This is a genomic window from Streptomyces sp. NBC_01497, assembly GCF_036250695.1.
Classification (GTDB): Bacteria; Actinomycetota; Actinomycetes; order Streptomycetales; family Streptomycetaceae; genus Streptomyces.
On sequence record NZ_CP109427.1, the window covers coordinates 4,893,543 to 5,354,915 of the forward strand.

The window sequence follows — 461,373 nt, forward strand, 5'->3', positions numbered from 1 at the left end:
GGCGAGCGCCTCGGGCCCGGACCCGTGTGCTGCGGCCGACGACCCGGCCGGCGCGGCGGCGAGGGCGATCCCGGCGGCGAGGGCCGCGGCGGACAGCAGTGCGGCCCTGCAGGGGAGCCGGAGTGGAGAAGAGGGGGACGGCGGAGCCACAGGAGCGGTCCTTCACGTAGGGGGCCGGTCGGTGCCCGGGGGGCGCCGGACGATCACGTGCATGTTCCACCGGAGCGCGAGCCGAATCCCCCGTACTGCCGGGACCTCGACCGGAACGGGTGACGCGCCCGGACCGCAGTGCCGCGTTGGGAATGAAAACCATTGCCTTCCGGTTGTGGGGCGTGAAGGCGTCGAGCGGAAGGCGGTGGGTGCCGATGAAGGTCAGGAACTCCGTGAAGTCCCTGAAGGCCAAGCCCGGGGCGCAGGTCGTGCGCCGCAGAGGGCGGGTCTTCGTGATCAACAAGAAGGAGCCGAGGTTCAAGGCCCGCCAGGGCTGACCTCGCTTCAGGCGTGAGGGGCGTCCCGACGGGACGCCCCTCACCCATGTGCGGTACGCGGGAGCGGCACCCGCCGGTCGTCGCGGTCGGACAGCCGCTACGTGGGAGCGGCGCCCGCCGGTTGTCGCAGTCGGACAGCCGCGGCGCGGGAGCGGCACCTGCCGGTTGTCGCAGTCGGACAGCCGCGGCGCGGGAGCGGCACCTGCCGGTCGTCGCGGTCGGACAGCCGCGGCGCGGGAGCGGCACCTGCCGGTTGTCGCGGTCGGACAGCCGCGGCGGGGGCGCGGCACCCGCCGGTCGTTGCGGTCGGACAGCCGCGCCGAGGGGGCGGACCGGCGCAGGAGTGAGGTGCCGGTTCAGGCCGCGGGGTCGGCGTACGACCGCGCGGAGCGCTCGCCGTTCAGCACGATGCTGTTGCGTCCCGGGGGAGAAGGCAGCGCGGCGGCCCGGTCCAGCAGGGGCCCGAGGACGCCGCAGCCATGCGTGCCGGGAGCGGCGAAGGTGACGTCCTCGATGGCGGTCGTGCTGTCCGGGGATGCCGGCTGGAAGACCAGGTGTACGGGGTCGGCGTCGTCGCCCGCGCGGCACCCGGACGGCAGCCCGGGGCCGGAGAGGGTGAACGTCAGATCCAGTTCGCCGACACGCGTGGCGTCGCTGAGGAAGTCGAAGTGACCCGCGTACCGGGCGGTGAGGGTGAACGGGCTCCTCCCCACCCGTATCGGCGTGGCGGACAGGCCGCCCCACACCTGCTCGTGGTGGCCGTCGACCGTGCCCTCGGCGTGGGTGACGGTCATGGGTGCCGCGATCGGCACGTCGATCCGGCCGAGGGTGAGGTGCCCGGTGGCGGACATGACCTCGCAGCGCCAGGCGGCGGGGTCGGCCCCGGCGGGCAGGGCGGAGCGCGGCGGGCACGCCGCGAACGACGCGGCGGGGGATGCGGACGGGGATGCGGCGGGACGGTCCTGACCGACGGGGCCGCCGGCGAGGAGGGCGAGGGAGGCGTAGGCGAGTGCGGTGGTCACGAACATGGCGACTCCAGGAGAGGACGGCGGGACCGGCCCCGGAAGGGTCCGGCCGTTCGACGGACGGGCCGACCCGGGGGCGCCGGGAGGCTGGGGGCGCCGGGAGGCCGGGGCCCGAGCTTCGAGCTTCGAGCCTCGCAGATGTTTCTCTGCAGAGAAAGGTCTGCAGAGAAAATTCTGTGATCTGACGCAAGGCCTCTAGGCTGAACCGCATGACGCACCCCCCGCAGCAGCCCGACCCGGCCCCGGCCGACCCGGCCGCGCCGCGCGCGACGGCCCCCAGGCCTTCATCGACCGGAGCGGCGGCCCCCGGGTCCTCATCCGCTCGGGGAGCGGCCCCGGACTCCTCATCGGCCAGGGCAGTGGCCCCACCGTCCTCATCGGCGGGCGGGACGGACCCGGGGCCTTCACAGGTGGAAGCGGCGACGGACGGGCCGGAGCTGCGGCGATCGCCCCGTCCCTCGCCGGTCCCCGCGACGGAGACCAGTACGGTCACCATGAAGGCGCTCGCCCACCCGCTGCGTCTGCGCGTCCTGCGTCACCTCTCGACCAACGGCCCGGCCACCTCGACCACCCTCGCGGCGGCGCTCGGGGAGAACACCGGGACGCTCAGCTACCACCTGCGCCGCCTTGAGGGCGGCGGACTCATCGAGGACGCACCGGACCACCCATCGGGCCGGGAGCGCTGGTGGCGGGCGGTGCGCGGGCTGGACATCAGGCGAGCCCCCGGCGCCGGGGCGAGCACGGAGGAGCGAACGGCGGCGGCCGAACTCGACGTGCTGCGCGCCGCCGACGACCGCGCCCTCCTCGACCGCTTCCACGCCGAGGAGGCCACGGGGGAGGGATGGCTGCGCGGCTCGCGGAGCATGAGTCACCTGACCAGGGACGAGCTGAACGCCTTCCACGACGCGTACCTGGAGCTTCTGGGCCGCTTCTCCCGCGGCCCGGAGGACGCGACGCCGGACACCTGCCCCGTACTGCTCCGCTGGTTCGCCCTGCCGTCGGACGCGCCGGACGGTACGGACCGTACGGAGGCCCCGACGGGTGGCGCGGTTCCCACGACGGGCGTACCGAACGTCCCAGGTGCCTCGGAAGGGACGACGGGTGTGCAGGAGGCGGGTGTACGGGACGCTGGCGTACCGGACGCGGACGGGCGCGGCGCGGGCGTACCGGACACGGACCTACCGGACACGGACCTACCGGACGCGACGGCGCACTGAGGCGCGGCGAGAGGGCGGGACGCCCGGGAGTAGAGCCGGAGAGCAGAAGGCGTTGGGGAGCGCAGGGGGAGGGGACCAGAGGCGGCGGGGAGAACGGAGGGGGAGGGGACCAGAGCCGCGGGGGGACGGAGGGGGAGGGGACCAGAGCCGCGGGGGACGGAGGGGGAGGAGGCTCGGCCCACCCGGCTCCGGCGCGGCCCACGGAGCAAAAGGAGGAAGCTCAGCCCGCCCGGCGCCGCCGCCGAGGGTCCTGTGCGGCGCAGTGCACGCAGGTGGTGGCCGCCGGGCGCACCTCCAGCCGCTCCGCGGGGATGGCCTCGCCGCACTCCTCGCAGCGGCCGAAGTCCCCACGGTCCAGCCGCTCCAGGGCCCGGTCCACCTCGGTGAGATGCTCACGCTCCCGCGCCAGCAGCGCTGCGACATGCGCGCGCTCGAACGCGGTGCTGGCCCCCTCCGGATCGTGCTCGTCGTCCACCGCCACCAAGGTGTTGGCCTCGACGATCCCCTCGAATTCGCGCTCCAACGCCGTGATCTGCTCGCGCACGGTCACCCGCTCTTCGCCCAGCCGCGCGCGAACGGAGCCCTCCTCACCCGAGGGCAGACCGGCATTGCGGGACGAATCACTCACATTTGTGCAACGCCACTTCCCCACCGCTCATTCCCCATCCCCTTCCCTCCCTTTCCCTCCCTGGCGTTGGTGGTAGAGCGTCGGTAGCCTGCGGCCCGTTCCCCGCACGGCTCACCTGGGGCGTGGTCCGCGGCCCCTGTCAGGCCGCTCCTGGATGCCCGAGAGGACGATCATGGCTGACACCAACACGATGACCGTGGAGGCAGTCGCCCTCCAGCACTTCCTCGACGCCCAACGGTCCAGTGTTCTCGCGATCATTGACGGGCTCACAGACGAGCAGTTGCGGACTTCGGTCCTGCCGTCGGGGTGGACGCCTCTCGGGCTGATCCAGCATCTGGGTGATGCTGAGCGCCACTGGTTCCAGTCGGTGGCGTGCGGAAGCGCGGTGGACCTGCCGTGGGCCGAGGACGACGACGGCGAGCGGGCGTTCATCTCCAGGCATCCGACCGCGGACGTCCTCGCCTTCTACCGGGACCAGTGCGACCGGGGCAATGCCGTGCTGGCCGCCACACCGCTCGACGCCACGCCCGTCGGGCGGCACGGCGGTGACCTCGACGGCGAGGTCACCGATCTGCGCCGGATCGTTCTCCACATGATCGAGGAGACGGCCCGGCACCTGGGCCACCTCGATGCCGCGCGCGAACTCCTCGACGGCAGAACCGGCCTCGGACCACGCTAGGGCGTGTCACGCTTCCTCACGAGCGGTCCCGGCGAAGCGGAGCGCGGCGGGGGCTCGATCAAGGCCAGGAAGAAACCGGCGACACGGTGGACGTCCGCTGTCACGATCTTCGCCGCACGGTGAACACCCTCGCCGCCTCGGTGCGAGCCCGCGTGAGCGGATGGCCAGGACGGGGCACAGCACGTCCTGGCGACGCTGATCCATCAGCGCGTGGTCAGCGGTCGTGACCGTGAGACCGCGCTGATCGATCCGGTCCGATGGAAGGTGGCGACACGGCGCCCGCTCTCCCGCCGCTACGACGCGTCGTGCGAGTCCTCGTCGGTGATCAGGTGCGAAGTGCCGTCCCCGAGCCCGGGCCAGAACCCGAGCCCCCGCCCGGTCCGTCGACCACGTCGCCGACCTGTGTCGGCGGGCGTCCTGGGTGCCGGGCGGACGAGACGGATCGGGCGCTCGCCGGCTTCAGGGCAATGACCCGGGCCGGGGCCGGCCGCCCGGGACGCTCGGCCACGGGAGCGCTCTCCGTCGGGCTCCCGACTCGGGGAGGTGTGTTAAACAGGGAGTAATCAAAGGGGCATTTTGCAACAGCTCAAGCTCGGAATCATGTCGCAGAGCCGCAAAGAGAACGAGCATCGCCTGCCGATCCACCCAGCGCACTTCGAACGCATCGACGTGGATCTCCAGGCCGGCATCTATGTGCAGACCGGTTACGGAGAGCGCTTCGGCGTCCCGGACAGTCAGCTCGCACCCTTGGTCGCAGGTTTCCGCTCACGTCAGGAGCTGATCGCGGAGTGTGATGTCATCCTGCTCGCCAAACCGATGCACGAGGACCTGGCGGAGCTGCGGGACGGGCAGGTGCTGTGGGGGTGGCCGCACTGCGTGCAGGACGAGAAGGTCACGCAGGCCGCCATCGACCGCAGGCTCACCGTGATCGCCTTCGAGGCGATGCACCACTGGACCCGGGGGGATTCGTTCAACCTGCACGTCTTCCACAAGAACAACGAGCTGGCCGGCTACTCGTCCGTGCTGCACGCCATGCAGCTGATAGGGGCGACCGGTGACTACGGGAGCCGGCGGCGTGCGGTGGTGATCGGCTTCGGCGCCACCGCGCGAGGGGCGGTGACCGCACTCAAGGCACTGGGCGTTCACGACGTGGACGTGCTGACCGCGCGCGGTATCGCCGCCGTCAGCTCACCGATCCACGCAGCCCGGATCGTGCACTTCGACCACGACGAGGCCGACGACACCCTCGACCCGCGGCGCAGCGTCGCGATCACCGAGGACGGACCGGAGCCGCTGGCCGCGTTCCTCGCCGGGCACGACATCATCGTCAACTGCGTGTTGCAGGACACCGCGGCGCCGCTGATGTTCCTCATAAACGAGGACATTCCGAAGCTCGCACCCGGCACCCTCGTCATCGACGTCTCCTGCGACGAAGGCATGGGATTCGCCTGGGCCCGGCCGACCACCTTCAACGACCCGATGTTCACCGTCGGCGACAATGTTCGCTACTACGGCGTGGACCACAGCCCCTCCTACCTGTGGGACGCGGCCACCTGGGAGAACAGCGAGGCGCTGATCCCGTTTCTGCGGCCGGTACTCGAAGGACCGGACGGCTGGGACGGTGACCGCACGATCCGACGAGCGATCGAGATCCGCGGCGGTACGGTCCAGAACCCGGCGGTCCTGGCCTTTCAGCACCGCGCCGAGGAGTATCCGCACCAGTTGATCTGAGTCGGCGTCACCCGGTCGACCCGCGCCTCCGGATGCGGCGGTCGGCCGGGTTCCCACCGCACCGACCACTACGCCGAGGCCGCAACCATCTGCCTTCTACGAGGACGACCCCAGGAGCCGACGGCGCGGGGTCGTCCCGAGGACCGCGCCGCGCATCGCGCCGCCGCCCTTCACCGACTCCGACAGTGCGAGATGTTCGCGGCCTCGGGCATCTCCTGGTACGAGGGCGGAGAGCTCTTTCGCGACGAGCAACGTCCGGCCGGTGGCGCCCCGTAACGTCCACCGATCCCGTCGCCGGCCGGGCGCGTGAAGGAAGGCTGCCGTCGACCGGGGCCGTCAAAAGGCCCCGGACCATGTTCGGTCCGAGGCCTTTTGGCTGGTGCCCTCGGCAGGATTCGAACCTGCGACACCCGCTTTAGGAGAGCGGTGCTCTATCCCCTGAGCTACGAAGGCGCAGCTACAGGGTAGCGGATCTGGTGCCACGGAGACGCTCGGGTTCTCGGGTGCGGCTCCGGCCCGGCGAGCGCGGTAGTGGGTGCTCCGGTGGACGCGGGGTGTTGTCGGGCGGCGCTGGGGAGCATCGCGGGGGTGTCCGGCCAGGGGCAGGTGCTGGATCCCGGTCCAGTGGCGCAGTGGTGGGAGCGAGCGGGACGCGGTCCTTCGCCGATCTTGTCTTGGCGGGAGGACCCGTCCATGTGGTGAACGGAGTGGGGTCGGGCGCCGAGTACGTCGCCGTGCGGGACGGGCGGGTGTTCGCGGTGGGGCGGGGGACGAACGGGCCCGCTGCCCGGTCGCCGCTCCGGCCTCGCTCAGTTCGTGGTTCCCACCCCTGTCAGGCTCGCGCGCAGCGCGGCGATCCGTTGCGTGGCGGCGTCGAACGAGTCGCCCGACAGCGTCCCGTCGGCCAATGCGTCGATCAGTCCGTCGGTCGCGGCCTGCCCCTGGCCGATGTCGCGTGCCGAGCACAACAGCAGGTCCATGCCCGCGCCCGCGGCGAGCACCGCCCGGTTCGCGGTGGTGTACGAACTGCTCAGCGCCTTCGCTTCCAGTGCGTCCGTCACCGTGACCCCGGTGAACCCCAGCCGTCCGCGCAGTTCCTGCTGGATGATCGTCGAGGAGAGGCCCGCCGGGTGCGTCGCGTCCAGCGCCGGGTAGACGGCCCACGACAGCATGACCAGTTTCACGTGCGCGTCGAGCGCCGCGCGGTACGGCGCCTCGTCCACATCGCGCAATTCGGAGAGCGACTGATCGAGCGTGACGGGGCCGAGGTCGGTGTTCGCGCTCGCCGAGGCCGCGCCGAGACCCGGGAAGTGCTTCGCCGTCGCCGCGACGCCCGTGCGCTGTTGCGCGGTGACGAAGGCGCCGCCGAGCGCGCCGACGTCGGCCGGGTCCGTACCGTACGACCGCTGATGGCTGTCCGAGAAGTCGCCGGGCTCGCGGTACACGTCAAGGACCGGGGCCAGGTTGAGGTTCATCCCCACGCCCGCGAGGTTCTGCCCGGCTCCGGTGCCCGCGTCGCGGGCCGCCGACCGCGGATCGGATGCCTCGCCGACCTGCTTCTCCGACAGCTCCGGGGCCCCGGGCAGGCGGCGCACCTGGCCGCCTTCCTGGTCGGTCATCAGGAGGAGCGGAGCCTTCACCGGGCTGCTCTCGTTGGCCTCGACCAACTGGGCAACGACGGCGGCGATCTGGCTCGTGCCGGTGATGTTCTCGCCGAAGAAGATCACCCCCGCTGCCTCACCGCTCCGGATCGCGGTCAGCAGGCTGTCCGGCGGGGTCAGCCCGGGGTACGAGTAGATGATCCGCTGTCCCGCGCGCTGACGTGGGGTGAGCTGCGCGATCGGGTCGGGCAGTGGGAGGCGTCCGTCGCCGGGCAGGCCACGGCGCCGGGCGGAGGCGGCCCGTGCCGGAACGGCGCCGATCGCCATCGAGGCGACGACGGCGCCCGCGGCGGCGAGTACGGTACGGCGGCTGGCGGGGTTGTCGCTGTGCGGAGTGTCCATGGTGGGGTCCTCTTCGCCGGTGGGGGCTGAGCGAGCTAAGGAGCATGGCGCCAGGCCAGGGTGAAGGATTCCTTCAAGCGGCCACAAGAGTCGTGAAAGTTGTTTTCTGCGGAGGGATCGTCGGTCACGGTCTGTCGTGTGCCATATACGAATGGTGACATGCGCCACTGACAATGGGCGCGTCTGCGGGTTCCGCGCGGTCACACCCGGGCCCGTGACCCAGGACGAGCCCTCATCACGCACCGGCCGCGCGGCTGGTCAGCGGCTCGGCCCCGCAGCTGCTCGGCCATTCGGCCCGGCCGGCCGTTCGGCCCGGCCGGTGCGTCGCCGGCCGAGCGGATCGGCCGGCGCGTCCGCTGCGAGTGGATCGGCCGGCGCGTCCGGCGCGAGTGGATCGGCGGGTATATCGGGCGGTCGGCGGATCAGCCGGCATCCGGTCGGCCGCGTCGCAACTCGTGCGCGAGTGCCGCGTAGACGTACTCGCTGCCCCAGCGCTCGCCGTCCAGATCGTTGTCGACGAGATGCGCCTCCCGGCGCATGCCGAGTCTTTCGCAGAGCCGGGACGACGCGGTGTTCTCCACGTCGAGCCGGGCGAAGAGGCGGTGCGTTCCCAGCGTGTCGAACGCCAGGGCCGCGAGCGCACGTGCCGCCTCCGTCGCGTACCCCTGATTGCCGTAGTCGGGATGGAAGGCCCACCCGATCTCGGTCTGCCGCGCGTGCGCGCTCGCGCATTTCAGCACGGTCTCGCCGATCACTCGGGGCTCGCCGGCTCGTGTCACGGCCAGCAGCAGCCGGTCGTCGTCGGTCCGCCAGTCCGGCGGGGCCGATGAGCCGGCGATGACCGCCGCACACTCCTCGCGGGTGCGCGGCGGACGGTAGAGATAGCGGGCGACTCCGGAAAGGCCCTGGTAGGCGTGCATGTCCTCGACGTCGTCCAGCGTGAACGGCCGCAGCACGAGCCGTTCGGTGACCAGGGGCAGGGCATCGGTGAGAACCACTCGTCGGACCCTAGCCCCTGCCGGGTCCCCTGCGCTCCCGGTTTTCCCCAGGCGTTGGGGATGCGATCGAGGAGTCGAGCAGGTAGTTACGACCACTTGATAAGTCTATTGTTACTAAATATGGAAGAAGGGATCGCGGCGCCGAACGGCGAGGATGCCGCACAGGCGGGAGCCGCTCTGCGGCTCGCCGTCGCACGCATCGCCCGGCGCCTCAGGCAGACCCACGCCGTCGGTGACGTGACGCCGTCGGGAGGGTCCGTGCTGGCCAGGCTGAGCAGGGACGGCGCGGACTCGCCGGGATCACTCGCCGAGCTGGAGCGCGTACGCCCGCAGGCGATGGCCGCCACGCTCGCCTCGCTGGAGGAGCGTGGCCTCGTCCGGCGGACCCAGGACGCGGCCGACGGCAGACGGTCGGTCATGACCGTCACGGACGAAGGACGGAAGGTGCTGATGGACCGGCGATCCGAGTCGGTGCAGCGCATGACCGACGTACTCGACCAGGAGTTCACGCCCGAGGAGCGGAGCATGCTCGTCGCCGTGCTTCCTCTGCTCGACCGGCTGGCGGAGCGACTGTGAGCGGCGGCAGTGGTGCCCGCGGCGCGGGTGGCTCGGGTTCGGGTGGTTCGGGGTCGGGTGGGGCCGACGCGTCCGGTGGTTCCAGTGGGGCCAACGCTTCCGCTGGTTCTGGCGGTTCTGGCGGTTCTGGCGGTTCCGGTGCTTCCGGTGGTTCCGGTAACTCCGGTGGTTCCGGCGGTCCGGGGAAGGGTGCCCCGCGCCTCACGCGCGCCGAGCGCATGGGCAGGACCCCGGTCCCCTCCAACTACAAGTGGATCGCCCTCTCCAACACCACACTGGGCGTGCTGATCGCCACGATGGACGCCTCCATCGTGATCATCTCCCTGCCCGCCATCTTCCGGGGCATCGGCCTCGATCCGCTGGCTCCCGGCAACATCGGCTACCTGCTGTGGATGATCCTGGGCTATCTCCTGGTCTCGGCCGTCCTCGTGGTGGTCCTTGGCCGCCTCGGGGACATGTTCGGCCGCGTCAAGATCTACAACCTCGGGTTCATGATCTTCGCCTTCGCGTCGATCGCGCTCTCGCTCGACCCTCTGAAGGGCGGCGGGGGAGCGCTGTGGCTGATCCTGTGGAGAATCGTCCAGGCCTTCGGCGGCTCGATGCTGACCGCCAACTCGGCCGCGATCCTCACCGACGCGTTCCCCTCGCGGCAGCGCGGCATGGCACTCGGCATCAACCAGATCACCGCGCTGGCCGGGCAGTTCCTGGGCCTCCTCGCGGGTGGTCTGCTGGCGGTCATCGATTGGCGCGCCGTGTTCTGGGTCAGCGTGCCGATCAGCGTGACCGGCACGATCTGGTCGTACCTGAGCCTGCGCGAGACTTCTTCGGGCAGGCGCGGCCGCATCGACTGGTGGGGCAATCTCACGTTCGCCGGCGGTGCCGGAATCCTCCTGGCCGGCATCACGTACGGGATCCAGCCGTACGGCGGTGACGCCACCGGTTGGGGAAACCCGATGGTGCTCGGCGGTCTGTTCGGCGGCGTCTTCCTGCTCGCGCTGTTCTGCTTCATCGAGACGCGGGTGAAGGAGCCGATGTTCCAGCTCGCGCTCTTCAAGGTGCGCGCGTTCGCGGCGGGAAACCTCGCCGCGCTGCTGACCGCGATCGCGCGCGGTGGCCTGCAGTTCATGCTGATCATCTGGCTGCAGGGGATCTGGCTTCCCCTGCACGGCTACGACTTCGAGGACACGCCTCTCTGGGCCGGCATCTTCATGCTGCCGCTCACCTGCGGATTCCTCGTCGCCGGACCGGTATCGGGCTACCTGTCCGACCGGTTCGGAGCGCGGCTGTTCTCCACGACCGGCCTGGTCCTCGTGGCGGCGTCGTTCCTCGGCCTGCTCATGCTGCCGGTGGACTTCACCTACTACGCCTTCGCGTTGCTGCTGCTGCTCAACGGCCTGGGACAGGGCATGTTCTCGTCCCCCAACACGTCGTCGATCATGGGCAGCGTGCCGGCCGAGTACCGGGGTGTCGCCTCCGGGATGCGATCCACGTTCCAGAACTCCGGCACGGCCCTGTCCATCGGCGTGTTCTTCTCGCTGATGGTCTCGGGCCTCGCGGCGAAGCTGCCGACGACGCTCAGTGCGGGGCTCCAGGGCCAGGGGGTACCGGCGGGCACGGCCCATCAGGTGGCCTCGCTGCCGCCGGTCAGCACGCTGTTCGCGACCTTCCTCGGCAACAACCCCATCCAGCACCTGCTCGCGCCGAGCGGCGCGCTGGACCGGGTGACCGCCGCTCAGCGGCACACCCTCACCGGGCACAGCTTCTTCCCGCGACTGGTCTCGGGCCCCTTCCACCACGGGCTCGCGATCGTCTTCAGCGTGGCCGCGGGCATGGCACTCGTCTCCGCGGTCGCTTCGGTGCTGCGCGGCCGCCACCAGCGCGACGACGAGCAGTCCCCCTCCAAGTAGAAAGAGAAAGGAAAGCCGGCATGCCGAAAAGCGCCCTCCTCGTGATGGACGTACAGCAGGACATCGTGCGGCGGTTCGCCGATGACGGCGAGTACCTGCCGCGCCTGCGCAAGGCCGTGGAAGCGGCGCGTGCGGCGAAGATCCCCGTGATCTACGTCGTCGTCGGGTTCCGCGCGGGGCACCCCGAGATCAGCCCGCGCAACAAGTCCTTCGGTCAGATCGCGGCCAACGCGGCCGCGGGCGGCACGCGCGGGTTCACCGAGGGAGATCCCGGCGCCCGGATCCACCCGGACCTCGCGCCCGGGGACGGCGAGGTCGTCGTCGTCAAGAAGCGGATCAGCGCGTTCGCGGGCAGCGACCTCGACATGGTGCTGCGGGCCCAGGGAATCGACTCCCTCGTCCTGAGCGGCATCTCCACCAGCGGCGTCGTGCTCTCCACACTCCGGCAGGCCGCCGACTACGACTTCGGCCTGACCGTGCTGGAGGACGGGTGCCTGGACAACGATCCCGAGGTGCACCAGGTGCTGACCGGCAAGATCTTCCCCCGCCAGGCGGACGTCGTGTCTGTGGACGACTGGGTTACTTCGCTGGCCGGGAACAGGTAACGGGCCTCTTCGGAAGGCCGCGGCCCGGGGCGTCCGTCGTCGCCGGGCCCGTTCTTGTCCGCCTGGTCTCTACGGCGTGCATGGCGGCTCCTGCGTCTACGGCGGCTCCGGCCGGCGCGGCGCGTGTGCGCGCTTTCCGTGCGCGCGGCTGCGGCGGTCTTCCACTTACGGGCGACCGTTGGGCCCGTACGCGGGGGCGAATCGGCTCCGCTGCGGGCGGGCCGCAGCCGGTCCTCAGGAGCGCGTCACGCGCACGGTGTACTTCCCGCCTGCCGCCTTTGACTCCACCGACACCGTGAGGTGGTCGTCCTTGTCGGTGAAGCTCTGGCCCGGCTCGTACGTCGCGTCGGAGAGTTCGGCCTGCACGTTCGGCAGCCTCGTACAGCCGCCGCTGTTCTTCGTGCTGTCGGAGATCGCGACCGGCCCCTGCCCGGTGTCGACCGACGCGTCCACGCGGTAGATCAGCACACCCGGCCGGCACACCGCGTCGTCGTTGCCCGCGTGGGTCCGTACCTCGACTGCGTACCCGGACTGCCCCGACACCGGGATGAAGATCATCTTTCGGCCGCCCCGAGTCTCCAGCGGTTCCAGTTCCCGTTCGAGGGTCCCCTTCGAGGAGGCGCAGCTGACCTGGTCGTCGTCGAGCCAGCCGAGCTTCCACTTGTGCCAGCCCAGCAGGTCGTTGTCGGCCCCCCAGTCCTCGGACATGATGTCCCAGTGGCCGACGGATCCGCCGCCCGCGGTGGTGTAGAGATCGGGCAGTCCGAAGATGTGCCCGTTCTCGTGGGGCAGCACCCTGAAACCCGTCTTCTTGTAGGACCCCGAGCCGTCGTCCTGGCGGCTGTAGACAAAGGACGTGTTGGACAGCGGGACCCCGTCCGCGTGCGGGGCGTCCTTGTTGCCGGAGAACGTCACGGACAGCACGGTGTCCAGCGCCGAGGGCCCCGCGTTCGGCGTCACCAGGATGTTCACGAGGCCGTACTTACTGAAGTCCACGGTCGGGTCGGCCGTCTTGACGATGTCGTCGACGAGGTGGTGGTACCCGGGCTCGTACGGGGAACCCCGGTTGATCCCGTACGCGCTGAACGCCTTCGGCATGCGCAGCCAGTGCGTGATGGGCGTCTCGGGTAGGTAGTCGAGACGGCCGTACGAGCTGGTGCGAAACCATGCGGCGGTCTGCGGGAAGAACTCGTGGTACCGCTCCATCGCGGTGTGCGTGCCCGGTGCGTCCGGGAAGTCGATCATCAGGTTCAGCGCCCGCACCTGCCCGGTCGAGTGGGCGTAGCCCGTGTTGGTGGGCAGGCCTTCGGACATCTGTACCGCGCTGCCCGCCTTCGAGCTGATCCGGCAGGGGCCGAGCATCGCGTCGCGCTGCGCGGAGCCGGGGCCGGCCGATGCCCGCGTACCGAAGGGGGACCCGCTCGCGGTGGTCAGGGCGGCGAGCGCGAGCGCCGTCAGGCCGGCGAGGACCCCGGCACGGTGGCGGTGGGTGAGGCGATGGGCGCCGCGGCGCCCGCGGGATCCGAAGCGGTGCCCGGCGGAAGTCGCCCCGGTGTGGGGTCCGGCGCGGAGCCCACTGCCGAAATCCGGTCCGGCGCGGAGGCCACCGCCGGAACCCGGACGGGAACGACCGCCGGGCGGGGGAGTGCCGGAAGCGGAGTCCGCGTGTCCCCCGAAGGCCTCGCGCGACCCGGGTGGCCCGTCATGCTCGGGTGGATCGCCGGCGTCGTGGGGCCCGTCCGTTTCGGCCGGCTCCTGTGACGCGTGCGTGCTGGGCGCTCGATGCGAGGAGAGTTCAGGTGATCCGTGCTGCTCACGGGGGGTGTGGTGCCCGTTGGATATGCGCGGCCTTCGTATCCGGCGCCTGTGCTGCATGCGGTCGCCCTTCGGGTCCGCGGCAGCCGGCCGTCCTGACTGCTCTCTGTTCGATCACCCTCCGTCCCTCGGCGTGTCGCCGCTCGCTGGGTGCGCCGATCGTGGGTTTCTTGCCGATGTGACCCAGATCACAAATGCACAGGGAAATAACTGGGGAGGCCTTCCCCGTTTGCACGTGTGTCCGCATCAAGTGGGGAGGCGATCCCCATTTACCAGCGGAATACAGAGAGTGAACGGCGAGTGAGCACGTCCACGATCGCGCCCCCGGCCCCCGGGCCGGGACTGACGAAGAAGGCAGACATGAAGACCGCTACCCGACCTGGCACAGAGGCCGAGGCGCACCGCGTTACGCGGCCGCGCGCCGACGCCCTGCGCAACAGGGAGCGGATCGTGTCGGCTGCCCGTGAGATATTCGTGGAGTTCGGGCCTGATGCCCCGCTCGACGAGATCGCCCGCCGGGCGGGCATCGGCAATGCCACGCTCTACCGGCACTTCCCCGACCGGTCCGCGCTCCTCGTCGAGGTGGTGCGGAGCGTCATGTCCCATGCGGCCGAGGCGGCCGAGCGGGCGGATGCGGAGGAGGACGATCCGTTCGCCGCGCTGTGCCGTTTCGTGCACGAGGCGGCAGACGAGCGGATCGGCGCCCTGTGCACCCTGCTCTCCGGCGACTTCGAACCGCACCGTGCGGATGTGGACGTGGAGCGGCTGCGTCTGACGGGGACGGTCGAGGCCATGATGGACCGCGCCCGGCAGGCCGGAAGGCTGCGTGCGGACGTGGGACACGGCGATCTGATGGTGGCGCTCGCACAGCTCTCCCGCCCGCTGCCCGGTTCCGGCTGCCTGAACACCGACCGGTTCACCCACCGGCACCTGCAGCTGTTCCTGGACGGCATGGAAGCTCCTGCCCGGTCCGCTCTGCCCGGCAGGCCCGCGACTCTGGAGGATCTGCGCCGCGCCAACCCCTGACGCGCCCTGACCCAGAAACTCAGCGAACGCACGAAGCGAACCGAACAGGCCTCGCGCCGAGGCACTCCCAGCTACTTCCTGTCCGACGTACGACCTCTGTACCGATCCGCCCGTACGGCCCCGGCGGCTCGGCACCCGGCACGGTCCTCCTCCGCGCCGGTCGGCCGGGCGCCCAGGCGGCTGTGCGCGCGTGTGAGCGCGACAGGCATCGAAGGCCCTGCACTCCGAACACCACGTCACCCGCAGACCGGTGACGACACCACATACCTCGTAAGCGCGGCAGCGTCGCCAGGACTTACGTGCGCTCCGTCCTTCCGCATCCTTAGGTGGATACCTCCATGTCGAAAACCCTTGAAACCGGGCCTTCGCGCTCTGTTTCCGATGCCGCGAGCGCGGCGTCCAACCGATGGAAAGCGCTCGTCTTCATCGCACTCGCCCAACTGATGGTCGTGCTCGACGCGACCATCGTGAACATCGCCCTGCCGCACGCGCAGGTGGACCTGCACATATCCGACGCGAACAAGCAGTGGGTCATCACGGCCTACGCGCTGGCCTTCGGTGGCCTGCTCCTGTTCGGCGGGCGCATCGGTGACCTGTGGGGACGCAAGCGCGCCTTCGTCATCGGTCTGTTCGGCTTCGCCGCGGCATCCGCGATCGGTGGCGCAGCGGTCAACGAGGCGATGCTGCTCAGCTCGCGTGCCGCACAGGGCGTCTTCGGCGCGCTGCTCGCGCCGGCGGCCCTGTCGCTGCTGGCGACGACCTTCACGGACCCGAAGGAGCGCGCCAAGGCGTTCGGCATCTTCGGTGCCATCGCGGGCGGCGGCGGCGCCGTCGGCCTGCTGCTCGGCGGCTTCCTCACCGAGTACCTGGACTGGCGCTGGACGTTCTTCGTGAACATCCCGTTCGCGATCATCGCCGCGCTCGGCGCGTTCTTCGTGATCAAGGAGCCCGCGGGCGGCCGCAACCGCAACCCGCTGGACATCCCCGGCGTCATCCTGGCCACACTGGGCCTGGTCTCGCTGGTGTACGGCTTCACCCGCGCCGAGTCCAGCGGCTGGTCCAACCCGGTCACCATCGGTCTGTTCGTCGCGACGGTCGTCCTGCTGGCCGCCTTCGCGCTCGTCGAGTCGAAGGTCAAGGCCCCGCTCCTGCCGCTGCGTGTGATCACCGACCGCAACCGTGCCGGCGTCTACTCCTCGCTGGGCCTCGCCATCATCGGCATGTTCGGGCTGTTCCTCTTCCTGACCTACTACCTGCAGGTCGTCCAGGGGTACTCGGCGGTCAAGACCGGCTTCGCGTTCCTGCCCATGGTCGTTTCCATGATCACCGGCTCCACGCAGATCGGTGCCCGGCTCATGAACAGGGTGCCCGCGCGGGTGCTGATGGGCCCCGGCTTCGTCGCCGCGGCGGTCGGCATGCTGCTGCTCACGCGCCTGGAAGTCGGCTCCTCGTACGCGGGCGTCGTCCTGCCCGGCATGATCCTGCTCGGCCTCGGCATGGGTACGGCGTTCATGCCGGCCATGTCCCTCGCGACCTACGGCATCGAGCCGCGTGACGCGGGCGTCGCCTCGGCGATGGTGAACACGTCGCAGCAGGTCGGTGGCGCCATCGGTACGGCGCTGCTGAACACGATCGCGGCCTCGGCCACGGGTACGTTCCTCGCCTCGCACCACGCCGCTGCCGCGGCCGGTGCGGCGGGCCAGAAGCTGGTCCAGGCGCAGGGCCTCGTGCACGGGTACACGTCCGCCATCTGGGTCGCTGTCGCCATCCTCGCCGTGGCCGCGTTCATCGCGCTCACCGCGATCAACGCGGGACGTCCGAACATGACCACGGTCACTTCCACCGGCTCCGGCAAGGACGCCGACGGCCTGACCGAGGACGAGGTGCAGCTGCCGGTCGCCATGCACTGACCCGCTGACCCGCAAGGGGATTCGGGAGAACAGGGGACCCGGCGGCCGCGCCGAAGGGCGGGGGGCGCGCCGGGTCCGCACCCGAGGGTGGCAACGGACGGACACCCGCCGCTGAGAATCCGCCCCGGCACCGCGACATCGCGGTGCCGGGGCGGAAGCATGTCAGAAGGGGGATCCGCTGCGGCGGAGGGTGGGACCGGGGCCCGGCACACCCGCCCGCCGCCCCCGCGCTGCCCATCCGCAGGGGAGACGGCCGGTGGCAGCCGGCGGGCGGCAGGCGGCCAGGGAAAGCAGGCTCTCCGACCCGGATGCCGGATCGGATGCCAGGTGCCAGGTGGCGGATGCCAGATGCCCGGCACGAGTGTGCGGGCGGGCGTCCGGTTCAGCGGCGCCAGGGGAGGTCCGCGCCGGTACCCTCCGGCTCCAGACCCGTGGCCATCACCCGCATGATCTCGCCGAGCTGCGTGACCTGCTCCGGGCTGAGCCGGTCGAAGATGGCCTGCCGTACGGCGGATACGTGGTCGGGCGCCGACGCACGCAGCTTCTCCCGTCCGCTCTCCGTCAGACGGGCGATCTGGCCCCGCTTGTCCGAGGGGCACTCCTCACGGCCGACCCATCCGCTCGCCTCCAGCCGGGCCACCGCGTGCGAGAGGCGGGACCTGGTGATCTTCACGCCCTTCGCCAGCTCGGTCATCCGCAGCGCCATGTCCGGCGCCTGCGAGAGGTGGACGAGCAGCGCGTAGTAGATGTGGGGCATCCCGGCGTCCCGCTGCAGCCGGCGGTCCAGATGGTCCTCCAGCAGCAGCGTGCCGTGCAGGTACGACTGCCAGACCCGCTGCTCCTCGTCGCTGAGCCAGCGTGGCCCTTCGTCACCCTGCGGGGCGGATGGGGTCGTCATGAACAAGAGCCTACCCATTCTTGAATCTTGAACCAGATGGCGCTAATCTGACGCATTACTTGAGGATTCAAAGACTTGAGCCCGGGTGGCACCTCCTGAGACGGTCCCGACGTCGTGCAACCACGACAGTGCGTCCCGATCGCCACTTCGGCCCCCCGGCTCGAACGTCGGGCCGCCCCCGGCTCCATCCGGACCGTCGGCCTCCATCGGATCCCGGCGAATCCGCCGTATCCCCCGAGAGGGAGCACATCCATGACGACAGCCGCCGAGCGCATGCCCGCTCTCTACCTCTCGCATGGCGCGCCGCCACTCGCAGACGACCCCGTATGGCCTCGTGAGCTGGCCGCCTGGTCCGCCGACCTGCCCCGGCCGACGGCGATCCTGATGGTCTCCGCGCACTGGGAGGAAGCCCCGCTCGCACTCAGCGCGACGACCACGGTCCCGCTGGTCTACGACTTCTGGGGATTCCCCGAGCGCTACTACCAGGTGCGCTACGGAGCTCCGGGCGCACCCGCCCTCGCCGACTCCGTCCGCAAACTCCTGCGCGGCGCGGGGATGCCCGTACAGGACGTGCCGGACCGGGGCCTGGACCACGGTGCGTACGTACCGCTGAAGGAGATGTTCCCGGACGCCGACATCCCCGTGCTCCAGATCTCCCTGCCCACCCTCGACCCGCGGAAGTTGCTGGAGGTGGGCCGCAGGCTCGCGCCGCTGCGCGACGAGGGCGTGCTCATCGTCGGGAGCGGCTTCTTCACGCACAACCTCGCGGCGCTGCGGCAGGAAGGTCTGCCCTCCTGGTCCGTCGAGTTCGACGACTGGGGCAACCGGGCGCTCCTCGATCAGGACATCGACGCTCTGCTCGACTTCGAACACAAGGCGCCCGCGGGCAGGCTGGCCCACCCGAGGACGGAGCACTTCGCGCCGCTGTTCGTGACGCTGGGCGCGGCCGAGGACGATCTGGGCAGTGGCCGCAGCGTGATCGACGGCTTCTGGATGGGCCTGGCGAAGCGCTCGGTCCAGTACGGCTGAGCGGACGGCGCGGACGTCGCGGACGGAGCGCATGGAGCGGACGGAGCGGACGCCCGCGGCCCGGGCCCGGGCCGGGGGTCGGCGTCACCCCCGCCCACCCCTGACGGGGCGGCTCCGGCACGCCTGACCGGGCTACGCGGTCTCCGCCGTCGCGTCCCCTCGTCGCTCGCCGAGGGGCTTCTCGTACCAGGCGACGTCCCAGTACGTCCCGAACTTCCGGCCGACTTCCTCGTACGTGCCGACGTGCCGGAACCCGAACCGCTCGTGCAGGCGCACCGACGCCTCGTTGGGCTGGGTGACGCCAGCGTACGCGCGGTTCAGGTCCTCGCCCGCGAGCGCCTCGAAGAGGGCTTCGTACAGGAGCGTCCCGATACCGCGTCCCTTCGCCTCGGGCGAGCAGTAGACGCTCACTTCCACGGACGTGGAGTAGGCGGCCTTCGGGCGGAAGGGACTGCTCGTCGCGTATCCGAGAATTCGGGCAGACAGGGCATCCTGAGCAACCAGCAGCCGGTGCGGTCCGTCTTCAGGATGGGAGCGCAGCCATTCGATGCGTCCTTCGGGAGTGAAAGTGACCGTGTCGAACGTTATGGGTGTGTCGAGGACGTAGTGGTTGTAGATGTCCACGAGTGCCTGAATGTCGGCCTCGATGCCGGGCCTGACCTGCACCTCTGGTGATGCGTTGAGCATGGTTCCCCCTCTCGGGGACCCCAGCGTAGCCCGACAGGGTACTGCATGATCACGAAAATGGTGGACGGCATGGGAATTCTGTCCGGATTCCACGCGTTCTTACCGTCGGAAGCAGGGCACCCGAACGGGTGTCGCGACCCACTCAGTCCAGCAAGGGAGCTCGCATGGCAACCCGTGCCGTCGCCCGTCGCACTGCCTCGCGCGGAACGACCCAGGCGAACAGTGTTCGCGCTACTGGCGGGGAGATCGCCGACCGCGACCTGGTCGGCATGTACCTCGACGAGATCGCGCGGACGCCGCTGCTCGACGCCGCAAAGGAAGTCGAGCTGTCGCAGACCATCGAAGCAGGAGTTTACGCAGGTCAGATCCTCGACGGCGAGATCACGAGCGACGCGGGCGGTGCGTCCCGTGAGGAGCTTGAGACGCTGGTGACCGACGGCGAGCGCGCAAAGGACGTCTTCATCCGCTCCAACCTCCGCCTCGTGGTCGCGGTGGCGCGGCGTTACCCGCGCAGCGGCCTCCCCCTGCTCGACCTGATCCAGGAGGGCAACGCGGGACTGGTGCGAGCGGTCGAGAAGTTCGACTACGCGAAGGGCTTCAAGTTCTCCACGTACGCGACGTGGTGGATCAGGCAGGCGATCACCCGGTCGATAGCCGACCAGTCACGGACGATCCGGCTGCCCGTGCACCTGGTGGAGGAGCTCGGCAGGATCCGCCGCGTCCAGCGCGAGTTCAACCGTGAGAACGGCAGGGACCCCGAACCCGCGGAGGTCGCCGTCGAGCTGGCGTCGACGCCGGAGCGGGTCAACGACGTCCTGGACTGGGCCCGCGACCCGGTGAGCCTGAACATGTCGGTCGACGACGAGGGCGACACGCAGTTCGGTGATCTCCTGGAGGACACCTCGGCGGTCTCCCCGGAGCAGTCCGTGCTGACGCTGCTGCGCAGCGAGGAGCTGGAGGACCTGATCGGCAGGCTCGACCAGCGCACGGCGTCCATCATCAAGATGCGGTACGGCATCGAGGACGGCCGCGAGCGTACCCTGACAGAGGTGGGCAAGGAGCACGGCCTCACGCGAGAGCGGATCCGCCAGATCGAGAAGCACGCGCTGCTCGAACTGAAGAAAATGGCGAGGGACACGGGCTTCGACGCGGCGGCGTGACGCAAGGGCCCAATACCCGTAGGGTCACCTACGAAGCGGCGGGCCCACTCGCCGCCCCCAAGAACGAGCCCCGGTGCCAACCCCCCCAGGCGCCGGGGCTCTCCCATGCCTGGATGCCGCCGCCCGCGGCAGCGCCCGGCCCGGGCACCCGTTTCAGGCGTCCCGCGGGCCGAGCTCCGGGGCTCGGGCCCGGATGCGAGCCGGAGCCGGGTGGCACGGACGCTTTGTGCCTCCCACGATCCGTCGGTGCGCGGAGCTCAGCCCGTCGTGGTCCGGGACGCACGGCTGAGCCTGCCGCCGAGTTCCGCCACGCACGCCACGAGTTCCTGCGGAGCACGCACGGTGAACTCGTGGCCGAGCATGGCGAAGCGCACAGCCAGCCACTCCAGGGAGTCGTTCCACTCCAGCCGCAGCCGACACGTGTCCGGCCCCGTCGGCTCGGGCTCCGCGAGATACGCGGGCAGCCGGGAGGCCAACATGTCGGCGGACACCGCGAAACTCACGTCCACCTCGACGCGGGGGCGGTGCCTGGCCATCGAATCGGCGAGGAACTCGGCCGCGTCCCCAGCGGGCAGTTCCCGGGGCGTGAACCGGGCGCCCGTCGCGAGGACCTCATCCACCCGGTCGAGGCGGAACGTCCGCCAGTCCTCCCGTCCCAGGTCGTAGGCGACCAGGTACCAGCGCCGGCCCGTGGAGACGAGACGGTACGGCTCCACGTGGCGTCTCGATCGCGCGCCGTCGCCCGAGCGGTAGCCGAAACGCAGCCGCTCGGCGGCGGTCACGGCCGAGGCCATGGTCGTCAGGGTTTTCGGACCCACCATGGCGCCGTCGCCCCGGGCGAGCGGGATGGTGGCGTGCTGGAGGGAGGAGACACGGTGTCGCAGGCGTGAGGGCAGCACCTGCTCCAGCTTGGCCAGAGCCCGTACGGAGGCCTCCTCGACGCCCTCGACGGCGTGGCCCGCCCCGGCACGCAGACCGATGGCGATGGCCACCGCCTCGTCGTCGTCCAGGACGAGCGGCGGCATGGCCGTGCCCGCGACGAGCCGGTACCCGCCGATCGCCCCCTTCGTCGCCTCGACCGGATAGCCCAGATCGCGCAGCCGCTCGATGTCGCGCCGGATGGTGCGCGGGCTGACCCCGAGTCGTCCGGCCAGTTCACTGCCCGGCCACTCGCGCGGGGTCTGGAGGAGGGAGAGCAGCGAGAGGAGTCGTGCCGGTGTGTCCGCCATGAGACTCATCGTGCCCGTCGATGAGGACAGGTTCTGTCCTAGTGACGGCCTAGCGTCGTCCGCATGACCATCCCGGACACAACGGTGCCCCAGCTCCCGGCCGAACCGCCCGCATCTCCACCTGTCGCTCCCTCCACCGCCCGCACGCCAGATGCTCAGGCCCCCGCGGACCGCCGTCGCTGGCTCGCCCTGGCGATCGTGATGACGGCCGCCTTCATGGATCTCGTCGACGCCACGATCGTCAACGTGGCCATCCCCAGCATCGAACGGGACACCGGTGCGTCCTTCGGCGCCGTCCAGTGGATCACCGCGGGCTACGCCCTGGCCTTCGCGGCCGCGCTGATCACGGGCGGACGGCTGGGCGACATCTTCGGCCGCAAGCGCCTCTTCCTGATCGGCATCAGCGGCTTCACGGCCGCGTCCGCGCTCTGCGGTCTCGCCGTGAACCCGGAGATGCTGGTCGGCTCGCGCCTGCTGCAAGGCGCCATGGCCGCGATGATGGTCCCCCAGGTACTGGCGATCATCCACGCGACCTTCCCCGCTCACGAACGCGGCAAGGTCTTCGGCATGTTCGGGGCGATCGTCGGTCTCGGCGCGGTGTCCGGGCCGCTGCTCGGCGCGCTCCTGACCCAGTGGAACCTGGGCGGCCTCGAATGGCGCCCCATCTTCCTGATCAACCTCCCCGTCGGGCTCGCCGGCCTGCTGCTGGGACGCCGCTTCATCGGTGAGTCGAAAGCGCCGCGGGCGCTGCGCCTGGACCTGGTCGGCGTCGTCCTCGTCACTCTCGGTCTGCTGATGCTGGTCTACCCCCTCACACGCGGCCGGGAGCTGGGCTGGCCGCTCTGGGGCCATCTCTGCATGGCGGGCAGTCTGGTGGTCTTCGCCGTCTTCGTCGCCTACGAGCGTCACAAGTCCCGCAGGGACGGGTCTCCCCTCGTCGAGCTGTCCCTGTTCCGGATCAAGAGCTTCGCCGGCGGCATCGCCGTTCAGCTCACCTTCGGTCTGGTGATGGGCATCTTCTTCCTCGTGTGGACCCTGTACATGCAGATGGGTCTCGGCTGGAGCCCCCTGCGGTCCGGACTGACGGGCGTGCCCTTCTCCGTCGGTGTCTCGTGCGCGGCGGCGGTCTCGGTACAGACGCTCGTACCCCGGTTCGGCGCCAAAGTCCTTCAGGCGGGAGCCCTCACGATGATCGCGGGCCTGGGGGTCTACGTCTGGGAAGCCGGCCGCTACGGCCTGGCCATCCACTCGTGGCAGATGGCGTTGCCGCTCGCCGTCGCCGGTCTGGGCATGGGCCTGATCGTGGCGCCCCTGACGGACGCGGTCCTCGCTGACGTGCCCCGCGAGCACGCCGGCTCGGCCTCGGGACTCATCAACACCACGATGCAGATGGGCAACGCGCTGGGGCTCGGACTTGTCGCGGTCGTCTTCTACGGACCCGTCGACGGGCGTGTCCACACTCCGGCGGACGTGGGTCCCGCGTATGTTGCGGGCTTCCAGCACGCCATGTGGTGGGTGATGGCCGTCCTGGGGCTGACGTTCCTGATGATGTACGTGCTGCCGCGCAGGTCGAAGCACCACGACCGCCGGTCGTGATCAGGTGCCGATGGCGGTGGCGCTGCGGTGGCGCTGCCGCTCTCCGGCATGACATGGCACGGCACGGTACGGCTCCGGTTATGGGTTCGTCCGGCCCGCGCGGTACCGGCCGGCTCTGCTTCCGGAAGCTCAGCGCACCCGTGCCCTGAGCTCCAGCGCGGCCCGGGCCGCGGCCTCGTCGACGTACACCTCGCACATGTGCCGGCCATCGGGCGTCGCGGTGTGTTCGATCTCCCACAGGCTGGTCTCGGTGCCGTCGATCAGCAAGAATGCGTGCTCGTACAGCATGAACCCGGCGTTCCCCTCATCCAGATGGCACCAGTGTCCGAAGACCTGGGCGATGTGGTGGGCGAAGGCCGTGCGCAGGAGACGCCCGGTCTCCTCGCCGGGGCGGTCCGCGTTCTCCGCGCGCCGCAGCACCCGGCGTGCGTGATCGACGGAGTTGTCGTTCACGTAGAGCCGGGGCAACGAGGACGGCGATGCCGCCAGCACCTCTTCGGGTGACATCCGGGCCTCGAACTCCGGCCCCGACATCTCCGCCATGCTGAGCCGGGCTTCCTGGCCTAACAGTTCGGTGGCGGCCTGCCGGGCGTCCGTCTCGGCCACGAACAACTCGTGCAGCGGTGTGCCGTCGCGGCCGGTGGTGTGCACCACCTCCCACAGGGTCAGCGCACTGCTGTCGGAGAGCAGGAACGTGTGCCGGTACGTCTCGCGGTGCTGTCCCTTGCTGTGATGCGCGGAGGACAGTGAACTGGCGTGCGCCAGCGCGGAGTCGAGCCGCCCGATCAGATCCTCGGGCAGCACGAAGGAGTTGAGCGAGCGTTCCAGAAGGCGCTGGATGTGCGTCTCGGTCGTCTCGTACGGACCGTTCAAGAGGGATCTCCCCGACATCGCCAGGTGTCACTTTGTGAACGCATACCGTAGCCCCTTGGGGTGAGATCACGTCCAGAGTTTTGGGAAATGTGGCGCGATTCGAAGAATTTCATCCCCGCTTCGTCAAAGAACCCCCAACGCGCTGTCAGGTCCGTACAGCTCTCGGTACGAGGGGAACACTCCGCCCGGCCCGGTGACGCTCTCCGCCATGAGGACCGCCCGGACGATCGCGCCGGTGACCACGTCGGCTGCCGCCGCCAGTACCGGATTGAGCGCCAACGGCCCGTCCCCCAGGGGAAAACCGCCGGTCGCGAGAGCGAAGACCGTGTCCCCGTCATTCATCATGTGTACGGGCCGTACCGCACGCGCGATGCCGTCGTGCGCGGTACCCGCCATCTTCTGCGCCTGCGAGCGGCTCAGGTCCGCGTCCGTGGCGACCACCACCAGGGTGGTGTTCAGGGGAGGCGGCCCGGCCGTTTCGCGTAGGGCGGCCAGCCTCGCCCGCGCCGCCTCGTGGACCTCCGGTGCGGGGTAGGCCGTACGTCCCTCGTAGTAGCGCCCGTACAGCACACCCGTGAGGGGATCGACCGCCGACCCCGCCGCGTTGGCGACGACGAGCGCGGCGACCGTGATCCCCGAGTCGGCCAGCACCGTGCCGGCCGTACCGACTCCTCCCTTGAGCGGGCCGACCAGCGAGCCGGTACCCGCGCCGACGCCGCCCTCGGCGAGTGGCGCACCGTCGCGGGACGCGGCCGCCGCCTCGACCGCCGCCCGTCCCGTGGCCGCGTCCGGCCTGACCTTCCAGTCCCCGCCGCGTCCCAGGTCGAAGATGGCCGCCGCGGGCACCACCGGCACGACATGCCGCCGGTCGGGGACCCGCACGCCCCTGCCCTGCTCCTCCAGCCACGCCATGACGCCGGAGACCGAGTCGAGACCGTAGGCGCTGCCGCCCGTCAGGACGACCGCCTCCACCCGCTCGACCAGGTTGCGGGGATCCAGGGCGTCCGTCTCGCGTGTCGCCGGGCCCCCGCCCCGTACGTCCACTGCGGCCGTCACTCCGCCCTCCGGCGCGAGTACCACCGTCGTGCCCGTCAGCGCGTGCTCGCCCGCCACCTGCGCGTGTCCGACCCGCAGGCCCGCCACATCGGTCAACGCGCCGCGGCCTACCCCGTCAGTCACTGGAAACTCCCTCCGTCGCACCGGCCACACCGGACAAACTCGCGCCACCGCCGCCATGAGGCGGCCCGGTCTCCGGGATCCTGGCGGCCAGCGTCACACCGACCACCACGGTCGCCGCCGCCACCAGCCCCGCCGCCGGCACCGCCCAGTCGCCGGCGAAGACGCAGCAGACAACGGCCACCGAGGCCACCGGCAGTACGAGTTGCTGCACCAGGCCGCCCTTGAAACGCCGCGCGTGCAACAGCCACACGGCGATCAGGAAGACCGCCGTCGGCACCACGACCGCGGCCCCCGCCGCTCGCGCCGAGACATGCGCCTCACCCACCGCGTGTTCGACCGCGACCTCCAGGCCCGCCCCGATCGCTGCCGCCGACCCGAAGATGACGAAGTGGCCGTAGCCCCAGGGGATGGCCTCCCGGTCGGTCCACAGCCGCTCGTGCGCGGGCACCGAGAAATAGATCCACCAGGCGGCGAAGACGATGAGGACACCACCGCCGGCGATCGGCAGCAGCCGCCCGAGTGCTTCGTGTTCGTCCAGTGCGGACTGCACGGCGACGGTGGCCGCCGACATCGTCTCGCCGAGCACGATCAGGGTGAACAGTCCGTACCGCTCCTCGATGTGGTGCGGGTGCCACGATGTCTGCTGACGGCGCTCCGCCACGATCGGCACCAGCATCTCGGCCACCCCCACGACCAGGAAGAGCCACCGGCGGAAATCCTCCGGCGCGAACAGCAGCCCCACCCATGCCACTTGGCACAACGTGACGCCCGTCGCGTACAGCAGAGCCGTCCGCCGCGCCGCGCTCCCCGCTTCCTCGGAGGCTGCCGCCCGCAGCCACTGCCCGGTCAGCGCCAGCCGCATCACGAGGTAGCCGATGACGGCGACGGTCCAGTCGTTGTCCGTGAAGGCCCGCGGGATGCCCGCCGCGTAGATCAGCACACCGGTGATCTGCACGAGCGTCGCCACGCGGTAGGGCACGTCGTCGACGTCGTAGGCCGAGGCGAACCAGGTGAAATTCATCCAGGCCCACCAGATGCCCCAGAAGACGAACAGGTAGCCGAGGACACCGCTGCCCGGATGGCCCTCCGCGAGCGTGTGCACGAGTCGCGCTCCGGCCTGGGCCACCGCGACCACGAAACACAGATCGAAGAGGAGCTCCAAGGGCGTCGAGGCGCGATGCTCCTCGTCCCGTCCGCGTGCGGTCATCCGCCGCACGACGCGCGATGTCCTGTTTCCTGGATCCGGCGAGGTCATGGACCAAGCACATCAGACTCCGGCGCCGGCCCGAAGCGGCGCGCGTGTCCTGCCCAGCCCGGCCGTCGCCGGTGGCGCCGTACGCTGGAGGCATGAGCACAGCCCCCGACCCCGAGTCCGAGCCCGGCGGCACCGGGCGGGCCGGAACGCCGGCGTCGCCCGCGTCGGCGTCCCCGTCGTCAGCCTTGCCCGCACGCCCCGGTCTGGTCTTCGACGACCCCCTGGACCAGCGGTCCGCGGACGACTCCGACGACGGTTGGGGCGAGCGTCCGGCTGTGAACTCGGGTACGGCCGCCGACCTCGCCCGCTTCCTCGACGAGAAGCCGCCCCACCACATCTGAAGGGGCCGGCCGAGGATCGTCGTCAGCGGCTCCGCGGGACAGACGATCCGTTCTTGCTGGGGGCACGCTGGGAGACCAGAGCGTCCCGGATCTCCTTCAGCACGTCCAGCTCGCTCGCTTCGAGGACGACCTCGTCCACCGAGACCTGCTCCTTGGCCGCCATCAGCCTGGCCCGCCTGGCGAGGAATTTGGACATCGGCAGCACCATCAGGAAGTACACGACGGCCGCCGTGATCACGAAGTTCAACGTGGAACTGAGGACCGCCCCCCACAGGATCTCGATCCCGTGCGTCTCGCCCGCCTTGTCCGTCATACAGGGCGCCTGGAGGCAGGCGTGGTACTTGTCCAGATCCTGGGTGCCGAAGGCGCCCACCACCGGATTTATGATGCCCTTGACGACCCCGTTCACGATGTTGGTGAACGCCGCGCCAATGACCACCGCGACCGCGAGGTCGACGACGTTTCCGCGCATCAGGAAGGCTCGGAAGCCCGCCAGCACGCTCTCTTTCTCCTTGCTCACCAGAGAGCCTCTCTTCGCCCGTGTCGTTGGAGTCGCAACCTGCCTCGCAAATTACGTCAGTACACGGTCTCGCTGTCCAATCCGCGGGAGCCCTGGGTTGACCCTGCAACGCCAGCGTCACCGCCGTTTCCAGGCGGCTCAGCACAGCGTCACCGTCAGTTGTGACACGGCCGCGGCTGAGGCCAGATCCGCGGCCACGGCCCGGGTCACGGAGAGTACGAGCAGTGCTCCGCCCTCGATCGAGGCGTCCGTGTCCGTGTCCGGGATCTCGACGACGCGGGCCCCGGTGGCGACGATCCTGGCCTTCTGCTCCCGACGCGCGCCGTCCACCGCGCTCGCCGGGGGGACAGGTGTCGCGATGACGTCGATACGGTCGCCGGGCTGCAGCAGCCCCACCGTCGCCGCGTCGGCCACACGCACCGGCGCGGCGACGGTCCGCCCCGCGGCCCGATCGGTCGGGGGCGCGCCTGTGGCCCTGCGGGGACTCTCTGTGGCGCTCGGACGAGGGCTCGCCTCCGGGCCCGTGGGAAGCGGGTCGGCGGACCCCGTGGCCCCTCCGGCTCCCGTCGCCGCGAACGCGGCGGCGGTCACCGCCAGGCCGGCGGCCATGACACGGCGCCGGCGCAGTACCGCCCGGCGCAACCGGTCCCGCTGCCCGCGCACCCGCACCGGATCGAAAGCGGGCACACCCCGAGGCTCGGGCACGGACGTTCCTGGAGCGGGCCTGTGGCGCATGCACACGGAGGGAAGGGACGGAGTGGACAGGTCCGCGGGAGCCGGACGCGGATCGGACGGGAATGCTCGGGACATGGCGAACCACCGCCTGGTGTGAAGGTGCTCGACCGCTCGGGTGCGGTCGACGCACACTCACCATGCCCGGCTCCGCACGATCCTGCCGGGGCCTGTGGACAACCCCGTCGACCCGACCCGGCCTGTGGACAACTCGCTCACTCACCAGGGTGATTGTGGGGTCGAGCGAGGCGGCGGCGGTTGGCCGGCCGACGCTCAGGGCAGCCTGATCCCAGGATCGATTCCGTCCAGGGCATGTGCGCAGAGACAGTCCCGGGTCTCGCTCGGCTGCAGTCCGCCCACTGCGTCGAACAGCACTGTGCGCAGCCGGTCCACATTCTCGGCGAAGACCTTCAGCACCTCCTCGTGGGAGACGCCCTCGCCCGTCTCGGCTCCCGCGTCCAGGTCGGTCACGAGCGTCATGGAGGTGTAGCAAAGACCCAGCTCACGAGCGAGTACGGCCTCGGGGTGCCCGGTCATCCCGACCACTGACCAGCCCATCGCCGCGTGCCACCGGGACTCCGCCCGGGTGGAGAAGCGCGGCCCCTCGATCACCACCAGCGTGCCGTCCTCGACGGGCTCCCAGTCCTGTCCGCGTGCCGCCGCGATCGCTGCCTTCCGCCCCTCGGGGCAGTAGGGGTCGGCAGGCGAGATGTGGACGACGTTGGACGTGCTGCCGTCCGGCAGTGGCACCCCGTCGTAGAAGGTCCCGGGGCGGGATTTCGTGCGGTCCACCAGCTGGTCGGGAACCAGCAGGGTGCCGGGGCCGTACTCGGGACGCAGACCGCCCACGGCACAGGGACCCAGCACCTGCCGGACGCCCACGGAACGCAGGGCCCACATGTTCGCGCGGTAGTTGATGCGGTGCGGCGGGAGATGGTGGCCGCGGCCGTGCCGGGGCAGGAAGGCCACTCGCCGGCCTGCCACCTCGCCGAGGAAGAGGGAGTCGCTCGGAGGCCCGTACGGCGTCTCCACCTGGACCTCGGTCACGTCCTCAAGGAAGGAGTAGAAGCCGGATCCACCGATCACGCCGATCTCTGCGTTCGCCATGGCCGTCACCCTAACCGTCGTCGCAGATCAGGAGGCAGGCAGACCGAAGACCCCAGCCGTGACAACGAGCTGGGGCCCTGGAAAGGAGACTGATCGTGGCCCGACAGGGCGGAGCCGGGGGTCTCAGGCCGCCGAGGAACCGCTCGACGTGCTCGACGAGCCGGAGCCCGAGGAGGACGAAGCGGAGGATGACGAAGACGAAGAAGACGCCGAGGACGTCGACGTCGAAGCGGTCGCCTTTGAGTCCTTGGAGTCCTTCGACTCGGAGGACGAGGTGGAGGACGACTTCGACGCGGGCGTGGAGCTCGACGACGAGCTGCGGCTGTCGTTGCGGTAGAAGCCGGAGCCCTTGAACACGATGCCGACCGCGGAGAACACCTTCTTGAGGCGTCCCTGGCAGTTGGGGCACACGGTCAAGGCGTCATCGGTGAACTTCTGCACCGCCTCAAGGCCCTCGCCACATTCGGTGCACTGGTACTGGTAGGTCGGCACTTGCTCCTCCTGGCACTCTCACTCGATGAGTGCTAACGACGCTCCATACTGACGTATTCCGAGCGTTCAGTCCACTGCCGTCGTCTCGCGGTGACCCATCGCACGTATCGCTCCCCGCCCCGGACCCCGGGGGAGGAGCCTCGATTGGAGGGGGAGCAGCACCGCCAAGGCCAGAGCCGTGCCGATGAGCGGCACCAGGAATCCGGCCCGCGCTCCATGCGTGTCGGCGAGTCGGCCCGCCACCGTGACGGCCGCTGCCTGGCCGAGCGCGACAGCACCTGTCAGCCAGGTGAACGCCTCCGTCCTGGCAGATGATTCCACCAGGGCCTCGATCAGGGTGTAGCCGCTGATCAGGGCAGGGGCGATGCACAGTCCTGCCAGCAGGCCGAGCACGGCGAACAGCGCGACCGAGTGGACGGCCCACAGCGTGGCCGAGACGAGTGTGAGGCCCGTGTAGCCGAGCACCAGCCTGCGGCGCGGCCCGGTCTTCCACGTGACAGCGCCGAAGACAAGGCCGGACAGCATGTTGCCGGCCGCGAAGACACCGTAGAGCGGGCCGTTCACCCCGGGGCTGCCGATCTCCTGGGCGAACGCGGTGAGGGAGACCTGCATGCCACCGAAGACGGCGCCGATGCCGAGGAAGGAGACAGCCAGGACACGTACGCCTGGGATGGACAGCGCCGAGGCGCTCCGAGCTCCTTCGTGACCGCCGGCCGGGGTGCTGACGGTCAGGGGCTGGGTGGCGCGGCGTGCCGCGAAGATGAGGCCGCCGACCAGGGTGAGGGCGGCCTCCGCGGCGAGTCCCGCCGCGGGGTGGACGCCGGTGCACAGGGCGGTGGCCAGCACGGGACCGATGACGAAGGTGAACTCGTCGGTCACGGACTCGAAGGCTGCGGCGGTCGGCAGCAGCGCGGACGCCCCGGGCGAGCCGGTCAGGACGGTCGCCCACCGTGACCGGACCATCGGGCCGACCTGAGGTACGGAGGCGCCGGTCGGTACGGCGGCGACGAACAGCGCCCACAGGGGCGCGTGCGCCAGGGCCAGGGCGATGAGCACGGTGACGGACGCGGCGTGCAGCAGCACGCCCGGCACCAGCACCGTGGCCTGGCCGAAGCGGTCCGCGAGCTTGCCGCTCTGCGGGGCGCACAGCGCCATGGCCACCCCGGTCACGGCGGCGACGACGCCGGCGGTGCCGTAGGAGCCGGTCGTGTGCTGGACGAGGAGGACGATGCCGATCGTGAGCATCGCGAAGGGCTGACGCGCGGCGAAACCCGGCACCAGGAAGGTCCAGGCGCCCGGTGTCCGCAGGAGCTGCCCGTATCCGGGGCGGGTGGTGGCCGGCTGGCCGGCGGTTTCGGTGTCGACCGTGTGGGACACGGTCCTTGCCTTTCTGCCGCCTGGTGACACGGCCCGCGGGCGGGGCGGCCGAGGGCTGTCCGCTGTGCGCGGCGTGCACGGCCGCACCAGCCCTGCGTCAGACGGAGTCGAGAACAACTGTCGTGAAGGATCAGACGATCCGGAGGGATCGGTCCCTGGCCGTCGTGGCATGTGATGCCGAAGCGGGACCAAGGCTCAACGATCGTACAGGCCTACGGGGTGGAGGCCCTGCGAAAGGATGGAGGAGCGGACGATCCTCCTTGATTCGCGCGTGGACGGCCGGCCGACGTACGGAATCGCCGCGATCCGTCGGTCCGCGTGCCGCGGGCAGCGCTCGACCGGGGACCGGGCCTGGCGGTGGCCGCGAAGCGGTCCATGGGCCGACGGGAACGCCATCGAGGGGACGGTGCGCAGGCCCGTGCGGTCACGGCACCCGGAGGGGACGGTGCGCAGGCGTGCGCTCACGGCACCCCGACGGCGCGGTCCGCGCCCCTTGCGGCCTCGTTGTCCCGAGGGGACGGTGCGCAGGCCCGTGCGCTCACGGCACCCCGACGGCGCGGTCCGCGCCCATTGCGGCCTCGTTGTCCCAAGGGGACAGCCGGGGGCCTGCTTGCACCGCGTCCCGTATGCACCGCGTCCCGTCCGCACGCGTCCGTCGGCACCGCCTCCCGACGGGACGGGCCGCGGGCCGCTCGGCGCTCGGCTCCCTACGTGAGCGCCCCGGGGCAGTGCGGACCCGGCACCCCAGGGCAGGTGCCCCGCCACCCACCCCGGGGCGGGTGGCGGGGCGGGTGGCGGGTCGTCACCGCTGTCCGCTTCCGCCGAGCCAGCTCGCCAGCTTGCCGCCCTGGCCCACGGCGCGCAGGCGTTCCTCTGTCGCGTCACGCACCGGGTCCGTGGCCACGACGAGGAGTTCGTCGCCGCGTTGCAGGAGCGTGGACGGCTGTGGCACGAAGCTCTGGTCGTTGCGTACGACCAGCGTCACGGCCGCGCCCTGCGGCAGCCGCAGCTCACCGACTTCGACGCCGTGCATCTTCGAGCGCGGGGGGATGGCCACGGACAGCAGGTGTCCGCGCAGCCGCTCCAGTGGGGCGGATTCGATGCCGAGGTCGGCGGTGTCGGAGGAACCGCTCAGTCGCAGGGCCTTCGCCAGCCACGGCAGGGTGGGGCCCTGGACCAGGGTGTACACGACGACGAGCACGAAGACGATGTTGAAGATCCGGCTGCTGCCCTCGATCTGGGACACCACCGGGATGGTCGCCAGGATGATGGGCACGGCGCCGCGCAGGCCGGCCCACGACATCAGGAGCTGCTCGGCCCAGGGGATCCGGAAGGGCGTGAGGCTCGCGAGCACGGAGAGAGGTCTCGCCACCACGGTGAGGACCAGGCCGACCATGACGGCCGGCCAGAAGTCCTTGCCGAGCTCGTGCGGCGTGACGAGCAGCCCCAGCAGCACGAACATGCCGATCTGGGCGATCCAGCCGAGCCCTTCGGCGAAGCCGCGGTTGGCCGGGGAGTGGGGCAGCCGGGCGTTGCCGAGGATCATCGAGGCGAGGTAGACGGCGAGGAAGCCGCTTCCGTGCGCGGTGGCGCCGAGGGCGTAGGCGGAGACCGCGATGGCCATGACGGCGATCGGGTAGAGACCGGACGCGGGCAGCGCGACGCGCCGCAGTCCGTAGGCGCCGACGTATCCCACGGCGAGGCCCACGCAGGCGCCGATGAGGAGTTCCAGCAGGATCTCGCCGACCAGGACGTACCAGGTGGCGACGTGTCCCGTCGAGGACAGCGCCACCACGATGATCACCACGGGGGCGTCGTTGAAGCCGGACTCCGCCTCCAGGGCGCTGGTGACCCGGGTGGGAAGCGGGACCCGCCGCAGCACGGAGAAGACGGCCGCCGCGTCCGTGGAGGAGACCACCGCGCCGATGATCACGGCTTGGCGCCAGTCGAGCCCGACGAGGTAGTGGGCGGCCGTGGCGGTCACGCCGATGCTGACGCCGACCCCGACGGTCGACAGGGCGATGCCGGCGGGCAGGGAGGACTTGACGTCTTTCCATTTCGTGCCGAGACCGCCCTCGGCCAGGATCACGACGAGGGCCCCGTAGCCGATGACCTGGGTGAGTTCGGCGTTGTCGAAGCGGACGTGGAAGAGGCCGTCCTGCCCCATCGCGACGCCGATGCCCAGGTAGATCAGCAGGCTGGGGAGCCCGCTGCGGGATGAGATGCGTACGGCCGCGACGGCGACGAGCAGGACCAGGGAGCTGATGAGCAACAGGATGTTGAGCTGGTGGACAGTCAGGGGCCGATCCTTCCCTCGCACGCGTGCCGGATCGTTCCTCCGGCAGGCCGGTACTTTGTTACCTTACCTAATCTTTAACGTTTTCTTGACGCGTTCGAGTGTGTGTGCGATCACTGAATTGGCCGAAGCGGACTCCGCGTCCGAGTGATCTGACTACTGCGCCTATGGTGGCTGCAGCGTTTTCAGGACCACCCTGCCCCGCGAAGGACAGCGATGCCCGCCAACACGGCTCCCCCTCCCGTCAAGAAGAAGGGGCGACGCGCCCGGCTGGTCGTGATCGTCCTGGTCCTGGCTTTGGTCGCGGGGATCGGGTATGGGGCGTACTGGGGCGTCGGCACCGTGCGTGCCTCCCTTCCGCAGACCACCGGCTCCCTCCAGCTCAAGGGCCTCAGCGGCCCGGTGGATGTCGAGCGCGACAGTTACGGCATCCCGCAGATCTACGCGAACAGCGACGCGGACCTCTTCCGTGCCCAGGGATACGTGCAGGCGCAGGACCGCTTCTACGAGATGGACGTCCGCCGTCACATGACGTCCGGCCGGCTCTCCGAGATGTTCGGCAAGAGCCAGGTCAGCACGGACGCCTTCCTGCGCACGCTCGACTGGCACGGCGTCGCGCAGCAGGAGTACGACCACGAGCTCTCGCCGGAGACGAAGAAGAACCTCCAGGCGTACTCGGCCGGCGTCAACGCCTATCTCAAGGGCCGCTCGGCGAAGGACATCTCCGTCGAGTACGCGGCGCTGAACCTCACGGGCACGTACACGCCCGCCCAGTGGACCCCGGTGGACTCGGTGGCCTGGCTCAAGGCCATGGCCTGGGACCTGCGCGGCAACATGCAGGACGAGATAGACCGCTCCCTGATGACGAGCAGGCTCAGCCAGAAGCAGATCGACCAGCTGTACCCGCCGTATCCGACGAGCAAGAACAAGCCGATCGTGCAGGGCGGCGCGGTCGTCGACGGCACGTTCGATCCCAAGGCGACCTCGGACGAGGGGGGCAGCGGCACCGACCCCGGTGCGGGCTCCGGTAGTGGGGAGGGCCTTCCCACGACGTCCGGTGGCACCACCGGCCTCGGTGCCGGCTCCGGCGACGGAACCGGCTCAGGCTCCGGCAGCGGCACGGGGGGCACGGACACGGGCGGTACGAGCAGCGGACTGGCCGCGAACGGTTCGAGCGTCTCGGCCGACGACGCCTCCTACGTCGACGACGCGAGTTCCGCCTCGGGCGCGACCGAGTCGCTGGACTCCCAACTCGGCTCGCTGTCGAAGTCCATCGACGACATCCCGCAGCTGTTCGGCCCGAGTGGCAGCGGCAGCGGCGTGGGCTCCAACTCGTGGGTCGTCTCCGGCAACCTCACCACGACGGGCAAGCCACTGCTGGCGAACGACCCGCACCTGTCGCCGAGCCTGCCGTCGATCTGGTACCAGATGGGCCTGCACTGCCGCACCGTCTCGCCCGACTGCCAGTACGACGTCTCCGGCTACACCTTCTCCGGTATGCCGGGCGTGGTCATCGGCCACAACGCCGACATCGCCTGGGGCATGACCAACCTCGGTGCCGACGTGACCGACCTCTACCTGGAGAAGGTGGACGGCGACACCTATCAGTACGGCAACGCGCGGAAGAAGTTCACCACCCGCAAGGAGACGATCAAGATCGCGGGCGGGGGCAGTAAGACCATCGTCGTACGCTCCACGATCCACGGCCCGGTGGTCTCCGACCGGGACGACGAACTGGTGAAGGTGGGCCAGCAGGCCCCCGTGCCCAATCTGGCGCCCGACCGGGGTACCGGTTACGCGGTCTCCCTGGAGTGGACGGCGCTGACGCCCGGCAAGACCATGGACGCGGTGTTCGCGCTCGACAAGGCGCAGAACTTCACGCAGTTCCGGGCTGCCGCACGCAACTTCGAGGTGCCCTCGCAGAACCTCGTCTACGCGGACACGCAGGGGAACATCGGCTACCAGGCACCCGGCAAGATCCCGCGGCGCAACACGGGTGACGGCTCCATGCCCGCGCCTGGCTGGGACCCGGCGTACCACTGGAAGACGCCGATACCGTTCGACGAGATGCCGTACGAGTACAACCCGAAGCGCGGCTACATCGTGACGGCGAACCAGGCCGTCGTGGACACGAAGAAGTACCCCTACCTGCTGACGACCGACTGGGACTACGGCTCCCGCAGCCAGCGCATCAGCGATCTGATCGAGTCGAAGACGCGCAACGGCGGCAAGATCTCGACGGACGACATGCAGGACATGCAGATGGACAACACCAGCGAGATCGCGAAGCTGCTGGTGCCCTACTTGCTGAAGAACGACCTCGCGAAGAACGGCGTCCCCGACCCGGAGATCCGTGAGGCCCAGAAGCTGCTGGAGAACTGGGACTACACCCAGGAACCGGACTCGGCGGCGGCCGCCTACTTCAACGCGGTCTGGCGCAACATCCTGGAGCTGGCCTTCGGCGACAAGCTGCCCAAGGAGGTCCGGGTCAAGGGCCAGTGCCTGGACGTCCGGCCGGCGGACAGCACCGGCCCGCCGGACACGGACCAGCTCGTGCGCGAGTGCGGTGAGCGCTCGGCGGACACGGCGCAGCCGGACGGCGGCGACCGCTGGTTCGAGGTCGTCGACAACATCCTCAAGGACGACCACAACAGCTGGTGGACCTCGGTGGGCAACCGCAGGGACGCGGCGACGACGACGCGCGACCAGTTGTTCGCCCGTGCCATGAAGGACGCGCGCTGGGAGCTGACGGCGAAGCTCGGCAAGGACATGTCGACCTGGAGCTGGGGCCGTCTGCACCAGCTGACGCTGACGAACAGCACGCTGGGCACCAGTGGTCCTGGTTTCCTGAAGTCGCTGCTCAACCGTGGCCCGTTCAACCTGGGCGGTGGCGGGTCGTCGGTCGACGCGACGAGCTGGAACGCGGCGGGCGGCTACGCCGTGACGACCGTGCCGTCCATGCGGATGGTGGTCAACGTCGGGGACTGGGACAAGTCGCGGTGGATCAACCTGACCGGTGAGTCGGGACACGCGTACAGCGCGCACTACACCGACCAGACGAAGAAGTGGGAGGACGGCGATCTGCTTCCCTGGGCCTTCGGAATCGACGCCGTCAACAAGGCGACCAAGGACAAGCTCACGCTGAAGCCGTAGCCCCCCGTCACGACCGTCACCATGCCGTCCCGCCGCGCTGAGGCGGCGGGACGCGTCCCTTCCTCAGCCGGCCGCTCCGTCGAAGCGGTGCACGCCCCCGGGCGTCACCGCGGCATCGACGGGGCGGTCGTGCCGTTCCACGGGGACTCGCGTGATCACCTCGCCGTCGTACAGCAGCACCGCCAGGACCGGGCTCGCGCCGGCCGCCGCGAGCCGGGCGAGCACCCGGTCGTACGAGCCGCCGCCGCGCCCCAGGCGCATCCCGCGCCGGTCCACGGCGAGTCCGGGCACCAGGACCACCCGGGCGTCCAGCACCGCTCCGGTGCCGAGTCGGTCGCCCGCCGGCTCCAGCAGCCCCCGCGCCGCCCGCGCCAGCCGGTGCTCCCCTTCGTAGGCTGCCCAGTCGAGATCGTTGTCGTGCATCAGCACGGGCAGGAGTACGCGCACGCCCCGGGCGCGAAGAGCGTCGAGGAGCGCGCGCGTGCCGGGTTCACGCCCTACCGAGACGTAGGCGGCCACCGTGTCGGCTCCGGACATCTCCGGCATCTCCAGGGCGCGCACCGCCAGGGCGGACGCGGCGGTCACCCGGTCGTCGGCGGACAGCAGGGCCCGTGCGGCGAGGAGTTCGCTCCGCAGGGCGGTCTTCGCCGGATCAGGCCCGCGCTCCGCACGGCCGCGACGACCGTCCCCCGCACCCTCGCGCCGCGCGCCGCTGTCCCCCGCACTCTCGCGCCGCGCGCCGCTGTCGCCCGCACCGCCGCCGTCGGACCCGAGGCCCCGGCTGTCGCCCGCACCGCCGCCGCCGTCTCCCGCACCGCCACCGCCACCGCTGCCGCCGTCGCCCGCACCGCGTCGCCCGCCCGCCCCGGGGCGCCGGCTCGCGCCGGTGCTCCGGCGGTCCGCGCCGGGACCCGCGTCGTTGCTTGGGCCGGCGGTCCCCGTACCGTCGGTATCCCCGTCGCCGTAGCGGTTTCCGCTGCCGCTGCCCGGGTTGTCCTGGGCGTCCCCGTTTTCGTCCCCGTATCTCATGGGTCGTTATAAACCTCTCGTATCGCACCATATGAGGATCAAGTTCATCTAACGGTCATCTTCCGCCCATGTGGGGTGGATAGGGTGCGCGGCATGATCTACTCGCCTCCCCCCAGGATCACCAAGGCTGTCATCCCCGCGGCTGGTCTCGGCACCCGCTTCCTGCCCGCGACGAAGGCGACGCCCAAGGAGATGCTCCCCGTCGTCGACAAGCCGGCGATCCAGTACGTGGTCGAGGAAGCCGTCGCAGCCGGACTGTCCGACGTCTTGATGATCACCGGGCGCAACAAGCGTCCGCTGGAGGACCACTTCGACCGCAACTACGAGCTCGAAGAGGTGCTCTCGCGCAAGGGTGACCTCAGCCGCCTCGCGAAGGTGCAGGAGCCGAGCGCGCTCGCGACCATGCACTACGTGCGCCAGGGGGACCCCCGGGGCCTGGGTCACGCCGTGCTGTGCGCGGAGCCGCACGTGGGTGACCAGCCCTTCGCCGTCCTCCTCGGCGACGACCTGATCGACCCGCGCGATCCCCTGCTCGCGCGCATGGTCGAGATCCAGGAGAGAGAGGGCGGCAGCGTGATCGCCCTGATGGAGGTCGACCCTGCGCAGATCCACCTCTACGGCTGCGCGGCGGTCGAGCCCACGGGGTACGCCGACGTCGTCAAGGTGCACGACCTGGTGGAGAAGCCCGAACCGGCCGAGGCGCCCAGCAACTACGCGATCATCGGCCGCTACGTCCTCGACCCGGCGGTCTTCGGCATACTGCGTCAGACCGAGCCCGGCCGTGGTGGTGAGATCCAGCTGACGGACGCTCTCCAGCAGCTCTCCGCCGACGAGGAGACCGGCGGACCCGTGCACGGCGTCGTCTTCAAAGGACGCCGTTATGACACGGGGGACCGCGGGGACTTTCTGCGTGCCATTGTCAGACTCGCATGCGAACGTGAAGACCTGGGCCCGGACTTCCGGGCCTGGCTCCGCAGGTATGTCATCGAGGAGATGCAGGCATCTTGAGCAGTACGGCAGAGTCGGCACCGGCAGGCCAGGGCGAACCGCTGTGGACAGTCGAGGAGCACATCGCGGACATCCTCGCCGCGATCCGCCCTCTTGAGCCCATCGACCTGCCCCTGCCCGACGCGCAGGGCTGCGTCCTCGTGGAGGACGTCGTCGTGCGGGTGTCCCTGCCGCCGTTCGACAACAGCTCGATGGACGGTTACGCGGTCCGTACGGCCGATCTCAGCGGCGCGAGCGACGAGTTCCCGGCCGTGCTCACGGTGGTCGGCGATGTCGCGGCCGGCAGCGGAACCCTCCCGGAGGTGGGGCCCGGAGAAGCCGCGCGGATCATGACGGGGGCACCGCTGCCTCCCGGCGCCGAGGCCGTGGTCCCGGTGGAGTGGACCGACGGGGGCGCGGGCGGCGGGGCCGTCGCCTCGATGCTGCCGGTCGGCACGGGAGCGGACGGGGCGAGTGGCGAGGTCCGCGTCTACCGCACGGCCGAGCCCCGCGCGCATGTGCGCGCCGCCGGCAGCGACGTGGCGGCGGGCGATCTCGCCTTGGAGGCCGGCACGGTCCTCGGGCCGCCGCAGATCGCGCTCCTGGCGGCGATCGGCCGGGGCAGTGTGCGGGTACGGCCGCGCCCGCGCGTCGTCGTCCTGTCCACCGGCAGCGAACTCGTGCAGCCCGGCGAGGAACTGGCGCAGGGTCAGATCTACGACTCCAACAGCTTCGCCCTCGCCGCCGCCGCGCGCGACGCGGGCGCGATCGCGTATCGGGTCGGCGCCGTGGACGACGATCCGGACACCCTCCGCACCACCATCGAGGACCAGTTGGTCCGTGCGGACCTGCTGGTGACCACGGGCGGTGTCAGCGTCGGCGCGTACGACGTCGTCAAGGCGGCCCTGTCCTCCGTGGGGGACGAGGACGAACCGGGCAGCGGCATCGACTTCCGCAAACTGGCCATGCAGCCGGGCAAGCCCCAGGGGTTCGGTTCGATCGGCAGCGCGCACACCCCGCTGCTGGCCCTCCCGGGCAATCCCGTCTCGTCGTACGTCTCCTTCGAGTTGTTCGTACGCCCGGCGATCCGGGCGATGATGGGGGTGGCGGACGTCCACCGCCCGGTGGTCCGGGCGAAGCTGGCCACGGGCAGGCCGCTGACGTCGCCGGTGGGCCGCCGCCAGTTCTTGCGGGGCAGGTACGACGCGGCCGCGGGCGAGGCGACCCCGGTCGGCGGCGCGGGCTCGCACCTGGTGGCCGCACTGGCCCACGCGGACTGCCTGCTGGTCGTACCGGAGGACACGACGGCCGTGGAGCCCGGCACGGAACTTGAGGTCGTCCTGCTGGGCTGAGGTACCGCCGTGGTGGGGTCCTGACCTGGTGGATCCCGGGCCCGGGCCTACGGCCGGACGCCGTCCGCCGCGCGCGGGCGCGTCGCGGTGAGCGCGGCGTGCGAGGGGGCCGCGGGCCGCCGGGGGACGGGCGTTTCGGCTACCGGGTGTCCGCGGGTGCCCGCCGGGATCCATCCTGACCGGCCGAAGGCCACGCGGTGGCGGTACCGTTGGCTGCCCACACAGGCCGAAACAGGCCGACACAGGCCAAAGGGCCGAGGCCGCGCAGGCCGGAGTCCGGCAGGCCGCCAGGACGGGCCAGGACCGGGAGCGTCACACCGTATGACCGCGATTCCGCCGGGGGACAGCCCCGGACGCCCCGGGCCCGGGGGTCCGTCACCCCGGGTGCCGGATGCCCAGCAGGGCACTGCGGGCCGCAGCGGCCTGACCCACGTCGACGAGACGGGCGCGGCCCGCATGGTCGACGTCTCGGCGAAGGACGTCACCGCACGCGTCGCCCGTGCCACCGGCCGGGTGCTCGTCTCGCCGGACGTCGTCGCGCTGCTGCGGGGCGGTGGTGTCCCGAAGGGTGACGCTCTCGCCGTCGCGCGGATCGCCGGCATCATGGGCGCCAAGCGCACACCGGACCTCGTCCCCCTGTGCCACCCGCTCGCGGTCTCCGGCGTCACGGTCGACCTGACGGTCGCAGACGACGCGGTGGAGATCGCGGCGACGGTGAAGACCACGGACCGCACCGGCGTCGAGATGGAGGCGCTGACGGCGGTGTCCGTCGCGGCGCTCACGGTGGTCGACATGGTCAAGGCGGTCGACAAGGGCGCGGTGATCACCGACGTGCGCGTCGAGGAGAAGAGCGGCGGCAGGTCGGGCACCTGGACGCGCCCGGACCGTACGAGGGGAGGTGCCGCATGACGGCGGCACACCCGTTCGCGGGCACCGGAGAGGCGAGCCCCCGCGCGCTGGTGGTCACCGCGTCCAACCGGGCCGCGGCGGGCGTCTACGAGGACACCGGCGGTCCCCTCATCGTCACCGCACTGACCGGCCTCGGCTTCGCCGTGGACGGCCCGCGGGTCGTGCCCGACGGCGACCCGGTCGAGAGCGAGCTGCGGGTGGCGGTCGCGGACGGTTACGACGTCGTCGTCACCACCGGCGGTACGGGCATCTCGCCGACCGACCGTACGCCCGAGGTCACCCGGAAGGTCCTGGACTACGAGGTGCCGGGCATCGCGGAGGCGATCCGGGCACGCGGCGCGGCCAAGGTGCCCACGGCGGCGCTCTCGCGGGGTCTCGCGGGCGTGGCGGGCCGGACGCTCGTCGTCAACCTGCCGGGCTCGACGGGCGGGGTCCGCGACGGCCTCGCCGTGCTCGACGGACTGCTGGCACACGCCGTGGACCAGATCCGCGGCGCCGACCATCCCCGTACCGGCGGATGAACCCCGCCTGGCCCGTGATCCTGGCGGACGGGGATATCGCCCTCCGCCCGATAAGAGCGCGTGACCAGCGCGCCTGGAGGGACGTCAACCGGCGCAACAGGGACTGGCTCAGGCCCTGGGAAGCAACGGTTCCGCCGCCGTCGCCCGGCGCACCGCTCGGGCATCGGCCGACGTATCGTCAAATGGTCCGCCACCTCAAGAGGGAGGCGTCCGCGGGCCGGATGCTGCCGTTCGTCGTCGAGTACCAGGGCCGCCTCGTCGGCCAGTTGACGGTGGCCGGCATCACCTGGGGGTCCATGTGCTCGGGGCACGTCGGCTACTGGGTCGACAGTGAGGTCGCCGGCCGCGGGGTGATGCCGACGGCCGTGGCGCTCGCGACCGACCACTGTTTCCAGGCGCTCGGTCTGCACCGGCTGGAGGTCTGCATCCGTCCGGAGAACGGGCCGAGCCGCCGGGTCGTGGAGAAACTGGGCTTCCGCGAGGAGGGCATGCGGCCGCGCTATCTCCACATCGACGGGGCGTGGCGCGACCATCTCGTCTTCGCGCTGACCGCCGAGGAGGCACCGGAGGGGCTGCTGCGCCGGTGGCACCAGGCGCGGCGCCGCCGGACGTCCCTCGAATGAGCGGCCGGGATTCGGCGGTGTACTCGGAAGAGAAGTGTTCGAAATTCGTTCGAATTTTTGACGGGCGAGAATAATGAAATAAGTGTTCGATATTGATCGGGACTCGCTGCCGTCCGACCATAGAGCGATCCGAACAATCACAAAAAAGTTCAGTGATATCAGCCAGATCGTGCGACACACCGGTCCAATTGGCCGATCCGCTCCGGCGAATCCCTCTACGGTGTGAAGCGTGAGCAGCAGCGGCCTCATTTACGCAGTCATCGTCGGGGCCTGGGCCGCCTACCTGGTGCCGATGTGGCTCCGCAGGCAGGACGAGCTCAACGAGGCGCGTCCGACGGAACGCTTCACCACCGCCATCCGGCTGCTGTCGGGGCGGGCGGCGATGGAGCGTCGATACGCCAAGGACCTGCGGGAACGCGCCGTGGATCAGGCGTCCGAGGGGAACGAGGGCTTCGGCGCGCCCGGGTCCGACGCGGAACCGGACAGCGGGGCGGAGCCCATGAGCTCCGTCGACGTCCGGGCCTTCGCCGCGCCCCCGGCTCTGACGGAGGCGCGGATCGAGGTGCGCGGCGTCGTCGAGGCGGCTGAGCGTCCGGCCGAGCGCAGGCGCGTCCCGGCTGAGCGTCCGGCCGAGCGCGAGCCGGTCCGTGAGCCGGTCCGTGAGCCGGTTCGCGCGCAGGACCGCATGCAGAACCGTGAGCCGGTGCGCGCGCCGGTCGCGCGCCGCCGCCCGCCGGCGGGCGACCGCGCCACCCGCGCGCGCCGCTCGAAGGTCCTGGCGCGCCGCCGCCGCACGACGGTGCTCCTCTTCCTCGTCTTCACCGCCGGCGCGCTCGTCCCCGCGATCGGCGGGCTCGACCTGCTCTGGGCGCCCGCGGCGCCGGCCGTCCTGCTCAGCGCCTACATCGCCCACCTGCGCTCCAACGAACGGCGCCGGTTCACCTTCACCATGGACCGCCGCAGGGCCGAGGCCGCGGCCCAGCGGCTGCGCGAGACCCGTTCGCACCGCCAGGCGCCGGCCGGGCACGGCCAGGGCGCCGACGCGGAGGGCCTCCCGGCGCCGCAGCCCGCGCCGCGCGTCTCGCCGCAGGAAGCGGGGCGCCGGGCCCTGGTGGAGCAGACCGACCACGCCGAGTGGCTCGACCAGGAACGCGAGCGCCGGCCGGGCCGAGGCGACAGCTGGGAGCCCGTACCGGTACCGCTGCCCACCTATGTGACCGCTCCCGTGGCCCCCCGTGCGCCCAGCGGCGTGGAGGTTGGCGACCCGGAGACGTGGAGCGCGGCACGCTCCTCCACCGCGGCCGACCCGGCCCCGCCGCCCGCTCAGCCCGCCCCCGAGCCGGCCCCGCGCCGCGCCCGCGAGCGCGGCAGGACCCCGCTGTTCGATCAGTACGACGACGAGGACCGCCCCCGCGCCGCCAACGAGTGACGGAGCCCGGCGATCCCCGGTGACCAGCGGACAACGGATTTCCGAGCACCCGGATCAAAGTGCTAGAGTTCCACTCGTCGCAAGGGCCTGTGGCGCAGTCCGGTAGCGCACCTCGTTCGCATCGAGGGGGTCAGGGGTTCGAATCCCCTCAGGTCCACAGACAGACGACCAAGCCCCTGTCGGAGAGATCCGACAGGGGCTTTTCGGTGTCGTCATCCAGGGCGGCGGGCTGTTCGTCTCGAAGAGGGGACGTCCCGTCCGCGCGGCGCGATCTCGTCATCGCCCGCCCCGGCACCATCGTGCACGGTCCCCGGACGCCTGAGCCCCTGCCGGACGGATCCGGCAGGGGCTCATTGACGGGCCGGCGAAAAGCGGTCCGCGGCTGTGCGGGGTGTGGTGTGGTGCGGCTGTCGACGCCGTACCGCGGCCGTCGGCCGGGCCCGTTCGAGCCGGGGCGGGCGCGAGCGGCGGCTACCTGGGCAGTACCTTGTCGAACACCTCGTTGAGCGCCTCGGTCGAACTCGGGTGCGTGTAGATCGAGTTGCGGAGCTCGGTGGCGGTGATGCCGTGCCGGACGGCCAGGGCGACCGTGTTGATGATCTCCTGGGCGTCGATGCTGAGCAACGCCGCGCCGAGGATGAGGTCGGTCCGCGCGTCGACGACGAACTTCATCAGGCCGCGGGTCTCCTCGACGGTGTGGGCGCGGGGCATCGCGACGATGTCGGCGACGTTCTCCCTGGCGACCGTGAAGTCGAGGCCCTTCGACCGGGCCTGCGTCTCGGTCAGGCCGACCGTGGCGAGCGGCGGCGTGATGAACAGGGTGTGCGGTACGGCCACGCGGTCCGTGGTGGTCCGGGTGCCCTCACCCAGCAACTGGTCCAGAACGATACGGGCGTCGTCGAGCGAGATGTAGGTGAACTGGGGGCCGCCGTTGACATCGCCGAGTGCGAAGATGTGCGGCCGGCTGGTGCGCAGGTGCTCGTCCACCACGATGGACCCGTTCGCGGCGGTCTTGACCCCGGCGGCGTCGAGGCGGAGCTGCGACGTGACCGCACGGCGGCCGGTTGCCGGAAGCAGCGCGCTCGCCTCGACCGTGTGGGTCCGGCCGTCCTTCTCGTAGACGACGCTCGACACCGCGCCGGTGTCGCGTACCTCGGAGACGACGGCGCCGGTGATGACGCGGATGCCGTCGCCGGTGAGGATCTGCGTCACCGCGCCCGCCACGTCCTCGTCCTCGCGGGGGAGGAGCCGGTCGGCCGCCTCCAGCACGGTGACGTCGGTGCCGAAGTGACGGTAGATCGAGGCGAACTCAAGCCCGAGGTAGCCTCCGCCGATGACGACGAGCCGCTCCGGCAGGTTGCTCGTCTGCGTCAACTCGGTGCTGCTGACCAGGTGCGGGCTGGCCGCCAGGCCCGCAATGGCCGGAACGACCGGCTCGGAGCCGGTGTTGATCAGGATCGTGGGTGCGGTGACGGTGATGCGGTCCGTGCCCTCGCCGACAGCCACCGTGTGCGGGTCGAGGAAATGAGCGGCGCCGGTGATGACCGTCGCGGTGTCCTTGCCGTCGAGGGAGGAGAAGTTGCCGGCGCGGAAGGCGCTGGTCAGCTCGCGCACGCCCGCGACCGAGTGCTGGAAGAAGCCCTGCGCGTCGTCCTCGGGACGTCGCGCGTTGGAGTAGTGGACGAGCATCTTGGTGGGGACGCATCCCACGTTGGGGCACGTGCCGCCGTACATGTTCTCGGACTGCTCGACGAGGATGACGCGACGGCCGGCGTCCGTGAGTGCGTGCGCGGCGGTCTTGCCGCCTTTTCCGAAGCCGACGACGAGGACGTCGGCGCTGAGCATGGTGGTCGTCGTTTCCATGCCTTGAGTCTCTGCACCTATAGTTGATTCGAACAGGTCTCTCTGATTCATTTTTCAGCCCGAGAGTCTCATATGGACGCTGTCAGTCATCTTCTCCGGTTGGCCCGCCCGCAGGCTCGCCTCGACAAGCGCTGCCTGTTGGGCGGGGCGACCCGGATGGACGTCGCCGCTCATGCGGAGCGGAAGGCTCCGTTCCATGTCCTGCTGGAAGGCGCCTGCACCCTTGAGATCGGGTCGAAGCTGCTGGAGGTCCGGGCCGGCGACGTCGTGCTGATCCCCGGTGGGGCACCGCACCGCGTCACGACGCCCGGCTGCGAACCCCTGAGCCCGACGGCCGAGACGGCCGGTGAGGCGTTCGTGACGACACGCAGCGCACAGAGCCGGGCTCCCGTCATCGACCTGTTCTGCGGCCACTACACCTTCGGAGCCGGAGCGGGTGCGCTGCTGTTCCGCAGCCTTCCCGACCCGCTGCACGTCTCGTTCGGATCGTCGGACGAGGGAGAGGAGGTCCTGCGGATGCTGAGCGCTCTGATGCGCGGCGAGGCACGAAGGGAAGGCGACGGCACCGCGGCGATCCTCTCCGCCCTGTGCACGGTCCTTCTCGCCATGGTCCTCAGGACGTCGCGGGGCGTGAACGCGAACGCGACGCTCTGGACGGCGGCGGGTGACGGGCGGATCGCGGGTGTCGTCGAACGGGTGCTCGCCGACCCCGGGGCCGACTGGTCGATCGAGCGCCTGAGCCGGGCCGCGGCCATGTCGCGGGCCACCTTCCTCCGGCACTTCGTCCGGAGCACCGGGATGACCGCCGGCACCTTCCTCGGGCAGGTGCGCCTGATGACCGCGGCGGAACTGCTCGCCACCACGGACGCCACTGTGGCTTCGGTGGCCGGGCAGGTCGGCTACCACTCAGAGTCGGCGTTCAGCAGGTCGTTCCGCTCGGCGGTCGGCACGACCCCGGCGCGTTTTCGGCGCGCCTCGGTGCGGCCCGCCTGACGGCGCCGAGGTCGCTTGCCGAGGTCGCGGGCCGAGGAGGAGCCGCGCCGTACCGGTGCGTCGCGGCCGGGCGGTCGCGCGGTCAGACCGCGAACACCTGTGAGTCGTCAGCGAACGCCTTGAACTCCAGGGCGTTGCCGGCCGGGTCCAGCAGGAACATCGTCCACTGCTCGCCCTTCTCGCCCGCGAACCGCAGGTAGGGCTCGATGACGAACTCCGTGCCCGCGGCCCGCAGGCGCTCCGCCAGCTCCTGGAACTCCTCGACAGCCAGCAGCAGTCCGAAGTGCGGTACGGGGACCTCGTGGCCGTCCACCGCGTTGTGCGCGCGCTCGGCGGGGCGCGGCGCGAGGTGTGTCACGAACTGGTGGCCGTGCAGGTTCCAGTCGACCCACCGCTCCGCGCTGCGGCCCTCGGGCAGGCCGAGCACGCCGCCGTAGAAGCGGCGCGCGGCCGCGAGATCGTCGACGGGCACGGCCAGATGGAAGCGCGGCAGCGGGGTCTCGTGCGTGGTCATGGGTGCGTCGCCTCTCTGCGTACGGCTGGGGCCCTACGGGGACGACGCTACGCGCCGGCCCCCGCGACCTGCACCAGGGCGTGCGTCCCGGTGACGCGCCACGGCTCGCCTGTGGCGTCGAGTGCCGCGGCCGTGGCCGCCTCAAGCCCCGTGATCACGTCGGACTTGAGGGTGCGCAGCGCGGCCACGGGAGCGGGGAAGAAGGCGGTGCGCTCCGCGAAGGACGTCGTCGGGTCGTAGAGCCTGTCGCCGACCAGACGGCGGTAGTTGAGATCGCCCTTCACGATCGTGACGGCCGCGGAGGCCAGTTCGCCGCGCAGGTCGTCGGGCATCCGGTCGTACGCGAGCGGCGCGCAGAAGAAGGGGTGGGCGTCGAGGGAGAGGCGGCCGTCAGTCAGCGCCGTCCACAGGCGGCGGCCCGCCTCACCCGCTCGTCCCGGTGCCGCCGCGAGGCGGCGCAGCGCGGCGCTCACGTCGGCGGTGGTCGCGTCGGAGACGTAGTACGGATGCGGCTTGACGTGCAGGACGGCGCGCCCGGCGCGGCCGGTGCGCAGCAGGTGGTCGAGGAGCAGCAGGTCGGGGACCAGTTCGCGGCCCGCGTTGTCGGCGATGAGATGTACCGGGGCGTCGCGGCCGGGCGGCAGCAGCCGCCACAGCTGCTCCCGGTCGTCGGCGACGAGCTGCCCCGGCGCGCCCGGCGTCGCCTCCTGCGACGTGATCCGGAAGCCGAGGTCCGCCCGGTTGCCCCAGAGCGCGGCGCCGAGCAGCGCGTCCGCCTGTTCGCGTTCGGGGCGGGCGGCGAGCGCGTCCAGGGCGGCGAGCTCGTCGTCCACCGTGCCGCTGCCCAGTTCGGCGTCCTTGAACGGCGCGAACGGGTCGAGTCCCTGCCACGGGCCCGGTGTGAAGTGGCCGACCGCTCCCAGCAGCCTGCGGTAGAAGTAGCTCTCCGCCCAGAGGAACGGCAGATCGAACCACGCTCTGCCGATGTACGCCCCGGACCCCCACGCCGCCCAGCGCCCCGCGTCCCGGGCGTCCGGCGGCAGGGGTGCGACCGTCCCCCGCGTGATCTCGGTGAGCAGCGCGTCGAGGGCGCGCTGGGCGGCCGGCGGGTAGGGGGTGGCGTCGCGTACCTGCTGGATCAGCGCGGGATGCCGCTCGGCGAGCACGCCGTGGGCGAAGGTTCCGGGGACATCGGCTCGGATCTCGGGGGCGTCGGCGGTGTTCACGAGGGCATGATGCCCCGCCTGCGATCGTGGCGGAGCGACGACCGGACGCCGGCCGGCGGAACGTCGAATTCCGCCGGTCCCCTCCCTCTCGCTCCCGGCGGGGGTGGCGGCTGGAGCCGACTGGCATTGTTCGAATTCTTTCGAGAAACGCATTCAGAAGTCCTCGAATATTCAACCTCATTCACCTCGGTGGCTATGCGTCCACGTGTCGCAATAGGCTCCGCCGCGCATCGGATCGGCCCCTCGAACTGGCGTATCGACTCGGGAGAAGGGGCGCTTCCGTAAACGTCACCTCGTCCTTTCGGCTGGCTGTTCGGCGCCTCAGGTGACGCAGCGTAGATGTTCTACCGGGTGCTCTAATCTGTCAAAATCGCAGGTCGGAGGCATTAATCGGGGGTGGGGGCGCGTTCTGTCGGAAAAAGCGTCCTTGCCCACTCTCCGGGCGATATACCATCCCCCCAATGTCTGGCCCCCAACCTTGCCTGACGCGGGTGTAGTTGCTACTTCGCGAAATGCACCCTGCCGAGGGATTGACCTCCGGCTGAGGAATGGCCTCAGGACCGGCCGGGCCGGTACCGTCCGCGTCGGAGTACCGGTCGGGGACCAGACTTCGGACAACGCGAAGGTTATCCATGACCCGTGCCCGTACCCCCGTGCCTGCCACCTCCTCCCGCAGGACACGCCCCTGGCCGGTCGTCCTCGTCCTCGCGTTCCTCGCCCTCGCCGGCGGCGGTTTCGCCATGGAACGCGTCGTCGGCGTCGGAGCCGTGGCGGCGTACGGGGTCGCGGGCGCCGTACTGCTGGGCTGGCTGGAGTCGTTCCGCCGCGCGCAGCGGGACCTCACGCACGACCTGATCAAACTCCGGGGCGAGATCACCGAACGCGAAGCGGAGATCGCCCGCCGCGAGGCGCACTGGCACGGCTACGTCAACGGCCAGGCCGAACGCGTGCGCGAAGAGGCCGCGTTCACGCTCGACCGCCGGCTGCCCGCCGCGCTCGCCCGTGCCGAGGTGCCGCCCGCCCTGCACACGCGGGGCGGCGGCGAGGCGCGCGGCCACGGCAGCACCGGAGCCGCCGCCGGGGACGACGGCGTGGCCGTCTGGTTCGACCGGATGCTCGGGGAGATCTCCCGGTCCATCGACGAACGCGAGGAGTCGCAGCGACTCTCCCTGGTCGAGCTCGCGAACCGCATTCAGACCTCCGCCCACCGCATCCAGGCGAAGGCCACCGGTATCGCGGACCGCTACCCCGGGGACACCGACCTGCTCGACACCACCATGCAGGTGGACCACGCGGCCACACAGCAGGCCCGGCACGCGCAGAGCCTGAAGGTGCTCTGCGACGAGTGGCCGGGCCAGCAGTGGCAGGACCCGCTCGCGCTGGTCGACGTCGTGCGGGCCGCGTCGGGCCGCATCATGTCCTACCGGCGGGTGGAGGTCACCGGCGACCCGGACATCGGTATCGCCGCCATCGTCGTGGAACCGCTGATCCACCTCGTCGCGGAACTGCTGGCCAACGCCACCGAGTACTCGCCGCCGCGCACGGCGGTGCCGGTCGCCGTCCGCCCGGTGCAGCGCGGCGCGGTCATCGAGGTCGACGACGGCGGGCTCGGCCTGGACGACCACCGGCTCGACGAGGCGCGCGAGATCGTGTCCGGCCGCAAGCTGCTCGGCGTCGGCGACGTGGGCGAGATCCCGCAGACCGGGTTCGCGGTCATCGGCCGCTTCGCCAGACGGCACGGCTTCGGCGTCGACCTCGGGCCTTCCCCGTACGGCGGAATCCGCGCGGTCGTCCTCGTCCCGCTGGAGATGCTGGAGAAGCTGGCGCCGCCCGGCACGACTCCCCGGCGGTCCCCCCGGGACCAGGACGCGGAGCGCGTACCGGGCCAGGGGCCGAGCAGGGGCCGTCACGGGGGCGTGAGCGACGCCGACGCGTCGCCCGCGGACGAGCGTTTCATCCACAATCCGCTCGTCCCGCAGCCCCCGGCCAGGAAGCCGCGCACCCCGGAACCGCCGGTCCCGGAGACCCCGTTGCCGCGCCGTGCGGTGCCGGAACCGCCGACGCGGGAACCGGCCGCCGCGGAACCGCTGGTCCCCGAGCCGCGCCCGCGTCCGACCGACGCGGAACCGCCCGGCGGGATGCGGCGGCTTCCCCGGCGCAGGTCCGCCCGCGGCGAGGGGCGGCAGGTGCCGCCAGAACCCACCAGCATGACCCCGCCGGGCAGTCCGGAGGAGGCCGGTGAGTGGATGTCCGCCTTCCTGGACGGCTCCTCCCGGCAGCCGCAGGAACCCCCGCACCCACGGCCCGCGGGCGACGACGGGACACCCCCGCCCACCTCATGACCACGCGACCACCGGCCGGCCCTCTCCCGGGCCCCGCCGCCGGCCTCCTGACGACCGCCCGCGCCTGCCGCCTCCGGGGCGCCGCCCCCTGCCCCACCGCCATCCCGACCCTCCAGAAGGACGGACCCGACCATGAGTTACGTAACCGAGCCGGAGCAGCGGAGCTGGATGATCGCCGAGGTCGCCGCTGTTCCCGGCGTGCGCCAGGTCATCGTGTTCAGCGCCGACGGCCTCCTGCTGACCAGCTCGGAGGGGATGGACCGGGACTCGGCCGACCGGCTCGCGGCGAACTGCTCGGGACTGCTCTCCCTGGGGCGCAGCCTCGGACGGGAGTTCGGCTCCGACGGCGGCCTCGTCCATCAGCAGATGGTGGAGTTCAACGGGGGCTTCCTCTTCATGCGCAGTGCGCACGGCGCGCATCTGGCCGTCGTCACGGGGCCGGTGGTGGACCCGAAGCTCTGTGCCCGGCAGATGCAGGCACAGGTGATGAAGATCGGCGCGGCGAACCTCAGCAGCCCGCCCCGGCAGGGGACTGCGTGAGCGGCCCCGGGCGGCCGGACGACGAACCGGGGGAGCCGCAACCCGGGGCGGACCCGGAGGGCGGCTCCGCCCCGCTCCGCCCGTACGTCATCACCAGGGGCCGCTCACGCCCCAGCCGCAACACCGTCGGCGTGGAGACCCTGTTGGTGGCCACCACGCCGGCCACGCCCCTGCCGCTCTCCGCCGTCAGGGAGGAGCGGGCCCTCGTGCGGATGTGCGAGCGGCTGCTCTCCCTGGTGGAGGCGGCCGCACACCTCGAACTTCCCGTGAGCCTGGTGAAGGTCCTCGCGTCCGACCTGGTCGACAGCGGCCACCTCACCGCACGTTCCGGCGTGCCCCAGGCCGTACTGCCCGACTCGCAACTGCTTCAGGAGGTACTGGATGGTCTCCGCCGGCTCCGCTGACCGCTACCTGCCCGACACGGTCCAGCAGGCCGTCAAGATCCCCGTGGTCGGTGCGTTCGGGGTCGGCAAGACGACGCTGGTGGGCTCCGTCAGCGAGATCGAGCCGCTGCGTACGGAGGAGGTGATGACGCAGGCCAGCGTCGGGGTGGACGACCTGGCGGGGGCCAGCAGGAAGACCACGACCACGGTGGCGATGGACTTCGGCCGGATCACCCTCAGCTCGCGCATCGTCCTGTACCTGTTCGGCACGCCGGGCCAGCGGCGATTCTGGGACCTGTGGGAGGGGCTGCTCGAAGGCGCCCTGGGAGTTCTGGTGGTGATCGACACGCGCCGGCTGGAGGACAGTTTCGACGTCCTCGAACAACTGGAGTTGCGCCGCATGCCGTTCGCGGTCGCGGTCAACCAGTTCCCGGACAGCCAGGCCTACGACTCCCGCGAACTGCGCGACGCGCTCGACCTGCTGGAGGAGACCCCCATCGTGATGTGCGACGCGCGCGACCGCAGCTCGGCGGCGGAGGCCCTGATCACCCTCGTCGAACACGTGCTGGCCACCGACGCCCTACGGACCCCGGAGGCCGCTTCATGACGCCCCGCGAGAACGGCCCCTACGACATGACGCCGCGCGAGAACGGCTCGTACGACACGGCCCGCGAGAACGGCTCCTACGACACGCCGCGGGACAGCGGCTCCTACGAGGGCTCCTACGACGGGACGTCCCGCGCCGGCACCGGGGCGCGCGAACCGGAGCCGTACGGGGCGGAGTCGTACGAAGGGGGCCGTGACGAGGCGGGCCCGTACGGGGCAGGTCCGTACGACGCGGCTCCGTACGACGCGGGCCCGTACGACGCGGGCCCGTACGAAACGGGTACGTACGACGTGACTCCGTACGACACGGCTCCGTACGAGCAGGTGCCCCACGGGCAGACGGTCCACGAGCAGGCCTCCCGGACGCCGGGCCCGTACGGCGAGGACCCGGGCGACGGCCGTCCGGGCGACGGGGATGCCGGTGCGACGCACGGGACGGCGGGCCGCGAACCGGACGGCCACCGGGCGCCCGCCGACGACGAGGAACCAAGCGGCTGTCCCGTCCGCCACGACCACAGGAGCACTCCCGAGACCGCCCCGGTGGCCGGCGCCGGCGGGCCCGCGCCGATGGCGCTGACCGACATCGTGTCCTCGCCCGACCCGCACCTCGTCTACCGGGAACTGCGCCGGCAGTACGGGCCCGTGGCGCCCGTCGAGCTGGAACCGGGCCTGCCCGCCTGGCTGGTGCTCGGCTACCACGAACTCCTCGCGGTCACCCGGCAGGAACAGCTGTTCTCCCGGGACCCGCGCAACTGGCACGCCCTGCGGGACGGTCGGGTCGCGCCCGATTCGCCGCTCATGCCGATGATGCGGTACCACCCGGTCTGCTACCACGCGGACGGCGCGGAGCACCGGCGGCTGCGCGTCCCGTTCGACGAAGGGGTGGGGCGGCTGAACGAACGGGCGGCGCGACGGCTGATCGAGGAACGCTGCCACGGTCTGGTCGCGAAGTTCTCCGAGGCCGGCCACGCGGACCTGGTCAACGAGTACGCGGCGCAGGTGCCGATGATGGCGCTCGGCGGGCTGTTCGGTCTGGGCCAGGCCCAGAGCGAGGAGCTGGTGCGCACCGTCTTCGGCGTCGTCGGGTCGGGGCCGGACTCCGAGGACGCGTACCAGGTCCAGCACCGCATCATCGGCGAGATGGTGGCCCGTCCGCGCTCCGCCCCGGACGACGACCTGACCTGGAACTTCGCCCGTCACCCCAACCTGGTGACGGAGGAGGAGCGGTTCGCGGCGATGCACCTGATGCTGATCGCGGGGAACATGCCGGCGATCTCGTGGATCGCGCAGACGCTGCGGATGATGATCACGGACCCGCGCTTCGCCGCGCGGCTGCGTGGCGGCCGTCTCGGCGTGGATGACGCGCTCGACGAAGCGCTGTGGCGAGAGCCGCCGTTGAACGCCATGCCGGCCCGGTACGTGCTGCACGACATCGAGCTCGGCGGGCAGGTGCTGCGCCGGGGCGACTGCCTGATCATGGGCATCGGCGCGGCCAACGACGACCCGGAGATCCGCCCGGACGAGGGCGAGGACTGGGGGAACCGGGCACATCTCGCCTTCTCCGCGGGGCCGCACCGGTGCCCCGCGCAGCTGCCGGCCCGGCTGATCGCGCGCACGGCCGTGCGCACCGTGCTCAACCTGCTGCCCGACCTGGAACTCACCGTGCCCGTAACGGATCTCGCGCCGAGTCCTTCGCCCTGGACCCGCGTGCCCGCGCGGCTGCCGGTCTCGTTCACACCACGGCGCCTCGCCACGGGTCCCGGGAGCCACGCGAATGACCCGGTCGGGTGAAGCGGGCTCACGGCCACGGCCCAATCACAGCTAATGTGACGGAATATGACCACAAGCAACACCGCGTCGTACGCCCCGCTCATGGGCACGCTCTCGGTGATCCCCTGGACCAGCGACCCCGCGGAGGGCGAGCGCAACGCGCCTTTCCTGCTCGCCTATTCGCTCGGTGACGGACGGGAGGGCCCGGCCGCCGGGGAGGAGACCCTGCGGACCGTCCTCGGTGAGATCGGTCTGACGCCCGGCGTCGAGGTCGTGGACCTCGCGAGCAGGCCCTCCGTCGCCATCACCCTGCTGGTGGAGGCCGGGCGCGCGGTGCTGACGATGCCGTACCTGAACGCGCAGTGCCCGGTGCCCCCGGAGTGGGAGAAGGACGCGCGCACGGTCGGGCAGGTGTATTTCATCGTGGCGACGAAGCCGTGGACCGACGGCCTGCCCGGACGCGCGGTCACGGAGGAGCAGTTGCGCGCCTTCATCGGTGACGAGGACGTGCTCACGACCGCGATGCACTGCCTGCTGCCGGTCCGCAGCCTGACGGGCTGAGAACGGACCCGCCCGAGTTCGAGCCGCCGCGGGCACCGACGTGGCGGCCCGTTTCGCACCCGCCCCGGGCCACGCACACACGGGCCCGGCCCGCGCAGGCATCGCGTGGGCCGGGCCCGGTGCTCTGCCGGCGTCAGTGCGTCAGTGCGTTATTGCGTCACTGGGGCCGGTGGCGGTGGCCGGGGCCTGCCGTCGGGGGAGTGACGGGGGCGGTGTGCCCCGCGGCGCACCATTCCCTCACGAGGGCGTTGTAGATGGGCGTGGAGGTGCGCTGGTACGCGGGCTCGGCGGACGGCGGTTTCGCGGCGTCCGCCGGCCGGCCCTTGCGGGGGGCGCGGAGGGTTTCCATACGGGGGAAACGCACAGGACATCCACAGAGTCACTGTTTACGTGAAGGGCGGGGGGACGGGGGAAACGCTTCTTCGAGTGTTTGGCTCATCCGATGGTCGGACCGGCGCCGCCTCCCTCGTTCCGGTGAAACCGGGCGCTACCCGGCGGACAGTGGTCAACGCGGGCATAGCGTCGGCACCATGGCAACGGCTGTGGCCGGCACGGATTCCGCCGGCAAGGAACACGACACAAGAGCGGCACACGCGCGAGGGGGTGACCCGGAGGGCGGTGCGCGCCGCTACGGCGGCGGCCGGCCTCTCGGCGTCCTGCTGGTGGTGGCCGGACTCATGGGGCTGGTGGCCGCCTGGGTGATCACCCTGGACGAGTTCGCCCTGCTCAAGGACCCGGGCTTCAGGCCCGGTTGCAGCCTGAACCCGGTGGTGTCCTGCGGCAGTGTGATGAAGAGCGCGCAGGCGTCCGTCTTCGGGTTCCCCAACCCGATGCTCGGCCTCGCCACCTACCCGGTGGTGGTCGGGGTGGGCCTGGGCGTCCTCGCCGGCGCGCGGTACGGCCGCTGGTACTGGCTCGGCCTCAACGCGGGAACACTGTTCGGTGTCGGGTTCTGCTCCTGGCTCCAGGTCCAGTCCCTGTACGAGATCAACGCGTTGTGCCTGTGGTGCTGCCTGGCCTGGACAGGCACCACGCTGGCGTTCTGCTACGTCACGGTCCACAACATCGAGCACGGTGTGATTCCCGCGCCCGCCGGCCTGCGTGCCGCACTGAGCGAGTTCCACTGGGTCCCGCCACTGCTCTGGCTCGGCGGCATCGGCATGCTCGTCCTCACCCGCTGGTGGGACTTCTGGACGGGCTGATCGCCAACGACAACCCCCAAAAGGAACGGAGCGGACGTGTGGAGCCCCAACTCCACACGTCCGCTCCGTCGTGTTCCCGAGGGGGAGGTTCCCGAGGAGGGAGAGGATCCCGGTCGGTGGTGGCCTTGGCGGCCGGTGTTCAGCCGTTGGCCGACTGGTTGCCGACGGCCGGGTTCAGCGCGCCGATCATGTCGACGCGGTCGCCGGTGACGTTGACCGGGATGTGCACCGGCACCTGTACGACGGCGCCGGACAGGACGCCCGGCGAGCCGACGGCCGCGGCGCCCGTACCCGGGTCCGCGGCGGCGCCGCCCACCGCGGCACCCGCCGCGATGATGCCGGGCGCGACGCGTACGGGGTGTTGCCCGTGACGCAGCCGTTCCGACCACGTACGGAAACTCCACCGCCCGGCGTCATCGCGTTGATCCGCGACCGGTGTGCGACCGGTGTGCGGCGGCTGATCAGCCGCCCAGCGGAAGGCCTCCGAGGAGCTGACCGACACCCGCGACGCCGCCCGGCTTCTTCGCGGGCTGCTTCTTCGCCGACTGCTTGGACGCACCCTGCTTCTTCGGGGCGGCCTTCGCCTTGCCGAGGCTCTGGGCCGTGTCGCTGACCGCGCTCACCAGCGAGCCCTTGTTCTCGGTGTCCAGCGCGTTGGTGTTGATCGGCGAGCCGCTGCGCAGCCCGTTGGACGCCAGCGAGTCGATGCCGCCGTTGAGGCTGGAGGGGGTGAGACCGTCGGCGAAGGCCGGGGCCGCCGCACCGAGGGCGACCAGGGAACCTGCGACGATCGCGGCAACCTTCGTGGACTTCATTTTCGTCAACCTTCTTTCGCGTGGACTGCGATATCCCTAACGACTCCTCGCCGCCGCGGGAAACTCGGAACCGGCCGAATCGGGCCGGTGCCACTCGTACGCCTGGGACTGGGCCTTCACGCGTATCGAATGGGGCGTCCGGTCGTTGGCGCGCGAAAAACGGCCCGGGCGCGGCGTCTCGCGCCGCGGCCGGGCCGCTGCTGTACCGGTACGGGACCCCGGTCAGCGGGTGAGGTCGGACAGGTCGCTCAGCCCGGGGTGGGCGAACACCGGAAGGGTGGAGATCCCGGACGGCGTGGTGGGGGCGGGGAGGGTGGACGTCCCCGGGTCCTGCGTGCCGGGGGTGGTCGGCAGGACGGGCAGCGCGGGCAGGTCCGGCAGGTCCGGCAGCTCGGACTGCGGCAGATCACCGCTCGCGGCGTTCGCGACGACCACGTCGACGAGGTGGGCGAGCGCGTCACTGACGGCCTTCGAGGTCGTCGCCGTGTCGCCGGTCGCCGCGGACGCGGCGAGCGCGTCCACCGATGCGCCCAGCGCCGCGAGGGCGTCGTCGACGGCGTCCGCCGGCGCGGCGGCGCGGGTGCCGGTGGCGGGGGCCCCGGCGGGCTTCGCCGCCGTGATCGCCTTCTTGGCGGCCGTGACGAGACGGGCGGCGTCGGCGGCGGGGATCCTGCCGTGCTCGGCCGCGACCGCGGTGCGCAGCAGCCTGGTCACGGGGGCGAGCACGCCGTCGGCCCGGTCGAGCGCGTCGATCCGGTGGGTCAGGGTGGCGGCGTCCGGGGGCGGGACGCGCGGGAGGGTGTGCTCCGCCGGCGCGAGCGTACGGCCGGTGTCGTGCGAGGACGGGGCCGCGGCGACCGCGGGTCCCGCGGTGGCGAGGGCGAGAGCGGCACAGGCGAGTGCCGCGGTGCTCAGGGAGAGCTGGGGGCGCATGGCGCGGGGGTCCTTTCGGAGCACAGGGGGACGTCCCCTCACCGTGTGTTCCGCGGGTGGCGCCCGCAACGCGCCCCGGTCCGAACGGGTGGCCGACGTGTCCCTCACACGAACGGTCCCGCGGCCGCCTTCGCGCGGGGGAGCCGTACCGCGCCCCGCGATGCGCGGTGGTACGTGACGACGGAAGCCGCCCTGCCGGAGTGGCAGGGCGGCTTCCGCGGTGCTGCTTGGGGCGTGAGGCCTCAGGCGTTGACGCAGGTGTTGCCGAACGCGGGGTTCAGCAGACCGATGACGTTGATGGTGTTGCCGCAGACGTTGACCGGCACGTGGACCGGGACCTGGATGGCGTTGCCGGAGAGGACACCGGGGGAACCGATGGCCGCGGCACCCGCGCCTGCGTCGGCGAACGCGGCACCGGACGCGCCGGCGACAGCGGCGACCGCCGTGGTGGACAGAACAACAGCCTTCGCGATACGGGACATGGGGATGAGGCTCCTCGGTGTGACAACAAGCAAACGAAATGCCGGGCGTGAATGTCCGACGTACCGATCAACGCGGCCGGGCCCGATCGGTTGCTGCCCCGAATGAGTGAAGCCTGATCGCTCCTGCCTGCGCGCGTCCGTCGTGACCGGTTCGCGTCAGCGTGCCTCCGTCACATTCACCATCCGTTCTGTAAAGGTGCCTATCGGTTCGGCGGGAGTGATTTCTCACCATTTGTTCGACCATATGACGGAGGGTCCCGTGCGGACTTCAGTGATGCGGACGTCGGCCTTCCCGGGCGCGTGGCGCGGATTGCTCTGCGCCTGCGCGGCGGGTCTGCTGGCCGCGGCCGGCGCGCCCCAGGCGGCCCTGGCGCAGGGGGCGGTGGTACGGGACGCGGTGCGGCCCGCGCCCGTCGGCCCCGGCGCGCACCGTCCGGGGCCGGCTCCGGCGCTCGCCGCCGCTCCGGGGCCGGTGCGGCCCGTGGCGCGGGAAGCGGCGCGCATCCCCTTCCGCGCACGGTTCTCTGCCGTGCAGCACGGCGGGATCGTCCGCGCGGGCAACACGGCCGTGCGCTGCCGCACCACCTGCCCCGCCGTGCGCGGCGGCCGGGGAGCGGGCAACCAGGACGCCGACATGTCGTACGCGGACGTCGACAGCGACCCGAACACCTACAACTCCTCGCGCGCCGATCTCGCGATCCCGGACGGCGCCACCGTCAGCAGCGCCCGCCTGTACTGGGGCGGCAACCTGCGCGTCGGCGAGCAGAAGCCGGTGGCGGACGCGGGGCGGGTACTGGTCGCCGAGCCGGGGGGCGAGTACCGGGAGGTGCTCGCCGACACGGTCCTCGGGCATCGCAGGACCGCGGCGGCCGACGTCTATCAGGCGTCCGCCGATGTGACCGGCCTGGTCCGGGGCGCGGGTCCGGGGATGTACACGGTCGCGCAGGCCGATGTGGCCCGGGGCCGGTCGGCCGTCGGGGCGTTCGGGGGCTGGACCCTGGTCGTCGCGTACGAGAAGGCGGACGAGCCGCTGCGGCGCCTGGCGCTGTGGGACGGGTTCGAGGCGCTGGACTCCGGGCACCGGTCGGTCGCGGTCCAGGTGCCGATGTCCACGGTGCCGAAGCGCGCGGCGGGCCGGTTCGGGCTCGTCGCCTACGACGGCGACCGGGGCGTGACGGGGGACTCCGTGACGGTCGCGACGGACAAGGGGCGCGCTGTCCCGCTCTCCGACAAGGCCAACGGCCTCCACGACGTGATGAATTCCAGCATCACCGATCTCGGTGTCGACCGGATCAAGCGACAACCTTTTTATGCGAACAATCGTGGCTACGACTCAGATGTGTTCGATCTGACGCCCGCTTTGACCGCCGGGGGGCAGCGGCTTGGCGTTCGATTCGACGCCGGGCGTGACTCCCTGTGGGTCGGTGCGTTCTTCGTACAGACGGCAGTCCGGGACTGACCGGAAACCGGCGTCTCGGCCGGGTGGTCCCGAAAAGGCTTTCCCGTCCACGAGTGGAAAGAGTGGAAACGAAGTGCGCGCGACGTCCGGTACTTCCAGGGCCGACACCGGCTTCACCGCACTCCATCTGGTCCAGCCCCCCGACGGCGGCGTGCCGCGCGTCGTCACGGACCTCGTCGCCGCCCAGACCGCGGCCGGACTGCGCGTCGTCGTCGCGTGTCCGCCCGGCAGCACCCTCGCGCCCGCGGCGGCACGGGCGGGTGCCGAGGTGCGGTCCTGGCCGGCCACCCGGGAACCGGGCCGCTCACTGCCCGGTGAGATCCGGGCCGCCGCCCGGCTCCTCGACGCCGTACGCCCCGACGTCCTGCACGCGCACAGCGCCAAGGCCGGGCTGGCCGGGCGGCTCGCCGCGCGGGGCCGCGTCCCCACGGTCTTCCAGCCGCACGCCTGGTCCTTCGAGGCCGTCGACGGCGCCATGGCCGGCGCGGCGCGTGGCTGGGAACGGTGGGCCGCCCGGTGGAGCGACCGCATCGTGTGCGTCAGCGACGCGGAGCGCACCACCGGCGTACGAGCCGGAGTACGCGCCGAGTTCCGCGTCGTACGCAACGGCGTGGACACCGCGCACTTCACCCCCCACGCGCCGCCGGGCGCCGGGGAGCCGCCCCCGCTCGCCGGGCTCGGCCGGGACGGCCTCGATCTCGACGCGGGCGCCGACACCGAAGCGGCCCCCGTCGTCGTGTGCGTGGGCAGACTCTGCCGGCAGAAGGGCCAGGACATCCTGCTGCGTGCCTGGGACACCGTCACACGCGAGGTGCCCGGCGCCCGGCTCGTCCTCGTCGGCGACGGTCCCGACGCGGCGTCCCTGAGCGCGGCCGCACCGCCGTCCGCGCTGTTCACGGGAACCGTCGCGGACACCGCGCGCTGGTACCGGGCCGCCGACCTCGTGGTCCTGCCGTCCCGTTGGGAAGGCATGGCGCTCTCTCCGCTGGAGGCGATGGCGTGCGGGCGGCCCGTCGTCCTCACCGATGTCGACGGGGCCCGCGAGAGCCTGCCGCCGGGGCACGCCGGCGCGTGCCTCGTACCGCCCGAGGATCCCGCCGCGCTCGCCGCGGCCGTCGTCGCGTTGCTGCGCGACCCGTCGAGGCGCGCGGCACTCGGCCGCCAGGCCCACGACCACGTCCTGAGCACTTTCGACGTGCGGCTGACCGCCGAAGCCGTCGCGGGCGTCTACCGCGAGGTCACCGGCGCTCCGCACCATGAACGCAGGGAGCGGATCCCCCAGTGAGCACGGAAAGCACCAGTGTTCCCTCGCCGTCGGGGCCCGGGCGCGGCGCGGGACAGACCGCGAGCCGCGTCACGATCGCCTCGCCGCCCCGGGACCGCGAACGGGACCACGCGCCGCGCGGGCTCGGCGCCCCCGACCGGCTCGTACCGCCCTCGCGCCGCCGCGCCGCGCGGGCGTCCGCCCGGCGGGCGCTGCCCCTGTTCACCGCCGACCTCGCGGGCGTGGCCGCCGGCCTCGCGCTCGTGAGGGCCGGGAGCGACGCGCTGCCCGGCATCGCCTGGGCTGCCCTCGCCGTACTCCTCGTCGCGTGCGTGACCGCGCTGAACGCGTCGGCCCGGCTCTACGCCCCGCCGCTCAAGCCGTCCGTGCTGGACCGGCTGCCCGCGCTCGCCGCGCGCGTCGCACTCGCCTGGTGCGTGGCCGCCGCCGTGTGCGAGGCGCTGTTCTCCGTCGGCGGCGTGTGCGCGCCGGCCACCCTCGCCGGTGGCGCGTGCGCGCAGCTCGTCGTGGCCTGCGCGGGCCGCGCCGCCACCCACGCGCGGGTGCGCGCCGCCGGCCGGACGAAGGCGCGCTCCGCGCTCGTCGTCGGCACCGGTGTCCGGGCGCGGGCCGTCGCCGCCCTCCTCGTCCAGCACCCCGAGTACGGGCTGCGGCCCGTCGGCATCGCGGACCCGGAGCCCGCCGAGAGCCCGGCGGACCAGGCCGGCCAGGAGCAGGGGGCGCAACTGCCGGTGCTGACCACCGCCGAGGACGTCCACCGCGCGGTCATCCAGAACGGGGTCGAGGAGGCTGTCTTCGTCGACGCCGACACCCTCGCCGGCCACGACGGCTTCGCCGGCCCGGGCTCCGGCTTCGCCGAACTCGTCCAGCTGGTCCGCGCGTACGGCTGCGGGGTGCTGTGCGTCGGCGACGGCGGCCCGGCGGCGCTGAAGGACCGGCCCCGGATGACGGACCACCTGTGGGGCTTCGAGTTCCGCCGCGTCGACGAGCCCGAGGGGCCCTGGCGCGGCCGGCGCGCCAAGCGGCTCCTCGACATCACCGTGGCCGTGCCCGCGCTGCTCGCCGCCTCGCCGGTCCTGTTCGGCTGCGCCCTCGCCGTTCGGCTCTGCGACGGGCCCGACGTGCTGTTCCGGCAGGAGCGCGTGGGCCAGGACGGGCGCCTGTTCACGCTGCTGAAGTTCCGTACGCTGCGGCCCGCCGACGAGAAGGAGTCCGCGACCCGCTGGAACATCGCGGGCGACCACCGCATGAGCACCGTCGGCAACCTGCTCCGCCGCACCTCGCTGGACGAACTGCCGCAGCTGTGGAACGTGCTGCGCGGCGACATGAGCCTCGTCGGGCCCAGACCCGAACGACCGCACTTCGTCGCGAACTTCAGCAAGACCCTCCCCGGCTACGCGGCCCGGCACCGGATGCCCGTCGGCATCACCGGCCTCGCGCAGGTGCACGGGCTGCGCGGCGACACGTCCATCGAGGACCGCTCCCGCTTCGACAACCACTACATCGACCACTGGTCGCTCTGGCAGGACGTGTGCATCCTGCTGCGCACCGCCGCGTCCCTGGTCCGTCCGGCGGGCAGCTGATGAGCGCGCCCGCGCCCGCGTTGGCTCCCATGTCGGCCCTCAAGCACACCGCGCCCGCCCCGGCACCGGCCGCCCGGCCCCGGATGGCGGCCTGGCGGGGGTACGCGCATCTGCTCGCCGTGCTCGCCGTGCTCGCCCTGCTCGCGGCCCCGGCGGCGCCCGGCGGCGGGGCGTCGGAGGGGACCGGGTCGGTGGCCGACGCCGCCTCCGGTGTCCTCGTCCTGTTCTGCGCGGGACGGCTGCTGCGGCGGCGCGAGAGGACCCTGAGCCGTACCGCCGCCGTGGTGCTCGGTGTGCCGGTGATCGGTGTGTCCATCGCCGCGATCGCCTCCCAGGACCCCGGTTTCAGCCTCGCCGGGGTGCCCCGCTACCTCCAGATCTTCGTCCTCGTGCCCGCGTCCCTGGTGCTGCTGGTGCGCGACCGGCGCGACTTCGGCGTCGTCGCCGGGGGGCTCGTCGTGCTGGCGCTCGCGCAGGGCGCCCTCGGCGTCGTGCAGTACGCGACCGCCACCGGGGCCTCGTACGAGGGCAAGGACGTGCGCGCGGTCGGCACCTTCGGTGCGACGGACGTGATGGGCATGGCCACCGTCGTGGCGTACGGCATGATCATCGCCGTCGGCTACGCGCTGGACGACCGGTCCGCACCGCGCCGCAGAGGGCTCGCCCTCGCGTGCGCGGGGCTGCTCGCGGTGCCGCTCGTGCTGTCGTTCAGCCGGGGCGCGTGGATCGCGACGGCGGCGGCGCTCCTGCTGATGCTGCTGGTGTCCGGGGCGCGCCGGGCGGTCGTGGTCGCGCTGGTCGCGGGCGCGCTCGGCGTGGTGCTGATCGGCGGGGCGGGTGTCGGCTCCCAGATGGTCTCCCAGCGGCTCGCGTCCATCACCCAGGTCACCGACGACCCCGACCAGTCCGTGACGGACCGGTACACGATGTGGGCGGCGGCCGTCGCCATGTGGCGGCAGGACCCGGTGACGGGCGTCGGCCTCAAGGGATTTCCCGCGCACCGCGACGCGAACGCCTCGCTCGCGCTGTCGTCGGGCAGTGACACCGACGGCGCGGGCGCCGGGTTCCAGCGTCAGCCGCTGCTGTCGCCGCACAACATGTACCTGCTGATCCTCAGTGAGCAGGGCGTGGTCGGTGTGCTCGCGCTCGTCGGCAGCTGGCTGGCGCTCCTGGTGCGCGCCCTGGGCCGGCTCCCGGCCGCCCGCCGCGACCGACGGGACACGGGCATCGCGGTCATGGTGTGCGGGCTGCTGGTGTGGCAGCTCATCGACTTCGCGTACGCCGACATCGGCGGGCCCTCCACGGTGCTGACGGCGGTGATGCTGGGACTCGCCGCCACCTGGTCCGTCGGTACGGTCGCGACCCGGCGGGCCCCGGGCAGGGCGCCGCGCCGATGAAGGACGCGACCGGCCCCCGGCCCGCCCCGGCGCCCGACGCCGTGGCGGGCGCCGCCGCCCGGACCCCGGCGCCGCGGCCCGGGCCCGTACCGGAGGGGCGGGTGCCCGGCGGCACGCCGTCCGCGCGGCCGGGTCCCGTCGCGGGTCCCGTGGCCCGTCCCCCCGCGGACCCGGCCGGCGCGGCGCATACGACCGGGACGGCACCGGGGTCCGGGGCGCCGGGCACGGCCGGGCCCGGGGCCGGCGCGTCAGGTCAGGAGCCGTCCGGGGCAGTGGCGGCCGCGGCAGAGGCGCCCGCGCCGGTGGCGGCCGGGGCCCGGATGCCCGGATCAGGGACCCCCGGCCCCGGGGTGTCCGGTTCTGGGGTTGCCGGGGCCGTCGCGCGGCCCGTCGCCGGGGCCCCGGGCGCGCTCGGGTCCGGCGGGGCCGGCGCGTCAGGTGGCGACGACCCGGAAGGCGCGGGCGCCGCCCGGCGCTTCGGCAGGGCCGCGCTGGTCACCGCCGTGCTGACCGCCGTCGGCGCGCTGCTGGGCCTCGTACGGGACCAGGTCATCGCCCACCTCTTCGGCGCCGGCGCCGAGAGCGACGCCTTCCTCGTGTCGTGGACCGTGCCCGAGGTCTCCTCCACCCTGCTCATCGAGGACGCGATGGCGCTGATCCTGGTGCCCGCGTTCAGCCTCGCCGTCGCGCGTGGCTCCGTCCGCGCGCTGCTGCGGCGCACGCTCCTGCCGATGAGTCTCGTCCTCGGCTGCGTCTCGCTGCTGGTGATCGCGGCGGCGCCCTGGGTGGTGGACGCGCTCGCGCCGGGCCTGCCCGACCACGGGCTCGCCGTCGACTGCACCCGCGCCACCGCCACCTGCGTGTTCACCTTCGGCTTCGTGGGCTACTTCAGCGCCGCGCTGCGCGCGCACTCCAGCTTCCTCGCGCCCGCCGCGATCTACGTCGCCTACAACGCCGGCATCGTCGCCACGATGCTGCTGCTCCCCGCCCGCCTCGGGGTGCGGGGGGCGGCGATCGGGGTCGCCGCCGGCGGGCTGTGCATGGCGGCCGTGCAGGCACCGTCGTTGTGGCGGCGGGTGCGGGCCGGCGGCACGGGGACGCCCGGCGCGCTGGTGCCGGGGGTCGGGGTCGCGCTCGTCGCACCCGTTATCGTGTTCTCGCTGAGCCGACAGGCGCAGGTCCTCGTCGAGCGCTTCCTCGCCGCGCCCCTGCCCGCCGGAGCGATCTCCCACCTCAACTACGCCCAGAAAGTGGCGCAGTTGCCGATGTCGCTCTCGCTGATGCTGTGCACCGTCACGTTCCCCGTCGTCGCCCGCGCGATGGCGGCGGGCGACACCGCCGCCGCACGCCGCCGCGTCGAGCGGGACCTCGCGACCGCCGCGATCGTCGTGCTGCTGGGCACCGCGGTCGTCGTCGCCTGCGCCCCCCAGATCGTGCAGGTCCTCTTCCAGCGGGGCGCGTTCGACGCGGCCGACACCGCCGCCACCGCGTCGGTGATGCGGGTGTACGCGCTGGGGCTGCTCGGGCAGACCCTCGTCGGCGCGCTCGTGCGGTGCTACTTCTCCGCGGCCCGGCCGCTCTGGTTCCCCGCGCTCGCCATGATCGCGGGCCTGGCGCTGACCACGGTCTCCGGTGTCCTGCTGGTGCGGGTGTGGGGCGTCCTCGGCATCGCCGCCGCCAACGCGCTCGGCATCAGCCTCACCGCCGTACTCCTGCTCGCGGGGCTCGGCGGGCGCAGTGTGCCGGTCCGTGTCCCCTACGTCGCGGCCGGACTCGCCAAGCTGGCCGCGGCGGCGATCGCCGCGACCGTCGCGGGCCGGCTCTGCGTGTCCGTGTTCGCGGATCCGTATCCCGCCCTCGTCTTCGGCTCGTTCGCGATCGCGGTGGTCTTCCTCGCCGTCGCGGCGGCCCTGCGCGCACCCGAGGCCCGCACGGTCCTCGCCGCCCTGCGCCGTACCGCCCGCACTGTCCGCACCGTCACACGAAGGGTCGCCGATGTCCGCTGAGCACTCGTCCGCAGGTCCCCTGTGGGCAGCCATGTACCACTCGGTCGCCGATGCCACGCACGACCCGTACCGGGTCACCGTCTCGCCCGCCCGCCTCGACCGTCAGCTGCGGCTGCTGCGCCGGTGCGGCCTGAGGGGCGTGTCGATGGAGCGGCTGCTGCGCGCCCGCGCCGACGGCACGGCCGCCGGGCTCGTCGGCCTCACCTTCGACGACGGGTACGCCGACTTCACCACCCACGCGGTGCCCGCGCTGCTGCGGTACGGATGCACCGCCACCGTGTATGTGCTGCCGGGCCGCATGGGCGGCAGCAACGAGTGGGACCCGCTCGGCCCCCGCAAGCCGCTGCTCACCGAGGACGGGCTCCGCGCGGCGGCCGACGCGGGGATGGAGATCGGTTCGCACGGCCTGCTGCACACCGACCTCACCGACCGGGAGCTCGTCGACGGCGAGCTGCTCGCCGCCGAGACCGCGCGCAGCAGGGAGTTGCTGCGCGCCGTCACCGGCACCGACGTGACCGGTTTCTGCTACCCCTACGGAAGCGTCGACCAGCGCGCCGTCGACGCGGTGCGCGCGGCCGGGTACCACTACGCGGTCGGCATCGACCCGGGCCCGCTCACCGGCCTGTTCGCGCTGCCCCGCGTGCACGTGGGGCAGGACGACACCAGCACCCGTCTCCTGCTCAAGCTGGCGCTGCACCGCAGGCGACGCGAACCCGTCCCGTACGGGCCCTACCCCGAGGTCCACGAGTCCGAGCTGCCCGAACCCCACGTGCCCGTGCCGGGGGCGCACGCGCCGGAGCCCGCCCAGACGCGGGAGGGCTCCGCGCCGTGAGGGTCCTCCATGTCATCACCGGCCTCGGTATCGGCGGCGCCGAGCAGCAACTGCGGCTGCTGCTGCGCCACCTGCCCACCGACCACGACGTCGTCACGCTCACCAACCCGGGCGCCGTGGCCGAGGGGATCGTCGCCGACGGCGTGTCCGTACGCCACCTCGGCATGGCGGGCAACCGGGACCTGGGCGCGCTTCCCCGCCTCACCGGCCTGGTCAGGCGCGGCGGGTACGACCTGGTCCACACCCACCTCTACCGTGCCTGCGTGTACGGGCGGTTCGCGGCCCGCCTCGCCGGGGTCAGCGCCGTCGTCGCCACGGAACACTCCCTGGGCGCCCGCCAGATCGAGGGCCGCAGGCTGTCCACCGGCGCCCGCGCGCTCTACCTCGCGGGGGAGCGCCTCGGGTCCGCGACTGTCGCCGTGTCCGACACGGTCGCCCGCCGCCTGGAACGGTGGGGAGTGCGGCACGACCGTATCCACGTCGTGCCCAACGGCATCGAGGCGGCCCGCTTCGGCTACGACGCGGACGCCGGCCGCGCGACGCGGGACCGGCTCGGCCTGCCCCGGGACGCGTTCGTCGTCGGCGGCGTCGGCCGCCTCAGCAGGGGCAAGCGCTTCGACACCCTCGTACGGGCCGTCGCCGACCTGCCCGACGCCCGGCTGCTGCTCGTCGGCGAGGGACCGGAACGGGACGCGCTCCTGAGCATCGCGCGGCGGCGCGGCGCGGGCGGCAGGATCCTGCTCACGGGCGCCTGCCAGGACCCGCCCGCGGCGCCAGGGGAGCTGTCGCTGCCCGCGCTGCTGTCCGCGATGGACGTCTTCGTGTCGCCGTCGCCCGACGAGGCGTTCGGCCTGGCCGTCGTCGAGGCGCTCGCCGCCGGGCTGCCGGTGCTGCACGTCACCTGCCCCGCCCTGCACGACCTGCCGACGGAGGCCGCGCCCGGCGCGCACCAGATCTCCGGTTCCGTACCCGAACTGATCGAAGAACTCCGCACCCACCAGCAGCGGTTCACCCGGGGGCCGCAGGAGCGGCTGCCCGCGCCGCGCGCCGCGCACCACTACGACATCGCGCGCAGCGCCGAGCGGCTGATGGCCGTTTACACCATCGCCACACGAGGAGCAAGTGACCGATCATGACCGAGAAAACAGTGGCGACTTCTGAGCCGCGGACCTTCCTGGCGCGGCTGAGGCGAGTGCCCGGCTGGATCGTGGTCCCGGTCGCAGCCGTCGTCGGCGCCGGGGCGGGCACCGCCTACGGGGAGGTCAGCCCGCCGCAGTACAGCGCGACGAGCTACGTCATCGTGGTGCCCACCGACAAGTCCGATCCGGCGTCGGCGCTCGGCTACGCCACGGCGTACGGGCGGGTCGCCCAGCAGGTCGCGGTGCTCGGCGACGCGCAGGTGTGGGCGGGCGTGCCGGTGCGCCGGCTCAAGGAGCACGTGACGACGGCGACCTCGCCGGACGCGCCGATGATCTCCGTCACCGCGACCGACGCGAACGCGACCACGGCCGTCAACATGGCGGACGGGGTCGCGCGGGCCCTGGTCACCAACGGCACTCACCTGCAGACCAGTACCAACGTCAAGGTGCTCCAGTTCTCGCGGGCCGTGAAGCCCACCGCGCCGACGTCGCCGTCCACCCCGCTCGCCGGGCTCGTCGGCGGCTGCGCGGGCGGCCTGCTCGGTGCGCTCGGCCTGCTCGTGGTGCCGAGGCGGCGCCGGGCACCGGAGTCGTACGCACCGGTCCCGGGCCCCGCGACATCGCTCGCGAAGGGCCACACTCCGCAGCCGGAAACGGTGTGATGACCACGGGACCCGCCACCGCCGGATCCGGCGGCACCTCCCCGGCCGGGGCCACCCCCGCGGGCGCCCCGGCCCCCGGCGGCCGAGCCGGCGCCGGGCCGGGCACCGCGCCCGGAGCCGTGCCGGGGCCGCGGGGCTCGGCCGCGCTGTCCGCGCACGTGTACCGCGGGGCGGCCGAGTTCGCCGCCCTCGCCGACGAGTGGGACGCGCTGTTCGCGCGGTGCCGCACCGCCACCCCGTTCCAGAGCCACGCCTGGCTGCACTCCTGGTGGCTGTCGTACGGCACGCCCGGCCGGCTGCGGATCGCCGCCGTGCGCGGCGACGGCGGCCGGCTTCTCGCACTGGCGCCCCTCACGCTGACCTACCGCCCCTTCCCGGTCCTCGTGCCGCTCGGCGGCGCCATCACCGACTTCTGCGATGTGCTGCTGGACGACGCGTGGGCGGACCAGGCGGCAGTGACGCTCGGTGAGCTGCTGGGGGACCTGGCCCGCGGCGCCGTGATCGACCTGCGCGAGGTACGGCCCGGCGCGGCGGCCGAACGGATCTTCGCGCAGTGGCAGGGGCCGCGCCGGCAGCTCACCGACTCGCTCTGCCTGGAACTGCCGGGGGCGCCCGTCGCCGACCTCGTCGGCCGGCTTCCCTCGCTGACGGGCCAGCGGGTACGGGCCAAACTCCGCAAGGCCGACAAGCTCGGGATCGCCGCGCATCACGTGCCCGAGGACGAGGTGCCCGCGGCGATCGGCCGGCTGATCGAGCTGCACGGGCGGCAGTGGGCGGGCCGGGGCGTCAACCCCGAGCACCTCTCGGCCAGGTTCGGGGAGCACCTGATCCGGGCGGTGCGGGCCATGACGGCGCGCGGCCAGGCGCGCGTGACGGAGTTCCACCTCGACGGCGACCTCGTCGTGTCCGATCTGACGCTGATCTCGCCTCGGCTCTCCGGCGGCTACCTGTACGGTGCGGAGCCCGCGCTGCGGGACCGCAAGGTCGACGTGTCGGCGATCCTGCTGCGCAACAGCGCCGAGCACTTCGGTCCCGGCACGCCCGAGGACGCCGCGCTGAGCATGCTGCGGGGCACCGAGGCGTACAAGAGCCACTGGCGGCCGGAGCCGGTGCGCAACAAGCGGCTGCTGCTGGCCCGGCCCGCGCTGCGGCCCGCGCTGGTGGTGCTGGTGGCCAGGGCCGCCGCGCGGCGTGCGGCGGCCCGGGCGGTCAAGCGCTGGCGGGCGCGTGGCACCTCGCCTGCGACGGCCGTGGGCAGCAGCACGCCCGCGGGCACCGCGCCCGCGCGGGGCAGGGGCAGGGGCAGGGGCGGAGATGGGGCAGAGGGGGCGAGGGGCGGTGGGGACGCCGGCCGGGAGTGATCCGGCCCGCGCCCCCCGCCGGGGGCGCCACCGAGGTTCTCCCGCCCCGCCCGTCCCTGGTGCCACTTCTGCCGTCCGGTGCCTCAGTACCACTTCTGCCACCAGGTGAAGGGGACACAGACCTTCCCGCCGAGCCACGCCTCCACCCAGTCGCCGAGCGGCAGCTCCGTGCAGTTCGGCGCGTCCGGGTCGGCGGGCGGCTGTGCCGGCTTCGTCGGGTCGGTCGGCGGCGCGGGCGGCTGGGTGGGCTCCGTGGGCGGGTCCACCGGGTTCTCGCCGCGCCCGTACAGCGCGTCCCGGAACACCTTCGAGGACTCGGGGTTCGAGCCGCACTGCCAGACGCCGTGCGGGCAGTAGTCGGTGAGGGTGTTGTAGAGCGGCTTGTACGTGTCGATCCACCGCAGCATCGACCGCATGTAAAGGGGATTGTCGCCGTTGCGGAAGAGTCCCCACTCCGGGTACGAGATCTGCTTTCCGTGCGCGGCGGCGAATTCCACGTGCGCCTTGAGTCCGTACGGCTCGTTCACCTCTTCCTCGAACGTCTGGCCGGGCGGCTGGTCGTACGAATCCATGCCGAGGACATCGACCAGGTCGTCCCCCGGGTAGCACTGCGTCCAGGGGACGGCGTCCGTACCACGGTTCGGCGCGAAATCGAACCGGAACTTCTGTCCGGGCACCGAGCGCATCGTGGTGACGATCCGTTTCCAGTACGCCTTCCACGCGGCCGGATCGGGGCCGCACCGGCCGGTGTACGTGGTGCCGTTCATCTCCCAGCCGAGCACGATCACCGTGTCGGGCACACCGATGTCCACGAGCCGCTGCGCGAGCGTCCTGTAGTGCGCGTCGAAGGTTCCCGCCGCGCCCTGCCCCAGCTCGGAACGGACCTGCGCGTCGGGCACGTGCCCCTCGTTGTCGTCGAGCATCGGGACGTTCAGGACGAACAGCCGGCCCGCGCGGGCCTGCTTCCAGCGCGCCCAGTCGCCGAGGAAGTCCACCTGGCCCTCGATGTCCGACCACGTGCCGCCGGGCAGATAGGTATGCCCGACCCGCAGGTCCGTGCCGCCGAGCCATTGCTGGGTCCTGGCGATGTCCTGCACACCCCGGCTGCCGGAATCGGTGAACGTACCGAAGGCGGGATGTGCCGCCGGAGGCGGTTTCGCCGTGCCGGCCGTGCCCCCGTCCCGCGGTTCGTCCGCGAATCCCGGGGTCGGCGCTGCCACCGCGGCGGCGAGCAATCCCGCCATGAGGGTGCTCGTCCAGGTGACCGCGAGTCGACGACGTGATGGGGCCATGGCTACTCCTCGGCTGATGGACCGTTTCGGTGGCCGCGGCAGGACCGCGCGGTCACGCTGATCCAAAAGTATTTCTATTGCGCCGAACGGGAATCCGGGCCCGCCTCCCAGTAGACCGTTCGTGCATTTCATCCCTCTGATGGGTCATCGGAATGAAGGGGACACCCCGTGCCGACCTTTGACACGAGCACGCCCGCGGTACTCGTACGCCTCGACAGAAACCCTTTCCACCACGGCACTCTCGGCGCGGTCCGCTCGCTGGGACGCGCGGGCATCGAGGTGCACGCCGTCATCGAGTCCCCGCGCAGCCCCGTCGCACGCTCCCGCCACCTGCACGCCGCCCACCTGCGGCCGCCGGGGGAGATGGACCTGGCGGGCATGCGCCGGCTGCTGCTCACCGTCTCCGACGCCGTCGGCAGGCCCGCCGTGCTGATCCCGCTCGACGACGTGAGCGCGATCGCCGCAGGGCACCTGCGTGACGGCCTCGCGGGCCGCTACCTCCTGCCTGATCAGCCGTCAGGACTCGCCGAGCAGGTCGCGGACAAGGCCGAACTGGTCGCGGTGTGCGCGGCGCTCGGCGTGCCGCACCCGCGCACCGCCGTCCCCGACAGCCCGGACGAGGCGGCCGCCGCCGTCCGGTCGCTCGGGCTGCCGGCCATCGCGAAGTGGAGCAGGCCGTGGCTGCTGCCGGAGGGCGGCGGGCTGCGCTCCACCCGGCTCCTGCGCTCCGAGGCGCAGGCGCGCGACCTGTTCGCGCGAAGCGCCGAGGCGGGCAGCCGGCTGCTCGTACAGGAGTTCCTGCCGCCGGGCCGCGGCCTCGACTGGTTCTTCCACGGGTACGCGGGCCGTGACGCGTCCTGCCCCGTCGGTGCCACCGGGCGCAAGGAGCGCTCCTGGCCGGTGGACGCGGGGCTGACAGCCGTCGGCCGGTGGCTGCCCAACCAGGCCGTGGAGTCCGCGGCGCGCCGTGTCGTCGCCGCACTCGGCTACCGGGGGATCCTCGACCTGGACTTCCGGCTGGACCCCGGCAGCGGCGCGTACCACCTGCTCGACTTCAACCCGCGCCCCGGCGCCCAGTTCCGGCTGTTCACGGACCGGTCGGGGCTCGACGTCGTACGCGCGCTGCACCTGGACCTGACGGGGCGGCGGGTGCCGACCCACGAACCTGCGTACGGGAGGTCCTTCGTGGTGGAGAACTACGCGTTGCTGTCCCTGGCGGCGGCCCTCACCGAGCCAGGACGCGACCGCCCGCGGCCGGACGCCCCGGCACCGGCTGAGGGCGGGCGGGGGGCTGTTCCCCGGCGGCGCGCGGAGGCCGCGTGGTTCGCGGCCGACGACCCGCGGCCCGCCGCGGCGATGGCGGCGGCATGGACACTGCACGCGGCGCGCCGTGTCCTGCCGGGCGCGGGTGCCGCCGGGCGGGCCGGCCGCGCGGCGGCGCCGGCCACCCCGCCCCACCCGCGCCCCGGTGCCCGGCGGGCCGCCGGCGCGGCCCGGCCGACCGGCGCCGGCCGTACTCCGTCCCTTCCGTGACGAAGGGCCGCCGCGGCTATCCCGCGACGGCCGGACGAGAAGTCACCGCGGCCATGCCACCGCGACGGCCCCTTCGTGACGATCCCCGTGATCCCCCCTCGTGACGACGACACAGAGAGAGGCAACCCCCCATGTACGACCTGGTAGTTGTGGGTGCAGGGCCCTACGGGCTGTCCATCGCGGCGCACGCGGCCCGCGCCGGTCTCGACGTCAAGATCTTCGGCAAGCCGATGGCGTCGTGGCTCGACAACATGCCGCCCGGCATGTTCCTCAAGTCGGAGCCCTGGGCCTCGAACCTCTCCGACCCCCGGGCCGCGCACACGCTCGCCGCGTACGCGCAGGCGCAGGGCACCCCCTCCCGGCACGGCGTCCCGGTGCCGGTCCGCTTCTTCGCCGCGTACGGGCTGTGGTTCGCGCGGCACGCGGCGCCGCCGGTCGACACACGCGATGTGGTGTCGCTGCGGCCGGGGCCCGGCGGCTTCGTGCTGACGACGGACGACGGCGAGCCGGTCCTCGCCCGCACGGTCGCGCTCGCGGTCGGCGTCATGCCGTTCATCGACGTACCGGGGGCGCTGCGCGGCCTCCCGTGCGAACTGGCCTCGCACAGCAGCCACCACGCGGACCTGACGCGCTTCGAGGGCCGTGACGTCACCGTGGTGGGCGCCGGGCAGGCGGCGCTGGAGACCGCCACCCTCCTCGCCGAACAGGGCACCTCCGTACGGGTGGTGGCGCGCTCGGCCGCCCTGGACTGGAACAGGGTGCCGCCGCCCCTGGAGCGTTCCTTCGCCGAGCGGGCGCGCAGCCCGCACACGGGCCTCGGCTGCGGCTGGAAGAACTGGCTCTACGCGCGGACCCCGGGCGCCTTCCGCCGGCTGCCCGCCGCCACCCGGGCCCGGGTGTTCACGTCGGCCCTCGGCCCGGCGGGCGCGTGGTGGCTCCGGGAGCGCTTCGAGGGCGTGGTGCCGGTGCGGCTGGGGGAGCACATCACCTCCGCGACGCCGGCCGGGGGCCGGCTCCGGCTCGGGCTCACGGGCGCGGACGGTTCCACCACCGTGCTGGAGACGGACCACGTCGTCGCCGCGACCGGGTTCACGCCGGCGCTGGACCGGCTCGGCCTGCTCGCGCCCGAACTCGTGGAGGGGATGGCCACGGTCGACGGCAGCGGTGGGCCCGAGGCGAGCGGCTGCTTCGAGTCGTCGTACCCGGGGCTGTTCCTCGCGGGGCTGCTGAGCGCGCCGTCGTTCGGGCCGTCGATGCGCTTCGTGTACGGCGCGACGTACACGGCGGTTCGCCTCGTGCGCGGCGTCCGGCGGCGGCTCGGCTCGGCGGGCGGTTCGCCGGGCCTGGTCACGCAGCGCGCCGCGGTGGAGAAGCTGCCGGCCCGGGGCCGGACCGCGGGCGCCACGCCCTGACACGCGCGCGGGGGACCGCCCCCGCGCGCAGAGAGGCCGGGAGAGCCGGGCGGGCTCTCCCGGCCTCTCCGGGGGACGGGTACCGCGGGTACCGCGGGTGCCGCGTGGACCGGGACGGGTCAGCCGCGGGCGCGGGCCCGCGCTGTGGCGGTGCTGCGACGGTAGAGGATGGTGCCGCCGAGCAGGAGACCGCCGCTCATCGCGGCCGCCGCGAAGAGGTGGGCGTCGGCGCCGGTGTGCGCGAGCTGCGCGACCGGCGGTGCCTGCGGGGCGGGCGGGACGTACGAGGTGTGCCGCACCGGGACGTGGGGCGTCCTGTGGTGCGTCGCCGGGACGGGCGGCGCGTGGTGGTGCGGCTGCGGGGCCGGGGGCTCGGCACAGTGGTGATGGTGGTGGTGATGCGGCTGCGGCGGGGCCGGGACGGTCCCCGACTCGCAGTGGTTGCCGAACGCCGGGTTGAGCAGGCCGACGATGTCGATCGTGTTGCCGCAGGCGTTGACCGGGATGTCGATCGGGAGCTGCGCCAGGTTGCCGGACAGGACGCCCGGGGAGTTGTGGGCCACGCCCGACGCCTGGGCGCCGGTGCCCGCGGGGGCGTACTGGTCGCCCGCGGTGGAGCCGGCGGGACGGTGCTGGGGCGCCGGCGCCTGCGGTGCCGACCACGCGTGCTGCCCGTGCTGCGAGCCCTGGTCCTGCTGCCCGTCAGGGTGCTGGGCGGCCGGCCCCTGCGGCACGGGCGTGCCCATCGGCGCGGCCGGGGACGGGACCGCGTGGGCGGGCATCCGGTCCGGAAGCGGCATGGGCTTGTGCGCGGGGGCGGGCAGCGGCGCGCCGGCCGCGCGGCCGGCGTCGGGCACGCCGGCGCGGGCGCCGCCGTCCTGGTTGCCGTGGGCCTGCGCCATCGAGTCGTCACGCGCCTGCTCGTACTGCCGGTGCGTGTGCTGCGCGTTCACGTTGGCGCAGGTGTTGCCGAACGCCGGGTTGCCCAGCCCGACCACGTCCACGGTGTTGCCGCAGACGTTCACCGGGATCTCGACGGGCACCTGCACGTTGTTGCCGGACAGCACGCCGGGGGAGCCGGTGGCGGCGCCCTGCGCGTCCGACGCGAAGGCGTGCGCGCCACCGAGGGACAGCACACTCGTCGCCGCGGCGGCCGTGAGCAGCCCTTTGCTGATGAGGTCTCGCATCTGGTCTTTTCTCTCCTGCTGACGGGGTTCGGCACCGTTGCGGGTCGCCTGGCCGCCGTACAGGGCGGCCGGATGCGCGGGACCCGCGCGGGTCCGGGACCGGACGCGCGCGGGCAGCCGCGGGAGCGCTGACGTCAGTGGGCGTTGACGCAGGTGTTGCCGAACGTCGGGTTCAGCAGCGCGATGATGTTGATGCTGTTGCCGCAGACGTTCACGGGGATGTGGATCGGGACCTGGATCACGTTGCCGGACAGCACGCCCGGTGATCCCGCGGCGAGGGCGCCGGCACCGGCGTCGGCCATCGCGGGGGAGGCGGCGCCGACTGCCATGAGAAGCCCTGCGACGGCCGAGGCGGCCTTCATGCTCTTCATTTCGAGCCCTTTCCGCAGCGGAGAAAGTGCGTCGCACGAAGGTCGTGGTCCGCGGGCCCCGAATTCCGGGGACCGTACACCGCTGCGGGAACTCCAACGATCAGAAAGTGGTCAGGAAACTGTTCCGCATTACCACTTCTGCCCGTTCACTCGATTGCCGCGTCGTGCATATTCGTTTCTGCGGCCGTAGGACAGGCGTCGGTGAACGCACGGCCGGCCCGGGCTATGTGCCCGGGCCGGCCGTGTGGGGTGCGGGTGCGGATCAGCCGTTGGCCGTGCCGTTGCCCGAGAGCACCGGGATCTGGTCCGCGATGTGCGACAGCGGCTCGTCGCCCTTGGCCTGGGTGGAGTTGTCGGCGCACTGCTGGTTCTGCGGGTTGGACAGGACATTGACGTCCTGGACCGCGACGGGCACGAGGAGACCCACCAGCGAGCCCGCGTTGACCTTGGCCGGCAGGCCGATGCAGAGCTTGTTGAGCGAACCGCCCACGAGGGTGGACTGGGGTGAGAGGTTGCCCTTGGTCACGGCGTTCCCGAAGGCGTCCTTCGAGCCGTTGCCGCTCGCCGAGGTGGTGCCGTGGCTGTCGCCGACGGCCATCGCCTGGGGCGCCACCATGGCGGAGGCGCCGACAACGGAGGCGGCGACTGCGGCTCCGGCCATCATCTTCTTGATCACGGTTGGCTTTTTCCTTTTCTCAGGAATGCAAGTGGTGCGCCCTGTATCAACCGCGCGTTCTCTCTTTGGTTCCGCTCGTTCCGCTTCTTCACCCGATCGGCTTGTGGGACCGCGATGACTGACCACTGGGCCATTGGGGTGAACGCAAAGAACCAAACCCGTGTCCCGCAGTTGCTTAAGTGAGCCCCGGCAAGATGGGGCGATCCTTCAGAAGGGGACTCATCGTGATCAAGCAGGTTATGGCGGGAGCGGCTGTCGCCGCCTCCGTTGTGGGCGCCTCGGCCGCACTCGCTCCTCAGGCGATGGCCGTCGGCGACAGTCACGGCACCACGTCCCTGAGCGGCAACGGCGCCGAGCAGTACTACGGCAACTCCGCGACGTACGGCAACATGAGCCCGCAGATGGCGCTCATCCAGGGCTCGCTGAACAAGCCCTGCATCGGCCTGCCGGCCAAGGCCAACCTCGGCTCGCTCATCGGCCTCGTGCCGATCTCCGTCCAGGACATCAACGTCCTGTCGAGCCCGCAGAACCAGCAGTGCACCGAGAACTCCACCCAGGCCAAGGGCGACGAGGCGCTGTCGCACATCCTGGACCACATCCCGCTGCTCTCCGGCAACGGCGCGGGCAACCGCTGAGCGTCCGCTGACACGGCCGGGCCGCCGCGGCGGGCCCGCTCTCCGCGGTGGCCCGGCCGGCCTTGCCTAAGCGCGGTGACCACCGCGGTGGGCCATCCGGGGGACTGCTTCACACCAGCCCCCGACGGCCGATTTGCATGAACGGACTTCACAGGTGGAGTCCGACTTTCCCGAAAGGCATTCACATGAAGAAGCTGTGGGCAACCGCCGTCGTCGCTGTCTCGATCGCCGGCGGCGTGGCCGCCGCGGCCGCGCCGGCCATGGCCGTGGGCGACGACTCGGGCACGGTGTCGGCCAGCGGCAACGGTGCGCAGCAGGCCTTCGGCAACTCCGCGACCATGGGCGACATGAGCCCCCAGCTGAGCCTGGTCCAGGGCACGCTGAACAAGCCCTGCATCGGCCTGCCGGCCAAGGTCAACGCCGGTTCGCTCATCGGTGCGATCCCGATCGCTGTCCAGGACGTCAACGTCCTGTCCAACCCGCAGAACCAGCAGTGCACCGAGAACTCCACCCAGGCCAAGGGCGACGAGCCGCTGTCGCACATCCTGGACCAGATCCCGGTCCTGTCGGGCAACGGTGTGGGCAACCACTGACACTCCCGCGTACCGAGGGCCCGGCCCCGCGCACACCGCGCGGAGCCGGGCCCTCGGCGCGTGGTGTGTAGTGTGCACGGGTGCTCACCGTGACCACCGTGAATGTGAACGGGCTGCGCGCCGCCGCGAAGAAGGGCTTCGTCCCGTGGCTGGCGCGGACCTCCGCCGACGTGCTGTGCCTGCAGGAGGTACGGGCCGAGCCCGGCCAGTTGCCGGACGGCGTGCGGGCGCCGGCGGGCTGGCACGCCGTGCACGCCCCGGCACTCGCGAAGGGCAGGGCGGGCGTCTCGCTCTATGCGCGGCGGGAGCCGGACGCGGTGCGGATCGGCTTCGGCAGCGCCGAGTTCGACACGTCCGGCCGGTACGCGGAGATCGACCTGCCGGGTGTGACGGTCGCGAGCCTCTATCTGCCGTCCGGCGAGGTGGACACCCCGCGTCAGGACGAGAAGTACCGCTTCATGAAGGAGTTCCTGGCGTATCTGGGGGAGTTGCGCGAGCGGGCGGCCGGGGACGGCCGTGAGGTGCTGGTGTGCGGCGACTGGAACATCGCCCACCGGGAGGCCGACCTGAAGAACTGGCGCGGCAACCGCAAGAACTCCGGCTTCCTGCCCGAGGAGCGCGCCTGGCTCTCGCGCGTCTACGAGGAGACCGGCTACGTCGACGTGGTGCGGGCCCTGCACCCGGACCAGGATGGCCCCTACTCCTGGTGGTCGTACCGGGGCCGCGCGTTCGACAACGACGCGGGCTGGCGCATCGACCACCACGCGGCGACCGGTGCTCTCGCGGCCCGCGCGGTCAAGGCGGTCGTGGAGCGCGCCGCGAGCCACGAGGAACGCTGGTCGGACCACGCGCCGGTGACCGTCACGTACGGCCCCTAGCCGGACGCGGGGCCCTCGCGGGGGCCGCGGGCGTGCCCCTCGCGCGCGGCCGGGCTCAGGTCCCGGGCCCGTCGGCCGGCTCCCCCGGTCCGCGCGCCGCGGCGAGGTGGTGGTCGAGGGCGAGGGACAGTTCGGCCTCCACCACACTCCTGGCCAGCGGGCGCAGCTCGGCCGGGTCGGTGTCCGGGGTGTGGGCGCGCAGCAGGCCGGTGAACAGGGCGGCGAGGGCGTCCGCGTGGGAGCGGACCTCGCGGCCCGCCGCGAGCACCGCGGAGAGCGGGACCCCGGAGCGTACGAGGGTCGAGGAGACCTCCAGCAGGCGGCGGCTCATGTGGACGAGATGGTCGCCGTCGGTGGCGAGGTAGCCCAGTTCCAGCGCCTCGGCCAGGTTCTCGGAGGTCACCTCGGCCTCGAAGTAGTCGGCCATCTCCTCGGGGGAGAGGCTGACCGGTGTCTCCTCGGTCGGCGCGTTCATGCCGAGCACGTCGTGGATGCCGCGGCCGTTCTCCAGCGCGGTCGCGAGGTCGGCGATGCCGTTGAGGTTGTGGCCGCGCTCCAGCAGTCCCGCGATGGTCCGCAGCCGGGCCAGGTGGTGTTCGTCGTACCAGGCGATCCGGCCCTCGCGGCGGGGCGGCGGGAGCAGGCCGCGCTCGCGGTAGTAGCGCACGGTGCGTACGGGGACGCCGGCCGCGTCGGCCAGTTCCTCCATGCGGTACTCGCGGATCTCGTCGCTCGGGGGGTCTCGGTGATCGTCCGGCATCCCGCCAGCTTATGGCCGGTAGCGCGCGTACTGCCGGTAACTCCGTGGCGCACGCCCCCTACCCATCGGTACGCACGTGCCCTACGCTCCCATCGTGCCAGTGATTGCTGGCATGGTTGGGAGGCGAGTATGGGACAGCACAAGCATGTGCGCGTGGCGGTGATCGGGTCCGGGTTCGCCGGGATCGGCGCCGCCGTACGACTGCGCCGCGAAGGTGTCACCGACTTCGTGGTGCTGGAACGCGCCGACTCCGTGGGCGGGGCCTGGCGCGACAACGACTACCCGGGGTGCGCCTGCGACGTGCCGTCGCACCTCTATTCGTTCTCCTTCGCACCCAACCCCGACTGGCCTCGCGCCTTTTCCGGCCAGCCCTACATCAGGGCGTACCTTCAGGACGTCGTCGACACCTTCGGCCTGCGCCCGCACCTGCGCCTCGGCCACGAGGTCACCGAGGCGCGGTGGGACGCGGAAGAACTGCGCTGGATCGTCCGGACCGCGCCGGGCACCACGTTCACCGCGGACGTCGTCGTCTCCGCCGGCGGACCGCTCTCGGACCCGAGGACCCCGGACATCCCCGGGCTCTCGACCTTCCCCGGCCGCGTCTTCCACACCGCCCGCTGGGACCACGACTACGACCTGCGCGGCAAGCGCGTCGCCGTCATCGGAACGGGCGCCTCCGCCATCCAGGTCGTCCCGGCCATCCAGCCCGACGTCGCCCGGCTCACCCTCTTCCAGCGCACGCCCCCCTGGGTGATGCCGCGCCGCGACCGGGACATCACCGGCTTCGAACGCGCCCTGCACCGGGCCGTGCCCGCCACGGCCAGGCTGCGCCGCCGGAGCCTGTGGGGCATGAGGGAGCTCCAGGTCCAGGCGTTCACCAAGCACCCCGGCGAACTCGGCCTCGTCGAGGCGGTGGCCAGGCGCCACCTGGCGAAGGCGGTCGCGGACCCGGAACTGCGGGCCCGGCTGACCCCCTCGTACCGCATCGGCTGCAAGCGGATCCTGCTGTCCAACGCGTACTACCCGGCGCTGACCCGCCCCAACGTCGACGTCGTCCCGGCGGGGCTGGCCGAGGTGCGCGGCCGCGAACTCGTCGGCGCGGACGGCTCCACCGCCGAGGTCGACGCGATCGTCTTCGCGACCGGCTTCCGCGTCACCGACATGCCCATCGCGCGGCGCGTCGTCGGCGCGGGCGGGCGCACCCTCTCCGAGGCCTGGGGCGAGGCCGAGGGCGGCATGCGGTCGCTGCGCGGTGCCACCGTCGACGGTTTCCCCAACTGGATGTCGCTCATCGGGCCCAACACGGGCCTCGGCAACTCCTCGATGATCCTGATGATCGAGGCCCAGCTGAACTACCTCGCGGACTACCTGCGCAAGCTCGGCTCCCTGGACCGCGGGGGCCGGGGCCGCCGTGCCGCGCTCGACGCCCGGCCGGGCGCCGTCCACGCGTGGAACGAGGGGGTGCAGCGGCGGATGGCCCGCACGGTGTGGAACACCGGCGGCTGCACCAGCTGGTACATGGACGCCGCGGGCCGCAACACCACCATCTGGCCCGGCACGACCGCCGAGTTCCACCGGGAGACGCTGCGCGTCGACCCCGCCGAGTACGACATCGTCCGGCAGCCGGACACCCGCCTGGCAGCGACCGCCGCCGGCTCCGCCGCGAAGGAGGCCCTGCGGTGAACTCCCCGCACCCACCAGTCCCGACCCGCACTTTCGACGCCGTCTCGGCCGACGGATCCCGCGTCCACGTCGAGGTCCACGGCGCCGACGGCGCGCCCGCGGTCGTCCTCTCGCACGGCTGGACCTGCAACATCGCCTTCTGGTCCGAGCAGATAGCGGACCTCCGCGGTGACCACCGCGTCATCGCCTACGACCAGCGCGGCCACGGCGCCAGCCCGGCCGCCGCGCCCGACGGGTACTCCACCGAGGCGCTCGCCGACGACCTGGAGGCCGTGCTCGACGCGGCCCTCGAACCCGGCGAACAGGCCGTACTGGCCGGGCACTCCATGGGCGGCATGACCATGATGGCCGCCTCGGCCCGGCCCGCCTTCCGCGAGCACGCCGGCGCCGTACTGCTGTGCAGTACGGGCGCGTCGGGGCTGGTCCCCGAATCCCGGGTGGTACCGATGCGGGCCGGCCGGCTGCGCACCGGCATCACCCGCCGCATCCTCGGCGCACGCGCCCCGCTCGGGCCGGTCACACCGCTGTCCCTGCGCGCGCTGCGCTACGGCACGATGGGCCCGGCCACCCCTAAGGACCGGGTGCGGCGATGCGTCGAGATCGTGCACGCCTGCCCGCGCGGTGCCCGCGTCGCCTGGTCGGCGGTCCTCGACACGCTCGACCTGGAGCTGGGGGTACGGGAGTTGACCGTGCCCACGGCGGTAGTGGCCGGCGACGCCGACCGGCTCACCCCGCCCGTCCACGCCCGCCGGCTGGCCGCCTGGCTGCCGGACTGCGTGGGCCTGACCACCCTGCCCGGGATAGGGCACATGAGCCCCGTCGAGGCGCCCGAGGCCGTGACCGCGGCGATACGGGAACTCGCCGCCGCCCACCTCAAGAACACGGAGCCGGCCGCATGAGCGATGCGCGGAACACGAGGAAGCGGCCGGTCCTCGAAGGGAAGGTCGCGGTCGTCACCGGCGCGGCACGCGGTGTGGGCGAACTGCTCGCCCGCAAGCTCTCGGCGCGCGGCGCCACCGTCGCCCTGGTCGGTCTGGAGGAGGACCAGCTCAAAGCGGTCGGCGAACGGTTGCACGGCGAAAGCGGCCACTGGTACGCGGACGTCACCGACCACACGGCGCTGGGCCGGGTCGCGGGCGGGATACGGGAACGCTTCGGCCGGGTCGACATCGTCGTCGCCAACGCCGGCGTCGCGAACGGCGGTCCGTTCGCCGACTCCGACCCCGACATCTGGCGGCGGGTCATCGAGGTCAACCTGATCGGCGGCGCCAACACCGCGCGCGCCTTCCTGCCCGCGCTGCGCGAGAGCCGCGGCTACTTCCTGCAGATCGCCTCCCTTGCGGCGATGACCCCGGCGCCGATGATGACCGCGTACTGCGCGTCGAAGTCGGGCGTCGAGGCCTTCGCGCACGGGCTGCGCTGCGAGGTCGGGCACCGGGGCGTGGGGGTGGGCGTCGGCTACCTGTCGTGGACCGACACCGACATGGTGCGCGGCGCCGACCAGGACGACGTGATGCGCGAGCTCAGGCAGCGGCTGCCCTGGCCGTCCAATCGCACCTACCCGCTCGGGCCCGCCGTGGACCGGATCGTCGCGGGGATCGAGCACCGTTCGCCGCACGTGTACGGACAGTGGTGGCTGCGCGGGATGCAGGGCGTGCGCGCGTACCTCCCCGGGGTGGTGGCGACGGTCGGCAAGCGGGAGATGCGGCGCTTCGAACCCCGGCTGACCGGCATCGGCAAGGGACTTGTCGGGGCCGGCGGACAGGCCGACGAGGCGGGCCGCACACAGCGTCACTGATCGAAATGCGGAGCGTGTCCTGCCGTGCAACTCTGGTCGGGCCCCCGGTCGGGGGCTCCCCGCCTCCCCCGAGGAGTGACGAAACCATGGGCCTCAAGGAGCAGTTCCAGGACAAGGCCGACCGCATGAAGGACGAGGCGCGCAAGCGCGGGGGCGAAGAGGAAGTGGAGCCGACGGGCGGCCCGTCCGACGCCCGCGGCCCCGAGGGCCGTGAGCACGGCGAGGGGAGCGTCCGGCGGGGCGCGGCCCCACGGCCCTCGAAGGCCCCGCCACGCGCTCAGGCGGGGGAGGCCGGGGAGCGGATGCGGGACGAGAGCGACCGCGAGGCCGACCGCGCCGAGGGAGGCACCGAGGCGGGGCGGGAGCGCCCCGGCAGCCGCTTCCCGGCGTGAGGGTGGGCGCCACCGGGTGACCTGACGTGGAGGGCCGCAGCCGGACTGACCGGCTGCGGCCCTCCGGCGCGCGGGGGGCGTCAACGGCACCGCGCGCGGTGCCGTGGCGGGGGGACCCGGCACCGGTTCAGGCCTTCGACGGCGGCCGGCGGTCACGGCCACGATGACGACTCCTTACGACTCTTTACGGCCCCGATTACGGCTCCGGTCGCGGTTCCGGTTCCGGGACCCCGCGCGGCGGCAGTGGCGGGCGGCGCCGGTCCGGCACCGCCTGGTAGCCGGGCGGCTCCGCCGCGGGCCGGGCGGCCAGCAGGTCGAGCGCCACCCAGACCGCGTCGTCCAGTTGCGCGTGCCGGCCCTCCGCCCAGTCCAGCGGGGTGCGCAGCGCCTCGATGTCCGGCTCCACCCCGTGGTTCTCCACCGACCAGCCGTACGCGTCGAACCAGGCCGCGTTCATGGGGACCGTGATCACCGTGCCGTCGCCGAGCCGGTGCCGGCCCGTCATGCCGACCACACCGCCCCAGGTGCGCTGCCCGACCACCGGGCCGAGGCCCAGCAGCCGGAAGGCGGCGGTGATCATGTCGCCGTCGGACGAGGTCGCCTCGTCGGCGATCGCGACGACCGGGCCGCGCGGCGCGTTCGACGCGTACGAGACCGGTTCCGCGTCGCGGGTCAGGTCCCAGCCGATGATGCGGCGGCTCAGCTTCTCCACCACCAGTTCGCTGATGTTGCCGCCGGCGTTGCCGCGTACGTCCACGATCAGCGCGGGGCGGGACACCTCCAGCCGCAGGTCGCGGTTGAACTGCGCCCAGCCCGAGCCCTGCGTGTCGGGGATGTGCAGATAGCCGCAGCGGCCGTCGCTGAGCGCCCGGACCACTTCGCGGCGCTTGGTGACCCAGTCCTGGTAGCGCAACGGGCGCTCGTCGACGAGCGGGACGACGGCGACGCGGCGCGCGGGGGCGCCGGGCCGGGAGAGCGGGCGGGGGCCAGGCTCCGGGGCCTGTCCGCCACGATCGCGGCCACCGTCGCCGTCGCTGTCCCCTGACCCCGTCGCGGGCCCGCCGTCGCCGCCTGGGCCCCCGGCGCTGTCCACCGTGCGGAACGTCAGCTCCACCGTCGTCCCTCCGGCGGCCGACAGCAGCGGCGCCGGGCCCGCGACGGGGTCCACCGGGCGGCCGTCCACATGCGTGAGCACGGCGCCCTCGCGGACCCCCGTACCCGCGAGCGGTGAACGGGCCCTGGAGTCCGACGAGTCGCCGGGCAGGATCCGCTGCACCGTCCAGTCGCCGTCCCGGGGCACCAGGTTGGCGCCGAGCAGTCCCATCGGCCGCTGGTAGTGCGGTGGGCCCTCGTCACGCCGTGCGGCCGACACGTACGCGTGCGACGTGCCCAGCTCACCCAGCACCTCGCGCAGCAGGTCCGCGAACTCGTCGGGCGAGGCGACCCGTTCGACCAGCGGCCGGTACTGGTCGAGCACCGCGTCCCAGTCGATGCCGCTCATCCGCGGGTCCCAGAAGTACGCGCGGATGACGCGGCCCGCCTCCTCGAACGCTCCCCGCCACTCGGCCCGCGGGTCCGCCTCGTGCAGGATGCGGCGCAGGTCGAGGTGGACCGAGCCGTCCCCGTCCGCGTCCCCGGTGGCCGCCACGACGCGCAGGTCGCCGTCGTCCACGACGACCAGCCGGGAGCCGTCGCCGCTGGGCGCGAACCAGTCGAGGTGGTCGACCAGTTCGCTCCTGCGGGCCTTCGCGAGGTCGAAGTGTTCGAGCGTGGGGCGTCCCGACATGTCGTCGGGGTTCGCGAAGGTCTCACCGAGCGCGCCGGAGATCGGCCAGCGCAGCCAGACCAGGCCGCCACCGCTGACGGGGAAGAGGGACGAGTACTTGGACGCGGACACCGGGAACGGCGTGACCCGGCTCGCCAGCCCCTCCACCTCCACGGTGACCGCGCCGCCCTCGGCATCGTCGGCGCCGAGCGGATCGAGGCCCCCGGCCGCGGGCCGCCCCTCGGGGGAGAGCGCGAACGGGGAGGGCGTCGCCGACGACAGCGGCACCAGGTACGGGCGGCAGCCCAGCGGGAAGGAGAGGTCGCCCGTGTGGACGTCGTAGACCGGGTCGAAGCCGCGCCAGGAGAGGAACGCGAGATAGCGGCCGTCACTGGTGAAGACGGGGTTCTCGTCCTCGAAGCGGCCGTCGGTGATGTCCACGACGGTGGGGGCCTCGCCGGGCCCCGCCGCGCCGGGGCCGCCGATGCGGGCCATCCTGATCTGGCGCAGGGACCGGCCGACGCCGGGATGGGACCAGGTGATCCAGTTGCCGTCGGGGGAGAAGGCGACGTCGGTGACCGGCCCGTTGCGGGAACGGACGATCTCGGTCAGGCGGACAGGCGCCCGGGCCGGGTCGTCCGGGGCGTCGCCTGCCGTGCCGGTTTCGGCCGGATCAGTGCCGGTGCCCGGATCGGCGGACACCTCGGCGGTGCCGTCGCCGTCGTCGCCGGTGACGCTCTCGGTGCCTTCGTCAGCGCCTTCGTCAGCGCCTTCGCCGGCGCCGGGGTCGGTGACGTCGAGGAGGAGCAGGCGACCGTCGTGCGTGGCGATCGCGACCCGTTCGCCGTCCGGGTCGGGTTCCATCTCGTGCACCCGCCCGAGCCGCCCGGCCGCCAGCCTGCGCGGACTGCGGTCACCGCTCGCGCGCGGCAGGTACGCGATCTCGACGGCGTCGTCCCCCTCCGCGTCCGTGACGTACGCGACCTGGCCGCCGGAGCCGAGCATCGAGGGCAGCCGCACCCGGACCCCGGGGGTGTCGACGATGGTGCGGGCCGGCCCGTCGCGGTGGGTGAGCCAGTAGAGGCTGCCGCGTACGGACACGGCGCTCGCCCGGCCCGTCGTGTCGACGGAGATCGCGCCGAGGTGGGCCGCCGCGGGGATCTGGTACGGACGGCGGCCGGCGCGCGGGCCGCCGAGGCGCACGTCCAGCCTGCGGGGCACGGAGTGGGGGGTCAGCGCGTCCACCAGCCAGATCTCGCCCGCGCACTGGTAGACGACGCGGCGGCCGTCCGTGGACGCGTGCCGGGCGTAGAAGGCGTCGTGGTCGGTGTGGCGGAGCAGGCCGGTGCCGTCGGGGCGGCACGAGTAGAGGTTGCCGATGCCCTCGTGGTCGGAGAGGAAGGCGACCCGCTCGCCGACGATCATCGGGCAGGCGAGATGCCCGTCGAGATCCGCGAGCAGTCGCTCGCCGTGCAGCCACAGGCGGCCGGTGGCACCGCCGCGGTAGCGCTTCCAGGTGGCGGGTTCGTGCGGTGGCGTGCCGGTCAGCAGCAGGGTCCTGCGCTCGCCGCCGATGTCGCCGACGGCGAGGTCGGACACCGGCCCCCAGGGGAGCTTGCCGCCCGGGGACCCGTCGGTGGGAACGTCGTACGCCCAGGAGTAGTAGGAGAACGGCTGCCCGTGCGACGACACGGCCAGGATCTGCCCGCTGCCGCCGGGCTCCTTCGGATCGGGGGCACTCCAGCCGCAGACGCGGGTGTCCGTCGAGCCCCAGTAGGTCAGGCGCCGGGCCGGACCACCGTCGACGGGGGCGAGGTGGATCTCCGGGTCGAGGCTGCGCCAGTTCGTATAGGCGATGTGCCGGCCGTCGGGTGAGAACCGGGGGTGGCCCACTCTCGTCCGGTCGACGCTCGCGCGCCAGGCCCGGCCGGGCCGCTCACCGGCCGCTGCGACCGGGGCGACCCAGATGTCGTCCTCGGCTGCGAAGCAGACCAAGTCCTCGTGCAGGTGGGGGAAGCGGAGATACGCGACGTCGTCACTCACCTTCCCATGCTTTCCGCGGCGGGGTGCACGGGCAACTCATCCCGTGGATTTCGGGCGGGCGCACCGGGCGCACGGACCCCGCGCGGGGCCGGCGCGACGCCGGCGGGCGCGACCCGGGCGGCCGGGCTGTGGACACGTCCAGCACCTGCGCCGGGTCCCGCCCATCCGTGCGCTCAGACGATGAGGCTGCCGATGTGCTGCTCGACGTCGAGGTGGTCGGCCTCCTTGCCGGCCGGCACGACGGAGTACGTGCTCCGCAGGAAGCGGCGCAACGAGGCGTTGTCGAACTGCACCAGCGCGACGCCCTCCGGCGCCCGGAACTCGAACACGGTCTGCGCCCGCCCGCACGGCCATACGTGCACGTCACCGTCGCCCGCCGGTTCCCGAAGGCCCGTTTCGACCAGGTCGCGGGCGAACGTCCAGACGACGTCACTGTCGTCGAGCGAGACCTCGGCGGGGAAGACCATCCGCAGCGCGAGGGGGTCGGAGCCGTCGTAGCGCAGCATGACGGAGACGATTCGGGGGTGAGGGGCGTCGCTTATCAGGCGCGCTTTGGCGGACTGCTCGACCACAGGTGACATCGACGACTCCTCTGAACGGATGCCGGGACGTGATGCCCCGGACCGACAAAATCACCCCTTAATGGTACAAATATATGAAAATCTTGCACTGCGACCTCGTGAGGCCCCCTGAACGGGCCGGAACGAGGCTCCGGAACGAGGTCCGGAACGGGGCTTGGCGAAGGGCCTTTCTGCCGTGTCTTTCGTCCGCCCCCGGGACGGGTGGTCGACGCGGGTCGTCTTCGGTGAGCGTGCGTGCGTGACCGGCGCCCGGGCCGCGTGCCGCTCACTCGCCTCCCTCGAACATGCCGACGAGACTCCGGGGCGCGTCCTCGCCGAAGAGGAGCTCGTGGAGGTCGAGGCCATCGGCGGCAGCCGCGGCGCTGCGGGGGAACAGGTCCTGCTCGTAGCCGGCGAGCGCGGTCTCGACGCCGTCCGGGTGTGCGGCGATGGCCGTGCCGAGTTCGGCGCCGTCGTACATGGCCAGGTTGGCGCCCTCGCCGTCCGGTACCGCGAGGTGGGCGGCGTCGCCGAGCAGGGTCACAGGGAGGTCTCGACGTACGACCTGCCTGTGTGCCCGGGTGCCGCGTCGGAGAGCAGCGGCCGGACCCGTGACCAGGCGCCGCCCGCGCCGACCAGCAGGGTCGTGGCGAGGGTGGCGCCGTCGGCGAAGGCCACCTCGTGGCGGCCCTCGCCCAGGGATCGGACGCCGCTGACCTTGTGCCCCCACCGGACGGCGCCGGCCGGGAGTGGCGCCAGGGCGGGACGTGCCGCCCCACCGTTGACCCCCGGCACCCGTGGCCGGACGATGGCCCGATGGGCGTGGACGGACGGAGTACGGGGGACGACGCCGGGCGGTGCGACGAGGGCGGTCCGGTCGACGCGGGCAGGAGGCGCGGCGAAGGCGGCGGTCGCGGTGACGGCAACGGTCCCGGTCCGGTCGACGCGGGCAGGCGCGGCGAAGGCGGCGGTCGCGGTGACGGCAACGGTCTCGGCGAGGGCGGCCTTCGGATCGACTACGCCGGGCGGCGCGACGAAGGAGGGGCCGGGGCGGGGCGCAGGTGCGAGGGCCGGGACGGGCGGGGGCACGGGGCCTCCGTCACCGGGCGGGCCTTGCGCGTGCTGGAGGCGTTCACACCCGCCGCGCCGGTCCACACCCTCAGCGGCATCGCCCGCCACACCGGCCTCCCGCTCACCACAACGCACCGCCTGGTGGGAGAACTCGCCCAGTGGGGCGCCCTGGAGCGCGACGCCCACGGCGCGTACCGCATCGGCCTGCGGCTGTGGGAGATCGCCTCGCTCGCGCCGCGCGGCCTCGGACTGCGGGAACTGGCCCTCCCGCAGCTCTCCGACCTCGTCCATGTCACCGGGGAGAACGCTCAGCTGGCGGTACGGGAAGACCTCTCGGTGGTGTTCGTCGAACGCCTCGCGGGTCGTGGCGCCGTGCCCGTACTGACGCGTGTCGCGGGGCGGTTCGCGCTCATGCCGACCGGTGTGGGCCGTGTCCTGCTCGCGTACGCGCCGCCCGACGTCCAGGAGCGGGTGCTCGCGGGCCCGCCCGCGCGGTGCACGCCGGAGACCGTGTGCGAGCCCGCCGTGCTGCGGCAGTTGCTCGCCGAGGTGCGCCGTACCGGGGTGGCGATCTGCGAACGGCAGGTGACCCTCGACAGCGTGTCCGTCGCCGCTCCGGTGCACGGACCGGGCGGCGACGTCGTCGCGGCCGTCTCCGTCGTGGCGCGCGCCGGTGGCGTCCAGCCGCACACGCTCGTGCCGCTCGTGCAGATCGCGGCCCGGGGCATCTCCCGGTCGCTGGGCGCGGATCCGGTGCCCCGCCCGGCCGCCGGTGTCACAGGTCGAGCACCAGCCGACCGGAGCGGCACCGCGACACACAGATGAACATCACGTCGTTCGCGGCCCGTTCGCCGGCCGTGAGCAGCGAGTCCCGGTGGTCGGGTTCGCCCGCGAGCACGTCCGTCTCGCAGGTCCCGCAGGTGCCCTCGCGGCAGGAGGACAGTACCTGGATCCCGGCTTCCTCCACGGCCTGGAGGATGGATGAGTCCGGTCGGACCGTCACCGTCCTGCCCGAGGCGGCGAGTTCCACCTCGAACGTACCGGGCGCCGTGCCGGACGCCGGTCCGCCCGGTGCGGCCTCGGCGGCCCCGCCGGCTGTACCGGCGGCGGCCTCCGGCCTCGGCGCGAACCGCTCGGTGTGGAGCGCTCCGCGCGGCCACGCCGAGCACCGCTCCTCGGCCGCGGTGAGCAGGGACTCGGGACCGCAGCAGTACACGGCGGTGTCCGCGCGGGGGACGCCGAGCAGCCCGTCCAGGTCGAGGGGCCCCGCCTCGTCCCGGGGGTACAGCGCGACCCGCTCCGGGTGGCGGGCGGCCAGCCGTTCCGCGAACGCCATGGAGGCGCGGCTCCGGCCGCCGTACGCGAGCCGCCAGTCGGCGCCCCGCGCCGCCACCGCCGCGATCATGGACAGCAGCGGTGTGATGCCGATCCCGCCCGCCACGAAGAGGTAGCGGGACGCGTCCACGAGGGCGAAGTGGTTGCGCGGGCCCCGCACCCGCACCACGGAGCCCTCGGTCAGTTTGTCGTGCGCGTGCTGGGAGCCGCCCCGGCCGGCCGCCTCCCGCAGGACCGCAACCCGCAGCACCGACCGGTCATCCGGGTCGCCGCACAGCGAGTACTGACGCTCAAGGCCCGGCGCGAGCAGCAGGTCGAGGTGCGCGCCCGGCGCCCAGGCAGGCAGCTCGGCGCCGTCGGGGTGCGCGAGAGTGAACCGTACGACACCGTCGGCGACAGCCTCCCGGCGTGCGACGACGAGGGGGAACTCCGCTTCAGGCGCGCTCACGTGGCGTGTCCGGGGGTGGTGCCGGCCGGACGCGCCGGGGTCGCGGGGTGAGCGGGGCCGACCGGGTACGGGGGCCTCGTCGGAAGGTCCGGGACGGACGGGTCCGGAGTGGACGGGTCCGGAGTGGACGTGACCCGGGTGGACGGGTCCGGTGCGGACGGGTGCTCCGGGTGGGCCAGGAGCCAGTCCCAGAGGTCGACCGGGTCCTCGAAGTCCCGCGCCGCGCCGCAGAAGCAGACGCCGTGCAGCCGGTCGGTGCCGGGCACCCAGTGGACGCGGAAGACGCTCCCGCCGACGCGGGCGGTCATGTCGCAGCCCCCGCTCCCGCCCCCGAGCCCGCCGCGCGCAGCCGGTCCAGGATCCTGCGGGCCGCGAGACCGCCCGTGTCGATGTTGATGCTCAACTCCTGGTACCCGCCGCCCTCCGCCTCCACCGCCTTCTCCAGGACGTCGAGCGCGACGACGTCCTGCAGGACGACGGTCCGGTTGCTGTCGTGCAGGAAGTCCGTCACGCGCCGGTCGCCCGGCGCGAAGTCCCGTGCCACCGCCCAGAAGTCGTGGGTACTGTGCTCGGTCTCGGGCGTGATGGCGTACACGACCTCGACGTGGAAGGCGTCCGGGTCCGCGCCGTCGGCGGCCGGCGGCGGGGTGCCGGCCGGCGCGATCCGGCTGTGCAGCAGATAGAGGCAGGGCGCGTGGTACTCGATGTCCTGCCACCGCGTGATGCGCCCCTGGATGCCGGTGGACTCGGCGTAGAACGGCGGGCAGGCCGCGTCGTCCATGTGGCGGCCGACGCGCACGACGCCCCGCTCCTCGTCGACCTCGGTGGTGATCGGCGTCTCGGCGACCTCCGGCGTACCGATGTACCCGCCGTGCAGATAGGTCTCGTGGGACAGGTCGAGCAGGTTGTCGACGAGCAGTCCGTACCGCGCGGCGAGCGGCTCCATGCCGGAGACCGTCGTGTACGCGGGATCGGCGAGCCAGGGCGCGCGGGGGATCAGCGCCTCGTCGGCGGCGTCGCGCTCCCCGATCCACACCCAGACGAACGCGTCGCGTTCGGCGACCGGGTACGTGGTCAGCCGCGCGGTCCTCGGCACCCTGCGCTGCCCCGGTACGGCCACGCAGACACCGTCGGCGCCGTAGGTGAAGCCGTGGTAACCGCAGACGAGCTGATCGCCGGCCAGGTGACTCGGCTTCTGGGAGAGCGGGAAACGGCGGTGCACGCAGCGGTCCGACATCGCGGTGACCGCGCCGTCCTGCGTCCGCCACAGGAGGACCGGCTCGCCGCAGACCGTGCGGGAGAAGGGCTCGCGGCCCACCTCCCGACCGTATGCCGCGACGTACCACTGGTTTCGGATGAAGGAACTTTGCTGGTCGTGGACGAGGGAACCCATCGTTCCTGCCTCTCTCCGCTCCCCGCCACGACGATGTGGCGGGGGCCGCCTGGGCCGCCGGCGCCCAGTGGGGGACGGCCCGGGGCCGGGTCGAGCACAGCGTGCACGCGGACGGGTCCGCCGCACAGTGCGACTTCCGTTCAGCGGAAACAACCGGCGGCGGCGGTCCGGCGGACCGGGCGCCCGGTGGGGCCCTGCGGTCCGGGCGCGGTGGGGCCCTGCGGTCCGGCGGCAGGACCCCGGCACTTCTTTGGCAGTGCGTCGGCAGTGCACGGGAGGGCGGGGGCGGACCCTGGTCCTGACGCCTCCAGAAACGTTGCACCATAGAGAGGCGGCACCACTCCGGTGCCGTGCGGTATGCGGTACGCCGAGCGGATTGACGAGCGGGAGTGCGGGCGTGGACGTCCAGGGCACGGTGACGGCCGGTTTCGAGCCGGTCAGGGACGCCTTCGTACGGAATTTCGAGCGGCTCGGTGAACGCGGCGCGGCTGTCGCCGTGTACCGCGACGGCCGCAAGGTCGTGGATCTGTGGGCGGGCGCGCGCGACGCGACCGGCCGGGAGCCGTGGGCCCTGGACACCGCGCAGGTCGTACGGTCCGCGACGAAGGGCGTCGCGGCGGCCGTACCGCTCCTGCTGCACCAGCGCGGCCGGATCGACCTGGACGCACCGGTCGGCACGTACTGGCCGGAGTTCAAGGCCGCGGGCAAGGAACGGGTCCTCGTACGGCACCTGCTCTCGCACCGCGCGGGCGTGCCCGTGCTCGACGACCCGCTGACGCCGGCCCAGGCCCTCGACGGCGAGTCGGGGCCCCGGGCGCTGGCCGCGCAGCGGCCCGTCTGGGAGCCGGGCACGGACCACGGCTACCACGCGCACACCTACGGCTGGTTGCTCGGCGAACTCGTGCGGCGGGTCACCGGGCGGTCCATCGGCCGGGTCGTGGCGGAGGAGATCGCGCGTCCCCTCGGACTGGACTTCTGGATCGGCCTGCCGGAGGAAGAGGCCCGCAGGGTCGGCAGGATCACCGAGATCGCGGAGCCGCCCGCGGCGGGCGGCGAACTGCGGCTGCGGCCCAAGCGATCGGTGTCCCAGGCCTACGAGGACCCGGAGTCGCTGACGCGGCGGGCGTTCGGCGTGATCCGCCCGGCGGTGGACGAGAACGCCCGCGAGTTCCACACGGCGGAGATGCCCGCCTCGGGCGGCATCTCCACGGCACGGGCCCTGGCCCGCGTGTACGCGGCGATGATCGGCCCGGTCGACGGATACCGGCTGTTCGCCCCGGCGACGCTGACGCTCGCGCGGACCGAGGAGTCGGCGGGGCCCGACCGGGTGCTCGTCGTGGCGACACGGTTCGGGCTCGGCTACATGCTGCACGGCCCGGCGGCGCCGATGCTGGCGAAGGGATCGTTCGGGCATCCGGGGCGGGGCGGGTCCCTGGGGTTCGCGGACCCCGAGTCGGGGGTCGCGTTCGGGTACGTGACGAACGGGATGCGCAAGGGCGTCACGGCGGACCCCCGGGCGCAGGCGCTGGTGCGGGCGGTGCGGGCGGCGCTGTGAGGCCGCTGGGTCACGTGGGTCACGTGGGTCCGGTTGGTCGTGTGGGTCTCGTGGGTCGGGTGGGACACATGCGACCGGTGGTACCGGCGGGATCGATCGGTCTTGGTCTGCGGTGAGGTGAGGGGCCGGTAGGCCGGTGGGGCCAGCAGGGCCGGTGGAGCCGTTGGGGCCGGTGGGGCAAGCAGGACCGGTGGCCCCGGGAAGGCCGGTGAGCCTCTTGACGCCCCTGAGTCCTGGGGGCCGGTGCCTCGTGAGGGGCGGCGGCCGGTGCGGCCGGTGCGCTGCCTGAGGCTGCTCGGGACCGGGCGCCGGGGGCCGAGGGTCTGTCTGCCGAGGTCGGCGGGCGCTCTGGTGCGGGTGGTGCGCTGGTGATCTGATCGTGCGATGAAGCGATTCGACGGCTATGGCGTACTGATCACGGGAGCGGGACGCGGCATCGGGGCGGCGACCGCACAGCGGCTGGCGGAGGAGGGCGCGCGGGTCCTCATCACGGATATCGACGAGGAGCGCGCGGCCGCGACGGCAGGGCGTATCGAGGGCGCGGAGGCGTTCCGCTGCGACGTCGGAGACCGGGCAGAGGTGGAGGCGGCGGTCGCGTACGCCGTGCAGCGGTTCGGGCGGCTCGACGTCCTGGTCAACAACGCGTTCTCGTGCGGCGCGGACGAGCCGCTGTTCGAGGACGAACCGGACGAGAAATGGGCCCGTGACCTGGACCTCACGCTCACGAGCGCCTTCCGGTGCGCGCGGGCGGCACTGCCGCACCTGGTGGCCTCGGGGCGCGGCGCCATCGTCTCCATCGGCTCCGTCAACGGTGAGCGGGATTTCGGCAACCACGCGTACAGCGCGGCGAAGGCGGGCCTCGCGGGCCTGACGAGGACCCTGTCCGGGCACGCCGCGCCCCGGGGGGTGCGGGTCAACCTGGTCGAACCCGGCACGGTGCACACCGAGGGCTGGGCGGGCCGGGAGGACGTCCTCGAACGCGCCGCGAAGCTCTACCCGATGGGACGGGTGGGGCGCCCCGAGGACATCGCGGCTGCCGTGGCGTTCCTCGCGTCGCGGGACGCGGCGTGGATCACGGGGGTCGCGCTGCCGGTGGACGGCGGCATCCTGACGGCACAGATGGGCTTCCGCAGGGCCGTGGCGGGGCTGGACTGACCGGCGCTCCCCACGGGCGAAGAGGCCGGGTACCGCGTGGGGGCTCGGGCCTCGGGCCTCGGCGTTCGGGGCCCGGCGTTCGGACCCCGGGGTCCGTCGCCCCGACGAGGTGCGCCTCCGGGCGAGGCATGGGGCCGGTTGGTCGGTTGGTCGGTGGCCGGCCGGTCGGAAGTCGGCCGGCCGACCCGGAGCGGTCAGTGCGGTCGGACGGTCCGGTTGGAGGAGCGGGCGTGGCCCCGCGACGTGCTCCCTCGGCCATCATGGCGGTAAGTGTCGACACTTGATGACCGGAAGCGTCGGTCGGCGGCGGTGACTGCGCTCGCCGGCCGGCGCGCGGCCCGGGGCGTCCGGGGATTCCCCCGCCGCCTGAGGAGCCCTGGTAGAAGGGTCGTACCGATGCCGGATCGGGGCGGCATCCCGTCACTCATGCGGCATTTTGTCCGTGTTCGGAGCGACGGAACCAGCCATGGGTGACGCGCTTTTCGCGAGAGCCCGACGGCGCGCCCCGCGTGCACGGAGCGTCAACTTGCTGCTTACGAAGCAACTTGGACGGGTGTCCGCAACGCTATGGACATCGATGGAGGGCGCTGCTTCAATCTTAGTGTCGACACTTTGCGACGAGCCGTGACGGTGCGGCATCGGCGGGCCCGTGGTGCGGGCCGTTCCGCTGACCGCCCGCCAGGTTCCGCTCGTGGAGTGCCCGGCGGTGTGACCGGCTCTCCCTCGGAGGAGGTATCCGTGAACCATCCATCCCAGAAACTGGTCGTCGACGACGTGAGTCTCGGGCACTGGTCGTCGCGTACCGAAGCGTTCTCGCCGGCCTGCGACAGACTCTCGTTCGAGATCGCGGAGAACGAGTTCGTGGCCATCGTCGGCCCGAGCGGCTGCGGCAAGACCACGTTCCTCACCGCCCTCGCGGGCCTGGTTCCGGTGACGTCGGGACGCCTCGAACTCAACGGCACGCAGATCCAGGGGCCGTCGCCGGACCGCTCGCTCGTCTTCCAGCAGGCCTCGCTGTTCCCGTGGCGGACGGTCACGACGAACATCGAGTTCGGCCTGAAGGCGCAGCGGCGGCTCGACGCGAAGGGCAGGGCCAGGGTCGCCGAACTGGTGGACCTCGTGGGGCTCACGGGCAGGGAGCGCGCGTATCCGCGCGAGCTGTCCGGCGGTATGAGCCAGCGGGTCAACCTGGCGCGCGCGCTCGCCACCGACCCCGACCTCCTCCTGCTGGACGAGCCGTTCTCCGCGCTCGACGCGCAGACGAGGGAGGTCATGCAGGAGGAACTCACCCGCATCTGGCAGGCCGACGGCGCGGGCAAGGGCAAGACGGCCGTGTTCGTCACGCACGACGTGCCGGAGGCGGTGTTCCTCGCGGACCGCGTGGTCGTCTTCTCCAGCGGTCCCGCGCACCTGGTCGAGGTCGTCGACGTCGGCCTGCCGCGCCCGCGCGACGCGGCCATGAAGCGCTCTCCCGAGTTCCAGGAGATCAGCGACTACATCCTCCGGCTCGTCATGAGCCAGACCCAGCCGGGACGAAGGGCGAGCGACCATGGCAGCAACGCAACTGTCGTCGGATAGGGTCCGTCCCCCGGTCGGCATGGTGCGGTCCGGGCGCCGGCGCGCGTCGAGCCGCCATCTCAACCTGTTCCTGGGCGTGGTGGGCCTGGTCGTGGTGCTGGCGGCCTGGCAGTTCTGTGCCTCCACGGGCCTGGTCGACTCCAACTTCAGCAGCTCGCCCGCCGGGGCGTTCGTGGCGCTGGTCGACTCGATCTCGTCGGGGACGATCTGGGCGCCGCTCGGCTCGACGCTGTCGATCGTCGCACTGGGCATGGCGATCTCGGTCGTCGTCGGGATACCCCTGGGCCTGCTGATCGGGCGCAACAAGTACCTGTACGGGCTGACGGACCCGGTGATCAGCATCATGTACTCGGTCCCGTACGTGGTCTTCCTGCCGATGCTGATCTTCTGGTTCGGCATAGGGATGAACGCGCGCCTGGTCATCGTGGTGTGGAGCGCGATGTTCCCCCTGCTGATCAACGTGATCGCCGGCACGCGCAACCTGGACCCGGCGTACGGGCAGGTGTCGAGCGTCTACTGCGCGACCCGGACGTACACGCTGTGGGCGGTCGAGTTCCCCGCGACGCTGCCGTACATCCTGGCCGGTGTCCGGCAGGCGGTGGGCCGCGCGCTGATCGGGGCCATCGTCGCCGAGTTGTTCATGGGCTCCTCGGGCCTCGGCTACCAGGTGCAGTTGCAGACGTCGAACTTCGAGATGGACGACGCCATGGCGTCGATCGCCGTGATCGCCGTGGTGGCCATCGCCCTCACGCGCGGCGTCGGCTACCTGGAGCGCCGGTTCACGTTCTGGTCCGCGACGGACTGAGAGGGGGTCCCATGTCACCGTCCCTGCGCCGCTCGCGCATCGTCGGAAGGTTCTCCGTGCCGCTGATCGCGGTCCTCGCGCTGACCGCGTCGGGCTGCGCGGTCTCGGGCAGCGCGTCCGTCCAGCCGTCCAGCATGAAGATGACGATCGGTTACACCGCCATCGGCGCCGCCTACTCGGACCTGTACATCTGCGAGGACAAGGGGATCTTCAAGAAGAACGGGCTCGATGTGAAGATCACCCTGCTCAACAGCTCCTCGCAGTTGGTGGCCGCGCTCGTCAGCAACAGTGTGCAGATCGGTGTCGGCGCCACCACGGCGACGGCGGCCGGCGCGATGAACCTGAAGGGCGTCGACCTGCGGTACATCGCCCTGCCGATCAACCGCTACTACATGGAGATGTGGGGCAAGAAGTCCCTGGAACCGGGCGACGGCCTCAAGAGGCACAAGATCGGCCTGAGTTCACCGGGCTCGCTCGGCGACGCGGCCGTCGACGCGCTCATCAAGAAGAACGGCTGGTCCCCGAAGGACATCCAGAAGATCTACCTGAAGTCCAGTCCGGCCGAAGTGTCCGCGCTGGAGAACGGGGCGGTCGACGCGATCGTGACCCAGCCTCCGACGGGCACCAAGACCCGGGAGAAGGGCTTCAAGAAGATCATGGACTTCACGGACCTGCCGACGGCGGCCAACGCGTACACGGTGAAGACCGACTACCTCTCGGCGAACGGCAAGGCCGTCGCGGCCTTCACCAAGTCCGAGGCGGAATGCCTGGCTCTGCTGCACAACGACCGGGAGGCGGCGGTGCAGAGCATCATGAAGCACAGCGGCGTCGACAACAAAGCCCTGGCCGAGTACTCGTACGACTTCTTCGACCGGCTGTGGGCGAAGGACCCGAGGGTCGATCCCCGCCTCGTCCATGACTCGTTCGCCGTGACCGTCGCCAAGGGCGTAGGCACGATGCCGAAGAACACCGACGTGTTCGTCGACAACTCCTACGTCGACAAGCTGAACGCGTCCGGCTTCATCGACTCCCTGTACCGGTGACCCGGTGACCCGGTGACCCGGTGGCTCCCCGGCCCGGGGCCCGCGGTGGGGATCGCCCCGGTGGGCCGTCCGGAGCCCCGCGCTGGGCCCGGCGGGCCACCCGGGCAGCGGCTCGACCCGCCGCGCGGGCAGTGGCTTGACCTGTGATGTACCGGTGACGAGACGAAGGGTGGGTGGCATGGCGTCACTTGACGACATCGATGACCTGCGGAGCTGGCTGGCGCTCGCCGAGAAGCTCGGCGAGGTCAGAACGATCACCGGGGCACACTGGGACAAGGAGATCGGCGCGGCGTCCGAGGCGAACTACAAGCAGCCCTCCCCGCCGGCGCTCCTCTTCGACGACATCGTCGGTCACCGGACCGGGCAGCGGGTACTGACCGCTTCCATGAGCAACGCGCGCCGTCTCGGCATGACACTGAGGCTCGGCACGGACCTGGACGACCGGGCCCTGGTCGAGGCGTTGCGCAGCAAGCCGGGCGAGTGGGCGGCCAACGCCTCCCGCTACCCCGTCCACGAGGTGGCGACGGGCCCCGTCAAGGAGAACGTCGCGGCGGCCGGCGAGGTGAACCTGCTGGACTTTCCCGTCCCGCGGTGGCACGAGGGGGACGGCGGGCGCTACATCGGCACCGGATGCGCCGTGTTCACCACCGACCCGGAGACCGGCGTGCTCAACGCGGGCGCCTACCGCATGCAGGTGCAGAACGACGGCCGGGCCGCCAGTGTCAACATCGAGGCGGGCAAGCACGGTGCCGCCCATGTGCGGGAGTGGTTCGCCCGCGAGGGCAGGGCACCCGTCACGGCCTCGTTCGGCCACGACCCGCTGCTGCTCGTCGTCGCCGGCACGGAGGTCCCCACCGGGGTCTCCGAGCTGGAGTACGCGGGCGCCGTCCTCGGCAGGCCCGTGGACGTGATCAGGGGTGAGGTCACCGGGCTGCCGATCCCGGCCACGGCGGAGATCGCCGTGGAGGGCTGGCTGTACCCCGACCGGCGCGAGCAGGAAGGCCCGTTCGGTGAGTGGACGGGCTACTACAGCGGCGGCGCGGAGCCCGTACTGACCCTGGACATCGAGCGGATCTACCACCGCGACGACCCCGTTCTGCTGGGCGCTCCTCCGGGAAAGCCGCCGCACGACTACTCGTACATGCGCAGTGTCATGAAGTCCGCCATGATCCAGGACGCGCTGATCCAGGCGGGGCTGCCGGGCGTCGAGGGCGTGTGGGCACACGAGGCGGGCGGCGGACGGCAGTTGCTCGCCGTCGCGGTCGAGCAGCGGTACGCGGGCCATGCCCGGCAGGCCGGCTATCTGACGTCCCAGCTGCCGGCCGCCGCGTACATGAACAAGTTCGTGGTCGTCGTGGACGCGGACGTCAACCCGCGCAGCCTCAGCGACGTGGTGTGGGCGATGTGCACCCGCACGGACCCGGCGGAGGACATCGAGACGATGCGCCAGACCTGGGGCAGCCGGGTCGACCCGCTGCGGGAGCGGGGCGTGCCGCCCTTCAACACACGTGCCGTGATCGACGCGTGCCGGCCCTGGGCCCGGCTCGGCTCCTTCCCCGAGGTGGCCGAGGCCAGTGAGGCGCTGCTGGAGCGGGTCATGAAGCGCTGGCCGGATGTACTGGGCGGCTCGCGGTGAGTGCGGTGCCGATCCGTCCCGCCTACCCGACCATCGGGGACACCGCGAGGCGGGACGAGCTGACCCGGATGCTCAACCGGGGCATCTCGGGGGCCGGCATCGCCGACGAGATAGCCGTCGCCGTCGCGGCGGAGATCATCGAGGGCAGGCTCTCGCCCGGGGACGACCTCAACTCGGTCGAACTGGCACGGACGTTCAACAGCAGCAGGACGCCGGTCAGGGAAGCGCTGCTGGTGCTGGAGCGCGAGGGCTTCGTGCAGATCACGGCGCGCCGCCGGCCCCGGGTGGCGCGGCTGCTGCTCAGCGAGGTGCGGGAGCTGTACAACCTGCGCGCCGAGCTGTACGCGGTGGTCAGCCACTCCGTGTGCCGTCTCGGCACTGCGGAGGACCTGGAGCTGTTGCGCGGCCAACAGCTCGCCCTGGAGGCGGCCGCGGCGGCGGACGACGTGGACCGGTACTTCTGGGTCAACGTCCAGTACCGCAACACGGAGGCGGCCATCGCGCGGGACACCACCCTGCGCCGGATCCTGGACACGCTCGGGCTGCGGGCCCTCCAGCTGCGCCACCTCAGCCTGTCGCAGCCCGGCCGGCTCGGCCCCTCCGTTGAGGACCACGCGCGGCTGCTGCGCGCCTACGAGGACCGGGACGCCGACCTGGCGTCCGCGCTCACGCAGTCGCTGGTGCGCGGCGGTTTCGCCGCCATAGAACGTTCGGGCTGGACGGGCGAGGAGCAGTGATCGCGCCGCACCCGGGAGCGCGGCCGGGCGCGGGCCCACGCCGTCGCCGTACGCCGCCCGTGAAGCGGCCCGCGCACAGGATCCACAGGACCGCCGAGTCCGGCCACCGCGCGACCACCGAGGCCGCGCACCGGGCCCGGCACACCCCGCACCACGCAGGAGGAGACCGATGACCGCAGCCGGCACGGCAGTCGAGGGTGAGGCACTCACCCGCGACGGCGTCAGCCTGTCGTACACGCACACCCCCGGGCCCGACGGCGCCCCGCGCGTCGTCTTCGTGCACAGCCTGGCCCTCGACCGGTCCCTGTGGTCGGGCGTGACGCGGCAACTGGCCGGGCGCGCCGAGACGCTGGTGTACGACTGCCGGGGACACGGCCGCTCCGGGCGGCCCGAAGGCCCCTACAGCACCGCCCAGTTCGCGGACGACCTGGCCGACCTGCTGGACCACCTCGGCTGGCGGGACACCGTCGTCGCGGGCTGCTCGATGGGCGGCTGCGTGGCGCAGGAGTTCTCGGCACGCCACCGGGACCGTACGCGCGGGGCGCTGTTCGTCGACACCACGGCCTGGTACGGGCCCACGGCGGTCGCCGACTGGGCGGAGCGCGCCGCGAAGGCCCGGCGGGACGGACTCGCGGCACTCATCCCCTTCCAGCTCACCCGCTGGTTCGGGGACGCGTTCCGCGCGGCCCGCCCCGGCCTGATGGAGCAGCTGAGCGGGATCTTCACCGCCAACGACCTCCACGCGTACGAGGCGACGTGCGCGATGCTCGGCGCCGCGGACCTGCGGGACTCGGCGGACCGTGTCCCCCACCCGGTCGCGGTGCTCGTCGGCGAGGACGACACGGCGACACCGCCCGCGATGGCCCGCCAACTCGCGGCGCTCGTCGGGGACGGCCCGGCGACGGTCGTGCCCGGCACCCGGCACCTCACCCCGCTGGAGAACCCGGACGTGGTCGTCGCCGCACTCGGCCGGCTCACGGGGCGCGTACCCACCGGCCACGGAGGCGCCTCATGAGCGTCGTCGACGTCCACGCGCACCATGTCGGCGCGCACGCGGTGGAACGCATCCGGGAGGAGGGCGGCGCGCACGGCGTCCGGCTGGTCACCCGCGAGAGCGGTGCCGGCGGACCGGTCACCCGCGTCGAGGTCGGCGGCCGGCCGAGCGGGCTGCCGCTGATCCCGCCGCTGAGCGACGTACGGGCCCGTCTGTCCTGGATGGCGGCGGCCGGTGTCGACGTGCAGCTCGTCGCGCCCTGGATGGACCTCGCCGGGTACGAACTGCCGCCCGCGGACGGACTCTGGCTCGCGCGGGTGCAGAACGACTCGGCCGCCTCCCTGCGCGCCGCGCACCCCGACCGGTTCCGGGTCGCCGCCGCCGTGCCGCTCCAGGCGCCGGACCTCGCGGCCGCCGAACTGCGCCGCGCCGTTACCGAACTGGGCCACGAGGCCGTGCAGATCGGCGCGCGGGTGGGCGAACTCGGCCTGGACGACCCCTCGCTCGCCCCGTTCTGGCGCGCGGCGGAGGACCTGGACGTACCGGTGATCGTGCACCCGGCGGAGCTGGATGTCCCCGAACGCATGCGGAGGCTGTTCCTGCACATCCTGGTCGGCAACCCGGCGGAGACCACCTTCGCCGCGGCGGCCCTGCTGCTGGGCGGGGTGCTGGAGGACCACCCCCGGCTGCGCGTCCTCCTCGTGCACGGCGGCGGCTTCGTGCCGTACCAGATGGGCCGCCTGGACCGGGGCTTCACCGCGGCCCCGCCGGCCGCCCGCGCGAAGGGCACACTGAGCCCCCGGCAGCTGGCCGGCCGGCTGTACTTCGACACGGTCCTGCACGACGGCGACGCGCTTCGCCACCTCCTGGACTTCGCCGGGCCCGGCCGGGTGGTCCTCGGCAGCGACTACCCGTTCCCGATGCGCGTGGACCATCCGCTGGCGGCGCTGGACGCACTCAAGCAGGAGGACGGGGACCGCGCGCGGCTTCTCGGCGCGACGGACCTCTTCGGCGTCCGGACGGACGTCCCCGCCCACCGGAGGGGCCGGCCCGACCGTCCGACGGCCCTGCCCGGCTGACCGTCAGGCCCGCCCGGCGACGCGGCGGGGCGGGTGCGATGACCGTGGGGGCGGGCTTGACGACGACCGGCCTGACGACGACCGGCTTGACGACGACCGGCTTGACGACGACCGGCCTGACGACGACCGGCCTGACGACGACCGGGAGGAGCCGTTTCGGCGACACGAGAGCCAGGGGCGGGACGTGAGGGCAGGGGCGTGAGGCAGGGGTGCGGGGTACGCCGGAGCCCCGCGGGGCGGGGCGGGCGGCCGGGCGATCCCGTGCCGCTCAGTCGGAGAAGCCGTTCCAGCCCGATCCCTCCAGGGCAGCGAGGCCCCTGCGCACGATCGAGCGGGTGAGCGCGGCGGCGAGGTCCGCCTCCCGGTCCACGTACGCCTTCAGCAGGCGCCGGTGGTCGCCGACGGACGTCTCCACGCGGCCCGGCAGGGACAGGCTGAGATGGCGCAGCTGGAGTGTCCTGATGCCGACCGAGTCGAGGACACCGCGCACGGTCTCGTTGGCCGCGAGCCGCGCCTCCGTGTTGCGGAAGCCGACGACGAGCCAGAAGTACCGCTCCAGGTCACCGTCGGCCGCGGCGGACTCCAGGTCGGCCTGGGCCGTGCGCAGCGCGTCGAGCGGCCCGTCCGCGCAGTGCCGCACGATGCGCCTGCTGACCAGGCCGTACAGCTCGGCCCTGAGTTCGTAGATCTCCCTGACCTCGGCGATCCCCAGCCTGCGCACGCGCGGGCGCTTGCGGGCCGCGATCTCCACCAGTCCCTCGCGCTCCAGGACCGCCAGGGCCTCCCTGACCGGGGTGCGGCTGCTGTGGAAACGGCGGGCCAGATCAACGGAGTTGAGGTCGTCACCCGGCCGCAGTCCGCCCTCGATGATGGCGGCACCGAGCGATACGACGATCCGTGAGCCGACGCTGCCCAGGTCCTCCGCCCGGCCGAGGACGCGCAGGATCTCGCGCTCGCCCGCGCTCAGTCCCGGCCGGTCGAGCAGCGCCCGGGTCCGTACGACCTCCGCGCGCTCCGTACCGACCTGCCCGGTCCCGGCTGCGGCCTCGGCTGTGGCCCCGGTCTCAGCCGCTGCTCCCGGCCCGCTCTCAGCGGCTGTTCCCGGCCCGGCCTCGGCCGCCGCTCCCGCTCGGGCCCCTACCTCGTCTCCCGCCCCGACCCCGACCCCTACCTCGTCTCCCGCCCCGACCCCGACCCCGGCTCCCGCTCGGGCGCCGACCTCGGGCCTGGATCCCGCTCGGGCCGCGGGGCCGGTGCGCGCCGCTCCCGCCGCGGTCCGCCGGGCGGATGTCCCCGTGTCGCCCGCAGGGGACACCTCGTTCGCGCCGCCCGTCCCCTCGCCCGTCACGCTGCCACCACCGCTCGCCGTCCGCTCTCGTCGTGGCTCACCACACAACCACACTCGGCCACCGGCGGAGCTCTCGCGGGGGCCTTGACCGGTGGCGGTGGGGAGCTAGGCGGCGGGCCCGGCCGTGGGGTTGCGGCCGGCCTGGGCGAGGCCGGTGTTCACCAGCACCACCACGCCCAGCACGATCGCCCACACCGGATGACCCACGGGCCACAGCGCGACCGCGCCGGCGCCCAGGATCACGGCCTTCACCACCAGGACAGCGGCGAGCGGCAGCGTGAACCGGGCCCGTGGCGCCGCGAAGAGGCCCCACACCACCACGGCCGCCAGCGGCGTCACAACGGCGAGCAGCACCCCGCCCTCGTGCAGCCCCCACCAGCACAGCGCGGCGAAGGCGGCCAACTCCACGAGGAAGGCCGCCGATTCGTTCACGATGAACCACGCCGGCCGACCGCTCCAGTCCGGCACGCGCGGCCCCGCACTGCCGCTCCCACCCCCGGTACCGGCCTCGGCCCTGGTAGCGGAGGCGGGATCGCCACCGCCCCCGTCTGCCCGGCGGCCGTCCCCGTGCACGGGTCCGCCCGTTCCCCCAGCCGTATCACTCATGCGACGACCGTATCCAAGGACGCCGTGTGTCTCACAGCCAGTTCGGGGTGTCCGAGCCCCAGGGGGTGGCCAGGTGACGCCAGTCGGTGGGCGCGCCCTCGTAGTGCAGCGGCGGCAGCGCGTGGCGCACCCCGTGCTCCGGGGAGGGTGCCTCCGTGACGTACTGGTCGGATGCGTACGGGGGGCCGGGCAGCGGGTCGGGCGCGATGCCGTGCAGGAGCCACTGCGCGGTGCCGGCGAGGGACAGGCGTACACGCGCGCCGGTGCCCGTCGTGCCCCGGGTGGTCAGGCATCGCAGGACGGCGGCGGCGAGCAGGTAACCGGTGCCGTGGTCGAGCGCCTGCGCGGGCAGCACCCCCGGCGTTCCGTCGTCGGCGGCCTCCGTCGCCGCGATGCCGGTGCCGGCCTGGACGAGGCTGTCGAAGCCGCGGCGTGCGGTCCAGGGCCCCACGTCCGACCAGCCCCATGCGCACAGTTGCGCCACGACGAGGCCGGGACGGCGTGTGCGTACGTCCTGCGCGGACAGCCCGAGCCGGTCGAGCGCGCCGGGCCGGTAGCCGGTGACGAGGACGTCGGCGGTGTCGAGGAGATCGTCGAAGGTCGCGCGGTCGGCGGTGGCGGCGAGGTCGAGCAGGGTGGACCGCTTGCCCATGCCGGTGTCGGCGTGCGCGTCGGGGGTCTCCGGCAGACGCGGGGAGTCGACGCGCAAGACGTCGGCGCCGAGCAGGGCGAGGGTGCGCGTGGCGACGGGTCCGGCGATGACCCGGGTCAGGTCGAGGACGCGGACGCCCTGCGCGGGCAGCACGGCGGGCGGCAGCGGCCGGGCGCCGCCGCTGCCCGGGTCCGCGTTCCGGCCGCCCGTGCTCTGCCCGTACTCGATCTCCACGAGCGGCAGGGTCCGCGACACCGGTGCGGGGGCAACGCGTACGGCGAGCCCGCCGCCGGCGTAGACCGCTTCCTGGATCTCCTCGGCGGGCTGCCCGGCGAGGACGTTCGCGACGCGCGCCACGAGCTTGTCGTCGTCGCCGATGTCCTCCACGCCGAGTGCGCGCAGCAGCCGGGCGCGGTGGTGGGGGTAGTTCGCGTGGGTGCGGACCCAGCCGTCGGCGGCGGGCCAGAAGCGGGACAGGGGCGCGAAGGTGGACGGGTGCCGTCCGTCGATCCGCAGATGGCGCTCGCTGACGAACGCGGTGGCGACAGCGCCCTCCTTGACCACCACCGCGGGCGGCTGCGCGTCGCCGCGCCGGGCCGCGAGCAGTTCCGCGGCGGCGAGGGAGGCCGCGCCGACGGTGGCGCGGGCCAGTTCACGTACGGGCAGCCGGGACGGCAGCACACCGTCCGCGCCCTCGTAGGAGACCAGGTCCAGCAGCTCGGGGGGCCCGCCGAGGGCCTGCCAGGCGGTGGCGGTCGCGGCATCGGGCCCGCCCCCGCTCTCGGCCCTGGCCCCGGTGCCGGCACCGGTGGCGCGGGCGGCGGAATCGTTCGCGGAGTCGGTGGCGGCGTCGGGATCGGGCGTCACGTTCATGCGGTCATTGTCGGCGTCCGAGCCCGCGACGGGGTGGACGCGGCCTTTCAGGGGTGTCCGATCGCCATCGGACCTCAGGCACCGGTCCTGACATGTTCCATGGGGGACCCCGGGGGGCCGGTGGCGGCGCGGGCCACCGGCGGGCCGTCGGCCGTGCGGGCGCGGAATTTCGGTTGTGGGCCGGGGCGCCCGGCACTACGGTCGCCCGCGGACGGACGGGCGGATCGCGCCCTGTCCGGCACTCCGAGGAGGTGTACGGCTGATGCGTACGAGTGGCTCCCTGACGCGCGCCCGTCATGACACCGTCCGTTCCACCTCATCGGACTCACCGGAGCCGTCGTGCAGTTGCCGTCCTCGTCCTCTCCCTCCCCGGACCCGTCTTTGACCTCGCCCCCGGACCTGCCCCCGGACGGGTCGTCGGACCGTTCCCCCGGCCTGCCGCCGGACGTGTCCCCGGAGCCGACTCCGTGCCCGCCGTCCGCGGACCCGTCTGCGCGCCCGTCCGCGGACCCGTCCCCGGAGCCGGCCCCTGACCCGTCCCGCGCTGCAGGGCCGAGCGGCCCGTCGGCCGTGGCGTCGTCCGTCCCGCCCCTCCGCGTCACCCCGCTGATCGATCCGTCTCCCGGCCCCTCCTCCCGCAGGCTCGTCTGGCTCGCGGCGGACGGCGACGACCATCCCGTCGGGTCCGCCGCGCTGCGGCTGTCCCTGAGGCGTGGCCAGGACCACCTGGGCGAGGCCGATATCCGGGTACACCCCGCAGAGCGCGGGCGCGGTGTCGGCGGCCGGCTGCTGGACGCCGTCGTCCTCGCCGCGCGGGAGGAGCACCGGCGGACGCTCACCACGCAGGTGACCGCGGGTTCGCCCGGCGAGCGGTTCCTGACCGCGCGCGGCTTCCGGGCGGCACTCGTCCTGATCCACGCGCGGCTCGCGCTCGCGGACGTCGATCCCGCCGCGCTCGCCCGGTCCGTCGAACGGCCGCACCCGGGCTACCGGTTGATGTCCTGGGACGGTCTCGTGCCCGACGCTCTCGCCGGAACGTTCGCCCGCTCCCGCCGCGCCATGGACGACATGCCCATGGGGGACACCGACTACGGCCGGGGGGTGTGGGACGTCGAACGGGTGCGGGCCGCTGCGCGGACCGTCGAGCGGAACGGCGGGCTGCTGCACACCGTCGCGGCGGTCGACACCCGCGACGGGTCGATCGTCGCCTTCACCGAGCTCGTCGTACCCGGTGACGGGACCGGTGACGCCCAGCACTACGGCACCGGCGTCGTGCGCGAGCACCGTGGCCACAGCCTCGGACACTGGATCAAGTCCGCGTCGGTGCTGCACGCCCGCGAGCACCACCCCGCCCTCGGCGGACTGCTCACGGACACGGCCGACACCAACCCGTACATGCGCCGCGTCAACGACGCGCTGGGGTACGTACCGACGCACCGCTCGGTGATCTGCCGCCTGGACGTGTGACGCGGCGCCGGACCGGGAGCCGCGACGAGCGTTCACGGTCCGGTCCGCCCCGCCCGCGCGACCGGACCGGCTCGTCAGCTCGCGTGCAGCATCAGCCCGATGCCCGCCACCATCAGTCCGGCCGCGGCGAGCCGTGGCGTGCCGAAGCGCTCCTTGAAGAACACCGTGCCGATCCCCGCGCCCACGATGATCGACGACTCGCGCAGGGCGGCGACCGGCGCCAGGTCGGCGCGCGTCTGGGCCCACAGGACGAGACCGTAGGCGACCAGTGACAGGGCCGCGCCGAGCAGGCCGACCGCCGCCTTGGGCCGCAGCTCCGAAAGGAGCCGGCCGCGCCGCGCGTACACCGCGTACGCGGGGATCATCAGCCCCTCCAGGATCATCAGCCACGCCAGGTAGCCGAGCGGCGTGCCGGACTTCCGTACGCCCACGCCGTCCACGACCGTGTACGCGGCGATGGACAGGCCGGTCGCCAGGGCCGCGACGATCGCGTTCCCGCGCGGCGTGCGGCCCTGGCCGCGGATGCCCCACAGCGCGACGCCCAGCAGTCCGGCCGAGGACGCGACGACGCCGGCCGCCTGCCAGCCGTCCAGCGACTCGTGCAGGAACACCGCCGCTATCACCGTCACGACCAGGGGGGCCGTGCCCCGCGCGATCGGATACGTCTGGCCGAAGTCGCCGAGGCTGAACGACCGCATCAGCAGCAGCTGGTAGCCCACGTGCAGCAGCGCGGAGGTCAGGAGGTACGGCCACGCGCCCGCGTGCGGCGGCGCCGCGATCGGGAGCAGCAGGGCGCCGATGGCCGCGCCCCCGCCGCTGATCAGGGTGAACGCGACCAGTTTGTCGCTGAGGTTGTGCGCGATGGCGTTCCAGGTGGCGTGGGTGACCGCCGCGACGAGGACCGCGAGCGCGACCAGCGGGGTCACGAGGCAGGGCGGGGGCCGAGGCCCACCGGGGTCGTACCGCGGTGTGCGGGGGAGGATGGCGCGCGGTGGCTCATGCTGGCACGGTAGGTGCCGGGCTTCAGGAGCGTCGAGTGTGTTTCACCTGACGCCCGCGCTCCCGACGGCCCCGGGCCCCGCGCTCCGGACCCCCGCCCCGTGTTCCTGAGGGCCCCGGGTGCCGCCCGCGCTGAGCCCTGCGTACCACCGGCCACCGAACCGGCGATCGAACCGGCCACCGAACCGACCCCGAACCGACCGAGGACTGCCCCCGAACCGACCCCGAACCGACCGAGAACTGCCCCTGAACCGTTGCCGAACCGACCCGCGACCGACCCGGACCGTTCGCCGAACCGCCCCCGCCGGCGCCGCGCACCGGCACCCGGTGGCACCCGGAGGCCCGCGACGGCACCCGGCCCGGACCGTCGGCCGCCGGTCGCCGCCGTCCCGTCAGTCCGCCGCCAGCACCGAGGCCACCAAGGGGCCCGCCGCGTCGGCCCCGTGGCCGCCGGCGTCCACGACGGCGGTCGCCGCGCAGTCGTTCTGGAAGGCGGTGAACCAGCTGTTGGAGACCGCCTGCCCGTCGACCTCGGCCGAGCCCGTCTTCGCGCCCTTGTCGCCGCCGAGGCCCGCCATGGCGTGCGCCGCCGTGCCGCTCACCGCCGTCGTCCGCATCATGCCGACGATGGACTGCGCCACGGATGCCGGCAACCGGCGCTGCGCGGAGGCGATCTGGCGGTGGTCGAAGGACTGCGGCACGAGGACCGGCTGGTGGAAGGCCCCGGCCTTGACGGTGGCGGTGACGGACGCCATGTCGAGCGCGTTCATCTGGACGGTGCCCTGGCCGATGTACTCGGCCGCGGCCTCGCCGCCGGTCTCGGCGGGCACCTTGCCGTCGAAGGACACGACGCCGGTCTTCCAGTTGTTGTTGCCGATGTCGAACACCTCGCCGGCCTCCTTGTTCAGGCCCGCGTCGTCCTTGGTGTCGTCGATCATCTTGATGAACGCGGTGTTGCAGGACTGCGCGAACGCGTCGCGCATGGTGGAGCCCTGCTTGAGGGAGAAGTTGTCCTCGTTGTGGAACGTGCGCCCGTAGTAGGTGACCGTCGGCGGGCACTCCATCGGCCCGTCGGGCGTGACGAGGCCCTTCTCCATCAGCAGCGCCGATGTCACGATCTTCATGGTCGAACCGGGTGCCTGGGCGCCCTGGAGTGCCGCGTCGAAGTCGTCCCCGCGGTTGTTGGCGACGGCGAGGATGTCGCCGCTGCTCGGCCGGACGGCGACGACCGACGCGTTGGTGTACTTCTTCACCGCGCTCTCCGCGGCCGCCTGTACGCGTGCGTCGATCGTCGTGGGCACCTTGCCCACGTGCCCCTTGGACAGCGTCAGCAGCACCTTCGGGCTGGTGCCGGTGTCCGCGCTGGTGTCTGTGCCGGCGTCGCGTTCCTCGACGCGCAGGGTGATGTCGGGGCTGCCGCCGGCCTGGTCGCCGTACCGCTCCCGCAGGGCGTCCAGGATGGGGCCGAGGGAGGGGTAGTGCCGGGCGTCCAGCTCCTTGCCGTCGCGGTCGACGGCCTCGATGGGCGGGGCGGCGGCCGCGTCCGTGACCAGTGTCGTGGTGGCGGTCAGGTCCGGCTGCACGACGGTCGGCGACCAGTCGATCAGCGGGCGTCCCGTGGTCTGCCCCCGCACCACGGAGAGCTTCGAACTGTACGTCCAGGGCTTCGACTTGCCCCCGTAGGAGACCGTGGCCCGCACGGTGAAGGGCACGGTCGTGCCGGTCGGTGTGCCCGGCGTGATGACGGCCTTCGTGACGTGCGCGGAGCTGTGGAAGTCCTCGAAGTACGGGCCGGCCTCGGTGGGGGCATTGGTCAGCTGCGCGACATCCTCCGAGCCCTCGCCGGAGGCCCACGCGCTGAGGAACTGCTTCGCGGTTTCGCGGACTTCCGCCGCGCTGAGCGGCCCCGTCCGCACCGGTGCGGCGCTTTGTGACGCGGACTGCCCCACCAGCCCCTGGTCGGTGCCGTGTGTGCCGCTGGTCATGCCGTTGTACAGATTCAGTCCGCCCCACGCGGCACCCGCGGCGACGACGGCGAACGCGCCCCCGACCACGCCTATCTTGGCCCCACTGCGCATGGCGCAGCCTCACTCCCCCCGGGTCCCCCCGGATCTTGAACAAGTTCAAAACCCTGTGGACAGCACTCTACGGGGCCACGGGTACACGCGAGTCGGGTGTTGTCGGACTGCGACCACCATCACACCGAACGGCTCACCGCGACCGGCGCTCCGCCGAAGCCACTCCCGTACCATCGCGCACGCGCCGTGCCATTGATCGCGCCCGGCGTGCGCGACCACCCTTGCGAAAGGCGGAAGCAGACCATGAACGACGACGCCACCGGCTTCGACGGCATCCCCACGACGACCCTCGCCGACCTGTTGGGACGGGAGCAGGTCATGGACATCGGCATGCGGCCACTGTGGTCCGGCGGCCCGCGCCTCGCGGGACCCGCGTTCACCGTGCGGTGCCCGCCCGGCGACAACCTCATGCTGCACGCGGCCATCCACCGTGCCGCGCCCGGCTCCGTCATCGTCGTGGAGTCCGGTGACGTCGACCACGCGCTGGCCGGCGGCAACGTGTGTGCCGTCGCGCAGCGCAGGGGCGTGGCCGGGTTCGTCCTGGACGGTGTGATCCGCGACCTGGAGGAGGTCCGCGACGCGGCCTTCCCCGTCTACGCGCGGGGTGTCATCCCCATCCCCGGCACCAAGAAGGCCGTGACCGCGCTCGGCGCCGAAGTCCGCTGCGGCGGCGTGTTCGTGCGGGAGGGGGACATCGTGGTGGCGGACGAGGAGGGCGTCGTGGTCGTACCCGGCGGGCGGGCCGCCGAGGTGCTGCCCGAGGCCGGGCGCACGCTCGCGAAGGAGGCGGCGGAGACGCTCGACGACTGGGAGAAGGCCCACCGCGCGCGCATCGAGAGGATCCTCGCGGACAACGGCTTCGAGGGCTGAGGCGCCCCTACCACCCCGCCGGCCGGTCCGGGTCCAACTCCCAGGTGTGGCGGCCGGGGTGGCCGAGGAACTCGGCGCACGTCCGGGCTCCGTCGTGCCCGGTCACGACGGCGGGGCAGTCGGGGAGGACCTCCACGGCCGCCGGCCGCCCGTCAGGGGGCCAGCGCGTCCACACGGCCCCGCCGTGGGCGCTGCCCGACTCGCGGACGGGCGCGTAGTGGTCGCCCGTGGTGTGTGCTTCGCGGGTGCACGAGAGCAGGCGTTCCACGAGGTGGTCCTCGGGTTCGCCGTACGGGTCCGGGGCCAGGCGCAGGGCCGCCAGGACGAGACGCTCGGGTAACCGTGAGACGGCCCCGCACACGGGTGCGGGCCCGGACGGTAAGGGTGCGGGCATGACTCGACTCCCTTCGGAGGAAGAGGGGCCCTCCCCAGGGGTGTGAGCCAACATCCCTAGGAAGGCCGGGGGGATGTTTCCGGGCATGTGCCGGCGGCGGCGCGTGCCCGTTCCTGTCGGCGTCCGTGCGGGCCGTGGCGCTGGCCCGCGGACCGGCGCCTCACCGCCCGGCGCGTCCGGTCCGGCCGGCCCGGAGGCGGAGTGTGAAGCCGCTGTGGCCGGCCGCGGCGCCGAGCGCGGCGGCCTGCAGGACCGCGCCGACGGCGAGCCCGGCCCAGGGCAGCGGGCCGGGGAGCGCCACGAACAGCAGCGACGTCGGGGCCGTGACCAGGAAGGCCCACACCCCGGAGAGCGTGGCGTCCTGGTGGGTGACGAACAGCAGGTCGCAGGCGACCCAGCACCAGACGCCGGCCACGAGCGCCAGATAGGCGAGCGAGACCGGGTGCAGCAGGGCCCGGCGGAAGGACGTGGTGAAGGAACGCGGACGGGCGGCCATGTCGGGTCTCCTGGATTCCGAGGGGTGTGGCGGTTTCCACGATCCCGCCGCACGGCGTCCGCGGCCTGAGTATCCGTACGCATGTCCGCATCCGCGATCGGACGTGTTCTCCGGGCCCGGCCCCTCACCGGGCCGTGGGGCCGGACGCACCCCGGGTCCGGTGCCCCAGCGGCCGTCCCCGGCCCGTCCCTGGGCCGTCCCTGGGCCGTTCGAGCGGGACGGCGGGCGGCCTGCTGCTACCACCGGGCGCCGGACATGACGGCGGGGGCGCGGCCGTCGGCCGCGCCCCCGCCGTGCCTTCGACCAGCTAGATCCAGGTGTCCAGCCACATCCGGTGCTGCCACGACGCGTACGGGATGGGCGTGCCCGTGTACAGCGGCCAGAAGTAGATGAAGTTCCAGAAGATCAGCAGCACCAGCGCGCCCGCGCTGACCACCCCGATCGTGCGGCGGCGTTCGTCGGAGCCCGGCGGGCCGATGATGGCACCCAGCATCATCGCCACCGCGAGGCACAGGAACGGCGCGAACACGACCGCGTAGAAGTAGAAGATCGTACGGTCCTGGTAGAGGAACCAGGGCGCCCAGCCGGCGGCCACCCCGCAGGCGATCGCGCCCGCGCGCCAGTCGCGGCGGAACAGCCAGCGCCACAGCACGTAGAGAAGTGCGAAGCAGGCCATCCACCACAGCAGCGGAGTGCCGAGGGCCAGGACCTCGCTGGAGCACTTGCCGACGGTGTCGGAGGGGCAGCCGGACTGGCCGGCCGACGGCGACTCGTAGAAGAACGAGATGGGGCGGCCGAGGACGATCCAGCTCCACGGGTTCGACTGGTACGTGTGCCCGCTGTCGAGGTGGATGTTGAACTCGTAGACCTGGTACTCGTAGTGCCACAGGCTGCGCGTCCAGTCCGGCAGCCAGGTGTAGCTGCCGCCGAGGCCCTGGCCCTTCGTACTGGCCCAGTTGCGGTAGTAGCCGTTGCTGGTGAACAGCCACCCGCTCCACGACACCAGGTACGTCGCGAACGCCACCGGGACCGTCGAGACGAAGGTCGCCGCGACGTCCCGCCCCAGCACCGCGGGCCAGGGCCGGGCGGCGCCCGCCGTGCGCCGCGTACCGACGTCCCAGAGCACCGACATCACGGCGAACGCCGCCAGGATGTACAGGCCGTTCCACTTGGTGGCGAACGCCAGGCCGAGGATCACGCCCGCCGCGAGCCGCCAGGGCCGCCAGCCGAAGCGCAGGGTCTCGGCGATACGCGAGTCGGGCCGCAGTACGCCGTCCGCGTCGACCGGCAGCGCCGCGGCCATCCGCGCTCTCGTCCAGTCCCGGTCCAGCACGAGGCAGCCGAACCCGGCGAGGACGAAGAACATCAGCACGGTGTCGAGCAGCGCGGTGCGGCTCATCACGTAGTGCAGGCCGTCGGTCGTCAGCAGTGCGCCCGCGAGGCAGCCGAGGAAGGTGGAGCGGAAGATCCGCCGGCCGATCCGGCACAGGATCAGGATCGACAGCGTCCCGCAGACGGCCACCATGAACCGCCAGCCGAAGGGGTTGAACCCGAACAGCCACTCGCCGAAACCGATGACCCACTTGCCGACCGGCGGGTGCACGACGTAGCCGGGGTCGTGCGGCACCGGCACCGAGGACGGGTCGAGAAGGATCTTCTTGTCGACGTCCTTCGGCCAGTTGCCCTCGTACCCCTGGTGCCACAGGGCCCAGGCGTCCTTGGCGTAGTAGGTCTCGTCGAATATGACCGCCTTGGGGCTGCCGAGGTGCCAGAACCGCATCACCCCGGCGATCAGCGTGATGATCAGCGGGCCGCCCCACCCGGACCACCGGGTCAGCAGCCGGGCGGTGGCCTGCGGGACGCGCAGCACCTCCCACAGGTGCTCGGACAGCCGGGTGTACGGCGGTACGAGCCGGTCGCGCAGGCTGGTCGTCTGCCGGGGCACATGACCGAAACGGCGCAGCCGCCCGGGCCACGTGGGCGGCGTGTCTTCGGCGTCGGGCCCCTGGAGGGCTTCGGGCGCAGTACTGGTCACCGCGCCATCGTAGGGAACGTATCCGTGAGGCTGGGAGGATGGCTGCTGTGAATGCGAACCAGCCACCCGAGACCCAGCCCGTTGATATGTCCGTCACACCGTCCGGGCAGGCCGTGCCCGACGCCCGTGACGCCGGGATCGAGGGCGCGGGGAGCGACGACGACGGGTACGGGAGCACCGGGACCGGAAGCGACGCGTACGCCGGCGACGGGCACGGGCACGGGCACGAGAACGACGCGTACGGGAGCGAGGCGTACGAGGACGCGGGGCGGGCCCGTGACGCCCGCGACGGCGGGGCCGGCGTCCTCGTGCTCGCCGGGACGCCCATCGGGGACGTCGGCGACGCTCCGCCCCGGCTCTCCGCCGAGCTGGCGCGCGCGGATGTGATCGCCGCGGAGGACACCCGGCGGCTGCGCCGTCTCACCCAGGCCCTCGGCGTCCACCCGGGCGGCCGGGTCCTGTCGTACTTCGAGGGCAACGAGTCGGCCCGTACGCCGGAGCTCGCGGACGCGCTCGCCGGGGGAGCCCGGGTGCTGCTGGTCACAGACGCGGGGATGCCGTCCGTCTCGGACCCCGGCTACCGGCTGGTCGCGGCGGCCGTCGAACGCGGCATCCGGGTCACGGCCGTGCCGGGGCCGTCGGCCGTGCTGACGGCGCTCGCGCTGTCCGGGCTGCCGGTGGACCGGTTCTGCTTCGAGGGGTTCCCGCCGCGCAAGGCGGGCGAGCGGCTGGCCCGGCTGCGCGAGAACGCGGAGGAGCGGCGCACCCTCGTCTACTTCGAGGCGCCGCACCGGCTGGACGACACGCTCGCGGCGATGGCCGAGGCGTTCGGCACGGACCGCAGGGCGGCCGTCTGCCGCGAGCTGACGAAGACGTACGAGGAGGTCAAGCGGGGCCCGCTCGGTGAGCTGGCCGCGTGGGCGGCGCAGGGGGTGCGGGGCGAGATCACCATTGTCGTCGAGGGCGCGTCCGACACCGGTGGCGCCGAGCTGGACGACGAGGAACTGGTCGGCAGGGTCCGGGTCCGTGAGGACGCGGGCGAGCGCCGCAAGGAGGCCATCGCGGCGGTCGCCGCGGAGGCGGGACTGCCGAAGCGGCGGGTGTTCGACGCGGTGGTGGCGGCGAAGAACGCGGCGCGCGGCGGGGCGTGAGGGTGGCGCCCGGGGGCGCGACGGGGCGCCCTTGCGGCGCGGGACGGGCGTGAACGTGACCGGCGTCACCCGTAATCGGGCCGGTACGTAAAGAGTCTTTACATCAAGGTAAAACGCATACCGGGTCGAAGGGCGAACGGGCCTCGGAATTCCCAAAAGCTCGCCATTTAACGCTTGGCCGCGGTGCCTTTCATACCTCCGGGTAGTGAACTGGAGGAGTGGAAAGGAGACGGTATGAATGAGCGTGTGGGTACCGTCGCAGCCCATGAGGCGTATGCCTTTGCCTGCATGAGGTGCGGGCACGGCTGGGAGCAGTCGTTCGACATCGAACACCACGTCGACGACAAGAGGGGCGCTTTTGTTGTGTACAAGTGTGACGGGCGGACCGTCCCGTCGCCGCTGACCAGTCCGAGCTGCCCGACGTGCGAGGGGCATGTCGTGCGGATCATGCGGTCGGGTCAGGTGTCCGGCTACCGGGAGCTGACCCGGTCCTACGGTACGGGCGTCCTGGCGGGGCAGCCCGAGGGCGCGCAGCCGCTGCGTGAGGCGGCGCAGGCCGCGCGCACCGAGCAGGCGCCGCAGGGGGCGGCGGCCGGCGCGGGCGTCCTGCCCCCGTTCGACGCGGCAGCCGAGGCCCCCGACCACGTCGCCGAACCCTGGCATCCGCACCTGCCGCATCCGCATCTGCCGGAGTTCCTGCGGCACCTGCTCCATCACGAGGAGACAGGAGCGCCGCGCGGCCCGGGGGCCCGGTGAGGGCCTGGCACGCCGTGACACGCGAGCACCGGTGACCCGGTCGCGGTGGGGCGCGGGTCGCGGGCCGGTTCCCGGTCGGCCGTGAGCCGTGTGAGCTGTCAGCCGTGAGGCGTGAGCCCGGACACGGGGAAGGCGGAGGGGGCACGTGGCGGGCGGAGGGGAGCGGTGGCCGGGCCCGCCGGTGGACGGGCCGGTGCTCGTAGGATCGCGCCATGAGTTCGAACGAGACGCCGCCACCGCTGCCCGTCCCCCTCCGGGTGCCGGTGGCGGATTCGCACACCCACCTGGACATGCAGCACGGCACGGTCGAGGAGGGCCTGGCCAGGGCCGCTTCCGTCGGCGTGACCACCGTCGTGCAGGTGGGATGCGACCTCGAAGGCTCGCGCTGGGCGGCGCGTACGGCGGCCGAGTTCGACGCGGTGCACGCGGCTGTCGCCCTCCACCCCAACGAGGCGCCCCGCCTCGCGGCGGCCGGCGAACTGGACGACGCGCTGGCGGAGATCGCCGCGCTCGCCGCCCTTCCGCAGGTGAAGGGTGTCGGCGAGAGCGGCCTCGACTACTTCAGGACCGGTCCTGAGGGCCGCGAGGCGCAGGAGCGCTCGTTCCGTGCGCACATCGAGATCGCGAAGCGGCAGGGAAAGGCGCTGGTGATCCACGACCGGGACGCGCACGCGGACGTGCTGCGGATTCTTGAGGAGGAGGGGGCGCCCGAGCGGACGGTGTTCCACTGTTATTCCGGTGATGCGGAAATGGCGAAAGTATGTGCTGACGCCGGCTACTACATGTCCTTTGCGGGCACCGTCACATTCAAGAACGCTCAGCCGTTGCGGGATGCGCTCACAGTAGCGCCGGAAGAACTCATTCTTGTCGAAACGGATGCGCCTTTTCTCACGCCGGCGCCCTTCCGTGGCCGGCCGAATGCCCCGTACCTGATTCCGGTGACCCTGCGTGCGATGGCGGAGGTGCGGGGGACCGACGAAGACGCGTTCGCGGCGGCCCTGGCGGCGAACACGGCACGGGCCTTCGGATACGCCCTTTAGGCTTGACCGGTGAGTACCACTGAGCCCGCCGGGGCCGCACCGTCCGGCCCCGACTCCCTTCTCGGCCCCGGCGACGTGCGGGAGCTCGCGGCGCGCCTCGGCGTACGCCCGACCAAGCAGCGCGGCCAGAACTTCGTCATCGACGCCAACACCGTCCGCAGAATCGTCCGTACGGCCGGGGTCCGGTCCGACGATGTGGTCGTGGAGATCGGCCCCGGGCTCGGATCGCTGACGCTGGGGCTGCTGGAGAGTGCCGACCGGGTCGTCGCCGTCGAGATCGACGACGTGCTCGCGGGCGCGCTCCCGGACACGGTCGCGGCGCGGCTGCCCCAGCGGGCCGACCGGTTCGCGCTGGTGCACTCCGACGCGATGGACGTCACGGAACTGCCGGGCCCCCCGCCCACCGCGCTCGTCGCGAACCTCCCGTACAACGTGGCCGTCCCCGTCCTGCTGCACATGCTGGAGCACTTCCCGAGCATCGAGCGGACCCTCGTCATGGTGCAGGCGGAGGTCGCGGACCGGCTGGCCGCGGCGCCCGGTTCGCGGGTGTACGGCGTGCCGTCGGTCAAGGCGGCCTGGTACGCGGAGGTGAAGCGGGCGGGCTCCATCGGCCGGAACGTGTTCTGGCCCGCGCCGAACGTCGACTCGGGGCTCGTCTCACTCGTGCGCAGGGACGCGCCGCCGAAGACGACGGCGAGCCGCAAGGAGGTCTTCGCGGCGGTCGACGCGGCATTCGCCCAGCGCCGCAAGACCCTGCGCGCCGCACTCGCCGGCTGGGCGGGTTCCGCCCCGGCGGCGGAGGCCGCGCTCGTCGCGGCGGGGGTGTCGCCGCAGGCGCGGGGCGAGTCGCTGACGGTGGCGGAGTTCGCGCGGATCGCCGAGTGCAGGGGAGCGGGCGCGTGAACGGATCCGTGAACGGGCCGGGGCATACGAGGGGAGCCGGTGACGAGGGCGCCCGGGTGACCGGCGCGCCGGTCGGTGACGTAGGGGCGGGGGAAGTGGTGGAGGGACGGGAGCGGATGCGGGAACAGGTGCGGGTGCGGGTGCCCGCGAAGGTGAACGCGCAGCTCGCCGTCGGCGGCGCGCGCCCCGACGGTTTCCACGACCTGGCGAACGTGTTCCTCGCCGTCGGCCTGTACGACGAGGTGACCGTCGCGCCGGGCCCGGTGGGTGAGGGCCCCGTCATCACCTGCACGGGACCCGACGCCGCGCAGGTGCCCCTCGACGCGACGAACCTCGCCGCGCGCGCTGCCCTCGCCCTGGCCGCGCGGCACGGCCTCGCCGCCGACGTACGCATCCACATCGCGAAGGACATCCCCGTCGCGGGCGGCATGGCGGGCGGCAGCGCGGACGGCGCGGGCGCCCTGCTGGCGTGCGACACGCTGTGGGGACTCGGCACCCCCCGCGACGAACTCCTCGCGATCTGCGCGGACCTCGGCAGCGACGTCCCGTTCAGCCTGCTCGGCGGGGCGGCCCTGGGCACCGGACGGGGCGAGCGGCTGACCGCGCTGCCCGTCGGCGGCACGTTCCACTGGGTGTTCGCCGTCGCCGAGGAAGGGCTGTCGACGCCCCGGGTCTTCCAGGAGTTCGACCGGCTGAGCGCCGGTACGCGGATCCCGGCGCCCACCGCGGACCCGGCGCTGCTCGCCGCACTGCGCGACGGTGACGCGCCCGCGCTGGCGAAGACGCTCGCCAACGACCTCCAGCGGGCGGCGCTGACCCTGCGCCCGTCCCTGCGCCGGACGCTGGACACCGGAACGGAAGCGGGCGCGCTGGCCGCGCTCGTCTCCGGCTCCGGCCCGACGACAGCGTTCCTGACACGGGACGCGCCCGCCGCCCACCGGGTGGCCGAGGCGCTCCGCACGTCGGGCACCTGCCGCACGGCCCGAGTGGCCGCGAGCCCGGCCCTGGGCGCGGTCGTCCTGTCCGACGACACGGCGGGGCCCGGTCCGGCCGATGCCGGGGCCGAGCGGTCCGCTGTGATGGACGGGCCGCTCCCGGCCTAGGGCAGCCGCTCCGGGACGACGGCGCGTTCCGGGCCGATGGGACTCCCGGCCTGGGGCCGCTCCGGGCCGACGGGCCGTTCCCACCCGGGCCCGGGATGTCCCGCACGGCCCGCCGGGCGCGTCACGGCTGTGCCGTGGCCGGCCGTGGGGGCAGCGTCTCGTCCGCCGTCGCGACACTCTCACCGGGGTGGCCGCCGCGCAGGGCCAGGACCGTGAGCAGGCAGGACAGCAGCGCCGCCGACCCGCACACGGAGAAGCCGATGGCGTAGCCGTGGCCAAGTGCCTGGACCGCGAGGGCCGCGGCGTGGCCGGGCGGACTCGCGGGCGGCACCGAGTTGACGGCCAGCGGGCCGCCCTCCGCTGCCACCTGGCCCGCCGCCGTCTTCACGGACCCGGGCAGGGACGAACCGGCCAGCGCGGCGCTGAAGGCCGTGCCCGCCCGGCCGAGGGCGACCGCGCCGATCACCGCGGGACCCAGCGTGAAGCCGAAGTCGCGCAGCAGGCTCGTCGTGGCACTGGCCATCCCCGCGAGGTGCACGGGCACGGTGTTGACCGCCGTCGCGGTGATCGACGACACCGCGAACGAGAAGCCCACGCCCACCAGTCCGAGCGGCACGATCAGCGACGGCAGCGCCGTGTCCCCCACGGGCAGGGTCGCGGCCAGGTAGTCGCCCGCCGCCATCAGGGCGAAGCCGCCGGACAGCACCCAGCGCGGTGCGACCCGCGCCAGCAGACGGGCCGTGAGCGGCGTGAGGAAGATCGTGACGCCGTTGAGCATCAGGAACGCGATCGCGGTGCGCATCGGGCTCTGGTGCTGGATCGGGCCGAGCCGGATGCTCGTCGTGTAGCAGGTCCCGAGGAAGCTGAACATGCCGATGACGGCGACCACCGACGCCACCGCGAAACCCCGGTTCGCGAACAGGTCGAGCCGCAGCAGCGGGGACGCGGCCCGCCGCTCCACCACGACGAACAGCACCAGGCACACGGCCGCGATCACGAACGCGGCCACCACACCGAACGAGTCCCAGCCGTCCGTGGGCGCCTGGATCACGCCGTACAGCAGCGCGAACAGGCCGATGCCGATGGTGACCTGGCCACCTATGTCCAGCGAACGTCCCTCCGGAGCACTGGAGTTGTCCGCGAGCCACCCACTGGCCAGCGCGCTGAGCGCGGCCAGCACCGCCACGACGGCGAACGCCCACCGCCAGGACCCGTAGGTGCCGGTGATCCCGCCGAGCAGCGGCGCGAGGAACCCGCCGGTCGACAGTAGCGCGGCCCAGATCGCGATGACCTTCGCCCGCTGGTCGTGCGTGCGGGTCCCGGCGGCGAGCATCGCGAGCGACGTCGGGAACAGCGCCGCCGCGCCCAGGCCGGCCAGCGCCTGGCCGATCCACAGGACGTGGACGCCGCTCGCCGCCGCCGCGACCGCCTCGCCGAGTGCCATCAGCCCGGCACCCGCGACGAGCAGCCGCTTGCGCCCGAACAGGTCGCCGAGCACGCCGAAGGTGAGTTCCAGGACTGCCACCGGGAGCAGGAACGCGTCGGATATCCAGGTCAGCTGGGATCCGACGGGGTGCAGGTCCGACTGGAAGAGGCCGTTGAGGGTGGCGGGGGTGGCGATCCCGATCTGGGCGAGGCAGACGGCGAAGCATCCGGCCACCACAGTGCCGACGGCGAGGCCCGAGGGGGCGCGGGGGCCGGGGGCGCGCTGTTCGGGGATGCCGTTCACTGCTGGTTTCCGCATGGCTCTGGCGCCTTCCTCGAAGGAGAGGGACGGTGGAGCGAGGCTCCGCGCGCGTGTGCGTAGGGGGAACGGCTGTGCGCGGGATGGCCGCGCGGTCAGAAACGTAGGCGCGCGTCCGGGGCGGGGCAAGGGTGCGGACGCGATCACTCCGCCCGCCCTCCGATGTCCCGTCCGACGCCCCCGAGCTCCCCGCACCGATGCCGTAGCTGCCCCGTCCCGCGCCCCGCGCCCGCGGGGCACGGTGCCCGGTCCCGCGCCCCCGCGCTCGTGGGGCAGCGGTGTCCCGGACCCGGTTCGCGCCCGCCGGCGGACGCCCGCCGGTCCGGCGCGGCCCCGCGGCAGGCGGGCGGGCGTGGACGCGCCACGGGCACCCTCCGCGGGGCGACTACGCTGGGACGCTGATCCATCCCCTTGTCAGGAGTGAAATGGCCGTCAATCTGGTCAATGTCGAGTCGGTCACCAAGGTGTACGGAACCCGTGCGCTGCTCGACGGTGTCTCCCTCGGCGTCTCCGAGGGAGACCGGATCGGTGTCGTCGGCCGCAACGGCGACGGCAAGACCACCCTCATCCGGCTGCTGACCAAGCTGGAGGAGGCCGACACCGGCCGCGTCACCCACAGCGGCGGTCTCCGGCTCGGCGTGCTCACCCAGCACGATTCCCTCGACCCGTCCGCCACGGTCCGGCACGAGGTCATCGGCGACCTCGCCGACCACGAGTGGGCGGGCAACGCCAAGATCCGCGACGTCCTGACCGGCCTCTTCGGCGGCCTCGACCTGGCCGGCTTCCCGCAGGGCCTCGACACGGTGATCGCCCCCTTGTCCGGCGGCGAGCGCCGGCGTATCGCCCTCGCGAAGCTCCTCATCGGCGAGCCCGACCTGATCGTCCTCGACGAGCCGACGAACCACCTCGACGTCGAGGGCATCTCCTGGCTCGCGGGCCACCTGCGGGCGCGCCGTTCCGCACTCGTCTGCGTCACCCACGACCGGTGGTTCCTCGACCAGGTGTGCACGCGCATGTGGGACGTGCAGCGCGGTGACGTCTTCGAGTACGAGGGCGGTTACACCGACTACGTCTTCGCCCGCGCGGAGCGGGAGCGCATCGCCGCGACCGAGGAGGTCAAGCGGCAGAACCTGGTGCGCAAGGAACTGGCCTGGCTGCGCCGCGGCGCCCCCGCCCGGACGTCCAAGCCCCGCTTCCGGATCGAGGCGGCCAACGATCTGATCGCCGACGTCCCGCCGCCCCGCGACACCTCCGCGCTGATGCGCTTCGCCGCGACGCGCCTCGGCAGGACCGTGTTCGACCTGGAGGACGTGACGGTCCAGGCAGGCCCGAAGACCCTGCTCACACACCTGACGTGGCAGCTCGGCCCGGGCGACCGGATCGGCCTCGTCGGCGTCAACGGCGCGGGCAAGACCTCCCTGCTGCGTGCCCTCGCGGACTCGGCCAGCAGCGACGGCGACGTCCAGCCGGCCGCCGGTACGGTCAAGACGGGCCGGACCGTGCGGCTCGCGTACCTGTCCCAGGACGTGGCCGAACTGCCGCCGGCGCTGCGGGTCCTGGAGGCCGTGCAGCAGGTACGGGAGCGGGTCGACCTCGGCACCGGCCGGGAACTGACCGCGGGCCAGCTGTGCGAGCAGTTCGGCTTCTCCAAGGAGAAGCAGTGGACACCGGTCGGCGACCTGTCCGGTGGTGAGCGCCGCCGCCTGCAGATCCTGCGGCTGCTGATGGACGAGCCCAACGTCCTCTTCCTCGACGAGCCGACGAACGACCTCGACATCGAGACCCTGACGCAGCTGGAGGACCTCCTCGATGGCTGGCCCGGCACACTCGTCGTCATCTCGCACGACCGGTTCTTCGTGGAGCGGACCACGGACCAGGTGATGGCGCTGCTCGGCGACATGACGCTGCGGATGCTGCCGCGCGGGATCGACGAGTACCTGGAGCGCCGCCACGCCATGGAGGAGACGCGCGTCGCCGAGCGGACCCCCCTCGCCGGGCCCGACAGCGCGGCCAGGTCGGCGGCGGCGGTCTCCGCGAAGGACAGCCGCGCCGCGAAGAAGGAACTGCAGCGTGTGGAGCGGCAGCTGGACAAGGTCTCGACGCGTGAGACCACGCTGCATCAGCAGATCGCGGACAGCGCGACGGACTTCGGGAAGGTCGCGAAGCTCGACGCGGAGCTGCGTGAACTGATCGGCGAACGCGAGGTGTTGGAGACCCGCTGGCTGGAGCTGGCGGAGGACGCCCAGTAACACGCCGCCGGCAGGGGCTGTTGGTCCCCGCGGCGAGCGCCGCGCGGAGGCCCGCGTCGCCGCGCCCGTCCCCCGTCTGGACCGCGCTCGTCCCCGGCCGCCCGAATGGTGCTCGCCCCCGGTGCCACCTGCACCGAGGCAACGGCGGCCGGGGCCGTCGGAGCCGGCCGCTCGGGCTGCGGGTGTGCCGGCCTTCCCCGGCCAGCGGGTGCGCCGGCACTTCCCTCGGCCGCCGGTGTGCGGTCCGGGTCGGGGCCTGGCGCGGTTCCGTGCCGGGGCGCGGGGTCAGATGATCGTCGTGTAGATCTGCCAGCCCCCGCCGACCGGAGTGCGTCGGGTGAGGCGGTTGCTGGTGCTGGTGCCGGTGTAGAGCCACAGGTGACCGGTGGTGTCGCGGGCGATGACGTCGGAGCTGATGAAGTCGGCGTCGGTGTCACCGGGGCTGGTGATGAGGTCGTAGATCTGCCAGCCGCTGCCGATCCTCAGTCGCGGGGCGAAGGGCTGGCTGTCGGTGCCCTGGTAGGCGTCGTAGTTCCACAGGACGCCGGAGGCGTCACGGCCCATGACGCCGTTGCCGAAGCCCGTCAGCGGCTGGTAGATGTTCCAGCCGTGTCCGGCCGCGACGCGCGCCGCGAAGGGGTGTGTGGCGTTGCCGGTCGCGGTGTAGGACCACAGGTGACCTGAGGCGTCGCGGGCCACGAGCACTGTGTGGGAGTTGCGGTGGGTGCCACCGGCGGTGAGCGCCGTGTACTGGCCCCAGCCGCTGCCGACGCGCACCCGCTTGGCGAAGGGCTGTGCCGGGTCGCCGGTGCCCTTGTAGTACCAGAGCGTGCCGGAGCGGTCGCGGGCCACCAGGTCGCCTCGGCCGTCCGCGCTGGTCGGAAGGACCTTGGTGATCAGGTCGTAGACCTGCCAGCCGCCGCCGATCCTGACGCGGGGGGTGAAGGGTGCGCTCCGGTCGGCCGTGCCGCGGTACTGCCACAGCACCCCGGCCTTGTCGACCGCGTAGACGGCCGTCTCCTCCTGGGGCAGCGCCACCCGGTGGTAGTGCAGGGTCAGCGGGCCACTGGCCAGCGCGGCTCCGCCGTCGGCCGCGGTCAGCAGCACCTTCCCGGTGATGTCCTGGTCGTCCCAGAGGAAGTACGGGTCGGCCGTGACCTTGACGTCGTAGTGCACGGTCGGCGCGGCCTGGACCGTCGGCAGGTCGAGGTAGATCTCCATCACGTCCGGTGTCGAGGGCCCGGAGTTGTACCAGGAGCACGGGGTGAAGGCGGCCCCGTTCGCGGAGCACTGCGCCTGCCCGAAGCCGGCGGCCACCCGCCACGGGTCGTTACCGCCGGGCGGGAACTGGCCGCCGTCGAGGTCGAGTCGGGCACGCACGTCCCCGGTGGCGCCGGCCGGCAGTGTCGCGTCGAAGTGCAACTCGGCGGCGGACGCCGAGCCGTTGACGAGAGTCGGTACGGGACCGGTCTGCACGACGGTTCCCGTGGTTCCCGTGGTTCCGGTGGTTCCCGTGGCGTCGGCTGCGGCGGGGAGAGCGGCACCCAGTGTCAGGACGGCGGCGGCCACCGCGGCCGCCGCCGTTCTCGCGAGCCTGCCCCGGACACGGGCCGGCCCCTCACGATGTGGATTGCGGACGGTCATGCGTATCCCCCGGGATTGGTTGTCCAATGCGGCGGCGGGTCCTCGACGACCTCACGGGTCACTGCCGGACGCCGCTCGCCAGCCCGTAGGACAACTGGACGTCACCGAGGGTTGTGCCCGACTTTCCCGCCGGTTCGGCCGGGCGCCGGGGCGACGCCGAGGGTGTGCCAGGGGCGGAGCCGTGCCGCCGGGGCCGGCGATCCGGACCTGCGGCCGGCCCGGCGGCTCCGGGGAACGCGTCCCGCGCGCACCACACGGGACGGGGCCGCAGACGGCGGAGGTGTTCAGGCGGCCCCGAACGCCCACGTAAGGGAGTAACAGTGCCATTACGGCGGGGTTCTCCCTTGGGAACAGGGCAGGGTGGGCCCGGTCCCCCCGGCCGGGCGTGGTGGTAGAAAGAAGGCCCGCTCGCCTGCCGAGGAGCGGAACTCCCGCCCCTCACACCCCGTTCCGGACGCGCTCCGGGCCGGGGGGACCGACAGGGCGGGCCGTGAACATAGGGGGAAGTGCGCTGATGACTCAGCCGCCTGGTCAGCAACCGCCGCAGAACGAGCCGCACCGCGAGCCACCGCAGCCACCCGGAAGCGGGCCGCGGGACGCCGCAGCCGCTGCACCGCCCGGTCCGCGGCCCGCGCCGCCCTCCGGTTCCGGCCAGGGAACGCCCCCCGCGCCCCCGATGCCCCCGGGGCCGCCGTCCGCGCCCCCCGCGGCGCCGATGCCGCAGCCCGGGCCGGGGGCCCAACCGCCCCTCGCGGGGCCCGGATACGGGTACCCGCAGCAGCCGCAGGCGCAGCCGGGCCCGTACGGCGCACCGCCGAACCCGTACAACTCGCCCCAGCCGTCCGGCGGATACGGATCACCCCAGCCGTCCGGTGGATACGGGCAGCCCCAGGGACCCGGTGGATACGGCTCCCCCCAGCCGAACCCGTACGCCCAACAGCCCCCCGCCTCAGGCCCCTACGGCTCCTACGGCGCACCGCAGCAGCAGTACCCCGGGGCACCGGGCGTGCCCGGGCTGCCGCCCCAGCCGCCCTACGGCCCCGGCGTCGCGGGCCCCTCCGCCGGTGGACCCGGCGGCGGCCGGGGCTTCTTCACGAGCAAGCCCGGCATCATCCTCGCCGCGGCTGTCGCCGCGGTGGTCGTGGTCGGCGGCGTCAGCTGGCTCGCGTTCGGCTCCGGTGGCGGCGACAAGCCTGTCGCTCAGGCCAGTTCGTCCGCCACGACGGGCGGCCCCAGCGCGTCCGGCACCCCCTTCCAGGGGGACGGCAAGGGGCCTGGCGATCCCGATGTGAGCGCCGACCCCAACGCGGGTCGCAAGGCGGGCGACGCCAAGGTGCTGTGGACGCAGGCGCCCAGCGCGGACGTGCCGCGTGACAACAACACCGTCTACGGGCCCTGGTTCGTCGGCAACACCGTCGTGCGGGCCCTGTACAAGCAGGTCGCCGGCTACTCGGCCGCCACGGGCAAGCAGGTGTGGTCGCTCACGCTGCCCCAGTCGGTGTGCGCCGCACCCGTCGCCCCCACCGCCGACGGCAAGATCGTCGTCGCGTACGAGGACAAGGCCGGCGACGACGGCGACTGCAACCAGCTCAAGGAGATCGACCTCAGGACCGGCAAGGGCGGCTGGAGCAAGGGGATTACGAAGACGGACACGTTCGACATCCTGCTCAACCTGAACATGGCTATCGTCGGGGACACCGTGACGGTCTCCCGGGTCGGCGGCACCAACGCCTTCCGGGTCGGCGACGGCAAGCCGCTGTTCAGCAAGATTCCCGGCGAGTGCCAGCCCGTCGGCGTCACCAGCGGGTCGAAGATGATCGCCAACGAGTCGTGCCCCGACTCCGACATCGGCTCGACCGGCGCGCAGCAGCTTCAGGAGCTCGACCCGGTCACCGGCAAGGCCAAGTGGACGTACAAACTGAAGGCCGGTTACGCGGTCGACAAGGTGTACTCCGTCGACCCGCTGGTCGTCTCGTTCAAGAACGACGACAAGAAGACGTGGGCCATCGCCTCGTTCAACGCGAACGGCAGCGAGCGCGCCACGATGCACAGCACGGAGAAGTTCGCCGACGACTGCGGCGACGGTCTCGGCATCGAGGACGGCAGCCTCCAGGACTGCAAGGGCGTCGCCGTCGACGCGAAGACCCTCTACATCACGACGGCGCTCGACGAGAGCCACGAGCCGTACTCCAACGCCATCGTCGCGTTCGACCTCGCCACCGGGAAGCAGAAGTGGAAGGCGCCCGCGCCCTCCGGCCGCCTGGTGGACCCGGTGCAGCCGCAGGGCGGTGGGCTCCTGGTGTACGAGGAGGCCTCGCTCGACCAGGCCGGCGCCCTCGCGACCGTCGGATCCGGCGGTGGCGCGTTCACGATCGTGCAGAAGCACCCCGACGCGGCCGCCGACCCCGAGTCCGGCGGGTTCTTCCACCCCTCGTACCACTTCGCAGGCGGCCGGTTCTTCATCACCAGCTACTCGGTCACCCCGCCGTCCAAGGGCCAGAGCGACGACGCGTCCCTGTCCATGATGGTGCTGGGCAAGTGACCCGGCGTCCCCACGCCCTTCGGGGCCACCGCCCTTCGACCGACCGAGGACGTACGTCATGACGCAGCCGCCCCCACCGCCGAACCAGCCGCCGAACCAGCCCTCCGGGCAGCCTCCCGGTCAGCCGCCGCAGCCTTCGTACCAGCAGCCCCCCGGGCAGCCGCAGCCTCCCTACCAGCCGCCCGCCGGGGGCGGCTTCGGCGGGCCGCAGAACCCGCCCGCGTACGGGTTCCCGGGTGCCGCGCCGGCGCAGGGCGGGCCGGTCGCGGGCGCACCGGGCCCCGGCGGCCCGGCCTACGGCTACCCCGCCCAGGCCCCGCCCCCGGCCCAGCCCCCGGGCCCCGTACCGCAGCAGGGCTACGGGTATCCCACGCCGGCCGTCACCTACCAGGGGCCGTCCACCGGCGGGACCGGTACCGGCGGTTCCCGGCTGACCAGGACCGAGTTGCGGATGATCGTTTCCGCGGCCGTCGCCGTGGTCCTGATCCTCGGCGGCGGGATCTGGTACGCGAAGAGCGGCGACACCGCGGCCAGGGGCGGCGACGGCCCGGTCACACACCCCTCGCGGGCCGACGGCCCGACGGCCGCCCACGAGAAGGCCCCCGCCGACCCCGACGCGAAAGTGACCTTCCGGGTCCCGCAGCCGAGCGCCACCGACCTGCACAGCGTGGAGGCCTCCTGGCTCACCGGCAGCGTCTACGCGAAGGCCGGCATCCAGCAGATCGTCGGCTACGACCCGCAGACCGGCACCAAGCGCTGGACGCTCCCCCTGCCGGGAGACGTGTGCGAGGCCAGCCCGCACGTCAGCGCCGACGGCAGGACGGGGGTGGTCTTCGACGGCGCTCCGCGCACGAAGAACACCGCTCCCCAGGCATGCAGCCGGATCGGCGTGGTGGACCTGACGTCCGGCCGGCTGCTGTGGAACAAGTCCGTCACCAACCCGGGCGGCGACGAGGGCATCCGCTTCGACGACGTCACCCAGAGCGGTGACACCGTCGCCGCGGGCAGCAGCGGCGGCGGGGCGGGGTTCGACCTCGAAACCGGCGCGGTCCGCTGGAAGCCGCAGTCGTCCTCGGCCGACGACTGCCACGACGCCGGATACGCGGGCGGCGCGATCCTCGTAGCGTCGCGCCAGTGCGGCTACGGCGACGACGCGCAGATCACCGTCGAGAACATCAACCCGAAGACGGGCGCCACCCTGTCCTCGTACAAGATGCCGCCGGGCGTCGAGGACATCCACACCGTCTCGACCGATCCGCTGGTCGTCGCGGCCGATGTCGGCGACACCGGGTCCGACGGCGTCTCCGACTTCTTCTCGCTGGACGCGAAGACGGGGAAGCTCAAGGCGAAGATCTCCGCCGAAGGCGACACGTACGCGGCCGACTGCGCCGACGCGATGGAGAACTGCACCGATGTCCTCGCGGGCAACGGCAAGCTCTACCTGCCGACGAAGGAGCACGACTCCAACAGCGGGGAGGCACTCGACGAGACCAACGAGGTCGTCTCCTTCGACCTGGACACCGGCAAGGGGACCTCGCAGCGCGCCGACGCGGGCGACGGCTGGACCGCGCAACTGCTCCGCATGGACGGGCCGGACCTCATCGCGTACAAGACCGGGCCCTACAACAAGGGGGGCCAGATCGTCTCCATCGACCCCTCGACCTTCCGGCAGACGACCCTGCTGCGTAACCCGTCGGACCGGGCCACCCTCGACGACGAGACGAGCTTCGTCGCCAGCGGTTCCCAAGTGCGCTTCGGCGATGGGCGGTTGTTCTTGTCGCAGGAGTTCGTGGACAAGCCGCTCGACGCGGACGATGCCAAACATCCGCTGGTGATGGCCTTCTCGACACACTGAGGCCGAACGAAGGACCACCACTTCCCCGCCGTCGTGGCCGGAATGCCGCGGAATTCCACAATCCGGGGGGCTTCTGGCCGGTAGGGGGCGCGCATCCTCGAACAAGCGTGTAGCTTGCCGGGTCTAGGAACCGGGGGGCCCAGGCCGCTTCGGCTGGGATGGGGGATGTCGATGGGCGTACGGCTCATGGTGATCGACGATCATCGGCTGCTGGCGGAAGCACTGGCTTCGGCACTGAAACTGCGCGGGCACCGGGTGCTCGCCTCGGCGGCGCCCACGGCGGGCGCCGCCGAACTGGTGGTGAGCAGGGCGCCCGAGGTGTGCCTGATGGGGACGGCGGCTCCGGCGGAACCGGGCGCGTTCGACCCGATCGTGCGGATCAAGCGGGACCGTCCGCAGGTCGCGGTGGTCGTACTCGGCCCGGTCCCGAGCCCGCGCGGTATCGCCGCCGCGTTCGCGGCCGGGGCGTCGGGCTACGTGCGCCACGACGAGCGGATCGAGGGCGTCGAACGGGCGATGGTGAAGGCCCGCGCGGGGGAGACGGCGGTGGCGCCCGGGCTGCTGCAGGGCGCGTTCACGGAGCTGCTCCACCCGGCGGTGCAGCCGGACGACGAGGGCCAGCGGCTGCTCGCGATGCTGACGCCGCGTGAGATCGAGGTGCTGGTCAGGGTCGCGGAGGGCGAGGACACGCGGCAGATCGCGGCGGGCATGAACATCGCTCCGTCCACGGCGCGCACGCACGTCCAGCGGGTCCTGATGAAACTCAATGTGGGCTCGCGCCTGGAGGCGGCGGCCCTGGCCGCCCGCACCGGCCTGCTCGACCGGGCGGAACGCGAGGCCTGACCCCGCGCGCGACCCGTCCGGCTCCGGCGCGGACCGATGGCCGGCCGCGGCCGCCCACGGGACGGCCGCGGCCGTGGCACCGCGCGCCGACTGCGCGGACCTGCGCCGATCTGTGCCGACCGATGGGCCTGCGCCGACCTGCGCCGACCGGTGGGCCTGCGGAGTCCGCTGGGTCGGCGGAGACCGGTGGGCCTGCGCAGACCGCCGGGTGGCCTGGGGACACGGGCCCGCACGGCCGCCGGGCCGGCGCGCGTACCGCGCACCGGCCCGCCCGGCTTACGCCACCCGGTGCGCGCCCCGCGAGGGGGTCGCCTCGAAGACGCGCGGCGCCGCGTACGCCGCCTCGGCGAACGCGGCCTCGACGCCCTTCGTCACGCGCTCCACGTCGCCCGACTCGACCAGCACGATCGCCGAACCGCCGAAGCCGCCGCCCGTCATCCGCGCGCCCAGCGCGCCGGCCGCCACCGACGCCTCGACCGTCAGGTCCAGTTCGTCGCAGGAGACCCGCAGGTCGTCCCTGAGGGAGGCGTGTCCCTCCAGCAGGATCCGGCCCGTCGCGCGCGTCTCGCCCGCTTCCAGCAGTGTGATCACCCGCTCGACCCGGGCGTCGTCGCTCACCACGTGCCGTACGTAGCGCACCACGTTCTCCGCCACGCCCGCCGCCTGAAGGCGGGCGAGCGCGTCGGGCAGCTCCGCGAACGGCACGTCCCGCAGGGCGCGCACGCCAAGTGTGCGCGCCCCCGCCTCGCACCCGTCCCGGCGTTCCGCGTACGCGCCGTCGCCCAGAGCGTGCTTGACGCGCGTGTCGACGACCAGCAGCCGCAGTCCCTGCGCGGCCAGGTCGAAGGGGACCTGGCGCTGCGTCAGGTCGCGCGTGTCGAGGTACAGCGCGTGCCCCTCGGCGCAGCACGCCGACGCCATCTGGTCCATGACCCCGCAGGGCACGCCCACGAACTCGTTCTCCGCGCGCTGTGCCAGCAGCGCCGCGTCGGCCGGGGCGAGCCCCAGCCCGTACAGGTCGCTGAGCGCTGTCGCCGTCGCGACCTCAAGAGCCGCCGAGGACGACAGGCCGGCGCCCGTCGGCACGGTGGACGTCACATGGATGTCCGCGCCGCCGACCTCGTGGCCCGCCTCGCGCAGCGCCCAGACGACGCCCGCCGGGTAGGCGGCCCAGCCGCCGTCCCCCGAGCGGGGCGTCAGCGAGGCGATCTCCAGCTGGATCACGCCCTGCGGGGCGTCGGCCGAGTGCAGCCGCAGGACGCCGTCCGAACGCCGCGACACGGCCGCGACGGTCGTGTGCGGCAGCGCGAGGGGCATGACGAAGCCCTCGTTGAAGTCGGTGTACTCACCGATGAGGTTGACCCGGCCGGGTGCCGCCCAGACCCCTTCCGGCGCTGCCCCGTACAGCTCGGTGAATCCCTCGACGGTGGCTATGGGCGCCTCGCTGCCGGTCTCGCTCACGTGTTCCTCCGGGTGAAGTTCCAGGCGTCCTCGACGATGCCCGCGAGGTCCGCGCGGCTCGGTGTCCAGCCCAGCCGCTCGTGCGCCGTGCGGGCCGACGCGACCAGGACCGCCGGGTCGCCGTCGCGGCGTCCCGCGGTCACCTCGGGCACGGGGTGACCGGTGACCTTGCGCACGGTGTCGATGACCTCGCGGACGGAGAACCCGTTGCCGTTGCCGAGGTTGCAGATCAGGTGCTCGCCCGGGGTGGCGGCGCCGAGCGCGGCGAGATGGGCCTCGGCCAGGTCGGCGACGTGGATGTAGTCGCGCACGCAGGTGCCGTCCGGCGTCGGGTAGTCGTCCCCGTACACGGAGATCGACTCGCGCTTGCCGAGCGCGACCTGCAGCACCAGCGGGATGAGGTGCGACTCGGGGTCGTGCCGCTCGCCCGCCGCGCCGTACGCGCCGGCCACGTTGAAGTACCGCAGCGACACCGCCGCGAGGCCGTGTGCCGCGCACTCGCTCGCGATCATGTGGTCGACGGCGAGCTTCGTCGCACCGTACGGGTTGGTCGGCGCCGTCGGGTCGCTCTCCGTGATGGGCGTGGAGACGGGCTCCCCGTACGTCGCCGCCGTGGAGGAGAACACGAGCGTGCGCACCCCGGCGTCGCGCATGGCGGAGAGCAGCGCCATCGAGCCGCCGACGTTGTTGTCCCAGTACTTCTCCGGCTTGACGACGGACTCGCCGACCTGCGAGGAGGCCGCGAAGTGGAGCACCGCGTCGTAGGAGTCGTCGAGCCAGCGGGCCGCGTCGTGCACCCGGCCCTCGATGAACTCGGCGCCCTCGGGTACGCCCGCGACGAAGCCCGTGGACAGGTCGTCCAGCACGCTCACGCGGTGCCCGGCCTGCAGCAGATGTGTCGCGACCACGCTGCCGACATAGCCGGCGCCACCAGTGACCAGGTATTTCTTGCTACTCACTCGCTCGCTACCTCTCGCAGTCGCGCCGCCGCCGCCTCGGGCGGTACGTCGTTGATGAACACGCCCATGCCGGACTCGGAGCCGGCGAGGTACTTCAGCTTGCCCAACGTACGGCGAATGGTGAAAAGCTCCAGGTGCAACGCGAAGTCCTCGCGTCCCTGCGCCCGGAACGGCGCCTGGTGCCAGGCCGAGATGTAGGGGGTGCGCGGCTGGCCGGGACCGAAGATCCGGTCGAAGCGGCGCAGCAGCTCCAGGTATACGCGGGGGAACTCCGCACGGGCCCCGTCGTCCAGGCCCCGCAGGTCGGTGACGCGCCGCTTGGGGTAGAGGTGCACCTCGTAGGGCCAGTGCGCCGCGTAGGGCACGAACGCCGTCCAGTGCTCGCCTTCCAGCACGATCCGCTCGCCGTCGGCGCGTTCGCGGGCGACGACGTCCTCGAAGAGGTTGCGGCCGGTGGCGGTCCGGTGCGCGGCCGCGGAGCGCAGCATGAGCGCCGTGCGCGGGGTGACGAAGGGGTAGGCGTAGATCTGCCCATGGGGGTGGGCGAGCGTGACGCCGATCTCCGCACCGCGGTTCTCGAACGGGAAGACCTGTTCGACCTGGGGGAGTTCGGCGAGTTCCGCCGTGCGGTCGGTCCACACGTCGAGGACGAGCGCCGCCTGCTCGTCGTCGAGGTCCGCGAACGACGCGTCGTGGTCGGAGGCGAAGCAGACGACCTCGCAGCGGCCGGCGTCTCCGGACAGGGAGGGGAACCGGTTCTCGAAGACGACGACGTCGTAGTCGCTGTCCGGGATCTCGGTGTGCCGTCCGTCGCGGGACGGGTCGAGGGGGCACTCGTCGGCGGGCGGGTGGTAGGTGCGCTCCTGGCGGTGTGAGGCGACGGCGACGGCGTCCCCGAGGAGCGGGTCGTGACGCACCTCCGAGGAGGTGGCGACCCGGCCGAGCGGCCGCGCGTCGACGGCGTCGCGTACGACGTCGTCGCGGCGGTCGTAGTAGATCAGCTCACGGCCGTCGGCGAGCGTGGTCACCGTCTTCTTCATGGTCTCTCCTGTCGGCGCGCGCGCCGGCCTGATGCGCAACACATACAAACATAATCGCACACATAGAAAGCATGGAGGCGGCCTCTAGTCAAGGGATGACCCAAGAACCGCCGCGAAATCCGCTCACGATCCAACAAAGTACGTCACGGGCTGTCATGGACGAGGTCCCCGGGGCGAACAGCCGCCGCGTGAGGCGCGTCAGGCGCCGCCCGCCCGCCCGGCTCACCGGGGCGGAAAGGCCGGTGCGGGCGGCCTCGCGGGGGCGCGCGAACGGCTCCGGGAGCGCATCCTGCCGTAACAGCGCGCACGGCGGCTCGACGCGAAACGCGCGCGACCCTCCGCCCACCCGAGCGCCCCCCACCCCAGCGCGCACCCGCCCCGGAGCGGCCTCGGCGAGGCGCCCGACCGGTCCGCCCCCGCCTTCCCCACGCCCCGGACGGCACGCGACGTCCGGGACCTCCCGGCGAACGCCGAGGTCACCGATCCGTGGTGCCCGTCACCTCCCTGATACCCGTGGGGAAGGCGCTGCCGGGAGGCGCTGAGGGATAGGGTTGGTGCCTTCTGCGACACGCCTGGGAGGTGCCTGCCCGGTGACGAAAAGCTTTGTTCACCTGCACAATCACACCGAGTACTCGATGCTCGACGGGGCTCAGCGGCTCAAGCCGATGTTCGACGAAGTGGCGCGGCAGGAGATGCCCGCCATCGCCATGTCGGACCACGGCAACATGTTCGGGGCCTACGAGTTGTACCAGGTCTCCCAGGGCTTCCCGGACGTCAAGCCGATCATCGGCATCGAGGCGTATGTGGCACCGTCCTCGCGGCGGAACCGGAAGCAGGAGTTCTGGGGGCCCGGCGGGCAACGGGCGATGTCGGACGACGGTGAGGGGTCGAAGGACGTCTCCGGTGGCGGCCGGTTCACCCACATGACGATGTGGGCCGAGAACGTCGAGGGCCTGCGGAACCTCTTCTACCTCTCGACCGAGGCCAGCTATACGGGACAGTTCCCCGCCGGCAAGGCCCGCATGGACATGGAGCTCATCAGTGAGCACTCGGCGGGCATCATCGGCACGACCGGATGCCCCTCCGGCGCGATCCAGACCCGTCTGCGCCTCGGCCAGTACGACGAGGCGGTGAAGACCGCGTCCGCCTACCAGGACATCCTGGGCAAGGAGAACTACTTCCTTGAGCTGATGGACCACGGCCTCGACCTGGAGCGCAACGTCCGCGACGATCTTCTGCGCCTGGCGAAGGAGCTGAAGATCCCGCTCCTCGCCACCAACGACGCGCACTACGTCCTGGAGGAGCACGCGGACGCGCACGACAACCTGCTCTGCATCGGCGTCGGGAAGAACAAGGACCACCCGGGCCGCTTCAAGTTCAACGGCACCGGCTATTACCTCAAGACCGCGCGGGAGATGCGGGAGCTGTTCTCCGAGCTCCCCGAGGCCTGCGACAACACGCTCCTCATCGCCGAGCGCATCGGGTCGTACAAGGAAGTCTTCGACCACAACGACGAGATGCCGCAGTACCCGGACGTGCCGGAGGGCGAGAACCAGGAGTCGTGGCTGCGCAAGGAGGTCATGAAGGGTCTCGCCGTCCGCTACGGCGACCCCATCCCGCAAGAGGTGCTGGAGCGCTTCGAGACCGAGATGACGGTCATCGGGCCCATGGGCTTCTCGTCGTACTTCCTCGTCGTGGCGGACATCTGCCGCCATGCCCGGGAGAGCAAGATCCCCGTCGGTCCTGGCCGTGGTTCGGCCACCGGGTCGATCGTCGCCTACGCCACCCGCATCACCGAACTGTGCCCCCTGGAGCACGGTCTCCTGTTCGAGCGGTTCCTCAACCCGGAGCGCATCAACCCGCCCGACGTCGACCTCGACTTCGACGACCGGCAGCGCGACGCCATGGTCCGCTACGTCGTGGAGAAGTACGGCGACGAGTACACCGCCCTGGTCAACACCTTCGGCAAGCTCAAGGCCAAGAACGCGATCAAGGACACCAGCCGCCTCCTCGGCTACCCCTTCTCGCACGGTGAGCGGATCACCAAGGCGCTTCCGCCGGACGTGATGGGCAAGAGCATCCCCATCAACGGGATCTTCGACCCCTCGCACCCGCGCTACGGCGAGGCCGGCGAGATCCGGGCCCTGTACGAGGGCGAGCCCGACGTGCGGAAGGTCGTCGAGGGCGCCAAGGGCGTCGAGGGCCTGATCCGCAACACCGGCGTGCACGCCGCCGCGGTGATCCTGTCGAAGACGAAGCTCACCGACCGCATCCCGCTGCACATGCGGGCCAAGGACGGCGTCAAGATCACCGGTTTCGACTACCCCAGTTGCGAGAACATGGGGCTGGTCAAGATGGACTTCCTGGGGCTTCGCAACCTCGGCGTCATCGACCAGGCGATCCACAACATCCGCGAGAACCGCGGGATCAACATCTGCACCGTCCCCGACCCGGGGGACGACGCCACACCGATCCCGCTCGACGACGCGGTCACGTACCAGCTCCTGGCGCGCGGCGACACCTTCGGTGTGTTCCAGCTCGACGGCGCGGGCATGCGCACCCTGCTGAAGCTGATGGAACCGACCCGGTTCGAGGACATCGCGGCGGCCCTCGCCCTGTACCGGCCGGGTCCGATGGCGGCGAACGCGCACACGAACTACGCGCACCGCAAGACCGGCCGCCAGGAGATCCAGCCGATCCACCCCGAGCTGCGCGAGGCCCTGGAGCCGATCCTCGGCAACACGTTCCACCTGCTCATCTACCAAGAGCAGATCATGGCGATCGCACGGCAGCTCGCGGGGTACACCCTCGGCGGCGCCGACCTGCTGCGCCGGGCGATGGGCAAGAAGAAGCCCGAGGTGCTGGCCGCGGAGTGGGAGAAGTTCCACGACGGCATGCGGGACAACGGCTACTCCGAGGAGTCCATCAAGGCCCTGTGGGACGTCATGCTCCCCTTCTCGGGGTACGCGTTCAACAAGTCCCACACGGCCGGCTACGGCCTCGTCAGCTTCTGGACCGCCTACCTGAAGGCGAACTTCCCCGCGGAGTACATGGCGGCTCTGCTGACCTCGGTGGGTGACGACAAGGACAAGGCCGGCCTGTATCTCGCCGATGCCCGCAAGCTCGGTGTCCAGGTGCTGCAGCCCGACATCAACGAGTCCGTCGCGGACTTCACCGCCATCGGCGAGAACGTCCGCTTCGGCCTGCGCTCCGTCCGCAACGTCGGGGAAGGCGTGATCGAGTCGCTCGTCGCGACCCGCAAGTCCAAGGGCAAGTTCACCTCGTTCGCCGACTTCCTCGACAAGGCCGAGGTGCCCGCGCTGAACAAGCGCGCGGTCGAGTCCCTGATCAAGGCCGGCGCCTTCGACTCGCTCGGCAGCCCCCGCAAGGGCCTGTCCGCGATCCATGAGGACGCGATCGACTCGGTCATCCCCGTGAAGAAGGCCGCCGCCTTCGGGCAGGACGACCTGTTCGCCGGGCTCGGCGGTGACGACACGGCCGGGGCCCCCGCCTTCGGCCTCGACTTCGCCATCAACCCCAGTGAGTGGCCGCGCAAGCAGCTCCTCGCGACGGAACGGGAGATGCTCGGCCTCTACGTGTCGGCGCACCCGCTGGACGGCACCGACCACATCCTGTCGCGGCACCGGGACGTCACGATCCCCGAGCTCCTCGGCTCTGGCCGGTCCGAGGGCGTGGTGAAGCTGGCGGGGCTGATCACCAACGTCGAACGCAAGATGACCAAGCAGGGCAACGCCTGGGCGCTGGTGAACCTCGCCGACCGTGACGGGGAGATGGAGGTCCTGTTCTTCCCGGCCTCCTACCAGCTCGTCCAGCACGCACTGATCCCGGACTCGGTCGTCACGGTCTCGGGACGCCTCAACGACCGGGACGGCGCCATCAGCCTCTTCGGCCAGGAACTGGAAGTACTCGACGTGTCCTCGGCGGAGAGCGGCGGCAAACCGCCCGTGGTGCTGGCGTTCCAGTCCCACAAGATCAGTGAGCCGTCGATCGCGGAGCTCAAGCGCATCCTGACCGCGCACCGGGGCGACAGTCCCGTCCGGATGCGAGTCCAGGCTCCGCAGAAGACCGTCCTGTACGAACTCGGCTACACGGTCGACCCCACGTCGGTCGCCTCCGACATCAAGGGCGCTTTCGGGCCGGACGCCTGGATCGGCGTCGCGTGAGTAGGCGACGGGGCGCCTCCCCCGGGCAGGAACCCCGGCCGGGCCGCACGCAGCGGTGAGGCGGCGGCGCGCCCGGCCCTGACACGGGCCGGGCGCGCCGGGACCTCCGGGTCGGACCTCCGGGTCGGACCCCGGGGCGAACCCCGGCCCCGGATCGCCGGATCCGGGGAAGTACCAGGCGGGACGCGGGTGTACGGCCTGGACGAGGTGCTGCCGGTGGCGGCCGCCGTCCCCGGTCGACGCGGTCGGCCCCGGCCTTCGGGCCCCGCGGGTCGAGGCGACCGTCGTCCAGGACGCGGCCCCGGCGATGTCCGCCGGCGGATGTCCGGAGCGCGCCGCCGACAACCGTGCCGCCGCGCCACCGACCACCGTGCCGCCGCGCCACCGACCACCGCACCCTTGTGGCCTGTCCCGGCGCCCTCGCGGCCCGTCCTGGCGCGTGGCCCGCGGACCAGGCGGCCGAGCCACCGCGCCGGTCAGCCGGTCAGGCGCTTCACCAGCGTGTATTCCGTTACGCCCGGCGGGTAGTCCTCGATCGCCGCCACCACCTCGTACCCCTGCTTGACGTAGAAGCCCGGGGCCTGGAAGTCCCAGGTCTCCAACCGGCAGCGCGCACACCCCCGTTCGTCCCGCGCGAGACGTTCCGCTTCCGCCAGCAGACGGGTCCCGAGCCGGGCTCCGCGATGGCGGCCCTCGACCCACAACAGGTCCACGTGCAGCCAGCGCGCCCAGGTCCGGCCGCTCAGCCCGCCCGCGAGCAGGCCCGTGGTCTCCTCCACCAGCCAGATGTGCAGCGGGAGTTCGTCCTCGGAGGGCGTCCCGCGCAGCGCCCGGAGCGTGGGTGAGCGTTGGGTGTTGGTCTCGCGCAGGCGTTCCCCGAGCAGCACGTGCCGCTCCTTGTCGACCCCGGTCTCCATACGGAACATGCGCCCCACAGTAAGCACAGGAGTCGGCCAGTTCTGCGTTTTCCCTTCCGCTTAGGGCCCTCACCCGTAACCTGATCCTCAGCGCCGGTGGGGGCCGGTGCGCAGCAGGGGTGAAACCGGTCGGGCGCGACGCCCGGGGCGGGGTCGGCGGTCCCGGACGGCGACGGCCGGGCCGGGGACCGTCCGATCCGCGCGCCGGGCCTCGCGTCGTCGGCTTCGCTCCCCACCTTCTGGGGGTGTCCTTACATGGTCAGAATCCGGGTTCTGGTGGTAGACGACCACAGGATCTTTGCCGAATCGCTCGCCGCCGCCCTGGCGGCCGAGCCCGATGTGGACGTGGCGGCGGCGGGCAGCGGCCCGGCCGCGTTGCGTTGCCTGGAACGAGCGGCGGCCGAGGGCCGCCGCTTCGACGTGATGCTGGTGGACGCCGATCTCGGCACCACCGCCGCCGCGCCCGGCCGCACGGTCGCCGCCCTGGCGCAGTCAGGACCAGGCGCGCTCGCCGGAGTGCGGGCCCGCGCGTCGTCCGGCGCCCCGGGCGCGCACGGGATGCCGGGTGTGGCGGGTATGAGCGGTGTGCCGGGGGTGTCAGCCGGTGTCAGGACCGGTCAGGCGTCCGCCGGCCGTGGTCACGGCGGGCCGGTGCCCGCCTCCATGGCCCCCGCGGGTGCCCCGGCGTCGCCGTCGGTGGGAGCGGTCGGCGCGGGAGACCACGCCACGGCCACCGCGCGCACCGCGCAGGCCGCGCACGCCGCGTCGGCGATGGCCGTCGCGGGCACGGCCGCCACCCTGTCCGCGGCGCCCGCCGCGGAGCCGGGGGGCGAACTGGTCTTCGTGGACGGCCTGTCGCTCGTCGCGGGCGTCCGTACGAGCCAGCCGTCGGTGCGTACGGTCGTCCTCGCCGAGCGGGACGACCCCCGCCGCGCGGCACTCGCGCTGCAGGCGGGCGCGTCCGGCTGGGTCGCGAAGGACTGCTCGCTGCAGCGGCTGCTCGCCGTGATCAGGGGCGTCCTGCGGGACGAGACGCACCTGCCGCCCGCGCTGCTCACCGGGGTCCTCAGGGAGCTGACGGCCGCGCGCAAGCACCGTACGGAGAGCGAGCGGCTGGTCGAGTCGCTGACACCGCGCGAGCGCGAGGTGTTGCGGTGCATGGTCGCGGGGCTCGGCCGCAAGGCCGTCGCCGAGCGGCTGTTCCTGTCGCCGCACACCGTCCGCACGCACATGCAGAACGTGCTGGGCAAGCTCGGTGTGCACTCCACACTGGCCGCCGTGGCGCTGGCGCGCCGGGCCGGAGTGGGGCCCGCGGAGCTAGCCGGCGCCGGGGACGTTGTCGAACGGGGCGGTCAGCTGGCGTAGCAGCCCGGCCAGTTCGCCACGCTGCGCGCGGGACAGCTCGGACAGGAGTGCGCGCTCCTGGTCGAGCAGTCCCGCGAGCGCCTGGTCCGCGCGGTCCTGGCCCTCGGGGGTGAGCCGGACCAGTACGCCCCGCCGGTCGCTCGGGTCGGGCAGCCGCTCGACGAGGCCCTTCTTCGTGAGCCTGTCGATGCGGTTGGTCATGGTGCCCGAGGTGACGAGCGTCTGGGTGAGGAGCTGGCCGGGGGAGAGCTGGTAGGGGGCGCCCGCGCGGCGCAGGGACGTCAGGACGTCGAATTCCCACGGCTCCAGGCTGTGCTCGGTGAACGCGAGCCGCCGCGCGCGGTCGAGGTGCCGGGCCAGCCTGGACACGCGGCTGAGCACCTCAAGCGGTTCCACGTCGAGGTCGGGGCGCTCTCGGCGCCATGCCGCGACCAGTCGATCGACCTCGTCCTCCATGACGATCAGTGTAGTTGGTCCCTCGACATGAAGTCTCTTGACGTCAAGATAGTTGTGGGTGCAGTCTGGTGCCGCGCCAGGACCCGCTCCACCGTGTCCCGGCCGCAGCCCACTGCCCGCGCCCGGCCACCGGGCCCGCGCCGGCCGCCGGCCCCTGCCGAACGCCGGCCCCGGCCCGGCCCGGCCATGGAGCCGGCCCCGTACGAAAGGCACCCGCATGCCCGCACAGCACCCCCGGCCCGCCTGGGACCCCGACCAGTACCTGCGGCACGCCGACCACCGCGCACGCCCGTTCCTCGACCTCCTCGCCCGCGTCCAGGACCCGCCCGCACCGGCCGGTAACCTCCGCGTCGCCGACATCGGCTGCGGACCCGGCAACGTCACGGCGCTGCTCACCGAGCGCTGGCCCGCCGCCCACGTCACCGGCTTCGACACCTCGCAGGCCATGCTCGACCAGGCCCGCACCGCCTACGAGGGCCCCACGCCCGGCGGCGGCTCGATGGACTTCCAGGAGGCCGACGCGGCGACCTGGGTGCCGGACGAGATGTACGGCCTCATCGTCTCCAACGCGGCCCTCCAGTGGGTCCCCGACCACGTCAAGGCCTTCCCCGTCTGGCTGGACGGCCTCGCGCCCGGCGGCACCTTCGCCTTCCAGGTCCCCGGCAACTTCACCGCGCCGAGCCACCGGATCCTCGGGGAACTCGCGGCCTCTCCGCGCTGGCGCGACCGGCTCGACGGCCGGCTGCGCCTCTCGCCCGTCCTGGAACCCGCCGAGTACCTCACGACGCTCCTCGGCCTCGGCTGCGAGGCCGACGTCTGGGAGACCACCTACCTCCAGGTGCTCCACGGCGAGGACCCCGTCCTGGACTGGGTCAAGGGCACCGCGCTGCGGCCGGTCCTCACGGAGCTCGGCGACGACGAGGACGCCGTCGCCGCGTTCACCGCCGAGTACCGCGCGGCGCTGCGGGAGGCGTACCCGCCCACCCCGCACGGCACCGTCTTCCCCTTCCGCCGCCTCTTCGCCGTGGCCCGGCGCCCCGCCTGATGCTCATCGCCCTCGACCACGTGCAGCTCGCCGCGCCCCCGGGCGCCGAGGACGCGCTCCGCGCGTACTACGGGGGCGTGCTGGGGATGGAGGAGGAGGCGAAGCCCCCGGCCCTCGCGGACCGCGGCGGCTGCTGGTTCCGGTCCGGCGGCATCCGCCTCCATCTGGGTGTCGAGGAGGACTTCCGGCCCGCCCGCAAGGCCCATCCCGGCCTGCGGGTGGCGGACATCGACACCCTCGCCGCCCGCTTGGCCGCGCACGGCGCCGACATCACCTGGGACGACGCCCTCCCCGGCCACCGGCGCTTCCACACCCACGACCCGGTGGGCAACCGCCTGGAGATCCTGGAGCCGTACGCATCTGGCGGGTGAGGCGCGTCCGCGGCGCGTCCGCGGCGCGTCCGCGGCGCGTCCGGCGAGAGGTGGACCGGCGATGTCGAACGGCACGGTGACGTCGATGTCGAACGGCACGGCGACCTTCAACGATGGTGGTGGATGCCGGTGAGGCCGTACCCGCCGGCGGGTACGTCGAATTCGTGGACGCGGACGTGGACGCCATCGTCGCTGCGAGTGATCGAAACCTGCCTCACGGCGCCGGCGTCAGACCTTCCGGTGGCCTATCATCCGCGGCTTGGCCTCCAGGTTGCCCAGCCCGTGCCAGGCCAGGTTGACCAGGTGCGCGGCCACCTCGGCCTTCTTCGGGCGGCGGGCGTCCACCCACCACTGGCCGGTCAGCGCGACCATGCCCACCAGCGCCTGCGCGTACAGCGGGGCGAGTTTCGGGTCGAAGCCGCGGGCCTTGAACTCCAGGCCGAGGATGTCCTCGACCTGCGTCGCGATATCGCTGATCAGCGACGCGAACGTGCCCGTCGACTGGGCCACGGGCGAATCCCGCACCAGGATGCGGAAGCCGTCGGTGTACACCTCGATGTAGTCGAGGAGCGCGAACGCCGCCTGCTCCAGCAGCTCCCGCGGATGGCCCGCGGTCAGCGCGCCCGTCACCATGTCGAGCAGCTGGCGCATCTCACGGTCCACGACGACCGCGTACAGCCCTTCCTTGCCACCGAAGTGTTCGTACACCACCGGCTTGGACACCCCGGCCTTGGCCGCGATCTCCTCCACCGACGTGCTCTCGAACCCCTTCTCCGCGAAAAGGGTGCGGCCGATGTCGAGCAGCTGCTGACGACGCTCCGCCCCGGTCATCCGGACCCGGCGCGCGCGCCTGCCCTGGGCGGGCCGGCCGGCTTTGCCGCTCCCACTCGCGCTGTTCGAACTCGTGTCGGTCGCCACGAGCGCCATCATGCCCCATCGTCCTGAGCGCCGACCTGGCGTGGAAGCACCCCCGGCCTGCCGCAGGACCCGGCGCGCCGCGGGACCCGGGCCGCCGCCGGACCCGGCCCGACGCTCGCCCCGGGCCCGCGCCGGACCCGGGCCGACGGCGCGCCGTGCGGCGGCGCCCCCGGCCCGGGGCGGCGCTCAGAGAGCGTTCGTGGTCGCGGCCACCCGCTTCGCGCTGATCCGCTCCGCGCTCGGCCACCGCACGTCGTGCGCCCAGCCGATCCGCTCGAACCAGCGGATCAGCCGCGCGCTGGAGTCGATCTGCCCGCGCAGCACCCCGTGCCGCGCGCACGTCGGATCGGCGTGGTGCAGGTTGTGCCACGACTCGCCGCACGACAGGACCGCCAGCCACCACACGTTGCCACTGCGGTCCCGCGACATGAACGGGCGCTTGCCGACCGCGTGGCAGATCGAGTTGATCGACCACGTGACGTGGTGCAGCAGCGCCACCCGGACCAGCGACCCCCAGAAGAAGGCCGTGAAGGCGCCCGTCCACGACATCGTGGCCAGGCCGCCGACCAGCGGCGGCACCAGCAGCGACACCAGCGTCCACAGCGCGAACTGCTTCGAGACCATCCGAATGGCGGAGTCCTTGATCAGGTCGGGCGCGTACTTCTGCTGTGGTGTCTGCTCCTCGTCGAAGAGCCAGCCGATGTGCGCCCACCACAGACCCTTCATCAGGGCGGGCAGGCTCTCGCCGAACCGCCACGGGGAGTGGGGGTCCCCGTCGGCGTCGGAGAACCTGTGGTGCTTGCGGTGGTCGGCGACCCAGCGCACGACCGGGCCCTCCACCGCCATCGAGCCCATGACGGCGAGCGCGATGCGCAGTGGACGTTTCGCCTTGAAGGCGCCATGGGTGAAATAGCGGTGGAAGCCGATCGTGATGCCGTGGCATCCGATGAAGTACATGGCGACCATCAGGCCCACGTCGAGCCAGCTGATGCCGCCCCACCGCCAGGCCAGCGGAATCGCGCCGGCCAGCGCCACGAACGGCACGAAGATGAAAAGCAGCAGAGCGAACTGCTCGATGGAACGCTTCTTGTCACCGCCGAGCGTGGCGGAGCCGGGCGGGGCGCCGTCGGACGGCGCGGGGTTGCGGGAGGAGTCTTCGATCACGTCGGGGCTTGTGGTCATGGGGGATCCCCTGGGGTGAGAAATACGGCAGTTGCCCGGATACGGGTGCGTAACCTACGGCATCGTCAGTATGGCAGCGAGCAACGTCGCGACAAGAGGGCTGTGGATAACGTCGGGGGAAGGGCACCTATCCTTGTGCCGTCGGACAGCGCGGTCCGCACGACCGGCTGCCCCGCGACGACCGGCAGGCGGTCTGAAGCCTCCAGAAACCTCCAGACGTGCTCAAACACTGCAAGGAGCCGCACCTGTGAGCAGTGCCGACCAGACCCCGAGCCAGCCCGCCCAGACCAGCGCGAACGCCAGTACCACGTCGAGCGCCGAGCTGCGCTCCGACATCCGCCGCCTCGGCGACCTGCTGGGCGAGACACTCGTACGACAAGAAGGGCAGGATCTCCTCGACCTCGTCGAGCGTGTCCGCGCCCTCACCCGCGAGGACGGCGAGGCAGCAGCCGCGCTCCTCGGAGAGACCGACCTGAACACCGCGGCCAAGCTGGTCCGCGCGTTCTCCACGTACTTCCACCTCGCCAATGTCACCGAGCAGGTCCACCGCGGCCGCGAAATGCGCGATCGCCGCGCCGCCGAGGGCGGGCTCCTCGCCCGTACGGCGGACCGCCTGAAGGACGCCGATCCGGAGCACCTGCGCGAGACCGTGCGCAACCTCAACGTGCGCCCCGTCTTCACCGCGCACCCCACCGAGGCCGCCCGCCGCTCCGTCCTCAACAAGCTCCGCCGCATCGCGGAACTGCTGGAGACCCCGGTCAACCCGTCGGACCGGCGCCGCCACGACCTCCGCCTCGCCGAGTCCATCGACCTGATCTGGCAGACCGACGAACTCCGCGTCGTACGGCCCGAGCCCGCCGACGAGGCCCGCAACGCGATCTACTACCTGGACGAGCTGCACGCGGGCGCCGTCGGCGACGTCCTGGAAGACCTCACCGCCGAACTCGAACGCGTCGGCGTCGAAATGCCGCACGGCACCCGCCCCCTCACCTTCGGCACGTGGATCGGCGGCGACCGCGACGGCAACCCCAACGTCACCCCCGACGTCACCCGCGAAGTCCTGATCCTGCAGCACGAGCACGGCATCACCGACGCGCTGGAGATGGTCGACACGCTGCGCGGGCAGCTGTCCAACTCCATCCGCTACACCGGCGCGACCGAGGAACTCCTCGACTCCCTCGCCACCGACCTCCAGCGCCTCCCGGAGATCAGCCCCCGCTACAAGCGGCTCAACGCCGAGGAGCCCTACCGGCTCAAGGCCACCTGCATCCGGCAGAAGCTCGTCAACACCCGCGAGCGCCTCGCCAGGAACACCCCGCACGAGCCCGGCCGCGACTACCTCGGCACCGCCGAACTGCTCAGTGACCTCACGCTGATCCAGACGTCGCTGCGGGAGTACCGCGGCGGCCTCTTCGCGGACGGCCGCATGGACCGCACCATCCGCACCCTCGCCGCGTTCGGCCTCCAGCTCGCCACCATGGACGTACGCGAGCACGCAGACGCCCACCACCACGCCCTCGGCCAGCTGTTCGACCGGCTGGGCGAGGAGTCCTGGCGGTACGCCGACATGCCCCGCGAGAACCGGCAGAAGCTCCTCGCCAAGGAGCTCCGCTCCCGCCGGCCCCTCGCCCCGCGCCCCGCCCCGCTCGACGCGGCAGGCACCAAGACCCTCGGTGTCTTCCACACCATCCAGCAGGCCTTCGAGCGCTTCGGCCCCGAAGTCATCGAGTCCTACATCATCTCGATGTGCCAGGGCGCCGACGACGTCTTCGCCGCCGCCGTCCTCGCCCGCGAGGCGGGCCTGCTCGACCTGCACGGCGGCTGGGCCAAGATCGGCATCGTGCCGCTCCTGGAGACCACCGACGAACTGCGCGCCGCCGACGTCATCCTCGACGACATGCTCTCCGACCCCTCCTACCGCCGTCTCGTCTCGCTGCGCGGCGAGGTCCAGGAGGTCATGCTCGGCTACTCAGACTCGTCCAAGTTCGGCGGCATCACCACGTCCCAGTGGGAGATCCACCGGGCCCAGCGCCGACTGCGCGACGTCGCCCACCGGCACGGCGTGCGCCTGCGCCTCTTCCACGGCCGCGGCGGCACCGTCGGCCGCGGCGGCGGCCCCTCGCACGACGCGATCCTCTCGCAGCCCTGGGGCACGCTGGAGGGCGAGATCAAGGTGACCGAGCAGGGCGAGGTCATCTCCGACAAGTACCTCATCCCCTCCCTCGCCCGGGAGAACCTCGAACTGACCGTCGCCGCCACCCTGCAGGCGTCCGCGCTGCACACCGCGCCCCGCCAGTCCTCCGAGGCGCTCGCCCGCTGGGACGCGGCCATGGACACCGTCTCCGACGCCGCGCACTCCGCGTACCGGCACCTCGTCGAGGACCCCGACCTGCCCGCGTACTTCTTCGCCTCCACCCCCGTCGACCAGCTCGCCGACCTCCACCTCGGCTCCAGGCCCTCCCGCCGCCCCGACTCGGGCGCCGGACTCGACGGCCTGCGCGCCATCCCGTGGGTCTTCGGCTGGACCCAGTCCCGGCAGATCGTGCCCGGCTGGTACGGCGTCGGGGCCGGCCTCAAGGCGCTGCGCGAGGCCGGACTCGACTCCGTCCTGGACGAGATGTACGAGCAGTGGCACTTCTTCCGCAACTTCATCGCGAACGTCGAGATGACGCTCGCCAAGACCGACCTGCGGATCGCGCGCCACTACGTCGACACCCTCGTCCCGGACCACCTGAAGCACGTCTTCGGGGACATCGAGACCGAACACGCCCTCACCGTCCAGGAGATCCTCCGCATCACCGGCGGCGAGAAGCTCCTCGACTCCAACCAGGTCCTCCAGCAGACGTTCGGTATCCGCGACGCCTACCTGGACCCGATCTCCTACCTCCAGGTCGCCCTGCTGGCCCGCCAGCGCAAGGCCGCCGCGGCCGAGGAGGCCCCCGACCCGCTGCTCGCCAGGGCGCTGCTCCTGACGGTCAACGGCGTGGCCGCGGGCCTGCGCAACACCGGCTGAGCACCCGTCCGACCCGCACGACGGCGCCCGGCCGTACGGAACTCCCGTACGGCCGGGCGCCGCTTCGTTCCCCGCGACCCGTCCCCGCGACCCGTCCCCGCGTCCGGCTGGCTGCCGCCGCCGGCTCGGCGTGTTCTCCGAAGTCTCTCAATCCTCCGAAGGATCGTCGAGGAAGGCTCGTGTCCGGAGGAGACATTGACTCGTTGACTCGTCGCGGTCGGGGATCGCGACCGTCCGTCCCGAGAGAGGAGCCTGTGCGATGCGCGCCAGAGTGGGAGACCGCCTCGTGGTTCATGGTCGTACCGTGGGCAAGCCCGATCACATGGTGGAAGTCGTCGAGGTACTGGGATCCGACGGCGGACCTCCGTACCGCGTGCGGTCGGACGACGGACACGAGACCATCATGACGCCTGGTCCGGACACTGTTGTTGATCCGCAGGGCGGCACCGGCCAGGGCTGAGCCGCGCCGGTGCGGCCCGGGCGCGGAACGCGCCGCACCGTTCACCCGGCCCGTCCCCGGGCCACCGGGGCGGCCTGCGTGAGATCACGTGGCTCCGGCCGGATGTACGTGATCACGGCGGAGGCCGCCCCCGGCGGGTCCGCCGTCCGGGGCCCGACCCGCGACAGCGCCCGGTCGACGGGACGGACGGGACGGACGGGACGGGACGACCTCAGATCAGCAGGAACGTCGCGAACAGCTGGGCGGCCCCCAGGGCCGCGACGATCAGCCCGAACCGCCCCAGGCGCATCCCGCCCGCTATGACGAGCCCCGCGAGCAGCAGAGCGCCGCCCATCGGCTCCCACGCGTGCAGGCTGCCCGCCGTGTCGCTGCGGACGACGTCGTGCGTCCCCGGCTTCACCACCACCGGGAACCGCTCGCCCTTGTGGGCCGCCACCGAACTCTTGATGGTCATGTCCGACTCGGGACCGCCCGGGCCGTCCGGATCGAACGACCCCGCGCACGTCGCGTCCCCGCACGCCGTCACCGCGTACACGCCGTGCTGGCGCCCCTTCGCGAGCATCACGTGCTGGGCGTCGTCCCACGACGCGTAGCCCCCGCCGACGAGCAGCACCAACGCGACCAGGGCCATCACCACGGACCGGCCCCCGGACAGAGCGGACCTCGAACTCGGGGAGGACGTCGACACCATGGCCGGATCCTTGGCCATGGCATAGCCCCCCGTCAAACGCCGGGCGGCCACGGCCGGCTGCTCCGCGCGTTCACCACCACCAGCCACGCACGCAACCGCTCCGTCGGCGTCGCCACCCGCACCGCCCCCGGCTCCGCGTCCCACTCCCGGCCGCCACCCAGCGGCCGGATCTGCACGTACGGCCCGACCGCGCCCATCAGCTCACCCACCCGCCCCACCCCCTCGTCCACGACGACGGAACGCGGCGGCACCCCCGGCCCGCCGCTCACCCCCCGTCCGCCCGGACCAGCACTCGCGTCAGCCGGGCCACCGTCCCCGGATTCGCCCGCCCCAACTCCACCAGTGGACGCGCCGGCACCGATACGCACGACGCCAGATCCGGCCCCAACGAAGGAAACACGATCGCGTGCCGCGCCAGCGCCGCCCTCAGCCCATCGCTCAGAGCGACCATCGCGGCCAGCGCGTCATCAGCGAACGTCACGCCGAACACCTCGTCGGGCCCGCCCTGTTCATCCTGCCTGTCATCGTTCATGCTCACAGCGTGACGCCCCTGCCTTACGCCCAGTAGGACCCCCGTGCCAGCAAGGCCGACTGCGGGCAGTGAGGAACCCACCGATGACGAACCAGAACCAGCGCGACAGCGACCTCGACCCCTACAGCTCGCCCCGCGCCTTCTACGGCAGCGAACTCCGCCTCGCCCGCGAGAAGTCCGGCCTCTCCCAGGACCGCCGCGGCGAACGCGTTTTCTGCTCCAGCACCTACATCGGCCAGTTCGAGGCCGCGACCCGCCGCCCCCAGCCGGACGTCTCCAGGCTGCTGGACGGGGTCTTCGGGACGGGCGAACAGTTCCAGCGGCTGTGCAGGCTCGCCAACAAATCGAAGTTCGCGGAGTACTTCGCCCGCGCGGCAGAGCTGGAGCAGGAGGCGGCGACGATCAGCGAGTACGCGGCCATGCTGGTTCCCGGCCTGCTCCAGACCGCGGCATACGCTCATGCACTGGTGAGTGCTGCCCAGCCGTTCGAGGCCGAAGAACTGGTGCAGGGCATCGTTCAAGGTCGTCTCGAACGGCAAGCGCTGCTCACGGGGCCAACAGCGCCGGTGTTCTGGGTCTTCTTGCACGAGGCGGCACTTCGCGTACCCGTCGGGGGATACGCCGTCATGGCCGAGCAGCTCATGCACATCGTGAAGGTTGCTCGTAGCGGCAGGCGGATCGTGGTGCAGGTGTTGCCCTTCGAGGCCGGAGCGGCCGCATTCCTCGACGCGTCCACTGTGCTGATGACGTTCCAGGACTCCCCGCCGGTCACTTACACGGAGAGCGCGTACGCGGGACAGCTCATCGAGGATCCAGCAACGGTCGCCCGCTACTAAAGGGCCTACGATCTGATGAGAGCTGCCTCCTTGGCGGGGGAGCCCTCCCTCACATTGATCGCATCGGTGGCTAAGGACTTCGCGACACGATGATCTCTGATGCACACCTGACCATGTCCGGCTGGCGCAAGTCCTCCTACAGCAACGGAGACGGCGGCAACTGCCTCGAAGTCGCCGACGACATGACGGCGCGCGTCGGTCTCCGGGACAGCAAATCCCCTGATGGCCCGGAGCTCCATGTCCGTGAGGGGCAGTGGGCCGCCTTTGTCGCGGCAGTCAAGACCGGCACACTGCTTCGGCCCTGAACCCTGAATGCGAGGAACCGCAGGATGTTCAGCAGTGCGGTGATGTGGCGCAAGTCCTCGTACAGCAACGGGGAGGGCGGGGACTGCCTCGAAGTCGCGGACCACGTAGCCGCGTTCGTCCCGGTCCGGGACAGCAGGCGCACGGACGGCCCAGTGCTCCACTTTCGCGAGGTGGGCTGGGCCGCCTTCGTGTGCGCGGTCAAGGCCGGGACGCTGGAGGGACCCTGACCGGACGTTCCTGGCCCGGACTGACGGGTCGGCCCCCCGGGGCCGCTCACAGCGCCAACAACGCGCTTGTTGGCGCTCGGCGGTGTGGTGGGGCTACTTGCCCGTGCCGGTGTGGTAGCCGATCGGGTCGACGAAGACGTCGGGGGAGGTGCTGCTCGTGGCGGGGACGGTGATGGTCAGCTTGTTGAGATTGACGATCTCCGAGATCCGCTCGTCGGGCGGGGTGACGTCGAGCCGCGTGTAGGTCTTGCCGGAGCCGCTGGTGTCCGGGATCCAGTGCAGCAGGAAGCGGGTCTCCTCGCCGGGCGCGATGGTGACGCCGGCCCCCGTGGCGTCGGTGCGGGCGGCGTCGGGGCCGGTGTCGCCCAGGCCGTCGGGGCCCACGAGCTGGACACCCGGGAAGCCGCGCATGCCGCACGTGCTGGAACCGGTGTTCTTCATGTTGACGACGATCTCGTTCTCGGCCATCGCGGAGGAGGCGCTGAGGGCGAGGTGGTCGGCGTCGCAGCGGGAGGCCGACGCCGAGGACTGGGTCTGGACGCTCAGGTCGCTGCCCTTGCTGGAGCCACGGGAGGACGAGTCCGTGGAGGACGAGCCGGCCGAGGACGAGCCGGTCGAGGAGGAGCCGGTGGACCCGGTGGGACCGGCGGCGGAGGAACCGGCCGACGAGTCCTGGCGGCCGGTGCCGCCGCTCGCGGAGGTGGAGGTGCCCGGGGCGGCGGAAGTGCTCGATCCTTCGCTGCTGCCGCACGCGGTCAGGCAGAGGCCTGCGGTGGCGGCGACGAGGGTGAGGGCGGAGATCTTCTTGAGGCGCATCGGTACTCCTGGGGAAGCGGTGTTGCTCGCTTCGGCTCGGCGGGCGTTGTTGTTTCCCAGGACACCCACTGCCCGCTGGGACGTTGCGGCCGCGGGGGCACCAAGACGCTCCTGTGACGTGCGAGTCGAAGCGCCGTGACGGGAGGGCGGACGAATCAGGACGGTCCGGGCTCGCACGACGGCGTGCGGTCGCGCCTGCAAACGTGGGGCACGCCCGGCTGCGACGACCGGGACGTGTCCCGGGGGACGGCCGCCGGAACGGGCGACTGTCCGAGGGGCCTGACCGGCGGCGAACGGCGGGGGCGGTTCCGGGTGATGGTCCGGGTGGCCCGAGCCGGCCCGAGGTGGCCTTGCGCAGGCCGTCCGGGCGTTTCACCAGCCAACTCGGCCCCTCGCCCGGCTCGCAGCGCCCAGCCGCTGATAGGGCCGGGCCGCCGCAGGGGCTCGGTGCAACGAGGTGCGAACTGCCGTGCGAAGCGATTGATGTGACGCCCGGAAGGGCGCAACGCGGGGTTGGCACGCCGGCGCTCGGCCGTGCGCGTGGGACCCCGCGATCGCGCGAGTAAAGATCCCCGGGGCTCTTCCCGATCGGCCTGACGGCCCGGCATTCCGACCGCCTCGGCCGCCCCGGCCGCCCGTCGGAACCGCGTATCTGACCGGGCCGGGCCGGATCTGACCTGACCGGATCTGACCTGACCGCACCGCACCGCACCAGGCCGGGCCGGGCCGCCTACGAGTCGTACGTCTCCCGCGCCTGCTCCAGGCCCTCGATGACCAGAGCCTCCACCGCGTCCGCCGCGCGGTCCACGAAGTAGTCGAGCTCCTTGCGTTCCGTGGGCGAGAAGTCCTTCAGGACGAAGTCCGCGACCTGCATGCGTCCCGGCGGCCGGCCGATGCCGAACCGCACCCGGTGGTAGTCCGGGCCCATCGCCTTCGTCATCGACTTCAGCCCGTTGTGGCCGTTGTCGCCGCCGCCCAGCCTCATCCGCAGCGTCCCGTGGTCGAGGTCCAGCTCGTCGTGGACGGCGACGATGTGCGCCGTGTCCACCTTGTAGAAGTCCCGCAGCGCCGACACCGGGCCGCCCGAGAGGTTCATGAACGACGACGGCTTCGCCAGCACCACCCGTCGACTGCCCGGCCCCATCGGACCCAGCCGCCCCTCCAGCACGTGTGCCTGCGCCTTGCCCGCCCGTTTGAACGAACCGCCGATACGGGCCGCCAGCAGATCGGCCACCATGAACCCCACGTTGTGGCGGTTTGCCGCGTACTCCTTGCCCGGGTTGCCGAGGCCCACGATCAGCCAGGGCGCGGATCCATCCGTCGTCATCGTCAACAACCCTCGTAGCTCGTCGTAGGGACCGTAGGGACAGTGAACCAGCACCCGCCCGGGACATACGGACGGGGCGGGCGGACCCTGAGAGTCCGCCCGCCCCGTCCTTCACTCAGTGCGAGGCTCAGGCCTCGGCGGCGGCGTCGCCCGAGGCGGACTCCTCGGTCGGCTCCTCCGCCTGCGCGGACAGGACCTGGAGGACGACCGCGTCGCCGTCCGTCACGAGCGTCGTGCCCGACGGCAGCGTGATGTCCTTCGCCAGAACCGCGTCACCCGACGTCAGGCCCTGCACGGACACCGTGACCGACTCGGGGATGTGCGTCGCCTCGGTCTCGACCGACAGCGTGTTCAGCACGTACTCCAGCAGGTGCTGGCCCGGGGCGAGCTCGCCCTCGGTCAGGATGTTGATCTCGACGGTGACCTTCTCGCCGAGCTTCACGGCCAGCAGGTCGACGTGCTCGATGTCGCCCCGGAGCGGGTTGCGCTGCACGGCCTTCGGGATGACCAGCTCGTTGCGGCCGTCGATGTCCAGCTCCAGCAGGACGTTCGCGGTCTTGAGCGCCATCATCAGGGCGTGGCCCGGCAGGGTCACGTGGACCGGCTCGGCACCGTGGCCGTAGATCACGGCGGGCACCTTGTTGGTGCGGCGGATGCGGCGGGCAGCGCCCTTGCCGAACTCGGTGCGGGTCTCGGAAGTGATCTTCAGCTCGGCCATGACTTCGGCTCCTCGAAAGCGGTGACGGATGGATGTCGTCGGCGTCACCCGGCCACGAACGGGCCTGCTACAAGGAGCGCGCGTCGATAACGGACCGCCGTACGCACCTACGCGTACGGCCTCCCTCGCCGAGCAACTCTCAGAGTCTACCCGGCGGGGGAGGCCGCCCAGAAATCGATCAACCGGAACGGGCGCCCGACCGCAGAAGCGTTACGCCTCCACCGCCCGACACCCGCACGGACGCCGCCCGGAACCCCATGGGGGACTCGTGCGGAGGACATTCACGCCCCCACCCGGAACCCGGACGAAACCCGGGCCGCGCCCCACAAGGAATGACCGGACACCACCCGGTCACGCCCCGCGCGACCCGGCCGCCGGCTCACGCGCGACGCGTCACGCGTCCTCGTCGAAGAGGCTCGTCACCGAACCGTCCTCGAAGACCTCACGTACCGCACGGGCGATCGTCGGCGCGATCGACAGGACCGTGATCTTGTCGAGCGACAGCTCGCCGGCCGTCGGCAGTGTGTTCGTCAGGACGAACTCGCTGACCTTCGAGTTCTTCAGCCGGTCCGCCGCGGGACCCGACAGCACACCGTGCGTCGCCGTCACGATCACGTCCGCCGCGCCGTGCGCGAACAGGGCGTCCGCCGCCGCGCAGATCGTGCCCGCCGTGTCGATCATGTCGTCGACCAGGACACAGACCCGGCCCTCCACGTCACCGACGACCTCGTGCACCGTGACCTGGTTCGCGACGTCCTTGTCGCGCCGCTTGTGCACGATCGCCAGCGGCGCGCCCAGCCGGTCGCACCACCGGTCCGCGACCCGCACCCGGCCCGCGTCCGGAGAGACGATCGTCAGCTTCGTACGGTCCACCTTCGTGCCCACGTAGTCCGCCAGGATCGGCAGCGCGAACAGATGGTCCACCGGGCCGTCGAAGAAACCCTGGATCTGGTCGGTGTGCAGATCCACGGTCAGGATCCGGTCCGCACCTGACGTCTTGAGCAGATCCGCGATCAGCCGCGCCGAGATGGGCTCGCGCCCGCGGTGCTTCTTGTCCTGCCGCGCGTATCCGTAGAACGGCATGATCACCGTGATGGAACGGGCCGAGGCCCGCTTCAACGCGTCGATCATGATGAGCGTTTCCATGATCCACTTGTTGATCGGAGCCGTGTGGCTCTGAATAAGGAAGCAGTCCGCTCCACGCGCGGACTCCTCGTACCGCACATAGATCTCACCGTTCGCGAAGTCGAACGCCTTCGTCGGAACGATCCCGATCCCGAGCTGTTGCGCGACCTCTTCGGCCAGTTCGGGGTGGGCGCGGCCGGTAAAGAACATCAGCTTCTTCTCGCCGGTCGTCTTGATCCCGGTCACAGCACAGACTCCTCAGACGTCTCGGATGCCGCTGCACCCGCATGGACCAGAACCGGTACCTGCGAGCCAGCCGAATCGTGCAGATATACCGTACGCGAGAGCGAGCGGCCGGGTCCTGGCCAGGCCCTCGTCAGACGCTGTTCTCCGGCTGTCCGCCTGCCGCCTGGGCCGCCTCCGCGGCGGCCGAACCGGGACGCTTCCGAGCCACCCAACCCTCGATATTCCTTTGCTGGCCACGGGCCACGGCCAACGAACCGGCCGGTACGTCCTTCGTGATCACCGACCCGGCCGCCGTGTAGACACCGTCCCCGACCGTGACGGGCGCCACAAACATATTGTCGGACCCCGTTCGGCAATGCGACCCGATCGTCGTGTGGTACTTACTCACACCGTCGTAGTTCACGAACACACTCGCCGCGCCGATATTCGTGAAATCACCGATCGTCGCATCCCCCACATACGACAGATGCGGCACCTTCGACCCCTCGCCCACCGTCGCGTTCTTCATCTCCACATACGTGCCCGCCTTCGCACGCACACCCAGCCGCGTGCCCGGCCGCAGATACGCGAACGGACCCACCAGCGCCTCGTCCCCCACCACGGCGCCATCCGCGACCGTGTTGTCCACCCGCGCCCCCGCACCCACCGACGTGTCATGCAGCCGCGAGTTCGGACCCACCTCCGCGCCCTCACCCAGATGCGTCGACCCCGACAGCTGCGTGTTCGGATGCACCAGCGAGTCCGGCTCGAACGTCACCGTCACATCGAGCTGCACGGACGCCGGATCCACCACCGTCACGCCCGCCAGCATCGCCGCTTCCAGCAAACGCCGGTTCATCAGAGTCCGCGCCTCGGCCAGCTGCACCCGGTTGTTGATCCCCAGGATCTCCCGGAAGTCCCCCGCCACCGAAGCACCCACCCGGTGGCCCGACTCCCGCAGGATCCCCAGCACATCCGTCAGGTACTCCTCACCCTGACTGTTGTCCGTGCGGACCTTGCCCAGCGCGTCCGCCAGCAGCACCCCGTCGAACGCGAACACCCCCGAGTTGATCTCCCGGATCGCCCGCTGCGCGTCACTCGCGTCCTTGTGCTCCACGATCGCCGTCACCGCGCCGCTCGCGCCGTCCCGCACGATCCGGCCGTAGCCCGTCGAATCCGGGACCTCCGCCGTCAGCACCGTCACCGCGTTGCGGTCCTTCTCGTGCGACGCCACCAGCGCCGCCAGCGTCCCCGCCGACAGCAGCGGGGTGTCGCCGGTCAGCACCACCACCGTCCCGTCCGGCGTCGAGCCCAGCTCCGCAAGCGCGGTCCGCACCGCGTGCCCCGTACCGTTCTGCTCCGCCTGGAACGCCGTCCGCACACCCTCGAACGCATCTGTCACATGCGCCTCGACCCGCTCCCGCGCGTGCCCCACGACCACGACGAGCTCCTGCGGATCGAGCTCGCGGGAGGCGGCCACGACATGGCCCACGAGCGACCGCCCGCAGATCTCGTGCAGGACCTTCGGTGTCCTCGACTTCATACGCGTGCCTTCCCCCGCTGCGAGGACGACGACGGCGGCCGGGCGATTGGCGCTCACGGATTGGCCCTTCGGCTGATCAGGTGCTGGGACGTTCGCAGCTTAGCCGGAGGGGTCAGGCGGGAAAACGCGATCGGGCCCCGACCGCTGAGCGGTCAGGACCCGAACGAGAAGCTCCCCTGCCAGGACTCGAACCTGGAACAAGTTATCCAAAGTAACCCGTGTTGCCTATTACACCACAGGGGATGGCATAAGCCACCAAATCGGACACTCTCTCAGTCCGCCACGGTGACGCCCCTAACTATGCCGTACCACCAGCCCTCGATGCGACGGTAAAGGTCGGCGCTCTGCTGCACCACGACGACGAGGCAGCCTCGGTAGCTCCCGCCCACATTCTTCCGGACGGTCTTCGGATTGTGCTTCTTGAGCGTGGCCGGCTGAAACGCCGACGGATCCGTCCGCGCGAGCCCGGCCCAGTGCCGCTCCGCCCCCTCCACGTCCGCGGACTCGTGGATGGAGACCCGGAACCTCAGGTGTTCGCGCTCGACGCCCAACAGGTCGAGCCAGGCGAGGTAGAGGGTGATGACCTCGGGGTCGCTGTTGATGAAGACCGCGCGCTCCCGGCGGGCGTAGGTCTTGTCCTTCGAGCCCTCCGCCCAGTAGAGGGCCACGCCCACCATGAAGAGCTCCCGGTCGGTCAGCCGGCCGATCTCGGCCGTCGCGGCCGCCTTCGTCCGCTGCCGCTCCTCGTCCCGGACCGCCAGTTCGTGGTCCCAGCGTTTGCGTGCGGCCAGCGCCGCTTGTTCCTTGGCGTCGCGGCGCTCCGGTTTGGGGAGGTCGCGGACCCAGAGGGATATGGAGCTCTTCGAGCAGCCCAGCTCCAGCTGGATCCGGTCGTAGGTAAGGCCTTGGAGGCGTAGTTCGCGCGCCTTCTCCCGCAGGTCGTCCTTGGCGTTGGGGCGGCGGGTCCAGGCGGGGGCGGGTTCGCCGTCGAGCAGGCGGTTGAGGAGGTCGTTGTTGCTGATGTGGACGCGGTCGCGGATCTGGCGGCGGCTGAGTCCCGCCTGTCTGAGGGCGACGACCTGGGCCCGCAAACCCTCGAAGTCGCCGTATGTGCTGTTCAGTGGTGTCATGTCGCGATCTTCTGGCGGAATCTTCGGGTTCGGTGATGCCGCCGCAGTGGTTCACCAGTTCGTGTGAGAGGAGGCGCGTTCTATCGAACGTGTGACCTGCTCCATACCGGCCGGTCACCGGAAAATGGGGTGCGGCCACCTTTAGGCTGGGACGTATGACCACGACGGGGGAGCACCGGGACGCCGCGGGAGGGACCACCCGCGGCTACTGGTGGTGGGGGCGGCGGCGCAGTGTCGTTCTCGATGTCGGGCTGGCGCTGGTGTCGGCCCTGGAGTGCGGGTTCGAGGGGGTCAGGTTCGCGGGGACCTCTTCTCTGCCGGTCGCGCTGGGTGTGATCTTCGGATTGCTGGCGGGGTCGGTGGTGCTGGTGCGCCGGCGGTGGCCGTACGCGGTGGTGCTGGTGGCGGTGGCGGTGACGCCGGCGCAGATGGGGTTCGTGCTGGGTCTTGTGGGCCTGTACGCGCTGGCCTCGTCGGGGGCTCCGCGCCGGATCATCGCGGCGCTGACAGGGATGTCGTTCGCGGCGACGTTCATCGTGACGTACGTGTGGACGCGGCAGGACCTGAGCGATCCGGCGCTGCACACGCACGCCTGGTACATGCTCCTGCTGGCGGTGCTGGTGTCGGTGGGGCTGACGGCGCCGCCGGTGCTGCTGGGTATGTACGTGGGGGCGCGGCGGCGGTTGATGGAGAGCCTGCGGGAGCGTGCGGACAGCCTGGAGCAGGAGTTGTCGCTGCTGGCGGACCGTGCGGAGCAGCGGGCGGAGTGGGCGCGCACGGAGGAGCGGACGCGGATCGCGCGGGAGATGCACGACGTGGTGGCGCACCGGGTGAGTCTGATGGTGGTGCACGCGGCGGCGTTGCAGGCGGTGGCGTTGAAGGATCCGCCGAAGGCGGTGAAGAACGCCGCGCTGGTGGGGGACATGGGCCGGCAGGCGTTGACGGAACTGCGGGAGATGCTGGGGGTGCTGCGGACGGGGGAGGCCGCGGCGGCCCGTAAGGCAAAGGGCGCGGTGTCGCCTGTGGGCGGCGGTCCGGCGGGCGGGGGCGCGGCGGTGCCGTTGGCGGCGGTGGGGGTGGCGGCGGCCGCGGCGGCTGCCGCGGCGGCCGAGGACGGTCCGTGTCTGGAGGACATCGAGGGCCTGGTGGGGCAGTCGCGGGATGCGGGCATGGTGGTGGATCTGATGGTGCAGGGGGATGCGCGGCCGTATGCGCCGGAGGTGGAGCAGACGGCGTACCGGGTGGTGCAGGAGGCGTTGACGAACGTCCACAAGCACGCGGCGGGCGCGCGGGTGACCGTGCGGATCGCGTACCGGGGTCGTGAGGTCGCGATGCAGGTGGAGAACGGCCCTTCGGACGGTGCGGCGGCGGACGCGGGTCTGCCGTCGGGCGGCAACGGCCTGGTGGGGATGCGGGAGCGGGTGACGGCGCTGGGCGGGGTGTTCGTGTCGGGTGTGACGGACGCGGGCGGTTTCCGGGTGTCGGCGGTACTGCCGGACGCGGTGTCACGGAGCGCGGAGGCTGCGGTGCGGTCGGCTTAGACAGTGTCCTATGTGGGAGCGTCTCGTTGAGCTGAACATGGGGCGAGGTACGTGGAGTTGGATTGTTCCGGATGGTTTGTGGGAGATCGCGGAGCCATTGATCCCGCCGTCGAGGGTGCGGCCGCAGGGCGGCGGGACGCAGGACACGCCTGATGAGACGCTGTTCGCGGCGATCATCTACGTCCTGGTCAGTGGCTGTGCCTGGCGGGCCCTGCCACCCTGTTTCGGCATTTCGAAGTCCACCGCGCATCGCCGGTTCCTGATCTGGTCGAGAGCCGGGGTGTGGGGCCGGCTCCACGAGGCCGTGCTGGATCGGATCGACGAGTGCGGACTGCTCGACCTCACACGCACTGTCCTCGACTCCGCCCACGTACGGGCTAAAAAGGGGGCGAACTCACAGGTCCGAGCCCCGTGGACCGAGGCAAGCCGGGCTCCAAGATGCACGTCTTGTCGGACGCGAACGGGCTGCCCCTCGTCGTCGGCGTCTCCGCAGGCAACACCCCTGACAGCCAGGGCCTGAAGGCGATGGTCGCCGGTCTCCAAACGAGACACGACCCCGAAAACGGCTGGCACTACAAACCCCGCAAGCTCCACGCCGACAAGGCGTACGACCAGCGCGACCTGCGACGATGGCTCCGCGGCAAACGCATCGGCGTCCGCATCGCCCGCAAAGGAATCGAGTCCAGCGAACGATTAGGCCGACGACGATGGGTCATCGAGCGGACCATGTCCTGGCTGACCGGCTACCGCAGACTCAACCACCGCTACGAACGTCATCCCCGCAACTACTTGGCCTTCCTCGGCCTCGCCGCCGCCCTCTGCTGCTACAAACGACTCATTCGGCTCACCACATAGGACACTGTCTTAGCGGGGCGCTTTCGCCCTCGGTCGGGCGGGGGCCGTGATGGTGTTCCGGGCGCGGGGTCTTTTCCTGTCCGGGAGCCGTGGGTCTCACTCGTTTCTCGCGCGGGGGCCGTACGCGGTGTCCTCGGCTGCCGGGGAACGGGTGCCCTCGACTGTCCGGGGAGGGTGCTTCCGGCGTGTCCCGGAACCGGGCGCCGTACCCGTCCTGGAGCGGCGGCTCGTACGCCTCGCGGAGGGCGGCGGCCCGTGCGTGTGCGGGAGGCGGCGCGTCGTACGCGTCCCGGTGGCCGTCGCCCCCGGCCGCCGGCCGGGTCAGTCCGTGGCCGGGGTGAGGCGTGCGGGGTCGAGGCCGGTGAGCAGGGTGCCGAGTGCGGTGTCGAAGTCGGCTCCGAGGTACCAGTCGCCGGTGTGGTCGACGCTGTAGACGCGGCCGTCGCGGTCGATGGCGAGAACGGCCTGGCCGTCGCCCTCCTGGCCGAGCGGGCTGATCTCGGTGTCGAGGGAGCGGCCGAGGTCGGAGAGCGTACGGGCGAGGTGGATGCCCGCGAGCGGGTCGACGAGGAGGGACGCAGGGGCGATCTGCCGGCCGGGGCCGAGGGGCGCGATGCGGAGGTTGCCGAATTCGGCCCAGGCCTCGACGGCGGCGGGGAAGACGCGGTGCCGGTGGCCGGCGGGGGTGACGTAGGTGCTGACGGCGTCGGCCCATTCCTCGGCCTGCTTGATGTCCCAGCGTCCCGGCTGCCAGCCGGCCTCGCGCAGGGCGGCGTCGACGGGGACGGGGAAGCGGGTGGTGGAGAGGTCGGGCATGGGTTGGTCAGCCGTTCTGCTTCGGGTTCGCCGGTCGTCGTCCTGACGGCGGTGCCGTGTCTGCGCGGGGACACGGCGTGGGTGGTGCGTGGCTGCGGGCGCGCGCCGCTCGGGTCAGCCGGCCGTGGCGTGTTCCGAGGGGTCCAGCGGGCGTACGCCGAAGTGCGACAGGAGCGGGGCGCAGGACCGGCACGGCGGCGCGTAGGTGCCGTGCAGCGGGTCCCCGTCCTCGCGGATGCGGCGCGCGGTGAGTTTCGCGTGCTTGAGGGAGCGTCTGGCTTCCCCGGCGGTGAGGGGTTTCTTGCGGGCGCGTTTGGAGCGGCCCGCCTCGGTGCCGGTGAGGTGGCGCGAGAGCAGGATCGCTTCGGGGCAGCGTCCGGTGAACCGTTCCCGCTGTGCGGTGGCGAGCGTGTCGAGGAAGTCCTGGACGAGCGGGTGCAGCTGGGGCGGCTGGTCGGCCTTGCCCGCGGTGCAGGTGAGGGTCTCGCCGCGGACGGAGAGCGCGGCGGCGACCGCGGGCAGGATGCCGTCGCGGCGGTGGCCGGGCCGGGGCGGCAGGTGCGGTTCGGTGCTGCTCCAGCCCAGCCGGGGGTCGCCCTGCGCTCCGGCGCGGCTGCCGGGCCCGCCCGGAGCGCGCCCCGCCGTCGGGTGCCCGGGGTGCGGCGCGGCGCCGGCCGGCCCGGCTGCCCCGCTCTGCCGGGGGCCGTGCGGGCCGTGCTGTGCCCCTGGGCCCTGAGTGCCCGGCACTTCGTCGTGCGTGTCTGTCGTTGGTGCGGTGCGCAATGTTCCGTGTCCCCTCCGGTGCCCGCGTGCGTCGTGTGCGGGCTCACGTCCCCCGGTTCGCGGGAACAGCCTGCCAAATGCGGGCGGTGATCGGGTAGCGGGGGCGAAGATCGTGGCGTGCCGTGGGCATACGGTCACGTGGTTGTGACGGTTGGTGAGCGGCGCGGAGGTTTCGTACGGGCACGTCGGATCCGTGCCGTCGGCGGGGCGCCTGAGCGGGTCGGCCGTCCCGGTTCGGCCCCCGGCGCCACCGCATAGGCTGTGCGGAACAGCCAGCTTCAGCAGGGGGCAACCGCCATGACGACAGGTCGGCTCGGGCAGCAAGCCGCGCCACCGAACGCGGCGTACGCCGGGCAGGTCGTGCGATTCCCGGACCCGGTGCGGGCCGCTCGCCATCCGGTGGGTGTGCGCGTGGACGGGGACGGCTATCCGGACTTCACGCCCTACGCGCGCGCCGCGGCGGAGATAGCGGAGCCCCCGGCGGGTTTCGGTGTCGACGAACTGCGCCTGACGGACTACCTGTCGGCGAACGCGGCGCTGAGCGCGGCGGGGCACGAGTTGTGGGACACGATCCCCGCGGTGGCGACGCCGCACGGCTGGACGTGGCACCACGAGGTGCGCTCGCGCCGGCTGGTGCTCGTACCGGTGGAGGTGAAGGCGCTGCTGCGGCACCACGGGGGTCTCGCGACGGCGCCGGTGGACCACACGAAGCGGGGGACGCGGCCGTTGCAGGAGACGCGGCCCGCGCACTTCGGGCTGCCGAAGGCCGGTACCGCGGTGGCGGAACCGCTGGTGGCGGCGGCCGAGGAGGACCTCGGCTACCGGCTGCCCGCCGCGTACCGCTCGTTCCTGAAGGCGGCGGGCGGCTGTGCGCCGGTGGGTGCCGCGCTGGACGCGGAGTTGGGCCTGCTGGTGGACCAGCCGTTCTTCACGGTGCGGGACGAGGCGGCCGTCAACGACCTCGTCTATGTGAACAAGTGCCTGCGGGACCACCTGACGAAGGACTTCCTCGGGGTCGCGTTCGTGCAGGGCGGCCTGCTGGCGGTCAAGGTGCGCGGTGAGCAGCCGGGTTCGGTGTGGTTCTGCGCGTACGACGACGCCCGGGACCAGGACGGCTGGTCGGTCCGGGAGCGGGTGGAGCGGCTGCTGCTTCCGTGCGGCGACGATTTCGACGCGTTCCTGCTGCGGCTGGCGGGCAACCCGCCGGAGCTGGCGACGGTGGCGAACCTGATGGTGGACGGCGGCTTCGCGCGCGCCGTCCCGGTGGAGGGGTGAGCGGGCGATGGTGACGTTCGCGCAGGCGCAGGAGCGCGCGGAGGAATGGGTCAACGGTGAGGTGCCCGCCTACCAGCACCGGGCGGTGCGGGTACGGGAGTTCGGCCTCGGCTTCGTGGTGTGGTCGGAGGACCGCGAGGGCGGGCCGGTCGTCGAGGGCGGCCGGCAGCGCCTGGTGATCGCGCGGGACAGCGGCGACGTGACGCTGTGGCCGGGCATCGCGGTGGGTGAGGTGATCCGCCGCTTCGAGGAGGAGTACGGGGCGCAGGCGGCGGTGCGGCCCGCACCGGAGCCGCCGGCGCGGATCGACCTGAACCAGACGTCGTTCCTGCTGACGCCGCCGGAGTGGCTCCAGGACGCGGCGGACAAGCTGGGTATCCCGGACCGCCGGGGCGAGGCCCGGGCGGCGAGTGGGCCGTCCGCGGGGGAGCCGGCCGACGGGGTGGCGCGGCGCGGCTCGGGTGTCGCTCCGCCCGACGCACCGGCCTTCCCTCCGGTTCCGGAGCCGGACTTCGGTCCGGTTCCGTCCACAGGTCCTGGCGCGGGTCCGGTTCCGTCCACGGGGGCCGGCTCCGGTCCGGCCGCGGGTCCGGTTCCGGTCGGGGGCGGCGCGGCCACCACGGGTTCCGGGGCGTGGGCCGGTACCGACACCAACGCGGCGTCGGACAGCGATTCGGTGCCGTTGCCCGCGACCGTGTTCGCGCCGCCCCTGTCCGGGGCGGACGACGGGAGCGGTGCGCCGGCCGACGCGCCGACCGCGCTGCTGGACGGCGGCAGCCAGCTGCCGCCGACGGCGGTGGCGCCCAGCGTGCCGCCCGTGTCCGCCGGAGCGTCCGCCGCGCCGGTGAGCGGGCAGGGCCCGGGGAACGGGCCGAATCCCCCCGTCCCCGGACCGCCCGGACCGCCCGGACCGCAGGGCGCGCCGCCCGCACTGCCCGACGACCCGTCGGCGAGCGACATAGCGCACGCGCCCACCAGCAAGGCCACCCCGCCGCCGCGGCGCGGCGGTGTGCCCACCACCCCGCCGCCGCCCGGTGTGCCGGGCACGCCGGGCGGGTACGTGGCGACGCAGTTCGTCGCGTCGCTCGACGGTCCGCCGCAGCCGCCGGGACCGCCCGGACCGCCGGGACCGCCGAGTGCGCCGGGCGTTCCCGGCACGCCCGGCGCGCACCACGCGGCCACCGTGTTCGCCGACCCGCAGGCGCTCGGCGGGCCGCCACCGCCGCCCGCCCCGCCCGGTGTCCCGGGCGTGCAGGGGCAGATGGCGGGGCAGATGCCCGGCGTCCAGGGCGGCGCCGCAGGCTCCGTGCCGGGGCCCGTCCCGCAGGCGGGGCAGATCCCGCCGCCGGCCTACGGCTACCCACCGGCTCCGGCCGCTGTGCCGACCGTCGGGCCCGGCTACCAGGCCGTCCTGCGCTACCGCGCGCCGGACGGTTCCGAGGCGCAGCTGATCCGGCGTTCCGCGCCGGGCACCCCGCACCCGGAGTGGCAGATCCTGCACGAGCTGCGCGCTCTGAACGTGCCGCCGCAGCAGGTGCTCGAACTCCACACGGAGCTGGAGTCGTGCGAACTGCCCGGCGCCTACTGCGCGCGGATGATCCGCGAGATGTGGCCGCAGGTACGGATCACCAGCGTCGCCCCGTACGGGCAGGACCATGCGAGCCGTCAGCAGGGCATGCAGCATCTGCTGACGCACCAGGGCGAGTTGCACCAGGTCGCGGACGGTCCGGCGCGGCCCGCGCCGGTGCGCGCGCCGCTGCCCCAGGTGCCTGCCGCGCCGGCCGTCCCGCCGGAGGCGATCCAGCAGGAGATGCTGGGCGCCTTCGGGCCGCAGGGACTGTGCCGTTACGACCAGCAGGCGGTGTCGCGGCAGGGCGTGCCGGAGGTCGTCGCGCAGACGCTCGTCTGGGCGGGCCTGCCGGCCGACTTCGGCCCGTTCTTCTGGGCGCAGCCCGCGCAGCCGGTCATTCCGACGCTGGCGGAGGTGGCGGCGCAGCGGCAGGTGGCGGCGGCGTCCGACGCCTCGTCGTACCTGGTGGTGGGCACGGACTTCGGCCGGGCGCTGTGCGTCCAGTACGGCACGGCGCACATCATGGCCGTACCGGTGGAGGCGGGGCCCGGCGGCGCCCCGGGGGCTCCGCAGTTCGTGAACTCCAGCCTGCCGCAGTTCGCGCGGTGCATGGCGATGCTCGGCAGGATGTGGCGGCTGCGGTTCGGCCTGACGCCCGAGCAGGCGGGGCGCTGGACGGTCGACTTCCAGGCGCAGTTGGCGGCTCTCGACCCGGCGGCGCTGTCCTCGCCGGAGAGCTGGTGGTCGGTGCTGCTGGAACAGATGTGGGACGGGCTCCTCTAGGCCGTGTCCGCTGGGCGGCGCCGCACGCGGTGGCGTCGGGGAGGCGCACGCGTCGTCCGTCGCGGCACGCACGCCCCGGCGAGGGCCCCGCGCGCCCCGGCGAGGGCGGCGGACCGCCGGGCGGCGCGCACAGCGCCTCTCGGCGGGCGGGGCGCCGACGACGGGGGCGCCCTTCGCCGCGCCGGGGCTCGCTGCCGTCCTGCACCGCCTCGAACGGGCGGCCTGACAGGGCGGCCTGACAGGGCGGCCTGACCGGGCGCCCTGACCGGGCGTCGGCGCCGCCCGGAAGGCAACGGCGTGAGGATGCGATTGCCTTTTCATGATCGTTCGTTGAGCTGGGCATGGAGACTCCTGCGGCGGCTGCCGCGTGCCGGGACCGTGCGACCCCTCGGGTGAACGGCGCGGGGATCAGGCGCGGAACGGGTACGGTCGCGCTCGTGCTCGTCGCGCCCACCGGCCTCGTCGGAGCGGCCCGGGCCGCTCTGCCCCCGGCGAGGCCGGCCACCGCAGGGCCGTGGACGTCGACCGGCGGGCGGACGGTACGGCCACCCGGTTGCACATCGCGCTCGACCCGGAGGCCGACGGCTCCGCACCCACGTTGACCACCGCCCAGCGCCACGAACTCGCGGCGATCGGCGCCGAGAACGGGAGGGGCGCCGCCGCCGGCAAGGCGAAGGGGCCCGCGACACTGCGCTGCGACAAGAACCCGCACTGGAGCGACGCCAGAGGCCGGCTCGACAAGCGGTTCAACTGCCACCACTCCACCGTGAACTGGGGTTACCGGATCTCCGCCGGGCTGCGGTCGGTCATCACGGGCCGCGTGGCGGAACGGGGGACGTCGTGGTGGAAGAACGGCAGGCACATGCCCAAGAACGCACCGCACACGGTGGCGAGGAACTACCACTTCCACGGCACCTTCGAGCCGGTCGGGCACGGCAGCCACGTACAGTCGCAGGACTACATGACGTTCCGTGTCACCATCGGCGGACGGACCGGTACCGGCACCCTGACGTGGACCAGCAACGTCAAGACGAAGAAGTAGTCAGCCATGCGTCTCTCCCGTGACATCGCCCGGGCCTGGGCCGAGGCGATCCTCGCGCAGCTCGGCGCGCCGGCCGGGCACACCCTGACCGTGACCGGCCGGGGCTTCTCCGCCGGTGCCGGTGCCGTGGCTTCCACGGACGCGGACGCGGACGCGGGCCCGGACGCGGGCGCGGGCGCGCAGGACAGCGGGCCCGGGGCCGGGCCCGGGGGCGCCTTCGCTTCCTCGCTGCGCGTCACCCCGGACGACGGGCGCCCGTCGGGCGGCGATGTCGCCGGGGCCGCGCCGGGTGCCGCCGCCGACGGCGATGCCGAGGGCGATGCCGAGGGCGTGCTGGTCACGCTCGCCTTCGCCGACGGCTCCTCGGCCTCCGTCCACTTCGAGGAGCCCCTGCCCGAGGCCGAAGCCGTCACGCTGCTGGCCGACCAGCTCCAGGACGCGGTCCTGGAGGAGACGGGCGGCGCACCCCGTCCTGTGTGTCCCGGCCACGGTCATCCGGCCGTGGCGGAGGTCGTCGACCAGGTCGCCTGCTGGACCTGCCCCTCCGGTGGCCCGAGGTGGCCGGTCCTCACCGCTTCCTGAACCGGCCGGTCGGGCTCGCGGGCCCGGTCGCGGCGGCTGCGGCTCCGTCGCCCCTGGGCGGGTGAGGTCAGGCGCCGCCGCTCTCGTCGTCGGCGAGGACGGCGGACCGGCGGGGCGCGACGAAGACCATGACGAGCAGCGACGCGGCGGCGGCGCACGCGGCGAACAGGAACACGTGCCCGGTGGCCGCGTCCACGGCCCGCCGCAGGTAGTCGGCGCCGGCGGCGGTCAGGTGTCCGGGGTCGTCGAGGGCCTGCGAGACGGAGTTGAGGTCGGTGGGCAGGCCGGGTGCCGGCGCGTGCGCGAGCCGGGACGTGAGCACGCTGTTGGCGATCGCGCCGAGGAACGCGGCGCCGACGCTCTGCCCGATCTGCCGGCAGAAGAGGATCGACGCCGTCGCCGTGCCGCGTTCGGCCCAGCTGACGGACGACTGGACGCTGATGATCTGCGGCAGTTGGAACAGGCCGAGGCCGCTGCCGAGCAGCAGCAGGACGAGGACGGGCTGCCAGGGCGAGCCGGGGAACGGCAGGAACGGGAACATCAGCAGCGCGGCCAGTGCCATGGACATGCCGATCAGGCCGCTGCCTCGGAACCCGACGCGCGTGTAGACGCGGCTGGACAGGGCGCCCGCTATGGGCCACGCGAGGCTCATCGAGGACAGGACGAAGCCGGCCGCTATCGGGCCGAGTCCGAGCACCGACTGCGCGTACGTGGGCACGAACACCGTCGGCGTGACCATCAGCAGGCCGAGCGCGCCGAGCGCGAGGTTGACGGAGACGATCGAGCGCCGCCGCCAGACCCATCCCGGGATGATCGGTTCCGCCGCGCGCCGTTCGATCGCGATCGTCGCGCCCGCGAGGGCGAGGGAACCGCCGAAGAAGCCGAGACTCGGCGCGGACAGCCACGGCCAGGCGACGCCGCCCTGCACGAGCGCGGCGAGCAGCAGGCTTCCGGTGGCGAAGATGCCGACGGCGCCCGCCCAGTCGATACGGGCGAGGGCGCGGCCCGGGTGCGTGGTGCGCGCGACGGACGGCTCGTGCAGGTGCCGGACGATGAGGGCGAGGGCCAGGACGCCGATCGGCAGGTTGACGAGGAAGATCCAGCGCCAGTCCACGTAACCGGCGAACAGGCCGCCGACGGTGGGGCCCGCGACGGACGAGGTCGCCCAGACCGTCGACAGTTTGGCCTGGATCTTGGGCCGGTCCTTGAGCGAGTACACGTCGGCGGCGACCGTCTGCACGGTGCCCGTGAGCGCGCCGCCGCCGAGGCCCTGGATCACGCGGAACGCGATGAGGGACGGCATGTTCCAGGCGGTGGCGCACAGCAGGGAGCCGAGCAGGAACAGGGCGATGCCCGCGAGGAGGACAGGCTTGCGGCCGAAGGTGTCGGACAGCTTGCCGTAGACGGGGAGGGTGACGGTGACCGCGAGCAGGTAGCCGGAGAACAGCCAGGAGAAGAGCGGGAATCCGCCGAGGTCGCCGACGATCTGCGGAACGGCGGTGGAGACGATGGTGCTGTCGAGTGCGGCGAGCGCCGTCGACACCATCAGCGCGGCGACGAGCCAGCCACGGCCCTTGGGGGTGGGGACGGCTCCGCCCCGGTCACGGGCGGTCACGGCACGCGCCGCGCGAGCGGGGCCGCCGCCCGGGGCCGTCGCGGGGGTGGATCCCACGGCGGACCCGATGCCGGAGGCGCTGCCTGAACCGCCCCCGGCCGCCGGGCCGTTCCCGCGTGCGGATCCGGCCCCGGAAGCGTTTCCGTTCCTGTTCCCGGTCCTTGCCCCGGCCCCGGCCCCGGCTCCGCCTCCGGTCGCTGAACGGTTCGCGCGCCGTGCGGGTTCGTCGGTGTCGGTCTCGGTGTCGTCGTCGCGGGCTGGGTCGGTCTCCCCGTTCACCGGTGGTGTTCCCCTCGTAGGCCATGCCGCCGTGCGCGGCGCTGTGCCGTCGCTCGTACGACGGCGTGTGCCCCGCCGACCGTGCCGTGCCGCGGTCAGCGGCCGTCGCGGGCGTCCCGCTGCTGCCCGTACGCGGCTGCCGTGCCCGACTTCCGGCGCGGCGCCCGTCACCCGAGGGCGGTGTGGTGCCGCCCCTCAGCCTCTCACCCCCCGCTCACCTGCGGGAGAGCGCCTCCCTCCACCTCAGGGCTCAACCTGCGGGTGGACTCCCCCTAGGGGGCCCTCCTCACTGATACCCAGGGCCCGTTCGTCCCGCTGGAGGAGGTGGGGACGCGGGGGTGGTCCTTAGCTTGTTCTTAAGGGTCCGACCGTACGGGCCCGGTGCCCGCCGCTCCTGCGCGCGGCGGGCCGGGGGCGGGGGCCCCAGCGCCGGGGGTGGGGAAAACCCCAGCACAAGACTGCGCTGGGCACCAGCGCGCCGGGGCCCCCGTGAACGGAAGACTTGCGTCAGCCGAAGCACCACCGACATAGGAGACATACCGTGACCACTGCTGTCAGCACACCCAGGCACGGGGGTACTGGAGGGCGTACGGCAGTCGCGGCGCGAGCGCGACAGGTCGTCAAGGCGTACGGGGCGGGGGAGACCCGCGTCGTCGCGCTCGACCACGTCGATGTGGACATCGCGAAGGGGCAGTTCACCGCGATCATGGGGCCCTCGGGGTCCGGCAAGTCGACGCTGATGCACTGCCTCGCGGGCCTGGACACGGTGACGTCGGGGGAGATCTTCCTGGACGACACGGAGATCACCCGGCTCAAGGACAAGCACCTCACGCAGTTGCGCAGGGACCGGATCGGCTTCATCTTCCAGGCGTTCAACCTGCTGCCGACGCTGAACGCGATCGAGAACATCACGCTGCCGATGGACATCGCGGGTCGCCGGCCCGACCAGGATTGGCTGCGGCGGGTGGTGGAGACGGTGGGCCTCGGCGACCGCCTCAAGCACCGGCCGACGCAGTTGTCCGGCGGACAGCAGCAACGCGTCGCGGTGGCCCGGGCCCTGGCGGCCCGGCCCGAGATCATCTTCGGTGACGAGCCGACGGGCAACCTCGACTCGCGGGCGGGCGCAGAGGTCCTGGGCTTCCTGCGCACGTCCGTCGACGAGCTGGGCCAGACCATCGTGATGGTGACGCACGACCCGGTGGCCGCCTCCTACGCGGACCGGGTGGTGTATCTCGCGGACGGCAGGATCGTCGACGAGATGTACCGGCCGACGGCCGACTCGGTGCTCGACCGGATGAAGCACTTCGAGGCGCGGGGGCGTACGTCGTGACCATCTTCAAGACCTCCCTGCGCAACTTCCTCGCGCACAAGGGCCGGATGGCTCTGTCGGCGATCGCGGTCCTGCTGTCGGTGGCGTTCGTCTCGGGCACGCTCGTGTTCACCGACACGATGGACACCACCTTCGACAAGCTCTTCGCGGTGACGGCGTCGGACGTGACCGTCGCTCCGAAGACCCCCGGGGCCGGGTCGGGCGGGTCCACCGGGAAGCCGGACTCGCTGCCGGCCGCGACCATGGCGCGGATAGCGAAGGTGCCGGGCGTGCGCTCCGTCGAGGGCGGCGTGTCCAGCCAGTCCGTCACCGTCGTCGACGGGCGCGACAAGAACGTCGGCGCGACGAGCGGCGCCCCGACCATCGCGGGCAACTGGACCTCGGGCGACGCGAAGTCGATGGACGTGACCTCGGGCCACCGGCCCACGCGCGCCGGCGAGGTGATGGTCGACGCGGACACCGCGAAGAAGCACCACCTGCGCATCGGCGACACCCTGCGGACCATCACCGGCTCCGGTGACTTCACGGCGCGGATCTCCGGCGTCGCCACCTTCAAGGTGACCAACCCGGGCGCGACCGTCCTCTACTACGACACCGCCACGGCGCAGCGCGAACTCCTCGGCGCGACAGGCCGGTTCACCGCCTTCAACGTGAACGCCGCACAGGGCGTGCCCGACACGCAGGTCAAGCGGGACGTCGAGAAGGCGCTCGCCGGCACCGGCTCGTACACGATCCGGACGCAGAAGGAGTCCGCCGACGCGAACAAGAAGGACATCGGCTCCTTCCTCGACGTGATCAAGTACGCGATGCTCGGGTTCGCCGGGATCGCGTTCCTCGTCGGGATCTTCCTGATCGTCAACACCTTCTCGATGCTGGTCGCCCAGCGCACCCGGGAGATCGGGCTCATGCGGGCGCTGGGCTCCAGCCGCAAGCAGATCAACCGCTCGGTACTGACGGAGGCGGTGCTGCTCGGCGTCGTCGGGTCGGTGACGGGTGTCGCGGCGGGCGTCGGGCTCGCGGTGGCGCTGATGAAGGTGATGGGCGCGGCGGGCATGGACCTGTCCACGCAGGACCTGACCGTCACCTGGCGCACCCCGGTGGTGGGGCTCGCGCTCGGCATCGTGGTCACCGTCGTCGCCGCGTACATCCCGGCGCGGCGCGGCGGGAAGATCTCGCCGATGGCGGCGCTGCGGGACGCGGGCACCCCCGCCGACGGCCGCGCGGGGCGCATCCGCGGCGGCGTCGGTCTGCTGCTGACGCTCGGCGGCGGTCTCGCGCTGTATGCCGCGACGCAGCAGGGCAAGGCCGGCGAGGCGTCGCCGCTGCTCGGCCTCGGTGTCGTCGCGACGCTCATCGGGTTCGTCGTCATCGGGCCGCTGCTGGCGGGCGGAGTGGTGCGGGCGATCAGCGCGGTCGTGCTGCGGCTGTTCGGACCGGTGGGACGGTTGGCGGAGCGCAACGCCCTGCGCAACCCGCGCCGTACGGGAGCGACCGGCGCGGCGCTGATGATCGGCCTCGCGCTCGTGGCGTGCCTGTCGGTGGTGGGCTCCTCGATGGTCGCCTCCGCGACGGACGAGGTGGACCGCACGGTGGGCGCGGACTTCATCATCCAGTCGCAGACGGGCCAGCCGATCGTGCGGCAGGCGCAGGCCGCGCTCCAGCGGACGCCCGGCCTGGACCACGTCACCCGGTACAAGGACATGGACGCGACGCTCACCACGCCGGACGGGTCGGTGCAAAAGCACGCGCCGCTCGTCGCCGCGGACCCGTCGTACGCATCGGACCTGCGCCGCGACACCACCGAGGGCAGCCTGTCCGCCGCGTACGGCGCGAACGCCATGTCGGTGGGTGCGACGTACGCGAAGGCCCACCACGTGCGGGCCGGGGACACGATGACCGTCGCGTTCACGGGCGGCAGGACCGCGCATCTGAAGGTCGCCGCGGTCACCTCCGACAAGGGCGTCATCGACACGGGCGTGATGTACACGAACATCACGACGGCCGAGCGGTACCTGCCGGCCGACCGCATGCCGGAGAGCCAGATCATGTTCGCCGCGGCGAAGGACGGCCGGGAGAAGCAGGCGTACACGGCGCTCAAGGACGCGATGGCGCCGTACCCGCAGTACTCCGTGCAGGACCAGACCGACTACAAGAAGTCGCTCCAGGACCAGATCGGCCAACTGCTCGACCTGGTCTACGGGCTGCTGGCACTGGCGATCGTCGTCGCGGTGCTGGGCGTCGTGAACACGCTGGCCCTCTCGGTGGTGGAGCGGACCCGCGAGATCGGCCTCATGCGTGCCATCGGCCTCTCGCGGCGCCAGCTGCGCCGCATGATCCGGCTGGAGTCCGTGGTGATCGCCCTGTTCGGCGCACTGATCGGCCTCGGACTCGGGATGGGGTGGGGCACGGCGGCACAGAAACTGCTGGCACTCGAAGGGCTGGGCGTGCTGAGCATCCCGTGGCCCACGATCATCGGGGTCTTCGTGGCCTCGGCCTTCGTCGGCCTGCTGGCGGCCCTCTTCCCGGCGTTCCGGGCGGGACGGATGAACGTCCTGAACGCGATCGCCAGCGAATAGCCCCGCCCCGGGCCGCCCCGCGCGGGCGGCCCGGCACGGGAACCGGCGCCGCCCGACCAGCGGCGCCGGGACACGGGGGGACGTCCGGCCCCGGCACCCGCCCTTCACGGCGGCGGGCCGGGGCCGGACGCGCGGGGGCGCTTCGACGCGGGCGGCGAAGCACAGCGGATCCGTCTCCGCTCGTCCGGGCCGGGGCGCGTGGTCGTCGCGGGGCGTCCGCCGGCCGGCGTCGGCGGGGAGCGGGTGGTGCGACCGGGCCGATGGTCGCCGGCGGTGGGGCGCTCACTGCTCCGGATCGTCGGCGAAGGTCGGCGCCAGCCCCCTCGTCAGGCGCGCGGAGAACTCTGCCTCACGCCCCGCGAACTGCGGGTATTCGGCGGCGAAGTGATGCCATTCCACATAACGCAGAGCCTCGTGCAGATCCGTGCCGAGCAGGTCTTCCCGCCCGGGCGCGGCCTGTTCTCCGCCCAGCCGGAAGACCTCCTGCAGCAGGGAGTTCGGCAGGGCGTGGCGTTCCGCCAGCAGAGCGGCATCGTAGAGGTCCTTGCCCTGCGCGTGCACGTCGTTGACCAGCCACATCACCTTCCAGGCCAGGGACAGCGCGGGGGTGGCCCCGTACAGGTGCCCGCCGGAGGGCAGCTCGATCAGCAGCGGCGGATCGGGCAACGACTCGCCGAAGACGAAGTCCAGTTGTACCCAGCCTCCCGGCGTGTCCGGCGCCGACCAGGGCAGCATCATGCGCCGTCCCGGTACCCGCTCGTAGGTCCAGATGTCCTCGCACACGGCAAGGGACGCGTCGAGGCGTACCCCGTCCGTCCGCTCGGCGGCCTGAGCCTGGGCGGCCTCGGCGACACCCGCGAACAGTGCCGAGGTCCGCTCCTCATCGATGTGCCACGACTCGGGAACCACCACGAAGTCCAGATCACCGGGCTCTCGTGCCTGCTCGCCGAACCACAGGGCAAGCAGCTCGCTGCCGCGCAGGACCAGCGACTCGGCCCATGCGGAGGCAGCCACCCCGTCGCGCACGGCGCACAGCGCTCCCGACCGGGCGCTCTGCCACGCCCGGGTCGCCTCGGGGGAGGGGAAGAGTGGATCTGCGGACCGGAAGGCGTTGGGGAACTGCTTGAGCGCCGGATCGAACACGAGTTCCTGCACGGCTTCTGCGTCCAGTACGCGCAGCAGTGTCCGGGGCACCTCGTCGGGAAGGGAGCTCAGTGCGTTGCCCTGTACGTCGCGGGGGACGACGCCCTCCGCCGCGTCACGTTCCGTGTTCATGTGGACACCAACCATCCTTCGTCGAGTTCCGGACCGGTGTCCACCAGGACGTACTCCCGCTCCACGTCGAGCACCTCGTACCTCCCGAGGTCCGACAGCAGCGCGTGCAGGAGCCGCTCGGCGTGCGGGGCACCGACCCCGTGGCAGCGCTGTGTGACGAAGCGCTCTTCCCGGCCGTCGGGCCGCCGCCTCCGCGCGTTGCACGAGACATGCGCCCCGTGCCGTACGGCCAGGGCCACCAGAGCGTCCCGGTCATACGCCGGATCGAGCAGCAGCTTCACATGGTGCTCGAAGTGCCGCCCGGCGTCCGCGCGACCGGGTATGCGGGCGTCGCCCCGAGGCACCTCGGCAGCCCACGGCGCGCACTCGACCTTGATCCGTGCCACCGCGAATCCGTCGTGGGCGAGCGCGTCCGCTATCTGCCGCACGGCCGAGACCTCCTCCGGACAGGTGGGCCGGCTTCCGCGCAGCGTCAGCATCGGCTGCGAGGCCGTGCGCCCCCGGGCCAGTGCGATGTGGGTGAACTTCACTCCGGCCCGGGCCGCCGCCCAGCGCTCCAGCCTGCGCAACTCGTCCCCCTCGCACAGCACCGTGATGTGGCTCTCGTACACCGGGACAGGATGCACCATCCAGTGTCGAATGAATGTTTGTTTTTGCCGCCGGCGCACGCGGGACCACCGCCGCCCCGTGCCCGCACCCGGCGGACGGAGCCCCCGCCCCGCACCCCCACGACGCCCCCCGCACCACCCCCCGAGCGGCGCCCGCGCACGGACGGGAAGCGCCGTCGTACTCTGGAGCCCCCGGCCCGTGACACGTGTCGGGCCCTTCGCGTTGCCCCCGGACCCGGACGGAAGACCTTCATGAGCCTGCACGGTCTGCTCGATGCCGTTGTGCGCGATCCCGCGCTCGCCCAGGCGGTGAAGGCCGCGGCCGACGGGCGCCGCCCCCATGTCGACCTCGTGGGCCCGCCCGCCGCGCGGCCCTTCGCCGTGGCCGCGCTGGCCCGTGAGGCGAAGCGGACCGTGCTGGCCGTGACGGCGACCGGGCGGGAGGCCGAGGACCTGGCCGCCGCGCTCAGGTCGCTCGTCGACGAGGACACCGTCGTCGAGTTCCCGTCCTGGGAGACCCTGCCGCACGAGCGCCTCTCGCCCCGCTCCGACACCGTGGGCCGCCGGCTCGCCGTGCTGCGCCGGCTCGCGCACCCCGCCGCCGACGACCCGGCGACCGGTCCCGTCTCCATCGTCGTGGCGCCCGTACGGTCCGTACTCCAGCCGCAGGTCAAGGGGCTCGGGGACCTGGAACCCGTGGCGCTGCGCACCGGGCAGAGCATGGATCTGGGCGAGGTGACCGAGGCGCTGGCCGCCGCCGCGTACTCCCGGGTGGAGCTGGTCGAGAGGCGTGGCGAGTTCGCCGTGCGCGGCGGGATCCTGGATGTCTTCCCGCCGACCGAGGAGCACCCGCTGCGGGTGGAGTTCTGGGGCGACGACGTCGAGGAGATCCGTTACTTCAAGGTCGCCGACCAGCGGTCGCTGGAGGTGGCGGAACACGGTCTGTGGGCGCCGCCCTGCCGCGAGCTGCTGCTGACCGCGCAGGTCAGGGAGCGGGCCGCCGTCCTCGCCGAGGCCCACCCCGAGCTCGGTGAACTCCTCGGCAAGATCGCCGAGGGCATCGCCGTCGAGGGCATGGAGTCCCTGGCACCGGTTCTCGTGGACGACATGGAGCTGCTGCTCGACGTCCTTCCCGCCGGGGCCATGACCGTCGTCTGCGACCCCGAGCGGGTACGGACCCGGGCCGCGGACCTCGTCGCGACCAGCCAGGAGTTCCTGCAGGCGTCCTGGGCGGCCACGGCAGGCGGCGGGGAGGCCCCCATCGACGTGGACGCGGCCTCCCTGTGGTCGATCGCCGACGTGCGCGACCGCGCACGCGCGCTGGGCATGATGTGGTGGTCCGTGTCGCCCTTCGCCCTGGACATCCCGGGCGAGGAGGGTGAGGGCGACGACACGCTCGCCCTCGGGATGCACGCCCCGGAGACGTACCGCGGCGACACGGCCCGCGCGCTCGCCGACACCAAGGGCTGGCTCGCCGCGGGCTGGCGCACGGTCTACGTCACCGAGGGGCACGGCACCGCCTCCCGCACGGTGGAGGTGCTGGGAGGCGAGGGCATCGCCGCACGCCTCGACAGCCCCGACCGGGGCGGCCTCACCGAGATCACTCCGTCCGTCGTGCACGTGGCGTGCGGCTCGATCGACTACGGCTTCGTCGACCCGGACCTCAAACTGGCCGTCCTCACCGAGACCGACCTGTCCGGGCAGAAGGCCGCGGGCAAGGACGGCGTGCGGATGCCGACGCGCCGCCGCAAGACCATCGACCCGCTGACCCTGGAGGCCGGCGACTACATCGTGCACGAGCAGCACGGTGTCGGCCGGTACGTGGAGATGGTGCAGCGCACCGTGCAGGGCGCCACCCGCGAGTACCTGCTCGTCGAGTACGCGCCCGCCAAGCGCGGCCAGCCCGGCGACCGGCTGTACATCCCCACCGACCAGCTGGAGCAGGTCACCAAGTACGTCGGCGGCGAGGCGCCCACCCTGCACCGGCTCGGCGGCGCCGACTGGACGAAGACGAAGGCGCGCGCGAAGAAGGCCGTCAAGGAGATCGCCGCCGACCTGATCAAGCTGTACTCGGCGCGGATGGCGGCGCCGGGCCACGCGTTCGGCCAGGACACGCCCTGGCAGCGGGAGCTGGAGGACGCCTTCCCGTACGTGGAGACGCCCGACCAGCTCTCCACCATCGCCGAGGTCAAGGACGACATGGAGAAGACGGTCCCCATGGACCGGCTGGTCTGCGGCGACGTCGGCTACGGCAAGACGGAGATCGCGGTGCGCGCCGCGTTCAAGGCCGTCCAGGACGGCAAGCAGGTCGCCGTCCTCGTCCCGACGACCCTCCTCGTCCAGCAGCACTTCGCGACCTTCAGCGAGCGGTACGGGCAGTTCCCCGTGTCCGTGAAGGCCCTGTCGCGCTTCCAGTCCGACACGGAGGCCAAGGCCACGCTGCAAGGGCTGCGCGAGGGCGCCGTGGACATCGTCATCGGCACGCACCGGCTGTTCTCGTCCGAGACGAAGTTCAAGGACCTGGGCCTCGTCATCGTGGACGAGGAGCAGCGCTTCGGCGTCGAGCACAAGGAGCAGCTGAAGAAGCTGCGCGCCAACGTCGACGTGCTGACGATGTCCGCGACTCCCATCCCCCGCACGTTGGAGATGGCCGTCACCGGCATCCGCGAGATGTCCACCATCACCACCCCGCCCGAGGAGCGGCACCCGGTCCTGACCTTCGTCGGCCCGTACGAGCAGAAGCAGATCGGCGCCGCCATCCGGCGCGAACTGCTGCGTGAGGGCCAGGTCTTCTACATCCACAACCGGGTCGAGTCCATCGACCGGGCGGCGGCGAAGCTCCGTGAGATCGTGCCCGAGGCGCGGATCGCGACGGCGCACGGCCAGATGTCCGAACAGGCCCTGGAACAGGTCGTGGTGGACTTCTGGGAGAAGAAGTTCGACGTGCTGGTGTCCACCACGATCGTCGAGTCCGGCATCGACATCGCCAACGCCAACACCCTGATCGTCGAGCGCGGCGACAACTTCGGCCTCTCGCAACTGCACCAGCTGCGCGGGCGGGTGGGCCGCAGCAGGGAGCGCGGCTACGCCTACTTCCTGTACCCGCCGGAGAAGCCCCTCACGGAGACCGCGCACGAACGCCTCGCGACCATCGCCCAGCACACGGAGATGGGCGCGGGCATGTACGTCGCCATGAAGGACCTGGAGATCCGCGGCGCGGGCAACCTCCTCGGCGGGGAGCAGTCCGGGCACATCGCGGGCGTCGGTTTCGACCTGTACGTACGGATGGTCGGCGAGGCCGTCGCCGACTACCGGGCGGCTGTCGACGGCGGCGTCGAGGAGGTGGCGCCGCTGGAGGTCAAGATCGAGCTGCCGGTCGACGCGCACGTCCCGCACGAGTACGCGCCCGGCGAACGGCTGCGTCTGCAGGCCTACCGGGCGATCGCGTCCGCGTCCTCCGAGGACGACATCCGTGCGGTGCGCGAGGAACTGACCGACCGCTACGGCCCGTTGCCGGAGCCGGTGGAGAACCTGCTGCTGGTCGCGGGCCTGCGGATGCTGGCCCGCGCCTGCGGTGTCGGCGAGATCGTCCTCCAGGGCGCCAACATCCGTTTCGGTCCCGTGGAGTTGCGCGAGTCGCAGGAGCTGCGGCTGAAGCGGCTGCACCCGCGCACGGTCATCAAGGCGCCCGCCAAGCAGATCCTCGTGCCGCGCCCGACGGCCGGCAAGATCGGCGGGAAGCCCGTGGTCGGGCGTGAACTGCTGTCGTGGACGGGCGAGTTCCTGACGACGATCCTGGGTTCCTGAACCCCGCGCCCGCCCGGCTCGCCGCACCCACCGCGCCCCCGCGCGGGCGGGGGCGCCCGGGCGGGGGCAGGCACTCCCGGGGGTGCCGAGGGCGCCGCGGGCGGGTGTTCGGGTGCCGTGACGTGCGAGTGTTCGGGTGCGGTGACGGGCGGCCCAGCGGGTAACCGTCACCTGGGGCGGCCGGACGGATCGCCCGTACAGGGACGCGATCGGGTGGAGGGGCGGATGACGTCACGTCGAAGCGGGCGCGGCACGCGGGGCGCGGGGGTGGTGACGCTGGTGGCTGCGGCGCTGCTGTTCGCCGGGTGCAGGGCACAACTCCAGGGCGGCGGTGCGCCGTCGCCGGGCGGCGACCCCTCCACGGCCACCGGCGCCGCGGCGGCCGGCGGCGGGGAGCGGGGCGGTGACTTCGGGGTCAGCCCGCTCACCAACACCGACGGTACGAAGCGGGGCCTCGCCCCCCTCACCTCGGCCGGCGACCGCAAGGCCGGCCTCGCCGTCATCGACAAGGTCGCCACCAAGGGACGCGGCCCCAAGACCGGTTACGACCGCGACGAGTTCGGCTATGCCTGGATGGACTCGGCGAGCGGCGTGCCGGACGCGCACAACGGGTGCGATACCCGCGACGACGTCCTGAAGCGCGACGGTGACGACGTGAAGTACCGTTCCGGCTCCGACTGCGTCCTGTCCTCGATGACGCTGCACGACCCGTACACCGGCAAGACCATCGACTGGCGCAAGACCAAGGCGACGGTCGTGCAGATCGACCACGTCATGCCGTTGTCGTACGACTGGCAGATGGGCGCCGCGCACTGGACGAAGGCCAAGCGCGAGCAGATCGCCAACGACCCGCTCAATCTCATCCCGGTGGACGGCTCCATGAACGAGTCGAAGAGCGACTCCGGCCCCGCGTCCTGGCTGCCTCCGAACACATCGATCCGTTGCTCGTACGCGGTCCGTTTCGCGCAGGTCTCGCTCAAGTACGAGCTGCCCGTGACGACGGCCGACAAGAGCGCGATGGCCCGCCAGTGCGGGGGCTGAGCGCGGCGACGCCAGGCGCCGCGCACGGCCCGTCGGGCGCGGGACGCCTGAGCCTCAGGGTGTGCTGATGTCGAGCACCGCCGTGCCGCGCGCCGCTCGGCGGACCGTCACGTCGATCGTCGTGCCGTTCGTCAGGATGCGGCCGTGGCCGCCCGGGCCGGTCAGCGACATGGCGGTCCGCGACCCGTTGGCCGATTCGGTCAGCAGGACCGTGGAGCCGCTGACGGACGCGTGCAGGACGCGGTGCCCGACGCGGATCGCGGCCGGGGCGTCCACCAGGACCTGGCAACCGCCGTCCGCGCACGCCGCGTAGTTCCGTCCGTCGCGGGCGTCCGTCGCGGGCGGGGTACCCGGCTCCTTCGGCGCGGAGGTGGGGGGCACGGGCGGAGCCGAGGCGGGCGCGCCGCCGGTGGGAGGCGCCGTCGGGCCGGGGGGCTTCGGATCGTCGGAGGGACGGGACGCGGGGTGCGCCGTACAGCCTGTCAGGGCCGCCGCCGCGAGGAGGGCGCCCGCGGCGCTCACCGCAAGGACGCTCACGCGCGCGGGTCGTACGGGCATCGCGGGCCGTGCTGACGTCGCCATGGCCGGGACGCTAGCGGGGGCGGAGGGCTCCGAGCCCGCGCGTCGGCGGTTCTTCGCCCGGACGAGTGGGGTGAGCGCCCGGTGTTGCCGGGCGCCCCCGTGCCCCCACGACCCCGTGACCTTGGCACCCCGCCACCCCACCACCCCGCCACCCCGTCACCCAGGCGCCCCGCGCCCTTGGCACCCCGTCACCCAGGCACTCCCACCGCGTCTCCCCACCCCGTCGTCCCACCGCATGGCCCCGAACGCGGGACACCCCGCTGGGACCGCCCCCCCGAAGCGGTCCCACCGGGGTGCTGCCGGGCGGCCTGGCCGCCCGGCGGGTTCAGAACGTCAGGTCCCACTGCGTCTCGTTGTACGAGAGGCCGGGGGAGAACTGCACCGTGAGGTCCTTCGCGTCGCCCGGGGCGTCGAAGGCGAACACCGCGGTGGCCTTGTGGCCGGGCAGGACCTGGCCGCTGAATCCCTCGCCGACGCTGTTGTCGAAGATCTCGGTGGCCTCGCGGCCGTCCGCGCCGGCCCGGGCCGCGACCGTGGTGAGCGTCGCGTCGTACTTCTTCTTGCCCTTGTTGTCGATCGTGACCGTCACCTTGTACGCGTGGTTGCCCGCCTTGTGGCCGATGGCGTACGCGTCGGGGGTATAGGGCTGTGCCGCGCCGATCGTGACGTTCAGGTCGTCGTCGTAGACGGCGGTGTCGCCCGGGGCGAGCGGCTTGTCCTTGGAGCCGACGCCCGCCTTCCCGCTGTCGGTGTCGCCGCCCTTCGCCGTGCCCGCGCTCCCGCCGGTGCCCGGGTGGGGCTTCGCCGAGGCCGAACTGCCGGACGTGGCCTGGTCGATCTGGTCCACCGCGTCGCCCACCGCCTTGAAGGTGATGACCGCGCCGATCACCGCCACGATCATCGCGATCAGGCCGAGCAGGGCGCCGATCGTCGCGACGCGCTTGTTGGTGGCGTCGCCGCGCTTGGCCCTGCCCCGGCCGGCGAGCCCCAGGATCAGGCCGATCAGGCCGAGCAGTCCCGCCAGCCAGAAGAGGATGGGGACGATTCCGCTGAGGGCACCCACGATTCCGAGGATCAGGGCGGTGGTCCCGAGCCCGTTGCGGGCCTGCTGCGCCCGGTGGGGGCCCTGCGCCTGCGGGTCCGGCGGGAACGGGGTTCCCGGGCCGGGGACCTGGGTGCGGCCATGTCCGGCCGGCGCCCGCCGTGCCGCGTGGCCCTCCGGACCCCAGGGGTCCTGCCCGCCGAGCCCGTCGGGTCCGTACGGCTGCTGAGGATTCTGCGGGTCCTGCGTGTTGTGGGACATGGGTCCCCCCCTTTTCTCCGGGACTGACGAGGTCCCCTGTAGCGATGGGTCAATGACAACAGAAGCTGTGAACCGAGTCAACACGAAAAATGATGCGAGTTGAGCTTTCGACTGTGAATGGCCCCCGCTAGATCGGCGCCTGTATGCTCAGCGCCACACCGGACGCATCAGGAGGCAGCCCGTGCCGGAGAACGCGACAGAGGTGACGGCCGCCGGGATCGCCCGGCTCGCCGGGGTCGGACGCGCCGCCGTCAGCAATTGGCGCCGCCGGCACGCCGACTTCCCGCTGCCCGTGGGCGGCACCGAGACGAGCCCCTCGTTCGCCCTCTCCGACGTCGAGCAATGGCTGCGCGCCCAGGGCAAGCTCGCCGCGGTACCGCCCCGCGAACGCGTCTGGCAGGAACTGGCCGGCGACCCGGCGGGTGCCGCCGCCGCGCTCGTGCGGGTCGGCTGCGTGCTGGTGCTCGTACGGGAGAAGCCGCAGGACTGGCGGAAGCTCGCCGAGGGCGACGACGACGACCTCGCGCGCGGCCTGCCGGGCGCGCTGGACGCCGTCCTCGCCGGGCGCCTCGCAGCCGGGTCCGCCGCGCCCGGCCGGTCCGTCGTGCACACCCCGTCGGCCCGTCAACTACGGCCAAGCATCGCCCTGTTGAGGGGTGCCGCGGAACTCGCCGGTGAACTCGGCGCCACGGAGGCCTTCGAGTTCCTGCTCGGCCGCTACCTGGACGCCAACCCCCGGCAGTACACACTCACCCCCGCCGACACCGCGTCCCTGATGGCCGCGCTCGCCGGCGTCCGCACCGACGCGCCCGCAGGCGCCCCGGCCGCCGGTTCCGGCGATGCCCCGGACGACGGAGCCGCCGGCGGCGTCACCGTCCTCGACCCCGCGTCCGGCACGGGCTCGCTGCTGTGCGCCGTCACCCGCCCCGGCGCGCTCCTCGCCCAGGAGTCCGCGCCGGAACTCGCCGCGCTCACCGCGCTCCGGCTTGTCCTGCGCACCGATCCCGGCGCCACGCGCGTCGAGGTCGCCGCCGGGGACACCCTCAGGGACGACGCGTTCGGGCGTCTCGCCGCCGACGCCGTGCTGTGCCACCCGCCGTTCAACGAACGCAACTGGGGCCACGACGAACTCGCCTACGACCCGCGCTGGGAGTACGGCTTCCCGGCCCGCACCGAATCCGAACTCGCCTGGGTCCAGCACGCCCTCGCCCGGCTGCGCCCCGGCGGCACCGCCGTCCTGCTGATGCCGCCCGCCGCCGCCTCCCGCCGCTCCGGCCGCCGGGTACGGGCCGACCTGCTGCGCCGGGGGGCGCTGCGCGCGGTCGTCGCCCTGCCGGCCGGGGCCGCGCCGCCCTACGGCGTCCCCCTGCACCTGTGGGTGCTGCGCCGCCCCGACGCCACGGGGACCTCGCCCGAACTCCTCCTCGTCGACACCGCACGCGCGGCCGAGGACCCCGGCGGCCGGGACGAGCACACCTACCCCCGGGGCCTCAACGGCCCCCAGGGCGCCTCCGGTCACCCCGGGTACGGCGCGGGCCGGGGCGGCCGCGACGACCTCGGCCGGGCCGCGGTCCACGCCACCGCCCTGGACTCCTGGCGCGCCTTCGACCGCGACGGCACCCTCGCCGGGCGCCCCGGCGTCAGCCGCTCGATGCCCGTCATCGACCTGCTCGACGACGACGTCGACCTGGCCCCGGCCCGCCACCTGCCGCCCCCCGCCGCACCCGGCGGCGCCGCCGAACTCGGCGAACTGCGCGAGAGGGTGGCCGAGGCCCTGCGCCGGACGGTCGAGCTCACCCCGGCCCCCGCCGAGGGCCCGGACGGGCCGCCGGGCGCCCCGGCCCGCCGTACGTCCACCACCGTCGGCGAACTCGCCCGCACCGGCGCGCTGGAACTGCGCTCGGGCGGTGCGGGCACCGGTCCCGCGGGACCCGTCCGCGTCCTGACCGAAGGGGACGTCCTCAGCGGCGGCGCCCCCTCCGGTGCCCTGCCGGAGGGGCCCGGTGAGGAACCCGTCCTCGTGCGCGCGGGTGACGTGGTCGTCCCCGTCCTCGGCGGCGGTTCCGTCGCACGCGTCGTGGACGACGCCTGCGCGGGCGCCGCACTCGGCCGCAACCTCCAACTGCTGCGCCCCGACCCGGCCGCACTCGACCCCTGGTTCCTCGCCGGTTTCCTGCGCGGCACCGCCAACAACCGGCAGGCCAGCAGCTACGCGTCCACCGCGACCCGGCTCGACGTACGCCGTCTCCAACTGCCCCGCCTACCGCTGGTGGACCAGCGCCGGTACGGCGAACGCTTCCGTGCCCTGGCCGCGTTCGAGGACGAACTGCGCGGCGCTGCCCGGCTCGGGGACCAGCTCGTACGGGCGCTGTACGACGGCCTGACCGACGGTTCGCTGACGGTGTGACAGGGCGCGGGGCCCGGCCGCGCGGGACCTGTGGGGCACCCGGGACGCGGGGGAGTGTGACGGGGCCGACAGTGCGCTTCGCGCGGTCCCGTACAACCCCGGGGCGGTTGTCCGTGTCGGTGTATACGCTCAGCTCGTGTCCCACGCGTTCCCGCCCCCGTCCCCGTCGTCCGACGTCCGAGGAGCCCCGATGTACGGTGCCGTGCAGCCGCCCCCGGCCCGGACGCGCGCCGCTCGCGCGGGGGTTGTCGCGGTGCGCGTCCTGCTGACGGCGTGCGCGCCGCTCACGATCGGGCTGCTGGCGTGCGCCCCGCTGTTCAGGATCGCGGTGCTGCGCCGCCGGTGGTGGGACTGGACCCTCGCCTGGGCCGCGTTCCCGGTGGCGTGCGGGCTGTTCTCCGTGGTCGGCACCTTGCCGGAGGACGCGGTCGGGACGAACGTCTCGATGTGCTCGCTGCTGCTCATCGGGGTGGCCTCCGCCGTCTACTTCCTGGTGTTCGACCTGCGCCGCGACCAGCGTCCGAAGGTGGCAGGACCGGGGGCCTACGGACCGGTGCCGGGGTACGGCTACCCCCCGTACACGACGGCGCCCATGACCCCGGGGTCGCCCGTGCCCCACGGCGCCCCGTACGCGCCGCCGCCCGGGGCCCCGGCTTTCGGGCCGCCGTCCTTCCCGTCCGCACCGCGGCCGGCGCCCCCGACGGCGCCGCCGCCCCACGGCTTCGGGAGCCCCCTCGCCCCCGCCGGAGCGCGCGGGGCCGTCCCCGGACCCGCGCACACGCCCCGCATCGACCAGGTGCGCGCCGAACTCGACGAGCTCAGCGACCTGCTCCGCAAGGACAGCGGCAAGGACCGGGGTACGGACCGGGGACCGGATCAGGGCCTGGGCGAGGGCAAGGACCAGGGCCTCCGGTGAACGGCCGTGTCATCGCGGCCCGTTACGAACTGTCCACCCTCATCGGGCAGGGCGGCATGGGCCAGGTGTGGACGGCGTACGACCAGCGGCTCGACCGCCGGGTCGCCGTGAAACTGCTGCGCCCCGACCTGATGGCGGGCGCCTCCGCGGCCGAGGACCTGCGCCGCCGCTTCGTGCGCGAGTGCCGGGTCACCGCGCAGGTCGACCACCCGGGCCTGGTCACCGTGCACGACGCGGGCGGCGACGGGGACGACCTCTACCTCGTCATGCAGTACGTCGAGGGCTCCGACCTCGCCGACCACCTCGCCGAACACGAGCCGTACCCCTGGCGGTGGGCCGTCTCCGTCGCCGCGCAGCTGTGCGGTGTACTGGCCGCCGTGCACGCGGTGCCGATCGTCCACCGGGACCTCAAGCCGCGCAACGTGATGGTGAAGCCGGACGGCACGGTGACCGTCCTCGACCTCGGTGTCGCGTCCGTCGTCGACGCCGACACCACCCGGCTCACCCACACCGGATCGCCCATCGGCAGCCCCGCGTACATGGCGCCTGAACAGGCGATGGGGGGCGCGGTCGGGCCGGCCACCGACCTGTACGCGCTCGGCATCCTGCTGCACGAACTCCTGGGCGGCGAGACGCCGTTCGCCGGCACGACCGTCCTGGGCGTGCTGCACCGCCACCTGTACGAGGCGCCCAGGCCGCTGCGCAGCCTGCGGCCCGAGCTGCCGGAGAGCCTGGAGTCGCTGGTACTGCGGCTGCTCGCGAAGGACCCGCGGCACCGGCCGCCCGGCGCGCAGGCCGTCTACGAGCAGTTGGTGCCGCTGCTGCCGGCACCGGGCGGCCGGCCGGCCGGACCGCTCGACCCGGCGCGTCCTTTCCTGCGCCCGTACGCGCCCTGGCCGGACCGCGCGGCGGCGCCGCCCGCCCCGGCCGTACCGCCGCAGGCGCCCGGCCCCGGGGACGGCGGGCGGATCGACGTCGCGGCGGCCGTCGACGAGGTCAAGCGGCTGCTCGGCGAGGGCGGCATCACCCAGGCCGTGGACCTCCTCGGCTCGATCCTGCCCGCGGCGGCGGCCGAGCACGGCGAGGCGTCGCCCGTCGTGCGCATCCTGCGCAAGCAGTACGCGGCGACGCTGATGGACGACGGCCAGTACCGCAGGGCGCTGCCCGAGCTGCGGCGCCTCGCCGCCGACCGCACGGCGCAGGCGGGCCCCGCCGACCCGGTGGCGCTGCGTTTCCGGCAGGACGTGGCCCGCTGCCTGGAGGAGCTGGGCGAGTCCGCCGCCGCGCTCACCGAGTACCGCGCCCTCCTGCCGTACTACGAGGGTGGCGGCGAGGCGCCGGGCGAGGGACGGGACGCCGCCTTCGAGGTGCGCCACCGGGTGGGCCAGCTGCTGCTGGCCCTCGGCGACGGGCCGTCGGCGCGGGCGCAGCTGAGCGCGCTGCAGTACGACGTGATCCGCGCGTACGGCGCGTACCACCCGCTGGCGGTGGAGGCGGGGCGTTCACTGGACCGTCTCGGGCGGCTCGACCCGCGCTGACCCGCACCGGCCTCGCGGCGGCCGGGTGCGGGCTGCCGCCCCCTGCACCGGCCCCGCCGCCCGCCCACACCTGCCGCTCCGCGCCCCCGGCGTCAGTCCCGTACGCGCAGGAAGGCCGAGGTCGACACCGCGCCGAGGAGTTCGAAGCGGGTGCCGCGCTGGGCCAGGTGTGCGTCGGTGGCGGTCTTGACGTGCCGCCACCGGTCGTCGCCGTAGTCGTCGACCACGACGACCCCGCCGGGCGCGGCGATCTTCTCCGCCCATTCCAGGTCGGCGCGCACCCCTTCGGCGGAGTGGTCGCCGTCCACGACGATGACGCCGTACTCGCGGTCCGAGACCTGGGCGCGTACGTCCTCGTCGCCGGAGAAGCCCTGGACGATCCTGGCCTCCGTGCCGGGCGCCCCGCCGAAGGCGAGGTTGGCGCGGACGATGTCCATGCGCACGGGCGTGCCGGTCGGGTCGGCGCCCTCGGGCGTGCCGGGCTGGAGCTGGCTGCCGGCCAGCGGGTCGACGATCGTCATGCGGGCCTCGATGCCCGCGCGGTGCAGCATCCGCAGCAGGGACGCCGAGAACAGGCCGTAGAGGGTGCCTATTTCGAGGACGTCGCGGTGTTCCTGCGGGGCGAGCAGGGGTGTCGCGGCGAGCTTGCCGCAGATGTTCTGGGTGGAGCCGGCGAGGCGGCCGACAGCGAGCATCTCCAGCGCGATCACATTGCGGTAGGCGGTCACGACGTTGCGCCGGGCGGTGCCCTTGGGCACTCCCGTCACGCGTGCGACCTGGCTGACCAACGTGTCGAGCTGGGCGGGCGTCGGGGTGCGGGGACCGCTGCGGGCCGTTCCGTCGACGAGCAGCGCGAGACCGTCGCGCTCCCCGCGCAGGGCCGCCACCTCCTTCCTCAGGGCTTCTATCTCGGGGCGCAGTCCCTTCATGTGGCGAGCCACACGACGGTCGACCAGTTCGGCGGCGGGTCGCACGACGCGCCGCGTGAGGGGATTCTTCGTGAGAGCGAACACGAGCGGAACCTAACTCAGCTGTTCATCCCTGCGAACCAAGCGCGGATGGTGGGTGGATGAAGGCTTGGAGGCCCGCAGACGGCGGGAGAACGACGCGATGGCCACGAGCACGAGAACAGCGGCGGAACCAGCTGTTCCACCTGCGACGAGTCCCGGCGGCCGGAACGAGCAGTCGACCGAGTCGCCGCCGTGCAGCTCCACCGCCACGAGCCCCAGATAGGAGTCGGCGGGCCGGCCGTCGCAGCTCCAGCCCGCGATGCGCGGGGCGGAGAGGACCGCGTAACCGCTCGACCCCTCGGGCAGCCGTGCGTGCACGCCGCTGTCGCCGACCTGTACGGACACGGCGGCCGTCTTCTTCAGGCCGGTGACGGCGGCGGCGAGCCGGCCGCGGTCGAGGCAGCCCACACTCCAGGACTTCGGGCCCACCGGCCTGCCCGCCTTGGTGCGGAAGGTGATTCGTTCACCGGGCGCCCGTACGGTGCCCAGCGAGACGACCGCGGCGCGGAACTTCGGCAGCGCGCCGTGCAGCTCGACGGCGGGGCCGGAGCCGAGCCGCGCCGTGCCCCAGTAGTCGGGGGCCGACAGGTACGCCTCGCGGCCCACCGGGCAGACGTGGTCGGCGGGCACCGTGTAGACGTCGGTGCCGAGCAGCGCCTCCTGGTTGCGGAAGGGGGAGCCGCCGTAGCGGGGCCCCCCGGTCGCCGGGTCGTCGGCCGTCCCGGTCGCGAGAGCGGCGGGCAGCTTGCCCGGCCGCACGGTCACCAGCGGCGGGACGCTCTCGCGGACCGTCACCGGGGCGTGCCCCGGGTCGGTGCGCAGCCGCGCCCCGACGGAGAAGATCGCGTCCGTCACCGGGTTGTCGAGGCTCTGCACGACCCGTCCGCCCGAGGTCCAGCCGGCGCCGAGGGCCCGCATGGTCGTCGTGTACGTGTCGGACGTCATGCTGCTGTAGTAGCCCGCGCCCTCGCCGCCGATGAGCAGCGGATCGTCCGAACTGATCTGGGTGCGCCCCGGGTCGGTGCGGTACACGGGCCAGCCGTCGGCCTTCGCGACGGCGGCCGCACGCGCGCTCTGGTCGGCCCCCCAGGTCGGGTACGCCTCGAACTTCATGAGCTTCGCGTGGTCGCCGTAGGCCATGGCCGCGGTGGACTGCCCGAGCAGGCTCCCGAGCACCAGGAGCGCCCCGAGCGCCGGCAGCCACCGGCCGGGGGACCGGCCCCGGGAAGGCCCCGGGACGCCGGTGCCGTGCTCGTGGCCGTCGAGGAGTCCCGCGCGGGCCCACGGCCCGCCGCCGGCGCGTGCGAGCAGCAGCAGGCCCCCGGCGGTGCCGGCCACGGCGAGGACGAACAGCGCCAGCGCGGGCTTGTTCGTGAGGGAGCTGGAGGCGGCGCCCAGCCAGAGCGCGGCGAGCACCGCCGTCCCGTACAGCACGGGCCGGATGCCCGGCCCGCCGCGTGACAGCGCGGCCCAGGCCGCCACCACGACCACCCCGGCGAGCACGAACGTCTCCCGGTAGGGGCTGCCGTTGGGTATCGCGAAGGCGTGCCAGGCGAGGCTGGTGGGGCGCCACTGCAGGGACACCGCGACGGCGAGGACCAGGCCGACCCAGCCGGCGCGTTCGCGCGCGGGCACGGCCCGGTCGAAGGCGAGGCCGCCGACGAGCAGCAGGGCGCCCGCGCCGATGAAGACGGCGGGCGAGAGGAAGCTGTAGGTGCCCGGCAGCGCCCGGGCGAACACGTCGGTCCACGGCGACGGCGAGAAGACGGCCGTCGAGCCGGGGAACGCGTGCTTGGTGCCCAGGTACACCGGCAGCAGCACCGGTGCGGAGAGCGCCACGCCCAGCACCACTCGCCACGCGGCCCGTACGAGGGCCCGTACGCGCTCGCGGCCGGTTGTGTCCTGGTCGAGCAGCAGTCGCAGGATGAGGACGAGGGCAGCGCCGATGGTCGCCATGTACGCGGTGTAGAAGTTGGCGATCCACGCGAGGGCCACGATCAGCGGCCCGACGACGGGGCGCCGGGCGGTGCGCGCCCACTCGCCGACCAGGCACAGCAGCGGGAAGGCGATCAGGCCGTCGAGCCACATCGGGTTGTACGAGGCCTCGATGACGGACCAGCCGCAGAGCGCGTAGGTGGCGCCGAGCAACGCGGCGGCCCACCAGGGCGCTCCTGCCGCGGTGGTCCCCGGACCCGCCCACGTGGGCGCTGAAGGTCTCATTCCGGTTGCGACTTCGGGCTTCGTTCGGTGACGCAACGCCACCAAGTCACCCGTACGGGTGAAATCACGGGTCAGCCGGGGCAGGACGGCCGCCATGGCCGCGGCTGCCGCCACCATCTTCAGCACGGTGATCACGTACACCGCGAGATCGATGCGGTCACGCGGGAAAACGCCCACGAGCAGCGCGAACGGACTCGTGAGGTACGTGCCGAGGTCCGGCAGCGACGCGGCGCCGAAGCCGGACTGCCAGTTGAGCAGCAGCCCGCCGTGGGCCTTTCCGTGGAGCAGGTCCCACAGGTGCGCGTGGAAGGGTACGAACTGAGCACCGAGATCGTTGATCCCGCGGGCGTGCCTGCCGAACGGGTATTGGCGGGCCGCGGCGTCGCCGGCGCACACGGCGACCGCGGTGATCAGGGCGGCGAGAGCCGCCGGGCGACCGCGCACGAGGCCGCGTACGGATTCCAGGGTGGGCATAGTGATCGAATATGCCAGCCCCGCGGTGAGACACGGCAGTTGGCGGCGTTCGTTCATGAGTCAGCTGTGAGATATTCATGTTTACCTTCCGCCGTGGACATGCCCTTCGGGTGTTGTTTCCCTGTGCTGATCTCGATAGTTGTCCCGTGTTTCAACGAAGCGGAGATCATCGAACGCTTCCACGCCCATGTGACCAGGGAACTCGTCACGTTGACCCAGGACCTCGGCCACGAATTCGAACTCGTCTACGTGGACGACGGGAGCCGGGACGCGACGCTCGCCCTGCTGGAGGCCGGTGCGAAAGCGGATCCGCGCGCGCGGTACGTCTCCTTCAGCCGCAACTTCGGCAAGGAGGCCGCGATGCTCGCCGGCCTCCAGCACGCCGCCGGGGACGCCGTGGTCATCATGGACGCCGACCTGCAGCACCCGCCAGAGCTGGTCCGCCGCATGCTGGAACTGCACGCGCAGGGCTACGACCAAGTCATCGCGAAGCGCACCCGCAAGGGCGACCGGGTCACGAGGACCGTGATGGCCCGCGCCTACTACTGGACGATCAACCGCTTGGTCGACGTCGAACTCGTCGACGGAGTAGGGGACTTCAGGCTGCTTTCCCGCCGCACCGTGGACGCGGTACTGCGGCTCTCGGAGAACAACCGCTTCTCCAAGGGGATATTCGCCTGGGTCGGCTTCCGCACCGCGACCTTCGCGTACGAGAACGCCGTGCGCGAGCAGGGCCGCTCGAAATGGAGCTTCGGCAAACTCCTCAACTACGGCCTCGACGGGCTCATATCCTTCAACAACAAGCCCCTGCGCGCCGCGCTGTACCTCGGTTTCCTGCTGCTCTCGCTCGCGATGCTGTACGCCGCGTGGATCGTCGTGACGACCCTCGTCAACGGTGTCGGCACCCCCGGTTACGCGACGCTGCTCGTCGCCATCACCGCGCTCTCCGGCGTCCAGATGGTGATGATCGGAGTGGTGGGCGAGTACGTGGGCCGCATCTACTACGAGGTCAAGCGCAGGCCGCACTACCTCGTCGCGGCGACCGACGAGGACTTGCGCACCGACGGTGCCCGGGCCGGGCAGGCCAGGACCGACGGCACGGTGCCCGACCCCGCGGCCGGGACCGCCGGCGGCACGACGCCCGGCAGGGGAGAGCTGGTCCGCGGATGACCCTCCCGACGCCGGCTCCGGCGCTCCCGGAGCCGGCGGCGCCGGCCTCCCGCGCGAGGACCTGGTCGCAGCTGATCCGCTTCGCCCTCGTCGGAGCCGTCAACACCGGTACGTACTACGTCTTCTACCTGGCGCTCCTGAACGGCGCGGGCCTGCCCTACGTCGTCGCCCACGTCATCGCGTTCATCCTGAGCATGATCGGATCGTTCTTCCTCAACAGCTGGTTCACCTACCGGACCCGGCCGACCCTGCGGAAGTTCCTGCTGTTCCCGCTGACCAACCTGGCGAACTTCGTCATCACCACCGGCGGTGTCTACGTCCTCGTCGACCTGCTCGGCATGAACGACACATACGCGCCGCTCATCGCGGCCGCGGCGGCCATCCCGATCACCTTCGTCGTCTCCCGGACGATCATGACGCGGCCCGATGGACCGAGGACGGAGGGGCTCACGCACCCGGTTCGCGGCTGAATCGTTGGTCCAGGCAGTGGCCCACGCCACTGAGACTGCCTACCATCGATCACTGCAAGGCTTGTGCACCGAAGCACAATCTCTCGGGAGGCCCCCTTGAACCGCCTGAAGCGCCCCAACAGCCGTCACCGCGGCCTGTTTTCCCTCTCCGTAGCGCTGGTGGCGGGGGTACCGCTGCTTGCCGCGTGCTCAGGCGCGCCGCACCCGGGAGCGGCCGCCGTCGTCGGAGGGCAGCGCCTCACGGTGGCCGCCCTCCAGGGCGAGGTGGACGACGTACGCACGGCGCAGCAGGCGTCCCCCGGGTCCGCGCAGCTGATCAGCAACAGCCCGCAGCTCAGCCAGGCCAAGCTGAACGGCATGATCTTCGACCGCATCCTGGACCGCGCGGCCCGGGACGCCGGCGTGTCCGCCAGCCGCCACGAGGTGCAGACCGCGCGGCAGCAGGCGGCGGCACAGTCCGGCGGCGAGAAGCAGCTGCAGGCCTCGCTGCTCCAGCAGGGTGCGCTGACACCCGGTCAGATCGACGAGGCCGTCCGCAGGGACGTCCTCATGTCGAAGCTGGCGGCGGCCGTCGGCGGCGACACCACCACCCCCGCGGGGCAGCAGAAACTGCTCACCGTGCTCACGAAGACGTCGAAGGACCTGCACGTCGACGTCAACCCGCGCTACGGGACCTGGGACGACGCCAAGGTCGCGCTCGGCTCCACCAGGACCGACTGGATCAAGCAGGTCTCGGGCGACACGCAGGCCCAGGAGCCGTCGGACATGTGACGCGCACGCATGAGGGGTCGGTGGCCCGCTGCGGGTAAGTTCGGAAGGGTGACGGAGAAGACCACCACCCAGCCGGCCGCGGGCCGGATCGTCCTGCTCACGGTGAGCCACCGGGTCGCGCCGGGACTGCTGTCCTGGCAGGCGTGGGAGACGCTGCGCACCGCCGACCGCGTGCTGTGCGCCGACCCCCGCCATCCCCAGCTCCCGTACGTGCGGGACGCCGGCGTCACGGTCGAGCCCGCGGTGCCGACGGCGGAGGAACTCGTCGACGCCTGCCCGCCCGGCACGACGCTCGTGGTGATCCCGTCAGCGGCAGGCGACGACACCGACACGGCCCTGACCGACGGTCTCGCCCGCCTCGCCGGCTCCGGCCGTGTCCGGATGCCGGACCTGGAACTGCTGCCCGGCTCGTACGACCTGCCCGGCGCGCGCCTGCTCGACCTCGTGCAGGTCATGGACCGGATCAGGCGGGAGTGCCCCTGGACGTCGACGCAGACCCACAAGGGCCTCGCGAAGTACGGAATCGAGGAGGCGTACGAACTCGTCGAGGCCATCGAGGACGGTGACGCGGACGAACTGCGCGAGGAACTCGGGGACGTCCTGCTCCAGGTCGTCTTCCACGCGCGCATCGCCGAGGACGCGCAGGACCCCGACGACACGTTCTCCATCGACGACGTCGCCGCGACCCTCGTGGAGAAGCTGATCCACCGCCACCCGCACGTCTTCGGTGACGAGAGCGCACACACCCCCGACGACGTGCACGCCCTGTGGGAGCGCACGAAGGCCGTGGAGAAAGCGCACCGCACCTCCGTCACCGACGGCATCCCCCTGGGCCAGCCCGCCCTGGCCCTCGCGGCGAAACTGTCGAGCCGCGCCAGGTCGGCCCGCCTGAGCATCGAACTGCCCACCGAGGACAACCCGCTGGGCTACGCCCTGCTCGCCCTGGCCGCCGAGGCGGAGTCCCAGGGCGTCGACCCGGAGACCGCCCTGCGCGCGGCTGCCCGCACCTACCGCGACGCGATCAGGGCCACGGAGAAGGCGCGGCGTACCGACTAGTCCTCGTCCCCGGCGAGCGTGATCATCAAATCCCTGCTGGCGTCAAGCAGTTCGGCGAAGCCCGGGTGATCGGTGGCCTCCCCGTACTTGGGCGCGAACTCGTGGGCGGCCCACTCGCCGTCCGGGCCGGTCGCGGCGGGATCGAGCAGCCAGAGATCTTCGCCTTCGGCGATCACCAGGGCGCGCCCGAACAGCGCCGACAGCTCACCCGGTTCGCCGACCTCCTCGTCCACTTCCGTGTAGATCTCGATCAGGTGGGCGCCCCTGTCGGTGTTCCGCAGCCAGTCGATCCCGGCGCACGGCCCGATCTCGTCGATCCACCCGCCGACGCCCTGCCAGCCGTCGGTGACGCTCAGGAAGGTCCGCAGACTCGGCGGGAGGCGGGTACCCAGGCGTTGTTCGGTCGCCGTGAGGGTCTCCTCGTCCGCCGGCTCGGCGCCCAGCCAGTGGGTCTCGATCTGCTCAGCGGTCAGACGCGGGCGCACGTACTCGTTCGCGGTCCGCACGAACACCCCGCCGTACTCGACGAGGTAGCCCCTCCACTCCTCGGCGGTTCGTGGCACATCTGTGACCGGTATGGACGTCATGTCAGCGTTCCTCTTCTCCGGAAGGTTCCGCGCACCATTGTGGACCGGCCGCGGAACCGGTCGGCTCCCTGGGCAACGCACGCGGGGAACCGGCCAGTTGGCGCCGTCAGCGCGCCGGAGCGACCCGGATCTCCACGACCCTGCCCCGTCCGCGCAGGCGCAACGGGCCCGTACCGTCCTGCCGTACGCAGTCCAGGCGCCCCGGCGGAGCCGCACGTCCGTCGTCCCCGCCCAGGGCGATACCACCGTCGACGGGCAGCACGAGCAGGGTCTCGTCGCTCGCGCAGTCCAGATCGAGGACGCCGGCGACGCCGACGACCCGCACCCGCCCCGCCGTACGGCCCCGGCGCGTCATCAGGTTCAGGTCGCGCGCGGGGCCGCCCGGAAGGCGGCAGGCCGTTATGGCGTCCCCCGGGAACGCGAACGGCTCCAGGGGCGCGAGCCGGTGCTCCACGCCGTCCACGCTCAGCACCATGCCGTCGCCGTCGACCAGCGTGATCACCCGGTCCACCCCCGGGAAGGCGGAGAACGGCCCCTCGAAGGCCACGTCCGCGACACTCACCCGCCAGTCGAAACCATCCCCGTCGGCGGACGGGCAAGCGGCGACCTCCAGCGTGGTCCCGCCGCCGTTCTTCCACGGCACCCTGCGGTACTCGCCCTCCCGCAGCACTGCGGTCCCCATGCCGGTGATCCCTTCCCTCGCGTGCGCCGGACCAGCATACGAAGCACGTGGCGAGGCTTACGGTGGGGCCATGGCGTCAGAAGGCGGAGAGCACCTTGGTGAGAAGCTGCGGCGGCTGCGGCGCCTGGCCAAACTGACCCAGGAGGAACTCGCCGAACGCTCCGGTGTGTCCGTCGACGTCATCCGTCGGCTGGAGCAGCGCCGCAAGCACTCCGCGCGGCTGCCGACCCTGCACGCGCTGGCGGCGGGCCTCGGCGTCGAGCTGACGTCCCTGCTCGGCGACCCGCCCGGCGTGGCGTCCAACGGGGAGGCGGACGCCCCGCAGTTCGTCGCGGTGCGGCGCGCCATCATGCCGCCCCTGTTCGCGGCCCCGCCCGACGGGCCACTCGTACCGGACCTGCGCGAACGGATCGCCGAGGCCTGGACCCTGTACCACGACGCCGAGTTCGAGCGGCTGATGTCCGTCCTTCCCGAACTGATCGGTGCGGCGCGCCGCGCGGCGGACCCGGTCGCCCTGTGCAAGGCACTCCAGCTGGGCGGGCACCTCGCCGTCCGGATGGGCAAGACCGACCTCGCGCTCGCGAGCCTGGAGCGCGCCATGACGGCGGCGGAAGAGGCCGCGTCCTGCGACCCGCTGCTCGCGTTGATGATCGTCAACTCCGTCGCCTGGACCTACCAGCGGCAGGGGCGCCTGGACGACGCCCGGGACGTGGCCCTGCACGCGGCCGAGTCGATGGAGCGGGGCCTCCAGATCACCGCCGAGGCGGTCAAGGTACGGGGCGGCCTGCTGATGTCCGCCGCCACGAGCTACGCGCGCGGCGGCGACTACGAGCGGGCGGACGAGATGATGCGCGCCGCCGAAGCGGCCGCGCAACGGCTCAAGGACCTCCCGGCCGCCGAGGACAACCGGATGGTCTCCGTCTTCAGTACGTCGTCGGTGCGCATCGAACGCGTGCGGCTCGCCGTCCAGTTCGGCCGCCCCGAGGACGCCCTCGACCTCGCGCGCGGCATGCGCCTCGCCAAGGACACCCCGCCCTCCTGGCGCACCTGGCTGCTGCTGGACGTGGCCCGCGCGCACACGGACCTCGGTGATGCCGACGGCGCGGTGAAGACCCTGGAGTCACTGCGCCGTGTGGCACCGACCTGGATGCGCCACCACACGCTGGCGGTGGCGATCGTCGAAGACCTGTGGGAACTGCCCAATCGACCTGCGGGGCTGAGGGCGCTGGCGGAGTTCCTGGGGGTCGCCGCTTAGCGTGCGAAAAGCAGGACGCTCCGTCCCTGTGCGTGCGCGGACCGTAACGACAGCCTGGTTGTGACGGGTGGCGGGCCTCGTGTTCGGTCCCCGGACCCCACTCCACAACGGACGAGGTGAGCAGGGCATGAGCGGAAGTGATGCCAGGAAGTTCCTGGCCGGGTTGACGAGTCGGTTCGGCGCCGACGGGATCCTCGTGGTCCGCACGGCAGGAGCCGGGGAATCCGCCGACGGCGCGGAGCCCGCTCCGGGCGACGGTCTGAAATGGCCCCCGTGCCGTTGCGGGCAGGCAGTTTGCCCCGATCGCGGGCTGGACGACGAAGTGACGGCCCCGGAGGGCGCGGAGACCCGGAGCGAGACCGGCGCCGTGCGGCGAGCCGACGCGTTGCCGGACGCGGACCGGCTGCGCTCGCGGCTCGCGGAGCGAAACCGGTACAGCAGCCGTGGCGGGCTGTGAGTGGCCGCGCCGTACGCCGGAGGCCCCAGCAATCAGGTCCCGCCCGGTGACGGTGCGTCCCCTATATACGCGCACCTTTGCGGGCGCGTGCGGAAGGGGGCAAGGGCAGGCAACCGGGCGGCGCCGCTGGATGTGTGGCGTCCGCCGGGCGCGGATGCCCCTGGTCGGTGCCGTCGGATTCTCGACTCCAACGCCCCTTGGAGGATCACCGTTCCCCGGGTCCCTGGCTGCGAGCGGCAGCGCCCCCGGCTGCCCCCGCCCGCGCCCCCGGCGGCCCGCGCCGGGGCACTTCCGCGCGCTCCGGCGTGACGTGCCGCGGAGCCTTCGCGTGCTCCGGCGGTCCGGGGCGAGGCGTGTACGCGCCGGGGCGTGCAGGGCTTTCGCACCGGTGTGTATATAGGGGACGGGCGTGCGCCGCCGGAGGGCGTGCGCCGTACCGTTCAGGCATGTCCGATGCCGCTTCACCGTCCCCCGAACTCTTCTCCTGGGAGTTCGCCTCCGACCCGTACCCCGCGTACGCCTGGCTGCGCGAGCACGAGCCCGTGCGGTGGACGCGGTTGCCCAGCGGGGTGGAGGCGTGGCTCGTGACGCGGTACGCGGACGCCCGCGTGGCGCTCGCGGAGACCCGGCTGTCGAAGAACCCGGTGCACCATTCCGAGCCGGCGCACGCCCGGGGCAAGACCGGGATCCCGGGGGAGCGGGGCGCGGATCTGATGACGCATCTGCTGAACATCGACCCGCCGGACCACACCCGGCTGCGCCGGCTCGTCTCGAAGGCGTTCACCCCTCGCCGGGTGGCCGAGTTCGCGCCCCGCGTGCAGGAGCTGTCCGACCAGCTCATCGACCGGTTCGCGGCCACCGGGTCCGCCGACCTCATCCATGATTTCGCGTTCCCGCTGCCGATCTACGCGATCTGCGACCTCCTCGGCGTGCCCCCCGAGGACCAGGACGACTTCCGGGACTGGGCGGGCATGATGATCCGCCACGGGGGCGGGCCGCGCGGCGGCGTCGCACGGGCCGTAAAGAAGATCAGGGCGTACCTCGCGGACCTGATCCACCGCAAACGGCAGGCGCTCGGCGACGACCTCATCTCCGGCCTCATCCGCGCCAGCGACCACGAGGAGAGCCTGACGGAGAACGAAGTGGCCGCGATGTGCTTCGTGTTGCTTTTCGCCGGATTCGAGACGACAGTGAACTTGATCGGCAATGGGGTGTTCGCCCTGTTGCGCAACCCCGGGCAGCGGGCCGTGCTCCAGGACGCGCTGCGCGCGGGCGACGAGTCGCCGCTCGCCACGGGCATCGAGGAACTGCTGCGGTACGACGGCCCTGTTGAGCTCGCCACCTGGCGTTACGCCACCGAGCCGCTGACGATCGGCGGCCGGTCCATCGCCACCGGGGACCCGGTTCTCGTGGTGCTCGCCGCGGCGAACCGCGACCCCGAGCGGTTCGCCGCGCCCGACACCCTCGACCTCGGCCGGCGTGACAATCAACACCTCGGCTACGGCCACGGAATCCACTACTGTCTCGGCGCACCGCTCGCCCGCCTCGAAGGGCGCACGGCGCTCGTGTCGCTGCTGACGCGCTTGCCCGATCTGCGGCTTGCGGCCGATCCGGCCGAATTGCGGTGGCGTGGTGGTCTCATCATGCGGGGTCTGCGCACGCTTCCGGTCCGCTTCGCACCCCTGCGTGACTGAGGTCGTATCAACTCTGTGATATTCGCGTGATCTCCGCTGCACCGACTTGTGACAAGCGTTCGACTGACGCTACGTTTCCGAGCGACTCACCGGTCACAGGTGACGTGTACAGCCCCAGGGCCGTGAGTCGCTTCGCGCGTCGCGCATTCCATGCGTGACCACGTAAACGGAAGGTAATCGCATGTCCGGGAACGGTCGACACCGTCGCCCCCGCCAGGCGCCCGCCATCGTCGTGGCCGCAGGGGTGACCGGTTCCGCCATCGCCATTCCGCTGCTCGGCGCCGCGAGCGCGCACGCGGCGGACGCTTCCACTTGGGACAAGGTCGCCGCCTGCGAGAGCGGCGGACAGTGGAGCGCCAACCTCAGCAACGGCTACTTCGGCGGCCTCCAGATCACTCAGGACACCTGGGACCAGTTCGGCGGCAGCGACTACGCCGCCCGTCCCGACCTGGCCACCAAGTCCCAGCAGATCGCGGTGGCGGAGAAGATCCTCGCGGGGCAGGGCCCCCAGACCTGGGCGAGCTGTGCGGACTCGGCCGGTCTGCCGCAATCCAAGCCGGCGCCGAGCTCTGACGGGAGCGGCACCGACGGCGGGGGTCTGGGCGCTGTCCTGGGCGGCCTGCTCGGCGGCTCGCACGGTTCGGGCGGCTCCGCCGCGACGAACCCGTCCGGCACCCCGGCGACGACGGGCGGCACGGCCACCCCCGACCCGTCCGGAAGTTCCCAGACGTCCGGTGGCACGGCGACGGGGGACGACGGCACGAGCGGTACGCCGAACCCGTCCGCGAGCCCCTCGGGCTCCGCGTCGCCGGGTGTCTCCGGCTCGGGGCACGGCAAGGCGGGCGGCGGCACCTCCGCGAGGGGCGGCAAGCACCGCGCCGCGACGCCGGGCACCGCGCCCTCCACCGACGACGGGGGTTTCCCGCTCAGCGTGAGCCGCGACAACAGCGGCGGTCTCGCGTCCGGCTCGGAGACGAGCGGCGCGGGTTCCATCGGCAACTCCGACCTGCCGGGTGTCGTACCGGACTCGGGCGCGACGCCCGTCATCCACATCCCCTTCGCGCCGCACTACTCCGGCACGCACGCCGGGGGCGCCTCGCGTTCGCTGTTCCAGTTCCCGGACGAGGTCACCTGGACCTCTCCCGACGCGGCGCCGGCCGGCGCCGCCGCGCGTGCCACCGCGACTCCCTCGGCCACCGGCACGCCGTCCGGCACGCAGGGCGCTCAGGGTGCCCTGGGCGCCCCGGGTGGCGTCGGCGCGTCCGGCACGCCGTCGTCGGCGGCCGTGCCCGGCGGGACCGGCGCGCCCGGTACGACGACGGTCACGCCGGCGCCCTCGGGTTCGGCGGTGACCGGAGGCAAGCACCGTGGCGGCGCCGCGACCGAGGCGTCCCGCACCTCCACCCCGACGTCCGAAACGGACGGTGGGGGTCAGACCGGCCAAACCGGACGCCAGGTCGGATCGGGTGACACTTCGTCAGACGCGGGGACCCCGGCGGCGGATTCCGGGGCCCGCTACACCGTCCACGCCGGCGACAGTCTCTCCGGTATCGCGGTGGGCCAGCGGGTGGACGGCGGCTGGCAGGCCCTGTACGAGGCGAACAAGGCCGCGCTCGGGTCCGATCCGAACCACATCGTTCCTGGCCAGAGTCTCAGCCTCCCGGTGGGCTGACGCCTCAGGCGAAGCGGGGACGGCGCACGGGTGGCCACGAAGTGGCCCCCGTGCGCTGTCAGTTCGGCCCCCTATGTCCGATTCTGTGAAAATGAGACAAGCGTCTCTTCGGGTTGTTTGGTCGAAATGGGCCGTCAGATTCGCCTTTTTCAGGGCTCACCTGGGGAAATGCCGCCACCCGGGTGAACGCTATGAGTGTTATTACCGGGATGTCCTTCTTTGAAGATCTGACAGTCGTATGTTTACGGTCTTCACCGCTCGCACCGCGGGCCCTGTCGACCGAAACGCCGAATCCTGCCGTCGGTCGACCGGAACAGTCGTCGCGTCAAGCGCCGAAGGCAGGAGCGGGGGACCCAAGGTTCCGCCGCCGGACCGGGAAGGCTGTCCGTGAAGGACGGCCCAGCGGCCCGGCTTGGGGTTAAGCCGCGAGCGGTACGCACCGCCAGTGCGTACCGCGTGGACCACACACGTGGGCCGATCGCGACCGGGCAACTCACTGCGCCCGAACCCGACAGCTGACCTCGCAGGCGTCGGTGAGGAGATGCTTCATGCTGCGTTCGAGCAAGTCCCACAAGCACCGTCGCCCGTCCAAGGCCGTCCGCTACGCCGCGCTCGCAGGCGTCACCGGCGCCGTCGTCGCGGTCCCGCTGCTGTCCGCCACGTCGGCCTCCGCCGCGTCCGTCTCCGAGTGGGACCAGGTCGCGAGTTGCGAGTCCGGCGGCAACTGGGCGATCAACACCGGCAACGGCTTCTACGGCGGCCTCCAGTTCACCAGCTCCACCTGGTCGGCGTACGGCGGCACCGCCTACGCGGCCCAGGCCAACCAGGCCTCGAAGTCCCAGCAGATCGCCATCGGCGAGAAGGTCCTCGCGGGCCAGGGCAAGGGCGCCTGGCCGGTGTGCGGCAAGGGCCTCTCGGGCCCCGGCGGCTCCGGTGCGGCCCCGAGCACCTCCACCTCCACACAGTCGGCCCCGGCCAAGCAGCAGAGCCAGCCGCAGGCGAGCCCGGCGCGGCAGCGCCCGGCCCAGCCCGCGAGCCGTGGCAGCGCCCGCCCCACCGTGATCAAGAAGGGTGACGGTGAGTACAAGGTCAAGGGCGGCGACACCCTGTCCACGATCGCCTCGGCGCACCACGTCAAGGGCGGCTGGAAGAAGCTGTTCGACCTGAACAAGAAGATCGTCACGGACGCCGACGTGATCTACCCGGGCCAGCAGCTGCACCTGCACTGACCGGTACTCCCGCGCACCGTTCCCGCGCACCGCTCCCACCCGGCCGTTCGGCCGGACCTGCTCCGGCGGGCCCGGTCGGTCTCCCACCGGCCGGCTGGGGGAGACGGGGCGCCGGGCGCGGCGCCACCCGGACGAGAACCCTGACGCGACGGTCCCCGGCCGGTTGGAGCGGTCCGGCCCCCCGAGGGCCGGGCCGCTTCGTCGTCCACCGGGCGCCCGGACGGGGGCGAACTTCCCGGAACGTGCGGGGAGGTTCGCCCGCCCTCGGTCGCGTGCGCCGGGGGGTTCCCGCCCCCGGCGACGGTCCGCCGGGGAGGCGAACCGTCCCCGGTGACCGCGGCGGTCGTCGGCCGCCGGTTCGCCGGATTTGTCACCGCGCATCTGGCGGCCCGCGCGCCCATGTGATCGCCCGGCCACCCGTCCGGGCGTCCGGCCCCCGCACGTATGGGCGTGGGGACTGCCCGGGGCACTTCCCGGCGCCCGCGCCGGTTAGGCTCTTGGCGCAAGGACTACAGACGCAGACCCTGCGCTCCCCACGTCACTTCCCAGAAGGAGATGCTCGTGCCGTCGATCGACGTCGTCGTAGCCCGGGAAATCCTCGACTCCCGAGGTAACCCCACCGTCGAGGTCGAGGTCGGCCTCGACGACGGCAGCACCGGCCGTGCTGCCGTCCCCTCCGGCGCCTCCACCGGCGCCTTCGAGGCCCTTGAGCTGCGGGACGGTGACCAGAACCGCTACCAGGGCAAGGGCGTGGAGAAGGCCGTGCTCGCGGTGATCGAGCAGATCGGCCCCGAGCTGGTCGGGTACGACGCCACCGAACAGCGCCTCATCGACCAGGCGATGTTCGACCTGGACGCGACCCCCGACAAGTCCTCGCTCGGCGCGAACGCCATCCTCGGCGTCTCGCTCGCCGTGGCGCACGCCGCGTCCGAGGCGTCCGACCTGCCCCTGTTCCGTTACCTCGGCGGCCCGAACGCGCACCTGCTGCCGGTGCCGATGATGAACATCCTGAACGGCGGCGCCCACGCCGACTCGAATGTCGACATTCAGGAATTCATGATCGCGCCGATCGGCGCGGAGTCCTTCTCCGAGGCGCTGCGCTGGGGTGCCGAGGTCTACCACACGCTGAAGAAGGTCCTGAAGAGCAAGGGCCTTTCGACGGGGCTCGGCGACGAGGGCGGCTTCGCGCCGAACCTGGAGTCGAACCGCGCCGCGCTCGACCTCATCCTGGAGGCCGTGAACGAGGCCGGCTACGTGCCGGGCCGCGACATCGCCTTCGCCCTGGACGTCGCCGCCTCCGAGTTCTACAAGGACGGCAGTTACGAGTTCGAGGGCAAGACCCGGTCCGCCGAGGAGATGACGGCGTACTACGCGGAGCTCGTCGACGCGTACCCGCTGGTCTCCATCGAGGACCCGCTGCACGAGGAGGACTGGGCCGGCTGGAAGACCATCACGGACCAGCTCGGCGCGAAGGTGCAGATCGTCGGTGACGACCTGTTCGTCACCAACCCCGAGCGCCTGGCCCGCGGCATCGAGGAGGGCGCGGCCAACGCCCTGCTGGTGAAGGTGAACCAGATCGGTTCGCTGACCGAGACACTGGACGCCGTCGAGCTGGCCCAGCGCAACGGCTTCAAGTGCATGATGTCGCACCGCTCGGGCGAGACCGAGGACGTCACCATCGCCGACCTGGCCGTCGCGGTGAACTGCGGTCAGATCAAGACCGGCGCCCCGGCCCGCTCGGACCGTGTCGCCAAGTACAACCAGCTGCTGCGCATCGAGGAGATCCTCGACGACGCCGCCGTGTACGCCGGACGCAGCGCGTTCCCGCGTTTCCGCGGCACGGAGAGCTGAGACCCCCTCGTGTCACCGCGTCCCCGGCCATGGTCCCGTACCGTGTCCGGGGACGCGCACGTACGTACGGGACGTACGACAGGTGACAGGGAGTGTGGCCATGGCACGCACCGGAGACCGGGACGGAGCGCGTAACGGCGCCGGCGACCGCACCGGCGAGCGCCGTCCCCGCGACCCCGTCCCCGGCCGGACGCCCGTGAGGGAACCGGGTGTTCCGTCGCGCCGCGGCGGAGGCGGCCGTTCCACGGGTGGCCGTTCCGGCGGGGGCCGTTCCGAGGACCGCTTCTCCACCGCGACGCGGCTGCGGGTGCTCGGCGAGCAGACGGCGGCCCGCGTCTACCGCTCGCAGAACCGCAGACAGGCGCACCGCTCCCGGCTGACGGGACGCGCCGCGTTCCTCGCGCTGGTGCTGTGCACGCTGGTCGTCGCGCTCGCGTACCCGATGCGGCAGTACGTCTCGCAGCAGGGCGACATCGCCGACCAGCAGCGGACCGCGCGGGAGGCGAAGGCGCAGGTCGAGAAGTTGCGGGACGAGAAGGCCAGGCTCCAGGACGACGCCTACGTCGAACGGCTCGCGCGCGAGCGCCTGCACTTCGTGATGCCGGGGGAGAAGGGGTACACGATGAACGCCCCGAGCGCCGTCAAGCAGGAGCAGCAGGCGATCGGGCCCGCGAACCGCCCCTGGTACGCGAACATGATGGACGACGTCGACCACGCGGACACGGCGGCGGCGGTGCGTACCAGGACCGGTACGGGCACCGGCGCGGACGCGACGCGGGGCGGCGCGAAGAACTGAGGACCGCGGGGCGCGGCCCTTTACGCACGGTCCCCCAACGAGCAGCAAGGCAGTACAGACCAGCCATGGAAACCCCTCCTCCGCAGACTGAACGCACCGAGCCGCCCACGGCGGACGACATCGCGGCCTTCCGGGCCCAGCTCGGCCGGCCGCCGCGCGGGCTGCGCGCCATCGCGCACCGCTGCCCGTGCGGGCTGCCCGACGTGGTGGAGACCGCGCCGCGCCTGCCGGACGGGACGCCGTTCCCGACCACGTACTACCTGACCTGCCCGCGCGCCGCGTCCGCGATCGGCACGCTGGAGGCGAACGGCGTCATGAAGGAGATGACCGAACGCCTCGCGAGGGACCCGGAACTGGCCGCCGCGTACCGGGCCGCGCACGAGGACTACCTCGCGCGCCGCGACGCGATCGAGGTGCTGGCGAACTTCCCGAGCGCGGGCGGCATGCCGGACCGGGTGAAGTGCCTGCACGTGCTGGTGGCGCACTCCCTGGCGGCGGGTCCCGGCGTCAACCCGCTGGGCGACGAGGCGATCGCCCTGCTGCCGCAGTGGTGGCGGAAGGGCCCGTGCGTGGACGCCGCGTGCGTCCAGGCCCCGCGGGCCCCGCACGAACAGGAAACGACGACGGAGACGGGCGAATGACCAAGGTTGCGGCGATCGACTGCGGCACCAACTCGATCCGGCTGCTGGTGGCAGAGGCCGACCCGGCGACGGGTTCGCTGACCGACCTGGACCGGCGGATGGAGATCGTCCGGCTGGGCCAGGGCGTGGACCGCACGGGCCGGCTGGCGCCGGAGGCGCTGGAGCGGACGTTCGCCGCGTGCCGCGCCTACGCGGAGGTGATCGCGGCGCACGACGTCTCGCGTGTCCGCTTCGTCGCCACGTCCGCCTCGCGGGACGCCTCCAACCGCGACGACTTCGTCGGCGGCGTGCTCGACATCCTGGGCGTGCGGCCCGAGGTCATCACCGGCGACGAGGAGGCGGCGCTCTCCTTCACCGGCGCGACCCGCGAACTCGCCACCCACCAGGCGGCGCTGGTGGTCGACATCGGCGGCGGCTCCACCGAGTTCGTCCTCGGCGACGAGCGGGTACGGGCGGCGCGTTCGGTCGACATCGGCTGCGTACGCCTGACGGAACGTCATCTGCTGCACGACGGCGAGCTGACGGACCCGCCGACCGCCGCGCAGATCGCGGCGATCCGCGCGGACATCGAGCGGGCGATCGACGAGGCGGCTGCGACCGTTCCGATGCGGGACTCCACGACGCTGGTGGGACTCGCGGGCTCGGTGACGACGGTGGGCGCGATCGCGCAGGGGCTCACGGCGTACGACTCGGCGGCCATCCACCGCTCACGGGTCTCGTACGAGCAGGTCAAGGACATCACGGCGACGCTGCTCGCGGCGACCCACGCGGAGCGCGCCGCGAACCCGGTGATCCATCCCGGGCGGGTGGACGTGATCGGGGTGGGCGCCCTGATCCTTCAGACGATCATGGAACGCACGTCGGCGGCCGAGGTCGTCGTCAGCGAACACGACATCCTGGACGGCATCGCCTGGAGCGTGGCCGAAGCGGGTGCGTGACCCCGCGGGGGCGGTGGCGCGGAGGCCACGGGTCCGCGCAGTCCGCCCCCGCGTGAGTCCGGGGGCCGGCCCGTGTGCGGACGGGTTCACCCGGCCGACCGGATGAACCCGCCGGATGGCGCGTCGGGCGTCGCGGCGGTCGCCGGCCGTGGCGACGGGAACGACGGGGTTCACCGTCCTCGGTCCCGCGCACGGCCCGGTAGCCGCCGGCCCGGAGCCGATGGAGGTCCGTGGGACCCACGAGTCCTGGCCTCTGCGTCGTCAGGCCTTTCTCGCGGCCGTGGCTTCCCTCGCGGAGTTCCCCACGCCGGAGGAAGCAGCCGATGCCCTGGCGGCCCGGCAGGCGGAAGCGTCCCTGGACCGGCGCGGTCCGACGCCGGCGAGGGCCGAACTGGTCGCGGACCTGTGCGCCGAAGACGGTGGCGGTGCGGCGTGAGGCAGCCGTTCCTGTGCGCCGAAGACGGTGGCGGTGCGGTGTGAGGCAGCCGTTCCTGTGCGCTGCGGCGGCACAGTGGCAGCTTCCGGCCATCGGCCGGCGTTGCGGGTGATCAGCGTGGGCGCGCCCTCCTCCTCCGCGCGATGGATGCGCTCCGCCCCGGCGCGGGCAGGGCTTCCCCTTGCGGTCGCCGCGCGTTCGGCCGTGGCGGACATGTAAGCGGGAGGGCACCGGGTGTCCATGCGCCGACGGCCGGGGACCGACGTGCGTTTGCCGGCGGGCGAGTAAGCGCGATGCGGCGGGCACGCACCGCCCCGGTCCTGTGGCGTGCGCTGCCGCGAGCCGCTCTCCGTTCACATACATCTGTCGTGTTCATGGTCTTGACGGCTCGGTGTCCCCGGGGTTTGACTCCGGCCCAGGTCGTGAAAGCGCTTTCGCCCCACCGCCCTTCTCCCGTTCCGCCCGTTCCTGAGTCCTCCGGTTCCACCCGCGCCCCGCCCCCACTCAACGGAGAGTCAGATGCGTCCACGTCGTCCCCGGGCCCGCGCCCTCAGCCTCGCCGTCGCCCTCGTCGCCACCGCCGGTCTCGCCGTGACCGGCGTCTCCGCCTCGGCCGCCCCCGGCCACCAGGACCACCACGGCCCGTCCGCCCCGCGCCAGGTGGAGGCGTGGACCTCCGGTGCCAAGGGCCAGTCCGGAGCCACAACGGACCGGCTGACCGCGGCGCCGGTCTCCGCGGGGGCGCCGGCCGACGGCACCACCGTGCGGGTCGACCCGCAGGTGAAGTACCAGACCATGACCGGCTTCGGCGCCTCGGTCACCGACTCGTCCGCACAGGTCCTCTACGGCATCCCGAAGGACCAGCGGGACACGGTCATGAAGAACCTCTTCGACCCGGAGACCGGCGACGGCACCAGCTTCCTGCGCCAGCCCATCGGCGCCTCCGACTTCGTCAAGGGCGCCGACTACAGCCTCGACGACATGCCGGCGGGTCAGAAGGACTACGGCCTGAAGCACTTCTCCGTCGCCCACGACCAGAAGCAGATCCTGCCGCTGCTCCGGCAGGCCGAGAAGCTCAACCCCGGCCTGAAGATCGTGGGTACTCCCTGGTCCCCGCCGGGCTGGATGAAGACCGGCGACTCCATGATCGACGGCAAGCTGATCGACTCGCCCGCCATCTACCGGGCGTACGCGGACTACCTGGTCAAGTTCGTCAAGGCGTACGCGGCGAACGGCGTCACGGTCGACTACCTGACGGTGCAGAACGAACCGCAGGCGCTCAACCGGAACAACTACCCCGGCTCGGACATGTCGTTCGAGCAGGAGACCAAGGTCATCGACGCGCTCGGCCCCGCTCTCAAGAAGGCCGGCCTGGACACGAAGATCCTCGGCTACGACCACAACTGGTCCGAACACCCCAACGACATCAAGGCACATGAGGCCGTCGGCGAGGACCCCGAGGTCAACTACCCCTACGACCTGCTCGCGTCGAGCGCCGCGAAGTGGATCGACGGAACCGCGTACCACTGCTACGCGGGCGACGCGTCGGCGATGACGGCGCTGCGGGCGTCCTTCCCCGGCAAGGACATCTACGAGACGGAGTGCGAGGGCGGCACCATCACGACCGGCCTCGACTCGGTCAACAACTGGGCCAAGACGGTCACGTACTGGAACATCGCGCTCGACGAGAACCACAACCCGCACCAGGGCGGCTGCGGCACGTGCAACGGCACCGTCACCGTCAACTCCACGACCGGTGTCGTCACCTACAACGCGCAGTACTACGCGCTCGGTCACCTCTCCCGCTTCGTGAAGCCCGGTGCCGTGCACGTCGGCGCGAGCGCGGCGCGCAGCGACGCCACCGACAGCCCGGTGCAGACGTCGGCGTTCGTGAACCCCGACGGATCCACGGCCGTCGTCGCCCACAACACCAGCGGCACGGCGTCCGAGCCGGTGACCGTCGTCTCCGGCGGCCGCGGCTTCACCGCCACGCTCGCCGCGGGAGCCACCGCCACCTACAGCTGGCGCTGAGCGGCCGCCCGGCTGACCGCTGGACCGTCCTTCCTGCGGGACGGCTGACCGGCCGCCCGGCTGGGCGACTGCCCGCCCCGGCCGCGGTGTTCGTGCCCTGCGCACGGCGCCGCGGCCGGCGCGTCGGGCCCGGCCGGGAGCATGCCGCGCCGGCCCGTGAACGCGCTCTCCGCCACCTCGCGCGTACCGGTGAGGGTCCCGTCGGGACCGCTCGGGTTAGGCTCGCGGGACCACCGCGCGGCACGTCCCGAAACGCCGGGGCGGGGCCACTATCAAAACTTCGTGAAGTTCTTCACAAGGAAAATTGCACCGCCGGGTCCGGCATGACCCCCAACGGGGTGGAAAGGCTCTCCACGGAGCGGCGGCCGCCACGAACGAGCGGGCCGGACCAGGGCGCGGCGAGGCCGGCAGCACCCGCCTCCGCCCTCGCGCGAAGCGACGGACGGGCAGCTCAGCGCGGGTGTGACCGGGCTCCGTACCGTCCGGTAGGCATGGGGCCGGTCGTGCACCCTCGGTGAGCGGCCGGGCAGGGTAACACACCCTGTCCACCTTCTTGTGAAGGGGCTCACGAGGACCCCCCTCGGAGCGGGTGGATACTCGATGGCATGAGCACCACGGAGCGTCCCAGGATCCTCGTTGTAGGCGGTGGGTACGTTGGCTTGTACGCGGCTCGCCGCATTCTGAAGAAGATGCGGTACGGCGAAGCGACCGTCACGGTCGTGGACCCGCGCTCGTACATGACGTATCAGCCCTTTCTTCCCGAAGCCGCGGCCGGGAACATCTCGCCTCGGCACGTCGTCGTCCCGCTGCGACGCGTGCTGCCCAAGGCCGAGGTACTGACAGGCCGCGTCACCACCATCGACCAGGACCGCAAGGTCGCCACCGTCGCGCCGCTGGTCGGCGAGGCGTACGAGCTGCCCTTCGACTACCTGGTGATCGCGCTCGGCGCCGTCTCCCGCACCTTCCCGATCCCCGGCCTCGCCGAGCAGGGCATCGGTATGAAGGGTGTCGAGGAGGCCATCGGCCTGCGCAACCACGTGCTGGAGCAGCTCGACAAGGCCGACTCCACGACGGACGAGGAGATCCGCCGCAAGGCGCTCACCTTCGTCTTCGTCGGTGGCGGTTTCGCCGGCGCCGAGACCGTCGGCGAGGTGGAGGACATGGCGCGCGACGCGGCCAAGTACTACACCAACGTCAAGCGCGAGGACATGCGCTTCGTCCTCGTCGACGTCGCCGACAAGATCCTTCCCGAGGTCGGCCCGAAGCTGGGCACCTGGGGCAAGGAGCACCTTGAGGGCCGCGGTGTCGAGATCTACCTCAAGACCGGCATGGACTCCTGCGTCGACGGCCACGTGGTCCTGAACAACGGCCTTGAGGTCGACGCGAACACCATCGTGTGGACCGCGGGCGTCAAGCCCAACCCGGCGCTCGCGCGCTACGGCCTCCCGCTCGGCCCCCGTGGCCACGTCGACGCCGCCGCGACGCTCCAGGTGCAGGGCACCGACTACATCTGGGCCGCGGGCGACAACGCCCAGGTGCCGGACATGGTCGGCCGCAAGGCGGGCAACGAGAACGCCTGGTGCCCGCCGAACGCGCAGCACGCGCTGCGGCAGGCGAAGGTCCTCGGCGACAACGTCATCTCCGGTATGCGGGGCTTCCCGCAGCGGGAGTACAGCCACGCCAACAAGGGCGCGGTGGCGGGCCTCGGTCTGCACAAGGGCGTCGCGATGATCGTCTTCGGCAAGACGAAGATCAAGCTGCGCGGCCGTCTGGCCTGGTACATGCACCGTGGCTACCACGGCATGGCGATGCCGACGTTCAACCGCAAGATCCGGGTCATCGCCGACTGGACCCTGGGCATGTTCCTCAAGCGCGAGGTCGTGTCCCTGGGCGCCATGGAGACGCCGCGCGAGGAGTTCTACGAGGCCGCGAAGCCGGCCCCGAAGCCGGTGGCGGCGGCTCCCGCCGAACCCGAGAAGGCCAAGGCCAGCTGACCCCCGGCCCGGGTCGGGCCGCCCAGGCGGCACACCGGGCCCGAGGGTCGTCGAGGCCGGCTCAAGGACGCGCCGGAAACACCCCAGAACCGAGAAGGCCGCCCGCCATCCGTGGTGCGGGCGGCTTTCTCATGTCCATGTCCGTCCGCAGCCGGGTACGGTCTCGTCCGGGTGCGCTCGCCGGCTTCCCGCCACGGTGTTCACGGCAAGGTGCGTGGTAGGGGCAAGTATTTTGCCGTCCCGTTACGCTCCAACGGGATCGCAACGGGACCCCCGCGGTGTTTACGTGGTGTTGAACAAACCCAGACCTGAACACGGAGGTGTGCGCCATGGCCGACGCCGCGTCGCGGCTGTCCGCTCTGACCCAGGAGCTGATCGGGGCGCCGCCCCCGGTACGCATCCGGGCATGGGACGGCAGTACGGCAGGTCCCGCGGAGGGACCGACCGTGGTGATCCGTAGCCGGCGGGCCCTGCGCCGCATCATGTGGAAGCCGGGCGAGTTGGGCCTTGCCCGGGCCTACGTCTCCGGCGACCTCGATGTCGAGGGCGACCTGTACGAGGTGCTCGACCGGCTCGCGTCCTTCATCTGGGAGCGCACGGACGCGGAACCGCACAAGCTGTCCGCGCTCGACCCGAAGGTGCGCTCCGCGGCGAAGCAGTTCCTCCAGCTCGCCGGGCCCTTCCCGCCGCCCCCGCCGCCGGTGGAGGAGATCCGGGGCCGGGCCGGGACGATACACACCAAGCGCCGTGACAAGCAGGCCATCAGCCACCACTACGACGTCGGCAACGACTTCTACGGGATGGTGCTCGGCCCCTCGATGGTCTACTCGTGCGCCTACTGGGACGACGCGCCGGGCTTCACGCTGGAGGACGCCCAGCGCGACAAGCTCGACCTCGTGTGCCGCAAGCTCGACCTCAAGGAGGGCGACCGGCTCCTCGACGTCGGCTGCGGCTGGGGCAGCATGGCCCTGCACGCGGCCCGCGAGTACGGCGCCCACGTCACCGGCGTCACGCTCTCCCGCGAACAGGCCGCGTACGCGCGCAAGCGTGTCGCCGACGCGGGCCTGACCGACCGCGTCGAGATCCGCGTCCAGGACTACCGGGACGTCAAGGACGGGCCCTACGACGCGATCTCGTCGATCGGCATGGCCGAGCACGTCGGGTCCGTCCAGTTCCGTGAGTACGCGGACGTCCTGTACGCCCTGCTCAAGCCGGGCGGCCGGCTGCTGAACCACCAGATCGCGCGCAGACCGCTCGCCCACGACGAGGCGTACGAGATCGACGCGTTCATCGACCGCTACGTCTTCCCCGACGGGGAACTCGCGCCGGTCGGCCGGACGCTCGCCACGTTGGAGGAGGCCGGGTTCGAGGCCCGGGACGTGCACTCCATCCGGGAGCACTACGCGCTGACCCTGCGCCGCTGGGTGGCGAACCTGGAGGAGAACTGGCGGGACGCCGTACGGGCGACATCGCCCGGGCGGGCCCGGGTGTGGCGGCTCTACATGGCGGCGTCCGCGCTGTCCTTCGAGCGGAACAAGATCGGCGTGAACCAGATCCTCGCGGTCAGGACCCCCGAGAGCGGTGCGTCGGGGACCCCGCGCAGGGCGCTGGACTGGCGCTGAGGCACACCGCCCGCGGGCGGTGTGCGCGTGGCCCCGGAGGAGCACTCCTGCGGGGCCACGCGCTTGATCCGTACGCCGCTACTCGGTCTTGACGGCCGTCAGCATGTCCAGCCGGGCCGCGCTGCGCGCGGGCCAGACGGAGGCGAGGACGCCGACCACCGCGGACAGCGCCAGGAAGATCAGGATCCGCTCCCACGGGATGACCAGCGTGTAGCCGGGCACCGAGCCCTTGAGGGTGTCGCCGACGGCCCAGCCGAGGAACACGCCGAGCGCGATCCCGAGCACCGCGCCGAACAGCGAGATCACCACGGCCTCGACGCGGATCATCCGCTTGACGCCGCGCCGGTCCAGGCCGATCGCCCGGAGCATGCCGATCTCCTGCTGCCGCTCGAAGACGGACATGGCGAGCGTGTTGACCACTCCGAGCACCGCGATGAGCAGAGCCATGGCGAGCAGCCCGTACAGGATGCCCAGAGCGGTGTTGACGGAGCCGCCGTAGGCCGCGCGGACACCGTCGCGGTCCTGGATGTCGAAGGCGGGGTTGGCGCCGAGCGCGTGCACGAGCGCCCGCTCGTGGGCCGCGCTCGCGCCGCCCGCCGTCTTGACCCACACGCCCGATACGAGCGGATCGCTCTCGTGCCCCGCGATGACGTCGGTGGAGACGATGAGCGGGGAGAGGAAGGCGTTGGACCGGATCGTGGCCCCGACGCGCAGCGTGCCCTTCGTGTCGTCGTCGTAGGTGACGTGCAGCGTCTGGCCGACACGCCAGCCGTTGGCCTTCGCGGTCTCCTGGTCGACCGCGACCCCGCCCCGGGCGAGGGTGTCGAGGGACCCGTCCACGACGTGCATCGTGAGCACCTGCCCCACGGTGGCGGGGGTGACGGCGGACGTGGAGTGGTACGCGCCGCCGATCCGCAGGTTCGCCTCCTCGTCGGGGGACGAGGCGGTGACGCCGGGCGCGTGCGCCAGCGCCTTGGCTACCGAGGGGTTCAGGCCGCCGCCCGTGGCCGTCGACACCATGTAGTCGGCTCGCATGTTGTCGGTCGTCATCCGGTCGACGGAGCCGCCGAGCGTCACCCCGACGACCGTCAGCCCGGTGACCAGGGTCAGGCCGATCGCGAGGGCCGACGCGGTGGCGCCCGTACGGCGCGGATTGCGCACGGCGTTACGGCTCGCCAGTGTGCCCGGCGTACCGAACAGGCGGCGCAGCAGCGGCCGCACCAGCGCGACGGAGGGCCGCGACAGCAGGGGGATCAGCACGATGACGCCCAGCAGCAGGACGAACGCGCCGGCCGAGATCAGCAGCCGGCCGTTGTCGCCGCCCGTGCCCGCGCCGCCGGCGATACCGACCGCGCCGATCGCCGCGAGGGCGGCGCCCAGGCAGTTGCGTACGACGAGGGAGCGCGTACCGGCCGGCAGGTGGGCGCTGCCCATCGCCGCGACCGGCGGGATCTTCGCCGCGCGGCGCGAGGGCAGCCACGCCGCGATCAGGGTGACGAGGACGCCGACCCCGAACGCGGCGGCCACCGCGTCCGGCGCGACGACCAGCGGGCCCGCGGGAATCCGCGCCGCACCGAAGGAACCCATCACCGACCGCAGCCCGACGGCGAGCGCCAGGCCCACCGCGAAGCCGGCCACAGAGGCGACGAGACCGACGAGGGCGGCCTCGCCCATGACGGACCTGCGCACCTGCCGCCGGGACGCGCCGACGGCACGCATCAGGGCGAGTTCCCTGGTGCGCTGGGCGACGAGCATCGTGAACGTGTTGGAGATCAGGAAGATCCCGACGAACAAGGCGATGCCCGCGAAGGTCAGCAGCATCTCGTTGAGCGAGGCGAGCGCGTTGGCGGACGCCCGCGCGTCATCGGCGGCGAGGTCCTTGCCGGTCTCGGCGGTGGCGCCGTGCGGCAGCAGCGGCCGGACGGCGGCCAGCACGGCCGCGTCGGAGGTGCCGTGACGGGCCGCCAGGGTGGCGTCCGTCCAGATGGTGCCGGTGCCGGTGCCGGTGCCGGTGCCGGTGCCGGTCGCGGTGGCGGGTCCCTTGCCCGGCGCGCCGCGGCCCGGCGCCGCGTACAGGTGCTGCGCCTCCGCCGTGTCGAACAGGACGAGGCTCCCCCCGGCGTCCACGGCGCCGTCGTGCGTGGTGAAGACGCCCGCCAGCGTGTACGTGCGCACGGGCCCGTCGGTGGCGACGCGGACGGTGTCCCCGACGCGGTAGTGGCCGGTGGCGGCGGAGTGCGCGTCGAGGGCGATCTCGTGCGCGTCGCGCGGGCCGTGTCCCTGGCGCAGCACGTACGCGGGGTCGGAGCCGTGCGGGCCGGGCGCGAAGTTGCCGCCCCGGTTCGACCACGCGCTGCCGATGAGCTTGCCGTCGCGGTCCGCGACCCCGGCGAAGCCGCTGACGCGCCCGGTGGCGGTGGCCACGCCGGGCGCCTCGCGCAGCCGGTCGAGGTCGTGCGCGGTCAGCGGGTGCGCGGTCTCGGTCGAGACGGAGACGGCGACCCCCGCGTAGTCCTTCGCGCTCTCGTGGGCGAAGGCGCGGCCGAGGGTGTCGGTGAAGACGAGGGTGCCGGAGACGAACGCGACGCCGAGGAGGACGGCGAGGACGGTCATGAGGAGGCGCGCCTTGTGGGCGAGGACGTTGCGCAGGGAGGTTCGGAGCATGAAGGGTCCAGGAGAGGGGTGGTGGGGGTGGAGTCGCGGCCGAGAGCTGAGAGCTGAGAGCGAGGGGCGGTCGTGCGGACCGGGCCCGCATGGCTCCGGCGCGGGCCGGACGGGTCAGGCCGCGCGGCCCCGGCCGTCGAACGCCTTCATGCGGTCCAGTACGCCGTCCGCCGTGGGCTCGTACATCTCGTCCACGACCCGCCCGTCCGCCAGGAAGATCACCCGGTCCGCGAACGACGCAGCCACCGGGTCGTGGGTGACCATCACGACCGTCTGGCCGAGCCCGCGCACCGAGTCGCGCAGGAAGCCCAGCACCTCGGCGCCCGCGCGGGAGTCCAGGTTGCCGGTCGGTTCGTCGCCGAAGACGATGTCCGGACGGGAGGCCAGCGCACGGGCGACCGCGACGCGTTGCTGCTGTCCGCCGGAGAGCTGCGTCGGCCGGTGCTTGAGGCGGTCCCGCAGGCCCGTCATCGTGATGACCCGGTCCAGCCACTCCTGGTCGGGCCTGCGGCCCGCGATGTCCATCGGCAGCGTGATGTTCTCGATCGCGTTGAGCGTCGGCAGCAGGTTGAACGCCTGGAAGATGAAGCCGATCCGGTCCCTGCGCAACTGCGTCAGCTGCTTGTCCTTCAGCGTGCTCAGTTCGACGTCGCCGATGCGCACCGACCCCTCGCTGAACGAGTCGAGCCCCGCGACGCAGTGCATCAGCGTGGACTTGCCGGAGCCGGAGGGGCCCATGATCGCGGTGAACTCGCCCTGCCGGAAGTCGACCGTGACCCGGTCGAGGGCGACGACGCGCGTCTCGCCCTCCCCGTAGACCTTCGAGACTCCGACGGCCCGCGCCGCCGCGATGTCCTTCAGACCGATCGGTGGGGACATGGTCATGGTGGGGCTCCCGGAAGAGGTGAAGTGCTGGAGTGTCGGACACCATCGTCCCGGCGGGGAGCCCGGCGATCGTCCGTCTCCGTGTCCGTTCCTGAGGGCGACTCGGGAGTGACACCGGCTGTCCGTGTCCGACTCCGGGATGACGGCCGACCCCGAGGCGATCTTCCGCCCGGGCCCCCTTCTCCATACTCTGGGTGCATCACCTGCACCATTCCGTCACAGTGCCCGAGACCGGAAGGACCCCTGTGCCCCGGACCGCCACCCCCCTCCTCGACGGCTGGACCCTGACCACCGGCGAGGGCACGGAGATCGACGCCGCCCTGCCCGTCCCGGCCACCGTGCCGGGGTGCGTCCACACCGATCTGCTCGCCGCCGGGCTCATCCCCGAGCCGTACGAGGGCGACAACGAGACGCGGCTCGGCTGGATCGGCCGCAGGGACTGGACGTACTCGACGGTCTTCGACCACCCGGCCGACGGTGAGGACGGTGAGGCGAGCGGGGGCGGCGGGAATGACGGAGGTCCCGCGGACGGCGGGGCGGCGCGGGACGACGGCCCGCTGAGCGACGTCGGTGTCCGCAGGGACCTCGTGTTCCAGGGCCTCGACACCGTCGCCACCGTCGTCCTCAACGGCACCGAGCTCGGCCGCACCGCCAACCAGCACCGCTCCTACCGCTTCCCCGTGGACGGTCTCCTGCGCCCAGGACCCAACACCCTCACCGTCTGCTTCACCTCGCCGTACACGTACGCCGAGGAGCAGCGGGAGCGGATCGGGCCGCTGCCGGGCGCGTACGACGAGCCGTACCAGTACATCCGCAAGATGGCCTGCAACTTCGGCTGGGACTGGGGCCCGACGCTGGTGACCTCCGGGATCTGGCGGCCCGTCACGCTGGAGACCTGGCGCGCCGCCCGCATCGCGGACGTCCTGCTCACGCCGGACGTGGCGTCCGACGGGGTGCCGACGCTCCGCGCGAGCGTGGAGCTGGAACGCGCCCCGGGCGTCACCGGTCCGCTGGAGGTCGTGGTGGAGACCGCGGGCGCCCGCGCGACCGTCCTCGTACCGCGCGACGCAACGACGGGCGAGGTGGACCTGCCGGTGCCCGAGGCGGAGCTGTGGTGGCCGCGCGGGTACGGCGAACAGCCGCTGTACGACGTGACGGTGACGCTCCAAGACGACAGTGACGGCGGCGCTGTGGGGGACGTCCGAGGCGCTGAGGGGGACGGCGGCGGTGTGGCCGCCGCCGGGACCGGGGACGGCCGGGCCGCCGCCGACGTCTGGCGGGGGCGCACCGGTTTCCGGTCCGTCTCCCTGGACCCGGACGCCTTCCGGATATCCGTCAACGACGAGCCCGTCTTCGTCCGGGGCGTCAACTGGATCCCGGACGACTGCTTCCCGTCCCGCCTCACCCGCGAGCGGATCGCCGAGCGGCTCGACCAGGCCGTCGCGGCCGGGGTCAACCTCGTCCGGGTATGGGGCGGCGGCCTCTACGAGAGTGACGACTTCTACGAGCTCGCCGACGAGAGGGGGCTGCTGGTCTGGCAGGACTTCCTCTTCGCGTGCGCCGCCTATCCGGAGGAAGCGCCGCTGTACGACGAGGTCGAGGCCGAGGCGCGGCAGAACGTGACACGGCTCGCCCCGCACCCCTCACTCGTGCTGTGGTGCGGCAACAACGAGAACATCGAGGGCTACGCGGACTGGGGCTGGCGGCGCGAGCTGGCTCCAGGCCGCACCTGGGGCGGCGGTTACTACCACGAGCTGCTGCCGTCGGTCGTCGCCGAACTCGACCAGACCCGGCCGTACTGGCCCGGCACCCCCTACTCGGGCGCCCCCGAGGTGCCGCCGCAGGACCCCGAGCACGGCACGGTGCACCTCTGGGACGTGTGGAACCGCGTGGACTACCGCGCCTACGCGGACGGGGTGCCCCGGTTCGTCGCGGAGTTCGGCTTCCAGGGTCCGGCGACGTACACCACGCTGCGCGCGGCCATCGGGGACCAGGGGCTGCACCCGGACTCCCCGCTGCTGGCCGCGCACCAGAAGGCGCAGGACGGGCAGGAGAAGCTGCTGCGCGGCCTCGGCGACCACCTGCCGCAGCCGCCCGCCGGTGACTTCGACGCCTGGCACTGGCTGACGCAGCTCAACCAGGCGCGGGCCGTGGCGTTCGGCATCCGGCACCTGCGCTCGCACGCGCCGTACTGCATGGGCGCGATCGTCTGGCAGCTGAACGACTGCTGGCCGGTGGTGTCGTGGGCGGCCGTCGACAGCGGAGGCCGACGCAAGCCGCTGTGGTACGCCCTGCGTGCCGCCTACGCGGACCGGATCCTCGTCGTACGGGACGGCGCCGTGCACGCCGTCAACGACTCGCCGAAGGAGTGGGCGGGGAGGCTGACCCTGACGGCGCGCTCCTTCGACGGTGCGGTTCTGGCCAAAGAAGAACAGCGGGTGCGGATCGCCGCGCGCTCCGTCGCACACATCGATCTGCCCGCGGACCTGGCGCGGCCCGCCGACCCGCTCGGCGCGTTCCTCACCGCGGAACTCGCCGGGGCACGCACCGTCGAACCGTACGGCGAGGACACGACGGCCGCGCTGCCGCAGGCCCGGTTCGCGACGGACGTGAAGGAGACCGGCCCCGGCGCGTACGAGGTGCGGGTCACCGCCGAGACCTTCGTCCGTGATCTCGCGCTCTTCCCCGATCGGCTCCATCCGGGGGCCGAGGCTGACGACATGCTGGTCACTCTGGCCCCCGGGGAAAGCGCTGTCTTCCGTGTCACGGGCGCGGCACTGGCCGATCCCGCGGCTCTCGCCGCCGCCCCGGTGCTGCGCTGCGTCAACGAGGCGCCGCGCACGACCGGCGGAACCGCGTGACGTGCGGTGACCTCTGCGCAGAGTGACGGGACGGCGACTTTTCGTCATTCCGGCGGGAGGCGCGGGTCGGAGCGCCGTGCCTCCCGCGCGCCTCCGGCATGTGCCCAAGGCCTCTCCCCGGTGCTGACGCACCCTCAGACGCCAATAAAATAAGACAAGATCGGGTCAGCGGCCCGTTGTTGAACTGCCGCATCCCGATAGGCTCGTGAGCCAACGCGGAGCCGCGCGCCACGCCCGGATGGTGGAATGCAGACACGGCGAGCTTAAACCTCGCTGCCCTCAGTGGGCGTGCCGGTTCAAGTCCGGCTCCGGGCACCACACGGCCTATGTGCCCTGATGTACGAAAGCGACCGATCTCCATGGTCACGCTCTGTGTGGAGAGACGCACGGTGGGCGCACGGCGCCCCGGCTTCCCGCCATGGCGTGCGTCGCGGGGTGGAAGGACGCTGCGGCGTGGTGGTCGCCGTGGTGATGACCCGTCAGGTGACGTCGCGTCAAGGAAGCGGGCACGGGCCCGTCCCTGAGGGGAGCGGTTCGACGAGGACGAGACCGGTAGGCCCGCGCCGGTCGGGACGTCGCACCCGATGTGCGGCTACGGCCCGCGCGCAGCGGCCACGGAAGGCGCCCCGACTGTCGCCCCGCAGACCGACCGCCCGGCGGGGCCCTGCCGCGTCAGGAACCCCACTCGTGCGCGCGCTCGCCCCGCCACTCGATCCAATCCGGATCATCGAGCAGTCCCGTCGAGTCGGCATCCGGGAGGCCCGCGTGGTCCAGGAGAAGCGCCAGGTCCCGGTCGCTGTGTGCGAGACCGACGATCTCTCCGCGCACGGTCACGCCCCGGCCGCCCGTGGACACCCGGTGTACGACGATCGGTGCGTCTGTCATCCCTCCAGCGTGCGCCGGATCGCTCACTCCGGCACGCCGGGGCCTCCCGACCGGGAGCGGCCGGGCCGGGGCGCACGGACAGGGCGCAGGCGCGCGCGGTCGGCAGCCCTGCGCATCCGGCTCACCGGGCAGGCACGGCACCCGGGGCCGAGACGGCCGTCCGTGGCGGGGCCGTCCGGGGCGGTCCGGGTCGACGCAGGTGAGGCCGGCCGTGGCGATGCGGAAACGTCGCCGACCCGGGCCGGAACCCGGCGGCGGTACGCGACGGCCATCGGCTCGGGCGCCGTGGTGCGGTGCCGAGCCGGGCGATGCTGCCCGGGGTGCCGTGCGGTCATGGCAGGCAGGACATCTCTGGTGACTGCGAACGCCGCACGCGTCCCGGCGTCGAGCCTGCCGAGCCTGCAGAGCCGCTGGGTACTTCCCCGGGCATGACCCCGGAAGGCTTGACCGCGTACGGGATGAGCGCGTGGTGCACGAGCCCGTCGATGCCGCCCTTGGCGGTGCGAAGGGCGCCTTGGGCGGTACTCGCACCGGACCGGGGATCCGGTCGCGTCGAACCTGGTGGACCCGCACAGCAGCGCGTGACGCGGGCTGTCGCCCGGCGCCAGGCCGCCGGGCGGGCCGCCGGCCTACGCTCACCAGGGCTCCGGTAGGGCCAGGACGCGCGTCGGCCGACGGGTGACGCCATGGAGGAGAGCAGTGGAAAAGCAGTGGGACCGTCTGGTCGGCGTGTGGACCCTCACCGACGTCACCGACGTCGACGGCGAGGGGCGCGTGCGCTCCAGGCCCTACGGTGACGCCCCGCAGGGGCAGTTGATCTACACCCGGGACGCACACATGGCCGTCGTCATCGCCGGCCGGGGCCCGGCGTCCGCCGTGGCGTACGCGGGCCGGGTGAGCGCCGAGGGCGACCGCGAACGGCACGTGGTGCACGTCGGCCTGCCGCCGTTCGGCGAGGACCAGGAGCGCTGTGCCCGCCTGGACGAGCGGCCCGGTCAGTTGGTGCCGGCGACCGACCGCCCCGGACGGCCGCGCACCGAACTCGTCTGGCAGCGGCTGTCGGACGCGGCGGTCGCGGTGGCCGGCTGAGACGCCGGTCGGCAAAACATCTGCGAGCCAACTGCCTCTGTAGGTGGGTGAGATGATCCTCGGGCAACCGTCGCCCGTGCACCCACCAGGAGCCGCAGATGACATCGGACACCCCGAGAGCCTTCATCGACACCAGCAAGCCGCATCCGGCCCGGATGTACGACTTCCTGCTCGGCGGCAAGGACAACTACCCCGTCGACCGTGAGGTGGCGCGGCGCCTGCCCGTGAACGCGCCGATGGACGCGCGGCTGAACCGGGCGTTCATGCACCGGGCGATGGCCTGGCTGGCCGAGTCGGGTGTCGACCAGTTCCTGGACGTCGGCACCGGCATACCGACGGAGCCCAACCTGCACCAGGTCGTGCAGCGCGTGAACCCCGCCTGCCGCGTCGTGTACACCGACAACGACCCCATCGTCCTGCGGCACGCGGAGGCCCTGCTGGTCTCCGCCCCGGGCGGCGCGACCGACTACGTCCAGGCCGACGTCCGCGAGCCGGCGGCGATCCTGGACCGCGCGAGGAAACTGCTGGACTTCGAGCGGCCGGTCGCCCTGTCGCTCATCGCGCTGATGCACTTCATCCCGGACGAGCAGGACCCGTACGGGATCGCCCGCACGCTCGTGGACGCGCTGGCGCCCGGGAGTTACCTCGTGCTGACCCAGGGCACCGGCGACTTCCACCCGCAGCTCGCGGCGGCGGCCTCCACCACCTACCGCAGCGGCGGGATCCCTCTCGCGCTGCGCCCGCACGCGGCTGTGGCCCGCTTCTTCGACGGGCTCGACCTGGTCGCGCCCGGGCTCGTGCGCGCCACCGAGTGGTACCGGACGGGGGCCGCGCCCGAGGCGGGGGACAGCTCCTTCTACGTCGGGGTCGCACGCGTGCCCTCGGCGTGAGGAGTGAGGCGTTCGGCGTGAGGCGTTCGACGTTCGATGTGAGGCGCGGCGCGGGGGACGCCCGGCGTCAGTACACGTCCCGTACGTAGCGCCGGGCGGTGCAGCGGCGGACCCGCGACAGCCCGGCCAGGTGACGGCGACCGAGCCCCGAAAGTGGCGGCGCCGGATCGTCCGCGCCGGCCGGACCGAGCGCACCCGGCAAGGGCTCCGACGCCCGGGTCGGGGCCCGCCCCCGCGCCCCACCGCGTCCGTCACCGGGCCCCCTCTCCGCGCCGGCGCCGCCCGGGAAGAACCGGGCGCGTACCGACGATCAGGACGTCACGGTAGGAAGCGCCGGTTGCGGGCCCGTGAAGGAGAGGACCCCCGCCCCGCCACGACCCCCCCGCAGGTGGCTCCGGGCGCGGTGTGAGGACCGCCGGGGGAGGTGCGAACCCGCCGGGGGAGGTGCGAACCCGCCGGGGGAGGTGCGAACCCGCCGCCTGTGGGGCGGCGGGCGTCCGGCCGTCAGCCGCGCGTCGCCCGCAGGTGGTTCAGGAGCGCAGTGCCGTGCGGGGTGCCCAGGCCGGTGCAGGGGTCCCAGCCGGCGGCCGCCTCGTAGTCGCCGTTGCCGCCCGACGTGATGTCCGTCAGCGGCGCGGGCGCCGTCTGCGCCTCCAGCGCGTACAGCAGCGGCGGAAGCAGGCCGAGCGGGGCGTCGAGCGCCTCGCTCAGGCGGCAGACCAGGGCCGCCCACAGCGGGGCGGCCGCACTGGTTCCGCCGAGCGTGGTCGCCTTGCCGCCGACACGTATGCGGTAGCCGGTCGAGGGGTCGGCGACCGCCGCCACGTCCGGCACGCCGCGACGGTCGGCGGGGCCCTGGCCGTGGTCGTGGCCCTGCCCAGGGTGTTGCCGCTGGTGCGTCCGACGATGGTGCAGCCGCTGCCACAGGGGCAGCGGAAAGGTCGCGCTGCGTCCGCCGCCCGTGGCCCCGCCGCCCACCGCCAGCGCGTTCCAGACGGTCTCGACGGCATGGGGAACAGCCGCGGAACCCGCTCCGTTCCCGGCCCCGGCACCCATACGCAGGGAGGTGCCGCCCACCGACAGTACGTGCGGACTCGACCCCGGATAGTCCAGGTGCGGCCTGCCGTCCCGCTCGCCGTCGGTGCTGCCCGTGTCGCCCGCCGCCGCGCAGACCGTGATGCCCAGCGCCGCCGCGTCGGCGAGCGCCTCCTCCAGTGCGGCGAGGGACTGCGGTGTCCACCGGTCCTCCGGCGCACCCCAGCTGATGGAGAGCACCGTCGGTGTCGGGCTCGCGTGCACGGCCGCCGACACCGCCTCGACATAGCCGCGCATCGTGCCGGGGGCGAAGTAGACGACGAGCTCAGCGCCGGGTGCCAGCGCGCCGAGCACCTCGATGTCGAGCTGGACCTCGCCGTCCGCGTCCTCGTCCGTGCCGGGGCTGTTCACGGCGCCCGCCACGCTCACCGACCGTACGGCCGGGGGCCGCAGGCCGAGTTCGCGGAAGTACGTCCCGAGCTCGGCCTCGTCGTACCCGCCGCCGAACTCCACCAGCGCGGCGATCCGGCCACGGCCGTCCGTGCCCGCCGGGAAGCCGTACGCCTCGGCCAACTGCGGTGGGGTGTACGAGATTGCCGCCGCGTCACCGCGTGGCGTCCCCGGCCGGTGTGTGCCCTCTGTCAGTCTGCGCAGCAGGGGCCTGCCGTGCGGCCGGTCGCCCGTTCCGAGCACCGCGACGACCCGGTCCGCGAGCGTCGCCTGCCCGGACAGCTCCCCGGTGCGGGCGCGCTGCCCGGCCGTGCCCGCACCGCGGCCCGTTCCGGGCACCGCAGGCGGTTCGCCGCCGAGCAGCGCGCCGACCGGGCCCGCCGGGCCCGCCGGGCCCGCCGGGCCCGACACGGTCATCCGCCGCGAGCCCTCGTGAACGTCCGTCACCGTCAGCCCGGCGTCCTCGACGGTGCGCCGCACCTCCTCCACATCGGCCGGGTCCGCGCCGAACCTGGCCGCCAACTCCTCGCGTCCGACGGTCCCCGTCCCGTGCACGAGGTCGCGGGGGAGGGCCGCCCTGCGCCGCAGCACGACGGTGAAGCCGGCCTGATCGCCGGCGGCGGGCGCGACGGGCCCGGTGTCCTTCGGGAGGTCGTCGCGCGAGCCGCCGGGGAGCGGCACACTGGGGCAGGGCGAGGGGGCAGGCGAGGGGATCATCCGATCAGGCTAGGCGGGTACGCGGCCGGTGACGGCCGGTACCGGGCGGAGCGGTATTCCCCCTCGCACATACGCCGGTAAGACGATGTCATGATCGGGCAAGATCCCCCGCGCGGACGAGATCTTCCCTTTGCCTACGCATTACTGTTGACGCGAGACCGCGCGAGGCGGTCATGGAGGAGTGAGATGAGAAGCAGCAACCCGGTCTTCTCACGACGGGGCTTCACCCGCGACACCGGCGCGCGCGCCGGGTACGCGGGGTTCAACACGGCGCCCCGGACCGGGGGCACCGCCGTTGGCACCGACCCGTACGCGACGAACCCGTGCGCGGCCGACCCCTACGGGCAGCGGACCGCCGCCCGGTCCGGCGCCATGACGATCGACGACGTCGTCTCCCGCACGGCCCTCACGCTCGGCACGGTCGTCGTCACGGCCGTCCTGTCGTGGCTGCTGCTGCCGGTGGACGCGGCGAACGTCAACAAGTCCTACGGCATCGCTGCCGGGGCCGCGCTCGTCGCGCTGGTCCTCGGCCTGATCCAGTCCTTCAAGCGCCGGCCGACGCCGGCGCTGATCCTCGCGTACGCGGCGTTCGAGGGCGTCTTCCTCGGGGTGCTGAGCAGCGTCGTCAGCACGTACATCGCGTCGGGAGTCGTCGTCCAGGCCGTCCTCGGCACGATGGCGGTCTTCGCGGGCACGCTCATCGCGTACAAGATGCGCTGGATCCGCGTCACGAACCGCTTCTACCGGTTCGTGACGGCCGCGGCGATCGGCTTCCTGATCCTGATGGCCGTGAACCTGCTGTTCTCCGTCTTCACCCACGGCGACGGGCTGGGCTTCCGCAGCGGCGGTCTCGGCGTCGCCTTCGGCATCGTCGGCATCCTGCTCGGCGCTTGCTTCCTGGCGCTCGACTTCAAGCAGGTCGAGGACGGCGTCGCCTACGGCGCGCCCCGCGAGGAGGCGTGGCTCGCGGCCTTCGGGCTGACGATGACACTGGTGTGGATCTACCTTGAGGTCCTGCGGGTGCTGTCGATCCTGCAAAGCAACAACTGACGGCCGCGCGGCCCGCGCGCCCGGGTCCCGGACCGGGCCGGAGCGGGACGCGAGGGAGCATGAACGGAGGGGGCCCGCGGGCATGACACCCGCGGACCCCCTCCGTGCGTGCACGTGTGTCTTTGCCGGTCTTCGGCGGTCTCCGTGACGGTTTCTCCGGCGGCCACCCGCACGGCCGCCCGGTCCGGTCCGGTCCCGCTCCGGGCGGGGCCGGCCGAGGTCAGAGCAGACGGCGGGCCGCCCGCCTCAGATCGTGTTCGTGGACGATCGCCTTCGCGTGTCCGTAGGAGAGGTCGTGCTCGCCACGCAGCCAGCTGACCTTCTCCTCGAAGCGGACGAGGGCCGGACCTTCGTCGAGCGCACGCAGCCACTCCGAGACGCCTCGGCCGGTGCACTGCGGGATGTGGGAGAGCAGATTGCGATGGGTCTCTTCGGAGAAGACAAGGGACATCGGCGCCTCCGGACGCGTCGCGCGTACTGGTGCAGCGGCGGCCGCAGATGAAGCGGCCGTTAACGACACCGTGCCTGAGCGTTCGCCCGTTGGCAACAGTCCCGGCCTCTTTCCCACCGTTCGTGGCGGGCCGCGTAGGGTCGCACCGTGCTCGATACGACACCGCTGACCTCGCCCGTGGACCGGTTCACCGACCGGCTGCGCGCCGCCCCGCAGAGCAGGCTCAGACGCGGCCCGGCCGCCGCGGCACTCGCCCTGGCCAGGGAGCTCTCCGTCCGGGCCCAGCGCCTGGAGGATCCCGGCGCGGAACCCCGGATCATGTCCGATGCCGGGGTCTTCGTGGTCGCCGACCAGCTCGCGGTGGCCGCGGGCGACCTGGTCGAGGCACTGAGAACGGCCCCGTCCCAGCAGGAGCTGGACGAGGCCGTCAGGTCGGTCGCGCGGACGATTGCGGAGGCAAAGTTCTGACCGGTCACCGCGGCGGCCCGGACCGCCGGGCCGGCTCCGAAGGGCGTGTCCGCCCCGAGCGCCGGGTCCGCCCCGAGCGCCGGGTCCGCCGGCGCTAGAGCGACGCGATGACGCGGTCCGCGAGGATGTACACGTGCTCCTCGGTGGTGTCCGTGCCGTCCGTGCTGCTCGCGCCGCACGAGAAGGTCAGGCTGTACGCGCCGGAGACCCCGGAGCCGCCGAGCAGGAAGGGCGCACCGCCCTCGCGCAGCGAGCGCGCGAGCCGTTCCGCCGTTTCCCGGTGGCCGGGCGTCATGCAGAGCGTGGTGCCGTCGGCGAACAGGTACACGTCCAGCGTGCCCAGCGGTCCCGGCCGTACGTCGGACAGCGCCGTCCGCGTCTCGGCCAGGTGCTCCAGCCGACCGACCGTCCGCTCGTGATCGGTGACGATCGGCGTCCTGGTGGGCACGAAGTCCGGGTGCGAGGGGTGCCTGCGGCGGGCCGCCGCCAGCTCGGCGGAGTCCTCGGGGAACTCGTCCGCCGGAGCGGCCGGAGCCGCGTCGTCCGCGTCGCCCACGCCGGACGTGCCGGTGCGGGACTCACCCGGCGCGTCCTGGGGACCGACGGGCGGCAGGCCCGCGAGTTCGTCGAACGCGTCGGCGACCTGGTCGTGGACGGCGGGGTCGTAGACGGCCCTGTCGTACGAGAGCTGCTCGTGCGCGGCCTGGTCGAACGGGTCGCGCGACACGCCCTCGGCGGGGTGCGGGGCACCGTGGACACCGGAGGCGTCGGCGAAGCCGGGCAGGTCGTGGCCGAAGGTCTCGAAGGCGGAGAAGTCGGCCTGGCGCGGCATGAAGAAGGCCACGTCCCCGAGGGAGGGGTCGACGCCCGGCCCGATGAGGCCGCCGAGCACCGAGGGGCTGTCCGACGCGTCCCGGGCCTCCTGGGCCGCCCAGAAGGCGCGCGCCTCGGCCAGCTCGCGCTCGCGCTCCTCGGCCAGGGCCTCGGCGACCGCGGTGCGTATCGCGTCGGTGGTGTCCGCCGCCGTGGTGGCCGCCACGGACACGGAGACGGCGGAGCCGGCCCCCACCGCGGCGTTTCTGGCCTGCGGTACGGAGGCGCCCAATCCGCCGCCGTTGACCCCGGCGAGATCGCCGCGCAGGGCGGTGACCTCCTTGCGCAGCCCATGGGCCGCGCACAGTGCGGCCGCGCCCACGGCGGTCGCGGTGGCCGTGGTCAGCAGCAAGGCAAGAGACATGGCGCTCACTTACTACTCCCCAAACTCATCGGATTCCCCCGTCTTCCTATCTCAGCTTGTCGTGGGCGCGCGGCGGTCGTCAGTGCATTACGTCATGAAATGCGTGGGTCTTTGGGCCCTTGGACGCTGCCGTCGACGCCGCTGACCTGCGCAAAAGAATCTCCCCCCGGAATTGGTCACAATCCGGGGGGAGATTCCATTACGAGGGGGGCTCACGGGATGTGAGGGGCGCCCGCGACCGTGACCGGGGTGTCACGGCCCCCGCTCGGCCTCCCGCGGCCCCGCCGGGCGTCCGGTGGCTCAGCTCAGCCGCTCGCGTTGTCGGTCGCGCTGAGTTTCGCCGACGCTGCGGGCAGGTGCCGCCCTCGTTCCTCGGGCGACCCCTACCCTCCGCCAGGGCTCAGCTCAGCCGCTCGCGTTGTCGGTCGCGCTGAGTTTCGCCCGCGCTGCGGGCAGGTGCCGCCCTCGTTCCTCGGGCGACCCCTACCCTCCGCTACGGCTCAGCTCAGCCGCTCGCGTTGTCGGTCGCGCTGAGTTTCGCCCGCGCTGCGGGCAGGTGCCGCCCTCGTTCCTCGGGCGACCCCTACCCTCCGCTACGGCTCAGCTCAGCCGCTCGCGTTGTCGGTCGCGCTGAGTTTCGCCCGCGCTGCGGGCAGGTGCCGCCCTCGTTCCTCGGGCGACCCCTACCCTCCGCCAGGGCTCAGCTCAGCCGCTCGATGACCATGGCCATGCCCTGGCCGCCGCCCACGCACATCGTCTCCAGGCCGAACTGCTTGTCGTGGAACTGGAGGCTGTTGATCAGCGTGCCCGTGATGCGCGCGCCCGTCATGCCGAAGGGGTGGCCGACCGCGATGGCGCCGCCGTTCACGTTCAGCTTCTCCAGCGGGATGCCCAGGTCCTGGTAGGACGGGATGACCTGCGCCGCGAAGGCCTCGTTGATCTCCACCAGGTCGATGTCGCCCACGGACAGCCCGGCCCGCTTCAGCGCCTGCCGGGACGCCTCGACGGGACCGAGACCCATGATCTCCGGCGACAGGCCGGTCACGCCGGTGGAGACGATGCGGGCGAGCGGAGTGAGGCCCAGCTGGGCCGCCTTCGTGTCGGACATGATCACGAGCGCGGCCGCGCCGTCGTTCAGCGGGCAGCAGTTGCCCGCGGTGACCCGGCCGTCGGGGCGGAACACCGGCTTCAGACCCGCGACGCCGTCCACGGTGACACCGGCACGCGGGCCGTCGTCCTTGGCCACGACGGTGCCGTCCGGCAGCGTGACGGGCGTGATCTCGCGCTCCCAGAAGCCGTTCTTGAGGGCTTCCTCGGCGAGGTTCTGCGACCGGACGCCGAACTCGTCCATCTCCTGGCGCGTCACGCCCTTCAGCCGGGCGAGGTTCTCCGCGGTCTGGCCCATGGCGATGTACGGGTCGGGGAACAGCCCGTCCGCGCGCGGGTCGTGCCAGTCGGCGCCGGTGGACTGCGCGACCTCGACGGTACGGGCCTCGGCGCTCGCGAACAGGGGGTTGTGCGTGTCCGGCATGCCGTCGCTCGTGCCCTTCACCGACCGGGACACCATCTCGACACCGGCCGAGATGAAGACGTCACCCTCGCCGGCCTTGATCGCGTGCAGCGCCATCCGCGAGGTCTGCAGCGAGGACGAGCAGTACCGGGTGATCGTGCAGCCGGGAAGGTGGTCCATCCCCATCTGCACGGCCACGATGCGCGCCAGGTTGTGGCCCTGCTCGCCGCCGGGCAGGCCGCAGCCGAGCATCAGGTCGTCGATGTCGTGCGGGTCGAGCGCGGGGATCTTGTCGAGCGCGGTCTTGATGATCGTGGCGGTCAGGTCGTCGGGACGCAGTTCCTTGAGCGATCCCTTGAAGGCCCGCCCGATGGGGGAGCGGGCGGCTGAGACGATCACGGCTTCTGGCATCGGGCGCTCCTGGGGGCGGGACGGGTCGGCGGCTCTGCCGGGTTCCATCCTAAGCGGTTGCTCAGGCGGATGGGAGGGTAGTCCCCGCGGGCTCGGGCCCCGAAACCGCGGGGGCGGCTGCGGAGGCGTGAGATGGAGCACGTGGGGCCCGGCGGGACCGCGCCGCCCGGTGGCGGGCGGACCGCCGCCCTCCTGCCCCGCCGCACGGTCCCCGGAGCGCCTGTGCGGTCCCGCGACCGGGCGGGCGGTTACGGGTGGGGCATCCGCCGGCGCCCCTGTCCCCGGAGCGCTTGGGGCCCCGCCCCCGCCCCCGTGTCCGGTCCGCATCGGGGGTGCTCCCCCACCCGCGCCCCGGCGGCGGAGGGCGGGAAGCGGCGCGTGCGGGCCGGGAGGCCTGGCCGTCCTCGCGGCGCGTCGGGGTGACGGCGGTCGCGACCGGGTCGGCGGAGTGGCCCGGGTGATGCGGGGCGGCCCGTGAGGGCGTGGCGTGGCGTGTGCGAGGCAGGCCAGGGGGTGAGAGCCGGCGACGGCTCGTACGGGCGAGGCGGTGGCTTGCGCGGGCCGGCGGGTGGGGACCGGCGACTTGGCGGTGGCCGGTTCGGCGGTGCGGTGGATGGGGTGGCGGTGTGGTGGATGGGGCGGCGGAGCGAGCGGAGCAGCGGGGCGACGGGGCGGACGCCGCAGGGGGTGGCGTACGGTCCCCGTACGCCACCCCCTGCGGCCGTCGTGCTCCACGCCCCGGGCGGACCTCCCCACGTCACGACTCCTGGTGCGCCTCGCGCGGAGCCGGTTCCTGCTGCGTCACGACATGGCGCCTGCGGCGGTGCTTCAGCAGCGCCCAGGGAGCGCGCGCACCGGTGACCTCCGTGCCACCCCGCGACGCCGCCTCGGACGCGGCCTTGGCGACCGGCAGCATGTTCTCGTCGCGCAGCACGTCCAGCCGGTCCGTCTCCGGCCACAGGCCCAGCGTCGCGCAGACCGTCGGCAGGACGGCCATCGCCGCCGTCGCGTACCCGTCGACCGACGGGTGGTAGTGATCCGGGCCGAACATCTCGCCCGGGTGCGCCTCGAACTCGGGGCCCAGCAGGTCACCCAGCGACACCGTGCGCCCGCCCTGCTCGACCGTGACGATCGTCTGCGCCGCCGCCAGCTGCCGGCTCGTACGGCGCGCGAGCCAGCGCAGCGGCTGGTAGACGGGTTCGACCGTGCCCAGGTCCGGGCACGTCGCGACCACCACCTCCGCGCCCGCCGTGCGCAGCCGCCGCACCGACGCCGACAGGTACCGCACGGACTGGGTGGGCGCCATCCGGTGCGTCACGTCGTTCGCGCCGATCATGATCACGCAGACGTCCGGCAGCCTGGACGGGTCGGAGAGCATCAGCGTGACCTGGCGGTCCAGGTCGTTGGAGCGGGCGCCGGGCAGCGCCACGTTGATCAGGTCCACCGGCCGTTCCGCCACCGCCGCGAGCCCCGACGCCACCAGCGCCCCCGGCGTCTGGCCGACCCGCCGCACCCCCTGTCCCGCGGCCAGGGAGTCCCCCAGCATTCCCAGGCGAAGTGCGTCCGCCTGGCCGTATCCGAGCCCGTACCAGCCGTTCCCGTTGGCGGGTACCGGGGCGTCAGGACTGCCCACCCGTCTCTTGGCGAGCTGTACCTCCGCCAGTAGCACGCCCACCCCCGCCGCACCGATCAGACCGATGCCTCCGCCTCCGAAAGCCGCGCCTGTCGCGATTCGTCGCGCCACCCTCGCTCTCGACACTGTCCGAGCCACCTCCTCTGCACACACGCACGTACATCGCATATCTGCCCCCGGAGGGCCCCCGCACCAACGACATCAGCGGTCCAATCTCGGCCTGTGTGCCGGAAGGCGGCGCGGTGCTGCCTAGGCTGCCGTGACTGGGCCGCGCGCACGCCGTGCCTAGGCTGTCGGGACCATCACGGAGATCCCGATGGCAGCCCCGGACAAACCGGAGACATACGGTGCAATTCCACGAATCGATGATCAGTCTTGTCGGCAATACCCCGCTGGTGAGACTGCGCAGCGTGACCTCGGGCATTCAGGCGACTGTTCTGGCCAAGGTCGAGTACTTCAATCCCGGCGGCTCGGTGAAGGACCGCATCGCCCTCCGCATGATCGAGGCGGCCGAGCGCAGCGGCGAGCTGCGCCCCGGCGGCACGATCGTCGAGCCCACGAGCGGCAACACGGGTGTCGGCCTGGCCATCGTGGCGCAGCAGAAGGGCTACAAATGCCTCTTCGTCTGCCCCGACAAGGTCTCCACCGACAAGATCAACGTGCTGCGGGCCTACGGCGCCGAGGTCGTCGTCTGCCCGACCGCGGTCGACCCGGACCACCCCGACTCGTACTACAACGTGTCCGACCGCCTGGTACGGGAGACCCCCGACGCCTGGAAGCCGGACCAGTACAGCAACGTGAACAACCCCCTCTCGCACTACGAGACGACCGGGCCCGAGCTGTGGAAGCAGACCGACGGCCGCATCACGCACTTCGTGGCGGGCGTCGGCACCGGCGGCACCATCTCCGGGACCGGCCGCTACCTCAAGGAGATCAGCGCGGACCGTGCCGAGGGACCGGTGCGCATCATCGGCGCCGACCCCGAGGGCTCCGTGTACTCGGGCGGGTCGGGACGTCCGTACCTGGTCGAGGGCGTGGGTGAGGACTTCTGGCCGAGCGCCTACGACAGCACGGTGACGGACGACATCGTCGCCGTCTCCGACAAGGACTCCTTCCAGATGACGCGCCGCCTCGCCAAGGAGGAGGGCCTGCTGGTCGGCGGGTCCTGCGGGATGGCGGTCGTCGCGGCGCTGAAGGTCGCGGAGGGGCTCGGCCCCGACGACGTGGTGGTCGTGCTGCTGCCGGACAGCGGGCGCGGCTACCTCAGCAAGATCTTCAACGACGAGTGGATGAACGACTACGGCTTCCTGGAGCACGGCGGCGGTTCCGCCAGCGTCGGCGACGTCCTGCGGCACAAGGAGGGCGCGATCCCGACACTCGTCCACATGCACCCCGACGAGACGGTCGGCGAGGCCATCGAGGTGCTGCGGGAGTACGGCGTCTCGCAGATGCCGATCGTCAAGCCCGGCGCGGGCCACCCCGACGTGATGGCGGCGGAGGTCGTCGGCTCGGTCGTCGAGCGCGAACTGCTCGACGCCCTGTTCGCGAAGCGCGCCACCCTGACGGACGCGCTGGAACGCCACATGTCGGCGCCGCTGCCGCAGGTCGGCTCGGGCGAGCCGGTCGGGGACCTCATGGCGGTGCTGAGCGGCACCGGACGCGAGGGGGCCGACGCGGCGATCGTCCTGGTGGAGGGCAAGCCGACGGGCGTCGTGAGCCGGCAGGACCTGCTGTCGTTCCTGTCGGTGGACGGGCGGTAGGCGGAGCCCGCGTGCGCGGGTGTGTCTGCGCGTCCGGTGCGTCTGTGCGTGCGGGTGCGTCTGCGCGTGCGGGTATGCCTGCGTCTGCTGGGGCGGGTGGGCCCGGGTGCCCGTGCGCGTGCGGGTGGACGGGCACCCGGGCCGGGTGGCGGCGCGTGTCGCCGCTGGTGGGAGCGGTCCGGGTTCGGGTCGGCCGGCGTTCGGTCCGGACCGGGCCTTCGGACTGCCGCCGCGCCCCGGGCGGATTCGCGCAAGTGGTACGAGGCCGACACGTCCACGCAGCACGCGCTTAACACGCCACGGGCAAGGTGGGTGTCGCGCCGGGGAACGACGGAGCGGCTCCCGGACCTCCCTTCGGCGCCCGGGCACACGGGTCGGCCCTGACCCGAACCGTGCCCCCTGCGCGGGGACCGCCGTCGTCCCGCCCCCTGTGTCATCACGGGGGTGCGGCGGTCCCCGCGCTTCTCTCGTCCCCCGCGCCGGCAGGGCGCCCCCGCGTGTTCCCCGGGTACGCCACGGCCGAGGTCGTTCCCGACCGACGGCACTGTTCGCGCGGAGGGCTCGCGCCCACCCGTTCCCGTCTGCCGCTCGTGCCTCACCGGCCTTACGTGCCTCACCGCCGCGCCACGGTCACGGCTTGTCCGGGCGGTAGACCTCACCCGGCACGGGCTTGGCCGGCCACAGCAGCTGGGAGACGGTGACGACGGTGTAGCCCTTCTGGTCCAGCGCGGAGAGGATCCCCGGCAGCGCGGGCGCTGTGCCGGGGTAGATGTCGTGCAGCAGGATGATGCCGTCGCGCCGGGTCTGTTCGAGGACACGCTGCCGGATGACGGCCGAGTCCTTCGTCTTGTAGTCCTTGGCGGTGACGCTCCACAGCACCTGGGACAGGCCCAGCTCGCGGCAGACCTTCGTGACGTCCTCGTCGGTGCGGCCCTGCGGCGGGCGCATCAGGGTGGGCGCCTTGCCGGTGATCTTCTTGACCGCGTCCTGGTCGAGCTTGAGTTCCCTGCGCGCCTCGGCCGGCTTGATCTTGGTCAGGATCTGGTGCGTCCAGGTGTGGTTGCCGATCTCCATCCCGGCGGCGGCCTCCTGCCGCACCAGGTCCGGGTGCTTGAGGACGTGGTTCTTGCCGAGGGTCATGAACGTGGCGTGCGCGTGGTACTTCTCCAGCGACTTCAGGACCGCGGGCGTGTACGGGCTGGGGCCCGCGTCGAAGCTGAGCGCCACGCACTTCACCTTCCGGCAGTCCACCGCCCCCGGTCGGCCTGCCGCGATCGCGGCGGCGCTGCCGGGCGCCGCGCCGACCCCGGTCCTGGCCCTGCCGGTGACGGCGGGCGTGGCGGGGGCCGCGGGAACGCCCTTGGCGGCGTCCCGCGCGGCCTTGGGGCTGGTCACGGGGTAGGACGCGCCGCAGGCGCTGAGGACGGGGACGAGGCACGCGACGGCCGCGACGCCGGCGAGGAGCCGTGCGGGGGCCGAGGAGGCTATGTGCTGGGGCATGGCGTTACTTCCGTACTTCCGTGGTTCGGGGAGTGTGAGGGCTGCGCGGGCCGGTTCGGTCTCCGGCCGTGCGGGGCTCGCCCGCACGGGAGGACATGCGGACGTCGGCCTGACCGCCTGCGTGCCGCGACGGGCAGGGCCGTGACCCGTCCGAGGGCATGGGTGTGCCACGGACCTGGGCAGGGATGTGCAATAGACATGGGCATGACAGATGGCCGGATGAAGGGCCGAGCGGAATCCGGCCTCCTCCGGGCCGGCGCACCGCAGCCTTGTCCGCCACCTGGTCAAGGACTATACATGGTGGGTATACACATGGTGAATAGCTGCCCCGGGGAAACCCCCGGGGGGCGATCTGGCGGGGCGTCACAGCGCGGGGCGACGGGTTGGTGCGAGGTGCGAGGTGCGAGGTGCGAGGTGCGAGGTCGGGCCGGGCCCTGCCGGATCCTTCGGTGCGACTCGGTGCGACTCGGTGCGACTCGGTGCGACTCGGTGCGACTCGGTGCGGGCTCGGTCCGACCGGACACGCCTAGGCCCAGTGGCACAGCCAGAACTCAGGGGCGCGGCCGGGGCCCGTGGGCGCCGGGCTCGCACGGGGCGTGGGTGCCCGTGAGGTCGGGCGGGCGGGAGTGCCGCGCGGCGGCGGAGGCGGGCAGGGCGGCGGCGGTCGGGCCCGGGGCGGCCGGCCCCGGTCGGTCATGCCACGGGCTGTCGCGCATCCCACGGGCGGTCGGGCCCGGGGCAGCCGGCTCCGGTCAGTCCTCCCACGTCGAGCGGCGGTGGGCGCGGGCCCAGGGCCAGAAGCGGGTGGAGTGGACGGTGTTCACGCCCACGATCCCCAGCCACGCCACGAGCAGGCCCGCGAGGCCGCCGAGCGATCCCGCGATCGCCGAGAGCGGCACGGCCAGGACCAGCGAGACGATGCCGAAGCCGTACCGCTCGCCGAAGCCGTCCTCGGTACGCGGGCGGGAGGCGCCGCGCGCCACCACGAGCTGCTGCTCGGCGAGTTCGCGCCTGACGCGCTTGTCCGTCGCGCCGAGGCGCTGCTCGACCTTGTCCAGGAACGAGTCCACGAGCGCGGAGTCGTAGTCCTCGCCGAGCTCTCGGCGGGCCTGGAGGGTGGCGTTGAGCTCCTTCTTGAGCTCCGGGTCGTGGGTGTCCATACCCCATGACGGTAGGCGTCGGGGCCCCTCCGCACACGGGGGTTAGCCCCCCTCTTCGCCTTCGTGTCCACCCCTCCGGAGCCCCGTCAGGGGCGTGCGGAGTGTCCGTGCGGGTCGCCGCGGGACGACTCTGTATGAAGCTATGCATACGGGTGCGGTAGTGAATGGATCACTGATACCTTGCCCGCATGAGCGACACCCCCGCCGAGCGGTTGCAGCGCCTCTTCGAGGGGCACCGCCTGACCCCCGCGCAGCGTCGCATCGCGCACAGCATGGTGCGCCGGGCCGGTGAGGCGCCGTTCCTCTCCAGCGTCGAGCTGGCCGAACTGGCCGGGGTGAGCCAGCCCTCCGTCACGCGGTTCGCCGTCGCGCTCGGTTTCGACGGGTACCCCGCGCTGCGCAGGCATCTGCGCGAGGTCGCGCCCTCCGCACCGCCGGAGACGAGCCACCAGGACGCCGAGTGCAACGCGTACCAGCAGGCCGTGCTCGGCGAGATCGACAACCTGCGCGAACTCGCCGCGCTGCTGGCCGACCCCACTCCCGTGGAACGGGCCGGCCGGCTGCTCGCCGCGTCCCGGCCGCTCCCCGTGCTCGGCCTGCGCGCGGCCTCCTCGCAGGCGCGTGGATTCGCGTACTTCGCGGCCAAGGTGCACCCCGATGTGCGCCTGCTGGACGAGGGCGGCAGCATGCTCGTCGACCGGCTCGACGCCGCCCGCCGCAGCGGGGCCACCGCGCTCATGTGCTTCGCCCTGCCGCGCCACCCGCGCGAGGTGGTCGAGGCGTTGGCGCACGCGCGGGAGATCGGGCTGACCGTGGTGACCGTCGCCGACTCCTCGTTCGCGCCGGTCGCCCCGTACAGCGATGTCCTCATCCCGGCCGCCGTCGGCACCGGACTCGCCTTCGACACGGTGTGCGCACCCATGCTCCTCGGGCGCGTGCTGCTGGAAGCGATGTGCGACGAACTGCCGGACGCACCCACCCGGCTGGAGGAGTTCGACGCGGCCGCCCTCGCCCGCGGGCTCTTCGCCGAGTGACCACCGCGGTCTTTCTCAGGCCTCCTTCACCTTCTCTCATGGCTCCCTCACGTGCTCTCACTACGCTGCGGACACCAACGGCAGCCGCGGAGGAGGCACATCATGGCGCGCGGAGGGCAGCAGTCCCTGGCCCGGGTGGCGGTGATCGTGCGGGCGGGTTCCGTCCCACTGTTCTGGCTGGGTGCACTGTCCGCCGGAGTGGGCCTGCTGCTGCCCGGGTTCACCGGGCGGCACGTCGGCGCCTACGCGGGGGCCGCACTGTTTGTGGGGTGCGCGGCCGTCGTCGCCCTCGTACGGCGCGGCCGCTACCGGGCGTGGGCCGACCGTGCTTCGCGCGCGGGCAAGTTCGACCTCCTGCAGGACCGGGTGGTCACCCAGCGGAACTGGCGGCGGGCCCACCGGTGGTGGCTCGTCGCCGCGTTCGTGGTCGGCGTCGCCTGCTCGTTCGCGGTGCCTGCCGCGTTCGGCATGGCCGTCGCGGGCACCGGAGCCGGGCTGTGGCTGAAGGCAGTGTGGATCGGCCGCGGAGAGCGGAGGAACGACGCGATCCTGTGGGTCCGTACGGACTGGGCCGGAACCGGCCGCCCCGTCGGCAAGCAGGTCAAGGGGTACCGGACGACCGGCATCCTGGCGGGCGACGCCGCGCCCGGCGGAACACGGCGCCGCTGAGCCGCTGAGCCGCCGCGAGTACGGGCCCGGGCGCCGTACCCACGGCGAGGTCGGGACGGGCCGGGGCGCCGTACTCACAGCGAAGCGGGGACCGGGGGCCCTCGGCCCCGGACCGGTTACCCGTCAGAGATCCAGTTCGGACTCGACCTTGGCGAGCTGGTGGCGGGCCATCGCCAGGTTCGCCCTGCTCTTGTCCAGCGCGAGATAGAGGAACAGGCCGTTCTTCCCGCGTCCCTTGAGCAGACGGATCAGGTGGTACTGGTTGCCCAGCGTGATCAGGATGTCCTCGATCTCGTCCTTCATCCCGAGCATTTCCATCGTGCGGACCTTCGCTCTGACCACGTCCGTGTTGCCGGCGGCCGCGACGGTCAGGTCGAGGTCCTTGCCGCCGCCGACCGTGCCGAGCGCCATACCGCTGGTGTAGTCGACGAGCGCGGCGCCGATCGCGCCGTCGATGGAGGTGAGGGCATCCTTGAGGGAGGCTTCGGTGTTGGCCATGGGTGTCGTACTTCCTTTGCTTGTGGTGGCCGTCTTCTTCACTGTCCTGCGGCCACGGGTCGTTGAGGTCGTGGGGGGTTTCCCGGAGGCTGAAGTCATCGCTCAGGCGTTCTCCAATCGGTCGAGGGCGCCGTCCACCAACTCACCGATCCGCGCGCTCGACCTGCGGGCCTCCAGGTGCAACCGGCCCACGTTGGTCCGCGGTTCGGCCAGCAGCGTCAGCACCGCCGACGAGCCCGCCGCGTAGGTCGCGACGTAGCCGCGCTCACCTCGTACGAGGAGTTCGCGGAAGTCGCCCTGCCCCGTGGTCTCCGTCAGACGCTGCGCCACACCCAGTGCGGCGGCGGTCAGAGCGGCCACGCCCTCCGCCTGGTTGCCCGCGGTCTCCTGGGCGAGCACCAGTCCGTCGGCGCTCGCCGCGAGCGCTCCCGTCACCTGGGGGAGGCAGGCCCTGAGGCGTCTCAGCTCGCCGAGCACATCGGCCTCTGCCGTCATCAGCTGTCTCCTCTCGGCGCGTTGCCGCAACGTGCGCCTCATGACGGTGTGGTCGGGGCGTGTCCGGTGGGGGAGCAGGGGATCACAGGGTTGCCTCCAGGGCGTCGCGCAGCCTGCGCAGCAGGGCGATGTCGGGATCGCCGGAGAGCGTCGCGACCCAGGCGGGCACGGCCCCGGTCGACTCCGGCGGCGGGAGCGGGTCCTGCGGGGTGTCCACCAGCCCGGCCGCGGCGAGCCTGCGGATGTCCAGGAGGATGTGGAAGGCGGGGCGGCCGAGCGCCCAGGCGATGGCCGCGGGCGACTTGGTGCCGTCAGCCAGGGCGAGTACGTCACGCTGCCTGCGCGGCACGCTCTGGCCGGGCGCGGGCTCGCGGGCCGTCACCGGCGCGGTGTCGACACTCGCGTAGGGCCAGACGCTGTCGAGGAGTTCGCGGCGGCGGAGCGTCTCGCGCTCGACGGCCGCCGCGGACACGGGACGCACGGTGCCGAACCAGTGCGCGACCCCATAGCGGAACCGGGTCGGCCCACTGCCGGGGGCGAGTGCGAAGAACGCCGCGTCGAACAGCGCGCCCAGGTGGCATATCTCCATCTCACCGCCGCCGACCCGGCCGCTGTCGACCAGGAAGCGGGCGACCTCGCGGCGGGCGCCGGCCTTGTCGACGGCCTCCTGCCAGCCGGTGCGCGGCAGCCGGCCGCCCGCCATGAGCAGGACGTCGACGCCGGGCGCCGTGGGGCTCTCCGCGTGGACGATCCGGCCCTCGGAGAGGTAGAGGGTCCCGTGATCGCGCAGCAGCGCCCCTGTGGCGCGTTCCTCGGCGAGGCGCAGCAGCATGGGGGACACGGAGCGCGGGGACGGCGACGGGGCTCCCGCTCCCGGACGCGAGGGCAGGGAGTCCGCTGACGCGGGCGTGGGGCCGTGGGAGGGGGAGTTCCACGCCGCGGGGCCGGTGGAGGCGCTGTCCTCGGACAGGGACCGGACGGATGCGGAACTGCCGGACGCGGAAGCGGACTTCCCGGACCCGGACCCGGACCCGGACTTCCCGGACCCTGAGCTGCTGGGCCCCGAGCCGCTGGACCCGGAGCCGCTTGACCCCGAGCCGCTGGGCCCTGAGCCGCTGGACCCGGAGCCGCTTGACCCCGAGCCGCCGGACCCGGAGCCGCCGGACCGCGAGCCGCTTGACCCCGAGCCGCCGGACCCCGAGCCGCTCGACCCGGAGTCCTCGGACGCGGGGCCGGCCGGCGCTGCCGTCCGCGATGCGGAGTCCTGGGAGGCGGGACCGGCGGAAACCGGGTCCGGGACCGGGGGCCCGGCGGACAAGGAGCGTGCGGTCATCCGAGCACCAGCCGTTCCGCCAGCTGTCGCATGCGTATGCGGGCGAGCGCGAGATTGCCGGTGTCCCGGTCGAGCCAGAGGTGCAGGAAGACACTGCTGTCGAACGTCGTCTCCACGAAGCACAGCAGGTGGTACCCGGTGCGGGTGGAGACGATCACGTCCTCGACCGGGAGCCCTTTGTCCGCCCCCTCGCCCCCGCCCTCGGAGCGGGCGGCGGTGCCGGAGGAGCGGGCGCCGCCGGACGGGGCGCGATCGGAGGAGAGGTCCCGCGCGCCGTCCGGGGCGAACGTCGTGTACTCGGCCGCGGCGCGGGCCAGTTCCGCGGTCTCCGCGGCCGTCGCCTCCGCGTCGCCACCGGGCGACTCGCCCGCCGTGCCGAGGGCCAGCCCGCTCGTCCAGTCGACGACCGACGCGCCGCGTGCCCCCGGCAGGGCCATGGCCTCGTCCAGGCATGCGTCGATTCCGGGCACGCGAACTCCCTCCCCCAGTCGGGCGTGCAGGCGCACAGTCGTGCGGAAGCAGTAACCGCGACACTACGCATAGCGTTCGCGCGGGAGAGCGAGTCCGGCATATTCCGCCGAGAGAAATCAGTTATGAACCTGGCATATGCAAAAACATGCCCGATCGTGATCGAACACGATCGGGCATGTCTTATTTGTAGATGAGCTGGCTACCGGCAGACGCTCTCCTCGCGCACGGCGACGGAAGTCGCGATCACGCGCGACCGCGTGCGGGCGCACGCGCGCGAAGCTCGCCGGCCGAGGACCAGGGCGCCGGGGGTCGGGGCGCCGGGGGCCGGGGGCCGGGACGCCGGGGGCCGGGAGGCGTCCACGCCATGGGGCGGGCGCCCGGTGGCGCGGGTCCGCCTACGGCAGCAGTGCGTCCGTGTGCTCCGCGCCCGACTCGGCGACGATCTCCTCGACCGTCTGCGGGGTGCGGACCGTCGCGAAGCCGACCGGCCCGTCCGCCGTCTGTGCCTCAGGGGCCGTGAAGCCGTACACGCCCGGCCGCGGCAGGCTGTTGTACGCGTAGTGGTGCGCGAAGTAGTACGCCCCGGTGTCCAGCGCCGCGACCACGTCGCCCTGCTCGATCAGGGGCAGCGGGCGGTCGGTCGCGAGCAGGTCGCCCGCGAAGCAGGCCGGGCCCGCCACGTCCTGCGCGACCGGCTCGCCCGTACGCGGCTCGCCCTTCGCGTCGTACGCGGCGATCCGCAGCGGCCACGACTCGGGGGCGTACACCGTGCGGGTCGCCACCTGCACGCCCGCGTGCGTCACGGCGATCGGACGGGCGCCCGCCGACTTCGTGTACTCGACCTTCGCGAGGATCGTGCCGTGCTTGGCGAGCAGCGACCTGCCGAACTCCGTCACCAGCCCGTACCTGCCGTCGAACAGCCCCGGCACCGTCTCCTTCAGGACGCGCACGTAGTCCGCGTAACCGGGCGTGTGCTCCTCGGAGGCGAAGTTCACCGGGAGGCCGCCTCCGATGTCGAGCGTGTCGACCTGCTGCCGGCCGGCCGCGGTGTTGATCTCCTCGGCCAGCTCGTACAGCGCCTTGATGCCCTCGGCGATCAGCGCCAGCGGCACCCCCTGGGAGCCGGAGTGCGCGTGCAGGCGAGTCAGCCACGGCCGCTCCGTGTAGGCCCGGACGACCCACTCCCGGGCGCCCGGGTCCCGCAGTGCCACGCCGAACTTCGAGGTCGACGTCGCCGTGGACAGCGCGCCGATCGATCCGGTGCCGGTCTGCGGGTTGACCCGGACGCCGATCGGGGAGCGCGTGCCGAGCTCCGCGACGAGGGCGTCGAGGCGCGCCAGCTCCTGCCGGTTGTCGGCGTTGACCGCGATGCCGAGGGACAGGGCCTCCCGCAGCTCGCCGGTCGTCTTCGCGGGGGAGTCCAGCACGACCGATGCGGCGGGCATCCCGGCGGCGCGCGCCAGCGCCAGCTCTCCGGGGCTCGCCACCTCGGCGCCGACGCCCAGTTCCCGCAGCAGGCGCACGACGGGCACGAGCGGCGACGCCTTGACGGCGAAGGCGTGCAGCACCGGCGTGCCGGCGGGAAGGGCCTCTTCGAACGCGGTGCGCAGTGTGGCGACGGACTCCCGGATGCCCGCCACGTCGAGCAGGCCCACGACGGGCTGCTCGTCACTGATCAGGCCCTCGACGACGGCGGCGCGCACCGCGCGGTGCCGTCGGGCGGCCGCCGCCGCACCCCGGTCCTGTATGTCGGTCATGTCGGTCTCTGTCTTGCCCATGTGCATGTGCCCATCATGCTCGATGGCCCGGCCGGCCGAGCGGGCCCTGTTGACTAGGAATATTCAGAGCGTCAGGATGTGAATATCTGGTTCACCCAGCCGTTCACTCAGCAGTTCACCCGTATACGTCGGATCGCTCGTGGAGGAGTCCCCCGCCATGTCAGAGCCTCGCCTTGTCAGGGCCCCGCGCGGCCCCCAGCTCAGCGCCCTGGGATGGCAGCAGGAAGCCGCGCTGCGCATGCTCCAGAACAACCTCGACCCGGAGGTCGCGGAGCACCCCGAGAAGCTCGTCGTCTACGGCGGCACCGGCAAGGCCGCCCGTGACTGGCGCTCCTTCGACGCCATGGTCCGCACGCTGCGCACCCTGAAGCAGGACGAGACGATGCTCGTCCAGTCCGGCCGTCCCGTCGGCGTCATGCAGACCCACGAGTGGGCGCCGCGTGTCCTCATCGCCAACTCCAACCTCGTCGGCGACTGGGCGAACTGGGAGGAGTTCCGCCGCCTGGAGGCCCTCGGTCTGACCATGTACGGCCAGATGACCGCGGGCTCCTGGATCTACATCGGCACGCAGGGCATCCTCCAGGGCACCTACGAGACCTTCGCGGCCGTCGCCGCCAAGCGCTTCGGCGGCACACTCGCCGGGACGATCACCCTCACCGCCGGCCTCGGCGGCATGGGCGGCGCCCAGCCCCTCGCCGTCACCATGAACGACGGCGTGGCCATCTGCGTGGACGTCGACCCGCGCGCCATCCAGCGCCGCATCGAGCACCGCTACCTCGACGTACGCGCCGACAGCGTGGAGCACGCCTTCCAGCTCGCCGTGGAGGCCCGCGACGCACGCCGCCCCCTGTCCATCGGACTGCTCGGCAACGCCGCCGAGCTGCTGCCCCGGATGCTCGCCGAGGGCGCGCCCGTCGACATCGTCACCGACCAGACGTCCGCGCACGACCCCCTCGCGTACCTGCCCATCGGCGTCGACTTCGACGACATGGCCGACTACGCCGCCGAGAAGCCCGCCGACTTCACCACCCGGGCCCGCGAATCCATGGCCCGCCACGTCGAGGCCATGGTCGGCTTCCAGGACGCGGGCGCCGAGGTCTTCGACTACGGCAACTCGCTGCGCGGCGAGGCCAAACTGGCCGGCTACGAGCGCGCCTTCGACTACCCGGGCTTCGTCCCCGCCTACATCCGCCCGCTGTTCTGCGAGGGCAAGGGCCCCTTCCGCTGGGCCGCCCTGTCCGGCGAGGCCTCCGACATCCACAAGACGGACAAGGCGATCCTGGACCTCTTCCCGGAGAACGAGTCCCTGCACCGCTGGATCAACCTGGCCCAGGAGCGCGTCCACTTCCAGGGACTGCCCGCCCGCATCTGCTGGCTCGGTTACGGCGAACGCGACCGCGCCGGCGAGCGCTTCAACGACATGGTCGCCTCCGGCGAACTCGCCGCGCCGATCGTCATCGGCCGCGACCACCTCGACACCGGTTCGGTCGCCTCCCCCTACCGCGAGACGGAGGCCATGCGGGACGGTTCCGACGCCATCGCCGACTGGCCGCTGCTCAACGCCATGGTCAACGTCGCCTCCGGTGCCTCCTGGGTATCGATCCACCACGGCGGCGGCGTCGGCATGGGCCGCTCCCTGCACGCGGGCCAGGTCACGGTCGCCGACGGCACCCCGCTCGCTGGCGAGAAGATCCGCCGCGTCCTCACCAACGACCCCGGCATGGGCGTCATCCGCCACGTCGACGCCGGTTACGAGGAGGCCGAGGCCGTCGCCGAGGCCAAGGGCGTGCGGGTCCCGATGCGCGAGCAGGCGCAGGAGGAGACCAAGTGAGCGTCCCCGCCTTCCAGACGATGTGGGCGGACCTCGCCCGCATCGGCCGCGACGACGCCACCGGCGGCTACCGCCGCTACGCCTGGACGGGGGCCGACGCCGAGTGCCGCTCCTGGTTCCGCGACCAGGCCGCGGCCCGGGGGCTGCGCAACGAGACCGACCGCAACGGCAACCTGTGGGCATGGCTCGGCGACCCCGAGGCGGGCGACGCCGTCGTCACCGGATCCCACCTCGACTCCGTCCCCGACGGGGGCGCCTTCGACGGCCCCCTCGGTGTCGTGTCCGCCTTCGCGGCCCTCGACGAGCTCCGCGCCCGCGGCGCCCGGCCGACCAGGCCCATCGCCGTCACGGCCTTCGGCGACGAGGAGGGCGCCCGCTTCGGCGTCGCCTGCGTCGGCTCCCGGCTGTCCGCGGGGCAGCTCACCCGCGAACAGGCCCACGCCCTGCGCGCGACCGACGGCACCACGCTGCCGCAGGCGATGGAGGCCGCCGGCCAGGACCCCGACGCCATCGGCCCCGACCCCGAACGGCTCGGCCGCATCGGCGCCCTCGTCGAGTTGCACGTCGAACAGGGCCGCGCCCTCGACCTCACCGACAGCCCCGTCGGCCTCGCCTCCGCCGTGTGGCCGCACGGCCGCTGGCGGTTCGACTTCCAGGGCGAGGCGAACCACGCGGGCACCACCCGCCTCGAAGACCGCAGGGACCCGATGCTCCCCTACGCGGAGACCGTGCTCGCGGCTCGCCGTGAAGCGGAACTCGCCGGTGCCCTCGCCACCTTCGGCAAGGTCCTCGTCCAGCCGAACGGCGTCAACGCCATCCCCTCCCTCGTCAGTGCCTGGCTCGACTCCCGAGCGGCCGACCCGGCATCCCTCGACACCGTCGTGGCCGCCGTCGAAGCGGCGGCCCGCGAGGCCGCCGCCCGCTCGGGCGTCGAACTCGCCGTCATACGCGAGTCCTTCACCCCCATCGTCGAATTCGGGCACACCCTGCGCGACGAACTCGCCCGTATCCTCGGCCGCTCGTCCACCGCATCCCTCCCCGTGATCCCCTCGGGCGCGGGGCACGACGCGGGCATCCTGTCCGCGTCCGTACCGACGGCCATGCTGTTCGTGCGGAACCCCACCGGTGTCTCGCACTCCCCGGCCGAGACCGCGGCCGAGGACGACTGCGTGGCCGGGGTGCGCGCCCTCGCCGACGTACTGGAAGGACTCGCGTGCGCATGAGCACCACCGGCGCCGCCACCACCTACTGGCTGGAGCACGCCTGGCTCGACACCCACGTCGAGCCGGGCGTCACGGTCGAGACCGCGGGCGGCCGCATCACCGCCGTACGCACCGACACGCCCGCCCCGCCGCCCGGCGCCACCGCGCTGCGCGGCCTCACCGTCCCCGGCCTGGCCAACGCCCACAGCCATGCCTTCCACCGGGCACTGCGCTCCGAAGTGCAGGTCGGCAGCGGCACGTTCTGGACCTGGCGCGACGTCATGTACCGCACCGCGGGCCGCCTCACCCCCGACACGTACTACGCGCTGGCCCGCGCCACCTACGCGGAGATGGCCCTCGCCGGCATCACGGCGGTGGGCGAGTTCCACTACCTGCACCACGGACCCGGCGGCACCCCCTACGCCGACCCCAACGCCATGGGCGAGGCCCTCATCGCCGCCGCCGCGGAAGCGGGCGTGCGCATCACCCTGCTCGACACCCTGTACCTCTCCTCCGGTCTGTCGTCCACCGAACCCGGTGGCGCCCCCCTCACCCGTCACCAACTCCGCTTCTCCGACGGGAGCGCCGACGCCTGGGCGGAGCGCGTCGGCGCCCTCCGGACGCCGGACCCCGACCAGGCGCTCGTCGGCGCCGCCATCCATTCCGTACGCGCCGTGCCGGCCGACCAGATGGGCACCGTGGCCGCCTGGGCCGAGGCCCGGGCCGCGCCGCTGCACATCCATCTGTCCGAGCAGACGGCCGAGAACGACGCCTGCCTCGATGTCCACGGCCGGACCCCGACCCGGCTCCTCGCCGACCGGGGCGTCCTCGGCCCCCGCACCACCGCCGTGCACGCCACGCACCTCACCGACGAGGACATCGCGCTCATCGGCGCGGCCCACACCGGCACGTGCATGTGCCCCACCACGGAACGCGACCTGGCCGACGGCATCGGGCCCGCCGTCGCACTGGAACGCGCGGGCTCACCCCTCTCGCTCGGCAGCGACAGCCACGCCGTCATCGACCTGCTCGAAGAGGCACGCGCCATGGAGCTCGACGAGCGACTGCGCACCCGCAGGCGCGGCCACTGGACCGCGGCGGCGCTGCTGCGCGCCGCCTCCGCGAACGGCCACGCCGCTCTGGGCCGCCCCGACGCCGGCAGCATCGAACAGGGCATGCTGGCCGACCTGACGACCGTCGCCCTCGACTCCGTCAGAACCGCGGGGCCACGGGCCAGGCTCGGCGCGGAGACCGCGGTATTCGCCGCGTCAGCGGCCGACGTGCGGCATACCGTGGTGGCCGGACGCCATGTCGTACAGGACGGGGTGCACACCCTCGTACCCGACGTGCCCACCGCGCTCGCCGAGGCGATCGCCGTCCTGCGCTCCTGAGCACCGACGACTCCGGGCGCGGGCCCGGTTCCGTACCCGCCTCCGGGTCGCTTCCCCCACCGGGCGCGACGCCGCGGCTCCCCGGACCCCTCCGGGCCCTGCCGGGCACGCCGCGCCGGCGGGCCGCGGCCCCCAGGGCCCGACCGCCATCACCCGAGCGTCCCAGGAAGGAAGACAGCACCGCGATGACGACACTCGTCACCCACATCGCAAGCCTGGTCACCAACGATCCCTCCCTCGGATCGGGGCCGCCCCGCTCCCGCACATCCGGGAGCGGGGAAGGAGATCCCCTCGGTCTGATCCAGGACGCGGCCGTCGTCATCGACGGCGACCGCATCGCCTGGGTCGGTGAGTCAAGCAAAGCACCCGCCACTGACAACCGGGTCGACGCCGAGGGCCGGGCAGGTATCCCCGGGTTCGTGGACTCCCACTCCCACCTGGTCTTCGCCGGTGACCGCACCGCCGAGTTCAACGCCCGCATGTCCGGCCGCCCCTACTCGGCCGGGGGCATCCGCACCACGGTCGCCGCGACCCGCGCCGCCGACGACGCCGAACTCGCGGCGAACCTCGACCGCTACCTCGCCGAGGCCCTGCGCCAGGGCACCACGACCATGGAGACCAAGTCCGGCTACGGCCTGACGGCCGCCGACGAGTCCCGTGCGCTGCGTATCGCCGCGGCCAGGACCGACGACGTCACCTACCTCGGCGCGCACATCGTCGCTCCCGAGTACGCGGACGACCCCGCCGCCTACGTCGACCTCGTCACCGGCCCGATGCTCGACGCCTGCGCGCCGCACGCCCGCTGGGTCGACGTCTTCTGCGAGCGGGGCGCCTTCGACGCGGACCAGGCCCGCGCGGTCCTCGCCGCCGGAATGAAGAAGGGGCTGCTGCCCCGGGTCCACGCCAACCAGCTCTCGTACGGTCCCGGTGTCCAACTTGCCGTGGAACTCGGCGCCGCGTCCGCCGACCACTGCACCCACCTCACGGACGCCGACATCGACGCGCTCGCGCAGAGCGACACCGTCGCGACGCTGCTGCCGGGCGCCGAGTTCTCCACCCGCGCCAAGTGGCCCGACGCCCGCCGCCTCCTGGACGCCGGCGTCACGGTGGCGCTTGCCTCCGACTGCAACCCGGGCTCCTCGTTCACCTCGTCCGTCCCCTTCTGTATCGCACTGGCCGTGCGGGACATGGGGATGACGCCCGACGAAGCGGTTCTGGCCGCCACCGCCGGCGGCGCGGCCGCTCTCCGGCGCACCGATGTCGGCCGCCTCAGCGTCGGCGCCCGCGCGGACCTCGTACTTCTCGACGCCCCGAGCCATGTGCACCTGGCGTACCGGCCGGGTGTGCCGCTGGTGTCCGCCGTCTGGAAGTCCGGACGGCGGGAAGTGTGACCTGACGGCGTCTCAGGACGGGGGCGACCGCCTCAGCCGAACGTGATGACGCCGCGCCCGTGGGAGGTGTGGGCGTCCATGGCGTCCAGCACCGGGGGAACAGCGTCCAGGCCCACCACGTGGCATCGGGCAGGATGGTGTGCCGCGCGGAGGAGCCGGGAGCGTCCCGGAGGCCGTGCGGCGGACCCGGGGGCGGGGCCATGACGTGCAGCCGGAAGAGCACCATCGGCTGGGCGTTGGGCGCCAGGGGGTCATGGGCGTAGCCGCATCGAGCCTTAATGGGATCGAAGTCCTGTCAGTCGGCTTCCCGTCGTTCCTCTTCGGGCCTGTGCCGCACAACAGTTGACCCGTACACCCCTCGCGTCCCATCCGTCCCACTCGAAAGGCGGAGCCCTGTCCCCTGCGGATTTGGGCCGGTAACGTCCTGTTCCGCATGCGGGCGCCGCGGGGAAGGTGGGCCCGCGGGGGGAATGGGGCGACAGCCCCGCGACCGGGGGGTCGAGTTGAGCGTTGTACGCGGTGCTGTGCGTATACGGGTGGTCGCGCCGGGGGAGCTGGGCGAGGGCGACCTCGACGCGTGGCGTGCCTTACGGGCGAAGTCGGGGGCTCCCATGAATCCGTTCATGGAGCCCGAGTTCAGCCGCGCCGTGGGCCGGGTGCGGCCGGCGGCGCGGGTCGCGGTGATCACGGAAGGGCCGGAGGGCACCGAAGGAACGGGAGTTCCGGGCGTGGCCGCCGAGGCCGCCGGATTCTTTCCCTACGAGACCGGACCGCTGGGCCACGGCAGGGCGATCGGCCTCGGCGTGTCCGACAGCCAGGGTGCGGTTCTGCGGCCGGGCCTGTCGCTCACCGCCCGGGATCTGATGCGCGCGTGCTCACTGTCGGCCTGGGAGTTCGACAACCTCGAAGACGGTCAGACGCCCTTCGTGCCCCAGGCGGCGGAGGAGTTCGACTCGCCGATCGTGGACGTGGGGGAGGGCTTCGAGGCGTACGAGGCGGGGCTGCGCGAACGGTCGCCGAAGTTTTACCGGACGACCACGGCCAAGGAACGCAGGCTGGGGCGGCAGGTGGGCGAGGTCCGGTTCGTCTTCGACGAGCGCGATCCGGCCGCACTGGCACAGCTCATGGAGTGGAAGTCGGCGCAGTACCGGCGCACGGGCCGCCGCGACCGGTTCGCCAAGGACTGGATCCGCGACCTGGTGCACCTGCTGGCCGAGACGCGCAGCCCGGGCTGCTCCGGCGTGCTGAGCGTGCTGTACGTGGGTGACCGGCCGGTCGCCGCGCACTTCGGCCTGCGCTCGCGGTCCGTACTGTCGTGCTGGTTCCCCGCGTACGAGACGGAGTTCGCGAAGTACTCCCCCGGTCTCATCCTCCACCTGCGGATGGCGGAGGCGGCGGCGGCCGAGGGCATCGGGATGCTCGACCTCGGCCGGGGAGCCGCGGAGTACAAGGACTCGCTCAAGACGGGCGCGCTGAAGGTCTACGAGGGATCGGCGGTGCGCCCGGGGGCGCGTGCCGCCCTGTACCGGCTGAGCAGGGAGCCCTCCAGGCGGGCCCACAGCTTCGTCAGGACCAGGCCCCGGCTCGCCTCCTTCGCCCAGAGCACGCTGAACCAGGTGGGCAGGATCCGCGATCGCTGACGGACGTCCCGACGGCGCGCGAACCGAGGTGAGGGCCTTCGATGGGTCGAGAACAGCGCGTGACCAAGGGGCCGAAGCTCCGTACGGGTACGGCGGCAGGACCAGCACCCGGCGCATCGGCACCGCACGTGAGGAGCGCCGCCGGTGCGTGTCGCGCCTACGGCGCGATACGCACTCCCCACGCGATTCGCACGGACAGCACGGACAGCACGGACAGCACGGACAGCACGGAGAGAACGAACAGCACGAACGGAACAAACAGTACGAACGGCACGGGCGGAACGAACAGTGCGGAGAACCAGAACCCGCAGCCGGCACGCCCAGCACGTCCAGCACAGCCGGCACTTTCAGCGCCGTACCAAGGGGGGACCATGCCGTACCGGGATCTGCCGCCGCAGTTACCACCTCGTGCCGGGCGCGCCTCGCGCGAGCACGACGCGGTGAACACGGGTGCGGCGGCGGCGTCGCGGCCCTCCGCGATCGCCGTCGTCGACCTCGATCTGGCGGCCCCGGGCGGGCCTGTGCTCTCCTGCACGCCGGCGCCGGGGGGCCCCGAGCCACTTCCGGGCGGTGACGTGTACGCGCTGGTCCGCCTGCGGGGCAGACCGGTCGGCACGGTACGTGTGCGCGTCCCGGCGGACGGGGATCCGGCCGAGGCGCTCGTCGCCGCCCACCGCGCCGGCCACCGCGGCGAGGAGGCCGCGACGGCGGGTGCCGCCGCGCCGGGGACGGCGGGAATAGCGCCGCGAACGACCGTCGTCGTCGCCACGCGCGAGCGTGCGGGCCGTCTCGCGCGCGCCCTCACCTCGCTCCTCGCGCAGGACCATCCGGACTTCCGGGTCCTCGTGGTGGACAACGCACCGACCACCACCGCCACCCACGACCTCGTGACGGGGTCGTTCGCCGGACGCGTCGACTATGTGCGGGAACCCGTCCCGGGGCTCGCGACCGCACACAACCGGGGCCTCGCGAGTGTCCCGCAGGACACGGAGGTCGTCGCGTTCACCGACGACGACGTCGTGGCCGATCCGCACTGGCTCACGGCCCTGACCGTGCCGTTCACGACGGATCCGCGCCTCGGCTGTGCGACGGGCCTCATCCTGCCGGCGCGGCTGGGCACTCCCGCCCAGATCCTCCTGGAGAGCCACGGCGGCTTCGCCAAGGGGTTCACACCCCGGCTCTACGATCCGGCGCGACCGCCCGCCGACGAGCCGCTGTTCCCGTTCACGGCCGGCAGCTTCGGTTCCGGCGCCAACATGGCCTTCCGTACGGGCGCGCTGCGTTCGGTCGGCGGCTTCGACCCGGCCACCGGCACGGGCACACCCGCGCGGGGCGGTGACGACCTGTACGGGTTCGTCAGGGTCCTCGGCGCGGGACACCGGTTGCTGTACACGCCGGACGCGCTCGTGTGGCACCACCACCGGGAGACCTGGCAGGACCTCAGGAACCAGGCGTACGGGTACGGGGCCGGTCTGACGGCGTATCTCACCGCTGTCCTCGTGCGGCAGCCGGCGCTGCTGCCCTCGCTGCTCCGCAGGCTCCCGCGCGGACTGGCGCACGCCCGCGCGATCACGGCGCACCGGCCGGAGGCCGTCGCGAGCGTGACGACCGGCCCGGGGGAGCCCGACGGGCCCGGCGCACCGGCGGCGCCCGGTGCGCACGGGGCACAGGGACACCCGTGGCCCCGCTCACTGTCCCGGCTCGAACGCCGGGGCATGCTCTACGGGCCCCTCGGCTACCTCACGGCGCGCGTGGCGCGGCGCGGGGGGCGGCGGTCGTGACAGTCGTTCCGGTCCTCCTGTACCACGCCGTGATGGCCGACCCGCCCGACTGGATCGCCGAGTTCACCGTCGATCCGGGGATGTTCGCGGCCCAGCTGGACGCCGTGGTGGCGAGCGGCCGCACACCGCTCACCGTGGGCGCGTTCGCGGACGGGCTCGCGGGACGCGGGGAGCTTCCCGCCAGGCCCGTCGTGCTGACCTTCGACGACGGCTTCGCCGACCTGCCGGGGCCGACGGCGGAACTCCTGGCGAAGCGCTCACTCCCGGCCACCGCGTATCTCACGACGGGCGCGGTGACACCGGGCCGCGGCAGTCTGCTCCCGCCGGCGCCGATGATGTCCCTCGCGCAGGCGGCCGGGCTGGAGAAGTACGGGATCGAGGTCGGCGCCCACACCGTCACGCATCCCCAGCTCGACACCCTCTCCGCGAGCGAACTCCGCCGCGAACTGCGCGAGTCGAAGGATGCCCTTCAGGACGCCCTCGGACACGCGGTGGATCACCTCGCCTACCCGCACGGCTACAACAGCCGCGCGGTGCGGGCCGCCGCAGCGGCCGCCGGATACGCGTCCGCGGTCGCCGTTCGGCACGCGCTGAGTTCGATGGCCGACGAGCCGTTGCGGATAGCGCGGCTCATCCTGCGCCGGTCGCACACGGCGAGGGACGTTGCCGCGTGGATGGCAGGGGAGGGTGCCAGGGTGGCGCCGTTCCCCGACGCGCCCAGGACCGTCGGCTGGCGGCTCTACCGCCGGGCCCGCGCGCGGGTGCGCGGACCGGAGTTCGCGGGGTAGCGGGCGGGGACGAGGCACGGCGGCGGCCCGACGCGGCGCAGCCGGGGCGGGAACGCGGACAGGGCAGAGGGCCGGGCACCACCGACACACATCAGGGGGAGCAGGACCGTGGCACAGCATGAGATGTCCACGCCGGGCGCAGCGCGCGGCACGCTGACGCGGGAGGGAGCCAGACGCCTCCCGGTCGGTCCCGGCCGGCTGCTGACGTGGCTGCCGTTACCCGTCGGCGCGGCCCTGTGGGCCTGGTCGCTGCCGAAGATCCGCTTTCACGACCTGGGGGACTTCGGTCTGCTCGACCGCTTCCCCATCGCCTTCTACGCCTCGCTCGCTGTCCTCACCGTCGGCTTCATCGCCTCGCTGCGCCGGGCCGGCACGGCTCCGTGGTGGCCGCTGACGTACAGCCTGGGGATGCTGTTCGCACTGAAGGCACCCACAGCGCTGTTGTACGACACGGTCCGCTACGCGTGGGCGTCCAAACACGACGCGGTCATCGCCCGCCTGCTCACCGAAGGCACGGTCCATCCGCACCACACGCTGAACGGCGGCATGTCCGCCTACGACCAGTGGCCGGGCTTCTTCTCCCTCAACGCGGCCCTCATCCGCGCCTTCGGTGTGCACGGGGCGGCCGTCTACACGAACTGGGCCCCGGTCATCTACGGCGCCCTGATGCTGCCGATCCTCGTCCTGATCTACCGCACGTTCACCGACGACTGGCGGCTCGTGTGGACGGCGGTGTGGATCTTCCAGCTTGCCAACTGGGTGGGTCAGGACTACCTCTCGCCGCAGGGCTTCGCCTATGTGCTGTTCCTCGCCGTCTTCGCGGTGGTGCTGCGCAACTTCGTCCGGCCGGGCACGGCGGGCCGGCTGCGGGAGCGGGACGCGCTCGATCCCGCGGCGGCGCCCGTCCCGCCGTCGACCACCTGGCAGCAGCGGGCCGTCGGTGTCGTGCTGCTGGCGCCGCTGATCGCCGCGATCAACGCCGCCCACCAACTGACGCCCGTCATGCTGTGTGTGACGCTGCTCGCGTTCTGCCTGACCCGGCGCTACCGCAACATCGGACTGTTCGTCGTCGCCGTCGTCATCATGGGCGTCTGGGACCTGACGATGGGCAGAGCGCTGTTCGTCGACACGATGAAGACGCTGAGCGGGCAGCTCGGCGACCTGCTCAGCAACGCGAAGCCCGGCATCGGCGGCAACCCCACGGGCGAGGGCGCCGAACTGGTCGGCGTGGTCAACATCGTGATGGTGGTGTCCCTCGGAGTGCTCGCCGTGGCGGCCGTGCTGCTGCGCCGCCGCCTCGCCAGGTCGGCGCTCCCGCTGCTGCTCGCCGCCGTCGCGCCGGCGCCGCTGCTCGCCGTGAACAACTACGGCGGCGAAATGGTCTTCCGTGTCTACCTGTTCGGTCTGCCCGGCTCGGCGTTCTTCGCCGCCGCCGCGCTGGTGCCGTCCGTGGCGTACGCGGGCAGGGCCCGCAGGATCGCGCAGCGCGTCATGGTCGTGGCGCTGCCGGCGGGGGTGCTCGTCCTGCTCGCCGGATTCCTTCCGTCGTACTACGGCAAGGAGGACATGCAGTACGCGCCCCCGCAGGAGGTCGCCTTCGTGGAGCACGCCTACGACCGGGCGCCGGTCGGGTCGCTCGTCATGGCCGCCACGGGATCGTTCCCCGGCGCGTACTACCACTACAACCACTACGACCACTGGTTCTTCACCGAGCAGGACGCGGCGGCCAACAAGCAGTTGCTCAAGGACCCGGGCGACTACCTGGCGGAGGGCATACCCGCGGGTTGTCCTGCCTTCATCCTCCTGACTCCGACGCAGGGCGAAGCCGTGCAGGGCGAGGGCTATCTGCCGCCGGGCGGCTACAACAAACTGGTCGCGGCGCTGAAGGTCTCCCCGCACTTCAAGATCGTCGAGGACACCAGCCATGGGCTGCTGCTCCAGCACCTTCCGGTGCCGACGAAGGCCGAGTCCCTGCCGTCCGATGTCGAACCCTGACCGCCCGGGCCGCGGGACGGGCCCGTCCGCCGATGACCCCGGTCGTCCCGGCGCTCCGTCCTCCGCCGGCGCGGGCCGCCCGGGAGAACCGTCCGCGAGCCGCCCGGGCAGCCCGCCCGCCGGGAGCCCGGAGCGCTCCCGGCCGCCGGCCCGGCGAGCCCATGCCCGGCGCGCCCCGGCGCACAGCGGCCGGGGACGTCCCGCCGCTCTCCGGCCTGCCGCGCCCCCGGACACGGCCACCACCGTCAGCGCTCATGCCGCCCCACGCCACCAGGAGTCACGTCACGCCATGAACCGCACACAGGCACAGCTCAGAGCAGTCCTCGCACTGTCAGGATGGGTCGCTCTCGGCGCGACGCTGCTGCCCGCCGGGGCATTTCTGCGCTGGGCCCCCATCCTGCTGTTCGTCACCTTCGGCCCGGGGCTCGCTCTCCTGCACCCCCAGCCCGTCGCCTCCCGTCCGGCGGCCCGCCTGGAGACACTGGCGCTGGCGGCACCACTGAGCTGGTCGCTGGCGACGCTCGCGGCGACGGCACTGTTCCTGGTGCAGGGTTTCTCGGCGACGGTTTTCCTGATCTCGCTCGCCGCGTTCTGCACGGTGGCGGCACTGCTGCCCGGACTGCCGCTCCCGGCGGCGATACGCGCGGCCGGTGACGAGTCCGCGGAGGCGGCCGGCGCGGGGACCGGCGCGGGCGGAGAGCCCTGAGCATGAGGCACTCCTCGGCCAGGCCCCCGGCCAGGCCCTTCGGCCGGCCTCCGGCGCGTGGCTCCGGCGGCACGCGGCTGTTCCTCGCCCTCGCGACGGTGGGGGCGCTGCTCGCCGGGCTCGGCACCTGGTGGTTCGCCCGCTCCTCGGACCACGCCCGGCCGCCGGGCGACTGCGCGCCGACGAAACTGCTGGAGCCGCCGTGCGGGGCGTGGTGGGGAGCGTACGTGCCGTACGCGTCGAACGGCTCGCTCACCGACGCCGTGCTCAGCTTCGAGCAGAAGATCGGCCGCAGGCTCGACCTGGTGTACACGTACCACGACATGTCCAACACCCAGCGCGACGGCGTGCTGCTGACGCCCGACGAACGCCGGCTCGGCGAGGACCGGATGCTGATGCTCGCGTGGGAGTCGACGGTCTGGACGGAGCCGCACCACAGGAACTACACGCAGACACAACTGGGCTGGGCGCGGGTGGCCGCCGGGGACTTCGACCGGACGATCATCGATCCGCAGGCGGAGCGCATCAAGAAGTACGGGAAGACGATCTTCTTCTCCTTCGACCAGGAGGCGGACTTCCGTACGCCCGACGCGGGCACCCCGGCGGAGTTCATCGCCGCCTACCGTCATGTGCACGACCGCTTCGCGCAGTTGGGCGTCAACAACGTGATCTGGGTCTGGACCGTGTCGGGCTACCTCGGCCACACGTCGCAGATGAAGGCGCTGTACCCGGGAGACGCGTACGTCGACTGGATCGGCATGGACCAGTACAACTACTACCTCTGCCACAAGTCGCCGGACTGGCTGGACTTCCGGCAGAGCCAGCAACCCGCCTACGACTGGCTGCGGAAGAACATCTCGGCGACCAAGCCGATCATGATGTCGGAGTTCAGCACGGCCCCCGACCCGGCCGACCCGGACCGGCAGAAGGGCTGGTACGAGCAGATACCGAAGGCCGCCCCAGAACTTCCGGGCGTCAAGGCCATGGTGCAGTGGGACAGCCCGGTCCCCGGACCTGACTGCGACCTGCGGGCGGATCACGGTCCGGCCCTCCAGGGCTACCGCGAGGCCGGCGGGGCCCCCTACGTGAACCAGCCGCTGCCGGCGCAGGTGCGCTGAGGCGGGCCGGGACGGCCCGCAGCGATCCGGCGGCCGGGCCACGATCGGGCCCGGCCGCCGGAGTCCGGGCAGCGGGTGGCGCGGGGCGAGGCGTGGCGCGGGCTAGGCGGCCGGTGCGCCGTCCAGCTGCTCGATCGTCGCCAGGGACGGGCCCCGGCGGGCGCGGAGCGTGCGGGAGGCCTCCTCCGCGCCGCGCAGGGCGCGGACCGCGTTCTGCCACGTCAGCTTCGCCAGGTCCTCGCGGGACCAGTCGCGGGCGCGCAGTTCAGCCAGCAGGTTGGGGTAGCCGGCCACGTCGGACAGGTCGCTCGGGGTGAACGCCGTGCCGTCGAAGTCGCCGCCGATGCCCACGTGGTCCACGCCGGCGACCTCGCGCATGTGGTCCAGGTGGTCCGCCACCGTGGCCGCCGTGGCGACCGGGCGGGGGTGCGCCGCCTCGAACTCCTCGTGCAGGCGCATGGCGCCCGGCGTGGTGTCCAGGTGGTGCAGCCCGTGCGCGCGCAGGTTCTCGTCGGCGGCCTGTGTCCAGGCGACCGCCTCCGGCAGGACGAACTTGGGGACGAACGTCGCCATGGCGACTCCGCCGTTCGCGGGCAGCTGCGCCAGCACGTCGTCGGGGATGTTCCTCGGGTGGTCGCAGACGGCCCGCGACGACGAGTGGGAGAAGATGACCGGTGCCTCGGCCACGGCGAGCGCGTCGCGCATCGTGGTCGCCGCCACGTGCGAGAGGTCGACCAGCATGCCCAGCCGGTTCATCTCGCGCACGACCTCGCGGCCGAAGGCGGTGAGGCCGCCGGCGCGGGGGGTGTCCGTCGCCGAGTCCGCCCAGCGCAGGTTGTGGTTGTGGGTGAGGGTCATGTAGCGGACGCCGAGCTCGTACAGCGCGCGCAGCGTGCCCAGCGAGTCGGCGATGGACTGGCCGCCCTCGGCCCCCATCAGCGACGCGATCCGGCCCTCGGAGCGCGCCACCTCCATCTCGTCGGCTGTGCGGGCCGGTGCCAGGTCCTTCGGGTAGCGGGCCACGAGTTGGCGCACGAAGTCGATCTGCTCCAGCGTCGCCGCGACGGCGTTCTCGTCCGGGCCCAGGTCGGAGGGCACGTACACCGACCAGAACTGGCCGCCGACGCCGCCGCGCCGCAGCCGGGGGATGTCCGTGTGGAGTTCGCCGCTGCGGTCGCCCGCCACGTCCACCGCGTCGAGGTCGTAGCCGGCCTTCTGGCGCATCGCCCAGGGCAGGTCGTTGTGGCCGTCGACCACGGGGAACGCCGCCAGCAGTTCCCGCGCCTCGTCCAGGTATCCGTTCGCGTCCGTCACCGTGCCGCTCACTTCCCGCCTCACTTCCTGAAACCGAAGGACGCCTCGCCCTGGGCCTTCGCCCGGAGCCGCTTGCCCTTCTCCGTCGCCTGGTCGTTCAGCTCCTGCTGGAATTCCTTCATGTGCGTCAGCAGTGCCGGGTCGTGTGCGGCGAGGATCCGGGCGGCGAGCAGGCCCGCGTTGCGCGCCCCGCCGACCGAGACCGTCGCGACCGGGACACCGGCGGGCATCTGCACGATCGACAGGAGGGAGTCCATGCCGTCGAGGTACTTCAGCGGGACCGGCACGCCGATCACCGGGAGCGGTGTCACCGAGGCCAGCATGCCCGGCAGGTGGGCAGCGCCGCCCGCGCCCGCGATGATCGTCTTCAGGCCGCGGTCCACCGCGCCCTCGCCGTACGCGATCATCTCGCGCGGCATGCGGTGCGCCGAGACCACGTCGACCTCGTAGGGGACCCCGAACTCGTCCAGTGCCTTGGCGGCGGCCTCCATCACCGGCCAGTCGGAGTCGGAGCCCATCACGATGCCGACGAGCGGCGCGTTCTCGGAGGTCATTCGGTGATCGTTCCTCGCAGGTAGCCGGCGGCGTGACGGGCGCGCTCCAGCACGTCGTCCAGATCGTCGCCGTAGGTGTTGACGTGTCCGACCTTGCGGCCGGGCTTCACGTCCTTGCCGTACATGTGGATCTTCAGCTGCGGGTCCCGGGCCATGCAGTGCAGGTACGCCGCGTACATGTCGGGATAGTCGCCGCCGAGCACGTTGCCCATCACGGTCCACCGCGCGCGCGGGCGCGGGTCGCCCAGGGGCAGGTCCAGGACGGCCCGGACGTGGTTCGCGAACTGCGAGGTGATCGAGCCGTCCTGCGTCCAGTGGCCCGAGTTGTGCGGGCGCATCGCCAGTTCGTTCACGAGGATGCGGCCGTCGCGCGTTTCGAACAGCTCCACCGCGAGGTGGCCGACGACGTCCAGTTCCTTCGCGATCCGCAGCGCCAGCTCCTGCGCCTCGCCCGACAGTTCCTCCGACAGGCCGGGCGCGGGGGCGATCACGGTGTCACAGACGCCGTTGACCTGCTGCGATTCGACGACCGGGTAGGCCACGGCCTGACCGTGCGGCGAGCGTACGACGTTGGCGGCGAGCTCCCGCGCGAAGTCGACCTTCTCCTCCGCGAGCACCGGGACCCCGGCCCTGAAGGGCTCGGCCGCGTCGGCCTCGGACCGTACGACCCACACGCCCTTGCCGTCGTAGCCGCCGCGGACGGTCTTGAGGATCACCGGATATCCGTCACCCGCGCCCGGGATGCCGCCCGCGTCGGCGTCCGCGGCCACGCACTCGGCCGCGAAGGCCGTCACGTCGGCCGGGTCCGTCACGATGCGGTGGCGGGGGCAGGGCACACCGAGCGCCATGAGCCGCTCCCGCATGACGCCCTTGTCCTGGGCGTGCGCCAGGGCGTCGGGGCCGGGCCGCACGGTCACGCCGTCCGCCTCCAGCGCCCGCAGGTGCGCGAGCGGTACGTGCTCGTGGTCGAAGGTGATCACATCGCAGCCGCGTGCGAAGGACCGCAGGGTCTCCAGATCGCGGTAGTCGCCGACGACGACGTCGGCCACCACCTGCGCGGCGGAGTCCTGCGGTGTGTCACTGAGGAGCTTGAATTTCAGGCCGAGGGGGATGCCCGCCTCATGGGTCATACGGGCGAGCTGACCGCCACCGACCATGCCGACTACGGGGAACGTCACCCGACCAGGGTATCCGCAGCCCCTCCGCGGGCATGGAGCCGCTCGCCTTCCGAGCCCCGGAAAGCGCCGCCGGGCGGCTGTGCGCCGGTGCGGGAGACGGCGAGCCGGGACGCGAACCGCTGGTTAGCATGGTGCGCGACGACACCGAACGAACGGGGCTGAACCAGATGAGCGTACGGGGCGGGGACGCGGCATCGGGGGCGCGGCCGCGTCGGCTGCTCCAGGAGATCGTCAAGTTCGGCGCCGTGGGCGGGGCCGGCCTGCTGGTGAACCTGCTGGTGTTCAACCTGGTCAGGCATGCCACGAACCTGCAGGTGGTGCGGGCGTCGGTGCTCGCGACGATCGTGTCGATCGTCTTCAACTACATCGGCTTCCGTTACTTCGCGTACCGGGACAGTGACAAGTCGGGCCGTACCCGTGAGCTGATGCTGTTCCTCTTCTTCAGCGCGATCGGCCTGGTCATCGAGAACGGCATCCTCTACACGGCGACGTACGGCTTCGGCTGGCACACGCCGCTCGAAAGCAACGTCTTCAAGTTCCTCGGCATCGGCGTGGCCACGCTGTTCCGGTTCTGGTCGTACCGCTCGTGGGTGTTCAAGACGCTGCCGGGCGGTGGCGAATCGTTCCTGGAACGGGAGAAGGGCCGTAAGACGCAGCCCGACCGCGTCGGCTGACCGCGCCGCTCCGCGCCTGCCGGGCCGGGGTCGGCGCCGAGCGCCCAGGCGGCGCGACGGCCGCCGGTCGGCGCGGAGCCCGGCATTGCGTCCGGTACGGAACCTGCTCGTCGGATCCCGGGGTCACCGCGGTGTGGCACCCGGGTCTCGCGTTCCGTACGCTCCGGCACCTGCGGGTCCGGTCCCGGACCGCGTCCAGCATCCGTTCCTTCCTCCCGGACCGCGTCCGGTATCCGTCCTTCCGGTACCCGGACCGCGTCCGTCCTTCCCGTCCAGGTCCCGTCCCGTTCTCGGACGGTCACCGCACCGGGCGCTGCTGCTCCTCCGGTTCCTGGGTCTCGCGGCTCAGGAACAGTGCGAACACCGGGGGATTCGGCTGCAGCAGCTCCAGGCGCCCGCCGTCCGCCTCCGCGAGGTCACGGGCGACCGCGAGGCCGATGCCCGTCGAGTTGTGGCCGCTGATCGCCCGCTCGAAGATGCGGGCACCGAGGTCGGGTGAGACACCGGGTCCCTCGTCCGTCACCTCGATGACGGCCTGGTTGCCCGTGACGCGGGTGCGCAGGGCGACGGTGCCGCCGCCGTGCATCAGCGAGTTCTCGATCAGCGCGGCGAGCACCTGCGCGATCGCCCCGGGAGTCGCCATCACCCACACGCCCTGCCGTCCGGAGCGCACGATGGCACGGCCGCCGCCGCGGTAGACGGGCTTCCATTCCTCTATCTGCTGCTTGATGATCCGGTCGAGATCGAGGGGGATCGCCGACCCGGTGCGGGGATCGCGCGCGTTGGTGAGCAGCCGTTCGACGACGTCGGTGAGCCGTTCCACCTGGTTGAGCGCGATCGACGCTTCTTCCCGCGCGGTGTCCAGGTCCTCGGTGACCGTGATCTCCTCCAGCCGCATGGACAGCGCCGTCAGCGGGGTACGGAGCTGGTGCGACGCGTCCGCTGCGAGCCTGCGCTCGGCGGTCAGCATGCGGCCGATGCGTTCGGCGCTGGAGTCGAGGACGTCGGCGACCCGGTCGAGCTCCGGTACCGCGTACCGCTTGTGCCGGGGCCGCGGGTCGCCGGATCCCAGCTTCTCCGCGGTCTCCGCGAGGTCCACGAGGGGCGACGCCAGCATGTTCGCCTGCCGTACGGCGAGCAGGACGGCGGCGATGATGGCGAGCAGCGCGACCGCGCCGATGATCAGCAGGGTCCGGCCGACCTCGCGGGTGACGGAGGAGCTCTGCTCCTCGACGGTCACGATCTCGCCCTGCTCGCCGCGTCCCTGGCCACGGATGACGGAACCCTTGGGCTCCTTGCCGACCTGCACGTCGCCGTGGCCCGGCACATCGATCCGCGCGAAGCGGTTGGCGGTGATCTGCTGCTTGAGGATGCCGGCGGTGATGGATTCGCCGCCGAGCAGCCGGCCGTCCACGATGCTGACCACGCGCAGCGCCTCGGAATCGACGCTCTCCTGGGCGCTGCTCGTGATCGTCCGGGTCTCCACGATGACGAGGGAGACGCCGAAGACGGCGATGACGACGAGCACCACGGCCAGCGTGGAGTTGATCAGTCGACGGCGCAATGTGCCCTCCGGGTGGGGGGTGGGCGCGGCCGAGGCCGCTGGAGCGGTTCCCGCGACTCAGCCTGTCAGGAGTCCCGGCCGTCCGGATTCCGCCCCCGGCGGATGTCCGGGGCGCGTCCTGGACGGCCCGGTCGCGCATGACCGGATCACGTACGGCCCGAGGCGCGAACGCCGCGAGCCGTTCCCGCGCACGACGGCGACGAGCGCACGGGCGAGCGAGCTGAGGCACCGGGCCGTGCATGCCGTGCGGGGGTGAAGTACAGGGTGAAGTACGGGGCGCGGTGGACCGCACGAATCCGGCAACGGCGCCGGGTCCAGGTCCGGCCCCAGCGTACGGGTCCGGCCGCCGGTCCGAGGCCCCACCCGGTGCACCGGTCCGAGGCCCCACCCGGTGCACCAGTCCGGGTCCGGACCGGCGTGCGGGCCCGGGTCCGCGTCCTCCGCCGTACGCCTTGACGCTCCGCGTCCGGACCCTGACCTGACCTGACCTGACCTGACCCGGGCTCGGCTTCGGGCCGGGGCCCCGCTCCCGGCGGTCAGCTCTTCTCGAAGCGGAAGCCCACGCCCCGCACCGTGGCGATGTAGCGGGGGTTCGCGGCGTCGTCGCCGAGCTTCTTGCGCAGCCACGAGATGTGCATGTCCAGGGTCTTGGTGGAGGACCACCAGGTGGTGTCCCAGACCTCGCGCATCAGCTGGTCGCGGGTGACGACCCGGCCCGCGTCCCGCACGAGGACGCGCAGCAGGTCGAACTCCTTGGCGGTGAGCTGCAACTCGTCGTCGCCCATCCACGCGCGGTGCGACTCGACGTCGATCCGTACCCCGTGGGTGGCGGGCGCGGGCGCCGGCTCGCTGGCGCCGCGCCGCAGCAGGGCCCGCACGCGGGCGAGCAGTTCGGCGAGGCGGAACGGCTTGGTCACGTAGTCGTCGGCACCGGCGTCGAGGCCGACGACCGTGTCGACCTCGTCGGCGCGCGCGGTGAGGACGAGGATCGGTACCGCGTGGCCCTCGGCCCTGAGCCGGCGGGCGACCTCAAGGCCGTCCATGCCGGGCAGGCCGAGGTCGAGTACCACCAGGTCGATGCCGCCCTGGAGGCCCGCGTCGAGAGCGGTGGGGCCGTCCTCGCGGACCTCGACCTCGTACCCCTCCCGCCGGAGGGCGCGGGCCAGCGGCTCGGAGATGGATGCGTCGTCCTCGGCGAGCAGTACACGGGTCATGTGGTGATGGTAGTCCGCACGGGGCGGCGGTCGGGCAATGATGGGTCGAGCCTCTGCTACAGACCGTAGCGTAGGATTTCACCTTCGAATCACAGTGTGTAAGGGGTTCATAACCTGTGATTCATCTCTCAAGTCCTTCTAAATAGCCCTATGGCATGTCGTATGGTCATGCAGAGCCTGTAGTACTACCTGGGGACCTTTGGCGAAGAAGCTGCCAAGGGTCTCTTTTGTATGCGGGCGGCATCCCCACGGACGACTCCGTCACCCACGGACCCCGTGGCCCCCACGGCGCGGCCCCCCACGGCCGGTACGCCCCCACGAGCAAGGAACACCATGGCGACCACTCTGACGAAGGACGCGCCCAGCCCACCCGGCGACGGCAAGACCTTCTTCGGCCACCCGCGCGGCCTGGCCACCCTGTTCATGACCGAGATGTGGGAGCGGTTCAGCTTCTACGGCATGCGGGCGCTGCTCACGATCTACCTGCTGTCCGGCGGCCCGGACGCCTCCAAGGGCCTGCACGCCGGTGGCCTGGGCATGGACCTCGCCGCCGCCACCGCGATCTACTCGATCTACAACTCCCTCGTCTACCTGCTCGCGATGCCGGGCGGCTGGCTCGGCGACCGGGTCTGGAGCCCGCGCAGGACGGTGGCGGTCGCCGCCGGCACGATCATGGTGGGGCACCTGACCCTGGCGCTGCCCGGGTCGGGCACGTTCTTCATAGGCCTCGCCCTCGTGGCGCTCGGCTCGGGCCTGCTCAAGGCCAACATCTCGACGATGGTCGGCCACCTGTACAAGGGTCCGAACGACCCGCGCAGGGACGGCGGCTTCACGATCTTCTACATGGGGATCAACGTCGGTGCCTTCTTCGCCCCCCTGACCATCGGCACCGTCGGTGAGAAGTACAGCTGGCACCTGGGCTTCGCCCTGGCGGCCGTCGGCATGGCGCTCGGCCTCATCCAGTTCCTGATCGGCACCCGCCACCTGAGCCCCGAGAGCAGCAAGGTGCCCCAGCCGCTGAGCCGCGAGGAGCGCTCCAGCTGGCTGCGCAAGGGCCTGCTGTGGCTGATCGTCGCCGTCGTCGCGTACGCCGTCATCGGGCTGAGCGGCCACTTCACCATGAACTGGGCGATGATCCCGCTGACCGTCGCGGGGCTGGTCATCCCGGCCGGTGTGCTGTGGCGGATCAAGCGGGACAAGGCCCTGTCGACAGGCGAGCAGACCAAGATGTCCGGGTACATCTGGTTCTTCGTGGCAGCCGCCGTGTTCTGGATGATCTACGACCAGGGCGGTTCGACGGTCCAGGCCTTCGGCACCGACAAGGCGTCCGACAGTGTGCTCGGCCTGGCGTTCCCGACCTCCTGGTACCAGTCGCTGAACCCGGTCTTCATCATGGCGCTCGCGCCCGTCCTGGCCTGGTTCTGGCTGTGGCTGAACCGGCGCGGCAAGGAACCGAGCACGGTCACGAAGTTCTCGGTCGGCCTCGTCTTCATCGGCGTCTCGTTCTTCTTCTTCCTGATCCCGCTGTTCATGGCGGTCGACGGGACGCTCGTCAGCCCGATGTGGCTGGTCGGGATCTACCTGATCCAGACGGTCGGCGAGCTGTGCCTCTCGCCGGTGGGCCTGTCCGTGACGACGAAGATGGCGCCGGAGAAGTACGCGAGCCAGATGATGGGCGTGTGGTTCCTCGCGGTGACCGCGGGCGACTCGGTGACGGGTCTGCTCTCGATCGCGAAGGTGGACCTCAGCGGTACGGGTGTCGTGACCATGGAAGCGGCTCTGGCGACGCTCGCCGGCCTGGCCGTCGTGATGTACCGCCGCCGGGTCCGGGACCTGATGGGCGAGATCCACTGACGGTCGTCGGGCCGGCCGCTCCCTCGGCCGGCCCGGCCTCCGCGGTCCTGCCTGCGGCCCTGCGCCCGTTCGTTGGACGCCCTCCCCGCGTCGCCGGATATATACGATCGGCGGCGGACACCTCCGGCTCGGCACGCCCACGAAGCCTCGGCACGCGGACGAAGCCCCGGCACGCCCACGAAGCCTCGGCACGAACGTGAAGGCCCGAGGCCCGGCACGGGTGCACGCGCGCCCGCCGCACGCACGAAGAAGTTCCGCGCGGCGGGAAGCCGCGCGGAACGGGGGGTGCGCGGACGGGCCGCGCGTCAGAGGGTGCCGGGGGTTACGCGGGTGCCGCCAGTTCGGCCCAGACCGTCTTGCCCTCGGTGCCGGGGGTACGCAGGACGCCCCAGTCGAGGCAGAGGCGCTGGACGATGAACATGCCGTGCCCGCCGGGCCGCCCGGCCTGGTGGGGTGTACGAGGAGCGGGCTGGCCCGCTCCTCTGTCGGTGACCTCAAGGCGCAGCACCTTCGCGGCGGTCGAGACGCGCAGCCGCTCGGGGCCCTCCGCGTGCAGGCACGCGTTGGTGACCAGTTCCGACACGACCAGCAGTACGTCCTCCGCGGCGGCTCGCGCGTCCGTGGTGGACGCGGGCAGCCAGCCCCAGTCGTAGAGGGCCTGACGGGTGAAGTCACGGGCGAGCGGGACGACCCCGCTGGCTCCATCCAGTGTGAGCGTGCGGTTCGAGCCGTCCGTCACGGGCACCTGATCGGCGTCCGGCTCGGGGCCGAGGTCGCCCGGCGGTGGCTGCCGGGTGGTGCTCATCAGTGCTTCACCTCACCGATTCGCCGAAGGGGCATGTGAGCCGCACGGGGAGTGAGTACAGAGATGTGTGCGGCCTGCGGGATTCTTCTGCCCGCAGGCGTGGCGACAACACCCCGTGTCGCGACACAACACGCGACGCCGCCACGGCACCCTGCCGGGACCTGGAGGGACACCCTCACTCCGCGAGCGCGTCGCGCAGCGAGGCGTGCACACCGAAGACAGCCTCCGCGCCGGTGATCTCGAAGACCCGGGCCACCACGGGCCGCATCGCGGCCAGGTGGACACCGCCGCCGGCCGCCTCCGCCTTGAGGCGGGCGCCGAGCAGCACGTTGAGTCCGGTCGAGTCGCAGAACTCCAGCTGCGAGCAGTCGATCACCAGGCGTGACCGCCCCTGATCGAGTGCTTCGTCCAGCGGGGCACGCAGTAGTTCGGCCGTGTGGTGATCGAGCTCACCGGCTGCCGTCACGACCTCGCTGCGGCCCTCGGTGCGAACCTCGACCCTGAGTCGGCCCCGGTTCGTACTGCCGACCGTCTGGGGGTCCATCCAGTCCCTTTTCGCCGTCGTTTCCGTCTGGTGGTTGCTTGCCGTGCGCAGGTCGCGCCGCTCCGTCATGAAACGCGGGACCTGTGGGGATTCGCTGTCCGCCGCGGCACCAGGCCGACCGCGGACACCGGTCGAACATTACGCCTTTCAGGCGCGACGGGGTAGCCGAAGTACCCAACAATGCATAGCAAATCGGACAATTGACACTTGCAACCGGCTATGCCCAGCAGGTAGGGCTAGAGGAAGACACATCCACACACGGCACGGCCTGGGAGGCGCCGCACGCCGCAGCCACTGCGCACCGGCATCGGCAGCCATGTGCCGAGAACGATGGAGGAGACCATGTCACCCCGGCTCGACGAACCGCGTACCCCGATCGCGCCGTCGGCATCAACGCCCGAACCTTCTGTGGCCGACGTCACATCCGAGGTGTACGGTCCCGACGCGGCGACCCCCGGGGTCCCCGCCCAGGCCGTCTCCCCCGAGACCCAGCCCCTTCCCGCGTCGGCCGACTACGCCGACACCGAGGACCTGCCGTGGATCCCGCCGCAGGACGTGCTCGTCGAGATGGACGCGGTCAACGCCCGTGTGCTGTCGAAGACGCTCTTCGCGCGCCTCGAAGCCCTGGAAGAGGGCACCCACGCACACGCCTATGTGCGCAACACCCTGGTCGAGCTCAACCTCGCCCTGGTGAAGTTCGCGGCATCCCGCTTCCGTACGCGCAGCGAGCCCATGGAGGACATCGTCCAGGTCGGCACGATCGGCCTGATCAAGTCGATCGACCGGTTCGAGCTGAGCCGGGGCGTCGAGTTCCCGACCTTCGCGATGCCGACGATCATCGGCGAGATCAAGCGCTTCTTCCGTGACACGTCCTGGTCGGTGCGGGTGCCGCGCCGGCTGCAGGAGCTCCGCCTCGACCTGGCCAAGACCAGTGACGAGCTCGCGCAGCGCCTCGACCGCGCCCCGAGCGTGGGGGAACTGGCCGAGGCCCTGGGCCTCACGCGCGAAGAGGTCGTCGAGGGCATGACGGCCAGCAACGCGTACACCGCCAGCTCGCTGGACGCGCAGCCCGAGGAGGACGAGGGCGGCGGTGGTGAGGCCACCCTCGCGGACCGGATCGGCTACGAGGACCACAGCATCGAGGGCGTCGAGTACATCGAGTCGCTCAAGCCGCTGATCGCGGGCCTCCCGCACCGGGACCGGCAGATCCTCTCGCTCCGCTTCGTCGCCAACATGACGCAGTCCGAGATCGGCGACGAACTCGGCATCTCGCAGATGCACGTGTCGCGGCTGCTGTCGCGGACGCTGGTGAAGCTGCGCAAGGGGCTCACGCTGGAGGAATGACCGGCCCGGCCGGTCGGCCGCCGCTGACGGCACCCGCTCGCCGGCGGTGCCGGCGCGGGGCCGGGCGGACGGCCGTGGCACTGACCGAGGACGACAGCGGCACACGGTGCCCCGCCCGCCGGGCCTCCCGGTGGGCGGGGCACCGTGCTGTTCGGTGGGCGACGCGGTGTTGTCCGGCGGGCCGCACCTGCGGCAGGCCGCGCGGGCCGGGCGGTGAACCAACCGGGTCCGGGCGGTGAACCGGCCGTGGGAGCGTCGGCGGCGCGTGACGCGCCTGCCGGGGCCCGTCGACGCCGGGCCACCGTCCGGCCGCGCGCGTCACCGGCCGCCGAGAAGATCCACCAGCGTGCCGTGCAGGCCCGGCGCCGCCGCGAGGAAGCTGTCCGCCCCGCTGTGCCAGGGCCGCCCCGCGGCGTCCGTGACGACCGCACCGGCCTCGCGGGCGACGAGCGCGCCCGCGAGCAGGTTGCCGAGGTCGTCGCCGTACTCCCAGAAGGCGTCGAGGCGGCCCGAACCCGTGTCCGCGATCTGCCAGGACGTGGGCCCGAGATTGCGCACGGCGGCGACGTGCGGGAGGACAGCCCCGAGACTGGCCCCCGCCAGCCGAGCGGCCTCCGGCTGGGTGGCGGGGAACGGCGGGTGGCTGGTGGCGGTCACGGCGATCGCCGGGTCACTCTTGGCGGACGGGACGACGGGCCGCCCGTCGAGCGTGGCACCGCCGCCCTTCGCGGTGAGGTACGTCTCGCCGGTCAGGGGCGAGTGCAGGGCGGCCACGACGGCCTCCCCGTCCCGGACGAGGGCCACGCTGACGCAGAACTGCGGCAGGCCCTGCACGTACTGGACCAGGCCGTCCAGCGGGTCGACCGACCAGAAGTCGCCCGTCGGCGGGACGCCGTCAGGGAACTCGTCGAGCCAGACCGCTCCTGGCCGCAGCGGGTCGAGATGCCGGTGCAGCTCCGCCAGCAGCGGCGCCTCGGCCTCCTCGAAGGCGGCGCGCATCGCGTCGAGGGTCGCGAGGCGGGGCGGTACCCCGGCACTCCGCAGCAGCGCGCCGGTCTCGCGGACCGCGGTGGCGAGGGCGGGCAGCAGCTCCCCGTACGAGGCGAGCGGAGCGGCCCCACCGGCCCTGGCGGCCCCACCGGCCCTGGCGGTCCCGTCCGTCCTGTCGGTCCTGCGGGTCTGCGTGATGTCCCTGCGTCCCATCGTTCTTCCTCCCTGAGCGGCGTGCGGCGGCTCCGCCCCGCGCGGCGGGCCGGTGTGTTTCCATCCTCGGCCGGGCAGGGCGCCCGGTGGCCGTCCGTAGGAGCATGAATGAGCGAAAATGCGACTCATGGCCCATGATGTGAGCGAAGAGGTACTCGATCAGACTGACCAGCGGCTGATTGCGGCACTGCAGTGCGACGGCCGCCTCACCGCCGAACAGGCGGGCCGGGTCCTCGGCATGTCGGCCCGCACCGTACGGCGCCGGTGGCGGTCGCTCGCGGACGAGGGGGTGGCCCGCGTCGTCGCGCTGCCGCCCCGCCCGGCGGGCGCCGGCTCCGTCCTGCTGCTGCGGATCAAGGTGCTGCGCGGCAGGATCGACACGATCACCTCGGCGCTCGCCGCCCGCGACGACATCCCGCTGATCGACCTGTCCGCGTCGGGGGACGAGATCAGCGCGGTGGCCTGGACCCGGCCCGGCAGCCGGGACCGGCTGGTCTTCCGCCAACTGCCGTCCACGCAGGCGGTGACGGACGTGACGGCGGCGACCGCGCTGCACGCGTTCCGCGAGGCGCCCGAGTGGCGCCACGACGTCCTGACGCCGCAGGAACGCGCGGCCCTGACACCGCCCGCCGGCTACGACTCCCACCAGGCCCTCACCCCGGCCGCCGGCGGACCGGCCGCCCCCGCGGACCCGACCGACGAGGTGGTGCTCACCGAACTCCTGCGGGACGTGCGGGCGCCGGCGGCTGAAGTCGCCGCGCGCACGGGCCTGCCCGAGTCGACCGTACGGCGCAGGATCGCGCGGCTCGGGACGCGCGGGCTCCCCCGGACGCAGGTGGTCGTGGACCCGGCGAGGCTGGGCCTCGCCATCGACGCGAACATCTGGATGCGCGTTGCCCCGGGGCGGCTCGACGCCGTGGGCCGGGCCCTCGCCGGGCACCCGGCGGTGCACGGCGCCGTCGCGACGACCGGCGTCGCGAACCTGCACGCCGCCGTGTGGATGCGGGACCTGGACCATCTCTACCGCTTCGTCAGCGCGGAACTCGGTGAGCTCGGCGTGGAGTACGCGGAGACCGTCATCGTCGGCCGGGCCGTCAAGCGCCCGCACATGGCCGGATAGCGGATCCCGGCCCCGGGGGTGAGCGGCTCCTGCCGAGGCCTTGTTGACGGGGCGTCCGGTATGGGTCACATTGAGCGCCGGGGGCAGGGGGGAACGCCATGGCGCGCGGGAATGACCGTGGGGACGGCCGTCCGGAGGGCAGCGCGGCACTCGAAGCGCTGATGAGCCGGCGTCTGGGCAGAGAGTGCCTGTACACACCGTCGTGCAGGCTCGGTCTGTACGTGGCGCTGCGGCACTGGTGCCCGCCCGGCGGGCGCGTACTGATGTCTCCGGTCAACGACGACGTCATCTTCTTCGTCGTGCTCGCGGCCGGACTGCGCCCGGTGCAGGCGCCGTTGAGCCCGCTCGACGGGTCGATCGACGTGAGCGCCGTGCCGGAGGAGACCTGGCGCGGACTGTCCGCCGTCATCACCACCAACCTGTACGGGAACCCCGACCCGGCGCCCGAGCTGCGTGCCCGGTGCGCCACGGCGGGCATCCCGCTGATCGAGGACGCGGCGCACGCGATCGGCAGCACGCACGCTGACGGGCAGGCGGTGGGCGCGGTGGGCGACGCGTCCGTGTTCAGCCTCTCGAAGCACGTGGGGGCGAAGACGGGCGGCTTCCTGGCCTTCGCGGACCCCGGACTGCGTGACGAACTGACCGCTCTGAGGGACGAGTTGCTGAAACCGGCCAGATTCGCGTCGGAGGCGCTGTACGCGATCCGCCCGTACGCGGAGGCCGGGGTCCGGGGGATGCGACTGGTGGGCGCGGCCCGCGCGGCGCTGCGGCTCCTCGGCGCCGAGGAGCGCGAGGAGATCCGCATGCCGCTGCGGGCCGCCGAGTTGGGGCGCGCGGTGGGGGCATCCGCCGTGCCGGGGCTCGGCCCGCTCGAATCGTGGGTGCGCGTGGACATGCACCCGTACCGGATCACCCCCGGCCCCGTGCGGCTGCGGCGCACGGGGCGGCTGCTGGAGCGGCTCGACGCGAGGCTCGCGCGGCACACGGCCGGCACGGCGAAGCTCCTCGGCACCGAACCGGCCAAGACCCAGCCCCTCTTCCGCGTACCGCTGCTGGTGTCGGACCGGGACGCCGCGATCGAGGCGCTGGCGCGTCACCGGATCACCGTCGGATACCTCTACGACCCGCCGCTCGACGCGTACGCGGGCGAGACGTTCACCGACCCGTCGCCCCGGCCGGGGGCGGCGGCGTGGTTCGCCCGCCACGCCCTGCCGGTGGACCCCTGCAGGGCGGACGAGGTCCTGGGCATCCTGGCGGCGCTGCCCGTCACGCCAGTTCAGCCGCCCCTGGGCGGCGGCACCGGTGGCTGACACGACAGGGCTCCCCGACCTCCCGGCCACCGGCGCGCGAACGGCCGCCGGGCCGGACGCGGACGCGAACTCGATGTTCCGCAACGCCTACGCGCTGATGCTGTCGACGGGTGTCTCGGCGCTGCTCGGGCTCGCCTTCTGGGTGGTCGCCGCGCGCTACTACACCGAGGACGCTGTCGGCCAGGGCTCGGCCGCCATCGCCGCGATGAGGCTCATCGCGTCGATCACCGCCACCACCATGATCGGCGCGGTGGTCCGGTACGTGCCGCGCGCCGGGCGCGGCACCGGACGGCTGGTGTGGCGGGTGTACGGGCTCAGCTCGGTCGTGGTGTGCGCGGCCTCGCTGGTGTTCCTGGCGACACTGCGCCGGTGGGGGGACTCGTACGCGCCGCTCGGCGGCCTCGTGCCCGGCCTCGTCTTCACGGCGGCCTGCGTCGCCTGGGCCCTGCTCACCCTGCAGGAAGGGGTGTTGACCGGACTGCGGAAGTCCTTCTGGGTGCCGGTCGGCAACGCGGTCTTCTCCGTCGGGAAGCTCGTCCTGCTGGCGGTGTTCGCGGCGGCGCTGCCGGTCCTCGGTGTGTTCGTCTCCTGGGCGGCGGCGATCGCGCTCTCCCTGCTGCCCTTGGGCTGGCTGGTCCTGCGCAGGCTGATCCCCCGCCAGGCCCTGGAACAGCGCGAACGCGCGCCGCTGCGGTACGCGGACATCGGACGCTTCATGGCGGGCGACTCGGTCGGCTCGCTGTTCAGCCTGGCGATGATCAACCTGCTGCCCGTGATGGTGGCGGTACGGTTCGACGCGGCGCACAACGCGTTCTTCTACGCCGCCTACACCGTGGGCGGCACCATGGAGTTCATGGCCATCAACATGGCCTCGTCGCTGACCGCGCACGCCTCTTACCACCCGGGCGCGCTCGCCGCCGGTGTGCGCGGCGCCCTGCGCCGGATGACCGTGCTGCTGGTGCCCGTCGTCCTTGTGATCGTGCTGTTCGCCCCGCTGGTGCTCACCCCCTTCGGCGGTACGTACGCGTCCCACGGCACCACGGTCCTGCGCCTGCTGGCACTCGCCACGCTGCCCCGGGTGATCGTGGAGCTCTACATCGGCGTCCTGCGCGTCCAGGGCCGCACCGGCATGCTCGCCGTCGTCCAGGGAACCATGTGCCTGCTGACGCTGGGCGGCGCGGCGGTCCTCATGGGCTCGACCGGCATCTCGGGCGCGGGCACGGCGGTGCTCGGCTCGATGACCCTGGTCGCCGCCTTCACCGCGCCGGGTCTGTGGCGTGCCCTGCGGACGTGATCAGCCTGCGGGCCTGCGGGCGACGAAGACGAACTCCCGGCCAGGACGGTCCGGTGCCCCGCGCACGTCCACCAGTTCGAAGCCACCTTCGGCCAGGTCCGCTTCGACCTCGGGGCGCTCCCTGAAGCGCAGTGTCGTATCGGACGTCAGTACCTGCCCGTCCTCGGCGAACACGTAGGTCCAGCGGAACGTGACCAACGGCCCGTCCAGAGACGTCACATCGACCCAGCTCGTCACCGTGCCGACGCCCGGAACCTCCGTCTCGCGGTAGGAGGCCCCGCGGTTCCACTCCTCCCACGCACGGCGCGACGGGACGCGCGTCTCGAACACCAGGTGTCCACCCGGTCGCAGCGCGTCGTGCGCGCCCCGGAGCGTGTCCTCCCAGGCGTCCCGGTCGACGATCGCCTGCGCCACGTTCGCCGTCATCGTGGCCAGGTCGACGGCCAGTGGTCCCAGCTCCGTCGCGTACCCGCACCGCCAGCGCACCCGTTCTGCGCCCGGTTTGGCGCGGGCCACGTCGAGGGACGCCCGCGCGGGGTCGACGCCGACGACATCGATCCCGCGTTCCGCCAGGAGGAGCGCGAACACGCCCGTACCGCAGCCGATGTCCAGCACCCGTCGCGCCCCCAGCCGGTGCGCGAGGCCGAGGTAGGGGACCAGGTCACCACGATCGGGGTCGAGCGGGTCGTAGATCGCGGCGAGTCGGGCATGCGTGAAGATCTCGTCGGCCATGTCGTCGAAGCTAGCGGAGTGCCGGCCCCTGCGGCGCGGGAATGCGTGCGGTCGAGGCCGGGCGGCCGGGTGCTTCGATCGAGCAGCACACGTTCTTGCCCCTTCGGGTGATCACCGTCAGGCGCTGGTCCGTGAGCGCGTCGACGATGGCGAGGCCCCAGCCCTGACCCCCTTGCCAGGGGTCCTTGATCCGGGACGGGACCGTCATCTCCGTGTCGGTGACGGTGAGGTGGATCCGGCCGTCGTGCGCGCGCCGGACGAGATCGCAGCAGCCACTCGTGTAGTCGCAGACGTTGGTCAGTAACTCGGACGCGACGAGGACGACGTCGTCGCAGACGCATCCATATCCCCAGGCGAACAGCGTCTCCGCGATCTCACCGCGAATGCCGCGCAGTTGCTCGGGGGACAGGGCGTAGCTCCTGCGCATCTCGTGTTCGGTGTCGTGCGGGTCGGGGCTCAACATGGCACCTCCATCACCGCTGCGCGTCGCAGCGGGAGTTGTCATGGGCGGCGGTGCCGTGCGGGCCCGTCGCGTGATGGGGGGATGGTGTCGCGCCATGCGCTGCTAAGGCAAGTATGCCTAAGGCTTTTAACTCTTATGGCTGACTTGGTCGATGGCATCTGTACATGCTGAGGGGTGGGCGCCAGGCTGTGGCCATGGCTCAGAACGACATGCCCACCATGAGGAGCAGGCGACTCGGCGGCGAATTGAAGCGCCTGCGCCTTGCCGCAGGGCTCAAAGTCCAGGACGCGGCGTCGAAGTTGATGTGCGGGCAGCCCAAGATCTCGCAGATCGAGACCGGGCGGCGGGGGATCAGGCCGCTCGATCTCTCGATCCTCATGGAGCTGTACGGCGTTGAGGACGAGACTCTCATCGCCAACATCAAGCGTCTGGCCAAGGAGATCCACAAGGTCGACTGGTGGAGCAGTCAGGGGCCGCTGTTGCACGACACCCTGCGCGACTATCTGACACTGGAATCGGACTCGGAGCTGGTGCGCGAATACAACCAGTCGGTGATTCCGGGGCTGTTGCAGACAGAGGCGTACATGCGGCGGATCTTCGAGGCCCGGCACCCCGCTGAGAAGGCGGAGAGGCTGGTGGAGACGCGTCTTCGGCGCAGAGCCCTTCTGGAATCGCACCTGTCGTTCAGGCTGCGCGCCATCATCGACGCGACCGCCCTTCACCGCATCGCGGGGACGCGGGGCCTCGTGCGCGAGCAGTTGGAGCACCTGCTCGACATGAGCACGCGGAGCAACGTCCAGCTCCAGATCCTTCCGATCGACGCGAGGCTCGCTCCCGAGCAGTACACGCCGTTCACACTGTTCTCCCTGCGCGGTGAACCACCGCTGGATGTTGCCTGGTTGGAGCACATGACCGGTGGTAGTTTGTTGGAACAGCGGCAGGACGTGCAGGACTATGACCGCGTGTGGGACGAGTTCACGGCAGTGGCCCTGTCGCCTTCCGCCTCGCAGCGGTACATCCGCGATCTGACCTAGGGCAGTTGAATGTGATGGCGAAGCGCGACGAATTCGACGGCGCTGTGTGGCACAAGAGCACATACAGCGGCAGCGACAACGGCTGCGTCGAACGCGGCGTGCTCAGGTCCGGGCGGCAGGCGCTGCGGGACACCAAGGACCGGGATGCCGGTGTGATGGTCTTCGGGGCCGGCGCCTGGCGGGAGTTCGTGGTGGCCGTGCGGGGCGGGGCCCTCTGAGGCAGGACCCGCCACCGGCCGTGTCGAGGAGTTCGCGCACCGCGGCTCAGCAGGCGCAGAGGCAGAACGGGTGGCCCGCGGGGTCCCGGTAGACACGGAAGCTGCGCTCCCGGTCCTCGGCGTCCAGCGCGACGGCCCCGATCCGCAGCACTTCCTTCTCGGCGGCGTCCAGGTCGGCGACGGTGAAGTCGAGATGGAACTGCTGGGAATGCTCCGCCGACGGCCACGCGGGCGGTACGAGGCCGGGCGCGGCCTGGAACGACAGCAGGGTCTCGGACGCGCCCTCCAGGTCGACCCATCCCTCCCCGTTGTCCTTGACCTCCCCGCCGATGATCTGCGCGTAGAAGCCGGCGAGCGCGACGGGGTCGGGTGCGTCGAGGACGACGGTGCGGGCGGTGGCGATGGCCATGACGGGATACCTCCGGGCAGCTGACGGGCCGACTGTTACGTGTGGCGCTGTTGCTCCGGGGCGCGGGATCTCGCACGCGGCTGGTTCTTGCGCGAGCACCCCACGCGGGTGCCTCCCTCGCGCGTGCCTCGTGCGCGGTCACCTCGCTGGTGCCCCTTGCGGAGCTGTTACCGGTAACCCCATTCAACAGGTAACGAGGTAGCGTCGCAAGCATGAACGACCGACCCTCCGCCCCCGAGGGACTGCAGCTGATCCAGGGCCTGGTGAACACCCGCGACGTCGAGGACGGCACCGACACCCTCGACACGGCGGAGGGCAGGCGCCCGTTCGGCCTCACGGCGGCGGACGTCCCGGCGGCGAAGCTCCTGCGGGAGGCGCTGCGGGCGGCCTGTCTCGCCCACGCGGGACAGGGCACGGCGTATGCGCTGGACGCGCTGCTCGCGGACGTGGCCCTGCGGGTCGTGGTGGATCCGCGCGGCGCGGCGATGATCGCGGCGACGGCGGACGGCCTGCTCCCGCGCGTGGCGGAGTCGGTCGCGCGGGCCTCGCTGGACGGCAGTTGGCAGCGGCTGAAGGCGTGCGAGGCGGAGACCTGCCAGTGGGCGTACTACGACCGCAGCCCCGCGGGGCGCCGCCGCTGGTGCTCGATGTCCGTCTGCGGCGCGCGCAGCAAGATGCGCGCCTACCGCGCGCGCCGGGCCTGAGCGGCCGGACGCCCGTCGCCGGACGGGATGTGCCGAAGGGGGGCGCGGGGCGTCGGCGCCGCTGCGCCCCGTGCCCCCCGGCGGGGTCAGGCGTTCGGGCGGCCCATCGCGCGGTACGTCCAGCCCGCCGCACGCCAGTGCTCCGCGTCCAGCACGTTGCGGCCGTCCAGGAGCACGCGCGCGGACGCGACCTCGCCCAGGCCGGCCGGGTCCAGCTCCCGGAACTCGTGCCATTCGGTCAGGTGCAGCACCACGTCCGCGCCGCGCACCGCGTCGAGGGCCGTCGGCGCGTAGCCGAGCGTGGGGAAGAGGCGCCGCGCGTTGTCCATGCCCTTGGGGTCGTAGACGGTGACCTGCCCGCCCTGGAGGTGGATCTGGCCCGCCACGTTCAGTGCGGGCGAGTCGCGCACGTCGTCGCTGTCCGGTTTGAAGGTCGCGCCCAGTACCGCCACCCGCTTGCCGAGGAAGGAGCCACCGCCGACCACCTCGCGCGCCATGTCGACCATGTGGCCGCGCCGCCGCATGTTGATCGAGTCGACCTCGCGCAGGAACGTCAGCGCCTGGTCGGCGCCCAGTTCGCCGGCGCGGGCCATGAACGCGCGGATGTCCTTGGGCAGGCAGCCGCCGCCGAAGCCGATGCCCGCGCGCAGGAACTTCCTGCCGATGCGGTCGTCGTGCCCGAGCGCCTCGGCCAGGGTCGCGACGTCACCGCCCGCGGCCTCGCACACCTCCGCCATCGCGTTGATGAAGGAGATCTTCGTCGCGAGGAACGAGTTCGCCGACGCCTTCACCAGTTCGGCCGTCGCGAAGTCCGCCACCACGAACGGCGTGCCCGCCGCGACCGGCTTCGCGTACACCTCGCGCAGCAGCCGCTCCGCGCGCTCGCTGCGCACGCCCACCACGATCCGGTCCGGGCGCAGCGTGTCCTGCACCGCGAAGCCCTCCCGCAGGAACTCCGGGTTCCACGCGAGCTCGACCTCGCCGCCGGCCGGGGCCAGTTCCGCGAGGCGCGCCGCGAGCCGTTCCGCGCTGCCCACCGGCACCGTCGACTTGCCGACGACGAGGGCCGGCTTGGCGAGGTGCTTGGCGAGGGAGTCGAACGCGCTGTCGACGTAACTCATGTCGCAGGCGTACTCGCCCTGCTTCTGCGGGGTGTTCACGCAGACGAAGTGCACGTCGCCGAACTCGGCGATCTCGGCCCAGTCCATCGTCACGCGCAGCCGGCCCGTCGAGCCCTCGATCCCGGCGACGTGCTTGCGCAGCAGTTCCTCCAGGCCGGGCTCGTACATCGGGGCGCGCCCCGCCCGCAGCGCGTCGATCTTCGACTCGACGACATCGAGCGCGAGCACCTCGAATCCGAGGTCGGCCATGGCCGCGGCGTGCGTCGCACCGAGGTAGCCGGTGCCGATCACGGTGATCTTGAGGGCCATGGGCTGCTCCATATGCATACGACGGTCGGGACGCCGCCTGAGCATAGTCGCGCCCCCCTGTGTGCCCTGGCTCACCTATGCCATCGGGCGGGAGGCGCTCTAGTATCGGGTTACTTAACGGTAGTTAGCAGAACCCCCGTCAAGCATCGTCCAACGAGCAGCCTCCCTGGGAGTGAGAGACCGTGGCCGGATCGACTGGGTCGTCCTTCGACCTGTACCGCCCCGCCGAGGAGCACGAAGCCCTCCGGGAAGCCGTGCGCGGCCTCGCGGAGGCGAAGATCGCGCCGTTCGCGGCCGCGGTCGACGAGGAGGCGCGCTTCCCTCAGGAGGCACTGGACGCGCTCGTCGCCGGCGACCTGCACGCGATCCACGTGCCGGAGGAGTACGGCGGCGCGGGCGCGGACGCGCTCGCCACCGTGATCGTGATCGAGGAGGTCGCCCGGGTCTGCGCCTCCTCCTCGCTGATCCCGGCCGTCAATAAGCTGGGCTCGCTGCCCGTGATGCTGTCGGGCGGCGAGGAGCTGAAGCGGAAGTACCTGACGCCGCTGGCCGCGGGCGACGCGATGTTCTCGTACTGCCTGTCCGAGCCGGACGCGGGCTCCGACGCGGGCGGCATGAAGACCCGGGCCGTACGTGACGGCGACAGCTATGTGCTGAACGGCGTGAAGCGCTGGATCACCAACGCGGGCGTCTCCGAGTACTACACGGTGATGGCCGTCACCGACCCCGACAAGCGCACCAAGGGCATCAGCGCCTTCGTCGTGGAGAAGTCCGACGAGGGCGTCTCCTTCGGCGCCCCCGAGCGCAAGCTCGGCATCAAGGGCTCGCCGACCCGCGAGGTCTACCTCGACAACGTCCGCATCCCCGCCGACCGGATCATCGGTGAGGAGGGGACGGGCTTCGCCACCGCGATGAAGACGCTCGACCACACCCGCATCACCATCGCCGCACAGGCCCTCGGCATCGCCCAGGGCGCGCTGGACTACGCCAAGGGCTACGTCCAGGAGCGCAAGCAGTTCGGCAAGCCGATCGGCGACTTCCAGGGCGTGCAGTTCATGCTGGCCGACATGGCCATGAAGCTGGAGGCCGCCCGCCAGCTGACCTACGCCGCCGCCGCCCGCTCCGAGCGGGTGCACCGGGGCTCGGCCAAGGAGGACCTGACCTTCTTCGGCGCCGCCGCCAAGTGCTACGCCTCCGACGCGGCGATGGAGATCACCACGGACGCGGTCCAGCTCCTCGGCGGCTACGGCTACACGCGGGACTACCCGCTGGAGCGCATGATGCGCGACGCCAAGATCACGCAGATCTACGAGGGTACGAACCAGGTCCAGCGGATCGTGATGGCCCGCAACATCCCGTGACCCGTCCGCTCTGACGGCGCGGGCACCCGGGCGCGCGCCGGGCCGCGACCCCGGGGCGCCGGGGGTTCCGCGCACCGGTCCCCGGGTACGGCACAGGGCCGCCGGGCTTCCCCGCGGGGAAGCCCGGCGGCCCTCACGCCTCACGTCCGCACGCGGCGCACCGCGCGGGTCCCGGCCGGGAGGGCGTCCTCCCGGCCGTGGCTCAGTTGTCCGAGACGGTGACCTTCTCGCCGTTGTTCAGCTGGCTCACCAGCTCCTTGACCTTCGTCTGGTCCCAGACGAGGTTCCCGCCGTTGCTGCCGGACACCGGCATGGTCATCGACACCCCGTCGCCGCCCGTGACGTCCTTCATCGCGAAGAACATCTTGGCGAGCGAGTACGGCGACATGTCCTTGTCCACCGAGAGCGTGTCGAGACCGGCGCCGAGCGCCGGGTAGAGCCGGAACGGGTTGAGGATCGTGCTCGGCGTCGCCGTCTGGGAGGCGAGCGCCGACAGGAACTTCTGCTGGTTCTTCTCGCGCTGTATGTCGCTGGTGGCGAACGCGTGCCGGGTACGCACGTACGCCAGCGCCTGCTGGCCGTCGAGCGTCTGCTCCCCTGCCTTGAAGTCGGCGCCGGAGTAGCTGTCCTTGAACCCCTGCGGCAGGTTCATGTCCACGCCGCCGATCGCGTCCACGACGTTCGCGAAGCCGGAGAAGCCGATCTCGACGTAGTGGTCGATGCGCAGGCCCGTCTCCGCCTCGATCGTGCGGACGAGCAGCGTCGGGCCGTCCGTCGCGTACGCCGCGTTCAGCTTCATGTGGGTGTTCGGCGCGGCCGGGTACATCTTTCCGGACTCGGCGCCCTGGAACGACGGGAGGGTTATGTCGGAGTCGCGGGGGAGCGAGATCAGCGAGGGACCGCCTGCGCCCTCGTGCAGGATCATCATCGAGTCCGTGCGCTGGCCCTCGGCGCCGCCCGTGTGGAGCTGCTTCTCCTGCTCCTTGGTCATGCCCTTGCGGCTGTCGGAACCGACGATCAGGTAGTTGGTGCCGGCCCCCTGTGCGGGCCGGTCGATCACCTTCGACAGATCGACGTCCTTGTGCAGCTTGGAGTCCGCCCAGAAGTACGTGCCGACGGAGACGCCCAGCACCACGACGACGAGCGTGAGCACGCCGTACTTGATGCGGCGCCCCCAGTTCGCGGGCGGCCGGGGCCGGGCGGTCGCACCGCCGGGACCGTAGGGGCCGCCACCGTCTCCGTGCCCCTGTCCCGGGCCGCCACCGCCGTTGCCGTACACCTGGCCGGTGTTGTAGCCACTGTCGTAGCCCTGCCCGTACGGGTCGGCCTGCGCGCCGTAGCGGTCGTCGTATCCGGGCGCCTGCTGGGGCGGTACGCCGTACCGTCCCCGCTGGCGCGGAGGGACGTTTCCGCGCTGCACGTGCGGCATCGCGCGCGCCCCCTCGGGCTCCGCGTCGGCGCTGCCACGGCCGTAGCGCTCGGAGCGCTCGCCGGGGCCGCCGGTCCTTCCTTCGGGCCACTCGTTCATGCGCACCAGTGTGCAGGCCGCAGCGAGGGCCTATACAGATCATGCGTCAAATCGCACCGGGCCTGTTGCCAACCTGATGCAATGCCACCGGGATCCGCACATCTGTGAGACCCGTCACGGGGGCGGGACGGCGTCCGCGGCGATGCGGACCGGCGTACCCGCGGTCGCCAGGGCCCTACAGAGCGTCGACCCGCGACCGTCGGCGGGCCGCCGCGGGCGTCGGGCCGGGCCGGCCGGGCTCTCCCGGCGCTCCTCAGGGGCAGACGACCTGGTCGCCGGTGACCGTCCCGAACGTGCCCGTGGGCCCCTGCTCCGCCCGTACGGGCGCCACCTTGGTGAAGTCCGCGCCGGCGACGACCCGCAGCGTCCTGCCCTGCCCCTTCACGGCCCTGAGCCGGCTGCCCGGCAGCGCCGCCGCCAGGGAGCGCGCCGAGCGGTCCCAGCGCGGGTCGTACTCGACGAGCGTCCGCGCGGCCTTGAGCGCGGGCTTCGTCTCCGGCTGCCGGGTCGTGTCGAAGCCGGTCGCCTTCAACGCGTCGTCGACCCGCATGCCGAGCCCGTCGCTCTGCGTGCCGTTGTAGACCTGGACACGGACCTGCGACGGCGGGACGTCCACCACCGTCGCCCGCTGCCGGGCGGGAGCCGCCCCCGGGTGCGGGGGAGCGAGCGGCTCGTCCGCGCGCAGCTTGCGGAACAGGTCCTTCGCCTTGACCGGATCCCACGTCACAGCCGAGCCGACGCCTTTGAGGTCCACGCCGTGGGTGGTCAGCGGCACGGACGCGAACTCCGAGGACGAGAGCGAGAAGCCGCGCATGGCCTCGCCGAGTGCCAGCAGCTGCCCGGCCCCGAACCCGGCGTCGGCCCGCACCGAGTCCAGCGCGGCCGAGACGACGCCCTTGAACCGGACCGGGTTCAGCAGCACCCCGCTGCCCGTGGCCCGCGCCATCATCGCCGCCACGAACCGCTGCTGCCGCTGCATCCGCCCGAGGTCGGCGCTGCCGTCGCCCTCGATGTGCCGCGAACGTACGTACTGCAGTGCCTGACCGCCGTTGAGCCGGTGTGTGCCGGGGGTCAGGTCAAGGCCGGTGTTCGGGTCCTTCAGCAGCCGCGGTGTGCAGATCTGGACGCCGCCGAGCGCGTCCACGGTCTTCATGAAGCTGGTGAAGTCGACCTCCAGGTAGTGGTCGACCTTGACCCCCGTCATCGACTCGACGGTCCTGACCGTGAGGTTGGGGCCGCCCTCCGCGTAGGCCGCGTTGAGTTTCGCCGGGTGGGTGCCCCGGGCTCCGCCCGTGCTCCCCGCGGGGTGCGAGGGCAGCCGGGTGTAGCTGTCGCGCGGCAGGCTCACCACGCTCGCCCGCTTCCCGCCCTCCGCCAGGTGCACCAGCATGATCGTGTCCGTGCAGTGGCAGGGTGCGCCGCCCAGCCGGTACTTCCGCTTGTCCGCCGCGCTGATCGTGGAGCGGCCGTCCGTGCCGACCAGCAGGAGGTTCATGCCGTGGCCCGGCGCGGGCCTGTTCTTCATGTCCTTGAACGGATCGACGCGGCCGATCCCGCTGTCCAGGCTCGTCACGACGGCGTGCCCGATGCCGCCCGCGCCGAGAACGAGCACCGACAGCGTGGTCGCGAGCCGCATCCCCCAGCGCGCCGTCCGCACCGCGGAGGCGCCCCGCCGTCCGCCGGGCCGCCGCCCCGGCGGCCTTCCGCCCGGGTACGGGGGCCGTCCGCCCCGCCCGCCCGGCGCCCGGACCCCGCTCACGCCGCCCGCGCGGTACGGGGAGCCGGCCCGTGCGCCGCCGGGCAGCCCACCGCCCGATCCGGGCCGCGGCCTGCCTGCGGTCCTCTCGGGGCGGTACGGGGGCCGGGGCGGGGTGGGCACGGGGAAACCTCCGCGGGGGCGAGGGTGGGCGGCGGCCCGCGCGGGTGGTCGGCCGTGCGGGGAGCCGGGGGAGCCGGGGTGCGGTCAGTGGGTGCGTGTGAGCCGGTGGGGTGACGGTGCGGGGAGGCCGGGGGCGCCGGGGCGGGGTGTGCTGGGCGGGAGGGAGCGGACAGGGGGACGACCACGGGAACCGTAGGCCCATACGATCAGCGGCACCCGTTCGTGATCGGACGGCACGCCTCCCTGTCCCCCGTTCGCGGTAACGTGACGCCCGAACCCCACGCTCCTGACCTTGCGACCAAGGTCCCCATCAGGACCCGAAGGACCCCATGTCTGACGACTCGCCCGCGGTCTCCGTGATCATGCCGGTGCTCAACGAGGAACGTCATCTGCGCAGCTCCGTCCGGCACATCCTGGAGCAGGAGTACGACGGCGAGATGGAGGTGGTCATCGCGCTCGGCCCCTCCGTCGACCGTACGGACGAGATCGCCGCCGAACTCGTGGCGGAGACCGCCGCGAACGGCCGGGGCCGCCGCGTGCAGACCGTCCCGAACCCCACCGGCCGGACCCCCGCCGCCCTCAACGCGGCCATCGAGGCGTCCTCGCACCCCGTCGTCGTCCGCGTCGACGGGCACGGCATGCTCTCGCCCGACTACATCGCCACCGCGGTCCGGCTCCTCGACGAGACCGGCGCGCAGAACGTCGGCGGCATCATGCACGCCGAGGGCGAGACGTCCTGGGAGGAGGCCGTCGCCGCCGCCATGACGTCGAAGATCGGCGTCGGCAACGCAGCCTTCCACACCGGCGGCGAGGCGGGCCCCGCCGAGACGGTGTACCTGGGCGTCTTCCGCCGCGAGGCACTGGAGCAACAGGGCGGCTACAACGTGGAGTTCATCCGCGCCCAGGACTGGGAGCTCAACTTCCGCATCCGGGAGGCGGGCGGCGCCATCTGGTTCTCGCCCGAACTGCGCGTCCAGTACCGGCCGCGTCCTTCCGTGCGCGCCCTCGCCAAGCAGTACAAGGACTACGGGCGCTGGCGCCACGTGGTGGCCCGCTACCACGCGGGCTCGATCAACCTGCGCTACCTCGCCCCGCCGGTCGCCGTGTGCGCCATCGCCGCGGGCATCGTCGTCGGTGCCGCGCTCACCCCGTGGGCCTTCGTGGTGCCGGGGGCGTACGTGGCGGCCATCCTCGCCGGCTCGCTGCCCGCGGGCAGAGGCCTACGGCTGAAGTCCCGGGTCCAGATCCCCCTCGCGCTCGCCACCATGCACATGGCCTGGGGATACGGCTTCCTGACGAGCCCGCGCTCGCTCGCGAAGCGCGTGATCGCCAGCCGCCGTCCGTCCGTACCGAAGGACCCGGCAGCCGTCTGACGCCCGGCAGGGGCCCGCGGCGTAAGCCGTGCGGGCCCCGCGCCCGGCCAGGGGAAGGCACCGGCGTCACGGACACACGCGGAACGCGGAAGGCCGCCCGACACATCGCCGGGCGGCCTCCCGCGTTCCGCGCCGGTCACCGCCCGGCGCGCCGCCTCACCAGCGGTACGGCGCGTACACGGGCATGCAGCTCTTGTCGCCGCCGTGCAGGACGCTCGCCGAGGCCGGCACCGAACCGGCCTTCGGCTTCTCGTGCTTCGGATACGTGGCACCGTCGCGCCAGTCCGCGCCGACGACCACCATGACGCCCGACACGTCCGTCGACTTCTTCACCGAGCCCGACGGCACGCCCAGTGCCTTCGCCACGCCCTGCGCGTCCCCCTCCAGGTCCGTGCTCGGATAGAGGACCGTGGTGGTCTTCATCGTCATGGGGGTCGAGTCCTTCACGGTGCGGCTGTAGCCCTTGCCCACCAGCAGGCTCGCGATGTCACCCGCCCGGCCGGGCACCGGTGCCTGGTCCCCGCCCGTGCCGTTGCGCACGGTCACTCCGGTCTGCGCCGGCGAGTCGCTCGGCGCGGGCACGCTCGCCTGCGTGGTCGGAGCCTTGCCCGCGGAGGAGGCGGCCGGCTTGCCGTTCTTGTCCAGCGCGACGTCGTCCCGCACCAGTGACCACAGCTGGTCCGCGTCCGCCGTGTTCGCCACGACGTGGTTGCCCGGGTCCTGCGGGTCCGGCAGCGTCGGCATGGTGACCATCGTCATCCGGTTGACCGGCACGTCCTTCAGCTGCATGCCCAGGTCGAACAACTTCTTCACCGAGCCGATCTCCTGGGACACCTCCAGCGCCTTCGTGGCCGCCTCGGCGAGGCCCGTCAGCTTCCCCGGGCTGGTGAAGTAGTTCTCCGACTTCAGCTTGCTGAACATCGAACTGAGGTACAGGTGCTGGGCCTGACTGCGGCCCAGGTCGCTCTGGAAGGCGTGCCGGGTGCGCAGCCACTGCAGCGCCTGCTTGCCCTTGACGTTGGTCGTGCCCGCCTTGAGCTTCAGACCGGAACCGCCGGGCACCGCGGGCGTCGGATGGTCCCAGACGTTGTCGTCCACGCACACCGGGACCCCGCCGACCGCGTCCGCCATGTCCACGACGCCGGAGAAGTCGATCGTCATCCAGTGATCGATGTAGACGCCGGTCAGCTTCTCCCAGGTGGAGAGCGTGCAGCCCGGCCCGCCGCGAGCGAGCGTCGTGTTGATGATCGCGTTCGTCGGCGGGTACTCCTTGCCCGTCTTCGCGTCCTTGCACGCCGGTATGTCGACCCGCGTGTCCCGGGGGACCGACACCATGGAGGCGTTCTTGCGGTCCGCCGAGACGTGCAGCAGCATCTGGACGTCGGCGAGCGGGGGGTCGCTGCGCAGGTCCTTGCCGCCGCCGAGCGCCACGTCGGCGTCGCTCGCCCGGCTGTCGGAGCCGATGAGCAGGAGGTTCAACGGAGTCTGCCCGGCGCCGTTCGCCTTGGGCTTCGCCACGCCCGTCGTGGACCCCGCCCTGCTGTCGCTGCGGAGGTTGGCGTTCAGGTGGCGGTAGTAGAGGTAGCCCGCCCCGGCCGTCGCGAGGATCAGCAGGGACAGCACCCCGGAGATCCAGCGCAGCGCCCGGAACCTGCGGCGCTTCTTGCGCTGGCGCGGGCCCCCGCCCCCGCCCCCGCCGTCGCCGCCGGAGCCGCGCCCGCGGCGGCCCCCGTGGCCCCCGGCGGCGCCTGCCTGCCGGCGCCTGCCGCCCTGCTCGGGCACCGTCGCCGTGCGGGCGGCGGCCGTTTCCACGGCCGTGCCGCCGGCTCCGGCTCCCGCGTCGTGCGCGGCGCCCGCCGTGTTCTCGTACAGGCTGTCGTCCCAGCCCAGCTCCCGGGCATGCCGGACCTGCCCTCTTTGGGTGCTCGCCGCCGACTGCGCCCGCTGGGCTCTCGGCGGCTTCGATATCTTCGGTCTCGCGCGCCGTGCGCCGTCCTGACCCATCCTCATCCCCCTCGGTTCAGGACCTGCTCGCGCGCCGGCGTACCGGCGTCACTTGGCGCAGACCTGCTTGTCGGCTTCCACCTTCTGCACGTTGGACGACACCTTCGCCGGTCCCGTGAGGGGCACCCCCACGCCCTTGAAGTCCTTCCCCAGGGTCAGCTTCATCGCCTGGAGTCCGACCGCGTCCTTCGTGCCCTTCTTCAAGGCCGAGGCGGGCAGCCCCATCCAGGCGGCGACGGTGCGCGCCTGGTCCGCCTGGTTCGGTGCGTACTCCAGGGTGGTCTTGGCCGCGGTGGTCCCGGCGTCACCCTTGTTCGTCGTCTTCGGCGCCTGCTCGTCGTTCTGGAACCACGCCAGCGTGGACTGCGCGGAGCCGTCCTGGGCGCCGCCGTTGTAGATGTCCACCCGGACGTTGTCCGCGGCGGCCTTGGAGCCCTTGAGGACGTCGTCCGCCGCGCCCGTCGTCTTCTTCTTCACCTCGGTCAGCGAGGTGTCGTTCTGGAGGTCGTCGAAGATCGGCTGGGCCTCGGACTGGTTCACCACGACCGTGGCGTGGACGACCTCGTCCGGGTTGTCCACCACGGGCAGCGTGGCGAAGGTGATGTTCTTCGTGTTGACCTTCGCGAGCTCCTGGGCCAGGTCGCTGAGCTTCTTGATCGACCCGATGCCGGTGTCCACGGTGAGCGCCTTCGTCGCCGCCTCCGCGAGACCGGCGAGCTTCGTCGGGCTGCTCAGCGTGTCCTTCGACTTCAACTGCCGCAGCAGCGCGCTCAGGAACTGCTGCTGCACCTGGATACGGCTCAGGTCGCTGCCCGTGCCGAAGCTGTGCCGGGTACGGACGAACGCCAGTGCCTGCTCGCCCTCGATGGTGTGCTCGCCCGCCGTCAGGTTCAGGTGCGACTTCGGGTCGTTCACCGCGTGCGCCACACAGATCGGCACGCCGCCGACGGCCGTGGACAGCGTCTTGACCGCGTTGAAGTCGGCCATCATGAAGTGGTCGACCTTGACGCCCGTGAGTTCCTGCACGGTACGCATCGCGCAGCCCGGGTCCCGGCCGTCCTGGCCGAGGCTGACGTTGAACCGCGTGTCCGGCGTGCCCGGGATGACCTTCGTCTGCCCGTTGGCTTCCTTGGTCTCGCAGTCGGGGATGTCGGTGATCAGGTCGCGGGGGATCGACAGGGCCGTCGCGTTCGTACGGTCGGCCGAGACGTGCAGCAGGATGTTCGTGTCGGCGTGCCCGACGCTGCCCGCGTCGCCGTACCCCTCGTTGCCCTTGCCGGTCCGCTTGTCCGTGCCCATCAGCAGGATGTTGACGGGCTTCCCGGCCGCGAAGCTGCTCTGGCTGCCCGCGCCGCCGACGTCGACCGTCGAGATGTTGCTGTTGAGGTGCTGGTAGTAGGCGTACGCGCCGCCGCTGGTGGCGAGCACCAGGAAGCCGAGAGTGCCGCTGGTCCACAAGAGGACCTTCTTCTTCCCGGACTTCTTCGCGCTCTTGCCCTTGCGGCGGCTCGGCGCAGGACCGGCCGCGGCCCCCTTGCGCCGGCTGCGCTGGCCCGGCACGTCCGGCCCGCCCGCACCCGTGTCCGGCCCGCCGCCACGACCGCCCGCCTGGCCCGAACGCCGGCCCGCGCGGCCCGGGGCGTCGTCCGCCGCGCGCTCGCCGCCGCGCCTGCGTCCGGCGCCTGACGCGTCCCCGTGGCCGTACGCGGACTCGGCCGGGGCGTCGCGCCCGGACGTCTCACCGGACCGGGGAGAGGGCGGCTGCGCTGCGGGGTTGTCCAGTCGCAGTTCGTAGTTGCCCGTCTCCGGGTTGAGGACCCACTGGTCGGCGGGGTCGATGTCGCCCTGCCCACGGTTCTGTGCATCCACGGTTGCCTGAATCCTCCGTCGGGTGCCACGTGAAGCGCCTCCCCTCGGGCGCCAGGTCTTCGATCCGGGGGCGCGCGGCGGTCGGCCGAATGCACCGGATCGCGACACACTATCCGTCCGCTTCGCCGTCGAGCGACGTCGGTGCCGGACACGTGCGTTCTTACAAGCGGGCAATACGCCCAATCGTCATGGGCCCTGCGGCTCACCGTCCCCACGGTTCACACACAAGGGCCTCACTGGCACAGACCGACACTGGCATTGGTTCCTGTGAACGTCGGGCCGGGCGTTGTGGTGCCCGCCCCGCCGGACGCGGTGGGCGAGCCACTGCCCGAGGCGCTCGGGCCCGAACCGGGCGCGGCACGGTCACCGGAAGTTCCGGAGTCCTTGCCACCCGCCCCGGACGCTCCCCCCGTGGACTCGCCGGAAGGCGTCCCGGACGGTGACCCCGAGGCGCCGGAACCCGTCGGGGACCCCGACGTGCGCACCGTGACAGGAGCGTCGTCACGCAGCTGCGTGAACAGCTTGTCCGCCTGGGACTGGATGAGCTCGTCCCGGTTCGGGTCGGGTCCGTACGGCTGCTGGGGCACCGTGAGGAACTGCACCTTGTCGGTGGGCACGTTCCGCATCGAGTGCGCGAGGTTGTAGAGATCTCGCAAACTGTCGAGGCCCGGGTCGGTCGTGATCGCCTTGGTGGCGGCGTTCAGCACCGGGTACAGACGGGTCGGGTTCAGCAGCACGCCGTTGCTCTGGACCTTCGTGAACAGCGAGCCGAGGAAACCCTGCTGGCGCTCGATGCGCTCCGTGTCGCTGCCGTCGCCGATGGCGTGGCGCGCCCGGACGAACCCGAGGGCCTGCTCACCGTTCACGGTCTGTTTGCCGGCGGGCAGCTTGAGGTGCGCGTCCTTGTCGTCGACCGGCTCGGCGAGGCACACCTGCACCCCCCCGACGGCGTTGACCATGTCCTTGAAGCCGCTGAAGTCGACGACCATCTCGTGGTCGATCCGCACCCCGGTCAGCTGCTCCACGGTGCGCGTCGTGCAGGCCGTGCCGCCGAACTCGAAGGCCCAGTTGAACTGGGCGAACTGCGCCGAGGTGGTGTGACCGTTCTGATCGCAGGCCGGTATGTGCACCATCAGGTCGCGCGGTATCGACACCGCGGTGGCGCTCTTCCGGTCCGCGGCGAGGTGCAGCAGGATCGTCGTGTCGGAGCGGGCGGTTCCGCCCTCGTCGTGCCCGTACTTCGCGTTGCCCTTGCCCGAACGGCTGTCGGAGCCGATGAGCAGGATGTTCAGCGCGTCGAGCGCGACCGGGGTGGGGCGCTCCTTGGCGTACGTCTGGAGCTGGGCCGCCGCCTCGGTGTCGGTGGTGATGTTGCCGTCGAGCTTCTGGTAGAACCACCAGCCCGCCCCGGCGGTCGCCAGCACGAGCACACCGACACCGCCGGCGACCCACCGCAACCAGGTACGGCGCTTGCGCGGACGCGGCACCTTCCCGGCCTCGCCGGTGTGGCTGCCGCCACGGCCCGTGCGTATGCCGGGGCTCGGCGCGGCGTCCACGGTCCGTGCGGCGGCGGCGGCGCCGACGGCGGTCCCGGCGTCGGTGTCCGCCTCCGTGTCCGCCCCAGTGCCCGTTCCGGGGGCGGTGCCGACGTCCGGGAGCACGTCGTCGGCGTCCGTGTCCGGGAGCACGTCGTCCGTGCTCGCGTCCCCGTCCCCGTCGGCGTCGGCGCGGGTTCCGGCATCCGTCTCTGTCTCCGGGTCCGTGCTCGCTTCGGCGGTGGCATCCGGTCCTGCGGCCGTCTCGCCGCCGGCCGTGACCCCGGTGCCACCGTCGGAGTCGTCGTCCGCCGATGGGGCGTCGTCCGCGGACGGGGTGTCGATCGCCGCTATGGCATCGATGTCAGATCCCTCGCCGGATACGTTCTCCGGGCTTCCCGACTTCTCGGGGTTCACCGAGCGGGAGGCGTTCTCGCCGTCGCCGCTTTCCTCGCCGCCTGTGCCGGTTCCCACGGCGCCTCCGGCCCTCTCGGTCACGTCTGTGTCCGTCCTTCGGTACTTCGGTGGCGTAAGGCGCCGCCGATCGTACGTCTAGACGGCCGAAACCCGCGGTTGGTTGTGCGCGCCCTCATACCGATCGCCCCCGGCGCGACCGTTGTTGGCGCCCGGGGCCGCACGCCCCCGGGGCGATCCCCCGTGCCGCCAGGGGCGTGCCGGCGTGAACGGCGCGGCGGGCAGGGCCTCAGAGGGCCCGGTCGGTGACCCGTTCGCTCGCCACGCGCTGAGCGAGGCTCTCCGCGGAGAGTTCCTCCAGGTTCCGGCACAGCACCACGGAACCGTCCGCCGCGAGCGGCGCGTACAGCCCGGCGGACAGGCCCTCCCAGGTGTCGTACGGCAGCGCCGACAGCAGCCGGGCTCCGGGCGCCAGCCCGCGCCGCGCCGCGTCGGCCGCGGCCCGCTCGACGAGCGCGGCCGCCGTCAGTTCCGTGCTGTCGCCGCCGCCCGGGGCGTGGACGCGCAGCGCGACGCCCGCCGGGTCGACCGGCGCGTACGGTACGAACCGGTCGCCGTGCGAGGCCACTTCTACGGCGTAGTCGACGAAGCCCTCGGGCGGCTGCGGGAAGCGGCCGCCGAGCGGGCGCAGCGCGAGCGCCACCCGCTCGCCGCCGCAGGCACGCGCCGCGTCGAGGGTGTCGGGTCCGCTGACGACGACGTCGGCCTCCGCCGGGTCGCCGCCGATCTCCACGCTCACGCCGACCGACGCGCAGGCGAGCAGCCACACCGCGCTCTGCCAGTGCGCGGGCAGCAGCAGCGCGAGCCGGTCGCCGGGGCCCGCCGACAGGTCGTCCTGGAGGAGGTTCGCCGTCTTGGCCACCCAGTTCGCGAGCGTCGCCACGGACAGCTCGACCCGCTCCCCGGTCGCGTCGTCGTAGAAGGTGACCATGGGCCGTGCCGGGTCCGCGGCAAGCGCGGAGCGCAGCAGACCGGCCGGGGTGCGTTCGCTGGCGTTCACGCCCGACAGCGTACTTCGCGGGTTCCGAACGTCTGATCAGGTGATCCGGTGATCGGAATGTTGGGTACCGGTGTACGAATGGAACGCCCCAAGACGACGGCAACACATGGCAAATCCCGCGGCGGCCCATTCCGTGGCGGGAAAACGCCCCCGGCAGGAAGCAGAGACAACAGGTGACTGAGGCGATCCTCCTGGTCGGAGGCAAAGGCACCCGGCTCCGGCCGCTCACCGTGCACACGCCGAAACCCATGGTCCCGGCGGCCGGCGTGCCGTTCCTCACCCACCAGCTGGCCCGCGCGCGGGCGGCGGGTGTCGAGCACGTGGTGCTCGCCACGTCGTACCTCGCCGAGGTGTTCGAACCGTACTTCGGCGACGGCGCGGCGCTCGGCCTCCATCTGGAGTACGTGACGGAGGTCGATCCGCTCGGTACCGGCGGCGCGATCCGCAATGTCGCCGGCCGGCTGCGCTCGGGCCCCGACGAACCCGTGCTGATCTTCAACGGCGACATCCTGACGGGCCTGGACATCCCGGCTCTCGTCGACACGCACCGCTCGACGGGCGCGGACGTCTCGCTCCACCTGACCCGCGTGCCCGACCCACGAGCCTTCGGCCTCGTCCCCACCGACGCCACCGGCAGGGTGACGGCGTTCCTGGAGAAGCCCCAGACGCCCGAGGAGATCGTCACCGACCAGATCAACGCGGGTGCCTACGTCTTCAGACGGTCCGTGATCGACGCGATTCCGGCCACTCGCCCGGTGTCCGTGGAACGGGAGACGTTCCCTGGGCTGCTCGCCGACGGTGCCCACCTGCAGGGCATGGTCGACTCCACGTACTGGCTGGATCTCGGCACCCCCCAGGCGTTCGTCCGGGGCTCCGCCGACCTCGTCCTCGGCCGGGCGCCGTCGCCGGCCGTGCCGGGCAGCTGCGGGGAACGGCTGGTGCTGCCCACGGCCGAGGTCGCCCCGGACGCGAAGCTGACGGGCGGCACGGTGATCGGCGCCGGGGCGGTCATCGGCGAGGGCGCGCGGATCAGCGGTTCCACGGTCCTGGACGGCGCGGTCGTCGGACCCGGCGCCGTCGTCACGGATTCGATGATCGGCCGCGCGGCCCACGTGGGCGCGCGCACCGTGCTCTCCGGCGTGGTGATCGGCGACGGGGCGCGGGTCGGAGCGGACAACGAACTGCGCGAAGGGGTCAGGGTCTGGTGCGGGGCGTCGGTCCCGGACGCCGCGATCCGCTTCTCGTCCGACGCCTAGCCGCCCCGCGGAGGGGGCCCCGGCCCGGACGGACGGGGCACGGACGTCCGGGGCGGCGGGGTACGGACCACCGAGGGCCGGGGTACGCAGACCTGCCGGTCGGGGTACGCGGGCCCGACGGACGGGTGCCGTCACCCCCGGCCAGGGACGGGTCGGCGGGACGAGGGCGGCCGGCTGCGGAGCACGGACGGCAAGGCCCGAGTACGGACGGCAAGGGGGATGCCCGGACGTCCGGGCCGGCCGCTGTCGCCCGGGGCCGGCCGCCGCCGCCCCGCACCCGGCGGACGGGAGGCGTCACCGAGGGACCCCGTACGCTCGGTAGCGACCACGCGTCCCGCGTGTCCCGTGTCCACCCGCCGCATCCGTCCCACCCCTGCGTGCGGCCCGTACCCACCCCACCCCGAGGACTGATGGCCGGCCGTTTCGCCCCCCGCCCGAGGTCGGCCGTGCACGTGCGCGCGACGGCCGGGCCCGGCGTGCGCCGGCGCTGGACACCGCCCGAGGGTCCCTACGACCTCGGGCTGGTGCTCGGCCCGCTGCGCAGGGGCCCGGCGGATCCGACGTTCCGGCAGACACCCGACGGCGCGATCTGGCGTGCCAGCCGGACCCCGGCGGGGCCGGCGACGATCCGGCTCGTCCACCACGCGGACGACACCGTCGAGGCCGAGGCATGGGGCGCGGGGGCCGACTGGATGCTCGGCCAACTCCCGCACATGCTCGGTGAGTCGGACGATCCGGCCGCGTTCGTGCCGCGCCACAGGGCGGTGCTGGCGGCCGGCCGCAGACGTCCGGGCCTGCGGCTGTGCCGCACTGGTCTGGTGCTGGAGTCGTTGATCCCCGCGGTGCTGGAGCAGAAGGTCACGACGATCGGCGCGTACCGCTCGTGGCGGGCGCTCGTGCGCGCGTACGGCGAACCCGCGCCCGGTCCGGTCACCGATCTCCACGTCATGCCCGACGCGCGGACGTGGGCGCGGATCCCGTCCTGGGAGTGGCACCGGGCGAACGTCGAGGAGAAGCGCTCCTCCACGATCCTGCGCGCCGTGCGGGTCGCGCAACGCCTGGAGGAGGCCGCGGCGATGGAGCCGGGGGCCGCGGCGGAGCGGCTGTGCCTGATCGCCGGCATCGGCCCGTGGACGGCCGCCGAGGTGGTCCAGCGCACGAACGGCGCGGCCGACGCGGTGACGGTCGGCGACCTGCACCTGCCGGGCATCGTCGGCCATGTCCTGGCGGGCGAACGCGACGCCGACGACGCGCGCATGCTGGAACTGCTCGCGCCCTACGAGGGTCAGCGCCACCGAGCCGTACGCCTGATCCTGCTCAGCGGACGGCTCCCGGCCCGCCGGGCGCCGCGCATGGCCGTGGGCGACATCTCGTCCTGGTGAGGTGGGTGAGGTGGTGGCGCCGCTGCCTCGCTGCCTCGCTGTCACACGGCGCCCCCGCTCCCCGAGGCCGGGCCGCAACGGCTTCGAGCGTGGGTCGTACCCGCCGCCCGCTCACGCCGCGCGCTCACGCCGGCCCCGCCGGCGGCCCGAAGCCAGGAGCCCACGGCCCGAAGCCCGCGGCCCGAAGCCCGGAGCCGAACCGGCGCGGGGCGCCCGGCGGTGGTTCACCGGACCGTGAGGAAGTCCTCCACCGCCCGCTCCGCGCGCGCCGCCGCCGGGACCGCGGCCCGGCCCACCGCGACGGCTCCCATCGGATCCCAGTCCGCCGGCAGCGACAGCGCCTCGCGCACCACGTCGCGGCAGAACATCGTCGACGACACCCAGGCGGACCCCAACTGCTCGCCCGCCAGCGCCACCAGCAAGTTCTGCACCCCGGCGCCCATCGCGACGACGAACATCTCGCGCTCGGCCGCGTCGCGCCGCGGGTCGCCGTACTCGTGCGAGCCGTCCATCACCAGGCAGGGCACGACCAGGTAGGGCGCCCGGCGCAGCACCTCGCCCCGCCGCACGCGCTTGTCGATGGACTCCCGCGACTTGCCGTCGCGCCGCAGGTCCTCGATCCAGGCGTCGCGCATCGCGTCGAGCAGCCGGGACCGGGACTCCTGCGATTCCAGCAGTACGAAGCGCCAGGGGGTCGTGTGGTGCGGTGCCGGCGCGGTGACGGCGGCGGCGACCGCGCGGCGCACCGCTCCGGGGTCCACCGGCTCCGCCGTGAACTCCCGCACGGTGCGGCGGAGCCCGACCGCCTCGCGGACGGCCTCCGACGTGCCGAGCCGGAACATGTCGTCCGCGGCGACCCGGACCAGTTCCCTGGCGCTGTGCGGCCCTGCGCCGCCCGCGCCGTCGGCGGACCCGTCGGCCGGGTCGGAACCGCCGGTGGCCGGGGACACCAGGTGCGCCAGCCCGCTGACGACCGCCACCGGCATGCCGGCGGCCTTGCCCTTGACCAGGTCGCCCGCCGAGGCGAGTTCGTCCGCCAGGGCCACCACGGTCGCCGACATCAGGTTGCCGTGCGCGTCCCGCTCACCGCGCAGATCCTCAAGGACCCGTACACCGGCCGCGCCGATCGCGACGTCCGTGAGTCCGTTGCGCCAGGGACGCCCGAACGTGTCCGTGACGATCACACCGACGTCGACCCCGAGCTCCTCCCGGAGCCGCGCGCGGATCGCGCGCGCCGACGCATCGGAGTCCTCCGGCAGCAGCAGCACCGTGCCCGCGGGCGTGTTCGAGGCGTCGACCCCGGCCGCCGCCATGACGAGCCCCTGCCGGTTCTCCACGATCCGCAGCGTGCCGCGCCGCGCGACGACCCGTACGGTCTCCGCGTCGATCGCCGCCTCCCGGTCGTCGGCCAGGACGATCCGGCCCTCCGCCTTGGAGACGATCTTCGAGGTGACGAGCAGGATGTCCCCGTCGGCGAGAGGCGGCCGGGCCGCCGCGGCGATCAGTTTCGCGAGGTCGTCACCCGGTCGCACCTCGGGGAACGCCTCGCCGAGGGCCCGTACCGCATAGGCCGCGGGGACCGGGACACCGCCGCTCACGCCCGTACCTCCTCGGCCAGTGCCAGCGCCTGACGCGCCATCGCGGTCGCCGCTTCGAGGTCCGTCATCATCAGCGGCACGGCACGCGCGCGGATGCCCGCGGCTTCGATCTCCGGCACGGCGGCGGCGTCCACGGTGTCCACCAGCCAGCCGTCGAGCATGCCCGAGCCGTAGTGCAGGGCGACCGCCGACGCCGTCGACTCCACGCCGATCGCCGCCAGCACCTTGTCGGCCATCCCGCGCACCGGCGCGTCCCCGACGATGGGGGAGAGGCCGACCACCGGAACGCCCGCGTCCGCGATCGCCTCCCGGATGCCGGGGACCGCGAGGATCGTGCCGATGCTGACCACCGGGTTGGACGGCGGGAAGAGGACGACGTCGCAGGCGGCGATCGCCTCCAGCACGCCGGGCGCCGGTTTCGCCTGGTCCGCGCCGACGGGCACGACGGCCTGCGCGTCCACGGACGCGTGCATCTTCACCCAGTACTCCTGGAAGTGCACGGCCTTGCGCTCACCGTCGACATCGACGGCCACATGCGTCTCCACGCGGTCGTCCGACATCGGCAGCAGCCGCACGCCGGGCTGCCAGCGCGCGCACAGCGCCTCGGTGACCGCGCTCAGCGAATAACCGGCGCCGAGCATCTGCGTACGGACGATGTGCGTGGCGAAGTCGCGGTCGCCGAGGCCGAACCACTCGGGTCCCACCCCGTACGCCGCGAGCTCGGACTTGACCGCGAACGTCTCGTCCGTACGCCCCCAGCCCTGCTCCTCGTTGATGCCCCCGCCGAGGGTGTACATCACCGTGTCGAGGTCCGGGCAGATCTTCAGCCCGAACAAATGGATGTCGTCTCCGGTGTTGCCGATCACCGTGACGTCCGCGTCCGGCGCGGCCTGCTTCAGGCCACGCAGGAAACGGGCGCCGCCGATGCCGCCGGCCAGAACCACAATGCGCATGGGCCAAGTGTGTCAGCCGGGCAGGACAGCCGGACCCGGGCCCGGCCTGCCCGCCCTCGGCACGGTCGCCGAGGCCACCGCCGAGGTCCCCGCCTTTGCTCCCGCCGGGACCACCGCCGCGGGCACCGTCGCGACGTGCCCGGCCACCGGTACGGTCCCCATCGGCATCTCCGTCAGGCCCGGGTAGTAGACGTGCAGGCTTACCGCTGGCTCCAGCGAGGCGTTCACCACGTCGTGCGCGTAGCCCGGCGGGTACACGCGCTGCGTCCCGTGCGCGAGCGCCCCCTCGCCCCGGTGCGTACGTTCCGTCAGCTCGCCCGCGAGGACCGTCAGGACGCCCGCGGACCGCCCGTGGCCGTGCGGCCCGCTGCCCTGTCCCGGCAGCCAGGACAGGAGCCAGACCTCGTAGCCGGGTCCTGTGCGCAGCCGGTGGTACCAGCGCGTCGTCGCGTCGTAGCGCACGAGGTGGCCCCACGCGGAAGAGTCCGCGGCGATCGACCGGGCGAGACCGGCGAACTCGGCCACCGTCCCGGGATGGCGGCGCGGGGGCAAAAGGAGGTGCTCGACCTCGAAGAGATCGCCGGCGATCTGGAGGTCACTGTCGCTGTTCATCGGGTGCGCGGTCCCTCGGTAAGGAATCGGTCAGAAGATGTGCAGAAAATCGTCAGAACAAGAAAGCGATTACCGGTGCTCGATTCCGCGTCCGGTTGATGCGCGGATTGCCGGCAGCGGCGACGTCGGGCTTTGCCGTGGACGCCGCCCTCTTCGGTGCCGCGGCTCCGTGGGGATCGGTCCCCGGTGCGGCGAAGCCGATTGCGGCGCCTGTAATCCCCGGCGGGAGAATCGGTGGGGATTCCGTGAGAACTGGCAGCAGCCGTCAGAAACGGGCGCGGTCCGGTCGGGATCGCGTCAGGCAGTGTGCGGCAGCCTCAAAAGAAGGCGGGAAGCGACGGGGGCGCACCCGGCGCGCCACCGTCAACAGGTGACGGGGCGCCCGCGGTCGGCACAACGGCACGAACAGCCGCAACAGCCGGGAGCGGGGCGACAACAGTCGACCTGGGCAGCACTGCGGTGTCCACGGAGGTGGGTCGCGGGGCGCGGAGAGGTCGCTGGCATGACCCAAAGGTTGCGAATCGGCCGTCCCGATGTCAACTCGGCGACCGGTTTGGCCGCATTAGTTCACCTTATCCGGTTGCTTGTTCCGGCCGGAGGTTTGGGTGTGCCCAGGTCGGGAGACATGGCGCAGCAACTGTTCTCGTAAACCCCGGCGCGCGTCCGTGATCGGGTTGTGATCCCGATCGCTTTATCTGACGGATTTCAACCCATCGGACGCGGGTTACGTCTTCTCGTATGCGGGCGGCCACGTCGGGAAGGCGCGGGCAGGCCAGTGGCATGTGTCAGATTTTTGGTGATTTGAACACTTTCCGCATAGCCTTGGTTCCGCAGAGTGAATACCGGGTCCAATAGCAGACCTCCGCTTGACGGCCCCGGAGCTACACGCCTGTAATTTCACACGTGTCGTTCGGCCGGAAAAAGCCGTTCGGCCGTACCACGGGGACGCGAAGACAGACGAGGGGCGCACATGACCGAGCTGTTCCAGCAACTGCTGGTCGAGGACGCGGAAGAGGAACTCGGCTGGCAGGAGCGCGCCTTGTGCGCACAGACCGATCCGGAATCCTTCTTTCCGGAGAAGGGCGGATCGACCCGCGAGGCCAAGAAGGTCTGCCTCGCGTGCGAAGTCCGTTCCGAATGCCTTGAGTACGCGCTTGCGAACGACGAAAGATTCGGCATCTGGGGTGGTTTGTCCGAGCGGGAACGCCGCCGCCTGAAGAAGGCCGCGATCTGAACTGCCGCGATCGGCACAGGCGTGATCCGAACTGCCGCGTCGCGCCGCCGTGGTGCCGCGTGACGAGAGGCCCGTACGACGGGTTCGCAGGACGGCTACGCGGCCCCCGGGGCGTCGGCGCCGCCGCCGTCCTGACCACCGACGTCACCGACATCACCGGCGTCTCCGACGCCGAAGCAGCCCTTTCCACGGGAACCACCGGGACCACCGAGCCCGCGACACCCGCCGCCGGTGCCACCGCCGCCGCGGCCCGCCGCCGGCCCATACCCCGCATACCGCCCGGCCGGACGAGCGCCCGGCCGCGTCACCGGCCGGCCGCACGACCCACGGTCCGTCACCCGCCCACGTCACGCGGGAGACGGACCGTCGTCATGTGCGGGCCACCCCGCGTTCTCCACCGCCGTCCCCCGCCCGAGCCCGCCGGCCCGCGCCGCGTGCGCGCCCGCGCCCGACGCGACGAGCTCCCGGCCCGGCCCCCGGGGGCTGCCTCATCCGGCGCTCCGCACCCCGCATTTGTCCGTACCGTTAGTGTGGTGGCCCGTCCCTGACGCTCAGCGCCCCCTGGAGGGCGGAACCCCCGGCCGGAGGGCCTTTCACCTCGATGTCCGCCACCACCGCAGCGTTCGTTCCCGCCACCGAGGGCGGCTTCGCGCCCACCACACCCCCCGAGTATCCGCGTCACGTGGTGACCGCGGTCGTCGTCTCGCACGACGGCGCGCGCTGGCTGCCCGACACCCTCGCGGGCCTGGCCGCCCAGGAACGGCCCGTACAGAACGCCGTCGCCGCCGACACCGGCAGCGCGGACAGCTCCGCGCAGCTGCTGACCGACGCGTTCGGCGACGAACGCGTCCTGCACCTCGCCCGCAGGTCGGGCTTCGGCACCGCCGTCGAGGAGGCCGTACGCATCGCGCCCGTCCTCAGCCCGGACGACCTGCCCTACCTGCGGCGGCCGAGCGGCTGGGACCCGGTCTCGCGCACCTGGCGCGACGACGCGTACGACCTGCCCGAACTGCCGCACGGCGAACCGGTGCAGTGGCTGTGGCTCCTCCACGACGACTGCGCCCCGGCGCCCGACGCGCTCGCGGAACTTCTGCGCGTCGCGGACTCCGACACCTACGCGGCCGTCGTCGGGCCCAAGTTGCGCGGCTGGTACGACAGAAGACAGCTCCTCGAAGTCGGCGTCTCCATCGCCAACAGCGGCCGCCGCTGGACCGGACTCGACCGGCGGGAACAGGACCAAGGCCAGCACGACCAGGTCCGCAGCGTCCTGTCCGTCTCCAGCGCGGGCATGCTCGTGCGGCGCGACGTGTGGGAGGAACTCGGCGGGTTCGACCGCAGCCTGCCCCTCATGCGCGACGACGTCGACCTGTGCTGGCGCGCGCACGCGGCAGGCCACCGCGTCCTCGTCGCCCCCGACGCGGTCCTGCGGCACGCGGAGGCCTCCTCACGCGAGCGCCGCACCGTGGACTGCGTGGGCCGCTCCGCCACCAACCCGCACCGCGTCGACAAGGCGGGCGCCGCGTACACGATGCTCGTCAACGCCCGCGGCTCCCGCCTCCCGTGGGTGCTGCTGCGGCTCGTCGTCGGCACCCTGCTGCGTACCCTCGGCTACCTCCTCGCGAAGGTGCCAGGCCAGGCCGTCGACGAGGTCATGGGCCTGTCGGCGACCCTGCTGCGGCCCGGCCGGATCCTCGGGGGGCGGCGCGACCGGGCCGGTTCCCCCACCGACTTCGCCGAACTCAGGTCGCTGTTCCCGCCGCCCGGCGCCACCATCAGGGCGACCGTCGAGCAGGCGGCCGCGAGCCTCGGCGCGGGCGGCGCCGCCGACGCGGAGACCGGCGGATCGCGCCACGGCGTGGTCGAGTCGGGCCCCGGCGGCGAAGACGCCGACTACATGGAGATCGAGCAGTTCGCGCGGCTGAAGAAGCTGGCGCGCAGGCCCGGTCCCGTCCTCTTCGCGGTCCTGCTCTTCGTCTCGCTCATCGCCTGCCGCGCCCTGCTCAGCGGCGGCTCCCTCGCGGGCGGCGCGCTGCTGCCCGCCCCCTCGCACATCTACGACCTGTGGGACCGGTACGCGGACACCTGGCACGCGGTCGGTACGGGGGGCACCGAGACGGCGCCCCCGTACCTCGCGATCCTCGCCAGCATGTCCGTGCTGTTCCTCGGCTCGACAGGGTTCGCACTGACCGTGCTGCTGGTGTGCTCGGTACCGCTGGCGGGTGTCAGCGCGTACTTCGCGTCCCGCTCCCTCGTCCCGTCGCGCCTGCTGCGGTCCTGGGCGGCCGTGGTCTACGCGTTCCTGCCCGCCGCGACCGGCGCGCTGGCGACCGGCAGGCTCGGCACCGCGATCCTCGCGATCCTGCTGCCGGTGGCGGCGCGGGCCGCCGTGTCGGCGTACGGGCTGCGCGGCACCGGCCGCGGCACCTGGCGGGCGACCTGGGCATACACCTTCCTGCTCACGCTCACGACCGCGTTCACGCCCGTCGTGTGGCCGCTGTCGCTGCTCCTCGGCCTCGGCGTGCTCGTCCTGCGCCGCCGCGAGATCGGCGCGTACGGGCCCCGCGTGCTGGCAGCGCTCCTCACGCCGATGGTGCTGCTCGCACCCTGGTCGCTGACGCTGCTGACGAGCCCCCGGGACTTCCTGCGGGAAGCGGGCCTCGACTTCGGTACGGGCTCCGCCTCCGCGCTCGACCTGCTCGGCATGGACCCGGGCGGACCGAAGGCGGTCGGCGGCATCCTGATGGCGGGTGTCGTCCTCGCCGCCCTCGCCGCGCTGCTGCGCACGGAGCGGGCCTTCGCCGTACGGACGGCGTGGGTCGCCGCCGTCGTGGCGCTGGTCTTCGCCGTCGCGGCCAACCACTCCGGCTGGGCCGGGCCCGCCACCCTCGTCTACGCTCTCGCGCTGCTCGCCGCCGCCCTCGTCGGCGCGGACGGCGCGCGGCTGCGGGTCGCCGGGATGAGCTTCGGCTGGCGGCAGCCGGCCGCGGCGCTGATCGCCGTCCTGGCCGGGATCGCGCCCCTCGTGGCCGCGTTCAGCTGGATGGTCAGCGGCGCGGCGGGACCGCTGGAGCGCACCGACGCCACCCAGGTGCCCGCGTTCGTCGCCGAGGAGTCCGCGACCTCGGACCAGCCGCGCACGCTCGTCCTGAACGGCACCTCGCCCGGCTCGGTCGCCTACAGCCTGGTCCGCGGCGAGGGCGCCAGGCTCGGCGACGCCGAGCTCACCAGGGCCGCGGGCGACGACCAGAAGCTCGACAAGGTCGTCGCCAACCTCGTCGCGGGATCCGGCGCCGACCAGACCACCCAGCTGCGCGGCTTCGCCATCCGCTACGTCCTCCTGCGTGACGGCGCCCCGCGCGACATGAGCAGGACCCTCGACGCGACGCCCGGCCTGAGCAGGCTCAGCCAGCTCGACGGCAGCGAACTGTGGCGGATCGACCAGCAGGTCTCCCGCATCATGATCGTCCCGCCGGCCGGGAGCGGATCCGCCGCCGGTACGGGCGACACGGCGCAGCCCGTCTCGGTGGCCGCCTCGGCGATCGACGCCCACACCCGGATTCCGGCCGGAACGGCGGGCCGCGTCCTGCGGATCGCCGACCGCGCCTCCGACGGCTGGCAGGCGACCCTCGACGGCAAGCCGCTGACCAGCACCACCGTCGACGGCTGGGCACAGGGCTTCCAGCTGCCCGCGGGCGGCGGCACCCTCGACGTGAGCTACGACGAGCCGATCACCCACACGGCGTGGGTCTGGCTGCAGGGCCTGCTCGGCCTCGTGCTGCTGGTCCTCGCCCTGCCCAGCGGGCGGCGGGACGTCGACGACGACCTCCCGGAGGAGGCCCTGGCCGCCGTCCCGCCGGAGGCGCTGGAGGGCGAGGGCCGCAGGGCGCGCAGGCTGCGCGCGGCGGCCGAGGTGGAAGCGGCGGCCGAGGCGGCGGAGGCCGCGTCGGCGACCGGCACCGGCGTCTACGAGGCAGGCGACCCGTACGAGGCGCCGGGAACGGCGGAGCAGTACGCGAGCGGCGCCTACGGAACGCCCGAGTACGGCACCGGGGAACAGCCCCAGGTCCTGCCCTCCGAGGGACAGGACGCCGCCGGGTACGGCGAGGACGGTGACGACAGGGCCGGCTACGCCGAGGACGCCGACGAGGAAGCGGACGTCTTCGCCCCGCACGCGCCGGCCGGCGCGTCCGCCCACCCTCACGGCTTCCCCGACCAGGACCAGGGCTTTTCCGGGCAGGACGCCCAGGGCCAGGAGACGCCCGCACCGGGCGCGGGGGACCCGCGCGACCAGGGCGTGCAGGGTCAGGGCCAGGACGCGCAGGACCCGTACGCGGCGATCCCGCACCAGCAGTCCTACGCCGAGTGGGACACGGCCGGCGGCGGCACCTACCCCGCCGACGGCTATCCGCAGCAGGCCGGTTACCCGCAGGGCGACTATCCGCAGCAGGGCGAGTATCCCCAGCAGTACGCGGACGGGCAGCAGTACGGGAACGGCGAGCAGTACGCGAACGGCGGGCAGCAGTACCCCGACGCGCAGCAGTACGCGGACGCCCCCTACGGCGATCAGCAGCAGTACCCCGAGCAGCAGTGGGGTTACGGCACGTACCAGGATCCGGCGCAGCAGGGCGGCACGTACGACCCCGCGCAGTACGACCCGTACGGCTACGCCCAACAGCAACAACCGCCCCAACAGCAGTCACCGCACGAACAGCAGGGCCTGGACCCCCACCACCCGTACTCCGAGGACGAGGGCCAGGACCAGGACGCCGAGAGGCGACCGCAGCACCCGGACGGGAGCAGCAACCAGTGAACCGTACGACCCTCTCCCTGGGCGGGGCCGTGGTCGCCCTCGTGGCGGTCACCGGGATCGCCTCCGTCACCTCCAGCGGCAGTGCAGGCGGCACGTCGGGGGCCGCCGCGGCGGCGCGACTGCCGGTCGAACGGTCGAGCGGGCTGTGCCCCTCGCCGGGCGACTCCGAGACCGCCGGGACGACGTACACGTCGGTCACGCCGAAGGGGGCCGCCGCGGCCCCCGGCGACGCGAACGCCGCCGCCCTCGTACCGGCAGCCGTCGCCGCCACGCCCGGCGCCGGTACCTCGGGCTCCCCCTCCGGCAAGTCCAAGGACGGCAAGGACGGCAAGGGCACCGACGACGGCAAGGGAAAGACGTCGAAGTCGCCGTCCCCGTCCAGTTCCTCGTCCGCCTCCGCACCCGCGCAGAAACCGGTGCTCTCGCTCAAGCAGCCCGGCACACCGGTCACCGCGACGGCCGGCGACGAACCGACCGCACTCGTGGGCACCGCGACCGGAGCCCTCGCCCCCGGCTGGACCACCCAGGAGACGACCACCGAGGACGTCGGTGCCGGACGCGGCCTGCTCGGCCTCACCTGCACCGCCCCCGACACCGACTTCTGGCTGCCGGGCGCGAGCACAGCGAAGTCCCGCGAGGACTTCGTCCACCTCACCAACCCGGACGACGAGGCGGCCGTCGCCGACATCCAGCTCTACGGCAAGGACGGCGTCCTCAAGTCGGACACCGGCGACGGCCTGCCCGTACCGGCCCACTCCAGCGTGCCGGTCCTGCTGTCCACCCTGACCTCGCAGTCCGAGGACGGCGTGACGGTCCATGTCACGACCCGCAGCGGGCGGGTCGGCGCCGCCCTGCGCGCCACCGACACCGCGACGGGCGGCGACTGGCTGACCCCGGCCGCGGACCCCGCGCCCAGCCTCGTCATGCCGGGCATTCCGGGGGACGCCACGGACGTCCGGCTCGTGGTCTTCGCACCGGGCCAGAGCGACGCGGACCTCAACCTCAAACTGATCGGCCCGACCGGCGGCATCGTGCCGGCCGGCCACGAGTCGCTGCACGTCAAGTCAGGGATGACGGCCTCCGTCGACCTGGCGGACGTGACCCGCGGCGAGGTCGGCTCGCTGAGCCTCAGCCCCTCCGAGAGCGGCGAGGCGACCCCCGTCGTCGCCGCGCTCCAGGTCGTCCGCGGCAAGGGCGACAACAGGGAGATGGCCTTCATCCCGGCCACGGCCCCGGTCTCGGCGCGCGCGACGGTCGCGGACAACCGGGCGAAGGGCTCCACCCTGTCGCTGGTGGCGCCGGGCGCTGCCGCACAGGTGAAGGTCACGGCGTCGGCGGGCTCCAAGGGGGGCGCTCCGACGCAGAAGACGTACACGGTCAAGGCCGGCACCACCCTCGCGATCACCCCGCCCGTCCCGGACGGACTGAAGGGCTCCTACGCGCTGACGGTGGAGCCGCAGTCGGGCGGCCCGGTGTACGCGGCACGGACGCTGGCGCTGCCGCAGGACGGCGTCCCGGATTTCACGATCCAGACGCTGCCCGACGACCGGGGCACGGTGTCCGTACCGCAGGCGAAGCAGGACCTGTCGATCCTCAAGGACGACAACTGATGCGGCCCGTCACCTCGGGAAGGTCCCGGTCCGCACACGGCGGAACCCGGGCCGGGGCGGCCGGGGCGGGCGGACGGCCGGACCGGACACGCCGTTCGGGACGGGGGCCCGGACCGGACACGCCGTTGGGGACGGGGCCGGACGGGACACACCGTTCGCGCCGTACGGCCGGACCGGACACACCGTTCGACGAGAACGCGGAACCTGTCCCGGCCCCTGCGGGGTCCGACCCGGCCCGCGGGGGGCCATCCCACCACAGGGCGCCCGTACCCGGACCGCCTACTCCTGTCCGTACCGCGGATCGACGGATTCCGGCGCGAGGCCCAAAAGCTCCGCGACCTGCTCGACCACGACCTCATGCACCAGCAGCGCCCGCTCGTCGCGGGTCTTCGTCCTGATCTCCACCGGCCGCCGGTAGACCAGGATGCGTGCGGGATGCTGCTTGCCCGCCGGCAGGGAGTCGCCCAGCGGAACGGTCTCCTCCTGCGTCGGGGGCACATCCATGACCAGGAACTCCACATCGGCCAGCTGGGGCCAGCGGCGTTCGAGGCGGTCGACCGAGTCCCGCACCAGATCCTGGAAGGCCTCGGCGCGGCTGGCGGAGAGCGGCACCTGCGGCGGGGCGACCGGGCCACGCATGCCACGGCCGTGGCGGTCGCGGCGGCGCGGCCTCGGCTCGGCCGGGTGCTGCGGCGGTACGGAGCTGTCCATCACTGACGCAGCGTACTTCGGTGGGCCCGGGCGGGGACGGTAGCAGCCGCCGCGGGGTCCGTCGGTGGGCCGCCGGGCGACCGCTCAGGGTCCACCACACCTGACAGAGAGTCAGCTGTGCTTGATCTCACACGGCGACACGGGCGGGTGACGTGCGGCTGAGTCGTCGCGGCCCGCTCAAGAGTGCGGTACCGTCCAACATCGTGAGCCCTGTACGTCGCTGTTCGCGCACCGCTTGCGGCCGCCCTGCCGTCGCGACGCTGACGTACGTCTACGCCGACTCGACCGCTGTCCTCGGCCCGCTCGCCACCTACGCCGAACCCCACTGCTACGACCTGTGCGCGGAGCACGGCGCCCGCCTCACCGCGCCGCGCGGCTGGGAAGTCGTACGGCTGACGGACACCTCGGCCCCTTCCCGCCCCAGCGGTGACGACCTGGAAGCCCTGGCCAACGCGGTACGCGAGGCGGCCCGCCCCCGGGAACGCACGGCGCAGGCGGGCGGCAAGGGCGCCCCGGGCGCGGACCCGGTCGAAGTGGGCCGCAGGGGCCACCTGAGGGTCCTGCGCAGCCCCGACTCCTGATCCCGTGACCCGACGCGTGCTCCGCGGCTCCGACCGCTGATCCGTGACCCCGACGAGTGATCCTCGGATGCGACCGCCGATCCGCAGCCCCGACCACTGACGTGTCGGGACGAACGCCGTCCGCTCCGCCCCGGCACTGTCCGCCCCCGCACTGTCCGCCCCGGCCGGTCCGTCCTGCAGTGCCCGCTCCTTTGGTGCCCGCCGCCGCCCGGGCCGGCGCCGACGGTACGGTGAGCCGATCTCGACTGCCCGTCCGACGACTCAGGAGACACCTGGTGGCTGATGCGGATCTCTCCCAGCTGGTGAAGGCCTACGACGTGCGCGGGGTGTACCCGGACCAGCTCGACGAGGGGCTTGCGGAACTCTTCGGAGCGGCGTTCGCCGAAGTGACCGGGGCACACGAGATCGTCGTGGGCCACGACATGCGCCCGTCGTCCCCCGCGCTGGTGGAGAGCTTCGCCCGCGGCGCGGCCGCCCGCGGCACGGACGCCACCATCATCGGTCTGTGCTCGACGGACCAGCTCTACTACGCGTCGGGTGCCCTGGGGCTGCCCGGCGCGATGTTCACGGCCTCCCACAACCCGGCGCGCTACAACGGCATCAAGATGTGCCGGGCCGGAGCGGCGCCGGTCGGCCAGGACACGGGCCTCATGGAGATCAGGACAAGGGTCGAGGAGATGCTCGCCACCGGCCTGCCGGACGCGGCGGACGCGGCGACGGGCCGGGTCACGACGAAGGACACGCTCGCGCCGTACGCGGCGTACCTGCGGGGCCTGGTCGACCTGACGGCGATCCGCCCTTTGAAGGTCGTGGTGGACGCGGGCAACGGCATGGCCGGGCACACCGTGCCGACCGTCTTCGAGGGCCTGCCGCTCGATGTGGTGCCGATGTACTTCGAACTGGACGGCACGTTCCCGAACCACGAGGCGAACCCGCTCGACCCGAAGAACCTGGTGGACCTCCAGGCCAGGGTGCTGGCGGAGGGCGCCGACCTGGGGCTCGCCTTCGACGGTGACGCGGACCGCTGCTTCGTGGTCGACGAGCGCGGCCGGGGCGTGTCCCCGTCGGCGATCACCGCGCTCGTCGCGGCGCGCGAACTGGCGGGGCACCCGGGCGCGACGGTCATCCACAACCTGATCACGTCGTGGTCAGTGCCGGAGGTCGTACGCGAACACGGCGGCGTGCCCGTCCGGACCCGCGTGGGCCACTCGTTCATCAAGCAGGAGATGGCCCGTACGGGTGCGATCTTCGGCGGTGAGCACTCGGCGCACTACTACTTCAAGGACTTCTGGAACGCCGATACGGGCATGCTGGCGGCGCTGCACGTCCTGGCGGCCCTCGGCGGCGGCCCGGCCCCGCTCTCGACGCTGCTGAGCGAGTACCAGCGGTACACGGGCTCCGGCGAGATCAACTCCACCGTCACGGACCAGCGGGCGCGGACGGAGGCGGTACGGGAGTTGTACGCGCGGCGGGACGACGTCACGTTCGACGACCTGGACGGCCTGACCGTGACGACGAAGGACTGGTGGCTGAACGTGCGCCCGTCGAACACGGAACCGCTCCTGCGCCTGAACGTGGAGGCGCGGGAGGCGGAGACCATGGCGGCGGTCAGGGACGAGGCCCTGAGGACGATCCGGGCGCGGTAGCCGGGATCGGCCGCACGCACAGGCACGCCGCTCGGGAGCGCGGGACCCCGGGACGGCCGGGAGCGGGTCCCCGGGGGTCCCCGGCCGGTCGGACACCCCCGCTCAGGACGTGCCCCCGGCCGGCACCCCCTCGGGCCGCGGCGTGCGGTCGCGGAGTGGCAGCAGGAACGGTGCCGCCAGCAGCAGCAGACCGGCGGCGGCGATCGCGGTACGGGGACCGGTGATGCCGGCCAGCAGACCGCACAGCGCGGTCGCGGCCGCGGTGGCGGCCTTGGTGGTGACCCTCCACGCGGTCAGCGTCCGGGTGACGCGGTCCGTCGCGGTCTGTTCGAGGCGGTATGCCGCGAACACCGGGTTGAACACGCCCGAACAGGTGATCACCCCGAGCTCGACGGCCATGACGAGCACGAGACCGGCCGTGCCGGGACGGAGGAAGGGGAGCCCGAGCAGCCAGCACGTGCGCAGGGACCCGGTCGTGAACAGCACCCTGTGCCGTCCGTACCGCGCGACCAGCCGGGGTGCGAGCCGCGAGCCCACCAGGCCGCCGACGCAGGGCACCGCGAACGCGAGACCGTACTGCCAGGGAGCGAACCCGAGCGGCCCGAGCATGAGGACGGCGAGCAGCGGGGACGTCGCCATGATCAGGCTGTTGACGAGGATCGAGTGGAAGAACAGCGGGCGCAGTGCCGGATGGGCCAGCAGGTAGCGCCAGCCGTCCAGCAGTCCGCCGGAGCGGCCCCGGAGCGGTGCGGTCACGGGAACCGCCGGCAGGGTCGGAGCGGTCGGTGTGCCGGATGCGTCCGCCGCTGCCTCCGCTGAGTTCGTCGCGGCGGATATGGCGGATACGGCGGATACGGCGGATGGGGGAGATCCAGCGGACGTGGGAGAGCCTGCGGACGCAGGTGATGCCCTTGGTACGGATGCCGGTGCCGGTGCCGGTGCCGGTGCCGGTGCGGGTACGGGTGCGGGTGCGGGCGTTGGCTTCGGCACGGTCGCCCCGGAGGCCTCCGCCCCGGTCCGCGTCCCGGCCGGTACCGGCCGGGTCTCCGTCCCGCCGATCGCCTGGATCCCCGCCGCCGACAGCAGGTAGCTGACCGCGTCGGCCAGTACCGTCGCCACCGGGCCGAGCAGCCCGATCGCCGCCCCGCCGAGCGGCGGCCCGAGCACGGTGGCGGTCCAGGTCGTGGACTCGAACCGGCCGCTCGCGACGAGCAGGTCCCCGGGACGCACCAGCGCTTTCATACAGGCGCCGGACGCGGCCGTGAAGGTGATGTCGGCCGCCGCCACGAGTACGGAAACGACCAGCAGTTGCGCGAAGCCGAGCAGGCCGGACGCGAACGCGACCGGGATGCTCACCACCGCCGCGAACCGGGTCAGGTCCATGGCCACCATCACCGGCCGCTTCCGCCGGAACTCGACCCAGGGTCCGAGCGGCACCGCCACCAGCGCGCCCACGGCCGGCCCCGTCGCCGCGAGCAGCGACACCTCGGTGGACCCGGTGTGCAGGACCAGGATCGCGATCATGGCGACCGCGTCGAACGCCAGCCACGTCCCGAACGTACTGACCGCGTACGCCGTCCAGAGCCACCCGAACTGCCGCCCCAGCGAGCGTCGCACGGATCGTCGCCCCGGCCCCCTCCCCGCCGGCCTCGCCGTCACGGTCCGCATGGAACCCATGGCACCCCTGCCCCTCACCGTCATCCGCTGCCGCTGCCGCTGCCGCTGCCGCTGCCGCCGTCGCCGTTGCTTTCACCGTCGCCACGGACGACCTCACGCCGACCAGCGAGATCAAAGCGAGTCACGGCCCCGCGAGCAAACAACCGATATCGCGTCCGGTCACAACCGCACGTTGTGCGACCGCGCACGGCTAGGGTGTGCCGCCATGCATCTCGACGCCGTGCGCACCTTCGTCGCCGTCGCAGGCGCGGGCCGGTTCCAGGAAGCCGCGGACGACCTCGCGATCACCCAGCAGGCCGTCTCGAAGCGCATCGCCGGGCTGGAGAAGGACCTCGGGGTACGGCTGTTCGACCGCACCGCGCGCGGTGCCCGGCTCACCATCGACGGCCAGGCGTTCCTGCCCCACGCCCACGACCTCCTCCGGGCCGAGGAGCGGGCCGCCGCCTCCGTGCGCCCAGGCCGTCGCGCACTGCGCGTCGACGTCATCGGCCGGCGGCTCGCGCCGTCCGGTCTGATGCGTGAGTTCCTGCGCGCGCACCCCGCGACCGAACTCGACCTCGTGGCGCTCCTCGACCTCGACGCGGCCGTCGACGCCGTGGGGTCAGGGGAAGTCGACGCGTCGTTCCGCGCCGTCACCCGGTCCGCCCGACAGCTGCCCACGGGGATCGGGACCGCCCGGATCTTCGACGAGGCCATCCAGCTCGTCACCGGCCGGGCCCACACGTTCGCGGACTCCGGGACCATCACGCCGACCCAGCTCGCGGGACACCGGATCCTGATGCCCGGCATCGTCGCGGGAACCGAATGGGCCGCGTACTACGAGGCGTTCGCCACCGCCTTCGGATTCACCATCGACACCGTGGGCCCACACTTCGGCACCGAACCGCTCCTCGACGTGATCGCCGGCTCCTCGACCCTGTCGACCTTCGTGGGCGAGGAGACACGGCTCGTCTGGCCCGCCGATTACGGCCTGCGACGGATCGCCCTGCGCCACCCGACACCTGTCTACCCGCACTCCCTGATCTGGCGGCGCGGCAACCCCCACCCCGCGCTGGCCGCGCTCCGCCGGCACCTCGGCGCGGACGGGCCCGAGTCATCGGGGCAACCCGAACGGCGGGGATCCGAACGGCGGGGACTCGAACGGTGGGGACCCGGACCGTCAGAGGGCCCCGGACCGTCCGACGGACTCGGCCGGCCCGACGAGCCGGATCGGCGCGATGGGCCTGATCTCATCACCGCACCCGATGCAATCACCGCACCCGATGCAGCCACCGCCCCTGATTCAACCGGCGCACCTGATCCAACCGGCGGACCCGAACCAGCCGATGGATCGGACCGGACCGATGGGCCCCCTCGCAGTGACGGTCCAGGAAGGCCCCGTGGATCGGGCCGGGATGCCGGTCGGGGTGCCGGCCGCCCCTCCGACCGGGACGAGGAGAAGTGGACACCGGGGTGGGCCCGCCGCGCGACCTGGGCGGCCCCGCCGGGAGGCGAGAGCGGCCGCAGAGGGCCCACCAGGGACGGCGGCTGACCCGCGATCGAGACCGGCGGACCCTGCTCCGAGGCTGTGCGCGGTCCCCGGAGGCGGCGCCCCGGACACGGCTCCGCCGGGACCGTCGCGTCCGAACCTCGAACCGGTAGGCACCGCGCGGACGACTCCGTCCTCACCGGCGGTACGCTGACGAGGCCAGACACCCAGCCCGAAGGGACCCCCACTCATGCCGCTCGAAGCCGGCCTCCTGGAGATCCTCGCCTGCCCGGCCTGCCATGCGCCGCTCAGTGACCAGACCTCGGCGGACACCCCCGAGCTGGTCTGCACGAACGAGGACTGCGGCCTCGCATACCCGGTGCGCGACGAGATCCCCGTACTGCTCGTGGACGAGGCCCGCCGCCCGGCGTAAACGCACGGACGCGTACAGACGGCCCGGAGGCCCACACCATGCTCGACGAGTCGATGCTCGACGCCCCGGACGGCCTCGCCCGCGCCGACCGTCGCGGCCTGCTGCGCGGTGCCGCCGAAGCGGGGGCCCGCGTACGGACGGCGGTGCGGAACGCCGAAGAGGCCGGTATCGCCCGCCTCAACCCCGAGGGCCGGCCCCGTTCCGTCATGGTCGCGGGCTCCGGCGCCGCGGCCGCTACCGTGGCCGACCTGATCGGTGCCCTCGCCGGTTCGGTGGCGCCGATCACCCGCCTGCGTCCCGTCGGTGTCGCGCCCGCGGCCGGTGCCCTGCGCTGGTCGTTGCCCGGCTGGACCGGCGCCGTGGACCTGCTGCTGATCGTCACCACCGACGGCGGCGAGCCGGGCCTCGCCCTCCTCGCGGAGCAGGCGTACCGCCGTGGATGCACCGTGGTCGCCGTGGCACCCGCGGGCTCCCCGCTGACGGAGACCGTCGACGGCGCACGCGGCCTGATGGTGCCGATGGCCACCACCCCGTCACAGCGGTACGAGAGCCCGTACGACCCGCGCGACGGTGACCGGTCCCCGGCCGGAGACGGTGCCCGCGACCGTGACGGGGACGGGGCCCGCGCCGAGCCCGGGAGCCACGGCTACCGCCGCCTCGGAGAGCCCGCCGCGCCCCGACCCGAGGCCGTCCCGGCGAGCCCGGGCGCGCTCTGGGCCCTGTTCACCCCGCTGCTGGTGCTCCTCGACCGCATCGGCCTCCTCACGGCGCCGCCCGAGACCCTCAACCTGCTCGCGGACCGTCTCGACCGCGTCGCCGAGCGCTGCGGCCCGGCGATCGCCACCTACAGCAACCCGGCCAAGACGCTCGCCGCGGAACTCGCCGAGAGCCTGCCGCTGATCTGGACGGAGGGCGCCGCGACGGCGCCCGTCGGACGCCGGTTCGCGACCGTACTCGCGGAGCTGACCGGCAGGCCGGCGCTCGCCGCCGAACTCCCGGAGGCGCTGGCGTCGCACGGCGCGCTGCTGCGCGGCGTGTTCGCGGGAGGCGGCGACCCGGACGACTTCTTCCGTGACCGTGTCGAGGACCCGGCGGCGCTGCGGGCCCGAGTCGTCCTGCTGCGGGACCGCCCGGCCGACTCCCTCTCGGCCGCGCCCGCCGCGCGCGAGGCGGTGAGCGCGGAGAACACCCCACTCAGCGAACTGGAGCCGGAGGAGGGGAGCGAACTCGAAGCCCTCGCGGAACTCGTCGCCGTCACCGACTTCACGGCGGCGTACCTGACACTGGCGACGCCCGACCTCTGACGCCCACCGCACCCGCGGCCGACGACGCTGTCGGGCGACGGAGCGGCCCCGGCCCACGCCCGCCCGCTCGTCCACCGCCCGACGGGGGTAACGAGCAACCGCGCGGCGGCCCTTCCCGCCGGGCCGCCGATCGTGACCGGGGCGGGAGCCTCACGGCCCCCGGCAGGTCGATGGGCCGACAGGCCCGCTTCCTGTCCGCGTCCGGGTCCTGATCCTGCGCGGGACCGGGTCCTGATCCTGCGCGGGACCGGGTCCTGATCCTGCGCGTTGACCGGGTCCGGTCAGCGGTCACGACGCCGGACAGGCCCGAACCCCACCCGTAATCCCCGCCACCGACCAGCCCGAACCGGAGCCGGAGCCGGAAGGCAGAAACCGAAACCGGAACCGGAAGGCAGAAACCGAAACCGGAACCGCAAGGCAGAAACCGGAGCCGGAGCTGGAGCCGGAAGGCAGAAATCGAAACCGGAACCGGAACCGGAACCGGAACCGGAACCGGAACCGCAAGCGTGACGCGGACCCGAACCCGCTCGCGCCCCTCATCCCGACTCGAAGGAAGCAGGCCCGCCCCATGGACCGCCTCTCCAACCCCGTGCGCCCCTACGCCTGGGGCTCCACGACCGCCATCCCCGAACTCCTCGGCATCGAGCCCACCGGCGAACCCCAGGCCGAGCTCTGGATGGGCGCCCACCCCGGAGACCCCTCGCGTGTGGTCCGTACCGCCGAGGACGGCACCTCGCGCGAACGCGCGCTCTCCGACGTCATCGCCGCCGATCCGGAGGCGGAACTCGGCGCCGCGGCCGTCGCGAAGTTCGGGCCGCGCCTGCCCTTCCTGCTGAAGGTCCTCGCCGCGGGGTCCCCGCTGTCGCTCCAGGTCCACCCCGATCTGGCCCAGGCACGGGAGGGCTACGCCGACGAGGAGCGCAGGGGCGTCCCGATCGACGCGCCGCAGCGCAACTACAAGGACGCCAACCACAAACCGGAACTCATCTGCGCGCTCACCCCGTTCGAGGGTCTGTGCGGCTTCCGGGCCGCCGCCGAGGCCGCCGCGACGCTGGAGGCGCTGAACGTCGACTCGCTCAAGCCGTACGTGGACCTGCTGCGCGCCCGACCGGAGGAGGCCGCACTGCGCGAGGTCCTCACGGCCGTGCTGTCGGGCGACCCGGCCGAGATGGCCGCGACCGTGACGGAGGCCGCTGCCGCCGCCGAACGGCTCGGCGGCCCGCACGCGACGTACGCGTCGATCGCCCGCCACTTTCCCGGCGACCCCGGCGTTCTCGCCGCGATGCTGCTGAACTCCGTGACGCTCCGGCCCGGCGAGGCGATGTTCCTCGGAGCCGGCGTCCCGCACGCCTACCTGAGCGGCCTCGGGGTGGAGATCATGGCCAACTCGGACAACGTCCTGCGCTGCGGCCTCACCCCCAAGTACATCGACGTGCCCGAGCTTTTGCGCGTCGTCCGCTTCGTGCCGGCCGACCCGGGTGTACTGCGTCCGGAACCCGACGCCGACGGTGCGGAGGTCTACGCGACGCCCATCGACGAGTTCCGCCTCTCGCGCCACGTCCTCACCGGGGACGGTGGGCCCCGTGACCTGACGGCTCCGTCCGCGCCGCAGATCCTGCTGTGCACGTCCGGCGCTCCCCGCGCGAACGATCTGGACCTGAAGCCCGGCGACTCCGTGTTCGTACCCGCCGGCGAGAAGACCGAACTGTCCGGTACCGGGACCGTTTTCCGGGCCACCGTGGTCATCTGACCGTCCGTCCCGCCACGGCGGTGTCGTGCGGCTGCAACAATGACCGGCCGTACGTACGGCGTACACCCGGTCCCGGGACGACCGGGACCATCACCGCGAGAAGGGACATCGCGCACCTCATGAGCGCGCAAGGCGGAACGAAGGCGATCGTGGCGGCGCTCGGCGCCAACCTCTCGATCGCGGTGGCCAAGTTCGTGGCGTTCCTGTTCAGCGGATCGTCCTCGATGCTCGCGGAGGCGGTCCACTCGGTCGCGGACTCCGGGAACCAAGGACTGCTGCTCCTCGGGGGCAAGCGCGCCAAGCGCGCGGCCACCGAGGAGCATCCGTTCGGCTACGGGCGCGAACGCTACATCTACGGCTTCCTGGTATCGATCGTCCTGTTCTCCGTCGGTGGCATGTTCGCGGTCTACGAGGGGTTCGAGAAGGTCAAGCACCCGCACCCGCTGGACGACTGGTACTGGCCCGTCGGCGTTCTCGTCTTCTCGATAATCGCCGAGGGCTTCTCGTTCCGTACGGCCATGAAGGAGTCGAACCTGACGCGTGGGTCCATGTCCTGGATGGAGTTCATCCGCCGGGCCAAGGCCCCTGAGCTGCCCGTCGTGCTGCTGGAGGACTTCGGCGCCCTGATCGGCCTGGTGTTCGCCCTCGCGGGTGTCGGCCTCGCGCTCGGCACCCACGACGGCATCTGGGACGGCATCGGCACGTTGTGCATCGGCACGCTTCTCATCGTCATCGCGCTGGTCCTGGCCGTGGAGACCAAGTCGCTCCTGCTGGGGGAGTCCGCGGGCGCCGAGCAGGTGACGAAGATCCGCGAGGCCGCCGTCGACGGCGAGAGCGTGACCCGCGTCATCCACATGCGTACGCAGCACCTCGGCCCCGAGGAACTGCTCGTCGCCGCCAAGATCGCCGTACGGCACGACGACACGGCCGTCGAGGTCGCGGCGGCCATCGACGCGGCGGAAGCACGGATCCGCGCGGCCGTACCCATCGCGCGGGTCATCTACCTCGAACCCGACGTCTACAGCGAGAAGGCGGCGGCAGCGGGCGACGACCCGGCCGCCACACCCGGCGGCCCGGGCTCCGCCCCCGAGGACCACTGACGGGGCGAACGCCCCGACGGCGACTGCCCCGGGTCCGGGGCACTCGCCGACAACCGGCCCCCGGGGCGCACGCCGACAGCCCGGAGCATGCGCAGACGCCCGCCAGCACCACGGATACCGGCCACGGATACCGGCCACGGAAGCCGGTCGCGGAAGCCGGCTGCGGATACCGGTCGCGGAAGCCGGTCGCGGAAGTCGGCCACGGATACCGGCCACGGAAGCCGGTCGCGGACCTCCGCGGCCGGCTTCTCCTCTGTCCACTGGTCCACCCTGATCCACGCCTCCGACCCCTGGTCCCGGGCCCCCCACGCGACCCCCGGCCCCCGACCCGCCCCGGCCCCCGACGTCTGGGGACCGGGTTCCCCACCCCTGCGCGAGACCCAACTCCCGCGGCCGAGCTCCCTTCTCCGCCTCCGCCTCCGCCAACCGGCACTGCCTCCGCACGGCAGTGCGGGCCTTCGCGGGCCCTTGCGGACGCCCCCGAGAGAGGGCCGAATCATCCCGGCGCGTACCCCGGCGCCCGAACGGCCCAGCCTGTCTCAGCGCGAAGGCCCCGGACCAGCCCGCCCGGCCTCAGGCCTCCGACCGGCCTGCCCGGCCTCAGGCCTGAGGGCGGCCAGGACTGGAGTGGCCGGGACCGGAGCGGCCAGGACTGGAGCGGCCGGGACTAGAGCGGCCTGGGCTGGAGTAGCCGGGCCTGGATCGGCCGGGACTGTAGCGGCCAGGCCTGGATCGGCCGGGACTGGAGTGGCCAGGTCCGGAGGGGCCGTGCCAGGCGGCGGCCCGGGCCTGCCCCGGAGCAGGCAGGCGTGGAGACCCGGTCAAGAGCGGCCTGCCCCGGAGCGATCCCACCGGTCCCCGCCCCCGCCGGGCCCGACCGGGGCGGCTCTCCACCCACGGTCCGTCGTCGCGTTTCACCGCCACGGTCCTCCACGACGGCGGTCCGGGTCTTCCCGTCCGCTGTGGCCGTCCGGCGCAACCGGTGTAGATTCGTCGGGAAGCCAGACGTCGCTGCTGATGGCGGTCGGGCGGTCCGCCTCGCGGACCGGCCGAGGGAGAGAGGGGCCCGACGGACTGCGCCGCGTAGGCTCGGGCATCCGTATGCCCGGCGCCGACAGAGCCAGCCGCACGCAATTCACCCTCGACCCTTACGAGGAGCAGCCCGAAATGACGACTGTCGCCAACCGACAGGACTTCAAGGTCGCCGATCTCTCTCTTGCCGAGTTCGGCCGCAAGGAGATCAACCTCGCCGAGCACGAGATGCCCGGCCTGATGTCGATCCGCAAGGAGTACGCCGAGGCGAAGCCCCTGGCCGGGGCCCGTGTCACGGGCTCCCTGCACATGACCGTGCAGACGGCCGTGCTGATCGAGACCCTCGTCGCCCTCGGCGCCGATGTCCGCTGGGCGTCCTGCAACATCTTCTCCACCCAGGACCACGCCGCCGCGGCCATCGCCGTGGGTCCCGACGGGACCCCGGACAACCCGCAGGGCGTGCCGGTCTTCGCCTGGAAGGGCGAGAGCCTCGCCGAGTACTGGTGGTGCACGGAGCAGGCCCTCACCTGGCCGAACTCGCCCACCGGCGGCCCGAACATGATCCTCGACGACGGTGGTGACGCCACCCTCCTCGTGCACAAGGGTGTCGAGTTCGAGAAGGCGGGCAAGGCCCCCGCGCCGGAGAGCGCGGACAGCGAGGAGTTCCGCGAGATCCTCACGCTGCTGAACCGCACGCTCGGCGAGAACCCGCAGAAGTGGACCAAGCTCGCCTCCGAGATCCGCGGTGTCACCGAAGAGACCACCACGGGCGTCCACCGTCTGTACGAGATGCACCGTGACGGTGACCTCCTCTTCCCCGCGATCAACGTGAACGACGCGGTGACGAAGTCGAAGTTCGACAACAAGTACGGCTGCCGCCACTCCCTGATCGACGGCATCAACCGCGCCACCGACGTCCTGATCGGCGGCAAGGTCGCGGTCGTCTGCGGTTACGGCGACGTCGGCAAGGGCTGCGCGGAGTCCCTGCGCGGTCAGGGCGCCCGAGTGATCATCACGGAGATCGACCCGATCTGCGCGCTCCAGGCGGCGATGGACGGCTTCCAGGTCTCGACGCTGGACGACGTCGTCGGCACGGCCGACATCTTCGTCACCACGACGGGCAACAAGGACATCATCATGGCCGCGGACATGGCCAAGATGAAGCACCAGGCGATCGTGGGCAACATCGGCCACTTCGACAACGAGATCGACATGGCCGGTCTCGCCAAGATCGACGGCATCGTCAAGTCCGAGGTGAAGCCCCAGGTGCACACCTGGGCCTTCCCCGACGGCAAGACGCTCATCGTCCTGTCCGAGGGTCGCCTGCTGAACCTGGGCAACGCGACGGGCCACCCGTCCTTCGTGATGTCCAACTCGTTCGCGGACCAGACCCTGGCCCAGATCGAGCTGTTCACGAAGCCGGAGGAGTACCCGGTCGGCGTCTACGTGCTGCCCAAGCACCTGGACGAGAAGGTCGCCCGTCTCCACCTGGACGCGCTCGGCGTGAAGCTCACCACCCTCCGCCCCGAGCAGGCCTCCTACATCGGCGTCGACGTGGCCGGCCCGTACAAGTCGGACCAGTACCGCTACTGACCGGTCGCGGCCTGCCGTCCACACGACGGCGGGCCATGTCCGGTCCGGCGACCGACGACAGGCCGTGTCCGCACCCTGGGTGCGTAGACGGCCGCATCGCCCGTCCCGTCAGGCCCCCGCACCCGGTGCGGGGGCCTGACCCCCGCCCAGGACCCGTCAGGGACCCGCCACCGGGTCCGCAGGACCGCACGAAGGCCACGACGAACCCCCATGCCCCGCGGCCGGTATTCGCTCCACGACCCGCACGATCACACCCCCCTCGCCCAGGAACACTTCCACTGCGCGCCCGGCCCCTCCGGCTGGCGCTATGTCGCCGAGACGACGACCCCTGCGGGCGCCCACACCGGATCCGTCGATCTGGCCCTCGACGAACACGGCCGCCCCATCCGCCTCGAAGTGCACGCCGGCGACTGGCAGGTACGCGGCGCCGCCCTCGACGGCGTCACCTGGGTCCGAACCGACCCCACCGGTATCCACGCCACGCAAGGCAACGTCCGGGCCCACTCCTTCACGGCCGGGTCCCCGGCCTTCCTCGTCGCCACCGCACGGCTGTTGCGCCTCACCCCCGCTTCCCCCGCCACACGCGTACGCCTCGTCGCCTTCACGGACCCCGTACTCGCCCCGCGCACCGTCGACCAGTCCTGGGCCCTGGTGAACAGTGAAGCGCACCCCACTGACAACGGCCCTCTGGTCGTGGACGAGTACCGGATCAACACCCTCGACACGGGCGAGCAGTACACGGTCCACCTCGCCGGGGACGTCGTCCTCGCGGCTCCCGGCATCGAGCTGGAGGACCTCCAGGACCCCCCTTCGACATTCCGCTCGTAACGCGCGAAACGGCCGCGAGTGCGTCAGGCCGGCGGGACGAACCCGGTGGCCGGCGGCGCCGGCGGCGTGACAGGGGGTCCGGACGCGGGCAGCACGGGCGTGACGGGAGGGCCGGCCGGCAGCACGGCAGGAGCCCACAGCGCACCGCCGGCCGCCGATGCGCCCCCGGCCACCGGCGTCCCGCCCGGTACGGCAGCAGCCACCGATGGCCGGCCAGACGCGGGGGAGCCCCCTTCACCGAACGCCCGCCGGGCGTCCCGCACCTGCCGCTCCTGGAGGACGGCGGCCAGGTAGGCGGCCGGTGGCACGCCCCCCGGCGCGGGCGCTCCGGTGCGCGCCGCGACATCGTTAGCCAGCCGCGTAGCCATCGACCGGCTGACGGCCGCGTCGAGCTGCCCCATCCGCGTCAGGTACTGCCGGACGGACAGCCACAACCCCTCGGGCACCGCGGAGAGATCGAGCTCGCCGAACCTACCCACGAGCCAGTGCGGCGGAGGCGGCGCGGCCGCCGACCGGGCCGCCGGAACCCGCTCCCGTACGACGAGCGTGCCGGCGAACACGTCACCGATCCGCCGCCCGCGCTCGGACACCAGCGAGGCGATGCAGGCGATCACGCCGAACGAGAAGAGGAGCTCCACGGCCCCCACCGCGCCGCGCACGAGCGCGTGCCGGAAGCGGATGGGCCCGCCGTCGTCCCGTACGACCCGCAGACCGCACGCCAGCTTTCCGAGCGAACGGCCGCGGCTGAGCGTCTCCACAGCGATGGGTACGCCGACAAGCACGAGCAGGAACGACGCCACCTGGAGAGCGGCGATCGCGGCATCGTCCAGTGAGCCCGCGCCGAACGCGACGGCCAGCGCGACCGCCACGTACGCGACCGCGACGACCACCGCGTCGACGGCGAAGGCGAGCACACGCGTGGGAAGCCGGGCGGGCCGCAGCCCCAGCACGACGGCCTCACCGGTCACCAGCAGCTCGTCCACGACCGGACCCCCCTCATCCCCACGGTCCCTCTGCCCCTGCGGGAGTCAGTCTGCCAAGCTGACGGCCAGCGCGCCGTACTAGTGCCTGGAGCAGCAGCCGATCATGGACCTCGACGTCTTCGTCACAGCCCACCGGGCCGAGTGGGAACGCCTGGACCTCCTTCTTCGCCGCGGCCGCCGCCTCACCGGTGCGGAGGCGGACGAACTCGTCGCCCTCTACCAGCGCGCTGCGACCCACCTCTCGCTGATCCAGTCGTCGGCACCCGACCCGATGCTGACGGCCCGGCTCACCCAGCTCGTCGCCCGCGCACGCGCCACGGTGACCGGCGTACGGCGTGCCTCCTGGCGGGACGCCGTCCACTTCCTCACCGAGGGGTTCCCGGCCGCGGTCTACCGGGCCCGCCACTGGTGGGTGCCGACGGCGCTGGTGTCCGTACTGCTCACGGTCGTCATGGGCTGGTGGATCGCCCACCACCCGGATGTGCAGGCCGCCATCGGGGCCCCGTCCGAGCTCCGGCAGATGACGCGGCCGGGCGGCGAGTACGAGACGTACTACTCCAGCCACCCGGAGGCCTCGTTCGCGGCGCAGGTGTGGACGAACAACGCCGAAGCGGCGGGCCTGTGCCTGGTGCTGGGGGCGTTCCTCTGTCTGCCGGTGGTCTGGATCCTGTTCACCAACGTGCTGAACCTCGCGGTCGGCGCGGGACTCATGACGTCCGCGGGCCGGCTGGACACCTTCCTCGCGCTGGTGCTGCCCCACGGACTGCTCGAACTCACGGCGGTGTTCGTCGCGGCGGGTACGGGCCTGCGCCTCGGCTGGACCGTGGTCGATCCGGGCCCGCTGCCACGCAGGACCGCTTTGGCGCAGCAGGGGAGAGCGGCGCTGGGTATGGCCGTAGGACTCGCGCTGGTGCTGTTCGTGTCGGGCTCGATCGAAGGATTCGTCACGCCGTCCGGCTTGCCGACATGGGCCCGCGTCTCCATCGGCGTCCTCGTCGAACTCGCCTTTCTCACCTATGTGTACGTGCTCGGCGGCAGGGCCGCGCGGGCCGGCGAGACCGGTGACGTGGAGATGACCGGCCGGAGCGCCGAACTCCCCGTCGCCGCCTGATGTGCACCCGACCCTCCTGACCTGTTACTCTCATCCGCACCCCAGGAAAACTGTTGACGCAGTCGCATGGGGGCAGTAGATTTGGATGGTTGCCCGGGGGCCGTTTGGACGGTCCGTGCGACAGGCGCTAATATCTACGAGGCTCACGCAGGGAATTGAATTCCTAGCGGGCCATTCGATTCGAAACTCAGACACTTCGAACGCTGAGAAATCAGCACTCGGAAGTCTGCTAGGATCGGTAACGCCGAAAGAGAAACGCGAAAGCGAATATCTGGAAGCAAAGCCCCTTCCGACGGGGAATCGGACGAAACAGAGTCTGATAGAGTCGGAAACGCAGGACAGCGAGACGGAAACACAGCAGGACAAAGAAATACCGAAGGGAAAGCCCGGAGGAGCCCCGGAAGGGAATCCAAAGGAAGCGTCCGTTCCTTGAGAACTCAACAGCGTGCTAAAAGTCAACGCCAGATATGTTGATACCCCGTCCATTATGCCGGGCGATCCGAATCTTCGGATGGTTCCGGTGGACGAGGTTCCTTTGAAGTAACACAACACAGCGAGGACGCTGTGAACCGCAGGGATTATTCCTTCCTGTGGTTCCGCTCCGAGTGGTGTCACCCCGTTTACGGGGAAAGCATTCACGGAGAGTTTGATCCTGGCTCAGGACGAACGCTGGCGGCGTGCTTAACACATGCAAGTCGAACGATGAAGCCTTTCGGGGTGGATTAGTGGCGAACGGGTGAGTAACACGTGGGCAATCTGCCCTGCACTCTGGGACAAGCCCTGGAAACGGGGTCTAATACCGGATATTGACGCACTCCTGCATGGGATGTGCGTGGAAAGCTCCGGCGGTGCAGGATGAGCCCGCGGCCTATCAGCTAGTTGGTGGGGTAATGGCCTACCAAGGCGACGACGGGTAGCCGGCCTGAGAGGGCGACCGGCCACACTGGGACTGAGACACGGCCCAGACTCCTACGGGAGGCAGCAGTGGGGAATATTGCACAATGGGCGAAAGCCTGATGCAGCGACGCCGCGTGAGGGATGACGGCCTTCGGGTTGTAAACCTCTTTCAGCAGGGAAGAAGCGAAAGTGACGGTACCTGCAGAAGAAGCGCCGGCTAACTACGTGCCAGCAGCCGCGGTAATACGTAGGGCGCAAGCGTTGTCCGGAATTATTGGGCGTAAAGAGCTCGTAGGCGGTTTGTCACGTCGGATGTGAAAGCCCGGGGCTTAACCCCGGGTCTGCATTCGATACGGGCAGACTAGAGTGTGGTAGGGGAGATCGGAATTCCTGGTGTAGCGGTGAAATGCGCAGATATCAGGAGGAACACCGGTGGCGAAGGCGGATCTCTGGGCCATTACTGACGCTGAGGAGCGAAAGCGTGGGGAGCGAACAGGATTAGATACCCTGGTAGTCCACGCCGTAAACGTTGGGAACTAGGTGTGGGTCACATTCCACGTGGTCCGCGCCGCAGCTAACGCATTAAGTTCCCCGCCTGGGGAGTACGGCCGCAAGGCTAAAACTCAAAGGAATTGACGGGGGCCCGCACAAGCGGCGGAGCATGTGGCTTAATTCGACGCAACGCGAAGAACCTTACCAAGGCTTGACATACACCGGAAAGCATCAGAGATGGTGCCCCCCTTGTGGTCGGTGTACAGGTGGTGCATGGCTGTCGTCAGCTCGTGTCGTGAGATGTTGGGTTAAGTCCCGCAACGAGCGCAACCCTTGTCCCGTGTTGCCAGCAGGCCCTTGTGGTGCTGGGGACTCACGGGAGACCGCCGGGGTCAACTCGGAGGAAGGTGGGGACGACGTCAAGTCATCATGCCCCTTATGTCTTGGGCTGCACACGTGCTACAATGGCCGGTACAATGAGCTGCGATACCGCGAGGTGGAGCGAATCTCAAAAAGCCGGTCTCAGTTCGGATTGGGGTCTGCAACTCGACCCCATGAAGTCGGAGTCGCTAGTAATCGCAGATCAGCATTGCTGCGGTGAATACGTTCCCGGGCCTTGTACACACCGCCCGTCACGTCACGAAAGTCGGTAACACCCGAAGCCGGTGGCCTAACCCTTGTGGAGGGAGCTGTCGAAGGTGGGACTGGCGATTGGGACGAAGTCGTAACAAGGTAGCCGTACCGGAAGGTGCGGCTGGATCACCTCCTTTCTAAGGAGCATTTCTTACCGGGTCCTTCGGGGTCCGGTCAGAGGCCGGTTCATCAGCGAATGTCTGGTGCCGGTTGCTCAAGGGTGGAACGTTGACTATTCGGCAGATCACGGATCATTGCTGCTAGTACTGTCCTTCGGGGCGTGGAATGCAGGGGTGGACGGGATGTGTCGGGCACGCTGTTGGGTGTCTGAGGGTGCGAGCGTTGCTCGCCCTTCGGGTTGCCGGCCCCAGTGAACTCGCCTGTTTGGGTGGGGTGATGGGTGGCTGGTCGTTGTTTGAGAACTGCACAGTGGACGCGAGCATCTGTGGCCAAGTTTTTAAGGGCGCACGGTGGATGCCTTGGTACCAGGAACCGATGAAGGACGTGGGAGGCCGCGATAGGCCCCGGGGAGCTGTCAACCGAGCTTTGATCCGGGGGTGTCCGAATGGGGAAACCCGGCAGTCGTCATGGGCTGTCACCCGCACCTGAACTCATAGGGTGTGTGGAGGGAACGAGGGGAAGTGAAACATCTCAGTACCCTCAGGAAGAGAAAACAATAGTGATTCCGGGAGTAGCGGCGAGCGAAACTGGATCAGGCTAAACCGTTCACGTGTGATACCCGGCAGGGGTTGCGTGGGCGGGGTCGTGGGAGTGGACTTTCATTGTCTGCCGGCAGTGAGGCGAGTCAGAAACCGTATGGATAGGCGAAGGGCATGCGAAAGGCCCGGCGTAGAGGGTAAGACCCCCGTAGCTGAAATCTGTACGGCTCGTTTGTTTATTTCCCAAGTAGCACGGGCCTCGAGAAATCCTGTGTGAATCTGGCGGGACCACCCGCTAAGCCTAAATATTCCCTGGTGACCGATAGCGGATAGTACCGTGAGGGAATGGTGAAAAGTACCGCGGGAGCGGAGTGAAATAGTACCTGAAACCGTGTGCCTACAAGCCGTGGGAGCGTCGCATGCAAGCTTGCTTGCATGTCGTGACTGCGTGCCTTTTGAAGAATGAGCCTGCGAGTTTGCGGTGTGTTGCGAGGTTAACCCGTGTGGGGGAGCCGTAGCGAAAGCGAGTCCGAATAGGGCGATTTAGTAGCGCGCTCAAGACCCGAAGCGGAGTGATCTAGCCATGGGCAGGTTGAAGCGGCTGTAAGAGGTCGTGGAGGACCGAACCCACCAGGGTTGAAAACCTGGGGGATGACCTGTGGTTAGGGGTGAAAGGCCAATCAAACTCCGTGATAGCTGGTTCTCCCCGAAATGCATTTAGGTGCAGCGTCGTGTGTTTCTTACCGGAGGTAGAGCACTGGATAGGCGATGGGCCTTACCGGGTTACTGACCTTAGCCAAACTCCGAATGCCGGTAAGTGAGAGCACGGCAGTGAGACTGTGGGGGATAAGCTCCATGGTCGAGAGGGAAACAGCCCAGAGCATCGACTAAGGCCCCTAAGCGTGCGCTAAGTGGGAAAGGATGTGGAGTCGCAGAGACAACCAGGAGGTTGGCTTAGAAGCAGCCACCCTTGAAAGAGTGCGTAATAGCTCACTGGTCTAGTGATTCCGCGCCGACAATGTAGCGGGGCTCAAGCGTACCGCCGAAGTCGTGTCAATCCAGCGTATAGCCCCAACGGGTGCTGGGTTGGGTAGGGGAGCGTCGTGTGCCGGGTGAAGCCGCGCCGGAAGGCAGTGGTGGACGGTTCACGAGTGAGAATGCAGGCATGAGTAGCGATTCACACGTGAGAAACGTGTGCGCCGATTGACTAAGGGTTCCTGGGTCAAGCTGATCTGCCCAGGGTAAGTCGGGACCTAAGGCGAGGCCGACAGGCGTAGTCGATGGATAACCGGTTGATATTCCGGTACCCGCTGTAGAGCGTCCAGTATCGAATCCTCTGATGCTAAGGCCGTGAAGCCGCCCTGATCTCTTCGGAGTTGAGGGGAGTGGTGGAGCCGCCGGTCCAAGGTGGTAGTAGGTAAGTGATGGGGTGACGCAGGAAGGTAGTCCATCCCGGGCGGTGGTTGTCCCGGGGTAAGGGTGTAGGACGTGTGGTAGGTAAATCCGCCATGCATGTGTCTGAGACCTGATGCCGAGCCGATTGTGGTGAAGTGGATGATCCTATGCTGTCGAGAAAAGCCTCTAGCGAGTTTTATGGCGGCCCGTACCCTAAACCGACTCAGGTGGTCTGGTAGAGAATACCGAGGCGTTCGGGTGAACTATGGTTAAGGAACTCGGCAAAATGCCCCCGTAACTTCGGGAGAAGGGGGGCCATTCTTGGTGATCTGTCTTGCACAGTGAGCTGGGGGTGGCCGCAGAGACCAGCGAGAAGCGACTGTTTACTAAAAACACAGGTCCGTGCGAAGCCGTAAGGCGATGTATACGGACTGACGCCTGCCCGGTGCTGGAACGTTAAGGGGACCGGTTAGTCACATTTCGGTGTGGCGAAGCTGAGAACTTAAGCGCCAGTAAACGGCGGTGGTAACTATAACCATCCTAAGGTAGCGAAATTCCTTGTCGGGTAAGTTCCGACCTGCACGAATGGCGTAACGACTTCTCGACTGTCTCGACCATAGGCCCGGTGAAATTGCAGTACGAGTAAAGATGCTCGTTTCGCGCAGCAGGACGGAAAGACCCCGGGACCTTTACTATAGTTTGATATTGGTGTTCGGTTCGGCTTGTGTAGGATAGGTGGGAGACTGTGAAGCTTGGACGCCAGTTCAGGTGGAGTCATTGTTGAAATACCACTCTGGTCGTGCTGGATGTCTAACCTGGGTCCGTGATCCGGATCAGGGACAGTGTCTGATGGGTAGTTTAACTGGGGCGGTTGCCTCCCAAAGGGTAACGGAGGCGCCCAAAGGTTCCCTCAGCCTGGTTGGTAATCAGGTGGTGAGTGTAAGTGCACAAGGGAGCTTGACTGTGAGACTGACGGGTCGAGCAGGGACGAAAGTCGGGACTAGTGATCCGGCGGTGGCTTGTGGAAGCGCCGTCGCTCAACGGATAAAAGGTACCCCGGGGATAACAGGCTGATCTTCCCCAAGAGTCCATATCGACGGGATGGTTTGGCACCTCGATGTCGGCTCGTCGCATCCTGGGGCTGGAGTCGGTCCCAAGGGTTGGGCTGTTCGCCCATTAAAGCGGTACGCGAGCTGGGTTTAGAACGTCGTGAGACAGTTCGGTCCCTATCCGCTGCGCGCGCAGGAGTCTTGAGAAGGGCTGTCCCTAGTACGAGAGGACCGGGACGGACGAACCTCTGGTGTGCCAGTTGTCCTGCCAAGGGCATGGCTGGTTGGCTACGTTCGGGAGGGATAACCGCTGAAAGCATCTAAGCGGGAAGCCTGCTTCGAGATGAGGACTCCCACCCACTTGATGGGGTAAGGCTCCCAGTAGACGACTGGGTTGATAGGCCGGAGATGGAAGCCAGGTGACTGGTGGAGTTGACCGGTACTAATAGGCCGAGGGCTTGTCCATAGATGCTCGCGTCCACTGTGTTGGTTCTGAAACCACGAACAGCTGTGTTTATTCCGGTTGTGTTGATTGTTTCATAGTGTTTCGGTGGTTATAGCGTAGGGGAAACGCCCGGTTACATTCCGAACCCGGAAGCTAAGCCTTACCGCGCCGATGGTACTGCAGGGGGGACCCTGTGGGAGAGTAGGTCGCTGCCGAACAATTTTTAGTTAGGGAAGGGCCCGCACTTTGTGCGGGCCCTTTTCGCGTTCCCGGACCCTTTTTTCGCGTCCTCTTTCCCTCCGCCCCCCTTCCTCTTTCCCCGGCGCGCGTGAGCGTTGGCGAGAGGCCGCTGGCCCGTTCCTGTTGGCTGGGCAATGCCCGGCGAGGTGTGCTGGTACGCGAGGGACCACGGGAGGGACGGGGCCCTGCGGGCTGCCGGGCCGGCCCCTCGGTGAACGTTTCCGTCGATGTGGCCGGACCTCGGCGAGGTACCGGACCGGTCGGGTGGACGCTATCGGGGCCGCGCACCGCCGGCGAGCCGGTCAGAGCCGTCCTGCGGCCTTCAGCGCGAGGTAGGTGTCCGCCAGGGCGGGTGCGAGCCGGGACGGGGAGGCGTCGACGACCGTGACCCCGCGTCGCTTCAGCTGCTCGGCCGTACGACGCCGCTGGGCCTGCGTCTGGCTTGCCGCTGCCGCCTCGAACACTGCGTCCACTGTGCCCCGGGACTGTTCCATCTCCTCGACCCGGGGATCCGCCACCGCGGCCACCAGGACCGTGTGGCGTCGGGTGAGCTGGGGCAGCACGGGGAGCAGCCCTTCTTCGACGGGTGCCGTGTCCAGCGTGGTGAGCAGGACGATCAGCGCGCCGGGCGCGGCCTGCTGGAGTACGGCGGCGGTCAGACCCCGGGCGTCGGTCTCCACCAGCTCCGGCTCCAGGGTCGACAGGGCGTGCACCAGCGTGGGCAGGAGATCGGCGGTGTTCTGGCGGTGTACCCGGACCCTGACGCGACGGTCGTAGGCCAGCAGATCGACCCGGTCGCCCGCTCGCGAAGCCAGGGCCGCCAGGAGCAGCGTGGCGTCCATCGCCGCGTCGAGGCGGGGGACATCGCCCACACGGCCCGCCGAGGTGCGGCCGGTGTCGAGGACGACGAGGATCTGGCGGTCCCGTTCCGGTCGCCACGTCCGCACCGCGACGGCGGACTGACGGGCGGTGGCTCGCCAGTCGATGGAGCGGACGTCGTCACCGGGCACGTACTCGCGCAGACTGTCGAACTCGGTGCCCTGCCCTCGGGTGAGCACGCTCGTGCGGCCGTCGAGCTCGCGGAGCCTGGCCAGTCGGGACGGCAGGTGCTTGCGGCTCTCGAAGGGCGGCAGCACCCGCACCGTCCAGGGGACATGGTGGTTGCCCTGACGGGCCGCCAGGCCCAGCGGGCCGTACGAGCGGACTGTGATGCGGGCGGCCTGGCGGTCGCCGCGTCTCGTCGGCTGGAGCCGGGTGACGACGCGGCCGCGTTCCCCTGCCGCGAGGGTCAGTCTGTGCCTGGCCGCGGACTGTTCTCCGGTGGAGCGCCAACTACTGGGGGGCCAGGCGTCGCGCACCGCTGCACGCAGGGTTCGCCCGGACGGGTTGGTGATGGTCAGGTTCACGTCGACTGCGTCACCGAGTCGAACGGATGTGTCACCACTTCGGGTGAAGTGGAGCTTTCGCACTGGCGCGGCGAGTGCGAGGTCGCACAGGATTGCGAGTACGAGGACGCCTCCGACTGCCAGAAGCCCGGGTGGGCCGGGGGCGAAGAGGCCGATGGGGAGCGCGCCGATCGCCGCGAGGAGTGCGGTTCTTCCGGTGAGCGTCATGGTGGGCCTCCGTCTCAGCGCGGTACGGGGACATGGGCGAGCAGCGCGGTGATGACGCTGTCGGCCGTGACTCCCTCCATCTCCGCCTCGGGGCGGAGTTGGACGCGGTGGCGCAGGGTGGGAAGTGCGAGGGCTTTCACGTCGTCCGGGGTGACGTAGTCCCGGCCGGTGAGCCAGGCCCAGGCACGAGCGGTGGAGAGCAGAGCGGTGGCACCTCGGGGGGAGACCCCGAGGCTGAGCGAGGGGGATTCACGGGTGGCACGGCAGATATCGACGACATAGCCGGTGATCTCGGGGGAGACGGAGGTCTTGGCGACGGCGGTGCGAGCCGCTTCCAGATCCGCGGGCCCGGCGACGGGGCGCACCCCGGCGGCCTGGAGGTCTCGGGGGTCGAAGCCGTCCGCGTGGCGGGTCAGGACGTTGATCTCGTCCGCGCGTGAGGGCAGAGGCACGGTCAGCTTCAACAGGAACCGGTCGAGCTGGGCTTCGGGGAGGGGGTAAGTGCCCTCGTACTCGACGGGGTTCTGGGTCGCTGCCACCAGGAAGGGATCGGGCAGTGGGCGGGCGGTGCCGTCCACGGTGATCTGACGTTCCTCCATCGCTTCCAGCAGCGACGACTGGGTCTTCGGCGGGGTGCGGTTGATCTCGTCGGCCAGCAGAAGGTTCGTGAAGGCGGGGCCTTCCTGGAAGGCGAACTCTGCTGTGCGGGCGTCGTAGACGAGCGAGCCCGTCACGTCACTGGGCATGAGGTCGGGCGTGAACTGGACACGTTTCGTGTCGAGTTCGAGGGACGCCGCGAGCGCACGGACGAGGAGGGTCTTCGCGACACCCGGCACGCCTTCGAGGAGGACGTGCCCCCGGCACAGCAGTGCGACAACGAGACCGGTGACGGCGGCGTCCTGGCCGACGACCGCCTTTCCGATCTCTGTGCGCAGTGCTTCGAGCGCGGCGCGGGCACGGTCGGGGTCCGCCGGCATGTCGGCGGACTCCTGGGTCGGGGCGCTCATGAGGTGCGTACCTCCCTTTCGAGGGCGTCGAGTTGGTCCGCGAGACGGACGAGGCCGATGTCGTCGTCCGGCTCCGGGCCGAAAAGCAGGAACGGCAGATCGAGGTCGGCGCCGGGGAGGCGGGCCGAGACGGCAGGCGTGAGGGTTTCGGGAGTGTGGGCGTCTGCGGGGTGCACGCCGAGGAGCGGTGCGAGGCGTTCACGGGTCGCCGCGCGCAGGACGGCTGCCGCGCGGTCGCGGGAGCGGGTGGTGCGGTAGAGCCGGGCCCGTCCCTCTGTTGCCTCTGCGGCGCGGACGGCTACCGGAAGCCGTTCGGTGACGAGGGGGCCCAGCCTGCGGGCGCGCCACACGGCGGCGAGCACAGCGGCGATGAGCAGTTGGAGAAAGCCCCACAACCAGCCGGGCGGGATGAGGTCGAGGAAGGTGCTTTCGCCGCCGGAGTCGGTGGCGGTGTCATCACTGAGCGAGGGGAGGTACCAGACGAGATGCGGTCGGGAGCCGACGAGTCGCAGGGCGAGCGCGGCGTTTCCGCGTTTGCCGAGGTGATCGTTGTAGAGGATGTCGGCGGAGCCGAGGACGACGGTGTCGCCCGCGTGCGCGTTCGTGGTGCGGACGAGGGTCGGCAGCCCGTCGACGGGGTAGCAGGAGTCGCTGTCCGGAAGGCGGGTGACGTAGCGTTCGCCGCCCGTGTCGGCCGTGCCGGCTCCCCGGGCCGCCGCGAGGCCGCAGCGGGGGGAGAGGGCGGAGAGCGCCGTCGGGCGGCTGGTGCTGATGCCCGGCGCGAGGACGGGCACGGAGGCCGGACCGGCGCCGAGGAGCACGGTACGGCCCCCGGACCTCGCGAGGGAGGCGTGCAGGGTCCGCTGTTGTGCCTCGCTGAGCAGGTCGGGAGTGGTGACGAGGAGCGTGGTGTCCGCTCCCGCCGCCGAGGCGGCGCCGTGGAGCGTGGTGACGACGTCGACGGCTATGCCGTGTTGCTTGAGGAGTTCCGCCACGGCCCTGCTGCCGCGTGGGTCGGCGGAGCGCGGGTCGAGGCGCCCGTGCTGGTCGCCGGAGCCGATCGCGGCGACGGCGATGCCCGCGCTCAGCAGGAGGGCGAGGGCCAGGAGAATGCCGCGGCCACGCGTCCACAGCAGACGGGCTGTGGGCGATGTGGAGGACTCCCGGGATGCGGTGAGGGTCATGCCGGCGGGCTCCCGGCAGCCGCCCCGACGGTCCGTTCGGTGCTGGGCCTGGTGCGCCGCAGGTCCGCGTCGAGGTCGCGGAGACGCTGGTACATCCGGCGATCCGCCGTGCGGCCGCCGTACGTGACGGCGCCGAAGTCCTCCGCGGCGCCGCGGAGCCCCGCCGCGTGTGCGGGCAACGGGCGAGCCGCCTCGGAGGCCGCTTCGGCCGCGGTCCGGCCGGGGCGCGGGTCGAGGAGCGCGCGTTCCTCGAGTGAGCGGACGATCGCACGCATCTGTTCCTGGACCGCGGTGCTCCAGCGCTCCGCCGCCGCGTGGGTCGCCGCCGCCGACCGGTGGTCGGCGGCGGCGCGGGGTGCGTCGTCGAAGAGCGCTCCGCCGCCCGCCGTGGCGGTCGTGCGACGGGGGGTGCCGAGCCGCCACCAGAGCGCTCCGAGCAGCGCGAGTACGGCGACGACGATGACGATCACTCCGAGGTGGCCCCCCGGGGCGGCGCCCGACGCGGAGTTCAGCAGGTCGCCGAGCCAGTCCAGGAAGCTGTGGATGGCTCGCTGCAGCGGATTCGGGTCGTGCTGGTGGTACACCGGCTTCGACAGTTCGAGTTCGGCTTCCCTGCGGGCGGCCTCGCGGGACAGGACGAGCGGCAGGTGCCCGTCGTTGCCCGTCAGCCAGTCCGCCGCCGGTTGTCCCCCCGTGACGGTCACTCCATCAACCCCCGGTGTGTCCGGCGCCCGGCTGTGCCGCGTAGCCGGTGATGCCGGCGGCCCGGGCGAGTTCCAGGTCGAGGGCCTCGCGCCGGATGCGACGGTCCACGTAGAGCAGGACGGTGACGCCCGCGGAGAACGGCAGGGTGATCGCGGACGCGATCACGGAGCCGATGCCGGCGACGATGACGTAGGCCCAGCCGAAGTGGGGTGTGTTGCCGGCGAGGATGCTGTCGAGGCCGGAGCCGCCGTCCGCGATGGTGGCGACCAGGCTGAACGGCACGGCGATGACGAGCGTGACGAGGATCGTTATCAGCGCCGTCAGGAGCAGGATGCCGAACGTCCGCCACCACGCGCCGCGCACCAGCTTCGCGGAGCGGCGCATGGACGTGATGATGCCCCGCCGTTCCAGCATCAGCGCCGGGGACGCCAGGCTGAAGCGGACCATCAGCCAGAGAGCCACCACGACGGCGGCGAGGAAGAGCAGCACGGACACGGCGGTGCCGGCTGCCGTGCCGGTCACGAGCGCCGGCACGCAGGCGACCGTCACGAGGGCCCCACTGATCAGCGGCAGGAGCAGCGTCAGTCCGAGCAACTGGGGGAGACGTGGGCGCGCCTCGCGCCAGGCGTCGGCGAACGTCACGTCGCGGCCCAGTACGGAGCGGCTGACCACCACCGTCAGGACGGCCGTGGTGAAAAGGGTGCCGATCAGGGTGATCCCCAGCGACAGCAGCGCGGTGAGCAGCGTGGACTGCAGGGCGTGGGCGGCCTGGTCGAGTGCCTCCGACGCGGAGGCGGACGGGTCGATCTGCGCGGGGTCCGACGCCAGGAGGCGCTGGAGGATCACGTCGCAGACCTGGGTGACCACGGCGACGGCGACGGTCACACCGAGGACCGTGCGCCAGTGCCTGCGCAGCACCGACACCGAACCGTCGAGGATCTCGCCGAGAGCAAGGGGACGCAGCGGGATCACACCGGGTTTCGCGCTGGGCGGCCTGCCCCATGCGGGGCTTCCGCCGGGACCGGGGGCACCCCACCCTGGCGCCGGCGGGGGGCCCTGCTGCGCCGGTACGGAAGGCGGTGCGCTCGGCGGCGACCACTGTCCGGGAGGGGGCTGCTGGGCGGACCATTTGGTGGGCGGTGCGTCGGCCTGGTCGGCGGGAGGCGGCGTGCTGTTCTCCTGGCCGTCGGACGGGGCAGATCCGGGCGAGGCCCAGCCCGGAGTGTCGTTCACGGTCGTCCACCTCGTGGAAATGTCGTGGGTTGGGCTCGGCGTATCCGTGGCGTGCGGCGGCCCGTCGAGGCCGGCGCCCGGCGGGTTGGCAGCCATCGTGCCACGCGGTACCCCCGAATGGGCCAGAGGGCGTATCTCCCGATGCCGTCCCTGCGCGCCTTCATTGTCCATGCCGGAGCAGGCAGACTGGGCGAATGGCTGATCCGTACGCATCCGTCCCCGCTGACGCAGAGTCCTCGATGGTTCCGGTGCTCCGCTGGGACGAACCTCCCGAGGGGCCGGTGCTCGTGCTGCTCGACCAGAGGAGACTGCCCGCGGAGGAGGTCGAGCTGGTCTGCACCGACGTCCCGGCGCTGGTCGGCGCGATCCGTACGCTCGCGGTGCGGGGCGCGCCGCTGCTCGGGATCGCGGGGGCCTACGGGGTGGCGCTCGCGGCGGCCCGGGGGTTCGACGTGGACGACGCGGCCCAGTCCCTGTCCGGGGCGCGGCCCACCGCTGTCAATCTCGGCTACGGCGTGCGCCGGGCACTCGGTGCGTACCGGGGCGCGCTGGAGGCGGGCGGGGACCTGGAGCAGGCTGCCGTGGCGGCGCTGGCGGAGGCCAGGCGGCTGCACCGCGAGGACGCGGAGAGCAGCGCCCGGATGGCACAGGCGGGGCTGGTTCTGCTGGACGAGTTGCTTCCTGGCGGCAATCACCGGATCCTGACCCACTGCAACACCGGGGCGCTCGTGTCCGGTGGTGAGGGCACGGCGTTCGCTGTGGCGCTGGCGGCCCACCGGGCCGGTCGCCTGCGGCGGCTGTGGGTGGACGAGACCCGTCCGCTGTTGCAGGGCGCCCGCCTCACCGCGTACGAGGCGGCTCGCACCGGGATGTCGTACACGCTGCTGACGGACAATGCGGCCGGGTCGCTGTTCGCGGCGGGGGAGGTGGACGCCGTTCTGATCGGGGCCGACCGGATCGCCGCGGACGGATCCGTGGCGAACAAGGTGGGCAGTTATCCGCTCGCTGTACTGGCCCGGTATCACCATGTGCCGTTCATCGTGGTCGCACCGACCACGACAATTGATCCGGGGACCCCGGACGGTGCGTCGATCGAGGTGGAGCAGCGCGCGGGGCAGGAAGTGACGGAATTCATGGCGGCCCCGGCCGCAGGTGGTGTGGAGGCGGGAACGGTTGTGCTGACAGCACCGGTAGGGACGCAGGCGTACAACCCTGCGTTCGATGTCACTCCGCCGGAACTGGTGACGGCGCTCGTCACGGAGGACGGGGCGTTGTCCCCTGTGACCGGCAGTGGAATCGCTGACCTGTGTGCCAGGTCACGACAGGTAACGATGGGCTGATGGGATGATGTCGATATGAAGGGACGCGTCCTTGTCGTCGACGACGACACCGCACTGGCCGAGATGCTCGGCATTGTGCTGCGTGGTGAGGGGTTCGAGCCGTCGTTCGTGGCGGACGGGGACAAGGCGCTTGCCGCGTTCCGCGATGCCAAGCCGGATCTCGTGCTGCTCGATCTGATGCTGCCCGGCCGGGACGGCATTGAGGTGTGCCGGCAGATCCGGGCGGAGTCCGGCGTGCCGATCGTCATGCTGACGGCCAAGAGCGACACCGTCGACGTGGTCGTCGGTCTGGAGTCGGGAGCGGATGACTACATCGTCAAGCCGTTCAAGCCCAAGGAGCTGGTGGCTCGGATAAGGGCCCGCCTGCGCAGGTCCGAGGAGCCGGCGCCGGAGCAGCTGACCATCGGTGACCTGGTGATCGACGTCGCGGGTCATTCGGTGAAGCGGGAGGGGCAGTCGATCGCCCTCACGCCGTTGGAGTTCGACCTGCTGGTGGCGCTCGCACGCAAGCCGTGGCAGGTGTTCACCCGTGAGGTGCTGCTGGAGCAGGTCTGGGGCTACCGGCATGCCGCCGACACCCGGCTGGTGAACGTGCACGTCCAGCGGCTGCGCTCCAAGGTCGAGAAGGACCCTGAGCGGCCGGAGATCGTTGTGACCGTCCGTGGGGTCGGGTACAAGGCAGGACCGAACTGACATGACCGGCGCCAGCACTGCGCCGAAAGCCGGGCGTCCGGGGCGAGGCCGCCGCTTCCAGGGCGGCCGGCTCCTCCAGGACGCCCCGGCGGGCGGCCCGGTGCTGCGCCTGGTCATCAGGCTGCTGCGGCGTCCGTTGCTGCCGGTGATGCGCCTGTGGCGGCGCAACATCCAGCTGCGGGTGGTGGCGGCGACGCTGCTCATGTCGCTCGGCGTGGTGCTGCTGCTGGGTTTCGTGGTCATCGGACAGGTCCGCAACGGTCTGGTGGAGGCGAAGGAGAAGGCCGCCCAGAGCCAGGCCGACGGCGGGTTCTCCGTCGCCCAGGAGAAGGCGGACGCGTCGTCCGCGCCCGGCGGCCGCGGCGGCGACGGCACGGACTCCGCGGTGGCCGGCACGAACTCCTGGCGCACGGATCTGGTGGAGCAGCTGGCGAGCGGCGGGCCCGGCGCGTTCAACGTGGTGGCGCTCAGTGCCGACCCGTTGCCCAAGCGCGCGCCGCGCACCTCGGGCGGGGTGGACCTGTCGTCCATTCCGGACGGACTGCGGCAGGCGGTGGCGGGCGGCACCGGCGAGTTCAAGACGTACGCGCAGATCAAGTACACGGACGCGTCGGACGACCGGAAGCCGGAGCCGGCGCTGATCATCGGCAAGCGGCTCAATGACGTCGACCGCCATCCGTACGAGCTGTACTACCTCTTCCCGCTGACACAGGAGGAGCAGTCGCTCAACCTCGTGAAGCGGACGCTGGCGACGGCGGGACTGTTCGTGGTGGTCCTGCTGGGCGCGATCGCCTGGCTGGTGGTGCGGCAGGTGGTCACGCCGGTGCGTATGGCCGCCGGGATCGCCGAGCGGCTGTCGACGGGGCTGCTGCATGAACGGATGAAGGTCACTGGTGAGGACGACATCGCCCGGCTGGGCGAGGCGTTCAACAAGATGGCGCAGAACCTCCAGCTGAAGATCCAGCAGTTGGAGGAGCTGTCGCGGATGCAGCGGCGCTTCGTCTCGGACGTGTCGCACGAGCTGCGTACGCCCCTGACGACCGTACGGATGGCCGCCGATGTCATCCATGAGGCGCGGGGCGATTTCGATCCGGCGGCGTCGCGGTCCGCGGAGCTGCTGGTCGGGCAGATCGACCGGTTCGAGTCGCTGCTCGCGGACCTGCTGGAGATCAGCCGGTTCGACGCGGGCGCGGCGGCCCTGGAGGCCGAGCCGATAGACGTGCGCGAGGTGGTGCGGCGGGTCATCGACGCGGCCGCGCCGCTGGCCGAACGCAAGGGGTCGACGGTACGGGTCGTCGGTGACGAGCAGCCCGTGATCGCGGAGGCCGATGCCCGCCGGGTGGAACGGATGCTGCGCAACCTGCTGGTCAACGCCGTGGAGCACGGCGAGGGCCGCGACGTGGTGGTGCGCCTCGGTGCGGCCGGTGGCGCCGTGGCCGTCGCGGTGCGGGACTACGGCGTGGGATTGAAACCGGGCGAGGCGACGCGGGTTTTCAACCGGTTCTGGCGGGCCGACCCCGCGCGTGCGCGCACGACGGGCGGTACGGGACTCGGTCTGTCGATCGCGGTCGAGGACGCACGCCTGCACGGCGGCTGGCTCCAGGCGTGGGGCGAGCCGGGGGGCGGCTCGCAGTTCCGTTTGACGTTGCCGCGCACGGCCGACGAGCCGCTGCGGGGTTCCCCGATACCGCTGGAGCCGGAGGATTCGCGCGGCAACCGGGCGCGGGCCGCCGCCGCGGTGGCGGACAGGACCGCGCGGCAGGTCGCGAACACCGCTTTCCCCGTCCGCGGCAACGGTGGGGCCTTGCCCGTACCGCCGGGCCAGGGGCCCCGTACGACGGCCGTGGTGGACCCGACGGCACTGCCGGGCAGCGGCTCGCGTGTGGTCGCGAGGAACGGCGGCGAGCGACCGCGGGAGGCTGCCTCGACGCAGGAGAAAGGTCAGGCCACCGCGCACGGCGGGCCGGACGCGGTCTCCGCGGGGGATGTGCGTGACGGCGTCGGCCCGCGGGACGTCGGCGACCGGGACGGGGCGCCCGTCGGGGGCGGTACCCGTGGCGGCGGGGAGGGGCCCGAGCGGAACACCGTCCGGGGGGCGTCGGACCGGGAGGGCTCCAGTCGTGGGAGGTGACCGCCGCCGAGGCGGCCGGACACGTGCGGCAAGGCTGTCGGTGGGGTTCGTGGTGCTGGCCCTGACGCTCGCGGGGTGCGCCTCCATCCCCGACAAGGGCGACGTGGAGCCCGTGAAGGCGTCCCCGCAGGACGAGTCGCAGGTGCGGGTGTACGCGGTGCCGCCCCCGGCGAACGCGTCGGCGGGTGACATCGTCGACGGGTTCCTCGAAGCGATGACGAGTGACGACCCCGATTTCTCGATGGCCCGGAAATATCTCGCCAAGGACGAGGCGCGGGACTGGCAGCCGCAGAAGGTCACGACGGTGCTCAGCGAGGCACCCGACCTGGAGGGGCCCGCGAAGCCGCCGGCGCCGGACCAGCCAGGACTCACCTACCAGATGCACGGTGTGAAGATCGCGACGATCGACGCGGGGCACGTGTACCGGCCGCTCAAGCCAGCCGGGTACGAGCAGTCGCTGCACCTCATCCAGGAGCAGGTGGCGGGTCACAAGGAGTGGCGCATCGACGCGCTGCCGCAGGGCCTCGTGCTGGGCGCGTCCGACTTCCAGCGCAACTACCGGCCCGTCGACACGTACTTCTATGCGAAGGCCGACGGCTGGCTGGTGTCCGATCCCGTCTTCATCAGGCAGCGGATAGACCCGCTGACCCGGATGGACCCGATCACGCAGGCCGTCAACACGGTGCTGTCCGGGCCCACCGGATGGCTGAAGCCGTCCGTCAAGTCGTCGTTCCCCGCCGGTACGCGGCTCCAGAAGGGCACGAGGACGCTCCAGTTCGACGACAACAACGCGCTGACCGTGCCGTTGAACGACGCGGCGGCGAAGGCCGGGCCGGACGCCTGCAGGATGATGGCCGCGCAGCTGTTCTTCACGTTGCGGGACCTCACGTCGACCAGGGTGAGCCAGATCGCGTTGCGGGCCGGGGGCAGTTCGCTGTGCTCGGTCACCGGTGACCAGGCGCAGGCGTACGCGCCGGGGAACGCGTCGGGCCGTGCCGACGACGCCTTCTACCTCGATTCCGACGGCAGACTCGCCCGCCTGAGGCCGGACGACAAGAAGGGCAGCGACAAGGACAACCTCGTCGTGGGGCCGCTCGGGGACGGGAGCGTGAAGCTGGACTCGGTCGCGATCGCGCGGGACGAGAAGCGTGCCGCGGGCGTCGGTCCGGACAGCAGGTCCCTGTACGTCGCCTCGATCGTCGACGAGGCGGAGCTGGGCAGCCCGCTGGTCACCAGCGAGGGGAAGAAGGCGTCCGACCGGCTGTCCGCGCCGAGCTGGGACAGCAGGGGTGATGTGTGGGTCGCCGACCGGGACCCGGACCACGCGCGGCTGCTGCAGTTCAAAAACGGCACGTCGACGTCCGAGCAGGCCCAGGTCGAAGGCCTGGACGGACGCAGGATCGAGGCGGTGCGGGTCTCGTCGGACGGGGTGCGGATCGCCCTGCTGCTGACGAAGGGCAACCGGACGAGCCTGGAGATCGGGCGCGTGGAGCAGAGCGGTTCCGCCCCCCACCAGAAGCTGGCCGTGGTGGACCTGAAGTCGCTGACACCGCAGATGGAGACCGTGACGGCGGTGTCCTGGGCGGGGCCGAGCCGGCTGGTGATCGTCGGCAAGGAGGCCGGCGGCGTGCAGCAGGTGCGGTTCATCCAGGCCGACGGGTCGACGTCGGACGCGAGCGTGCTGCCGGGACTGAACCAGGTGACCGCGATCACCGCGGGTGACACGGACTCGAAGGCGCTGGTCGCGGACTCCGGTGACGCCGGCGTCGTGCAGTTGCCGACAGGCGGGAACTGGCAGGCGATCGTCGAGCACGGTTCGTCGCCGGTCTATCCGGGCTGACCCCGCTCGGGCCGGACCGGGCAGGTGCCGTCCGGGCCTGTCCGACCGAGGGGGCGTGCGGTGACCCCGGCCGGCAGGCATCGACCGTGGTTGTCCACAGGGCTTTGTCCACAGGGCTGGCCGGGTGGTGCCGTCCCCGGCACAGTGGATGTATGCGGGGGTGGTGGCGGGAAATCGGCGGTCTGGTCCTCCCGGTCGCGTGTGCGGGGTGTGGCACCGCCCGGACCTCGTTGTGCGAGGAGTGCGCACACGTGCTGTACGGGGCGTGGCCGGGCCGCGTACGGCCCTCGCCGGAGCCGGTGGGCCTGCCGGCGGTCTACGCGGCGGCGCCGTACGAGGACGCCGTACGCGCCGTGCTGCTGGCACACAAGGAGCGGGGCGCGCTGGGGCTCGCCGCACCGCTCGGCAAGGCGCTCGCGGGCGCCGTGCGGGCGGCTGCTCCACCGGGCACCGGTGCGGGGCCGTTGCTGCTTGTTCCGGTGCCGTCGGCGCCGCGTGCGGTCGCGGCGCGGGGGCACGACGCGGGACGCAGGCTCGCGCTCGCGGCTGCCGGTGAGTTGCGGCGCGTCGGCAGGGCCGCGCAGGTCCTGCCGGTGCTGCGCCAGCGCCGCGTGGTCGCCGACCAGGCGGGGCTCGACGCGTCCCGGAGACGGGCGAATCTCTCCGGGGCCCTGGAGGTCGCGGTGGGCGGTGCGCGGCTGCTCGGCACGGGCCGGATCGTCCTGGTCGACGATGTGGTGACGACGGGCGCGTCGCTCGCCGAAGCGGCCCGCGCCGTTCGCGCGGCCCGGGGCACCGGGACGGGCGGGGAGCGGTCCGGCGCGGCACGAAGGACGGCACTGGTGGCCGCCGTGGTGGCGGCCTCCTCGGCCTCGTTCGAAATAAACCGGAACTGACCGGTTATTTACGCGATCGCAGGTAATGCGGAAGGAAAATTACCTGAACGGGGGTACCTGCCGGTACCGGGTGCCGACACCCCGTCCGGAGAGCTATGTTCGGTTGTGAGGAATGGCGAAAGCCGCGACTCGGTGAATGCACTGGTCTGCTTCGGCGTTTTCGGAGAACCTCCGGCGGGCAACGGGTGGGAATCAGGCCGACGGGGGAGGAGGAGGTGAAAGTCGCCAAGTCCGAGGCTCCGGTGGCCACTGGAGCCTGGTGCAACAAGGAGTGCCGCCGCAGCGAGGCGGGGCGCTCCGGGAACGGAGTTCTGCGTGGACATCGTCGTCAAGGGCCGCAAGACCGAGGTGCCGGAGCGGTTCCGGAAGCACGTGGCCGAGAAGCTGAAGCCGGAGAAGATCCAGAAGCTCGACGGCAAGGTGATCAGCCTCGACGTCGAGGTGTCCAAGGAACACAACCCGCGTCAGGCGGACCGTTGCGACCGGGTGGAGATCACGCTCCGCTCCAGGGGGCCGGTGATTCGCGCGGAGGCCGCCGCGGCGGACCCGTACGCGGCCCTCGACCTCGCGACGGGCAAGCTGGAGGCCCGGCTGCGCAAGCAGAACGAGAAGCGGCACAACCGCCGCGGCTCCGGCAGGCTCTCCGCCGCCGAAGTGGGGGATGTGGTCCCCGGCGTCGCCGAATACAGCATGAACGGTGCGTCGCCGCAGCTCGACGGTGATACGGCTGTGCGCACCACCAAGATCGGTTCGCTGGACGTCCAGGGCGAGGGCCCGCTCGTGGTGCGCGAGAAGAACCACGCGGCGGCGCCCATGACGCTCGACCAGGCGCTTGAGGAGATGGAACTCGTCGGACACGATTTCTATCTGTTCGTGGACTCCGACACGAAGGAGCCCAGCGTCGTCTACCGGCGACACGCCTACGACTACGGAGTGATCCACCTCAGGACGGATCCGCTCGCGGGCCCGGATCTCGGCGGAGCGGGTGGGGCGCTCGGCGGCTGAGTGCCGCAAGCGACCGGTGTGGTGCCCCCGCGGGCCTTTCTCGGCCGCGGGGGCACGCCCGTGCCGTACAGGTGGCCCCACCGTGAGGTCCCGGCATGGAATCATGTGGGCGCAGGCCAACGGTCGGTCGACGCACTGGGGTTGACCACCGCAGCAAAACTTGGGGCCACGGCCTTCAGGGGGAGGAACGATGGCGGACGGCTTCGGGCCGGTACTCGGCGCGCGGGGTGCCGGGCTCCCGGCCGACAGCGCCGAGCCCGACGACGGCCACGCGTACGGCGCGGCCGAGAAGGAACCCATCAGGGTCCTCGTCGTGGACGACCACGCCCTGTTCCGCCGCGGGCTGGAGATCGTCCTCGCGCAGGAGGAGGACATCCAGGTCGTGGGTGAGGCCGGGGACGGCGCCGAAGCCGTCGACAAGGCCGCCGACCTGCTCCCCGACATCGTGCTGATGGATGTGCGCATGCCCCGGCGGGGCGGCATCGAGGCCTGTACGTCCATCAAGGAGGTGGCCCCCAGCGCGAAGATCATCATGTTGACGATCAGCGATGAGGAGGCCGACCTCTACGACGCCATCAAGGCGGGTGCGACGGGCTACCTGTTGAAGGAGATCTCCACCGACGAGGTCTCCACCGCGATCCGCGCGGTCGCCGACGGCCAGTCACAGATCAGCCCGTCCATGGCGGCCAAGCTGCTCACCGAGTTCAAGTCGATGATCCAGCGCACCGATGAGCGCAGGCTCGTGCCGGCCCCGCGGCTCACGGACCGCGAGCTGGAAGTCCTCAAACTCGTTGCCACGGGCATGAACAACCGCGACATCGCGAAAGAGTTGTTCATCTCCGAGAACACGGTGAAGAACCACGTGCGCAACATCCTGGAGAAGCTCCAACTGCACTCCAGGATGGAGGCCGTCGTCTACGCGATGCGCGAGAAGATCCTCGAAATCCGCTGACGCGGACGCACACACCACCCACTGCCACGCACGGGAGCGCGGGAGCGCAGGGACACACGCCCGCTTCCGGAGGTCGCCGGGCTGTGTACGGCACCGGCAAGGGGCGCCGGACCACCGCAGAGCTATGTCAGACCGGTCGGATCACCGACGAAACATGCGCTGTCGGCGACGGCCGACAGCCGCGCTCGTTCGCCCCCGGCACCCCGGCACCCCGGCACCCCGGCACCCCGGCACCCCGGCACCCCGGCACCCCGGCACCCCGGCACCCCGGCACCCCGGCACCCCGGCACCCCGGCACCCCGGCACGTCTCACGCGAGCGCGCGCACCAGATCCGCCGCGAGGCCCGGGTCGCTGACGCGCTCGATGCGCACCGCGTCGCAGCCGACCCACTCGGCCGCCTCCCGCAAGGCCGCCGCCATCGGCGCGACCACCTTCGGACCATCGAGCGAGACCTGCCGCGCCACCAGCGTCCGGCCGGAACGCGCCGGGTCCACCCGCCCCACCAGCTTCCCGCCGGCGAGCAGCGGCATGGCGAAGTAGCCGTGCAGCCGCTTGGGCTTCGGCACGTACGCCTCCAGACGGTGCGTGAAGCCGAAGATCCGCTCCGTCCTGGCCCGCTCCCAGATCAGCGAGTCGAACGGCGACAGCAGCGTCGTGCGGTGCCGCCCGCGCACCGGTGCCGCCAGTGCCTCGGGATCGGCCCACGCCTGCTTGGCCCACCCCTCGACCGTCACCGGCACGAGTCCCGAGTCGGCGATCACCGCGTCGACCTGTTCGCCCTTGAGCCGGTGGTAGTCGGCGATGTCGGAGCGCGTGCCGACGCCGAGGGCCCTGCCCGCGAGGCGGACCAGCGGGCGGACGCACTCCGCGTCGCTCAGGTCGTCATGCAGCAGGTCCGTCGGGACGGCCCGCTCCGCGAGGTCGTAGACGCGCTTCCAGCCGCGCCGGCCGGTGCAGACGACCTCGCCGTACATCAGCGCGCGCTCCACGGCGATCTTCGCGTCGGACCAGTCCCACCAGGGGCCGCCGTTCTTCGCGCCGCCCAGTTCCGTCGCCGTCAGCGGGCCTTCCTCGCGCAGCTGCTTGACGACCGTGTCGTAGGCCCCGTCGGACAGGTCGTGGTTCCAGTGCGGGCGGGCACGGTAGGCGCGGCGGCGGAACGCGAACAGCGGCCACTCCTCGATGGGCAGGACGCACGCCGCGTGCGACCAGTACTCGAACGCGTGCGGCGCCGGTGAGGGGCCACCAGGGGGCGCGGGCGTCCAGTACGCCTTCTCGACCGTGTCGCGCCCGACCGGGCCCAGGCGGGCGTACGGCACGAGCTCGTGCGAGCGGGCGAGCACCGAGATCGTGTCCAGCTGGACCGCGCCGAGGGCCCGCAGGACCCCGCGGACTCCGCCCCGCCGGTCGGGCGCGCCGAGGAAGCCCTGCGCGCGCAGCGCGATACGGCGGGCCTCGGCGGCGGACAGTTCCACGGCGGACGGCCCGGTGGCGGGCGAGGCGGTCGTCATGCTCCGCACCCTAGACGGCGGCACTGACAACGTGGGCGGCGCCGAACATCCGGTCCCTCGCTCCCCCGCGGTCCCGCGCGGGACCGGACAGATGCGTGCCGCGGTCGGTCAGGGGCCTGCGTGCGACAGGCGGCAGGCGACAGGCGGCAGGCGGCAGGCGGCGTGCGGTCGGCGGCGTGCGGTCGGCGGCTCGGCCTGCGCGGGCGGGCAGGCGGGTGGTCGGCCGCTCGGGCCGCGGGTGGCCGGGCGCCCGGAACTCCCGCCGCGGGGCAGCCGCCGGACGTACCGGGGAGGTCAGCGGCCCGTCCGCTGGGTCGGCAGGTACGGGTGCTCGCCTTCCAGCCCGAGGTCCGACGGCAGCAGTGAGCCGATCCACAGGTCCCGCAGGACGTCCCGGCTGAGCACGGCGGCCCGCAGGGTGCCCTCGATCACGAAGCCGGCGCTCTCGGCGACGGCCCGGGATCCGCTGTTGCCCGTCTCCGCGCGCCATTCGAGCCGCTCGGTGCCCTGGGCGAAGGCCCAGCGGGCCAGCGCGAGGACCGTCTCGGCGGTGTACCCGCGGCCCCGGTGCTCGCGGACGGTCCAGTAGCCGATCTCCCAGGTGTCGCCCTGGCGGTGCAGATTGGCCGCGCCTATCAAAGGGCCGCCGTCGAGCGGGAAGGCACCGAAGGTGTAGGCGGTGTCCGTACGCCACCCCTCGGTGACCAGCTGGTCCACGAAGTACTCGGCGTGTCTGCGTTCGTACGGTGACGGGATCGGTACCCAGCGCTGTATCTCCGGGTCCTGGCAGGCCGCGTGCACCGCGTCGATGTCGTCGCTGACCAGGGCACGCAGCTCCAGACGGGCGGAGCGGAGCGTCTGAGGAATCATGTGCGGATTCTCCCCCGGCCCTCGATTTCGCGGCGGGACCGACCGGATACGCGGCGGAGTCCCATCGGTCCACGGCGAAGAGTTTTGGCGGCAGCCCGGCACCTTGGACGGCCTCCGAGCGTTCTAGTTGAGGGGTGTGGGTGGTCCCGCAACGCAGCGGCCCTCCCGGCGCGGGCCGGTCCTCGCTTACGATGGCCGATGCGGTGGGGCACGCCTGCCGTGCCAGCGCCCCTTCACCACCCCAGTGCCAGGCCCGACCGGCAAGGAGAGCAGCCTCAGTGTCCGTCTTCAACAAGCTCATGCGTGCAGGCGAAGGCAAGATCCTGCGCAAACTGCACCGCATCGCGGACCAGGTCAACTCCATCGAAGAGGACTTCGTCAACCTCTCCGACGCCGAGTTGCGTGCGCTCACCGACGAGTACAAGGAGCGCTTCGCCGAGGGCGAGAGCCTCGACGACCTGCTCCCCGAGGCGTTCGCCACCGTCCGCGAGGCGGCCAAGCGCGTGCTCGGACAGCGCCACTACGACGTCCAGCTCATGGGCGGCGCGGCCCTGCACCTCGGATACGTCTCCGAGATGAAGACCGGTGAGGGCAAGACCCTCGTCGGCACCCTTCCCGCATACCTGAACGCGCTGTCCGGCAAGGGCGTCCACCTGATCACGGTGAACGACTACCTGGCTGAACGCGACTCCGAGATGATGGGCCGCGTCCACAAGTTCCTGGGCATCTCCGTCGGCTGCATCCTGGCGAACATGACGCCCGCGCAGCGCCGCGAGATGTACGGGTGCGACATCACGTACGGCACGAACAACGAGTTCGGCTTCGACTACCTGCGCGACAACATGGCGTGGTCGCAGGACGAGCTGGTGCAGCGCGGCCACAACTACGCGATCGTCGACGAGGTCGACTCGATCCTCGTGGACGAGGCCCGTACGCCGCTGATCATCTCGGGCCCCGCCGACCAGGCCACGAAGTGGTACGGCGACTTCGCCAAGCTGGTGACGCGCCTGACCAGGGGCGAGGCCGGGAACCAGCTCAAGGGCCTTGAGGAGACCGGCGACTACGAGGTCGACGAGAAGAAGCGCACGGTCGCGATCCACGAGCCGGGTGTCACCAAGGTCGAGGACTGGCTGGGCATCGACAACCTCTACGAGTCGGTGAACACGCCGCTCGTCGGTTACCTGAACAACGCGATCAAGGCCAAGGAACTCTTCAAGAAGGACAAGGACTACGTCGTCATCGACGGCGAGGTCATGATCGTCGACGAGCACACCGGCCGTATCCTCGCCGGCCGCCGCTACAACGAGGGCATGCACCAGGCGATCGAGGCGAAGGAAGGGGTGGACATCAAGGACGAGAACCAGACGCTCGCGACGATCACCCTCCAGAACTTCTTCCGCCTGTACGGCAAGCTCTCCGGCATGACCGGTACGGCCATGACCGAGGCCGCGGAGTTCCACCAGATCTACAAGCTCGGCGTCGTGCCCATCCCGACGAACAGGCCGATGGTCCGCATGGACCAGTCCGACCTGATCTACCGGACCGAGGTCGCGAAGTTCGCGGCGGTCGTCGACGACATCGAGGAGAAGCACGACAAGGGTCAGCCGATCCTCGTCGGCACCACGTCCGTCGAGAAGTCCGAGTACCTGTCGCAGCAGCTCAACAAGCGCGGCATCCAGCACGAGGTGCTGAACGCCAAGCAGCACGACCGGGAAGCGCCGATCATCGCCCAGGCCGGGCGCAAGGGCGCGGTCACGGTCGCGACGAACATGGCCGGCCGTGGCACGGACATCAAGCTCGGCGGCAACCCCGACGACCTCGCGGAGGCGGAGCTGCGGCAGCGCGGCCTGGACCCCGTGGAGCACGTCGAGGAGTGGGCGGCGGCGCTGCCCGCCGCGCTGGACAAGGCCGAGCAGGCCGTGAAGGCGGAGTTCGAAGAGGTCAAGAGCCTCGGCGGGCTGTACGTGCTGGGTACGGAGCGGCACGAGTCGCGCCGGATCGACAACCAGCTGCGCGGCCGTTCCGGCCGTCAGGGCGACCCGGGCGAATCCCGCTTCTACCTCTCGCTCGGCGACGACCTGATGCGGCTGTTCAAGGCGCAGATGGTCGAGCGCGTGATGTCGATGGCGAACGTGCCGGACGAGGTGCCGATCGAGAACAAGATGGTGACGCGCGCCATCGCGTCGGCGCAGTCGCAGGTCGAGCAGCAGAACTTCGAGACGCGTAAGAACGTCCTGAAGTACGACGAGGTGCTGAACCGCCAGCGCGAGGTCATCTACGGCGAGCGCAGGCGTGTCCTGGAGGGCGAGGACCTGCAGGAGCAGATCCAGCACTTCATGAACGACACGATCGACGCGTACATCCAGGCGGAGACCGTCGAGGGCTTCGCCGAGGAGTGGGACCTCGACCGGCTGTGGGGGGCCTTCAAGCAGCTCTACCCGGTCAAGGTCACGGTGGAGGAGCTGGAGGACGAGGCGGGCGACCGCGCCGGCCTCACGGCCGAGTTCATCGGGGAGTCCATCAAGGACGACATCCGCGAGCAGTACGAGCAGCGCGAGGGCCAGCTCGGCTCGGAGATCATGCGTGAGCTGGAGCGGCGCGTGGTCCTCTCGGTCCTGGACCGCAAGTGGCGCGAGCACCTCTACGAGATGGACTATCTCCAGGAGGGCATCGGCCTGCGGGCCATGGCGCAGAAGGACCCGCTGGTCGAGTACCAGCGCGAGGGCTTCGACATGTTCAACGCCATGATGGACGGCATCAAGGAGGAGTCCGTCGGCTACCTGTTCAACCTGGAGGTCCAGGTCGAGCAGCAGGTCGAGGAGGTCGAACTGCCTGCGCAGGATGCGACCCCCGCGGACGCCGAGCCGACGTCGCTGGTCAAGGAGGACGCGGTGCCCGCGGGTGCCCGTCCGGAGATCCGCGCGAAGGGCCTCGACGCACCGCAGCGCCCCGACCGGCTGCACTTCTCCGCACCGACGGTCGACGGCGAGGGCGGCGTGGTCGAGGGCGACTTCGAGCACGAGCCGGCCGGCGGTCCGACGCGTTCGACGTCGGACGGCATGACGCGTGCCGAGCGACGCAAGGCGCAGCGCGGTGGCGGTGGCGGTCGGCGCCGCAAGAAGTAGTCGCCCACGAGGGGCCGGGCGTGCGCCAGGAGGCGCGCGGCCCGGCCCTTCGTGCGTTCACGGACACACCGGTGGTGGTGGGGGTGTCGGCCGGACCGGACCTCGGCCCCCGGCCGGCGGACCTGCGGCCCCGGGCCCTGCGTCCGTCACGGCGGACGCGACGCCTCCGGCGCCAGGAGGATCGGACGGCCCGCGTCACGGCGGACGCGATGCCTCCGGCCCGGAGGGTCGGACGCCCGGACGCCGGATCGCGGACCCTGCCCCCGGACCCCGCCCCCGGACTCCGCCCCAGGACCCCGTCCCCCGGACCCCGGGCTCCGGACCTCCGCCCTGGACCTCCGGGCCTCCGGACCTCCGGATCCTCGAACCGGCCCCGGCCCGACAGGGCAGGCCGCCCGCCCGCGGCCCCCTGATGGGCTTCTCGGACGCGGGTCCGCTCAGGAGGCTCCCGCGGGGCCCGCGCCACCCCCGAGGCCGGTGGCGACGGCCTGAGGCGGCGGGAGAGGGGCGCCTGGGGCACTGGGGCCCGACGTCCCGCGTGGCCGTCCCCGCGGCCGTGAGTACTCCGGGCGGGCCCCTGCACCGCGCACCGGCAGGTGCTCCCGCTCCCCTCGGGCTCACGCCTCCTGGCGGGTGACGCGGGCCCCGCCGATCTCCACCGCCGCGCAGCGCCAGCGTCCGTCCTCACCCCGTTCCAGCCGGAATGCCATCGCCCGGACGCGGTCGCCCGACGCGATGGTCGCGTACGCCTCGACCACGTCCGCCCGCGGGCGGAAGCCGCGACAGCGCCGGATGACCGGCCGCGGGCGGCCGCTGGCCGCGCCGAGCGGGGCGCCCGGGGCGAGTTGCACGAGCTGTTCGTAGGCCTCGCCCACCGTCCAGCCCAGCATCCAGTGCACCGGGCGTCCGCCGCTGAGCACGGCGAGCAGGCGTTCCGCGAACAGGTCGTGCGGTGGAAGGACGTGCGGGCGGCGGCGCGCGGGGTCCTTGCCCGGGCCGCGCGGGTCGCGTCTGCCGGATGGCCGCCGGCTGCTGATGACGCGGGCCGCCGAGACGTCCGGCGCGGTCCCCCGGGTGGCCCGGGCGGACGCGCTCCGGCCCGGCGTCGTCCTCGTCGATGTGGTCATGCAGATCGCCCCCGTTCTGCCGCCGACCGATTTACCGGTCGGTAACTTCCTGTAGGGCATCTTCTACGGGGAGTGATCGGTGCCGCGCAACATCCTCCCTCCGCGTGGCGGCGTGCCCGCCTGTCACCCGGGTGAGTGAACGCGCGAGGCGCGGCGGCCGGAATCCCGCCGTCTCCGGCGTCCCGGGCGTGACGCGCGATGGACACGGTGGCCGCGCCGACGTCACTCCGAGGGAGGACACCCCGCACGTATCCTGGATGCCGCCCCGACTACGAAAGCGGTCCACCTCATGCGCGTCTACGTCCCCCTGACCCTCCCCGGTCTCGCCGAGGCGCACAGGACGGGCGAGCTGGGCCCCGGGCCGATCACTGCCTACGCGGTGACGCCCGGTCTGCGCGAGTGGTACGTCTCCGACGACATCGAGGAGCTGGAGTACGCGGCGCTCAGCCGCGCCGCCTCCGCGTCGCTGCGCTCGCTCGCCACGGACCCGTCCGTGCCCCGCCGTCGCGTCGTGATCGCCGCCGACGTGCCCGACAAGGACGCGCTCGCCGACCCCGACCGGGGCCTCGACGGGAGTTCCGTGGGCGAGGTCAGGATCGCCGCCGCCGTCCCGCTGGCCAAGGCGGCCGCCGTCCACCTCGACGCGGACACGGCGCACGACGACGTGTCGGCCGCGGCCGCCGCGCTCGGCGCCGCCGATCAGGGCGACGACGACGCGCAGTTCACCGTGGACGGCGCCGAGGACCACGAACTGCTCTGGTACGGCGTCCAGGAGATCCCCGGGCTCATCGGCTGATCCCCAGGCCCCAGGCCCCAGGCCCCAGGCCCCCGCCACCCGGCCCCCGGCACCCGGGCGCCCAGGCCACCAGCGCCCAGGCTCCCGGTCCCAGGCCCCGGCACTCAAGCACCCGGGCCCCGGCCCGCGATCCCGCGGCGGTTCCCGCGCGGGGAGGCGCCGACCGGTCCGCTGTCAGACCCCTTCGGTACCGTTTCGGACATGGGGAATCGGAGCGCACACCTCGTCTGGGACTGGAACGGCACGCTGTTCGACGACATCCAGGCGGTTCTCGCGGCGACCAACGCGTCGTTCGCCGAGATAGGCATGGAGTCGCTCACGCTGGAGCGGTACCGCGAGCTGTACTGCGTGCCCGTGCCGGTCTTCTACGAGCGGCTGGTCGGGCGGCGGCCGACGGAGGCCGAGTGGCTCGTGATGGACGAGACCTTCCACCGGCACTACACGGCCCACAGGACGTCCTGCGGGCTCACCGAGGGCGCGGCGGAACTGCTCGCGCAGTGGTCGCTCGCTGGCCGCTCCCAGTCGCTGTGCAGCCTTTTCGCGCACGAGGAGCTGCTGCCGGTGGTCGGCGGGTTCGGCATCGACCGGCACTTCGTACGGATGGACGGGCGGACGGGTCCCTCGGGGGTCAGCAAGTCCGACCAGATGGCCCGGCATGTGGCGTCGCTCACGCAGTCGGGCGGGATCAGCGCGGAGCGCACGGTCGTCATCGGGGACGCGCTGGACGACGCGCTGGCCGCGCGGCACGTGGGTGCGTACGCCGTGCTGTACACGGGTGGTTCGAACAGCAGGGCGAGCCTGTCGGCGGCCGGGGTGCCCGTGGTGGACACCCTGGCGGAAGCCGTCGAGACGGCGTACGCGCTGGTGGGGTGAGGCACCGGGGGCTGGGCACCGCGCCGTCCGGGGCCGGCGCGGTGCCGAGGTGAACGACGCGGGACAGGGGGTGGTGGCATGTTGCTGGCCGGAGTGTCGAAGTCGTGTCCGGGTTTTGTACAGATGCGGCCCGTGACGACCGCCGTCCCGCGAGAGATAGGGTCGGGTCTGTGACCAGCGCGATATGCGGAGCGGGCTCGGCCCCCTGCAAGCGCCCGGAGCGCCATGGCGGCCGGGCGATCGCCGCACTTCCCAAGGCGATCGCGGCACTTCCCGATCCGGACGCGCGGCCCGATGTGGCCCAATTCGTCACGGACATCTCTCATCGCGGCATAACGTCGACCTCGACCGGAAACACCGCGTCGTGGCGTTGTGTCGGTTCGTTCACCTACGTCACGCAATGGCGCGCGACAGGAGCCAGAGGACATGCAGAACAACCTGGACGAAGCCAAGACCGAGCTGCTCGCTCGGGCGGCAAGGGCCGCTGACAGCGGCCCGATGGGGCAGACCGAGGGCCTGGACGGCCGCCGGCCGGACCGCAGCCCCGTCGAGGCCGGCAGCGGCGGCAGGCCGGACCAGGACACGCTTCTGGCATACCTCCAGCGCTACTACCTGCACACCGCCCCCGAGGACCTCGCCGACCGCGATCCGGTCGACATCCTCGGCGCGGCCCTGTCCCACTACCGGCTGGCCGGGAACCGGCCCCAGGGCACGGCCAACGTGCGGGTGCTGACGCCCACCGTGGAGGAGAACGGCTGGACCTCCACGCACTCGGTCGTCGAGGTCGTCACAGACGACATGCCCTTCCTCGTCGACTCGGTCACCAACGAGCTCACCCGCCTCGGTCGCGGCATCCACCTCGTGATCCACCCGCAGATCGCTGTCCGCCGCGATGTCGCGGGCAAGCTGATCGAGGTGCTGCCCGAGGGCACGCTGCCCGACGGGACGGCCGCCGCCGACCGGGCCCACGACGCGCACATCGAGTCCTGGATCCACGTCGAGACGGACCGGGAGACGGACCGGGACGACCTCAACCAGATCACCGCGAACCTGCTCAGGGTGCTGTCGGACGTCCGGGAGGCCGTCGAGGACTGGGAGAAGATGCGGGGCGCCGCGCTGCGGATCGCCGACGAACTGCCCGCCGAGCCCACCGCGGACGACCTGCCCGACGACGAACTGCGGGAGGCGTGCGAGCTGCTGCGCTGGCTCGCAGGGGACCACTTCACCTTCCTCGGCTACCGCGAGTACCGGCTGACGGAGTCCGACGCGCTCGCGGCGGTGCCCGGCACCGGCCTCGGTATCCTGCGCGCGGACCCGAGCCACCACGACGAAGAGGACCACCCGGCGAGCCCGTCGTTCAGCAGGCTCCCCGCCGACGCGCGGGCCAAGGCCCGTGAGCACAAGCTGCTCATCCTGACGAAGGCCAACAGCCGCTCCACCGTGCACCGGCCCTCCTACCTCGACTACGTCGGGGTGAAGAAGTTCGACGACGACGGCAACGTGATCGGCGAGCGGCGCTTCCTCGGCCTCTTCTCCTCCGCCGCGTACACGGAGTCCGTGCGCCGCGTACCGGTGGTGCGCCGCAAGGTCGCCGAGGTCCTGGAGGGCGCCGGCTTCTCGCCGAACAGCCACGACGGCCGCGACCTCATGCAGATCATGGAGACGTATCCGCGCGACGAGCTGTTCCAGACGCCCGCCGACGAACTGCGCTCCATCACCACCAGCGTGCTCTACCTGCAGGAGCGCCGCCGGCTCCGGCTCTACCTGCGCAAGGACGAGTACGGGCGTTACTACTCGGCGCTCGTCTACCTGCCGCGTGACCGCTACACCACGGGTGTCCGGCTGCGGCTGATCGACATCCTCAAGGACGAACTCGGCGGCACCAGCGTCGACTTCACGGCGTGGAACACCGAATCGGTGCTCTCCCGGCTGCACTTCGTCGTCCGAGTCGAACCCGGTACCGAGCTCCCCGAGCTGACGGACGGCGATGTCGACCGGATCGAGACGAGGCTCGTGGAGGCCGCCCGGTCCTGGGCCGACGCCTTCGCCGAGGCGCTGAACGCCGAATGCGGCGAGGAGCGTGCCGCCGAACTGCTGCGCCGCTGGGGCAGCTCCTTCCCCGAGGGGTACAAGGCGGACCACTCGCCGCGCGCAGCCGTGGCGGACCTCGTGCACCTGGAGGCGCTGGAGGAGGGCGACAAGGAATTCGCCCTCTCCCTGTACGAGCCGGTCGGCGCGGGGCCGGACGAGCGTCGCTTCAAGATCTACCGGACCGGCGACCAGGTCTCGCTGACCGCGGTCCTGCCGGTCCTCCAGCGACTCGGTGTCGAGGTCGTCGACGAGCGGCCGTACGAGCTGCGGTGCGTCGACCGCACACGCGCGTGGATCTACGACTTCGGCCTCAGGATGCCCCCGCCCGCGAGCGGCGCGTACCCCGTGGACGACATGCGGACGCGCTTCCAGGAGGCGTTCGCCGCGGTGTGGACGGGCGCCGCGGAGAACGACGGGTTCAACTCGCTGGTGCTCGGCGCGGGGCTCACCTGGCGCCAGGCGATGGTGCTGCGCGCGTACGCGAAGTACCTGCGCCAGTCGGGGGCCACGTTCAGCCAGGACTACATGGAGGACACGTTCCGCCACAACGTCCACACGGCACGGCTGCTGGTCTCCCTCTTCGAGGCGCGCATGAAGCCTGAGCGGCAGAGCGCGGGCACCGAGCTGATCGACGCCCTGATGGAGGAGCTGGACGCGGCGCTCGACCAGGTCGCGAGCCTCGACGAGGACCGCATCCTGCGGTCCTTCCTCGGTGTCGTCAAGGCCACGCTGCGGACGAACTTCTACCAGCGCAGGACGGACGGCAGCCGGCACGACTACGTGTCGATGAAGTTCGACCCGAAGGCGATTCCCGACCTCCCGGCCCCCCGTCCGGCCTTCGAGATCTGGGTGTACTCGCCGCGCGTCGAAGGCGTGCACCTGCGGTTCGGCAAGGTCGCGCGCGGCGGCCTGCGCTGGTCCGACCGGCGAGAGGACTTCCGTACGGAGATCCTCGGCCTGGTCAAGGCGCAGATGGTGAAGAACACGGTCATCGTGCCCGTCGGCGCGAAGGGCGGCTTCGTCGCCAAGCAGCTGCCCGACCCGGCGGCCGACCGGGACGCGTGGCTGGCCGAGGGCATCGCCTCGTACAAGATCTTCATCTCGGCGCTGCTCGACATCACCGACAACCTGGTCGGCGGCGAGGTCGTGCCGCCGAAGAACGTCGTCCGGCACGACGGTGACGACACGTACCTGGTGGTCGCGGCGGACAAGGGCACGGCGAGCTTCTCCGACATCGCCAACGAGGTCGCGATCTCGTACGACTTCTGGCTGGGCGACGCGTTCGCCTCCGGCGGCAGCGCCGGCTACGACCACAAGGGCATGGGCATCACGGCCCGCGGTGCGTGGGAGTCCGTCAAGCGGCACTTCCGCGAACTCGGCCACGACGTGCAGAGCGAGGAGTTCACGGTCGTCGGCGTCGGCGACATGTCCGGTGACGTGTTCGGCAACGGCATGCTGCTGTCGGAGCACATCCGGCTCGTGGCCGCCTTCGACCACCGGCACATCTTCATCGACCCGACGCCGGACGCCGCGGCCTCCTTCGCGGAGCGCCGCCGCCTGTTCGACCTGCCGCGGTCCTCGTGGGCCGACTACGACAAGGATCTGCTGTCCACGGGCGGCGGCATCCACCCCCGTACGGCGAAGTCGATCCCGGTCAACGCGCGGGTGCGCGAGGCGCTCGGCATCGAGGGCACCGTCACGAAGCTGACGCCCGCCGATCTGATGCAGGCGATCCTCAAGGCGCCCGTCGACCTGCTGTGGAACGGCGGCATCGGCACGTACGTCAAGGCGACCACGGAATCCAACGCGGACGTCGGCGACAAGGCCAATGACGCCATCCGCGTCAACGGCGAGGACGTGCGGGCGAAGGTCATCGGGGAGGGCGGGAACCTCGGCCTGACCCAGCTCGGCCGGATCGAGTTCGACCGGCGCGGGGCCGGCGGCGAGGGCGGCAAGATCAACACCGACGCCATCGACAACAGTGCCGGTGTGGACACCTCCGACCACGAGGTGAACATCAAGATCCTCCTCAACGGCCTCGTCACCGAGGGGGACATGACCGTCAAGCAGCGCAACAAGCTGCTCGCGGAGATGACCGACGAGGTCGGGGCGCTCGTCCTGCGCAACAACTACGCGCAGAACACCACGCTCGCCGCGGCCGTCGCGCAGTCGTCCGGCATGCTGCACGCGCACATGCGGTTCATGCGCCGCCTGGAGCGCGAGGGCCACCTCGACCGCGACATCGAGTTCCTGCCGCGCGACCGGCAGATCCGCGAACTGCTCAACGCGGGCAAGGGGCTCACCCAGCCCGAGCTGGCCGTGCTGCTGGCGTACACGAAGATCACCGTGGCGGACGAGCTGATCGCGACGAGTCTGCCGGACGACGCGTACCTGCTGAAGATGTTGCACGCGTACTTCCCCTCGCAGCTGCGGGACAACTTCGCGGACCGGGTCAACAGCCACCCGCTGCACCGGGAGATCATCACCACGGTCCTGGTCAACGACGCCGTCAACACCGGCGGTTCGACCTTCCTGCACCGGCTCCGGGAGGAGACCGGCGCGTCGATCGAGGAGATCATCAGGGCCCACACGGCGGCCCGTGAGATCTTCGGCCTCGGCGCGGTCTGGGACGCGGTGGAAGACCTCGACAACACCGTCGCCGCGGACGTCCAGACCCGGATCAGGCTCCACTCGCGGCGCCTGGTCGAGCGCGGCACGCGCTGGCTGCTCGGCAACCGGCCGCAGCCGCTGGAGATCGCCGACACCATCGCCTTCTTCACGGACGGCACCGAACGCGTGTGGTCCCAGCTGCCGTCGCTGCTGCTCGGCACGGAGCGCGAGTGGTTCGACTCGATCATGGAGCAGATGAGCGGCGCCGGTGTGCCGAAGGAGTTCGCGACGCGCGTCGCGGGCTTCTCGTCGGTGTTCTCGGCGCTCGACATCGTGGCGATCGCCGAGCGCAGCGGCAAGGACGTGCTCACCGTCGCGGAGGTCTACTACGACCTCGGCGACCGGCTGCGGATCACGGAGCTGATGGACCGCATCCTGGAGCTGCCGCGCACCGACCGCTGGAAGTCGATGGCGCGGGTGTCGATCCGCGAGGACCTGTACGCGGCGCACGCCTCGCTCACGTCGGACGTGCTGGCGTTCGGCGGGGACGGCGCCACGCCGCAGGAGCGCTTCTCGGCGTGGGAGGAGAAGAACGCGGCGATCCTGGTGCGTTCGCGCAACACGCTGGAGGAGATCCAGGGCTCGGACTCGTTCGACCTGGCGAACCTGTCGGTGGCCATGCGGACGATGCGCACGCTGCTGCGTACGCACAGCTGAGGGCGGCCCGCGAGACGGGCACGCGAGCCCGGCGGGGGCGTTCGGTCCAGGGGACCGGGCGCCCCCGCCGCCTTTTCCGGGAGCCGGGGCGGGGTGCCGCGCCTGGCGGGGGGCTTCCGGAGTCGGCCGCCGGTGCCGCTGCCGGTGCCGGTGCGGCCGGGGCCGGTGACGCACGGCCTGGCCGGGTGCGGCCGACGGCTTCCTGCGACGGCCCCGGCTGGCCGGCGCGAACGACCTCGGGCCGGTCCCCGCCCGCGGCGGTTGCGCGTGGCCCCGGGCGTCACCCGCCGCCACCCGCCACCCGCCACCCGCCGCCACCCGCCGCACGCCGGGCCCCGGGTGGCCCAGTGGCTCTGCCGGCTGGCCGGCTGGGGCTTGCCGGGAGACGTGCGGACCGGGCGCTCAGTGACGCCCTGCGGGGCCGGGGGGACCGGGTGCTGCTCCGTGACGCCGTCCGAGGCCGAGCGGAGCGGTGCCTCCGCGTCGGGGGGCGGTGCGCGGCGGCAGCCCCCCGACGCACCACGGCCGTACCGGGCCCGGGCCCGGGCCCGGAACGCGGCTCGCCCCGGAGACCTTGTGCTGGTCTCCGGGGCGAGTGGCGGGGTGGCGGGGTGACGAGCGGCCGGGTGGACGGGCCGGTGCGCCTCTGGTCCCGCGGCCGTGCTGCCGGACCCCTGCCGCCGGACCCCTGCCGCCGTACCGCTTTGCCGTTGCGCTGGGCGTTCCGCCGGCTCGCGTGCCCGCGCTACTTCTTCTTGGCCTTCGGCTTCGTCGCGGTGAACTCCTCGTACGCGGCGACCACCTCGTCCGACGGTCCGTCCATGCGCAGTGTGCCCGCCTCCAGCCACAGCGCGCGGTCGCAGGTCTCCACGATCGCCTTGTTGCTGTGGCTCACCAGGAAGACCGTGCCGGCCTGCTGGCGCAGTTCCCCGATGCGTTCCTTGCTGCGCGCCTGGAACTTCGCGTCACCGGTCGACAGCGCCTCGTCGATGAGGAGCACGTCGTGCTTCTTGGCCGCCGCGATCGAGAAGCGGAGCCGCGCGCCCATGCCGGAGGAGTACGTCCGCATCGGCAGGGAGATGAAGTCGCCCTTCTCGTTGATGCCGGAGAACTCCACGATGCCGTCGTAGTTCTCCTTCACCTCGCGCCGCGACATGCCCATCGCGAGCCCGCCGAGGACGACGTTGCGCTCGCCGGTCAGGTCGGCCATCAGGGCCGCGTTGACGCCGAGCAGCGACGGCTGGCCGGCGGTGAAGATACGGCCGGCGGACGGCACCTGGAGGCCGGCGATGGCCCGCAGCAGCGTCGACTTGCCGGAGCCGTTCGACCCGATGAGCCCGATGGCCTCGCCGCGGTAGGAGGCGAAGCTGACGCCCCGCACCGCGCGGACCTCGCGCACGCCGACGGCGGGCCGGCGCGAGATGATGCGGCTCAGCGCCGAGGTGGCGCTGCCCTTGCCGCCCTTCGTGCCGTGCACCTTGTAGGTGATGTGCACGTCGTCGGCGACGACCGTCGGAATGAGTTCCTCAGCCACGTCCGTAGCTCTCCTCTGCACGCCAGAAGTAGATGAAGCCGCCGGCGAAGAACAGCAGTCCCCAGCCCGCACAGAGCGCCCAGACGTGCGGCGGGAGCTGGTTGGCGTGGAAGCTGTCGATCAGCGCGAAGCGCATGATGTCGATGTAGACGGCGCCGGGCTGGCAGCGCAGCGCCATCACGACCCAGTCCGGGATGCCCTTGTGGCCGCTCGTGAGCTTCTCGACGCTCCACATCACGCCCGACGTGTACATCCACACGCGGACGATGAACGGCATCAGCTGCGCGATGTCGGGCGTCTTCGCGCCGAGGCGCGCCATGATCAGCGACACGCCCGCGCAGAACAGCGACTGGCACAGCAGCGCGGGGATCGCGAGAGCCCAGTGGAAGCGCGGGTACTGGCCGAAGGCGACCAGGATCACGACGAGCGCGCACATCGAGAAGAACAGCTGCTGGAGCTGCTGGAGCACCAGCGACAGGGGCAGTGAGGCGCGCGGGAAGTGCAGCGCCCGCACGAGGCCCTGGTTGCTGGAGATGGCGCGGGTGCCGACCGTGACCGAGCTGGAGGTGTACGTCCAGATGAAGACGCCGGTCACCAGGAACGGGATGTAGTCGGGCACACCCCGCTTGGTGCCGAGCAGCACACCGAAGATGAAGAAGTAGACGACCGCGTTCAGCAGCGGGGTCATGATCTGCCAGATCTGCCCCAGCTTCGCCTGGCTGTACTGCGAGGTCAGCTTGGCGGTCGCGAACGTCGTGATGAAGTGCCGCCGTGACCACAGCTCCCGTACGTACTGGCGCAGGGTGGGGCGCGCCCCGCTCACCGACAGTCCGTACCGTGCGGCGAGAGCGGAGAGGTCAGTGTCCCGCTCGGGGGCCGGCGGAGTGGAATGAGTCGGTGCGATCGTCTGGCTCACAGGAGTCGCTTTCGACGTGATTCGAAGTGAGGGGGGAAAGTACCACCGACGACGGAACGGTTCCGTATCGTCGCTCGACGAGCGTACGGTCTGGTGACGTCGCAACGCAACCGTATCGTCGTGACGCTATGCTCAAGAGATGACCAAGGGATCGGGTACCGCACGCCGAGTCCCCGCGGGGGCCGCCGTACTCCGGGAGGATGTGACCGACGCCATCCGCGCCGCCGTCTTCGACGAGCTGGCCGCGGTCGGGTTCGCCCGGATGTCGATAGAGGGCATCGCGCGCCGGGCGGGGGTCGGCAAGACCGCGGTCTACCGGCGCTGGAAGTCCAAGCTGGCGCTCGTCCTCGACCTGGTCTCCGTCTTCGCCGCGCAGGGCCTGCCCGCCCCGGCGACCGGCTCGCTGTACGGGGACATCCGCGCGCTGCTCCAGGTCGCCTCGGCGGCGCTGCGCCACCCGGTGGCCTCCCAGGTCATCCCGGACCTGCTCGTCGAGTCCGCGCGCAACCCGGAGATCGCCGACACCATCAGGGCGACCCTGCTCGACGGGCAGCAGGGCATCGCCGCCGTCATCATCCGGGAGGCCGTGGCGCGGGGCGAACTGGCGGAGGGCACCAACCCGGACACCGCCCTGGACCTGATCGTCGGGCCGCTGTACTGGCGTCTCGCCGTCGTGCGCGGCCCGCTGCCCAAGGGCTATCTGAACGAACTGGCCGCTTCCGCGGTCGCCGCGCTCAAGCGGGGCTGAGCGGGCACGGCGGCGCGGCGCGGCGCGGCAGCACGGCGGGGCAGCCCGGCAGCACGGCGCGGCAAAGCGGCAGCACGAAGGCGCGGCGTTGCCATGGTCTCCCGGCGAAGCTCCTGTACGGGGTTCCGGCGGCCCCCCGTACGGCCTCTCGCCGCGCGCACCACGCTCGCCCGGTCGCCCGCCCGCCGGCGTCCCCGCGTGCCCCGTCCCCGTACCTCACACGCCGAGGCACGGGGGACGGGGACGGGGGACGGGGCGGACGGGGCCGGTACGGACGCCGTCACGGGTACGGGAACCCCGTACCCGCGAGTGGTCTTCCCGCCCTCGCGGGGTCACTTGACGGCGCCGGCCATCACGCCCGAGACGAACTGACGCTGGAACGCGAAGAACACCGCCAGCGGGATGACCATCGACAAGAACGCGCCCGGCGCGAGGACGTCGACGTTGTTGCCGAACTGCCGTACCTGCTGCTGCAGAGCGACGGTGATCGGCGGGTTCTTGGAGTCCGCGAAGACCAGGGCCACCAGCATGTCGTTCCACACCCACAGGAACTGGAAGATGCCGAGCGAGGCGATCGCGGGCCCGCCGAGCGGCATCACCACACGCGTGAACAGCCGTATCTCGCCCGCCCCGTCGAGGCGGGCGGCCTCCAGCAGTTCGCGCGGGATCTCGGCGAAGAAGTTGCGCAGTAGGAAGATCGCGAACGGCAGACCGAACGCGACGTGGAACAGGATCACCCCGAGCGTCGTCTCGAAGATGCCGATCGCGCCGAACAGTTTCGACACCGGGATCAGGGCGACCTGCACCGGCACCACCAGCAGGGCGACCACGCCGACGAACCACCAGTCCCGGCCGGGGAAGTCCATCCAGGCGAACGCGTAGCCCGCGAAGGACCCGATCACCACGACGAGCAGGGTCGCCGGGACGGTGATCAGGACGGTGGCGAGCAGGGAGTTGGTGATGACGTGGTTGTCGAGCAGGTTGGCGTAGTTCTCGAAGGTCAGCTGGGACGGCTTGGTGAAGACCTGCCACCAGCCGCTCGCCGCGATGTCGTCCGCGCCGCGCAGCGACGACAGCAGCAGCCCGATCGTCGGCATCAGCCAGAACAGGCCGACCAGGATCAGGACGGCCCGCACGACCCCGCCGCCGAGGCGGCCCGCGATCCTGGCGGGCAGGGAGCGCCCCGTCCCGCCCCGGCCCGCGGAGCGTTCCGTGCCCTCCAGGCCTTCGGCACCTCGGGGGCCCGTGTCCTGGCCGGTGCCCGCGGCGGGGCGGAGTGTCCCGCCGATCACCGGTTCTTCCATGGTCATCGGCGGTTCTCCCTGCGCATGCGGCGGATGTTGACGAGCATCACCGGGATCACCAGCAGGAGCAGCAGGATCGCGATCGCGCTGCCCACGCCCAGGTCCGCGTCCGTGCCGAACGACGACCGGTAGAGCTGGAGTGCCAGCACGTTGGCGTCGTCCTGCGACGAACCGGGCGCGATGATGTACACGAGGTCGAAGATCTTCAGCACGTTGATCATCAGGGTGATGAGGACGACCCCGAGGACCGGTGTCAGCAGCGGCACCGTGACCCGCCGGAACACCTGCCACTCGTTGGCGCCGTCGACGCGCGCCGCCTCCAGCAACTCCCGGGGCATCCCCGCGAGTCCGGCGGCGATCAGGACCATCGCGAAGCCGGCCCACATCCACAGGTAGCTGCCGATGATGGCCGGGGTCACCAGGCGCGGGCCCAGCCATTCCACCCCGTTGTACGGCTCCCTGAAGTTCGCGGCGGGCAGCGACAGTACGGCGCCGTCCGCCGCCGGGGGCAGGGTGAACGTGCCGTCCGCCGCGGCTGTGGCGGACGCGACGACCTTGCCGCCCTTGACCGCCTGGACGGTGAGGCCCCTCAGGCCGCGTTCCTTCGGGTCGATCACGTTGGGCTTCCCGCCGCCGCCGAGGGTGAAGTCCAGCCAGGCGGTGCCGGTGATCTTCCCGGCCTGGGGGGCGGCGGCCCGCGCGGGCTTCGCCTGTGACGGCATCGCGGCGGGTGGCACCCCGACCAGCGGCAGCTGTACGGGTGTCCCGGCGTGCACGGGCTGCTTGGTGACGAACGAGCCTCCTGGGCCCGCCTTCAGCGGATGGGCGGGCAAGGGGTGCGCGCCCGGGTAGCCGGCGGACCGGGCGAACGTGTCGTGCACGCCGACCCAGACCGCGTTGGCCACACCGCGGGCCGGATCCTGCTCGTACACCAGCCGGAAGATGATCCCGGCGGCGAGCATCGAGATCGCCATCGGCATGAAGACGACCAGCTTGAACGCCGTTCCCCAGCGGACGCGTTCGGTGAGGACGGCGAAGATCAGGCCGAGCGCGGTGGCGACGACGGGCGCCACGACCACCCAGATGACGTTGTTCTCGACGGCCTTGAGGATCGAGCTGTCGGTGAAGATCGTGACGTAGTTGTCCAGACCGGCGAACCGGTGTCCGGACTTGTCGAAGAACGACCGGTAGAGCGAGTACCCGATGGGGTAGACCACGAGCGCGCCGAGCAGCACGAGTGCGGGCAGCAGGAAGCCCACCGCCACCGCTTTACGTGTGCCTGTCACGCTCTTGCGCGTTGTCCCGACGGGGGGTGCCGGTGTTCCGGCGCCCCCCGTGACCGCGGAGGTCATCCCGTCAGCTCGTGAACGCCTTGGCCGCGTCGGCCTCCAGCTTGTGCTGGGTGCCCGCGACGTCCTTCGGGTTCGACAGGAAGTCCTGGAGGTCCTTCCACTCGCCCTTGCCCGGTGTGCCGCCGAACGACTGCGGCATCGAGTCCGACATGTCGAACCGGAAGTCGTCGCCCGACGCGATGAGCGCCTTCGCGATGGACCGCTGCACGGCGTCCGGATAGGCCGCCATGTCCAGCGACTTGTCCGGCGAGACGAAACCGCCCTGCGCCGCCCAGATCTTCGCCGCGTCCGGGGACGCGAGGTACGTCAGCAGCGCCTGCGCTCCCGGGGTGTCCTTCAGCGCGACAGCCGCGTCGCCACCGGTCACCACCGGTGAGTCCGCGCCGACCGCGGGGAAGGGGAAGATCTTCGCGTCCGTGCCGATCTTCGCCTTGGTCTGCTGGATGTTGACCCCCGCGAAGTCGGCGGCGCCGACCATGGCCGCCTTCGGGGTGTCGCCGCCCGTGAAGGTCTGCGTGACGGAGGCCGGGAACTCGGTCTGGAGCGCGCCCGCGGGGCCGCCCGCGAGCGTGTCCGGCCGGCCGAACAGGGCGGCGAGCGTGGTCAGGGCCTTCGTGACGGACGGGTCCGTCCACTTGATCTTGTGCTGGCCGAGCTGGTCGTACTTCTGGGGGCCCGCCTGGGAGAGGTAGACGTTCTCGAACCAGTCGGTGAGCGTCCAGCCGTCCGCCCCGCCGACCGACAGGGGGGTGACGCCGGACGCGGAGAGCGTGTCCGCCGTCTTCAGGAACTCCGTCCACGTCTTCGGCACCGTGGCGCCCGCGTTCTGGAACGCCTTCGCGTTGTACCAGACGAGGGACTTGTTGGCGGCCTTGAAGTAGACCGCGTACGGCGTGCCGTCCACCGTGCCGAGGTCCTGCCAGCCCTTGCTGTAGTTCTTGGCCAGCTGCGCCTTGGCCGCCGCGCCCAGCGGCTTGACCCACTTCTGCGCCACGGCCTGGTCGATCGCGCCGACCTGGGGGAGCATCGCGACGTCCGGCGGGCTGCCGCCGGCGATCTTCGTACCGAGGAAGTTGACGATCGGGTCCTGCGCGGGCACGAACGTCACCGTGGCGCCCGTCCGCTTCTCGAACGCGTCCAGGACCTTGGTGAAGTTGGCCTGTTCCGGGCCCGTCCACACGGCGGCCACCTCGATCTTCTGACCGGTCAGCTTCGGCAGGGCGACTCCGCCCGCGCTCCCGGCCGCCGACGGGCTCGCGCCACTGCCCGCACCGTCGCCCTTACCGGGCTTCGCGTCCGAGCCGCCGCACCCGGCCAGCGCCGTCGCGCCCAGGACGACGAACACCGCCGCCGCCCGGACGTTCCGTGATCTATTCGCCAGAGCCCTACGTGCCGTACGAGTTGTGCGCATCGCAGCTTCCCCGTCTCTCCCGCGCGCGTTCGGATCCACGCTGGACAGGCGTACGCAGCCGGACGTGGCGGCGTCGTCCCGTCCCGTGCGGACCAGTCCTACGCCGGGTGTTCATGACAGGCAAGAGCGCCGGGGAGCCGTACGCGGTGATCGTGATGGGCTCGTGACGCGCCCGCAAGGGCGTCGCACGAGCCCCGCGACGTCAGGGGTGCGCGGGCGTCAGCGGGGCCACCGGGGCCGCGGCCACCGAGCGGGCCGCCCGGTCCATGGCGCTGGCCAGCAACGCCAGGTCCGTGGGGCCGTTGCCCAGCTCGCGCACCGGACGGCGGGCCGGCGGATCGCCCATCCGCTCCCACTCCAGTGCCGCCACCGTGGGCCGTTGGGTGGCCGTCCTGGGGATACGGCCCGTCACCCGGCCCGCCTGGAACGGCGTCCCGTACCCGTCGGCGCCGGCGAGGTGCCCCCGGCCCGGAGCCGGGTCCTCCGGCGCGGGTGCCACCGGCGGCGCGTTGAGCACCGCCCGCAGCCGCACCGTACGGGCCAACTCCGTGCCCGCGGTGCGCTCCGGGGCGGCGGACGCGGCCACCAGATGCACGCCGAGCCGCTCGCCGTCCCGCGCGATCGCCTCCAGGGCCCGTACGACCGAACCGGCGGCAGGCCGGCCAGGACTCCCGAGAGCGGGCGCCACCAGCGCGTCGAAGTCGTCCACCAGGACGGCGAGGCGCGGCAGCGGGCTCGACACGGGGACCGGCTCCTGCCGGCCCGCCGACGGACCGGGTCTGAGCCGGATCGTGCGCGTCGCCGACGCCGGAACGTCACCGGGCCGCCCGCCCGGCTGCCCCGCCGGGCCGTCAGCCGCCGCGTCCGTGGCCCTGTACCGCTCGTGCCACTGGGCGAACGTCAGCGGCCCCAGCAGTTCCGCCCGCCGTTTCAGCTCCGCGCCCAGCGCCTGCGCGAACTCGCGCATCCTGACCGGGTCCGAGGCGATCAGATGCTCTGTCACATGCGGCAGTTCGCCCAGCGCGGCGAGGCCCTCCCCGCGCATCCCGCCCGCCCCGTCGACCAGCAGCAGGCCGAGCCGGTCGGGGCGTGCGCCCGCCGCCAGCGAGGCCGCCACGGCCCGCAGCATCTCGGTCCTGCCGCTGCCCGGCGGCCCCTCGATGAGCAGATGCGGGCCCTCCCGGCCCAGATCGGCGGCGACCGGGCCGCGCGGGCCCGCGCCCAGCACCGCCACGCACGCCTCTTCCGGGCTGTCGGCGGCCTGCGCCCACCGGGCCAGCAGTGAGGCGGGCGTCGCACGGGCCAGGCCCAGTTCATCCAGCAGCCGCGCGGTGCGCGGCAGCGCCGTCGGCGGGCGCGGGCCCGTGGCCGGGCCCGTGGTCCGCAGTGGCGCGAGCGCCCGGCCGAAGCGTTCGGCCCAGGCGGCGGACACCGCGTCCACCACGGCGACCGTGCCCCGGCCCTCGCCCACCCGCTGCCCCGGTGCCGTACGCAGCAGCCGCAGCGCGCCAGCGACATCACCGCTCAGCAGCGCGACCGCGCCGCACTCGCGAAACGGCAGCGAGGCCAGACAGGCCATGTCGTACGTCGCCGTGACGGACGAGACCGCCGACGCGGCCGGCGTCTCCGCGAGGCACAGCACGTGCACCCCGGCCGCGGGACCGGCCTCCGCGAGGCGCGCCGTGCTCTCGCGCAGGGCCGCCGAGCCGGGGTCGCCGTCCACGATCAGCAGGGTGCGCGGGCCGGTGTGCCGCCGCGCGACCTCGTCGAGCACCGACGGCTCGGCCGATGCCCAGCCCGCGCCGAGAGGACCCTCGTCCAGCCGGCGGGTCAGCTCGGCTGTCCGCGCTGCCGCCTGGTCCCGGTCGAACGCGAGCAGCAGCCGGCAGTCCTGGCCGTGCCCGGGGCGCGTGTGGGGCAGCCAGCCGAGCCAGCCCCAGTCCCTGCGGCGCTCCTCGACGGAGAGCGCGCGGTCCGTCGTGACGAGAACGATCTCCAGTTCGGACGGGGCGTGCAGGGCGGCCAGCTGGGCGACCACCGAGCGGGCTAGCCCTGTCAGGCGGGCGCGGGGACCGGCGAGGCCGAGCGAACCGACCTCCTTCAGTCCGGCCGTCACCGGCACGGGCCGCTCCGGCCGGTCCGCCGTGCCGAGCCGCACCACCAGCGCCTCCGGGTGGTCAGGACCGCGCTCCCACAGCCGCCGGCCGGGCCCGAGCGCGGTGAGCAGGAGCTCGGCGGCGTCCGGCCAGACGCCGTCCGAGGTCGGCCGCTCCCCGGCGGGCTCGCCCGCGCGCTGCACCGGCACGCCGATGTGTGTTTCGCCACGTGTGCCGCCGAGCCGCCGTGCCCAGGCGCCGAGACCGCGCCGCCGCCCCGGGTGCGCCTGCGCCTCGTCGTCCTCGACGCCGGGGGCCCAGTCGTGCGCGACGGCGTCCTCGCCGCCCTGCGGGCCGTACCCGGCGGGGTCCTCGCCGCCGCGCGGACCCGGTACGTACGGCACGCCAGGCTGTGGCCCCGCCGGGCCGCGTGCCGCAGGGGAGCCCGGCCCCGCCAGGCCCGCACGCGGGTCGCCCGCGCCCTCGGCGCCCCGTGCGCGCGGGACACCACCGCGCCCGTCGGAGCCGGCGCCGTCTGCCTGCGTGCCGCCGCCGAGGTGTCCTGCCCGGCCGCCGGGGCCGCCGGGGGAGTCCGCGTAGCCGGCGGAACCCGCGAAGGGGCCGCCGCCCGCCGGCCCGCGCGCCGCGCCCGCCGTGTCCGCGTCCCGGCCGTCGGAGCGCTGCCGAGCTTCGCCGTCAGCCTCCCGCACGGACGGCGCCGGGGTCAGCCGCAGATGGCCCTCGCCGTCCGGGGCCGTCGCCCGCGCGGGCTCCCGCGTGCCCGGTGCGAGCCTCAGCGTCGACTCGCCCAGCCGCAGCGAGGCGCCACGGGGCAGCGGGACGGGCGCGGGGCCCACCGGCGCGCCCTCCAGCATCGTGCCGTTCGTCGATCCCAGGTCCGCCACCGCGACGGCGCCGTCCGGCGCGACCGTCACCGCGCAGTGCAGCCGTGACACGTCCGGGTCGTCGAGCGGCACGTCCGCGTCGGCGGAGCGGCCGATCACCACCCGGCCGCCGTGCAGCAGGTGCACACCTCCCGCGTCCGGGCCCGCGACGACCCTGAGCTGCGCGGCCGCCTCGTGTACGGGTGCCTCGTCCTCGCCCGGCGCGCCGAGTGAGAGCACCGCCCCGTCGACCAGCGGCGGGGCGCCGAGTGCGGCACGCTGCGCGTCCAGCCGCTCACGCCCCGCGTACATGACGGTGGTGCCGGGTGTGTCGGGGCCGAGCACGGCCGTCGCCAGGCCGGAGGCCACCGCCGCGAGGGCCGTGCCCGCGGGAGCCGTGACCAGTACGTCGCAAGCGCGCCCCGGCGCGAGGACGGTCAGCCGGATCTGCATCGCCGTCAGCGGTCCCTTCTGCGCGGGGAATCCGGCGGGTGTGGCGCCCGTCCGGTGGGTGAGGGCATCCTCGCACCTGCCGCCGACAACACGCCCGTACCCCGGTCTTAAGTGATCTTGATTGGTCGGCTGTGCGTGCATAAATGCCTGCTTGGGATCGCGTCCCGCGCGCACAGGACCGCCGCCGCGGCAACCATCCGTGCGATGCTCGCGTCCTTTCCCGGAACGCGGCTTCGCCGCCGTCACCCGCGAGAGTCACGGGCGGCGACGCTCAGTGATTCTTTCGGCGGCATTAAAGTGGGCCGGAGTCCCCGGGACACGGGACGATGCAGTGATCTCTATCAGCAGGGAGCACATGACGTGCGGCCGGTAGGCAGCAAGTACCTGCTCGAGGAACCGCTCGGACGCGGTGCCACGGGCACCGTGTGGCGGGCTTCGCAGCGGGAGACCGCCGGGGCCGAGGCGGCCGTGCCCGGCCAGCCGGGCGAGACGGTGGCCATCAAGGTGCTCAAGGAGGAGCTCGCCAACGACGCGGACGTCGTGATGCGCTTCCTGAGAGAGCGCTCGGTCCTGCTGAGGCTCACCCACCCCAATATCGTGCGCACGCGCGACCTCGTCGTCGAGGGCGACCTGCTGGCGCTCGTGATGGACCTGGTGGAGGGCCCCGACCTGCACCGGTACCTCCGGGAGAACGGGCCGTTCACGCCGGTCGGCGCGGCGCTGCTCACCGCGCAGATCGCCGACGCGCTCGCCGCGAGCCACGCCCAGGGCGTCGTCCACCGGGACCTCAAGCCGGCCAACGTCCTCCTGAAGAACGACGGCGAGCAGCTGCACCCGATGCTCACCGACTTCGGCATCGCGCGCCTCGCGGACTCGCCGGGACTCACCAGGACCGCCGAGTTCGTCGGGACGCCCGCGTACGTCGCGCCCGAGTCCGCCGAGGGCCGGCCGCAGACGTCCGCCGTCGACATCTACGGTGCGGGCATCCTGCTGTACGAGCTGCTCACCGGGCGTCCGCCGTTCTCCGGCGCGACCTCGCTCGAAGTGCTGCAGAAGCACCTCACCGAGGAGCCCCGCAGGCCCACCACCGTGCCCGAGCCGCTGTGGACGGTCATGGAGCGGTGCCTGCGCAAGGACCCCGACCAACGGCCGAGCGCCGTCAACCTGGCGACCGCGCTGCGCACCGTCGCGCCCGGCATCGGTGTCCACGCGACGCCCGCGCAGGTCGACGCGGCGCTCGGGGTCGCCGCGCTGCTCGCGCCCGATCCGGAGCCCACGTCGGTGCCCGTGACGCCCGGTGCGGCGGACCCGACGCAGGTCCTGCCGACGGGCGCCGCCGCGGCCGATCCGACGCAGGTGCTGCCCTCCGGCGGCGTCGGCGCCGGCGGTGCCGTCCCCGGCGCGGCGGGTCTCCCCGGGTCCTACGACCCGGCCGCGGCGACGAATGTGATGCCCACCACCCCCGGCGGAGAAGGCGGACCGCAAGGCGCGCATCCCTGGCAGAACCAGCTCCAGGCCGCGCGGGACCGCAACGAGCAGACGCAGGTCCAGCCCCTCGACCCGGGGCAGGACCCGCTGCGCCACCGCCCGCACCGGCAGCAGTCGCAGCAGGGCCAGGGCGGACGCCCGCCCTACGGCTCCGCGCCCGCCCAGGCCCCGTACCCGCAGCAGTACCGCCAGCAGCAGCCGCCGCAGCAGCAGTACCGGCCGCAGCCGCCGCCGCAGCAGTACGCCGCGCCTCCCCAGCGGTACGCGCCGCCCCAGCAGCCCGCCCCGCGCCCCGCGCCCGAGGCGCGCCGGCCCAGGCAGCGCAGCGCGAACCCGATGCGGATTCCGGGTCTCGGCTGCCTCAAGGGCTGTCTGGTCGTGCTCGTGGTGCTGTTCGTCGCGGGCTGGCTGGTCTGGGACCTGACGCCTCTGCAGAGCTGGATCGCGGAGGGCAAGAGCTACTGGAGCGCGATCGGCGAGGGCATCTCGAAGGTCACGGGCTGGATCTCGGACCTGGGCGGCGGTGACTCCGCCTCCGGGACCGGCTCGGGCAACTGACGCGTGGAGCCGTTGCGTACGGCTCGGCTCGGGCCCGGGCACCGCACCGTCCGCCGCCCCCGGGACCTCCCGGGGGCGGCGGTGCTTTTCCGGTCGCGCGTAGCCCCGTTCCGGTCGTATCGGGGCGACTCTGTAGCTATGTCGACTTCTGAGGGGTGATTTCGTCCCCGGAAGTGAAGGTTGCCGCCGTCCTGGGCACGGAACACCCCGAAAGCCGCGTACTTTGAGGGTCGACCGAGGGGCAACGCCCGCCGCTGAGGGAGCAGTCTTGGCACGGAATATCGGCAGCCGGTACACCGCAACCCAGATCCTGGGCCGCGGGAGCGCCGGCACGGTGTGGCTCGGCGAAGGACCTGACGGTCCCGTCGCCGTCAAACTGCTGCGCGACGATCTCGCGGCAGACCAGGAGCTGGTCGGACGCTTCGTCCAGGAGCGCACCGCCCTGCTGGGGCTCGACCATCCGCACGTGGTCGCGGTGCGCGACCTCGTCGTCGACGGCAACGACCTGGCGCTCGTCATGCGGCTGGTGCGCGGCACCGACCTGCGGACCCGTCTCGACCGCGAGCGCCGCCTCGCGCCCGAGGCGGCCGTGGCGATCGTCGCGGACATCGCGGAGGGGCTCGCCGCCGCGCACGCGGCCGGCGTCGTCCACCGTGACGTCAAGCCGGAGAACATCCTGCTCGACATCGAGGGTCCCGTCGGCCCCGGCGGCGCCCACCCCGCGCTCATCACCGACTTCGGCGTCGCCAAGCTCATCGACACCCCCAGCCGCACCAAGACCACCCGCATCATCGGTACGCCCGACTACCTGGCGCCGGAGATCGTGGAGGGCCTGCCGCCGCGCGCCGCCGTCGACATCTACGCGCTCGCCACCGTCCTGTACGAGCTGCTGGCCGGCTTCACGCCGTTCGGTGGCGGACACCCGGGCGCGGTGCTGCGCAGACACGTCACCGAGACCGTCGTACCGCTGCCGGGCATCCCCGAGGAGCTGTGGCAGCTCCTCGTCCAGTGCCTCGCCAAGGCCCCCGCGTCCCGGCTGCGTGCCTCCGAGCTCGCCGCGCGGCTGCACGAGGTGCTGCCGCTGCTCGTGGGCATCCCGCCGCTCGACGTGGACGAGCCGGGCACCGAGCCCGTCGAGGAGCCCGCCGAGCGGGGCAGGAGCGCACGGGACGTCTCCGGCGCCGAGGACGACGGCGAACCCCGCCGGCGCGGAGCCGTGCCGCTCGTACCCGGCGCGGCCCCCGACTCCAACCGGGACACCCACACCAGCATGCGTGTGCCCGCCCCGGACGAGCTGGCGGGCGGCGCCCGCGGCACGGCCCGCGCCCCGCGCGCACCCGGCGCCCCGCGCCCCGGCTCCGCCCGGCACCACAAAGCCGCGGCCGTGCGCAAGCGCCGCATCACGCTCGGTGTCGGCGCGGGCGTCCTCGTGATCGCCCTCGGGGTCGGCGGCTGGCTCGCCACCGGGGACAACGGCACTCCCCAGGACGCGAAGCAGAGCGCCCAGCCGGCGCCCTGATCCGTTGGGCCCGCGCCCGGCGGAGCCGCCGGGCGCGGGGGCGCTGCCACACGCCGGGAGGGGCCGGAGCGGCCAGCGGTTACGCTTGGACGCGTGGCAGTCGTGGATGTATCCGAAGAGTTGAAGTCCCTCTCCTCGACCATGGAGTCGATCGAGGCCGTTCTGGACCTCGACAAGAAGAGGGCAGACATCGCTGTCCTTGAGGAGCAGGCCGCGGCGCCGTCCCTGTGGGACGACCCGGACGCGGCGCAGAAGATCACCAGCAAGCTCTCCCATCTGCAGTCCGAGGTCCGCAGGACGGAGGCGCTGCGCGGCCGCATCGACGATCTCGACGTCATGTTCGAGCTCGCGGAGGACGAGGGTGACGCCGAGGCGCGTGCCGAGGCCGAGACGGAGCTCCGGTCCGTGCGCAAGGCGCTGGACGAGATGGAGGTCCGCACGCTGCTCTCCGGCGAGTACGACGAGCGCGAGGCGCTCGTCAACGTCCGCGCCGAGGCGGGTGGCGTCGACGCCGCCGACTTCGCCGAGCAGCTCCAGCGGATGTACCTGCGCTGGGCGGAGCGCCACGGCTACAGCACGGAGATCTACGAGACCTCGTACGCGGAGGAGGCGGGCATCAAGTCCTCCACCTTCGTGGTGAAGGCGCCCTACGCGTACGGCACGCTCTCCGTGGAGCAGGGCACCCACCGCCTGGTGCGCATCTCGCCCTTCGACAACCAGGGCCGCCGCCAGACGTCCTTCGCCGGCGTCGAGGTGCTGCCCGTCGTCGAGAAGAGCGACCACGTCGAGATCGACGAGACGGAGCTGCGCGTCGACGTGTACCGCGCGTCCGGCCCCGGCGGTCAGGGCGTCAACACCACCGACTCCGCGGTCCGGATCACGCACATCCCCACCGGGATCGTCGTCTCCTGCCAGAACGAGCGCTCGCAGATCCAGAACAAGGCCAGCGCGATGAACGTCCTCCAGGCGAAGCTGCTCGAACGGCGCCGCCAGGAGGAGCAGGCCGTGATGGACGCGCTCAAGGGCGACGGCGGCAACTCCTGGGGCAACCAGATGCGTTCCTACGTCCTGCACCCCTACCAGATGGTCAAGGACCTGCGTACGACCTACGAGGTGGGCAACCCGCAGGGCGTCCTCGACGGCGAGATCGACGGCTTCCTTGAGGCCGGAATTCGCTGGCGCAAGCAGCAGGAGAAGTAACCCCGGCGCTTTGTCGACAAGGGAACTGCCGCCGTTGAGGCGGCAGTTCCTTTTCATGTCACAGTTATGTCTGGACGTCCCGGACAACCGTCTCTTTAGCGGTCATCACACGCGCAACGGCCTTGACGCGTATATGGAAAGTCGTAAGGCTGGCGCCTGGCATGCGTATTCGTGGGGCGCGTGTGACCGGAGGACGGACGCAACGCACGTACTCCTCGCGGCCGCTGCCCCCGACGCTGCACCCATGACGACGGACTCACTGGGGGTACCAGACAGATGACCAAGAAGACGCGTGTCCGCGTGGCGCGCATCGCCGCCGGCGCGGTGATCGTGGCCGGGGCGTCGCTCACGGCCGCGGGGGCCGCGCAGGCGGCCGGTCTTGTCACCGACTCGACCAAGACCACTCTGGCGCCGAACGCCGACCCCGACGGTGGCGACACCACCGGCGGGCTCCTCGGCGGGCTCCTCGGCGGTTCGGACGACAACGGTGGTACGACCGACAACGGCGGCACCACGGACAACGGCGGTACGACCGACAACGGCGGTACCACCGACACGGGTGGTACGACCGACAACGGTGGCACCACGGACAACGGCGGTACCACCGACAACGGTGGCACCACGGACAACGGTGGCACCACGGACAACGGTGGCACCACGGACAACGGTGGCACCACGGACAACGGTGGTACGACCGACAACGGTGGTACGACCGACAACGGTGGTACGACCGGCACGGGTGGTACGACCGACAACGGTGGCACCACGGACAACGGCGGTACCACGGACAACGGCGGTACGACCGACACCGGTGGCACCTCCACCAACGGTGGCGGCAGCGACAACGGCGGCGGCTCCTCCACGACCGGTGGTGGCTCCTCGACCACCGGTGGTGGCTCCTCCACGTCCGGCGGCGGCTCCTCTGCCTCCGGTGGCGGCAGCAGCACCGGCGGCTCCGGCAGCACGGGCGGCTCCAGCGCGACCGGCGGCTCCGGCTCCACCGGTGACGTCAGCACCTGCACCGTCGACGTCGACAGTGTGAACTGCGCCGACAACACCAACCCGGACAGCGTCGGCAACCAGCCCGCCGAGCAGAGCGCCGGTACCTCGCAGCTCGCGGAGACCGGGTCCGGGGACACCACGTTCCTGCTCCTGGGCGCCGCGACCATGATCGCCGGTGGCGTCGGGTTCCGTTTCCTGCCGCGTCTGGCGAGCCGGAACACCGTCGCCTGACCTCTGCGGTCAGCACGGCAGGACCGCACGCGCACAACACGAAGGGCCCGGGCGCACCAGCGCTCGGGCCCTTCGCGTAACGCGTAGGGGCGTGCCGCACGGTGCGGCGGCCCGGTCAGGCCGGCTGGTTCACGGCGATCAGGGTCACCGCGGCCACCAGCAGCACCACGACCGTCAGGATCGCCGCCAGGCTCAGCCCGGCGAAGGGACCGCTCTGCTGCAGGCGTGCGCGGTTCGCCCGGCACACGGGGCACCTGCCCTCGCTGACGGGTCCCGCGCAGTTGGCGCACACCAGTCTGTCGTAGGTCATGCGCTCTCCTCCTCACCGCGCGGCGGAGCCGCTCGTGATGTACCTCTCCGCGCAACGCTCGGGGAAACGCATCCGTTCCCCGCTTACCACTCTGCCAGTTTCCGGCGACGTCGGCGCGCCCGATGGGAGTCTCGTGCCATTCCCCCTGATTCGTGAAGATGCGGGATGCCGCTCCATCCCCGACAATTCGCCCAAGAGGGAACGCCGACTGCGCGCGCGCAGCCGGTTCGCGTAAGGTCACGCTCACCTACTCCCGGCCGACCGTGGTGCATCGTGATCCGATTCGACAACGTCTCCAAGACCTACCCGAAACAGAACCGCCCCGCCCTGCGTGACGTCTCCCTGGAAATCGAGAAGGGGGAGTTCGTCTTCCTGGTCGGTTCGTCCGGCTCCGGCAAGTCGACCTTCCTGCGCCTCGTCCTGCGGGAGGAGCGGGCCAGCAACGGCATGGTTCACGTCCTGGGCAAGGACCTCGCGCGCCTGTCCAACTGGAAGGTGCCGCAGATGCGCCGCCAGCTGGGCACTGTGTTCCAGGACTTCCGCCTGCTGCCCAACAAGACCGTCGCGGAGAACGTGGCGTTCGCGCAGGAGGTCATCGGCCGCTCCCGTGGCGAGACCCGCAAGTCCGTGCCCCAGGTGCTGGACCTCGTCGGGCTCGGGGGCAAGGAGGACCGCATGCCGGGCGAGTTGTCCGGTGGTGAGCAGCAGCGTGTCGCCATCGCGCGCGCGTTCGTCAACCGGCCGATGCTGCTGATCGCGGACGAGCCGACCGGCAACCTCGACCCGCAGACGTCCGTCGGCATCATGAAGCTGCTCGACCGGATCAACCGCACAGGCACGACCGTGGTGATGGCGACCCACGACCAGAACATCGTCGACCAGATGCGCAAGCGTGTGATCGAACTGGAGAAGGGCCGGCTGGTCCGCGACCAGGTCCGCGGCGTCTACGGCTACCAGCACTGACCCACCGCGCACCGACATGGCGCGGCGCGTCTCTCCCGCGCCGCGCGAAGCACCGAGGCATCACAGCTGAAAGGACGCCATGCGCGCCCAGTTCGTCCTGTCGGAGATCGGCGTAGGTCTCCGCCGCAACCTCACGATGACCTTCGCCGTCGTCGTCTCCGTGGCCCTGTCGCTCGCCCTCTTCGGGGGAGCGCTGCTCATGCGCGAGCAGGTCGGCACGATGAAGGACTACTGGTACGACAAGGTCAACGTCTCGATCTTCCTGTGCAACAAGGCGGACGCGACGAACGACCCCGCGTGCACCAAGGGTGCCGTCACGGATCAGGAGAAGGCCTCGATCAAGGCCGACCTGAGCAAGATGGGCATCATCCAGCACGTCTACCACGAGGACGCCGACCAGGCGTACAAGCACTACCAGGAGCAGTACGGCAAGACGGCGTTCGCGTCCTCCATCACGCCGGACCAGATGGAGGAGTCGTACCGGGTCAAGCTCAAGGACCCGCAGAAGTACCAGGTGATCGCGACGGCCTTCTCCGGCCGGGACGGCGTGCAGTCCGTGCAGGACCAGCGCTCCATCCTGGAGAACCTCTTCTCCCTGATGAACGGCATGAACGTCGCCGCGCTCTGTGTGATGGCGCTGATGCTGGTCATCGCGCTGATGCTGATCGTCAACACCGTCAGGGTCTCGGCGTTCAGCAGACGGCGGGAGACGGGCATCATGCGGCTCGTCGGGGCGTCGAGTTTCTACATCCAGCTGCCGTTCATCATGGAGGCCGCGTTCGCCGGGCTGATCGGCGGCGTGGTGGCCTGCGGCATGCTGATGCTCGGGCGCTACTTCCTGATCGACGGCGGGCTCGACCTCCAACAGAAGATGCAGCTGGTGAAGTTCATCGGCTGGGACGCGGTGTTGTCCAAGCTGCCGCTCGTCCTCGCGATCGGCCTGCTGATGCCGGCGGTCGCCGCGTTCGTGGCGTTGCGCAAGTACCTGAGGGTGTGACAAGCACCCCCTGTGGTTCTTGAGCCAAGGCCCGGTCGCGTGCCGGGCGTTGTCCTACACTGATGGGCCATGTCGGGTTCCGCCGTACCGCGCCCTCGGCCCCGCGTCCTCGGCCGCGGGGCGGCCCTGACGTTGGCCTTCGCGGCCGTGCTCGCGACGGCCGCCGCGACCGACTCGCTGCCGCGCGCGGGTGACACGCACCGGCACGGCAGCCCCCAGCCCGCGGCGGGGGCACCGGCCTCCGCGCGGGTCGCGACGACGCCCGACGCCCGCGTGGTGGCCGACGCGGCGGCGCGGGCCGTCGCCCGCGGCCAGTCCGGCACGGACGCCGCGCAGCAGGTCGTCAGCCGCAGCGGTGACCGCTGGAGCGCGGTCTACGACCGGTACGAGTACGAGGAGTTCGAGCAGTCCCTCGACGGCACCTACACCGGTGTGGGGGTCGGGGCGCGCCGCACGGCGGACGGTCTCGTCCAGATCACCCGGGTCCAGCCCGGCGCACCGGCCGGGCGGGCGGGCGTACGGCCGGGAGACATCCTGCGTTCGGTGGACGGGGTGAGCGTCGCCGGCCTTCCCGTCACCCAGGTCATGGGGCTGCTGCGCGGCGATCCGTCGGGCGCGGGACCGGCCGCGCGCCCCGGCACCGCGGTCGTGCTCGGCCTGGAACGAGGCGGCCACCGCACCTCCCGGGTCGTTCGCAGGGCCCGCCTCGCGGTGGCGTCCGTGTCCGTCACCGCACTCGCGGGCGGCGCCCGGCGCATCGCCGTCGACGCGTTCACCAAGGGCACCGGCGCACGGGTGCTGCGAGCGGTGCGCGACGCGCCGCCCGGCGCCGGGATCATGCTGGACCTGCGGGGCAACGGCGGCGGCCTGGTCGCGGAGGCGGTCACGACGGCCTCCGCGTTCCTGGACGGCGGCCTCGTCGGCACGTACGACATAAAAGGGCGGCAGCACGCGTTGTACGCGGCGCGCGGCGGGAACACGCGGCGCCCGGTGGTGGTGCTCGTGGACGGCGGCACGATGAGCGCGGCCGAGCTGCTCACGGGAGCACTGCAGGACCGGGGCAGGGCCGTCGTGGTGGGGTCGAGGACCTTCGGCAAGGGCTCGGTCCAGATGCCGACGAAACTCCCGGACGGCTCGGTCGCCGAGCTGACCGTGGGCCACTACAGGACGCCCGCCGGGCACGCCGTGGACGGCCGGGGCATCACCCCGGACCTGGCGGCGGGGGACGACGCGCAAGCCCGCGCGAAGACCGTGCTGACCGGGTTGGGCGACGGGGCCTGACGCGGGCAGGACCCGCCGCCCGGCCCGGCGGCGGCGGTGGCGCAGGCCCTGCGCGGGACGTAAAAGAGTTTGCGGCGGAGTGCGAAAATGGCGGGACTATGGCTAAGGAAAACGGGCGCAAGATGATTGCGCAGAACAAGAAGGCACGGCACGACTACCTGATTCTCGACACGTACGAGTCGGGACTCGTGCTGACGGGAACCGAAGTGAAGTCGCTGCGTATGGGGCGGGCGTCGCTGGTCGACGGCTTCGTGCAGATCGACGGCAACGAGGCGTGGCTGCACAACATCCACGTGCCGGAGTACACCCAGGGCACGTGGACGAACCACGCGGCGCGCCGCAAGCGCAAGCTGCTGATGCACCGGGCCGAGATCGACAAGCTGGAGTCCAAGGCGCAGGAGTCGGGCCACACGATCATCCCGCTCGCCCTGTACTTCAAGGACGGCCGGGCGAAGGTCGAGATCGCGCTGGCCAAGGGCAAGCGCGAGTACGACAAGCGGCAGACGCTCCGGGAGAAGCAGGACCGCAGGGAGACGGACCGCGCCGTCTCGGCCGTGCGCCGCCGCCAGCAGGGCTGAGCGGGCGCGTCCGCCGTACCGGGGAATACGCTGGCATGGCGCGCCGTTGATCCCGTACGATGGGCCACGCACCCCACAGCGGGTGCGCATCTTGAAAAATCAACATGGGGATGATCGGTTTCGACAGCGGATGTCGAAGCAGGGGAAGCGAGCCGAGGAAGCGACAATGATCTCGTAAACCATATGTCGCAAACAATAATCGCCAATTCAAAGCGCGATTCCTCCGCCTTCGCACTTGCTGCCTAATTAGCAGCTAGCGAAGACTCTGCGGAGTGTCAGCCCGGGGGTGTTCCCGACCCGGATCCTGGCATCAATTAGGGGACTAAACCTGTACACCCGGTCGCGGGGTATACAGGGAAATCAAACAGTGACTGAGCCCGTCGGAGACTTGTCCATGTGATCTCCGGGGCCGAGAAAATCGCAGTGGACTGCGCTCGGAGAAGCCCTGATTCCGCACCGTTGGACGCGGGTTCGATTCCCGCCATCTCCACAGAAACAAACAAAGGCGTCATGGCCCGCGATATGCGGACCGTGGCGCCTTTGTCGTGCGCCCGGCCTTTGTCCGGCACGGCCATGCCCGTGCCGCCCGGTGGCCCTCCTGCCGGCGCGCGTGCCCCGGCTCGCTGTCCCCCGCTCTCAGCGACCCCGTCGCGAGGGCTGAGAACGTATGGGGCGAACCGGTCGAAGGGGGCGCGCGAGCGGTGTCCGTGGGAGCGCGCCCGCCGCATGGGCCGTCCGATCGGTGCCGCCTATCCATGAATTTTCCAGCGATGTCGGACACCGTCCGGACACCCCGCGTTCATCGCTGGTCGCTCTGAGCGGCCACCCGGCACCCGTAAAACACCACGCCAGGACGGTAGTTGGGAAGAAAGCGGAGTGGTCTGAACCACTCCGGGACGGCCCGGCGACGGCGCGAAAGCCTCTACAGGGGCGCGAGGGAATCTTGCAAGCGGAAGTACGCGCCACAGTGGCGTGCGCTACATTCGTGGCCCGGGTGCAAAGGGGTAGGGGGCGCTCGGCCGGGTGGGGGCCTGGCCGACGGCATTCCGGTGGTCGGTTTGCGCACCCTGAAACATTTAGTGGGGGATGTGCGCAGCAGTGGAAAACTGGCGAGAAGACGCCCGGTCGGGGCGTACCCATGAGCCTATCGATATCACGGTCGAACTGGATGGTCTCGGCCGACAGCTTTCGGAATTGCCCGGCGGTACGACGTCATTCGAAAAGGACGGCGCCGAGGTCGCGGCGGGGGCGGGGAATTCCGGCGGAGGTCCCGTATTCGTCGACGCGAGCGGGCGCAGGAGCAAGAAACTCCGGCGTATCGGCTGGGGTGTCGCGATGCTCTGTGCGGCGTACGCCGTCACGCTGATCGCGGCGCTCGTCGGGGGCGGCTCCACGGCGCCCCTGCTGAACATACCGGGCGTACCGGGCCTCGCCGACAAGGGAAAACCGGCGCGGACCGTGAAGACGGACCCGTCCGCGAGCGCCTCGACGGTCCACCGGCCGGGAGATCCCGGTCCCGTTCCCTCGGTGACGGACGCCGACGGCAACGTCGTTCCGAACCCCGCTTCCGCCGACAAGGCCGCCGACCAGACGCCCGGTGGCACCAGCCCTGCGTCCTCGGGAGCCCCGGGCGCACCGTCCGGCGGCGGCAAGGCCACCACGTCCGGCGGCACCAAGACGGGCGGCACCACGTCCACCGGTTCCACCGCCCCGCACTCCGGCGGCACCACGACGGGCGGCGCCGGGAGCGCTACGACCGGCGCCACCACGGGTGAACCCGTGGGCGGCGCCGCCTCCGGCACGTCCGGCGCCACGGGCACGGCTGGCGCGGGCGACGCGGCAGGCGGCACGGGCACGACGTCCGGCACCGGCGGCGACGCCGCGGGCGGCAGCGGAGCGAGCGCCGGCACATCCGGCGACACCACCACCGGCACGACCGGCGACACCACCACCGGCGCCACCACGGACGGCAGTGGCACGACCGGCGACCAGAGCGCGCCCGGCACGGCGACGCGGGCGGGGGACCTGCCCGTCTCGGACGTGCCGACGGCTGACGCGCCCGGCGGGGCGGCGCCCTCGGAAGGCGCGATCTGACCATGACACGGACCGACGACCGCGCCCCCGGGCGCGGCGCCAGGCGATTCCGCGTGCCCATGCGCTACCTGCTGCCCGTCGTGCTGCTCGCCGTGATGAGCGGCATGCTGATCGTGCGCGGTTACGTGTACAGCTCGTTCGTGCCCGACCACCGGGTCAGGCCCCCGGCCTCCACCAGCCGGGTGCCGGAGCACATCCTCGACGGGGGACCGGTCATCGACGCGCGCGACGCGTCGAAGCCCGCCAAGTCCCTGAACATCCCGGACCGGACCATCGTGCTGACCTTCGACGACGGCCCCGACCCGGTGTGGACGCCGAAGATCCTCGACATCCTGGACCGGTACGGCGCGAAGGCCACCTTCTTCGTCACGGGCACCAACACGGCCCGCCACCCCGCGATCGTCAAGCGCATGGTGGCCGACGGCAACGAGGTGGGCGTGCACACCTTCGACCACCCCGACCTGTCCTATCTCGGCACGTCCACCATCAAGCGGGAGATCTCACGGACGCAGCTGGCGATCGAGGGCGCGGCGGGCGTCCGTACGGCCCTGTTCCGGCCGCCGTACTCGTCGTTCGCCGACGCGCTCGACAACAAGTCCTGGCCAGTCACCCAGTACGTGGGCAGCCTCGGCTACATCGGGGTGTTCGACAGCCTCGACAGTGAGGACTGGCAGCGGCCGGGCGTCGGCCGGATCGGCAAGAACTCCACACCGAAGAACCCGCACGGCGCCGTGGTGCTGATGCACGACTTCGGCGGTGACCGCACGGAGACCGTCCAGGCGCTCGCCCACTACATCCAGAAGATGCACGACAAGGGCTACCGCTTCGAGACGGTCACCGAGGCGCTTCACGCGCCCAGCGCGCACACACCGGTGCGCGGCACCGACCTGCTCAAGGGCAAGGCGTTCGTCGCGGCGGTCACCCTCTCCGACAACGTGACCGAGGGACTCATCGGCTGCATCGCCTTCGTCGGCGTCCTCGTCATCGGCCGGTTCGCGCTGATGCTGATCCTCGCCTTCGTGCACGCGCGCCGCTCCCGCCGCCGCAAGAAGGGCAAGGGGCTGCTGCCGCCGGTGACGGAGCCGGTGACGGTGCTCGTGCCCGCCTACAACGAGAGCAAGTGCATCGCCGCCACGGTCCGTTCGCTTTCGCGCAGCGACCATCCGATCGAGGTCCTCGTGATCGACGACGGGTCCACGGACGGCACGGCCGACATCGTCGAGGCGATGTGGCTGCCCAACGTACGGGTGATCCGGCAGCAGAACGCGGGCAAGCCGGCGGCCCTCAACAACGGCATCCGGCACGCCCGTTACGAGATCATCGTGATGATGGACGGTGACACCGTCTTCGAGGAGTCCACCGTCCGCGAGCTGGTGCAGCCGTTCGCGGACCCCGGCGTCGGCGCGGTCTCCGGCAACGCCAAGGTGGGCAACCGCGATTCGCTCATCGGCGCCTGGCAGCACATCGAGTACGTGATGGGCTTCAACCTCGACCGCCGCATGTACGACCTGCTGCGCTGCATGCCCACCATCCCGGGCGCGTGCGGCGCGTTCCGCCGGGAGGTGCTGCGCGAGGTCGGCGGCATGAGCGAGGACACCCTCGCCGAGGACACCGACATCACCATGGCCATCCACCGCCGGGGATGGCAGGTCGTGTACGCGGAGGACGCGCGCGCCTGGACCGAGGCACCGGAGAGCGTGCAGCAGCTGTGGTCGCAGCGTTACCGCTGGTGCTACGGGACGATGCAGGCGATGTGGAAGCACCGCAGGGCGGTGATCGAACGCGGTCCTTCCGGCCGGTTCGGCCGCGTGGGGCTGCCGTTCGTGGCCGCGTTCATGGTGGTGGCGCCGCTGCTCGCACCGCTCATCGACCTGTTCCTCATCTACGGGCTGGTCTTCGGGCCCACCGGGAAGACCATCGCGAGCTGGGCCGCCCTGCTCTGCATCCAACTCGTGTGCGCCGTCTACGCGTTCCGGCTGGACAAGGAACCCATGTGGCACCTGGTCTCGCTGCCGCTGCAGCAGATCCTCTACCGGGTGCTGATGTACGTCGTCCTCGTCCAGTCCTGGGTCACCGCCCTCACCGGCGGCCGGCTGCGCTGGCAGAAGCTACGCCGTTCCGGCGTGGTGGAGTCGGCGCCCGTCGGCCCAGGTCAGCGAGGCCGCAGCGACGAGCGGAGGCCGGTCGCATGAGCACACACCACTCCTTTGCCCAGGGCGCACCGGGCGCGGGAACCCCCGGCCCGCCGGGATCCGCACGCCACCGCGCGGGCGGCCCCGCCGAGGGCGCGTCCCTGCTCGACGACCGGGGCGCGCGCGAGCAGCGGGCCGCCGGGACCACGGCCGCGCCCGGGGCGGGAAGCGGCGGGCGGGACCGGTACCTCGACACGCTGCGCGCCGTCGCGCTGGTGCGCGTGGTGGTCTTCCACATCTTCGGCTGGACCTGGCTCACCATCGTCTTCCCGTCCATGGGCGTGATGTTCGCGCTCGCCGGTTCGCTGATGGCGCGCTCGCTCGGACAGCGCGGCGGTGTCCGGGTGATCCGGGGCCGGGTGCGGCGGCTGCTGCCTCCCATGTGGGTCTTCGGCGCGCTCGTCGTGGGGATGCTGGTGTACACGGGCTGGCACCCCTCGCGCGACGGCGGCGGGATCACCGGCATCGTGTCCGTGTTCAACTGGATCCTTCCGCTCGGGGCGCCCCCGTACCCCGACCCGGCGGCTCATCCGTGGGGCTGGCTGGACTCGTCGTGGGCCGACCAGGCGGCCGGGCCGCTCTGGTACATCCGGGCCTACCTGTGGTTCGTACTGGCGTCGCCGCTGCTGCTGAAGCTGTTCCGCAAGGTGCCGTGGGCGGCGCTCGCGCTGCCGCTGGTCCTGTGCGCGGCGTTCGGCACAGGCCTCGTCACGATCCCCGGCGAGAGCGGGGAGGCCGTGACGGACTTCGCGACGTACGGCGCCTGCTGGGTGCTCGGATTCGCCTACCACGACGGCATGTTCACGAAGGTGCCGCGCTACGTCACCGTCTCGCTGGCCTCGTTCGCCATGGCGGGCGGCCTGTGGTGGGCGGCGGGGCACCTCACCTCGGAGGGGTGGAACCTCGACGAGATCCCGCTCGGGCAGGCGCTGTGGTCGCTCGGGTTCGTCGCGGTGCTGCTGCAGTACTCGCCGTCGTGGCAGCGGCTGCCGGGCCGGCTCGCCCGGTTCGACGGGGTGATCACCCTGGCCAACAACCGGGCCGTGACGATCTACCTGTGGCACAACCTGCTGATCATGGCCACGGACCCGATCATCGACCAGCTGTGGAACATCCCGGGAATCGGCCGGTTCGGCGGTCTGCTGAACGCGTCCTACTCGGTGCTGTCCCTGGTGCTGATCTGGCCGCTGACCGCGATCGTCATCGTCCTGCTCGGGTGGTTCGAGGACCTGGCGGCGCGACGGCGGCCACGGCTGTGGCCCGACGGCCGCGCGGAACGCCGGCGGCGGGCCGCGCCTGCGGCGGGGGCCGGCACCGCGCGCGACGCCCCGGCCCCGGCACCCGTGCCGGAGCGGCCGGAAGGACCGGCCGGGGGACCGGTCGCCGGAAAGCCCCCAGTGGGGCCCGCGCCGCTCCCCGGACCGGCTCCCGCCGACGGGCGTCCCGGCGCCGGCCCGGACTGGTTCGGCGCGGCACCGGGCCCGGGAGGCCCCCGGACCGCTCCCGCGCCCCGCCCGGCGCCGGGTCCCGGCCACCGGCCCCCGCCCCGCTGACCTCCCGCTCGCCGCGGTGACCGGCCCGGTCGGCACAATGGTCGGCGGGGGCCGGTACGGGCACGAGGAACACAGAGGTACGACATGGCGGAGCAGGGCGCGCCCCTGACAGGGTTCACCGTGGGGGTCACCGCGGCCCGGCGGGCCGAGGACCAGGCCGCGCTGATCCGGCGGCGCGGCGGCGAGGTGGTTCTCGCGCCCGCCATGCGTACGGTCCCGCTCGCCGACGACACGCAGCTGCGCGCCGCCACCCGGGAGCTGATCGCGCTCCCCCCGGACACCGTCGTCGTCACCACGGCCGTCGGCTTCCGCGGCTGGCTGGAGGCCGCGGCGGGCTGGGGCGAGGGCGACGCCCTGGTGGAGCGGCTGCGCGGTGCCCGGCTGTACGCGCGCGGCCCCAAGGTCACGGGCGCCGTGCGGGCCGCGGGCCTGCGGGAGGAGTGGGCACCGGAGTCCGAGTCCATGGCCGGGGTGCTGGAGCGGCTGGCCGGTGAGGGCGTCGCGGGGCGGCGCATCGCCGTCCAGCTGCACGGCGAGCCGCTGCGCGCCTTCCGGGAGGCGCTGGCCGCCGGGGGAGCCGACGTCGTCGCCGTACCCGTGTACCGGTGGCTGCCGCCGCTCGACCCCGCCCCGCTCGACGCCCTCGTCGAACAGGTCGCGGGCCGGGGCGTGGACGCCGTGACCTTCACCAGCGCGCCGGCCGCGGCGTCGCTGCTGGCCAGGGCGGAGGAACGCGGCACCCTGCGCGAGGTGCTGGAGGCGTTCGGCAACGACGTGCTCGCCGCGTGTGTCGGCTCGGTCACCGCCGCGCCGCTGCGCGAGCGGGGCGTACCGACGCGGGAGCCGGAGCGATTCCGACTCGGCCCGCTCGTCCAGCTGCTCTGCGACGAACTGCCGGCCCGCGCGGCAGGCTGCTGAGCGCTCCCGCCCGCACAGCGGCGGTGTCCGGGATCACGAAAGTTTTTTCCGTCCGGTTGAGCGCGGACCTCTCCGCTCCCGTAGTGAAGGACGTAAGCAGCCACATCAGGTCTCGACCAGGAGGATTCGGGTGCGCGAGGAAGCCGTCGTGGCCGATGACCGTCCCAGGCGGGGCCGGCGCCGCAGCGAGGCTGAGCGCGGCGACCCCCCCGCACCGGACGAGGAGCTGATGCGTGCCCTCTACCGGGAGCACGCCGGTCCTCTGCTGGCCTACGTCCTGCGCCTGGTCGCGGGCGACCGGCAGCGCGCCGAGGACGTCGTGCAGGAGACGCTCATCCGGGCCTGGAAGAACGCCGGTCAGCTCGATCGGGCGGCCGGCTCCGTGCGGCCCTGGCTGGTGACGGTCGCACGCCGTATCGTCATCGACGGCCACCGGAGCAGGCAGGCCCGGCCGCAGGAGGTCGACCCGTCGCCGCTCGAGGTAATGCCCGCGGAGGACGAGATCGACAAGGCGCTTTGGCTGATGACGCTCTCGGACGCGCTCGAAGACCTGACACCCGCACACCGCGAAGTACTCATCGAGACGTACTTCAAGGGGCGGACGGTCAACGAGGCGGCCGAGACGCTCGGCATTCCCAGTGGAACGGTGCGCTCAAGGGTGTTCTACGCGCTCCGCTCCATGAAACTCGCGCTGGAGGAGAGGGGGGTCTCGGCATGACGACGCACGACGCATTCGGCGCGGACGAAGAGGACGCGGTGCACGACGCGGTCGGTGCCTACGTCCTCGGTGTCCTGGACGACGCCGACGCCACCGCCTTCGAGACGCATCTGGCGGGCTGCGAGGTGTGTGCGGCCCGGCTGGAGGAGTTCTCCGGGATGGAGCCCATGCTGGCCCTGCTGGCGGACGGCCCCGGCGGCTTTCCGGCAGCCGGTGGGTCCGCGGCGGGGACGCCCGGGCAGGGTTCCCCGGCGAGCGGCTCCCTGCCGCCTCCCGCACCGCGCGCCGGGCCGGCGGCCGCTCAGCCCTCCGTGCCCGGCCAGGGACGCTCCGGCGACGCCGAAGGGCCCCCGCCCCCGGCCGCAGAGCCCGCGGTCTCGGTCCGGCCGGGCCCGCACCTGCTCGACCGCCTGGTGGACGAGGTGGCGGCGCGGCGGGCCAAGCGCGGGCGCCGTGGTCTCTACCTCGCCGCGGCCGCCGCCGTGGTGATCGTCGGCGGACCCGTGGTGGCCGTGGTCGCCACGTCCGGCGACCGGGCGCCCGCCACCAGCCAGGCCGCTCCGGCGAACACCGAGAGCTCGTACTTCAACTCCCTGACGACGAAGTACAGCGCCACCGACCCCACCACCAAGGTCAGCGCGACCATCGCGCTGAAGACCAAGGCGTGGGGGACCGACGCGGTGATGGAACTGAAGAACGTCAAGGGCCCGCTGAAGTGCCGCCTGGTGGCCGTCTCCGCCTCCGGCGACCGGGAGGTCGTCACCTCCTGGTCGGTCCCCGCATGGGGGTACGGGGTCCCCGGCAGCCCGCACGCCGTCGCCCGGCAGCCGCTGTACGTGCACGGCGGTGCGGCCGTTCAGCCCAAGGACATCGACCATTTCGACGTGACGACCTTCGATGGCAAGCGGCTCGTAACGGTTCCGGCCTGACACCGGGTGCCCCCTTCGCGTACGGTTGACGGCTCCCGTTGCACGTCATGAAGGGGGCCCGGGTGGCCGCGCAGGATGCCGCTGTCGATTCCGCCGGAGCCGCGGCGGAATCAGGTACCGAGCCGGGGACAGACGCCCCCGGCCCGGCGGACGATTCCGCACGCGCCGGCGAGGTCGAGATCGAGCAGGACCATCTCGACCGCGTCTACCGCCGTCTGGAGGAGAAGATCCACGAGGCGGAATTCCTGATGGCCGACGCGGCGAAGCGCGGCCAGGTGGGCACGCCCGGCGCGCTCGCCGAGCGGGACGCCCAGGTCTTCCGGGCGGGGGTGCACCTGTCCCGGCTGAACAACGAGTTCGAGGACTTCCTCTTCGGCCGTATCGACCTCCTCGCGGGCAAGGACGGCAAGAAGGGCGCCGACGGCGCGTACACGTCGATCGAGCCCGCCGAGGACGCCGTACGGGCCGACGCCCGCGCCGACATCGCCGAGGTGCTGCACATCGGCAGGATCGGCGTCCTCGACGCCGACTACTCGCCGCTCGTCATCGACTGGCGGGCACCCGCGGCGGCGCCGTTCTACCGCTCCACGCCCGTCGACCCGGGGCGGGTCGTGCGCCGCCGGGTGATCCGCTCCAAGGGCCGCCGCGTCCTCGGCGTCGAGGACGACCTGATGCGTCCCGAACTGACCGCCACACTGGACGGCGCGCCGCTGCCCGTCATCGGTGACGGCGCCCTGATGGCCGCGCTCGGCCAGGCGCGCGGACACACGATGCGGGACATCGTCTCGTCCATCCAGGCCGAGCAGGACCTCGTGATCCGGGCGCCCGCCGCGTCGGTCACCGAGGTCTCCGGCGGCCCGGGCACCGGCAAGACCGCCGTCGCGCTGCACCGCGCCGCCTATCTGCTCTACCAGGACAGGCGGCGGTACTCGGGCGGCATCCTGGTCGTCTCGCCGACGCCGCTGCTCGTCGCGTACACCGAGGGCGTGCTGCCGTCGCTGGGCGAGGAGGGGCAGGTCGCCGTGCGTGCGCTCGGCTCGCTGGTCGAGGGCGCCGAGGCGAGCGCGTACGACGACCCGGCCGTGGCCAGGGTCAAGGGCTCGGCCCGCATGCAGCGGGTGCTGCGCAAGGCGGCGCGCGGCGCGCTGGAGCGCGACGCGGGCGCCCGCGGGGCCGACCGCGGACAGGCGACGCTGGACGACGCGGCGGACGACGGCGCCGGCGCGGCCCGGGTGCGCACCGACCGGCTGCGCGTCGTCGCGTTCGGCCGCCGCCTGGAACTGGACGCCACCGAGCTGTACCGCATCCGGCAGGCCGCGCTCGGCGGCACCGCGCCCGTCAACCTGCTGCGTCCGCGCGCCCGCAAGCTGCTGCTCGACGCCCTGTGGGCGCGGTCGGGCAGCAACGCGCGCGCCGACGAGTACGCCTCGCGCGGCGACGCCGAACTCGCCGCGGAACTGCGGAGCGGCTTCGACGAGGACATCACGACCGAGGACGTGTTCACCGAGTTCCTCGACGCGTGGTGGCCGGAGCTGACCCCGCGCCGGGTACTGGCCGCGATGGCCGACGAGCGGCGCCTCGCCCGCTGGGCCCGCCGCATCCTCACCCCCGGCGAGACACGCAGGCTCGCCCGTTCGCTGCGCCGCGTCGGCGCGGACGGCACCGGCGCGCTGTCCGTCCACGACGTGGCCATCCTCGACGAACTGGAGTCCCTCCTCGGCTCACCGCCGCGCCCCCGCAGAACCCGCAGGGAACTGGACCCGCTGGACGCGCTCAGTGGCCTGGAGGAGCTGATGCCGCAGCGCGAGGAGACCCAGCGCGAGCGCGCGGAGCGGCTCGCGGCGGAGCGCACCGAGTACGCCCATGTGATCGTCGACGAGGCGCAGGACCTCACGCCGATGCAGTGGCGCATGATCGGGCGCCGGGGCAGGACCGCGACCTGGACGGTCGTGGGCGACCCGGCGCAGTCGTCGTGGCCCGAGCAGGAGGAGGCCGCGGCGGCCCGCGACGAGGCGCTGGGCAGCAGGCAGCGCCGCCGCTTCACCCTGACCGTGAACTACCGCAACCCGGCGGAGATCGCCGCACTCGCCGCGAAGGTCCTGGCCCTCGCGATGCCGGGCGCCGAGTCCCCGAGGGCCGTGCGCTCGACCGGGGTTCAGCCCCGGTTCCACGTCGCCGCCGACGACTCGGACACGGCGCTCGCCGAGGCCGTACGGGAGGAGACACGGCGGCTCCTGCGGACGGTCGACGGCACGGTGGGTGTCGTGGCGTCCATGGACCGGCGTGCACAGGTCACCCGGTGGGTCGAGGGGCTGGGCGGCCGGGTGGTCGCGCTCGGCAGTCTGGAGGCCAAGGGCCTGGAGTACGACGCGACGGTGCTGGTGTCCCCCGCGGAGATCGCCGACGGGCAGGCCGCGTCGGTGGGCCTGCGGACCCTGTACGTGGCGCTGACACGTGCGACGCAGCAGCTGACGGTCGTGTCGACGTCGAAGGACTCACCGGACGCGGACGGGGTGCCGGACCTGCTGCGCGACTGACGTCCTGGGAGCCTCGCCGCGCCGGGTGCCCGGTGCGAGGGGGCTCCTGGCCTCGCCGCGCCGGGGCCCGTGTGCCCGGCGGGACTGCCCGCCGGGCTCGCCGGCGCATCTTCACGGCGGGACCGGTCCGGGGACGCGGGGGGTGCGTGGCGGGCGATCGGCCGGGGTGTGCGTGCGGGGGTGCCTGGCGGGCGATCGGCCGAGGAGGGCGGGCCCGGGGTACGCAACGGGTTTTTCGCCGTCCGACCGCACCGCTGTGGCCTGGGACGACCCGGAAAGTCCAACGAGCGTGGCGTCAGGGAAGACTGAGCGGGGGTCGTTTGTTAGCCTGTATACGGCACCGGCTCGATCCAAGCCCCCGGGCCCAACCTTAGTCGCTTCGAGCGACCACTTGCCGCGAGGCGAGCATGGCGGGTCGGTGCCACTTACGCGTCAGCAGGCCTTCACCAGGAGTTGGTGGGGGCCTGCTTTTCTTATAAGTGCCGCTGTTACGCTCCGCATGATGGAAGTGCCTTTCCGAATGAACCGGGGTTTTAGCCGTTACCGAGTGGTAGGTGCGACCATCTGAAGGTTCCGCCACGGTGCACCCGATCGGTGGAACGGCACAGTCGCTCAGTGAAAGCAGAGGAACTCGGCAATGGCAACGGCGCCAAGCGTCTCGTACTCGATGACCGTCCGTCTCGAAGTGCCCGCAAGCGGCACGGCGGTCTCCCAGCTCACGACGGCCGTGGAGGCGTCCGGCGGCTCCGTGACCGGCCTCGACGTCACCGCGTCCGGCCACGAGAAGCTGCGGATCGACGTCACGATCGCCGCCAGCTCCACGGCGCACGCGGACCAGATCGTCGGCAAGCTGCGCGGCATCGAGGGCGTCGCCATCGGCAAGGTCTCGGACCGTACGTTCCTGATGCACCTCGGCGGCAAGATCGAGATGCAGTCCAAGCACCCCATCCGCAACCGTGACGACCTCTCCATGATCTACACCCCCGGTGTGGCGCGGGTCTCCATGGCGATCGCGCAGAACCCCGACGACGCGCGCCGCCTCACCATCAAGCGCAACACCGTCGCGGTCGTCACCGACGGCTCCGCCGTCCTCGGCCTCGGCAACATCGGCCCGAAGGCGGCCCTCCCCGTGATGGAGGGCAAGGCCGCCCTCTTCAAGCGGTTCGCCGGCATCGACGCCTGGCCCCTGTGCCTGGACACCCAGGACACCGACACCATCGTCGAGGTCGTCAAGGCCATCGCGCCGGGCTTCGCGGGTATCAACCTTGAGGACATCTCGGCTCCCCGCTGCTTCGAGATCGAGGCGCGGCTGCGCGAGGCCCTCGACATCCCCGTCTTCCACGACGACCAGCACGGCACCGCCATCGTCGTGGTCGCCGCGCTGACCAACGCGCTGCGCGTCGTCAACAAGAAGTTCGGCGACGTCCGGGTCGTCATGTCGGGCGCCGGCGCCGCCGGCACGGCCATCCTGAAGCTGCTGATGGCCGCGGGCGTCAAGCACGCGGTCGTCGCCGACATCCACGGAGTGGTGCACGCGGGCCGCGAGGACCTCGTCGACGCCGCGCCCGAGTCCCCGCTGCGCTGGATCGCCGACAACACCAACCCCGAGGGCGTCACCGGGACGCTCAAGCAGGCCGTGGCGGGCTCCGACGTCTTCATCGGCGTCTCGGCCCCCAACGTGATCGACGGGACCGACGTGGCCGCCATGGCGGACGACGCGATCGTCTTCGCGCTCGCGAACCCGGACCCCGAGATCGACCCTGCGATCGCCCGCGAGACGGCCGCCGTGGTCGCGACGGGCCGCTCGGACTTCCCGAACCAGATCAACAACGTGCTGGTCTTCCCGGGTGTTTTCCGCGGTCTGCTCGACGCTCAGTCGCGCACCGTCAACACGGAGATGATGCTCGCCGCGGCCGCCGCGCTCGCCGACGTCGTCACCGAGGGTGAGCTGAACGCGAACTACATCGTCCCGTCGGTCTTCAACGACAAGGTCGCGGGGGCCGTCGCCGGCGCCGTGCGCGACGCCGCCAAAGCGGCGGGCGTGACGGTGGACACCCCGGCGATCAGCGCCACGGACTGAGCCGGGAGCACCGGCAAGCGCCCCCGCGCCGCCTCCGCGCCCCGGGTCACGGGGCGCTGTGAAGCATGGCGCGGGGCCGCCGTCCGGGCCGGGCGCCCGGCCCGCGCCCCGTACGGGCGGCCCCGCCCGGCGCGTCGCGCGGGGGGCGGGCCGGAGCGCCCGTCTAGGGTGGCGGACCATGACCCCCGCTGTCCCACGGCGGCTTTCCGTGTGACGACGGGGGTATCGGATTGGCTTTCCCGCCGCTGGTGGGGGCAGGATGCAGTCTCAGGGACTTCGTCCTGGGGAGACCTGATCCCGAGGACAACGTTTCGGGGACACCCCCACGGGGCGCGAGGGTTCTCGAAAAGAAGGCCCGGGGTCCGGCGAGTGTCCGAGGGCCCTGGGAGCATCGGCTTCGATCTCACGCCTCACAGGCAAGAAGAACACGGGAGTAAGAACATGAACCGCAGTGAGCTGGTGGCCGCCCTGGCCGACCGCGCCGAGGTGACCCGCAAGGACGCCGACGCCGTTCTGGCCGCCTTCGCCGAGACCGTCGGCGAGATCGTCGCCAAGGGCGACGAGAAGGTCACCATCCCCGGCTTTCTGACCTTCGAGCGCACCCACCGTGCCGCTCGGACGGCCCGCAACCCGCAGACCGGCGACCCGATCCAGATCCCCGCCGGTTACAGCGTGAAGGTGTCCGCGGGCTCCAAGCTCAAGGAAGCCGCGAAGGGCAAGTAGTCCTCAGGACCGTCCACCGCCCGGCCGTGTGCCGGGCAGGGCGGCGCACCGGTGACGGTGCGTGACAACACATCGGGGCGGCCTCCGGACACCGGAAGGCCGCCCTTGTTGTTGCCCGGCCCGGCCGGCGGGCGCTGCGCGCGGGGCCCGCCGTCGCCCCCCAGACGCCGCGCCGCTGCCCGGCCGCCCGTCGTCGCGGGGCTCCGTACTCGGTACGCCGTACGCGGGGAGCCCGTCAGGCCTCCGCAGGGGCGGCGCGGGCCGCTGCGGGGCGCTGAGAGGGACGTCCGGGGCCGCCCGGGCCGGCACAGGGCGGACGAGCTCCCCGGCCCCCGCGCGATCCCCGCCGTACGGCACCCGTACGCCGGGGCCACGGCCCTCGTCCACGTGAAAAGGGCGGGTGCCCGCGTCCCCGCCGGCACCCGCCCCTCCCGTCGGCCGTCAGACGAGCGGACCGCCCGGCAGTTCGACCTTCGCGCCCAGCTCCACGAGCTTGTCCATGAAGTTCTCGTAGCCCCGGTTGATCAGGTCGATCCCGTGCACGCGGGACGTGCCCTGCGCCGCGAGGGCCGCGATCAGGTACGAGAACCCGCCGCGCAGGTCGGGGATGACCAGATCGGCGCCCTGCAGCCGGGTCGGCCCCGACACGACCGCCGAGTGCAGGAAGTTGCGCTGCCCGAACCGGCAGTGCGAGCCGCCCAGGCACTCCCGGTAGAGCTGGATGTGCGCGCCCATCTGGTTGAGCGCCGAGGTGAAGCCGAGGCGCGACTCGTACACCGTCTCGTGCACGATCGACAGGCCGGACGCCTGCGTCAGCGCCACCACCAGCGGCTGCTGCCAGTCCGTCTGGAAGCCCGGGTGCACGTCCGTCTCCAGGGCGATCGACTTCAGCGAGCCGCCCGGGTGCCAGAACCTGATGCCCTTGTCGTCGATCTCGAAGGCCCCGCCGACCTTCCGGTACGTGTTGAGGAAGGTCATCATCGAGCGCTGCTGCGCGCCGCGGACGTAGATGTCGCCCTCGGTGGCCAGCGCGGCGGACGCCCAGGACGCGGCCTCAAGCCGGTCCGGGATCGCGTGGTGGTTGTAGCCGCCGAGGCTGTCCACACCGGTGATCCGGATGGTCCTGTCGGTGTCCATCGCGATGATGGCGCCCATCTTCTGCAGGACGCAGATGAGGTCCTCGATCTCGGGCTCCACCGCCGCGTTCGACAGCTCGGTGACGCCCTCCGCGAGGACCGCCGTCAGCAGGACCTGCTCGGTCGTGCCGACCGACGGGTACGGCAGCCGGATCTTCGTCCCGCGCAGCCGCTGCGGTGCCTCCAGGTACTGGCCGTCCGCGCGCTTGTCGATCGTCGCGCCGAACTGCCGCAGCACGTCGAAGTGGAAGTCGATCGGCCGGCCGCCGATGTCGCAGCCGCCGAGGCCCGGGATGAACGCGTGGCCGAGGCGGTGCAGCAGTGGGCCGCAGAACAGGATCGGAATGCGGGAGGACCCCGCGTGGGCGTCGATGTCTGCGACGTTGGCGCTCTCCACGTGGGTGGGGTCGAGCACCAGCTCGCCCGGCTGCTCGCCGGGGCGCACGGTCACGCCGTGCAACTGCAGCAGGCCGCGTACGACCCGCACGTCGCGGATGTCCGGCACGTTGCTCAGGCGGCTCGGCGTGGAGCCGAGCAGGGCGGCGACCATCGCCTTGGGAACCAGGTTCTTCGCGCCGCGGACGCGGATCTCACCCTGCAGGGGGGTGCCGCCGTGGACAAGCAGTACGTCATCGGAGCCGGTGCCGGTCATGAATCTCGCGTTCCGGAGTGGGCGGTCGGGGGGCTGGTGCCGAACATACGGCCCGGTAAGCCTAAGGCGCGTCAGGCCCCCTCCCGTAGGTCCGTGCCGGACCGGGAAAACGTGAGGGATGCGCTGAACGCACTGTGTGCTGAAGCGAACACGGAACGTGCCCGCCACGCCGGGGCGGGCACCGGGCGCCTGCCTCGCCGCGATGCGCCCCTGAGCTGCGCGCGCATCCTGGCCCCGCACGGGTCGTCCCGTGCGGGGCCAAGATGCGGGATCATGTCTCGCATGACCGAGGTGTCCTCGCTCACAGGGCGGCTGCTCGTCGCGACACCGGCCCTGGCGGATCCGAACTTCGACCGCGCGGTCGTCCTGCTGCTCGACCACGACGGGGAGGGCTCACTCGGCGTGGTCCTCAACCGCCCCACCCCGGTCGGCGTGGTGGACATCCTCGAACCCTGGGCCGAGCACGCGGGTGAGCCCGGGGTGGTCTTCCAGGGCGGCCCGGTCTCCCTCGACTCGGCGCTCGCGCTCGCCGTCATCCCCGGCGAGGAGGGCCCGCTCGGCTGGCGCAGGGTGCACGGCGCCATCGGCCTCGTCGATCTGGAGACGCCGCCGGAACTGCTGGCGAAGGCACTCGGCTCGCTGCGGATCTTCGCGGGGTACGCGGGCTGGGGTCCCGGGCAGCTGGAGCGCGAGCTCAAGAACGGCGCCTGGTACGTGGTCGAGTCGGAGCCCGGCGACGTGTCCTCGCCCCGCCCCGAGACGCTGTGGCGTGCCGTACTGCGCCGGCAGCGCGGCAAACTCGCGATGTTCGCCACGTACCCGGACGACCCGTCGCTGAACTGAGCGCTCACCGCCGCGCACCGGCCCGGGCCGGGCCGCCGCGGGAGACCGCGAGGGCCCTTTTCCGGCCGGACGCGACCGGGCGGCGGGGCCCGGGACCGGCGCCGTCGCTGCCGGGGGGTGAGCGCCCGGCTGCGGAGTGCTCCGCCCCGCCCTCCGGGAAAAGCTCGGCCCGTGAGTACTCTTGGCTGTTATGAGCACTCTTGAGCCCGATCGCGGGGCAGGTACGGGCACCCTCGTGGAGCCGACGCCGCAGCTGTCGCGAGGCGACGGTGACCACGAGCGCTTCGCCCACTACGTCCAGAAGGACAAGATCATGGCGAGCGCCCTGGAGGGCACTCCCGTCGTGGCGCTGTGCGGCAAGGTCTGGGTCCCTGGACGCGATCCCAAGAAGTACCCGGTCTGCCCGATGTGCAAGGAGATCTACGAGTCCATGGGCGCCGGTGGCGACGGGGACAAGGACAAGGGCAAGGGCGGCAAGAGCGGCAAGAAGTAGCCGCCTGACCGTCCGGGGCGGGCATACCTGGTGTGCCCGCCCTTCGGCTGCCCGGCCGTGCGGTCCCCGGCCGTGAACCGTCCGCCCGCGGCTCCGCCCGGCCGTGGAGCGCGGCGCGGGCGACCCGTCTCCTCGTACGAACGCATGCACCCTCCGCGCGGGTTTCCGCGCCGGTGGCCGACGTTGGCGTCGCTGCCCGCCCGGGGCCCGGATCCCTTGCTCTTTCCGCCCTCCGTGTGCTGGTCTTCCGTATTGGTATAGACCTCATCTCGGCACGGACCCGATCACTCGGCGGAGGACGAATGGCGACGAACCCTGCGAACGCGGAACCGATTCCGGACCCGGAGCGGCCGCGCGCGGCGCTGATTCCCGCGCCCCGCCTGATACGGGCCGGTGACGTGGCCGGCGGCGACGTCGGGCAGGGGGGCGACACCGGCTTCGCACTGCCGGCCGGGCTCCGGATCGAGGCGGGCCCGGACACGGGCACCACCGCGCGCTGGCTGCGTACGGCGGTCGGCGCCGCGACAGGCCTGGTGTTCACCGACGGGGTCCCCGGCGCGGACGCGGGCCACGGACACGGCCACGACCGGATCGTGCTCCGTGTCAGCGCCGACGTCGGGCGGGCGGGCGGGCCGGAGGCCTACGTCCTGACCACGGCGGCGCCCGGCGACGACGGCGCCCCCGCCGTGTGCGTCGAGGGCGGCGGGCCCGCGGGCGTCTTCTGGGGTGCGCAGACCCTCCGCCAACTGCTTGGCCCCGACGCCTTCCGGCGCGCGCCGCTGGACGCGGAGCGCGGGTGGCGGCTGCCCGTCCTCACGGTGTCGGACAGCCCCCGCTTCGGCTGGCGCGGCATGATGCTCGACGTCGCCCGGCACTTCACGCCCAAGGAGGGCGTCCTGCGCCACCTGGACCTGCTCGCGGCGCACAAGCTGAACGTCCTGCACCTGCACCTCACCGACGACCAGGGCTGGCGCATCGAGATCAAGCGCCACCCGCGGCTCACCGAGGTCGGCGCGTGGCGCCCCCGCACCAAATGGGGCCACCGCGCCTCCGACCTGTGGAGCGAGACCCCGCACGGCGGGTTCTACACGCAGGACGACATCCGCGAGATCGTCGCCTACGCCGCGGAACGGCACATCACCGTCGTGCCGGAGATCGACGTCCCCGGCCACTCGCAGGCCGCCATCGCGGCCTACCCGGAACTGGGCAACGCCGACGTCGTCGACACCACGGCCATCGGCGTCTGGGACACCTGGGGCATCAACGGGAACATCCTCGCCCCGACGGACGCCGTGCTGCGCTTCTACGAGGGCGTCTTCGAGGAGGTGCTCGCGCTGTTCCCGTCGCGGTTCATCCACATCGGCGGCGACGAGGCCCCCAAGGAGCAGTGGAAGGACTCCGCGACCGCGCAGGCCCGTATCGAGGCGGAGGGCCTCGCCAACGAGGACGAACTCCAGTCCTGGTTCATCCGGCACTTCGACACCTGGCTCGCCCTGCGCGGCCGTCGCCTCATCGGCTGGGACGAGATCCTCGAAGGCGGCCTCGCGCCGGGCGCGGCGGTCTCCTCCTGGCGCGGCTACGCGGGCGGCGTCGCGGCGGCGCGGGCGGGCCACGACGTGGTGATGTGCCCCGAGCAGCACGTGTACTTGGACCACCGCCAGGCGGCGGGCGACGCCGAGCCGATCCCCATCGGCTTCGTGCGGACGCTGGAGGACGTGTACCGCTTCGAGACCGTACCGCAGGGGCTGAGCGAGGCGGAGGGCGCGCGGATCCTGGGCGCCCAGGCCAACGTGTGGACCGAGGTGATGCAGGACGAGGGCCGCGTGGACTACCAGGTCCACCCGCGCCTCGCCGCGTTCGCCGAGACTGTCTGGAGCGAGCTCGGGGCGCCGGGGGAGCGCGACTTCGCCGGGTTCGAGGCGCGCATGACCGAGCACTACCGCCGTCTTGACGCCCTGGGCGTCGGTTATCGGCCACCGTCGGGCCCGCTGCCGTGGCAGCGACGCCCCGGCGTCCTCGGACGGCCGCGCGAGGGGATGCCGCCCGCCCTGTGAGCGGAGGCGGCGAGGGCCCGCAAGGACGTGGCGCGCCGCGGTTTCGACGCCGTTCCGCCCGCGGACAACGTCCCGCGAGAACGTCCGGCGACGACGCGCCGCGAGGATATCGCGGAGCCCGAACGGGCCCCCGCCGCGCACCGGAGCGTGCCCGTACGGACGGGACATCTGCCCGAACGGCCCGGCACACAGCGGCGGAACGGCGCGGGTACGCGAGGCGAACGGACTGCGGCGGCGGTCGAACACGAACCCGGTCGCCGCCGACGGCGGTGCACTCCGCGGACATCCGTCCCGCCGGCCCCGCGCACGTGGCGCGGCATGCCGCCGCCCCGGCGGACGAGCCGCCCACACGCGCATCAGAGGTGGCGAAAGCGGCGATGTGCCCAGAGCGCCCAACGGGCGGGCGAACAGACGCCATCCGGTCGCCGGGGGACAGATGCGTCCTTGGTGGACCCTCGCGTCGAGCGGCCTCGAAGATGTGCCAGAGTTGCCACGTCCGGCCTGTGAGCACGTACGGTACGGCACACAGGCGGGACTGCCGGGACACCGGAAAGGGGCAGCTGGGTTGACCACGCACGCACCGCAGACAGCACAGTCCGTGACGCTGCCGGCCTCGCTCGACGAGGCCGTGGCGGCGCTCGAGGCGATGCCCGCCGCCGTGCCTGTCGCAGGTGGGACGGACCTCATGGCGTCCGTCAACAGGGGCCTGTTGAGGCCCGCCGCGCTCGTCGGGCTCGGCCGGATGAGCGAACTGCGCGGCTGGCACTACCAGGACGGCCACGCCCTGCTCGGCGCGGGCCTCACGCACGCGCGCATGGGCCGCCCCGACTTCGCCGCGCTCATCCCGGCGCTCGCCGCCTCCGCGCGCGCCGCGGGTCCCCCGCAGATCCGCAACGCCGGAACGCTCGGCGGCAACATCGCGACCGCGGCCGCCACCGGCGACACGCTGCCCGTCCTCGCCGCGCTGGAGGCCGACCTGGTGGTCGCGGGCCCCGACGGCGCACGCCGCGAGATCCCGGTGACCCACCTGCTCGCGGGCCGCGAGATGCTCGCGCCCGCCGAACTGATTGGCTTCGTCCGGGTACCGCTGCTGCACGCCCCCCAGGTCTTTCTGAAGGCGACGGGGCGCACCGGCCCCGGCCGCGCCACCACGTCCGTCGCCGTCGTGCTCGACCCGGCGCGGCGCGGGGTGCGCTGCGCGGTGGGCGCCGTCGCGCCGATGCCGCTGCGGCCGTTGGAGGCCGAGCAGTGGATCGCGTCGCTCATCGACTGGGACGGCGCGCGGGGGCTGACGCAGGAGGCGCTGACGGCCTTCGGGGAGTACGTCGCGGCGGCCTGCGTGCCCGACCCGCTGCCACCCGCGGACGGGGGAGAGGCACCGGGGCCCTCGCCCGCCGTGCAGCATCTGCGGCGTACTGTCTCCACGCTGGCCCGGCGAGCACTGGGGAGGGCGCTCTCGTGACCGACAACGAAACAGGCGGCGGGCGCGGCACGCGCGGCGCCGACGACTGGCCGGAGCCGAACCGCGGTGCCGAGGACTGGCCCGCGCAGGGGCAGAGCACCGAGGACTGGCCCGAGCCGGGGCAGGACGCCCAGAACGGCCAGGGCATGTGGCAACCGGTGCCGCACGGCGGTGAGTACGACGCGGAGGCCACCGCGTTCGTCCAGCTGCCCCCCGAGGACGACCGGGACGCCCCGCTCGCCGCGCCCGGCCACGGGTATGTGCCGCCCATGATCACACCGCTGCAACCCGACCCGTCGGTCGCGGGGACCTGGGGCCTGCCGGACCCGCAGGCCGAGGCGGCGGGGCAGCAGCACTACACCGGTGCCTACGGCCAGGACCCGTACGCGTCCCAGCCCGGCAACCACGACCAGGCAGCCCCGCAGGGGCCCTACGGGAACCAGGACCCGTACGCACAGGATCCGTACGGTCAGGCCCCCTACGGCCAGGCTCCTTACGGGCAGGGCCCGTACGGCCATGATCCGCGCGCCCACGAGGCCCCGGTCCACGAGGCGTACGAGCCGGCCCGGCACACGGACGATCCGCGGACGGCCGACCCGCAGCCGCACGTGCCGCAGGCCCATGACCCGCAGCCGCACGACCCGCGCGCGACGGGCCACTGGAACTTCACCGAGGCGATGGGCGGGCACGAGCCCGGGCGCGCCCAGGGCGAGGACCAGGACCAGGGCGCGCACCCGGCGCCGGTGGAAGGCACAGGACAGTGGCGCATCCCGCTCGCCACAGGTGACGTCCTCGACGAGTCCGGCGAGTTGAGCGCCGCGCTCGCCGCGTCGCCGTGGAACGCGGGCGCCGTCCCGCCCGCCACCCTGCCCGGAGGCGCACGCGCCCCCTGGGCCCCCGAACCCGCACCGGAACCAGCCGTCGAACCGGAACCAGAACCGGAACCGGAGTACGAGCCGGAGCCGGGCCCCCCGCAGCACGACGAGGTCCAGCACGGCTGGGCCCCGACGGCCGAAGCCGTGGCCGAGGCGCGCGCCGCCTCCCTGCACGAGCCCGCCGGCCTCGCACCAGACCCCGCGACCGCGCGCCCGGATACCGAGAGCGCCTCGGAGGACGTTCAGGACGCCGGCGCCGACGCCACTGAGGAAGGGTCCTTCGAGACCCCGCCCGGCCGCCCCGTGCCGTCGGGCGTTCCCGAGGCGCGGCAGGACGACGACCCGGAAGCCGAAGCGGCGGCAGCGGGTTCCGGGGCGCATGGCACCGCGGAGCCCGTAACGGAGGAATCCGCGGAACCGGCGAGATCCCGGGAATTCGCGGAAGCCGACGCATTCACCGCAGCCGGGTCCGAGGAATTCGCCGCACCCGCGGAATTCGCGTCCCCCGCGCGGCCCGAGACGGCAGCCCGACCCGAACCGGAACCGCGAGCGGAGGACGAAGCCCTGGCGGCTCCCGTCGCCGGCCCGCACCCCGGGCCCGTCCCCGTCATGGCACCGCACCCCCCGGGTGAACCCCGCACGGCCGCCGAGCAGGCCGACGAGGCGGAACACGCCGAACAGGCCGACCACGACCGCGACGAGATCGAACACCCCAGCTTCTCCTACGTGTTGCGGGTCAACGGCCAGGACCGGCCCGTCAACGACGCCTGGATCGGCGAATCCCTGCTGTACGTCCTGCGCGAGCGGCTCGGCCTCGCCGGCGCCAAGGACGGCTGCTCCCAGGGCGAGTGCGGCGCGTGCAACGTCCAGGTCGACGGACGGCTCGTGGCCTCCTGCCTGGTCCCCGCCGCGACCACCGCCGGCTCCGAGGTGCGGACCGTCGAGGGCCTCGCGACGAACGGCGAACCGTCCGACGTCCAGCGGGCCCTGGCCGCCTGCGGTGCCGTCCAGTGCGGTTTCTGCATCCCCGGCATGGCGATGACCGTGCACGACCTCCTTGAGGGCAACCACGCCCCCTCCGAACTGGAGACCCGCCAGGCGCTCAGCGGCAACCTCTGCCGCTGCTCCGGCTATCGGGGCGTCCTGGAGGCCGTCGGCGAGGTCGCCGCGGCCCGTGCGGCGGGCACCGAGGCGGCGGCCGCGCACGGCACCGCCCAGGACCCCGCCGCCGCGGGCCCGTCGGCCTTCACCTCCGCCGGTACCCCGAACGGCTCCACCGGCGCGGCCTCCGCCGACGCGGCGAGGATCCCGCACCAGGCACCCCCCGGCGCAGGCGGAGTCCAGACGCAGGCCGCCGCACAGGCACCGCAGGGCCCGAACCACCCGCACGCGAACGACGGAGGCATGGCGTGAGCGACGACCCGGCCACCGAGTCCGCCCCCGCATCGCCCGAGAGCGAGGAGCCCGCGCGCGGCATCGGCGCCTCCCTCCCCGCCGCCGAGGCACGCGCCAAGACCGAGGGCACCTACCCGTACGCGGCCGACCTGTGGGCCGAGGGCCTGCTGTGGGCGGCGATCCTGCGCTCACCCCACGCGCACGCCCGCATCGTCTCCATCGACACGACCGCCGCCGCCCGCATGCCCGGCGTGCGGGCCGTCGTGACCCACTCCGACGTGCCCGGCGACCCGTCGTACGGGCGCAAGGTGGCCGACCGCCCGGTGTTCGCCTCCGACGTCGTACGCCACCACGGCGAGGCGATCGCCGCCATCGCCGCCGAACACCCCGACGCGGCACGCCTCGCAGCCGCCGCCGTAGCCGTCGAGTACGAGGTGCTCGAACCCGTCACCGACCCCGAAAAGGCCTTCTCCGCCGAGCCGTTGCACCCCGACGGCAACCTGATCCGGCACATCCCCCTGCGCTACGGCGACCCCGCGGTACAGGGCGACGTCGTCGTCGAGGGCCTGTACCGCATCGGGCGGCAGGACCCGGCGCCCGTCGGCGCGGAAGCCGGGCTCGCGGTGCCGCGGCCCGACGGCGGCGTGGAGATCTACACGGCCTCCACCGACCCGCACACCGACCGCGACCTCGCGGCCGCCTGCTTCGGACTCCCGCCCGAACAGGTCAAGGTGGTCGTCACCGGAGTGCCCGGCGCCACCGGCGACCGCGAGGACCCCGGATTCCAGATCCCGCTCGGCCTGCTCGCGCTGCGCACCGGACGGCCCGTGAAACTGACGGCGACCCGCGAGGAGTCCTTCCTCGGCCACGCCCACCGCCACCCGACCCTGCTGCGCTACCGCCACCACGCCGACACCGAGGGCCGGCTCGTGAAGGTGGAGGCGCAGATCCTGCTCGACGCGGGCGCGTACGCCGACCAGTCGTCCGAGTCGCTCGCGGCGGCCGTGGCGTTCGCCTGCGGCCCGTACGTCGTCCCGCACGCGTTCGTCGAGGGCTGGGCCGTGCGCACCAACAACCCGCCGTCCGGACACGTACGCGGCGAAGGCGCCATGCAGGTGTGCGCCGCCTACGAGGGCCAGATGGACAAACTCGCCGCCAAACTCGGCGTCGAACCCGCCGAGCTGAGGCTGCGCAACGTCCTCGCCACCGGCGACATCCTGCCCACGGGACAGACCGTGACCTGCCCGGCGCCCGTCGCCGAACTGCTGCGCTCCGTGCAGGAGTTCCCGTTGCCCACCCTCCCCAAGGACACCCCGGAGGAGGCCTGGCTGCTGCCCGGCGGCCTCGAAGGCGCCGGCGAACCCGGCGCGGTGCGCCGCGGGGTCGGCTACGGACTCGGCATGGTGCACATGCTCGGCGCCGAGGGCACCGACGAGGTCTCCACCGCGACCGTGAAGGTCCACGACGGCGTGGCCACCGTCATCTGCGCGGCCGTAGACACCGGCCAGGGGTTCTCGACCCTCGCCCGGCAGATCGTCCAGGAGACGCTCGGCATCGAAGAGGTCCACGTCGCCGCCGTCGACACCGACCAGCCGCCGGCGGGACCCGCCACCCACGGCCGCCACACCTGGGTCTCCGGCGGCGCCGTCGAACGCGCCGCCAAGATGGTCCGCACCCAGCTACTCCAGCCGCTGGCCCACAAATTCGGCATGTCGACGGAACTCCTCCAGATCGCGGACGGCAAGATCACGTCGTACGACGGCGTGCTGTCCACCACGGTGACCGAGGCCCTCGACGGCAAGGAACTCTGGGCCACCGCCCAGTCCCGCCCGCACCCCACGGAACCACTCGACGAATCCGGCCAGGGCGACGCGTTCGTCGGCCTGTCCTTCTGCGCGATCCGCGCGGTCGTCGACGTCGACATCGAACTCGGCACCATCCGCGTCGTGGAGATGGCCGTCGCCCAGGACGTCGGCCGCATCCTCAACCCGGCGCAACTGCGCACCCGCATCGAAGCAGGCGTCACCCAGGGCATCGGCACCGCGCTCACCGAGAACCTCCGCACCAGCCACGGCCTCGTCCGCCACCCCGACCTGACGGGCTACGCCCTGCCGACATCGCTCGACGCGCCGGACGTCAAGATCGTGCGACTCGTGGAGGAACGCGATGTGGTCGCCCCGTTCGGCGCCAAGCCCGCCAGCGCCGTCTCCGTGGTGACATCCCCCGCCGCCGTGGCCTCGGCAGTCAGAGCGGCGACGGGCCGCCCGGTCGGCCGCCTGCCCATCCGGCCCCAGGCCGCTGTGGCACAAGGGTGACGCGAACGCCGTTGCCCTCGTAACCCTCAGATGCGTACTGTCACTTGCAGTCGATACAGTGAACCGGGAACCTGGTTCCGTACGACTTCGGCAGATTCACAAGCATGGCGGTGCGCGCACGACCATCCGCGCAGCGGCGGGCACGGGGGGAGACAGTCGTGGAAGCGGCAGCAGCGGGGGGCGGCGGCGGATCCGGCGGCCTGTTCGGCGACATGTTCAGCGGCCTGATCGACACCGCAGTGTCGGCGGTCAACGACATGATGAACGACCTCGCCGACATGAAGAAGTTCAAGAAGGACGTCGACGGCCTGCTCGTCATGCTCCACGGCTCCCAGGCCGCCCCGACCAGGGTCGGCCAGGACCGCATGCAGCGCACCCACCTCGGCGGTGAGGGCTTCCACGAGGCCCAGTACCTCTACGCGTCCTACGACAGCGTGCACACCGAGCTGGAAAACCTCTCCAAGGTCCTCGGCCTCCAGATTGAGAGCATGAGCCTCGCGATCGAGACGTCGGGCAAGAGCTACAACGACCTCGACGACGACATCAAGTCCCGCATGCACAAGCTGAACTCCGAGATCGAGGCGCAGTACCACCCGGACCGGGACCCGTACGCGCACACGAAGGCCAAGGACACGGGCAGCGGCGGTTACGGCGAGGACGGGGGAGGTACGGCATGAGCGCGCCAGGTGGTGGCAAGCCGGTAGCGGGTGAGACCGATTTCGACTCGATGTCTCATGCGCAGTTGTTCGCGTTGCTGAAGTCGGCGAACAAGGATTCGGTCAACGACCTCTCTGAGAAGCTGGCGTCGATCGCCAAGACGGTGACCACGATCGGTGACCACCTGAAGGCGCACGTCGGGGCGCTGCGGTGGGAGGGCAAGGGCGGCGACGCCTTCCGCGAGTGGGGCAACCAGACGGCCAATGCGACGCTGAAGCTCGCCGAGTACGCCGACTCGGCAAGTAGGTTGATGCATCCTGTCTCGCAGGGAATCGTCCAGGCGCACGCCAACATGCCGGCTCTGTCCCTTACCACGGGTGCGCAGTCCGACTTGCACCTGGCGACGGAGCGCATGAAGAAGAGCGACTCCCCGAGCTTCGAAAAGAGCGCGATGTTGGCCTCGTCGCGTATCGAGGGAACCCGCAGCGATGCGGCGGACCAGTTGCGCATCCTGGCGTCGACGTATGTGCACACGGGCAGCCAGATAAACGCACTGAAGCCACCCACGTTCCCGCCCCCGGCCAATCAGTTGGGCAGTAAGTGGATTGACCCGAACACGCATTACGACGCGCACAGCACTTCGAGTGGCTCTTCTGGTCCGGTTGTCACTGGCAGCGGCCGCCGGACGCAGCACTACTCTGCGAATGACGGCGACGCGTCGAAAGCGATTCAGGAAGATTCAGGTGGTCGAGGGCTCGACGGTCCTGGTGGAGGTGCGCACGCATTGCCGGTCTCGGTGCCGCCCGCACGGGATGCCCATATGGAGATTGACAGCACGGCGCCGCCATTGACGCAGCCCGCCGTTCACACCGCTGCATTCGCCCCACCAACGACGAATGAAGTGCCGAAGGGGACTGGGACTCCATTCGGCGTTCTGCCCCCCACGTTCGGGGCAGCGGGAAGCGGTCTCCCGGCGTTCAACGAGGGCTTTGGAGATTCGGGGCCCATTGGGCGGCAAAGTGGTGCGACGTTCGGTGGCCGCCTCCCCCGGTTCGCCAGCACCGGCGAACTCCCCGGAAGCACGCAGGCTGGGCGCGCTCCGCTGCCCCGTGAGAACGGCATCGTGGGCGGTAAGCCTGTTCAGTCACCCAATGGCAGGCCGACAGCTCGTCTTCCCCGAGGCATGGTCGTGGGTGGCGAGGAAAGTGGCAACGGCGCCAACGGGCGTCCCGCGATGGGCCGAGGAACATCGGGGATGCGCATGGGCGGCGAGGGCGCGGCTGGGGCAGGCCGTAACGGACTCGTGGGTGGCCGTCGCCTAGCCTCCGAAACAGGAGGTGTGGTTGGAAGGCCTGGGCAGCCGGGAAAGTTGGGAACCCGCCCCTTCACGGAGGGCGGTTCCGGGCTAGTGCGTGGCGAGTCCGAAGGAGCCGAGGAAACTTCCGGACGACAGTCCGGCCAAGGCGGCCGATCCGGCACGATGCCGCGCGGGACAACCGGCTCTCGACGGCGGCGCGATGGCGACGGCGGGAGGGACCGTCCCGACTACCTGACAGAGGAAGATGAGACCTGGCAGCAGGGCAACCGGCGGGTTGTTCCTCCTGTCATCGACTGAGCCCGCCGGATAGGTCAGAGGGAAGATGCGCAGAACACGCCGACGATCGCTTGGTTTTAGGGCAGCCGTGACGTCTGGGGTGGGGGCGTTGCTCCTTGGCATGGCAGTAGTGCCAGCGCATGCAGCCGGTACGGTGCGTGAGGATCAGTGGCACCTTGATGCCATGGAGGCCGACCAGATCTGGAAGATCACTACCGGCGAGGGTGTAACGGTAGCGGTGATCGATTCGGGTGTCGATAAGTCGTTGCCTGATTTGCAGGGGCAGGTCCTTCCCGGGAAAGACCTGTCCAAGCAAAAAGGGAACGAGTTCAATGATATTGATGGCCACGGGTCCAGTATGGCTGACCTCATCGCGGGAACAGGAAAGCGCGGACCCTTGAATGGGTCTTGGGGCCTCGCGCCGGGCGCGAAGATTCTGCCGATTCGCTTCCCTTACGCTGATGAGGAAGCAGCAAAGGGCGCGGAAACCTATTCGGTAAGTATGGCGAAGGCCATCAGATATGCGGCTGACTCACAAGCCAAGATCATCAACATTTCCGTTGCCGATCCCTACGGGGAGAGTGCGGGCTTGGATCAAGCGGTGAAATATGCTCTTGGCAAGGGAAAGCTCATTTTTGCCGGTGTTGGAAATGATGGCGAAAAGGGAAACCCAGTAGAGTATCCGGCTGCGACTCCAGGTGTCGTTGGCGTGGGTGGCCTTGACCGTAAGGCGGCGCAACTCCCACTGTCGGAAACCGGTCCGCAAGTAGATATTTCTGCACCTGCTCAAGACATCGCAAGGGCATGCCCCGGCGGTAGCCAGCTTTGTCATGGCAGTGGAACGAGCGACGCAACTGCATTGACGTCGGCCTCTGCGGCTCTCCTCTGGTCCAAGCACCCCGACTGGACCAACAACCAGGTCCTGCGGGTTCTGCTGAATACGGCCAGCGGTGTCGCAGGCGGTGCTCGGCACAACGAGTCGGTGGGCTACGGCGCAGTCCGACCCCTGGTGGCCTTGAAGAACCCCGGCGACCCCGGCCCGGCGGACGTCTATCCGCTGCCCGATCTCGCTGCGTCGGAGAAGAAGTCTGCGTCCCCGTCCGCCTCGGCCGGCGCCCAGCCGAACAGTGGCAGCGACAGCAACAAGCAGAGCAATGCCCCCTCTGCGACCGCCGCGTCGGATACCGGCAGCGGCGGCAGCACGGGCCTGTGGATCGGGATCGGTGCGGCCGTCGTGGTCGTGGTGGCAGGTGCTACGGCGTTCGCCGTGTCCCGTGCCCGCCGTAAGGCCGCAGTCGCAGGCGCTCCGCCGCAGCAGCCTCCGTACGCGTACACGACCGAACCGCAGCCGTACTACCCGCCGCAGGCGCCGGGGTACCCGCAGCAGCAGCCTCCGCAGTATCCGGGTCAGTACTCACCGCCCCAGGGCGGGGGGCAGAAACCGCCCCCTCCGAACGGCGTTTGACGCGTCGACGAGAGTTGTCCGGCGGGGTGTGTAGCCAAACTTCAGCTTTCAGCACTGGAGTTGGCCCTTGGACTCAACGCCCGGTAGTCGCATGCCGTGCGGTCGTTGGCTTCCGTGATGCCCGGATAATGCCTAAAGGCCGACTTCTTCTGGCAATCGAAGACCCGCAGAATAACAAAGAGACGATAAAATGCTGGGGTGCATGACAGGCTGGGCGGCGTCCTGACGCGCGGCGACACGGGGTGTACGGATGGGGGAGCCTTGTCGTTCGATGACGAGTGGGCGTCTGCTCGCAGTCAGGCTGCACAGAACGTCGGCATGAAGCTGAACCATGTGGCGCCAGAGCTTGCCGGCGGTGACGGGAGCGGGGGAGCCGCTGACTACAAGGTCACTTCGCCTCAGCTCAGGTCCATCGGGAATGACGCACAAGCGCTCTTTCACCACTTTGAGACCGATGCGTTCCATGCCGGTGCGAAGACGGACACAGCCGCCACTGCACTCAATTCGGACGGATTTGCCACAGGATCTGCGCTCTGGGCCGCTTGGGACACTTGGCGCAGCCAGGCGGAGACCCTGTTGAGCGCATGTGCTCAGATTCATAATCATCTTGAAGACACTGTATTCAGCCATAAAAATCACGAAGAGACCCTGGTCAGCAACTTCTCCATGTCCGAGATCAACAAGCACTTCAAGTGAGGGTCATTCGTGTTGCAATTTGAACAGATCCTTCACGTGAACTTGAGCGGTCTCAAAGAGGCGGTCAAGGACTGGGACGCCACGGTCACGAAGCTCACCGCGCTTGAAGAGTCGGCCGGCGACATGCGGGCCAAAGCCGACAAGGCAGATTGGGCCGGAGAGAACGCCGGAGTCACGCGTGAGTTTGTGCGCAAAACGGCCAAGGAGTTTGGCGACGCGAAGACAGAAGCAAGTAGCATTCATAACATTCTGCGTGACGCTCACACCGAGTTCGTGGCGGCCCAAAAAAGCCTCAAAGCGGTGGCCGACGATGCAACTGCCAAAGGGATACGAATAGATCCGGACGGTGTCGTCAGCTATTCGATCCATCCCGACCGCAGGCCCAAGGATTACGACGGGCCCGAGCCCACCCAAGAGCAGTTCGCCGCCACCAGATCCGCGGTCAATGCCGGCGTCGACCGAGCCAACGACGCGGACGAGGTCGCGTCCCGTGCCCTGCGCACCCTCGTGGGCAAGGACAAGAACGACTTCTCGGGGACCGACTACAGTTCTCTCAAGGCCGCATCCAAGGTTCAGGATGCCGAAGACGCCAAGAAGGCAGCTGCGCTCGTGGCAAAGGGAGACGATGCGACTCCCGCCGAGATCAAGCGGCTCAACAAGTACCTCACGGACAACAAGGGCGACCAGTACTTCGCCGAGCAGTTCGCCCTTGACGTCGGTGCGAAGGGGAATCTGGACTTCTGGGCCGACATGGGTGATCCGAGCGATGGATCGCGGCTCGGCGCCGACCACCAGGGCCTGCTCAAGGAACTCCAGAAGAACTGGAGTCTCACGCTGGCCAGCGCCACGCACTCCGACAGTCCGGCGATGAACCAGTGGAAGACCGACACCATCAACGCGGGTGCTCAGCCGATCCAGACGCGCGGCACTTCCCCCTACGGCTTCCAGGTCATGAGCAATCTGATGCGGTACGGGAATTTCGACTCCAAGTTCCTTCACGACTACGGCGATGCCCTCGTCGTCACCGAGAACAAGATGACGAAGAACGGCATGGGGAAGCCCAGCATGTTCTGGACGTCGTCGGTCGGCGGCATGTCGCATCTGAACTGGAGCGGAACTGATATTGGGCGTGACCCGATGGAAGGGTTCATGGAGTCGCTCGGACACAATCCGAAGGCATCTGCAGAATTCTTCAACAGCAGTATCGACCTGACGCCCGATGACACGACGGACAACAAAAAGCTCGATGCCTTCGACTACTTCACGAAGGACCGGGACTGGCCGAAGGATGTCGTCGACGGCGGTGAGAGTAACAAGTACGGCTATGACAGCCTTGGCCACGCCTTGGAGTCGGCCACCCTGGGCCATACGTACGACGACCAGGACGCGGCGCTGGTACGCACCGACGACGGCGCCAAGGTGATGGAAAAGGTCGTGGCGCAGTACGGCGGTGACGCGGAACTGCTCAAGAAGCAGGAGTCGTTGTCCGACAGCATCGGACACATGGGGGCGGGGTACATCGATGACATCGACTGGGCTCTCGCCGAACATCCGGATCTCGGGGACAACACCAGCAATTTCGCCCCGCCTGTGGGTAGCGAGGGACATATCAAACTTGGTACAGCCGATGCCCAGAATTTCTTGAGTTCCATCGGCCAGCACCCCGACGCCTATGCCGATGTCGGTCGTGCCCAAGCCGTATACACGAGCTCGGTGCTTGAATCTCACACTGGATCCCAGGGGGTTGACTCGGACGAGGCAACGGGTCCGGCTCTGGAGGCGATGCGGGTTGGTGCCCAGGTACAAGGCACCCTCGACCACTCGCGGGTGGCGCAGATCGCCGCGGAAGGAGCCAAGGCGGCAGACGACTACGGCAAGGCCCTGGATGCCAGGTCGGGCTGGGTCGATTTCGGTGTCGGGGCAGCTGTCGGGGCGGGAGCGGCATTTCTGCCGATCTCTGCGCCCGCAGCGGGTGCTGCGGCCGTCCTGGTGCCGCTTGCGATGGACAACGGTCAAGGCGTTGTCGAGCAGTTTGCTGGTCAGATCACCAATGGCTGGTTCGACGGCTCCAGCGACAGCTGGAGCGATAACCATGATAAAAGCCTCCACGACGCCGAGAAGGCTGTCTATACAGCCGGGGGATCGAACGCCGAAGCGCCGATGGACGTTTACATGAAGCACCACGGGGTCGACGTGGGCTCGAGGGCCGGCCAGGAGCTTGTCCAGGCGACACAGCATGGCTACGAGTACGGGAGCGGTCAGGACCAGCGGCAGGGAAACCTTCCTGAGACGGGTTGAGGTCGTTGATATGACATGGGGTCGGCATCGAGTGCGAGGTATGGGCGTGAACCGGTGGCAGATGGCGCGGGCGGCGTTTCTGGTGTGCGGGCTGGCGGCGGGCCTTGTCGGTTGTGGCGGTGGTGGAGACGAGGCTGCCAAGACGATCCCCGCGACCCAGGTGTGCGACGGCCGTATCTCGTCGGCCGGCGCTGCATCGGTGGAGTTCCTCACCGGTACGAAGAAGTTCTCGCCGAGCGGTAATGACCTGTCTGACGTAACCCTTCCGAAGGTCGCCGCAGCGTTGTCCAATGAATGGGTGCCAAAGGAGGGCGGCAACCCCATACCGAAGCCCGCATGCGCAATCACCACCCTGAAGGGCGGCAGCGCGGAACTGTCGGTCGGCTTCAGTACCACGACTTCTGAGTCCGCGGATGGACCGGTGGCAGACACGCTCAAGAAGTACGACGTGGGTCGCCGCGCTCTCGTCGGTGTCGCGCGCGCGTATCTGTATTTCGATTGTGCGAGCCCCAAGTTCTACGGCAGCACGCAGCAGAAGCCGGCAGTCGTACTCGGGCAGCTCACGAACAATGCGGAGGGGCAGGGGCGGTACCACCCCAAGGGTGGAGAGGAGAAGGTGCGCGAGGCCAATCTGACCGTCCTGCACTCCCTTTCGCTGGTCATGGCCAAGGAGCTTGGGTGCGTGGGCAACGCCGGCCTCACCTCGGACTCGACGTTCCGCCCCGGCGCCGAGGCGACGTGATGGACACGCATGCGTGGTCGGTGGCGTGGGCCGGGATGTTGATATGTGGGCTGGGGGCGGCCCTTGTCGGGTGCGGCGGCGTGATCGGCGGAGTCACGACCGCGGTCAACGACCTGATGAGCAACCTCGCCGACATGAAGAATTTCAAGAAGGACGTCGACGGCCTTCTCACCGAGCTGCACGGCTCCCAGGCCGCCCCCACCCGGGTCGGCCAGGACCGCATGCAGCGCGCCCACCTGGGTGGTGAGGGCTTCCACGAGGCCCAGTTCCTCTACGCGTCCTACGACAGCGTCCACACCGAGCTGGAGAGCTTGTCCAAGGTCCTCGGCCTCCAGATCGAGAGCATGAGCCTCGCGATCGAGACGTCGGGCAAGAGCTACAACGACCTGGACGACGACATCAAGTCCCGTATGCACAAGCTGAACTCCGAGATCGAGGCCCAGTACCGCCCGGACCGGGATCCGTATCACAAGACGCCCGACAAGGGCGATGGCAAGAGCAGCGGCAGAAGCACCAGCCAGGGATTCGGCGCAGGCGGAGGTGTCAAGTGAGCGGACACGGGGGCGGCAAGCCGGTCGCGGGCAAGACAGACTTCGACTCGATGTCGCACGAGCAGATGTACGCGCTGCTCAAGTCGGCGGACATGCACACTGTCAGCAACCTCTCCGAGAAGCTGGCTTCGGTCGCCAAGATGGTGAACAAGATCGGTGGCGACCTCAAGGGGCATGTGATGGCCCTGGAGTGGGAGGGCAAGGGCGGCGAGGCGTTCCGGGAGTGGGGGAACCAGACGGCGAACGCGACGCTGAAGCTCGGCGAGTACGCGGACTCAGCCGGCAAGTGGATGGGCGAAGTGTCGCACCACATCGTCGAGGCGCACTCGAATATGCCGGCCCTGTCCCTCACTACGGGCGCCAAGTCCGACCTGCACCTGGCGACCGAGCACATGAAGAAGAGCGACTCCCCGAGCTTCGAAAAGAGCGCGATGCTGGCGTCGTCGCGTATCGAGGGAACTCGCAGCGACGCGGCGGCACAGATGCAGAAGCTCACGACGTCCTATGTGCACGCGGGCACCCAGATAAACGCGTTGAAGCCACCTACGTTCCCGCCTCCGGCGAGTCAGCTGGGCACGGGGTGGGTCGACCCGCACCCGCACGTTGCCACTCCGGGGCAGGCCTCTCCTGTAGTGCCGGGCGGTGGCAGTAGCGCTGCTTTCGTGGGCAAGCACCCGGCAGACAGTAGCGAATCGGCCACTGCGTCGTATGTGATTCCGTCCGGCGGACACCATGTAACGGGCAATTCCGCGATTCCTGTGAGCGGCAACCACGGCCTACCTGAAGCGCACATGGAAATAGACAGCGTAACTCCTACTGCTGCACCACCCGGTTCACCGGGATCATTCGGGCAGGCACCAGTGCAAGACGGCCCGAAGAGTCCGGCTTCGGGTTTCCTTCCTCCGGCCTTCGGGGGCCCTGGTGCCGGCCCGTTGAGCTACAACGGGACTCGCGGAGGAGAGAGCTTCGGCGGAAGGCCAGGAGGAGGCTCTGGCGGCCGTCTGCCTCGGCTTTCGCTTCCGGGTGAGTTCAGTGAGGGCGGAACATCTGCGGGCGCCCGCGGTGCACTACCGAGACCGAATGGCATCGTCGGGGGTCGACCGATTCAGTCATCCAACGGCCAGCCGCCTTCGCGGCTTCCGCGGGGCACCGTTGTCGGCGGCGAGGAGGGGGCAAGCAGCCGCCCGACGACAGGTCGTGGCATGCCGGGGATGCGTATGGGCGGGGGGAGCGAGACCGGGGCCGCCCGTAACGGGCTTGTCGGCGGGCGTCGCCTCGCCTCCGAACCCGGCGGAGTCGTGGGACGGCCCGGCCAGGCGGGAAGAATGGGAAGTCGGCCGTTCTCGCAGGGTGGCACAGGACTGGTACGGGGAGGCTCGGGAGAGGCGGAGGACTCTGCGGGACGAAAGCCAGGCCAGATCGGCCGTTCCGGTGGGACGCCTCCCGGTGGCAGGAGCCCCCGGCGCCGCGAAAATGAAGGCGCGGACGACCGACCCGACTACCTGACAGAGGACGATGAGACCTGGCAGCAGGGCAACCGGCGGATTGTTCCGCCTGTTATCGACTGAGGCCGCCGGATAGGGCAGAGGGAAGATGCGCAGAACATACCGACGATCGCTGGCTCTGACAGTGGCGACGTCTGGGGTGGGTGCGCTGCTGTTCGGAACGGCAGCGGCGCCCGTGCAGGCTGCTGACACGGTCCGTGGGGAGCAATGGCATCTCGATGCCATGGAGGCCGACCAGATCTGGAAAATCACCACCGGTAAGGGCATGACGGTGGCGGTGATTGACTCTGGTGTGGACAAGTCGTTGCCGGATCTGCAGGGGCAAGTCCTTCCAGGGAAGGACTTCTCGAAGCAAAAGGGTGACGAGTACAACGACGTGGACGGTCACGGATCGGGAATGGCTGATCTGATCGCAGGAACCGGCAAGCGCGGTCCCGTTCAAGGGTCGTGGGGGCTGGCGCCCGGCGCCAAAATTCTGCCCATCCGTTTTCCTTATTCCGATGAGCGACTTGCGAAGGACGGAGAGCCGTACTCCACGAGTATGGCCAAGGCCATCAGGTATGCAGCAGACAGCTCGGCCCGGGTAATCAGCATTTCAGTGGCTGATGCCTACGGAGACGGCGCCGACCTGGATGCTGCTGTTCGGTATGCCCTTGGCAAGAACAAGCTCATCTTTGCGGGTGTTGGCAATGACGGTGACAAGGGGAATCCAGTCGAATACCCGGCTGGGACTCCCGGTGTCGTCGGTGTGGGCGGTCTAGATCGCAAGGCGTCCCGATTGGCCCTCTCGGAGACCGGGCCGCAGGTCGATATTTCGGCACCAGCGCAGGACATCATCAAAGCGTGTCCTGGTGGTTCCGAACTTTGCGGCGGCAGCGGCACGAGTGATGCCACGGCTCTCACCTCCGCGTCGGCAGCCCTCCTCTGGTCCAAGCACCCTGACTGGACCAACAACCAGGTTCTGCGCGTCCTGCTGAACACGGCGAGTGGCCCGATCAGCGGGCCTCGGCACAACGAGCAGATCGGGTACGGGGCCGTCCGTCCCCTGGTGGCGTTGAAGAACCCCGGCGACCCCGGCCCGGCGGACGTCTATCCGCTGCCCGATCTCGCCGCGTCGGAGAAGAAGTCCGCGTCCCCGTCCGCCTCGGCCGGCGCCCAGCCGAACAGCGGCAGTGACAGCAGCAAGCAGAGCAACGCCCCCTCCGCGACCGCCGCGTCGGATTCTGGTAGTGGCGGCAGCACGGGCCTGTGGATCGGGATCGGTGTGGCCGTCGTGGTCGTTGTGGCAGGCGCGACAGCGTTCGCCGTGTCCCGGGCTCGCCGTAAGACCGCAGCCGTGGCTCCGCCATCCTACGCGTACACGACGCAACCGCAGCCGTCCTACCCGCCGCAGAACCTCGGATATCCCTCGCAGAATCCGGGATATCCGCTGCAGCAACCTCCACGACACCCCGGGCAGTACCCGCTCCCGCCGAGTGGCGGGCAGAGCGGGCCCCCCGCCGGCGGGGCGTAATGGGCCGCAGAGTGCGGGCGGGTCGGCAGCCGACATCAGGGCCTCCTTGAAGCTGAGCGATTCCTCCGTAAGAGGCGTCGCCGCCTTCGGACTCGCATTGACTCTTGTCACCGGACTCGTAGCTTGTGGCGGCGGAAGCCAGCCGGCCTCATTCGTCGATGCCTCCAAGCTGTTCGCGGAGCTCTGTCGGCCACGCCCGAGCGGGGCCGTTGGCGACACTCACCGGAAAGCGCCCGGATGACACGGAAAGCCCGAAAAGTGATGGCAATTGGGGTCCCGTGAAAGGACAAAGACCCGATAAAATGCCCGTGTGCATGACAGTCGTCCGGCGACGTGGCCGTGCGGCAACACGGGGATGCGGGAACGGGGGATCGATGTCATTCGACGAGGAGTGGGCGTCTGCCCGCGGCCAGGCCGCGCAGAACGTCAGTATGAGGCTCAACCACCTGGCGCCGGAGCCCGGTGGATCCGGCGGGCCGTCAGCCAAGGACCTGCAGGTCAATCAGGATCACCTTGGCGCGCTCGGCAGCGCCGCGTACAGCCTGCAGGACACGCTGACCGCGGACGGGAACATCGCGGAGGCCAGCACGCAGACGGCGGCGCAGATGCTGACGGTCAGCAGCTTCCTGACCGGTGGAGCTCTGCAGACCGTGCACGACACTTGGAAGTCGCAGGTCAGCGCTCTGCTTGGGGCGTGCGCCCTCATATCGAACCACCTGGACTACAGCGCGGCGTCTCATCAAAAGGAAGAGGCCGACATCCAGACGTCGATGCGGGTGTCCACGATCAACTCGTACTTCAAGTAAGGGCGGAGCAGCCGTGCTGACATACAACGACGTCTACCTCGCTCCGCTCGACAAGTTGGCCAACGCGATGCACGACTGGTCGACGATGGCCACCAAGTTGGCCGCGCTCGCCACGACCGCCCACACGACCATGGCGGCCAAGGCGAAGGACGAGTACTGGGTCGGCAGCAACGCCGACATCACCAAGCCCTTCATAGACAAGACCGCGAAGGAGTTCAGCGACGCGGCCAAGGAAGCCAAGGGCATTCACGAGATCATCTCGGAGGCGTACACCGCCTTCAAGATGGCGAAGGACGATCTCCAGAAGCTCATCGACCATGACGCGCCGTCTCAGGGGCTGATGATCGGTGCGCACGGCAAGGTCGTCGCGCAGTATCCGGTGGAGGACAACAACGGCGCTCGGCACGATCCAGACTTCTCCGAGTTGTACGGGAAGCAGCAGTCACGCATTCAAGCCCTGCAGAAGAGGGTTGACGCTATCGTGGAGACGTGCGACGACGCGGACATCTCCGCCTCCAACGCCCTCAAGGCCGATGTCACCTCGGACAGGCATCAATTCAGTAAGCCCGTGTACAACAGCCTCGACGCCGAAAAGGTGCACCGTGCCGTCGCGCTCGCACGCAAGGGTGCTGACCTTACGCACACCCAATTGCTCCAGTTGAACGAACTCCTCAAGGACAACAGTAAGTCGCGCGAATTCTCACGGGGCTTCTACGATGGCATCGGCGGGCCCAAGAAGGCACTCGAGTTTTTCGGTGAGCTTTCCACCGACACTTACGACGGTTCCAAACAGGACAAGCAGCGACTCAAGGACGTCCAGGCGTTGCAGAAAGACATGGGTCTTACGCTGGCGGCTGCGACGAACCCGGCCGGACCGAAGGATCAGTGGCCCGACCATTGGTCGGAAGAGATGCGCAAGCTTGGGACGCAGAGGATTCCTCTTCATGCGGGTGACTACAACGGTCCGTATGGCTACCAATTGCTTGGTGGAATTATGCGGTACGGGAACTATGATCCAAAGTTCCTCAACCCCATTGCTGAACATGTGGTACAGCTCCACGCAAAAAACCCTTACATGTTCGCCGATTCCAAAAGTGACCTTGGGTATGACAAATTCCCGTTCAACCCGTCGGGTAAGGACGGTGCGGGTTACGATCCGGTGACCAGTGTGCTTGAGGCGCTGGGGCACAGTCCCGAAGCGTCGCAGCAATTCTTCTCAGAAGATCCCCAGACTTACAATGCTGACGGCGTGCTGAGGGGGGGACTTCCTACCGATGGCGACGGTAAGCAGATAAGCAGTTACCTGGACTACTTCGAGAACAAAGATTACAAATCCTTCCCGGATATAGTCGGGCACGACCCCGACGAGGCGGCGAAGTCCGTAAATAATATTCCTGATGCTTTCGGTCACGCCTTGGAATCCGCTACCCTTGGGCATGCTTATGATGATCAACATGCCAGCCTTGTTCGAAGTGCTGCGGGCTCCCACATTATGGAAAAGGTCGTGCAAACCTACGGAGGAGACGCGGGCCTGCTTAAATCTCAGGCGGCACTTTCGGACAGTCTCGGCCGTATGGGGGCTAGTTATGTTGACGATTTGAGCTGGGCGCTCGATCAGAATAACGACCCTGGCAGTGTCTTTGCCCCTAAAGGTAATTGGGACGCGCATGCGGAGTTCGGTGAAGATAATGCGAGGAAATTCCTCAGCTCGCTTGGTCAGCACCCGGATGCTTACTCTACCGTGTCCGATGCCAGTCGCGTTTATTCATCCTCTGTTCTGGAGGCGCAGGTTGGAAGCGATGGCGTAATCGATCGAGCCGGCGCTCACGAGGCAGTGCGCACGGGGGCCCTGATTCAGGGGATCCTTGACCAGTCACGTGCGGATCAGATCGGTGCTGAAGGCGGTAAGGTGGCGGACGACTACAACTCTGCGATGGAAAAGAAGTCCGGCTGGATTGAACTGGGAACTGGCGCGGCTATTGGTGTCGGCGCTGCATTCCTACCCATTTCCGCGCCTGTGGCCGGAGTCGCAGCAGTGCTGGTGCCGTTGGCCATGGAGAATGGTCAAGGTGTTGTAGAACAATATGCGGGCCAGCTTGTCGGCGACTGGTCGGATGCTTCGAGCGACAAGTGGAGCGATGATCACACGGAGCGAATTCATCAGGCGCAGAACGCTGTTTATACAGCTGGTAGGGAGAACGTTCAAGTCCCTCTACAGCTGTTCAAGGATAACCACGGTCTGCCGTTGAAGGATTCCGTGATACAGGAGCTGATCAGTACCGTCAACGAGGGATATAATAATGGCAACTCTGAGGAGCGGCAAGAGGGAAACCGTCCGCAGACGGGGTGATTGATGTGATGCGAATCGATTTGGCCAGAGGAGCGGCGCTCGGCTCCGTGGCTTTGTGTATTTCCCTCATGGCGGTCGCTTGCTCTGGCGGTAAGCAACCCGAATCGTCTCGGCTCTCAGCTTTCTCTGCCGCCGAGCTATGTCATGGTGCTCTCTCCGGGCAGGCGGCGAGTGCTGTGGATTTCCTGACAGGTGAGGAAATCTATGCGGCGGGGGATCCGGATAGTCCGGATAAGGCTGCCGATGTGCTGGCCGAGACTTACGTTGCCGGTACTGCTAGTACGTCAGAGGAGAGCCAGCATGCCTGCTCGATCGAGGAGCCGGACTCGGTGGGTGAACCTTATCTTCAGATCAACGCACAATTTACGGATGAGACGGATGTCGATGAAGCCGCAGACATTTCGGCCAAGAATCGACGTAATCTGGAAGGGCTTCAGTATCTGGACCAAGGTCACGTCGCCCTTGCAAGTGGCCGATTTGCGGCGCTTTATTTCAAATGCGTCAGTCCAAAGTTGAAGTTCAGCTCTGCGACTACCCCCGCCCTGGTGTCCGTCACGTTGGAAGCAGGGGCAGGCGTGCAGGCTCTACATCCGCCAGAGAAAGCGACAGAGAGGGTGCGTGAGGCCAACCTTGCTGTGGTGCACTCCGTGGCCTACCGAATTGCGCATCGCTGGGCCTGCGTTGACGGATCCAAGTTGTCAAAGGCGGCCGTTCTCAAGCGTGTTCCAGTAGCCGCATCGTCATCGGGGTAATGACCGCAGACAGGTTGCCCCACTGAACTCGGAGGCGGGGATCGTGGGCACGATGTTTCCGTGGAGACAGCCCAGGAACGGGAGGGGAAACGGTTGTGAGGATCAGGCCAGCCGGCCCCTTGCTTCCGGCACTGGCATTCGCTGTGGCGGGATGCCGGGGCGGAAGCGGCGATGCGCACGGCGGCGCCGAATGCTCCAAGGTGCCGCCGCAGGTGACGGCGGACAAGGTGTGTGTAGCGGTGCTGTCCACTGTGGGTGCAAAGGCCTCGATCCCGGCCCGGGCGAGCCGGACGCGGGTCGGGGCCGTCGTGCCGTACGGGCTGCCACGTGGCGCGGTCGCCCTTGCCGCGGCCGCGAAGGAGGACGGATGAGGACACCGACCGGTGGATCGCGGGCCCGGCTAGCCGCGCTGGCCGCTCTCGGGGGGCTGCTGTTCGGGGTCGCCGGTTGCGGTGGTGGCGGGCCCGAGGATGCGAAGCCGGACGGTAAGGCCAGTTCCTGGGGGCGGGTCTGCGGGGGCATCGTCAGTTCCGAGACCAAGGACTACCTGCTGGGGCGCGCCTCGGACAGCGCGGGCAAGGTGGACCAGGCCGTGTATGAGTTGCCCGTGGGACATGGTGGTGACGCGTTCCGTGATGCCGCGAAGGACCTCCTCAAGGGGCCCGGAGCTTCCAGGCACGACGATGTGTGCCGGCTGTGGGACAAGAAGGGCGACGGGATCATCCGGTTGGCGTTCTACTGGGACCTGGACGATTACTCCGTCGTCTCGAAGCCCTCCCGTGACGGCCGGGTCCAACGGCTCAGCAAGACGTTCGCCGTCGCCCCGGAAGCGGGGTACAGCACGCTGAGTATCGACTGCCGGCGGCCCGGGCACGTCGAGCCTGGCGGGTACCCGGCGACGCTACACGCCTCGCTTGTGATGCCTGACGGTGACATGCGCGCGCAGACGCAGGTCTTCTACGCGGCCGCGCGCAAGGTCCTACCCGCGCTGCACTGCACCAACGACGTAACGGTGCCGACAGCGCTCCCCACGCGCGATCCGCGGCTGAAGTGACAGGAAAGGGCGTGGTGTTCGGCGTGGCGGCAGAAAAAGCAGGACTTGTGCCTCGGGAGCGGAGGGGAGAGAAGTCGCGCGTACGCGGCCTCGGTGTGGCGGCCTCTGTCCTGGCGCTCGTCGGCCTCGCGGCATGCGGCGGCGGTGATCAGGACAAGAAACAGCGCGATCCAGACATATCTGGTACGGCTACCACGCTGGAGCGGGCCTGCGGAGGGATCTTCGACCCCGCGTCCGTTAAAGCGCTGCACAAGGCATCCGTCGATACGGAGAAGGTCTATGAGGAACGCGACCCCGGAGAGCACGCCGATCTGGTGGAGGCTCTCACGTCGGGCGACGACCAGGAGAGTGTCACGGTCTGCTCCTTGGAGGACGGGCGTGGTGCCCAGCTCGTCAGGATGAGTTTCTCCGCATCCACCTGGACTCGTTTCCCGAAAGGAACGACCGCGCAGTTCAGCAGCCTCCAGGGTGCCTTTCCGGCCGAGAGCCTGCGCATCGACTGCGGGATGAGCGGGAACGCACCTTCCCTGGACGGGCTCCTGTCGACGGGCTACCGCGCCATCGACCTGCCCGTGCGGCGAGCCCTGCTGGCACACGCCGGGGCGAAGGCAGCCGCTGCCGTGCACTGCCCGAACCATGTGGTGTTCCCGCCCGTCCCCACCTTCGTGCCCGGGTGAGGCGAGGAAGCGGGGGCCGGTAGGTCGGGGAGACGGGGGCCCGCGCCGCGTGCGTACCGCCCCCGGTCGTACGACCGACGAACCCACGGCCTTTCGGCCCTCGGCCAGGGCGTGCGCTTTGCTGGGCTGTCGGTACGACGGCTCCAGCGACAGTTGGAGTGATGATCATGGTCTGTCGATGACACACCAAACCGCCCCCGATGGCGAACTTGCGTGAGAGTGCCGCCTGCCCATCCAAGAGCCGGCGGACGGCTCGCCCGAGGCACTCAGCGCTCCGACGTGAACCGTAGGAACTGTCCCCAGCTCCGCCTGCCAACGGCGAGGTTCGGGCGCGTCAGGTCCTTGGAGTCCCTTACGTGCACCGCGCGTTCAGTGACGGCGATCTCTACGCAGCTGTCGCCCTGGCTGCCGCTGAAGGTGGACTTGAACCAGACGAGTTCCTGCGCACCGCTGTTCATAGCACTCCTCGCAATCGCTCCAGGAAATCCTGGGATTCCTTGGGGCCCAGGGCCTGCGAGCGCAGTGTGTCATAGCGTTGGCAGAGCACACTCACCTCTTTCGCGTCAGAGATGAGTCGCCCGTTCTCCTGGCCCTCGGAGTAGCCGAGGCGGCGCCCCTCAGGGGTCTCCAGGACCTGCAAGGGCCCATCCAGGCACGCATGCAACCCCGCCTCCAGTGCCACCACCTGCAGCGTCACATTGCGCGGAGCGCTGCGTTCCAGGACGTGGTCGAGCAGCTCCCGCATCGCCTGGGCATCACCGAACCGCCGCCGGAACACGTGCTCCTCGACAATGAAGCTGAACGGCACCTTCGGCCGCTCCCGCATCGTCGCCTGCCGTTCCATCCGGGCGGCGAGTTGTGCCTCCAACTCGTCGTCGGTCCGCAGCGGGATCGTGCCCTCGAACACCGCCCGCGCGTACGCCTCCGACTGCAGCAGGCCGGGCACCAGTCGGCTCTCGTACGTACACAGGCTCACCGCCTCCCGCTCCAGTCGCGCCCAGCGGCGGAACCACGTCGCCAGGCCCGCCTCGCCCCGGGCGAGGTGACGGGCGGCCCTCCGCAGCGCCCCCGTGTTGCCGAGGGCCTCCTCCGCGCGTTCCACGAATGCCTCGTCCGGCATGCGGCGGCCCAACTCGACTGATTCCACCGTGTGCTTGGAGAACCTCACCCGCTCCCCGAGGTCGACGCGGGTGAGTCCCGCGTGTTCGCGTAAGGCCTGGACGACCGCCCCGAACGTACGCAGACTGTCCGACGGGTGCGGCTCCCGCTCACACTCCACGGCCGTGGGCGCCGCCCCCGGGCCATCGCACTCCGCCGTCCACGCCTCGCCGCTCGCCGCTTCCCCGCCGGCTGTGCCCATCTCGCCCCCCCATCGCCGTACCACGCCCTGTGACACCCCGTCACAGTCCTCGCGCTCTGGCGACCCAGCGTGATGGAACACCGTCCGTACTGTCCACACTCTGCGCTCGTACGCTGACTCTGCGTACGGGGTGCGGTACTCGCGCCGGCCTCCTCTCAGCCGCCACGCTGGCCGCCATGAACCAGGTCATGCGTCCTGCCCAGGCCGCCACCACCCGCGCCTTCGCGCAGTTGCTCTCGTCGACGCGGAGAGGCGCCCGGCTCGCGCGGCTCCTCACCGTGACCGAACTCCATTCCTGGGGCGTCCTGCCGGACCTCGCGGAGTGTGCCGAACTCGTCGTCGGCGAACTCGCCGCCAATGCTGTGCTCCACGGCCGTGTGAACGGCCGCGACTTCCGGCTCGCGCTCGCCCTCGACCCGGCAGCCGGCCGGCTGACCATCGAGCTCACCGACGCCTGTGGCGAGCACCATCCGCATCTCCCGCCGGCTGCGGCCGAAACCGGTGCGCTGCGGACGGGTGGGCGCGGCCTGCTGCTCGTCGACGCACTCGCCGACCACTGGGAGACCGTCCCCCACCCGCCCAGCGGCAAGACCGTCCGGGCCGTCCTTCTCGCCGGTCGGGCAGGCTGACCCCACCGGACGGCTCCTTGCTGCGCCAGCCGGCTGTCAGCCGCCCCGCCCCTCCGGTCGTACGACCAACGGACCATGCCCCTTCCGCCTGCGGCCAGGGGTCAATGTCGGTAGTGACCCTTACTCTGGCGGAATGAGTAGTACGGAACCTCGCGACGCCGATGTCGCCGCCGTCGAGCCGGCCGCTGTCCCCGACCCGTCCGGCGGGGACGGCGGCGACAGCGCCCCCAGTGGGGTGCTCCAGGCCCCCTACCGGGCGTTGAGCGTCGGGATGGTGTCCGTCGTGCTGCTCATCGCGTTCGAGGCGACCGCCGTCGGTACGGCCATGCCGGTCGCGGCGCGGGAGCTGGACGGCATTCCGCTCTACGCGTTCGCCTTCTCCGCGTACTTCACGACGAGCTTGTTCGCGATGGTCTTCGCGGGGCAGTGGTCGGACCGGGACGGGCCGCTCGCGCCGCTCACCGTCGGGATCGGCATGTTCGCGGCGGGGCTGGTCGTGGCGGGGACGGCCTCCGGCATGTGGGTGTTCATCGTGGGGCGCGCCGTGCAGGGGCTGGGGGGCGGGCTGGTGATCGTCGCCCTGTATGTCGTCGTCGGCCGGGTGTATCCGCCACGGCTGCGCCCGTCGATCATGGCGGGGTTCGCGGCGGCCTGGGTGGTGCCGTCCGTGGTGGGGCCGCTCGCGGCCGGCACGGTCACGGAGCAGTTGGGCTGGCGCTGGGTGTTCCTCGGCATCCCGGTCCTGATCGTCGTGCCGCTCGCACTGGCGTTGCCGGCGATCCGGCGCATGGCGGCGGGGCGTTCCGAGCCGGGGGCGCCCGTGCCGCGGTTCGACCGCCGGCGGATCGTGCTGGCGCTCGCGCTGTCCGCGGGTGCGGGGCTGCTGCAGTACGCGGGTGAGGATCTGCGCTGGGTGTCGCTGGTGCCGGTCGTGGCCGGGGTCGCCCTGCTCGTCGTCCCGGTACGGGAGCTGCTGCCGGCAGGGACCTGGCGCGCGGCGCGCGGGCTGCCCGCGGTGGTGGCGCTGCGCGGGGTGTCGGCCGGGTCGTTCATCGCGGCGGAGAGCTTCGTGCCGCTGATGCTGGTGACGCAGCGGGGCCTGTCGCCGACGTTGGCGGGCCTGTCGATCGCCGCGGGCGGGGCAACTTGGTCCCTGGGGTCGTACGTGCAGTCCCGGCCGCGTCTGCAGCCGCACCGCGAGTCGCTGATGGCGGGCGGCATGGTGCTGGTGACGTTGGGGATCGCGACCGCGCCCGCGGTGCTGCTCCCCGCCGTGCCGGTGTGGGTGCTCGCCGTCGCGTGGGCGGTCGGCTGTCTGGGCATGGGCGGGGTGATCTCGTCGACGAGCGTCGTCGCGCTGGGCCTGTCGGCGCCGGAGGAGGTCGGAGTGATCTCGTCGGCGCTGCAGATCTCGGACGGCCTGTCGAACGTCCTCATGCTGGCGGTGGGGGGCGCCGCGTTCACGGCGCTCGGCGGCGGTTCTGTCGGTGCCGGCGGGGCGCCGGTGGCCTCGGGCGGCGGGGCCGCGGCCTCCCATCCGGGGGCGTTCGCCGCCGTGTTCGTACTGATGGCGGTTGTCGCGCTGGGCGGCATCCGGGTCGCGGCCCGGGTCCGTACCCGGGCCGCCACGGCGCGCTCCGGGGGCCGGGCCGTCGGGGAGGGCGCCGGGATGTGAGACATCCCGCACCGGGTGCCTGACGTCGGGTTCGTACGAGGATCATGGCGGGGCCCCGGTAGGGTGGCCCGGTTGTCGTACGGCAGTGGCCGGTCGCGTTTCCGGGGCCGCCGCCAGGTTCGGAACGGAGACCGTGAGCACTCCCGCCTCCCACCACCTCTCACCCGCCTTCCCCGGCCGGGCCCCCTGGGGCACGGCCAACAAGCTGCGCGCCTGGCAGGAGAGCGCGCTCTCGCGCTACCTCCAGGAACAACCCCGGGACTTCCTCGCGGTAGCGACCCCGGGCGCGGGCAAGACCACGTTCGCGCTGACCCTCGCGTCGTGGCTGCTGCACCACCACGTCGTGCAGCAGATCACGGTCGTCGCCCCCACGGAGCACCTGAAGACCCAGTGGGCTGACGCCGCCGCGCGCATAGGCATCAAGCTGGACCCCGACTACAGCGCGGGCCCGCTCAGCAAGGAGTACGACGGCGTCGCCGTCACGTACGCGGGCGTCGGCGTGCGCCCGATGCTGCACCGCAACCGCTGCGAGCAGCGCAAGACGCTCGTTATCCTCGACGAGATCCACCACGCCGGCGACTCCAAGTCGTGGGGCGAGGCGTGCCTTGAGGCCTTCGAGCCGGCGACCCGCAGGCTCGCGCTGACCGGCACGCCGTTCCGGTCGGACACCAACCCGATCCCGTTCGTCGTGTACGAGGAGGGCAACGACGGCATCCGCCGTTCGTCCGCCGACTACACGTACGGCTACGGCAACGCGCTGGGCGACGGCGTCGTCCGGCCCGTCATCTTCCTCAGCTACAGCGGCAACATGCGCTGGCGTACGAAGGCGGGCGACGAGATCGCGGCACGCCTCGGCGAGCCGATGACGAAGGACGCCACCTCGCAGGCGTGGCGGACGGCGCTCGACCCGCGGGGCGAGTGGATGCCGAACGTCCTGCGTGCCGCCGACCGGCGGCTCACCGAGGTGCGCAAGGGCATCCCCGACGCCGGTGGTCTGGTCATCGCGGCCGATCAGGACTCCGCGCGCGCGTACGCGAAGATGGTCCGCGAGATCACCGGGACGAAGGCCACCGTCGTGCTGTCGGACGAGGCCGCGGCCTCCAAGCGCATCGACGAGTTCAGCGCGAGCGAGGACCGCTGGATGGTCGCCGTGCGCATGGTCTCCGAGGGCGTCGACGTACCGCGTCTCGCCGTCGGTGTGTATGCCACCACCATCTCCACACCGCTGTTCTTCGCGCAGGCCGTGGGCCGTTTCGTACGGTCCAGGCGGCGCGGCGAGACCGCTTCCGTCTTCCTGCCCACCATCCCGGACCTGCTCGGCTTCGCCAACGAGATGGAGGTCGAGCGCGACCACGTGCTCGACAAGCCGAAGAAGACCGGCGAGGAGGACCCGTACGCGGAGTCCGAGAAGGAGATGGACGACGCCAACAAGCAGGAGGACGAGGACACCGGCGACCAGGACATGCTGCCTTTCGAGGCACTGGAGTCCGACGCCGTCTTCGACCGGGTCCTGTACGACGGCGCCGAGTTCGGGATGCAGGCGCACCCCGGCAGTGAGGAGGAGCAGGACTACCTGGGCATCCCGGGCCTGCTGGAGCCGGACCAGGTGCAGATGCTGCTGCAGCGGCGGCAGGCGCGGCAGATCGCGCACAGCCGCAAGAAGCCCGACACGGAGGCCGACCTCATCGAGTTGCCCGCGGATCGGCGCCCGGTGGTCTCCCACCGCGAACTGCTCGATCTGCGGAAGCAGTTGAACACGATGGTCGCGGCCTATGTGCATCAGAGCGGCAAGCCGCACGGCGTCATCCACACCGAACTGCGCCGTGTGTGCGGCGGCCCGCCGAGCGCCGAGGCGACGGGCGGCCAGATCCGGGAGCGGATCAAGAAGGTCCAGGAGTGGGCCACGCGGATGCGTTGAGCGCCCGGCGGGCGCCGAGTTGACCGGCGCCCGTTCGGCCGCCCCGTCCGCCGTTCGGTATCTCCGTCCGCCGTTCGGACGCCGCCCGCGGCCCGCCCGCCTGCCCGGCTGCCCGCCTCGCCCGGCTGCCCGCCTCGCCAGTCCGGCCTCCCCCGCCCGCCTGCCCGTCTCACCCGTCCGGCCTCCCCCGCCCGCCGATCGAGCCCCCGTCCGCCGGTCGGGTTTTCCGAGCCCGGGGGTTCCGTGTCGGGTGCACCCTGAGCTGCGCTGAAGTGCCCTGAAGTGCCCTGAACGCCCCCGAGTTCTGCGTCCCCGCCGCCCCCGCGGTCCTGCCCCGCGCCGGTCGCGCCGCCGCCTCCCTGCCCCGCCGCCCCGCCCTTCCGCGTCACCGTGTCGGGCAATGCGATGACGTATGCCCCATGGGTACCAACTACGGCCATTTCCTGATCAACTCACCAGCTGTGCCCGGATTCTGGACCGGCTCTTCCGCTGAGCGGTATGGATCGCTACTGTCCGGTCATATGAACACGCGCCGTGGCAGTGTCGCCGCGCAGCGCAGCCGGTGTGCCTTGTCCGGTGGTGGCTTCTCCCTGCCTCGCCGACGGGACCGGTGCCGGACCAGTGTGAGACCGCCGCCGCCACTCGCTCCGAGACCATCGAAGGAGAGGGCGTCGTGACCGCTGAGACTTCTCAGACGCTCGACAGAGGACTGCGGGTCCTGAAACTGCTCGCCGACACGGACCACGGCCTGACCGTCACCGAGTTGTCCCACAAGCTCGGGGTCAACAGGACCGTCGTCTACCGCCTGCTCACCACACTGGAGCAGCACGCACTCGTACGCCGCGACCTCGGCGGCCGGGCCAGGGTCGGCCTCGGTGTGCTGCGGCTCGGCCGGCAAGTGCATCCCCTCGTACGGGAGGCGGCCCTGCCCGCCCTGCGGTCGCTGGCCGAGGACATCGGTGCCACCGCGCACCTCACCCTGGTCGACGGCGCCGAGGCGCTGGCCGTCGCCGTCGTCGAACCGAGCTGGACCGACTACCACGTCGCGTACCGCGCGGGCTTCCGGCATTCGCTCGACCGGGGGGCCGCGGGCAAGGCCATCCTCGCGGCGCGGGGCGCGGTGCTCACCGAGCCGCGCTGCACCCTCACCCATGGCGAGCTGGAGTCGGGCGCCAGTGGTGCGGCGGCCCCGCTGATCGGCCTGAGCGGACTCGAAGGCAGCGTGGGTGTGGTCATGCTTGCCGACGCGGTGCCCGAGCGGGTCGGCGCCCGCGTGGTCGACGCGGCCCGCGAGGTCGCGGACGCGTTGCGCTGAACCCGCCCCGGGGGGCACGGACGCCGTCACCGTCCGAAGGGACGCGGAGCCGGAGAGGCACGGGACCGAAGTGGCACGGGACCGGAACGCGCGGAACCGGAGAGACACGGAACCGGAACGCGCGGAACCGGAGAGACACGGGACCGGAACGCGCGGACCTGAGAGACACGGAACCGGGCAGACAGAGAGACGCGGAGGGGCACGGGGCGCGGGGAACACGGCACGGGGGAGCGGGGCACCGAACCGGCACACGCCACTGGTCAGGGCCGGAAAAGGGAGCGGGGGACCGGGAGGGACGGGCCGGGCCGCCGGTGTACGGCGCGCGGCCGATAGATTGGCATCGTGTTCTCTCGTCTCTCGCGCCCCGTCTTCCTCGCGCTGTGCGCCGTGCCGATCGTGGCGCTGTTCGCCGTCGTCGCCCTGGCACCGCTCCCGTACGCGATCGCCCTGCCGGGGCTGACCGCGAACGTGCTCGGGGTGAACAAGGGACAGCCGGTCATCACGATCACCCGGGCACCCGTCCGCAAGACCACGGGCCAGTTGCGGATGACCACCATCGAGGCGACGGGTCCCTCGGCGACGGTCCGTATCGGCGACGTCGTCAAGGGCTGGTTCCGTACGAAGGAAGCGGTGCTGCCGCGCGACGCCGTCTATCCGGCGGGCCAGTCCGTCAAGGAGATCGACAAGACCAACACCGACGACATGGTCCAGTCGCAGGACGACGCCGTCACCGCGGCCCTCACCTATCTGCACAAGGACCCGAAGTCCGTCGACATCAAGCTCCACCTCGCCGATGTGGGAGGCCCGAGTGCCGGCCTGCTGTTCACGCTCGGCATCATCGACAAGCTGAACGGGAACGGCGCGGGCGGCGACCTCACCGGCGGCCGGACCATCGCGGGTACGGGGACGATCAACGGTTCCGGGACGGTCGGCGCGGTCGGGGGCGTCGCACTGAAGACCCAGGCCGCGGCCCGCGCGGGCGCCACGGTGTTCCTCGTACCGAAGGCGGAGTGCTCCGACGCGAAGGTCGGTCTGCCGAAGAACTTGCGGCTCGTGCCCGCCACCACCCTGAACGGCGCGGTCACGTCCCTCAAGGCGCTTCAGTCGGGGGCGAAGGTACCGACCTGCTGACGGGTGCGGTCGGCGCTGCCGGTCCGTGTGCCGTCGTGCGCGGGGCCGGCCTCCGCGGACCTCGCGCATCCGGGGCGGCCGTCCGAGGGCCGTCCCCCCCCCGCGAGCCGTCGGTCCGTGAGCTGTCCGCCCGCGAACCGTCCGTCCCCGGGCCTCGTGCGTCCGCGGTGGACGTACCGGTGTCGTCGGGCTCCTCGTCCAGGCCGCGCCAGGCGGGGAACACCGCCGGGCAGAGCGACGCCATGAGGTAGGCGCCGCCGGTCACGAGCAGCCCGGTGGTCAGTCCCGCTCCGTCGACCAGCAGTCCCGCGCCCAGGCCGCCGAGCGGCATCGCCAGTTCGCAGCCCGCCGTGGACACGCCGGCCACCCGGCTGCGCAGCGTCGGCGGCACCCTCCCGTAGATCACGGTGGTGAGGATCGGGTTGAGTGCCCCGCCCGCGATGCCCGCGACCGCCATCGTCACGGCCAGGGCCACGGTCGAGTCGGTGAATCCGGCGACCGCGAAGCGGGGCGCCCCGCACAGCACCACGCATACCGCGAACACGGTGCGGCGCCGGAAGCGGTGCCCCACCGCTCCGTGGACGAGGGCGCCCGCGAGACCGCCCGCCCCGAACAGGGCGGAGAGGAGGCCGAGCGCGGTGGCGCCGCCGAGGTGGCGTTCCGCGTGGACGGGCAGCAGGACGGCCACCCAGCCCTGGTCGATCCCGTTGATGACGAGGACCATCAGGATCACGGCGAGCAGCAGCCGTGTCCGCGCCACGTACGCGTATCCCTCGCGCATCTCGCTCGCGTACGCGCGGGCCGAGACGGGCGTGGCCGTCCGCTGGGGCTGGGCGGCCCGCAGGCCCCGTAGCGCGACCGACACCAGCAGGGCGGACGCGCCGAAGCTCGCCGCGTCGAACAGCAGCGCGGACTGGGCGCCGAGGGCCGCGATCAGGACTCCCGCCAGCGCGGCGCCCGCCATCCGCGCGCCGCGCTGGACCGCGTCGAAGAGGCTCGCGGCGCGGGCGAGCGAGGTGCCCGCGTGTTCGGCCAGGTCGGGTACGAGGACGGCCCGCGCGGTGTCGCCAGGCGTGTGGACGAGCCCGCTGACGGCCACCAGTGTGCACAGCATCCAAAAGCGCAGTCCGCCGGCCAGGTACAGCAGTGGTACGGCGGCGACGGCCGCCCCGCACACCAGATCGGAACCGACCGACACACGGCGCCGGCCGATCCGGTCGATCAACGGGCCGCCGACGACGGCCGACAGCGCGATGGGCAGGGTCGCGCAGAAGGCGACGATGCCCGCGCGGCCCGCGCTGCCGGTGGTCGCGAGCACGAACCACGGGGTGGCGACCGTGCTCAGCGCGGTCCCCGCGACGGATATCGCGTTGGCGCCGAGCACCGAGACCAGCGGTGTGCGGAGGCCGGGGAATCCTCGGGTGGTCACGGCCGGACGAGGTGGTGGCCGGCCGGACGGTCCACGAGGCGCAGGCCGAGCTGGACCAGGGACCAGCCCAACTGCTCGCGCAGGGCGCCGGTACGGGCCGGGTGGCGATGGGCGTGCCGTACCGCCCGTGCCGCCTCCCGTGCCTGACGGCTCATCCGGTACGAGGCGGCGTCGCGGCGCAGGTCGGCGGCGCGTACGGACTGGAGCTGGAGGTTCGTGCTGGTGTGCGTGAGCATGACAATGACTCCATCGTGGAGAAGGGCTCGCGGAGCGCCGCGTGCGGGCGCACCGGGGCGAGGCGGGTGCTCGGGGGATGCGATGCGGCCGCGAAGGGCTGCGCGCGGAGAGGGACGTCGCGTGGCGCGGGTGGGATCGGGCGCTGGTGTGATCGGCGGTGCGCCGGAAGGGGCACCGCGCGGTGAGGGGGTGTACGGGGTCGCGTGACGTGGTGCCGTACAAGGCCGCGTGACGTGGCGCGACGTCGTGGTGGGGGTGAAACGCGGTGCGCGTTGTGCCGGGTGCCGGGTGCCGGGTGCCGGGTGCCGGTGCACCTGTGGGACGGCCGGCCAACGGCCCGTCCCTCAGGGATGATCAGTGCTGATCCGGCTCCGGAGCCGGCTGTGGGAACGCGTGGAAGTGCAGCCTGACCCGCTGTGGTCCGGCTCCCTCTGTCGGGCCCTTGTCCGGAGCGGACGCGCGGTCGCGGTAGCTGTCGATGAGGTCGTGCACCTGACCTGCCAGCTCGTCCAGCAGGTCAGGTGTCAGCTGGAGGGTGAAGTCGCTGAAGTCGGCTTTTCCCGCCCAGACGTCCGGCCACTCGGACCGGCTCCAATCCGCCACCTCCTGGGCGTGGTTGGCCAGGGTCGCGTCGACCAGGACCCCGACGGCGGCGCGTACGGCCGGGTCGCGGCTGGTCGTCAGGGTCTCGTCGATGGCGATGCCGTCGTCCACCGCGCGCCACCACCGCTCCCGCCCCTTGCCGTGCCCGGGTGCGTCCTCCACGAATCCGTGGGCCGCCAGTTGGCGCAGGTGGTAACTGGTCGAACCGCTCGACTCGCCCATAGCGCCCGCCAGTTGGGAGGCGGTCGCCGGGCCGTCGTGCCGCAGTGTGGTCAGCAGCCGCATCCGCAGGGGGTGGGCGAGGCCGCGCAGTGAATGGGCGTCGAGGAGACGAGCGGAGTCCGGGACCTGTTCGGGCTTCATGGGACTACCGTAGGCCATGCAAAGAGGTCTTTGCAACCATTCTTTTGCAGCGGCTTCTTTGTATGGGTGGGCGCTGCTCCGCCTCCTCGACGCGCCCGGCTGCCGCTCATTCCCTCTGCGAGTCCCTGGCCGCCTGTTCCACCAGCGGGATGATCCGCAAGGGCACCGGGTTCTCCATCACGATCGCAGTCGACGCCCGCACGATGCCCTCGAACCCGACCACCCGGTCGATGACCCGCTGGAGGTCCGCGTTCGACCGCGCCACCAGCCGGCACAGCATGTCGCCGCTGCCGGTCGTCGTGTGCAGTTCCAGCACCTCGGGGACGGTGTCCAGGTGCGCCCGCACGTCCGCTCCCTGCCCCTGTTTGATCTCCAGCGTCGCGAAGGCCGTCACCGGGTAACCCAGCGCCGCCGGATCGACGTCGGGGCCGAAGCCCCGGATGACGCCCCCGGCGCGGAGCCGGTCGAGCCGCGCCTGCGCGGTGCCCCGCGCGACGCCGAGCCGGCGGGACGCCTCCAGCATGCCGATGCGCGGCTCCCGCGCGAGCAGGACGAGCAGCCGCCCGTCGAGTGCGTCGATGGTCATGGCCCGTCGCCCCGTTCGCTCTCATGGTCATGCTGTACAGATCGCCCGGTGATTGTCCCATTGGGCTGTACATCCTGCCCAGTCAATACGAGAACTGTTGCGCACCTTGTGGTACGGGGAGACCCTGACCCCATGGCAGACACCTCGATGCACCCCACCACCGTGTCCGGCTCGGTACCCGATTCGGCGCGTGCGGCCGACCCGTTCCCGGTGAAGGGGATGGACGCGATCGTCTTCGCCGTCGGCAACGCCAAGCAGGCCGCCCACTACTACTCCACCGCCTTCGGCATGAAGCTGGTCGCGTACGCGGGTCCGGAGAACGGCAGCCGCGAGACGGCGAGTTACGTCCTCACGAGTGGTTCGGCGCGCTTCGTGTTCACGTCCGTCGTCAAGCCGTCCACCGACTGGGGGCGGTTCCTGACGGACCATGTGGCGGAGCACGGCGACGGCATCGTGGACCTGGCCATCGAGGTTCCCGACGCGCGCGCCGCCTACGCCTACGCGACCGGGCACGGTGCCCACGGTCTCGTCGAGCCGCACGAGATCAAGGACGAGCACGGCACGGTCGTCCTCGCCGCGATCGCCACGTACGGCAGCACCCGGCACACCCTGGTGGAGCGCTCCGGCTACGACGGCCCCTACCTGCCCGGCTTCGAGGCGGCGAAGCCGATCGTCGCGCCGCAGGAGAAGCGCAGCTTCCAGGCCGTCGACCACTGCGTCGGCAACGTCGAACTCGGCCGGATGAACGAGTGGGTCGGCTTCTACAACAAGGTCATGGGCTTCACGAACATGAAGGAGTTCGTCGGCGACGACATCGCGACCGAGTACTCGGCGCTGATGTCGAAGGTCGTCGCGGACGGCACGCTCAAGGTGAAGTTCCCGATCAACGAGCCCGCCGTCGCGAAGAAGAAGTCGCAGATCGACGAGTACCTGGAGTTCTACGGCGGCGCCGGTGTCCAGCACATCGCGCTCGCGACGAACGACATCGTCGCCTCGGTGCAGCAGATGCGCGCGGCGGGCGTGCAGTTCCTCGACACCCCGGACTCGTACTACGAGACGCTCGGCGAGTGGGCGGGCGAGACGCGGGTGCCGGTCGAGACGCTGCGCGAGCTGAAACTGCTGGTGGACCGGGACGAGGACGGCTACCTCCTGCAGATCTTCACCAAGCCCGTCCAAGATCGCCCGACTGTCTTCTTCGAAATGATCGAACGGCACGGTTCGATGGGGTTCGGCAAGGGCAACTTCAAGGCACTCTTCGAAGCGATCGAGCGGGAGCAGGAGAAGCGCGGCAATCTCTGACGCGTGACTCGCAGTACCCCGCACCCGTGCTCCTGCCTGCGGCCCCGTGGAAACTGACCCACGGGGCCGCGTCTTTTCCCGCGGTCGCCCCAGCCGCCGTCGCCGCAACGAGGCCGCACCATGGGCCCCCCGCTCTCCGGCGGCGGAGCGCCCTGGATTTCCCGGACGGCGCGTGTGCCCTCAGGGGAGCATCGTCGGATCGCCGGGAGTGTTGCCCGGGGCGCCCGCCTCCCGCGCCGGCTGATCGGGGCTGCCGACGACGCCCCCGTCGTCCGTACCGGCCCCGCCCGTGGCGCCCGTGTCGTCGGACGTCCCCGCGCCGCCGGTCGCGCCCGCGCCGCTCGATCCGCCGACCGCGTCCAGGGCCTCGTGCGCGCGGGGCGCGAGCAGCGGCGAGAAGTACGGGTTCGTGCGCAGCGCCTCGTCGAGGTGCCGGCGTGCCTCGGCCTTCATGCCGAGCGTCCGCTCGATCTCGCCCCGGTGGTACGTGTACAGGGCGCTGCGGCGGCCCTGCTCCGTGGCGGTCGTCGCGTACGTGAGCGCGCGGGCCGCGTCGCCCGACCGGTACAGCGCCCAGCCCAGCGCGTCCGCCACCTCGATGCTGTGGTGGCCGTTCGTCCACTCGGTTGTCAGCAGGGCGACCGCCATCCCCGGGTTGCCGTGGTCGGCCTCGTAGCGGCCGAGGACCAGGTTCTCGTCGACCCCGCCACGCCGCCCCTTCGTCGCGGCCGCGCGGAGCGTGGCGTACTGCGTCTGCGCGTCACCGGTCAGGCCGAGCGAGTCGTAGAGCTCGCCGAACTCCAGCGCGTACTCCGGCGCGGGCAGCTTCGTGAGCGCGCTCTGGTACGCCTGGTAGGCCTCGTCGGTCCGGCCGAGAGCCGCCAGGGCGCGGCCCCGGCCCGCCTGTGCGGCGAACTGGTCGGGGGACGCCTGGAGCGCCGCGTCGTACTGGCCGAGTGCCTCCTTCGGTTCGCCGCGCTCCCACGCGAGGTTCCCGAGTTCGGTGAGCGCCGCGCCCTTCTGCGGCGGGGAGGAGGCGTGGTCGACGGCGTCGGACGCCTTCGCCGCCGCGTCCTCGCGCCAGCCGCGGTCGCTGTAGACGACCGCGTACTCGCCCGCGGCCGCCGGGGCCTTGGGCAGCGCTTTGGCCAGCCGGTCCGCCGCGCGGCCGGCGGCCTCGTAGTCGCCGATGCCGTTGTACGCGGCGATGAGCGGCGGGTAGGCCGCCCAGGCGGAGGGCACCCGTTTAAGGGCCTGTTCGCCCCACTTCTTGGCGGTCATGTAGTCGTGGCGGGCGTCGGCGAGGGAGGCGAGCCCGATCAGCGCCTCGGGCGGTGCGGAGGCGGCCGCCAGCGCTGCTGCCGGTGCGCCGCGCGGTACGGCCGCGGGGGCCTTGGCGTCGCCCGCGGCCGTACCGGGTGCCGCCCCCGCGGCCGGCGGCGCCGCGCCGGTGCCGGATCCGGCGCCCTGCCCGGGCGCGGAACCGTTCCCGGGGGCGGGCGCCCGCGCTGAGGCAGGCGCCTGTGCGGGTGCCGACGCGGGTGCCTGAGGCGATCCCGTATCCGGCCCCGGTGCCGACGAGCGCGGGGCGGGACCGGACGCGGGCGCGGAAGGCCGGGCGTTCGTGCCCGCCAGCGCGCGGTCGAGCGCCTGCTGCGCCTTCGGGAACAGGGCGGGGTCCGCCTGCCGCACTCCGCGCTGTACGTACGCCGAACCGAGGACCGCCCAGGCCCGCGCGTCGTCCGGGTGCTTGCCCACCCACGCCGTGCGGTCCCGGATCAGCGCGGCCAGATCGGTGACGGCGGCCGGGGCCCCGGCTGTCACGGCGGTGAGCGCGCGGCCTTCGGGTCCGGCGAGGGGCGGGGCCTCGTGCTTCGTGCCGGGGACGAACACCAGGACGCCCGCGACCAGGAGGCCACCCACGCCGACGGCCACGACCGCAGGTTTCATTCGCCGGGAATGCTGCTTTTTATCCGATTTCATCGCATTCATGAGGGCCACTGTGCGTCAATATGAAGATCACACTTAGCCCTGTGGGGTGGATCGCATTCGGGTTCACACCGATGGCGGTCGGTGCGAACCTGGGATCATGGACGATCTGCTTCAAACCCGGGCTGCGACCGCCGACGCCACCGCGCTCACCGAACGACTGCGCGCGGGCCTGCCCGCCGAGGCGCTCATCACCGACGCCGACGTGATGGCCTCGTACGCGCACGACATGGCCAGCTTCTGCGAGGCCGGTGTACCCGCCGTCGTGGTGCTTCCACGGACGGTCGAGCAGGTCCAGCACGTGATGCGGACCGCCACCGAACTCCGCGTCCCGGTCGTGCCGCAGGGGGCCCGTACGGGGCTGTCCGGTGCCGCGAATGCCTCCGACGGCTGCATCGTCCTCTCGCTCGTGAAGATGGACCGGATCCTGGAGATCGACCCGGTCGACCGGATCGCCGTCGTGGAGCCCGGCGTCGTGAACGCGGCGCTGTCGCGCGCCGTCGCCGAGCAGGGCATGCACTACCCGCCGGACCCCTCCAGCTGGGAGACCTGCACCATCGGCGGCAACATCGGCACCGCCGCCGGCGGCCTGTGCTGCGTGAAGTACGGCGTCACGGCGGAGTACGTGCTCGGCCTCGACATCGTCCTCGCCGACGGGCGCCTGCTGTCCACCGGCCGGCGCACGGCGAAGGGCGTCGCCGGGTACGACCTGACGCGGCTGTTCGTCGGCTCCGAGGGCAGCCTCGGGATCGTCGTCAAGGCCGTCCTCGCGCTGAAGCCGCAGCCGCCCCGGCAGCTCGTGCTCGCCGCCGAGTTCACGTCGGCGTCCGCCGCGGGGGACGCCGTGCGACGGATCATGGAGCGCGGCCATGTGCCGTCCCTGATGGAGCTGATGGACGGCACGACGGTCCGCGCCGTCAACGCGATGGCGAACATGGGCCTGCCGGAGAGCACCGAGGCGCTGCTGCTGGTGGCCTTCGACACCCCCGACCCGGCCGCCGACCTCGCCGCGGTCGGGGAACTGTGCACCGAGGCGGGCGCCACCGAGGTCGTGCCGGCCGACGACGTGGCCGAGTCGGAGATGCTGATGCAGGCGCGCCGGCTGTCGCTGCCGGCCCTGGAGGCCGCTCTCGGTACGACGATGATCGACGACGTGTGCGTGCCGCGCGCCCGGCTCAGTGACATGTTCGAAGGCGTCGAGGCGATCGCGGAGAAGTACGACACCAAGATCGGTGTGTGCGCGCACGCGGGCGACGGCAACACCCACCCGATCGTCTGCTTCGACCCGACGAAGCCGGACGACGTCCGGCGGGCGAAGGAGGCGTTCGACGAGATCATGGCGCTCGGCCTGCGCCTCGGCGGCACCATCACCGGCGAACACGGTGTGGGCGTACTGAAGAAGGAGTGGCTGGCCCGCGAACTCGGCCCGGTGGAGCTGGAGTTGCAGCGTCAGGTCAAGCGCACGTTCGACCCGCTTGGGCTGTTGAACCCGGGCAAGCTGTTCTGAGTCCAGGGGTCTGCGCGGCAGGGCCCCGGCCGGGTGGCCGGGGCCCTGCCGCGCGCCGGGTGCCGCCATCGCGCCCGGCCGGCTCCTCGCTCTGCCCGCCCCGTTCCCTCCTCCGGTCCGCTCCCTCACCCCACCCCACCCCACCCCGCCTCACGCCACGACGCTGACCGGTCTGTCAGTCTGGGTTGACGGATATCGCTCTGTCAGTCCAGACTGACAGGGCGATGGAATACTGGCCGCATGGATGCCGGAGACCTCTCGACACAGCTGACCTCGCCCGACCCCGCGGTCGGCCTGCGGGCCGTCGGCGCGCTGCACCGCCTCGCCGAACAGGTGGAGGCGTCGTCGGTGGCGCGCGCCCGGGAGCAGGGCTGGTCGTGGGAGCAGATCGGCGACGCGCTGGGGGTGTCCCGGCAGTCCGTGCATGCGAAGTACGGGAAGTGACAGCGATGTTCGAACAGTTCGCAGGTCGAGCGCGCGCGGTGGTCACCGACGCGCTCGAAGAGGCGCGGCGTCGCGGCGACCGGCGCATCGGTACGGAACACCTGCTCCTGGGCGCGCTGCGGCACCAGGACGAGACGGCGGTCGCGGGGCTCGGCCTCGATGCCGGGGCGGCGCGTGAGGCGCTCAAGGAGATGGACCTGGCGGCGCTCGACGCGGTCGGGATCGACGCGCGGGGTGTGGAGCGGCCGGCGGTCCCGGTGTCCCGCAAGCGCACACCGTTCACGTCGGCGGCGAAGTCCGTTCTCGCGGGCGCGTCGAGCGAGGTGCGCGCGCAGGGCGCCCGCCGGATCACACCGGCCCATCTGCTGCTCGCCCTACTGGAGTTGAGGGCGCCGGATCCTGCGGCGGAGGCTCTCACGCACCTCGGTGTGGACCGGGACGTCGTGCGGGCCCGGCTGACCGGCTCCGGCCGGGCCGCTGCCTGAGGCCCGCGCGCTGCGGGGAGCCTTCGCGCGCCCGAGGGGCCCCGGCGCGGAAGACCGGGGCACTGAGGGGGCCGTGTACCGAACGGTCCCCCTGCTGGGGGGCTCGCATGTCGGTCGCCACCGGCGTGCGGCTCAGCGTTTGACCGCCACGGCCGCGTAGTTGGGGTGAGGCACCGCGCCGGGCGGCACCGGTGCGTCCTTCCGCCAGTGCGGTGTCGCCACCAGTCCGGGCTCGACCAGTTCAAGTCCGTCGAAGAACCTCTCGATGTCCGCGTACGAGCGGCTCTGTGCCTCGATGGCGCTGGTGTACGTCTTGTTGAGCTTCTCGCCCGCCTCCGCGAACCCGTCGAGGCAGACGTGCGTCAGCGCCAGGCAGCTGCCCGCCGGCAACTCGTCGACCAGGGCGCGGACGACGCCGTACGGGTCGTACCGGTCGACGATGAAGTGCATGATCGCGATGAGGGAGAGGGTGATCGGCCGCTCGAAGTCCAGGTGCTCGCGGGCCCGTTCGATGATGGCGCGGGGCTCGCGGATGTCCGCCTGGATGTAGTCCGTCGCGCCCTCGGGCGTGCCGACCAGCAGCGCCTCGGCGTGGCGCATGATGATCGGGTCGTTGTCCGCGTACACGACCCTGGCGGCGGGATGGATACCCTGCGCGACCTGGTGCAGGTTGGGTTCGGTGGGGATACCGGTGCCGATGTCCAGGAACTGGGTGACACCGTTGTGTGCCGTCCAGGTGATCGCGCGCCGCATGAAAGCGCGGTTCTCGTGTGCCGCCAGACGCATGAACTCAGGGATCTTCTCGCCCAGTTCCCGGTCCACTTCGTAGTGGTCCTTGCCGCCGAGCAGGTAGTCGTAGACGCGCGCCGGATGCGGCCGGCTCGTGTCGACCTGCGGTTTCGCGCCCATGGATCTCACTCCGGTGGTGATCGGGTACGGCTGGGCAGGGTGACGCCGGTACGGGTCCGACCGGGCGGGCCGCTGCCGTAGCAGGTGAGTTTGCCACATGTCCCGGCGCACCGCCCGGGGAACGAACGCGGGCCCACGCCCCTGACCGCCGGTGCGCCGGGGCCGGACGCGGCCCGGTGCCGCCCGGAGTCGCGGCCCTCCCTGATGGGGCGCGGCCCCGGCCGGGAACTTCGCGCGGCGACGGCGGGAGTTCGGTTGCGAGGTGGGCCTACTCGCCGGTGGTGCCGTCGATCAGTTCGCGTACGACGTCGAGCTGGCCGACGTGGCGCGCGTACTCCTGGAGCAGGTGGAACAGGATGCGGCCGAGCGGCGGCGCCTCCTCCTCGGTCGGAAAGCGCCCGCCCACCCGGGAGGGCGAGGCGAGGTCCGCCCCGGCGATCACCGCGCGGCCCAGTGTCACCTCGTGCGCGTACGCGGCGAGGACGTCGGCGGTCGGTGTGTCGTCGCGGACGGTCCACTCGACGGCCGTGCCGCCCGGCACGCGCGGCAGTACGTCCTCGGCGGCGAACCCCCAGCGCAGCCAGCGGCGTTCGACCCAGCCCAGGTGCTGGACGAGGCCGAGGGGCGACCAGCCGACCGGTTCGAGCGGCGCGCGCAGGAGTGCGTCGGGCAGGCCGTCGATCTTCCGCAGCAGGGCTTCGCGGTACCAGTCCAGGTAGCCGAGCAGCAGCTCGGCGGAGTCGGACACCTTCTGTCCCGGGCCTTCGAGCGCGACGCGGAACTCTTCGTTGGTCATGACCACATTGTGCTTGCGCCCGGATCGGGCCGCACTGATATGTTCCGCACATGAACAAAAGATGGGCGGACGGCAGCGCGGGCGACGCGGACTACGGCACGATCGGCGTTCAGTACACCTCCTACCGGCGACCCGAGCCGCGCATCGCCGCGTTGATCTCCGATGCGCTGGGCGACGCGCGCACCGTGGTCAACGTCGGTGCGGGGGCCGGGTCCTACGAGACGACGGACCGGGAGGTGACCCCGGTGGAGCCCTCGGCGGTGATGCGCGGGCAGCGCCCGGCGCACCTGCCGGTGGCAGTGGACGCGGTGGCGGAGCGACTTCCCTTCGACGACGACGCGTTCGACGCCGCGATGACCACGTTCAGCGTGCACCAGTGGCCCGACGCCACGGCGGGACTGCGCGAGATGCGGCGCGTCACGCGCGGGCCCGTGCTCGTACTGACCTCGGACCCGGACCTCGTACGGGACTTCTGGATGTACGCGTACGCACCGCTCGTCCTCGATACGGAGGCGCGCCGCTACCCGTCGATGGCGCACCTCGCGGACGCGCTCGGCGGACGCGTCGACGTCACCCGCGTACCGATCCCCCTCGACTGCGTGGACGGCTTCAACGAGGCGTACTACGGGCGGCCCGAGCGACTGCTCGACCCGGGCGCGCGGCAGGCCAACTCGGCCTGGAGCTTCGTCGACGCGCCGAAACGGGAGGAGTACGTGGAGGCGCTGCGCGCGGCGCTCGCATCGGGGGAGTGGGACAAGAAATACGGCTCGCTGCGCCACCAGCCCTTCTACGAAGGGTCGTTGGTGCTGGTGCGGGCCCTTCCTCAGTGACCGGCTGAAACCGGGAGCGGGAGCCGGTCCGTCCCGGCGGCTCTCGCTCCCCTCGCGCGCCGACATCCTGATCCGCACTCACGGCCAGAGCAACTGCTTGCGCCAGCCGCCCGCCTCGCGGGAGTAGCTGAGGCGGGTGTGACGGCGCAGCTTGTCGCCCTGCCAGAACTCGACCTGCTCGGCCCTGAGTCCGTACAGCGTCCAGCTCGCGGCGACCAGATCCGGATCACGCTCGACGCGCGCCAGCGACTCCTTCGTGCGCAGGTCCCGTTCACCGAGGTCCGCGAGCGGCCGGCTCTGCGTCCCCAGCAGCGCCTCGGCACGCGCCTCGGGTGAGCGGGCCAGGAAGTCCGCGGCGGCACTCTCGGCGGGCTCCGCGACGACGGGTCCGCGTACCCGGACCTGCCGCGCCTGGGGCGACCAGTAGAAGGTGAGCGCGGCCCAGCCGTGCGCCGCCAGCTCGCGGCCCTTGGGGCTGTCGGCGTGCACGGCGAACTGCCAGCCCTCCGCGTCGACGTTCTTGAGGATCAGCACGCGGGCGTCCGGCCGGCCCTCGGCGTCGACGGTGGACAGGGTCATCGCGTGCGGCTCGCGGACGCCTGCGTGTACGGCCGAACGGAACCAGGTGACGAACAACTCCTCTGGTGAGTAAGGGGCGTCGGCGGGGTCGAAGGCGGGCAGATCATCCCCCGCGAAGACCTCGATGCCGCGCAGGACCTCCCGCATGCTGCCGTGTTCCATTCGCTCGTTCCCGTCGCCGCTTTTATTATGTTTCCGAGATAAACATAGTAGGGCGTCCGGCCGGTTGCGGGATTCCGTCGGACGGTGGGTTCGTCTGGTGCACGCAGGACGCCGAGTTTCGTCGCGACCGCCGTGACAGCACATCCCTCGGGCCGACGGCGCGGTGCCGGCGGACCCCACCCTCCACCGTCGCTACGAGGAGTGCGGGACCGCTGGCCCGCCATGGGGGAACCCGTTCACGAGCGGCCCGGAATCGTGGGCGCGATCGGCCTCCACCCGGACGTGGAGCGTGTACCGGATCTGCGGGACGACCGGGTCGTCACCACCCTCGACGGGAAGTGCCCGCACCACGGGTGGTGACCCCGCGGGGCCGCTGGGGTCCCGCCCTCCGGCCGTCGGCCGCAGGAGTCCTCCGGCGGCCGACGGCCGGAGCGGGCGGCGCCGCGGGCAGCCCGAGGGAGCGGCGGGCGCCCACCCGCCGCTCCCTCGGGCTGACTTGGGTCGTGCACCGCGGCGACGGGTCCGGGTGCCGGTGCTGCGGTACTGGCCGGTGCTGGTGCCGGCACCGGTGACCAGGACCGTACCGGCCGGAGAGCCGAGACGGTCGGCCGGCGGAAGGCCCGGCGGCAACCGCCCACGTGTGTCAGTGGGCGTCCCTGACCTGAGCGAGGTAACTGCCCCGCCCCTGCCCCTTGGCTCCGCCGACCCGGTATTCGTTGGCGACCAGGTCGAGGAGTTCCTCCGCGGACGTGTCGGCCGTCCGCTTGTCGAAGGTGATCTCACCGTGCTGCAGCAGGCAGACCCGGTCGCACACATCGAGCACCTGGCTGTAGTTGTGCGCGATCAGGATGATCGACAGGTCACCCCGGGCGCGCAGCAGGGAGATCAGGTCCAGGATGATGCCCCCCTCCTTCGCGCCCATCGCGGCCAGCGGTTCGTCCAGCAGCAGGATGCTCGCCTGTGAGTAGACCGAGCGGGCCACGGCGATCGCCTGCCGCTGGCCGCCCGAGAGGTTCGCCACCTCCGCGTTGACGGAGGGGATGCTGATCCCGATGTCGTTGAGATAGCGCCGGGCGTCGCGACGCATGGCCGCCCGGCGCAGGAAGGGCCCTCGACGCAGCTCCTTGTTGAGGTGGAGATTGAGATAGACCGGAAGCGTGTTGATCAGCGCGAGGTCCTGGAACACCGTCTCGATGCCCAGCTCTCTGGCCTGTCTCACCGAGTGCAGGCTGACGGGTTTGCCGTCGATGCTGATCCGACCCGAGGTCGGCTGGGTGAAGCCGGTGAGGATCTTCAACAGTGTCGACTTGCCGGCGCCGTTGTCGCCGATCAGTCCGAGCACCTCGCCGCGCGCCACGCTGAGGTTGACGTCGCGCAGAGCCTCCACCTGCCCGTAGCGCTTGCCGATGTGTTCGGCGGAGATGGCCGGCGGGGCCTGTGGTGTCTTGGTTTCCGTCATGGTCAGCCTCCCTTCACTCCTCGGCGCAGGCGCGCCAGTTGGGTGTTGAGCACCATGGCGATGAGGATGGCGACACCCTCGATCACGATGAAGGTGGTCGCGTCGATGCCCTGAATGTTGAAGCCGTCCTGCAGCACGGCGAGGAGCAGCGCACCGAAGAAGGCACCGATGACCGTGCCCGAGCCGCCCAGGAGCGCCGTTCCTCCGATGACGCAGGCCGCGACCGCCTCGAACATCAGATCGTTGCCCCCGGCGTTGGGGTCGAACGAGTGGGAGATGTGGACACCGTCCAGTATGCCGCCGAGCCCGGCGAAGGTCGACGCGATCATGAAGGCCCGTATCTTCACCCAGCGGGTCCTGATGCCCGCCTCCGCGGCGCCGAGGCTGTTGGCACCCGTGGCGATGGTGTGTGTGCCCCATCTGGTCTGTGTCAGCACTATCTGCATCAGGACGGCGAGGGCCACCGCCCAGATGAGTTCCGACCACTTGTAGCCGCCCAGGATGTCGATGAGCAGGCCTTGTTGGGGAGCGGGGCGGGGGAAGTTGTGCGAGACCTTCAGGGTGATGCCGTGCAGCAGGTAGAGCATCCCGAGTGTGGTGATGAACGAGGGCAGTCGCAGGAGCTGGTTCACCAGTCCGTTGAACAGCCCGATCGCAGCCGCGACCACCAGGCCCACGATCACGGCGAGCGCCATCGGCGCCCCCGCGTCATTGACCGCCATCATCACGAACGGGGTGAGAGCGAAGGTCATCCCGGTCGACAGGTCTATCTCGCCGCAAATGAGCAGGAAGACTTCGCCTGCGGCGATGATCGCCGCCGCCGAGCCGAAGTTGGCGACGTTGCCGAGGTTCGACGAGGTGAGGAACGCCGAGTTGGCAAAGCCGAAGTACAGGAGGAGCACGATCACCACGACGGCCACGCTGAGTTCGCGCAGTCTGAGCAGTGATCCCGGCAGGGCCGCGAGGCCGGGCAGCCGTCGGATCGTCTCGGAGCCACCGGCCGTGGCGGGTTGCCGCGGCGGAGGCACCGACGGGTCCCGGACCGCGGGCTCTTCGTCCTCGTCGCCCACGGAGGGGTCGTGATGCTGAGTCATGTACGGATCGCTCCCGTGCCTCAGTGGATGTACACCTGTTTGGGCGAGCTGCCCTCGAACCGGTTCTGCTGTTTCAGATAGGGAGCGACGAGGTCCTTGGTGACGAACTTCAGACCGGTGTCGGTGGTGGGCGGGCTGACCAGCGTGCCGGAGAGCTTGTAGAGGTAGAGGTAGAGGACCGAGAGGAATCCCTGCATGTAGGCGGACTGGTCGATGGTGAAGTCGAGGATGCCGTCGGAGATCGCCTGCTCTGTGGGCGTCAGCAGGTCGAAGCCGCCGCCGTGGTACCCCTGGTCCTTCAGGTTGTATTTGCGCATCACGTTCGCGATGCCTTGCGTGCTGCCCGCGTCCACCGCGAACAGGCCCTTGAACGCCTTGTTGCCCTGGGTGAACGCGTCGATGGCGGCCTGCTCCGGGTTTACGTCCGCGCCCGTCGCCACCTGCTTGACGGTGAACTTCTTGCCCGACGCCTTGAGGGCTGCCACCGCGCCGTCGGCACGCGGCTGGATGTTCAGCGAGCCGGGGGTGGCGATGAAGATGGCGATGCTGCCGCCGTCGGGGAAGAGTGATGCGATGCGCTTGCCCATCGCCTGGCCCGCGGCGAAGAGATCCTGGCCCACATAGGCGAGCCGCCCGTTCGAGGTGACGTCGGCGTTGTAGGAGACCACCGGGATGTTCTTGGCGAGCGCTTGCGTGGTCGGCGCGTTGAAGGCGTTCTGGTCGACGAGGGACACCGCGATGCCGTCGGCGCCCGAGGTGATGGCCGTGTTCATCGCGCTGACCATCTGGGAGACGTTCGAGGTCTCGGAACCGGTCCACTGGGAAGTGACGCCGAGCAAGTCGCACGCGTCCTGGATGCCGTACTGCGTGGCCTGGAAAAAGGGGTTTGTCGTCACGTGGTTGACGAAGACGAACTTCCATTTCGGGGTGGCCGGGAAACTGCCGGGCTTGTCCCCGCCCCCGCCCCCGCTCTTGGTATCGCTGCTGCAACCTGCCAGCGCGACCATGCCCGCCGCCATGCCGGCCAGGCCGGCGCCGCGGAGCATGACGCGTCGAGAAGGCGCGGAATCCGATCCATCATGGTGCAACACTGCTGATCCCTTCGTTCACGGATGAGCTGAGACGGTGGTGATGTGCACTCCCGCGCTCAGCCCGGCTTTGTGTTTCTGGAGATGCGCTGCCGGTGTCCTCGTGGCCTTCGGCCTGGTCCCGGGCGCTTCCGCTCACACCACCGACAACCACCCGTCTGTTGCAGCGGCCGTGGCCACCGCGGCGACGGGGGACGGGCACGTGTACTCCTCGGCGTGTGTGGGGTCACCGAGCGCGGGGCTCGGGACCTGCTGGATCCCGGCCGTCGGCCGAACGGCCCCGAGACGTGCGGGGGAAGTGCGTCAACTTCGGCGCAGGGGCAGGGTCCGCTGCTCGGCCCGGGACTCGCGGACCGGTCGCCCGGCGAGGCGAGTGCGGACCCGGGCTCCGGGGCGGAGCCATGACCTGGGCTCCGGCCTGTACCCGGCTCCGCCCGCGGTCGGTCGGTGCCGCAGGAACAACCGGACCTGATGTCGCGCGAATGGTTGGACCAGCGAGGTGTGTCCCCTCTTCGGCCATCGATTGACAGGGGCGCGGGTGCACCCGACGACCTGAATCAGCGGAAACCATGCGGTCACGAACCACGCAGAGCGTGCGCGGTGGCACGAAGACCTCCTGAAGGCGGTGCGAAGGCTGCCGATGAAAGTTAGCGCTCACATTCTGCTGTGAGCCCCTCGGGTTGTGCGGTCTTCGTGGTGCGTCCGGACGGCTGCTGGACAGCAGGAAATGAGGCTGACACATGCGGTGACCGACCTCAAGGGTTGGGACAGTACTTTTCGCTCGGCGGGATCCGGGAGCCCAGATCCGGACGAACGGCGCAACCTGGGTTCTGACCCGGCGAGTTGCGCGGTGGCGAGGCGTTCGTGTCTCTCTTCGGTCGCATCGCCGCCATCCGCCCGACCGGCTCCGTCGGGGTCGCGCGGCGACGGGACCGGCAGGGGCGCCCGGCGCCGCGTGAGCTGCGAACGATCGGGCCGCGGACCGCCGGAATGTGTGCCGCCGTCGTGTCGTGAGGTCTCGAACCAGCGTCTGAGCAAGCTTGACGTGAATAACTGTGAGCGCTAACTATGGGCTGTCGCAGAACGGAGAACCATGTCGCAGACCGCCGGAAACCCCACACCGCGCCGTGCTCCCACGATGGCTGACGTCGCCCAGGTCGCGGGCGTCTCGCACCAGACGGTGTCACGGGTGCTGAGCGGTCACCCGAACGTCCGCGAGTCGACGCGCGCCGAGGTGCAGAAGGCGATCGAACAGCTGGGCTACCGGCGGAACTCCTCCGCGCGTGCACTGGTGACCCGGCGCACCCTCACACTCGGGGTGGTGGCGTGCAACCCGACACTGTTCGGCCCTTCCAGCACACTGTTCAGCCTGGAGGAGGCCGCTCGGGAGGAGGGCTATCTGGTCTCTACCGTCACGCTGCGCCGCTACTCCGCGTCAGCGCTCAGGGAGGCCATCGAGCACCTCAGCGGCTGGGGGGTGGAGGGCATCGTGGTGATCGTGCCCTACCGTGAGGCCGTCAACGCGCTGACGGAGCTCAGCCTGCCGTTCCCGGTGGTGACCGTCGAGGGCGGTCACACGCTGCCCATCCCGGGCGTCTCCGTGGACCAGGAACTGGGCGCCCGGCTGGTGACCAGGCACTTGCTCGCCGCCGGGCACCCCACGGTGTGGCATGTCGCCGGCCCCAGGGACTGGCTGGAGGCCGAGGCCAGGATCAACGGCTGGCGCTCGGTGCTCGAGGAGGCGGGGGCGGTCGTACCACCGGTGCTGGAGGGCGACTGGACACCCCTGTCGGGCTACCGTGCGGGCCAGGAGCTGGCCGGCCGGGTGGTCGGCGGAGACACCCGTGCCGGGGCTCCGGCCGTCTCCGCGGTGTTCGTGGCGAACGATCAGATGGCGCTGGGCGTGCAGCGGGCCTTTCGCGAAGCGGGGCTCGCGGTACCGGGCCGGATCGCGCTGGCCGGGTTCGACGACATCCCCGAGGCCGAGTACTTCGCACCACCGCTGACCAGCGTCCGGCAGGATTTCGCCGCCGTCGGCCAGGCAAGTATGCGGCTGCTGCTCAGCCGGATCGAGTCCGGCGGGAGCGGCGCGGGGGACGAGCACGTCCTGATCGAGCCGCGGTTGATCGTTCGCGGCAGCAGCCTTCCGGCCTGACCGCGTCCCCGCTTCCGGTGAAGCCCGGGCCGACGCCGGGACGGTCCGCGCATTCCGCATGACTGAGAGGGAACGATGAGCACCGATTCGCCCGCCGTGACCGTCGGTGTCGACTTCGGCACCCTGTCCGGACGCGCCCTGGTCGTCGCCGTCGTCGACGGTACGGAGCTGGGCAGCGCCGTCCACGAGTACACGCACGGCGTGGTGGACAGCGCCCTGCCCGGCGGTGGTCCCGGACTCCCGCCCGACTGGGCTCTCCAGATCCCCCAGGACTGGAGGGACGTGCTGCGCTTCGCGGTACCCGAGGCACTGCGCGCCGCGGGGGTGCGGCCGGAGCAGGTGATCGGCATCGCCACCGACTTCACCGCCTGCACCGTGCTGCCCACGGCCTCGGACGGCACACCCCTGTGCGAACTGCCCCGCTTCGCCTACCGCCCGCACGCCTACCCGAAACTGTGGCGCCACCACGCCGCCCAGCCCGAGGCCGACCTGATCGTCGAGCGGGCGCGGGAGAGCGGACAGCCGTGGCTGGGCCGCTACGGCGGGAAGATCTCCAGCGAGTGGCAGTACGCCAAGGCACTCCAGACGCTGCACGAGGACCCGGGCGTCTACGCGGCGGCCGACCGTTGGATCGAGGCCGCTGACTGGATCGTCTGGCAGCTCACCGGCGCCGAGAGCCGCAACCCGTGCGCTGCCGGGTACAAGGGCATCCACCAGGACGGCCGGTACCCCGGCGCCGACTACCTGGCCTCCCTGCACCCGGACTTCGCCGGCTTCACCGCGAAGCTGGAGCATCCGCTCTCCCCTCTGGGTACCCCGGCGGGCGGACTCACACCCGGGGCCGCGGAGTTGACGGGCCTTCCGGCGGGCACGGTGGTGGCCGTCGGCAACGTCGACGCCCACGTCACGTCGGCGGCCGCGCAGTCCCTTGACCCCGGCAACATGCTGGCCATCATGGGGACCTCCACCTGCCACGTCATGAACTCGGACGTACTGGCCGAGGTGCCGGGCATGTGCGGGGTGGTACGCGACGGAGTGGTGCCGGGCCTCTGGGGCTACGAGGCCGGGCAGAGCGGGGTCGGCGACATCTTCGCCTGGGCAGCGCGCACCGTCGCACCCGAGGGGTACGCCGCCGAGGCCCGGCACCGCGGCATCTCCGTGCACGACCTGCTCACCGAGAAGGCCGCCGCACAACCGGTAGGAGCGCACGGCCTGTTGGCGCTCGACTGGCACAGTGGCAACCGCTCGGTCCTGGTCGACCACCACCTCTCCGGACTGGTCGTCGGACTGACGCTCGACACGCGCCCGGAGGACGTCTACCGCGCACTGATCGAAGCCACCGCGTTCGGCACCCGTGTCATCGTCGAGGCATTCGACCGGGCCGGGGTCCCGGTGACCGAATTCACCGCGGCCGGCGGCCTGTTGAGGAACCGCTTCCTCATGCAGACCTACAGTGACGTACTGGGCCGCCCGGTGCATGTGCTCAGGTCCGAGCAGGGGCCCGCCCTCGGTTCGGCCATCCACGCCGCCGTCGCCGCCGGTGCGTACCCGGACATCCGTACCGCCTCGGCCGCGATGGGCTGTCGCGCGAAGCGCGCCTACACCCCGGACCGGGGCAGGTCCGCCGCCTACGACCGCCTCTACGCCGAATACCAGTCCCTGCACGACCACTTCGGGCGGGACGGCAGCACCGTCATGCACCGCCTGCGGCACCTGCGCGACCAGGCCGTGGCCTCCTCCGCCCAACAACGTTAACGCTCACAAGTCACCCTCACACTTACGAGGTCAGTCCTGTCATGAGTGGTTCTCGGTCCCCGGCCCTCCCCGCCGCGGCGTCGCTGAAGCAGGAAGTCAGTGAGCTGCATCAGGAACTCGTGCGCTACAACCTGGTGGTCTGGACCGCCGGGAACGTCTCCGGGCGGGTTCCCGGCCACGACCTGTTCGTCATCAAACCCAGCGGCGTCGCCTACGATCAGCTCACACCCGACGTGATGATCGTGTGCGACCTTGACGGTGAGGTCGTCGAGGGCGGACTGTCGCCCTCGTCGGACACCGCCGCACACGCCTACGTCTACCGGCACATGCCCGACGTCGGCGGAGTAGTGCACACGCATTCCACCTACGCCTGCGCCTGGGCGGCGCGCGGCGAGCCCGTGCCGTGCGTGCTCACCGCCATGGCCGACGAGTTCGGTGACGAGATTCCGGTCGGCCCCTTCGCCCTGATCGGCGACGACTCCATCGGACAGGGCATCGTCACCACCCTGGCCGGGCACCGTTCGCCGGCCGTGCTGATGCAGAACCATGGCGTGTTCACCATCGGCAAGGACGCGCGCGCCGCTGTCAAGGCCGCGGTCATGTGCGAGGACGTGGCCCGCAGCGTGCACATCTCCCGTCAGCTCGGCGAGCCGCTACCCATAGACCCCGGCGATGTCGACCGGCTCCACGCGCGGTACCAGAACGTCTACGGCCAGCCCGTACCCACCACTGACCGAGGAGAGCGTCCATGACGGCGACCGCCGAACGTGAGGTGTGGTTCCTCACCGGAAGCCAGGGACTGTACGGGGAGGAGACGCTGCGCCAGGTCGCCGAGCAGTCCAGCAGCATCTGCGAGGAGCTCGCGAGTGCGGACGGCCCTGTGCGGGTGGTGTGGAAGCCGGTCGTCACCGACGCCTCGGCGATCACGGACGCGATGCTCTCGGCCAACTCCGATGCGCGGTGCGTCGGCCTCATCGCCTGGATGCACACGTTCTCCCCGGCGAAGATGTGGATCGCCGCGCTCGACCTGCTGCGCAAACCACTTCTGCACCTGCACACGCAGGCCAATGTCGAACTGCCCTGGTCCAGCATCGACATGGACTTCATGAACCTCAACCAGGCCGCCCACGGCGACCGAGAGTTCGGCTACGTCCAGTCCAGGATCGGCGTGCCCCGGAAGACCGTGGCCGGCCACGTGTCCGATCCGGCGGTGATCCACCGGATCCACGCCTGGATGCGGGCCGCGCTGGGCTTCGATGCCCTGCGCACCCTGCGCGTGGCCCGCTTCGGCGACAACATGCGCGACGTCGCCGTCACCGAGGGCGACAAGGTCGAAGCGCAACTGCGGTTCGGCGTCTCGGTCAACACCTACGGGGTCAACGACCTCGTGGAGATGATCGACGCGATCGACGACGCGGCGGCGGGTGAGCTGGCCTCGGAGTACGCCCGTACCTACAAGACCGTACCCGAGCTGGCGAGCGACGGGAGCCGCCATGAGGCCCTGCGCTATGCGGCTCGCATGGAGCTGGGGCTGCGCGCTTTCCTCGACTCCGGCGGATTCCGTGCCTTCACGACCAACTTCGAGGATCTGGGTGGGTTGCGACAACTGCCCGGCATCGCGGTGCAGCGGCTGATGGCGGACGGCTACGGATTCGGTGCCGAAGGCGATTGGAAGACCGCCGCTCTGCTCCGTACCGTGAAGGTGATGGGCGCCGACCGACCCGGCGGCAGTTCGTTCATGGAGGATTACACCTACCACCTGGTCTCCGGGCAGGAGCTGATCCTCGGGGCCCACATGCTCGAAGTCTGTCCGACCATCGCGGCCGACCCACCGCGTTGCGAGATCCACCCGCTGTCCATCGGCGGCCGAGAGGACCCCGTCCGCCTGGTCTTCGACGCCCGGCCCGGCCCGGCGGTGGTGGTGGGACTCGCCGACGTCGGCGACCGCTTCCGGCTGGTCGCCAACCAGATCGAGGTGGTGCCGCCTGCCGAGCCGCTGCCGGCCCTTCCGGTGGCGCGGGCGGTCTGGAGGCCGGAGCCGGACCTGCGCACGTCCACCGAGGCCTGGCTGACCGCCGGCGGTCCCCACCACACCGTGCTGTCCACGGCGGTCGGTGCCGAGGAACTGGCCGACCTCGCCGACATGCTCCGCACCGAACTCCTCTTCATCGACCGGACCACCGAGGTGAGGCAGTTCGCCAAGGAGATCCGCTGGAACCAGGCGTACTACCGCCTCGCAGGGGGGTTGTGAACCGGCCGTTCGTGCGGGACGCCGGACGGCCGCGTGCGCCCTGCCGCCGTGCCCGACACACCGGCGGCGCCTTCCACGTGTTCCCCCCGCACCACCCCTGACCTGGCGGCATCCCCGGATCCCCGGCAGCTGACCGACCGGGTGGTGCCACAGGCTCACCGTCGCCGCCTCCCAGGTCATCCAGCGGCGGCTCTGTTGCTTGCACCGCGTCGGATCGCCGACCGCCGACTCCCCCATTCACCCGCGATGGATGTCCTCCCGCGGGTGCGGGCCGGCGCCGTCCGGGTACGGGCCGGTCGGGTCGCGGCAGTGTGCCGCGCCCGCGGCGCACGCGCTCGCCGCCGTCGCGGCGAAGGGGGCCCAAGAGGGGGCCGGGGCACGGATCGGCCCCTTGTGCGGGACGAAGAGACGGGCCGAGAAGGCGAGTTGATGTTCCTGGGGGACGGGGCGCTCCCGACGGGCACCCGCTGCGTACGTACGGCTCGCGTTCATCCGGCCGCTGGGCGGCGGGGTCGAGTGGTCGACGGCACCCGCGCGCGTCACCGTGCTGCCGTCGTACGAACGGCCCCGCGCGGTCGGCGTCGCTTGTTGTCCGCACCACGTCGTCCGGCAGCGGGACGGCAAGACCCACTGCCGGGACGGTAATGCGCGGATCTGTCGGTGAGGGGTGGAGCGGTGCCGCCGTGGGGGAGGGAGGCCGGGCGGGCCGCCGGGGCGGCGCCGCCCGTGCGGCCTCAGCGCAGGCGCGAGGAGTTCATGATCGACGCCAGGTGGGCGACCACCATGACCCAGCTCACGGCGGCGATGGCCGCGACCGCGATGCGGGTCGGCTCCGTGCTGTTCATGGCCGCGTCCACGATCGCCACCGCGAGCAGGAGCAGCGAGGCCTCGATGCCGTTCGTGATGCGGTGGATCTTGAAGGCGGAGCCGATACGGCGGGCGAAGGCGATCGACTGTGCGCGCGGCGCCGTCGACTCCTCGCTCGCGACGGCGAGCCCGCGGCGCGCGCGTGCCACGTCCACCAGGTCCGTGGAAGCTTTCAGCAGGACGATGCCGAGTGCGGCGGCCAGGCCGACGGACACCCAGAGGTCCGAACCGCCGCGCGCCGCGCGGAAGCCGGCGCCGATGAGCAGGGCCGCGTCCGCCAAGTAGGCGCCCAGGCGGTCGACATAGATGCCGACCGCGCTGTTCTGGCCCTTCCAGCGCGCCACTTCGCCGTCCACGCAGTCGAACAGCAGGAAAAGCTGGAAGAGGATGGCGGCGAGCAGCGCCCCGAGCAGCCCGGGGATGAGAAGCGCCACACCGGCCAGGACGCCGCAGACCACCATCGTCCAGGTGAGCGAGTTCGGTGTGACGCGTGTGCGGACGAGCTGGCGCGTGGCGTGCAGCGAGATGGTCCGCATGTACATGCGTCCCGCCCAGTGCTCGCCGTTGCGGCTCGCCAGCTTCGCGTTCGGCTGGCAGACCTCGCGCAGTTCCGCCAATGCCGGAGCAGTCGTCATCTCGGTGTTCCCTCTCGCCCAGCCGACCCGTGTCGCCCAAAGGGTAGATGACCACCTGGTGTCCTTCCTCGGCCACCTGCTGTTCATTCACGCAGCGCCGACGGTGTCGTCACACGACGTCAGGAACAGTGCCGCCGTGTGACATGTCACTCCCCGGCGTCCTGGCAGCCCGATTCGTCCGACGGCCACGGGTCCCGCAGCCACAGGTCGTCGGCCGGTGTGGGGGCGAGCAGCGCGGCCAGGCCCTCGTCGATGCCGAGCCGCGCCGCTTCGGTGCCGGGCGCGACGGCCAGCAGTGTGCGCTCCAGCCAGGTGTACACGGCGTCCAGCGGCGCCTGGAGCAGCGCTTCCCCGTCCGGTGAGGTCAGGGCGAGGCAGATCACGCCCCGGCCGTCGACGCGCGTGGGCCAGATCCGTACGTCACCGTGGCCGCACGGCCGGAACACGCCCTCCACCATCAGTTCCCGCGCGAAGGTCCAGTGCACCGGGTTCGGCGAGTGGATGTGGAAGGCGACGTGGACCGCGTACGGGTCCGTCGTCCGGTACGTCAGCCTGGCCGGCACGGCGACGCTGTGCTCCGGCGACAGGACCAGGTCGATGTCGAGTTCCCGTTCCACGACGGTGTTGGTGACGCCCATGGTGTCCGTCCTCTCCCACGTTCGGCCCCGGGACCGGTTGTCCGGACGCCGTACTGGAGAGAGCGGGTCGTCCCGCGGTCATGACGCGACTTCTTCAAGATTTTTTGCGCCACCGCGTCGGAGCCGGGGCAGGACGGGCGCGGAGGTGCCTCGGGCGTGGGCGAGTGGCAGGCTCAGGGAGCTCCGGGGAGAGGTGCCGGCCGGGGATGGTCAGCCGTCCGCCCGGAGCCCCGCAGCGCTGGACCCTGCCCGCTCCGGGCGGCACGCCGGGGCCGAGGCTCGCGCCGGGCCGGCCCCGCGGCTCGGCGCAGGAACCCCTGGGCGTTGCCGGGCCCGGCCTCAGTTGTTGACGGGAATCCCGAGAGTGGGACGCGTCGCCAGATCTCCGGAGGTGTTGACGGTCACCCCAGGCGTGACTCCCGCCGGCCTGCACGGAGCCGATGACGACGTCCTGGCCGGAGGAGGTGCCGTGGACCTGCACGCTCTGTTCGGCCGCGATCGGCGTGGTGGTGCAGGTCCCGGGAGCCTCCTTGGCGCCGGAGGACGTGCTGCTGCCCTTCGAGCAGACGACGTAGGAGGTGTGGTCACCCTTGGAGCAGACCTGGATGCCGCCCTTCGAAACCACCGGTGCCGCGGAGGCGTGTCCGGCCCCGCACAACGTCGTCGCGGCGGCCGCGAGACAGGCTCCGAAAAGCACGCCACGGCGTCTGAGGACATCACTGGGCAACGCGATGAACCCTCCTGGTGGCGTGTCCCCGCTCGCGGAGATCTCCCGGAGGGGAGCCGGCTCACGGTCGCAATGCACAACAGATTAGACGCGCGCACCGGGAGGGAGGGCGCGGTCGGCGCCGGTGGTGTCCACTGGGGCGACTCCTCTGCCTGGAAGGGCAATTGACGTCTGTCCGGTCTTGAGTTCTCCGCGATTCTGGACGGTTGCGCGGACGCGTCGCGGTGCGGCTGCGTCGAGCCTTCTCCCCGTCACGTCGTGGGCGGATCTTCGTTCCTCCACGGCATCACGGCATCACGGCATCACGGCATCACGGCATCACGGGGTAGCCACCAGATGGGTATGAGGCCCGGACACAGGGACGCTTGAGGCGACACTCAAGCATCTCCCGGTTGCCTGCCGCGTACCGAGCCCGATCTGCTGAGGAAAAGTGAGTTCGTTATGACGGCACTGTTCTACTTTGTGGTGCGGGCCTTTCGGAGACAGGGTCGGTAGTCTGCTGTCGGGCGAGGACCGTGATTCCTTCGTCCTGTCCAGCAAGGTGGGGCGCGTCATCCTTCACGAGGTCGGGAGCGAAAATCGTGACCTGGACGAAAAGGGAGATCTTCGCCGACGGCAACAAGAACAGGATTCTCCACGAGCGGACGGCTGCGGCGACGGAGTGGTCCATCGAGGGGAGTCTCAAGCGGTGGGACGTGGACCGGATCGATATCCTCCGGGTGCACGATATCGCCCAGGAATTCCACGGGGACGCGTGGCTCGGCAGGTTCGAGGAGGCACGCACGGGTGCGTATCGCGTGCCGGCCCGTCTGCGCGACGAGGGCGTGATCAAAGCACGGGGTCCCGGTGTCCATCGCACCGAACCCATCGAACTGACGTCGGCACCGGACGAACCGCGACCGGACGGTTTCCTGCCGACGGGCCGTTACAGCCTGCTGGACCACGAACACGCCCAGCGGCGTCTGTTGCCCATGGCGCAGGAGCAGGGCGTGCGCAGGGTGGGAATGTCCTGGGGGCCTCGCGGTCGTCCCCCACATCTCGGAGGAGAACACCCATGGCCTCGACCTCGGTGAGCAAGATCGTGTCGGCGGAGCCGGGACGAGTATGGCAACTCGTCGGCGGGTTCGGTTCGCTGCCTGACTGGCTGCCGTACATCACCGGCAGCACGCTGGAAGCGGGAGGACGCAGGCGGCGACTGTCCAACCCCGACGGGGACACCATCGTGGAGCGGCTGGTGGACTACGACGACGTACGGATGAACTACAGCTACGCCATCGTCGAAGCACCCTTCCCCGTCGTCGACTACCTCTCCAACCTGCGGGTTTATCCGGTGACTTCCGATCCGCGGAAGGCGGAGGTGCAGTGGTCGGGGCGGTTCGTCCCGCAGGGCGCGACCGACGACGAGGTCGTCGCTCTCTTCACCGGGATCTACACCGACGGTCTCGACGCTCTCCGGCAGACGCTGGGCTGAGCCGATGCCTGGGTGACGAAGTGAACTCATGAGCGGCGTGAAGTGGCGCGCCGCCCATGACCGGGTGCCGGGCAGCCTGCGCCCCCGGCACACCGGGCGGCGTGCCGGGGCGGAGAAGTGTTCCGCACCGGGGCGGAGTCGCGTTCCTCCGAGGACCTGCGGTCAGCCGAGGGCCCGCGGCCGGTCGGGGACCCGCGCTCAGTCGAAGACGATGACCTGGCGGCCGACGATGTCGCCGCGGCCCAGCGCCTGGAGGTTCTCGTTGATGTCGTCGAGACGGACCGTGCTGACGTTGTGCTTGATCAGGCCCGCCTCGGCCAGGGAGAGCGCCTCGACGAGGTCCATGTGGTTGCCCCAGAAGGAGCCGAAGTAGGTCAACTCCGTTCCGACGAAGGGGAACTGGTTGTGCTCGACGCGCTGGCTCATCAGGCCGACCGCCGCGAGCGCGCCCTCGGCTCCCAGCAGGTCGAACCCCATGGAGATCGACGCCTCGCTGCCGACGCAGTCCAGGATGGCGTTGATCGTCCTGCGCCCGGTGAGCCTTTCCAGCTCGTCCTGGATGGCCTCGGTGGACTTGTCCCTGACATTGATCCCGTACTCCGCCCCGTTGTCCTTCGCCACGTCCAGCTTGCTGTCCGTGCGCGCGAGGGCCACCACGGTCGATCCGCCGCCGAGCAGCTTCGCGTACTGGATCGCGTAACTGCCCAGCCCGCCGATGCCCGTGACGGCGACGGTGCGGTCGGGACCGAGCTTGCCCGCGTCCCTGAGTTTCCTCATCGCCCGGTACGGGGTCATGCCCGCGTCGGTCATGGGCGCGAGCAGTTCCGGCTTTTGCGCGGCTTCCTCCGAGACCGGGATGACGTGGAGGTGGTCAACGGCCATGTATTCGGCGAACCCTCCCGGCGGCCCGAAGCCGACCCACCTGCCGTTGCCGCTGCACAGCTGCTCGTTGCCCTCGCGGCACTGGCGGCAGGTGCCGTCGCCCCAGCTGGGGTTGACGACGACCATGTCGCCCTCCGCGTAGCCGGCGGTCTTCGGTACGCCGCTGCCGAGGGCCGCCACGCGTCCGGTGACCTCGTGACCGGGGATGTACGGGAAGTCGACGGGGAAGGGGCCCTTGAAGTAGCCGTCGAGGAGCTGGTAGTCGCTGCGGCACATGCCCGTCGCCGCGACCTTCAGCAGGATCTCGTCCGGCGCGATCTCGGGAACGGGGACCTCGTCGATGCGCAGAGGTTCGTTGTATCCGTACATACGAGCTGCTCGCATCGTCTGCATGGGATGGCCTCGCTTTCGCCGGCGGGCAGCGGTGCGTGTCAGCGGCATGAGGAGAATCCGGGTCGGGGCCCCGTCACCGGCTGCCGCGGCCGCCGCTCAGGACACCAACAGGTTCCTGCATCCGCCAGTGCCACGCATCCGGAGTCCGTACGCGCCCCTGTGCGGCGTCCGGACGGCAGGCGGACGGGAGCGACGGGCAGAGGCGGTGCGGCGCACGGACGGGCCGAGGGACGGGCGGGCCCGTCCTTTCGCGGGCCAGTCCGTCCGCGGGATCGTTCGTCCGCGGGGCAGGTCGCTCCGCGCGGCTGCGCTCGGACGCCTCACTGGACGACGCCCCTCGGTCCGCCCGGTGCACGAGGACGCGAGTATGTTGCGGCATCGAGCGTGTCCCGGCCCTGTGTTCGCGTGAGACCCTGCCCGAGGCCTTGGCCGGACTCCGCCGGTGCGCCGGACTCGTCGATGACGGTGTGTGACAACCCCGTGACCGAAAAGTGGTGCAATCGAGAGGACCGGCCCGACGGCGGCCGGTGTTCTGATAGATGTGAAGCCTTAAACAAGGCTCTTGAGGAGATACGGGACCACGGTGATGAGCGCCCCGACATCGGCAGCCGGCGACGGCGGCCCAGCGGCCGGCTACTACCCGGATCCATCCATCCCGGGCTACGTCCGGTACTGGAACGGCGCCGCATGGGTGCCGGGCACCAGCATGCCCGCCCCTCCCGGCAGCGAGGCCGAGGCCGCCGCGCAGGCCGCCTCGCCCGCCGGGGCCGGCCCGGGACCCGCCTCGGGGGCCGCGGCGCGCCCCGCCGAGGAGACAGGTCCGGTCTTCTTCGACGAGGACCCGTCCGCGGGCGTGGCCGACGGCCCCGACGCGGGGGGCGCCCCGGCCATGGGCCGGGAACCCTCCGTACAGCAGGAGCCCGCGTCGGCCTGGCAGGCGGACACGTCCCGTCAGTCGGGGTTCGGCGGCGAGCGCGACCACCGGGTCTCCTGGGGCGCCACCGGTCCCGACCCCCGGGTGTCCGGCCACTCCCCGGCGGACGCCTCGGAACTGTCCGCAGCCCCGCCCACCGGCCTGACCGGTCTGACGGGGGTGCCCGCCGCGCGCGGCGGGCAGGACGCGCCGCAGGCCGTGCCCGCCGCCGCGTCGCCCGAGCCGCTGCCGTCCCGTGCGGTCGACGACTCCGGACGGCACGGCGCCCCGCCGCGCTCGGCCGCGCCCGTCGACTCCACCGTCGCGCTGCGGGCCCTGGCGGCTGCGCGACGCGCGAAGGACCTGGAGGGCGACGAGGGGGAGGCTGCAGCGGCGGCCCGCGTCGAGGACCCGCCCGGGGGCCGCCGCGAGCAGCGGCGCGGGCGCGGGGAGATCGCCGCGTCGGCGGCTCCCGCCGCCCTGCCGAGTGGTGGGACCCCGGCCGGCGAGCGGGCACGGCGCTCCGCACCGGCGGCGGGGGCCGCGCCCTGGGCGCAGCAGGTGCAGGGGTTCGCGCAGGCCCCGGCTCCCGTGATCCCGTCCCCCTCCCCGTCGCCTTCGGCGTCCGGCCCTGCCGCATCGGGGCCGGCCCCCGTCTCCCCCTCGCCTTCCCCGTTCGGCTCCGCGGCCGGGGGACGGGCCGGGGCCGAGCCGCCCGTCGTGCCGTGGAAGCCGCCCAAGGAGGACGACCCGTTCCAGGCCGCCGCGCGCGCCCAGGCGAGCGCCCGGCCCGCCGGGCTCGGCAGGCGGTTCGTGGCGCGGCTGATCGACAGCGTCGTACTCGGCGCGGTCGTGGGGGCTGTCGTGGGCCCGCTCGCGCTGCGCGCGCGTACGCATGTCGACGGCGAGATCGAGGCCGCCCGGCAGTCCGGCCGTACGGTGACGGTCTATCTGCTGGACGGCACGACGGGCGTGTACCTGGCGATCGCCGTCGCGGTCCTGCTGGTCGTCGGCGTGCTGTACGAGGCGCTGCCGACCGCGAAGTGGGGACGCACGCTGGGCAAGAAGATCTGCGGCCTGACGGTGCGGGACCTGGAGTCGTTCGACCCGCCCCGGTTCCGCGGGGCGTTGACGCGCTGGCTGGTGTACGGGGTGCTCGGGCTGGTGGTGGTCGGGATCCTGAACGTGCTCTGGTGCCTGTTCGACCGGCCGTGGCGGCAGTGCTGGCACGACAAGGCGGCGCGTACGTTCGTGGCGGGCGGCACGGGCTGAACGCGTAGGCCGCAATCCGTTCGCCCGAACGGCGTCGAGGGTTGGCGGCCTCCCGTCACGCGCGGTGCACTGCCCCCATGAGCAACGATGAGCCGACGTCCGGCCCGCCGCCCGAGGACGATCCCTTCCTGAAGCGGCCACAGCCTCCCCGGCAGCCGCCGCCCGGGGATGCGGGGCCGCCGTCCGGCTCTGACCCGTACGGGCGGCCGGAGCCGCCGCCCGGCGGTCCTGGCGGCGGCCAGGGCGGCGGTGGGCAGTGGCCGGGTGGTGATCCGGGCGGAGCGGATCCGTACGGAGGCGGGCCCTCCGGTGGCGGCCCCGGCGGGCCGGGTCCCTACGGGGGCGGCCCGTACGGCGGGGGTCCGTACGGCGGCGATCCCCGTGCCCGTACCGGTCCCCTGGCCGGGATGCCTCCCCTCGCGCCCTTCGGTACGCGTCTCGCGGCGCGGATCATCGACGCGCTGATCATCGCCATCCCGCTCGCGATCATCTCGCTGGCCGCCAACGGCTTCGACCTGTCGACGTCCAACGGCCAGAGCGAGGCGGATCACCTCGGGGACGAGATCAACACCGGGCAGCAATGGCTGTGGACGGTGGTGTCCATCGTCGCGTACATCGCCTACGACACCGTGATGACGCGTACGTACGGCCGGACGCTCGGCAAGCGGTGGCTCGGACTGCGGGTCGGGATGCTCGCCGACGGCGCCGTGCCGGGGACCGGGTCCTCGCTGCTGCGGGCCACGGTGCTGTGGCTGCCCGCGCTGCTGTGCTGCTACTGCATCTGGTGGATCGTCATCGCGCTGTCCATCGTGGCGAGCCGCCCGTACAAACAGGGCTGGCACGACAAGGCGGCGAAGACGGTCGTCGTCACGACCTGAGCGCGAATGACGCGTTTCCGGCTGGTACGTCAACGGCTGGTACGTCAAGGGCCGGTACGTCAACGGCCGAGGCGTCAACGGCCGACGTGCATCACCGACGCCCTCCGGGCCGACACGTTCGCGGCGCCTCGGCGGCCGGGCGGCGGCGCCTGCCCGCCTACGGGGTGCGCTGACCACCTGCTTGTGGACCACCTGCTTACGGACCAGCCGCGTACGGACCACCGGCGCACAGGACTGCCCGCACGGGACCGCCCGCGCGGGGCTACCGGCGTACGGAGTACCGGCTCGCGCGCGGGACGCCCGCCCCGGCACCCGTGTGCAGGCGGGACGTACGGACGCGGGACGGCGACGCGGCCATCGGCACCTCCGCGCTCGGTGCCGTGGTGTCCTCCAGGGCGGGGACGGCCGCGGCCGCGGTCCCACGGGCCTCCCGCGAACGGCGGGGCAGCGGCACCGTGAGAGACACCAGCAGGCCCAGCGCGAGGGCGGCGACACCGATCACCACGACGCCGACGCCGGTCGGGGTGCCCGACAGCAGGAGCATCGCGACCGCTGAGCAGATGACGGTGGCTGAACCGTAGGCGAGCTGTGCGGCGTTCGGACGCGGCATGGCGTTTCCGTCCCTCGGAGCATGTGCCGGCGTCTCGGGTGCGCCGGCCGTTGGGGGTGTAAGGGTCAGGGTGCTTGCGCGCGGGTCGCACCGGCAGCGCGACTCTACGTCGGTGGATGCCCGACAGGAACGTGCAGTAAGCGTGACCTAACCCACGGTACGGATGCACGGGGGGCGCACGGATTCACGCGAACGCCCCCCAGCGCCGTTCGATGCGCCCGCAAGGCCCGCCCCGGTCCGCGTCCGCGCGCCCCGGAACCCGCCCCCGCACGCCTGTTGAGATCTCCCGCACGCGTGCGCGCCCCCGTTCGGACGAACCCCGCCGTGGCGCTCGCGACGGGGGAGCCGGACGGGCTCACCCCTCGCGACGTGGGGGAACCGGTCGGGTCCGCGTCACCTTGGCGTGTCCGTCGCCACCCCTCACGTCAAGAAATGATCATCCAATCTTCCGTTTTCCATAGTTGAATTGCCGTGAGCAAGTCAAGACTGTCATTTCTTCGTCAACTCCGGTCCAATAGCGCCACTTGAACCACGTACAGCGAACGCACAGATCGGGTACAGGCGCGCATCGGCCGGGTGGGCCCCCACAAGGACGGTCACCGGAGCGGGCGCGGGGGAGGACACCAGCGAGTGACCAGGACAGGACCGGAGAGACCGGCCACAGTGGCGAGACGGGCGAAGCGTGCGGCGGCGGTGATCGTGGCGATCGCCGCGACCGCGGCGACGGCCTCCGCCTTCAGCACGGCCCAGGCCCAGGAGAACAGCGGCGGCCACGCGGCGGGCGCGACCCAGGTGGAGCGCCGTGACCCGGCGCCGCAGCCGGGACAGGTCGAGCACGACCTTCCTGGCCCCTTCACCAAGCAGCAGACGAGCGAGCACAAGGCGGCGCTGGACCAGGTGCTCTCCGGGCACCGCACGGTCGAGAAGCGCGGCCCGTCCAGCGTGGTCAAGCTCGGTGGCGGCAAGTACGTGGAGCTGGGCCGCGAGAAGACCGACCGGATATTCACGATCCTCGTGGAGTTCGGTGACCAGGTCGACAGCACCTCGACGTACGACCCGGACGGGCCGGAGGGACCGAAGCCGCCCGTCACGCAGTACGGCGGCACACCGGGCCCCTCGCACAACGAGATAGCCAAGCCGGACCGCAAGCTGGACAACTCCACCGCCTGGCTGGCCGATTACAACCAGAAGCACTTCCAGGACCTGTACTTCGCCACCGGCAAGGACAAGAACGGCAAGCAGCGCGACTCGCTGAAGACGTACTACGAGAAGCAGTCCTCGGGCCGGTACTCGGTCGACGGTGAGGTCACCGACTGGGTCAAGATCCCCTACAACGAGGCCCGTTACGGCTCGAACTACTGCGGCGGCACCACCTGCCCTTCCGTGTGGGACGCGGTGCGCGACGGCGTGAACGCCTGGGTCGCCGACCAGAAGGCCAAGGGCGAGTCGAGCGCCGACATCAAGGCGGACCTGGCGCAGTACGACCAGTGGGACCGCTACGACTACGACGGTGACGGCGACTTCAACGAGCCGGACGGCTACATCGACCACTTCCAGATCGTCCACGCGGGCGAGGACGAGTCCGCCGGCGGCGGCGCCGAGGGCACCGACGCGATCTGGGCGCACCGCTGGTACGCGTACGGCTCGGACGCCGGTGCGACCGGCCCCGCCGACAACAAGGCGGGCGGTACCCAGATCGGTGACACCGGCATCTGGGTCGGCGACTACACGATGCAGCCGGAGAACGGCGGACTCGGCGTCTTCGCGCACGAGTACGGCCACGACCTCGGCCTGCCGGACAACTACGACACCGCGGGCGGCGAGAACTCGACCGGCTTCTGGGACCTGATGTCCTCCGGTTCGTGGCTCGGCACCGGCAAGGACGCGATCGGCGACCTGCCCGGCGACATGTCCGCGTGGGACAAACTCCAGCTCGGCTGGCTCAACTACGCGCAGGCGAAGGCGGCCAAGAGCTCCACGGTGAAGCTGGGGGTCTCGGAGTACAACACGAAGAACCCGCAGGCGCTGGTGGTGAACCTGCCGCAGAAGGAGAAGACGACCACGGTCGTCACACCCGCGCAGGGTGCGTCGCAGTGGTGGAGCGGCATGGGTGACAACCTCAAGAACACCCTGACCCGTTCCGTCGACCTGACGGGCAGGTCCACCGCCTCGCTGTCGCTGGACGGCTGGTGGGACATCGAGGCGGGCTTCGACTACCTGTACGCGGAGGCCTCGACCGACGGCGGCGCCAACTGGACCCCGCTGGAGGGTACGGCGAACGGCTCGGCCATCTCGCGCGACGGCGGCGACAAGCCCGCGTTGACCGGTACGTCGGGCGCGTACAAGAAGCTCGTCTACCCGCTCGACGCGTACGCGGGCAAGAAGATCGACCTCCGCTTCCGCTACCTCACGGACGGCGGTGTCGCGCAGAAGGGCTTCGCCGCGGACGAGATCAGTGTGGTCGCCGACGGCACCCCGCTGTTCACGGACAACGCGGAGACGGCGGACGGCGGTTGGACCGCGGCCGGCTTCTCGCGCATCGGCGCGTCCTTCAGCAAGGACTACGACCAGTACTACGTCGTGGAGAACCGCCAGTACACGAGTTACGACACCACGCTGCGGACCGGGCCCTACAACTTCGGTTTCTCGGACCCCAAGAGCCTCACCGTCGAGCACTACGCTTACCAGAACGGCATGTTGGTCTGGTACTGGGACACCTCGCAGGCCGACAACAACACGAGTGTCCACCCGGGCGAGGGGCTCATCCTGCCGGTCGACTCGCACCCGAAGGCGCTGCGGTGGTCCGACGGGACGGTGATGCGCAACCGCATCCAGCCGTTCGACGCGCCGTTCAGCTGGTATCCGACGCCGGCGCTGACGCTGCACAACGCGGACGTGCCGACCCGTATCAAGCCGCAGGGCGGTGTGATCGCCTTCGACGACCACCGGGGCGGCTACTGGGACCCGGCGAACCCCCAGGGGAGCGCGAAGGTTCCTGACACCAACACCCGCATCTCCATCGTCAGCCAGCCCATCAGTGGCGCGAGCATGACACTCCATGTGGGACCGTCGACCCGTTAAGTGATAACTTAGCAGGTCAGAGCATGATCGGCCGTTGCCCCTCTAGCGGGCGGCGGCCGATCGTGTTTAGGTGCAGCTGTGCATTTCTTATTGACACGGCGTCTTACGGGGGGAGAGGAAAGATCATGGCAGGCGGAGGCTTCAGCAGGCTCCCGAACGGCAGAGTGGTGGTGGCACTGACCGTGCCGAGACCCGCTGCCGAAGGGGGCACGGTACGCGTCCTGGTCCATGCGGAAAACCGTGCGCGAGCCCTGACCAGGCTCCGCAATCTCGGCCTGCGCGCCGTCTACCTGCGAGGAAACGCGGAACCCCCGACGCCCGACGAGGTCACGGCGGTCCTGCACCACCCCGAGGGCCTGCTCTGGCGGGCCACCCCCGAGTGCCCGGGCGACGCAGACGCGCTCTGGCGCCCCATCCGCGCCCTGCTGCGCCCCGGCCGCGGCTGGCAGCCGACCCCCGCCCGCCCCGGCCTCGCGCGCAAGCCCATGGCCCCCTGGCGCCACACCCCGCCGACTCCCCGGGTCCGCACCAGCGGCTGACGGACTCGGCTCCCCTCCGGCGCGCCCCGTCAGGCATGTCCGTAAGGAACGTTCCGTACGGGGCCATGGGAGTCCGTCGACGTCGCGCGGCCGCGGGCGGTCGCCGTCAGTCGGAGGGGGACGAGGACCCGGCGGGCGGCACGGTGGCCGCCTTCCGTGCGGCAAAGGCGAGACGCCGGGGAGCGGGCCGCCGGGGCCGCGCGTCCCGTTCGCCCTCAGGCCTGGCGGACCACCGGCTCGCCCGTCAGTTCGATGCCCGCCGCGCGCATGGCCTCGATCGCGCGGTCCGTGGTGTGAGGGGCCACACCGGCGGTGAGGTCGAGCAGGACGCGGGTCGTGAGGCCCTCGCGCGCCGCGTCGAGCGCGGTCGCGCGGACGCAGTGGTCGGTGGCGATGCCGACCACGTCGACCTCGCTCACGTCCCGTGCCCGCAGCCACGCGCCGAGGGACAGGCCGTTCTCGTCGGCGCCCTCGAAACCGCTGTACGCCCCCGCGTACTCGCCCTTGCCGAAGACCGCGGCGATAGCGCCGGACGCGACGGCCGGGGCGAAGTTGGGGTGAAAGCCCACTCCTTCGGTGCCGGCGACGCAGTGCACCGGCCAGGTGTGCTCGTAGTCGGGTGTGGCGGGGGGCTTGGCGAAGTGGTTGCCCGGGTCGATGTGGTGGTCACGGGTGGCGACGACATGCCGGTAGACCGCCGTCGACTGGGCGATCAGGTCCGTGATGGCCGCGGCGACGTCCGCGCCGCCGGTGACCGCGAGGCTGCCGCCTTCGCAGAAGTCGTTCTGCACGTCCACCACGATCAGTGCGCGATGCATGGCCGCAGCCCCCCATTCCGTCCCTGTGCATGGTTTCCCGGGCGAGCAGTGTCCACGCCACTACCCATATCGTCACACGAATTCGGTGGGAATCACGGGTTCGCCCCGTGACAACTGGATCGCCGACATCGGCAGCCCCGACCGCGCCGCGATGTGCCGGTCGCGCACCGTGTCCAACGACTCGCGCGTCAGCACCTCCCCGCCCTTGACCAGGGGAACCAGCAGCTGCCGGTCCGCGAGGTCGGGCGGTACGGGGCCGGTGCCGACGACCTCGGCCTCCGCGATGCCCTCCGCGTCGAGCCGCCGGGCCGCCCACTTGCGTCCGCCGATCGACGTCTTGCCACCGACCGACTTCTTCGCGACCGGGGACAGCGGGGCGTTCGCGTCCAGGGACTGCGCGCGGGCCACGATCTTGTAGACCATCGAGCAGGTCGGGTGCCCGCTGCCCGTCACCAGCTGCGTGCCCACGCCGTACGCGTCAACCGGGGCGGCCGCCAGCGACGCGATCGCGTACTCGTCCAGGTCCGAGGTGACCACGATCTTGGTGTCCACCGCGCCCAGGTCGTCCAGCTGCTGGCGGACCCGGTGCGCGACGAGCAGCAGGTCGCCGGAGTCGATCCGTACGGCACCCAGCTCGGGCCCCGCGATCTCCACCGCGGTCCTCACCGCCTCCGCCACGTCGTACGTGTCGACCAGCAGCGTGGTGCCCCGGCCCAGCGAGTCCACCTGCGCGCGGAAGGCGTCCCGCTCCGAGTCGTGCAGCAGCGTGAACGCGTGCGCGCTCGTACCGACCGTCGGAATCCCGTACCGGAACCCGGCGGCGAGGTCCGACGTGCTGTTGAAACCGCCCACGTACGCCGCGCGCGACGCGGCCACCGCCGCCAGTTCGTGCGTGCGCCGCGCGCCCATCTCGATCAGGCGCCGTCCGCCGGACGCGGCCGACATCCGGGAGGCGGCGGCGGCGATCGCCGAGTCGTGGTTCAGGATCGACAGCACCACCGTCTCCAGGACCACGCACTCGGCGAATGAGCCCTCCACCCGCAGGATCGGCGAGCCGGGGAAGTAGACCTCACCCTCGGGGTATCCCCAGATGTCCCCGGTGAAGCGGTAGTCCGCCAGCCAGTCGAGCGTCGGGGCGTCCACGACCTGCTGCTCGCGCAGGAAGTCGAGCACGCCCGCGTCGAAGCGGAAGTTCTCCACCGCGTCCAGGACCCGGCCGGTGCCGGCCACCACGCCGTAACGCCGTCCCTCGGGCAGGCGCCGGGTGAACGCCTCGAACACCGAGTGGCGGTCGGCCGTGCCGCCGCGGAGGGCGGCCTGCAGCATCGTGAGTTCGTACTGGTCGGTGAACAGGGCGGTGGAGGGCACATCCACCGGCAGTCCCAGGTCCGGAGAGTTCATATGAGGGATGCTACCCCCCTTACTCGTCAGAGTGACGATTTCTACGAGCGGTGATCGTCCGCCCACCCCTCGCAGGGGCGCTCACCGGGTTCCGGCGGGGCCCTCTCGCGCCGCCCCGCCGCCCTCGCCGCGTACCACGCCACCCCCCGATCACCAGGGGCGTTTGTGCGACGCGGCCCTCCGGGTGGCAGCATGGGTACACGAGGCTGTGAATCGCGGCACACCGTGACCGCGGAGGGCCGAGCGCGCCCTCCGCCCCGCACCCGGCATGGAAGAGAAGGTCGTCCCGAACCGTGAGTGTTGCTCCGAGCGAGATCACGCGGCCAGAATCGGCGGAGGAGACCTTTGCCGTTCCCGAGCCGGACGTGCCCTGGGTGACCATCGTCCACAACGACCCGGTCAACCTGATGAGCTACGTCACCTACGTCTTCCAGACGTACTTCAATTATTCGAAAGAGATCGCGCAGAAGCTGATGATGGATGTCCATCACAAGGGCCGCGCCATCGTCTCCAGCGGCACCCGCGAGGCGATGGAACGCGACGTACAGGCCATGCACGGGTACGGCCTGTGGGCGACCCTCTCGCAGGACCGCGACTGATGGCCGGGCGCTTCGAGCCGCTCGCGGGCGGTGGCGCCGCCGTCGCCCTCGACGAGGTGGAGATCTCCATCCTCCGTTCGCTCACCCAGCAGCTCGCGGAGCTGATCGGCCCCGGCGAGGAGCCCGCCGAGGGAGACGACCCGCTGGCCTCGCTGTTCACCGAGGGCCCGAGCGAACCACCGTCCGACGCGGCCCTCGCGCGCCTGTTCCCCGACGCGTACGGCGACCCCGGGAAGCCCGGTCCGGACGATGACGAACTGCAGGGCTACTCCGCCGAGTTCCGCCGCTTCACGGAGAACGACCTGCGCGGGGGCAAGCGCACCGCCGCGCTCCAGGTGATCCGCTCCCTCGACGAGCTGGCCGCGCAGGGCAAGGACGGCGGGGTGCTCAAGCTGAACGCCGAGGAGTCCCAGCAGTGGCTCGGCACCCTCAACGACCTCCGGCTCACCATCGGCACCCGCCTGGAAGTGACCGACGAGGACGAGGGCGGTGAGCTGTACCGGCTCCCGGACTCCGACCCGCGCAAGCCGATGGTGATGGCGTACCTCTGGCTGGGGGCGCTCCAGGAGACGCTGGTCGAGACGCTGATGCCGTGACGGCGCCGGGGGCGCCCCGCGTCCCCCATCGTCCGGCTCCTGGCGGGCGCACGGTCGCCCGGCTCCTCCGTCCCCACCGTCCGGCTCCTCCGTCTCCCCGGCCGTCCGGGTCCTGGCGGGCGCTCGGTCGCCCGGCCGTCCGGCTCCTCCGTCCCCCGGCCGTCCGGCGCTTCCGGCCATGCGGTCCTCGCGGCCCTTCGGTACCGGCGGACCTCTCCTCGCACCGCGTCGGTCTGCTTGGCCTGCCGGCCCCTCCGGGTGGGTGTCCGCCGCTTCCCGTGCGTGCCGGAGGATCCCGCCGCACCGGGTGCGGTCTCCTTCCGGAGTTCCGCGCGGAGCCGCTGATCCTCGGGATACTGCGCCAGTCGGGGTAATTATGTGACCGTCCTACGTATGGGGTGCAGGATTTGCGGTCTTCGTCCGCTGGTCTGTATCCATGACACCCCGACCGACGGCTCCCGGACCGGCCTCCGAGCCGGCGCCCGACGAGGGCTATCAGCGCGGCCTCGGCGGCCGGCAGGTCCAGATGATCGCGATCGGCGGCGCGATCGGCGTGGGCCTCTTCATGGGCGCGGGCGCGAACATCGCCGAGGCCGGACCCTCGATCATCCTCATGTACGCCCTGGCCGGCGTGGTGATCTTCTTCATCATGCGGGCCCTCGGCGAACTCCTCCTCTACCGCCCCGTGTCCGGCGCCTTCGCCTCGTACGCCCGCGAGTTCCTCGGCCCGTTCTACGGCTACGCCACCGGCTGGACGTACTGGCTGATGTGGGTCGTCACCGCCATGGCCGAACTGACCGCGGCCGCCATCTACATCCACTTCTGGTGGCCCGCCGTACCGCAGTGGCTCAGCGCGCTCGTCTTCCTGCTGGTCCTCTTCGGGGTCAACCTGATCTCCGTCCGCGTCTTCGGCGAGGTCGAGTTCTGGTTCTCGATGGTCAAGGTCACCGCCATCATCGGCATGATCGTCATCGGTCTGGGCGTCCTCACGCTCGGCTTCTCCGCAGCCGGACCCGGCGCCTCGACCCACAACCTCTGGACGCACGGCGGCTTCTTCCCGCACGGCCTCGGCTCCAGCCTGATGACCCTGCAGGGCGTGATGTTCGCGTACGTCGCCGTCGAGCTCGTCGGAGTCGCCGCGGGGGAGTCCGCCGACCCGGAGCGCGTCCTGCCCAAGGCCATCAACACCCTGCCCTGGCGGATCCTGATCTTCTACGTGGGCTCGCTCGCCGTGATCCTCGCGGTCGTCGACTGGACGGAGTTCTCCGCCGGCACCAGCCCGTTCGTGGAGGCCTTCGAGAAGATCGGCATCCCGCTCGCCGCGGGGATCGTCAACTTCGTCGTCCTGACTGCCGCGCTGTCCTCCTGCAACTCCGGCATGTACTCCACCGGACGCATGCTGCGCGGCCTCGCCGCGGACCGGCAGGCCCCGCACGCCTTCGGCCATCTCAACGCGCGGCGCGCGCCGGCGCTGGGCACCGCCGTCTCGGTGGCCCTGATGGGCATCGGGGTGGTACTCAACTATCTGGTGCCCGCACAGGCGTTCGGCTACGTCACGTCCGTCGCCACCGCCTGCGGGATCTGGACCTGGTCGGTCATCCTGGCCTGCCACATCCGCTACCGGCGCGCCGTCGTCCGCGGCCGGCTGCCCGCCTCGTCCTTCCCCGCACCCGGGGGCACACTGTTCAGCTGGGTGGCGCTGGGTTTCCTGGCGCTCGTGACCGGCCTCATCGCGTACGGCAGCGAGACCAGGATCTGCCTGTACGTCGGCGCGCTCTGGGCCGCCGGACTCGCGGTGGGCTGGCAGGCGCTGAAGCGGCGTGACACCGGCCACCCCGAGGAGCGGACACCCGGGGCCCCGCCTCTCGCGGAGATCCCCCCGCCCGTTGCGGAGGATGCCCCCGCGGGCCCCGTCGCCGCCGACAGCCGGGACGACGACACGACCGGGGAGGGCGAGGCCGGCCCGGCGCCCGCGCCCGCCGAGTAGCCGGGGCCGGGCAGCCGGGGGCCGGGTAGCGGGGGGCCGAGCAGCCGGGCAGCCGAGGGCCCGCACCGAGGCGGCGCGGGCCGGTGGGTGAGGCCCTCGGGCGGGTCGTGCCCGGTGGGTGGACGGTGGCGGAGGCCGTCTCCCCGGGCCGACCGGGGCCCTGCTTATATGTTGCCCATGCT

Annotated in this window: 367 protein-coding genes, 4 tRNA genes, 3 rRNA genes, 1 other RNA gene, 7 pseudogenes and 1 riboswitch (2 of these 383 running past the window's edge); of the genes and pseudogenes, 232 read left to right on the plus strand and 150 right to left on the minus strand. The window is 71.8% G+C overall.

The genetic code is table 11. The features are described 5' to 3' along the window. Positions 1 to 150, minus strand: the beginning of a protein-coding gene (locus tag OG310_RS20635) for a chorismate mutase (protein WP_329457350.1). The gene continues 525 nt to the left of window position 1, outside the view; 150 of the gene's 675 nt are visible here — the first part of the coding sequence; it begins with the start codon at positions 148 to 150; its stop codon lies off the left edge, out of view. Between the two features lie 215 nt (positions 151 to 365). On the opposite strand from OG310_RS20635, the gene ykgO reads away from it, so the two are divergent. Then, entirely contained in the window at positions 366 to 488 is a 123-nt protein-coding gene (gene ykgO, locus OG310_RS20640) for a type B 50S ribosomal protein L36 (RefSeq protein ID WP_329457351.1), read from the plus strand. Positions 489 to 844: 356 nt separating this feature from the next. Here ykgO and OG310_RS20645 read toward each other — a convergent pair whose 3' ends face one another. Then, positions 845 to 1,516 carry a hypothetical protein gene (locus tag OG310_RS20645; RefSeq protein WP_329457352.1) on the minus strand — a complete coding sequence of 224 codons (672 nt, stop codon included), beginning with the start codon at positions 1,514 to 1,516 and terminating at the stop codon, positions 845 to 847. Between the two features lie 407 nt (positions 1,517 to 1,923). Between OG310_RS20645 and OG310_RS20650 the strand changes: the two genes are divergently transcribed. Continuing rightward, on the plus strand, positions 1,924 to 2,730 hold the full coding sequence (locus OG310_RS20650) for an ArsR/SmtB family transcription factor (RefSeq protein ID WP_329457353.1): 807 nt from the start codon (positions 1,924 to 1,926) through the stop codon (positions 2,728 to 2,730). A gap of 220 nt (positions 2,731 to 2,950) precedes the next feature. Here OG310_RS20650 and OG310_RS20655 read toward each other — a convergent pair whose 3' ends face one another. Continuing rightward, the gene (locus OG310_RS20655; protein ID WP_329457354.1) at positions 2,951 to 3,358 is read right to left on the minus strand and encodes a TraR/DksA family transcriptional regulator; all 408 of its coding nucleotides are present in this window, start codon (positions 3,356 to 3,358) and stop codon (positions 2,951 to 2,953) included. A 172-nt stretch (positions 3,359 to 3,530) separates the two neighbouring features. On the opposite strand from OG310_RS20655, the gene OG310_RS20660 reads away from it, so the two are divergent. Together OG310_RS20660 and OG310_RS20665 are read left to right on the plus strand one after the other, a co-directional pair. After that, positions 3,531 to 4,037: a DinB family protein gene (locus OG310_RS20660; protein ID WP_329457355.1), complete on the plus strand. Its 507-nt coding sequence runs from the start codon at positions 3,531 to 3,533 to the stop codon at positions 4,035 to 4,037. A 576-nt stretch (positions 4,038 to 4,613) separates the two neighbouring features. Further along, on the plus strand, positions 4,614 to 5,768 hold the full coding sequence (locus OG310_RS20665) for a N(5)-(carboxyethyl)ornithine synthase (protein ID WP_329457356.1): 1,155 nt from the start codon (positions 4,614 to 4,616) through the stop codon (positions 5,766 to 5,768). Between the two features lie 377 nt (positions 5,769 to 6,145). On the opposite strand, the gene OG310_RS20670 is transcribed toward OG310_RS20665, so the two are convergent. The 3 genes from OG310_RS20670 to OG310_RS20680 all read right to left on the minus strand — a co-directional run bounded on the left by OG310_RS20670 (position 6,146) and on the right by OG310_RS20680 (position 8,769). After that, positions 6,146 to 6,221 (minus strand) — tRNA-Arg (locus OG310_RS20670). A 356-nt stretch (positions 6,222 to 6,577) separates the two neighbouring features. Then, positions 6,578 to 7,771: a glycoside hydrolase family 3 N-terminal domain-containing protein gene (locus tag OG310_RS20675; protein ID WP_329457357.1), complete on the minus strand. Its 1,194-nt coding sequence runs from the start codon at positions 7,769 to 7,771 to the stop codon at positions 6,578 to 6,580. Positions 7,772 to 8,193: 422 nt separating this feature from the next. Then, entirely contained in the window at positions 8,194 to 8,769 is a 576-nt protein-coding gene (locus tag OG310_RS20680) for a GNAT family N-acetyltransferase (protein WP_329457358.1), read from the minus strand. A gap of 120 nt (positions 8,770 to 8,889) precedes the next feature. Here OG310_RS20680 and OG310_RS20685 point away from each other — a divergent pair, with 120 nt between their 5' ends. The 3 genes from OG310_RS20685 (at position 8,890) to OG310_RS20695 (ending at position 11,857) form a co-directional block, all read left to right on the plus strand. Next, the gene (locus tag OG310_RS20685) at positions 8,890 to 9,345 is read left to right on the plus strand and encodes a MarR family winged helix-turn-helix transcriptional regulator (protein ID WP_329457359.1); all 456 of its coding nucleotides are present in this window, start codon (positions 8,890 to 8,892) and stop codon (positions 9,343 to 9,345) included. A 218-nt stretch (positions 9,346 to 9,563) separates the two neighbouring features. Beyond that, a complete protein-coding gene (locus OG310_RS20690) occupies positions 9,564 to 11,252 on the plus strand; it encodes an MFS transporter (protein ID WP_329457360.1) in 1,689 nt (562 codons plus the stop codon). A 20-nt stretch (positions 11,253 to 11,272) separates the two neighbouring features. Further along, a complete protein-coding gene (locus OG310_RS20695) occupies positions 11,273 to 11,857 on the plus strand; it encodes a cysteine hydrolase family protein (RefSeq protein ID WP_329457361.1) in 585 nt (194 codons plus the stop codon). A 234-nt stretch (positions 11,858 to 12,091) separates the two neighbouring features. Here OG310_RS20695 and OG310_RS20700 read toward each other — a convergent pair whose 3' ends face one another. Beyond that, positions 12,092 to 13,315 (minus strand): M6 family metalloprotease domain-containing protein, encoded by a 1,224-nt coding sequence (locus tag OG310_RS20700; protein ID WP_329460285.1) that lies wholly within the window; start codon positions 13,313 to 13,315, stop codon positions 12,092 to 12,094. 717 nt (positions 13,316 to 14,032) lie between these two features. Between OG310_RS20700 and OG310_RS20705 the strand changes: the two genes are divergently transcribed. Together OG310_RS20705 and OG310_RS20710 are read left to right on the plus strand one after the other, a co-directional pair. After that, positions 14,033 to 14,698 carry a TetR/AcrR family transcriptional regulator gene (locus OG310_RS20705; protein ID WP_329457362.1) on the plus strand — a complete coding sequence of 222 codons (666 nt, stop codon included), beginning with the start codon at positions 14,033 to 14,035 and terminating at the stop codon, positions 14,696 to 14,698. Positions 14,699 to 15,036: 338 nt separating this feature from the next. Beyond that, a complete protein-coding gene (locus OG310_RS20710; RefSeq protein ID WP_329457363.1) occupies positions 15,037 to 16,608 on the plus strand; it encodes an MFS transporter in 1,572 nt (523 codons plus the stop codon). A gap of 382 nt (positions 16,609 to 16,990) precedes the next feature. Here OG310_RS20710 and OG310_RS20715 read toward each other — a convergent pair whose 3' ends face one another. Beyond that, positions 16,991 to 17,506: a MarR family winged helix-turn-helix transcriptional regulator gene (locus OG310_RS20715; protein ID WP_329457364.1), complete on the minus strand. Its 516-nt coding sequence runs from the start codon at positions 17,504 to 17,506 to the stop codon at positions 16,991 to 16,993. A 252-nt stretch (positions 17,507 to 17,758) separates the two neighbouring features. Between OG310_RS20715 and OG310_RS20720 the strand changes: the two genes are divergently transcribed. Then, a complete protein-coding gene (locus OG310_RS20720; RefSeq protein ID WP_329457365.1) occupies positions 17,759 to 18,535 on the plus strand; it encodes a dioxygenase family protein in 777 nt (258 codons plus the stop codon). Between the two features lie 132 nt (positions 18,536 to 18,667). Here OG310_RS20720 and OG310_RS20725 read toward each other — a convergent pair whose 3' ends face one another. Further along, the gene (locus OG310_RS20725; RefSeq protein WP_329457366.1) at positions 18,668 to 19,222 is read right to left on the minus strand and encodes a GNAT family N-acetyltransferase; all 555 of its coding nucleotides are present in this window, start codon (positions 19,220 to 19,222) and stop codon (positions 18,668 to 18,670) included. 164 nt (positions 19,223 to 19,386) lie between these two features. On the opposite strand from OG310_RS20725, the gene OG310_RS20730 reads away from it, so the two are divergent. Further along, on the plus strand, positions 19,387 to 20,382 hold the full coding sequence (locus tag OG310_RS20730; RefSeq protein ID WP_329457367.1) for a sigma-70 family RNA polymerase sigma factor: 996 nt from the start codon (positions 19,387 to 19,389) through the stop codon (positions 20,380 to 20,382). Between the two features lie 257 nt (positions 20,383 to 20,639). On the opposite strand, the gene OG310_RS20735 is transcribed toward OG310_RS20730, so the two are convergent. Next, positions 20,640 to 21,611, minus strand: a complete 972-nt coding sequence (locus OG310_RS20735) for a helix-turn-helix transcriptional regulator (protein WP_329457368.1) — start codon at positions 21,609 to 21,611, stop codon at positions 20,640 to 20,642. Between the two features lie 63 nt (positions 21,612 to 21,674). Here OG310_RS20735 and OG310_RS20740 point away from each other — a divergent pair, with 63 nt between their 5' ends. Then, a complete protein-coding gene (locus OG310_RS20740; RefSeq protein WP_443078703.1) occupies positions 21,675 to 23,207 on the plus strand; it encodes an MFS transporter in 1,533 nt (510 codons plus the stop codon). A 129-nt stretch (positions 23,208 to 23,336) separates the two neighbouring features. Here OG310_RS20740 and OG310_RS20745 read toward each other — a convergent pair whose 3' ends face one another. From OG310_RS20745 to OG310_RS20755, 3 genes are all read right to left on the minus strand, one after another. Continuing rightward, positions 23,337 to 24,080: a DUF6227 family protein gene (locus OG310_RS20745; RefSeq protein ID WP_329457369.1), complete on the minus strand. Its 744-nt coding sequence runs from the start codon at positions 24,078 to 24,080 to the stop codon at positions 23,337 to 23,339. A 123-nt stretch (positions 24,081 to 24,203) separates the two neighbouring features. Beyond that, positions 24,204 to 25,259: a P1 family peptidase gene (locus OG310_RS20750; RefSeq protein WP_329457370.1), complete on the minus strand. Its 1,056-nt coding sequence runs from the start codon at positions 25,257 to 25,259 to the stop codon at positions 24,204 to 24,206. Then, positions 25,252 to 26,514, minus strand: coding sequence for a low temperature requirement protein A (locus tag OG310_RS20755; protein ID WP_329457371.1), 1,263 nt, complete (start codon positions 26,512 to 26,514; stop codon positions 25,252 to 25,254). The genes OG310_RS20750 and OG310_RS20755 overlap by 8 nt, the downstream gene beginning before the upstream one ends. Before the next feature lie 92 nt (positions 26,515 to 26,606). Here OG310_RS20755 and OG310_RS20760 point away from each other — a divergent pair, with 92 nt between their 5' ends. Next, positions 26,607 to 26,855, plus strand: coding sequence for a hypothetical protein (locus tag OG310_RS20760; RefSeq protein ID WP_329457372.1), 249 nt, complete (start codon positions 26,607 to 26,609; stop codon positions 26,853 to 26,855). A gap of 22 nt (positions 26,856 to 26,877) precedes the next feature. Here OG310_RS20760 and OG310_RS20765 read toward each other — a convergent pair whose 3' ends face one another. The 6 genes from OG310_RS20765 to OG310_RS20790 all read right to left on the minus strand — a co-directional run bounded on the left by OG310_RS20765 (position 26,878) and on the right by OG310_RS20790 (position 33,403). Continuing rightward, positions 26,878 to 27,375 carry a large conductance mechanosensitive channel protein MscL gene (locus OG310_RS20765; protein ID WP_329457373.1) on the minus strand — a complete coding sequence of 166 codons (498 nt, stop codon included), beginning with the start codon at positions 27,373 to 27,375 and terminating at the stop codon, positions 26,878 to 26,880. Positions 27,376 to 27,513: 138 nt separating this feature from the next. Then, positions 27,514 to 28,080: an RcpC/CpaB family pilus assembly protein gene (locus OG310_RS20770; RefSeq protein WP_329457374.1), complete on the minus strand. Its 567-nt coding sequence runs from the start codon at positions 28,078 to 28,080 to the stop codon at positions 27,514 to 27,516. Positions 28,081 to 28,380: 300 nt separating this feature from the next. Next, the gene (locus tag OG310_RS20775) at positions 28,381 to 29,214 is read right to left on the minus strand and encodes an S-methyl-5'-thioadenosine phosphorylase (protein WP_329457375.1); all 834 of its coding nucleotides are present in this window, start codon (positions 29,212 to 29,214) and stop codon (positions 28,381 to 28,383) included. 123 nt (positions 29,215 to 29,337) lie between these two features. Beyond that, positions 29,338 to 29,706 carry an FmdB family zinc ribbon protein gene (locus OG310_RS20780; RefSeq protein ID WP_329457376.1) on the minus strand — a complete coding sequence of 123 codons (369 nt, stop codon included), beginning with the start codon at positions 29,704 to 29,706 and terminating at the stop codon, positions 29,338 to 29,340. Positions 29,707 to 29,772: 66 nt separating this feature from the next. Further along, positions 29,773 to 31,083, minus strand: coding sequence for an MFS transporter (locus OG310_RS20785; protein WP_329457377.1), 1,311 nt, complete (start codon positions 31,081 to 31,083; stop codon positions 29,773 to 29,775). 802 nt (positions 31,084 to 31,885) lie between these two features. Further along, positions 31,886 to 33,403, minus strand: coding sequence for a potassium/proton antiporter (locus OG310_RS20790; protein ID WP_329457378.1), 1,518 nt, complete (start codon positions 33,401 to 33,403; stop codon positions 31,886 to 31,888). Between the two features lie 192 nt (positions 33,404 to 33,595). On the opposite strand from OG310_RS20790, the gene OG310_RS20795 reads away from it, so the two are divergent. Then, positions 33,596 to 36,532: a penicillin acylase family protein gene (locus tag OG310_RS20795; RefSeq protein ID WP_329457379.1), complete on the plus strand. Its 2,937-nt coding sequence runs from the start codon at positions 33,596 to 33,598 to the stop codon at positions 36,530 to 36,532. A gap of 63 nt (positions 36,533 to 36,595) precedes the next feature. On the opposite strand, the gene OG310_RS20800 is transcribed toward OG310_RS20795, so the two are convergent. Beyond that, positions 36,596 to 37,168, minus strand: a complete 573-nt coding sequence (locus tag OG310_RS20800) for a 5-formyltetrahydrofolate cyclo-ligase (protein ID WP_329460287.1) — start codon at positions 37,166 to 37,168, stop codon at positions 36,596 to 36,598. Positions 37,169 to 37,654: 486 nt separating this feature from the next. On the opposite strand from OG310_RS20800, the gene galU reads away from it, so the two are divergent. The 7 genes from galU to OG310_RS20835 all read left to right on the plus strand — a co-directional run bounded on the left by galU (position 37,655) and on the right by OG310_RS20835 (position 43,539). Continuing rightward, a complete protein-coding gene (gene galU, locus OG310_RS20805; protein ID WP_329457380.1) occupies positions 37,655 to 38,569 on the plus strand; it encodes a UTP--glucose-1-phosphate uridylyltransferase GalU in 915 nt (304 codons plus the stop codon). Then, complete coding sequence (gene glp, locus OG310_RS20810) at positions 38,566 to 39,900, plus strand: molybdotransferase-like divisome protein Glp (protein WP_329457381.1); 1,335 nt, start codon at positions 38,566 to 38,568, stop codon at positions 39,898 to 39,900. Before galU ends, glp begins: the two co-directional genes overlap by 4 nt. A gap of 321 nt (positions 39,901 to 40,221) precedes the next feature. Further along, the gene (moaC, locus tag OG310_RS20815; protein WP_329457382.1) at positions 40,222 to 40,809 is read left to right on the plus strand and encodes a cyclic pyranopterin monophosphate synthase MoaC; all 588 of its coding nucleotides are present in this window, start codon (positions 40,222 to 40,224) and stop codon (positions 40,807 to 40,809) included. Beyond that, positions 40,806 to 41,330: a MogA/MoaB family molybdenum cofactor biosynthesis protein gene (locus OG310_RS20820; RefSeq protein ID WP_329457383.1), complete on the plus strand. Its 525-nt coding sequence runs from the start codon at positions 40,806 to 40,808 to the stop codon at positions 41,328 to 41,330. The genes moaC and OG310_RS20820 overlap by 4 nt, the downstream gene beginning before the upstream one ends. Next, complete coding sequence (locus tag OG310_RS20825) at positions 41,327 to 41,953, plus strand: GNAT family N-acetyltransferase (RefSeq protein ID WP_329457384.1); 627 nt, start codon at positions 41,327 to 41,329, stop codon at positions 41,951 to 41,953. Before OG310_RS20820 ends, OG310_RS20825 begins: the two co-directional genes overlap by 4 nt. A 229-nt stretch (positions 41,954 to 42,182) precedes the next feature. Then, positions 42,183 to 43,382, plus strand: a complete 1,200-nt coding sequence (locus tag OG310_RS20830; protein ID WP_329457385.1) for a gephyrin-like molybdotransferase receptor GlpR — start codon at positions 42,183 to 42,185, stop codon at positions 43,380 to 43,382. An 83-nt stretch (positions 43,383 to 43,465) separates the two neighbouring features. Beyond that, positions 43,466 to 43,539, plus strand: a tRNA-Ala gene (locus OG310_RS20835). Positions 43,540 to 43,853: 314 nt separating this feature from the next. On the opposite strand, the gene OG310_RS20840 is transcribed toward OG310_RS20835, so the two are convergent. Beyond that, entirely contained in the window at positions 43,854 to 45,245 is a 1,392-nt protein-coding gene (locus OG310_RS20840; protein WP_329457386.1) for an FAD-dependent oxidoreductase, read from the minus strand. 72 nt (positions 45,246 to 45,317) lie between these two features. Here OG310_RS20840 and OG310_RS20845 point away from each other — a divergent pair, with 72 nt between their 5' ends. Beyond that, the gene (locus tag OG310_RS20845; protein WP_329457387.1) at positions 45,318 to 46,238 is read left to right on the plus strand and encodes an AraC family transcriptional regulator; all 921 of its coding nucleotides are present in this window, start codon (positions 45,318 to 45,320) and stop codon (positions 46,236 to 46,238) included. An 82-nt stretch (positions 46,239 to 46,320) separates the two neighbouring features. Here the strand turns inward: OG310_RS20845 and OG310_RS20850 are convergent, their stop codons facing one another. Together OG310_RS20850 and OG310_RS20855 are read right to left on the minus strand one after the other, a co-directional pair. Beyond that, on the minus strand, positions 46,321 to 46,752 hold the full coding sequence (locus OG310_RS20850; RefSeq protein WP_329457388.1) for a VOC family protein: 432 nt from the start codon (positions 46,750 to 46,752) through the stop codon (positions 46,321 to 46,323). Between the two features lie 47 nt (positions 46,753 to 46,799). Further along, positions 46,800 to 47,978, minus strand: a complete 1,179-nt coding sequence (locus tag OG310_RS20855) for a damage-control phosphatase ARMT1 family protein (RefSeq protein WP_329457389.1) — start codon at positions 47,976 to 47,978, stop codon at positions 46,800 to 46,802. Between the two features lie 632 nt (positions 47,979 to 48,610). Here OG310_RS20855 and OG310_RS20860 point away from each other — a divergent pair. The 7 genes from OG310_RS20860 to OG310_RS20890 all read left to right on the plus strand — a co-directional run bounded on the left by OG310_RS20860 (position 48,611) and on the right by OG310_RS20890 (position 55,382). Continuing rightward, positions 48,611 to 50,320, plus strand: a complete 1,710-nt coding sequence (locus OG310_RS20860) for a sensor histidine kinase (protein WP_329457390.1) — start codon at positions 48,611 to 48,613, stop codon at positions 50,318 to 50,320. A 132-nt stretch (positions 50,321 to 50,452) separates the two neighbouring features. Further along, positions 50,453 to 50,860: a roadblock/LC7 domain-containing protein gene (locus tag OG310_RS20865; protein ID WP_329457391.1), complete on the plus strand. Its 408-nt coding sequence runs from the start codon at positions 50,453 to 50,455 to the stop codon at positions 50,858 to 50,860. Positions 50,861 to 50,949: 89 nt separating this feature from the next. Next, positions 50,950 to 51,264 (plus strand): DUF742 domain-containing protein, encoded by a 315-nt coding sequence (locus OG310_RS20870; protein ID WP_329460288.1) that lies wholly within the window; start codon positions 50,950 to 50,952, stop codon positions 51,262 to 51,264. Continuing rightward, positions 51,242 to 51,850, plus strand: coding sequence for a GTP-binding protein (locus OG310_RS20875; RefSeq protein ID WP_329457392.1), 609 nt, complete (start codon positions 51,242 to 51,244; stop codon positions 51,848 to 51,850). Before OG310_RS20870 ends, OG310_RS20875 begins: the two co-directional genes overlap by 23 nt. Beyond that, entirely contained in the window at positions 51,847 to 53,640 is a 1,794-nt protein-coding gene (locus OG310_RS20880) for a cytochrome P450 (RefSeq protein ID WP_329457393.1), read from the plus strand. Before OG310_RS20875 ends, OG310_RS20880 begins: the two co-directional genes overlap by 4 nt. 45 nt (positions 53,641 to 53,685) lie before the next feature. Further along, the gene (locus OG310_RS20885; protein ID WP_329457394.1) at positions 53,686 to 54,180 is read left to right on the plus strand and encodes a DUF5949 family protein; all 495 of its coding nucleotides are present in this window, start codon (positions 53,686 to 53,688) and stop codon (positions 54,178 to 54,180) included. A gap of 530 nt (positions 54,181 to 54,710) precedes the next feature. Then, positions 54,711 to 55,382, plus strand: coding sequence for a vitamin K epoxide reductase family protein (locus OG310_RS20890; protein ID WP_329457395.1), 672 nt, complete (start codon positions 54,711 to 54,713; stop codon positions 55,380 to 55,382). 139 nt (positions 55,383 to 55,521) lie between these two features. On the opposite strand, the gene OG310_RS20895 is transcribed toward OG310_RS20890, so the two are convergent. From OG310_RS20895 to OG310_RS20910, 4 genes are all read right to left on the minus strand, one after another. Next, on the minus strand, positions 55,522 to 55,758 hold the full coding sequence (locus OG310_RS20895; RefSeq protein WP_443078875.1) for a chaplin: 237 nt from the start codon (positions 55,756 to 55,758) through the stop codon (positions 55,522 to 55,524). A gap of 85 nt (positions 55,759 to 55,843) precedes the next feature. Then, a complete protein-coding gene (locus tag OG310_RS20900; protein WP_329457396.1) occupies positions 55,844 to 56,197 on the minus strand; it encodes a hypothetical protein in 354 nt (117 codons plus the stop codon). A 222-nt stretch (positions 56,198 to 56,419) separates the two neighbouring features. Continuing rightward, positions 56,420 to 57,130: a hypothetical protein gene (locus tag OG310_RS20905; RefSeq protein WP_329457397.1), complete on the minus strand. Its 711-nt coding sequence runs from the start codon at positions 57,128 to 57,130 to the stop codon at positions 56,420 to 56,422. A 242-nt stretch (positions 57,131 to 57,372) separates the two neighbouring features. Next, positions 57,373 to 57,612 (minus strand): chaplin, encoded by a 240-nt coding sequence (locus OG310_RS20910; RefSeq protein WP_329457398.1) that lies wholly within the window; start codon positions 57,610 to 57,612, stop codon positions 57,373 to 57,375. Positions 57,613 to 57,871: 259 nt separating this feature from the next. Here OG310_RS20910 and OG310_RS20915 point away from each other — a divergent pair, with 259 nt between their 5' ends. The 9 genes from OG310_RS20915 (at position 57,872) to OG310_RS20955 (ending at position 69,336) form a co-directional block, all read left to right on the plus strand. Continuing rightward, positions 57,872 to 59,071, plus strand: coding sequence for a DUF3344 domain-containing protein (locus tag OG310_RS20915; RefSeq protein WP_329457399.1), 1,200 nt, complete (start codon positions 57,872 to 57,874; stop codon positions 59,069 to 59,071). Between the two features lie 73 nt (positions 59,072 to 59,144). Then, positions 59,145 to 60,356 (plus strand): glycosyltransferase family 4 protein, encoded by a 1,212-nt coding sequence (locus OG310_RS20920; protein WP_329457400.1) that lies wholly within the window; start codon positions 59,145 to 59,147, stop codon positions 60,354 to 60,356. Continuing rightward, entirely contained in the window at positions 60,353 to 61,939 is a 1,587-nt protein-coding gene (locus tag OG310_RS20925) for a sugar transferase (RefSeq protein ID WP_329457401.1), read from the plus strand. Before OG310_RS20920 ends, OG310_RS20925 begins: the two co-directional genes overlap by 4 nt. 29 nt (positions 61,940 to 61,968) lie before the next feature. After that, complete coding sequence (locus OG310_RS20930) at positions 61,969 to 63,336, plus strand: O-antigen ligase family protein (RefSeq protein WP_443078704.1); 1,368 nt, start codon at positions 61,969 to 61,971, stop codon at positions 63,334 to 63,336. Positions 63,337 to 63,656: 320 nt separating this feature from the next. Beyond that, complete coding sequence (locus OG310_RS20935; RefSeq protein WP_443078876.1) at positions 63,657 to 65,342, plus strand: lipid II flippase MurJ; 1,686 nt, start codon at positions 63,657 to 63,659, stop codon at positions 65,340 to 65,342. Continuing rightward, complete coding sequence (locus tag OG310_RS20940; RefSeq protein WP_329457403.1) at positions 65,332 to 66,174, plus strand: polysaccharide deacetylase family protein; 843 nt, start codon at positions 65,332 to 65,334, stop codon at positions 66,172 to 66,174. Before OG310_RS20935 ends, OG310_RS20940 begins: the two co-directional genes overlap by 11 nt. Next, complete coding sequence (locus OG310_RS20945; RefSeq protein ID WP_329457404.1) at positions 66,171 to 67,310, plus strand: glycosyltransferase; 1,140 nt, start codon at positions 66,171 to 66,173, stop codon at positions 67,308 to 67,310. The genes OG310_RS20940 and OG310_RS20945 overlap by 4 nt, the downstream gene beginning before the upstream one ends. After that, complete coding sequence (locus tag OG310_RS20950; protein WP_329457405.1) at positions 67,307 to 67,975, plus strand: lipopolysaccharide biosynthesis protein; 669 nt, start codon at positions 67,307 to 67,309, stop codon at positions 67,973 to 67,975. Before OG310_RS20945 ends, OG310_RS20950 begins: the two co-directional genes overlap by 4 nt. Beyond that, complete coding sequence (locus OG310_RS20955) at positions 67,975 to 69,336, plus strand: GNAT family N-acetyltransferase (RefSeq protein WP_329457406.1); 1,362 nt, start codon at positions 67,975 to 67,977, stop codon at positions 69,334 to 69,336. Before OG310_RS20950 ends, OG310_RS20955 begins: the two co-directional genes overlap by 1 nt. An 83-nt stretch (positions 69,337 to 69,419) precedes the next feature. Here OG310_RS20955 and OG310_RS20960 read toward each other — a convergent pair whose 3' ends face one another. Beyond that, positions 69,420 to 70,628: a glycoside hydrolase family 26 protein gene (locus tag OG310_RS20960; RefSeq protein ID WP_329457407.1), complete on the minus strand. Its 1,209-nt coding sequence runs from the start codon at positions 70,626 to 70,628 to the stop codon at positions 69,420 to 69,422. A gap of 168 nt (positions 70,629 to 70,796) precedes the next feature. Between OG310_RS20960 and OG310_RS20965 the strand changes: the two genes are divergently transcribed. Further along, the gene (locus tag OG310_RS20965; RefSeq protein WP_329457408.1) at positions 70,797 to 72,161 is read left to right on the plus strand and encodes a carboxylate--amine ligase; all 1,365 of its coding nucleotides are present in this window, start codon (positions 70,797 to 70,799) and stop codon (positions 72,159 to 72,161) included. A 131-nt stretch (positions 72,162 to 72,292) separates the two neighbouring features. Continuing rightward, positions 72,293 to 73,573 (plus strand): FAD-dependent oxidoreductase, encoded by a 1,281-nt coding sequence (locus OG310_RS20970; RefSeq protein WP_329457409.1) that lies wholly within the window; start codon positions 72,293 to 72,295, stop codon positions 73,571 to 73,573. A 119-nt stretch (positions 73,574 to 73,692) separates the two neighbouring features. Here OG310_RS20970 and OG310_RS20975 read toward each other — a convergent pair whose 3' ends face one another. From OG310_RS20975 to OG310_RS20985, 3 genes are all read right to left on the minus strand, one after another. Next, entirely contained in the window at positions 73,693 to 74,760 is a 1,068-nt protein-coding gene (locus tag OG310_RS20975) for a chaplin (protein WP_329457410.1), read from the minus strand. Positions 74,761 to 74,894: 134 nt separating this feature from the next. After that, the gene (locus tag OG310_RS20980; RefSeq protein WP_329457411.1) at positions 74,895 to 75,131 is read right to left on the minus strand and encodes a chaplin; all 237 of its coding nucleotides are present in this window, start codon (positions 75,129 to 75,131) and stop codon (positions 74,895 to 74,897) included. A 262-nt stretch (positions 75,132 to 75,393) separates the two neighbouring features. Continuing rightward, positions 75,394 to 75,804 carry a rodlin gene (locus OG310_RS20985; RefSeq protein WP_329460291.1) on the minus strand — a complete coding sequence of 137 codons (411 nt, stop codon included), beginning with the start codon at positions 75,802 to 75,804 and terminating at the stop codon, positions 75,394 to 75,396. Positions 75,805 to 76,031: 227 nt separating this feature from the next. Here OG310_RS20985 and OG310_RS20990 point away from each other — a divergent pair, with 227 nt between their 5' ends. The 3 genes from OG310_RS20990 (at position 76,032) to OG310_RS21000 (ending at position 77,913) form a co-directional block, all read left to right on the plus strand. Further along, positions 76,032 to 76,442, plus strand: a complete 411-nt coding sequence (locus OG310_RS20990) for a rodlin (RefSeq protein ID WP_329457412.1) — start codon at positions 76,032 to 76,034, stop codon at positions 76,440 to 76,442. Between the two features lie 185 nt (positions 76,443 to 76,627). Next, entirely contained in the window at positions 76,628 to 77,035 is a 408-nt protein-coding gene (locus tag OG310_RS20995) for a rodlin (RefSeq protein ID WP_329457413.1), read from the plus strand. 80 nt (positions 77,036 to 77,115) lie between these two features. Continuing rightward, on the plus strand, positions 77,116 to 77,913 hold the full coding sequence (locus tag OG310_RS21000) for an exodeoxyribonuclease III (protein WP_329457414.1): 798 nt from the start codon (positions 77,116 to 77,118) through the stop codon (positions 77,911 to 77,913). A gap of 55 nt (positions 77,914 to 77,968) precedes the next feature. Here the strand turns inward: OG310_RS21000 and OG310_RS21005 are convergent, their stop codons facing one another. Next, a complete protein-coding gene (locus OG310_RS21005) occupies positions 77,969 to 78,622 on the minus strand; it encodes a MerR family transcriptional regulator (RefSeq protein WP_329460292.1) in 654 nt (217 codons plus the stop codon). A 180-nt stretch (positions 78,623 to 78,802) separates the two neighbouring features. Here OG310_RS21005 and OG310_RS21010 point away from each other — a divergent pair, with 180 nt between their 5' ends. The 4 genes from OG310_RS21010 to OG310_RS21025 all read left to right on the plus strand — a co-directional run bounded on the left by OG310_RS21010 (position 78,803) and on the right by OG310_RS21025 (position 82,546). After that, positions 78,803 to 80,356 (plus strand): flavin-containing monooxygenase, encoded by a 1,554-nt coding sequence (locus OG310_RS21010; protein ID WP_329457415.1) that lies wholly within the window; start codon positions 78,803 to 78,805, stop codon positions 80,354 to 80,356. Further along, positions 80,353 to 81,255, plus strand: a complete 903-nt coding sequence (locus tag OG310_RS21015) for an alpha/beta fold hydrolase (RefSeq protein ID WP_329457416.1) — start codon at positions 80,353 to 80,355, stop codon at positions 81,253 to 81,255. Before OG310_RS21010 ends, OG310_RS21015 begins: the two co-directional genes overlap by 4 nt. After that, on the plus strand, positions 81,252 to 82,154 hold the full coding sequence (locus OG310_RS21020) for an SDR family oxidoreductase (protein WP_329457417.1): 903 nt from the start codon (positions 81,252 to 81,254) through the stop codon (positions 82,152 to 82,154). The genes OG310_RS21015 and OG310_RS21020 overlap by 4 nt, the downstream gene beginning before the upstream one ends. Before the next feature lie 86 nt (positions 82,155 to 82,240). Then, on the plus strand, positions 82,241 to 82,546 hold the full coding sequence (locus OG310_RS21025; protein WP_329457418.1) for a hypothetical protein: 306 nt from the start codon (positions 82,241 to 82,243) through the stop codon (positions 82,544 to 82,546). A 196-nt stretch (positions 82,547 to 82,742) separates the two neighbouring features. Here the strand turns inward: OG310_RS21025 and OG310_RS21030 are convergent, their stop codons facing one another. The 3 genes and pseudogenes from OG310_RS21030 to OG310_RS21040 all read right to left on the minus strand — a co-directional run. Then, positions 82,743 to 86,354, minus strand: coding sequence for a S41 family peptidase (locus tag OG310_RS21030; RefSeq protein WP_329457419.1), 3,612 nt, complete (start codon positions 86,352 to 86,354; stop codon positions 82,743 to 82,745). Between the two features lie 173 nt (positions 86,355 to 86,527). Beyond that, positions 86,528 to 86,935, minus strand: a complete 408-nt coding sequence (locus OG310_RS21035; protein WP_329457420.1) for an SsgA family sporulation/cell division regulator — start codon at positions 86,933 to 86,935, stop codon at positions 86,528 to 86,530. 265 nt (positions 86,936 to 87,200) lie between these two features. Continuing rightward, a pseudogene (locus OG310_RS21040) lies at positions 87,201 to 87,706 on the minus strand (FAD-dependent oxidoreductase); the annotation flags it as partial. A 327-nt stretch (positions 87,707 to 88,033) separates the two neighbouring features. On the opposite strand from OG310_RS21040, the gene OG310_RS21045 reads away from it, so the two are divergent. Continuing rightward, complete coding sequence (locus tag OG310_RS21045) at positions 88,034 to 88,810, plus strand: IclR family transcriptional regulator (RefSeq protein WP_329460293.1); 777 nt, start codon at positions 88,034 to 88,036, stop codon at positions 88,808 to 88,810. On the opposite strand, the gene OG310_RS21050 is transcribed toward OG310_RS21045, so the two are convergent. Genes OG310_RS21050 through OG310_RS21060 form a run of 3 tightly spaced genes read right to left on the minus strand, consistent with a single transcriptional unit; the run spans position 88,761 to position 91,161 of the window. Further along, positions 88,761 to 89,768 (minus strand): PDR/VanB family oxidoreductase, encoded by a 1,008-nt coding sequence (locus tag OG310_RS21050; RefSeq protein ID WP_329457421.1) that lies wholly within the window; start codon positions 89,766 to 89,768, stop codon positions 88,761 to 88,763. The genes OG310_RS21045 and OG310_RS21050 overlap by 50 nt on opposite strands. Next, positions 89,765 to 90,076 carry a hypothetical protein gene (locus OG310_RS21055; RefSeq protein WP_329457422.1) on the minus strand — a complete coding sequence of 104 codons (312 nt, stop codon included), beginning with the start codon at positions 90,074 to 90,076 and terminating at the stop codon, positions 89,765 to 89,767. Before OG310_RS21055 ends, OG310_RS21050 begins: the two co-directional genes overlap by 4 nt. Continuing rightward, positions 90,073 to 91,161, minus strand: coding sequence for an aromatic ring-hydroxylating dioxygenase subunit alpha (locus OG310_RS21060; RefSeq protein ID WP_329457423.1), 1,089 nt, complete (start codon positions 91,159 to 91,161; stop codon positions 90,073 to 90,075). The genes OG310_RS21055 and OG310_RS21060 overlap by 4 nt, the downstream gene beginning before the upstream one ends. Positions 91,162 to 91,558: 397 nt before the next feature. On the opposite strand from OG310_RS21060, the gene OG310_RS21065 reads away from it, so the two are divergent. The 9 genes from OG310_RS21065 to OG310_RS21105 all read left to right on the plus strand — a co-directional run bounded on the left by OG310_RS21065 (position 91,559) and on the right by OG310_RS21105 (position 101,743). Next, the gene (locus OG310_RS21065) at positions 91,559 to 92,716 is read left to right on the plus strand and encodes a serine hydrolase domain-containing protein (protein WP_329460294.1); all 1,158 of its coding nucleotides are present in this window, start codon (positions 91,559 to 91,561) and stop codon (positions 92,714 to 92,716) included. A gap of 384 nt (positions 92,717 to 93,100) precedes the next feature. Further along, on the plus strand, positions 93,101 to 93,871 hold the full coding sequence (locus OG310_RS21070; protein WP_329457424.1) for an SDR family NAD(P)-dependent oxidoreductase: 771 nt from the start codon (positions 93,101 to 93,103) through the stop codon (positions 93,869 to 93,871). A 738-nt stretch (positions 93,872 to 94,609) separates the two neighbouring features. Beyond that, positions 94,610 to 95,449 (plus strand): ABC transporter ATP-binding protein, encoded by an 840-nt coding sequence (locus OG310_RS21075; protein ID WP_329457425.1) that lies wholly within the window; start codon positions 94,610 to 94,612, stop codon positions 95,447 to 95,449. Next, positions 95,421 to 96,254, plus strand: coding sequence for an ABC transporter permease (locus OG310_RS21080; RefSeq protein WP_329457426.1), 834 nt, complete (start codon positions 95,421 to 95,423; stop codon positions 96,252 to 96,254). The genes OG310_RS21075 and OG310_RS21080 overlap by 29 nt, the downstream gene beginning before the upstream one ends. 11 nt (positions 96,255 to 96,265) lie before the next feature. Next, positions 96,266 to 97,297, plus strand: coding sequence for an ABC transporter substrate-binding protein (locus tag OG310_RS21085; protein ID WP_329457427.1), 1,032 nt, complete (start codon positions 96,266 to 96,268; stop codon positions 97,295 to 97,297). Positions 97,298 to 97,475: 178 nt separating this feature from the next. Next, a complete protein-coding gene (locus OG310_RS21090; protein WP_329457428.1) occupies positions 97,476 to 98,933 on the plus strand; it encodes a UbiD family decarboxylase in 1,458 nt (485 codons plus the stop codon). Between the two features lie 5 nt (positions 98,934 to 98,938). Continuing rightward, the gene (locus tag OG310_RS21095) at positions 98,939 to 99,670 is read left to right on the plus strand and encodes a GntR family transcriptional regulator (protein ID WP_329457429.1); all 732 of its coding nucleotides are present in this window, start codon (positions 98,939 to 98,941) and stop codon (positions 99,668 to 99,670) included. Positions 99,671 to 99,839: 169 nt separating this feature from the next. Beyond that, on the plus strand, positions 99,840 to 100,685 hold the full coding sequence (locus OG310_RS21100; RefSeq protein WP_329457430.1) for an alpha/beta fold hydrolase: 846 nt from the start codon (positions 99,840 to 99,842) through the stop codon (positions 100,683 to 100,685). Beyond that, on the plus strand, positions 100,682 to 101,743 hold the full coding sequence (locus OG310_RS21105) for an amidohydrolase family protein (RefSeq protein ID WP_329457431.1): 1,062 nt from the start codon (positions 100,682 to 100,684) through the stop codon (positions 101,741 to 101,743). The genes OG310_RS21100 and OG310_RS21105 overlap by 4 nt, the downstream gene beginning before the upstream one ends. Positions 101,744 to 102,011: 268 nt before the next feature. Here the strand turns inward: OG310_RS21105 and OG310_RS21110 are convergent, their stop codons facing one another. From OG310_RS21110 to OG310_RS21120, 3 genes are all read right to left on the minus strand, one after another. Continuing rightward, positions 102,012 to 103,091 carry a GntR family transcriptional regulator gene (locus OG310_RS21110; protein WP_329457432.1) on the minus strand — a complete coding sequence of 360 codons (1,080 nt, stop codon included), beginning with the start codon at positions 103,089 to 103,091 and terminating at the stop codon, positions 102,012 to 102,014. Positions 103,092 to 103,196: 105 nt separating this feature from the next. Next, positions 103,197 to 103,523 carry a YrdB family protein gene (locus tag OG310_RS21115; protein WP_329457433.1) on the minus strand — a complete coding sequence of 109 codons (327 nt, stop codon included), beginning with the start codon at positions 103,521 to 103,523 and terminating at the stop codon, positions 103,197 to 103,199. A 205-nt stretch (positions 103,524 to 103,728) separates the two neighbouring features. Next, positions 103,729 to 105,222: a CoA transferase gene (locus OG310_RS21120; protein ID WP_329457434.1), complete on the minus strand. Its 1,494-nt coding sequence runs from the start codon at positions 105,220 to 105,222 to the stop codon at positions 103,729 to 103,731. Between the two features lie 570 nt (positions 105,223 to 105,792). Here OG310_RS21120 and OG310_RS21125 point away from each other — a divergent pair. Beyond that, positions 105,793 to 106,689, plus strand: coding sequence for a GNAT family N-acetyltransferase (locus OG310_RS21125; RefSeq protein WP_329457435.1), 897 nt, complete (start codon positions 105,793 to 105,795; stop codon positions 106,687 to 106,689). Between the two features lie 74 nt (positions 106,690 to 106,763). On the opposite strand, the gene OG310_RS21130 is transcribed toward OG310_RS21125, so the two are convergent. Both OG310_RS21130 and OG310_RS21135 read right to left on the minus strand, forming a co-directional pair. Next, a complete protein-coding gene (locus OG310_RS21130; protein WP_329457436.1) occupies positions 106,764 to 107,615 on the minus strand; it encodes a DMT family transporter in 852 nt (283 codons plus the stop codon). Between the two features lie 465 nt (positions 107,616 to 108,080). After that, positions 108,081 to 109,766: a penicillin-binding transpeptidase domain-containing protein gene (locus OG310_RS21135; protein WP_329457437.1), complete on the minus strand. Its 1,686-nt coding sequence runs from the start codon at positions 109,764 to 109,766 to the stop codon at positions 108,081 to 108,083. 243 nt (positions 109,767 to 110,009) lie between these two features. Here OG310_RS21135 and OG310_RS21140 point away from each other — a divergent pair, with 243 nt between their 5' ends. Further along, complete coding sequence (locus OG310_RS21140; protein ID WP_329457438.1) at positions 110,010 to 110,636, plus strand: RraA family protein; 627 nt, start codon at positions 110,010 to 110,012, stop codon at positions 110,634 to 110,636. Between the two features lie 7 nt (positions 110,637 to 110,643). On the opposite strand, the gene OG310_RS21145 is transcribed toward OG310_RS21140, so the two are convergent. From OG310_RS21145 to OG310_RS21155, 3 genes are all read right to left on the minus strand, one after another. Then, complete coding sequence (locus tag OG310_RS21145; protein WP_329457439.1) at positions 110,644 to 111,030, minus strand: hypothetical protein; 387 nt, start codon at positions 111,028 to 111,030, stop codon at positions 110,644 to 110,646. Between the two features lie 160 nt (positions 111,031 to 111,190). After that, on the minus strand, positions 111,191 to 111,526 hold the full coding sequence (locus OG310_RS21150) for an SCO4225 family membrane protein (protein WP_329457440.1): 336 nt from the start codon (positions 111,524 to 111,526) through the stop codon (positions 111,191 to 111,193). A gap of 307 nt (positions 111,527 to 111,833) precedes the next feature. Then, positions 111,834 to 113,561, minus strand: a complete 1,728-nt coding sequence (locus OG310_RS21155) for a dolichyl-phosphate-mannose--protein mannosyltransferase (protein WP_329457441.1) — start codon at positions 113,559 to 113,561, stop codon at positions 111,834 to 111,836. A 308-nt stretch (positions 113,562 to 113,869) separates the two neighbouring features. Here OG310_RS21155 and rsmI point away from each other — a divergent pair, with 308 nt between their 5' ends. From rsmI to OG310_RS21180, 5 genes are all read left to right on the plus strand, one after another. Beyond that, positions 113,870 to 114,712, plus strand: coding sequence for a 16S rRNA (cytidine(1402)-2'-O)-methyltransferase (rsmI, locus tag OG310_RS21160; protein WP_329460295.1), 843 nt, complete (start codon positions 113,870 to 113,872; stop codon positions 114,710 to 114,712). A 234-nt stretch (positions 114,713 to 114,946) separates the two neighbouring features. Then, a complete protein-coding gene (locus OG310_RS21165; protein WP_329457442.1) occupies positions 114,947 to 115,468 on the plus strand; it encodes a hypothetical protein in 522 nt (173 codons plus the stop codon). 212 nt (positions 115,469 to 115,680) lie between these two features. After that, complete coding sequence (locus tag OG310_RS21170) at positions 115,681 to 116,508, plus strand: TatD family hydrolase (RefSeq protein ID WP_329457443.1); 828 nt, start codon at positions 115,681 to 115,683, stop codon at positions 116,506 to 116,508. 9 nt (positions 116,509 to 116,517) lie between these two features. Then, positions 116,518 to 117,411 carry a 16S rRNA (adenine(1518)-N(6)/adenine(1519)-N(6))-dimethyltransferase RsmA gene (gene rsmA / locus OG310_RS21175; RefSeq protein WP_329457444.1) on the plus strand — a complete coding sequence of 298 codons (894 nt, stop codon included), beginning with the start codon at positions 116,518 to 116,520 and terminating at the stop codon, positions 117,409 to 117,411. Positions 117,412 to 117,527: 116 nt separating this feature from the next. Next, complete coding sequence (locus tag OG310_RS21180) at positions 117,528 to 118,514, plus strand: 4-(cytidine 5'-diphospho)-2-C-methyl-D-erythritol kinase (RefSeq protein ID WP_329460296.1); 987 nt, start codon at positions 117,528 to 117,530, stop codon at positions 118,512 to 118,514. A 121-nt stretch (positions 118,515 to 118,635) separates the two neighbouring features. On the opposite strand, the gene OG310_RS21185 is transcribed toward OG310_RS21180, so the two are convergent. After that, entirely contained in the window at positions 118,636 to 120,258 is a 1,623-nt protein-coding gene (locus OG310_RS21185; RefSeq protein WP_329457445.1) for an MFS transporter, read from the minus strand. A gap of 425 nt (positions 120,259 to 120,683) precedes the next feature. Here OG310_RS21185 and OG310_RS21190 point away from each other — a divergent pair, with 425 nt between their 5' ends. Next, positions 120,684 to 122,507 (plus strand): ABC-F family ATP-binding cassette domain-containing protein, encoded by a 1,824-nt coding sequence (locus OG310_RS21190; RefSeq protein ID WP_329457446.1) that lies wholly within the window; start codon positions 120,684 to 120,686, stop codon positions 122,505 to 122,507. A gap of 285 nt (positions 122,508 to 122,792) precedes the next feature. Here the strand turns inward: OG310_RS21190 and OG310_RS21195 are convergent, their stop codons facing one another. Further along, entirely contained in the window at positions 122,793 to 124,151 is a 1,359-nt protein-coding gene (locus OG310_RS21195; protein ID WP_329457447.1) for a hypothetical protein, read from the minus strand. 715 nt (positions 124,152 to 124,866) lie between these two features. Here OG310_RS21195 and OG310_RS21200 point away from each other — a divergent pair. The 3 genes from OG310_RS21200 (at position 124,867) to OG310_RS21210 (ending at position 129,391) form a co-directional block, all read left to right on the plus strand. Beyond that, positions 124,867 to 126,693, plus strand: coding sequence for an outer membrane protein assembly factor BamB family protein (locus tag OG310_RS21200; protein WP_329457448.1), 1,827 nt, complete (start codon positions 124,867 to 124,869; stop codon positions 126,691 to 126,693). Positions 126,694 to 126,751: 58 nt separating this feature from the next. Further along, complete coding sequence (locus OG310_RS21205; protein WP_329457449.1) at positions 126,752 to 128,548, plus strand: outer membrane protein assembly factor BamB family protein; 1,797 nt, start codon at positions 126,752 to 126,754, stop codon at positions 128,546 to 128,548. 171 nt (positions 128,549 to 128,719) lie between these two features. Then, positions 128,720 to 129,391: a helix-turn-helix transcriptional regulator gene (locus OG310_RS21210; protein WP_329457450.1), complete on the plus strand. Its 672-nt coding sequence runs from the start codon at positions 128,720 to 128,722 to the stop codon at positions 129,389 to 129,391. Positions 129,392 to 129,667: 276 nt separating this feature from the next. Here OG310_RS21210 and galK read toward each other — a convergent pair whose 3' ends face one another. From galK to galT, 3 genes are read right to left on the minus strand one after another with little or no spacing between them, the layout of a single operon-like run. Next, positions 129,668 to 130,852, minus strand: a complete 1,185-nt coding sequence (gene galK / locus OG310_RS21215) for a galactokinase (RefSeq protein WP_329457451.1) — start codon at positions 130,850 to 130,852, stop codon at positions 129,668 to 129,670. Beyond that, positions 130,849 to 131,811: a UDP-glucose 4-epimerase GalE gene (gene galE, locus OG310_RS21220; protein ID WP_329457452.1), complete on the minus strand. Its 963-nt coding sequence runs from the start codon at positions 131,809 to 131,811 to the stop codon at positions 130,849 to 130,851. The genes galK and galE overlap by 4 nt, the downstream gene beginning before the upstream one ends. Continuing rightward, positions 131,808 to 132,851, minus strand: coding sequence for a galactose-1-phosphate uridylyltransferase (galT, locus tag OG310_RS21225; protein WP_329457453.1), 1,044 nt, complete (start codon positions 132,849 to 132,851; stop codon positions 131,808 to 131,810). The genes galE and galT overlap by 4 nt, the downstream gene beginning before the upstream one ends. Before the next feature lie 590 nt (positions 132,852 to 133,441). Between galT and dnaE the strand changes: the two genes are divergently transcribed. Continuing rightward, positions 133,442 to 137,035 (plus strand): DNA polymerase III subunit alpha, encoded by a 3,594-nt coding sequence (dnaE, locus tag OG310_RS21230; protein WP_329457454.1) that lies wholly within the window; start codon positions 133,442 to 133,444, stop codon positions 137,033 to 137,035. Positions 137,036 to 137,511: 476 nt separating this feature from the next. On the opposite strand, the gene OG310_RS21235 is transcribed toward dnaE, so the two are convergent. After that, entirely contained in the window at positions 137,512 to 137,961 is a 450-nt protein-coding gene (locus OG310_RS21235; protein WP_329457455.1) for a GNAT family N-acetyltransferase, read from the minus strand. A 246-nt stretch (positions 137,962 to 138,207) separates the two neighbouring features. On the opposite strand from OG310_RS21235, the pseudogene OG310_RS21240 reads away from it, so the two are divergent. Beyond that, positions 138,208 to 138,424, plus strand: a pseudogene (locus OG310_RS21240) (DNA-binding response regulator); the annotation flags it as partial. A 191-nt stretch (positions 138,425 to 138,615) separates the two neighbouring features. Beyond that, positions 138,616 to 139,317 carry a LuxR C-terminal-related transcriptional regulator gene (locus tag OG310_RS21245; RefSeq protein WP_443078878.1) on the plus strand — a complete coding sequence of 234 codons (702 nt, stop codon included), beginning with the start codon at positions 138,616 to 138,618 and terminating at the stop codon, positions 139,315 to 139,317. Here the strand turns inward: OG310_RS21245 and OG310_RS21250 are convergent. Further along, positions 139,270 to 139,773 carry a MarR family winged helix-turn-helix transcriptional regulator gene (locus tag OG310_RS21250; protein WP_329457456.1) on the minus strand — a complete coding sequence of 168 codons (504 nt, stop codon included), beginning with the start codon at positions 139,771 to 139,773 and terminating at the stop codon, positions 139,270 to 139,272. The genes OG310_RS21245 and OG310_RS21250 overlap by 48 nt on opposite strands. Before the next feature lie 217 nt (positions 139,774 to 139,990). Between OG310_RS21250 and OG310_RS21255 the strand changes: the two genes are divergently transcribed. Further along, positions 139,991 to 140,818, plus strand: a complete 828-nt coding sequence (locus OG310_RS21255) for a trans-aconitate 2-methyltransferase (RefSeq protein ID WP_329457457.1) — start codon at positions 139,991 to 139,993, stop codon at positions 140,816 to 140,818. Further along, entirely contained in the window at positions 140,818 to 141,189 is a 372-nt protein-coding gene (locus tag OG310_RS21260) for a VOC family protein (RefSeq protein ID WP_329457458.1), read from the plus strand. Before OG310_RS21255 ends, OG310_RS21260 begins: the two co-directional genes overlap by 1 nt. Positions 141,190 to 141,417: 228 nt before the next feature. On the opposite strand, the gene OG310_RS21265 is transcribed toward OG310_RS21260, so the two are convergent. Both OG310_RS21265 and OG310_RS21270 read right to left on the minus strand, forming a co-directional pair. Further along, positions 141,418 to 142,116: a TetR family transcriptional regulator gene (locus OG310_RS21265; protein ID WP_443078879.1), complete on the minus strand. Its 699-nt coding sequence runs from the start codon at positions 142,114 to 142,116 to the stop codon at positions 141,418 to 141,420. Between the two features lie 177 nt (positions 142,117 to 142,293). After that, positions 142,294 to 143,289: an acyl-CoA desaturase gene (locus tag OG310_RS21270; RefSeq protein WP_329457460.1), complete on the minus strand. Its 996-nt coding sequence runs from the start codon at positions 143,287 to 143,289 to the stop codon at positions 142,294 to 142,296. A gap of 247 nt (positions 143,290 to 143,536) precedes the next feature. Between OG310_RS21270 and ppc the strand changes: the two genes are divergently transcribed. Both ppc and OG310_RS21280 read left to right on the plus strand, forming a co-directional pair. Continuing rightward, entirely contained in the window at positions 143,537 to 146,302 is a 2,766-nt protein-coding gene (gene ppc / locus OG310_RS21275) for a phosphoenolpyruvate carboxylase (protein WP_329457461.1), read from the plus strand. Positions 146,303 to 146,561: 259 nt separating this feature from the next. Continuing rightward, the gene (locus OG310_RS21280) at positions 146,562 to 146,762 is read left to right on the plus strand and encodes a DUF1918 domain-containing protein (protein ID WP_329457462.1); all 201 of its coding nucleotides are present in this window, start codon (positions 146,562 to 146,564) and stop codon (positions 146,760 to 146,762) included. Between the two features lie 211 nt (positions 146,763 to 146,973). On the opposite strand, the gene OG310_RS21285 is transcribed toward OG310_RS21280, so the two are convergent. Genes OG310_RS21285 through OG310_RS21295 form a run of 3 tightly spaced genes read right to left on the minus strand, consistent with a single transcriptional unit; the run spans position 146,974 to position 147,985 of the window. Further along, on the minus strand, positions 146,974 to 147,453 hold the full coding sequence (locus tag OG310_RS21285; protein WP_329457463.1) for a hypothetical protein: 480 nt from the start codon (positions 147,451 to 147,453) through the stop codon (positions 146,974 to 146,976). Positions 147,454 to 147,485: 32 nt separating this feature from the next. After that, positions 147,486 to 147,722 (minus strand): hypothetical protein, encoded by a 237-nt coding sequence (locus OG310_RS21290; RefSeq protein WP_329460535.1) that lies wholly within the window; start codon positions 147,720 to 147,722, stop codon positions 147,486 to 147,488. Then, the gene (locus OG310_RS21295; RefSeq protein WP_329457464.1) at positions 147,719 to 147,985 is read right to left on the minus strand and encodes a hypothetical protein; all 267 of its coding nucleotides are present in this window, start codon (positions 147,983 to 147,985) and stop codon (positions 147,719 to 147,721) included. The genes OG310_RS21290 and OG310_RS21295 overlap by 4 nt, the downstream gene beginning before the upstream one ends. Before the next feature lie 83 nt (positions 147,986 to 148,068). Between OG310_RS21295 and OG310_RS21300 the strand changes: the two genes are divergently transcribed. From OG310_RS21300 to OG310_RS21310, 3 genes are all read left to right on the plus strand, one after another. Next, positions 148,069 to 148,821, plus strand: a complete 753-nt coding sequence (locus tag OG310_RS21300) for a helix-turn-helix domain-containing protein (RefSeq protein WP_329457465.1) — start codon at positions 148,069 to 148,071, stop codon at positions 148,819 to 148,821. An 89-nt stretch (positions 148,822 to 148,910) separates the two neighbouring features. Then, a complete protein-coding gene (locus OG310_RS21305) occupies positions 148,911 to 149,126 on the plus strand; it encodes a DUF397 domain-containing protein (protein ID WP_329457466.1) in 216 nt (71 codons plus the stop codon). Positions 149,127 to 149,150: 24 nt separating this feature from the next. Next, positions 149,151 to 149,354 carry a DUF397 domain-containing protein gene (locus OG310_RS21310; RefSeq protein ID WP_329457467.1) on the plus strand — a complete coding sequence of 68 codons (204 nt, stop codon included), beginning with the start codon at positions 149,151 to 149,153 and terminating at the stop codon, positions 149,352 to 149,354. Between the two features lie 93 nt (positions 149,355 to 149,447). Here OG310_RS21310 and OG310_RS21315 read toward each other — a convergent pair whose 3' ends face one another. The 7 genes from OG310_RS21315 to OG310_RS21345 all read right to left on the minus strand — a co-directional run bounded on the left by OG310_RS21315 (position 149,448) and on the right by OG310_RS21345 (position 156,238). Beyond that, a complete protein-coding gene (locus OG310_RS21315; RefSeq protein WP_329457468.1) occupies positions 149,448 to 150,170 on the minus strand; it encodes a DUF4232 domain-containing protein in 723 nt (240 codons plus the stop codon). Between the two features lie 730 nt (positions 150,171 to 150,900). After that, on the minus strand, positions 150,901 to 151,497 hold the full coding sequence (pth, locus tag OG310_RS21320) for an aminoacyl-tRNA hydrolase (protein WP_329457469.1): 597 nt from the start codon (positions 151,495 to 151,497) through the stop codon (positions 150,901 to 150,903). Positions 151,498 to 151,624: 127 nt separating this feature from the next. After that, positions 151,625 to 152,215, minus strand: a complete 591-nt coding sequence (locus tag OG310_RS21325) for a 50S ribosomal protein L25/general stress protein Ctc (protein WP_329457470.1) — start codon at positions 152,213 to 152,215, stop codon at positions 151,625 to 151,627. 393 nt (positions 152,216 to 152,608) lie between these two features. Further along, on the minus strand, positions 152,609 to 153,586 hold the full coding sequence (locus OG310_RS21330; RefSeq protein WP_329457471.1) for a ribose-phosphate diphosphokinase: 978 nt from the start codon (positions 153,584 to 153,586) through the stop codon (positions 152,609 to 152,611). Positions 153,587 to 153,716: 130 nt separating this feature from the next. Continuing rightward, a complete protein-coding gene (gene glmU / locus OG310_RS21335; RefSeq protein ID WP_329457472.1) occupies positions 153,717 to 155,165 on the minus strand; it encodes a bifunctional UDP-N-acetylglucosamine diphosphorylase/glucosamine-1-phosphate N-acetyltransferase GlmU in 1,449 nt (482 codons plus the stop codon). 114 nt (positions 155,166 to 155,279) lie between these two features. After that, positions 155,280 to 155,351 (minus strand) — tRNA-Gln (locus OG310_RS21340). Between the two features lie 29 nt (positions 155,352 to 155,380). Beyond that, a complete protein-coding gene (locus tag OG310_RS21345) occupies positions 155,381 to 156,238 on the minus strand; it encodes a hypothetical protein (protein WP_329457473.1) in 858 nt (285 codons plus the stop codon). Positions 156,239 to 156,393: 155 nt separating this feature from the next. Here OG310_RS21345 and OG310_RS21350 point away from each other — a divergent pair, with 155 nt between their 5' ends. Both OG310_RS21350 and OG310_RS21355 read left to right on the plus strand, forming a co-directional pair. Further along, a complete protein-coding gene (locus OG310_RS21350) occupies positions 156,394 to 157,779 on the plus strand; it encodes a sensor histidine kinase (RefSeq protein ID WP_329457474.1) in 1,386 nt (461 codons plus the stop codon). A 37-nt stretch (positions 157,780 to 157,816) separates the two neighbouring features. Then, positions 157,817 to 158,634 (plus strand): IS5 family transposase gene (locus OG310_RS21355; RefSeq protein WP_329460043.1). Its coding sequence is split into 2 segments (ribosomal slippage): positions 157,817 to 158,159 and positions 158,159 to 158,634, totalling 819 coding nucleotides; the frame shifts between segments, so codons are not numbered across the junction. A gap of 321 nt (positions 158,635 to 158,955) precedes the next feature. Here OG310_RS21355 and OG310_RS21360 read toward each other — a convergent pair. Together OG310_RS21360 and OG310_RS21365 are read right to left on the minus strand one after the other, a co-directional pair. After that, positions 158,956 to 159,450, minus strand: coding sequence for an SUKH-3 domain-containing protein (locus OG310_RS21360; RefSeq protein WP_329457475.1), 495 nt, complete (start codon positions 159,448 to 159,450; stop codon positions 158,956 to 158,958). A gap of 114 nt (positions 159,451 to 159,564) precedes the next feature. Then, entirely contained in the window at positions 159,565 to 160,035 is a 471-nt protein-coding gene (locus OG310_RS21365; protein WP_329460298.1) for a YwqJ-related putative deaminase, read from the minus strand. A 495-nt stretch (positions 160,036 to 160,530) separates the two neighbouring features. Here OG310_RS21365 and OG310_RS21370 point away from each other — a divergent pair, with 495 nt between their 5' ends. From OG310_RS21370 to OG310_RS21385, 4 genes are all read left to right on the plus strand, one after another. Beyond that, positions 160,531 to 161,508, plus strand: a complete 978-nt coding sequence (locus OG310_RS21370; RefSeq protein ID WP_329457476.1) for an SMI1/KNR4 family protein — start codon at positions 160,531 to 160,533, stop codon at positions 161,506 to 161,508. A gap of 7 nt (positions 161,509 to 161,515) precedes the next feature. Further along, the gene (locus tag OG310_RS21375) at positions 161,516 to 163,861 is read left to right on the plus strand and encodes an SUKH-4 family immunity protein (protein WP_329457477.1); all 2,346 of its coding nucleotides are present in this window, start codon (positions 161,516 to 161,518) and stop codon (positions 163,859 to 163,861) included. Between the two features lie 514 nt (positions 163,862 to 164,375). After that, positions 164,376 to 164,903 (plus strand): hypothetical protein, encoded by a 528-nt coding sequence (locus tag OG310_RS21380; protein ID WP_329457478.1) that lies wholly within the window; start codon positions 164,376 to 164,378, stop codon positions 164,901 to 164,903. Positions 164,904 to 164,909: 6 nt separating this feature from the next. Then, positions 164,910 to 165,485 carry a hypothetical protein gene (locus OG310_RS21385; protein ID WP_329457479.1) on the plus strand — a complete coding sequence of 192 codons (576 nt, stop codon included), beginning with the start codon at positions 164,910 to 164,912 and terminating at the stop codon, positions 165,483 to 165,485. A gap of 67 nt (positions 165,486 to 165,552) precedes the next feature. Here OG310_RS21385 and OG310_RS21390 read toward each other — a convergent pair whose 3' ends face one another. Further along, positions 165,553 to 167,157: an MFS transporter gene (locus OG310_RS21390; protein WP_443078705.1), complete on the minus strand. Its 1,605-nt coding sequence runs from the start codon at positions 167,155 to 167,157 to the stop codon at positions 165,553 to 165,555. Between the two features lie 763 nt (positions 167,158 to 167,920). On the opposite strand from OG310_RS21390, the gene OG310_RS21395 reads away from it, so the two are divergent. Continuing rightward, the gene (locus OG310_RS21395; protein ID WP_329457480.1) at positions 167,921 to 168,709 is read left to right on the plus strand and encodes an ABC transporter ATP-binding protein; all 789 of its coding nucleotides are present in this window, start codon (positions 167,921 to 167,923) and stop codon (positions 168,707 to 168,709) included. After that, positions 168,706 to 171,285 carry an ABC transporter permease gene (locus tag OG310_RS21400; RefSeq protein ID WP_329457481.1) on the plus strand — a complete coding sequence of 860 codons (2,580 nt, stop codon included), beginning with the start codon at positions 168,706 to 168,708 and terminating at the stop codon, positions 171,283 to 171,285. The genes OG310_RS21395 and OG310_RS21400 overlap by 4 nt, the downstream gene beginning before the upstream one ends. Before the next feature lie 282 nt (positions 171,286 to 171,567). Here OG310_RS21400 and OG310_RS21405 read toward each other — a convergent pair whose 3' ends face one another. Together OG310_RS21405 and OG310_RS21410 are read right to left on the minus strand one after the other, a co-directional pair. Continuing rightward, on the minus strand, positions 171,568 to 172,560 hold the full coding sequence (locus OG310_RS21405; RefSeq protein ID WP_329457482.1) for a nucleotidyl transferase AbiEii/AbiGii toxin family protein: 993 nt from the start codon (positions 172,558 to 172,560) through the stop codon (positions 171,568 to 171,570). Continuing rightward, the gene (locus OG310_RS21410; protein WP_329457483.1) at positions 172,557 to 173,189 is read right to left on the minus strand and encodes a hypothetical protein; all 633 of its coding nucleotides are present in this window, start codon (positions 173,187 to 173,189) and stop codon (positions 172,557 to 172,559) included. The genes OG310_RS21405 and OG310_RS21410 overlap by 4 nt, the downstream gene beginning before the upstream one ends. 231 nt (positions 173,190 to 173,420) lie before the next feature. Here OG310_RS21410 and mfd point away from each other — a divergent pair, with 231 nt between their 5' ends. Together mfd and OG310_RS21420 are read left to right on the plus strand one after the other, a co-directional pair. Continuing rightward, positions 173,421 to 176,975: a transcription-repair coupling factor gene (gene mfd / locus OG310_RS21415; RefSeq protein ID WP_329457484.1), complete on the plus strand. Its 3,555-nt coding sequence runs from the start codon at positions 173,421 to 173,423 to the stop codon at positions 176,973 to 176,975. A gap of 225 nt (positions 176,976 to 177,200) precedes the next feature. After that, positions 177,201 to 178,016: an HNH endonuclease family protein gene (locus OG310_RS21420; protein WP_329457485.1), complete on the plus strand. Its 816-nt coding sequence runs from the start codon at positions 177,201 to 177,203 to the stop codon at positions 178,014 to 178,016. A 54-nt stretch (positions 178,017 to 178,070) separates the two neighbouring features. On the opposite strand, the gene OG310_RS21425 is transcribed toward OG310_RS21420, so the two are convergent. Then, complete coding sequence (locus OG310_RS21425; protein WP_329457486.1) at positions 178,071 to 178,598, minus strand: hypothetical protein; 528 nt, start codon at positions 178,596 to 178,598, stop codon at positions 178,071 to 178,073. Positions 178,599 to 178,923: 325 nt separating this feature from the next. Continuing rightward, a complete protein-coding gene (locus OG310_RS21430; protein WP_329457487.1) occupies positions 178,924 to 179,901 on the minus strand; it encodes a DUF4352 domain-containing protein in 978 nt (325 codons plus the stop codon). 181 nt (positions 179,902 to 180,082) lie between these two features. On the opposite strand from OG310_RS21430, the gene OG310_RS21435 reads away from it, so the two are divergent. The 3 genes from OG310_RS21435 (at position 180,083) to OG310_RS21445 (ending at position 184,762) form a co-directional block, all read left to right on the plus strand. Then, on the plus strand, positions 180,083 to 182,308 hold the full coding sequence (locus tag OG310_RS21435) for an N-6 DNA methylase (RefSeq protein WP_329457488.1): 2,226 nt from the start codon (positions 180,083 to 180,085) through the stop codon (positions 182,306 to 182,308). Positions 182,309 to 182,498: 190 nt separating this feature from the next. After that, on the plus strand, positions 182,499 to 183,224 hold the full coding sequence (locus OG310_RS21440) for a hypothetical protein (RefSeq protein ID WP_329457489.1): 726 nt from the start codon (positions 182,499 to 182,501) through the stop codon (positions 183,222 to 183,224). Then, complete coding sequence (locus tag OG310_RS21445; protein WP_329457490.1) at positions 183,221 to 184,762, plus strand: serine/threonine-protein kinase; 1,542 nt, start codon at positions 183,221 to 183,223, stop codon at positions 184,760 to 184,762. The genes OG310_RS21440 and OG310_RS21445 overlap by 4 nt, the downstream gene beginning before the upstream one ends. Positions 184,763 to 184,854: 92 nt before the next feature. On the opposite strand, the gene OG310_RS21450 is transcribed toward OG310_RS21445, so the two are convergent. Together OG310_RS21450 and OG310_RS21455 are read right to left on the minus strand one after the other, a co-directional pair. Further along, a complete protein-coding gene (locus OG310_RS21450; RefSeq protein WP_329457491.1) occupies positions 184,855 to 185,775 on the minus strand; it encodes a class I SAM-dependent methyltransferase in 921 nt (306 codons plus the stop codon). 9 nt (positions 185,776 to 185,784) lie between these two features. Continuing rightward, positions 185,785 to 188,466 carry a YfhO family protein gene (locus OG310_RS21455; RefSeq protein ID WP_329457492.1) on the minus strand — a complete coding sequence of 894 codons (2,682 nt, stop codon included), beginning with the start codon at positions 188,464 to 188,466 and terminating at the stop codon, positions 185,785 to 185,787. A gap of 123 nt (positions 188,467 to 188,589) precedes the next feature. On the opposite strand from OG310_RS21455, the gene OG310_RS21460 reads away from it, so the two are divergent. The 4 genes from OG310_RS21460 to OG310_RS21475 all read left to right on the plus strand — a co-directional run bounded on the left by OG310_RS21460 (position 188,590) and on the right by OG310_RS21475 (position 191,933). Next, positions 188,590 to 189,636, plus strand: a complete 1,047-nt coding sequence (locus OG310_RS21460; RefSeq protein WP_329457493.1) for a glycosyltransferase family 2 protein — start codon at positions 188,590 to 188,592, stop codon at positions 189,634 to 189,636. A 71-nt stretch (positions 189,637 to 189,707) separates the two neighbouring features. Further along, positions 189,708 to 190,106, plus strand: a complete 399-nt coding sequence (locus OG310_RS21465; RefSeq protein ID WP_329460300.1) for a GtrA family protein — start codon at positions 189,708 to 189,710, stop codon at positions 190,104 to 190,106. A 96-nt stretch (positions 190,107 to 190,202) separates the two neighbouring features. Beyond that, entirely contained in the window at positions 190,203 to 190,877 is a 675-nt protein-coding gene (locus tag OG310_RS21470; RefSeq protein WP_443078706.1) for a SurA N-terminal domain-containing protein, read from the plus strand. A gap of 9 nt (positions 190,878 to 190,886) precedes the next feature. Further along, entirely contained in the window at positions 190,887 to 191,933 is a 1,047-nt protein-coding gene (locus tag OG310_RS21475; protein ID WP_443078707.1) for a nucleoside triphosphate pyrophosphohydrolase, read from the plus strand. On the opposite strand, the gene OG310_RS21480 is transcribed toward OG310_RS21475, so the two are convergent. Continuing rightward, a complete protein-coding gene (locus OG310_RS21480) occupies positions 191,930 to 192,520 on the minus strand; it encodes an SMI1/KNR4 family protein (protein ID WP_329457495.1) in 591 nt (196 codons plus the stop codon). The genes OG310_RS21475 and OG310_RS21480 overlap by 4 nt on opposite strands. A 106-nt stretch (positions 192,521 to 192,626) precedes the next feature. After that, entirely contained in the window at positions 192,627 to 193,202 is a 576-nt protein-coding gene (locus tag OG310_RS21485) for a HutD/Ves family protein (protein WP_329457496.1), read from the minus strand. Positions 193,203 to 193,272: 70 nt separating this feature from the next. Here OG310_RS21485 and OG310_RS21490 point away from each other — a divergent pair, with 70 nt between their 5' ends. The 13 genes and pseudogenes from OG310_RS21490 (at position 193,273) to OG310_RS21550 (ending at position 209,818) form a co-directional block, all read left to right on the plus strand. Then, positions 193,273 to 194,457, plus strand: a complete 1,185-nt coding sequence (locus tag OG310_RS21490) for a helix-turn-helix domain-containing protein (RefSeq protein ID WP_329457497.1) — start codon at positions 193,273 to 193,275, stop codon at positions 194,455 to 194,457. Positions 194,458 to 194,584: 127 nt separating this feature from the next. Further along, positions 194,585 to 194,914: a hypothetical protein gene (locus OG310_RS21495; protein ID WP_329457498.1), complete on the plus strand. Its 330-nt coding sequence runs from the start codon at positions 194,585 to 194,587 to the stop codon at positions 194,912 to 194,914. Positions 194,915 to 195,360: 446 nt separating this feature from the next. Next, positions 195,361 to 196,608, plus strand: a complete 1,248-nt coding sequence (locus tag OG310_RS21500; RefSeq protein ID WP_329457499.1) for a cytochrome P450 family protein — start codon at positions 195,361 to 195,363, stop codon at positions 196,606 to 196,608. A gap of 181 nt (positions 196,609 to 196,789) precedes the next feature. Beyond that, complete coding sequence (locus OG310_RS21505) at positions 196,790 to 198,280, plus strand: transglycosylase family protein (RefSeq protein WP_329457500.1); 1,491 nt, start codon at positions 196,790 to 196,792, stop codon at positions 198,278 to 198,280. Positions 198,281 to 198,600: 320 nt separating this feature from the next. Beyond that, positions 198,601 to 198,825, plus strand: a riboswitch (cyclic di-AMP (ydaO/yuaA leader). 3 nt (positions 198,826 to 198,828) lie between these two features. Beyond that, complete coding sequence (locus OG310_RS21510) at positions 198,829 to 199,509, plus strand: transglycosylase family protein (protein WP_329457501.1); 681 nt, start codon at positions 198,829 to 198,831, stop codon at positions 199,507 to 199,509. A 555-nt stretch (positions 199,510 to 200,064) separates the two neighbouring features. Further along, positions 200,065 to 201,360 carry a phosphopyruvate hydratase gene (gene eno / locus OG310_RS21515; protein ID WP_329457502.1) on the plus strand — a complete coding sequence of 432 codons (1,296 nt, stop codon included), beginning with the start codon at positions 200,065 to 200,067 and terminating at the stop codon, positions 201,358 to 201,360. Positions 201,361 to 201,661: 301 nt separating this feature from the next. Further along, positions 201,662 to 202,081 (plus strand): annotated as a pseudogene (locus tag OG310_RS21520) (FtsB family cell division protein); the annotation flags it as partial. 140 nt (positions 202,082 to 202,221) lie between these two features. Continuing rightward, positions 202,222 to 202,797: a DUF501 domain-containing protein gene (locus tag OG310_RS21525; RefSeq protein ID WP_329457503.1), complete on the plus strand. Its 576-nt coding sequence runs from the start codon at positions 202,222 to 202,224 to the stop codon at positions 202,795 to 202,797. Beyond that, positions 202,794 to 203,735 carry a Ppx/GppA phosphatase family protein gene (locus tag OG310_RS21530; RefSeq protein ID WP_329457504.1) on the plus strand — a complete coding sequence of 314 codons (942 nt, stop codon included), beginning with the start codon at positions 202,794 to 202,796 and terminating at the stop codon, positions 203,733 to 203,735. The genes OG310_RS21525 and OG310_RS21530 overlap by 4 nt, the downstream gene beginning before the upstream one ends. 280 nt (positions 203,736 to 204,015) lie before the next feature. Beyond that, complete coding sequence (locus OG310_RS21535) at positions 204,016 to 204,171, plus strand: hypothetical protein (protein ID WP_329457505.1); 156 nt, start codon at positions 204,016 to 204,018, stop codon at positions 204,169 to 204,171. A 519-nt stretch (positions 204,172 to 204,690) separates the two neighbouring features. Next, positions 204,691 to 206,202 (plus strand): glycoside hydrolase family 30 protein, encoded by a 1,512-nt coding sequence (locus tag OG310_RS21540; protein WP_329457506.1) that lies wholly within the window; start codon positions 204,691 to 204,693, stop codon positions 206,200 to 206,202. 605 nt (positions 206,203 to 206,807) lie between these two features. Further along, entirely contained in the window at positions 206,808 to 208,196 is a 1,389-nt protein-coding gene (locus OG310_RS21545; RefSeq protein WP_329457507.1) for an NAD(P)/FAD-dependent oxidoreductase, read from the plus strand. 329 nt (positions 208,197 to 208,525) lie between these two features. Continuing rightward, the gene (locus OG310_RS21550; protein WP_329457508.1) at positions 208,526 to 209,818 is read left to right on the plus strand and encodes a cyclopropane-fatty-acyl-phospholipid synthase family protein; all 1,293 of its coding nucleotides are present in this window, start codon (positions 208,526 to 208,528) and stop codon (positions 209,816 to 209,818) included. A gap of 78 nt (positions 209,819 to 209,896) precedes the next feature. On the opposite strand, the gene OG310_RS21555 is transcribed toward OG310_RS21550, so the two are convergent. Beyond that, the gene (locus OG310_RS21555) at positions 209,897 to 212,482 is read right to left on the minus strand and encodes an ABC transporter permease (RefSeq protein ID WP_329457509.1); all 2,586 of its coding nucleotides are present in this window, start codon (positions 212,480 to 212,482) and stop codon (positions 209,897 to 209,899) included. A gap of 114 nt (positions 212,483 to 212,596) precedes the next feature. Next, positions 212,597 to 213,361 (minus strand): ABC transporter ATP-binding protein, encoded by a 765-nt coding sequence (locus OG310_RS21560; RefSeq protein ID WP_329460302.1) that lies wholly within the window; start codon positions 213,359 to 213,361, stop codon positions 212,597 to 212,599. A 251-nt stretch (positions 213,362 to 213,612) separates the two neighbouring features. On the opposite strand from OG310_RS21560, the gene OG310_RS21565 reads away from it, so the two are divergent. Both OG310_RS21565 and OG310_RS21570 read left to right on the plus strand, forming a co-directional pair. Then, positions 213,613 to 216,228 carry a beta-mannosidase gene (locus OG310_RS21565; protein ID WP_329457510.1) on the plus strand — a complete coding sequence of 872 codons (2,616 nt, stop codon included), beginning with the start codon at positions 213,613 to 213,615 and terminating at the stop codon, positions 216,226 to 216,228. Between the two features lie 232 nt (positions 216,229 to 216,460). Next, positions 216,461 to 216,546: transfer RNA gene (locus OG310_RS21570), tRNA-Leu, on the plus strand. A 354-nt stretch (positions 216,547 to 216,900) separates the two neighbouring features. Here the strand turns inward: OG310_RS21570 and OG310_RS21575 are convergent. After that, positions 216,901 to 217,113, minus strand: a complete 213-nt coding sequence (locus OG310_RS21575; protein ID WP_329457511.1) for a hypothetical protein — start codon at positions 217,111 to 217,113, stop codon at positions 216,901 to 216,903. Between the two features lie 699 nt (positions 217,114 to 217,812). Between OG310_RS21575 and OG310_RS21580 the strand changes: the two genes are divergently transcribed. Further along, positions 217,813 to 218,202 carry a lipocalin-like domain-containing protein gene (locus OG310_RS21580; RefSeq protein WP_329457512.1) on the plus strand — a complete coding sequence of 130 codons (390 nt, stop codon included), beginning with the start codon at positions 217,813 to 217,815 and terminating at the stop codon, positions 218,200 to 218,202. A 98-nt stretch (positions 218,203 to 218,300) separates the two neighbouring features. Beyond that, the gene (locus OG310_RS21585; protein ID WP_329457513.1) at positions 218,301 to 219,092 is read left to right on the plus strand and encodes an SAM-dependent methyltransferase; all 792 of its coding nucleotides are present in this window, start codon (positions 218,301 to 218,303) and stop codon (positions 219,090 to 219,092) included. Between the two features lie 504 nt (positions 219,093 to 219,596). Here OG310_RS21585 and OG310_RS21590 read toward each other — a convergent pair. After that, the gene (locus tag OG310_RS21590; protein WP_329457514.1) at positions 219,597 to 221,294 is read right to left on the minus strand and encodes a S53 family peptidase; all 1,698 of its coding nucleotides are present in this window, start codon (positions 221,292 to 221,294) and stop codon (positions 219,597 to 219,599) included. Positions 221,295 to 221,480: 186 nt separating this feature from the next. Between OG310_RS21590 and OG310_RS21595 the strand changes: the two genes are divergently transcribed. Further along, positions 221,481 to 222,344, plus strand: a complete 864-nt coding sequence (locus OG310_RS21595; protein ID WP_329457515.1) for a Bax inhibitor-1/YccA family protein — start codon at positions 221,481 to 221,483, stop codon at positions 222,342 to 222,344. A gap of 220 nt (positions 222,345 to 222,564) precedes the next feature. Here the strand turns inward: OG310_RS21595 and OG310_RS21600 are convergent, their stop codons facing one another. Continuing rightward, entirely contained in the window at positions 222,565 to 222,795 is a 231-nt protein-coding gene (locus OG310_RS21600; RefSeq protein WP_329457516.1) for a DUF4287 domain-containing protein, read from the minus strand. A 147-nt stretch (positions 222,796 to 222,942) separates the two neighbouring features. Here OG310_RS21600 and OG310_RS21605 point away from each other — a divergent pair, with 147 nt between their 5' ends. After that, positions 222,943 to 223,263 (plus strand): hypothetical protein, encoded by a 321-nt coding sequence (locus tag OG310_RS21605; RefSeq protein ID WP_329457517.1) that lies wholly within the window; start codon positions 222,943 to 222,945, stop codon positions 223,261 to 223,263. 94 nt (positions 223,264 to 223,357) lie between these two features. Here OG310_RS21605 and OG310_RS21610 read toward each other — a convergent pair whose 3' ends face one another. From OG310_RS21610 to OG310_RS21620, 3 genes are all read right to left on the minus strand, one after another. After that, a complete protein-coding gene (locus OG310_RS21610) occupies positions 223,358 to 224,500 on the minus strand; it encodes a hypothetical protein (RefSeq protein ID WP_329457518.1) in 1,143 nt (380 codons plus the stop codon). Positions 224,501 to 225,200: 700 nt separating this feature from the next. Further along, entirely contained in the window at positions 225,201 to 226,421 is a 1,221-nt protein-coding gene (locus OG310_RS21615; RefSeq protein ID WP_329457519.1) for an acetyl-CoA C-acetyltransferase, read from the minus strand. A gap of 757 nt (positions 226,422 to 227,178) precedes the next feature. After that, positions 227,179 to 228,165 carry an SGNH/GDSL hydrolase family protein gene (locus tag OG310_RS21620; protein WP_329457520.1) on the minus strand — a complete coding sequence of 329 codons (987 nt, stop codon included), beginning with the start codon at positions 228,163 to 228,165 and terminating at the stop codon, positions 227,179 to 227,181. Between the two features lie 236 nt (positions 228,166 to 228,401). Between OG310_RS21620 and OG310_RS21625 the strand changes: the two genes are divergently transcribed. Further along, positions 228,402 to 229,814 carry a cystathionine beta-synthase gene (locus OG310_RS21625; protein ID WP_329457521.1) on the plus strand — a complete coding sequence of 471 codons (1,413 nt, stop codon included), beginning with the start codon at positions 228,402 to 228,404 and terminating at the stop codon, positions 229,812 to 229,814. A 630-nt stretch (positions 229,815 to 230,444) separates the two neighbouring features. Here the strand turns inward: OG310_RS21625 and OG310_RS21630 are convergent. Next, positions 230,445 to 231,314 (minus strand): polysaccharide deacetylase family protein, encoded by an 870-nt coding sequence (locus OG310_RS21630; RefSeq protein WP_329457522.1) that lies wholly within the window; start codon positions 231,312 to 231,314, stop codon positions 230,445 to 230,447. Positions 231,315 to 232,066: 752 nt separating this feature from the next. Next, positions 232,067 to 232,474, minus strand: coding sequence for a hypothetical protein (locus tag OG310_RS21635; RefSeq protein ID WP_329457523.1), 408 nt, complete (start codon positions 232,472 to 232,474; stop codon positions 232,067 to 232,069). Positions 232,475 to 232,662: 188 nt separating this feature from the next. Between OG310_RS21635 and OG310_RS21640 the strand changes: the two genes are divergently transcribed. Next, entirely contained in the window at positions 232,663 to 233,508 is an 846-nt protein-coding gene (locus tag OG310_RS21640; RefSeq protein ID WP_329457524.1) for a MurR/RpiR family transcriptional regulator, read from the plus strand. A 102-nt stretch (positions 233,509 to 233,610) separates the two neighbouring features. Then, positions 233,611 to 234,177, plus strand: a complete 567-nt coding sequence (locus OG310_RS21645; protein WP_329457525.1) for a hypothetical protein — start codon at positions 233,611 to 233,613, stop codon at positions 234,175 to 234,177. Between the two features lie 123 nt (positions 234,178 to 234,300). Here OG310_RS21645 and OG310_RS21650 read toward each other — a convergent pair whose 3' ends face one another. From OG310_RS21650 to OG310_RS21670, 5 genes are all read right to left on the minus strand, one after another. After that, on the minus strand, positions 234,301 to 234,675 hold the full coding sequence (locus OG310_RS21650; protein ID WP_329457526.1) for a hypothetical protein: 375 nt from the start codon (positions 234,673 to 234,675) through the stop codon (positions 234,301 to 234,303). A 102-nt stretch (positions 234,676 to 234,777) separates the two neighbouring features. Continuing rightward, complete coding sequence (locus tag OG310_RS21655; protein WP_329457527.1) at positions 234,778 to 235,212, minus strand: roadblock/LC7 domain-containing protein; 435 nt, start codon at positions 235,210 to 235,212, stop codon at positions 234,778 to 234,780. A gap of 40 nt (positions 235,213 to 235,252) precedes the next feature. Beyond that, entirely contained in the window at positions 235,253 to 236,002 is a 750-nt protein-coding gene (locus OG310_RS21660) for a transcriptional regulator (protein ID WP_329460303.1), read from the minus strand. A gap of 497 nt (positions 236,003 to 236,499) precedes the next feature. After that, positions 236,500 to 236,973 carry a hypothetical protein gene (locus tag OG310_RS21665; protein ID WP_329457528.1) on the minus strand — a complete coding sequence of 158 codons (474 nt, stop codon included), beginning with the start codon at positions 236,971 to 236,973 and terminating at the stop codon, positions 236,500 to 236,502. Between the two features lie 396 nt (positions 236,974 to 237,369). Further along, complete coding sequence (locus tag OG310_RS21670) at positions 237,370 to 238,752, minus strand: diaminopimelate decarboxylase (RefSeq protein WP_329457529.1); 1,383 nt, start codon at positions 238,750 to 238,752, stop codon at positions 237,370 to 237,372. Between the two features lie 157 nt (positions 238,753 to 238,909). Between OG310_RS21670 and hutU the strand changes: the two genes are divergently transcribed. The 10 genes from hutU (at position 238,910) to OG310_RS21720 (ending at position 252,595) form a co-directional block, all read left to right on the plus strand. Next, positions 238,910 to 240,583, plus strand: a complete 1,674-nt coding sequence (gene hutU, locus OG310_RS21675; protein ID WP_329457530.1) for a urocanate hydratase — start codon at positions 238,910 to 238,912, stop codon at positions 240,581 to 240,583. A 20-nt stretch (positions 240,584 to 240,603) separates the two neighbouring features. After that, the gene (locus tag OG310_RS21680) at positions 240,604 to 241,806 is read left to right on the plus strand and encodes an allantoate amidohydrolase (RefSeq protein ID WP_329460304.1); all 1,203 of its coding nucleotides are present in this window, start codon (positions 240,604 to 240,606) and stop codon (positions 241,804 to 241,806) included. After that, a complete protein-coding gene (locus OG310_RS21685; RefSeq protein ID WP_329457531.1) occupies positions 241,803 to 243,176 on the plus strand; it encodes a formimidoylglutamate deiminase in 1,374 nt (457 codons plus the stop codon). Before OG310_RS21680 ends, OG310_RS21685 begins: the two co-directional genes overlap by 4 nt. Before the next feature lie 185 nt (positions 243,177 to 243,361). Further along, positions 243,362 to 244,567 carry an imidazolonepropionase gene (hutI, locus tag OG310_RS21690; protein ID WP_329457532.1) on the plus strand — a complete coding sequence of 402 codons (1,206 nt, stop codon included), beginning with the start codon at positions 243,362 to 243,364 and terminating at the stop codon, positions 244,565 to 244,567. A 524-nt stretch (positions 244,568 to 245,091) separates the two neighbouring features. Next, positions 245,092 to 246,207: a GNAT family N-acetyltransferase gene (locus OG310_RS21695; protein WP_329457533.1), complete on the plus strand. Its 1,116-nt coding sequence runs from the start codon at positions 245,092 to 245,094 to the stop codon at positions 246,205 to 246,207. 371 nt (positions 246,208 to 246,578) lie between these two features. After that, entirely contained in the window at positions 246,579 to 247,988 is a 1,410-nt protein-coding gene (locus OG310_RS21700; RefSeq protein WP_329457534.1) for a glycosyltransferase family 2 protein, read from the plus strand. A 32-nt stretch (positions 247,989 to 248,020) separates the two neighbouring features. Further along, entirely contained in the window at positions 248,021 to 248,776 is a 756-nt protein-coding gene (locus OG310_RS21705) for a polysaccharide deacetylase family protein (protein ID WP_329460305.1), read from the plus strand. Between the two features lie 108 nt (positions 248,777 to 248,884). Next, on the plus strand, positions 248,885 to 250,771 hold the full coding sequence (locus OG310_RS21710) for a hypothetical protein (protein ID WP_329457535.1): 1,887 nt from the start codon (positions 248,885 to 248,887) through the stop codon (positions 250,769 to 250,771). 289 nt (positions 250,772 to 251,060) lie between these two features. Then, positions 251,061 to 251,477, plus strand: coding sequence for a hypothetical protein (locus tag OG310_RS21715; RefSeq protein ID WP_329457536.1), 417 nt, complete (start codon positions 251,061 to 251,063; stop codon positions 251,475 to 251,477). 2 nt (positions 251,478 to 251,479) lie between these two features. Beyond that, on the plus strand, positions 251,480 to 252,595 hold the full coding sequence (locus OG310_RS21720; RefSeq protein ID WP_329457537.1) for a glycoside hydrolase family 26 protein: 1,116 nt from the start codon (positions 251,480 to 251,482) through the stop codon (positions 252,593 to 252,595). Positions 252,596 to 252,697: 102 nt separating this feature from the next. Here the strand turns inward: OG310_RS21720 and OG310_RS21725 are convergent, their stop codons facing one another. From OG310_RS21725 to OG310_RS21735, 3 genes are read right to left on the minus strand one after another with little or no spacing between them, the layout of a single operon-like run. Beyond that, complete coding sequence (locus tag OG310_RS21725; RefSeq protein ID WP_329457538.1) at positions 252,698 to 253,921, minus strand: dipeptidase; 1,224 nt, start codon at positions 253,919 to 253,921, stop codon at positions 252,698 to 252,700. An 8-nt stretch (positions 253,922 to 253,929) separates the two neighbouring features. Then, on the minus strand, positions 253,930 to 254,463 hold the full coding sequence (purE, locus tag OG310_RS21730) for a 5-(carboxyamino)imidazole ribonucleotide mutase (protein WP_329457539.1): 534 nt from the start codon (positions 254,461 to 254,463) through the stop codon (positions 253,930 to 253,932). Beyond that, positions 254,460 to 255,641: a 5-(carboxyamino)imidazole ribonucleotide synthase gene (locus OG310_RS21735; RefSeq protein WP_329457540.1), complete on the minus strand. Its 1,182-nt coding sequence runs from the start codon at positions 255,639 to 255,641 to the stop codon at positions 254,460 to 254,462. Before OG310_RS21735 ends, purE begins: the two co-directional genes overlap by 4 nt. A 167-nt stretch (positions 255,642 to 255,808) precedes the next feature. Here OG310_RS21735 and OG310_RS21740 point away from each other — a divergent pair, with 167 nt between their 5' ends. Continuing rightward, complete coding sequence (locus tag OG310_RS21740; RefSeq protein ID WP_329460306.1) at positions 255,809 to 256,315, plus strand: GtrA family protein; 507 nt, start codon at positions 255,809 to 255,811, stop codon at positions 256,313 to 256,315. 298 nt (positions 256,316 to 256,613) lie between these two features. Here OG310_RS21740 and OG310_RS21745 read toward each other — a convergent pair whose 3' ends face one another. Then, the gene (locus tag OG310_RS21745) at positions 256,614 to 257,879 is read right to left on the minus strand and encodes an ATP-binding protein (protein WP_329457541.1); all 1,266 of its coding nucleotides are present in this window, start codon (positions 257,877 to 257,879) and stop codon (positions 256,614 to 256,616) included. Between the two features lie 536 nt (positions 257,880 to 258,415). After that, positions 258,416 to 259,093 (minus strand): response regulator transcription factor, encoded by a 678-nt coding sequence (locus OG310_RS21750; RefSeq protein ID WP_225023136.1) that lies wholly within the window; start codon positions 259,091 to 259,093, stop codon positions 258,416 to 258,418. Between the two features lie 333 nt (positions 259,094 to 259,426). Between OG310_RS21750 and OG310_RS21755 the strand changes: the two genes are divergently transcribed. Continuing rightward, on the plus strand, positions 259,427 to 260,947 hold the full coding sequence (locus OG310_RS21755; RefSeq protein WP_329457542.1) for a peptide MFS transporter: 1,521 nt from the start codon (positions 259,427 to 259,429) through the stop codon (positions 260,945 to 260,947). A gap of 322 nt (positions 260,948 to 261,269) precedes the next feature. Here the strand turns inward: OG310_RS21755 and OG310_RS21760 are convergent, their stop codons facing one another. Next, positions 261,270 to 261,752: an ATP-binding protein gene (locus OG310_RS21760; protein ID WP_329457543.1), complete on the minus strand. Its 483-nt coding sequence runs from the start codon at positions 261,750 to 261,752 to the stop codon at positions 261,270 to 261,272. Between the two features lie 175 nt (positions 261,753 to 261,927). Beyond that, positions 261,928 to 262,296 (minus strand): STAS domain-containing protein, encoded by a 369-nt coding sequence (locus tag OG310_RS21765; protein WP_329460307.1) that lies wholly within the window; start codon positions 262,294 to 262,296, stop codon positions 261,928 to 261,930. 330 nt (positions 262,297 to 262,626) lie between these two features. Here OG310_RS21765 and OG310_RS21770 point away from each other — a divergent pair, with 330 nt between their 5' ends. Next, positions 262,627 to 263,640: an RNA polymerase sigma factor SigF gene (locus OG310_RS21770; protein ID WP_329457544.1), complete on the plus strand. Its 1,014-nt coding sequence runs from the start codon at positions 262,627 to 262,629 to the stop codon at positions 263,638 to 263,640. 318 nt (positions 263,641 to 263,958) lie between these two features. Here the strand turns inward: OG310_RS21770 and OG310_RS21775 are convergent, their stop codons facing one another. Then, positions 263,959 to 264,843, minus strand: coding sequence for an inositol monophosphatase family protein (locus OG310_RS21775; protein ID WP_329457545.1), 885 nt, complete (start codon positions 264,841 to 264,843; stop codon positions 263,959 to 263,961). A 127-nt stretch (positions 264,844 to 264,970) separates the two neighbouring features. On the opposite strand from OG310_RS21775, the gene OG310_RS21780 reads away from it, so the two are divergent. The 3 genes and pseudogenes from OG310_RS21780 to OG310_RS21790 all read left to right on the plus strand — a co-directional run. Next, complete coding sequence (locus OG310_RS21780; RefSeq protein WP_329457546.1) at positions 264,971 to 265,963, plus strand: Lrp/AsnC family transcriptional regulator; 993 nt, start codon at positions 264,971 to 264,973, stop codon at positions 265,961 to 265,963. 161 nt (positions 265,964 to 266,124) lie between these two features. Then, a complete protein-coding gene (locus OG310_RS21785; protein ID WP_329460308.1) occupies positions 266,125 to 267,273 on the plus strand; it encodes a DegT/DnrJ/EryC1/StrS family aminotransferase in 1,149 nt (382 codons plus the stop codon). Beyond that, positions 267,266 to 268,561 (plus strand): annotated as a pseudogene (locus tag OG310_RS21790) (lipopolysaccharide biosynthesis protein); the annotation flags it as partial. The gene OG310_RS21785 and the pseudogene OG310_RS21790, both read left to right, overlap by 8 nt. A gap of 6 nt (positions 268,562 to 268,567) precedes the next feature. On the opposite strand, the gene OG310_RS21795 reads toward OG310_RS21790, so the two are convergent. Both OG310_RS21795 and OG310_RS21800 read right to left on the minus strand, forming a co-directional pair. Next, positions 268,568 to 269,299, minus strand: a complete 732-nt coding sequence (locus tag OG310_RS21795) for a class I SAM-dependent methyltransferase (protein WP_329457547.1) — start codon at positions 269,297 to 269,299, stop codon at positions 268,568 to 268,570. Positions 269,300 to 269,309: 10 nt separating this feature from the next. Then, positions 269,310 to 269,762, minus strand: a complete 453-nt coding sequence (locus OG310_RS21800; RefSeq protein WP_329457548.1) for an ATP-binding protein — start codon at positions 269,760 to 269,762, stop codon at positions 269,310 to 269,312. A gap of 194 nt (positions 269,763 to 269,956) precedes the next feature. Here OG310_RS21800 and OG310_RS21805 point away from each other — a divergent pair, with 194 nt between their 5' ends. Next, complete coding sequence (locus OG310_RS21805; protein ID WP_329457549.1) at positions 269,957 to 270,796, plus strand: helix-turn-helix domain-containing protein; 840 nt, start codon at positions 269,957 to 269,959, stop codon at positions 270,794 to 270,796. Between the two features lie 14 nt (positions 270,797 to 270,810). Next, complete coding sequence (locus OG310_RS21810; protein ID WP_329457550.1) at positions 270,811 to 271,014, plus strand: DUF397 domain-containing protein; 204 nt, start codon at positions 270,811 to 270,813, stop codon at positions 271,012 to 271,014. A 46-nt stretch (positions 271,015 to 271,060) separates the two neighbouring features. Here OG310_RS21810 and OG310_RS21815 read toward each other — a convergent pair whose 3' ends face one another. Then, on the minus strand, positions 271,061 to 271,423 hold the full coding sequence (locus tag OG310_RS21815) for a VOC family protein (protein WP_329457551.1): 363 nt from the start codon (positions 271,421 to 271,423) through the stop codon (positions 271,061 to 271,063). A 212-nt stretch (positions 271,424 to 271,635) separates the two neighbouring features. On the opposite strand from OG310_RS21815, the gene OG310_RS21820 reads away from it, so the two are divergent. Continuing rightward, entirely contained in the window at positions 271,636 to 272,127 is a 492-nt protein-coding gene (locus OG310_RS21820) for a CGNR zinc finger domain-containing protein (protein WP_329457552.1), read from the plus strand. An 86-nt stretch (positions 272,128 to 272,213) separates the two neighbouring features. Here OG310_RS21820 and OG310_RS21825 read toward each other — a convergent pair whose 3' ends face one another. Then, complete coding sequence (locus tag OG310_RS21825) at positions 272,214 to 273,557, minus strand: UDP-glucose dehydrogenase family protein (RefSeq protein WP_329457553.1); 1,344 nt, start codon at positions 273,555 to 273,557, stop codon at positions 272,214 to 272,216. Between the two features lie 182 nt (positions 273,558 to 273,739). Here OG310_RS21825 and OG310_RS21830 point away from each other — a divergent pair, with 182 nt between their 5' ends. Beyond that, positions 273,740 to 274,918, plus strand: coding sequence for an acyl-CoA dehydrogenase family protein (locus tag OG310_RS21830; RefSeq protein WP_329457554.1), 1,179 nt, complete (start codon positions 273,740 to 273,742; stop codon positions 274,916 to 274,918). Positions 274,919 to 275,120: 202 nt separating this feature from the next. Here the strand turns inward: OG310_RS21830 and OG310_RS21835 are convergent, their stop codons facing one another. Beyond that, positions 275,121 to 276,446 (minus strand): LCP family protein, encoded by a 1,326-nt coding sequence (locus OG310_RS21835; RefSeq protein ID WP_329457555.1) that lies wholly within the window; start codon positions 276,444 to 276,446, stop codon positions 275,121 to 275,123. A 253-nt stretch (positions 276,447 to 276,699) separates the two neighbouring features. Then, a complete protein-coding gene (locus OG310_RS21840; protein WP_443078708.1) occupies positions 276,700 to 278,325 on the minus strand; it encodes an LCP family protein in 1,626 nt (541 codons plus the stop codon). A 329-nt stretch (positions 278,326 to 278,654) separates the two neighbouring features. Between OG310_RS21840 and OG310_RS21845 the strand changes: the two genes are divergently transcribed. Continuing rightward, positions 278,655 to 279,698 (plus strand): glycosyltransferase family 2 protein, encoded by a 1,044-nt coding sequence (locus OG310_RS21845; RefSeq protein WP_329457557.1) that lies wholly within the window; start codon positions 278,655 to 278,657, stop codon positions 279,696 to 279,698. 156 nt (positions 279,699 to 279,854) lie between these two features. On the opposite strand, the gene OG310_RS21850 is transcribed toward OG310_RS21845, so the two are convergent. The 4 genes from OG310_RS21850 to OG310_RS21865 form a co-directional block, all read right to left on the minus strand. Next, positions 279,855 to 281,702: an LCP family protein gene (locus tag OG310_RS21850; RefSeq protein ID WP_329457558.1), complete on the minus strand. Its 1,848-nt coding sequence runs from the start codon at positions 281,700 to 281,702 to the stop codon at positions 279,855 to 279,857. A 48-nt stretch (positions 281,703 to 281,750) separates the two neighbouring features. Beyond that, positions 281,751 to 283,571 (minus strand): LCP family protein, encoded by a 1,821-nt coding sequence (locus OG310_RS21855; protein WP_329457559.1) that lies wholly within the window; start codon positions 283,569 to 283,571, stop codon positions 281,751 to 281,753. Between the two features lie 233 nt (positions 283,572 to 283,804). Continuing rightward, positions 283,805 to 285,580, minus strand: a complete 1,776-nt coding sequence (locus OG310_RS21860) for an LCP family protein (protein ID WP_329457560.1) — start codon at positions 285,578 to 285,580, stop codon at positions 283,805 to 283,807. 229 nt (positions 285,581 to 285,809) lie between these two features. Beyond that, positions 285,810 to 286,580: a TIGR03089 family protein gene (locus OG310_RS21865; RefSeq protein ID WP_329457561.1), complete on the minus strand. Its 771-nt coding sequence runs from the start codon at positions 286,578 to 286,580 to the stop codon at positions 285,810 to 285,812. A gap of 173 nt (positions 286,581 to 286,753) precedes the next feature. Here OG310_RS21865 and OG310_RS21870 point away from each other — a divergent pair, with 173 nt between their 5' ends. Next, positions 286,754 to 287,836, plus strand: coding sequence for an NDP-sugar synthase (locus OG310_RS21870; protein WP_329453882.1), 1,083 nt, complete (start codon positions 286,754 to 286,756; stop codon positions 287,834 to 287,836). 410 nt (positions 287,837 to 288,246) lie between these two features. Beyond that, the gene (locus OG310_RS21875) at positions 288,247 to 289,218 is read left to right on the plus strand and encodes a DNA-3-methyladenine glycosylase family protein (protein ID WP_329457562.1); all 972 of its coding nucleotides are present in this window, start codon (positions 288,247 to 288,249) and stop codon (positions 289,216 to 289,218) included. Positions 289,219 to 289,442: 224 nt separating this feature from the next. On the opposite strand, the gene OG310_RS21880 is transcribed toward OG310_RS21875, so the two are convergent. From OG310_RS21880 to OG310_RS21890, 3 genes are read right to left on the minus strand one after another with little or no spacing between them, the layout of a single operon-like run. Next, positions 289,443 to 290,816: a coenzyme F420-0:L-glutamate ligase gene (locus tag OG310_RS21880; RefSeq protein WP_329457563.1), complete on the minus strand. Its 1,374-nt coding sequence runs from the start codon at positions 290,814 to 290,816 to the stop codon at positions 289,443 to 289,445. Then, positions 290,813 to 291,769 (minus strand): 2-phospho-L-lactate transferase, encoded by a 957-nt coding sequence (cofD, locus tag OG310_RS21885; protein ID WP_329457564.1) that lies wholly within the window; start codon positions 291,767 to 291,769, stop codon positions 290,813 to 290,815. Before cofD ends, OG310_RS21880 begins: the two co-directional genes overlap by 4 nt. Positions 291,770 to 291,781: 12 nt before the next feature. Then, positions 291,782 to 292,381, minus strand: a complete 600-nt coding sequence (locus tag OG310_RS21890) for a cysteine dioxygenase (protein ID WP_329457565.1) — start codon at positions 292,379 to 292,381, stop codon at positions 291,782 to 291,784. Between the two features lie 970 nt (positions 292,382 to 293,351). Between OG310_RS21890 and OG310_RS21895 the strand changes: the two genes are divergently transcribed. From OG310_RS21895 to OG310_RS21905, 3 genes are all read left to right on the plus strand, one after another. Further along, entirely contained in the window at positions 293,352 to 293,615 is a 264-nt protein-coding gene (locus OG310_RS21895) for a WhiB family transcriptional regulator (protein ID WP_030742398.1), read from the plus strand. A gap of 601 nt (positions 293,616 to 294,216) precedes the next feature. Then, complete coding sequence (locus tag OG310_RS21900; protein WP_329457566.1) at positions 294,217 to 298,425, plus strand: glycosyltransferase; 4,209 nt, start codon at positions 294,217 to 294,219, stop codon at positions 298,423 to 298,425. Next, a complete protein-coding gene (locus tag OG310_RS21905) occupies positions 298,422 to 300,035 on the plus strand; it encodes a DUF5719 family protein (protein WP_329457567.1) in 1,614 nt (537 codons plus the stop codon). Before OG310_RS21900 ends, OG310_RS21905 begins: the two co-directional genes overlap by 4 nt. 279 nt (positions 300,036 to 300,314) lie before the next feature. Here OG310_RS21905 and OG310_RS21910 read toward each other — a convergent pair whose 3' ends face one another. Then, entirely contained in the window at positions 300,315 to 300,746 is a 432-nt protein-coding gene (locus OG310_RS21910; RefSeq protein ID WP_329460309.1) for a metallopeptidase family protein, read from the minus strand. Positions 300,747 to 300,904: 158 nt separating this feature from the next. On the opposite strand from OG310_RS21910, the gene OG310_RS21915 reads away from it, so the two are divergent. Together OG310_RS21915 and OG310_RS21920 are read left to right on the plus strand one after the other, a co-directional pair. Further along, complete coding sequence (locus OG310_RS21915) at positions 300,905 to 301,327, plus strand: DUF3499 domain-containing protein (RefSeq protein ID WP_443078881.1); 423 nt, start codon at positions 300,905 to 300,907, stop codon at positions 301,325 to 301,327. Between the two features lie 275 nt (positions 301,328 to 301,602). After that, positions 301,603 to 302,973, plus strand: coding sequence for a phosphomannomutase/phosphoglucomutase (locus OG310_RS21920; RefSeq protein ID WP_329457569.1), 1,371 nt, complete (start codon positions 301,603 to 301,605; stop codon positions 302,971 to 302,973). Positions 302,974 to 303,075: 102 nt separating this feature from the next. Here OG310_RS21920 and OG310_RS21925 read toward each other — a convergent pair whose 3' ends face one another. Continuing rightward, positions 303,076 to 304,590, minus strand: coding sequence for an MFS transporter (locus OG310_RS21925; RefSeq protein ID WP_443078709.1), 1,515 nt, complete (start codon positions 304,588 to 304,590; stop codon positions 303,076 to 303,078). Positions 304,591 to 304,855: 265 nt separating this feature from the next. Here OG310_RS21925 and OG310_RS21930 point away from each other — a divergent pair. From OG310_RS21930 to OG310_RS21960, 7 genes and pseudogenes are all read left to right on the plus strand, one after another. After that, positions 304,856 to 305,731: pseudogene (locus OG310_RS21930) on the plus strand (LysR family transcriptional regulator); the annotation flags it as partial. A 637-nt stretch (positions 305,732 to 306,368) separates the two neighbouring features. Beyond that, a complete protein-coding gene (locus tag OG310_RS21935; protein ID WP_329457571.1) occupies positions 306,369 to 306,551 on the plus strand; it encodes a Trm112 family protein in 183 nt (60 codons plus the stop codon). Positions 306,552 to 306,589: 38 nt separating this feature from the next. After that, complete coding sequence (locus OG310_RS21940; protein WP_329457572.1) at positions 306,590 to 307,855, plus strand: SIS domain-containing protein; 1,266 nt, start codon at positions 306,590 to 306,592, stop codon at positions 307,853 to 307,855. Positions 307,856 to 308,423: 568 nt separating this feature from the next. Further along, a complete protein-coding gene (gene manA / locus OG310_RS21945; protein WP_329457573.1) occupies positions 308,424 to 309,605 on the plus strand; it encodes a mannose-6-phosphate isomerase, class I in 1,182 nt (393 codons plus the stop codon). A gap of 119 nt (positions 309,606 to 309,724) precedes the next feature. Beyond that, a complete protein-coding gene (locus OG310_RS21950) occupies positions 309,725 to 310,705 on the plus strand; it encodes a cation diffusion facilitator family transporter (RefSeq protein WP_329457574.1) in 981 nt (326 codons plus the stop codon). Positions 310,706 to 311,872: 1,167 nt separating this feature from the next. After that, positions 311,873 to 313,330, plus strand: coding sequence for an adenosylhomocysteinase (gene ahcY, locus OG310_RS21955; protein ID WP_329457575.1), 1,458 nt, complete (start codon positions 311,873 to 311,875; stop codon positions 313,328 to 313,330). A gap of 210 nt (positions 313,331 to 313,540) precedes the next feature. Then, complete coding sequence (locus tag OG310_RS21960; protein ID WP_329457576.1) at positions 313,541 to 314,158, plus strand: hypothetical protein; 618 nt, start codon at positions 313,541 to 313,543, stop codon at positions 314,156 to 314,158. A 23-nt stretch (positions 314,159 to 314,181) separates the two neighbouring features. Here the strand turns inward: OG310_RS21960 and OG310_RS21965 are convergent, their stop codons facing one another. Further along, positions 314,182 to 315,141 carry an RDD family protein gene (locus OG310_RS21965; RefSeq protein WP_329457577.1) on the minus strand — a complete coding sequence of 320 codons (960 nt, stop codon included), beginning with the start codon at positions 315,139 to 315,141 and terminating at the stop codon, positions 314,182 to 314,184. 103 nt (positions 315,142 to 315,244) lie between these two features. Here OG310_RS21965 and OG310_RS21970 point away from each other — a divergent pair, with 103 nt between their 5' ends. The 4 genes from OG310_RS21970 (at position 315,245) to rrf (ending at position 322,040) form a co-directional block, all read left to right on the plus strand. Next, entirely contained in the window at positions 315,245 to 316,252 is a 1,008-nt protein-coding gene (locus OG310_RS21970) for a stage II sporulation protein M (RefSeq protein ID WP_329457578.1), read from the plus strand. Between the two features lie 634 nt (positions 316,253 to 316,886). Beyond that, a 16S ribosomal RNA gene (locus OG310_RS21975) occupies positions 316,887 to 318,411 on the plus strand. Between the two features lie 310 nt (positions 318,412 to 318,721). Then, positions 318,722 to 321,843, plus strand: a 23S ribosomal RNA gene (locus OG310_RS21980). A gap of 80 nt (positions 321,844 to 321,923) precedes the next feature. Further along, positions 321,924 to 322,040 (plus strand): 5S ribosomal RNA (gene rrf, locus OG310_RS21985). Together the 16S, 23S and 5S rRNA genes form the textbook arrangement of a ribosomal RNA operon. A gap of 324 nt (positions 322,041 to 322,364) precedes the next feature. On the opposite strand, the gene OG310_RS21990 is transcribed toward rrf, so the two are convergent. The 5 genes from OG310_RS21990 to OG310_RS22010 are packed head-to-tail and all read right to left on the minus strand — an operon-like array spanning position 322,365 to position 327,804. Beyond that, on the minus strand, positions 322,365 to 323,675 hold the full coding sequence (locus tag OG310_RS21990) for a DUF58 domain-containing protein (protein ID WP_329457579.1): 1,311 nt from the start codon (positions 323,673 to 323,675) through the stop codon (positions 322,365 to 322,367). 14 nt (positions 323,676 to 323,689) lie between these two features. After that, positions 323,690 to 324,682 carry an AAA family ATPase gene (locus tag OG310_RS21995; RefSeq protein WP_329457580.1) on the minus strand — a complete coding sequence of 331 codons (993 nt, stop codon included), beginning with the start codon at positions 324,680 to 324,682 and terminating at the stop codon, positions 323,690 to 323,692. Next, positions 324,679 to 325,866, minus strand: a complete 1,188-nt coding sequence (locus tag OG310_RS22000; RefSeq protein ID WP_329457581.1) for a DUF4350 domain-containing protein — start codon at positions 325,864 to 325,866, stop codon at positions 324,679 to 324,681. The genes OG310_RS21995 and OG310_RS22000 overlap by 4 nt, the downstream gene beginning before the upstream one ends. Continuing rightward, positions 325,863 to 326,570: a DUF4129 domain-containing protein gene (locus OG310_RS22005; protein ID WP_329457582.1), complete on the minus strand. Its 708-nt coding sequence runs from the start codon at positions 326,568 to 326,570 to the stop codon at positions 325,863 to 325,865. Before OG310_RS22005 ends, OG310_RS22000 begins: the two co-directional genes overlap by 4 nt. Before the next feature lie 4 nt (positions 326,571 to 326,574). After that, the gene (locus OG310_RS22010) at positions 326,575 to 327,804 is read right to left on the minus strand and encodes a DUF7544 domain-containing protein (RefSeq protein ID WP_329457583.1); all 1,230 of its coding nucleotides are present in this window, start codon (positions 327,802 to 327,804) and stop codon (positions 326,575 to 326,577) included. 194 nt (positions 327,805 to 327,998) lie between these two features. On the opposite strand from OG310_RS22010, the gene mtnA reads away from it, so the two are divergent. From mtnA to OG310_RS22045, 7 genes are all read left to right on the plus strand, one after another. Continuing rightward, positions 327,999 to 329,144 carry an S-methyl-5-thioribose-1-phosphate isomerase gene (gene mtnA / locus OG310_RS22015; protein ID WP_329457584.1) on the plus strand — a complete coding sequence of 382 codons (1,146 nt, stop codon included), beginning with the start codon at positions 327,999 to 328,001 and terminating at the stop codon, positions 329,142 to 329,144. A gap of 15 nt (positions 329,145 to 329,159) precedes the next feature. Next, a complete protein-coding gene (gene mtrA, locus OG310_RS22020) occupies positions 329,160 to 329,837 on the plus strand; it encodes a two-component system response regulator MtrA (RefSeq protein ID WP_329457585.1) in 678 nt (225 codons plus the stop codon). A gap of 1 nt (position 329,838) precedes the next feature. Continuing rightward, positions 329,839 to 331,968: an MtrAB system histidine kinase MtrB gene (gene mtrB / locus OG310_RS22025; protein WP_329457586.1), complete on the plus strand. Its 2,130-nt coding sequence runs from the start codon at positions 329,839 to 329,841 to the stop codon at positions 331,966 to 331,968. A gap of 40 nt (positions 331,969 to 332,008) precedes the next feature. Beyond that, the gene (locus OG310_RS22030) at positions 332,009 to 333,808 is read left to right on the plus strand and encodes an LpqB family beta-propeller domain-containing protein (RefSeq protein ID WP_329457587.1); all 1,800 of its coding nucleotides are present in this window, start codon (positions 332,009 to 332,011) and stop codon (positions 333,806 to 333,808) included. Between the two features lie 152 nt (positions 333,809 to 333,960). Next, complete coding sequence (locus OG310_RS22035) at positions 333,961 to 334,704, plus strand: ComF family protein (protein ID WP_329457588.1); 744 nt, start codon at positions 333,961 to 333,963, stop codon at positions 334,702 to 334,704. A 315-nt stretch (positions 334,705 to 335,019) separates the two neighbouring features. After that, positions 335,020 to 335,709, plus strand: coding sequence for a ribosome hibernation-promoting factor, HPF/YfiA family (hpf, locus tag OG310_RS22040; RefSeq protein WP_329457589.1), 690 nt, complete (start codon positions 335,020 to 335,022; stop codon positions 335,707 to 335,709). Between the two features lie 190 nt (positions 335,710 to 335,899). Next, on the plus strand, positions 335,900 to 336,661 hold the full coding sequence (locus OG310_RS22045; protein WP_329457590.1) for a response regulator transcription factor: 762 nt from the start codon (positions 335,900 to 335,902) through the stop codon (positions 336,659 to 336,661). Between the two features lie 309 nt (positions 336,662 to 336,970). Here OG310_RS22045 and OG310_RS22050 read toward each other — a convergent pair whose 3' ends face one another. Then, positions 336,971 to 338,173: a winged helix-turn-helix domain-containing protein gene (locus OG310_RS22050; protein ID WP_329457591.1), complete on the minus strand. Its 1,203-nt coding sequence runs from the start codon at positions 338,171 to 338,173 to the stop codon at positions 336,971 to 336,973. 294 nt (positions 338,174 to 338,467) lie between these two features. Continuing rightward, entirely contained in the window at positions 338,468 to 339,043 is a 576-nt protein-coding gene (locus tag OG310_RS22055; protein ID WP_329457592.1) for a GNAT family N-acetyltransferase, read from the minus strand. A 278-nt stretch (positions 339,044 to 339,321) separates the two neighbouring features. On the opposite strand from OG310_RS22055, the gene secA reads away from it, so the two are divergent. Next, positions 339,322 to 342,168 (plus strand): preprotein translocase subunit SecA, encoded by a 2,847-nt coding sequence (secA, locus tag OG310_RS22060; RefSeq protein WP_329457593.1) that lies wholly within the window; start codon positions 339,322 to 339,324, stop codon positions 342,166 to 342,168. 617 nt (positions 342,169 to 342,785) lie between these two features. Here secA and OG310_RS22065 read toward each other — a convergent pair. After that, entirely contained in the window at positions 342,786 to 343,295 is a 510-nt protein-coding gene (locus tag OG310_RS22065) for an Rv3235 family protein (protein WP_329457594.1), read from the minus strand. A gap of 289 nt (positions 343,296 to 343,584) precedes the next feature. Here OG310_RS22065 and OG310_RS22070 point away from each other — a divergent pair, with 289 nt between their 5' ends. The 3 genes from OG310_RS22070 to OG310_RS22080 all read left to right on the plus strand — a co-directional run bounded on the left by OG310_RS22070 (position 343,585) and on the right by OG310_RS22080 (position 350,382). Beyond that, positions 343,585 to 344,091, plus strand: a complete 507-nt coding sequence (locus OG310_RS22070; RefSeq protein WP_329457595.1) for a DUF6912 family protein — start codon at positions 343,585 to 343,587, stop codon at positions 344,089 to 344,091. Positions 344,092 to 344,292: 201 nt separating this feature from the next. Then, positions 344,293 to 344,964 (plus strand): HAD family hydrolase, encoded by a 672-nt coding sequence (locus OG310_RS22075; protein ID WP_329457596.1) that lies wholly within the window; start codon positions 344,293 to 344,295, stop codon positions 344,962 to 344,964. A 426-nt stretch (positions 344,965 to 345,390) separates the two neighbouring features. Then, positions 345,391 to 350,382, plus strand: coding sequence for an NAD-glutamate dehydrogenase (locus tag OG310_RS22080; RefSeq protein WP_329457597.1), 4,992 nt, complete (start codon positions 345,391 to 345,393; stop codon positions 350,380 to 350,382). Between the two features lie 745 nt (positions 350,383 to 351,127). On the opposite strand, the gene OG310_RS22085 is transcribed toward OG310_RS22080, so the two are convergent. Together OG310_RS22085 and OG310_RS22090 are read right to left on the minus strand one after the other, a co-directional pair. Next, positions 351,128 to 351,916 carry an ABC transporter ATP-binding protein gene (locus OG310_RS22085; protein WP_329457598.1) on the minus strand — a complete coding sequence of 263 codons (789 nt, stop codon included), beginning with the start codon at positions 351,914 to 351,916 and terminating at the stop codon, positions 351,128 to 351,130. Continuing rightward, a complete protein-coding gene (locus OG310_RS22090; protein WP_329457599.1) occupies positions 351,909 to 352,832 on the minus strand; it encodes an ABC transporter permease in 924 nt (307 codons plus the stop codon). The genes OG310_RS22085 and OG310_RS22090 overlap by 8 nt, the downstream gene beginning before the upstream one ends. 139 nt (positions 352,833 to 352,971) lie before the next feature. On the opposite strand from OG310_RS22090, the gene OG310_RS22095 reads away from it, so the two are divergent. Further along, positions 352,972 to 353,580: a TetR/AcrR family transcriptional regulator gene (locus tag OG310_RS22095; RefSeq protein ID WP_329457600.1), complete on the plus strand. Its 609-nt coding sequence runs from the start codon at positions 352,972 to 352,974 to the stop codon at positions 353,578 to 353,580. Between the two features lie 332 nt (positions 353,581 to 353,912). On the opposite strand, the gene OG310_RS22100 is transcribed toward OG310_RS22095, so the two are convergent. The 4 genes from OG310_RS22100 to OG310_RS22115 all read right to left on the minus strand — a co-directional run bounded on the left by OG310_RS22100 (position 353,913) and on the right by OG310_RS22115 (position 361,080). Further along, positions 353,913 to 354,890, minus strand: a complete 978-nt coding sequence (locus tag OG310_RS22100; RefSeq protein ID WP_329457601.1) for a carbohydrate ABC transporter permease — start codon at positions 354,888 to 354,890, stop codon at positions 353,913 to 353,915. Next, positions 354,887 to 356,236 (minus strand): carbohydrate ABC transporter permease, encoded by a 1,350-nt coding sequence (locus OG310_RS22105; protein ID WP_329457602.1) that lies wholly within the window; start codon positions 356,234 to 356,236, stop codon positions 354,887 to 354,889. The genes OG310_RS22100 and OG310_RS22105 overlap by 4 nt, the downstream gene beginning before the upstream one ends. Positions 356,237 to 356,240: 4 nt before the next feature. Then, a complete protein-coding gene (locus tag OG310_RS22110; protein ID WP_329457603.1) occupies positions 356,241 to 357,647 on the minus strand; it encodes an ABC transporter substrate-binding protein in 1,407 nt (468 codons plus the stop codon). A gap of 202 nt (positions 357,648 to 357,849) precedes the next feature. Next, positions 357,850 to 361,080, minus strand: coding sequence for an FHA domain-containing protein (locus OG310_RS22115; RefSeq protein ID WP_329460310.1), 3,231 nt, complete (start codon positions 361,078 to 361,080; stop codon positions 357,850 to 357,852). 360 nt (positions 361,081 to 361,440) lie between these two features. On the opposite strand from OG310_RS22115, the gene OG310_RS22120 reads away from it, so the two are divergent. The 4 genes from OG310_RS22120 to OG310_RS22135 all read left to right on the plus strand — a co-directional run bounded on the left by OG310_RS22120 (position 361,441) and on the right by OG310_RS22135 (position 367,078). Continuing rightward, positions 361,441 to 363,126 (plus strand): serine/threonine-protein kinase, encoded by a 1,686-nt coding sequence (locus tag OG310_RS22120; protein WP_329457604.1) that lies wholly within the window; start codon positions 361,441 to 361,443, stop codon positions 363,124 to 363,126. Positions 363,127 to 363,394: 268 nt separating this feature from the next. Further along, entirely contained in the window at positions 363,395 to 364,645 is a 1,251-nt protein-coding gene (locus OG310_RS22125; RefSeq protein ID WP_329457605.1) for a serine/threonine-protein kinase, read from the plus strand. A 93-nt stretch (positions 364,646 to 364,738) separates the two neighbouring features. After that, positions 364,739 to 365,845, plus strand: coding sequence for a peptide chain release factor 2 (gene prfB / locus OG310_RS22130; protein WP_329457606.1), 1,107 nt, complete (start codon positions 364,739 to 364,741; stop codon positions 365,843 to 365,845). A 276-nt stretch (positions 365,846 to 366,121) separates the two neighbouring features. Continuing rightward, on the plus strand, positions 366,122 to 367,078 hold the full coding sequence (locus OG310_RS22135; RefSeq protein WP_329457607.1) for a hypothetical protein: 957 nt from the start codon (positions 366,122 to 366,124) through the stop codon (positions 367,076 to 367,078). A 115-nt stretch (positions 367,079 to 367,193) separates the two neighbouring features. On the opposite strand, the gene OG310_RS22140 is transcribed toward OG310_RS22135, so the two are convergent. Continuing rightward, positions 367,194 to 367,388, minus strand: a complete 195-nt coding sequence (locus OG310_RS22140) for a hypothetical protein (RefSeq protein ID WP_329457608.1) — start codon at positions 367,386 to 367,388, stop codon at positions 367,194 to 367,196. A gap of 273 nt (positions 367,389 to 367,661) precedes the next feature. Here OG310_RS22140 and ftsE point away from each other — a divergent pair, with 273 nt between their 5' ends. From ftsE to OG310_RS22210, 14 genes and pseudogenes are all read left to right on the plus strand, one after another. After that, positions 367,662 to 368,351 (plus strand): cell division ATP-binding protein FtsE, encoded by a 690-nt coding sequence (gene ftsE / locus OG310_RS22145; RefSeq protein WP_329457609.1) that lies wholly within the window; start codon positions 367,662 to 367,664, stop codon positions 368,349 to 368,351. 79 nt (positions 368,352 to 368,430) lie between these two features. Beyond that, positions 368,431 to 369,348: a permease-like cell division protein FtsX gene (gene ftsX / locus OG310_RS22150; protein WP_329457610.1), complete on the plus strand. Its 918-nt coding sequence runs from the start codon at positions 368,431 to 368,433 to the stop codon at positions 369,346 to 369,348. Between the two features lie 69 nt (positions 369,349 to 369,417). Beyond that, positions 369,418 to 370,629, plus strand: a complete 1,212-nt coding sequence (locus tag OG310_RS22155) for a S41 family peptidase (protein ID WP_329457611.1) — start codon at positions 369,418 to 369,420, stop codon at positions 370,627 to 370,629. 98 nt (positions 370,630 to 370,727) lie between these two features. Beyond that, a complete protein-coding gene (gene smpB, locus OG310_RS22160; RefSeq protein ID WP_329457612.1) occupies positions 370,728 to 371,207 on the plus strand; it encodes an SsrA-binding protein SmpB in 480 nt (159 codons plus the stop codon). 106 nt (positions 371,208 to 371,313) lie between these two features. Further along, positions 371,314 to 371,700: a transfer-messenger RNA gene (gene ssrA, locus OG310_RS22165) on the plus strand. Positions 371,701 to 372,401: 701 nt separating this feature from the next. After that, on the plus strand, positions 372,402 to 373,301 hold the full coding sequence (locus OG310_RS22170; RefSeq protein WP_329457613.1) for a hypothetical protein: 900 nt from the start codon (positions 372,402 to 372,404) through the stop codon (positions 373,299 to 373,301). A gap of 59 nt (positions 373,302 to 373,360) precedes the next feature. Then, positions 373,361 to 375,493: a bifunctional polysaccharide deacetylase/glycosyltransferase family 2 protein gene (locus OG310_RS22175; protein ID WP_329460311.1), complete on the plus strand. Its 2,133-nt coding sequence runs from the start codon at positions 373,361 to 373,363 to the stop codon at positions 375,491 to 375,493. Further along, positions 375,490 to 376,782, plus strand: a pseudogene (locus OG310_RS22180) (acyltransferase family protein); the annotation flags it as partial. The gene OG310_RS22175 and the pseudogene OG310_RS22180, both read left to right, overlap by 4 nt. 348 nt (positions 376,783 to 377,130) lie before the next feature. Next, positions 377,131 to 377,952, plus strand: a pseudogene (locus OG310_RS22185) (uroporphyrinogen-III synthase); the annotation flags it as partial. A gap of 142 nt (positions 377,953 to 378,094) precedes the next feature. Then, the gene (locus OG310_RS22190; RefSeq protein WP_443078710.1) at positions 378,095 to 378,682 is read left to right on the plus strand and encodes a sigma-70 family RNA polymerase sigma factor; all 588 of its coding nucleotides are present in this window, start codon (positions 378,095 to 378,097) and stop codon (positions 378,680 to 378,682) included. Continuing rightward, positions 378,679 to 379,611, plus strand: coding sequence for a zf-HC2 domain-containing protein (locus OG310_RS22195; protein WP_329457615.1), 933 nt, complete (start codon positions 378,679 to 378,681; stop codon positions 379,609 to 379,611). The genes OG310_RS22190 and OG310_RS22195 overlap by 4 nt, the downstream gene beginning before the upstream one ends. Positions 379,612 to 379,673: 62 nt before the next feature. Beyond that, on the plus strand, positions 379,674 to 382,148 hold the full coding sequence (locus tag OG310_RS22200) for a HelD family protein (protein ID WP_329457616.1): 2,475 nt from the start codon (positions 379,674 to 379,676) through the stop codon (positions 382,146 to 382,148). Between the two features lie 637 nt (positions 382,149 to 382,785). After that, on the plus strand, positions 382,786 to 384,228 hold the full coding sequence (locus OG310_RS22205) for an NAD-dependent malic enzyme (protein ID WP_329457617.1): 1,443 nt from the start codon (positions 382,786 to 382,788) through the stop codon (positions 384,226 to 384,228). 441 nt (positions 384,229 to 384,669) lie between these two features. After that, a complete protein-coding gene (locus tag OG310_RS22210) occupies positions 384,670 to 384,951 on the plus strand; it encodes an HU family DNA-binding protein (RefSeq protein ID WP_007382399.1) in 282 nt (93 codons plus the stop codon). 441 nt (positions 384,952 to 385,392) lie between these two features. Here OG310_RS22210 and murA read toward each other — a convergent pair whose 3' ends face one another. After that, a complete protein-coding gene (gene murA / locus OG310_RS22215; protein WP_329457618.1) occupies positions 385,393 to 386,739 on the minus strand; it encodes a UDP-N-acetylglucosamine 1-carboxyvinyltransferase in 1,347 nt (448 codons plus the stop codon). A gap of 282 nt (positions 386,740 to 387,021) precedes the next feature. Between murA and OG310_RS22220 the strand changes: the two genes are divergently transcribed. The 20 genes from OG310_RS22220 to OG310_RS22315 all read left to right on the plus strand — a co-directional run bounded on the left by OG310_RS22220 (position 387,022) and on the right by OG310_RS22315 (position 412,836). Beyond that, complete coding sequence (locus OG310_RS22220; protein ID WP_329457619.1) at positions 387,022 to 387,582, plus strand: YqgE/AlgH family protein; 561 nt, start codon at positions 387,022 to 387,024, stop codon at positions 387,580 to 387,582. A 190-nt stretch (positions 387,583 to 387,772) separates the two neighbouring features. Continuing rightward, positions 387,773 to 388,075, plus strand: a complete 303-nt coding sequence (locus OG310_RS22225; RefSeq protein WP_329457620.1) for a DUF3039 domain-containing protein — start codon at positions 387,773 to 387,775, stop codon at positions 388,073 to 388,075. A 302-nt stretch (positions 388,076 to 388,377) separates the two neighbouring features. Further along, complete coding sequence (locus OG310_RS22230; RefSeq protein WP_329457621.1) at positions 388,378 to 390,129, plus strand: beta-N-acetylhexosaminidase; 1,752 nt, start codon at positions 388,378 to 388,380, stop codon at positions 390,127 to 390,129. A gap of 565 nt (positions 390,130 to 390,694) precedes the next feature. Next, positions 390,695 to 391,591, plus strand: coding sequence for an FAD binding domain-containing protein (locus OG310_RS22235; RefSeq protein ID WP_329457622.1), 897 nt, complete (start codon positions 390,695 to 390,697; stop codon positions 391,589 to 391,591). Continuing rightward, positions 391,588 to 393,879 (plus strand): (2Fe-2S)-binding protein, encoded by a 2,292-nt coding sequence (locus OG310_RS22240; RefSeq protein WP_329457623.1) that lies wholly within the window; start codon positions 391,588 to 391,590, stop codon positions 393,877 to 393,879. Before OG310_RS22235 ends, OG310_RS22240 begins: the two co-directional genes overlap by 4 nt. Then, on the plus strand, positions 393,876 to 396,176 hold the full coding sequence (locus OG310_RS22245) for a xanthine dehydrogenase family protein molybdopterin-binding subunit (RefSeq protein WP_329457624.1): 2,301 nt from the start codon (positions 393,876 to 393,878) through the stop codon (positions 396,174 to 396,176). Before OG310_RS22240 ends, OG310_RS22245 begins: the two co-directional genes overlap by 4 nt. Positions 396,177 to 396,334: 158 nt before the next feature. Beyond that, entirely contained in the window at positions 396,335 to 396,853 is a 519-nt protein-coding gene (locus OG310_RS22250; protein WP_329457625.1) for a hypothetical protein, read from the plus strand. Beyond that, on the plus strand, positions 396,850 to 398,448 hold the full coding sequence (locus OG310_RS22255) for a WXG100 family type VII secretion target (protein ID WP_329457626.1): 1,599 nt from the start codon (positions 396,850 to 396,852) through the stop codon (positions 398,446 to 398,448). Before OG310_RS22250 ends, OG310_RS22255 begins: the two co-directional genes overlap by 4 nt. Before the next feature lie 163 nt (positions 398,449 to 398,611). Then, positions 398,612 to 399,892 carry a type VII secretion-associated serine protease mycosin gene (gene mycP / locus OG310_RS22260; protein ID WP_329457627.1) on the plus strand — a complete coding sequence of 427 codons (1,281 nt, stop codon included), beginning with the start codon at positions 398,612 to 398,614 and terminating at the stop codon, positions 399,890 to 399,892. 198 nt (positions 399,893 to 400,090) lie between these two features. Further along, on the plus strand, positions 400,091 to 400,588 hold the full coding sequence (locus OG310_RS22265) for a hypothetical protein (protein WP_329457628.1): 498 nt from the start codon (positions 400,091 to 400,093) through the stop codon (positions 400,586 to 400,588). Between the two features lie 9 nt (positions 400,589 to 400,597). Next, on the plus strand, positions 400,598 to 402,886 hold the full coding sequence (locus OG310_RS22270; protein WP_329457629.1) for a hypothetical protein: 2,289 nt from the start codon (positions 400,598 to 400,600) through the stop codon (positions 402,884 to 402,886). Positions 402,887 to 402,932: 46 nt separating this feature from the next. Further along, on the plus strand, positions 402,933 to 403,628 hold the full coding sequence (locus OG310_RS22275) for a hypothetical protein (protein WP_329457630.1): 696 nt from the start codon (positions 402,933 to 402,935) through the stop codon (positions 403,626 to 403,628). Between the two features lie 80 nt (positions 403,629 to 403,708). Next, the gene (locus OG310_RS22280) at positions 403,709 to 404,179 is read left to right on the plus strand and encodes a hypothetical protein (RefSeq protein WP_329457631.1); all 471 of its coding nucleotides are present in this window, start codon (positions 403,709 to 403,711) and stop codon (positions 404,177 to 404,179) included. Continuing rightward, positions 404,176 to 405,747 (plus strand): hypothetical protein, encoded by a 1,572-nt coding sequence (locus OG310_RS22285; protein ID WP_329457632.1) that lies wholly within the window; start codon positions 404,176 to 404,178, stop codon positions 405,745 to 405,747. Before OG310_RS22280 ends, OG310_RS22285 begins: the two co-directional genes overlap by 4 nt. A gap of 76 nt (positions 405,748 to 405,823) precedes the next feature. After that, on the plus strand, positions 405,824 to 407,197 hold the full coding sequence (gene mycP / locus OG310_RS22290) for a type VII secretion-associated serine protease mycosin (protein ID WP_329457633.1): 1,374 nt from the start codon (positions 405,824 to 405,826) through the stop codon (positions 407,195 to 407,197). Positions 407,198 to 407,571: 374 nt separating this feature from the next. Next, the gene (locus OG310_RS22295) at positions 407,572 to 408,003 is read left to right on the plus strand and encodes a hypothetical protein (RefSeq protein ID WP_329457634.1); all 432 of its coding nucleotides are present in this window, start codon (positions 407,572 to 407,574) and stop codon (positions 408,001 to 408,003) included. 13 nt (positions 408,004 to 408,016) lie between these two features. After that, a complete protein-coding gene (locus OG310_RS22300; protein ID WP_329457635.1) occupies positions 408,017 to 410,353 on the plus strand; it encodes a hypothetical protein in 2,337 nt (778 codons plus the stop codon). Beyond that, positions 410,350 to 411,105, plus strand: a complete 756-nt coding sequence (locus tag OG310_RS22305; RefSeq protein ID WP_329457636.1) for a hypothetical protein — start codon at positions 410,350 to 410,352, stop codon at positions 411,103 to 411,105. Before OG310_RS22300 ends, OG310_RS22305 begins: the two co-directional genes overlap by 4 nt. A 367-nt stretch (positions 411,106 to 411,472) precedes the next feature. Then, positions 411,473 to 412,159: a hypothetical protein gene (locus OG310_RS22310; protein WP_329457637.1), complete on the plus strand. Its 687-nt coding sequence runs from the start codon at positions 411,473 to 411,475 to the stop codon at positions 412,157 to 412,159. An 11-nt stretch (positions 412,160 to 412,170) separates the two neighbouring features. Next, positions 412,171 to 412,836 (plus strand): hypothetical protein, encoded by a 666-nt coding sequence (locus OG310_RS22315; protein ID WP_329457638.1) that lies wholly within the window; start codon positions 412,171 to 412,173, stop codon positions 412,834 to 412,836. Between the two features lie 266 nt (positions 412,837 to 413,102). Here the strand turns inward: OG310_RS22315 and OG310_RS22320 are convergent, their stop codons facing one another. Next, positions 413,103 to 413,294, minus strand: a complete 192-nt coding sequence (locus OG310_RS22320) for a DUF397 domain-containing protein (protein ID WP_329457639.1) — start codon at positions 413,292 to 413,294, stop codon at positions 413,103 to 413,105. After that, positions 413,291 to 414,196 carry a helix-turn-helix domain-containing protein gene (locus tag OG310_RS22325; protein WP_329457640.1) on the minus strand — a complete coding sequence of 302 codons (906 nt, stop codon included), beginning with the start codon at positions 414,194 to 414,196 and terminating at the stop codon, positions 413,291 to 413,293. Before OG310_RS22325 ends, OG310_RS22320 begins: the two co-directional genes overlap by 4 nt. Before the next feature lie 176 nt (positions 414,197 to 414,372). On the opposite strand from OG310_RS22325, the gene OG310_RS22330 reads away from it, so the two are divergent. The 5 genes from OG310_RS22330 (at position 414,373) to OG310_RS22350 (ending at position 420,864) form a co-directional block, all read left to right on the plus strand. Beyond that, positions 414,373 to 414,825 carry an ATP-binding protein gene (locus OG310_RS22330; RefSeq protein WP_329457641.1) on the plus strand — a complete coding sequence of 151 codons (453 nt, stop codon included), beginning with the start codon at positions 414,373 to 414,375 and terminating at the stop codon, positions 414,823 to 414,825. Positions 414,826 to 414,958: 133 nt separating this feature from the next. Continuing rightward, the gene (locus OG310_RS22335; RefSeq protein WP_329457642.1) at positions 414,959 to 416,500 is read left to right on the plus strand and encodes an MFS transporter; all 1,542 of its coding nucleotides are present in this window, start codon (positions 414,959 to 414,961) and stop codon (positions 416,498 to 416,500) included. Positions 416,501 to 416,633: 133 nt separating this feature from the next. Then, a complete protein-coding gene (locus OG310_RS22340) occupies positions 416,634 to 418,418 on the plus strand; it encodes a DEAD/DEAH box helicase (protein ID WP_329457643.1) in 1,785 nt (594 codons plus the stop codon). A 673-nt stretch (positions 418,419 to 419,091) separates the two neighbouring features. After that, entirely contained in the window at positions 419,092 to 419,733 is a 642-nt protein-coding gene (locus OG310_RS22345) for an IclR family transcriptional regulator (protein WP_329457644.1), read from the plus strand. 342 nt (positions 419,734 to 420,075) lie between these two features. Continuing rightward, complete coding sequence (locus OG310_RS22350; RefSeq protein ID WP_329457645.1) at positions 420,076 to 420,864, plus strand: S16 family serine protease; 789 nt, start codon at positions 420,076 to 420,078, stop codon at positions 420,862 to 420,864. Here OG310_RS22350 and OG310_RS22355 read toward each other — a convergent pair. From OG310_RS22355 to OG310_RS22370, 4 genes are all read right to left on the minus strand, one after another. Continuing rightward, the gene (locus OG310_RS22355; protein ID WP_329457646.1) at positions 420,824 to 422,293 is read right to left on the minus strand and encodes an MFS transporter; all 1,470 of its coding nucleotides are present in this window, start codon (positions 422,291 to 422,293) and stop codon (positions 420,824 to 420,826) included. The two genes, OG310_RS22350 and OG310_RS22355, sit on opposite strands and share 41 nt — an antisense overlap. Next, entirely contained in the window at positions 422,290 to 422,529 is a 240-nt protein-coding gene (locus tag OG310_RS22360) for a hypothetical protein (protein ID WP_329457647.1), read from the minus strand. Before OG310_RS22360 ends, OG310_RS22355 begins: the two co-directional genes overlap by 4 nt. Before the next feature lie 355 nt (positions 422,530 to 422,884). Continuing rightward, a complete protein-coding gene (locus OG310_RS22365) occupies positions 422,885 to 423,496 on the minus strand; it encodes an ArsR/SmtB family transcription factor (RefSeq protein ID WP_329457648.1) in 612 nt (203 codons plus the stop codon). Between the two features lie 106 nt (positions 423,497 to 423,602). After that, complete coding sequence (locus OG310_RS22370; RefSeq protein WP_329457649.1) at positions 423,603 to 424,082, minus strand: Lrp/AsnC family transcriptional regulator; 480 nt, start codon at positions 424,080 to 424,082, stop codon at positions 423,603 to 423,605. A 132-nt stretch (positions 424,083 to 424,214) separates the two neighbouring features. Here OG310_RS22370 and hppD point away from each other — a divergent pair, with 132 nt between their 5' ends. Then, positions 424,215 to 425,381: a 4-hydroxyphenylpyruvate dioxygenase gene (gene hppD, locus OG310_RS22375; RefSeq protein WP_329457650.1), complete on the plus strand. Its 1,167-nt coding sequence runs from the start codon at positions 424,215 to 424,217 to the stop codon at positions 425,379 to 425,381. Between the two features lie 180 nt (positions 425,382 to 425,561). On the opposite strand, the gene OG310_RS22380 is transcribed toward hppD, so the two are convergent. Continuing rightward, a complete protein-coding gene (locus OG310_RS22380; protein ID WP_329457651.1) occupies positions 425,562 to 427,316 on the minus strand; it encodes a tetratricopeptide repeat protein in 1,755 nt (584 codons plus the stop codon). 154 nt (positions 427,317 to 427,470) lie between these two features. On the opposite strand from OG310_RS22380, the gene OG310_RS22385 reads away from it, so the two are divergent. The 3 genes from OG310_RS22385 to OG310_RS22395 all read left to right on the plus strand — a co-directional run bounded on the left by OG310_RS22385 (position 427,471) and on the right by OG310_RS22395 (position 429,806). Further along, positions 427,471 to 428,877 carry an FAD-binding oxidoreductase gene (locus tag OG310_RS22385; RefSeq protein WP_329457652.1) on the plus strand — a complete coding sequence of 469 codons (1,407 nt, stop codon included), beginning with the start codon at positions 427,471 to 427,473 and terminating at the stop codon, positions 428,875 to 428,877. A 240-nt stretch (positions 428,878 to 429,117) separates the two neighbouring features. After that, positions 429,118 to 429,321 carry a helix-turn-helix domain-containing protein gene (locus OG310_RS22390; RefSeq protein ID WP_329457653.1) on the plus strand — a complete coding sequence of 68 codons (204 nt, stop codon included), beginning with the start codon at positions 429,118 to 429,120 and terminating at the stop codon, positions 429,319 to 429,321. Positions 429,322 to 429,326: 5 nt separating this feature from the next. After that, entirely contained in the window at positions 429,327 to 429,806 is a 480-nt protein-coding gene (locus OG310_RS22395) for a Clp protease N-terminal domain-containing protein (protein ID WP_329457654.1), read from the plus strand. Between the two features lie 132 nt (positions 429,807 to 429,938). Here OG310_RS22395 and OG310_RS22400 read toward each other — a convergent pair whose 3' ends face one another. Beyond that, positions 429,939 to 430,715: an SAM-dependent methyltransferase gene (locus OG310_RS22400; protein WP_329457655.1), complete on the minus strand. Its 777-nt coding sequence runs from the start codon at positions 430,713 to 430,715 to the stop codon at positions 429,939 to 429,941. A 268-nt stretch (positions 430,716 to 430,983) separates the two neighbouring features. Beyond that, complete coding sequence (locus OG310_RS22405; protein WP_329457656.1) at positions 430,984 to 431,511, minus strand: DinB family protein; 528 nt, start codon at positions 431,509 to 431,511, stop codon at positions 430,984 to 430,986. Between the two features lie 50 nt (positions 431,512 to 431,561). On the opposite strand from OG310_RS22405, the gene OG310_RS22410 reads away from it, so the two are divergent. Continuing rightward, entirely contained in the window at positions 431,562 to 432,341 is a 780-nt protein-coding gene (locus OG310_RS22410) for a class I SAM-dependent methyltransferase (RefSeq protein WP_329457657.1), read from the plus strand. 78 nt (positions 432,342 to 432,419) lie between these two features. Here OG310_RS22410 and OG310_RS22415 read toward each other — a convergent pair whose 3' ends face one another. Continuing rightward, positions 432,420 to 433,082 carry a pyridoxine/pyridoxamine 5'-phosphate oxidase gene (locus tag OG310_RS22415; protein ID WP_329457658.1) on the minus strand — a complete coding sequence of 221 codons (663 nt, stop codon included), beginning with the start codon at positions 433,080 to 433,082 and terminating at the stop codon, positions 432,420 to 432,422. A 222-nt stretch (positions 433,083 to 433,304) separates the two neighbouring features. On the opposite strand from OG310_RS22415, the gene OG310_RS22420 reads away from it, so the two are divergent. After that, complete coding sequence (locus tag OG310_RS22420) at positions 433,305 to 433,442, plus strand: hypothetical protein (RefSeq protein ID WP_329457659.1); 138 nt, start codon at positions 433,305 to 433,307, stop codon at positions 433,440 to 433,442. 283 nt (positions 433,443 to 433,725) lie between these two features. Here OG310_RS22420 and OG310_RS22425 read toward each other — a convergent pair whose 3' ends face one another. From OG310_RS22425 to OG310_RS22435, 3 genes are read right to left on the minus strand one after another with little or no spacing between them, the layout of a single operon-like run. Beyond that, positions 433,726 to 434,541, minus strand: coding sequence for an ATP-binding cassette domain-containing protein (locus OG310_RS22425; RefSeq protein ID WP_329457660.1), 816 nt, complete (start codon positions 434,539 to 434,541; stop codon positions 433,726 to 433,728). Between the two features lie 2 nt (positions 434,542 to 434,543). Next, complete coding sequence (locus OG310_RS22430) at positions 434,544 to 435,635, minus strand: ABC transporter permease (RefSeq protein ID WP_329457662.1); 1,092 nt, start codon at positions 435,633 to 435,635, stop codon at positions 434,544 to 434,546. Between the two features lie 20 nt (positions 435,636 to 435,655). Further along, positions 435,656 to 436,681 (minus strand): sugar ABC transporter substrate-binding protein, encoded by a 1,026-nt coding sequence (locus tag OG310_RS22435; RefSeq protein WP_329457663.1) that lies wholly within the window; start codon positions 436,679 to 436,681, stop codon positions 435,656 to 435,658. Positions 436,682 to 437,816: 1,135 nt separating this feature from the next. Here OG310_RS22435 and OG310_RS22440 point away from each other — a divergent pair. The 4 genes from OG310_RS22440 (at position 437,817) to araA (ending at position 442,884) form a co-directional block, all read left to right on the plus strand. Beyond that, entirely contained in the window at positions 437,817 to 438,878 is a 1,062-nt protein-coding gene (locus OG310_RS22440) for a LacI family DNA-binding transcriptional regulator (protein WP_329457664.1), read from the plus strand. Positions 438,879 to 438,953: 75 nt separating this feature from the next. Next, positions 438,954 to 440,633, plus strand: coding sequence for a ribulokinase (araB, locus tag OG310_RS22445; RefSeq protein WP_329457665.1), 1,680 nt, complete (start codon positions 438,954 to 438,956; stop codon positions 440,631 to 440,633). A gap of 41 nt (positions 440,634 to 440,674) precedes the next feature. Next, positions 440,675 to 441,385 carry an L-ribulose-5-phosphate 4-epimerase gene (locus tag OG310_RS22450; RefSeq protein WP_329457666.1) on the plus strand — a complete coding sequence of 237 codons (711 nt, stop codon included), beginning with the start codon at positions 440,675 to 440,677 and terminating at the stop codon, positions 441,383 to 441,385. Further along, entirely contained in the window at positions 441,382 to 442,884 is a 1,503-nt protein-coding gene (gene araA / locus OG310_RS22455) for an L-arabinose isomerase (RefSeq protein ID WP_329457667.1), read from the plus strand. Before OG310_RS22450 ends, araA begins: the two co-directional genes overlap by 4 nt. Before the next feature lie 734 nt (positions 442,885 to 443,618). Here the strand turns inward: araA and OG310_RS22460 are convergent. Both OG310_RS22460 and OG310_RS22465 read right to left on the minus strand, forming a co-directional pair. Continuing rightward, positions 443,619 to 444,386, minus strand: a complete 768-nt coding sequence (locus tag OG310_RS22460; RefSeq protein ID WP_329457668.1) for a CDP-alcohol phosphatidyltransferase family protein — start codon at positions 444,384 to 444,386, stop codon at positions 443,619 to 443,621. A gap of 146 nt (positions 444,387 to 444,532) precedes the next feature. Next, positions 444,533 to 445,024, minus strand: coding sequence for an SsgA family sporulation/cell division regulator (locus OG310_RS22465; protein ID WP_329457669.1), 492 nt, complete (start codon positions 445,022 to 445,024; stop codon positions 444,533 to 444,535). Between the two features lie 440 nt (positions 445,025 to 445,464). On the opposite strand from OG310_RS22465, the gene OG310_RS22470 reads away from it, so the two are divergent. The 3 genes from OG310_RS22470 (at position 445,465) to OG310_RS22480 (ending at position 447,222) form a co-directional block, all read left to right on the plus strand. Then, complete coding sequence (locus tag OG310_RS22470) at positions 445,465 to 445,599, plus strand: hypothetical protein (RefSeq protein WP_329457670.1); 135 nt, start codon at positions 445,465 to 445,467, stop codon at positions 445,597 to 445,599. 733 nt (positions 445,600 to 446,332) lie between these two features. After that, positions 446,333 to 446,824 carry an aldo/keto reductase gene (locus OG310_RS22475; protein WP_329457671.1) on the plus strand — a complete coding sequence of 164 codons (492 nt, stop codon included), beginning with the start codon at positions 446,333 to 446,335 and terminating at the stop codon, positions 446,822 to 446,824. Next, complete coding sequence (locus tag OG310_RS22480; RefSeq protein WP_329457672.1) at positions 446,806 to 447,222, plus strand: SRPBCC family protein; 417 nt, start codon at positions 446,806 to 446,808, stop codon at positions 447,220 to 447,222. Before OG310_RS22475 ends, OG310_RS22480 begins: the two co-directional genes overlap by 19 nt. 198 nt (positions 447,223 to 447,420) lie before the next feature. Here OG310_RS22480 and OG310_RS22485 read toward each other — a convergent pair whose 3' ends face one another. Further along, a complete protein-coding gene (locus OG310_RS22485) occupies positions 447,421 to 448,488 on the minus strand; it encodes an NAD(P)-dependent alcohol dehydrogenase (RefSeq protein WP_329457673.1) in 1,068 nt (355 codons plus the stop codon). Between the two features lie 595 nt (positions 448,489 to 449,083). On the opposite strand from OG310_RS22485, the gene OG310_RS22490 reads away from it, so the two are divergent. Together OG310_RS22490 and OG310_RS22495 are read left to right on the plus strand one after the other, a co-directional pair. After that, positions 449,084 to 450,682, plus strand: coding sequence for an RDD family protein (locus OG310_RS22490; protein WP_329457674.1), 1,599 nt, complete (start codon positions 449,084 to 449,086; stop codon positions 450,680 to 450,682). A gap of 407 nt (positions 450,683 to 451,089) precedes the next feature. Further along, on the plus strand, positions 451,090 to 451,560 hold the full coding sequence (locus tag OG310_RS22495; protein ID WP_329457675.1) for an RDD family protein: 471 nt from the start codon (positions 451,090 to 451,092) through the stop codon (positions 451,558 to 451,560). A gap of 262 nt (positions 451,561 to 451,822) precedes the next feature. Here the strand turns inward: OG310_RS22495 and OG310_RS22500 are convergent, their stop codons facing one another. Continuing rightward, on the minus strand, positions 451,823 to 452,170 hold the full coding sequence (locus OG310_RS22500; RefSeq protein ID WP_329457676.1) for a hypothetical protein: 348 nt from the start codon (positions 452,168 to 452,170) through the stop codon (positions 451,823 to 451,825). A gap of 705 nt (positions 452,171 to 452,875) precedes the next feature. Between OG310_RS22500 and OG310_RS22505 the strand changes: the two genes are divergently transcribed. Both OG310_RS22505 and OG310_RS22510 read left to right on the plus strand, forming a co-directional pair. After that, on the plus strand, positions 452,876 to 455,251 hold the full coding sequence (locus OG310_RS22505; protein WP_443078882.1) for an immune inhibitor A domain-containing protein: 2,376 nt from the start codon (positions 452,876 to 452,878) through the stop codon (positions 455,249 to 455,251). A gap of 125 nt (positions 455,252 to 455,376) precedes the next feature. Continuing rightward, positions 455,377 to 455,790: a hypothetical protein gene (locus OG310_RS22510; RefSeq protein WP_329457677.1), complete on the plus strand. Its 414-nt coding sequence runs from the start codon at positions 455,377 to 455,379 to the stop codon at positions 455,788 to 455,790. Between the two features lie 215 nt (positions 455,791 to 456,005). Here OG310_RS22510 and OG310_RS22515 read toward each other — a convergent pair whose 3' ends face one another. Together OG310_RS22515 and OG310_RS22520 are read right to left on the minus strand one after the other, a co-directional pair. Further along, complete coding sequence (locus OG310_RS22515; protein WP_329457678.1) at positions 456,006 to 456,608, minus strand: isochorismatase family protein; 603 nt, start codon at positions 456,606 to 456,608, stop codon at positions 456,006 to 456,008. A gap of 72 nt (positions 456,609 to 456,680) precedes the next feature. Next, positions 456,681 to 458,009 (minus strand): nicotinate phosphoribosyltransferase, encoded by a 1,329-nt coding sequence (locus OG310_RS22520; RefSeq protein ID WP_329457679.1) that lies wholly within the window; start codon positions 458,007 to 458,009, stop codon positions 456,681 to 456,683. Positions 458,010 to 458,302: 293 nt separating this feature from the next. Here OG310_RS22520 and clpS point away from each other — a divergent pair, with 293 nt between their 5' ends. The 4 genes from clpS to OG310_RS22540 all read left to right on the plus strand — a co-directional run. Beyond that, positions 458,303 to 458,608: an ATP-dependent Clp protease adapter ClpS gene (gene clpS / locus OG310_RS22525; RefSeq protein ID WP_329457680.1), complete on the plus strand. Its 306-nt coding sequence runs from the start codon at positions 458,303 to 458,305 to the stop codon at positions 458,606 to 458,608. Continuing rightward, complete coding sequence (locus OG310_RS22530) at positions 458,608 to 459,204, plus strand: DUF2017 domain-containing protein (protein ID WP_329457681.1); 597 nt, start codon at positions 458,608 to 458,610, stop codon at positions 459,202 to 459,204. Before clpS ends, OG310_RS22530 begins: the two co-directional genes overlap by 1 nt. Positions 459,205 to 459,640: 436 nt before the next feature. Further along, a complete protein-coding gene (locus OG310_RS22535) occupies positions 459,641 to 461,191 on the plus strand; it encodes an amino acid permease (protein WP_329457682.1) in 1,551 nt (516 codons plus the stop codon). Between the two features lie 177 nt (positions 461,192 to 461,368). Beyond that, positions 461,369 to 461,373, plus strand: partial view of a M67 family metallopeptidase gene (locus OG310_RS22540; RefSeq protein ID WP_329457683.1) — the 5' portion only. Its footprint extends 409 nt past the window's final position; 5 of the gene's 414 nt are visible here — the first part of the coding sequence; the start codon lies at positions 461,369 to 461,371; its stop codon lies off the right edge, out of view.

Excerpts from the sequence above, each read along its gene's own strand:
- OG310_RS22490 (WP_329457674.1), top strand. The coding sequence starts at position 449,084 with ATGAGCGCCCCGACATCGGCAGCCGGCGACGGCGGCCCAGCGGCCGGC.
- OG310_RS22115 (WP_329460310.1), bottom strand. The coding sequence starts at position 361,080 with ATGCAGATCCGGCTGACCGTCCTCGCGCCGGGGCGCGCTTGCGACGTA.
- OG310_RS21150 (WP_329457440.1), bottom strand. The coding sequence starts at position 111,526 with ATGGCCGCCCGTCCGCGTTCCTTCACCACGTCCTTCCGCCGGGCCCTG.
- eno (WP_329457502.1), top strand. The coding sequence starts at position 200,065 with ATGCTCGTGCCGTCGATCGACGTCGTCGTAGCCCGGGAAATCCTCGAC.
- OG310_RS21810 (WP_329457550.1), top strand. The coding sequence starts at position 270,811 with ATGGCGAAGCGCGACGAATTCGACGGCGCTGTGTGGCACAAGAGCACA.
- OG310_RS21135 (WP_329457437.1), bottom strand. The coding sequence starts at position 109,766 with ATGCGCAGTGGGGCCAAGATAGGCGTGGTCGGGGGCGCGTTCGCCGTC.
- OG310_RS21025 (WP_329457418.1), top strand. The coding sequence starts at position 82,241 with ATGGGCCTCAAGGAGCAGTTCCAGGACAAGGCCGACCGCATGAAGGAC.
- OG310_RS21185 (WP_329457445.1), bottom strand. The coding sequence starts at position 120,258 with ATGCGGAAACCAGCAGTGAACGGCATCCCCGAACAGCGCGCCCCCGGC.
- OG310_RS22515 (WP_329457678.1), bottom strand. The coding sequence starts at position 456,608 with ATGCATCGCGCACTGATCGTGGTGGACGTGCAGAACGACTTCTGCGAA.
- smpB (WP_329457612.1), top strand. The coding sequence starts at position 370,728 with ATGGCTAAGGAAAACGGGCGCAAGATGATTGCGCAGAACAAGAAGGCA.
- OG310_RS21425 (WP_329457486.1), bottom strand. The coding sequence starts at position 178,598 with ATGGCGACGTCAGCACGGCCCGCGATGCCCGTACGACCCGCGCGCGTG.
- OG310_RS21800 (WP_329457548.1), bottom strand. The coding sequence starts at position 269,762 with ATGTTGAGCCCCGACCCGCACGACACCGAACACGAGATGCGCAGGAGC.
- OG310_RS20845 (WP_329457387.1), top strand. The coding sequence starts at position 45,318 with ATGGACGCTGTCAGTCATCTTCTCCGGTTGGCCCGCCCGCAGGCTCGC.
- OG310_RS22255 (WP_329457626.1), top strand. The coding sequence starts at position 396,850 with ATGAGCGCGCCAGGTGGTGGCAAGCCGGTAGCGGGTGAGACCGATTTC.
- OG310_RS21595 (WP_329457515.1), top strand. The coding sequence starts at position 221,481 with ATGAGAAGCAGCAACCCGGTCTTCTCACGACGGGGCTTCACCCGCGAC.
- OG310_RS21630 (WP_329457522.1), bottom strand. The coding sequence starts at position 231,314 with ATGCCCCAGCACATAGCCTCCTCGGCCCCCGCACGGCTCCTCGCCGGC.
- OG310_RS20755 (WP_329457371.1), bottom strand. The coding sequence starts at position 26,514 with ATGACCTCGCCGGATCCAGGAAACAGGACATCGCGCGTCGTGCGGCGG.
- OG310_RS21615 (WP_329457519.1), bottom strand. The coding sequence starts at position 226,421 with ATGCCAGAAGCCGTGATCGTCTCAGCCGCCCGCTCCCCCATCGGGCGG.
- moaC (WP_329457382.1), top strand. The coding sequence starts at position 40,222 with ATGACCGCGATTCCGCCGGGGGACAGCCCCGGACGCCCCGGGCCCGGG.
- pth (WP_329457469.1), bottom strand. The coding sequence starts at position 151,497 with ATGACGACGGATGGATCCGCGCCCTGGCTGATCGTGGGCCTCGGCAAC.
- OG310_RS20860 (WP_329457390.1), top strand. The coding sequence starts at position 48,611 with ATGACCCGTGCCCGTACCCCCGTGCCTGCCACCTCCTCCCGCAGGACA.
- OG310_RS22080 (WP_329457597.1), top strand. The coding sequence starts at position 345,391 with ATGCAGAACAACCTGGACGAAGCCAAGACCGAGCTGCTCGCTCGGGCG.
- OG310_RS22195 (WP_329457615.1), top strand. The coding sequence starts at position 378,679 with ATGACGACGCACGACGCATTCGGCGCGGACGAAGAGGACGCGGTGCAC.
- OG310_RS20660 (WP_329457355.1), top strand. The coding sequence starts at position 3,531 with ATGGCTGACACCAACACGATGACCGTGGAGGCAGTCGCCCTCCAGCAC.
- OG310_RS22430 (WP_329457662.1), bottom strand. The coding sequence starts at position 435,635 with ATGACTCAGCATCACGACCCCTCCGTGGGCGACGAGGACGAAGAGCCC.
- OG310_RS22420 (WP_329457659.1), top strand. The coding sequence starts at position 433,305 with ATGGGGGAACCCGTTCACGAGCGGCCCGGAATCGTGGGCGCGATCGGC.
- OG310_RS21750 (WP_225023136.1), bottom strand. The coding sequence starts at position 259,093 with ATGACCCGTGTACTGCTCGCCGAGGACGACGCATCCATCTCCGAGCCG.
- OG310_RS21265 (WP_443078879.1), bottom strand. The coding sequence starts at position 142,116 with ATGGCGCTCGTGGCGACCGACACGAGTTCGAACAGCGCGAGTGGGAGC.
- OG310_RS21475 (WP_443078707.1), top strand. The coding sequence starts at position 190,887 with ATGAGGGGTCGGTGGCCCGCTGCGGGTAAGTTCGGAAGGGTGACGGAG.
- OG310_RS20960 (WP_329457407.1), bottom strand. The coding sequence starts at position 70,628 with ATGGCCCCATCACGTCGTCGACTCGCGGTCACCTGGACGAGCACCCTC.
- OG310_RS21890 (WP_329457565.1), bottom strand. The coding sequence starts at position 292,381 with ATGAACAGCGACAGTGACCTCCAGATCGCCGGCGATCTCTTCGAGGTC.
- OG310_RS22110 (WP_329457603.1), bottom strand. The coding sequence starts at position 357,647 with ATGCGCACAACTCGTACGGCACGTAGGGCTCTGGCGAATAGATCACGG.
- OG310_RS22370 (WP_329457649.1), bottom strand. The coding sequence starts at position 424,082 with ATGACCATCGACGCACTCGACGGGCGGCTGCTCGTCCTGCTCGCGCGG.
- ahcY (WP_329457575.1), top strand. The coding sequence starts at position 311,873 with ATGACGACTGTCGCCAACCGACAGGACTTCAAGGTCGCCGATCTCTCT.
- OG310_RS20900 (WP_329457396.1), bottom strand. The coding sequence starts at position 56,197 with ATGAAGTCCACGAAGGTTGCCGCGATCGTCGCAGGTTCCCTGGTCGCC.
- OG310_RS22435 (WP_329457663.1), bottom strand. The coding sequence starts at position 436,681 with ATGCTCCGCGGCGCCGGCCTGGCCGGCATGGCGGCGGGCATGGTCGCG.
- OG310_RS21715 (WP_329457536.1), top strand. The coding sequence starts at position 251,061 with ATGAACCGCACACAGGCACAGCTCAGAGCAGTCCTCGCACTGTCAGGA.
- OG310_RS22390 (WP_329457653.1), top strand. The coding sequence starts at position 429,118 with ATGGATGCCGGAGACCTCTCGACACAGCTGACCTCGCCCGACCCCGCG.
- OG310_RS21295 (WP_329457464.1), bottom strand. The coding sequence starts at position 147,985 with ATGAACGATGACAGGCAGGATGAACAGGGCGGGCCCGACGAGGTGTTC.
- OG310_RS21190 (WP_329457446.1), top strand. The coding sequence starts at position 120,684 with ATGGCCGTCAATCTGGTCAATGTCGAGTCGGTCACCAAGGTGTACGGA.
- OG310_RS21430 (WP_329457487.1), bottom strand. The coding sequence starts at position 179,901 with ATGTCCCACAACACGCAGGACCCGCAGAATCCTCAGCAGCCGTACGGA.
- OG310_RS22175 (WP_329460311.1), top strand. The coding sequence starts at position 373,361 with ATGCGCTACCTGCTGCCCGTCGTGCTGCTCGCCGTGATGAGCGGCATG.
- OG310_RS22500 (WP_329457676.1), bottom strand. The coding sequence starts at position 452,170 with ATGCCGCGTCCGAACGCCGCACAGCTCGCCTACGGTTCAGCCACCGTC.
- OG310_RS20685 (WP_329457359.1), top strand. The coding sequence starts at position 8,890 with ATGGAAGAAGGGATCGCGGCGCCGAACGGCGAGGATGCCGCACAGGCG.
- OG310_RS22480 (WP_329457672.1), top strand. The coding sequence starts at position 446,806 with ATGGCCTCGACCTCGGTGAGCAAGATCGTGTCGGCGGAGCCGGGACGA.
- OG310_RS21845 (WP_329457557.1), top strand. The coding sequence starts at position 278,655 with ATGTCTGACGACTCGCCCGCGGTCTCCGTGATCATGCCGGTGCTCAAC.
- hutI (WP_329457532.1), top strand. The coding sequence starts at position 243,362 with ATGACGACACTCGTCACCCACATCGCAAGCCTGGTCACCAACGATCCC.
- OG310_RS21180 (WP_329460296.1), top strand. The coding sequence starts at position 117,528 with ATGCGGGAACAGGTGCGGGTGCGGGTGCCCGCGAAGGTGAACGCGCAG.
- OG310_RS21205 (WP_329457449.1), top strand. The coding sequence starts at position 126,752 with ATGACGCAGCCGCCCCCACCGCCGAACCAGCCGCCGAACCAGCCCTCC.
- OG310_RS21420 (WP_329457485.1), top strand. The coding sequence starts at position 177,201 with ATGACGTCACGTCGAAGCGGGCGCGGCACGCGGGGCGCGGGGGTGGTG.
- OG310_RS22155 (WP_329457611.1), top strand. The coding sequence starts at position 369,418 with ATGTCGGGTTCCGCCGTACCGCGCCCTCGGCCCCGCGTCCTCGGCCGC.
- OG310_RS21755 (WP_329457542.1), top strand. The coding sequence starts at position 259,427 with ATGGCGACCACTCTGACGAAGGACGCGCCCAGCCCACCCGGCGACGGC.
- OG310_RS21805 (WP_329457549.1), top strand. The coding sequence starts at position 269,957 with ATGGCTCAGAACGACATGCCCACCATGAGGAGCAGGCGACTCGGCGGC.
- OG310_RS22000 (WP_329457581.1), bottom strand. The coding sequence starts at position 325,866 with ATGACCCTCACCGCATCCCGGGAGTCCTCCACATCGCCCACAGCCCGT.
- OG310_RS20995 (WP_329457413.1), top strand. The coding sequence starts at position 76,628 with ATGAAGAAGCTGTGGGCAACCGCCGTCGTCGCTGTCTCGATCGCCGGC.
- OG310_RS20935 (WP_443078876.1), top strand. The coding sequence starts at position 63,657 with ATGCCCGGATCAGGGACCCCCGGCCCCGGGGTGTCCGGTTCTGGGGTT.
- mtnA (WP_329457584.1), top strand. The coding sequence starts at position 327,999 with ATGGCTGATCCGTACGCATCCGTCCCCGCTGACGCAGAGTCCTCGATG.
- OG310_RS21700 (WP_329457534.1), top strand. The coding sequence starts at position 246,579 with ATGCCGTACCGGGATCTGCCGCCGCAGTTACCACCTCGTGCCGGGCGC.
- OG310_RS21850 (WP_329457558.1), bottom strand. The coding sequence starts at position 281,702 with ATGGGTCAGGACGGCGCACGGCGCGCGAGACCGAAGATATCGAAGCCG.
- OG310_RS21720 (WP_329457537.1), top strand. The coding sequence starts at position 251,480 with ATGAGGCACTCCTCGGCCAGGCCCCCGGCCAGGCCCTTCGGCCGGCCT.
- OG310_RS21060 (WP_329457423.1), bottom strand. The coding sequence starts at position 91,161 with ATGGGTTCCCTCGTCCACGACCAGCAAAGTTCCTTCATCCGAAACCAG.
- OG310_RS21250 (WP_329457456.1), bottom strand. The coding sequence starts at position 139,773 with ATGGAGGACGAGGTCGATCGACTGGTCGCGGCATGGCGCCGAGAGCGC.
- OG310_RS20955 (WP_329457406.1), top strand. The coding sequence starts at position 67,975 with ATGACCACGGGACCCGCCACCGCCGGATCCGGCGGCACCTCCCCGGCC.
- OG310_RS21685 (WP_329457531.1), top strand. The coding sequence starts at position 241,803 with ATGAGCACCACCGGCGCCGCCACCACCTACTGGCTGGAGCACGCCTGG.
- OG310_RS20825 (WP_329457384.1), top strand. The coding sequence starts at position 41,327 with ATGAACCCCGCCTGGCCCGTGATCCTGGCGGACGGGGATATCGCCCTC.
- OG310_RS21770 (WP_329457544.1), top strand. The coding sequence starts at position 262,627 with ATGGAGGAGACCATGTCACCCCGGCTCGACGAACCGCGTACCCCGATC.
- OG310_RS21640 (WP_329457524.1), top strand. The coding sequence starts at position 232,663 with ATGAGCGACACCCCCGCCGAGCGGTTGCAGCGCCTCTTCGAGGGGCAC.
- OG310_RS21410 (WP_329457483.1), bottom strand. The coding sequence starts at position 173,189 with ATGGTGCATCCTGTCCCGGTGTACGAGAGCCACATCACGGTGCTGTGC.
- OG310_RS21550 (WP_329457508.1), top strand. The coding sequence starts at position 208,526 with ATGGCCGACGCCGCGTCGCGGCTGTCCGCTCTGACCCAGGAGCTGATC.
- OG310_RS21010 (WP_329457415.1), top strand. The coding sequence starts at position 78,803 with ATGGGACAGCACAAGCATGTGCGCGTGGCGGTGATCGGGTCCGGGTTC.
- OG310_RS21325 (WP_329457470.1), bottom strand. The coding sequence starts at position 152,215 with ATGGCCGAGCTGAAGATCACTTCCGAGACCCGCACCGAGTTCGGCAAG.
- OG310_RS21960 (WP_329457576.1), top strand. The coding sequence starts at position 313,541 with ATGCCCCGCGGCCGGTATTCGCTCCACGACCCGCACGATCACACCCCC.
- OG310_RS21490 (WP_329457497.1), top strand. The coding sequence starts at position 193,273 with ATGGCGTCAGAAGGCGGAGAGCACCTTGGTGAGAAGCTGCGGCGGCTG.
- OG310_RS21195 (WP_329457447.1), bottom strand. The coding sequence starts at position 124,151 with ATGACCGTCCGCAATCCACATCGTGAGGGGCCGGCCCGTGTCCGGGGC.
- OG310_RS21815 (WP_329457551.1), bottom strand. The coding sequence starts at position 271,423 with ATGGCCATCGCCACCGCCCGCACCGTCGTCCTCGACGCACCCGACCCC.
- OG310_RS22140 (WP_329457608.1), bottom strand. The coding sequence starts at position 367,388 with ATGACCTACGACAGACTGGTGTGCGCCAACTGCGCGGGACCCGTCAGC.
- OG310_RS21895 (WP_030742398.1), top strand. The coding sequence starts at position 293,352 with ATGACCGAGCTGTTCCAGCAACTGCTGGTCGAGGACGCGGAAGAGGAA.
- OG310_RS21020 (WP_329457417.1), top strand. The coding sequence starts at position 81,252 with ATGAGCGATGCGCGGAACACGAGGAAGCGGCCGGTCCTCGAAGGGAAG.
- OG310_RS20675 (WP_329457357.1), bottom strand. The coding sequence starts at position 7,771 with ATGGACACTCCGCACAGCGACAACCCCGCCAGCCGCCGTACCGTACTC.
- OG310_RS21385 (WP_329457479.1), top strand. The coding sequence starts at position 164,910 with ATGCGTCTCTCCCGTGACATCGCCCGGGCCTGGGCCGAGGCGATCCTC.
- OG310_RS20980 (WP_329457411.1), bottom strand. The coding sequence starts at position 75,131 with ATGAAGAGCATGAAGGCCGCCTCGGCCGTCGCAGGGCTTCTCATGGCA.
- OG310_RS21285 (WP_329457463.1), bottom strand. The coding sequence starts at position 147,453 with ATGGTGTCGACGTCCTCCCCGAGTTCGAGGTCCGCTCTGTCCGGGGGC.
- OG310_RS22460 (WP_329457668.1), bottom strand. The coding sequence starts at position 444,386 with ATGACGACTGCTCCGGCATTGGCGGAACTGCGCGAGGTCTGCCAGCCG.
- OG310_RS21200 (WP_329457448.1), top strand. The coding sequence starts at position 124,867 with ATGCCGCAGCCCGGGCCGGGGGCCCAACCGCCCCTCGCGGGGCCCGGA.
- OG310_RS22035 (WP_329457588.1), top strand. The coding sequence starts at position 333,961 with ATGCGGGGGTGGTGGCGGGAAATCGGCGGTCTGGTCCTCCCGGTCGCG.
- OG310_RS20820 (WP_329457383.1), top strand. The coding sequence starts at position 40,806 with ATGACGGCGGCACACCCGTTCGCGGGCACCGGAGAGGCGAGCCCCCGC.
- OG310_RS21360 (WP_329457475.1), bottom strand. The coding sequence starts at position 159,450 with ATGCCCGACCTCTCCACCACCCGCTTCCCCGTCCCCGTCGACGCCGCC.
- OG310_RS20950 (WP_329457405.1), top strand. The coding sequence starts at position 67,307 with ATGACCGAGAAAACAGTGGCGACTTCTGAGCCGCGGACCTTCCTGGCG.
- OG310_RS21105 (WP_329457431.1), top strand. The coding sequence starts at position 100,682 with ATGAGCGTCGTCGACGTCCACGCGCACCATGTCGGCGCGCACGCGGTG.
- OG310_RS20730 (WP_329457367.1), top strand. The coding sequence starts at position 19,387 with ATGGCAACCCGTGCCGTCGCCCGTCGCACTGCCTCGCGCGGAACGACC.
- OG310_RS22485 (WP_329457673.1), bottom strand. The coding sequence starts at position 448,488 with ATGCGAGCAGCTCGTATGTACGGATACAACGAACCTCTGCGCATCGAC.
- OG310_RS20775 (WP_329457375.1), bottom strand. The coding sequence starts at position 29,214 with ATGGCGAACGCAGAGATCGGCGTGATCGGTGGATCCGGCTTCTACTCC.
- OG310_RS21900 (WP_329457566.1), top strand. The coding sequence starts at position 294,217 with ATGTCCGCCACCACCGCAGCGTTCGTTCCCGCCACCGAGGGCGGCTTC.
- galT (WP_329457453.1), bottom strand. The coding sequence starts at position 132,851 with ATGAAGAAGACGGTGACCACGCTCGCCGACGGCCGTGAGCTGATCTAC.
- OG310_RS21650 (WP_329457526.1), bottom strand. The coding sequence starts at position 234,675 with ATGGCCAACACCGAAGCCTCCCTCAAGGATGCCCTCACCTCCATCGAC.
- OG310_RS20710 (WP_329457363.1), top strand. The coding sequence starts at position 15,037 with ATGTCGAAAACCCTTGAAACCGGGCCTTCGCGCTCTGTTTCCGATGCC.
- OG310_RS21680 (WP_329460304.1), top strand. The coding sequence starts at position 240,604 with ATGTGGGCGGACCTCGCCCGCATCGGCCGCGACGACGCCACCGGCGGC.
- araB (WP_329457665.1), top strand. The coding sequence starts at position 438,954 with ATGAGCACCGATTCGCCCGCCGTGACCGTCGGTGTCGACTTCGGCACC.
- OG310_RS21740 (WP_329460306.1), top strand. The coding sequence starts at position 255,809 with ATGAGCGTACGGGGCGGGGACGCGGCATCGGGGGCGCGGCCGCGTCGG.
- OG310_RS22335 (WP_329457642.1), top strand. The coding sequence starts at position 414,959 with ATGAGTAGTACGGAACCTCGCGACGCCGATGTCGCCGCCGTCGAGCCG.
- OG310_RS22495 (WP_329457675.1), top strand. The coding sequence starts at position 451,090 with ATGCCTCCCCTCGCGCCCTTCGGTACGCGTCTCGCGGCGCGGATCATC.
- OG310_RS20795 (WP_329457379.1), top strand. The coding sequence starts at position 33,596 with ATGCCCGCCAACACGGCTCCCCCTCCCGTCAAGAAGAAGGGGCGACGC.
- OG310_RS21780 (WP_329457546.1), top strand. The coding sequence starts at position 264,971 with ATGGCCCATGATGTGAGCGAAGAGGTACTCGATCAGACTGACCAGCGG.
- OG310_RS21085 (WP_329457427.1), top strand. The coding sequence starts at position 96,266 with ATGTCACCGTCCCTGCGCCGCTCGCGCATCGTCGGAAGGTTCTCCGTG.
- OG310_RS21555 (WP_329457509.1), bottom strand. The coding sequence starts at position 212,482 with ATGCTCCGAACCTCCCTGCGCAACGTCCTCGCCCACAAGGCGCGCCTC.
- OG310_RS22050 (WP_329457591.1), bottom strand. The coding sequence starts at position 338,173 with ATGACGACCGCCTCGCCCGCCACCGGGCCGTCCGCCGTGGAACTGTCC.
- ftsX (WP_329457610.1), top strand. The coding sequence starts at position 368,431 with ATGCGCGCCCAGTTCGTCCTGTCGGAGATCGGCGTAGGTCTCCGCCGC.
- OG310_RS22065 (WP_329457594.1), bottom strand. The coding sequence starts at position 343,295 with ATGACCACATCGACGAGGACGACGCCGGGCCGGAGCGCGTCCGCCCGG.
- OG310_RS22400 (WP_329457655.1), bottom strand. The coding sequence starts at position 430,715 with ATGGGCGCGAAACCGCAGGTCGACACGAGCCGGCCGCATCCGGCGCGC.
- OG310_RS22330 (WP_329457641.1), top strand. The coding sequence starts at position 414,373 with ATGAACCAGGTCATGCGTCCTGCCCAGGCCGCCACCACCCGCGCCTTC.
- OG310_RS20705 (WP_329457362.1), top strand. The coding sequence starts at position 14,033 with ATGAAGACCGCTACCCGACCTGGCACAGAGGCCGAGGCGCACCGCGTT.
- galU (WP_329457380.1), top strand. The coding sequence starts at position 37,655 with ATGATCTACTCGCCTCCCCCCAGGATCACCAAGGCTGTCATCCCCGCG.
- OG310_RS21440 (WP_329457489.1), top strand. The coding sequence starts at position 182,499 with ATGTACGGTGCCGTGCAGCCGCCCCCGGCCCGGACGCGCGCCGCTCGC.
- OG310_RS21270 (WP_329457460.1), bottom strand. The coding sequence starts at position 143,289 with ATGACCACAAGCCCCGACGTGATCGAAGACTCCTCCCGCAACCCCGCG.
- OG310_RS21505 (WP_329457500.1), top strand. The coding sequence starts at position 196,790 with ATGTCCGGGAACGGTCGACACCGTCGCCCCCGCCAGGCGCCCGCCATC.
- OG310_RS22100 (WP_329457601.1), bottom strand. The coding sequence starts at position 354,890 with ATGACCATGGAAGAACCGGTGATCGGCGGGACACTCCGCCCCGCCGCG.
- OG310_RS21820 (WP_329457552.1), top strand. The coding sequence starts at position 271,636 with ATGAACGACCGACCCTCCGCCCCCGAGGGACTGCAGCTGATCCAGGGC.
- hutU (WP_329457530.1), top strand. The coding sequence starts at position 238,910 with ATGTCAGAGCCTCGCCTTGTCAGGGCCCCGCGCGGCCCCCAGCTCAGC.
- OG310_RS21145 (WP_329457439.1), bottom strand. The coding sequence starts at position 111,030 with ATGCCCGCACCCTTACCGTCCGGGCCCGCACCCGTGTGCGGGGCCGTC.
- OG310_RS21485 (WP_329457496.1), bottom strand. The coding sequence starts at position 193,202 with ATGGGGACCGCAGTGCTGCGGGAGGGCGAGTACCGCAGGGTGCCGTGG.
- OG310_RS22310 (WP_329457637.1), top strand. The coding sequence starts at position 411,473 with ATGAGGACACCGACCGGTGGATCGCGGGCCCGGCTAGCCGCGCTGGCC.
- OG310_RS22510 (WP_329457677.1), top strand. The coding sequence starts at position 455,377 with ATGGCAGGCGGAGGCTTCAGCAGGCTCCCGAACGGCAGAGTGGTGGTG.
- OG310_RS21785 (WP_329460308.1), top strand. The coding sequence starts at position 266,125 with ATGAGCCGGCGTCTGGGCAGAGAGTGCCTGTACACACCGTCGTGCAGG.
- OG310_RS21765 (WP_329460307.1), bottom strand. The coding sequence starts at position 262,296 with ATGGACCCCCAGACGGTCGGCAGTACGAACCGGGGCCGACTCAGGGTC.
- OG310_RS21305 (WP_329457466.1), top strand. The coding sequence starts at position 148,911 with ATGATCTCTGATGCACACCTGACCATGTCCGGCTGGCGCAAGTCCTCC.
- OG310_RS22325 (WP_329457640.1), bottom strand. The coding sequence starts at position 414,196 with ATGGGCACAGCCGGCGGGGAAGCGGCGAGCGGCGAGGCGTGGACGGCG.
- OG310_RS20695 (WP_329457361.1), top strand. The coding sequence starts at position 11,273 with ATGCCGAAAAGCGCCCTCCTCGTGATGGACGTACAGCAGGACATCGTG.
- OG310_RS21660 (WP_329460303.1), bottom strand. The coding sequence starts at position 236,002 with ATGCTGCTGCGCCTCGCCGAGGAACGCGCCACAGGGGCGCTGCTGCGC.
- OG310_RS22450 (WP_329457666.1), top strand. The coding sequence starts at position 440,675 with ATGAGTGGTTCTCGGTCCCCGGCCCTCCCCGCCGCGGCGTCGCTGAAG.
- OG310_RS22385 (WP_329457652.1), top strand. The coding sequence starts at position 427,471 with ATGGACGATCTGCTTCAAACCCGGGCTGCGACCGCCGACGCCACCGCG.
- OG310_RS21080 (WP_329457426.1), top strand. The coding sequence starts at position 95,421 with ATGGCAGCAACGCAACTGTCGTCGGATAGGGTCCGTCCCCCGGTCGGC.
- OG310_RS21995 (WP_329457580.1), bottom strand. The coding sequence starts at position 324,682 with ATGAGCGCCCCGACCCAGGAGTCCGCCGACATGCCGGCGGACCCCGAC.
- OG310_RS22055 (WP_329457592.1), bottom strand. The coding sequence starts at position 339,043 with ATGATTCCTCAGACGCTCCGCTCCGCCCGTCTGGAGCTGCGTGCCCTG.
- OG310_RS21990 (WP_329457579.1), bottom strand. The coding sequence starts at position 323,675 with ATGACGCTCACCGGAAGAACCGCACTCCTCGCGGCGATCGGCGCGCTC.
- OG310_RS22205 (WP_329457617.1), top strand. The coding sequence starts at position 382,786 with ATGGCAACGGCGCCAAGCGTCTCGTACTCGATGACCGTCCGTCTCGAA.
- OG310_RS21585 (WP_329457513.1), top strand. The coding sequence starts at position 218,301 with ATGACATCGGACACCCCGAGAGCCTTCATCGACACCAGCAAGCCGCAT.
- OG310_RS22105 (WP_329457602.1), bottom strand. The coding sequence starts at position 356,236 with ATGACCTCCGCGGTCACGGGGGGCGCCGGAACACCGGCACCCCCCGTC.
- OG310_RS21510 (WP_329457501.1), top strand. The coding sequence starts at position 198,829 with ATGCTGCGTTCGAGCAAGTCCCACAAGCACCGTCGCCCGTCCAAGGCC.
- OG310_RS21635 (WP_329457523.1), bottom strand. The coding sequence starts at position 232,474 with ATGGACACCCACGACCCGGAGCTCAAGAAGGAGCTCAACGCCACCCTC.
- OG310_RS21560 (WP_329460302.1), bottom strand. The coding sequence starts at position 213,361 with ATGTCCCCACCGATCGGTCTGAAGGACATCGCGGCGGCGCGGGCCGTC.
- OG310_RS21170 (WP_329457443.1), top strand. The coding sequence starts at position 115,681 with ATGAGTTCGAACGAGACGCCGCCACCGCTGCCCGTCCCCCTCCGGGTG.
- OG310_RS21300 (WP_329457465.1), top strand. The coding sequence starts at position 148,069 with ATGACGAACCAGAACCAGCGCGACAGCGACCTCGACCCCTACAGCTCG.
- OG310_RS22440 (WP_329457664.1), top strand. The coding sequence starts at position 437,817 with ATGTCGCAGACCGCCGGAAACCCCACACCGCGCCGTGCTCCCACGATG.
- OG310_RS21005 (WP_329460292.1), bottom strand. The coding sequence starts at position 78,622 with ATGGAGGAACTGGCCGACGCGGCCGGCGTCCCCGTACGCACCGTGCGC.
- OG310_RS20910 (WP_329457398.1), bottom strand. The coding sequence starts at position 57,612 with ATGTCCCGTATCGCGAAGGCTGTTGTTCTGTCCACCACGGCGGTCGCC.
- OG310_RS21655 (WP_329457527.1), bottom strand. The coding sequence starts at position 235,212 with ATGAGGCGCACGTTGCGGCAACGCGCCGAGAGGAGACAGCTGATGACG.
- OG310_RS22535 (WP_329457682.1), top strand. The coding sequence starts at position 459,641 with ATGACACCCCGACCGACGGCTCCCGGACCGGCCTCCGAGCCGGCGCCC.
- OG310_RS22405 (WP_329457656.1), bottom strand. The coding sequence starts at position 431,511 with ATGACCAACGAAGAGTTCCGCGTCGCGCTCGAAGGCCCGGGACAGAAG.
- OG310_RS21590 (WP_329457514.1), bottom strand. The coding sequence starts at position 221,294 with ATGATCCCCTCGCCTGCCCCCTCGCCCTGCCCCAGTGTGCCGCTCCCC.
- OG310_RS20725 (WP_329457366.1), bottom strand. The coding sequence starts at position 19,222 with ATGCTCAACGCATCACCAGAGGTGCAGGTCAGGCCCGGCATCGAGGCC.
- OG310_RS22365 (WP_329457648.1), bottom strand. The coding sequence starts at position 423,496 with ATGAAGCCCGAACAGGTCCCGGACTCCGCTCGTCTCCTCGACGCCCAT.
- OG310_RS21100 (WP_329457430.1), top strand. The coding sequence starts at position 99,840 with ATGACCGCAGCCGGCACGGCAGTCGAGGGTGAGGCACTCACCCGCGAC.
- OG310_RS21120 (WP_329457434.1), bottom strand. The coding sequence starts at position 105,222 with ATGAACGTGACGCCCGATCCCGACGCCGCCACCGACTCCGCGAACGAT.
- OG310_RS21525 (WP_329457503.1), top strand. The coding sequence starts at position 202,222 with ATGGAAACCCCTCCTCCGCAGACTGAACGCACCGAGCCGCCCACGGCG.
- OG310_RS20850 (WP_329457388.1), bottom strand. The coding sequence starts at position 46,752 with ATGACCACGCACGAGACCCCGCTGCCGCGCTTCCATCTGGCCGTGCCC.
- OG310_RS21760 (WP_329457543.1), bottom strand. The coding sequence starts at position 261,752 with ATGAGCACCACCCGGCAGCCACCGCCGGGCGACCTCGGCCCCGAGCCG.
- OG310_RS21345 (WP_329457473.1), bottom strand. The coding sequence starts at position 156,238 with ATGACACCACTGAACAGCACATACGGCGACTTCGAGGGTTTGCGGGCC.
- OG310_RS21610 (WP_329457518.1), bottom strand. The coding sequence starts at position 224,500 with ATGTCTCTTGCCTTGCTGCTGACCACGGCCACCGCGACCGCCGTGGGC.
- OG310_RS21165 (WP_329457442.1), top strand. The coding sequence starts at position 114,947 with ATGAATGAGCGTGTGGGTACCGTCGCAGCCCATGAGGCGTATGCCTTT.
- purE (WP_329457539.1), bottom strand. The coding sequence starts at position 254,463 with ATGACCTCCGAGAACGCGCCGCTCGTCGGCATCGTGATGGGCTCCGAC.
- OG310_RS21140 (WP_329457438.1), top strand. The coding sequence starts at position 110,010 with ATGAACGACGACGCCACCGGCTTCGACGGCATCCCCACGACGACCCTC.
- OG310_RS20885 (WP_329457394.1), top strand. The coding sequence starts at position 53,686 with ATGACCACAAGCAACACCGCGTCGTACGCCCCGCTCATGGGCACGCTC.
- OG310_RS20735 (WP_329457368.1), bottom strand. The coding sequence starts at position 21,611 with ATGGCGGACACACCGGCACGACTCCTCTCGCTGCTCTCCCTCCTCCAG.
- OG310_RS22210 (WP_007382399.1), top strand. The coding sequence starts at position 384,670 with ATGAACCGCAGTGAGCTGGTGGCCGCCCTGGCCGACCGCGCCGAGGTG.
- OG310_RS20970 (WP_329457409.1), top strand. The coding sequence starts at position 72,293 with ATGTACGACCTGGTAGTTGTGGGTGCAGGGCCCTACGGGCTGTCCATC.
- OG310_RS21670 (WP_329457529.1), bottom strand. The coding sequence starts at position 238,752 with ATGGGCAAGACAGAGACCGACATGACCGACATACAGGACCGGGGTGCG.
- OG310_RS21090 (WP_329457428.1), top strand. The coding sequence starts at position 97,476 with ATGGCGTCACTTGACGACATCGATGACCTGCGGAGCTGGCTGGCGCTC.
- mtrA (WP_329457585.1), top strand. The coding sequence starts at position 329,160 with ATGAAGGGACGCGTCCTTGTCGTCGACGACGACACCGCACTGGCCGAG.
- OG310_RS21035 (WP_329457420.1), bottom strand. The coding sequence starts at position 86,935 with ATGTCACCTGTGGTCGAGCAGTCCGCCAAAGCGCGCCTGATAAGCGAC.
- OG310_RS21245 (WP_443078878.1), top strand. The coding sequence starts at position 138,616 with ATGGCCCCCGCGGGTGCCCCGGCGTCGCCGTCGGTGGGAGCGGTCGGC.
- OG310_RS22220 (WP_329457619.1), top strand. The coding sequence starts at position 387,022 with ATGACCGAGGTGTCCTCGCTCACAGGGCGGCTGCTCGTCGCGACACCG.
- ykgO (WP_329457351.1), top strand. The coding sequence starts at position 366 with ATGAAGGTCAGGAACTCCGTGAAGTCCCTGAAGGCCAAGCCCGGGGCG.
- OG310_RS22470 (WP_329457670.1), top strand. The coding sequence starts at position 445,465 with ATGACGACGTCCTGGCCGGAGGAGGTGCCGTGGACCTGCACGCTCTGT.
- cofD (WP_329457564.1), bottom strand. The coding sequence starts at position 291,769 with ATGCGCATTGTGGTTCTGGCCGGCGGCATCGGCGGCGCCCGTTTCCTG.
- OG310_RS20645 (WP_329457352.1), bottom strand. The coding sequence starts at position 1,516 with ATGTTCGTGACCACCGCACTCGCCTACGCCTCCCTCGCCCTCCTCGCC.
- OG310_RS21940 (WP_329457572.1), top strand. The coding sequence starts at position 306,590 with ATGCTCGACGAGTCGATGCTCGACGCCCCGGACGGCCTCGCCCGCGCC.
- murA (WP_329457618.1), bottom strand. The coding sequence starts at position 386,739 with ATGACCGGCACCGGCTCCGATGACGTACTGCTTGTCCACGGCGGCACC.
- OG310_RS22295 (WP_329457634.1), top strand. The coding sequence starts at position 407,572 with ATGTCATTCGACGAGGAGTGGGCGTCTGCCCGCGGCCAGGCCGCGCAG.
- OG310_RS20890 (WP_329457395.1), top strand. The coding sequence starts at position 54,711 with ATGGCAACGGCTGTGGCCGGCACGGATTCCGCCGGCAAGGAACACGAC.
- OG310_RS21070 (WP_329457424.1), top strand. The coding sequence starts at position 93,101 with ATGAAGCGATTCGACGGCTATGGCGTACTGATCACGGGAGCGGGACGC.
- OG310_RS21255 (WP_329457457.1), top strand. The coding sequence starts at position 139,991 with ATGCCCGCACAGCACCCCCGGCCCGCCTGGGACCCCGACCAGTACCTG.
- OG310_RS20865 (WP_329457391.1), top strand. The coding sequence starts at position 50,453 with ATGAGTTACGTAACCGAGCCGGAGCAGCGGAGCTGGATGATCGCCGAG.
- OG310_RS21495 (WP_329457498.1), top strand. The coding sequence starts at position 194,585 with ATGAGCGGAAGTGATGCCAGGAAGTTCCTGGCCGGGTTGACGAGTCGG.
- OG310_RS22070 (WP_329457595.1), top strand. The coding sequence starts at position 343,585 with ATGCGCGTCTACGTCCCCCTGACCCTCCCCGGTCTCGCCGAGGCGCAC.
- OG310_RS21875 (WP_329457562.1), top strand. The coding sequence starts at position 288,247 with ATGGCCGGCCGTTTCGCCCCCCGCCCGAGGTCGGCCGTGCACGTGCGC.
- OG310_RS22520 (WP_329457679.1), bottom strand. The coding sequence starts at position 458,009 with ATGAACTCTCCGGACCTGGGACTGCCGGTGGATGTGCCCTCCACCGCC.
- OG310_RS20740 (WP_443078703.1), top strand. The coding sequence starts at position 21,675 with ATGACCATCCCGGACACAACGGTGCCCCAGCTCCCGGCCGAACCGCCC.
- OG310_RS20930 (WP_443078704.1), top strand. The coding sequence starts at position 61,969 with ATGTCGGCCCTCAAGCACACCGCGCCCGCCCCGGCACCGGCCGCCCGG.
- OG310_RS21545 (WP_329457507.1), top strand. The coding sequence starts at position 206,808 with ATGAGCACCACGGAGCGTCCCAGGATCCTCGTTGTAGGCGGTGGGTAC.
- OG310_RS21260 (WP_329457458.1), top strand. The coding sequence starts at position 140,818 with ATGCTCATCGCCCTCGACCACGTGCAGCTCGCCGCGCCCCCGGGCGCC.
- OG310_RS21375 (WP_329457477.1), top strand. The coding sequence starts at position 161,516 with ATGGTGACGTTCGCGCAGGCGCAGGAGCGCGCGGAGGAATGGGTCAAC.
- OG310_RS21530 (WP_329457504.1), top strand. The coding sequence starts at position 202,794 with ATGACCAAGGTTGCGGCGATCGACTGCGGCACCAACTCGATCCGGCTG.
- OG310_RS21405 (WP_329457482.1), bottom strand. The coding sequence starts at position 172,560 with ATGAACACGGAACGTGACGCGGCGGAGGGCGTCGTCCCCCGCGACGTA.
- mfd (WP_329457484.1), top strand. The coding sequence starts at position 173,421 with ATGAGCCTGCACGGTCTGCTCGATGCCGTTGTGCGCGATCCCGCGCTC.
- OG310_RS21350 (WP_329457474.1), top strand. The coding sequence starts at position 156,394 with ATGACCACGACGGGGGAGCACCGGGACGCCGCGGGAGGGACCACCCGC.
- OG310_RS21500 (WP_329457499.1), top strand. The coding sequence starts at position 195,361 with ATGTCCGATGCCGCTTCACCGTCCCCCGAACTCTTCTCCTGGGAGTTC.
- OG310_RS22530 (WP_329457681.1), top strand. The coding sequence starts at position 458,608 with ATGGCCGGGCGCTTCGAGCCGCTCGCGGGCGGTGGCGCCGCCGTCGCC.
- OG310_RS20715 (WP_329457364.1), bottom strand. The coding sequence starts at position 17,506 with ATGACGACCCCATCCGCCCCGCAGGGTGACGAAGGGCCACGCTGGCTC.
- OG310_RS21935 (WP_329457571.1), top strand. The coding sequence starts at position 306,369 with ATGCCGCTCGAAGCCGGCCTCCTGGAGATCCTCGCCTGCCCGGCCTGC.
- OG310_RS21970 (WP_329457578.1), top strand. The coding sequence starts at position 315,245 with ATGGACCTCGACGTCTTCGTCACAGCCCACCGGGCCGAGTGGGAACGC.
- OG310_RS21775 (WP_329457545.1), bottom strand. The coding sequence starts at position 264,843 with ATGGGACGCAGGGACATCACGCAGACCCGCAGGACCGACAGGACGGAC.
- OG310_RS20880 (WP_329457393.1), top strand. The coding sequence starts at position 51,847 with ATGACGCCCCGCGAGAACGGCCCCTACGACATGACGCCGCGCGAGAAC.
- OG310_RS21910 (WP_329460309.1), bottom strand. The coding sequence starts at position 300,746 with ATGGACAGCTCCGTACCGCCGCAGCACCCGGCCGAGCCGAGGCCGCGC.
- OG310_RS21235 (WP_329457455.1), bottom strand. The coding sequence starts at position 137,961 with ATGTTCCGTATGGAGACCGGGGTCGACAAGGAGCGGCACGTGCTGCTC.
- OG310_RS21210 (WP_329457450.1), top strand. The coding sequence starts at position 128,720 with ATGGGCGTACGGCTCATGGTGATCGACGATCATCGGCTGCTGGCGGAA.
- OG310_RS21480 (WP_329457495.1), bottom strand. The coding sequence starts at position 192,520 with ATGACGTCCATACCGGTCACAGATGTGCCACGAACCGCCGAGGAGTGG.
- OG310_RS21315 (WP_329457468.1), bottom strand. The coding sequence starts at position 150,170 with ATGCGCCTCAAGAAGATCTCCGCCCTCACCCTCGTCGCCGCCACCGCA.
- OG310_RS21795 (WP_329457547.1), bottom strand. The coding sequence starts at position 269,299 with ATGGCCGACGAGATCTTCACGCATGCCCGACTCGCCGCGATCTACGAC.
- manA (WP_329457573.1), top strand. The coding sequence starts at position 308,424 with ATGGACCGCCTCTCCAACCCCGTGCGCCCCTACGCCTGGGGCTCCACG.
- OG310_RS21835 (WP_329457555.1), bottom strand. The coding sequence starts at position 276,446 with ATGAACGAGTGGCCCGAAGGAAGGACCGGCGGCCCCGGCGAGCGCTCC.
- OG310_RS21600 (WP_329457516.1), bottom strand. The coding sequence starts at position 222,795 with ATGTCCCTTGTCTTCTCCGAAGAGACCCATCGCAATCTGCTCTCCCAC.
- OG310_RS21705 (WP_329460305.1), top strand. The coding sequence starts at position 248,021 with ATGGCCGACCCGCCCGACTGGATCGCCGAGTTCACCGTCGATCCGGGG.
- OG310_RS20720 (WP_329457365.1), top strand. The coding sequence starts at position 17,759 with ATGACGACAGCCGCCGAGCGCATGCCCGCTCTCTACCTCTCGCATGGC.
- OG310_RS20760 (WP_329457372.1), top strand. The coding sequence starts at position 26,607 with ATGAGCACAGCCCCCGACCCCGAGTCCGAGCCCGGCGGCACCGGGCGG.
- OG310_RS21455 (WP_329457492.1), bottom strand. The coding sequence starts at position 188,466 with ATGCCCACCCTGGAATCCGTACGCGGCCTCGTGCGCGGTCGCCCGGCG.
- OG310_RS21825 (WP_329457553.1), bottom strand. The coding sequence starts at position 273,557 with ATGGCCCTCAAGATCACCGTGATCGGCACCGGCTACCTCGGTGCGACG.
- OG310_RS22225 (WP_329457620.1), top strand. The coding sequence starts at position 387,773 with ATGAGCACTCTTGAGCCCGATCGCGGGGCAGGTACGGGCACCCTCGTG.
- hppD (WP_329457650.1), top strand. The coding sequence starts at position 424,215 with ATGGCAGACACCTCGATGCACCCCACCACCGTGTCCGGCTCGGTACCC.
- OG310_RS22045 (WP_329457590.1), top strand. The coding sequence starts at position 335,900 with ATGGCGGACGGCTTCGGGCCGGTACTCGGCGCGCGGGGTGCCGGGCTC.
- OG310_RS20940 (WP_329457403.1), top strand. The coding sequence starts at position 65,332 with ATGTCCGCTGAGCACTCGTCCGCAGGTCCCCTGTGGGCAGCCATGTAC.
- OG310_RS22230 (WP_329457621.1), top strand. The coding sequence starts at position 388,378 with ATGGCGACGAACCCTGCGAACGCGGAACCGATTCCGGACCCGGAGCGG.
- OG310_RS22465 (WP_329457669.1), bottom strand. The coding sequence starts at position 445,024 with ATGGGCGTCACCAACACCGTCGTGGAACGGGAACTCGACATCGACCTG.
- OG310_RS20905 (WP_329457397.1), bottom strand. The coding sequence starts at position 57,130 with ATGCGCCCCCAGCTCTCCCTGAGCACCGCGGCACTCGCCTGTGCCGCT.
- OG310_RS21645 (WP_329457525.1), top strand. The coding sequence starts at position 233,611 with ATGGCGCGCGGAGGGCAGCAGTCCCTGGCCCGGGTGGCGGTGATCGTG.
- OG310_RS21950 (WP_329457574.1), top strand. The coding sequence starts at position 309,725 with ATGAGCGCGCAAGGCGGAACGAAGGCGATCGTGGCGGCGCTCGGCGCC.
- OG310_RS22395 (WP_329457654.1), top strand. The coding sequence starts at position 429,327 with ATGTTCGAACAGTTCGCAGGTCGAGCGCGCGCGGTGGTCACCGACGCG.
- araA (WP_329457667.1), top strand. The coding sequence starts at position 441,382 with ATGACGGCGACCGCCGAACGTGAGGTGTGGTTCCTCACCGGAAGCCAG.
- OG310_RS22425 (WP_329457660.1), bottom strand. The coding sequence starts at position 434,541 with ATGACGGAAACCAAGACACCACAGGCCCCGCCGGCCATCTCCGCCGAA.
- OG310_RS22095 (WP_329457600.1), top strand. The coding sequence starts at position 352,972 with ATGACCAAGGGATCGGGTACCGCACGCCGAGTCCCCGCGGGGGCCGCC.
- mtrB (WP_329457586.1), top strand. The coding sequence starts at position 329,839 with ATGACCGGCGCCAGCACTGCGCCGAAAGCCGGGCGTCCGGGGCGAGGC.
- OG310_RS20875 (WP_329457392.1), top strand. The coding sequence starts at position 51,242 with ATGGTCTCCGCCGGCTCCGCTGACCGCTACCTGCCCGACACGGTCCAG.
- OG310_RS20975 (WP_329457410.1), bottom strand. The coding sequence starts at position 74,760 with ATGCGAGACCTCATCAGCAAAGGGCTGCTCACGGCCGCCGCGGCGACG.
- OG310_RS20840 (WP_329457386.1), bottom strand. The coding sequence starts at position 45,245 with ATGGAAACGACGACCACCATGCTCAGCGCCGACGTCCTCGTCGTCGGC.
- OG310_RS21370 (WP_329457476.1), top strand. The coding sequence starts at position 160,531 with ATGACGACAGGTCGGCTCGGGCAGCAAGCCGCGCCACCGAACGCGGCG.
- OG310_RS22415 (WP_329457658.1), bottom strand. The coding sequence starts at position 433,082 with ATGGAACACGGCAGCATGCGGGAGGTCCTGCGCGGCATCGAGGTCTTC.
- OG310_RS22135 (WP_329457607.1), top strand. The coding sequence starts at position 366,122 with ATGACCAAGAAGACGCGTGTCCGCGTGGCGCGCATCGCCGCCGGCGCG.
- OG310_RS21310 (WP_329457467.1), top strand. The coding sequence starts at position 149,151 with ATGTTCAGCAGTGCGGTGATGTGGCGCAAGTCCTCGTACAGCAACGGG.
- OG310_RS22410 (WP_329457657.1), top strand. The coding sequence starts at position 431,562 with ATGAACAAAAGATGGGCGGACGGCAGCGCGGGCGACGCGGACTACGGC.
- OG310_RS22075 (WP_329457596.1), top strand. The coding sequence starts at position 344,293 with ATGGGGAATCGGAGCGCACACCTCGTCTGGGACTGGAACGGCACGCTG.
- OG310_RS22360 (WP_329457647.1), bottom strand. The coding sequence starts at position 422,529 with ATGCTCACGCACACCAGCACGAACCTCCAGCTCCAGTCCGTACGCGCC.
- OG310_RS21280 (WP_329457462.1), top strand. The coding sequence starts at position 146,562 with ATGCGCGCCAGAGTGGGAGACCGCCTCGTGGTTCATGGTCGTACCGTG.
- OG310_RS21055 (WP_329457422.1), bottom strand. The coding sequence starts at position 90,076 with ATGACCGCCCGCGTCGGCGGGAGCGTCTTCCGCGTCCACTGGGTGCCC.
- mycP (WP_329457627.1), top strand. The coding sequence starts at position 398,612 with ATGGAGGCCGACCAGATCTGGAAGATCACTACCGGCGAGGGTGTAACG.
- OG310_RS21540 (WP_329457506.1), top strand. The coding sequence starts at position 204,691 with ATGCGTCCACGTCGTCCCCGGGCCCGCGCCCTCAGCCTCGCCGTCGCC.
- OG310_RS22320 (WP_329457639.1), bottom strand. The coding sequence starts at position 413,294 with ATGAACAGCGGTGCGCAGGAACTCGTCTGGTTCAAGTCCACCTTCAGC.
- OG310_RS21575 (WP_329457511.1), bottom strand. The coding sequence starts at position 217,113 with ATGACAGACGCACCGATCGTCGTACACCGGGTGTCCACGGGCGGCCGG.
- OG310_RS20690 (WP_329457360.1), top strand. The coding sequence starts at position 9,564 with ATGGGCAGGACCCCGGTCCCCTCCAACTACAAGTGGATCGCCCTCTCC.